At 50.2% G+C, this 399,975-nt stretch carries 375 protein-coding genes, 5 pseudogenes and 2 riboswitches (1 of these 382 only partly in view); of the genes and pseudogenes, 279 read left to right on the top strand and 101 right to left on the bottom strand.

The window, feature by feature from the left end; all coding sequences use genetic code 11:
• Together HW447_RS02445 and HW447_RS02440 are read left to right on the top strand one after the other, a co-directional pair.
• Nucleotides 1-245 (top strand): annotated as a pseudogene (locus HW447_RS02445) (CHAP domain-containing protein); the annotation flags it as partial.
• 96 nt (nucleotides 246-341) lie between these two features.
• Nucleotides 342-1,016 carry a Rha family transcriptional regulator gene (locus HW447_RS02440; RefSeq protein WP_176253714.1) on the top strand — a complete coding sequence of 225 codons (675 nt, stop codon included), beginning with the start codon at nucleotides 342-344 and terminating at the stop codon, nucleotides 1,014-1,016.
• 569 nt (nucleotides 1,017-1,585) lie between these two features.
• Here HW447_RS02440 and HW447_RS02435 read toward each other — a convergent pair.
• The 3 genes from HW447_RS02435 to abc-f (HW447_RS02425) form a co-directional block, all read right to left on the bottom strand.
• A complete protein-coding gene (locus HW447_RS02435; RefSeq protein WP_176253713.1) occupies nucleotides 1,586-1,735 on the bottom strand; it encodes an AE-binding protein in 150 nt (49 codons plus the stop codon).
• A 132-nt stretch (nucleotides 1,736-1,867) separates the two neighbouring features.
• The gene (locus tag HW447_RS02430; RefSeq protein WP_176253712.1) at nucleotides 1,868-2,158 is read right to left on the bottom strand and encodes a hypothetical protein; all 291 of its coding nucleotides are present in this window, start codon (nucleotides 2,156-2,158) and stop codon (nucleotides 1,868-1,870) included.
• 87 nt (nucleotides 2,159-2,245) lie between these two features.
• The gene (gene abc-f, locus HW447_RS02425) at nucleotides 2,246-3,712 is read right to left on the bottom strand and encodes a ribosomal protection-like ABC-F family protein (protein WP_176253711.1); all 1,467 of its coding nucleotides are present in this window, start codon (nucleotides 3,710-3,712) and stop codon (nucleotides 2,246-2,248) included.
• A gap of 470 nt (nucleotides 3,713-4,182) precedes the next feature.
• Between abc-f (HW447_RS02425) and HW447_RS02420 the strand changes: the two genes are divergently transcribed.
• Genes HW447_RS02420 through HW447_RS18160 form a run of 4 tightly spaced genes read left to right on the top strand, consistent with a single transcriptional unit; the run spans nucleotide 4,183 to nucleotide 7,154 of the window.
• Nucleotides 4,183-4,464: a hypothetical protein gene (locus HW447_RS02420; protein ID WP_176253710.1), complete on the top strand. Its 282-nt coding sequence runs from the start codon at nucleotides 4,183-4,185 to the stop codon at nucleotides 4,462-4,464.
• A 55-nt stretch (nucleotides 4,465-4,519) separates the two neighbouring features.
• Nucleotides 4,520-5,029, top strand: coding sequence for an NUDIX hydrolase (locus tag HW447_RS02415; protein WP_176253709.1), 510 nt, complete (start codon nucleotides 4,520-4,522; stop codon nucleotides 5,027-5,029).
• 47 nt (nucleotides 5,030-5,076) lie between these two features.
• Nucleotides 5,077-6,612, top strand: coding sequence for a Y-family DNA polymerase (locus HW447_RS02410; protein ID WP_176253708.1), 1,536 nt, complete (start codon nucleotides 5,077-5,079; stop codon nucleotides 6,610-6,612).
• The gene (locus HW447_RS18160) at nucleotides 6,609-7,154 is read left to right on the top strand and encodes a hypothetical protein (RefSeq protein ID WP_308464076.1); all 546 of its coding nucleotides are present in this window, start codon (nucleotides 6,609-6,611) and stop codon (nucleotides 7,152-7,154) included. Before HW447_RS02410 ends, HW447_RS18160 begins: the two co-directional genes overlap by 4 nt.
• Here the strand turns inward: HW447_RS18160 and citG are convergent.
• A complete protein-coding gene (gene citG, locus HW447_RS02400; RefSeq protein ID WP_176253707.1) occupies nucleotides 7,149-8,543 on the bottom strand; it encodes a triphosphoribosyl-dephospho-CoA synthase CitG in 1,395 nt (464 codons plus the stop codon). The genes HW447_RS18160 and citG overlap by 6 nt on opposite strands.
• Nucleotides 8,544-8,768: 225 nt before the next feature.
• Here citG and HW447_RS02395 point away from each other — a divergent pair, with 225 nt between their 5' ends.
• The 4 genes from HW447_RS02395 to HW447_RS02380 all read left to right on the top strand — a co-directional run bounded on the left by HW447_RS02395 (nucleotide 8,769) and on the right by HW447_RS02380 (nucleotide 12,456).
• Nucleotides 8,769-9,482: a LytR/AlgR family response regulator transcription factor gene (locus tag HW447_RS02395; protein ID WP_176253706.1), complete on the top strand. Its 714-nt coding sequence runs from the start codon at nucleotides 8,769-8,771 to the stop codon at nucleotides 9,480-9,482.
• Nucleotide 9,483: 1 nt separating this feature from the next.
• Nucleotides 9,484-10,359 (top strand): hypothetical protein, encoded by an 876-nt coding sequence (locus tag HW447_RS02390; RefSeq protein ID WP_176253705.1) that lies wholly within the window; start codon nucleotides 9,484-9,486, stop codon nucleotides 10,357-10,359.
• The gene (locus HW447_RS02385) at nucleotides 10,356-11,117 is read left to right on the top strand and encodes a GHKL domain-containing protein (protein WP_176253704.1); all 762 of its coding nucleotides are present in this window, start codon (nucleotides 10,356-10,358) and stop codon (nucleotides 11,115-11,117) included. Before HW447_RS02390 ends, HW447_RS02385 begins: the two co-directional genes overlap by 4 nt.
• An 88-nt stretch (nucleotides 11,118-11,205) precedes the next feature.
• Nucleotides 11,206-12,456, top strand: a complete 1,251-nt coding sequence (locus HW447_RS02380; RefSeq protein ID WP_176253703.1) for a DUF1266 domain-containing protein — start codon at nucleotides 11,206-11,208, stop codon at nucleotides 12,454-12,456.
• Nucleotides 12,457-12,604: 148 nt separating this feature from the next.
• Here HW447_RS02380 and sdaAA read toward each other — a convergent pair whose 3' ends face one another.
• The 3 genes from sdaAA to HW447_RS02365 are packed head-to-tail and all read right to left on the bottom strand — an operon-like array spanning nucleotide 12,605 to nucleotide 15,438.
• Entirely contained in the window at nucleotides 12,605-13,492 is an 888-nt protein-coding gene (gene sdaAA / locus HW447_RS02375) for an L-serine ammonia-lyase, iron-sulfur-dependent, subunit alpha (RefSeq protein WP_176253702.1), read from the bottom strand.
• Nucleotides 13,493-13,540: 48 nt separating this feature from the next.
• Nucleotides 13,541-14,209: an L-serine ammonia-lyase, iron-sulfur-dependent subunit beta gene (gene sdaAB, locus HW447_RS02370; protein WP_176253701.1), complete on the bottom strand. Its 669-nt coding sequence runs from the start codon at nucleotides 14,207-14,209 to the stop codon at nucleotides 13,541-13,543.
• Between the two features lie 14 nt (nucleotides 14,210-14,223).
• Entirely contained in the window at nucleotides 14,224-15,438 is a 1,215-nt protein-coding gene (locus HW447_RS02365) for a dicarboxylate/amino acid:cation symporter (protein ID WP_176253700.1), read from the bottom strand.
• A 244-nt stretch (nucleotides 15,439-15,682) separates the two neighbouring features.
• On the opposite strand from HW447_RS02365, the gene HW447_RS02360 reads away from it, so the two are divergent.
• The 9 genes from HW447_RS02360 to atpC all read left to right on the top strand — a co-directional run bounded on the left by HW447_RS02360 (nucleotide 15,683) and on the right by atpC (nucleotide 23,163).
• Nucleotides 15,683-16,564 carry a LysR family transcriptional regulator gene (locus HW447_RS02360; protein ID WP_176253699.1) on the top strand — a complete coding sequence of 294 codons (882 nt, stop codon included), beginning with the start codon at nucleotides 15,683-15,685 and terminating at the stop codon, nucleotides 16,562-16,564.
• Between the two features lie 299 nt (nucleotides 16,565-16,863).
• Nucleotides 16,864-17,550 carry a F0F1 ATP synthase subunit A gene (locus tag HW447_RS02355; protein WP_176253698.1) on the top strand — a complete coding sequence of 229 codons (687 nt, stop codon included), beginning with the start codon at nucleotides 16,864-16,866 and terminating at the stop codon, nucleotides 17,548-17,550.
• A 58-nt stretch (nucleotides 17,551-17,608) separates the two neighbouring features.
• A complete protein-coding gene (atpE, locus tag HW447_RS02350; protein WP_176253697.1) occupies nucleotides 17,609-17,830 on the top strand; it encodes an ATP synthase F0 subunit C in 222 nt (73 codons plus the stop codon).
• 47 nt (nucleotides 17,831-17,877) lie between these two features.
• On the top strand, nucleotides 17,878-18,369 hold the full coding sequence (atpF, locus tag HW447_RS02345) for a F0F1 ATP synthase subunit B (protein WP_176253752.1): 492 nt from the start codon (nucleotides 17,878-17,880) through the stop codon (nucleotides 18,367-18,369).
• Nucleotides 18,362-18,868: a F0F1 ATP synthase subunit delta gene (locus HW447_RS02340; RefSeq protein ID WP_176253696.1), complete on the top strand. Its 507-nt coding sequence runs from the start codon at nucleotides 18,362-18,364 to the stop codon at nucleotides 18,866-18,868. Before atpF ends, HW447_RS02340 begins: the two co-directional genes overlap by 8 nt.
• Nucleotides 18,869-18,886: 18 nt before the next feature.
• The gene (atpA, locus tag HW447_RS02335; protein WP_176253695.1) at nucleotides 18,887-20,425 is read left to right on the top strand and encodes a F0F1 ATP synthase subunit alpha; all 1,539 of its coding nucleotides are present in this window, start codon (nucleotides 18,887-18,889) and stop codon (nucleotides 20,423-20,425) included.
• A complete protein-coding gene (gene atpG, locus HW447_RS02330; protein WP_176253694.1) occupies nucleotides 20,392-21,282 on the top strand; it encodes an ATP synthase F1 subunit gamma in 891 nt (296 codons plus the stop codon). Before atpA ends, atpG begins: the two co-directional genes overlap by 34 nt.
• A 15-nt stretch (nucleotides 21,283-21,297) precedes the next feature.
• Nucleotides 21,298-22,698, top strand: a complete 1,401-nt coding sequence (gene atpD / locus HW447_RS02325; RefSeq protein WP_176253693.1) for a F0F1 ATP synthase subunit beta — start codon at nucleotides 21,298-21,300, stop codon at nucleotides 22,696-22,698.
• A 36-nt stretch (nucleotides 22,699-22,734) separates the two neighbouring features.
• Nucleotides 22,735-23,163, top strand: coding sequence for an ATP synthase F1 subunit epsilon (gene atpC, locus HW447_RS02320; RefSeq protein WP_176253692.1), 429 nt, complete (start codon nucleotides 22,735-22,737; stop codon nucleotides 23,161-23,163).
• A 133-nt stretch (nucleotides 23,164-23,296) separates the two neighbouring features.
• On the opposite strand, the gene HW447_RS02315 is transcribed toward atpC, so the two are convergent.
• Both HW447_RS02315 and HW447_RS02310 read right to left on the bottom strand, forming a co-directional pair.
• Entirely contained in the window at nucleotides 23,297-23,866 is a 570-nt protein-coding gene (locus HW447_RS02315) for a hypothetical protein (protein ID WP_176253691.1), read from the bottom strand.
• 42 nt (nucleotides 23,867-23,908) lie between these two features.
• Nucleotides 23,909-24,799, bottom strand: coding sequence for a LysR family transcriptional regulator (locus HW447_RS02310; protein WP_176253690.1), 891 nt, complete (start codon nucleotides 24,797-24,799; stop codon nucleotides 23,909-23,911).
• Between the two features lie 239 nt (nucleotides 24,800-25,038).
• On the opposite strand from HW447_RS02310, the pseudogene HW447_RS18360 reads away from it, so the two are divergent.
• Both HW447_RS18360 and HW447_RS18355 read left to right on the top strand, forming a co-directional pair.
• Nucleotides 25,039-25,971 (top strand): annotated as a pseudogene (locus HW447_RS18360) (type I phosphomannose isomerase catalytic subunit); the annotation flags it as partial.
• Complete coding sequence (locus HW447_RS18355; protein ID WP_334296802.1) at nucleotides 25,954-26,805, top strand: carbohydrate-binding protein; 852 nt, start codon at nucleotides 25,954-25,956, stop codon at nucleotides 26,803-26,805. The pseudogene HW447_RS18360 and the gene HW447_RS18355, both read left to right, overlap by 18 nt.
• Here the strand turns inward: HW447_RS18355 and HW447_RS02295 are convergent.
• Nucleotides 26,729-27,703 carry a LysR family transcriptional regulator gene (locus HW447_RS02295; RefSeq protein ID WP_176253689.1) on the bottom strand — a complete coding sequence of 325 codons (975 nt, stop codon included), beginning with the start codon at nucleotides 27,701-27,703 and terminating at the stop codon, nucleotides 26,729-26,731. The genes HW447_RS18355 and HW447_RS02295 overlap by 77 nt on opposite strands.
• 188 nt (nucleotides 27,704-27,891) lie before the next feature.
• On the opposite strand from HW447_RS02295, the gene HW447_RS02290 reads away from it, so the two are divergent.
• From HW447_RS02290 to HW447_RS02265, 6 genes are all read left to right on the top strand, one after another.
• Nucleotides 27,892-28,722, top strand: a complete 831-nt coding sequence (locus tag HW447_RS02290) for an ABC transporter permease (RefSeq protein WP_176253688.1) — start codon at nucleotides 27,892-27,894, stop codon at nucleotides 28,720-28,722.
• Nucleotides 28,719-29,501, top strand: a complete 783-nt coding sequence (locus HW447_RS02285; RefSeq protein ID WP_176253687.1) for an ABC transporter permease — start codon at nucleotides 28,719-28,721, stop codon at nucleotides 29,499-29,501. Before HW447_RS02290 ends, HW447_RS02285 begins: the two co-directional genes overlap by 4 nt.
• A gap of 13 nt (nucleotides 29,502-29,514) precedes the next feature.
• Nucleotides 29,515-30,555 (top strand): ABC transporter ATP-binding protein, encoded by a 1,041-nt coding sequence (locus HW447_RS02280; protein ID WP_176253686.1) that lies wholly within the window; start codon nucleotides 29,515-29,517, stop codon nucleotides 30,553-30,555.
• A gap of 28 nt (nucleotides 30,556-30,583) precedes the next feature.
• Entirely contained in the window at nucleotides 30,584-31,642 is a 1,059-nt protein-coding gene (locus HW447_RS02275) for an ABC transporter substrate-binding protein (RefSeq protein WP_176253685.1), read from the top strand.
• 139 nt (nucleotides 31,643-31,781) lie between these two features.
• Nucleotides 31,782-33,509 carry an adenine deaminase C-terminal domain-containing protein gene (locus HW447_RS02270; protein ID WP_176253684.1) on the top strand — a complete coding sequence of 576 codons (1,728 nt, stop codon included), beginning with the start codon at nucleotides 31,782-31,784 and terminating at the stop codon, nucleotides 33,507-33,509.
• A gap of 36 nt (nucleotides 33,510-33,545) precedes the next feature.
• On the top strand, nucleotides 33,546-34,883 hold the full coding sequence (locus tag HW447_RS02265) for an amidohydrolase (protein WP_176253683.1): 1,338 nt from the start codon (nucleotides 33,546-33,548) through the stop codon (nucleotides 34,881-34,883).
• A 19-nt stretch (nucleotides 34,884-34,902) separates the two neighbouring features.
• On the opposite strand, the gene HW447_RS02260 is transcribed toward HW447_RS02265, so the two are convergent.
• Together HW447_RS02260 and HW447_RS02255 are read right to left on the bottom strand one after the other, a co-directional pair.
• Nucleotides 34,903-36,144: a helix-turn-helix domain-containing protein gene (locus HW447_RS02260; RefSeq protein WP_176253682.1), complete on the bottom strand. Its 1,242-nt coding sequence runs from the start codon at nucleotides 36,142-36,144 to the stop codon at nucleotides 34,903-34,905.
• Between the two features lie 120 nt (nucleotides 36,145-36,264).
• A complete protein-coding gene (locus HW447_RS02255; protein WP_176253681.1) occupies nucleotides 36,265-37,689 on the bottom strand; it encodes an MFS transporter in 1,425 nt (474 codons plus the stop codon).
• Nucleotides 37,690-38,027: 338 nt separating this feature from the next.
• Nucleotides 38,028-38,262, top strand: a riboswitch (cobalamin riboswitch).
• 198 nt (nucleotides 38,263-38,460) lie between these two features.
• Here HW447_RS02255 and HW447_RS02250 point away from each other — a divergent pair.
• The 9 genes and pseudogenes from HW447_RS02250 to HW447_RS02210 all read left to right on the top strand — a co-directional run bounded on the left by HW447_RS02250 (nucleotide 38,461) and on the right by HW447_RS02210 (nucleotide 47,585).
• Entirely contained in the window at nucleotides 38,461-39,525 is a 1,065-nt protein-coding gene (locus HW447_RS02250) for a sirohydrochlorin cobaltochelatase (protein WP_176253680.1), read from the top strand.
• A gap of 81 nt (nucleotides 39,526-39,606) precedes the next feature.
• Complete coding sequence (locus tag HW447_RS02245; RefSeq protein WP_176253679.1) at nucleotides 39,607-40,485, top strand: hypothetical protein; 879 nt, start codon at nucleotides 39,607-39,609, stop codon at nucleotides 40,483-40,485.
• Nucleotides 40,482-41,684 carry an ABC transporter substrate-binding protein gene (locus HW447_RS02240; protein ID WP_176253678.1) on the top strand — a complete coding sequence of 401 codons (1,203 nt, stop codon included), beginning with the start codon at nucleotides 40,482-40,484 and terminating at the stop codon, nucleotides 41,682-41,684. Before HW447_RS02245 ends, HW447_RS02240 begins: the two co-directional genes overlap by 4 nt.
• Before the next feature lie 11 nt (nucleotides 41,685-41,695).
• Nucleotides 41,696-42,727 carry a FecCD family ABC transporter permease gene (locus HW447_RS02235; RefSeq protein WP_243176177.1) on the top strand — a complete coding sequence of 344 codons (1,032 nt, stop codon included), beginning with the start codon at nucleotides 41,696-41,698 and terminating at the stop codon, nucleotides 42,725-42,727.
• A gap of 4 nt (nucleotides 42,728-42,731) precedes the next feature.
• Nucleotides 42,732-43,850: an ABC transporter ATP-binding protein gene (locus tag HW447_RS02230; protein WP_176253677.1), complete on the top strand. Its 1,119-nt coding sequence runs from the start codon at nucleotides 42,732-42,734 to the stop codon at nucleotides 43,848-43,850.
• Between the two features lie 47 nt (nucleotides 43,851-43,897).
• Nucleotides 43,898-44,311, top strand: a pseudogene (locus tag HW447_RS18350) (DUF523 domain-containing protein); the annotation flags it as partial.
• On the top strand, nucleotides 44,294-44,773 hold the full coding sequence (locus HW447_RS18345; RefSeq protein ID WP_408609671.1) for a GNAT family N-acetyltransferase: 480 nt from the start codon (nucleotides 44,294-44,296) through the stop codon (nucleotides 44,771-44,773). The pseudogene HW447_RS18350 and the gene HW447_RS18345, both read left to right, overlap by 18 nt.
• 108 nt (nucleotides 44,774-44,881) lie before the next feature.
• Entirely contained in the window at nucleotides 44,882-46,435 is a 1,554-nt protein-coding gene (locus HW447_RS02215; RefSeq protein ID WP_176253676.1) for a purple acid phosphatase family protein, read from the top strand.
• Nucleotides 46,436-46,451: 16 nt separating this feature from the next.
• The gene (locus tag HW447_RS02210) at nucleotides 46,452-47,585 is read left to right on the top strand and encodes a YibE/F family protein (RefSeq protein WP_243176176.1); all 1,134 of its coding nucleotides are present in this window, start codon (nucleotides 46,452-46,454) and stop codon (nucleotides 47,583-47,585) included.
• Here the strand turns inward: HW447_RS02210 and HW447_RS02205 are convergent.
• Both HW447_RS02205 and HW447_RS02200 read right to left on the bottom strand, forming a co-directional pair.
• Nucleotides 47,579-48,238 carry a DUF6198 family protein gene (locus HW447_RS02205; RefSeq protein ID WP_176253675.1) on the bottom strand — a complete coding sequence of 220 codons (660 nt, stop codon included), beginning with the start codon at nucleotides 48,236-48,238 and terminating at the stop codon, nucleotides 47,579-47,581. The two genes, HW447_RS02210 and HW447_RS02205, sit on opposite strands and share 7 nt — an antisense overlap.
• 320 nt (nucleotides 48,239-48,558) lie before the next feature.
• Nucleotides 48,559-49,806: an NAD(P)-dependent oxidoreductase gene (locus HW447_RS02200; protein WP_176253674.1), complete on the bottom strand. Its 1,248-nt coding sequence runs from the start codon at nucleotides 49,804-49,806 to the stop codon at nucleotides 48,559-48,561.
• A 314-nt stretch (nucleotides 49,807-50,120) separates the two neighbouring features.
• On the opposite strand from HW447_RS02200, the gene nagA reads away from it, so the two are divergent.
• Together nagA and HW447_RS02190 are read left to right on the top strand one after the other, a co-directional pair.
• Nucleotides 50,121-51,287, top strand: a complete 1,167-nt coding sequence (gene nagA, locus HW447_RS02195) for an N-acetylglucosamine-6-phosphate deacetylase (RefSeq protein ID WP_176253673.1) — start codon at nucleotides 50,121-50,123, stop codon at nucleotides 51,285-51,287.
• Between the two features lie 130 nt (nucleotides 51,288-51,417).
• Nucleotides 51,418-52,335 (top strand): DUF1266 domain-containing protein, encoded by a 918-nt coding sequence (locus HW447_RS02190; protein ID WP_176253672.1) that lies wholly within the window; start codon nucleotides 51,418-51,420, stop codon nucleotides 52,333-52,335.
• Between the two features lie 159 nt (nucleotides 52,336-52,494).
• Here the strand turns inward: HW447_RS02190 and HW447_RS02185 are convergent, their stop codons facing one another.
• Nucleotides 52,495-53,091: a GNAT family N-acetyltransferase gene (locus HW447_RS02185; protein ID WP_176253671.1), complete on the bottom strand. Its 597-nt coding sequence runs from the start codon at nucleotides 53,089-53,091 to the stop codon at nucleotides 52,495-52,497.
• A gap of 328 nt (nucleotides 53,092-53,419) precedes the next feature.
• On the opposite strand from HW447_RS02185, the gene citD reads away from it, so the two are divergent.
• The 3 genes from citD to citF are packed head-to-tail and all read left to right on the top strand — an operon-like array spanning nucleotide 53,420 to nucleotide 56,179.
• Nucleotides 53,420-53,719, top strand: coding sequence for a citrate lyase acyl carrier protein (citD, locus tag HW447_RS02180; protein WP_176253670.1), 300 nt, complete (start codon nucleotides 53,420-53,422; stop codon nucleotides 53,717-53,719).
• Nucleotides 53,716-54,618: an aldolase/citrate lyase family protein gene (locus HW447_RS02175; RefSeq protein WP_176253669.1), complete on the top strand. Its 903-nt coding sequence runs from the start codon at nucleotides 53,716-53,718 to the stop codon at nucleotides 54,616-54,618. The genes citD and HW447_RS02175 overlap by 4 nt, the downstream gene beginning before the upstream one ends.
• A gap of 1 nt (nucleotide 54,619) precedes the next feature.
• Nucleotides 54,620-56,179 (top strand): citrate lyase subunit alpha, encoded by a 1,560-nt coding sequence (gene citF, locus HW447_RS02170; RefSeq protein WP_176253668.1) that lies wholly within the window; start codon nucleotides 54,620-54,622, stop codon nucleotides 56,177-56,179.
• Nucleotides 56,180-56,292: 113 nt separating this feature from the next.
• On the opposite strand, the gene HW447_RS02165 is transcribed toward citF, so the two are convergent.
• Complete coding sequence (locus HW447_RS02165) at nucleotides 56,293-56,979, bottom strand: response regulator transcription factor (protein WP_176253667.1); 687 nt, start codon at nucleotides 56,977-56,979, stop codon at nucleotides 56,293-56,295.
• A 163-nt stretch (nucleotides 56,980-57,142) separates the two neighbouring features.
• Here HW447_RS02165 and HW447_RS02160 point away from each other — a divergent pair, with 163 nt between their 5' ends.
• The 11 genes from HW447_RS02160 (at nucleotide 57,143) to HW447_RS02110 (ending at nucleotide 70,926) form a co-directional block, all read left to right on the top strand.
• Nucleotides 57,143-59,380 carry an ATP-binding protein gene (locus HW447_RS02160; RefSeq protein WP_243176175.1) on the top strand — a complete coding sequence of 746 codons (2,238 nt, stop codon included), beginning with the start codon at nucleotides 57,143-57,145 and terminating at the stop codon, nucleotides 59,378-59,380.
• A gap of 140 nt (nucleotides 59,381-59,520) precedes the next feature.
• Complete coding sequence (locus tag HW447_RS02155; protein WP_176253666.1) at nucleotides 59,521-60,858, top strand: CitMHS family transporter; 1,338 nt, start codon at nucleotides 59,521-59,523, stop codon at nucleotides 60,856-60,858.
• Between the two features lie 175 nt (nucleotides 60,859-61,033).
• On the top strand, nucleotides 61,034-62,041 hold the full coding sequence (citC, locus tag HW447_RS02150) for a [citrate (pro-3S)-lyase] ligase (RefSeq protein WP_176253665.1): 1,008 nt from the start codon (nucleotides 61,034-61,036) through the stop codon (nucleotides 62,039-62,041).
• Between the two features lie 68 nt (nucleotides 62,042-62,109).
• Complete coding sequence (locus tag HW447_RS02145) at nucleotides 62,110-63,723, top strand: amidohydrolase (protein ID WP_176253664.1); 1,614 nt, start codon at nucleotides 62,110-62,112, stop codon at nucleotides 63,721-63,723.
• Between the two features lie 45 nt (nucleotides 63,724-63,768).
• Nucleotides 63,769-64,404 carry an endonuclease III domain-containing protein gene (locus HW447_RS02140; protein ID WP_176253663.1) on the top strand — a complete coding sequence of 212 codons (636 nt, stop codon included), beginning with the start codon at nucleotides 63,769-63,771 and terminating at the stop codon, nucleotides 64,402-64,404.
• Between the two features lie 87 nt (nucleotides 64,405-64,491).
• Nucleotides 64,492-65,652 (top strand): glycosyl hydrolase family 18 protein, encoded by a 1,161-nt coding sequence (locus HW447_RS02135; protein ID WP_176253662.1) that lies wholly within the window; start codon nucleotides 64,492-64,494, stop codon nucleotides 65,650-65,652.
• Between the two features lie 72 nt (nucleotides 65,653-65,724).
• The gene (locus HW447_RS02130; RefSeq protein WP_176253661.1) at nucleotides 65,725-66,711 is read left to right on the top strand and encodes a diaminopimelate dehydrogenase; all 987 of its coding nucleotides are present in this window, start codon (nucleotides 65,725-65,727) and stop codon (nucleotides 66,709-66,711) included.
• Between the two features lie 10 nt (nucleotides 66,712-66,721).
• Nucleotides 66,722-68,731 carry a molybdopterin-containing oxidoreductase family protein gene (locus tag HW447_RS02125; RefSeq protein ID WP_176253660.1) on the top strand — a complete coding sequence of 670 codons (2,010 nt, stop codon included), beginning with the start codon at nucleotides 66,722-66,724 and terminating at the stop codon, nucleotides 68,729-68,731.
• Between the two features lie 26 nt (nucleotides 68,732-68,757).
• Nucleotides 68,758-70,029: a DUF1576 domain-containing protein gene (locus HW447_RS02120; RefSeq protein ID WP_176253746.1), complete on the top strand. Its 1,272-nt coding sequence runs from the start codon at nucleotides 68,758-68,760 to the stop codon at nucleotides 70,027-70,029.
• 234 nt (nucleotides 70,030-70,263) lie between these two features.
• On the top strand, nucleotides 70,264-70,515 hold the full coding sequence (locus tag HW447_RS02115; protein WP_176253659.1) for a hypothetical protein: 252 nt from the start codon (nucleotides 70,264-70,266) through the stop codon (nucleotides 70,513-70,515).
• A 15-nt stretch (nucleotides 70,516-70,530) separates the two neighbouring features.
• A complete protein-coding gene (locus tag HW447_RS02110; protein WP_176253658.1) occupies nucleotides 70,531-70,926 on the top strand; it encodes a DUF2085 domain-containing protein in 396 nt (131 codons plus the stop codon).
• A 164-nt stretch (nucleotides 70,927-71,090) separates the two neighbouring features.
• Here HW447_RS02110 and HW447_RS02105 read toward each other — a convergent pair whose 3' ends face one another.
• The gene (locus HW447_RS02105; protein ID WP_176253657.1) at nucleotides 71,091-71,450 is read right to left on the bottom strand and encodes a NusG domain II-containing protein; all 360 of its coding nucleotides are present in this window, start codon (nucleotides 71,448-71,450) and stop codon (nucleotides 71,091-71,093) included.
• A complete protein-coding gene (locus tag HW447_RS02100) occupies nucleotides 71,450-71,944 on the bottom strand; it encodes a hypothetical protein (RefSeq protein WP_176253656.1) in 495 nt (164 codons plus the stop codon). Before HW447_RS02100 ends, HW447_RS02105 begins: the two co-directional genes overlap by 1 nt.
• A gap of 174 nt (nucleotides 71,945-72,118) precedes the next feature.
• Between HW447_RS02100 and HW447_RS02095 the strand changes: the two genes are divergently transcribed.
• The 3 genes from HW447_RS02095 (at nucleotide 72,119) to HW447_RS02085 (ending at nucleotide 74,723) form a co-directional block, all read left to right on the top strand.
• Nucleotides 72,119-72,631 (top strand): Gx transporter family protein, encoded by a 513-nt coding sequence (locus tag HW447_RS02095; RefSeq protein ID WP_176253655.1) that lies wholly within the window; start codon nucleotides 72,119-72,121, stop codon nucleotides 72,629-72,631.
• Between the two features lie 155 nt (nucleotides 72,632-72,786).
• Entirely contained in the window at nucleotides 72,787-74,313 is a 1,527-nt protein-coding gene (gene galT, locus HW447_RS02090; protein ID WP_176253654.1) for a UDP-glucose--hexose-1-phosphate uridylyltransferase, read from the top strand.
• Nucleotides 74,314-74,390: 77 nt separating this feature from the next.
• Nucleotides 74,391-74,723 carry a cupin domain-containing protein gene (locus tag HW447_RS02085; protein WP_176253653.1) on the top strand — a complete coding sequence of 111 codons (333 nt, stop codon included), beginning with the start codon at nucleotides 74,391-74,393 and terminating at the stop codon, nucleotides 74,721-74,723.
• Between the two features lie 98 nt (nucleotides 74,724-74,821).
• Here the strand turns inward: HW447_RS02085 and HW447_RS02080 are convergent, their stop codons facing one another.
• Nucleotides 74,822-76,234: a spore germination protein gene (locus HW447_RS02080; RefSeq protein WP_176253652.1), complete on the bottom strand. Its 1,413-nt coding sequence runs from the start codon at nucleotides 76,232-76,234 to the stop codon at nucleotides 74,822-74,824.
• Nucleotides 76,235-76,731: 497 nt separating this feature from the next.
• Between HW447_RS02080 and HW447_RS02075 the strand changes: the two genes are divergently transcribed.
• Nucleotides 76,732-77,166 (top strand): RrF2 family transcriptional regulator, encoded by a 435-nt coding sequence (locus HW447_RS02075; RefSeq protein ID WP_176253651.1) that lies wholly within the window; start codon nucleotides 76,732-76,734, stop codon nucleotides 77,164-77,166.
• A gap of 28 nt (nucleotides 77,167-77,194) precedes the next feature.
• On the opposite strand, the gene HW447_RS02070 is transcribed toward HW447_RS02075, so the two are convergent.
• Entirely contained in the window at nucleotides 77,195-78,007 is an 813-nt protein-coding gene (locus HW447_RS02070) for a tRNA threonylcarbamoyladenosine dehydratase (RefSeq protein ID WP_176253650.1), read from the bottom strand.
• A gap of 353 nt (nucleotides 78,008-78,360) precedes the next feature.
• On the opposite strand from HW447_RS02070, the gene HW447_RS02065 reads away from it, so the two are divergent.
• The 4 genes from HW447_RS02065 to HW447_RS02050 are packed head-to-tail and all read left to right on the top strand — an operon-like array spanning nucleotide 78,361 to nucleotide 82,524.
• On the top strand, nucleotides 78,361-80,337 hold the full coding sequence (locus HW447_RS02065) for an NAD(+) synthase (protein ID WP_176253649.1): 1,977 nt from the start codon (nucleotides 78,361-78,363) through the stop codon (nucleotides 80,335-80,337).
• Nucleotides 80,334-81,128, top strand: coding sequence for a TrmH family RNA methyltransferase (locus HW447_RS02060; protein WP_176253648.1), 795 nt, complete (start codon nucleotides 80,334-80,336; stop codon nucleotides 81,126-81,128). Before HW447_RS02065 ends, HW447_RS02060 begins: the two co-directional genes overlap by 4 nt.
• Nucleotides 81,129-81,175: 47 nt before the next feature.
• Nucleotides 81,176-81,394 carry an NfeD family protein gene (locus tag HW447_RS02055; protein WP_176253647.1) on the top strand — a complete coding sequence of 73 codons (219 nt, stop codon included), beginning with the start codon at nucleotides 81,176-81,178 and terminating at the stop codon, nucleotides 81,392-81,394.
• Nucleotides 81,391-82,524 carry a patatin-like phospholipase family protein gene (locus HW447_RS02050; protein ID WP_176253646.1) on the top strand — a complete coding sequence of 378 codons (1,134 nt, stop codon included), beginning with the start codon at nucleotides 81,391-81,393 and terminating at the stop codon, nucleotides 82,522-82,524. Before HW447_RS02055 ends, HW447_RS02050 begins: the two co-directional genes overlap by 4 nt.
• A gap of 4 nt (nucleotides 82,525-82,528) precedes the next feature.
• Here HW447_RS02050 and HW447_RS02045 read toward each other — a convergent pair whose 3' ends face one another.
• Nucleotides 82,529-83,818: an aminotransferase class V-fold PLP-dependent enzyme gene (locus HW447_RS02045; RefSeq protein WP_176253645.1), complete on the bottom strand. Its 1,290-nt coding sequence runs from the start codon at nucleotides 83,816-83,818 to the stop codon at nucleotides 82,529-82,531.
• Nucleotides 83,819-83,941: 123 nt separating this feature from the next.
• On the opposite strand from HW447_RS02045, the gene HW447_RS02040 reads away from it, so the two are divergent.
• From HW447_RS02040 to HW447_RS01975, 14 genes are all read left to right on the top strand, one after another.
• Nucleotides 83,942-84,850 (top strand): LysR family transcriptional regulator, encoded by a 909-nt coding sequence (locus HW447_RS02040; RefSeq protein ID WP_176253644.1) that lies wholly within the window; start codon nucleotides 83,942-83,944, stop codon nucleotides 84,848-84,850.
• 118 nt (nucleotides 84,851-84,968) lie between these two features.
• Nucleotides 84,969-85,730 (top strand): 5-oxoprolinase subunit B family protein, encoded by a 762-nt coding sequence (locus HW447_RS02035; protein WP_176253643.1) that lies wholly within the window; start codon nucleotides 84,969-84,971, stop codon nucleotides 85,728-85,730.
• Nucleotides 85,730-86,695 (top strand): 5-oxoprolinase subunit C family protein, encoded by a 966-nt coding sequence (locus HW447_RS02030; RefSeq protein ID WP_176253642.1) that lies wholly within the window; start codon nucleotides 85,730-85,732, stop codon nucleotides 86,693-86,695. Before HW447_RS02035 ends, HW447_RS02030 begins: the two co-directional genes overlap by 1 nt.
• 13 nt (nucleotides 86,696-86,708) lie before the next feature.
• Entirely contained in the window at nucleotides 86,709-87,668 is a 960-nt protein-coding gene (locus HW447_RS02025; RefSeq protein ID WP_176253641.1) for a D-2-hydroxyacid dehydrogenase, read from the top strand.
• A gap of 38 nt (nucleotides 87,669-87,706) precedes the next feature.
• A complete protein-coding gene (locus tag HW447_RS02020; protein WP_176253640.1) occupies nucleotides 87,707-88,462 on the top strand; it encodes a LamB/YcsF family protein in 756 nt (251 codons plus the stop codon).
• Nucleotides 88,463-88,501: 39 nt separating this feature from the next.
• Nucleotides 88,502-89,872, top strand: a complete 1,371-nt coding sequence (locus tag HW447_RS02015) for a dicarboxylate/amino acid:cation symporter (protein ID WP_243176174.1) — start codon at nucleotides 88,502-88,504, stop codon at nucleotides 89,870-89,872.
• 219 nt (nucleotides 89,873-90,091) lie between these two features.
• Nucleotides 90,092-91,081 carry an ornithine carbamoyltransferase gene (gene argF, locus HW447_RS02010; protein WP_176253639.1) on the top strand — a complete coding sequence of 330 codons (990 nt, stop codon included), beginning with the start codon at nucleotides 90,092-90,094 and terminating at the stop codon, nucleotides 91,079-91,081.
• A gap of 48 nt (nucleotides 91,082-91,129) precedes the next feature.
• Nucleotides 91,130-91,438 (top strand): DUF6637 family protein, encoded by a 309-nt coding sequence (locus HW447_RS02005; protein ID WP_176253638.1) that lies wholly within the window; start codon nucleotides 91,130-91,132, stop codon nucleotides 91,436-91,438.
• Nucleotides 91,439-91,454: 16 nt separating this feature from the next.
• Nucleotides 91,455-92,435 carry a biotin--[acetyl-CoA-carboxylase] ligase gene (locus HW447_RS02000; RefSeq protein WP_176253637.1) on the top strand — a complete coding sequence of 327 codons (981 nt, stop codon included), beginning with the start codon at nucleotides 91,455-91,457 and terminating at the stop codon, nucleotides 92,433-92,435.
• Nucleotides 92,428-93,567 carry an A/G-specific adenine glycosylase gene (gene mutY / locus HW447_RS01995; RefSeq protein WP_176253636.1) on the top strand — a complete coding sequence of 380 codons (1,140 nt, stop codon included), beginning with the start codon at nucleotides 92,428-92,430 and terminating at the stop codon, nucleotides 93,565-93,567. Before HW447_RS02000 ends, mutY begins: the two co-directional genes overlap by 8 nt.
• Entirely contained in the window at nucleotides 93,564-94,475 is a 912-nt protein-coding gene (locus HW447_RS01990; RefSeq protein ID WP_176253635.1) for a diacylglycerol/lipid kinase family protein, read from the top strand. Before mutY ends, HW447_RS01990 begins: the two co-directional genes overlap by 4 nt.
• Before the next feature lie 214 nt (nucleotides 94,476-94,689).
• Nucleotides 94,690-95,832 carry an RNA polymerase sigma factor RpoD gene (gene rpoD / locus HW447_RS01985; RefSeq protein WP_176253634.1) on the top strand — a complete coding sequence of 381 codons (1,143 nt, stop codon included), beginning with the start codon at nucleotides 94,690-94,692 and terminating at the stop codon, nucleotides 95,830-95,832.
• A gap of 183 nt (nucleotides 95,833-96,015) precedes the next feature.
• Nucleotides 96,016-96,660, top strand: coding sequence for an epoxyqueuosine reductase QueH (locus tag HW447_RS01980; RefSeq protein WP_176253633.1), 645 nt, complete (start codon nucleotides 96,016-96,018; stop codon nucleotides 96,658-96,660).
• Nucleotides 96,661-96,826: 166 nt separating this feature from the next.
• The gene (locus HW447_RS01975) at nucleotides 96,827-97,093 is read left to right on the top strand and encodes an HPr family phosphocarrier protein (protein WP_176253632.1); all 267 of its coding nucleotides are present in this window, start codon (nucleotides 96,827-96,829) and stop codon (nucleotides 97,091-97,093) included.
• A gap of 131 nt (nucleotides 97,094-97,224) precedes the next feature.
• Here HW447_RS01975 and HW447_RS01970 read toward each other — a convergent pair whose 3' ends face one another.
• Together HW447_RS01970 and HW447_RS01965 are read right to left on the bottom strand one after the other, a co-directional pair.
• Nucleotides 97,225-99,786, bottom strand: coding sequence for a heavy metal translocating P-type ATPase (locus tag HW447_RS01970; RefSeq protein ID WP_176253631.1), 2,562 nt, complete (start codon nucleotides 99,784-99,786; stop codon nucleotides 97,225-97,227).
• A gap of 18 nt (nucleotides 99,787-99,804) precedes the next feature.
• Nucleotides 99,805-100,113 carry a metal-sensing transcriptional repressor gene (locus tag HW447_RS01965; protein WP_176253630.1) on the bottom strand — a complete coding sequence of 103 codons (309 nt, stop codon included), beginning with the start codon at nucleotides 100,111-100,113 and terminating at the stop codon, nucleotides 99,805-99,807.
• 634 nt (nucleotides 100,114-100,747) lie between these two features.
• Between HW447_RS01965 and gltB the strand changes: the two genes are divergently transcribed.
• From gltB to HW447_RS01895, 14 genes and pseudogenes are all read left to right on the top strand, one after another.
• Entirely contained in the window at nucleotides 100,748-105,289 is a 4,542-nt protein-coding gene (gene gltB, locus HW447_RS01960; protein ID WP_176253629.1) for a glutamate synthase large subunit, read from the top strand.
• A gap of 15 nt (nucleotides 105,290-105,304) precedes the next feature.
• Nucleotides 105,305-106,792, top strand: coding sequence for a glutamate synthase subunit beta (locus HW447_RS01955; RefSeq protein WP_176253628.1), 1,488 nt, complete (start codon nucleotides 105,305-105,307; stop codon nucleotides 106,790-106,792).
• A 208-nt stretch (nucleotides 106,793-107,000) separates the two neighbouring features.
• Nucleotides 107,001-107,594 carry a TetR/AcrR family transcriptional regulator gene (locus HW447_RS01950; protein WP_176253627.1) on the top strand — a complete coding sequence of 198 codons (594 nt, stop codon included), beginning with the start codon at nucleotides 107,001-107,003 and terminating at the stop codon, nucleotides 107,592-107,594.
• Nucleotides 107,595-107,732: 138 nt separating this feature from the next.
• Complete coding sequence (locus tag HW447_RS01945) at nucleotides 107,733-108,350, top strand: TetR/AcrR family transcriptional regulator (RefSeq protein ID WP_176253626.1); 618 nt, start codon at nucleotides 107,733-107,735, stop codon at nucleotides 108,348-108,350.
• A 34-nt stretch (nucleotides 108,351-108,384) separates the two neighbouring features.
• Nucleotides 108,385-109,524 (top strand): efflux RND transporter periplasmic adaptor subunit, encoded by a 1,140-nt coding sequence (locus HW447_RS01940; RefSeq protein ID WP_176253625.1) that lies wholly within the window; start codon nucleotides 108,385-108,387, stop codon nucleotides 109,522-109,524.
• A 3-nt stretch (nucleotides 109,525-109,527) separates the two neighbouring features.
• Entirely contained in the window at nucleotides 109,528-112,578 is a 3,051-nt protein-coding gene (locus HW447_RS01935) for an efflux RND transporter permease subunit (RefSeq protein WP_176253624.1), read from the top strand.
• Between the two features lie 237 nt (nucleotides 112,579-112,815).
• Nucleotides 112,816-115,462 (top strand): annotated as a pseudogene (mgtA, locus tag HW447_RS01930) (magnesium-translocating P-type ATPase).
• A gap of 8 nt (nucleotides 115,463-115,470) precedes the next feature.
• Nucleotides 115,471-115,992: a winged helix-turn-helix domain-containing protein gene (locus HW447_RS01925; protein ID WP_176253744.1), complete on the top strand. Its 522-nt coding sequence runs from the start codon at nucleotides 115,471-115,473 to the stop codon at nucleotides 115,990-115,992.
• A 217-nt stretch (nucleotides 115,993-116,209) separates the two neighbouring features.
• A complete protein-coding gene (mgtA, locus tag HW447_RS01920; RefSeq protein ID WP_243176173.1) occupies nucleotides 116,210-118,981 on the top strand; it encodes a magnesium-translocating P-type ATPase in 2,772 nt (923 codons plus the stop codon).
• Between the two features lie 13 nt (nucleotides 118,982-118,994).
• Nucleotides 118,995-119,153 carry a hypothetical protein gene (locus HW447_RS01915; protein WP_176253622.1) on the top strand — a complete coding sequence of 53 codons (159 nt, stop codon included), beginning with the start codon at nucleotides 118,995-118,997 and terminating at the stop codon, nucleotides 119,151-119,153.
• Nucleotides 119,154-119,283: 130 nt separating this feature from the next.
• Nucleotides 119,284-120,309 (top strand): stage V sporulation protein AD, encoded by a 1,026-nt coding sequence (locus HW447_RS01910; protein WP_176253621.1) that lies wholly within the window; start codon nucleotides 119,284-119,286, stop codon nucleotides 120,307-120,309.
• 2 nt (nucleotides 120,310-120,311) lie between these two features.
• A complete protein-coding gene (gene spoVAE, locus HW447_RS01905) occupies nucleotides 120,312-120,668 on the top strand; it encodes a stage V sporulation protein AE (RefSeq protein WP_176253620.1) in 357 nt (118 codons plus the stop codon).
• Nucleotides 120,669-120,837: 169 nt separating this feature from the next.
• Nucleotides 120,838-122,730, top strand: a complete 1,893-nt coding sequence (locus HW447_RS01900; RefSeq protein WP_176253619.1) for a sensor domain-containing diguanylate cyclase — start codon at nucleotides 120,838-120,840, stop codon at nucleotides 122,728-122,730.
• Nucleotides 122,731-122,760: 30 nt separating this feature from the next.
• Entirely contained in the window at nucleotides 122,761-124,095 is a 1,335-nt protein-coding gene (locus HW447_RS01895) for a GGDEF domain-containing phosphodiesterase (RefSeq protein WP_176253618.1), read from the top strand.
• A 72-nt stretch (nucleotides 124,096-124,167) separates the two neighbouring features.
• On the opposite strand, the gene HW447_RS01890 is transcribed toward HW447_RS01895, so the two are convergent.
• Nucleotides 124,168-126,885: a transglycosylase domain-containing protein gene (locus HW447_RS01890; protein WP_176253617.1), complete on the bottom strand. Its 2,718-nt coding sequence runs from the start codon at nucleotides 126,883-126,885 to the stop codon at nucleotides 124,168-124,170.
• Nucleotides 126,886-127,105: 220 nt separating this feature from the next.
• Here HW447_RS01890 and HW447_RS01885 point away from each other — a divergent pair, with 220 nt between their 5' ends.
• From HW447_RS01885 to HW447_RS01825, 12 genes are all read left to right on the top strand, one after another.
• Nucleotides 127,106-127,756 (top strand): YigZ family protein, encoded by a 651-nt coding sequence (locus HW447_RS01885; RefSeq protein ID WP_176253616.1) that lies wholly within the window; start codon nucleotides 127,106-127,108, stop codon nucleotides 127,754-127,756.
• 132 nt (nucleotides 127,757-127,888) lie between these two features.
• The gene (typA, locus tag HW447_RS01880; protein WP_176253615.1) at nucleotides 127,889-129,718 is read left to right on the top strand and encodes a translational GTPase TypA; all 1,830 of its coding nucleotides are present in this window, start codon (nucleotides 127,889-127,891) and stop codon (nucleotides 129,716-129,718) included.
• 241 nt (nucleotides 129,719-129,959) lie between these two features.
• Nucleotides 129,960-130,589, top strand: a complete 630-nt coding sequence (locus tag HW447_RS01875) for a single-stranded DNA-binding protein (protein ID WP_176253614.1) — start codon at nucleotides 129,960-129,962, stop codon at nucleotides 130,587-130,589.
• A gap of 145 nt (nucleotides 130,590-130,734) precedes the next feature.
• Nucleotides 130,735-131,232 carry a cob(I)yrinic acid a,c-diamide adenosyltransferase gene (locus HW447_RS01870; protein ID WP_176253613.1) on the top strand — a complete coding sequence of 166 codons (498 nt, stop codon included), beginning with the start codon at nucleotides 130,735-130,737 and terminating at the stop codon, nucleotides 131,230-131,232.
• Between the two features lie 45 nt (nucleotides 131,233-131,277).
• A riboswitch (Lysine riboswitch) is annotated at nucleotides 131,278-131,452 on the top strand.
• Nucleotides 131,453-131,603: 151 nt separating this feature from the next.
• Nucleotides 131,604-132,491, top strand: coding sequence for a 4-hydroxy-tetrahydrodipicolinate synthase (gene dapA / locus HW447_RS01860; protein WP_176253611.1), 888 nt, complete (start codon nucleotides 131,604-131,606; stop codon nucleotides 132,489-132,491).
• 71 nt (nucleotides 132,492-132,562) lie between these two features.
• Nucleotides 132,563-133,321: a 4-hydroxy-tetrahydrodipicolinate reductase gene (gene dapB, locus HW447_RS01855; protein WP_176253610.1), complete on the top strand. Its 759-nt coding sequence runs from the start codon at nucleotides 132,563-132,565 to the stop codon at nucleotides 133,319-133,321.
• A 161-nt stretch (nucleotides 133,322-133,482) separates the two neighbouring features.
• The gene (locus HW447_RS01850; RefSeq protein WP_176253609.1) at nucleotides 133,483-133,830 is read left to right on the top strand and encodes a hypothetical protein; all 348 of its coding nucleotides are present in this window, start codon (nucleotides 133,483-133,485) and stop codon (nucleotides 133,828-133,830) included.
• A 141-nt stretch (nucleotides 133,831-133,971) separates the two neighbouring features.
• Entirely contained in the window at nucleotides 133,972-134,397 is a 426-nt protein-coding gene (locus HW447_RS01845; RefSeq protein WP_176253608.1) for a hypothetical protein, read from the top strand.
• 191 nt (nucleotides 134,398-134,588) lie between these two features.
• Nucleotides 134,589-136,037 carry an amidophosphoribosyltransferase gene (gene purF / locus HW447_RS01840; RefSeq protein ID WP_176253607.1) on the top strand — a complete coding sequence of 483 codons (1,449 nt, stop codon included), beginning with the start codon at nucleotides 134,589-134,591 and terminating at the stop codon, nucleotides 136,035-136,037.
• 65 nt (nucleotides 136,038-136,102) lie between these two features.
• Complete coding sequence (gene purB, locus HW447_RS01835) at nucleotides 136,103-137,539, top strand: adenylosuccinate lyase (RefSeq protein ID WP_176253606.1); 1,437 nt, start codon at nucleotides 136,103-136,105, stop codon at nucleotides 137,537-137,539.
• Nucleotides 137,540-137,744: 205 nt separating this feature from the next.
• A complete protein-coding gene (locus HW447_RS01830) occupies nucleotides 137,745-138,653 on the top strand; it encodes a LysR family transcriptional regulator (protein WP_176253605.1) in 909 nt (302 codons plus the stop codon).
• 228 nt (nucleotides 138,654-138,881) lie between these two features.
• A complete protein-coding gene (locus HW447_RS01825; protein ID WP_176253604.1) occupies nucleotides 138,882-140,159 on the top strand; it encodes an adenylosuccinate synthase in 1,278 nt (425 codons plus the stop codon).
• A 77-nt stretch (nucleotides 140,160-140,236) separates the two neighbouring features.
• On the opposite strand, the gene HW447_RS01820 is transcribed toward HW447_RS01825, so the two are convergent.
• Complete coding sequence (locus HW447_RS01820) at nucleotides 140,237-140,443, bottom strand: hypothetical protein (protein ID WP_176253603.1); 207 nt, start codon at nucleotides 140,441-140,443, stop codon at nucleotides 140,237-140,239.
• The gene (abc-f, locus tag HW447_RS01815) at nucleotides 140,440-142,374 is read right to left on the bottom strand and encodes a ribosomal protection-like ABC-F family protein (protein ID WP_176253602.1); all 1,935 of its coding nucleotides are present in this window, start codon (nucleotides 142,372-142,374) and stop codon (nucleotides 140,440-140,442) included. Before abc-f (HW447_RS01815) ends, HW447_RS01820 begins: the two co-directional genes overlap by 4 nt.
• 159 nt (nucleotides 142,375-142,533) lie before the next feature.
• Between abc-f (HW447_RS01815) and HW447_RS01810 the strand changes: the two genes are divergently transcribed.
• The 12 genes from HW447_RS01810 (at nucleotide 142,534) to HW447_RS01755 (ending at nucleotide 155,630) form a co-directional block, all read left to right on the top strand.
• Entirely contained in the window at nucleotides 142,534-143,193 is a 660-nt protein-coding gene (locus HW447_RS01810) for a redox-sensing transcriptional repressor Rex (RefSeq protein WP_176253601.1), read from the top strand.
• Between the two features lies 1 nt (nucleotide 143,194).
• Nucleotides 143,195-143,584 carry a holo-ACP synthase gene (acpS, locus tag HW447_RS01805; protein ID WP_176253600.1) on the top strand — a complete coding sequence of 130 codons (390 nt, stop codon included), beginning with the start codon at nucleotides 143,195-143,197 and terminating at the stop codon, nucleotides 143,582-143,584.
• Nucleotides 143,581-145,239, top strand: a complete 1,659-nt coding sequence (locus tag HW447_RS01800; protein WP_176253599.1) for an NAD(P)H-hydrate dehydratase — start codon at nucleotides 143,581-143,583, stop codon at nucleotides 145,237-145,239. The genes acpS and HW447_RS01800 overlap by 4 nt, the downstream gene beginning before the upstream one ends.
• Complete coding sequence (alr, locus tag HW447_RS01795) at nucleotides 145,236-146,426, top strand: alanine racemase (RefSeq protein WP_176253598.1); 1,191 nt, start codon at nucleotides 145,236-145,238, stop codon at nucleotides 146,424-146,426. Before HW447_RS01800 ends, alr begins: the two co-directional genes overlap by 4 nt.
• 83 nt (nucleotides 146,427-146,509) lie before the next feature.
• On the top strand, nucleotides 146,510-146,893 hold the full coding sequence (locus HW447_RS01790; RefSeq protein ID WP_176253597.1) for a type II toxin-antitoxin system PemK/MazF family toxin: 384 nt from the start codon (nucleotides 146,510-146,512) through the stop codon (nucleotides 146,891-146,893).
• On the top strand, nucleotides 146,890-148,269 hold the full coding sequence (locus HW447_RS01785; protein ID WP_176253596.1) for an MATE family efflux transporter: 1,380 nt from the start codon (nucleotides 146,890-146,892) through the stop codon (nucleotides 148,267-148,269). The genes HW447_RS01790 and HW447_RS01785 overlap by 4 nt, the downstream gene beginning before the upstream one ends.
• A 103-nt stretch (nucleotides 148,270-148,372) precedes the next feature.
• On the top strand, nucleotides 148,373-149,485 hold the full coding sequence (gene hflK / locus HW447_RS01780; RefSeq protein WP_176253595.1) for an FtsH protease activity modulator HflK: 1,113 nt from the start codon (nucleotides 148,373-148,375) through the stop codon (nucleotides 149,483-149,485).
• Nucleotides 149,482-150,348, top strand: a complete 867-nt coding sequence (gene hflC, locus HW447_RS01775; protein ID WP_176253594.1) for a protease modulator HflC — start codon at nucleotides 149,482-149,484, stop codon at nucleotides 150,346-150,348. The genes hflK and hflC overlap by 4 nt, the downstream gene beginning before the upstream one ends.
• Before the next feature lie 273 nt (nucleotides 150,349-150,621).
• Complete coding sequence (locus HW447_RS01770) at nucleotides 150,622-151,389, top strand: ATP-binding cassette domain-containing protein (protein ID WP_176253593.1); 768 nt, start codon at nucleotides 150,622-150,624, stop codon at nucleotides 151,387-151,389.
• Between the two features lie 142 nt (nucleotides 151,390-151,531).
• Nucleotides 151,532-152,260 carry a YebC/PmpR family DNA-binding transcriptional regulator gene (locus tag HW447_RS01765; protein WP_176253592.1) on the top strand — a complete coding sequence of 243 codons (729 nt, stop codon included), beginning with the start codon at nucleotides 151,532-151,534 and terminating at the stop codon, nucleotides 152,258-152,260.
• Nucleotides 152,261-152,526: 266 nt separating this feature from the next.
• The gene (locus HW447_RS01760) at nucleotides 152,527-154,692 is read left to right on the top strand and encodes a PTS transporter subunit IIABC (RefSeq protein ID WP_176253591.1); all 2,166 of its coding nucleotides are present in this window, start codon (nucleotides 152,527-152,529) and stop codon (nucleotides 154,690-154,692) included.
• Nucleotides 154,693-154,802: 110 nt separating this feature from the next.
• Nucleotides 154,803-155,630: a PRD domain-containing protein gene (locus HW447_RS01755; protein ID WP_176253590.1), complete on the top strand. Its 828-nt coding sequence runs from the start codon at nucleotides 154,803-154,805 to the stop codon at nucleotides 155,628-155,630.
• 63 nt (nucleotides 155,631-155,693) lie between these two features.
• Here the strand turns inward: HW447_RS01755 and HW447_RS01750 are convergent, their stop codons facing one another.
• Nucleotides 155,694-156,644 (bottom strand): DUF4397 domain-containing protein, encoded by a 951-nt coding sequence (locus tag HW447_RS01750; RefSeq protein WP_176253589.1) that lies wholly within the window; start codon nucleotides 156,642-156,644, stop codon nucleotides 155,694-155,696.
• A gap of 159 nt (nucleotides 156,645-156,803) precedes the next feature.
• Between HW447_RS01750 and HW447_RS01745 the strand changes: the two genes are divergently transcribed.
• The 51 genes from HW447_RS01745 to HW447_RS01495 all read left to right on the top strand — a co-directional run bounded on the left by HW447_RS01745 (nucleotide 156,804) and on the right by HW447_RS01495 (nucleotide 202,833).
• Nucleotides 156,804-157,079, top strand: a complete 276-nt coding sequence (locus HW447_RS01745) for a YabP/YqfC family sporulation protein (protein ID WP_176253588.1) — start codon at nucleotides 156,804-156,806, stop codon at nucleotides 157,077-157,079.
• Between the two features lie 17 nt (nucleotides 157,080-157,096).
• Nucleotides 157,097-158,320: a sporulation protein YqfD gene (locus HW447_RS01740; RefSeq protein WP_176253587.1), complete on the top strand. Its 1,224-nt coding sequence runs from the start codon at nucleotides 157,097-157,099 to the stop codon at nucleotides 158,318-158,320.
• Between the two features lie 8 nt (nucleotides 158,321-158,328).
• Nucleotides 158,329-159,324, top strand: coding sequence for a PhoH family protein (locus tag HW447_RS01735; protein WP_176253586.1), 996 nt, complete (start codon nucleotides 158,329-158,331; stop codon nucleotides 159,322-159,324).
• A gap of 5 nt (nucleotides 159,325-159,329) precedes the next feature.
• Nucleotides 159,330-159,827 carry an rRNA maturation RNase YbeY gene (gene ybeY, locus HW447_RS01730; protein ID WP_176253585.1) on the top strand — a complete coding sequence of 166 codons (498 nt, stop codon included), beginning with the start codon at nucleotides 159,330-159,332 and terminating at the stop codon, nucleotides 159,825-159,827.
• Nucleotides 159,824-160,975: a DUF3048 domain-containing protein gene (locus HW447_RS01725; RefSeq protein WP_176253584.1), complete on the top strand. Its 1,152-nt coding sequence runs from the start codon at nucleotides 159,824-159,826 to the stop codon at nucleotides 160,973-160,975. The genes ybeY and HW447_RS01725 overlap by 4 nt, the downstream gene beginning before the upstream one ends.
• 57 nt (nucleotides 160,976-161,032) lie before the next feature.
• Nucleotides 161,033-162,742 carry a putative polysaccharide biosynthesis protein gene (locus HW447_RS01720; protein ID WP_243176172.1) on the top strand — a complete coding sequence of 570 codons (1,710 nt, stop codon included), beginning with the start codon at nucleotides 161,033-161,035 and terminating at the stop codon, nucleotides 162,740-162,742.
• A 78-nt stretch (nucleotides 162,743-162,820) separates the two neighbouring features.
• On the top strand, nucleotides 162,821-163,225 hold the full coding sequence (locus HW447_RS01715) for a hypothetical protein (protein ID WP_176253583.1): 405 nt from the start codon (nucleotides 162,821-162,823) through the stop codon (nucleotides 163,223-163,225).
• A gap of 90 nt (nucleotides 163,226-163,315) precedes the next feature.
• A complete protein-coding gene (locus tag HW447_RS01710; RefSeq protein WP_176253582.1) occupies nucleotides 163,316-164,578 on the top strand; it encodes a BaiN/RdsA family NAD(P)/FAD-dependent oxidoreductase in 1,263 nt (420 codons plus the stop codon).
• Nucleotides 164,575-166,194 (top strand): NAD(P)/FAD-dependent oxidoreductase, encoded by a 1,620-nt coding sequence (locus tag HW447_RS01705; protein WP_176253581.1) that lies wholly within the window; start codon nucleotides 164,575-164,577, stop codon nucleotides 166,192-166,194. Before HW447_RS01710 ends, HW447_RS01705 begins: the two co-directional genes overlap by 4 nt.
• A gap of 151 nt (nucleotides 166,195-166,345) precedes the next feature.
• Nucleotides 166,346-167,209 (top strand): glutamate 5-kinase, encoded by an 864-nt coding sequence (gene proB / locus HW447_RS01700; RefSeq protein WP_176253580.1) that lies wholly within the window; start codon nucleotides 166,346-166,348, stop codon nucleotides 167,207-167,209.
• A gap of 19 nt (nucleotides 167,210-167,228) precedes the next feature.
• A complete protein-coding gene (locus HW447_RS01695) occupies nucleotides 167,229-167,450 on the top strand; it encodes a DUF896 domain-containing protein (RefSeq protein WP_176253579.1) in 222 nt (73 codons plus the stop codon).
• Nucleotides 167,451-167,511: 61 nt separating this feature from the next.
• Nucleotides 167,512-168,756, top strand: coding sequence for a glutamate-5-semialdehyde dehydrogenase (locus HW447_RS01690; RefSeq protein ID WP_176253578.1), 1,245 nt, complete (start codon nucleotides 167,512-167,514; stop codon nucleotides 168,754-168,756).
• A gap of 105 nt (nucleotides 168,757-168,861) precedes the next feature.
• Complete coding sequence (gene lepB / locus HW447_RS01685) at nucleotides 168,862-169,443, top strand: signal peptidase I (RefSeq protein WP_176253577.1); 582 nt, start codon at nucleotides 168,862-168,864, stop codon at nucleotides 169,441-169,443.
• 132 nt (nucleotides 169,444-169,575) lie between these two features.
• Nucleotides 169,576-170,601, top strand: coding sequence for a tyrosine-type recombinase/integrase (locus HW447_RS01680; protein ID WP_243176171.1), 1,026 nt, complete (start codon nucleotides 169,576-169,578; stop codon nucleotides 170,599-170,601).
• A 233-nt stretch (nucleotides 170,602-170,834) separates the two neighbouring features.
• Complete coding sequence (flgB, locus tag HW447_RS01675; protein ID WP_176253576.1) at nucleotides 170,835-171,224, top strand: flagellar basal body rod protein FlgB; 390 nt, start codon at nucleotides 170,835-170,837, stop codon at nucleotides 171,222-171,224.
• A gap of 98 nt (nucleotides 171,225-171,322) precedes the next feature.
• A complete protein-coding gene (fliE, locus tag HW447_RS01670; protein ID WP_176253741.1) occupies nucleotides 171,323-171,607 on the top strand; it encodes a flagellar hook-basal body complex protein FliE in 285 nt (94 codons plus the stop codon).
• A gap of 57 nt (nucleotides 171,608-171,664) precedes the next feature.
• Entirely contained in the window at nucleotides 171,665-173,398 is a 1,734-nt protein-coding gene (locus tag HW447_RS01665; RefSeq protein WP_176253575.1) for a flagellar M-ring protein FliF C-terminal domain-containing protein, read from the top strand.
• Nucleotides 173,376-174,422, top strand: a complete 1,047-nt coding sequence (gene fliG, locus HW447_RS01660; RefSeq protein ID WP_176253574.1) for a flagellar motor switch protein FliG — start codon at nucleotides 173,376-173,378, stop codon at nucleotides 174,420-174,422. The genes HW447_RS01665 and fliG overlap by 23 nt, the downstream gene beginning before the upstream one ends.
• Nucleotides 174,406-175,242, top strand: coding sequence for a FliH/SctL family protein (locus HW447_RS01655; protein ID WP_176253573.1), 837 nt, complete (start codon nucleotides 174,406-174,408; stop codon nucleotides 175,240-175,242). The genes fliG and HW447_RS01655 overlap by 17 nt, the downstream gene beginning before the upstream one ends.
• Nucleotides 175,243-175,252: 10 nt before the next feature.
• Nucleotides 175,253-176,554, top strand: coding sequence for a FliI/YscN family ATPase (locus tag HW447_RS01650; protein WP_176253572.1), 1,302 nt, complete (start codon nucleotides 175,253-175,255; stop codon nucleotides 176,552-176,554).
• Between the two features lie 20 nt (nucleotides 176,555-176,574).
• Nucleotides 176,575-177,039 (top strand): flagellar export protein FliJ, encoded by a 465-nt coding sequence (locus tag HW447_RS01645; RefSeq protein WP_176253571.1) that lies wholly within the window; start codon nucleotides 176,575-176,577, stop codon nucleotides 177,037-177,039.
• Complete coding sequence (locus HW447_RS01640; protein ID WP_176253570.1) at nucleotides 177,036-178,307, top strand: flagellar hook-length control protein FliK; 1,272 nt, start codon at nucleotides 177,036-177,038, stop codon at nucleotides 178,305-178,307. The genes HW447_RS01645 and HW447_RS01640 overlap by 4 nt, the downstream gene beginning before the upstream one ends.
• Before the next feature lie 45 nt (nucleotides 178,308-178,352).
• Nucleotides 178,353-178,907, top strand: a complete 555-nt coding sequence (locus HW447_RS01635; RefSeq protein WP_176253569.1) for a flagellar hook capping FlgD N-terminal domain-containing protein — start codon at nucleotides 178,353-178,355, stop codon at nucleotides 178,905-178,907.
• A gap of 53 nt (nucleotides 178,908-178,960) precedes the next feature.
• A complete protein-coding gene (locus tag HW447_RS01630; RefSeq protein ID WP_176253568.1) occupies nucleotides 178,961-179,881 on the top strand; it encodes a flagellar hook-basal body complex protein in 921 nt (306 codons plus the stop codon).
• A 5-nt stretch (nucleotides 179,882-179,886) separates the two neighbouring features.
• Nucleotides 179,887-180,096 (top strand): flagellar FlbD family protein, encoded by a 210-nt coding sequence (locus HW447_RS01625; protein WP_176253567.1) that lies wholly within the window; start codon nucleotides 179,887-179,889, stop codon nucleotides 180,094-180,096.
• A 1-nt stretch (nucleotide 180,097) separates the two neighbouring features.
• Nucleotides 180,098-180,913, top strand: coding sequence for a motility protein A (locus tag HW447_RS01620; RefSeq protein ID WP_176253566.1), 816 nt, complete (start codon nucleotides 180,098-180,100; stop codon nucleotides 180,911-180,913).
• A complete protein-coding gene (locus HW447_RS01615; protein ID WP_176253565.1) occupies nucleotides 180,910-181,761 on the top strand; it encodes an OmpA/MotB family protein in 852 nt (283 codons plus the stop codon). The genes HW447_RS01620 and HW447_RS01615 overlap by 4 nt, the downstream gene beginning before the upstream one ends.
• A gap of 18 nt (nucleotides 181,762-181,779) precedes the next feature.
• Nucleotides 181,780-182,817: a flagellar motor switch protein FliM gene (locus tag HW447_RS01610; RefSeq protein ID WP_176253564.1), complete on the top strand. Its 1,038-nt coding sequence runs from the start codon at nucleotides 181,780-181,782 to the stop codon at nucleotides 182,815-182,817.
• Nucleotides 182,818-182,840: 23 nt separating this feature from the next.
• Nucleotides 182,841-183,203 (top strand): response regulator, encoded by a 363-nt coding sequence (locus tag HW447_RS01605; RefSeq protein WP_176253563.1) that lies wholly within the window; start codon nucleotides 182,841-182,843, stop codon nucleotides 183,201-183,203.
• A gap of 11 nt (nucleotides 183,204-183,214) precedes the next feature.
• On the top strand, nucleotides 183,215-183,664 hold the full coding sequence (flgC, locus tag HW447_RS01600) for a flagellar basal body rod protein FlgC (protein ID WP_176253562.1): 450 nt from the start codon (nucleotides 183,215-183,217) through the stop codon (nucleotides 183,662-183,664).
• 19 nt (nucleotides 183,665-183,683) lie between these two features.
• The gene (fliN, locus tag HW447_RS01595) at nucleotides 183,684-185,027 is read left to right on the top strand and encodes a flagellar motor switch protein FliN (protein ID WP_176253561.1); all 1,344 of its coding nucleotides are present in this window, start codon (nucleotides 183,684-183,686) and stop codon (nucleotides 185,025-185,027) included.
• Entirely contained in the window at nucleotides 185,027-185,299 is a 273-nt protein-coding gene (gene fliO / locus HW447_RS01590; RefSeq protein ID WP_176253560.1) for a flagellar biosynthetic protein FliO, read from the top strand. The genes fliN and fliO overlap by 1 nt, the downstream gene beginning before the upstream one ends.
• Entirely contained in the window at nucleotides 185,292-185,948 is a 657-nt protein-coding gene (gene fliP / locus HW447_RS01585) for a flagellar type III secretion system pore protein FliP (RefSeq protein ID WP_176253559.1), read from the top strand. The genes fliO and fliP overlap by 8 nt, the downstream gene beginning before the upstream one ends.
• Before the next feature lie 45 nt (nucleotides 185,949-185,993).
• A complete protein-coding gene (gene fliQ / locus HW447_RS01580) occupies nucleotides 185,994-186,257 on the top strand; it encodes a flagellar biosynthesis protein FliQ (RefSeq protein WP_176253558.1) in 264 nt (87 codons plus the stop codon).
• A 3-nt stretch (nucleotides 186,258-186,260) separates the two neighbouring features.
• Nucleotides 186,261-187,019 carry a flagellar biosynthetic protein FliR gene (locus HW447_RS01575; RefSeq protein ID WP_176253557.1) on the top strand — a complete coding sequence of 253 codons (759 nt, stop codon included), beginning with the start codon at nucleotides 186,261-186,263 and terminating at the stop codon, nucleotides 187,017-187,019.
• Nucleotides 187,020-187,037: 18 nt separating this feature from the next.
• Nucleotides 187,038-188,093 (top strand): flagellar biosynthesis protein FlhB, encoded by a 1,056-nt coding sequence (flhB, locus tag HW447_RS01570; protein WP_176253556.1) that lies wholly within the window; start codon nucleotides 187,038-187,040, stop codon nucleotides 188,091-188,093.
• A gap of 21 nt (nucleotides 188,094-188,114) precedes the next feature.
• Entirely contained in the window at nucleotides 188,115-190,229 is a 2,115-nt protein-coding gene (gene flhA / locus HW447_RS01565) for a flagellar biosynthesis protein FlhA (protein WP_176253555.1), read from the top strand.
• Nucleotides 190,230-190,244: 15 nt separating this feature from the next.
• Nucleotides 190,245-190,997, top strand: a complete 753-nt coding sequence (locus HW447_RS01560) for a sigma-70 family RNA polymerase sigma factor (RefSeq protein WP_176253554.1) — start codon at nucleotides 190,245-190,247, stop codon at nucleotides 190,995-190,997.
• 27 nt (nucleotides 190,998-191,024) lie between these two features.
• Complete coding sequence (locus tag HW447_RS01555) at nucleotides 191,025-191,825, top strand: flagellar hook-basal body protein (RefSeq protein WP_176253553.1); 801 nt, start codon at nucleotides 191,025-191,027, stop codon at nucleotides 191,823-191,825.
• Nucleotides 191,826-191,840: 15 nt separating this feature from the next.
• Nucleotides 191,841-192,632, top strand: coding sequence for a flagellar hook-basal body protein (locus tag HW447_RS01550; protein ID WP_176253552.1), 792 nt, complete (start codon nucleotides 191,841-191,843; stop codon nucleotides 192,630-192,632).
• Nucleotides 192,633-192,659: 27 nt separating this feature from the next.
• Complete coding sequence (locus tag HW447_RS01545; protein ID WP_176253551.1) at nucleotides 192,660-193,280, top strand: chemotaxis protein CheC; 621 nt, start codon at nucleotides 192,660-192,662, stop codon at nucleotides 193,278-193,280.
• A 1-nt stretch (nucleotide 193,281) separates the two neighbouring features.
• Complete coding sequence (locus HW447_RS01540; protein ID WP_176253550.1) at nucleotides 193,282-193,764, top strand: chemotaxis protein CheD; 483 nt, start codon at nucleotides 193,282-193,284, stop codon at nucleotides 193,762-193,764.
• A gap of 18 nt (nucleotides 193,765-193,782) precedes the next feature.
• On the top strand, nucleotides 193,783-194,733 hold the full coding sequence (locus HW447_RS01535; RefSeq protein ID WP_176253549.1) for a chemotaxis protein: 951 nt from the start codon (nucleotides 193,783-193,785) through the stop codon (nucleotides 194,731-194,733).
• The gene (locus HW447_RS01530) at nucleotides 194,730-195,866 is read left to right on the top strand and encodes a hemerythrin domain-containing protein (RefSeq protein ID WP_176253548.1); all 1,137 of its coding nucleotides are present in this window, start codon (nucleotides 194,730-194,732) and stop codon (nucleotides 195,864-195,866) included. The genes HW447_RS01535 and HW447_RS01530 overlap by 4 nt, the downstream gene beginning before the upstream one ends.
• Nucleotides 195,867-195,889: 23 nt before the next feature.
• On the top strand, nucleotides 195,890-196,828 hold the full coding sequence (locus HW447_RS01525) for a hypothetical protein (RefSeq protein WP_176253547.1): 939 nt from the start codon (nucleotides 195,890-195,892) through the stop codon (nucleotides 196,826-196,828).
• Between the two features lie 56 nt (nucleotides 196,829-196,884).
• Complete coding sequence (locus HW447_RS01520) at nucleotides 196,885-197,652, top strand: ParA family protein (protein ID WP_176253546.1); 768 nt, start codon at nucleotides 196,885-196,887, stop codon at nucleotides 197,650-197,652.
• Between the two features lie 11 nt (nucleotides 197,653-197,663).
• Nucleotides 197,664-198,440 carry a late competence development ComFB family protein gene (locus HW447_RS01515; RefSeq protein WP_176253545.1) on the top strand — a complete coding sequence of 259 codons (777 nt, stop codon included), beginning with the start codon at nucleotides 197,664-197,666 and terminating at the stop codon, nucleotides 198,438-198,440.
• A gap of 48 nt (nucleotides 198,441-198,488) precedes the next feature.
• Entirely contained in the window at nucleotides 198,489-200,921 is a 2,433-nt protein-coding gene (gene fliD / locus HW447_RS01510; protein WP_176253544.1) for a flagellar filament capping protein FliD, read from the top strand.
• Between the two features lie 17 nt (nucleotides 200,922-200,938).
• Nucleotides 200,939-201,343 (top strand): flagellar export chaperone FliS, encoded by a 405-nt coding sequence (locus HW447_RS01505; RefSeq protein WP_176253543.1) that lies wholly within the window; start codon nucleotides 200,939-200,941, stop codon nucleotides 201,341-201,343.
• A 10-nt stretch (nucleotides 201,344-201,353) separates the two neighbouring features.
• Complete coding sequence (locus HW447_RS01500) at nucleotides 201,354-201,755, top strand: hypothetical protein (protein ID WP_176253542.1); 402 nt, start codon at nucleotides 201,354-201,356, stop codon at nucleotides 201,753-201,755.
• A 4-nt stretch (nucleotides 201,756-201,759) separates the two neighbouring features.
• On the top strand, nucleotides 201,760-202,833 hold the full coding sequence (locus HW447_RS01495) for a nucleotidyltransferase family protein (protein ID WP_176253541.1): 1,074 nt from the start codon (nucleotides 201,760-201,762) through the stop codon (nucleotides 202,831-202,833).
• On the opposite strand, the gene HW447_RS01490 is transcribed toward HW447_RS01495, so the two are convergent.
• The 7 genes from HW447_RS01490 to HW447_RS01460 all read right to left on the bottom strand — a co-directional run bounded on the left by HW447_RS01490 (nucleotide 202,812) and on the right by HW447_RS01460 (nucleotide 207,732).
• Nucleotides 202,812-203,054: a carbon storage regulator gene (locus HW447_RS01490; RefSeq protein WP_176253540.1), complete on the bottom strand. Its 243-nt coding sequence runs from the start codon at nucleotides 203,052-203,054 to the stop codon at nucleotides 202,812-202,814. The two genes, HW447_RS01495 and HW447_RS01490, sit on opposite strands and share 22 nt — an antisense overlap.
• On the bottom strand, nucleotides 203,035-203,517 hold the full coding sequence (fliW, locus tag HW447_RS01485) for a flagellar assembly protein FliW (RefSeq protein WP_176253539.1): 483 nt from the start codon (nucleotides 203,515-203,517) through the stop codon (nucleotides 203,035-203,037). The genes HW447_RS01490 and fliW overlap by 20 nt, the downstream gene beginning before the upstream one ends.
• A gap of 12 nt (nucleotides 203,518-203,529) precedes the next feature.
• Nucleotides 203,530-204,063 carry a hypothetical protein gene (locus tag HW447_RS01480; RefSeq protein WP_176253538.1) on the bottom strand — a complete coding sequence of 178 codons (534 nt, stop codon included), beginning with the start codon at nucleotides 204,061-204,063 and terminating at the stop codon, nucleotides 203,530-203,532.
• 41 nt (nucleotides 204,064-204,104) lie between these two features.
• A complete protein-coding gene (locus HW447_RS01475) occupies nucleotides 204,105-205,226 on the bottom strand; it encodes a flagellin (protein WP_176253537.1) in 1,122 nt (373 codons plus the stop codon).
• Nucleotides 205,227-205,253: 27 nt separating this feature from the next.
• Nucleotides 205,254-206,939, bottom strand: coding sequence for a flagellar hook-associated protein FlgK (locus tag HW447_RS01470; protein ID WP_176253536.1), 1,686 nt, complete (start codon nucleotides 206,937-206,939; stop codon nucleotides 205,254-205,256).
• Nucleotides 206,940-207,001: 62 nt separating this feature from the next.
• Nucleotides 207,002-207,418, bottom strand: a complete 417-nt coding sequence (gene flgN / locus HW447_RS01465) for a flagellar export chaperone FlgN (RefSeq protein WP_176253535.1) — start codon at nucleotides 207,416-207,418, stop codon at nucleotides 207,002-207,004.
• A complete protein-coding gene (locus HW447_RS01460; RefSeq protein WP_176253534.1) occupies nucleotides 207,415-207,732 on the bottom strand; it encodes a flagellar biosynthesis anti-sigma factor FlgM in 318 nt (105 codons plus the stop codon). Before HW447_RS01460 ends, flgN begins: the two co-directional genes overlap by 4 nt.
• A gap of 176 nt (nucleotides 207,733-207,908) precedes the next feature.
• On the opposite strand from HW447_RS01460, the gene HW447_RS01455 reads away from it, so the two are divergent.
• The 19 genes from HW447_RS01455 to HW447_RS01365 all read left to right on the top strand — a co-directional run bounded on the left by HW447_RS01455 (nucleotide 207,909) and on the right by HW447_RS01365 (nucleotide 230,237).
• Nucleotides 207,909-209,339, top strand: a complete 1,431-nt coding sequence (locus HW447_RS01455; protein WP_176253533.1) for a hypothetical protein — start codon at nucleotides 207,909-207,911, stop codon at nucleotides 209,337-209,339.
• Nucleotides 209,326-209,667, top strand: a complete 342-nt coding sequence (locus tag HW447_RS01450; protein WP_176253532.1) for an EscU/YscU/HrcU family type III secretion system export apparatus switch protein — start codon at nucleotides 209,326-209,328, stop codon at nucleotides 209,665-209,667. Before HW447_RS01455 ends, HW447_RS01450 begins: the two co-directional genes overlap by 14 nt.
• A complete protein-coding gene (locus tag HW447_RS01445) occupies nucleotides 209,627-211,057 on the top strand; it encodes an N-acetylmuramoyl-L-alanine amidase family protein (protein WP_243176170.1) in 1,431 nt (476 codons plus the stop codon). The genes HW447_RS01450 and HW447_RS01445 overlap by 41 nt, the downstream gene beginning before the upstream one ends.
• Nucleotides 211,054-212,319 carry an N-acetylmuramoyl-L-alanine amidase family protein gene (locus HW447_RS01440; RefSeq protein WP_176253531.1) on the top strand — a complete coding sequence of 422 codons (1,266 nt, stop codon included), beginning with the start codon at nucleotides 211,054-211,056 and terminating at the stop codon, nucleotides 212,317-212,319. The genes HW447_RS01445 and HW447_RS01440 overlap by 4 nt, the downstream gene beginning before the upstream one ends.
• Before the next feature lie 6 nt (nucleotides 212,320-212,325).
• A complete protein-coding gene (locus HW447_RS01435; protein ID WP_176253530.1) occupies nucleotides 212,326-213,162 on the top strand; it encodes a lytic transglycosylase domain-containing protein in 837 nt (278 codons plus the stop codon).
• A gap of 149 nt (nucleotides 213,163-213,311) precedes the next feature.
• The gene (locus HW447_RS01430; protein ID WP_176253529.1) at nucleotides 213,312-214,163 is read left to right on the top strand and encodes a flagellin N-terminal helical domain-containing protein; all 852 of its coding nucleotides are present in this window, start codon (nucleotides 213,312-213,314) and stop codon (nucleotides 214,161-214,163) included.
• 141 nt (nucleotides 214,164-214,304) lie between these two features.
• Nucleotides 214,305-215,114: a flagellin N-terminal helical domain-containing protein gene (locus tag HW447_RS01425; protein ID WP_176253528.1), complete on the top strand. Its 810-nt coding sequence runs from the start codon at nucleotides 214,305-214,307 to the stop codon at nucleotides 215,112-215,114.
• A 132-nt stretch (nucleotides 215,115-215,246) separates the two neighbouring features.
• Complete coding sequence (locus HW447_RS01420) at nucleotides 215,247-216,593, top strand: hypothetical protein (protein WP_176253527.1); 1,347 nt, start codon at nucleotides 215,247-215,249, stop codon at nucleotides 216,591-216,593.
• The gene (locus tag HW447_RS01415; RefSeq protein WP_176253526.1) at nucleotides 216,590-217,819 is read left to right on the top strand and encodes a glycosyltransferase; all 1,230 of its coding nucleotides are present in this window, start codon (nucleotides 216,590-216,592) and stop codon (nucleotides 217,817-217,819) included. The genes HW447_RS01420 and HW447_RS01415 overlap by 4 nt, the downstream gene beginning before the upstream one ends.
• Nucleotides 217,794-218,963: a radical SAM protein gene (locus tag HW447_RS01410; RefSeq protein WP_176253525.1), complete on the top strand. Its 1,170-nt coding sequence runs from the start codon at nucleotides 217,794-217,796 to the stop codon at nucleotides 218,961-218,963. The genes HW447_RS01415 and HW447_RS01410 overlap by 26 nt, the downstream gene beginning before the upstream one ends.
• 3 nt (nucleotides 218,964-218,966) lie before the next feature.
• Nucleotides 218,967-220,172 (top strand): hypothetical protein, encoded by a 1,206-nt coding sequence (locus HW447_RS01405; protein ID WP_176253524.1) that lies wholly within the window; start codon nucleotides 218,967-218,969, stop codon nucleotides 220,170-220,172.
• Entirely contained in the window at nucleotides 220,169-221,380 is a 1,212-nt protein-coding gene (locus tag HW447_RS01400; protein WP_176253523.1) for a glycosyltransferase, read from the top strand. Before HW447_RS01405 ends, HW447_RS01400 begins: the two co-directional genes overlap by 4 nt.
• 41 nt (nucleotides 221,381-221,421) lie before the next feature.
• On the top strand, nucleotides 221,422-222,612 hold the full coding sequence (locus tag HW447_RS01395) for a radical SAM protein (protein ID WP_176253522.1): 1,191 nt from the start codon (nucleotides 221,422-221,424) through the stop codon (nucleotides 222,610-222,612).
• Nucleotides 222,609-223,802: a radical SAM protein gene (locus HW447_RS01390; protein ID WP_176253521.1), complete on the top strand. Its 1,194-nt coding sequence runs from the start codon at nucleotides 222,609-222,611 to the stop codon at nucleotides 223,800-223,802. The genes HW447_RS01395 and HW447_RS01390 overlap by 4 nt, the downstream gene beginning before the upstream one ends.
• On the top strand, nucleotides 223,803-224,657 hold the full coding sequence (locus HW447_RS01385) for a dTDP-4-dehydrorhamnose reductase family protein (protein WP_176253520.1): 855 nt from the start codon (nucleotides 223,803-223,805) through the stop codon (nucleotides 224,655-224,657).
• A gap of 9 nt (nucleotides 224,658-224,666) precedes the next feature.
• On the top strand, nucleotides 224,667-225,791 hold the full coding sequence (gene wecB, locus HW447_RS01380; RefSeq protein ID WP_176253519.1) for a non-hydrolyzing UDP-N-acetylglucosamine 2-epimerase: 1,125 nt from the start codon (nucleotides 224,667-224,669) through the stop codon (nucleotides 225,789-225,791).
• Between the two features lie 3 nt (nucleotides 225,792-225,794).
• Nucleotides 225,795-226,805 carry a polysaccharide biosynthesis protein gene (locus tag HW447_RS01375; RefSeq protein WP_207714790.1) on the top strand — a complete coding sequence of 337 codons (1,011 nt, stop codon included), beginning with the start codon at nucleotides 225,795-225,797 and terminating at the stop codon, nucleotides 226,803-226,805.
• Entirely contained in the window at nucleotides 226,798-228,873 is a 2,076-nt protein-coding gene (locus HW447_RS01370) for an HAD family hydrolase (protein WP_176253518.1), read from the top strand. Before HW447_RS01375 ends, HW447_RS01370 begins: the two co-directional genes overlap by 8 nt.
• 59 nt (nucleotides 228,874-228,932) lie before the next feature.
• Complete coding sequence (locus HW447_RS01365; RefSeq protein ID WP_176253517.1) at nucleotides 228,933-230,237, top strand: glycosyltransferase family 2 protein; 1,305 nt, start codon at nucleotides 228,933-228,935, stop codon at nucleotides 230,235-230,237.
• 19 nt (nucleotides 230,238-230,256) lie between these two features.
• Here HW447_RS01365 and HW447_RS01360 read toward each other — a convergent pair whose 3' ends face one another.
• From HW447_RS01360 to HW447_RS01340, 5 genes are read right to left on the bottom strand one after another with little or no spacing between them, the layout of a single operon-like run.
• A complete protein-coding gene (locus HW447_RS01360) occupies nucleotides 230,257-231,216 on the bottom strand; it encodes a C39 family peptidase (RefSeq protein WP_176253516.1) in 960 nt (319 codons plus the stop codon).
• Between the two features lie 13 nt (nucleotides 231,217-231,229).
• Entirely contained in the window at nucleotides 231,230-232,312 is a 1,083-nt protein-coding gene (locus HW447_RS01355; RefSeq protein ID WP_176253515.1) for a protein-glutamate methylesterase/protein-glutamine glutaminase, read from the bottom strand.
• Nucleotides 232,309-233,154, bottom strand: a complete 846-nt coding sequence (locus tag HW447_RS01350) for a CheR family methyltransferase (protein WP_176253514.1) — start codon at nucleotides 233,152-233,154, stop codon at nucleotides 232,309-232,311. The genes HW447_RS01355 and HW447_RS01350 overlap by 4 nt, the downstream gene beginning before the upstream one ends.
• A gap of 10 nt (nucleotides 233,155-233,164) precedes the next feature.
• On the bottom strand, nucleotides 233,165-233,653 hold the full coding sequence (locus HW447_RS01345; RefSeq protein ID WP_176253513.1) for a chemotaxis protein CheW: 489 nt from the start codon (nucleotides 233,651-233,653) through the stop codon (nucleotides 233,165-233,167).
• Nucleotides 233,654-233,666: 13 nt separating this feature from the next.
• Nucleotides 233,667-235,820, bottom strand: a complete 2,154-nt coding sequence (locus tag HW447_RS01340; protein ID WP_176253512.1) for a chemotaxis protein CheA — start codon at nucleotides 235,818-235,820, stop codon at nucleotides 233,667-233,669.
• A gap of 193 nt (nucleotides 235,821-236,013) precedes the next feature.
• On the opposite strand from HW447_RS01340, the gene HW447_RS01335 reads away from it, so the two are divergent.
• The 15 genes from HW447_RS01335 to pgeF all read left to right on the top strand — a co-directional run bounded on the left by HW447_RS01335 (nucleotide 236,014) and on the right by pgeF (nucleotide 253,837).
• Nucleotides 236,014-236,697 carry a ribulose-phosphate 3-epimerase gene (locus tag HW447_RS01335; RefSeq protein ID WP_176253511.1) on the top strand — a complete coding sequence of 228 codons (684 nt, stop codon included), beginning with the start codon at nucleotides 236,014-236,016 and terminating at the stop codon, nucleotides 236,695-236,697.
• Entirely contained in the window at nucleotides 236,694-237,392 is a 699-nt protein-coding gene (locus HW447_RS01330) for an IspD/TarI family cytidylyltransferase (RefSeq protein WP_176253510.1), read from the top strand. Before HW447_RS01335 ends, HW447_RS01330 begins: the two co-directional genes overlap by 4 nt.
• Entirely contained in the window at nucleotides 237,389-238,453 is a 1,065-nt protein-coding gene (locus HW447_RS01325; protein WP_243176169.1) for a galactitol-1-phosphate 5-dehydrogenase, read from the top strand. The genes HW447_RS01330 and HW447_RS01325 overlap by 4 nt, the downstream gene beginning before the upstream one ends.
• 114 nt (nucleotides 238,454-238,567) lie before the next feature.
• On the top strand, nucleotides 238,568-240,346 hold the full coding sequence (locus tag HW447_RS01320) for a methyl-accepting chemotaxis protein (protein ID WP_176253509.1): 1,779 nt from the start codon (nucleotides 238,568-238,570) through the stop codon (nucleotides 240,344-240,346).
• Between the two features lie 111 nt (nucleotides 240,347-240,457).
• Nucleotides 240,458-243,232: an EAL domain-containing protein gene (locus HW447_RS01315; RefSeq protein WP_176253508.1), complete on the top strand. Its 2,775-nt coding sequence runs from the start codon at nucleotides 240,458-240,460 to the stop codon at nucleotides 243,230-243,232.
• 134 nt (nucleotides 243,233-243,366) lie between these two features.
• A complete protein-coding gene (gene miaB, locus HW447_RS01310; protein WP_176253507.1) occupies nucleotides 243,367-244,914 on the top strand; it encodes a tRNA (N6-isopentenyl adenosine(37)-C2)-methylthiotransferase MiaB in 1,548 nt (515 codons plus the stop codon).
• 43 nt (nucleotides 244,915-244,957) lie between these two features.
• Nucleotides 244,958-247,597, top strand: a complete 2,640-nt coding sequence (mutS, locus tag HW447_RS01305) for a DNA mismatch repair protein MutS (protein ID WP_176253737.1) — start codon at nucleotides 244,958-244,960, stop codon at nucleotides 247,595-247,597.
• Between the two features lie 6 nt (nucleotides 247,598-247,603).
• The gene (gene trmD, locus HW447_RS01300) at nucleotides 247,604-248,542 is read left to right on the top strand and encodes a tRNA (guanosine(37)-N1)-methyltransferase TrmD (RefSeq protein ID WP_176253506.1); all 939 of its coding nucleotides are present in this window, start codon (nucleotides 247,604-247,606) and stop codon (nucleotides 248,540-248,542) included.
• Nucleotides 248,543-248,603: 61 nt separating this feature from the next.
• Nucleotides 248,604-249,875 (top strand): HlyC/CorC family transporter, encoded by a 1,272-nt coding sequence (locus tag HW447_RS01295; protein WP_176253505.1) that lies wholly within the window; start codon nucleotides 248,604-248,606, stop codon nucleotides 249,873-249,875.
• Between the two features lie 126 nt (nucleotides 249,876-250,001).
• Complete coding sequence (gene rplS / locus HW447_RS01290) at nucleotides 250,002-250,349, top strand: 50S ribosomal protein L19 (RefSeq protein WP_176253504.1); 348 nt, start codon at nucleotides 250,002-250,004, stop codon at nucleotides 250,347-250,349.
• A gap of 89 nt (nucleotides 250,350-250,438) precedes the next feature.
• Entirely contained in the window at nucleotides 250,439-250,999 is a 561-nt protein-coding gene (gene lepB, locus HW447_RS01285; RefSeq protein ID WP_176253503.1) for a signal peptidase I, read from the top strand.
• A gap of 4 nt (nucleotides 251,000-251,003) precedes the next feature.
• Entirely contained in the window at nucleotides 251,004-251,921 is a 918-nt protein-coding gene (gene ylqF / locus HW447_RS01280; protein WP_176253502.1) for a ribosome biogenesis GTPase YlqF, read from the top strand.
• Complete coding sequence (locus HW447_RS01275) at nucleotides 251,918-252,571, top strand: ribonuclease HII (protein WP_176253736.1); 654 nt, start codon at nucleotides 251,918-251,920, stop codon at nucleotides 252,569-252,571. Before ylqF ends, HW447_RS01275 begins: the two co-directional genes overlap by 4 nt.
• Nucleotides 252,572-252,583: 12 nt before the next feature.
• Nucleotides 252,584-252,925: a YraN family protein gene (locus HW447_RS01270; RefSeq protein WP_176253501.1), complete on the top strand. Its 342-nt coding sequence runs from the start codon at nucleotides 252,584-252,586 to the stop codon at nucleotides 252,923-252,925.
• A gap of 57 nt (nucleotides 252,926-252,982) precedes the next feature.
• Nucleotides 252,983-253,837 (top strand): peptidoglycan editing factor PgeF, encoded by an 855-nt coding sequence (gene pgeF, locus HW447_RS01265; RefSeq protein WP_176253500.1) that lies wholly within the window; start codon nucleotides 252,983-252,985, stop codon nucleotides 253,835-253,837.
• Between the two features lie 96 nt (nucleotides 253,838-253,933).
• On the opposite strand, the gene HW447_RS01260 is transcribed toward pgeF, so the two are convergent.
• Nucleotides 253,934-255,118: a ribose-phosphate pyrophosphokinase gene (locus HW447_RS01260; RefSeq protein WP_176253499.1), complete on the bottom strand. Its 1,185-nt coding sequence runs from the start codon at nucleotides 255,116-255,118 to the stop codon at nucleotides 253,934-253,936.
• A gap of 246 nt (nucleotides 255,119-255,364) precedes the next feature.
• Between HW447_RS01260 and HW447_RS01255 the strand changes: the two genes are divergently transcribed.
• The 13 genes from HW447_RS01255 (at nucleotide 255,365) to HW447_RS01195 (ending at nucleotide 269,648) form a co-directional block, all read left to right on the top strand.
• Nucleotides 255,365-256,789, top strand: coding sequence for a DUF512 domain-containing protein (locus HW447_RS01255; protein WP_176253498.1), 1,425 nt, complete (start codon nucleotides 255,365-255,367; stop codon nucleotides 256,787-256,789).
• Nucleotides 256,786-258,114 (top strand): ribosome biogenesis GTPase Der, encoded by a 1,329-nt coding sequence (gene der, locus HW447_RS01250; protein WP_176253497.1) that lies wholly within the window; start codon nucleotides 256,786-256,788, stop codon nucleotides 258,112-258,114. The genes HW447_RS01255 and der overlap by 4 nt, the downstream gene beginning before the upstream one ends.
• Nucleotides 258,115-258,132: 18 nt before the next feature.
• On the top strand, nucleotides 258,133-258,786 hold the full coding sequence (plsY, locus tag HW447_RS01245) for a glycerol-3-phosphate 1-O-acyltransferase PlsY (RefSeq protein ID WP_176253496.1): 654 nt from the start codon (nucleotides 258,133-258,135) through the stop codon (nucleotides 258,784-258,786).
• 21 nt (nucleotides 258,787-258,807) lie between these two features.
• Nucleotides 258,808-259,818 carry an NAD(P)H-dependent glycerol-3-phosphate dehydrogenase gene (locus tag HW447_RS01240; protein ID WP_176253495.1) on the top strand — a complete coding sequence of 337 codons (1,011 nt, stop codon included), beginning with the start codon at nucleotides 258,808-258,810 and terminating at the stop codon, nucleotides 259,816-259,818.
• Nucleotides 259,819-260,016: 198 nt separating this feature from the next.
• Nucleotides 260,017-261,210 (top strand): ABC transporter substrate-binding protein, encoded by a 1,194-nt coding sequence (locus HW447_RS01235; RefSeq protein WP_176253494.1) that lies wholly within the window; start codon nucleotides 260,017-260,019, stop codon nucleotides 261,208-261,210.
• 84 nt (nucleotides 261,211-261,294) lie between these two features.
• Nucleotides 261,295-262,176, top strand: a complete 882-nt coding sequence (locus tag HW447_RS01230; RefSeq protein WP_176253493.1) for a branched-chain amino acid ABC transporter permease — start codon at nucleotides 261,295-261,297, stop codon at nucleotides 262,174-262,176.
• A gap of 10 nt (nucleotides 262,177-262,186) precedes the next feature.
• Entirely contained in the window at nucleotides 262,187-263,248 is a 1,062-nt protein-coding gene (locus HW447_RS01225) for a branched-chain amino acid ABC transporter permease (RefSeq protein ID WP_176253492.1), read from the top strand.
• Nucleotides 263,248-264,006 carry an ABC transporter ATP-binding protein gene (locus HW447_RS01220; RefSeq protein ID WP_176253491.1) on the top strand — a complete coding sequence of 253 codons (759 nt, stop codon included), beginning with the start codon at nucleotides 263,248-263,250 and terminating at the stop codon, nucleotides 264,004-264,006. Before HW447_RS01225 ends, HW447_RS01220 begins: the two co-directional genes overlap by 1 nt.
• Before the next feature lie 14 nt (nucleotides 264,007-264,020).
• Complete coding sequence (locus HW447_RS01215; RefSeq protein ID WP_176253490.1) at nucleotides 264,021-264,731, top strand: ABC transporter ATP-binding protein; 711 nt, start codon at nucleotides 264,021-264,023, stop codon at nucleotides 264,729-264,731.
• A gap of 53 nt (nucleotides 264,732-264,784) precedes the next feature.
• Nucleotides 264,785-266,266 carry a stage IV sporulation protein A gene (gene spoIVA, locus HW447_RS01210; RefSeq protein ID WP_176253489.1) on the top strand — a complete coding sequence of 494 codons (1,482 nt, stop codon included), beginning with the start codon at nucleotides 264,785-264,787 and terminating at the stop codon, nucleotides 266,264-266,266.
• Between the two features lie 186 nt (nucleotides 266,267-266,452).
• Entirely contained in the window at nucleotides 266,453-268,060 is a 1,608-nt protein-coding gene (locus HW447_RS01205) for an MBL fold metallo-hydrolase RNA specificity domain-containing protein (RefSeq protein ID WP_176253488.1), read from the top strand.
• A gap of 54 nt (nucleotides 268,061-268,114) precedes the next feature.
• On the top strand, nucleotides 268,115-268,594 hold the full coding sequence (gene rnhA / locus HW447_RS01200) for a ribonuclease HI (protein ID WP_176253487.1): 480 nt from the start codon (nucleotides 268,115-268,117) through the stop codon (nucleotides 268,592-268,594).
• A gap of 136 nt (nucleotides 268,595-268,730) precedes the next feature.
• The gene (locus HW447_RS01195; RefSeq protein WP_176253486.1) at nucleotides 268,731-269,648 is read left to right on the top strand and encodes a lysozyme inhibitor LprI family protein; all 918 of its coding nucleotides are present in this window, start codon (nucleotides 268,731-268,733) and stop codon (nucleotides 269,646-269,648) included.
• 256 nt (nucleotides 269,649-269,904) lie between these two features.
• Here HW447_RS01195 and HW447_RS01190 read toward each other — a convergent pair whose 3' ends face one another.
• The gene (locus HW447_RS01190) at nucleotides 269,905-271,266 is read right to left on the bottom strand and encodes an MATE family efflux transporter (protein WP_176253485.1); all 1,362 of its coding nucleotides are present in this window, start codon (nucleotides 271,264-271,266) and stop codon (nucleotides 269,905-269,907) included.
• A gap of 293 nt (nucleotides 271,267-271,559) precedes the next feature.
• On the opposite strand from HW447_RS01190, the gene alaS reads away from it, so the two are divergent.
• Nucleotides 271,560-274,208 (top strand): alanine--tRNA ligase, encoded by a 2,649-nt coding sequence (alaS, locus tag HW447_RS01185; protein ID WP_176253484.1) that lies wholly within the window; start codon nucleotides 271,560-271,562, stop codon nucleotides 274,206-274,208.
• 163 nt (nucleotides 274,209-274,371) lie between these two features.
• Nucleotides 274,372-274,548 (top strand): 30S ribosomal protein S21, encoded by a 177-nt coding sequence (gene rpsU / locus HW447_RS01180; RefSeq protein WP_003504099.1) that lies wholly within the window; start codon nucleotides 274,372-274,374, stop codon nucleotides 274,546-274,548.
• A 260-nt stretch (nucleotides 274,549-274,808) separates the two neighbouring features.
• Here rpsU and HW447_RS01175 read toward each other — a convergent pair whose 3' ends face one another.
• A complete protein-coding gene (locus HW447_RS01175; protein WP_176253483.1) occupies nucleotides 274,809-276,554 on the bottom strand; it encodes an Rqc2 family fibronectin-binding protein in 1,746 nt (581 codons plus the stop codon).
• Between the two features lie 230 nt (nucleotides 276,555-276,784).
• Between HW447_RS01175 and HW447_RS01170 the strand changes: the two genes are divergently transcribed.
• From HW447_RS01170 to HW447_RS01120, 11 genes are all read left to right on the top strand, one after another.
• The gene (locus HW447_RS01170; protein ID WP_176253482.1) at nucleotides 276,785-277,663 is read left to right on the top strand and encodes a YicC/YloC family endoribonuclease; all 879 of its coding nucleotides are present in this window, start codon (nucleotides 276,785-276,787) and stop codon (nucleotides 277,661-277,663) included.
• Nucleotides 277,664-277,685: 22 nt separating this feature from the next.
• Nucleotides 277,686-278,318 carry a guanylate kinase gene (gene gmk, locus HW447_RS01165; protein WP_176253481.1) on the top strand — a complete coding sequence of 211 codons (633 nt, stop codon included), beginning with the start codon at nucleotides 277,686-277,688 and terminating at the stop codon, nucleotides 278,316-278,318.
• 92 nt (nucleotides 278,319-278,410) lie between these two features.
• Nucleotides 278,411-278,704, top strand: coding sequence for a DNA-directed RNA polymerase subunit omega (gene rpoZ, locus HW447_RS01160; protein WP_176253480.1), 294 nt, complete (start codon nucleotides 278,411-278,413; stop codon nucleotides 278,702-278,704).
• A 103-nt stretch (nucleotides 278,705-278,807) separates the two neighbouring features.
• A complete protein-coding gene (rimO, locus tag HW447_RS01155) occupies nucleotides 278,808-280,190 on the top strand; it encodes a 30S ribosomal protein S12 methylthiotransferase RimO (RefSeq protein WP_176253479.1) in 1,383 nt (460 codons plus the stop codon).
• Nucleotides 280,174-280,716 (top strand): CDP-diacylglycerol--glycerol-3-phosphate 3-phosphatidyltransferase, encoded by a 543-nt coding sequence (pgsA, locus tag HW447_RS01150; RefSeq protein ID WP_176253478.1) that lies wholly within the window; start codon nucleotides 280,174-280,176, stop codon nucleotides 280,714-280,716. Before rimO ends, pgsA begins: the two co-directional genes overlap by 17 nt.
• Before the next feature lies 1 nt (nucleotide 280,717).
• On the top strand, nucleotides 280,718-281,974 hold the full coding sequence (locus HW447_RS01145) for a competence/damage-inducible protein A (RefSeq protein ID WP_176253477.1): 1,257 nt from the start codon (nucleotides 280,718-280,720) through the stop codon (nucleotides 281,972-281,974).
• A gap of 11 nt (nucleotides 281,975-281,985) precedes the next feature.
• Nucleotides 281,986-283,296, top strand: a complete 1,311-nt coding sequence (locus HW447_RS01140) for a hypothetical protein (RefSeq protein WP_176253476.1) — start codon at nucleotides 281,986-281,988, stop codon at nucleotides 283,294-283,296.
• A 36-nt stretch (nucleotides 283,297-283,332) separates the two neighbouring features.
• On the top strand, nucleotides 283,333-283,629 hold the full coding sequence (locus HW447_RS01135) for a hypothetical protein (protein ID WP_176253735.1): 297 nt from the start codon (nucleotides 283,333-283,335) through the stop codon (nucleotides 283,627-283,629).
• A gap of 11 nt (nucleotides 283,630-283,640) precedes the next feature.
• Nucleotides 283,641-284,546: a DUF2953 domain-containing protein gene (locus HW447_RS01130; RefSeq protein ID WP_176253475.1), complete on the top strand. Its 906-nt coding sequence runs from the start codon at nucleotides 283,641-283,643 to the stop codon at nucleotides 284,544-284,546.
• A gap of 45 nt (nucleotides 284,547-284,591) precedes the next feature.
• Nucleotides 284,592-285,020 carry a GerW family sporulation protein gene (locus HW447_RS01125; protein WP_176253474.1) on the top strand — a complete coding sequence of 143 codons (429 nt, stop codon included), beginning with the start codon at nucleotides 284,592-284,594 and terminating at the stop codon, nucleotides 285,018-285,020.
• A 105-nt stretch (nucleotides 285,021-285,125) separates the two neighbouring features.
• Nucleotides 285,126-285,263 carry a hypothetical protein gene (locus HW447_RS01120; RefSeq protein WP_176253473.1) on the top strand — a complete coding sequence of 46 codons (138 nt, stop codon included), beginning with the start codon at nucleotides 285,126-285,128 and terminating at the stop codon, nucleotides 285,261-285,263.
• 53 nt (nucleotides 285,264-285,316) lie between these two features.
• Here the strand turns inward: HW447_RS01120 and rpmB are convergent, their stop codons facing one another.
• Entirely contained in the window at nucleotides 285,317-285,502 is a 186-nt protein-coding gene (gene rpmB / locus HW447_RS01115) for a 50S ribosomal protein L28 (RefSeq protein ID WP_176253472.1), read from the bottom strand.
• A 173-nt stretch (nucleotides 285,503-285,675) separates the two neighbouring features.
• Here rpmB and HW447_RS01110 point away from each other — a divergent pair, with 173 nt between their 5' ends.
• The 10 genes from HW447_RS01110 to HW447_RS01065 all read left to right on the top strand — a co-directional run bounded on the left by HW447_RS01110 (nucleotide 285,676) and on the right by HW447_RS01065 (nucleotide 294,323).
• On the top strand, nucleotides 285,676-286,032 hold the full coding sequence (locus tag HW447_RS01110; RefSeq protein WP_176253471.1) for an Asp23/Gls24 family envelope stress response protein: 357 nt from the start codon (nucleotides 285,676-285,678) through the stop codon (nucleotides 286,030-286,032).
• A 13-nt stretch (nucleotides 286,033-286,045) separates the two neighbouring features.
• Nucleotides 286,046-287,755: a DAK2 domain-containing protein gene (locus tag HW447_RS01105; RefSeq protein ID WP_176253470.1), complete on the top strand. Its 1,710-nt coding sequence runs from the start codon at nucleotides 286,046-286,048 to the stop codon at nucleotides 287,753-287,755.
• Between the two features lie 21 nt (nucleotides 287,756-287,776).
• On the top strand, nucleotides 287,777-288,487 hold the full coding sequence (locus tag HW447_RS01100; protein ID WP_176253469.1) for a Bax inhibitor-1/YccA family protein: 711 nt from the start codon (nucleotides 287,777-287,779) through the stop codon (nucleotides 288,485-288,487).
• Nucleotides 288,488-288,574: 87 nt separating this feature from the next.
• Nucleotides 288,575-289,456, top strand: coding sequence for an ROK family protein (locus tag HW447_RS01095; protein ID WP_176253468.1), 882 nt, complete (start codon nucleotides 288,575-288,577; stop codon nucleotides 289,454-289,456).
• Entirely contained in the window at nucleotides 289,453-291,510 is a 2,058-nt protein-coding gene (recG, locus tag HW447_RS01090; protein WP_176253467.1) for an ATP-dependent DNA helicase RecG, read from the top strand. The genes HW447_RS01095 and recG overlap by 4 nt, the downstream gene beginning before the upstream one ends.
• 18 nt (nucleotides 291,511-291,528) lie before the next feature.
• Nucleotides 291,529-292,044, top strand: coding sequence for a nitroreductase family protein (locus tag HW447_RS01085; protein WP_176253466.1), 516 nt, complete (start codon nucleotides 291,529-291,531; stop codon nucleotides 292,042-292,044).
• Between the two features lie 155 nt (nucleotides 292,045-292,199).
• A complete protein-coding gene (locus tag HW447_RS01080) occupies nucleotides 292,200-292,403 on the top strand; it encodes an alpha/beta-type small acid-soluble spore protein (RefSeq protein WP_066548732.1) in 204 nt (67 codons plus the stop codon).
• A gap of 161 nt (nucleotides 292,404-292,564) precedes the next feature.
• On the top strand, nucleotides 292,565-293,122 hold the full coding sequence (gene rsmD, locus HW447_RS01075; RefSeq protein ID WP_176253465.1) for a 16S rRNA (guanine(966)-N(2))-methyltransferase RsmD: 558 nt from the start codon (nucleotides 292,565-292,567) through the stop codon (nucleotides 293,120-293,122).
• Nucleotides 293,123-293,620: a pantetheine-phosphate adenylyltransferase gene (coaD, locus tag HW447_RS01070; RefSeq protein WP_176253464.1), complete on the top strand. Its 498-nt coding sequence runs from the start codon at nucleotides 293,123-293,125 to the stop codon at nucleotides 293,618-293,620.
• Between the two features lie 13 nt (nucleotides 293,621-293,633).
• Nucleotides 293,634-294,323, top strand: coding sequence for an ATP synthase subunit B family protein (locus HW447_RS01065; protein WP_176253463.1), 690 nt, complete (start codon nucleotides 293,634-293,636; stop codon nucleotides 294,321-294,323).
• On the opposite strand, the gene HW447_RS01060 is transcribed toward HW447_RS01065, so the two are convergent.
• Complete coding sequence (locus HW447_RS01060) at nucleotides 294,320-295,276, bottom strand: nucleoside recognition protein (protein WP_176253462.1); 957 nt, start codon at nucleotides 295,274-295,276, stop codon at nucleotides 294,320-294,322. The genes HW447_RS01065 and HW447_RS01060 overlap by 4 nt on opposite strands.
• A 164-nt stretch (nucleotides 295,277-295,440) precedes the next feature.
• On the opposite strand from HW447_RS01060, the gene HW447_RS01055 reads away from it, so the two are divergent.
• From HW447_RS01055 to trpS, 8 genes are all read left to right on the top strand, one after another.
• Entirely contained in the window at nucleotides 295,441-297,465 is a 2,025-nt protein-coding gene (locus tag HW447_RS01055; RefSeq protein WP_176253461.1) for a sensor domain-containing diguanylate cyclase, read from the top strand.
• Nucleotides 297,466-297,583: 118 nt separating this feature from the next.
• The gene (locus HW447_RS01050) at nucleotides 297,584-299,077 is read left to right on the top strand and encodes an RsmB/NOP family class I SAM-dependent RNA methyltransferase (RefSeq protein WP_176253460.1); all 1,494 of its coding nucleotides are present in this window, start codon (nucleotides 297,584-297,586) and stop codon (nucleotides 299,075-299,077) included.
• 23 nt (nucleotides 299,078-299,100) lie between these two features.
• The gene (locus HW447_RS01045; protein ID WP_176253459.1) at nucleotides 299,101-299,892 is read left to right on the top strand and encodes a pseudouridine synthase; all 792 of its coding nucleotides are present in this window, start codon (nucleotides 299,101-299,103) and stop codon (nucleotides 299,890-299,892) included.
• Nucleotides 299,893-299,932: 40 nt separating this feature from the next.
• The gene (locus HW447_RS01040) at nucleotides 299,933-300,598 is read left to right on the top strand and encodes an HAD family hydrolase (protein ID WP_176253458.1); all 666 of its coding nucleotides are present in this window, start codon (nucleotides 299,933-299,935) and stop codon (nucleotides 300,596-300,598) included.
• Nucleotides 300,595-302,490: a YgiQ family radical SAM protein gene (locus tag HW447_RS01035; protein WP_176253457.1), complete on the top strand. Its 1,896-nt coding sequence runs from the start codon at nucleotides 300,595-300,597 to the stop codon at nucleotides 302,488-302,490. Before HW447_RS01040 ends, HW447_RS01035 begins: the two co-directional genes overlap by 4 nt.
• A 6-nt stretch (nucleotides 302,491-302,496) precedes the next feature.
• A complete protein-coding gene (locus tag HW447_RS01030) occupies nucleotides 302,497-303,285 on the top strand; it encodes an SDR family NAD(P)-dependent oxidoreductase (RefSeq protein WP_176253456.1) in 789 nt (262 codons plus the stop codon).
• 36 nt (nucleotides 303,286-303,321) lie between these two features.
• Nucleotides 303,322-304,341 carry an RluA family pseudouridine synthase gene (locus HW447_RS01025; protein WP_176253455.1) on the top strand — a complete coding sequence of 340 codons (1,020 nt, stop codon included), beginning with the start codon at nucleotides 303,322-303,324 and terminating at the stop codon, nucleotides 304,339-304,341.
• 129 nt (nucleotides 304,342-304,470) lie between these two features.
• On the top strand, nucleotides 304,471-305,568 hold the full coding sequence (trpS, locus tag HW447_RS01020) for a tryptophan--tRNA ligase (protein ID WP_176253454.1): 1,098 nt from the start codon (nucleotides 304,471-304,473) through the stop codon (nucleotides 305,566-305,568).
• Nucleotides 305,569-305,658: 90 nt separating this feature from the next.
• Here the strand turns inward: trpS and HW447_RS01015 are convergent, their stop codons facing one another.
• From HW447_RS01015 to HW447_RS01005, 3 genes are all read right to left on the bottom strand, one after another.
• Nucleotides 305,659-306,144 carry a hypothetical protein gene (locus HW447_RS01015; protein ID WP_176253453.1) on the bottom strand — a complete coding sequence of 162 codons (486 nt, stop codon included), beginning with the start codon at nucleotides 306,142-306,144 and terminating at the stop codon, nucleotides 305,659-305,661.
• Nucleotides 306,145-306,203: 59 nt separating this feature from the next.
• Complete coding sequence (locus tag HW447_RS01010; RefSeq protein WP_176253452.1) at nucleotides 306,204-306,824, bottom strand: TetR/AcrR family transcriptional regulator; 621 nt, start codon at nucleotides 306,822-306,824, stop codon at nucleotides 306,204-306,206.
• Between the two features lie 210 nt (nucleotides 306,825-307,034).
• Entirely contained in the window at nucleotides 307,035-308,165 is a 1,131-nt protein-coding gene (locus HW447_RS01005; RefSeq protein ID WP_176253451.1) for a DUF362 domain-containing protein, read from the bottom strand.
• A 204-nt stretch (nucleotides 308,166-308,369) separates the two neighbouring features.
• On the opposite strand from HW447_RS01005, the gene HW447_RS01000 reads away from it, so the two are divergent.
• From HW447_RS01000 to HW447_RS00960, 9 genes are all read left to right on the top strand, one after another.
• The gene (locus tag HW447_RS01000) at nucleotides 308,370-308,921 is read left to right on the top strand and encodes a Holliday junction resolvase RecU (protein WP_176253450.1); all 552 of its coding nucleotides are present in this window, start codon (nucleotides 308,370-308,372) and stop codon (nucleotides 308,919-308,921) included.
• 96 nt (nucleotides 308,922-309,017) lie between these two features.
• Complete coding sequence (gene hisZ, locus HW447_RS00995; RefSeq protein WP_176253449.1) at nucleotides 309,018-310,283, top strand: ATP phosphoribosyltransferase regulatory subunit; 1,266 nt, start codon at nucleotides 309,018-309,020, stop codon at nucleotides 310,281-310,283.
• 24 nt (nucleotides 310,284-310,307) lie between these two features.
• A complete protein-coding gene (gene hisG / locus HW447_RS00990; RefSeq protein WP_176253448.1) occupies nucleotides 310,308-310,949 on the top strand; it encodes an ATP phosphoribosyltransferase in 642 nt (213 codons plus the stop codon).
• Nucleotides 310,946-312,244 carry a histidinol dehydrogenase gene (hisD, locus tag HW447_RS00985; protein WP_176253447.1) on the top strand — a complete coding sequence of 433 codons (1,299 nt, stop codon included), beginning with the start codon at nucleotides 310,946-310,948 and terminating at the stop codon, nucleotides 312,242-312,244. Before hisG ends, hisD begins: the two co-directional genes overlap by 4 nt.
• Before the next feature lies 1 nt (nucleotide 312,245).
• A complete protein-coding gene (gene hisB, locus HW447_RS00980; protein WP_176253446.1) occupies nucleotides 312,246-312,833 on the top strand; it encodes an imidazoleglycerol-phosphate dehydratase HisB in 588 nt (195 codons plus the stop codon).
• Between the two features lie 13 nt (nucleotides 312,834-312,846).
• Nucleotides 312,847-313,587 carry a 1-(5-phosphoribosyl)-5-[(5-phosphoribosylamino)methylideneamino]imidazole-4-carboxamide isomerase gene (gene hisA, locus HW447_RS00975; protein ID WP_176253445.1) on the top strand — a complete coding sequence of 247 codons (741 nt, stop codon included), beginning with the start codon at nucleotides 312,847-312,849 and terminating at the stop codon, nucleotides 313,585-313,587.
• Nucleotides 313,574-314,887, top strand: coding sequence for a bifunctional phosphoribosyl-AMP cyclohydrolase/phosphoribosyl-ATP diphosphatase HisIE (hisIE, locus tag HW447_RS00970; protein WP_176253444.1), 1,314 nt, complete (start codon nucleotides 313,574-313,576; stop codon nucleotides 314,885-314,887). Before hisA ends, hisIE begins: the two co-directional genes overlap by 14 nt.
• Before the next feature lie 241 nt (nucleotides 314,888-315,128).
• On the top strand, nucleotides 315,129-316,382 hold the full coding sequence (gene pepT / locus HW447_RS00965) for a peptidase T (protein WP_176253443.1): 1,254 nt from the start codon (nucleotides 315,129-315,131) through the stop codon (nucleotides 316,380-316,382).
• Nucleotides 316,383-316,384: 2 nt separating this feature from the next.
• Entirely contained in the window at nucleotides 316,385-317,296 is a 912-nt protein-coding gene (locus HW447_RS00960; protein ID WP_176253442.1) for an amidohydrolase family protein, read from the top strand.
• 110 nt (nucleotides 317,297-317,406) lie between these two features.
• Here the strand turns inward: HW447_RS00960 and HW447_RS17860 are convergent, their stop codons facing one another.
• The 3 genes from HW447_RS17860 to HW447_RS00950 are packed head-to-tail and all read right to left on the bottom strand — an operon-like array spanning nucleotide 317,407 to nucleotide 319,069.
• Nucleotides 317,407-317,778: a dihydrofolate reductase family protein gene (locus HW447_RS17860; protein WP_207714789.1), complete on the bottom strand. Its 372-nt coding sequence runs from the start codon at nucleotides 317,776-317,778 to the stop codon at nucleotides 317,407-317,409.
• Nucleotides 317,779-317,790: 12 nt separating this feature from the next.
• Entirely contained in the window at nucleotides 317,791-318,078 is a 288-nt protein-coding gene (locus HW447_RS17855) for a hypothetical protein (protein WP_207714788.1), read from the bottom strand.
• 22 nt (nucleotides 318,079-318,100) lie between these two features.
• Nucleotides 318,101-319,069, bottom strand: a complete 969-nt coding sequence (locus HW447_RS00950) for an alpha/beta hydrolase (RefSeq protein WP_176253441.1) — start codon at nucleotides 319,067-319,069, stop codon at nucleotides 318,101-318,103.
• A 127-nt stretch (nucleotides 319,070-319,196) separates the two neighbouring features.
• On the opposite strand from HW447_RS00950, the gene HW447_RS00945 reads away from it, so the two are divergent.
• Complete coding sequence (locus HW447_RS00945; RefSeq protein WP_176253440.1) at nucleotides 319,197-319,637, top strand: MerR family transcriptional regulator; 441 nt, start codon at nucleotides 319,197-319,199, stop codon at nucleotides 319,635-319,637.
• A gap of 7 nt (nucleotides 319,638-319,644) precedes the next feature.
• Here HW447_RS00945 and HW447_RS00940 read toward each other — a convergent pair whose 3' ends face one another.
• Both HW447_RS00940 and HW447_RS00935 read right to left on the bottom strand, forming a co-directional pair.
• Entirely contained in the window at nucleotides 319,645-320,574 is a 930-nt protein-coding gene (locus HW447_RS00940) for a LysR family transcriptional regulator (protein ID WP_176253439.1), read from the bottom strand.
• Entirely contained in the window at nucleotides 320,571-321,527 is a 957-nt protein-coding gene (locus HW447_RS00935; protein ID WP_176253438.1) for a LysR family transcriptional regulator, read from the bottom strand. Before HW447_RS00935 ends, HW447_RS00940 begins: the two co-directional genes overlap by 4 nt.
• 201 nt (nucleotides 321,528-321,728) lie before the next feature.
• On the opposite strand from HW447_RS00935, the gene HW447_RS00930 reads away from it, so the two are divergent.
• The 23 genes and pseudogenes from HW447_RS00930 (at nucleotide 321,729) to rsfS (ending at nucleotide 342,822) form a co-directional block, all read left to right on the top strand.
• Entirely contained in the window at nucleotides 321,729-322,949 is a 1,221-nt protein-coding gene (locus HW447_RS00930; RefSeq protein WP_243176168.1) for an enolase C-terminal domain-like protein, read from the top strand.
• Nucleotides 322,950-322,969: 20 nt separating this feature from the next.
• Complete coding sequence (locus tag HW447_RS00925; protein WP_176253733.1) at nucleotides 322,970-323,899, top strand: carbohydrate ABC transporter permease; 930 nt, start codon at nucleotides 322,970-322,972, stop codon at nucleotides 323,897-323,899.
• Nucleotides 323,900-323,905: 6 nt separating this feature from the next.
• Complete coding sequence (locus HW447_RS00920; protein WP_176253437.1) at nucleotides 323,906-324,754, top strand: carbohydrate ABC transporter permease; 849 nt, start codon at nucleotides 323,906-323,908, stop codon at nucleotides 324,752-324,754.
• Between the two features lie 26 nt (nucleotides 324,755-324,780).
• Nucleotides 324,781-326,127, top strand: coding sequence for an ABC transporter substrate-binding protein (locus HW447_RS00915; RefSeq protein WP_176253436.1), 1,347 nt, complete (start codon nucleotides 324,781-324,783; stop codon nucleotides 326,125-326,127).
• Nucleotides 326,128-326,153: 26 nt separating this feature from the next.
• Nucleotides 326,154-327,491, top strand: coding sequence for an ABC transporter substrate-binding protein (locus tag HW447_RS00910; protein WP_330588930.1), 1,338 nt, complete (start codon nucleotides 326,154-326,156; stop codon nucleotides 327,489-327,491).
• A 52-nt stretch (nucleotides 327,492-327,543) separates the two neighbouring features.
• On the top strand, nucleotides 327,544-328,434 hold the full coding sequence (gene garR / locus HW447_RS00905; RefSeq protein WP_176253435.1) for a 2-hydroxy-3-oxopropionate reductase: 891 nt from the start codon (nucleotides 327,544-327,546) through the stop codon (nucleotides 328,432-328,434).
• 30 nt (nucleotides 328,435-328,464) lie between these two features.
• A complete protein-coding gene (locus HW447_RS00900) occupies nucleotides 328,465-329,364 on the top strand; it encodes a dihydrodipicolinate synthase family protein (RefSeq protein ID WP_176253731.1) in 900 nt (299 codons plus the stop codon).
• Nucleotides 329,365-329,472: 108 nt separating this feature from the next.
• Nucleotides 329,473-329,641, top strand: a pseudogene (locus HW447_RS18340) (nuclear transport factor 2 family protein); the annotation flags it as partial.
• A 139-nt stretch (nucleotides 329,642-329,780) separates the two neighbouring features.
• The gene (locus HW447_RS00895) at nucleotides 329,781-331,655 is read left to right on the top strand and encodes a TIGR03960 family B12-binding radical SAM protein (RefSeq protein WP_176253434.1); all 1,875 of its coding nucleotides are present in this window, start codon (nucleotides 329,781-329,783) and stop codon (nucleotides 331,653-331,655) included.
• Nucleotides 331,652-332,401 (top strand): TIGR03936 family radical SAM-associated protein, encoded by a 750-nt coding sequence (locus tag HW447_RS00890; RefSeq protein WP_176253433.1) that lies wholly within the window; start codon nucleotides 331,652-331,654, stop codon nucleotides 332,399-332,401. The genes HW447_RS00895 and HW447_RS00890 overlap by 4 nt, the downstream gene beginning before the upstream one ends.
• Nucleotides 332,401-333,612 carry a ribonuclease E/G gene (locus tag HW447_RS00885; protein WP_176253432.1) on the top strand — a complete coding sequence of 404 codons (1,212 nt, stop codon included), beginning with the start codon at nucleotides 332,401-332,403 and terminating at the stop codon, nucleotides 333,610-333,612. Before HW447_RS00890 ends, HW447_RS00885 begins: the two co-directional genes overlap by 1 nt.
• The gene (trkA, locus tag HW447_RS00880) at nucleotides 333,609-334,967 is read left to right on the top strand and encodes a Trk system potassium transporter TrkA (RefSeq protein WP_176253431.1); all 1,359 of its coding nucleotides are present in this window, start codon (nucleotides 333,609-333,611) and stop codon (nucleotides 334,965-334,967) included. The genes HW447_RS00885 and trkA overlap by 4 nt, the downstream gene beginning before the upstream one ends.
• A gap of 13 nt (nucleotides 334,968-334,980) precedes the next feature.
• A complete protein-coding gene (locus HW447_RS00875) occupies nucleotides 334,981-336,420 on the top strand; it encodes a TrkH family potassium uptake protein (RefSeq protein ID WP_176253430.1) in 1,440 nt (479 codons plus the stop codon).
• Nucleotides 336,421-336,661: 241 nt separating this feature from the next.
• Nucleotides 336,662-337,192, top strand: coding sequence for an ECF transporter S component (locus HW447_RS00870; RefSeq protein WP_176253429.1), 531 nt, complete (start codon nucleotides 336,662-336,664; stop codon nucleotides 337,190-337,192).
• A gap of 3 nt (nucleotides 337,193-337,195) precedes the next feature.
• Nucleotides 337,196-338,260, top strand: a complete 1,065-nt coding sequence (locus HW447_RS17910) for a hypothetical protein (protein ID WP_243176167.1) — start codon at nucleotides 337,196-337,198, stop codon at nucleotides 338,258-338,260.
• Nucleotides 338,261-338,387: 127 nt separating this feature from the next.
• Nucleotides 338,388-338,696, top strand: a complete 309-nt coding sequence (rplU, locus tag HW447_RS00860) for a 50S ribosomal protein L21 (protein ID WP_066548443.1) — start codon at nucleotides 338,388-338,390, stop codon at nucleotides 338,694-338,696.
• 11 nt (nucleotides 338,697-338,707) lie between these two features.
• Complete coding sequence (locus HW447_RS00855; protein ID WP_176253428.1) at nucleotides 338,708-339,049, top strand: ribosomal-processing cysteine protease Prp; 342 nt, start codon at nucleotides 338,708-338,710, stop codon at nucleotides 339,047-339,049.
• Nucleotides 339,050-339,052: 3 nt separating this feature from the next.
• Nucleotides 339,053-339,343, top strand: coding sequence for a 50S ribosomal protein L27 (gene rpmA / locus HW447_RS00850; protein WP_066548452.1), 291 nt, complete (start codon nucleotides 339,053-339,055; stop codon nucleotides 339,341-339,343).
• Nucleotides 339,344-339,459: 116 nt separating this feature from the next.
• Nucleotides 339,460-340,749 (top strand): GTPase ObgE, encoded by a 1,290-nt coding sequence (gene obgE, locus HW447_RS00845; RefSeq protein WP_176253427.1) that lies wholly within the window; start codon nucleotides 339,460-339,462, stop codon nucleotides 340,747-340,749.
• 90 nt (nucleotides 340,750-340,839) lie between these two features.
• Nucleotides 340,840-341,136, top strand: coding sequence for a ribosome assembly RNA-binding protein YhbY (yhbY, locus tag HW447_RS00840; protein WP_176253426.1), 297 nt, complete (start codon nucleotides 340,840-340,842; stop codon nucleotides 341,134-341,136).
• Between the two features lie 21 nt (nucleotides 341,137-341,157).
• On the top strand, nucleotides 341,158-341,763 hold the full coding sequence (gene nadD / locus HW447_RS00835; protein WP_176253425.1) for a nicotinate-nucleotide adenylyltransferase: 606 nt from the start codon (nucleotides 341,158-341,160) through the stop codon (nucleotides 341,761-341,763).
• Between the two features lie 38 nt (nucleotides 341,764-341,801).
• The gene (yqeK, locus tag HW447_RS00830) at nucleotides 341,802-342,392 is read left to right on the top strand and encodes a bis(5'-nucleosyl)-tetraphosphatase (symmetrical) YqeK (protein WP_176253729.1); all 591 of its coding nucleotides are present in this window, start codon (nucleotides 341,802-341,804) and stop codon (nucleotides 342,390-342,392) included.
• Nucleotides 342,393-342,471: 79 nt separating this feature from the next.
• A complete protein-coding gene (gene rsfS / locus HW447_RS00825) occupies nucleotides 342,472-342,822 on the top strand; it encodes a ribosome silencing factor (RefSeq protein ID WP_176253424.1) in 351 nt (116 codons plus the stop codon).
• Nucleotides 342,823-342,985: 163 nt separating this feature from the next.
• On the opposite strand, the gene lexA is transcribed toward rsfS, so the two are convergent.
• A complete protein-coding gene (gene lexA / locus HW447_RS00820; RefSeq protein ID WP_176253423.1) occupies nucleotides 342,986-343,600 on the bottom strand; it encodes a transcriptional repressor LexA in 615 nt (204 codons plus the stop codon).
• A 199-nt stretch (nucleotides 343,601-343,799) separates the two neighbouring features.
• Here lexA and yneA point away from each other — a divergent pair, with 199 nt between their 5' ends.
• The 3 genes from yneA (at nucleotide 343,800) to HW447_RS00805 (ending at nucleotide 345,290) form a co-directional block, all read left to right on the top strand.
• Nucleotides 343,800-344,111, top strand: coding sequence for a cell division suppressor protein YneA (gene yneA / locus HW447_RS00815; protein WP_176253422.1), 312 nt, complete (start codon nucleotides 343,800-343,802; stop codon nucleotides 344,109-344,111).
• 105 nt (nucleotides 344,112-344,216) lie between these two features.
• On the top strand, nucleotides 344,217-344,840 hold the full coding sequence (locus HW447_RS00810) for a DUF3793 family protein (protein ID WP_176253421.1): 624 nt from the start codon (nucleotides 344,217-344,219) through the stop codon (nucleotides 344,838-344,840).
• Nucleotides 344,841-344,858: 18 nt separating this feature from the next.
• Entirely contained in the window at nucleotides 344,859-345,290 is a 432-nt protein-coding gene (locus tag HW447_RS00805; RefSeq protein WP_176253420.1) for a flavodoxin, read from the top strand.
• 99 nt (nucleotides 345,291-345,389) lie between these two features.
• Here the strand turns inward: HW447_RS00805 and HW447_RS00800 are convergent, their stop codons facing one another.
• Together HW447_RS00800 and HW447_RS00795 are read right to left on the bottom strand one after the other, a co-directional pair.
• Nucleotides 345,390-346,451, bottom strand: coding sequence for a tyrosine-type recombinase/integrase (locus HW447_RS00800; RefSeq protein ID WP_176253419.1), 1,062 nt, complete (start codon nucleotides 346,449-346,451; stop codon nucleotides 345,390-345,392).
• A 327-nt stretch (nucleotides 346,452-346,778) separates the two neighbouring features.
• Nucleotides 346,779-347,036 carry an HPr family phosphocarrier protein gene (locus tag HW447_RS00795; protein ID WP_176253418.1) on the bottom strand — a complete coding sequence of 86 codons (258 nt, stop codon included), beginning with the start codon at nucleotides 347,034-347,036 and terminating at the stop codon, nucleotides 346,779-346,781.
• 401 nt (nucleotides 347,037-347,437) lie between these two features.
• Between HW447_RS00795 and HW447_RS00790 the strand changes: the two genes are divergently transcribed.
• Nucleotides 347,438-348,175 (top strand): tRNA lysidine(34) synthetase, encoded by a 738-nt coding sequence (locus tag HW447_RS00790; RefSeq protein ID WP_176253417.1) that lies wholly within the window; start codon nucleotides 347,438-347,440, stop codon nucleotides 348,173-348,175.
• On the opposite strand, the gene HW447_RS00785 is transcribed toward HW447_RS00790, so the two are convergent.
• The gene (locus HW447_RS00785; protein WP_176253416.1) at nucleotides 348,172-350,163 is read right to left on the bottom strand and encodes an LCP family protein; all 1,992 of its coding nucleotides are present in this window, start codon (nucleotides 350,161-350,163) and stop codon (nucleotides 348,172-348,174) included. The two genes, HW447_RS00790 and HW447_RS00785, sit on opposite strands and share 4 nt — an antisense overlap.
• Before the next feature lie 536 nt (nucleotides 350,164-350,699).
• Between HW447_RS00785 and glmS the strand changes: the two genes are divergently transcribed.
• Nucleotides 350,700-352,526, top strand: coding sequence for a glutamine--fructose-6-phosphate transaminase (isomerizing) (gene glmS / locus HW447_RS00780; RefSeq protein WP_176253415.1), 1,827 nt, complete (start codon nucleotides 350,700-350,702; stop codon nucleotides 352,524-352,526).
• Between the two features lie 101 nt (nucleotides 352,527-352,627).
• Here glmS and HW447_RS00775 read toward each other — a convergent pair whose 3' ends face one another.
• The 45 genes from HW447_RS00775 to plsX all read right to left on the bottom strand — a co-directional run.
• Nucleotides 352,628-353,266 (bottom strand): cytidylate kinase-like family protein, encoded by a 639-nt coding sequence (locus tag HW447_RS00775; protein ID WP_176253414.1) that lies wholly within the window; start codon nucleotides 353,264-353,266, stop codon nucleotides 352,628-352,630.
• A gap of 191 nt (nucleotides 353,267-353,457) precedes the next feature.
• Nucleotides 353,458-354,369, bottom strand: coding sequence for an RluA family pseudouridine synthase (locus HW447_RS00770; RefSeq protein WP_176253413.1), 912 nt, complete (start codon nucleotides 354,367-354,369; stop codon nucleotides 353,458-353,460).
• Nucleotides 354,366-354,896 carry a signal peptidase II gene (lspA, locus tag HW447_RS00765; RefSeq protein ID WP_176253412.1) on the bottom strand — a complete coding sequence of 177 codons (531 nt, stop codon included), beginning with the start codon at nucleotides 354,894-354,896 and terminating at the stop codon, nucleotides 354,366-354,368. Before lspA ends, HW447_RS00770 begins: the two co-directional genes overlap by 4 nt.
• 41 nt (nucleotides 354,897-354,937) lie before the next feature.
• Nucleotides 354,938-356,026, bottom strand: a complete 1,089-nt coding sequence (gene aroB, locus HW447_RS00760) for a 3-dehydroquinate synthase (RefSeq protein ID WP_176253411.1) — start codon at nucleotides 356,024-356,026, stop codon at nucleotides 354,938-354,940.
• Nucleotides 356,027-356,161: 135 nt separating this feature from the next.
• Nucleotides 356,162-356,680, bottom strand: coding sequence for a cell division protein SepF (locus tag HW447_RS00755; RefSeq protein ID WP_176253410.1), 519 nt, complete (start codon nucleotides 356,678-356,680; stop codon nucleotides 356,162-356,164).
• Nucleotides 356,681-356,714: 34 nt separating this feature from the next.
• A complete protein-coding gene (locus HW447_RS00750; protein ID WP_176253409.1) occupies nucleotides 356,715-357,416 on the bottom strand; it encodes a YggS family pyridoxal phosphate-dependent enzyme in 702 nt (233 codons plus the stop codon).
• Between the two features lie 67 nt (nucleotides 357,417-357,483).
• On the bottom strand, nucleotides 357,484-358,890 hold the full coding sequence (locus tag HW447_RS00745) for an HlyD family efflux transporter periplasmic adaptor subunit (RefSeq protein WP_176253408.1): 1,407 nt from the start codon (nucleotides 358,888-358,890) through the stop codon (nucleotides 357,484-357,486).
• Between the two features lie 126 nt (nucleotides 358,891-359,016).
• Nucleotides 359,017-359,436 (bottom strand): twitching motility protein PilT, encoded by a 420-nt coding sequence (locus HW447_RS00740; RefSeq protein ID WP_176253407.1) that lies wholly within the window; start codon nucleotides 359,434-359,436, stop codon nucleotides 359,017-359,019.
• Between the two features lie 89 nt (nucleotides 359,437-359,525).
• On the bottom strand, nucleotides 359,526-360,500 hold the full coding sequence (locus HW447_RS00735; protein ID WP_176253406.1) for a D-alanyl-D-alanine carboxypeptidase family protein: 975 nt from the start codon (nucleotides 360,498-360,500) through the stop codon (nucleotides 359,526-359,528).
• Nucleotides 360,500-360,895, bottom strand: coding sequence for a methylglyoxal synthase (mgsA, locus tag HW447_RS00730; protein ID WP_176253405.1), 396 nt, complete (start codon nucleotides 360,893-360,895; stop codon nucleotides 360,500-360,502). Before mgsA ends, HW447_RS00735 begins: the two co-directional genes overlap by 1 nt.
• Nucleotides 360,896-360,916: 21 nt before the next feature.
• The gene (locus HW447_RS00725) at nucleotides 360,917-362,038 is read right to left on the bottom strand and encodes an FtsW/RodA/SpoVE family cell cycle protein (protein WP_176253404.1); all 1,122 of its coding nucleotides are present in this window, start codon (nucleotides 362,036-362,038) and stop codon (nucleotides 360,917-360,919) included.
• A gap of 1 nt (nucleotide 362,039) precedes the next feature.
• Nucleotides 362,040-362,297, bottom strand: a complete 258-nt coding sequence (minE, locus tag HW447_RS00720; RefSeq protein WP_176253403.1) for a cell division topological specificity factor MinE — start codon at nucleotides 362,295-362,297, stop codon at nucleotides 362,040-362,042.
• A 16-nt stretch (nucleotides 362,298-362,313) separates the two neighbouring features.
• On the bottom strand, nucleotides 362,314-363,105 hold the full coding sequence (gene minD / locus HW447_RS00715; protein ID WP_176253402.1) for a septum site-determining protein MinD: 792 nt from the start codon (nucleotides 363,103-363,105) through the stop codon (nucleotides 362,314-362,316).
• 118 nt (nucleotides 363,106-363,223) lie between these two features.
• Nucleotides 363,224-363,886, bottom strand: coding sequence for a septum site-determining protein MinC (locus HW447_RS00710; RefSeq protein WP_176253728.1), 663 nt, complete (start codon nucleotides 363,884-363,886; stop codon nucleotides 363,224-363,226).
• An 18-nt stretch (nucleotides 363,887-363,904) separates the two neighbouring features.
• The gene (locus HW447_RS00705) at nucleotides 363,905-366,838 is read right to left on the bottom strand and encodes a penicillin-binding transpeptidase domain-containing protein (protein WP_176253401.1); all 2,934 of its coding nucleotides are present in this window, start codon (nucleotides 366,836-366,838) and stop codon (nucleotides 363,905-363,907) included.
• Nucleotides 366,831-367,367, bottom strand: coding sequence for a rod shape-determining protein MreD (gene mreD, locus HW447_RS00700; protein ID WP_176253400.1), 537 nt, complete (start codon nucleotides 367,365-367,367; stop codon nucleotides 366,831-366,833). Before mreD ends, HW447_RS00705 begins: the two co-directional genes overlap by 8 nt.
• A complete protein-coding gene (mreC, locus tag HW447_RS00695) occupies nucleotides 367,364-368,209 on the bottom strand; it encodes a rod shape-determining protein MreC (protein ID WP_176253399.1) in 846 nt (281 codons plus the stop codon). Before mreC ends, mreD begins: the two co-directional genes overlap by 4 nt.
• Nucleotides 368,210-368,238: 29 nt before the next feature.
• On the bottom strand, nucleotides 368,239-368,934 hold the full coding sequence (gene radC, locus HW447_RS00690; RefSeq protein WP_176253398.1) for a RadC family protein: 696 nt from the start codon (nucleotides 368,932-368,934) through the stop codon (nucleotides 368,239-368,241).
• A 76-nt stretch (nucleotides 368,935-369,010) separates the two neighbouring features.
• On the bottom strand, nucleotides 369,011-369,262 hold the full coding sequence (locus HW447_RS00685) for a DUF4321 domain-containing protein (protein WP_176253397.1): 252 nt from the start codon (nucleotides 369,260-369,262) through the stop codon (nucleotides 369,011-369,013).
• Between the two features lie 101 nt (nucleotides 369,263-369,363).
• Nucleotides 369,364-370,653, bottom strand: coding sequence for a methionine gamma-lyase family protein (locus tag HW447_RS00680; RefSeq protein WP_176253396.1), 1,290 nt, complete (start codon nucleotides 370,651-370,653; stop codon nucleotides 369,364-369,366).
• 57 nt (nucleotides 370,654-370,710) lie between these two features.
• The gene (gene miaA / locus HW447_RS00675) at nucleotides 370,711-371,691 is read right to left on the bottom strand and encodes a tRNA (adenosine(37)-N6)-dimethylallyltransferase MiaA (protein ID WP_176253395.1); all 981 of its coding nucleotides are present in this window, start codon (nucleotides 371,689-371,691) and stop codon (nucleotides 370,711-370,713) included.
• Between the two features lie 31 nt (nucleotides 371,692-371,722).
• Nucleotides 371,723-373,738 carry a DNA mismatch repair endonuclease MutL gene (gene mutL, locus HW447_RS00670; RefSeq protein WP_176253394.1) on the bottom strand — a complete coding sequence of 672 codons (2,016 nt, stop codon included), beginning with the start codon at nucleotides 373,736-373,738 and terminating at the stop codon, nucleotides 371,723-371,725.
• Between the two features lie 49 nt (nucleotides 373,739-373,787).
• Nucleotides 373,788-374,297 (bottom strand): ribosome maturation factor RimM, encoded by a 510-nt coding sequence (rimM, locus tag HW447_RS00665; RefSeq protein ID WP_176253393.1) that lies wholly within the window; start codon nucleotides 374,295-374,297, stop codon nucleotides 373,788-373,790.
• Nucleotides 374,298-374,404: 107 nt separating this feature from the next.
• Nucleotides 374,405-374,632: a KH domain-containing protein gene (locus HW447_RS00660; RefSeq protein WP_066548526.1), complete on the bottom strand. Its 228-nt coding sequence runs from the start codon at nucleotides 374,630-374,632 to the stop codon at nucleotides 374,405-374,407.
• A gap of 27 nt (nucleotides 374,633-374,659) precedes the next feature.
• Nucleotides 374,660-374,902 (bottom strand): 30S ribosomal protein S16, encoded by a 243-nt coding sequence (rpsP, locus tag HW447_RS00655; RefSeq protein WP_066548529.1) that lies wholly within the window; start codon nucleotides 374,900-374,902, stop codon nucleotides 374,660-374,662.
• 90 nt (nucleotides 374,903-374,992) lie between these two features.
• Nucleotides 374,993-376,366 (bottom strand): signal recognition particle protein, encoded by a 1,374-nt coding sequence (gene ffh / locus HW447_RS00650; RefSeq protein WP_176253392.1) that lies wholly within the window; start codon nucleotides 376,364-376,366, stop codon nucleotides 374,993-374,995.
• A gap of 33 nt (nucleotides 376,367-376,399) precedes the next feature.
• Nucleotides 376,400-376,744: a YlxM family DNA-binding protein gene (gene ylxM, locus HW447_RS00645; protein WP_176253391.1), complete on the bottom strand. Its 345-nt coding sequence runs from the start codon at nucleotides 376,742-376,744 to the stop codon at nucleotides 376,400-376,402.
• Nucleotides 376,745-376,785: 41 nt separating this feature from the next.
• Nucleotides 376,786-378,300 carry an SseB family protein gene (locus HW447_RS00640; protein WP_176253390.1) on the bottom strand — a complete coding sequence of 505 codons (1,515 nt, stop codon included), beginning with the start codon at nucleotides 378,298-378,300 and terminating at the stop codon, nucleotides 376,786-376,788.
• An 83-nt stretch (nucleotides 378,301-378,383) separates the two neighbouring features.
• Nucleotides 378,384-380,012 carry a nitrite/sulfite reductase gene (locus HW447_RS00635; protein WP_308464075.1) on the bottom strand — a complete coding sequence of 543 codons (1,629 nt, stop codon included), beginning with the start codon at nucleotides 380,010-380,012 and terminating at the stop codon, nucleotides 378,384-378,386.
• Nucleotides 380,013-380,053: 41 nt separating this feature from the next.
• The gene (locus HW447_RS00630; RefSeq protein WP_176253389.1) at nucleotides 380,054-383,434 is read right to left on the bottom strand and encodes an ATP-binding protein; all 3,381 of its coding nucleotides are present in this window, start codon (nucleotides 383,432-383,434) and stop codon (nucleotides 380,054-380,056) included.
• Nucleotides 383,418-384,071, bottom strand: a complete 654-nt coding sequence (locus HW447_RS00625) for a DUF4194 domain-containing protein (RefSeq protein ID WP_176253726.1) — start codon at nucleotides 384,069-384,071, stop codon at nucleotides 383,418-383,420. The genes HW447_RS00630 and HW447_RS00625 overlap by 17 nt, the downstream gene beginning before the upstream one ends.
• Nucleotides 384,072-384,121: 50 nt before the next feature.
• A complete protein-coding gene (locus HW447_RS00620) occupies nucleotides 384,122-385,471 on the bottom strand; it encodes a Wadjet anti-phage system protein JetA family protein (RefSeq protein WP_176253388.1) in 1,350 nt (449 codons plus the stop codon).
• 79 nt (nucleotides 385,472-385,550) lie between these two features.
• Nucleotides 385,551-387,080: a uroporphyrinogen-III C-methyltransferase gene (gene cobA / locus HW447_RS00615; RefSeq protein ID WP_243176166.1), complete on the bottom strand. Its 1,530-nt coding sequence runs from the start codon at nucleotides 387,078-387,080 to the stop codon at nucleotides 385,551-385,553.
• Nucleotides 387,077-388,051, bottom strand: a complete 975-nt coding sequence (gene hemC, locus HW447_RS00610) for a hydroxymethylbilane synthase (protein WP_176253387.1) — start codon at nucleotides 388,049-388,051, stop codon at nucleotides 387,077-387,079. Before hemC ends, cobA begins: the two co-directional genes overlap by 4 nt.
• Nucleotides 388,048-388,704, bottom strand: coding sequence for a precorrin-2 dehydrogenase/sirohydrochlorin ferrochelatase family protein (locus HW447_RS00605; RefSeq protein ID WP_176253386.1), 657 nt, complete (start codon nucleotides 388,702-388,704; stop codon nucleotides 388,048-388,050). Before HW447_RS00605 ends, hemC begins: the two co-directional genes overlap by 4 nt.
• A complete protein-coding gene (locus HW447_RS00600; protein WP_176253724.1) occupies nucleotides 388,704-390,224 on the bottom strand; it encodes a D-alanyl-D-alanine carboxypeptidase family protein in 1,521 nt (506 codons plus the stop codon). The genes HW447_RS00605 and HW447_RS00600 overlap by 1 nt, the downstream gene beginning before the upstream one ends.
• Before the next feature lie 30 nt (nucleotides 390,225-390,254).
• A complete protein-coding gene (locus HW447_RS00595; protein WP_330588919.1) occupies nucleotides 390,255-391,130 on the bottom strand; it encodes a DUF368 domain-containing protein in 876 nt (291 codons plus the stop codon).
• Nucleotides 391,131-391,238: 108 nt separating this feature from the next.
• Nucleotides 391,239-391,532: a hypothetical protein gene (locus tag HW447_RS00590; RefSeq protein ID WP_176253385.1), complete on the bottom strand. Its 294-nt coding sequence runs from the start codon at nucleotides 391,530-391,532 to the stop codon at nucleotides 391,239-391,241.
• Between the two features lie 8 nt (nucleotides 391,533-391,540).
• Nucleotides 391,541-392,101, bottom strand: coding sequence for a hypothetical protein (locus HW447_RS00585; RefSeq protein WP_176253384.1), 561 nt, complete (start codon nucleotides 392,099-392,101; stop codon nucleotides 391,541-391,543).
• Nucleotides 392,102-392,192: 91 nt separating this feature from the next.
• A complete protein-coding gene (gene ilvA, locus HW447_RS00580) occupies nucleotides 392,193-393,425 on the bottom strand; it encodes a threonine ammonia-lyase (protein WP_176253383.1) in 1,233 nt (410 codons plus the stop codon).
• A 79-nt stretch (nucleotides 393,426-393,504) separates the two neighbouring features.
• Entirely contained in the window at nucleotides 393,505-394,440 is a 936-nt protein-coding gene (ftsY, locus tag HW447_RS00575) for a signal recognition particle-docking protein FtsY (protein WP_176253382.1), read from the bottom strand.
• Nucleotides 394,441-394,491: 51 nt separating this feature from the next.
• Nucleotides 394,492-398,052: a chromosome segregation protein SMC gene (gene smc / locus HW447_RS00570; protein ID WP_176253381.1), complete on the bottom strand. Its 3,561-nt coding sequence runs from the start codon at nucleotides 398,050-398,052 to the stop codon at nucleotides 394,492-394,494.
• A complete protein-coding gene (gene rnc / locus HW447_RS00565; RefSeq protein ID WP_176253380.1) occupies nucleotides 398,043-398,741 on the bottom strand; it encodes a ribonuclease III in 699 nt (232 codons plus the stop codon). Before rnc ends, smc begins: the two co-directional genes overlap by 10 nt.
• Nucleotides 398,742-398,801: 60 nt before the next feature.
• Complete coding sequence (gene acpP / locus HW447_RS00560; protein WP_176253379.1) at nucleotides 398,802-399,035, bottom strand: acyl carrier protein; 234 nt, start codon at nucleotides 399,033-399,035, stop codon at nucleotides 398,802-398,804.
• 30 nt (nucleotides 399,036-399,065) lie between these two features.
• Nucleotides 399,066-399,975 carry the 3' portion of a phosphate acyltransferase PlsX gene (gene plsX, locus HW447_RS00555; protein ID WP_176253378.1) on the bottom strand. The gene runs 110 nt beyond the window's last position, so only the last 910 of its 1,020 coding nucleotides appear in the window; its start codon lies beyond the right edge, outside the window; the stop codon is at nucleotides 399,066-399,068.

Genomic DNA, 399,975 nt, shown 5'->3' with positions numbered 1-399,975 from the left:
TATTAGGCTGGCACCATGACAGTAACGGATGGTGGTACGCAGACACGCCCCACACCTATTATAAGTCCTGCTGGCAGGTGATTAACCATCACAAGTATTATTTTAACCAGGATGGCTACGCATTGACGGACTGGCATCAGATCGATGGGAAGTGGTATTATTTTGAGCCGGCGGCAGGCCACCCATTGGAATGTGCCTTGTATGTAACTGACGCCAGCGGGGTACAGGGGCCGGGTGAGTTTTAAACCGGATCAAACAAGTGAATATGGAATGTTCAGCCTTGGGATGTTTCCCAGGGCTTTTATTGTACGAAAAATAAACACATAGGAGGGATGGAATTTATGTTAGTAGAAATTACACAGAGAAACAACGAAGAGGTTTTAACTGCCAGCAGCAGGCAGGTAGCAGATAAATTCGAGAAGGAGCACAGGCACGTACTGGAATCCATTGATAAAATGAAAGAACAGTTGAGTACAGCCGAATTTTCGGCTCTATTCATGGAAGGTAAATATGTGGCGTCTAATGGGAAGAAGAACAAAGAGTATCTCATGACCCGTGACGGGTTCTCACTCCTGGTGATGGGGTTCACCGGAGAAAAGGTGTTGCGCTGGAAACTGGACTACATTAAGGCCTTCAATGAAATGGAGAAGGAGTTGAAACGCCTGTATTCAGAGAGACAGAAGTGGGAGATTGAGAGGCAGAAGGGGATCCTGGTGCGTCACATACTGGCCGATACCATAAAAATGAAAGTGACTGACAGTCCTCATAAGAAATTCATGTATCCCAATTACACCAAGCTTATCTACAAGACCATCTTCGGAAAGACCATGAAGGAACTACAGGAGCAGTATGGGGTGAAGGGGAAGGAGAGTATTCGGGAATATGTGACGGCGGACGAACTAAAACAAATTGAATCTATGGAAATGCTGGTGAGTAGCCTTATAAGCTGCGGTTGGGGATATGACCAGATCAAGGGATTCATCCAGGAGAACTCGGTGAAGATGCTGGCGGGTTAAGGTACTGTGGGAGCTTCCGCCACAGAAGGAAGAATGTATTGTTATCCTTTGAATCCAGATGTCGATTTATTCTGTTAGACTGACGCCCAGTCAGGACGGGGCGCTGCGGTGGCCGGGGCTGCGGAATAAAATAGGGCTGTTAAAGGCAATAGGCAATGGGGTGTTTGTTTAAAATTTGTTTATTTTTCGGAGAAAACATTGAAAAATAGAAGATTTACAGCTTTTATCGAAGAGGCAGCTAAGGAAGGCAAGTTCTAATAAAAAACTTTGGATTTACAAGAAAAATTAAGATTCCTAATACAAGGAGGGGTCGCTTTTAGGCGATCCCTTTTGTGTTGCCTGAACGGCATAAAAACTGTTATGTCTACCATTTGCCTGTCAAAATTGTTAACGGCAGGCAGAAAATGATTCAATCTGCTCTAAAATATCAGCGGTGTCCTTTTCCATATATCAGCAATCTTGGCTACGCACATCCCATTTTATCATACGCCAAAAGGGGATGTGCGTAGTTTATTGCTCTGTACAGGGGCAGGCGTTTGACGCGCTGGATGAGAAAACGGAGAATTACTCTATTCCCCTCCGGGGCCGTCACGGCGTTCACGGGTGGATTCTGGCAGCGGATCTACAGGCGTAATGACCTGGCTTCCGTTGCGGTAAGGCTCATAGTCCACCTCAGGGATATCCCCGTCTCCGTACAGATCCTGGTTGTTTTTGTACATTACGATCACCTCCACAGATAGTATGGAAGGATAGAGGTGGATTTATAGTGGAAAAATATTCCGGGGGCATCAGGCCCCCGGAATACAGATTTATCATATCACCTGCTGCGCAGTGTCATCAGAGAATTTAGTTCAGATACACTCTGCCAGCAGCGGAAGAATGGAATCCAGCTTTGCCTTTAACACGCCTTCAAGCTCTGTGATCTGTTCCAGTGTAGCCTGAACAGAGGTATTGATGGCGATCAGCACTTCGTAGTCACTGGAGGCGGAAATGACCTTGTTGATTTTTGCGCATTCTGCGTTCAAAATACAGGCCAGAGCGTCCTCCTCGTGGGCGATGGAAGATGCAATATTTAAAAGGATAGGGCAGGGGCAGGTGGGCGGGCAATGGGTAGGGCAGGTCAGGGTATTTGTCTCATTCATAGTCGTTATCTCCTTTCATCTCGTCTCATCGAGATACTATAATATATGGACAAGATGAAAATGTGTGACAGCCTGGCCCTGTGATGGCTATAGCTTCATCACTCCGGTGGCGATCTTCTCTCGAAAGGCCCTATCATGCTCCACAAAGATCATGGTGGGAGAAAATTCCTGGATCAGCTGTTCGATCTGCATTCTGGAATAAATATCGATAAAGTTCAGCGGCTCATCCCATACATACAGATGGGCCTGTTCACAGAGGCTTTTTGCGAGGAGTACCTTCTTTTTCTGGCCGCCTGAAAAATCCTGTATATCCTTTGTAAACTGCACACGTTCAAAATCCATTTTCCGCAGGATAGCTTTAAATAGGCTTTCGTCGATCCTGTACTGTGCGGCAAAATCAGACAGAGTGCCTTTTAAATAGGAGGTATCCTGGGAAACATAGGAGATCACAAGGCCAGATGCTACGGAAAGTGTTCCATTATGGCTTAAAGATTTTCCCGCAATCAGTTTCAAAAGACTGCTTTTGCCGCTGCCGTTTTTACCGTCCAGCGCCAGGCGGTCGCCCTGACGGATGGAAAAGGAAAGAGGGCCGCAAATGGTTCGTTCCTCATACTGAATGGAGACATTGGAACATGATACAAGGGTCTGGCTGTGAAAATGCAAAGGAATGAGCCGTAGGCTTTGGGCGGTTTCTGTATTTTTTAAAAGACTGGCTGCTTCTTCAATGGCCTTCTTTTGTCTGGATTCAATGGATTTTGCCCTCTGCATCATTTTGGCTGATTTGTGGCCTACATATCCCCGGTCAGCACATCCGCTTCCGATTTTGGAGGCTTCGATCCGGTCCGACCACCCTGATGTCTGGGCAGCAGCCTGCTTTAAGCGCCGGATGTCCTTTTTGAGCCGCTCATTCTGGGCCATCTCGCAAGTCTGCTGACGCGTGAAGTTGGTCATCCAGGATGAGAAATTGCCGCTTTGAACCTGGATGCCGGCCCGATTAAGGGACAGAATATGATCCACACAGCCATCTAAAAAGCGTCGGTCATGGGAGACCAGGATAAAGCCCTTTTTCTTCTTTAAATAGGCGGCTACCATTTCCCTGGCCTCGGCATCTAAGTGGTTGGTGGGTTCGTCGATCAGAAGAAAATGGCCCTGGTTAAGAAAGAGAGCCGCCAGCAGGGCTTTCGTCTGTTCCCCATTTGAAAGCGTGTGAAAGGGACGCCAAAGTATTTCGCAGTCTGTCTTAAGGCTGGACAGTTCCCGGATCAATTCCCACTCCTGGGCTATAGGACAGATTTCCGCAAGAAGTTCTACAGTCATTTTTGAAGGATCAGAAACAGGATAGGGAAAATAATCAAAGGGCACACAGGACAGGATCTTTCCGCTGTATTCGTATCGGCCCATGAGCAGATTCAAAAATGTAGTTTTCCCCCTTCCGTTTCTTCCTACAAAACCCAGTTTCCAGTCGGTGTCAATCTGGAAACTTACATCTTCAAAAATGGGATCAAAACTGGAAGGGTAGGAGAAGGTTAAATGCTCCGCTTTTATCAATGACATAAATGTACACCTCCGGTGAAAATATAAAGTAAGAGCCGCAGGAAAGCGGAATCCTGCGGCTCATCATAAATACACCTTTGGAAGGCGGCATACACCTGGAAAACAGGCATGAACGATATATGGCGAGCGGATAAGGTACGACTTTCTTGCAGCAGGCGCAGATATACCGTTAAAATGTCCGGTACTGCGCAGGATATCCATGTTATCTGCAAGCGTCTATTCTCATCCTTTCACCCCTTTTGCCAAATATAGTGTATTAAGTATACCGCACATCTTACCAATAAGCAACCACAAAAATACAATGATTTACAATCGTCTTAAAACGTGTTATATTTCAGATACATTCCATCTGTTCTGGCTGTGCACTACTTATGTATCAGGAGAATGATTTTCAGGGATTTTCTGCGCAGGATTCCAGGGATTAAAACGTTAATTTCCTGAGGACGATAAACCCAAGAGGGGGTTTTCGGATGAAATGGCTGATGCGGCTGACTGCCAGTGTGATCATAAGCCTGATGGGCGGTATCCCTCTGCTGCGGAGAACCGGAACTTTTCCTGTACTGCTCCTTTGCAGGGGAAGCGCCTTTCTGTTTATCCCGTTTTTCCATCTGATGAGAACCGGAAGCTGCCTGGGACTCTCAGGGAGATATTCACAGCAGGCGGCACCCTGTATCTGGCTCTTACTGGGGCAGTCGCTGTCCTTGCGGTGGCAGAAAGCGGCAGGGAGGATTGCAGAACGCATCCGCGGGTAAAATATAAGTGGATTTGCTGTAAGGGCAGATCATAAAAGAAAAGGAGAGACAGGATATGGCAAGATCCAGATTGACAACACTGTGCTATATCGAGCGTGAGGGGGAGTGGCTGATGCTGCACCGCGTCAGCAAGAAGCATGATGTAAATAAGGATAAGTGGATTGGCATTGGAGGCCATTTTGAGGAAAATGAGAGCCCGGAGGAGTGCCTTTTGCGCGAGGCAAAGGAGGAGACGGGGCTGACGCTCACCTCCTGGCGTTTCCGCGGGTTTGTGACCTTTCGTACCAGCGGCGGCCCGGTGGAAGATATGGAATATATGTGTCTGTATACAGCGGATGGTTTTAAGGGAGAAGTGACAGACTGCAATGAGGGCCGGCTGGAGTGGGTAAAAAAGGAAGATGTGCTGAATCTGAACCTCTGGGAGGGGGATAAGATATTTTTTCGCCTCTTAAATGAGGATGCTCCGTTCTTTTCTTTGAAACTCACGTACAATGGGGATCAGCTTACCGAGGCGGTTTTAGATGGAAAGGAACTGACGCTGGAACAAAAGCACCCGGAGGGCTGACGGTCCGAAAACGTACAGCTTTAAAACCAGGAGGAGGTTGAAACAAAATGACGCTGCCGGAAAAGGAACGAGTTTATATTGCCATTGACCTTAAATCCTTCTATGCATCTGTGGAGTGTGTGGAACGGGGACTGGATCCTCTGCGGACCAATCTGGTGGTGGCGGATTTAAGCAGGACAGAAAAGACCATCTGTCTGGCTGTGTCGCCTTCTTTAAAGGCCTATGGGATTCCCGGGCGCGCCAGGCTGTTTGAGGTAGTGCAGAAGGTGCGCGAAGTGAACAGCCGACGAAAAAGTATGGCTCCGGGCCGGACATTCACCGGACAGTCCTGGGATGACGATGCTTTAAAAGCAGACCCGTCCCTGGCGCTTTCTTATGTGACAGCTCCGCCCCGTATGGCGGAATATATGAAATGGAGCACCCGGATCTATAACATCTATTTAAAATACGTTGCGCCGGAGGATATCCATGTCTATTCTATTGACGAGGTATTTATGGATGTAACCCAGTATCTGGAAATTTATAAGGTTGCGCCGTCTCAGCTGGCGGGGAGGATTATCCGGGATGTGCTGAGTCAGACGGGGATCACGGCGGCAGCAGGGATCGCGCCGAACCTGTATCTGTGCAAGGTGGCTCTGGACATTGTGGCAAAACACGTTCCTGCGGATCAGGATGGGGTGCGGATTGCCTGGCTGGATGAGATGTCCTACCGCAGGCTGTTGTGGGATCACACGCCCATCACGGATTTCTGGCGGGTGGGGAAAGGCTATGCCAGAAGGCTGGAGGAATATGGCCTTTTTACCATGGGGGATGTGGCAAGGTGCTCGGTAGGAAAACCGGGGGAGTATTACAGCGAGGAACTGCTGTACCGTCTGTTTGGGATTAACGCACAGCTTCTGATCGACCATGCCTGGGGCTGGGAGCCCTGTACGATTGAAGAGATCAAGGCCTATAAGCCTCGGACAAACAGCCTTTGTTCCGGCCAGGTGCTGCGCTGCCCTTCCTCCTGGGATCAGGCCAGGCTGGCGGTAAAGGAGATGGCAGATCAGCTGGCACTTGATCTGGTGGAAAAGGGGATGGTGACGGATCAGCTGGTGATCACAGTGGGATATGATCGGGAAAATCTGACCGATCCGGCCCGGAGCAGAGCCTATTGCGGCGAGGTGGCGGCAGACCGCTATGGACGGAAAATTCCCAAAAACGGCCATGGAACATGGAATCTGGATCAGCCCACCTCATCGGCCAGAAAGCTGAGAGAGGCAGCCGTGACCCTGTTTGACCGGATCACGGATCCGAAGCTTCTGGTCCGCAGGCTCTATGTGACGGCAGGACGGGCAGTGGCGGAAGGGCAGAAAAGAAAAGAAGAGGTATATGAGCAGCTGGATCTTTTTACTGATTACGCAGCCCTTGAAGAGGAGAGAAAGAAAGAGCAGGAAACCCTTGCAAGAGAACGGAAAATGCAGCAGGCAATGCTTGACATCCGAAAGAAGTTTGGGAAAAATGCTATTTTAAAGGGCATGAATCTGGAAGAAGGTGCCACGGCCAGAGAGCGCAACGGTCAGATTGGGGGACATAAGGCATGAGTGAAAAAATCAACCGTGCCCATATAGAAAACATGGAAGAATGGGAACGGCAGGTACGAAAGAGCATGGAGGCGGGGGAAGAATGGAGGCTGGACGGAGAAAAGAGGGGGGATCTCCAAAGACGGCCTGTCCATACCTATGATGATATCATAAATCTCCCCCATCATGTGTCAGAAAGCCATCCTCCCATGTCTTATCATGACCGGGCCGCCCAGTTTTCACCCTTTGCAGCCTTAAGCGGCTTTGAAGGGGCAGTGAAAGAGACGGCCCGTCTCACAGAACAGAAGCTTGAACTGGATGAGGGTGAAAAAATGCTTCTGGATGAAAAGCTGCAGCTGATCCGCCTCCTGCTTCCTGAGCGCCCGTTTATCACTGTTACCTGGTTTGTACCGGATGAAAGAAAAAAGGGAGGCTCCTACCAGACTGTATCAGGGAGGGTGAAGAAGCTGGATTGGGTTCAGGGATGTCTGGTGTTTGAGGATGGCAAAAGGGTCAAAACAGAGGATATCCTGTGGGTGGAGGCGGGAGGGGGAGTGCTATAGCTCCCTCTCATACAGCCACACAAAATACGTCAGAGCCAGCAGATCGGCGCTGCCTCCGGGACTGATATTTCTGCGGATCCATTCCCTGTCTAAAGCTGCGGCAAATGCGGTCAGTTTTTCAGACGTCCACTCCGTCTCCTCCGACAGAGCTTTTTTCAGAAAACTCTGAAGCTGCTTCATTTCCTCATAAGAGGAGCGGCTGACGATGTTGGTGTCTTCCGATTCTGCAATGATGTGGAGCAGGGTCAGAATCCCGGCATCATTGATGGAAAGGCCTCTGGCGATGGCCCCGTCCAGTATGGGAAGGGCTAAAGAAAGCACCGTCTGATAGCCGGACAGGGCCTCGCCTCTGGCTCCTTTTATGCCATACTTTGCATAGAGCCGTTCACCGTGGGTACGGGCATTATTCACAGTGACTCCCTTAAAATCTTCCAGTACGTCCGCTACCAGGAGACGGTTGACCTTTAAAAGTTCTGAGTGGGCAAAAGAGATGCCGTTGGCATACATATACCCAAGAGAGCAGTTCATCACCGCCAGGGCAAAGATCAGGCCTTTATGGGTATTAACACCATTGGTGGCAGCGAACATAGCCTCCTCGGCCTGAATTCCCAGGGAGCGGAGCCTTGAAAAGATGCGGGAAAATGGCTCATGGCTGTTTTCCATGCCGCAGAGGGCGAATTTCTCAAAATAATGGTTCAGGGAAACGGCACTTGCTTCAAAGGTAAAAATGTCCATATCCCTATGGGAGCCGGTGTTGCTGCGGTCTACCAGTCCTGGCTTTGGGGTGGCGCTGACCTCATAAAGCAGCGCCTGCATGGAGAGAGAGGCCAGCCGGCGGGCCTTTTTACAGGCAAAGTATTCCCACATGAGAGAACAGGACTTTTCCAGCAGCTCTCTAAGCGTATGGGCTCTGGAACGGCTGCACACAAATGCGTCCTGGCTGCACAGCAGGCATTTGCGCCCGTCAAACCCCAGATCCGTCCGGGAAATCTTGGAGCCGTCGGGACGGATCACGTCAATATCAAAGAGGCGTCCAAAGGAAAGACTCTCCTCCAAAAGGCACAGGATTTCCTTAAGAACAAGTACATCGGCGTCTGCCGCCCAGAACTGTTCATTTCCTGTATGGGCCCTTATGGAACGGCGCTTCAGGACGGGGATTTTAAAGGCGCGCAGCTGACTGTCGATCAGTGCTGTCCCCTCCTCAAAGGTCATTTCCGCAAGAGGGAATACCTTCACCGGGCCGGGGATATTTAAGGTAAAGGAGATCACGGGACAGGAAAACGTGCCGATCAGTTCCTGCTGAAGGGCCTGACGGCGTTCCCTGGCAGCCAACATATCAGGAAGAGCCGCCTGGGGGCCGGTGATCAGAGTATCGATATCAGGGATCATATGTATGATGTACCTCCATTATCCGCCGCTGAAGAAAGAAACCGGCGGTTTTTTATGCAAAGCCCAGCCGGATAAGCTCCGGCTCTGCCCCCTTTATTTTACCACAGGTTGGGATATTTTCACAGAAGAGATAAAGAAAGTTTAAATGGTTATAACAATGGGCTTACAGCATGGGATTTCTGTGATATAATGGCTCTGACTATAACAGACAAAAGGTGATTCAGTATGACATATCAGGTTGCAGTTTGTGATGATGACATTGAATTTGCCAGATGTTTTTCTGGAAGGATACAGGATGCATTTGCAGCGATGGGAGTAAAGGCGCAGATTGAATGCTTTGAGGATGGGGAAACGTGCTGTCAGGCGGTGAAAAAGAGGGAGTATGATCTGATCTTTATGGACATTGAGATGGATTCCATGAATGGCTTTGATGCTGCCAGACAGATCTGCTTTTATAAGGAACGCAGGGAACTTCCATATCTTATTTTTGTTTCAGCTCATGAGAGTATGGTGTTTGATTCCTATGAGTTTGAGCCTCTGTGGTTTCTGTGCAAGGAGCGGTTAGAGGAACTGGGACGCGCTCTGCGCAAGTTTGCCGGAAAGATGGAGGCCAGGGAACTGACCTTTTCGTTCCGGGAAGGACGTTCCTTCCGCAGCGTGAAGATCCGGGAGATCCTGTATCTGGAGGGAAGAGGACACTGGATCGATGTGAATACCTGGTCGGATCGATTTGATATATATGGAAGCCTGGGGCATTTTGAAAAAGAGCTGACACCCCACGGCTTCTTTCGGATCCACAGGAATTTTCTTGTGAATATGGCCGCGGTATTTTCCATCAATAAGGACACGGTTACATTGGTAGATTATACCTCCCTTCCTATGGGGCGTGACAGAAAAGCCAGGGTAAGAGAACATTTTTTGACTGTGAATGGAAGATGATATGGAAGAAATATGGATGAATTTATACAGCAGTGTTCTTGCAATTTCTCTGGAGCGCAGCTGTTTTGAGAGCCGCTTTTGCGGTCTGGCTGCTTATCTGCAGTGGATAGCCGGGACGGCGGTATACTTTTTGGTCCTGTCTGTATTAAACCGGTATTTTGTATATGAGGGAACAGCCAGCCTCTGCTATGTGGGAGTGATGGTTCTTTATGGTATGGCCGCTTTACGGGTAAGGATGCATGAAATTCTGTTCTTCAGTGTTTTGTGGATCGGTGTTCTTCATCTTATTTCACCTGGCCTGATCCTTTTAAGTCAGTGGCTGGGAAATGAAAGTCTGGCATGGATGCCTGGAGGCAGCATACGCAGAGAAATACTGGCCCTAGCTGCTCTTCTCAGACTGGCAGCCGCCATTTTCATGTGTTTTGGCACAAGAAAATGGAGAACGGTAAAGGAACGGGAGATAGAGATTGGCCGGGGGCTCAGCCTTATTATGATAGCAGGCATAGGACTGATTTTTACAGGATTATTTCTGGTCATGAGAGAACTGACTGAGGAGCCGTTTGCCATGAACCGTCTGTTTTATATCCTAAGCGCGGTTTTGCTGGGGGCCGGAGCCGTCTGGTATCGAATCGAACTGGGAGAAAAGCGGAAAAGAGAGTGGGAAGAAGGCTGCTTTCAGCGGCTGACGGAAAAACGAAAAGAATATGTCTGCGCTGCCGATCAGGTAAATACAGAGCTGCGTATGCTTCGGCATGATATGAAAGGTCATATGGCTACGGTGTACGCAATGACAGAGCAGGGGAGGCAGAAGGAGGCAGCCGATTATGTGAAGCGGCTGGCAGAAAAACTAGAGTCAGGAAAGAGGAAGCAGGCATGAACGCGGCAGCAGGAATGTATGGAGTGATTCTGTTTCTGTTTACTGTGCTGCTGTTTTTATTGTTTCGGTGGCACAGCCTGCAGGAAAGGATATGGAAAGGAGCCTGCATCCGCCTGGAACAGGAAAGCGAAGAAAAAGACAGGAAAGAAATAGAGGATTTAAACACACATGAAAAACAGCTGAAGCTGGAACTGGGGGAGGAATTAAAAAGCCTGGAACAGCTGCTGCTTTTTGGAAAAAAGGAGGATGCCATACGGGCAATTCAACGGCTGGACGGGCAGTTTGAACAGATGCCGTATGTGGAAAGCCGCACGAAAAACTGCGGCGTCAACGGAGCGGTCAGCCGGGCTGTCCGTATGGCAGCCAAGGAGCAGGTTATCTTCCGGTTTCACATTGCGGGAGCGGTAGGTGCATTTCCCGAAGGGGATATGGGAGTGCTTTTGTGTAATCTTCTGGATAACGCCATTGAAGGAGCTTTAAAGTCAGGCGGCAGGAGGGAAGTTCTCCTAAATGTATGGAATTTCAGGGGATATTTAAAGATATCGCTTGAAAATACGGTAGAGGAGGAACGAATCCGGTTAAATCCCGGCTTCTGCACGGACAAAAAGGATAAAAGCAGACATGGCTTTGGGATGAGAAGCATTGAGCGGATTCTTCGCCGCTTCCAGGGAGTGATGGATAAAAGACTGGTCTGCAGGGATGGAGACTGGGTGTTGGAACAGGTGCTTCTGCTGCGGTTTCCCCAACCCGGTTCGTGACGAAAAATTACGGTTCGTGTTAAAACCGTTGCGCACAGGAGACGGCCTATATTAAAATGCTCATATCACAATCAGGAGGACAAAAGATATGAAAAAAGGTCGGATCAAAGGGGCTATTGGAGCAGCCGTTCTTGGAACGGCCCTGGTTTTAGGGGGCTGTCAGGGAGCATCAGGCGCGTTTAAGACCCAGGAATATGTTTCGGATAACGATATATTCCGGGCAGTGCTGCCGGAGGGGATGGAACAGACAGATATGAGGTTTCAGACCAATTCTGCACTGATGATGCTGGACGGAGGCGATGACAAAAATCTTCAGGTGGTCGTGTTTGGAGGCGGAAAGGAAAATGCGATCCCGGGACAGGAAGCGGCAGCGGATCTGAACGGCTATAAGGAATCCGTTAATTCCTACATCGAAAAAAATATTCCGGGCCTTAAGCTGACCTGGGATAAGGACAACTCAGAGAGCAGAGAGGGAATGGATCAGTGTATCTCTGCTGAGGGAACGGCAGAGATCTCCGGAAGCAAGGCAAAGGTTTACGGACTTTATATGGAAAATGAAAATTCCTATTATGGAGGCGTTGCCTTTGGAGGAAGAGGCGAGATTGCTTCTGTGAAAAAGGTGATGTCCATCCAGCCGGGGGAGGTCGGAACCAGGGAAACCACAGGAATGGATTTTATCTATGGTATGACCGCTGTGCTTGATAAAGTAAACAACAGCAATATGTTAGAACTGAAAAAGACCATGGAGGATATGGAGGGCGTTAAATCAACGGATTTAACCTCCATTGAGAGACAGGCGGCCGCCAATCTTCTGAGCAGCTGGTCCATATCGAATAAGGCATCCCTTCTTGAAACTGTCAGCGGGCTTTGCGGCGATAAGGGACACAATGCAGACGCGTTGTCAGTGCTGGAGCGGTACGGCTCAGATCCCTCCGAGTCAAGGGACGCATTTATCAGCAGCCTTGAAAGCAACGGTGTTTCAGATAAAGAAAAGATCTATATGCTGGCGGTTTATGACGCCAGAGCGGCTTTTGGAGACCGGGCGCTTATGGGCTGGGATTTAAGCAGAGCCGTTTCCGTTCTGGAAATGGGCTATGCGGCAGGTTTTTTAACCTATGATGAAGCAGTCAGCCAGGCAACTGAAGTGGCAAAACTGGCTCAGACCACATTCTCCTCCTGGGAGGAATTTAACCAGAGCTACCTTTACGGATATTCCTACTGGAGTGAGGAGGATCTGGAAGATCCTTCCAGCAGCGCGGCAGAGAGGGCACAGATGGTAAAGAGCCTGACAGAGAGTTCAGCCAGCCCCTTCCGGGTAGACTGGAATATCAGCCTTTAAGAGAGAAAACGGCAGTCTGGAACACCGGTGTTCCCTCATTTAAGGTGCAGAACCGTGTGTTCCCCCGTCTGCGGATGGTATCATCCATTTCGTATAACAAAAAAATACGTCCGTCAGAGAAAACCTCTGCAGGACGTATTTTTTTGTTTCAGGAGCAGCAATCTCCGCAGCCTGTATGGTACTTGCAGCCTGTAGGGGTGACGGCGCAGCCGCCCATGGCAGTTTCACGCAGTTCACCGGGCAGCTTTTTTCCTACGGTGTACATGGCGTCCAGCATCTCATCAAAGGGGATCAGCTGCCGGATACCGGCCAAAGCCAGTTCTGCTGCGATCATGGCATTAGCCACCCCGGAGGCATTGCGCATTTGGCAAGGATATTCCACCAGGCCGCCCACAGGGTCGCACACCAGTCCAAGCATATTCATAAGCACAGTGCTGGCGGCGTAGAGACACTGAACGGGGGTTCCGCCAAGGAGTTCCACCGCAGCTGAGGCAGCCATGGCAGAGGCAACGCCCACCTCAGCCTGACAGCCGCCCACAGCCCCGGCTACCGTAGCGTTGCGCATTGCCAGATAGCCTACGGCTCCGGCATTAAAAAGGGCGGATACGGCCTCATGGTCATTCAGAGTATGCTCCTCTTTTAAGGCCAGCAGTACGCCGGGGACGATCCCGGAGGAGCCGGCTGTGGGCGCCGCCACGATGAGTCCCATGGAGGTATTGACCTCCAGTACAGCCATGGCGTAGGTGATGCCGCGGCTGATAGCGTTGCCGCAGATATTTTTTTTAGAAGCCCATAACCCGTTTAAAAGACGGGCTTCCCCTCCGATCAGCCCTCCGATGGATTTTCCGGGAGAGGTGATCGGGTTGACGGCAGATTCCTTCATGATATTCCAGGCAGTCTCCATTCGGGACAGGATCTCCGCTTCAGACGCTCCAGTCTGATCCTTCTCCCGCCGGAGCATGGCCTGAGAAATGGATAGGCCTTCTTTCTCACAAAGTTCCAACAGTTCTTTTCCACTTTTAAAATCAGTATTCATGATGATATTTTTCTCCTTTTGCAGATAAAACGGCGGCCCATACGCCATTTACAGATGGACCAGCATAACATCCCGCACAGAGGGATTTTGAAGGATCCGGCCGCATAGGGAATCCGGCAGGTCGTCGTCTGACTCTACGATGGAATAGGCGGTCTGTCCCTTTTCTTCCCGGAACAGCTTCATAAAAGCAATGTTGATGTTATCCTCGGCCAGACAGCGGGTGATATGAGCTACTACACCCGGCGTATCCTTATGGATCACAATGGCAGTGCTGTATTCCCCGGTAAAATCCACGGCTACCTGGTTGATGCGGCTGATACGAATTTTTCCGCCTCCCAGGGATTCTCCGCGGACGGTCAGAGTCTGTCCCTCCTCATTGGTCATAATGATATCTACGGTGTTGGGGTGATCGACCTCTTCCGTTTCATTTGCGGTAAAATGATATTCCAGCCCCCGTTTTTCTGCGATGGAGAAGGAGTCGGGGATCCGCCGGTCATCAGTGGCAAAGCCCATGATGCCTCCTAAAAGCGCCCGGTCGGTACCGTGGCCCCGGTAGGTTTTTGCGAAGGAGCCGTAGAGAATAAATTCGGCCTTCTTTAAGGGGCCGCTTATCATCTTCTGGGCCAAAAAGGCCAGAGAGTCCGCTCCCGCGGTATGGGAGCTGGAGGGGCCGATCATATTGGGGCCGATTACATCAAAAACACTGATAAATGCCATAAATTATGTCCTTTCTATTTTTCCGGTACGGCAATAAATTTGTGGTAGATCGAATCTACGATCACACCGATGGCATTGTCGCCGGAAACATTGCAGGCAGTCCCGAAGGAATCCTGTGTAATATAAAGCGCTACCATGATGGCGCAGATAGGGCCGTTGGGATCGCCGGCAGTAGCGCCAAAGACCATGTACAGGAAGGGAAGAGCGGTCATGATAGAACCTCCGGGAGCGCCGGGGGATGCCACCATGGCGATACCCAGAGTCATGATAAAGGGAATCACGGTTGCCAGGCTGATGGGCAGCTGGTTCATCAGACAAACCGCAGTGGCGCAGGCTGTGATGGTGATCATAGAGCCGGCCATATGGATGTTGGCGCATAAGGGAACAACGAAATTGCGGATTTGCTCACATACGCCGTCGGCTTCTGCGCATTTTAAATTAACCGGGATGGTAGCTGCGGATGACTGGGTGCCCAGAGCAGTAGTATAACCGGGCAGCTGATTTTTGATCAGGGCAAACGGATTCTTTTTGCTGACGGTCCCTGCCAGCATGAACTGGAGCAGGATGCAGATCAGGTGCATCAGGATCACTACCAGGAACACCTTCCATAAAATACCCAGAATGACAAAGGTCTTGCCGGAGTAGGTCATATCTACGAATGTACCGCAGATATATAAAGGCAGCAGAGGGATGATCACATTGTGGAGCACCTTGTCAATGATGCCGGAGAAATCCTTCATCACGTTATAAAGGCTGTCGCCGATCTCCTCCCCTCTCATGGTTGACAGGCATAACCCCAGGATAAAAGCCAGTACAACGGCAGATAAGGTATCCAGCAGAGGGATGATCTGCATACTGAAAAAGCTGGGAAGGGATTTGTCCGCAGTTTCCGCGATCTGTTCCAGCGCGCCGGCGCTCATAAAGTGGGGAAACAGATTCGCCGCCACCAGATAGGAGGCAGAGCCTGCGATCAGCGTAGAGCCGTAAGCGATGCAGACGGTGATAAGGAGCAGCTTTCCCGCGCCCTGAGAGAGGTCTGCGATTCCCATGGTTACATAGGCTACGATCATCAGAGGGATGACAAATTTTAAAAAGGTGCTGAACAGGCCGGATGCGGTCACAACAGCGCGGCAGATGCCCTCAGGCATGAACTGGCCGATGAGAATACCAACGATGATTGCAATGATCAGTTTCGGAACAAGCCCCAGTTTGAACGTTTTCTTTTCCATTTTCTCCTCCAAAATATACGGTGTGCCCGCGGAACCCTATGCGCGCCTTGATTCCGGGAGCGCCCTGCTATTGATCCCCGGTTTTTCGGGGTACAGTGCGTAAACGGACCGTTTTTGCGCTTGACGTCTCTGTACACTTAGTATATCATGTACAATGAAATGAGACAAATTCAGGGAATATATATATAGGTTGAATATAATTCATAACAACACTGCAGATTGAAAGAGCAGGAAAGGAGGAATCATGGAGGTACGGCAGATACAGTCCTTTGTGACCGTTACCCAGCTGGGAAGCTTTTCAAAGGCGGCCCAGGTGCTGGGTTATTCCCAGTCCGCTATTACGGTGCAGATCCGTCTTTTGGAGGAAGAACTGGGATTTAAACTGTTTGACCGCATGGGGAAGAGGGTGGCGCTTACCTCCCAGGGCAGGCGTTTCTCCGTATGTGCGGATGAAATTTTAAAGCAGGTACAGATTGCCAGGGATCTGAAGAAAGAAGAGGATGGCTTAAAGAGTCCTCTTCATATAGGAACCTTAACCTCCATCTGCTTTTCAAAATTTCCGCCTATCCTGCAGTATTTCAGAGAGCATCATCCCGATGTTCCCATTCGGATCACCACCGATTCTCCGGGAGAACTGATCAATAAGATGGAGCATAATCAGCTGGATCTGATTTATCTTTTAGACCGTTCCCGCTACAGCGACCGATGGGAGAAGGTGATGGAGGTGCCGGAGCCGGTTATGTTTGTGGCCTCGCCCCGGTTTCACCTGGCAGACCGAAAGGAGATCTCTCTGGATGAGCTTTTGGAAGAACCGTTTCTTCTGACGGAGCGGGACGAGAATTACCGAAGAGAGCTGGATCAGTTTCTGGAATCAAAGGGAAGGTCGCTGACTCCTTTTTTAGAGATCAGCAACACAGAGTTCATCATACAGATGGTGCGGGAAAACAGGGGGATCACCTATCTTCCCTATTTTGCAGTGCACAAAAGCATTGAGGAAAAGAAACTGACCGTTCTCAACGTCCCCGCATTCAAGCTTCAGATGCACCGACAGATCTTCTATCATAAGAATAAGTGGAAAACGCCGGAGATGGAAGAATTTATACGGCTTGCAAAGGCCCTGTGCTAGATACCGGTCTGCCCTGCCTTTGTATCTATAAAAATACATTTCTGAACCTCTCTGTAATTCAGATAATTTTAAAACGGGTATGAAAAAATTTTACTGTATAAAGAAAATTTTACTGAAAAGAATCCAAAATATTCAGAAAGGAATCTTGAAAAATTATGCATATTTTATTTTCATAATATAAAAGTTATGAATTGATAACAATTTCTGTATTTGAAATGATGAATACAGGTGACTATAATAGCACCGAAATGAAACAACAGATGAAACTGTTTAAAAATAAGAAAGGAAGGTGAGAGAAGTTGGAGCATTTAGTGGAGTCACTGATGGAGGAGCTGGACTGCAAGACCGTATTTACTATTCCGCTCTTTGGCGGAATCGATGTACTGGAATCAGTCGTAGTCACCTGGATCATCATGGCTGTTATAATGATTGTCTCCCTGATCATGGTAAGGAACCTTAAGGTCAGGAACATAAGCGGCAGACAGGCGGCCGTAGAGAGCGCATTTTCTTTTGTCTATAACTTCTTTTTGGATCTTCTGGGTGAGGAGGGTAAGGCGTACATACCATATATGATCACTGTGATGGTATATCTCCTGATCTCCAACATGATCGGTCTGCTGGGCTTTAAGCCTCCCACGAAGGACCTTAATGTAACTGCTTCTCTGGCAGTGATGAGTATTGTGCTGGTAGAGGCTGCGGGCATCCGCAAAAAAGGTGTGAAGGGATGGATCAGGGGATTCGCAGAACCGCTTCCCGCGGTAGCGCCGATCAATGTGCTGGAAATTTTTATCAGGCCCCTGTCCTTATGTATGCGTCTTTTTGGAAATATCATGGGCGCTACGGTCGTTATGGCGCTGATCAAGAATCTGCTGCCGCTTATTGTACCGCTTCCTTTCAGCGGATACTTCGATATATTTGATGGAGCAATACAGGCGTATGTTTTTGTATTCCTCACATCCTTATATATAAAAGAGGCGATTGAGTAAACAGCGCTTCTTAAAAAACAAATTACTAAAAAAGAAAAATGAAAAGGAGATCAACATTATGTCAGGATTAATCGCAGTTGGCGCAGGATTGGCAGTTACTACAGGTATCGGAGCAGGAGTTGGAATCGGATTGGCAACTTCTAAGGCAGTAGACGCTATCGCAAGACAGCCTGAGGCAGACGGAAAGATCACAAAGTCTCTTCTTCTTGGATGCGCCCTTGCAGAGGCAACCGCTGTTTACGGCTTTGTAATCAGCCTTCTGATCATTCTGTTCTCATAATCGGCAGGAAGTAACCTGAGAAAAAGCAGACAGAAAGGCATTTGAATATGTTAAATATAAGCTTTTGGAATATCGCTTTTACCATCATAAATGTTCTGGTGCTGTTGCTTTTTATGAGACACTTCCTTATGAAACCTGTAATGGAGATCTTGGAGCAGAGAAAACAGATGGTGGAAAAGGATCTGGATGCTGCCAGCACGGCTAAAAGCCAGGCGGAAGCCTTAAAGACCCAGTACGCCGCATCTCTGGAAAACGCAGGTGAGGAAGCGGATCGTATCGTGGCTGAGGCCAGGGAAAAAGCACAGGGCGAATATGATCGTATTGTAAAGAAAGCAGATGAGGATGCCGCTAAAACCATGGATGCCGCCAGAAAGACCATGGATGCAGAGCGTGAGAAAGCTCTTAATGATCTTCGGGCGTCTGTCACCGGCCTTGCCATGACGGCAGCGGCCAAGCTGTTAGCAGAACAAAGCAGCGCAGATCATGACAAAAAGCGGTATGACGCATTTATAGCAGGCGCAGGAGAAAATCATGACTGATCAGGCAAGATTATACGGAGCAGTCCTGTATGAACTGAAGCTGCCGGAGGATATGGTATACGAGACAGGCCGTATCCTTAAGGAAAATCCGGAGCTGGTGCAGGTACTGGCAGATCCTGGCCTTACGGCGGTGAAAAAAGAGGCTGTTATTGATAAGATATGGAAGGAACCGGAATTTTCACTGTCTATGGCCTCTTTTATAAAAAAAGCCTGCGGTGCGGGATGCATCGGGCAGATGGAAGATGTATTCTCTGTATGGGAACAGTGCAGGAGAGATGAAAAGGGTATTTTAAAGGCCCAGCTGCTTTATGTGACAGAGCCGGATGAAGCCCAGATTGCAGGAATCAAGGCTTTTTTATGCAGAGAGTATGGAAAAAAGGAAGTGCAGCTTACCATGGCTGCACACCCGGAGCTGCTGGGCGGTTTCGTCCTTCGCACCGGGGATATGGAATATGACTACAGCCTGAAGGAGCAGCTTGCTGACCTTTTCAGCGCGTAGCGGGATAGGAGTCATGATATGAGTACAATCAGTTCTCAGGAAATCATCTCCATCGTAAAAGGCGAGATTGAGGATTACGATGCCCATGCAGGCCGCACCCGGGAAACCGGCTCTGTGATCTGGGTGGGCGATGGCATTGCCATCGTATACGGTATCGACCACGCCATGTATGGAGAGATTGTTATATTTGAAAACGGAGTCCGGGGCATGGTTCAGGATATCCGCAAAAATGAGATCGGCTGCATCCTTTTTGGGAAGGATACAGGGGTCACAGAAGGAACCAAGGTTACACGGACCAAAAAGAGGGCCGGAGTTCCTGTGGGAAATGAATTTTTAGGCCGTGTGGTAAACGCCTTGGGCGACACGATTGATGGCCTGGGACCTGCAAAGGAGGAGGCATATCTTCCGGTAGAGCAGGAGGCTCCCGGCATTGTTGAGCGTAAGTCCGTAGGTGTTCCCATGGAAACCGGCATTCTTGCCATTGATTCCATGTTCCCTATTGGCAGAGGCCAGCGTGAGCTGATCATTGGAGACCGCCAGACCGGCAAGACCTCCATCGCCATGGATACCATTTTAAACCAGAAGGGCAAGGATGTGATCTGCATCTATGTAGCCATCGGCCAGAAGGCATCTACGGTCGCTAAGCTGGTAAACACGTTAAAGAAGAATGACGCTTTGGACTACACCATTGTTATGGCATCCACTGCCAGCGATCCGGCTCCTCTGCAGTACATCGCTCCCTACGCGGGAACCGCTATGGCAGAGTTCTTCATGCGTCAGGGCAGAGACGTCCTTATTGTATACGATGACCTGTCCAAGCACGCAGTGGCTTACCGTGCGCTGTCGCTGCTTCTGGAACGTTCCCCGGGCCGTGAGGCGTACCCCGGCGATGTATTTTACCTTCATTCCAGACTTCTGGAGCGTTCCAGCCGTTTAAATGACGCTCTGGGAGGCGGATCTATCACAGCGCTTCCGATCATTGAGACACAGGCGGGCGATGTATCTGCGTATATCCCTACCAACGTGATCTCTATTACGGACGGGCAGATCTTTCTGGAGAGCGACCTGTTCTTCTCCGGTATGCGTCCTGCGGTAAATGTAGGTCTTTCCGTATCCCGTGTAGGCGGCGCAGCCCAGACGAAAGCCATGAAAAAGGCCAGCGGAAGCATCCGTATCGATCTGGCCCAGTATCGTGAAATGGAGGTATTTACCCAGTTCAGCTCTGATCTGGACGAGGCCACCAAGGAGCAGCTGGCATACGGAAAGCGTCTGATGGAGCTGTTAAAGCAGCCTCTGGGCCGTCCGCTGTCCCTTCATGAGCAGGTAATCACGCTTTGCGCGGCTACGCATAAGGTGATGCTCACCGTGGATGTTCCGCAGATCAAGAAATTCCAGATGGATATGCTGGCATGGTTCGATGAAACGCATCCCGAACTTGGACGTGAGATTGAGGAGAAGAAGGTCTTAAGCGATGAGCTGTCAGAACAGATCATAGCCGCAGCGAAAGAGTTTAAGGAGGCAGTATGGCAAACGCAAGAGAGATCCAAAGCCGTATAAAAAGTATCCAGGATACACGTAAGATCACGAATGCCATGTACCTGATCTCTTCCACCAAGCTGAAAAAGAGCAGGAAGCTCCTTACGGATACAGAGCCGTATTTCTATACCATGCAGGACGTGATTCGGCGTATCCTGCGCCATATGGAGGTAAATGAGCATCCATTCTTTGACCGGAGGCAGCAGGTTCCGGAGAAAAAGCGCTCCATGGGCCTGATCGTCATTACCGGCGACAAGGGCCTTGCAGGCGCTTACAATCACAATATCCTGAAAATGGCTCATGCCTGGATGGAAAAGAGTGAAAATAATCATCTCTATGTAGTGGGAGAGCTGGGACGTCAGTATTTTGCCGCCAGACATATGCCGGTGGAAGAGCAGTTCCACTATACAGTCCAGAATCCTTCCATGCACCGGGCGAGAATGATTTCTTCCCGGGTGCTGGAAGATTATATGGATAAAAAGCTGGATGAGGTGTGGATCATTTACACAGAAATGATCAATTCCATGAAGATGGAAGCCCGCATGGAGCAGCTGCTTCCTCTTAAAAAAGAAGATTTCAGCGACATCGTCATTCCCACGGATATCCATCTGGAGGACATCCGCATGGTTCCGTCGCCGGAGGCGGTGCTGGATCATGTGGTGCCCAACTATGTGACCGGCTTTATCTTTGGCTCTCTTGTAGAGTCCTTCTGCAGTGAGCAGAATGCCAGGATGATGGCAATGCAGTCGGCCAGCGATAATGCGGGAGAGCTTTTAAATGAGCTGTCCATTGAATATAACCGTGTGCGTCAGGCCGCTATTACTCAGGAGATTACCGAGGTCATCGGCGGAGCGAAAGCACAGAAAAAGAAACGATAGATTAAGGAGGCAGCCATGAATAAAGGAAAGATCATACAGGTCATGGGACCTGTGGTTGACGTGGCATTTGAAAATGGTGACCTTCCTCATATCCAGGACGCCCTTGTAGTGGATAACGACGGCAAACGCTGCGTTATGGAGGTAGCCCAGCATATCGGAGGCGAAGTTGTCCGCTGCATTATGCTGGCATCCAGCGACGGCCTGCATAAGGATATGGAGGTAGAGGCCACGGGAGCGGGCATTCGTGTACCGGTAGGCGAGAAAACCCTGGGACGGCTTTTTAACGTCCTAGGCGATACCATTGACGGCGGTGAAAGCCTTGAGAATGAGGAAAAATGGGTAATCCATAGAGACCCGCCTTCATTTGAGGATCAGAGTCCGGTGGTTGAGATGCTGGAGACAGGCATCAAGGTCATTGACCTGTTAGCTCCCTACGCAAAGGGCGGAAAGATTGGTCTGTTCGGCGGAGCCGGCGTAGGAAAGACGGTGCTGATCCAGGAACTGATTACAAATATTGCTACCGAGCACGGCGGCTATTCCATTTTTACCGGAGTAGGAGAGCGTTCCCGTGAGGGAAATGACTTATGGACGGAGATGGGCGAGTCCGGCGTATTAAAAAAGACGGCCTTGGTATTTGGCCAGATGAATGAGCCGCCGGGGGCGCGTATGCGCGTGGCGGAAACCGGCCTGACCATGGCAGAGTATTTCCGTGACGTACAGCATCAGAACGTGCTGCTGTTTATCGATAATATTTTCCGTTTTGTACAGGCTGGCTCCGAAGTATCGGCCCTTCTGGGACGTATGCCTTCCGCTGTAGGCTATCAGCCCACCCTGGCAACGGATGTAGGCGCGCTTCAGGAGCGTATCGCTTCTACAAAGAATGGTTCCGTTACCTCTGTACAGGCAGTTTATGTGCCTGCGGATGACCTGACGGATCCTGCGCCGGCTACTACCTTTGCCCATCTGGACGCTACCACTGTTCTTTCCAGAAAGATCGTAGAGCAGGGTATTTATCCTGCGGTGGATCCTTTAGAGTCCACCTCCCGTATCCTGGAGGAGGATGTGGTAGGAAAAGAACATTATGAGGTTGCCAATAAGGTGCAGCAGATGCTTCAGAAGTACAAGGAACTGCAGGATATCATAGCTATCCTTGGTATGGAGGAACTGTCCGAGGAGGATAAGCTGACGGTAAACCGGGCAAGAAAGATCCAGAGATTCTTATCTCAGCCTTTCCATGTGGCAGAGAACTTCACCGGCGTACCTGGAAAGTATGTGCCTGTAAAGGAGACGATCCGGGGCTTTCGGATGATTATCGACGGAGAGATGGACGCTTATCCTGAAGCAGCCTTCTTTAACGTGGGAACCATTGATGAGGTAGTGGAAAAGGCAAAGGCCATGGAGGCAAAGGAAGCTTAATGCTTCCTGCTCCCGGCTTTAGGAAGGAGCAGTCATATGTCAACATTCTGGCTGAAGGTCATAGCCAGTGACCATGTATTTTATAAAGGAAACTGCGAAGCTTTGGTGGTTCCTGCCTATGACGGTGAGCTGGGCATTCTGCCCCACAGAGAGGCTATGATCCTTGCGATTAAAGAGGGAGTGCTCAGATTCCGTGTACCTGGCAGCAGTGAGCAGCAGGAGGCGGTGGTAGGCGCCGGTATCGTACAGGTAGTCAATAACCGTGTGACCGTTGTGGTGGATACGGCGGAGCGGCCGGAGGACATCGACCGGATCCGTGCAGAACAGGCGCTGGAGAGAGCGAAGGAGCAGCTGCGCCAGAAGCAGAGCATTGCGGAGTACAAAATGTCCCAGGCCTCTATGGCGAGAGCGCTGACCCGTCTGCGCGTAAGCCAGCAAAAAGGCGCGCATTACAATGGACTGTAGGATGTCCTGGAGATCATATTATGATAAAACACGCCCTGGAAAGCAGAAGCAATCTGCCTTCCGGGGCGTGTTTTTGCAGGAGGGTATGGGAAAAACTCTCCGTTTTTCCAGAGCAGAGCGGGGAAGAAATGGGTTACTGTGCTGAATTCAGGAGCTGTTTTTTCAAATAGTCTGTCAGCCATATGGTGGAGAGGGTGAAAAAAATCTCAAGAGAACTGCTGACGATCCCCGCCAGAAGAAACAGCAGGACAGAAACGGCGGCGATTGCAAGACAGCAGTAAAAGCTGGGGGAACATTTTGGGTCTTTCCGGGAAAGCCGCCAGGTAAGTCCGGTCAGAAACAGTAAAAGCAAAATGGCAGCTGCAGCGGCAAACAGGATATGCAGAATGGCTTTTAAGGGAAAGACCTGCGGAAGATAAGGGGTAGTGACAGCGCAGAATAAGATAAAAAGGTCAAGGGGGATAAAGACCTTAAAAAGGGTCTGGCCGCGTGCAGAGAGGAGATGGAGCCGCGTCAGGGAGCCGGATATGGAGCTTAAAGTCCTGCCATAGCAGATTCCCACTAAAAGCCCCCAGAAAAGGAAGGCATCCCTGCGTCCAAGGGAATATCCGATCACAGAGAAATTAAAGGTAAACCAGTTATAGCCTGCGGCAAGCAGAACTGTGTATATGGGAAGGACCACATAAGTAAGCAGGTTCATCATTAAGCAAAAATACCTCCTTAGACGGCAGGATCTGTAAAAGACTTAAAGCCACCGTGAATTTCCCACAAGGAAGCTGCAGAAGTCGGTCAATATGGGTTTATCCAGGCTTTTGGGAGAGCGTGTCAGGGTAATCTGACGGCGGCAGGTCTGGCCCTCAATGGGAAGGAGCTTCACAGGAGAGCCGCCCTGGGAATCCCATTCCGAGGGAAGCGGTCCCCAGGAATACTGGGGCCAGAAACCGATCCCCATACCGGCCGCGATCAGATTGCGCACCGACTCCGTGGTATCACTTTCAAAAATGATTCTTGGAGAAAATCCCGCTTCCATAAAATAGCTGTTTGTGATCTGGCGTATGGGCCGGGAACCGGCCAGACAGATATATCCGGCATCCCTGGTATCTGTAAGCCGGATGGAGCTTCGGCCGCCATAAGGGGAATGGGTGGGAACGGCCAGATACAGATCCTCCTCCAGCATCACCATTTGATGTTCGTTGGGCTGGGAAGGCATATCCGCCCGTCTGGCCGATACGCACAGATCGTAGTCGTCCGACTGGTCGGAGGTCTGATACAGCTGGAAATTCACATCGGGCCGCAGGCTGCGAAAGGCGATGATCCGGTTGGTAATGAGGGCCGAGGCGGACAAAAGCCGCAGCCGGATGGTGTGGATGGCCTGCTCCTTTCCCATCTGCAGTTCGGCAGAGATCTGATCCAGGCTGTTGATGATGGGGATAAGCCGCTTTTGCAGAAAGCGCCCGGCATCATTTAACTCAATACTGCGGCTTTTGCGCTCAAACAAAGGCACTCCCAGTTCGGCCTCCAGCCGGTGGATTGCCTGGGAAAGTGCCGGCTGGGCGATTTGAAGATGCTCTGCCGCCTTTGTCATATGCTGGTATTCTGCCGCAGTCAGAAAGTATCTTAATTGAAGAAGCTCCATAATAATACCTCACAGATATCACCTTCCCGGAAGTTCGTAGGGATCAGGGCGAGATGGTCATTTAAATCCTATGAATGATAGCATGAAGGAGCCGTTCTGTCAATGACCGAAACCGTGAAAAGGAAAGAATAGCCCTTGACGAACGTCTCTCATACGGCTAAGATAAATAGGTATATCTCCCAGCTGTGACAGACCATGGGGCCGTCTGGCTGGGGAATAAGAGAAAGGTGTGTAGAAAAATGAGTGAATTATTGTTTTTGAATCCTGTATTTAAAGAGGCCGTATGGGGCGGGAGCAGGCTGAAGGAGCAGTTTGGCTATGATATCCCAGGCAGCCATACCGGCGAGTGCTGGGCCATCAGCGCCCATGAAAACGGGGACTGTGAAGTGGCAGAGGGAGAGTACAAGGGAATGCGCCTGTCTGAATTGTGGGCAGCACATCCAGAGCTTTTTGGAAATGAGGACGGCCGTTTGGGAGACCGTTTCCCCCTTCTTATAAAGATCATTGACGCCAGGGATGATTTAAGCATTCAGGTTCATCCTGACAATACATACGCCACTGCCCATGAAAATGGCTCTCTGGGCAAGACAGAGTGCTGGTACATCGCAGACTGTGAGCCGGGGGCTTCCATTGTCATCGGCCACCACGCAAAGGATGAGGCAGAGTTAAAAGAGATGGTAGAACAGGGACTCTGGAGCAGGCTGATCCGGGAGGTTCCGGTTCATAAGGGTGATTTTTTCCAGATCAATCCCGGCTGCATCCATGCCATCAAAGGGGGAACCGTAATTTTAGAGACGCAGCAGTCCAGCGATGTGACCTACCGTGTTTACGATTATGACAGAAAGTGGAATGGCGAACTGAGAAAGCTTCATGTGAAAGAAAGTCTGGATGTGATAAAGGCTCCCTTTGTCCCTGCACAAGATCAGAGAAAATCCCTTCAGACAGAGGGGGCACACATAGAGCATCTGGAGACCTGCCATTTCTATACCGTAGAAAAATATGAGGTTCACGGCCAGTGGCAGCATAAGTTTACGGAGGGGTTTGCCAATGTAAGCGTTTTAGAGGGAGAAGGCACGGCAGATGGAATCCCTGTAAAAAAAGGCTCCCATTTCATTGTTCCTGCAGGCCATGGCATCTGCCGGTTTACGGGAAATATGACGCTGATCGCTTCCTGGGTTCCGGCCGGGGAAACAGAGGAAACGGCGGACAATTCTGTTTCCATCCGCGTGCTGGACTGGCTGGGCCGTACAAAGGCATTTGCGCAGGATGCGGAGGAAGCGGTGCTTGCCTTTGAAGATGTATACGAGGAAGGAGATACCATCCGGTTCCATTTCCCTGAGAGGGAAAAATTCTATACAGTCCGGGCAGACGATGCCATGGATGAGTCGCTGGTATACATGACAGAAAAGGAACTTACCTACGATATTCCCTTTCACGAAAAGAAGTTTTCCTACAATCCCAAGTGCTTTACCGGTAAACGCCACTACCTGACCTGCCGCAGGGCGGCTGACTATGAGACCGGCGCTTACCGCAATCTGGCAAAAAATGTGATGGATCAGCACGGAGACCGCGGCTGCTATCCCCACGCATCCGCCAATGTGGAGACAAGGGGAGAATCCGTATTTGCGGCCCGCAACGCCATCGACGGTGTTGCCGCAACCTTAAGCCATGGAAGCTGGCCCTATGAGTCCTGGGGCATCAATCGAAGAGACGATGCAGAGTTTCTGCTGGAATTCGGCCGTCCGGTAGATGTGGACAGGATTCGCCTGTGGACCAGAGCCGATTTCCCCCACGATAACTGGTGGGTACGGGCAACTCTGACCTTCTCCGACGGAACAGCCGAGATTGTGGAGATGGAAAAGAGTGAGAAAGCGCACTCGTTTTCTGTGGTCAGAAAGGGGATTACCTGGGTACGCTTATCGGAACTGATCAAGGCAGACGATCCGTCTCCGTTCCCCGCTCTGACCCAGATTGAGGTGTATGGAACGGAAGGGCATAAGCTTTAAGAAGTTCTATATAATCCTTAACGTGCTTTGGCATATACCGGCCTGGACGGCAGGCTGCGATGGTCATGATGGATACTGGTTCCTCTCCTATGGAGTAGCAGCCCGGCCGGTCGGCCCTGGATTCGGCCATGTAGTGAAAATAGCTGGCCGGGGCAAAGGCGGCTCCCATGCCGTCCATGGCCAGCTTGATGGACATCTGGCTGTTGCGCGTATGCAAAAGCGCCGTTGGGTCGATCCCGTACCGGGCAAAGAGATCCCTTGCAATGCCGCCCGTATTCTGGTCGGGGTAAAGAAGAATAAAATTTTCATGAGAGAGCTTTTTCAGATCCAGCCATGGATAGGAAAAGCCCTCTTTTTTTTGGGCTTCGCATTTCAGGGGGTGGCTCTCAGGCAGGATCAGTACGATTTCCTCTCTGCGGATCACCTGGTATTCTAATAATTTTGGAAACGTATGGACATTATAAATCGTAAGGTCAATGGAGGTATTTTTCAGGGTCTGCTCCGCCACAAAGCTGACTTCTTCCATGATATTGACAGTTACATGGGGATAAATCCGGTGAAATTCCATCAGTGTGGGCTGTAAAAGCGTGCTCCCCAGCATAATGGGAACAGCAATATTGAGCCGGCCGTGTGCTCTGCGGGTGATGTCTTCATATTCCTGGTCCCACTCCTGGCCAAAGGCCGCAATCTGCTCTGCATAATAGAGATACCGCTCCCCCATGTAGGTGGGGACGTAGCCCTGTTCCAGACGGGAGAATAATGGCGCTCCCAGCTGCTGCTCCAGGTTTTTTAAATACTTGCTTAAAGACGGCTGAGAGATAAAAAGGGATTCTGCTGCCTTTCCGATGCTTTTGTGGCGCGCGATGGCCAGGATATACCGTGCTTCCTTAAGATCCATGGGGATTTCCTTTCTGTACTGCCAGCCCCTTAGAATGGGACAGGCTGTTTATAAACAAGTATACCATAGCTTTACTGCATAAAAAATATAGAAATTATGTATTGGACGTATTTTGTATTACTTTTTATAATAAATTTAGTTTTAAAAATTAGCATAGTTAATAAATACAAACAGGATGGAGGAAGAATATGAAGCGAAGCAGTACGTGGATGATGCTGGCCCCAGGGCTTATCATTCTGCTGGTGTGTCTGGCCCTGCCCCTTGTAACCGTGCTGGCTCCTACATTTACTGAGGGAGACGCCCCCTTTCGTTCCTATGTGCAGTTTTTTCAGGACGAGTATTACAGGAAGATCCTCTTTCGCACCCTGCGGATCGCGGTGATTACAACGGCTATCTGTATGGCAGGAGGGATCCCCACCGCTTATTTTATCAGCCGGTGCGGCAAGAAGTGGAGAGGGCTGCTGCTGGCAGCGTCTATCTTCCCCATGATGACGAACTCTGTAATCCGAAGCTTTGCATGGATCAACATTTTAGGAAGCAACGGGATGATCAACCGGTTTTTAATGGCCCTCAATGTGGTTGAAAAGCCCATGAAGCTGCTATACACCGATTTTGCCATCATCATCGGTTCGGTTTACCTGTTTCTGCCGCTGATGATCGTTACAGTCACCGGCGTGATGGAAAATATCGATGACGATATGATGGAAGCGGCTCAGAGCCTGGGGGCAGGACGGCTTGAGGCTTTTATGAAGGTAATCTTTCCCATGAGCCTTCCCGGCATTATCGTAGGAGGCATTCTGGTATTCACCGGCACACTGACCGCTTACACCACGCCGCAGCTGTTAGGCGGAAACAGCAACATGGTGCTGGCAACCCTTATTTACCAGAGAGCCATGTCCGTAGGAGACTGGAACGGAGCCTCCGTGGTGGCCCTGATTATGATCGTCATTACCCTGGCTGTGATCCGTATCTTTAACGCCCTGGCGGCCAGACTGGACAGAAGAGGAGGAAAACAATGAAAAAGAACCGGTGGCTGACATTATATGCAGTCCTTGTATTTCTGTTTCTCATGATCCCTCTGGTGATCATTACAGTGACGGCCTTTGGAGGCGGAAGCGCCATCACCTTTCCCATTGACTCCTTTTCCCTGAAATGGTTCGGGAACGTATTTACATTAAAATCCTTCCGCCGTTCCTTCCTCACCAGCCTGGAGGTAGCCTTTCTGGCAACCTTTATCGCCCTTTTGGTGGGAGTTCCGGCGGCCTATGCCCTTGCAAGGTCAGGAATCCGGGGAAAACAGCTTCTGCGCTCCGTATTTTTGTCACCTACCATTGTGCCGGGGATTGTGGTTGGCTTTATCCTGTATCAGTTTCTGATTCTGACCTTCCGGCTTCCGGTGATGGTAAGCCTTCTGGCCGGCCATTTCCTGGTGACGCTTCCTTATGTGATCCGGGTAGTGGGGTCTGCCATGGAGCAGTTTGATTTCTCCATTGAGGAGGCGGCATGGAGCCTGGGCTGTCCAAAGGGAAGTGCATTTTTCAAGATTGTCCTTCCTAATGTGACCTCCGGCATCTCATCGGCCTTTATGCTGGCCTTTATCAATTCCTTTAACAATATCCCGGTATCCATGTTCCTGACAGGCCCTGGCGTCAGCACCTTCCCGGCCACACTGATGAACTATATTGAATATAACTACGACCCTACCGTTTCCGCGGTCTCCGTGCTTTTGATGGCAGCTACAGTTATCATCATGGTCATTGTGGACCGGACGCTGGGTATCGCCTCACTGGCGAAATAGGAGGATAAAACAAATGGCATTTATGACATTAGAGAAAATCGGCGTCAGCTATGATAAAAAGAAACAGATCCTGAAGGGACTGGATCTGGCGGTAGAAAAGGGCGAGCTGGTGTCCCTCCTTGGCCCCAGCGGCTGCGGAAAAACCACCACTCTGCGGGTAGTGGCAGGCTTTATCGAGCCTGGGGAAGGAACCTTCACCTTGGATGGGAATGATATGACAACGGTTCCGGTCCACAAGCGCAATTTCGGCATCGTATTTCAGAGCTACGCGCTGTTTCCCCATCTGACTGTATACGATAATGTGGCCTTTGGCCTCCGCACCCGGAAGATGGACAAGTCGCAGATCGATAAAAAAGTAAAGGATATTCTTGAGATTTGCGGGCTGACAGAGCTTTCCTCCCGTTTTCCCAAGGAAATGTCCGGCGGGCAGAGACAGCGAGTGGCTCTTGCCAGAGCGCTGGTCATTGAACCCAAGCTTCTGCTTTTAGATGAACCTCTGAGCAATCTGGACGCAAAGCTGCGCATCAGCATGAGAGTGGAGATCAAGCGCCTTCAGAAGAAGCTTGGAATCACCACCCTGTTTGTCACCCATGATCAGGAGGAATGTTTTTCCATTTCAGATAAAGTGGCGGTTATGAACGGCGGAGTGATCGAACAGTATGATACTCCGGAGCATATTTACAAAAGACCTGCAACCGAGTTTGTAGCCCGCTTTATCGGCTTTGAGAATTTCCTGGATCTTGCCAGGTGTGCAGAGGGACTCTATGAGGCGGGAGACGGCAGCCGCTTTAAGGCGGCTATGGAGTGTCCTGAGGGTGCTTTTGCAGGCACCATTCGTCCGGATGATATCCGTCTGGCAGGAGCAAATCAGCAGGAAAATGTGCTGACCGGCATCGTAGGCGTCCGCACTTTTCTGGGAAAGAGCTATCAGTATGAGGTAGGAACGGCGGCAGGCGTCCTGAAGGTGAATATGGACACAGAAACCGTATTTTCCGAGGGCGATTCCATACGGCTGTATCTGCCGGAAGATAAGCTGGTGCTGGTACGCCGTTAACTACAGAATAAAAAAGGAGAGAAAAGTTATGAAAAAGAGAGTATTGGCGGCCGTTCTGTGTGCGGCAGCTGTAACAGTAACCGCCTGCAGCGGGGCGTCTGAGGGAGGAAATACAGAGGCAGGAGGAAAACAGAAGCTGGTTCTTTCTACCTATGGTCTCAGTGAGGATATTTCCGCAGAGGAGGTCTACGCGCCGTTTGAGCAGGAATTTAACTGCCAGATCGTCACGGAGACCGGCGGCACCAATGACCGTTATACCAAGCTGAAGGCGGACAGCGAGACCCCGATCGACGTGATCGAGCTGTCTCAGGCCATGACCGCCAAGGGCGTGGAGGAAGGCCTCTTTGATACCATTGATCTCAGCAAAATCGAAAATGCCGCAGACCTGATCGGCGCAGCCAAAACCCTGGCGGAAAATGGCCAGGGGGTTCCCTACACCATTAACAGCATCGGCATTATGTATGATCCTGAGGCCACAGGCTTTGAGATCACAAGCTTTGACGATCTGTGGAAACCGGAGCTGGCCGGCAAAGTATCCATTCCAGAGATTACAACTACCTTCGGTCCGGCTATGGTATATATGGCCAGCGACCATGCGGGAGCAGACATTAAGAGTGATAACGGTGACGCGGCCTTTAAGGCACTGGAGGAGTTAAAGCCAAATCTGGTAAAGACTTATACAAAATCCTCCGACCTGATCAATATGTTTACCTCCGGCGAGGTGGCAGCCGCTGTAGTGGGTGACTTCGGCGTACCCACCATCCAGGCGGCAAATCCGAATCTTGTGTATATCACTCCTGAAGAGACATATGCCAATTTTAACACCATCAGCATCACAAAGAACTGCAAGAACAAGGAACTGGCCTATGAATATCTCAACTATCGCCTGAGCCAGGAACTGCAGACAAAGACCGGCAAAGCTCTGAACGAGGCTCCTACCAATAAGAAGGTCAGCTTCACAGAGGAGGAGTCCAAAAACATGACATACGGGGCTGCGGCAGAAAACGCAAAGGTGTTGGATTACGGCTTTGTAAATCCGCTTCTCAACCAGTGGATCGACCAGTGGAACCGGATCATCAACAATTAAATGCAAAGAATGAGGACAGTATAAACAGTCCCGGCAAAAACATACGTGAAGCTTGCTTGCAGGCAGTTTTTTGCCGGGACTGTTTTATCGGGGCCCGTTCTTGGTTTAAACTATTTTCTGCCAAAGGAGCCATCATTCCATGACACCAGACTACATCATAAAAAATGCCAATGTTTTTCAGACCTTCCGCCAATGTTTTGAAATCAGGGATGTAGCCGTCCGAAACGGCCGGTTTTATTCGGTTCTTGCCCCCGGCGGTCCCCTGTCCGATCCCTCGGTTCCTGTCTATGATGCCTCCGGTCTATACATGATCCCCGGCCTCATTGATATCCATATGCACATCGAAAGTTCTATGACCTGTCCGGCCCGTTTTGCCCCTGTGGCATTGTCCCACGGTACCACTACCATAGTAGCGGACGCCCACGAGATCGCCAACGTCTTTGGAATGGAAGGTATTGAGGCTTTTTGGTCTCAGAAAACGCCGTTAGACATCTTCTGGGCTATTCCATCCAGTGTTCCGGCTACCCACATAAGCCTTGAGACCCCCGGAGCCTGCATCACGGAGGAGGACGCCACAGAGCTTCTCCTTAACCCGTACACCTTATGTCTGGGCGAGGTCATGAATTTTAAGCAGCTGGCCCCGGAGGACGGCTCTGATACGCAGATTCGCCGTATGATCCGTCACTGCCGCAAAGCCAGGGGAAGAGACATTCGCATTGAGGGCCACTGCCCCAGACTGTCCGGTGCAGATTTAAACCGCTTTATCTATGAAGGCGTGGATGGGGACCACACCCAGCAGACTCCGGAATCGATTCTGGAAAAAACGGATCTTGGAATGTTTCTGGAGCTGCAGAAAAAGTCCCTGACCCCGGAAAATGCAGATACGGTATGCCGTTACGGTCTTTATGAAAACATAGCCCTTGTCACCGACGATACTATGCCCGATCAGCTGCTGCAGGGCCATTTAAACCACATTGTCCGCACCGCCGTTTACGCGGGGATACCGGTGGAGAAGGCCATCTACTGCGCTACATATACCCCGGCCAGAAGGATGCACCTGGATGACCGCGGGATGATCGGTCCGGGAAAGCTGGCTGATTTTATTCTGCTTAAGGGGCTGGAGGAAATGGAACCGGCTGCCGTGGTAAAAAGCGGAAGGCTGGCCTGGGCTGCTGGCTTCAAAGAAGGGGAAGGAGAGAAGAATACCCCGCTTTTTCCGTCTCACTTCTACCATTCTGTCCACTGCCGTCCTGCGGTCTTAGAGGATTTTATCTTAAAAGCCCCGGCGGATGCAAAAGCGGTCACTGCAAATGTGATGCAGATCCATTCCTTTGGAACAGCCACCAGACAGGTACAGCGTGTGATTCCTGTAAAAGAAGGACGCATCTGCTGGCAGGAAGCCGGCCTGAGCCTTGCGGTTCTTTATGAGCGCCACGGAAAGAATGGAAATGTCGGCTGCGGCCTGGTAGAAGGGGCGTTTACAAAGCCGGGAGCCGCCGCTACTACCTGGTGTCATGACAGCCACAACCTTCTGGTGCTGGGAACCTCCCCTGAGGATATGATTCTGGCCCAGAGGCATATCCTCAGGCTGGAAGGGGGATACACCGTATTTTCTCAGGGAGAATGTCTGGGCGAGGCACGGCTGAATGTAGGCGGTATCATAAATGACGGCCCAATTGAGGCGCTTTCCGGCTCCCTTGGACGGGTAAGAGCCGCTATGGCTGGCCTGGGCTACAAAAACAACAATGAGATCATGTCCATGTCTACCCTGGCGCTCCCCGTATCCCCGGAACTGAAGCTGACGGATCGGGGGCTTTTGGATGTGAAAACCCAGAAACGGGTGGAGTTAGCAGCGGCCTATCATTAGAGAATGGGAATAATTTCCAAAAGAGAGGGAAAACCGATGAAAACCATAATCACAAATGTCATTGTCGTCACCATGGATGTGCAGAGGAACGTATACACGGAGGGCTATGTAAAAATAGAAGGAACGAAAATTACAGAAGTCGGCCCCGCAGGCTCCCTCAAAGATACAAAGGAGGAGCTGGAGCGCACCGGCTGGGAGATACGGGACGGTCAGAGAGGGATCCTGATGCCCGGTATGATCAATACCCACTGCCATCTTGGCATGATTCCCTTCAGAGGACTGGGAGATGACTGTAAGGATCGGCTGAGAGTCTTTCTTCTTCCCATGGAGCAAAAAGCCATGGACCGGGATATGGCTGCTCTTTCCAGCCGCTATGCCATATGCGAGCTCCTTCTTTGCGGCGTAACAACGGTTATGGATATGTATTATTTTGAAGAGTCTGTGGCCGCTGTCATGGATCAGACCGGCATTCGCGGGATTGCGGGGCAGACCGTGATGGATGAGGGGGGATGCGATGCACCGGACGCAGATACCGCCCTTGGGAAAGCCAGAGAGCTTATAGAGGCGTATAAGCATCACCCCAGGATCAGCGGCTGCGCTGCCCCTCATGCCACCAATACCTGCAGCCCGCAGAGCCTTAAAAAGGCCTGGGAAATGGACAGAAGGAATCATGTGCCCTTTACCCTTCACGCGGCGGAAATGGATTACGAACTGACCTGGCTGACCAAAACCTTCGGCTGCACCCCCATAGAATACTTAGACCGCACGGGTGTCCTTGACAGCCATACAGCGGCTGCCCACGGGATCCATCTGACCGACGGCGATATTTCCCTGTTAAAGCAAAAGGGCAGCGGGATTTCCCACTGTATTGGTTCCAACGCAAAGGCCGCCAAAGGCGTGGCTCCTGTGCTTAAACTTTTAAAGGAGGGAGTTCCCGTAGGCCTTGGCACAGACGGGCCTGCCAGCGGAAACACCCTGGATCTCTTTACCCAGATGCGCCTGTGCGCCGGTTTTCAGAAAAACGAGAGCCGCGACCGCAGCGCCATGCCCGCAAAGGATATTGTATCCATGGCGACCTGTCAGGGCGCAAGGGTTCTGGGGCTGGATAAAAAAACCGGCTCTATTGAGCCGGGAAAAGAGGCAGATATGGTGCTGGTTGAAACGGATTCCCTCAATATGTTTCCCGTGTATGACCCTTACTCCGCCCTGGTCTATTCTGCAGGGGCCTCCAATGTCCGGGATGTGTATGTGGCCGGAACCCGCCTGGTGTGGGATAAGAAACTGGTTTTTGAGGATCCTCTGTCTATCCGAAAGGAGTTAGCGGACCGTATGAAACAGTCCGCCTTTGGTGAAATAGAAGAGCTGCACGGGTAAAAACCTTTCTGCGGGCGTATCAGGCGTTCTGATCCGCCCGCTTTTCCCGTTTTCTGGAGGCATTTTCCTTACGGTACGAGGTAGGAGTAATGCCGAACACTTTTTTGAACAGTTTTGTAAAATAGTTCACATCCAGGATCCCTACCTCCTCTGCCGCGTCGGCGATGGAGATATTGGAGGTACACAGCCGCTTGGCCGCCAGCTGGATACGCTGGGTATTGATATAATCCGTCACGGTGACGCCGGTTTCCTGCTTAAAAAGGTTGGAAAGGTAATTGGGGCTGATGTGGCACAGCTCTGCCAGCCGTTTTAGGGAAAGGGTGCCGTTTAGATGGAAACAGATCTGGTGAATGGCGTTCTGAACCACAGAGGAGTAGTTTTCCAGAGAATACTTTGTTACATAAGCGCAGTATTCCCGGATCATCTCCTGAATCAGTTCCCTGTCCTCCTCCAGGGTCATATTCTGGATGCGAACAGCGAAACGGGCGGAAATTTCATCGATATAATAGGGATGGATGCCGCAGTGTTCAATGCTTTTGCGAAACAGCGTGTTTAAGATGATGAGCTTATGCCGCACCGCCATGACGTCTCCCTGAAACCGTCCGCCGTAGTTGTACCGGTTCATCTGCTGGGATATTTTTTCCGCGGTCTCTTCGTCCCCGGCTGCTACCGCGTCCAGAAGCTGGTTTTCTGTCCGATAGCGCTGCTCCAGCATAACAAAGGAAATTTCCTGGCGGGCCATGGGTTCGTTAAAATATTTCTGGTCAGGGCGGAAATAAAAGGGCAGATAATGATTTTCATATACCGCTTTTAACTCACCCTCAGGAAACATCATCCCCACTGCCGTCAGGATCACCTGTTCAAATTCAACTCCGGCAGAGGGAATATTGCTGCAGTATTCCCTTACAATAGCGGCCGTCTGGCTCCCCAGTTCCTTCTCGGTCCAAAAAAGCTGCTCCGCTGTCTTGACTTCCCGCTGCCAGGGGCCAATGATACATCCCTCTCCATTTGATTCTTCGCCGGGCGGGCAGAATACCGCATAGACCATCTGAAAGGAGTCCTCTCCATAGGTCAGCGTACCCGGCCGGATATCAGACAGAAGATCTTCCCCAAACTTCTGCCAGTCAAAACCGGGTGCCAGTCCGGCTCTAAGCCCCAGATCAAACTGCTTTAATTCTGCAAACGGGGGCTTTACCGGCGTTACCTGAACGTTGTAAACAGCCATCAGCTTGCGCAGTGCAGTCATTGCATCAATGAGCATAGATTTCCCCCCTCTCTTGTTTTTTTGTAATATACCATATTTTGCTGTTCAATGCAATAATGAGGAAGAGGCCCCGGCCGGATAATTCGGACCGGGGCATCAGCTTGCATTTTTATGTGTTTACTGTGCGTTTTTTCTCGCTGCCAGGTCGGACTCGATCTGAGCCATGGTCTTTTTATTCAGATTGAATACAAGGCCGTAAGCGATGAGCTGAACGACTGCGCCAAGCAGATACATAGCAGCTACAAGATAGCGCATATTTAAGGCGACCTCAGGAGTCTGGGCAGCCTGAAGGCTGGCGTTGTAACCAAGCATGGTAGCAGCTACCAGGCCCAGAGAAGGCCCAAGGCCCTGTGCCAGCTTGCGGAAGAAGGAATGAAGCGCATAGGTGGTTCCCTCGTTGCGGGTGCCGAACTTCCATTCCTCGTAATCCATGGCGTCTGCCATCAGAGACCAGCTTAAGCAGTTTCCGATGCCGTTTCCAAGGGCGTTTAAAAGCTGGCAGACAACAAACATGGCAATTCCCTTTCCGTCGGGAGTGATGGGCAGAACCAGCATCAGGATGTAAGCAAGGCAGCTGAGAAGAGCGCCTGCGGTGATGGCCTCCTTCTTGCCGAAGCGTTTTACGATCTTGGCGATAAAAGGCATATACAGGAAGGTTCCGATGTAGGCAATCTGGGAGATCAGACCGGAAATCTGTGCGTTTTTAAAATAAGACTGGAACATGATCTGAGATGCTACCGTAGCCCCGTACATTCCGATGAAATTACCCACAGGAGCCAGAGTAGCGCCTACAGCGGCCCGGTTGCGCATAAAGTGTCCGGCGGCCCTGAAAACGTTGAACTTGGGCGCGTCCTCTTTTAAGGTAATTGTGGTATTTACACGGATCTTGGTATTATTAACCATGAAATGGAAACAGGCCAGACCGATCAGGCCCATTCCAAGAGCGATGATCCAGATGCGCTCGCCGCGCAGGTTGTTGCTTGCGTCGTAGATCAGGATCGGGAGCAGGATGTTGGTGGATACAGAGCCTGCGATGCTTCCTGCGGAACGGAAACTGGACAGCTGCGCCCGGTGTACGGGATCCGCAGAGATCAGGGAAAGCATGGAGCCGTAAGGCACGTTTGCTACGGTATAAAATGCGTCCCAGATGATGTAGCCGGCTACAAAGAGGATATTTTTTGCCATTGCCGGAGCGCCTGTCCAGGGGATGTAACAGAGTGCGCCAGCAAAGGTCAGGCCAAGACCGCCGGCCCAGATGTAGGCTAAGAACTTGTTGCGCTTGTAGGTGTGCCTGTCTGAGTCTACCAGAGCGCCGATCACCGGATCGTTGATAGCGTCCCAGATCTGAACTAACAGCAGAAGAGAGGCCATTACATAAGAGTTGATCCCCATAAACTGAGTCCAGAACAGAGTCAGCGTTCCCTTTAACGCAAAGCTCATGTTGCAGCCGAAGTCGCCCAGCCCATAAGCCAGCTTATCCCGAAAACCGAAGTTTTCTGCAGATTGTGTTGTTATTTTTCTTGCAGTTGTTGCATTTGCCATAAGAAAATCTCCTTCCCAGCCGGTTCCTTTCGTTTCCGGCCTTCACTGTATATGTTTATTATACATTGCAAAAAGTGAAAACTATTAGTAATATTTTATGTCAAATCATGATGATTTTATGGTTATTTAGTAAAAAATCAATATTTAACCCTGCATTTTAATGAAGAATTAACACATTTTACACAAAAACACATAAAGAACGCATAAAGGCAGAAAAATATGCCTATGCAGGTTAGCCTGCAGCACAAATTGTCGTATGGCTGAATAGTTACTTAAAAATAGCAGGGGCATGATGGGCCGATTGCATTTTAGGGTATTTGATGATAGAATAAGCGTATATCGAGTTAAGAGCAGCCGGTGCCGCGGATCCTGTTTGCCGGGATCTGGGGGTAAAAGGGAAGCAGGTGGAAATCCTGTACGATCTCGTCACTGTGAACCGGGAGCATAAAGACATGGAAAGGGTCAGTCACTGGCAAACGTCCTTTCGGAAAATTCCTGAAAGGGCCGGCTGGGAAGGCAGTCTTTATGTGCGGATCGGCAAGTCAGGAAACCTGCCGGCTGTTGGTACAGGAAATCATTTCCAGATCACGAGCCATTGATCGTGCCGGTCAAGAGCGCGCGGCTGCCAAGAGACGGCCCCAGGCGCCAAAAGACCTCTGACTCAGAACGGAGCAGAGGCAGTCTGCCTTCACTCCGGTTTGAGATAATGGATTCCTATACCTTGCCAACCGATACATAAGGATTATGTCTTGTGACAAGGAGGAACAGAACATGAAACTGAAAAAAGCAGCATTACTCTTTGCGGCGGCAGCCTTGACGGCAGGAATGGCAGCGGGATGCTCCGGCAGCCAGAATGCGGCGTCCGGCTCTGTGGAGGAAACAGAAGGAACCCCGAAGACATCTGAGAGCGGGGATCAAACGGAGGCCTCCAGGGCAGCGCAGACGGCTTTGCAGACCCAGACATCCGGTGAAGCCGGCGAGGATGAGGAAAACTACGATACCGGAGACGCCACACTGGATGATCCGCGCAATCAGGATGAGATCGGAGAAAAGGAACTGCTGGTGGTGAGCTTCGGCACCAGCTATAACGACAGCCGGAGAAAGACAATAGGGGCCATCGAGGACGCCATGGAGGTGGCCATGCCGGACTGCTCTGTGCGCCGGGGCTTTACCAGCCAGATGATCATTGACCATATAAAAAGGCGGGATGACGTTTCCATTGACAATGTAGAAGAGGCACTGGACCGGGCGGTAAAAAACGGCGTTAAAACGCTGGTGATCCAGCCTACCCACCTGATGAACGGCTTAGAGTACACCGATCTGGTGAATGAGGCGGCGGAATATGCGGATGCCTTTGAGCAGGTAGCCGTAGGCGAGCCGCTTCTGACCTCGGAGGATGATTTTAAGGCTGTGATCCAGGCGATTACCGACGCAACCAGGGAATATGATGACGGTGAGACGGCTGTCTGCTTTATGGGCCACGGCACGGAGGCAGAGTCCAATCAGGTCTATGCAAGGCTGCAGGAGATGTTAAGGGCAGGGGGCTTTGAGAATTATTTTGTGGGAACTGTAGAGGCAGAGCCTTCTTTAGAGGATGTGCTTGGGTCTGTAAAAGAAGGTTCTTATACAAAGGTGGTTTTAGAGCCTCTTATGATCGTAGCAGGCGACCATGCCAACAATGACATGGCGGGAGAGGAGGAAGGCTCCTGGAAAACGGAGTTTGAGAAGGCCGGCTATGAAGTGACCTGCGTATTAAGGGGCCTGGGAGAACTGGAACCCATCCGGAATCTGTTTGCGGAGCACGCCAGGGCAGCGGCGGACAGCCTGACAAAGTAAGACTTAAGGATACGGAGGGCTGCACTGGGAATGTATCAGGCGCAGCCCTGTATAAGGAGATTTTTCCGGAGGCAAAAGGATATGAAAATCAGGAAAATATGGATCTGCTCTGTTTTGGGGGCCGCCGTGCTTGCGGGGGCGGGCTGCGCACAGAAACAGGCGGGAGCAACCGTTTCTCAAAGTGCTGGCAAACAGGAGACGGCAGAGCGCCAAAAAGAAGCAGCAGAGGGGATGGAGCCTATTTACGCTGCAGCGCTTAAAGATGGCATATATCAGATCCAGGTGGATTCAAGTTCGCCCATGTTCCGGGCAGAGAAATGTGAGCTGACGGTAAAGGACGGCAGTTTGACTGCCAGGATGACCATGAGCGGAAGCGGATATGCAAGGGTATTTATGGGAACCGGGGAGGACGCGGAAAAAGCATCTGAAAGCCAGTGGATTCCAAGCGAGGACACCCGGGAGGGGAAAAATGAATTTACCGTTCCGGTGGAGGCGCTGGACAGGGCTGTTGCCTGCAGCGCCTTCAGTAAAAGGAAGGGAACCTGGTATGACCGCACTCTCGTATTCAAAGCGGGTTCCCTTCCGGCAGAGGCGTTTAAGGAAGGAAATCTGACAACAGTGGAAACGCTGGGCTTAAAGGATGGGAGCTATACTGCCGTTGTGCGCCTGGAGGGCGGTTCCGGCAGAGCTGGTGTGGAATCTCCTGCCAACCTTAGGATTATGGATGGAAAGGCCCTTGTGACGCTGGTCTGGAGCAGTCCCAATTATGATTATATGAAGGTAGGAGAGGAACGGTTTGAACAGCAGAACACAGAGGGAAACTCCGTGTTTGAGATTCCAGTTACAGCTTTTGACTATAAGCAGAAGGTAATCGCCGATACTATCGCCATGAGTACGCCCCATGAGATTGAATACACGCTGATCGTGGAATCTGCCGGGCTGAAAGAGGTGGGAGAATGAGAAGGCCGCGCAGAAGGGCAGCCTTTGTAAGAATGGTCTGTCTGGCAGGGCTGTGCCTTGCAGCGGCAGGCTGCTCCCGGACAGCGGTGTCCGGGAGCACGCCTGCCGGTTCCGGGCCCTCTTTACAGGCGGTTCTGTGGGAAAAACCCGTATCATCCATGGAGCTTTCTTATGCCGATCAGTTTTCCGTCGACCATTATCAGGGCGGTTATGACCTGATTACCATAAAAGAGGGAGGCCGGTTTCTGGTGCTCCCGGAAGGAGGAGACGCAGAAACGGCTTCGTCTCTGGTTCCTGAGGAACTTCCCAAGGACATCACTGTGCTTCGGCGTCCGTTGGACCATATCTACCTGGCTGCCACCTCAGCCATGGACTTTTTTTCGGGCCTGGATGCGGTGGATCGGGTGACGCTGTCCGGCACAGATGTATCCGGGTGGTATCTGGATGCTCCAAAAGAGGCTCTTAAGGCCGGGAGCATGGTCTATGCGGGAAAATACAATACGCCTGACTATGAACTTATTCTGTCGGAAGGCTGTGACCTTGCCATTGAGTCAACCATGATCTATCATGCCCCGGAGGTGAAGGAGCAGCTGGAAAAGCTGGGAATCCCCGTGCTGGCAGAGCGATCCAGCTATGAGAGCAGCCCCCTGGGCCGTATGGAATGGATCAGGCTTTACGGCGTTTTACTGGGAAAGGAAGAGGAGGCAAAGGCCTTGTTTGACCGGGAACTTCAGGCGCTGGAACCTCTTAAGGAGCAGTCCCCATCCCAAAAAACGGCGGCTTTTTTCTATGTGACCTCGAAAGGCTATGTAAACGTGAGAAAGCCTGGTGACTATGTGACTCGGATGATCCAGATGGCCGGAGGCGAGTACCTTCCCCGGCTTGCGCCGGAGGAGGAAAATGCCCTTTCTACCATGAATCTGCAGATGGAGGCCTTTTACAGTGCCTGCAAAGACGCAGATGTTCTGATTTATAACAGCACCATTGACGGCGAACTGTCTTCGGTGGCGGAGCTTCTGGGAAAAAGTCCTCTGTTAGCTGATTTTAAGGCCGTGAGAGAGGGGAATGTATGGTGCACGGGCAAAAATCTCTTTCAGGAAACCATGGGTCTGGGGCAGATGATCCGGGAACTCCACCAGATCTTTACTGAAACTGCACCGGATTCCTCGTCCATGCGCTACATTCATAAACTAAACTGAGGTGAAATCATATGGCTCCGCAAAATCATATATTTTCAAGGAGCAGCCGGATTGTATCCGGTATGCTGTTTCTGGCGGTTCTTCTGGGTATCCTCATGATCTTAAATGTGTGCTTTGGCTCTGTGGCAGTATCTTTGCCAGAACTGTTCGGCCTGCTTTTAAAAGGCCCCACAGAGGATACGGCTTCCCGGATTCTCTGGGATATCCGTCTGCCCCGCCTGTTTGCGGCTGTGATCCTTGGGGGCGCACTGTCTGTTTCCGGCTTTCTGCTTCAGACATTTTTTTCCAATCCTATTGCCGGCCCCTTTGTGCTGGGAATTTCCTCCGGCGCCAGGCTGGTGGTGGCATTTGTTATGATCGCTCTTTTAAATCAGGGACGGACGGCTGGCTCTGTGACTCTGATCCTGGCTGCGTTTTTCGGCTCCCTGATCTCCATGGGCTTTGTGATTCTGGTTTCTGGCCGGGTGAGAAATATGTCCATGCTGGTGGTCTGCGGCATGATGGTCAGTTATATCTGCTCGGCCATTACGGATCTGGCAGTCACCTTTGCAGATGATGCCAATATCGTAAATCTTCACAACTGGTCTCTGGGCAGTTTTTCCGGCATTACCTGGGAAAACGTCTCTGTTATGACTGCAGTGACCGCAGCTGCCATGGCCTGCACCCTGTTTATGGCAAAGCCGGTAAGCGCCTATCAGCTGGGAGAGGTCTATGCCGCAAATATGGGAGTCAATATCCGGCGGTTTCGTCTGGCCCTGATCCTGGTCTCCAGCATACTTTCTGCCTGTGTCACCGCCTTTGCAGGCCCTGTTTCCTTTGTGGGAATCGCGGTGCCGAGACTGATAAAGGGGCTGTTTCAGACGGCCAAGCCGTTGGTCATGATTCCTGGCTGTTTTCTGGGTGGAGCTGTATTCTGCTGCTTTTGCGATATGGTCGCCCGGACGCTGTTTGCTCCGGTGGAATTAAGCATCAGCACGGTTACTGCCATATTTGGAGCGCCGGTGGTGATCTATATGATGGTACATAAAGGGGAAAGGCGGTAGGAAGATGGAAAAGAACCGTATTTTAACGGAAAACCTGGCAGTAGGCTATGGAAAGACGCCGCTGATTCGGGAGATCAGCCTCCGTGTGAGGCCAGGGGAGATTGTTACCCTGATCGGGCCCAACGGGGCCGGAAAATCCACTATTTTAAAGAGCATCATCGGACAGCTGGAGCGGATGGGCGGAACAGTGCGGCTGGTGGGAAAGGATATGGCAGGGATGAAGGAGCGGGAGATCGCCCGCCATCTGTCCGTGATGATGACAGAGCGGATCCGTCCGGAACTGATGACCTGTAAAGAGGTGGTAAGTATGGGGCGATATCCCTACACTGGTCCTCTGGGGGTCCTGGGCCGGGAGGACAGGGAAAGGGTGGAGGAAGCCCTTTCTCTGGTTCGCGCAGAGGAGCTTGCAGACTGTGACTTCGGCTGTATCAGCGATGGCCAGAGGCAGAGGATTCTTCTTGCCAGGGCCATCTGTCAGGAGCCGGAGGTTCTGGTGCTGGACGAACCAACTTCTTTTCTGGATATCCGTCATAAGCTGGAACTGCTGGAGATTCTGAAGGAACTGGTGCGAAAAAAGGGACTGGCTGTACTGATGTCCCTTCACGAACTGGATCTGGCGCAGAAGGTGTCAGATTATATGGTCTGCGTCAAAGGAGACAGGATCGCCGCCTGTGGGCTGCCGGAGGAGATTTTCACCACAGACAGGATCCGGACGCTTTTTGATATCACCCGCGGAACCTACTGCCCCAGGCTTGGCTGTGTGGAACTGGCAGCCCCTGAGGGGCAGCCCCAGGTCTTTGTAATCGGAGGAAACGGCTCTGGGATCCCTGTTTACCGCCGTCTTCAAAAGCAGGGGATTCCCTTCGCAGCCGGGGTGCTTCATGAAAATGACATCGACTGCCCGGTGGCGTCGGCGCTGTCGGCCCATGTAATCACTGAACGGCCCTTTGAGCCTGTTTCCGAAACACAGTTTCGCAGGGCTGCCGCGCTTATGGCGGACTGCCGGGAGGTGGTCTGCTGTATCGGTACATTTGGCCCTATGAATGAAAAAAACCGGGAACTGGCAAAGCTGGGCGGCAGGAAAACGGTTTTCCTGTCAGATGGAGATTGTGCAGGGATATAAGAAAAAGCATGAGCTCCGCCATGGAGTGACCAGAGAAAGGAGAGAGAATGAGAGTATTAGTGAGCGCCTGTCTGCTGGGCGAAAACTGCAAATACAACGGAGGAAACAACCGAAATGAACGTGTTCTTAATTATATCAAAGACAAGGAAGTGATTCCTGTCTGTCCGGAGATCCTCACAATCCTTGGAACGCCCCGGCCGTCAGTGGAAATCGCGGCGGGGCGGATCATAGACAAGGAGGGGAATGACAGGGAGCTCATTTACCGTGAGGGGGTGGAAAAGGCCCTGTCCCGGATCTGCGGGCTAAAAATAGATCTGGCCATCCTGCAGTCCCGCAGCCCTACCTGCGGTGTAAATGAGATTTATGACGGCACATTTTCGGGAAAAAAAATACCCGGTTCCGGGATATTTGCCCAGGCCTTAAGGAAAAAGGGGATCCCGTTAATGGATGCAGAGGACGTTCCGGCCATGATGCTGTGCGGGTACAGGCCAAAATACTGCCAGAAGCTGGCAGAGTTGTTTTACGAGACAGTTCATACGGTAAACCGAAAGGATTATACCAGGGAGCAGGTGGATGCCTGGGCAGACGGCCAGGTGGATCTGGAAGCGTGGAATCGCTCTTTTCTGGAGCACCATACCGTAGTGGCATGGGAGAGCGGGCAGCTTGCAGGTTTTGGCGATATGGCCCGGGACGGCTATCTGGACCGTCTGTATGTGCATAAGGACTTTCAGGGCAGGGGAATTGCCTCCGCCATCTGCGATGAGCTGGAGAGAACCTCCGGCAGAGCCGCTTTTACCGTCCATGCCTCCATTACCTCCCGCTCCTTCTTTGAAAAGAGGGGATACCGAATGGTGAAGGAACAGCAGGTGGAGCGCCATGGGGTGAAGCTTACAAACTTCATCATGGAAAAGCTGCCAATGTAAAATTAACATTTCTCATACATATCCTGGATAGTAAATTTTACATTTCCCTTCTATACTTAAACTCATCAGAAGCAACCATCTGAAAAAACAGAAAAGAAGGGAAATGTTATGAAAAAGAAGAGAGTCATAGCCGGGATCCTGGCGGGAGTTCTGGCAGTGGGGGGCCAGCAGGTATGGGCGGCTACTACTCATTACAACGATTCAGCAGTGACCGGAGGATCCAAAGAGTGGCAGGACTGGACGGGATCGTGGGAGCAGGTGGCAAATGATTACACCTATGTATCCCTGACGCCCGGCGCGGCAGCGTCCCAGTTGAATTTTGCCTGGTACAGCGAGGGAACCAACGCTACGCCTGTGGTATACTTCGGAACAGATGCCAACGATTTAAAGGCCTATAACGGCCAGGCAAGCGGTGTGGATACAGGGCTTACAGGGGGAAAAAGCTATTCCTACAACTATGTGACCGTAGACGGTTTACAGGAAAACACCACCTATTATTATTCGGTAGAAAAGAGCGGCGTAAGAACGCCGGCTGAGGTCTACCGGACAGGCAGCTTTGAAAATGTAAATATCCTCTACGTAGGCGATCCTCAGGTGGGCGCGTCCAAGGGACAGCCTCAGGGAGAAGGAAAGCTGTCGGCCGATGGGGGAGCAGCCAATACAGCGGCCCGCAACGATGGTTTTGGCTGGGACCGCACTCTGGATATCGCTTTAGCCCAGAACCCGGATTTGAACTTTGCAATCTCGGCAGGCGATCAGGTCAACAAGACGGGAAAGCCTAAGGAAGAGGAGTATGCGGCATACCTTTCCGCCAGCGCGTTAAAGAGCCTTCCAGTAGCGACCACCATCGGAAACCATGACTCTCTCAACAAGGATTACAGCTATCATTTCAACAATCCCAACCCTACCGGCCTTGGAATGACAGAGGCAGGCGGCGATTATTACTATACCTACGGCCCAGGCCTTTTTATTGTTTTAAATACCAATAATTATAATGTAGCGGAGCACGAGCAGGCCATAAAGAAGGCGGTAGAGAACTTCCCGGATACAAAATGGCGCATCGTCACCATTCACCAGGATATCTACGGCTCCGGTCTGGATCATTCCGATACGGATGGTATGATCCTGCGTACCCAGCTGACCCCTGTATTTGATAAGTACGACGTGGATGTTGTACTCCAGGGACACGACCATACATACAGCCGTTCCAAACTTCTTTACGGCGACGGAAAGACACACGGCTCTTATGAATTCCGCCTTGATGAGACCGGCAGTGATTATGACTGGGATCATGCATACAATGTAAATACAGACGAGTCTATTTCCCTGTATCCTGAGGATGAGGAGGCGGCTGCCTTAAAAGCGGGATTTACTGAGGATAACCGCTGCTATACCATTGAAAGCTCCGGTCAGTCCGTTGTTACGAATCCCAAGGGAACTCTGTACATGACAGCCAACTCTGCCTCCGGTTCCAAATACTATGAGCTGACTAATTCCAAGCAGGATTACATTGAGGTAAGAAGCCAGAACTGGCTTCCCAGCTACTCTGTGATTAACCTGACAAATGATGATTTCAAGATCACCAGCTATCAGATCACAGATGATGGAAAGGTAGAGACCATTGACAATACCTTTACCATCCATAAGACAACTGACCGATGACAGGAAACAGCAAAACATGAATGAAAAACAGATCTTACAGATCAAAAAAAGATTCTTCCTGGCGGCTGTGGTGCTTCTTGGCATCCTGGCCGTCTGGAAGTTAAATGATATTTCAAAGACTCAGCTTGTAAACCGCACCGGACAGACCTTTGAAACCGGCGTGGTGGTCCGTATCCTGGAGGATAATATCCAGGAGGACGGTACGAGAGTGGGTCAGCAGACCGTAGTGGTGCGGATGACCAGTGGAGTGAAAAAGGGACAGGAACTTACAACCACCAGCAGCGCAGGCTATCTCTTCGGAGCCGCCTGCAGGGTAGGAATGCGGGTGGTGATTCTCCAGAGCGTCGCAGGCGATTCCGTAATCACAAGCGTATATTCCATGGACCGAAAAGAGGTTATGATCGGATTTGCCCTGCTGTATCTGGCGGCTCTGTGCATCGTAGGGGGCAGGAAGGGGGTCAGAGGAGCCCTGGGTCTTGTCTTTACCTTTGGTGCGATCATTTACGTTTATCTGCCGGCCGTCTATTTGGGCTGCTCGCCGTTTTGGACTTCTGTATGGATCTGCGCGATTACTGCGCTGGTCACCATGTATCTGATCGGAGGGGCCACAAAAAAGACCTTATGCGCTACCTTGGGAACACTGGCAGGCGTCATTATCGCCGGGGTTACAGCCGCCATTTTTTCAGAGCTTTCCGGTATCACCGGATGGAATGTGTCAGATATTGAAAGCCTTTTAACACTTTACGAAACAAATGGGATCAAGGTAGGGGGACTGCTCTTTTCCGGACTTTTGATCAGCGCGTTAGGAGCGGTGATGGACGTGGCAATGTCCATCTCCAGCTCCATGAAGGAACTTTGCGATCAGAACCCGGACATCACCCGGCGGGAGCTGATGAAGGCGGGGATGAGAGTGGGACGGGATATGATGGGAACGGATTCCAATACACTGATTTTGGCCTTTGCCGGCAGCAGTGTTTCCATGCTGCTGATGGATTATGCCTATAACCTTCCGTTTTTGCAGATCATCAATTCCAATAACATAGGCATTGCTGTTATGCAGGGGCTTTCGGGAAGCTTTGGGATTGTGCTGAGCGTTCCGGCTACGGTGATGTCCGGGGCTTTTATCTATAAAAGGCAGGGCGTTCACTGAGGTTCCAGAAAGGATACAAAGCGGAATTTCCGATCCAGCAGCCCGCCTGTGAGGCTGATTCCCTTTCCCATGGTAAAGGCTGCCAGGACGGTTCCGATTCCCAGCCCCGCAATATGGCCCAGAAAGAAAAAGGTCATGCATCCGGTGATGATAAGGCAGGTTACATCAAAGCTGATCTTGATTTTGGAATACGGCCCTGAGAGAATGTCGGCAAGTTCTCTGGGAAACAGGTCGGTAGGAATAATAGGGAGCCTGCAGCGGTTGGAAAGGGCGATGCCGACACACAGGATTAAATAGCTGGCGCAGAAATAAAAAAGGCGCAGGGGAAGAGACAGGGGAAGTGCATTGACCCATGGCTCGTGGATGTCGATCATCTTTCCGAAGAAAAATCCGGCTACGAAACTGAACAGGTAGGAGGGCATGAATTTTTTTCGCAGGATCATCAGGCTCAGTACGAGAAAACCCTGGAAGAGATAGGTCCAGGTGCCCAGAGAAAGCAGTGGGAATACCTTCGTGAATGCGTAGGGGACGCTTGAGATAGCGGAGATGCCGGATCCGGAGCGGAGCATTAAAACGACGCCAAGGCTGTTGATGATGATAGCGATGAGGAGGGCAAGTTCGCCTCTGAGAGTAACGGTGTTTGTTTCTTTCATGGAGATTCACTCTTTTCTGTTGGTATTTTCGTATCGTGTGCTGGTAAAGCGCACACTTCCATCTGCGGACAGGAGTGCCGAGCCGTTTTGCCCGCAGGCGGGAAGAAAGGCCGCAGACAGTCCGGTTTATAAATGGTATCCCTGGGAAATGGATACGACTGTTTATTATAAGACGGTGTATGGAAAATTTCAATGTGCAAATGTACTCGTACAGGAAAGAAAGACCGACTGAAAATCGTTCATATTTTCCTGCGGGGACGGTCAGGGGGATTTGGCCGCCAGAGGTATTTAAGCCTCTGGCGGCTTTGTGATGAAAACGCCTACTGTTTCGCAGCTTCTTCTGTTGATGCCAGACTCTGCATATACTGGTGCATGGATTCAGCCACGATCTTGCTGTGGGCCACCGCCTCCACCACGGTGCGTGCACCGTTTACCACATCGCCGGAGGCAAAGATGCCGGGACGGGTGGTGTGGCCGGTCTCATCGGCTACCAGAAGGCCTCTGGCGTCAGCCGCCAGCCCCTGGGTCGTGTTCACGATCCGGTTCTGGGGCCCTTGGCTGATAGAGATGATCACGCTGTCGGCCGGATAAAGCTGCTGGGAACCGGAAACGTCGGTAAAATGGCCGTTTTCATCCTCGATCACATCTTTAAAGATCACGCCCTCGTCAGTGATCTCCACAGGCGCTTTGTTATACTCAAATCGTACACCCTCCAACTGGGCATAGCTGAACTCATGATGGCTGGCGGCTACTTTCTTGGTGATAGAGAAACAGGTCAGCTGCCGCACACCCTTTCGGATCGCGGTTCTGGCTACATCCATAGCTGCATTGCCGGCGCCAATGACGATCACGCGGTCTCCCAGTTCATAGCTGTCCGGATTGTTCAGATAGTTGATGCCGAAGTGCACATGGCCCAGGGTCTCTCCCTTGATATGGAGGGCATTGGGCTTCCAGACGCCGGTTCCCACGAAAATAGCCTTATAACCGTCACGGAACAGATCGTCGATACCGATGGCTCCGCCGATATGTGTGTTGGGGCGGAATTTAATGCCTTTTAAGTCAAGATGGCGGTATTTGAAGTCATCCAGCACCGATTTTGGAAGGCGGAATTCTGGGATCCCGTAGCGGAGAACGCCGCCGATCCGGTCCTTTCCCTCAAAGATGGTTACATCGTAGCCATACCGGGCCAGGATCACCGCGATGGTCAGACCGGCGGGGCCGGAGCCAATGATAGCTGCCCTCATGCCGTTGGAGGGAGCGGGGCCCTGGGTCATCTTATTGGCGTAGGTGGAAGAAATATAATTTTCAATCGTAGAAAAGTGCACCGGAGCGCCCTTGCGCCCCAGTACACAGTGGCCTTCGCACTGATTCTCGTGATTGCAGACCAGGCTGCACACCGTGGTCAGGGGATTATTTTCAAAAAGCACCCGCCCCGCCTCGTCCAGATGACCTTCTTTTAACAGGCGGATCACCTGAGGAATGGGGGTGCTGATCGGACAGCCTTTCTGGCACTGGGGAACCTTACATCCCAGACAGCGGTTTGCTTCATCCATAACGTGTAATGCCATAGAGATTTTCCTCCCTGAAAATGATTTTCCTTCATATATTAACACAAAAATCACTTTGTGGCCAGTGCATAATCATTTGTATGCAATTCTGTTACGAATGATAAAAAATGCACAAGCGTTTTTGATGGAGAAACCAATGTATAAACGACCCCCCCTGTGATTGTTAATAAAATAACACAAAAATCATGGAAATACACTGTAAAATATGTTATATTGATAACAAAGTGCGGATATCCCCCTTGACAGGTATCTGTACGGCTGGCAGTCTGCTGAGAAACAGACTGCAAAAACAGAAGAACAGGAGAGGTATTATTATGAGCAGACAACTGTTTTACAATGGGCTTGTGTACATGGATCATCGGTTTCAAAAACTCTGCGTTCTGACAGAGGATGGAGCGATTGCCGGAATTGGGGAGTGGATTTCGGATCCGCAGGCGGAGCGAATCGATTTAAAGGGACGCCGTCTCACACCGGGATTTCTGGATATTCACACCCACGGCGCTGCCGGGGCAGACGTCAACGGTGCAGATCCTGCAGGGTATGAGAAGATCAGTTGCTTTATGGCATCCCAGGGTACGGTAGGCTGGCTGGGCTCCGTACTGACGGACACAAAGGAACAGACGCTGGCCTGTATTGAAGCTTACAGGAAATGGAAAACAATGGAGCATAAGGGGGCTGTGATGATGGGAATCCATCTGGAAGGGCCATTTCTCAGTCCTGAGTATAAGGGCGCTATGCCTCAATCCCTTTTGCAGGTGAAGAACATCCCGCTGATCGAGGAATATCAAAGGGCGGCAGAGGGAGACATCCGCTATATTACTGTTTCTCCTGAGATAGAAGGTATGACGGAGGACATTCCAAAGCTGAAGGCGCTGGGGATTCAGGTTGCGATCGGCCATTCCGGTGCGGATTACGACACGGCCAGGGCAGCCATTGCAAATGGAGCCATGGCTGCCACCCATACGGGAAATGCCATGAAGCTGCTCCATCAGCATTTTCCTGCTATCTGGGGGGCGGTGCTGGAAGATGATGAGGTGTACTGCGAGATCATCTGCGACGGACGCCATCTCCATCCGGGAACCGTCCGCCTGATTTTAAAGACCAAGGGACTGGATCGGGTCATAGCAGTAACAGACTCCATAATGGCGGCCGGACTGCCGGATGGAGAATACAAGCTGGGGGTCAACGACGTAGTGGTGACAGACGGAGATGCAAAATTAAAGACAGACGGAACCCGTGCCGGAAGTACCCTGACTACGGGAAAGGCGCTGGAAAATCTGGCGGCCTTTACAGGAAAACCCATAGAAGCCCTTCTGCCTCTTCTTACCGAGAACCCTGCAAAACTTCTGGGGCTTACGGATCGTTTCGGCTATATCAAAGAGAACCGCGCAGCCAGTTTTGCAGTTCTGGATGAAATGGGCCGGGTGGCAGAAACCTATGTGGAAGGCAGGCGGGTATTCTCCCGAGATATTTTAAAATAAAATACAATCCGGTTCTTTCCGTCAGAATTTCGTCAGAAATGTGTAAGTTGGCAATCCAGGGGGGCTGTGTTATACTGTAAATGCAATTTAAGAAGATACACAGCAGATATGGGTGAGAGGATGATTCACAATGAAGACGAGACATAAATGGTTGACAAAAACAGTGGCCCTTGCCTGCGCGGTCATGATCTCATGCCCCCTTACTGCCTTTGCCGGCTGGCAGAAGGAAGGGGATACTTATGCTTATTATGAAGAGGACGGTACCAGGGTGGTCAATGACTTCCGCAAATCAGGCAGTCAGTGGTTCTATCTGGATGAAAACGGCCACATTGTAAGAAACTGTGAACGGGAGATAGGCGGAAAGATCTATGTATTTAATGAGAGAGGAGCTATGGATCCCAGTGCCACCAGAAAAGCGGGAGAGAGCGGGAACTCCGGTGCAAAAAGCACTTCGGGCCGTTCCTCGTTTTCTGCGATCAGCAGCAGACAGCAGTATTTAAACAAAACGGCAAATCCCTACATGAATGACAAGACAGTTCAGTGGTTTAATGCCACCTGTGCCATCCTGACCCGGCACAATGCAGGCAATATACGCGCTTTTGGCGGCGGGCTTAAACTGGCGGGCAAAGAGGAAAACGGCGAGGAGATGGATAAGGCTACCAGAGACCAGAACCGCCAGATGTTAAAGGACAGCTGGAACATTACAGACCGGGCGTCTGCGGATGCGGTGCTTAAGGAACTGCTTTCCTCAGCCCGTGAAAATGCTTCGGCCTACGATTACAGCCGTGCCATGTCGAATCTGGGATTTTATTACCTGGCAGACTATTATACAGAGACAGAGGCTTTGGATCAGTCCCTGGAGGTGGCAAAAGAGATTCAGAAATCGTTTGGTTCCTGGGAGGAATTTATAGAGAATTACCTGACTGGATATGAGGAATGGTCGAAAGATACCTCCGGCGACAGAAGGAAGCTTTATGAGAATCTGAAGAACAGCCAGTGGAATCCCTATGCAATAGACTGGAATGTAAAGCTTAAAAAGAGCTGGTAAGAGAAAAATACGGAAAAAATAGACAAAAATGCCCCGCAGAGAGAATCGGCTGATTTTCTGTCTGCGGGGTGTTTTGTCTGCATGGATCATATCTGCCATACCGGAGAGCAAATATAATTCGGCAGCGGGAAAATTCGCTGTAACTCAGCCTGCAAAAAGTCAGAGTCCGTGCGTCAGCAGGTCTTTAACCTCGCAGAACGGACGGATGGAGGGCATATCAGTCTGGTGGTTTCCGACGAGCTTTTCCATCCAGATCATATTATACCAGCGGCCGAACTTGTAACCGCACTGGTGAAATTCACCCACCAGCCGGTAGCCCAGATGGAGATGAAAGTCGGCGCTGTTTCTGGTAAGATACTCATCTTCAGTTTCCGGCCAGGCGATACAGGCATTTAAGTTGAGGATATTCTGGGCGGTGAGAATGCGTTCCAGGGCGCAGTAGAGCTGTTTGCCCACGCCTGTGCGGCGTCTGTCCATATCTACATAGATAGAGGTTTCCACCGCCCAGTCATAGGCTGGGCGTTCATGGAAGGGGCCGGCATAGGCATACCCCAGAATCTGACCGTCCGTTTCTGCGATCAGGTAGGGGTACCGTTTCAGGGTATGGCGGATCCGGCGGGCAAATTCTTCCTCAGAGGGAACTTCATATTCAAATGTAATGGCGGTTCGCTCCACATAAGGGCGGTAGATGGATAAGAGCGCCCCGGAATCATCCGGGACAGCGGCGCGGATCGTAATGGGGGATGGATGGGTCATAGCGTGTACCTCCTGCATATTAAGACTGTTTGTCGGCCGCTGCACAGCAGCAAATCCTGACTTTACGATACAGTGTATCGGATTTGGCGGCAGGAAGCAAGGGGGATTTGATTGATATATATAAATCGAACAGACCTTTGTCCTGCATGGAGGCTGCATACATTGGTCTGGTTTCTTAATAAAAATTAAGAAAAACCGGTTGCCAAGTTAAGATTTATTTTCTATCATAAAGGCATAAACAAGAGGAAAAAGATGTGCTTTCATAAATGTCCGAGCATGGGCCCGGGGTGTGGAAGAGGGCGCACCGAATTTTAAGGAGGAGCAGAAAATGGAGATCAAGAAACCTGCCATGGCGGGAACGCTGGAATCCAGTGACTGCCAGGTAACTGTGGAGCCGGGGGATGGCTCTGTGGAATTCAACCTGGAGAGCGCGGTGATCAATCAGTACGGCAATCAGATCAGAAAGATTGTGATGGAGACCCTGAAACATCTGGATGTGGACAATGTGAGGATCTCAGTGGTAGACAAGGGCGCTCTGGACTGCACCATCAAGGCCAGAGTAGAGGGCGCGGTGTTCCGTTCGGTTGACCAGTATGAAAAACTTCCGTGGGGAGGTGCCATCCGATGATCAATGCAAATAAAAAACGTCTGAGACGAACCATGATGTTCTTAAATGCACAGAAGCCGGGGCTTATCAAGGATCCTTATATTTACAGGCCCGATTCCATTATGCTGGATTTGGAGGATGCGGTGGCTGAGAACCAGAAGGACGCAGCCCGTTTTTCTCTGTATCACGCATTAAAGGAGATTAACTACAGAGGCTGTGAAAGGGTAGTCCGCATCAATGGCCTGGATACCCCTTACTGGGAAGAGGACATCCACTGCGCTGTAGCCGGCGGCTGCGATGCAATCCGTATCCCAAAAACGGAGTGCGCCCTGGATGTACAAAGGGTGGAAGCGGTAGTGGAAGAGTGTGAGAAACAGTACGGCATCCCGGAGGGCCACACGCTGATTATGGCGGCGATAGAATCTGCCAGAGGCGTTATGAAGGCTCTTGAGATCTGCGAGTCCTCTGAGCGTATGTTCGGCATTGCCCTTTCCGGCGGTGACTATACCAAAGATCTGCAGACCCATATCACAGGCACCGGCTTAGAGCTTATGGGAGCCCGTCAGAACATGATCATTGCTGCCAGAGCAGCCGGCGTACAGTGCTTTGATACAGTTTACACCAACTTAGACGATATGGAGGGTTTCCGCCGTGACGTGGATACCATCCACCTTATGGGCTTTGACGGAAAGTCCATCATCAATCCTCGCCAGATAGGCATTGTCCATGAGATCTTCACACCCACCCAGAAGGATATCATTTTTGCGGAAAAGGTGGTCAAGGAGATCGATGAAAAGAAGGCCCTTGGAATCGGCGTATTCACCGTAGACGGCAAGATGATCGACATTGCTTTCTATGACGGCGCAAAGAGAACCATCGACCTTGCAAAGGCATCCGGCGTATATAAGGGGGATCTGTAAAATGATAAATGCAGTAGGCAGGGACATTCCCGAAGAGATCTTAAAACAGACTGGAAAAGAAGTGTTCCAGGGAAACCATTACAGGGACGGCTATGTGTATAAAAAGGACGGCCCCTATACAAAATGTGTCATCAACAACAGCGGCTCCAAGCTGGTGGATTCCATTCATGATGTGCTGGTAAAATGCGGCATAAAAGACGGCATGACCTTAGGCTTCCATCACCACTTCCGTGAAGGCGACTATATCGTGAATATGGTCATGGAGGAAGTACACCGGATGGGAATTAAGGATATCACCATCTGCGCCAGCTCCTTAGGAAAAGCCCACGACCCTATCGTGCCTTATATTGAGGACGGAACCATTACCAATATTCAGTCCTCCGGCGTCCGCGGAAAGATTGGTGAAGCCATTTCCGCAGGAAAATTAAAGGGTCTGGCCATCATGCGTTCCCACGGCGGCCGTGTACGCGCTATTGAGAGCGGAGAAACCCGTGTGGATATCGCATTTATCGGAACACCTACCGCTGATGATTACGGCAACTGCCGGGGCATCGGCGGAAAGAGCGACTGCGGCGTTCTTTCCTACGCCATGGTAGACGGTGATTATGCGGACAAGGTGGTTGCCATCACGGACTGCCTGGTGCCGTTCCCCAACTTCCCGGCCCATATCTCCATGACAAAGGTAGATTATGTGGTAGTGGTAGATGCCATCGGAGATCCCAAAAAGATTGCTACCGGCGCCGCAAAGCCCACCACGGATATGAGAAAGCTTATGATGGCAGATTACTGCACGCAGTTTGTAGTAAATACTCCATACTTTAAGGACGGATTTTCCTACCAGACCGGCGTAGGCGGGGCTTCTATCGCCTCTACAATCTCCCTTGCAAAGATCATGAAGGAGAGAAATATCCGGATGCGCTTTGGCGTAGGCGGACTTACAAAACCCATGTGCGATCTTCTGATCAACGGCCAGGCAGATTGTCTGCTGGATACCCAGGACTTTGACCTGGCAGCCGTAGAGTCAGTAAAGAATTTAAAGCACTTCCGTATTTCCGCAGGCGAGTACGCAGATCCCTTTAACAAGGGCGCTGTGGTAAACAAGCTGGATTTCGTGATCCTGGCCGCTCTGGAAGTGGATGTGAACTTTAACTGCAACGTGGTAGTAGGATCCGACGGCGTTATCACCGGTGCTCAGGGAGGCCATCCCGATACAGCGGCAGGAGCTAAGTGCACCATCGTGATTGCACCCCTTCTCCAGGGAAGAATCCCGGCCATCTGTTCCGAGGTTACTACAGTAACCACACCAGGCGAGAGCATCGACGTCGTCATCACAGACTATGGTATCGCCATCAACCCTAAAAGACAGGATCTCATCGAGGCCATGAAAGATGTAGACCTGCCCTTTAAGACCATTGAGGAGCTGCGCGACATTGCGTACTCCATCGTAGGCGAGCCGGAAAAGGTGCAGTTTGGGGACAGAGTGGTAGGTATTATCGAGGCAAGAGACGGCACCATTATGGATGTGGTGCGTCAGGTAAAGAAGTTCGAGTTTGCAGAGTAACCCATCTCCTGGTTGTTAAATCATAACCCCACACTGCAGCTCCCCTTTGTTGTCATGATAATAAAAATGTCCGGCTGTGCATACACAGCCGGACATTGACGAAATATAAACAGTTACGGTACAAAACGGTACCCCACACCTCTTACCGTAATAATATGGGCCGGCTTTTGCCGGTCCTTTTCGATTTTTCCCCGGAGCCGGTTGATATAGACCATAATGGCGTTGTCATCAATGGCTACGGTGGTGCCCCAGACCTGCTCATAGATCATATCCTTTGTATAGATCTGTCCGGGATGCTTGATGAACAGCAGGAGGAGGGCGCTTTCCTTCGAGGACAGGATCAGTTCTTCACCGTCCTTGTAGAAACGCATGGTAGAGGAATCATAGGTAAAGGGACCGCATTCCAGAAGAGAGGACTGGCTGGCCATCATGTTTTTAGTCCGCCGGATCAGCGCTTTTACCTTGGCGCCCAGGACAACGGGGCGAAACGGCTTGGTGATATAGTCGTCAGCTCCGATGGAAAGTCCGTAAATAGAATCATAGTCCTCGTTCCGTCCGCTGACGATCATCACCGGGGTCTGTATGCCGTCCTCCCTGAGATGCTGGATTACTTCAAAACCCTCCATATCCCCTAACATGATATCCATAAGGATCACGTCATAGGTATGGTGCTTTAACCGTTCCAGGGCCTTTGTGCCGCTTCCGGCCGTGTCTGTTTCCAGGTCATTGCTGTGCATAACCTTTTCCAATAATTTACAGATAGACGGGTCATCGTCTACGATCAATACCTTATCAGCCATAATAATTGGTTCCTTCCCAGGGATAAACGTTTTATTTTCTTTGTAACGATCCGTCCTGAATCGTTGCTTTTCTTTCTGCCTATTATACAGTATTATAATATTAGAATCCGGTCAAAGTCAATCGTGAAAGGGAAATTAGAGGATGAAAAGAGGATAAACAGATATGGAAAATAAAGTAAAACAATTGGGCAAAATGGATGCAGACCAGAAGCTGGTCCTGGTTGCGGGTCTGGTAAGTATTCTTTCCATCGCATTTATTTTTATGGGTACCAGGATCTGGGAGGAATATAAAAAGGGCGTCATTGGAAACCAGAAATCCCAGATGCTGCTGACCGCTGAATGTCTGGCAGATAATCTGGAAGGCGTAGTGGGAGAGTATACCAGAGATCTTCACTCTCTCTGGGCCTACAGCAAAGATAAGAGCTGGGAAGAGCAGATAAGGCTCTGGAACTCCTACAGAGAAGGCCACGGCCCTGTGATCCATGATGTGATCCTTCAGGGAAAAGAAGGGGAATGGGGCAGGGGATATCCCCAGGAAAAAATAAAACTGGCAGATTCCGATTCTGTGATTGATGATAAGACAAAGCTGATCCCGGCTTCCATCGGAGAAGATGGGGGCTATGTGGTACTTAGGTATGAACCGGTTCCGGGAGAGAGCGTTTCTCTGGTGCTGGACAGTCAGATTTATTATGAGCAGGTTTTTTCGGGGATTCAGGTGGGAACCAACGGATATGTGGTAATCAAGGATAAAAGCGGTACCATTCTTATGCATCCTGGGCAAAATCAGTACGGCATTGACGTGATCGAAGGCCGCCATGAGATGTATCCGAACAAGGATCTTACCAGCCTTAAGGCCATGATTGACCATCAGCTGGAGGGACGCACCGGAGTGGAGGAATATAATTCCTACTGGTGGACAAAGGAAGGCGCGCCTGCGGTCCGAAAGCTAAGCGCTTATACGCCTGCAAACATTGGAGAGGACTTTCTTGTAGTCAGTGTAGTCATTGATTATGACGATATCTATATTCCGGTGGAAACGGGATTTTTCCGGATCATTCTGGTCTTTATCTGCGCGTTTATTACGGCTCTTTCCATGGCGGTTTATATGTTCAGGCTTTTCCTGCAGAAAAAAGAAGATAAGGAGCAGATTGCTTATCTGACGGAACTGAACCGTATTCTGGAGGAGATGCACCAGAGCGAGGAAACCATTGCCCATCAGCAGCGCTTACAGATCATGGGAACCATGACCGGCGGTATTGCCCACGAGTTTAACAACCTGCTGACTCCGATTATGGGGTATGCAGATTTTCTGATGATGGAGCTGCCGGAGGACTCTGATGGGTTTGACAGTGCCAGGGAGATCTATGGGGCGGCCGAGAAGGCCAAGGAGATCATCCAGCAGATTTCCTCCTTAAGCCGTAAAAATATTGAAACCGCCTTTAAGACGCTGGATGCGTCCAGGGTACTCAGGCGGGCGGTGAAGATGGTCCAGTCGGTCTGCCCCGCCAACATTCGTCTTACAGGGGAAATGAAGCTGGACGGGGTTTTTATTATGGGAAATGAGACACAGCTGAATCAGGTCATTTTAAATATCGGCGTCAATGCAATCCATGCCATTGGCCGGGAGGAGGGCGGACAGATCCGTGTCAGCGCCCGCGTCCTTAGAAGGGAGGAGCTGGAGCCGGAGGTTCCTCTTGGAAAGAAGGAGAGCTGGAGCCGTTTTGTGCAGATCAATATTGAGGACAACGGCTGCGGCATGAGCCCGGATGTATTAAAGCAGATGTTTGATCCGTTTTTTACCACAAAGAAGGGCGGAAAAGGCACAGGCCTTGGTCTGGCCCTCACAGAGCAGATTGTCACCTCCCATCGGGGCTTTGTCTGCGCTGACAGCCAGGCGGGAAAGGGGACGGTATTCCATCTCTACTTTCCGGCAGTAAAAAAGGATGAACAGGAAACCGCCGCAAATGCCGCCCTGTACCATCAAAATGACCCGGAGAACAGAAAGAAAAAAGGAGAAAATACGGGGATGTCCATACTTCTGGTTGACGACAATCCCAAGGTCCTGCGCCTTTTGGAAAAGAGTTTTGCCAGACTGGGAGTAACAGCTGACGCGGTTATGAGCTTTGAAGAAGCCAGGGAAAAGCTGAAAAACGGTCATTATGACGCTTTGGCGGCCGAGCAGTTTATTAAAGGAACCTCGGCGGTTAATTTCTGTATGTCCATCCAGGCCTTGAGCCCAGGTCTGATTCTGTTAGTCATGGCAGATCAGGTAGACCAGGAGCTGGCAGAAGCCAGGCAGCGGGGCATCATTCATGGATATGTGTCCAAACCGGTGTCGGACGCCGCTATTTTGCGGGCAGTGACAGAGGCTGCAAAAGGAAGAATTATAACGGAATCTTAACAAACTGTAAGCGCAGCCTTAAGGAGACTTAAGCCGTTGTCCTTTCTCATGTAAGGTTCTGGCCCTATACTGAAACCATAAGGAACAAACGTGTCTAAGATGTGATCAGAGGGCGTGCGGGAAGGAGAGGAGAAAGGGCAATGAATGAAACCATGCTTGCGATCCTGGGATTTGCGGCAATCATCATGCTTATTTTTCTGCTGCTTAGGAATGTGACCGCACCGGCCATTGCTTTTGTCGGGGTGTCTGCAGTGACGGCAGTGATCCTTGCGGGGACGGGAACCTTTACCATTAAGGAAATGGGAGATTTTATCAGCGCCGGTGTAAAGAGAGTACATTCTACGGCGGCTCTGTTTATCTTTTCGGCATTATTCTTCGGGATAATGACAGACGTGGGGATGTTTGACAGCATCATTGATGTTTTGATGAAGCGTGTGGGAAATAATGTAGTAGGCGTTGCCCTGATGACCTGCGTCATCGCCATGATGGGCCATCTGGACGGAGGCGGGGCAGCTGCTTTCTTAATCACAGTTCCCGCAATGTTTCCGGTATATAAACGTCTGCGGATGCGTCCTGTTGCATTGCTTTTAATCTGTGTTACCGCTATGGGTGCCGTGAATCTTCTGCCCTGGAGCGGGCCTGTGATGAGAACAGCCTCTGTGCTGGAAATTGAGGCAAATCTGCTGTGGATGAAGCTGTTCCCCATACAGCTGGTAGGCATTGTAATTGCCCTGTTTACCGCTGTTTTCTGGGGAGTGGCTGAAAAAAGAAGAGGGGCGGGAGGAAACAGCGCTCTGCCCGGGTATGATGACGATATGCCGGCGGAAGGGGACAGCGTCCGCAGCAGTAAGCTGGGGCGTCCGGAGAAATTTTGGTTTAATGTGATCCTGACGCTGGCTGTGATCCTGTGTATGGTATTCTTAAAAGCACCTTCTTATTCTATATTTATGATCGGCTGTGTAATCGCCCTTTTAGTGAATTATCCGGGTGAAAAACTCCAGAACAGGGTGATCTGGTCTCATTTCGGTTCAGCTATTATGATGACTTTTACGATCCTTGCGGCCGGTATGTTCTTGGGTATTCTGGAAGACAGTCAGATCATGAACCACATGGCAAATGTACTGGCATCCGTTATCCCCCAGTCCATGGGACAGTTTCTGCCCCTTATCATCGGCGTCCTGTCCGTGCCGCTGACTCTGCTGTTTGGCACAGATTCATATTTTTATGGCCTTCTCCCGGTACTGACAGGAGTGGGAAACAAATTCGGCGCAGATCCGATTCATATCGGTATGGCCATGGCAGTATGCCGCAACGGCGCTGCTTTTATGAGCCCTGTTGTTCCTGCTGCCTTCCTGGGCACAGGTCTTGCAGGGGTAGAGATCAAGGACCATATTAAGACTTGTTTCTTCTGGATCTGGGGAGTAAGTATCGTCAGCATGATCTCTGGTTTGCTTTTAGGTGTGCTTCATATAGCATAATATTCGATATAATGATGTGATGTGATGAAAACGGGCTGTGTCTCTTTTCCAAGTACCCGGAAAAGGGGATGGTCTGTTTTCATTTTTAGAAAAATTTAAGATCTCAGTCTTGCAAAGACTGCGGTCTTGATGGTAGGATATTTTTTATAAATGCTCAAAAAGGAGGAAAAGTCCCATGCTGGAAGGAAAACCTCTGACAGGCAGCGATCTGGAGCGCCTGAAGGAATTTTTAAAGAAAATGGATCTGGACTATGATCCTGGAATCGAATACACCATATGTCTGGAGGATGAAGATTATAACATCATCGCTGCCGGTTCGGCAGAGGAAAATGTACTGAAATGTATTGCCATTGCCCCGGAGTGCCAGGGCCAGGGACTGACAGGAACTGTGATCTCCCAGCTGATTCAGTATGAGTTTGAGAAGGGGCGCAGCCATCTTCTCATGTACACAAAGCCAAAAAACCAGGCCATGTTTGAGGATCTGGGCTTTTATACGATCCTGAAAACAGATCGTGTGCTGTTTATGGAAAATAAAAAACAGGGGTTTTCCGGCTTTTTGGATGCCATTCAAAGGGAGACGCCCGAAGCCGCTTTACAGCCGGAAGCAGTGGTAGGATCCATTGTGGCCAACTGTAATCCCTTTACCCTGGGCCACCGTTATCTGATCGAAGAAGCTCTAAAGCGGTGCGATTACCTGCATTTATTTGTTCTTTCAGACCGCCGCACCTTTTACAGCCCCGCAGACCGCTTTCAGATGGTTCAGGCCGGAACCGCAGATCTGGAGCGGGTGATTCTGCACAGGGCCTCGGACTATATCGTGTCAGCAGCTACCTTTCCTACTTATTTCATGAAGGAAAAGACGGAAGCGGGAAAGGCAAACTGCCGTTTGGATCTGGAGCTTTTTGGAAAACGCATCGCGCCTCCCCTGGGTATTACCCGACGCTTTGTGGGAACAGAGCCGGAGTGTGCAGTGACGGACTGTTACAATGTAACTATGAAAGAAGTGCTGCCGGATCTTGGTATTCAGGTGACGGAGATTCCCAGAAGAGAGATTGGAGGAGAAGTAATCAGCGCTTCTCTGGTGCGTGCGGCCGTGAAGGAAGGGCAGCCGGAGAAAATAAGGGCGCTGGTGCCGGAGAGTACCTGGAAGAGGATCCGGTCTACAGACGCCCGGAAGGCTTGATGGACGGCTGCAGAAGACCGCTGTCTGCGCAGTTTATGAGGAAAAGCGCTTAAAAAGGAGAAAATGCAGTGAAGCATATCTATGTAAACGGAAAAGTCTACACTGGGGAACTTCCTCTGGTTCAGGCCTTTGGGGAGGAAGAGGGGAAATTTGTCTTTGCTGGTTCTGATGAAGAGGCGGCGGCGCTTGCAGAACCGGGGGATAAGGTGACGGATCTGCAAGGCCGCTTTGTATGCAGCGGCTTTAATGACAGCCATATGCATTTGCTGAGTTATGGAAGCAGCCTGAGCGCCGCCCGGCTGGCTGCTCATACGGGAAGCTTAAAAGAGATGCTTCAGTATTTTAAGCAGTTTAAAACAGCCCATCCTGTTCCGGAAAATGGCTGGCTGATGGGCCGGGGATGGAATCAGGATTACTTCACAGATACAGACCGGATGCCGGACCGACATGACTTAGATCAGGTATCGGATACCGTTTTGGTCTGCGCTGTCCGCGCCTGCGGCCACTGTCTGACCGTCAATACGAAAGCCCTTGAGTTTTTAGGCGTCACGGCAGACACCCCACAGCCGGAGGGCGGACGGATCGGCATGGATGAAAATGGCCCGGATGGCCGTTTTTTTGACAGCGCTATGGATCAGGTGTACCATGCTGTTTTGCCGCCTGACAAAGAAGAGATCAAGCGCAGGATCCGCCTTGCCTGCTGTGCCTTAAATTCCTACGGAATTACCAGCTGTCAGACTGACGACTACTGTGTGTATCGGGATATACCCTGGCAGACCGTCAATGAGGCGTACAGGGAACTGGAGAAAGCCGGGGAGCTGACGGTTCGGGTCTATGAACAGTGCAATTTTACAGAGACTGCCGATGTAAAGGGCTTTGTGGAGGCCGGAAATATCACCGGAGCCGGTACAGAGTATTTTAAGCTGGGGCCCTTAAAGCTGCTGGGAGACGGGGCGCTGGGGGCAAGAACCGCGTATCTTAGCCGTCCTTACGCCGATGCCCCCTCTGCCCGCGGAATTCCCGTATTTTCTCAGGAGACCCTTGATGAGATGATCGGCTATGCAAATGCCGTCGGGATGCAGACAGCAGTCCACGCCATTGGAGACGCCTGTCTTGACCGGGTTCTTGCAGCCTATGAAAAGGCCTTTAAGGAACATCCGAGGAAGGATCACCGTCATGGGATTGTCCACTGTCAGATCACCCGGCCGGATCAGCTTAAAAAGATCGCCCAGATGGGGCTTCATGTATATGCACAGAGCATTTTCCTGGATTATGACAACCATATTGTAAAGGAACGGGTGGGAGAGGAACTGGCGGCCACCAGCTACAGCTGGAAAACGCTGATGAATATGGGGGTATCGGTGAGCAATGGAACGGACTGCCCGGTGGAAGTGCCGGATGCGCTGGCCTCTATGGAATGCGCGGTTACAAGAACCTCTTTAAAGGATCATACAGGCCCGTATCTGCCCAAGGAGGCATTTTCTGTAAAAGAGGCCCTGGACAGCTACACCATCCGAGGGGCAGAGGCAAGCTTTGAGGAAGGGATCAAGGGAAAGATCTGTCCGGGGATGCTGGCTGATTTTGTGGTGCTGGAGCAGTCTCCCTTTGAAGTGAAACCGGAAAATATCCACAGAATCTCGGTGTATGGGACGTATCTGGGCGGGAAAAAGGTATTTGGCTGAGAGGGCACAACAGTACAAGTTACGATGAGAGGAGAGATGCGTCGTATGACAAAGAAAGAATTGGCCCTGAAACTGATCCAACGTTTAAAGGAGGCATATCCGGAGGCGTCCTGCACCCTGGATTATAACCAGGCCTGGAAGCTTCTGGTGGGAGTCCGGCTGGCAGCACAGTGTACGGATGCCAGAGTCAATGTGGTCACAGAGGAACTTTATAAAAAATATCCCGATGTGGATGCTTTAGCCGCTGCATCGCCGGAAGAGATCGAAGACATTGTAAGGCCCTGCGGCCTTGGCCGCAGCAAGGCAAGGGATATAAGCGCCTGTATGCGGATTTTAAAGGAAGAATACGGCGGCCAGGTGCCGGATGACTTTGACGCCCTCTTAAAGCTTCCGGGTGTAGGCCGCAAAAGCGCCAACCTGATCATGGGGGATGTATTTGGGAAGCCGGCTATCGTGACGGATACCCATTGCATCCGTCTGGTAAATCGTATGGGGCTGGTGGATCATATAAAGGATCCGAAAAAGGTGGAAATGGCGCTCTGGAAGCTGATTCCGCCGGAGGAGGGCAGCGACTTCTGTCACCGGCTGGTTTTTCATGGAAGAGAGGTATGCAGCGCAAGAACCAGGCCTGACTGCGAGCATTGCTGCGTGGCAGATCTCTGCGCCAGAGCCGGAGTCTGATAGGAGGGCTGCGGGCTTTTGAAGAAAAGGAGAAAAATGCAGCCGTTGTCTGCATATAGTTAAAAAAAGCAAAAAGGCAGAGATACCTTGGAACAGGAACTGATATATGTGGTAAAAGAGGGGGATAACGTGGATCAGATTGCCCGGACAGCCGGTATACCGGTAGAGGAGCTGATCTGGGCCAACCAGCTGGAAGCTCCCTACCGTCTGGCTGTGGGGCAGTCCCTTTTTGTGGGTACGCAAAGCAGTGTACAGGCCGGCCGTCCCTCTCTTTATACCTTTGGGTATGTGTATCCTTTTATTGACCGGCAGATACTTGACGAGACGCTGCCGTGGCTTACGGATCTTTATGTTTTCTCCTACGGATTTACAGCGGAGGGGGAGCTGATCCCTCCCCAGACGGAGGACGGCCCTGTGATAGAGGCCGCCAGAGCCGCAGGGGTGCGGCCTGTAATGGTGCTTACTCCCCTGGGACCGGACGGCCGTTTTAACAATCATCTGGTGACAGAGCTTTTTGCCAGTGAACGGGCCGTCCGACGCCTGATCTGGCAGTTAGGGGTCATGATGACGGAGAAGGAATATGAGGGTCTGGATATTGATTTTGAATATGTATCTGCAGGGGACCGAAGGGATTTTGCAGAGTTTATCGGTCTGTGTGCCAGAACCTTCAATCCCTTTGGCCTTACGGTCACAGCGGCTCTGGCTCCCAAGACCTCTGATGATCAGCCGGGGCTTCTCTACGAGGGCATGGACTATAAGGCTATCGGCGAGGCTGCCAACCGGGTGATGCTTATGACCTATGAATGGGGGTATTCCCAGGGGCCGCCTATGGCCGTTGCTCCGATCCACATGGTACGCCGGGTGGCGGATTATGCCTTGACCCGGATCCCGGCAGAGAAAGTCAGTCTCGGTATTCCCAATTACGGGTATGACTGGCCTCTTCCCTATGAGAGAGGAGTTACCAGGGCAAGAACCATAAACACTCTCCAGGCCATACAGCTTGCCATTGACCACGGCTCTGTGATCTATTTTGACGAGCTGGCTAAGTCCCCCTATTTTCACTACTGGCAGTATGGGATCCGCCATGAGGTCTGGTTTGAGGATGTCAGGAGCTTAAAGGCTAAGTTTGACCTGATAAAAGAGAAGGGGCTTACAGGTGCGGGTTACTGGCAGTTAATGAGCTTTTACCGCCCAAACTGGCTTCTTCTTGTACGGATGTTTGAGCTTGCAAAGGGAAATTTCCTATAGTATACTTTTTACAGCGGCAAACGGGCAGATTCGCTGCAAATGAGAGAACACAAGAGAAAGGAAGATATAACTATGAGCATTAGAATCGGAATCATGGGCTACGGCAATCTGGGAAGAGGCGTGGAATGCGCCATAAAGCATAATCCGGATATGGAATTAAAGGCAGTATTTACGCGGAGAGATCCCGGCGCTCTTTCGGTTCTGACAGAGGGCGTGAAGGTGTATTCCGCAGAGGATGCTCCGTCCATGAAAGATGAGATTGACGTTCTGATTCTCTGCGGAGGCAGCGCTACTGACCTTCCAGAACAGACCCCCCGGATGGCAGAGTATTTTAATGTGGTAGACAGCTTTGACACCCATGCAAAGATCCCGGAGCATTTTGAGGCAGTGGACCGGACAGCATCAGACCATGGCCATGTGGCAGTGATCTCCGTAGGCTGGGATCCTGGTATGTTCTCCTTAAACCGCCTTTACGCCAATGCCATCCTTCCCGGAGGAAAGGATTATACCTTCTGGGGAAAGGGAGTAAGCCAGGGTCATTCTGACGCGGTCCGCCGCATCCCCGGCGTAAAGGACGCAAGACAGTATACCATCCCTGTTGAGAGCGCCCTGGAGGCGGTAAGAAGCGGCAGCCAGCCGGAACTTTCCACCAGACAGAAACACACCAGAGAGTGCTTTGTAGTGGCAGAGGAGGGCGCTGATAAGGAGGCGATAAAGGAGGCCATTGTCACCATGCCAAACTATTTTGCAGACTATGACACTGCCGTTCACTTTATCAGTGAGGAAGAGCTTTTAAGAGACCATGCGGGGATTCCTCACGGCGGCTTTGTGATCCGTACGGGAAACACAGGCATGAAGGATGAACATTCTCATGTGATCGAGTACAGCTTAAAGCTGGATTCCAACCCTGAGTTTACCTCATCTGTTCTGGCTGCTTATGCAAGAGCTGCCTATCGCTTAAGCCGGGAAGGAGCAAAGGGCTGCAAGACTGTGTTTGACATTGCGCCCGCGTATTTAAGCCCGGAGGACGGGGCATTTTTAAGAAAACATATGCTGTAGGAGGAATTCTATGACCTATATCCGCAAGACCATCTGCCCTTATGACTGTCCGGCCACCTGCGGCCTGCTGGCAGAAACAGACGGAAAGCGTATCCTTAAAGTCTTTGCAGATCCGGAGCATCCCGTTACAAAGGGACTGATCTGCAGAAAGATGCAGCACTATGAGCAGTCCATAAACAGCCCGGACCGTATTCTTACGCCTATGAGACGCATCGGAGACAAGGGCGAGGGAAAGTTTGAGGCGATTACCTGGGAGGAAGCCGGAAAGGAGATAGCAGACCGTTTTAAAAAGATCCTGAAAGAGGATGGCCCGTCCGCCATCCTTCCGGCCTACTACTCCGGCACCATGGGCGTGATCCAGAGAAAGTGCGGAGAGGCCTTTTTTAATCGTCTGGGGGCCTGTTCCCTGGTTTTAAAGCTCTGTGCCAGCGCAAAGGGCTCAGGGTATGAGGCGGTGATGGGAAAAACCAGCTGCCTGGAACCGGAGGAGTTAAAACAGAGCAGTCTGATTCTGGTGTGGAGCAGCAATGTAAAGGCCACCCGGATCCAGGCCATGCCTGTTTTGCAGGAGGCCAGAAGGGCCGGGAAAAGGGTTGTCCTGATTGAGGCCTGTTCCAGGGAAATGGCGCCCTACTGTGACGAGACGATCCTGATCCGGCCGGGAACGGACGGGGCGCTGGCTCTTGCCATGATGGAGGTAATAGCAGAGCAGGGCCTTCAGGATGAGACGTTTTTAAGGGAGCAGTGTCTGGGATATGAGGAATTTCTTCCCATTGTAAAACAGAGTACCCCGGAGTGGGCAGAGGGCATTACCGGGATCCCCGCAGAGGTCATCCGAAGGCTGGCTCTGGAGTTTGGACAGGCAGAGACTCCGGCTATTTTTCTTGGAAGCGGTTTTTCCCGTTATGGAAACGGCGGCATGACGGCAAGGCTGATTACCATCCTGTCCGCCTTTACCGGAGCCTGGAAGAAGCCGGGAGGCGGTCTTTGCGGCAGCGAGCACAACGGGGGGCCTTTTGTGGACAGCCGCCGGGTGGCGCGGCCGGATTTCAGAAAGACGCCGGGGCGGATGGTAAATATCAACTGCCTGGGCTCCGCTCTGACAGACACGAAAAAGGATATCATAAAGGCCTTTTTCGTCTTTGGAGGAAATCCTGTCAATTCAGTCTGTAACCAGGCGGAGATGATTCGTGGCCTTCTCAGGGAAGATCTCTTTACAGTGGTTCATGAGCGTTTCCTCACGGATACGGCCCTGTATGCGGACATTCTTCTGCCCGCTGTCTTCTCTGTGGAGCAGACAGACTGTTTTAAGGCCTATGGGTACCGGACCTTCAGCGTAGGAAGAAAACTGGTAGATCCCCAGGGAGAATGTAAGAGCAACTGGGATATGTTCTGTTTTCTGGCGCAGGCCATGGGCTTTGAGGAAGAGCATTTTAAACGGACGGAGGAAGAGATGCTGGAGGATCTGTTAAGCCATCCTGAGCAGGGACTTCTGGAACTGACAGAGGATGAGTGGAGGAAACTGCGGGACAATGGAACCATCCGCCAGCCCTTTGGGGATCACAGCCATTTTAAAACGCCCTCAGGAAAGCTTATGATTGTCAATAAGGAGCTTGAGGATCCCGTTCCCTGCTACAGGGAGCCTTACGGGGGAGAATACCCTCTCCGGCTGATCAGCGTGCCGGACAGCCATACTTTAAATTCCATCTTTCTGGAGCGCCCTGATCTGGTGGCAAAGCGCGGCCCTGCGGCTTTGATGCTCCATCCTCTGGACGCAGCAGAGCGGGGAATCAGTGAGGGAGATCCTGTGACTGCCTGGAATGATCTTGCACAGGTGGAGTTTACTGCTTCTGTGACCTGGCAGGTAGCAAGGGGAACGGCGGCAGTGTCAGGCGTTTACAGTTCTGCCATAACGGGAACAAAGCTGCTTTTTAATGCCTTAAACCACGAGAGAATCTCCGATATGGGGGCTACCACGCTGAACGATAACAGGGTGGATGTAAAAAGGAGGACAGAGTGAAACATCACCTGGAGCATTTTCATGAAATGAACACGATGACACGGAGGACGAAATTCCTTCTTTTGTCTTTGATGCCATGGTATTTTATCATTATCGGCCTGGTGGTGCAGCCGCTTCCGGAGATTCTTCCCGGCCTCCTTCGGATCATGGTGGAGCCGGATCTTCTGATTACGGATTACTTTGCAGTAGGCGGGATTGGTGCGGCAACGATTAACGCCGGGCTGATTACACTGATCTGTCTTGCCATGGTTTACTTTATGGGGATGGAGATGAGCGGCCATACCATTACAGCCACCTTCCTGATGTTCGGTTTTTCCCTGTTTGGAAAGAACCTGATGAACATATGGGCCATCTTAGCCGGCGTGTTCCTCTATTCAAAATACCATAAGACCTCGTTTCAGCGGTATTTTTACATCGGGCTGTACGGCACCAGCCTTTCGCCCATTATGACTCAGATGATGCGCCTGGGCCATTTTCCGGTGCCGGTGCGCCTTCTGATCGCTCTGGCAGTAGGCATCGCCATTGGTTTTGTGCTTCCGCCCTTAAGTACCCATGTGCACTACGCCCACAAGGGGTATTCCCTCTATAATGTAGGTTTTGCAGCCGGTATCATCGCTACCGTGGTAGTGTCCCTGGCAAAGTCTTTTGGCCTGGAGATTGAGTCGCGTCTGATCTGGTCAGAGGGAAACCAGATATTGTTTGGCGTGCTTTTGGCTCTGCTGTTTGGCGTTATGATCGCAGCGGGAGTGGCAGTCCGGGGAAAGACCATATGGGAATCCTATATGAGGGTGATCCGGGATCCGGGCCTTGCGGGCGCTGACTTTTTTAAAGCGGAAGGCGGGGCGACTACAGTCTTTAACATGGGGATTAACGGCCTGTTTGCAACCTTTTTCGTGCTGGCGGTGGGAGGAGATATGAACGGGCCGACGATCTGCGGCATCCTGACGATTGTGGGATTCAGTTCCACTGGAAAGCATATCCGAAACATCGCTCCTGTGATGTTGGGAGTGTATCTGGCAAGCTTTACAAAAAACTGGGCGCTCAACGACCCAGCTCCGATTCTGGCTCTTTTGCTGTCCACCACCCTGGCGCCGGTTGCAGGGCAGTTCGGCGCTGTGGCCGGGCTGCTTGCAGGCTACCTTCACTCATCCGTAGCCCTTCAGGTGGGAGTGATCTATGGAGGCATGAATCTTTACAACAACGGTTTTGCCGGCGGTATCGTGGCGATTTTCCTGGTGCCTGTGATCCAGTCTATCAGCGACAGGAGAGCCAGGGCAAGAGGCGGGCTTTCTCTGTAAATGTGCGTAAAGGGCAAATATTTACAGAAAATATCTTGCTAGAGAGCATATGTAATTGTATAATAAAAGAAGCGTGGGATCCCGGCAGAGAGATCCTGAGCGCATATGTGTGTACATACAGAACGTCCTGTATTGATAGCTGCGATATGTTTGCGTGCGTCGGCAAAAAGCGGCCACAGGGGAAAATTACAGGGGAGCTGCTTATGATACACGAACATCAGGGAGGAAATGAAGATGAACGACGAAAGATATGACAGAGGGGAAAGACCAGCAGATAAAGGGGGATTCCTGTGGGGCCTTTTAGGCTGCTGTATCCCGATCGCAGGCCTGGTTTTGTTCCTTGTATGGAGGGATGAGCGGCCTAGAACAGCCAAGGCGGCGGGAATCGGAGCGCTGGTTTCTGTGGGCCTTACGATCCTGTGCTATGTAGGATTTTTTGCACTCTCTATCGGCACGGCGGCTCTGGTGGGCAGTGCAGGCCTGTAAGGAGCAGCAGGGGTCATGGGGCGTTTCTTAAGAATCTTTTTTGGCTGCCATGCCAGACCTGACCGGTCCTTTTACTGGAGGGGGAAACAGTTTCCCATCTGCGCCCGGTGCACCGGGGAACTGGCGGGGATGTTGGCGGGAATTCCCTGTATCCTGTTTTTCGGCTACTTTAAAGTTCCGGTTATGATTCTTCTGATGATCCCAATGATCGCCGACGGCTTTTTACAGCTCCTTACATCTTATGAGAGTAAAAATGGGAGAAGATTTGTCACCGGCTTTCTCTTTGGTCTGGCCTTTGACAGTATTCTCGTGTATTTTCACAGAGCCTGTGTGATGGCGGCAGCGGAGCTTGTGAAACTGTTCATCAGGGACGGTGCAGCAGTGGATCGGGCCAGGGATCTGTTTTTATAATGAGACGGAAGGCGGGGTGCATCCTGGGGGTTCTTTCGGAGCGAATCCGTTTTTTAAACATCCGAATACAGATCCGTTTCCCTGCCTGCAGCAGACAGGTGGGCAGACATGGACTGTGCAGGGCGCTTTTTACACAAAAACAGGAGAAGGCAGAACGTGACTGTTCAGTCTTCTCCTGTAATAGTTACAGCCATTTTGTGGGGCTTGCAGATGATAGTATCGGTGGATAGCTGTTTTTTGCCCTGGCGGACGCAGAGTTTATCCGGGCAGTCGGCATCGTCACACCAGATCTGTCCATGTTCGATGACCAGATGGTTCATGCCGCCTCCTGGGATGTTTACAGTAAATTCCTGATCCTTTTTAAGGGAAAGTGCTGCAATCTCCTTTCCGTCTACGGAAATATGGGCGGTCTGTCCCTGGGGAGCCGGAAAAAGGTACTGGTATCCCAAAAGAACCGCGGCCGCAAAGAGAAGGACCGCTGCTAAAAAAGAGTTCGGCTGCGGGGGATGCTGCTTTTTTTTCATCAGGCCGCCGCCTGCCTTAAGCACTCATTGATTCCGTTCACAAAGCCTGTAACGTTGATGCTTACAGAGGCAATGGCATCTTTTGCATATCCCTGGGCGTCTGCCAGCTGGCTTACGCTTTGATGCTCGATCACATAAGCGGCAAGGGCTTCTGACTGGGCTTTCCAGGTGGGGCCGTCCTCAGTCATGACATAGAGGCCCTCCATGGATAATTGCTGCTTGCCGACTCCGTCAGCGCCTATGCAGTCCCAGGTGCAGGCGGTAATGACGCCGTCTTTCACGGTCAGTTCAACCTGGTCGGAAAAGCCCTTGGAATCCGCGGTTCCCTCATAGCTGTAAACGCCGTCCTTTAAAGGAAATTCCGGCTGATTTGTGGTTACAGGCCCCCTAAGAACCTGGTAAAGCGGCCCGGAAGCAGCCACAAATGCAAGAGACAGGACTGCCATGATCAGAAAACCGGCGAGGCTCTGTTTTGTAGAATGGTTTTGATTCATAGTCAGATACACTCCTTAAAAATTGAATTTCTGCCGGCTGTTCTTTCGCCCGCTGGACGAGAAGGAAAACCGGCTTATATCTACCTGTTTATTTTACCATAGGAACGGAAACTTTGTAAAGCAAGATTCAAGTATACATCAGACGGATACACGCAAAGGAGGCTGCATTTACCCATGAATATCCGAACAGGAAGGACCGCTCTGTACGGCCTTCTTATTGCTCTCGCCTTTATTTTTGGCTACATCGAGACCCTTATCCCCGTTTATCTGGGAGCGCCGGGGGTCAAGCTGGGGCTGGCAAACCTGGTGACCATCATCGTTCTGTACGCGCTGGGATTTTTGCCGGCCGTTTGGATCAGCCTGGCCAGAATCCTTCTGATCGGTTTTACATTTGGAAGTATGTCTACCATTCTGTTCAGTCTGGCAGGCGCAGTCTTAAGCCTTACGGTTATGTGGATCTGCAGGCGTTTTTCTCTGGTTGATATGGTGGGAGCCAGCATACTGGGCGGAGTGTTTCACAACATTGGCCAGTTCCTGGTAGCGGCCTATGTGGTACGGACGTTCGGCGTGTTTTCCTATATGCCGGTTCTTCTGTTTGCGGGAACCGCCGCGGGAGGCGTCATCGGCCTTCTGGGGGGGATGATATTAAAGCGGCTGAGGACGGCTCTGAAGGATCTGGAACGGTGAGTGTTTTCTGAAAATGTATAAAAAAATTGTAGCAATACAGAAGAAAATGACATTGTAATCGGAAAACGGAACTTTTATAATTAGGGGTACATCCCAAAAGCCAATACATTCGGGACGGTTGGGAGCAGGACAACATAAAATGGGGAGGTTATGACATGATCAGTCAAGCAGTCAAGGCTCTGGTGGATTACGGCCTGAGAAGGGGACTTTTAAAAGAGGAGGATACCGTTTACGCAAGGAATCAGATTCTGGAGGTTCTGAAAATGGATGAATATGAGGACTGGGAGGCGGACGGAACAGAAAATGCGCCTGAGCTGGAGGAGATTCTTAAAACTCTTTTAGACTATGCGGCAGCCAAAGGCCTTCTGGAGGGGGACAGCGTGGTATACAGGGATCTTTTTGATACCAGGCTTATGAACTGTCTGATGCCAAGGCCCAGTGAGGTGACGGCACAGTTCTGGAAGCGGTATGAGGAGTCTCCCCAGGCGGCAACGGACTATTACTACAAGCTCAGTCAGGATTCTGACTATATTCGCCGCTACCGCATTGTAAAGGATATGAAGTGGACGGCAGACACACGCTACGGGATGTTTGATATCACGGTGAATCTGTCAAAGCCGGAGAAGGATCCCAAGGCCATCGCGGCTGCCAGAGCGGCGGGGCAGAGCGGCTACCCCAAATGTCAGCTCTGCATGGAGAATGTGGGATATGCCGGAAGAGCGGATCACCCGGCCAGAAACACTCACCGTGTTATTCCGGTTACGATCAATGCCAGCCAGTGGGGCTTTCAGTATTCTCCCTATGTGTATTATAATGAGCACTGCATCGTATTTAACGGGTCTCATGTGCCCATGAAGATCGAGAAGGCCACCTTTAAGAAGCTGTTTGATTTTATCCATCAGTTTCCTCACTATTTTCTGGGATCCAATGCGGATCTTCCTATTGTGGGAGGATCTATCTTAAGCCATGACCATTTCCAGGGAGGACGCTATACATTTGCCATGGCCAAAGCCCCAATTGAAACATATTTCGCCATGGAAGGCTATGAGGATGTGAAGGCCGGGATCGTATTCTGGCCCATGTCCGTGCTGCGCTTACAGTGCAAAGACAGCGATCGGCTGGTCGAACTGGGGAATCACATATTAGAGGCATGGAGAGGGTATACGGATGAGGCGGCCTTTGTGTACGCAGAGACGGAAGGGGAGCCGCACAACACCATCACCCCTATTGCCCGGAAAAACGGAGCGGTCTATGAGCTGGATCTGGTTCTGAGAAACAATATTACCACGAAGGAGTTTCCTCTGGGCGTATACCATCCCCATCAGGACCTGCACCATATCAAGAAGGAGAACATCGGCCTGATCGAGGTCATGGGGCTTGCGGTGCTGCCTTCCCGGTTAAAGGGGGAGCTGACAGAGCTTGGCCGGTATGTGACGGAGGGCCTGGATATCCGCTCCAATCCTTCCATTGAAAAGCACGCCGATTGGGCGGAGGCGTTTTTGCGGGAATATGAAAAACAGGGAATAAAGATTACCTGTGAAAATGTAGATGCAATCCTTAAGAAAGAGGTTGGTCTGGTATTTGCCAGAGTCTTAGAGGATGCCGGCGTATATAAGTGCACGAAAGAGGGACGGGAGGCCTTTGTCCGTTTCTTAAAGGCAGCCGGATTTTATGAGGCATAAGGCTTTTGAAAAATTACTGGTCTGTCTGCCGCAAAAAAATAGACGGCAGCAGCAAATATATAAAGGAGGATATCAATATGTTAGATGAAAGATGGGTATTTCATGATGATGTAAAGGCGGAGCAGGCCGGAGAGGGCGTGATCCGCAGGGTGCTGGCTTACAGCCGGGATCTGATGTGCGTGGAGAATACCTTTGAGACAGGAGCGGTGGGAAAGCTTCATCATCATCCTCATACTCAGATCACCTATGTAGTAAGCGGTGTTTTTGAGTTTGAGATTGACGGAGAGAAGAAAATCGTAAAGGCGGGAGACACCATGCTGAAATTAAATGGCGTGGAGCACGGCTGCGTCTGCAGAGAAGGCGGCATCCTTTTGGATATCTTTACCCCCATGAGAGAGGATTTCGTGTAAGATATTCTGCCATCCATGATTTGATCCGCGGCCGGGGATGCTTGTCCTCAGGCCGCGGATTTTTGTATGGCGGAAAAAAAGATGGAAAGTTTGGTATGTCATCCCTTTTCTTTATGAGGCAGACGGCCGCGGAAGAACCGCTTGCAAAGCTCGTTCCAATGGAAGGGAATCAGGGGATAGATATAGCTCTTTCCTGCAATGGTGCGGTTAAAGGCAATGGCGCATAAGGTAAAAATGATTCCGGCTGCATATCCCCAGAGGTTGAAAGCGGCAGTCAGGATCAGGATGATTACACGCATGAATTTCATGGCATAACCCAGTTCAAAGCTCGCCTGAGAATAATTGGCGATTGTTACAAAGGCCATATACAGCATGGTTTCGCTGTTAAACCAGCCCGATTTAACAGCATATTCTCCCAGCACGATGCCGGCGATAACACTGAGAGGGGTCGTAAGCATACTGGGAGTGTTTACGGCTGCCAGCCGCAGTCCGTCAATGGCAAATTCCAGGATCAGAAGCTGCCAGATTAAAGGCACATTGTATGGATCTGACAGCTGTATAAAGGCCAGCCAGTCCGGGATCAGCTCTGGATTCTGCATAAACATCAGCCAGGTAGGCGTAAGAAAGAGAGACAGGGCGGAAATGGTCATGCGGGTCAGCCGCAGATAGGTGCCTGTGATGGGTGGAAAGTAGTAGTCGTCCGCCTCCTCGATGATATCAAATACAGAGGAGGGAAGGATCATGGCAGAGGGGGAGGTATCCACCAGTATCACGATATTTCCCTCTAAAAGAGAGGCCGCCGAGGTATCGGGCCTCTCGGAAAACTTAAATTTGGGAAAGGGATTAAACCACTTGTAGGGAAAAAGACATTCAGCCAGACTTTCCTGATTCATGGTCAGAGCGTCAACTTCCAGGCCGCGGATTCTTTTTTTTATGGTTTTAAGAAGCGTTTGGTCTACCCGGTTTTCCATATAACAGATGGCGATATCCGTATGGGAGCTTTCTCCGGCTGTCATGATCTCGATGGAAAGCTTCGGATCCCGAATCCGCCGACGGATCAGAGCCGTATTAAATACCAGAGTTTCCACAAAGCCGTCTCTGGAACCACGCATCACCTTGTCTTTTTCCGGCTCACTGACCCCTCTTGCCGGATAAGTGCGGCAGTCAATGGTAAGGCAGGTATCGTAACCGTCGATGAACAGGCAGGAAACGCCGGAAAGCAGCTGGAGAATCATATCCTCGCTATCCCTGATCAGTCCGATCTCGCCATAGGGAAGGTATTGCTTGGAAAAGCTGTGGGCATCCTCCGGCATGGCGTCAGACTTAATGGATGAGAGGCCCTGGAGGATCTTTAAAATCGAATCATCCTTGGTGAAACCGTCGATGAAGTAAAGACAGGCTCTTCGTCCGCCAATAGTAAGAACCCGGTAGACCACATCGAAATTCCGGTCCGTATGCAGCTCATTGTTCAGATATTTGATGGTTTCCTGTAAATCCTGAGAAAATTTCATAATGGTGTCCTTTCTGTCCGGCAATGGCGCTTCCGCATGAAAAACAGACGCATTTTCTTTGCGGATAGCAGTAAGACAGGCAATAGTATAGCCATAATTCTAAAAAATATGTCAAGGATCTTCCCGCAGATAAAAAAACAGAACCGTTGAAATAGATATAGAATTTCCTTATAATGGAAAAACATATGGTAAATTGCACAAAAAGAGTTGACAGAAATGGAAACGGGTGGTATAGTAACATTTGTAAGCAGCACAACGGAGTGCCTTACAGGTTTTTGTTTGGTATGGGGATGCCAATACAACTTATAGTGTGACGGTTTTTGATCGTGACTGGGAGCTGCCTTCTGTGGGGGAAGGGCAGCTCTTCTTTTTTGCTGCCATACATCCGGGAGAACCAATTGACGGATATTGGGATTTCCAGCCATTTCACAGTTGACATTTTTCCTACGGGAATAGTATGATAAAGAGGTAAAAAACAAAAGCAAAGGACTGTTTATATGCTGGTATCGACAAAAGGGCGGTATGCCTTAAGAACTATGGTAGATCTTGCTCTCCACGGAGACGGGGAGCCGGTAAAGATAAAAGATATTGCAAGACGTCAGGATATTTCTGGAAAGTATCTGGAACAGATCATCTCCATCCTGTCCAGATCCGGGTGCGTAAGAAGCGTCCGGGGCAATCAGGGAGGATATTATCTCACCCGTCCTGCCTCCGAGTACACCGTAGGTATGATCCTGCGGATTACGGAGGGGAATCTGGCCCCCGTGGACTGTCTGGCAGGGGAGGATAACCCCTGCCAGCGACAGCAGGACTGTGTGACACTCAGGCTGTGGCAGGAATTGGATGAGGCCATTCGGGGCGTGGTGGATCGATACACCATTGAGGATCTGGTGGAATGGCAGAAGGGGCAAAAGGATAATTATGTGATCTGATGAAAGGGCGTTCCTGTAAGCTCCTTCTTTATAGACTGCAGATCTCCCGTACAATCGCTCCTGCGATCATAAGCCCTGCCACAGGAGGAACGAAAGCAATGCTTCCCGGAGTGGCCCTGCGGCTGCCGGTATCCTCTTCGGTTGGACCGGGGGCAAGAGGCGGCTCCGGGGACCAGCAGACCTTAAGGTTTTTGATGCCCCTGGCCTTTAATTCCTTTCGCATCACCCGGCACAGGGGGCAGACGGAGGTTTCTTTCAGATCAGAGATCCGAAACAGCTCCGGGTGGAGCTTGTTTCCCGTACCCATAGAGGAAATCAGGGGAATGGAATGTTTGTCTGCGTAGACCGCAAGGGCAATCTTGGCGGAAACATTATCAATGGCATCCAGAATATAGGTGATGGAAGAGGAGTCAGGCTGTACAGCCTGGCTTTTTGTTCTGTGTTCTGTGCTGTGAGCGGTCCCGGCGCCTGTTTCGTCCTCATCTGGCGCAGGAAGGGAGAGAATACGCTCAAACAGGCCTTCCAGGGTATCAGGAAGAACAAACTCCTCGAAGGTATGCACGCTGGTATGGGGGCAGATATCATGGATCTTCTTTGCCATTACCTGGGTTTTATACTGGCCGATGGTGCTGTGCAGAGCAATGCTCTGGCGGTTAATATTGGTCAGAGAAACGGTGTCGTTGTCGATCAGCACCAGGCGTCCTGCCCCGGAGCGCGCCAGCGCTTCAATCGCGTGGGATCCCACGCCGCCTACGCCGAATATAACGATGGTAGAATGTTTAAGGGCTGAGACTGCCTCCGGGCCGATCAGCATTTCGGTGCGTGAAAATTCAGTGATCATAAAACCTCCTTGTATATGTGTGTCCAGAGACGGGGAAAAGATGCAGATATGTTTCTCCCCGTTGCTGTTCATGTAAAAAAATAAAGCCCTGGCAAGTGTGGTAGAAGTGGTGCAGGGCTTTATGAGATGTACAGAACAGGCGTTCTGAACAATTTCAGTATACCGCATATCCGGCCAATAGTCAAGGGCGAAATTAGCTCTGTGATTTTAAGCGGAACTATGCTATACTACTGTCAGAAAATTTGTGGCCGTATTCGGAAACATCGCAAAACAGGCAGACGGCGTTATCCTCCAAGAGCGGAACTGCCGTCCCAGGAGCGGAAAGTCCGGCCGGTCGGGATTTGGAGGACAAGATGAAAGATGGATTTTTAAGGACTGCGGCCGCTACCCCTAAAATCAGGGTGGCGGATCCCAGGTATAACGCAAAACAGATCATAGAGCTGATGGAGCAGGGGGAAAGCCGGGGTGTAAGGGTCATGGCATTTCCTGAATTATGCTTGACGGGCTATACCTGTTCAGATCTCTTTTTGCAGACAGCCCTGTTGGCTGCCGCAAAGGAGGAACTGAAAAAAATCGCCCAGGCCAGCAAAAAGCTTCACATGATCGCCTTTATCGGCCTTCCCTGGGAGCATGAGGGGAAGCTTTACAATGTGGCCGCTGCTGTAAGCGGAGGCAGGATCCTGGGCCTTGTGCCGAAGAAGAATCTGCCTAACTACTCCGAATTTTATGAAATGCGCCATTTCTGTCCCGGAAATGAAAGGGCTTTATGGATCAGGATGGAGGGGGAAAAGATCCCCTTTGGCATGAATCTTTTATTTTGCTGTGAGGACGTGCCGGATCTGGTGATCGCGGCTGAGATCTGTGAGGATGTGTGGGTTCCATGTCCTCCCAGTATTTCCCATGCCATGGCGGGAGCGACGGTGATTGTCAACTGCTCTGCCAGCGATGAGACCACCGGGAAGGATATTTACCGCAAAGATCTGATCTGCGGCCAGTCTGCCCGTTTAGTCTGCGGCTATATCTATGCCAATGCAGGGGAAGGAGAGTCCACCCAGGATCTGGTTTTTGGCGGCCAGAATATCCTGGCGGAAAATGGAACCTGCCTGATGGAATCCCGCCGGTTTTCCAATGAATGTATCTGTGCGGATATGGATCTGGAACGGATCACGGCAGAACGCCGCAGGATGACCACCTTCCCGACAGCCGGCGCGGCAAAGGAGGCCGGCGGCTACGTAACCGTGAATTTTGAACTGGAGCGGGGACTCAAAGAGGAGTCCCGTCCGGTTCTGCGCTATATTGATCCAGCGCCCTTCGTACCCGGTGATCCCGCGCAGAGAGACCGCCGCTGCGAGGAGATTCTCTCCATTCAGGCCATGGGCTTAAAGAAACGGCTGGAGCATACGGGCTGTAAGCAGGCAGTCATCGGACTTTCCGGAGGTCTGGACTCTTCCCTGGCCCTTCTGGTAACGGTGCGGGCGTTTGATCTGCTTAAGATCCCAAGGGCAAATATCCACTGCATCACCATGCCCTGCTTTGGCACTACAGACCGGACCTACAGCAATGCCTGTGCCATGGCAGAGAAGGTAGGAGCCACTCTTAGAGAGATCAATATCCGCCAGTCCGTTACCAGCCATTTTGCAGATATCGGACACGATATAAATGTCCATGATGTGACCTATGAAAACGGACAGGCCCGAGAGAGAACCCAGATCCTTATGGATATTTCCAATCAGGTAGGCGGTCTTGTGATCGGAACCGGCGATATGTCGGAACTGGCTCTGGGCTGGGCAACCTATAACGGGGATCATATGTCCATGTATGGCGTCAATGCCTCAGTGCCAAAGACGCTGGTTCGCCATCTGGTCCGCTATTATGCGGATACCTGCGGTGAAAAGGAGCTTTCCGATGTACTCTTTGATGTGCTGGATACCCCTGTAAGCCCGGAGCTTCTGCCGCCGGAGGACGGAAAGATTTCTCAGAAAACGGAGGATCTGGTTGGTCCCTATGAGCTTCATGACTTCTACCTCTACTATGTGCTGCGCTTTGGCTATCGTCCTGGAAAAATTTTCAGAATGGCGGTGCAGGCCTTTGAGGGGAGGTATGAACGGGAGATCATTTTAAAATGGCTTACTGCCTTTTACAGGAGATTTTTCAGCCAGCAGTTTAAGCGCTCCTGTCTGCCTGACGGCCCGAAGGTAGGCTCGGTGGCCGTATCTCCCAGAGGCGATCTTCGGATGCCCAGCGACGCAGTCAGCCGTCTGTGGCTGGACGAACTTAAGGAGCTGGAGCAGAGCGTTTATAGAGAACGGAAAGGAGAGGCTGGAAAATGATCAACAGTACCTCAAATAAACAGGTAAAACGGGTGATAAACCTTCAGGCAAAGGCAAAGGCCAGAAGGGAAGAGGGTCTGTATGCGGCGGAGGGACTTCGGATGTGCAGGGAATTTGCGCCTTCGGAGGTGGAAGCGCTCTATGTGACCCCGGCCTTTGAAGGGCAGAAGGAAAATAAGGAGTGGCTTAAGGCATTTTCCTATGAGGTGGTAACAGAAGAGGTGATGAAGGCCATGGCTGATACCAGGACTCCCCAGGGGGTGCTGGCGGTGGCAAGGCAGAAAACATACGCGCTGGACGACCTTATAAAGCCAGGGAAAGAAAATGCCCCGATTCTTTTGATGCTGCTTGAAAATATCCAGGATCCAGGCAATCTTGGCACGATTCTCCGGTCGGGAGAGGGGGCGGGCATCACCGGCGTCATTATGAGCCGGGATACCGTGGACATCTACAGTCCCAAGGTGATCCGCTCTACCATGGGTTCCGTGCTGCGGGTGCCCTTCCTTTATACAGATGATTTCACCGCCGTCTGCACCCGCCTTAAGGAACATGGGATCCGCCTTTTTGCGGCCCATTTAAAAGGCATGAATAATTATGACTGCCAGGATTATACTGAAAACATGGGCTTTCTCATCGGAAATGAGGCAAACGGCCTGACAGAGGCAGCGGCCCGGACGGCAGACTGCTGTATCCAGATCCCCATGGCAGGGAAGGTAGAGTCCCTAAATGCGGCAGTAGCTGCGTCGGTATTGATGTTTGAAGCTGCCAGACAGCGCAGGGCGAAGGGATAAAACCGGAATCGTTTCGATGAAAAGGCTCCTGGAAAGGAGAAGTTTCCATGACTGAGATTGCCGGATGGTTTTTTGCATATTTATTTTTTATGGCTGTGGAACTCATTTTCTGCTGCCTTACTTCCCTCTGGTTTGCCGCAGGGGCACTTGGGGCCTGGATTCTGGCTCTTCTTGGGCGGCCAGTGGAGGAACAGCTGCTTTGCTTCCTCTTTCTATCGGCTGCCGTCTTTGGGCTTTTGGGTCTTTTTGGAAGGAGGAACGGATGAAGCTGCAGCTGGATAAAAGGCGTTTTTACGGCATTGTACTGGAGGGCGGGGGAGCCAGAGGCGCTTATCAGATCGGAGCCTGGAAAGCTTTAAAAGAGGCGGGAATAGAGATTAAAGGAGCGGCAGGCACCTCGGTGGGGGCCTTGAACGGGGCGCTTATCTGCATGGACGACTTGGAAAAGGCGGAAAAGATCTGGGAAAATATTCGTTACTCTCAGGTAATGGATGTGGACGATCATATGATGGAAATGCTGCGGGAGTGGACCTTAAAAAGCGGCCCCTCCATTCCCATACCGGAGATCTGGGGCAGGATCAGACGTCTTTTGAGGGATCGGGGCTTTGATATAACCCCGCTGAGAGACCTGATCTGCCGGACGGTAGACGAGCAGGCGATCCGATCTTCCAACCGGGAACTCTATGCGGTAACGTACTCCCTCACAGAAAAACATCCCCTGGTGGTAGACATAAAAGAGGTGCCGGAAGGGGAGATCTGTGATATGCTTATGGCCAGTGCCTACCTCATTGGGTTTAAACAGGAGAAACTGGGCGGAAAGTATTACATGGACGGCGGTCGGGTGAATAATGTTCCTGTAGATGTGCTCATCGACAGGGGGTATGAAGATATCATTGTCCTTCGGATCTACGGTTACGGCGTGGATACAGAACGCCGGCTTCAGGTGCCGGAGGGTGTGAACCTGTACCATGTGGCCCCGCGGCAGGATCTGGGAGGGATTCTGGAATTTGACCGGAAGAAAGCAAGAAAAAATATGCTTTTAGGGTATTTTGACGCTATGCGTATGCTGTACGGCCTGGAAGGCCGGATCTATTATCTGGATGCGCCGGAGGGAGAGGAGTATTATTTTGCCCGGCTGATGGCTGAGGCCGGGCAGCTGACAAAAAATTCCCGGCCCCTGCGCTGCTATACGGAAGGGATTTTTCCTGAGACCGCTGCAAAACTGGGGCTTAAGGCGGGATGGGATTATAAGGAACTTTATCTGGCCCTGCTGGAAGAGAGGGCAAAAAAATGCCGGCTCAGCCGTTTTGCCATCTATACCCCGAATCAGCTTTTAGAGGCTGTAAACCGTTTCGGGCCGGCAGAAACACTGGATTCTGAGCCGGAGGCGCGTTGATGGTTTATTCTGCAAATTGCTCTGCTATTTCCTGAGTGATTTTCAGAAACCTATCGATATCGTCTTTGCCGTGGCAGTGGAGAGGGGATACGCGGATCGCTCCTTCCAGCCCCAGCGCTTCAACAATCCGTTTTGAATAAATGTTGGAGTTGATGCGCTCATAAACCGTTACGCCGCGTTTCTGGTATTCTTTCACGCTTTCCGTAAAATCCATTCCCTGAATCCCCATGGCAACGATCAGGTCTTTGGCGGCCAGATCCTTGGTATCCACATATACCTGAACGCCGGGAATGGAACGCAGTCCGGGCTGTGTTTTGGATCCTTCAAGAAGGCGGTGCAGCAGCGCTTTTTCATGCATATGGATACGATTCATGCCCTCCACAAAAAGAGTTCTTTTATCCTGGCTGTCCATAAAATGGGCGCCGATGCTGCATACATAAGATATAACAGCGCGCATGGCTGCAAAATTGCCGGGAGTAGGCGTGCCAAGAGACCACTCTGTCGGCCCTTTGCCTGTAAGTTTGCGGTGCCTCATAGATGCAACGCGGTCAGATACATAGGCAAAACCGCAGCCGCGGATGCCGAAAAACTTATAAGGCGCAAAGTTCATACCGTCAATCCCCAAATCCTCTACATCCATGGCTGCATGGGGGGCGTGCTGGACAGCGTCTGTTACGATATAAATATCAGGATTGATTTCTCTGGCGCGCCGCGCAATCTCTTTTATATCCATAATATTTCCGGAAATATTGGAGGCGGACATGATGCTTAAAAGTACGGTATCCTTGTCGACATATTTCATCACTTCCTCCGGGTCAATTCCCCCTGTGGCCTGATTGGCAGGAACCACGCGAAAATCCCGTCCTGTTTTCCTGCAATAATATTCCACTGCGTCGTGGGCAGAGGGATGCTCCAGGGAAGAAGTAACGGCGTTGGTGCCTGTGGTTACATTCTCCATTATGGCTCCAACCAGGTTAAACATCGTCTGAGAGGCGGTCAGCTCGGTTAAAAGAGCGCCGCTTTTTGCACCGAATACAATCCGCAGGATATCTTCGGTTCCTCCTGAAACCATTTCTTTTAAAATCATGGCTCTTTCATGGATGCGTTCGGGACAGTCGGGAAACTGTTCGGTCAGGCATTTGGCCTCCACTGCAGATTTCAAGCGCAGGGAGCCGCCGGAATTTTCAAAAAAAAGCCGTGGCCCAAACTGGGGATCCTCATCCGCAAAATAGAATTGTTCTTTTAAATGTTTCTGAAATTCATCTGTAAATAACTCTCCCTGTGACTGATTCATGTTTGTTCCTCCTCTATTTGTGAAACTTATGTATCTGTTTTTATGATACCACTCTGCTTAATGATTGAGAAATGAATAATTTCATTGTATAATATTAAAAAAATCTATATTTGGAGGGTTATAATGAAACAGGCGGAGATTGAGACATTTTTAATGATTGTTAAAACAAAAAATATTACCAAAACGGCTGAAAATCTGTTTTTGTCCCAGCCGACGGTCAGCCATCGCCTGAAATGTCTGGAGGAGGAACTGAATGTAAAGCTCCTTACCAGAAAAAAGGGGTATAAGCAGATTGAACTTACGGCTCAGGGAGAGGAGTTTGTACCGATCGCGGAGCGCTGGCTGTCTTTGTGGCAGGAGATGCAGCAGCTTCAGCATGGAAGAGAAAAGCTGTATCTGAGCATCGGCTGCACAGATACAATGAATACTACCATTCTTTTTGAACTGTACCGGAATCTGTTAAATGCTCCGGCTTCGGATATCAATATGAAGATTACCACCCATTATTCCTATGAAATCTATGGACTTTTGGAAAATCATGAGATTGATCTGGGCTTTGTGTATCATCATCTTCACTTTAAGAACATTGTGGCAGAGCCGCTTTTGAAGGAAAAAATGTACATTGTCCAGTCAGGAGATACAAAGCTTAAAAAGGGGCGGATCCATACGGATGAGCTTGATCCGGCGGAAGAAATTTTCGTAAGCTGGGAGGCGAATTACCAGATCTGGCACGATCAGTGGGTAGGAAAAGGGATGCGCCCCAGGGTTCAGGTGGATACATTTGAATTGCTGCTCCATCTGATTTCAGATGCCAGAAGGTGGTTTATTGCACCTGTTTCTGTGGTGGAGCGTATCCGGGATCTGCGGGATGTGCAGGTCAGTGAGATTGCAAACAAAACACAGCCGCCTGAACGGATCACCTACAAAATACGCCACAAGTATCCTAATGAATCGACACAGAAGGCAGTACAGTTGTTTGAAGAAAAGATGATGGATTACCTGAAAACAAAAAACTGGGGACTTATAATATAAAAAATGTTAATATATTATAGATAAATAATTTATTTTTGTTAATGTTTGTCATGTGCTATACTTAGATCAGTTAAAGATTGTGCAATAGTTATGAAGGCTTATGATAGGAGAGGTTAACGTGAATGTAAAAATTCTGACAGCAGGAGAGTGTGCCGTATCCGTTCAGATGGGCGATGAGATAAACCTTGAAGTGAACCGCCTGGTTCGAATGCTCTCTCATGAACTGGAGATACATCCCATTGAGGGTGTGACTGAGACGGTTCCTACCTATGCATCTTTGATGATCCATTACAGGCCGGAGATCATTCTCTATGCCAGGCTCAGGGAGGAACTTTCCATAAGGCTTAAGGCAGTGGAAGCATTGCTTGAAAAGACGGGTATGACGCTGGAAAATACTGCCGGCAGAAAGGAAATCGTAAAGGAGATACCTGTCTGCTACGGAGGAGAGCTGGGGCCTGATCTGGAGGACTGCGCGGCGTTTGAAGGAATTTCTGTGAAAGAACTGATACGGATGCATTCCAGCCATGACTATTATGTGTATATGCTGGGGTTCGCTCCGGGGCACGCGTATATGGCCAGGTTTGAGGAACCGTTTCATTTTAAAAGGAGAGAAACTCCCAGAGTGCGGATTGAAGCCAGATCCATTGTTGCTCAGGAAAATCTTTCCAATCTGATTCCGTTTGAACAGCCCTGCGGATGGAATGTCATAGCCAGAACGCCTCTGAATATCTGCGATTACAGGAGAAAAGATCCGTTTTTAGTACATCCGGGAGAGTGGGTTAGATACATACCTGTAAACTTTGACGAGTATAAAAAAATAGAAAAAGCGGATCAGAAGGGTGCGTATGTTGTAAAAACGTATGAAAAGGCGGTGAGATAATGGGCATTGTAGTTGAAAAGCCGGGAATACTTACCACGGTTCAGGATGCGGGACGTTTTGGCTATCAGCAGTATGGGGTATCTCCCGCAGGGCCTATGGATACCAGATCCTTTCAGCTGGCGAATATACTGACAGGTAACCGGCCGGATGAGGGAGCCCTTGAGTTTACGGTGGCAGGGCCGTCTCTGCGCTTTGAACAGGATAATGTGATTGCTGTCACAGGAGGAGATTTATCGCCGTCTCTGGACGGCAGGCCGGTTCCGATGTATCAGGCAGTGGCTGTAAAAGAGGGAGAGACGTTATCTTTTGGAATGGCCCATGGAAATGGCTGCAGAGGTTATATTGCTTTTGCCGGAGGTCTTGATATCCCGCTGGTCATGGGAAGCAAGTCTACTCTGATGCGGAATAAAATGGGCGGTATGGATGGCAGAAAGCTGGAGGCTAAAGACCGCATCGGCTTTGCTGCTCCGGCGGCAGAGCTTCCCGGTATGGAAAAAAGAAGGCTGAAGCCGGAAAAATTTTTACAGGGAGAAATTACACTGCGGGTGGTAACAGGTCCTCAGGAAGATGCCTTTTCTCAGGAAGAGCTTCGCCGTTTTTTCTGGTATGGGGCAGAGATTACCAATGAATTTGATCGTATGGGATGCCGCTTAAAGAGAAAAGAGCCAATCAGGCATTTAAAGGATGGCAATATCATCAGTGACGGGATTGCCCTTGGCTCTATTCAGGTGCCGACGAACGGACAGCCGATTATTATGCTGGCGGACCGGCAGAGCACGGGAGGCTATGCAAAGATCGGAACGGTTATTTCGGTGGATCTTCCCCTTCTGGCACAAAGCCTGCCGGGAACCAGGGTAAGGTTTATACGGGTCAGCCTTGAACTGGCTCAGGAACTTTATGTCAGGCAAAAAAAGCAGATCGAAGCGTTTCAGGTATTTCTGGAACAGACATCTGATCAAAGATAGGAGAAAGGTAAAAATGAAGATTGTTGTATTAGACGGGTATACTTTAAATCCGGGAGATATTTCCTGGGAAGAACTGGAAAAAATGGGGCAGCTGGCTGTCTATGACCGGACAAAGCCGGAGGAGGTGCTGGAGCGCATCAAAACGGCAGATGTTGTATATACCAATAAAACACCGCTGACAAAAGAGGTTCTGGAGGTCTGCAGGAGCATTAAGTTTATAGGAGTTCTGGCGACCGGCTATAACATAGTGGATGTAGAGGCGGCGAAGACTCTTGGCATCAAGGTGGCGAATATTCCTTCTTACGGAACGGCAGCGGTGGCGCAGTTTGCAATTGCCCTTTTGCTGGAACTGTGCCATCATGTGGGCGAACATTCAGACTGTGTAAAGAGAGGGGATTGGAGCAGCAGCAAAGACTGGTGTTTCTGGAACCACCCTCTGACAGAACTGGCTGGAAAAACCATGGGGGTTATTGGTTTTGGGCGTATCGGTCAGGAAACTGCGCGGATCGCTCAGGCCCTGGGTATGAAAATACTGGCTTATGACGCATATCAAAGGACGGAACTGGAGACAGAGACGTGCAGGTATGCTGAACTTGATGAGCTTTTGGTCCGGTCAGATGTAATTACCCTTCATTGCCCGCTGTTTCCATCGACCAAGGGAATTATAAACAAAGAGACTATCGCAAAAATGAAGGACGGCGTTTTGATCATCAATGATTCCAGAGGTCCTCTGATCGTGGAGGAGGATCTGCGGGATGCTTTAAACAGCGGAAAAGTCGGCGGAGCGGCGGTTGATGTGGTTTCTACGGAACCAATTCGTATGGATAATCCGCTGCTGGAGGCAAAGAATGTGATCATTACACCGCATATTGCCTGGGCGCCCAGGGAGTCAAGACAGAGGCTGATGAATATTGCGGCAGATAATTTAAAATGCTTTCTGGAGGGAAAGCCTCAAAATATAGTAAATCTGTAGGTAAGAGCCTGAAATTATGAGGGAAGGGAGAATGGATCATGTATTCAGTGGATTTAAACAGTGATATTGGAGAGAGCTTTGGAGCGTACAAACTGGGAGATGATGAGGCGATTATCCGCCATATTACGGCGGCGAATGCAGCCTGCGGATGGCATGGGGGCGATCCGATGGTTATGGACAGGGTGGTAAGGCTGTCTAAAGAGCATGGGGTGGCTGTGGGAGCGCACCCAGGATATCCGGATCTGATGGGATTTGGCAGACGCAGGATGACGCTGTCCTTTGAAGAAGCAAAGAATTATGTGAAATATCAGATCGGGGCGCTGTCGGCGTTTACAGTAAGCTATGGAATAAAGCTTCATCATGTGGCCCCCCATGGAGCCATGGGAAACCAGTGCCAGTATGATGAGGAACTTTCCAGAGCTGTGTGTGAGGCTGTATATGAGTTTGACCGGGATTTGATCATCTATTACTGTGCCGGCGCTGTACTTGGAAAGGTAGCGGAGGATATGGGGCTTCGTACTGCGGCGGAAATCTTTGCAGACCGCGCTTATATGGACGATCTGTCCCTGGCTCCAAGGAAAATGGAAGGGGCTATGATCACCGATGAGGATATTGCCATTGGCCGCTGCGTACGGATGATAAAAGAGGGGAAAGTAACCTCAATCAACGGAAAAGAATTGGATATAAAGGGAGATACGCTCTGTGTCCATGGAGATGGACCTAAGGCCATGGAATTTGTCCGCAAGATACGCAAGACGTTTGAGGAGGAAGGGATTCAGATCAAAACATTATAAAACAGGCGTATTCAGGCGCGGGGAAGGCTGGGGAAGAATATGAACAGGAATAAATCAGATTCAGTAGTAAAAAAAATGATGATCGCGCTCTTTGGAGGACTGATCGTAGGCGTAGCGTTTCTGCTTTTAAGAGAAAAACTGGTTTCAACGGGGAATGAAACAGTGTGGAACGTGATAAATAACCTGCTGTTTCAGGATATCACAGTTCCTGAAGGCGTAAGATCCATAGGAATATTTTATATCGTAGGACAGATATTTATGAGAGGGCTGCAGCTTGCCATTGTTCCGCTGGTTCTGGTGTCGTTAAGTCTTGCGATGTGCAGCATCTCCAACGCCTCTAAATTGGGACGGATTGCAGGACGGACTCTCCTTGGCTTCTTCCTGTTTTATTGTGTAGGCGCATTTGCTGCAGGCGCTGTGGCATACGGGGTAAAAAGCGCAGGCTTTTACAATGTAGTGCTTCCGGGAGGGGAAGTGGCAGAGGCTGCGACCATAGAAGCCTTTAATCCGTTAGCAACCATTGTAAATGCGGTTCCAAGCAATATTACAGGTGCGTTTGGAAGTAACAATGAGATCCTGGCAGTAGTAGTCGTGGCGATTCTGCTTGGGCTGTGCATCAACCAGCTGGGGGAAAAGGCGGAGGCTTTAAAGAAGATACTTATGAGCTGTGACGAGGTGATCCAGCTTTATTTAAAGATACTGATCAATAAAGTGGGGCCGATTGCCATCTTTTGCCTGATTTCACGTACCTTTGCTATTTATGGGGTAGAATATCTGGCGCCTGCAGCGGCTTATATGGTATCAGCGATTGCTACCCTGTTTATACTGGTGGTTACGGTTTATCCGATTGGAGTATTTTTAACAACCGGGTTAGATCCGTTCACTTTTATGAAAAAGATTGCAAAAGTGGGTGTATTTGGTTTTTCCACTAATTCTTCTGCGGCCTGTCTTCCCCTAAATACAAGAACCTGTAAAGAGGAGCTGGGCTGCAGCGATGAAATTACAAGCTTTGTGCTTCCTACCGGAATGACCATCAATATGAATGGAACTACGGTGATGCATATGTTTGCTGTAACGTTTATTGCCACATCGGCAGGGATTGATGTGACGCCCGCAAATCTGATTGTTATGGCATTTTTATCCATCTGTGCGGCGGCAGGCACGCCTGCGATTCCCATTGCGGGAACTACGATGATTTTTACCGTGCTGTCGGGGATGGGGTGGACCACGGATGCCTGTCTGATAGGGTATGCGCTTGTGGTGGCCATCAACCGGCCGGTGGAGATGGCACTGCTTCCTTTAAATGTGATTGGAAGCGCTGCGGTCAATGTAATCGTCAGCGCAAAGGAAAAGGAACTGGATCTGTCGGTTTATAATGGGCAGATTGCCGGGAAGGCAAAGCAGGCTTAAAAGGAGATTGTGCAAATGTGAATTAAAATATAAAAGCAGCGTTGCGTATTATCTGTGCGCAGCGCTGTTTTTATATATCCGATTGTGACAAAATGAAACCCATTGTTCAACCCCATTCCCCACTTGACATCGTCATATGATAGTGGTATATTATGCATAAAAGTTGCATAAATATAAATCAGTGGCCATATGGGCCAGGGAATATGTATGGAGGATATTATGAATTTAAAAGGGAGACATTTTTTGACACTGAAAAATTATACACAGGAGGAAATTCTTTATCTGCTGGATCTGGCTGCGGAATTAAAGGAAAAGAAGAAAAAAGGCATCCCCATGGATGTTTTAAAGGGAAAGAATGTAGCCCTTATTTTTGAAAAGACCAGCACCAGAACCAGGTGCGCTTTTGAGGTAGCGGCTCATGATTTGGGCATGGGATCCACCTATCTGGATCCATCCGGTTCTCAGATCGGAAAGAAAGAAAGCATTGCAGACACAGCGAGAGTCCTTGGCCGTATGTATGAGGGTATTGAGTACAGAGGATTTGGACAGGAGATCGTAGAAGAACTGGCCCGTTATGCCGGCGTTCCTGTGTGGAATGGACTGACCAATGAGGATCATCCAACCCAGATGCTGGCCGATCTGCTGACGATCAGAGAGCATCTGGGCCGCCTTAAGGGAGTTAAGCTTGTATATATGGGCGATGCGCGTTATAATATGGGTAATTCCCTGATGATCGCCTGCGCTAAGATGGGGATGCACTTTGTGGCCTGTGCTCCGAAGAAGTATTTCCCCGATCCTGTTCTTGTAGAAGAATGCGAGGCCTTTGCGGCAGAAAGCGGGGCGGTCATCACTCTTACAGAGGATGTGGCAGAGGCAGTCAGGGATGCCGATGTCATTGATACGGACGTTTGGGTATCCATGGGCGAGCCGGATGAGGTATGGGAAGAGAGAATCAGGGATCTGAGCCCGTATAAGGTGACAAAGGAAGTGATGGCTGCGGCGGGGCCGAAGGCGATCTTCCTTCACTGTCTGCCATCCTTCCACGATCTTAAGACGAAGATCGGAAAGGAAATGGGTGAACGGTTCCAGGTGTCCGAACTGGAAGTGACGGACGAGGTATTTGAGTCCAGCCAGTCTGTTGTATTTGACGAGGCTGAGAACCGGATGCACACCATCAAGGCGGTTATGCTTGCTACCTTAAGCGAGTAAACAGCCGGCCTTGTGAGTCTGTGTCCGGAGAATAAGGAGAATACAGATATGCAGGGCCAGAGAGGAAGAAATGAGCGCTGTGCCGGTGTGTTTTTCGACATGGCGCATTTAATCCTTGGGATTGCCATCGTCATATTCGCCGTGCTGTCCTTTATCAGCCCGGAAGGAAACAGGATGCTGTTTCCTCTGGTGTTTTTGCTGGCAGCGCTGTTAAATGGGATCAGAGGCATATTTGAGCTTAAGACCTGCGCCAGAGATAAGAAACGTATCAGGCTGGGGATTTTCCAGCTGTTTCTTGGAGCAGGTCTTGGGCTTCTTGGCGTGTTAAGCGCATTAAGCCTCTGGATTCATGGATAGAGGATGGGAGAAGAAAATGAAAGCAGAGATTTTAAAGCTATTAAAAGCAACGCCGGATTTTGTATCCGGCCAGCAGCTGTGCGAGGGGCTTGGCGTGTCCAGGACCGCTGTATGGAAGGCCATCCGGCAGCTGGAGGAGGAGGGCTATGTGATCGAAGCGGTGCGCAACAAGGGCTACCGCTTAACCTCCTCTCCCGATGTACTCACCGCTCCGGAGCTTAAGTCAGTTCTTACCTCCAGGTGGCTGGGTGGTGAGCTCACCTGTCTTTATGAGACGGATTCGACGAATAATCAGGCCAGAAGGCTGGCGGAGGAGGGAGCGCCGGAGGGTACAATGGTGGTGGCAGACTGCCAGACTGCAGGAAAGGGAAGAAGAGGCAGAAACTGGGCCTCTCCCCATGGCGCGGGAATCTGGATGAGCTTTGTCCTCCGTCCGGCGCTTGCGCCGGTTCAGGCTTCTATGCTGACGCTGGTGGCGGGAATGGCGGTTGTTTCGGGGATCCGACAGGCCGTCGGCCTGGAGTCCATGATCAAATGGCCCAATGACGCGGTGGTCAGAGGGAAAAAGATCTGCGGCATACTGACAGAGATGAGCACTGAAGAGGATTCTATCCGCCATGTGGTGGTGGGCATTGGAATCAATGTAAATACAAAAGATTTTCCTGAGGAGCTTGCCCCCACTGCCACCTCCTTAAGCCTGGAGCTGGGCCGTCCGTTAAAACGTGCACCGGTGATCGCTGCCGTGGCAGAGCAGTTTGAGACCTACTACGGTCGTTTCCTGAAAAAAGGGGATATGACGGAGCTTATGGAGGAATACAATCGTATGCTGGCAAACCGGGATCGGGAGGTCTGTGTTCTGGATCCGGCGGGGACTTACCGGGGAACTGCGCTGGGAATTGACAGAGAGGGCAGCCTTCTGGTGAAAAAGGAGGACGGCTCCCTTGCTTCTGTGATATCAGGGGAAGTATCCGTGCGGGGGATTTACGGCTATGTGTAACACGGAGTTTCATTTTTATGACCGCCTCCAGATTTCGGAGCGGGAGGATATGTTTTTAGAACCAAAGGAGCGGCTGAGAGCCATGGAAAAGCCGCTGTTAGCCTGGTACGGCTCCAGGGCCAGGGTTCTTCCCTGGAGAGAGGATCCAAAGCCATACCGGGTATGGGTATCTGAGATCATGCTTCAGCAGACCAGGGTGGAGGCAGTGAAGCCGTATTTTGAACGGTTTATGGATGCTCTTCCGGAAATTAAGGATCTGGCGGAGGCGGAGGATGACCGGCTGATGAAACTGTGGGAGGGCCTTGGCTATTACAGCCGGGTTCGGAATTTAAAGGCGGCGGCTGTCCGTGTGATGGAACAGTACAAAGGAGAGCTTCCGGCGTCCTATGAGGAGCTTTTATCCCTGCCGGGGATCGGAAGCTATACCGCCGGAGCTATTGCCTCCATTGCCTACGGGATTCCGGTGCCTGCGGTAGACGGAAATGTGCTCCGCGTGATCTCCCGGATCCTGGCAGACCGGTCTGACATCAAAAAGGCCTCCGTCAAAACAGCTGTGGAGACACTGCTGAAAGAAGTCATGCCCTCGGATAAAGCCAGCAGCTACAATCAGGGCCTGATCGAGACGGGAGCGCTGGTGTGTATTCCCGGCAAAGAGCCGAGGTGCTCCCAGTGCCCCATGGAATCCGTCTGCCTGACAAAAAGGCAGGGACTGTGGAAGGAGATTCCCTGGAAGTCGCCGTCTAAGAAACGCAGGATCGAGGAGCGGACGGTGTTTATCATAGAAAATCAGGGAAAGGCAGCTATCCGAAAACGGCCTTCAACGGGGCTTTTGGCGTCTCTGTATGAACTTCCCAACACGGAAGGCCATCTCACCGGGGAGGAGGCAAGAGCGTATCTGGGAGTGTCGGAGGAGGCGGTTGAACGGCTGGAGGCCCTGGAGCCGTCACGGCATATTTTTTCCCATGTGGAGTGGCATATGACAGGATACCGGGCAGTGCTTAAACGTGCATGGCAGGACCCGGATCATACTGCATTTATGGTGGAAAAAGAGGAGATACGGGACCGGTATCCTCTTCCCAATGCATTTTCTGCTTACAAGGATATCCTGTTTCAAAAGGAGGATGGAACATGAAACAGATGCTCTTTGTTTTTAATCCCCGCTCAGGAAAGGAGCAGATCAGGGGAAGTCTCCTGCGGATTCTGGATATTTTTACAAAGGCTGGGTATGATATTCATGTCCATGTGACCCAGTGCCAGGGAGACGCCGCCCAGACGGTGAGAAAACTGGGCGAAGCTATGGATGTGATCGTATGCAGCGGCGGGGACGGCACTTTAAATGAAACCATCTGTGGGCTGCTGGATCTTAAGGCTTCGCCGGTGCTTGGTTATATTCCCGCAGGTTCTACCAATGACTTTGCCGCCAGCCTCCGCCTTTCAAAGGATATGGAAAAGGCGGCCCTTGATATTACGCGGGGAAAGCCCCTTGCTGTGGATGTGGGAACCTTCTGCGAGGACCGGAAGTTTGTGTATATCGCAGGCTTCGGGGCGTTTACAGAGGTGGCCTACGCCACCTCCCAGGACCGCAAAAACCTGCTGGGCCATCCGGCTTATATGCTGGAGGCTTTAAAAAGCCTTACTTCCATCAAGCCCTGCCATATGCAGGTGCAGTGGGAGGAGGGCAGTCTGGAAGAGGATTTCATTTTCGGCATGGTAACCAACACAAGAAGCGTAGGGGGATTTAAAAGCCTGGTAAACCAGTCGGTGGATCTGCAGGACGGGGTATTTGAGGTGCTTTTAATCCGTATGCCGAAAACACCGGCAGACCTGAGCAATATCATTTCCCATATGTTTCTGAAAGAGGAACCTAATGAATACGTATACCGCTTTAAGACTGCCTCCATCTGCTTTCGCTCTGAAACTCCGGTGGACTGGGTTCTGGATGGGGAATACGGAGGTGCCAGAACAGAGGCTGACATCGGGAACTTAAAGGAACGGGTTCAGATTCTGCTCCCGGAAAACCGGCAGAAGCGGTTGGCTTAAAGATTTGGCTGTACGCCATATGTTAATTTGTGCGGAAATATGTGCTGCTGGCCGACTTGCATAAGCATATTTCTGTACAAATTGCCCCATGGCTGAATAGTTACGAAATTTATGGGAACTTTGTCGATTGATGTTGAAATCCCATGGAAAGTAGTATATAATGATAAGTTGTGAGAGTTTCCACATTTACCTTTAAGTGAAAGGACGTTTATCATTGGAAAAGGACGATTTTTTAAAAAAACTGGAAAAGCTGGTGGAGCACGCCAAATCCAAGCATAATACCCTGGATGCAGGCGAGATCAATGACTTTTTCACCGGGGACAACCTGTCTCCTGAGCAGATGGATCAGATTTACAGTTACCTGGAGAACCGTAATATTGACGTAGTTCCCGTACTGGACGAAGCGATGCTGAACGCAGATCCCGCTCTGGATGACATTGGCCTGGATCTTGACCTGGACGACGACAGCTTCATGAAGGATGCAGAGGATGAAGAAATCGACCTGGATGCAGTGGATCTTTTAGAGGGCATAGGAACCGAGGATCCGGTTCGTATGTATCTGAAAGAGATCGGTACCGTACCCCTTCTTACGGCAGATGAAGAGCTGGAGCTTGCGCAGCGCAAGGCAGACGGCGACGAATCCGCAAAGGAGAGACTGATCGAGGCAAACCTGCGTCTTGTAGTCAGCATTGCGAAGCGCTACACCGGAAGAGGGATGAGTTTCCTTGACCTGGTGCAGGAAGGCAACCTGGGACTGATCAAAGGCGTTGAAAAATTTGATTATACAAAAGGCTATAAGTTAAGTACATATGCAACCTGGTGGATCCGTCAGTCGGTGACAAGAGCTCTGGCTGATCAGGCAAGAACCATCCGCGTACCGGTGCATATGGTAGAAACGATCAACAAGATGTCAAAGATGCAGAGAAAGCTGACTCTGGAACTGGGCTATGAACCTTCCGTGACAGAGCTGGCAGAAGCGCTTGATATGTCTGAAGATAAAGTCATGGAGATCATGCAGATCGCCCGTGAGCCGGCTTCTCTTGAGACGCCTATCGGCGAGGAAGATGACTCCAATCTGGGCGATTTCGTAGCGGACAGCAACGTTGTGACCCCTGAGGGCAACGTGGAATCTGTGATGCTGCGGGAGCACATCGACGCTCTTTTGGGAGATTTAAAGGAGAGAGAGCGGCAGGTAATCGTACTGCGGTTCGGACTGGAGGACGGACATCCCAGAACACTGGAAGAGGTGGGGAAGGAGTTCAACGTCACCAGAGAGCGTATCCGTCAGATCGAGGCCAAGGCTCTGCGCAAGCTGCGCAATCCTGTAAGAAGCAAGCGGATCCGCGATTTCCTGTAAGGCTGCAGTTTGAGGACTGGCAGCTTTGCGTGCCGCTGTTTAGCTGAAAGGATACAGTCGGCAAAGGGGTGGCTGGATGTGGATGCTGCAATCACTGCAAATGCGTATATGAGAAGGGCTGCTTTCTAGAGCGGTCCTTTTGCGCGTCAGAGGACAGGATTATCGTTTGAAGGAGGAAGGATCATGGCTGGAGCGCAGCAGAAGGAAAATTACCAGAGAATTTTAGATAAAACATTGGAAGCCATTGTAAAAGAAGGCAGGACGCCCCGGCTGCTGCTTCACAGCTGCTGCGCCCCCTGCAGCAGCTATGTGCTGGAATATTTGTCGCAGTATTTTGAGATCACGGTATTTTACTATAATCCCAATATCTACCCGGAGGAAGAGTATAGAGAGCGGACGAAAGAGCAGAAACGGCTGATTGGTGAGATGAAGACGGCGAATCCTATCCATTTTCTGGAGGGAGAATACGATACAGCCTCCTTTTATGCCGCAGCCAAAGGACATGAAAAGGATCCGGAGGGAGGGAGCCGGTGCTTTCGGTGCTACGAGCTGCGTCTTAGAGAGGGGGCAAAGACGGCAAAAGAGGGCGGATTTGACTATTTTACTACCACTTTGTCCATCAGCCCTTTAAAAAACGCCCAGAAGCTGAATGAGATCGGGATCCGGCTGGGCCAGGAGTACGGCGTGCCGTATCTGCAGTCAGATTTCAAGAAGAAAAACGGCTACAAACGCTCCACCGAGCTTTCCTCTCAGTATGGGCTTTACAGACAGGACTATTGCGGCTGCGTGTTTTCGAGAAGGGAAGAGGAGGCTTTCGCCTGCGGCTGAGATGAGAAAATGACGGCTCATACTGATAAAAAAGCAGCAAAAAAACCATCGGTAATTTTTTGATTAACTTGACATAGATAGTCAGATGTAATAAAATCCATATATAGGGCAGCGGGGACAAAGACTCCTGCCATACGCAGAATAACACCATAAGGAGAGTATAGTTATGATCAGCAAGACTTTAACAGTAGTAAATCCATCCGGCTTACATTTAAGACCAGCAGGCGTTCTGTCTCAGACAGCTATGAAGTTCAAGAGCGACATTACCATCGAGTGCGGTGAGAAGAAGATTGTTGCAAAGAGCGTATTAAACGTTATGGCAGCCGGCATCAAGTGCGGTACGGAGATCACCCTGATCTGCGACGGCGAGGATGAGCAGGCAGCCATGGATACCTTAAGCCAGGCAATCGAGAGCGGCCTGGGTGAGATGTAATTTTTACAGCCGGTACATTAGTTTAAACGGCTGTTCTGACAGGAGCCAATCCGCAAACGGCGGAGAGGCTCCTTTTATTTATGCAGACAGCGGGCCGTACAGAGGGGCCGCTGTTTTAAAAACCGGCTGCCTTACTGGATATCCAATACCTTATAATCCTTATCTTCTACGGCCTTTTTTAACATCTCATCGGCAATTTCGCCGTTTAAAGCTATAACGGCGGTTCCTTTTTCGTGGCTGACCACTGCCTCTGTTACCTGCGGCAGAGCTTCCAGAGCTTTCTTTACGGCTGCCTCGCAGTGTCCGCACATCATTCCTTCGATTTTCATTGTCTTTGTCATAGCTGTAATCTCCTTTTCTTCGTTGATTGTATGCACAGCAGCCGCGGAAACGGTTGCGGGATGCTTTGATTTTTTATCTTTTTTTGCACTTTTTACTTGAAAGAGGTTCAGTCTCAGGGCGTTGGAAACCACACAGAAGCTGGAAAGGCTCATGGCGGCAGCGCCGAACATGGGGTTCAGCTTTAAGTGAAAGAGGGGGTACCACACACCGGCAGCCAGGGGAATGCCGATCACATTGTAGAAAAAGGCCCAGAACAGATTTTCGTGGATATTCTGGAGGGTGGCGCGGCTTAAGCGGATGGCGGCAGGAACATCTAAGAGACGGCTCTTCATTAACACTACATCTGCCGCATCAATGGCCACGTCCGTACCGGCCCCGATGGCAATGCCCATATCGGCCCTTGTAAGGGCGGGCGCATCATTGATGCCGTCACCCACCATACAGGTCTTTCCTTTTTCCTTTAATGCGCGGATAACGCTTTCCTTGCCCTCGGGCAGCACGCCTGCGATCACCTCGTCTACTCCGGCCTGACGGCCGATGGCCCTGGCGGTGCGCTCATTGTCGCCGGTAAGCATGACAACGTGGATCCCCATATTTTTAAGCTCCCTGATCGCCTGGGGACTGTCAGCCTTGATTGTGTCAGCTACGGCAATGATGCCGGCAATGCGGCCGTTCTCTGTAAAAACAAGGGGAGTTTTTCCTTCCTCTGCCAACTGTTTGGCTCTGGAGGTCAGAGAGGGGGAAAGAGGAGTATGACTGTTTATAAAGGCCAGGCTTCCTCCGGTAAGAGCGCTGTGATCCTTTGTGCGCAGGGCAGAAAGGCCGTTTCCGGGAAGGGCCTTAAAGTCCTCTACCGGGTCGGGCCTCATTCCTTCCTCCTCTGCCCGCTTAAGGATGGCCTTTGCCAGAGGATGTTCGCTTTTTGCCTCCAGGGCATAAGCCAGGGAAAGGAGGGATGCTTCAGAATAGTCTTCTGCAGGGATCAGATCTGTTACTTTTGGCTGCCCTTCGGTAATGGTGCCTGTTTTGTCCAGGGCTACAATCTGCATTTTTCCGGTTTCTTCCAGGGAAACGGCAGTCTTAAACAGGATGCCGTTTTTTGCACCCATACCATTTCCGACCATGATGGCAACGGGGGTGGCAAGGCCCAGAGCACAGGGGCAGCTGATAACCAGCACTGAAATGCCTCTTGCCAGGGCGAACCCAAGGGTCTGTCCGGCAGCGAGCCATACAAGGGTTGTAATGATGGAAATGGCAATGACCGCAGGAACGAAAACGCCGGATACCCGATCTGCCGCTTTGGCAATAGGGGCCTTGGTGGCGGCTGCATCGCTGACCATCTGGATGATCTGGGAGAGGGTGGTGTCCTCGCCTACACGTGTGGCCCTGCAGCGCAGGAAACCGGACTGGTTGGAGGTGGCGGCAGATACCTTGTCGCCTGCCGTTTTATCTGCGGGGATGCTTTCGCCGGTCAGGGCGGATTCGTTGACTGCGCTGGCGCCTTCCAGTACGATACCGTCTACGGGTATATTTTCACCAGGGCGGACAACGAAGGTATCACCGGTCTGCACCTGGTCAATAGAAACGGTCACCTCGGCTCCGTCCCGAACCAGTGTGGCGGTTTTGGGAGCCAGCTTCATCAGGCCTTTTAAGGCGTTGGTGGTGCGGCCCTTTGACCTGGCTTCCAGCATTTTGCCCACGGTGATCAGCGTCAGGATCATGGCTGCAGATTCAAAATAGAATTCATGCATATAGGTCATGACACTCTCCATATCTCCCTGCATCTGTGCTCCGGTCATGGCAAAGAGGGCGTAGGTGCTGTAGACAAAGGAGGCGCCGGAGCCTAATGCCACCAGGGTATCCATATTGGGGGAACCGTGGAACAGGCTCTTAAAGCCGTTTATGAAAAACTTCTGGTTAATGACCATGACTGCCATAGTGAGAAGCAGCTGCAAAAGGCCCATTGCCACATGGTTGTCTGAGAAAAAGGCGGGAACCGGCCAGTTCCACATCATATGCCCCATGGAAAAATACATGAGTATGATGAGAAAGCCTGCGGAATAGATCAGACGCTGTTTCAGGATAGGCGTTTCCCTGTCCTTTAACAGCTCCTCACCGTCAGCGGCGATAGAAGATCCTTTAGCTGAGGAGGAACCCTGCTCCGACGCGCCGTAGCCGGCTGTTTCTACGGCTGAGATAATGGCCTGCGGGTCGGCCGTGCCTTCCACGCCCATGGAATGGGTCAGCAGGCTGACGGAGCAGGCAGTGACGCCGGGAACCCTGGATACAGCTTTTTCGATCCGGTTGCTGCAGGCGGCGCAGCTCATGCCTGTAACGGAATATTGCTTCATAATGGGAATCTGCCTCCTTTATTTCATGAGTTTCTGAAGGGTAGCCATCAGTTCATCCACCACCTCGTCCCGGCCCTCCCGGATATCGTTTACCACACAGGTATGAATGTGGTTGGAGAGAAGGGTTCGGCTGAAGCTGTTTAAGGCGGCGTTGACGGCTGCTGTCTGTACCAGGATGTCAGGGCAGTAGGCGTCCTTTTCCACCATGCTTTTAATTCCCCGTACCTGGCCTTCGATCCGGTTCAAACGGTGGATCAGGTCCTTGTATTCTTTTTCAGGGCGTTCTTTTGTTTTGCAGCAGCACGCCTGGGTTGCAGTTTCTTTCATATGATTCCTCCTTATGTGTCTGTGTATGCATTCTGAATATCCTGGAAGGATGTATACCCTGGTGGGGTATGTAGCGATTATATACCCTGATGGGGTATAAATCAAGAGAAAAAATGCAAAAAATATCACTAAAATCTGTCGAAAATTTTACGACTTTATTGGTTGCATTGACGTAAAGTGTGATTTATGGCATGGTAAAACAAAAGAAAAGACAGCAGAAACAAGCAGGTACGCCGGGTTCATGGGAATGTACGCAGGAGGGAGGAAATGACAGTGAAAAAGGATGATCCCTGCAGCCTTGATCGTGCTTCTGCTTGGCTGGATGAACAGAAAAAGTGCGCGCCGTACTCTGCGGAAAATGAGAAAAGACAATGACACAAAGGAGATAAAAACGGATCATAAAGATAAATATACAGATAATTAGTAAAAAAAATAAAAAAAGACTAATTATCTGACAATAGCTGCAAAATTTTTTATTTACAAACAGGGTCTGCCGTAGTATGATTGCTCCATAAACACTATGAAACATCACTGTGCCGTCGCTTTACTATGTAAAAGCGGAAGAAAGGGCGCCTTCATCCCCCAGACAAACAGGCTGCCTCTTTTAAGGATGTGATGGGAAAGGATGTATTTTATGGACCCCAGACAAAAACAGCCAGGACTGTATGACCCTCGTTTTGAGCATGATAACTGCGGTATCGGCGCGGTTGCCAACATAAAGGGCATCAAAACACATAAGACAGTGGATCAGGCGCTCCACATCGTAGAGAACCTGGAGCACAGAGCCGGTAAGGATGCCGAGGGCAAGACCGGCGACGGCGTCGGCATCATGCTTCAGATCTCTCACCGTTTTTTCAAAAAAGCTGCTTCCCAGTCAGGCATTTCCCTGAAAGGGGAGAGGGAATACGGCGTTGGTATGTTCTTCTTCCCACAGGATGAGCTTGCCAGAAACCAGGCCATGAAGATGTTCGAGATCATAGTCAAAAAGGAAGGCATGAATTTTTTAGGCTGGAGAGTTGTCCCCACGGCTCCCGATGTCCTGGGAAAGAAAGCTGTTGACGTGATGCCTTATATCGCCCAGGGCTTTGTAGAAAAGCCGGAGGGCGCAGAGAAGGGACTTGACTTTGACCGCAGGCTTTATGTGGCCCGCCGCGTATTTGAACAGAGCAACGAGGATACATATGTTGTATCCTTAAGCAGCCGCACCATTGTATACAAGGGTATGTTCCTGGTAGGGGAACTTCGTCTTTTCTTTGAGGATCTTCAGGATCCGGATTATGAATCTGCCATCGCCATTGTCCATTCCCGGTTCAGCACCAATACGAACCCAAGCTGGATGCGCGCTCATCCCTACCGCCTGATTGTTCACAACGGCGAGATCAACACCATCCGCGGAAATGTGGATAAGATGGTGGCAAGGGAGGAAAACATGGAATCCGAGTATTTCCGCTCGGATATGCACAAGGTCCTTCCCATCATCAATCAGGAGGGCTCTGATTCGGCCATGCTGGATAATGCCCTGGAATTTATGGTCATGAGCGGCATGGATCTTCCTCTGGCTGTTATGGTGACGATACCGGCCCCGTGGGAGCATGACAAATACATGGACGGTGAGATAAAAGATTTTTACCGGTATTACGCCACCATGATGGAGCCGTGGGACGGCCCGGCCTCCATCCTCTTTACGGACGGAGATATGTTAGGGGCTGTCCTGGACCGCAACGGCCTTCGTCCCTCCCGGTATTATATTACAAAGGACGGCTATATGATCCTGTCCTCAGAGGTGGGGGCTATTGAAGTAGACCAGACTGCGGTGGTCAGGAAAGACCGTCTCCGTCCCGGAAAGATGCTTCTTGTAGATACCCTGCAGGGAAAAATGATCAGTGACGAGGAACTTAAGCTGCGCTATGCCCGCAGAAATCCCTACGGAGAGTGGCTGGATTCCAATCTGGTTAATTTAAAGGAGCTGTCTGTGCCCAACCAGGGTGTGCCGGAGATGACAAAGGACTGGAGACTGCGCCTGCAAAAGACCTATGGTTATACCTATGAGCAGTATAAGACCATGATCCTTCCCATGGCATTAAACGGAGCAGAAGCGGTGTCCGCCATGGGCGTGGATTCTCCGTTAGCCGTGCTGTCAAAGAAACATCAGCCCCTGTTTAACTACTTTAAGCAGCTTTTTGCTCAGGTGACTAACCCGCCCATCGACGCGATCCGGGAAGAGATCGTTACCTCTACCACTGTCTATGTGGGCGAGGAGGGAAATATCCTGGAGGAAACGGCGGATAACTGCAAGATCCTTAAGGTGGAAAATCCCATTCTCACAGAGACGGATCTGCTGAAGATCAAGGCCATGAAAAAGCCGGGATTTAAGGTAGAAGTGATCCCCATTACCTATTATAAGAACACTTCTCTTGAAAAGGCCATTGACCGGCTGTTTCTGGAGGCGGACCGGGCACACAAGGACGGGGCAAATATTATTATCCTGTCTGACCGGGATATTGATGAGAACCATGTGCCTATTCCTTCCCTGTTAGCTGTTTCCGCTCTGCAGCAGTATCTGGTGCGCACCAAGAAGCGTACCAGCGTGGCGCTGATCTTAGAGAGTGCTGAGCCGAGAGAGGTGCATCATTTTGCTGCGCTTTTGGGCTACGGCGCCTGCGCCATCAACCCCTATCTGGCCCACGAATCCATTCGCTATCTTATTGAGACAAAGATGCTGGATAAGGATTACTATGCGGCAGTGAAGGATTATGACAACGCTGTGCTTCACGGCATTGTAAAGATTGCATCGAAAATGGGGATTTCTACCATACAGTCCTATCAGGGATCCCAGATTTTTGAAGCCATTGGCATTTCCAAAGAGGTGGTGGATAAGTATTTCACCGATACGGTCAGCCGTGTAGGGGGCATTACCTTAGATGATATAGCAAATGATGTGGATACCCTTCATTCTGCGGCGTTTGATCCTCTGGGGCTGGACGTGGATCTGACCCTGGACAGCGTGGGAAGCCACAAGTCACGGTCGGGCCAGGAGGAGCATTTATACAATCCACTCACAATCCATCTCCTTCAGGAGGCTGTAAGGACAGGGGACTACTCCATTTTCAAGCAGTACAGCCATGCTCTGGATGAGGAGGGAAAGACGTACCATTTAAGAAGCCTTATGGATTTTTGCTATCCTGAAAACGGCGGTATTCCCCTGGATCAGGTGGAGAGTGCCGATTCCATTGTGCGCCGCTTTAAGACGGGGGCCATGTCCTACGGATCCATTTCCCAGGAGGCCCATGAGACGCTGGCCATCGCCATGAACCGGATCCATGGAAAATCCAATACAGGAGAGGGCGGCGAGAGTCTGGATCGCCTGGTACCGGGACCAGCAGACCGCAACCGCTGTTCCGCCATCAAGCAGGTAGCTTCTGGCCGGTTCGGCGTGACCAGCCGGTACCTGGTCAGCGCTCAGGAGATCCAGATCAAGATGGCCCAGGGCGCAAAGCCGGGAGAGGGCGGACAGCTGCCGGGCAAAAAGGTATATCCCTGGGTGGCAAAGACGAGACATTCTACCACAGGCGTGAGCCTGATCTCTCCGCCGCCTCATCACGATATTTATTCCATTGAGGATCTGGCCCAGCTGATCTATGACCTGAAAAATGCCAATACCAGGGCCAGGATCTCGGTCAAGCTGGTATCTGAGGCTGGTGTAGGTACGGTGGCGGCGGGAGTGGCCAAGGCGGGAGCCCAGGTGATCCTTGTTTCCTCCTATGACGGCGGAACGGGTGCGGCTCCCAGAAACTCTATCTACAACGCAGGCCTTCCCTGGGAGCTGGGTGTGGCTGAGGCCCATCAGTCCCTGATTATGAACGGGCTGCGCGACCGGGTAGTGTTAGAGACAGACGGAAAGCTGATGACCGGACGGGATGTGGCCATTGCCTGTATGCTGGGCGCAGAGGAATTTGGCTTTGCCACCGCCCCTCTCGTTGCAATGGGCTGTGTGATGATGCGCGTCTGCAATCTGGATACCTGTCCCATGGGAATTGCAACCCAGAATCCGGAGCTTCGCAAACGCTTTAAGGGTAAGCCGGAGTATGTGGTAAACTTTATGAAGTTTATTGCAGAGGAATTGAGGGAGTACATGGCAAAGCTGGGGGTACGCACCATAGATGAGCTGGTGGGCCGCACGGATCTCTTAAAGAGAAAAGAGGATATTTCCTACAGCCGTGCAAGACAGGTGGATTTAAGCCAGATCCTGGATAACCCCTATCAGGGTGAGAAACTGGCCGGATACCATGAAAAGCAGGTGTTTGATTTCCATCTGGAGGATACCATTGACGAGAGCATCCTTCTTAGGAAATTAAAGAGCGCTCTGAACAATGGTCAGAAGAAGAGCCTGCAGATTGACGTGACGAACATAAACCGCACGCTGGGAACCATATTCGGGGCAGAGCTTACGAGAAAATACCCGGAGGGACTGCCGGAGGATACCTTTACCATCGGCTGCAGCGGCAGCGGCGGCCAGAGCTTTGGTGCATTTATCCCCAGGGGCCTGACTCTGGAGCTGACCGGAGATTCCAATGATTATTTCGGAAAAGGGCTTTCCGGCGGCAAGCTGGTGGTATATCCGCCTCAGGGTGTGCCATTTAAGGCAGAAGAAAACATTATAATAGGAAACGTTGCCCTCTATGGAGCTACAAGCGGCAAGGCCTTTATCAACGGCATCGCCGGCGAGCGTTTCTGTGTCCGCAATTCCGGTGCAACGGCAGTGGTGGAAGGCGTAGGCGACCACGGCTGTGAATATATGACCGGGGGCTGTGTGGTGGTTCTTGGCCCCACAGGCAAGAATTTTGCCGCAGGTATGAGCGGCGGCATCGCCTATGTGCTGGATGAGGACCGCAGCTTTTATAAGAGGCTGAATAAGGAACTGGTATCCTTTGAGGAGGTATCGGGCAAATATGACGTGCTGGAATTGAAGGAACTGATTCAGGAGCACGTGGCTTATACCAATTCGGAAAAGGGTAAAGAGGTTCTGGCGCACTTTGGCGAGTATCTGCCCATGTTTAAGAAGATTGTTCCACATGATTACCGCCGCATGATGAATGCCATCGTGCAGATGGAGGGAAAGGGACTCAACAGCGAGCAGGCGCAGATCGAAGCGTTTTACGCTAACATCAGAGGCTAAAGGAGGTGCAGACAGATGGGTAAGATAACAGGATTTTTAGAATATGAGAGGGAAACCAGCAAGGAGGTTTCCCCCAGAGAGAGGATTAAAAACTGGAAGGAGTTCCACCTCCCCTTAAGCGAAACGGAGCAGAGAAAACAGGGCGCCCGCTGTATGGACTGCGGCGTTCCCTTCTGCCAGTCAGGCATGATGATGGGCGGTATGGTAAGCGGCTGCCCATTAAATAACCTGATCCCGGAGTGGAATGACCTTGTATATACAGGCAACTGGCAGCAGGCATTTCGCCGCCTGAAAAAGACAAACAGCTTTCCGGAGTTTACCTCCAGAGTCTGCCCGGCTCCCTGCGAGGCAGCCTGTACCTGCGGCCTAAACGGTTCTCCGGTCAGCGTGAAGGAAAATGAACACGCCATTATTGAAAAGGCCTATAAAGAGGGGTACGCAAAGGCAAATCCCCCGGCGGTCCGAACGGGAAAGAAGGTGGCTGTCATCGGCTCCGGCCCTGCGGGCCTTGCCGCGGCAGATCAGCTTAATAAGAGAGGCCACCTGGTTACTGTATTTGAACGCAGCGACCGTATCGGCGGCCTTCTGATGTACGGCATCCCAAATATGAAGCTGGAGAAATGGGTCATTGACCGGAAGGTGGAGATCATGAAGGAGGAAGGTGTTTCCTTTGTGACAAACGCGGATGTGGGAAGAAACTGCAAAGCATCCAGGATTCTGCGCGATTTCGACCGGGTAATCTTGGCCTGCGGAGCTTCCAATCCAAGAAACATCGATGTTCCGGGAAGAGACGCTGCAGGAATTTATTTTGCAGTAGATTTTTTAAAGTCTGCCACAAAGAGTCTGCTGGATTCCAATCTGGAGGATGGAGCCTGCATATCTGCCAGGGATAAGCACGTCATTGTCATCGGAGGCGGAGACACGGGAAACGACTGTGTGGGAACCTCCATCCGTCAGGGCTGTGCTTCCGTGCTTCAGCTGGAGATGATGCCAAAGCCTCCCGCAGAGCGGACTGGGGACAATACCTGGCCGGAGTGGCCGAAAGTCTTAAAGACAGATTACGGCCAGCAGGAAGCCATCGCCGTATTCGGCTCGGATCCAAGAGTGTACCAGACTACAGTGAAGGAATTTATCAAGGACAGCGAGGGAAATGTAACAAAAGCGGTTCTTGTAAATCTGGCTTCCAGAAAAGATCCCGAAAGCGGACGAACCGTGATGGCCCCTGTGGAGGGAAGTGAGCGGGAGGTGCAGGCGGATCTGGTGCTCATCGCCGCAGGCTTTGTGGGCTGTCAGGAGTATGTGGCAGAGGCCTTTGGCGTAGAGCTTGGCAGCCGTTTGACCGCCGCCACCCAGGCAGACAGCTATAAGACCAGCGCAGACCGCGTTTTTGCCGCCGGGGATATGCGCCGGGGGCAGTCTCTGGTGGTATGGGCCATCCGAGAGGGAAGAGAGGCAGCCAGAGAGGTGGATAAAGACTTGATGGGCTATACAAATCTTTTCTAAGGTATAAGCGCCGCAAAAGCATATGAGCGGCAGACAGGAAAACAGACCACGGACGGAGGGCAGGCTCTTCGGCCGTGGTCTGTTTTTCATGTCTGAGCAGTTCCTTTTTTCTCCGCCTTGCGGTGAAAACGATTTTACGATATAATAGATCAAAACCGCAATGGCATATCCCTTTGCAAAAATAAAGAACAGGAGACATTTTCTGCCTATGGCATCCTTTACAAAAATGGCGATCATGAAAGTATTCGGTGATCTGGCTTCGTCAAAGCCTGTGGATAAGATCACAGTCAAGGATATTACGGACCGCTGCGGTATTTCCCGAAATACGTTTTACTACCATTACCAGGACATTTATCAGGTGCTGAGAGCATATGTAGAATATTCCGTACAGCGGGTTGTGGAGATCATGACCGTAAACCAGAATGAGACAGACCCCCAGAAGGCCTGCATGAGAGGCGCTGAATATCTGGAGGAGCACAGAGGCCTGTTCTGCAATCTGTTCCGGTCCGCCGTCAACGAGGAGGTGCGGGACTGTCTTAAGTCTGCAGGCGAGGTCATTTTCGACTGTATGGTGGACCGCATCGCTGAGGGGACGGATATCTGCGGGAAGGATAAACAGATGATCAGCAGTATGTGCCAGTATACTGCCAGAGGACTTTTGATCAGCTGGATGGAATCGGACGGCACCATAAACGGGGAGTCGCTCTTAGACGCGATGATGCGCCTGGATTTTCTGTTTGGAGGAGGGGTCGAGGCAGCTCTGGCCCGAAGCCTGCAGCGAAATCAGACGCCGGAAACATGAGATAAAAATCTAAAATAAAACTAAAAATTATTACACTCAAGGGTCAAATGCACAAATTTTGTGCATTTGATTTTATTTTGCCTATTGTCAATTAGACAAAAGTCCATATAATGGTTAAGGGTAAAGGAGATGAAAAAAATGCCCACAGAGAAATTCATGAATCTGGGTGATTACAAAAAGCAGGCGATCCTGGATGCAATGCACACAGAGTTCATGACGACGCCTTATTCAGAAATCCGGATCAGCAGCCTGATCAAGCGGGCCGGAATATCCAGAGCCAGCTTTTATCTGTACTTTGAGAGCAAGGATGATCTGTTTGCCTGTATGATGCGGCAGAGAAGGGAACGCCTGGAGCAGGGGCTTGTGGAAGCCTTTCGGGAAAAGAGGGGTACGTTTCATGAGTCCATGGAGCTTTTGGTGGAGCGCATTATGACAGATGAAAGCTACAGAGACTGCTGGGAATTCTGCAGACGGATGCTGGAGGACGAGACCTGCCGGGAGGTGGCTGTACGGACAGAAGCAGAGTTTGGCGGGCGCAGGCTGCGGGAAAAAAGCGAAAAGGAATGTTTCGAGGCCATGGACCGGACCGGTTATGGGGAGCTGAACGAGGAGCGGCTGCGCTGTGCCATCGAAATGGGGCTTTTGGTGATCATACGGATTTCCATGCTCCAGCTGGATCAGGCCGCTGACCCCAGGGAACTGAAAAACATGGTATATCAGCAGTTTGCCATATTGGACCGAGGAATCAGGGATTAAAAATCGTGCATAAAAGAAAGGAAGGCAGAAAGAAATGAAAAAAAGCAGCAAGAGACTGATCGCAGGTGCGGTGGTCCTGTTAGTGGCAGCAGGGATTGTATTTAAACTGGTGTCAGGAAATGATGAGGAGCCGCAGTACGAGACGCGGCCCACTGTATCCGTGCAGACGCCGTCTACAGGAAACATTACGCTCTATACAGATCTTACAGGAACAGTAGAGCCGGCGGCAAAAGCGGCGGTGATGCCAAAGATCAGCGGAGAGATCCTGGAGGTGAATTTCCAGGCAGGAGATACGGTGCAGGCAGGCCAGGTCTTATGTAAAATCGACTCAGATACATTAAAGACCCTGGAACTCCAGATGCAGTCTGCCTCCGTTGCTGCCGATACCGCAGCCAGAGAACTGGCTCGGCTTCAGCCTTTATACGCCCAGGGCTTTGTATCTCAGCAGCAGTTCCAGCAGGCTCAGGATTCAGCCACCAGCGCCCGTCTGGCCTATGAGACTGCCAAGACCCAGTATGATCTGCAGGTGGAGTACACTACAGTAACCGCGCCTATCGGCGGTGTGATCGAGAGCAGAGGCGTGGAGCTTCACGACCATGTCAGCCCTTCCAGCCAGATCTGTGTGATTTCAGGCAGCGATCAGCTTCAGGTGAAGTTTGGCGTTACCGAGAAGGTTATGAAAAATATGAGTGTGGGCGAGGGGGTAACGATCGAGAAAAACGGCAGTTCATATGAGGGCAGCGTGACGGAAATCGGAGCCATGGTAAACGCCTCCACCGGGCTTTATGATGCAAAGGCAGCCATCAGTCAGGGAACGGGCCTTACAAACGGTGCAAAGGTAAAGCTGACTGTGGTAATGGATCGGGCAGAGAACGTGATGACGGTTCCCGTAGACGCGGTAAACTACGATAACGGGCAGGCTTTCGTATACTGCTATGAAGACGGAACCGCGAAAAAGACAATGGTAGAATCCGGTATCTACGATGGAGATACCATGGAGATCAAATCCGGACTTACCGCAGACAGCCAGGTAATTACCAGCTGGAGCAATGAGCTGGTAGACGGACAGCAGGTGCTTTTAGACAACGGTCAGACAGAAGAGACAGAGACCTCCACCCAGGAAGCTGCGGCTCCTGAGACAGCGGCTTCAGAGTCAGAGAAGGCAGGTGAATAAGGAATGGTCAATCTTACAAAATTTGCGGTATGCAAGCCAGTCACCATCATCATGTGCCTGCTTACCATAGCATATTTTGGAATTCAGTCTCTGATGGGAACAAGAGTGGAACTGACTCCTGAGATGGAACTTCCCATGCTGCTGATCAGCACGGTTTATGCGGGTGCAAGTCCTGATGACATCAAGGATCTGATTACTACCAAGCAGGAGGACGCTATTTCCTCACTGGACGGCGTAAAAGATGTATACAGCTATTCACAGGAAAACGTTTCCATTATAATGGTGGAATATGAGTATGGAACCAATATTGATACCGCATACATCAACCTGAAAAAAGCCATGGATACCACAAAGAGTGATATGCCGGATGATGCAGAAGAGCCCAATATCATGGAACTTGATATGAATTCTTCTCCGGTTATGACCCTTGCGGTAGGCGGCCAGGTAGACGGAAATCTCTATACATATGTGGAAAACAACATTCAGCCGGAGCTTGAAAAGCTGGGCTCTGTAGGAGAGGTATCTCTTTCAGGCGGACAGAAGGAATACATCAGTATTCGCCTGGATCCTGAAAAAATGGCCCAGTATAATCTTAGCATCAACACTATTGCCCAGATCGTTGGCGCAGCCGATTACACGATTCCTGCGGGAGATGTGAAGGTAGGAAAGCAGGAGTTAAGTGTCAGTGCAGGCAATGACTATGAGGATGCGGAAAGCCTAAAGAACATCACGATCCCTCTGGCAGGGGGAGATGTGATTCATCTGTCTGATGTGGCAGATGTCTCCCAGATCCTGGAAGATGCGGACTCCATCGGACGCTATAACGGAACAGATATTGTATCCATTGCCATCAAAAAACAGCAGAGTTCAACGGCCATTGATGTTTCAAATGATGTAACCAAGGAACTTAAAAAACTGGAAGCAGCGAATCCGGGACTTGAATTTACCATAGTTAATGATTCCAGTGACATGATCAACGAATCCATCAGCAATGTATATCAGACCATGATTATGGCGATTCTCTTGTCCATGCTCATTCTGTGGCTGTTTTATGGAGATCTGCGCGCCTCTGTTATTGTAGGTACATCTATTCCTATTTCCATCATGCTGACGCTGATTGCAATGAGCCTTATGGGCTTCTCGCTGAATGTTATTTCTCTGACATCCCTGGTTCTGGGCGTAGGTATGATGGTAGATAACTCTATTAACGTACTGGACGGTTGTTTCCGGGCGAAGGAAAAACATAATTTCTATGACGCGGCCATAGAAGGAAGCCGCGTTATGATTAACTCAATCATCGGCGGTACGGCTACCACCTGTGTTGTATTTATTCCGCTGGCAATGCTGACCGGTATGTCAGGACAGCTCTTTAAGCAGCTGGGCTTTACCATTGTGTTCAGTCTGATTGCCTCGTTGTTCTCGGCAGTTACCATTGTGCCCCTGTGCTATTATCAGTGGCATCCTGTTGAAAAGGCGAGTGCGCCTGCAGCAGGTTTCATCAGAGGCTGTCAGAACTGGTACCGCAAGCATATGCCTTCAGTAATACCAAAGACGGGATGGGTTATCGGCATAAGCCTACTTCTTCTGGTTCTTTCTTTTGGCCTTGCGACTCAGCTTAAAATGGAACTGATGGTATCTGTAGACGAGGGAATTGTAAATATCAATGTAAAGACGAAACCGGGACTTTCCGTGGAAGCGGTCAATGACACGGTGGCTCAGATTGAAAAGCTGGTCGCTGAGGATGAGGATGTGGATCATTACCTCTTAACATATGGTTCCAGCGGACTGAGTACCAGTGGCGGCAATGACGTTTCCATCAGTGCGTATTTGAAAGATGACAGGAAACTGTCTACTGATGAAGTGATTGATAAGTGGAACCGTGAGGTAGAAACGTATAAGGATATTTCTGCAACCCTGGAACAGGGCAGTACTACCATGTCTTCTTCCATGAGCAGCGGAAACTCCGTTGAGGTAGATTTACAGAGTACCGATTATGATGCATTAAAGGCTGCTTCTGACGAGCTGGTAAACGAGCTGAGAAAACGGGAAGATGTAATGCAGGTTCATTCCTCCATTGAAAATGCCGCTCCGATCGTAAAGGTAAAGGTAGACCCGGTAGCCGCTCAGGCAGAGGGGTTAACGCCGGCTTCTATTGGATCCATGCTTTACAGCAATTTAAGCGGTGTCAAGGCTACAACATTAAGAGTAAATGGAGAGGATGTGGATGTAAAGGTTGAATACGAGCCTGACCGTTATGATTCCATTGAAAAGATCCAGGGAATGATGATCCCCACTGCTACAGGAACCTCGCTTCCATTAGAGGATCTGGCTGAGATACGTTTTGAGGACAGCCCGCAGCAGATCGTGCGCAAATCAAAGCAGTACCAGGTGGCTATCACCATGCAGGTGCAGCCAGGTTATGAGGATACGGCAAAAGAGGATGTAAACAAGTTCGTGCGCAGCTGGAATATGCCATCAGGCGTTCAGATGGCGGCCAATGCTACAGATGAGAGTATGCAGGAGGAGTTAGGCGCTTTGGCCGGGGCATTACTTACAGGTATCTTCCTGGTATTTGTAGTAATGGCTATCCAGTTTGAGTCTCCCAAGTTCTCACTGATGATCATGACTACTATCCCGTTCTCGCTGATTGGCTCCTTTGGACTTTTGTTTGCAGCTGACAGTCCGATCAGTATGGTGTCTATGCTGGGCTTTTTGATGTTAGTCGGTACGGTAGTTAACAACGGTATTCTATATGTGGATACGGTCAACCAGTTCCTTGCTGAAATGCCGTTAGATAAAGCCCTTGTGGAAGCGGGAGCAATACGTATGAGACCCATCCTGATGACTACGGGAACCACGGTCATTTCTATGATTCCCAACGCGCTGGCCTATGGTAAATCCGGCGCCATGATGCAGGGCCTCGCCCTTGTAAATGTAGGCGGTCTGATTGCTGCAACTATTCTGACTCTGGTGCTTCTTCCAACCTATTATAAGCTGGTATATAAGATGGGCAGAAAAACCATGGGAGAGGATATCCTGGTAATCGACGATTGATGGGACATATACCTAAATATATAAAATAAGAACAGCCAGTCTTTCCATTTGGTCTCAGGGCAGTCCCTGGGGGCGATGGGAGGCTGGCTGTTTTGCGCTGTCAAAGGGCTGCTGTTTGTGGCGCTGATGTTTCTTATGGTTCTTACATTTATCAAAATGAAAAACAAGCAAAAAGCAAGATTTAAAATATACAGTTATGTGGTACAATGAGAGAAACTGCTTGGGAGGTGAAGTTAGATGACCCCTGGTGTTTCCATACATAAACGGGTTCTTCATTACGCGTATGCAGACACAGATGCACTGTACCGGGATTTTCAGATTTCAGAAGATGGATATAATGAGGAACAGGCTGCAAAAAACCGCGAACAATACGGCAGCAATACACGAAACGGAAGGGCTGCCGATACGGCAGTCTACCGTTTGCGCAGAGCTTTTATCAATCCATTTACTATCATCCTGTTTGTGCTGGCGGGTGTTTCGTTTATTACGGATGTACTTCTCGCCTCCAATTTCAGCCGCAATGCGACCACAGTGCTGATTATCCTGAGTATGCTGCTGATCAGCGGCATGATCCGGCTGATTCAGGAAATGCGGACAAAACACATAGCTGATCGTCTGTCCAGGATCATCCATTCGGATGTGATGGTGCGCCGCGGCGGGAAATGGAGGGGTATCTCATCCACGGAACTGGTGGTTGGCGATACGATTCGCCTCTTTGCCGGGAACAGGGTTCCTGCCGATCTTCGTCTGACTGCTGCAAATGACCTGTTTGTTTCCCAGGCCGTTATTACAGGTGAGAGTGCTGTTCTGGAAAAGAATGCAGGAAGGCTTTCAGGGCATATAGTTTCCTCCTATGCGGAATACAGCAATATCGTTTTTATGGGTTCTGCTGTGATTGGCGGAACAGGAGAAGGAGTAGTTTTGGCCGTTGGAGAGGATGCCGTTTACGGAGGATTTTCGGGAGCGGAATCTATGGGTAAGAACCGATTTGACCAGGGTGCAAACTCCATTGCATGGGTAATGATCCGTTTTATGGCTGTTCTTATCCCGGTTGTTTTTGCTGCCTGCGGGCTTACCAAAGGGGATTGGTTTACTGCGTTTGTATTTGCTTTATCAGTTGCCGTAGGGCTGACCCCGGAGATGCTGCCCATGGTAATCAATGCCTGTCTTGCCAAAGGGAGCAATGCCATGGGTCAGAAACAGACCGTGGTTAAAAATATCAACGCCATGCAGGGGTTTGGCAGTATGGATATTCTGTGTGTGGATAAAACAGGCACTTTGACCGGCGATACAGTGCTGTTGGAATATTACATGGATATTCTTGGAAATGAAAGCGAGAGCGTGTTGGACTTTGCCTATTTAAACAGTCTGTACCATACCGGGGTGAGGAATCATCTGGACACGGCTGTTCTCAAATACCGCGATTTGCCCGGCTGCAGCGCTCACTTTCAGGAGATTGCAGCAAAACATCCCAAACTGGATGAATTGCCCTTTGATTATGACCGGAAGTTCGCAAGCGTTCTTGTAAAGGACAAAACGGAAAATCTGCTTATCATTAAGGGGAGCATGGATGAGGTATGCCGGCGCTGCGCTTATATTGAATACAAGGGCCGACGCAGCGCTATGGGAGATGAGGGATACTTAAGTGTCCATGCCGTAGTGGATGATATGCTGGAGGACGGCATGAAGGTTTTGGCTGTGGCATATAAGCCGTTGGAGGGGGAACGGTTAAATACCAGTGATGAAACAGATTTTATCCTTATAGGCTATTTGGCGTTTTTTGATGCGCCAAAGAAAACAGCGGAAGATGCCATTCGTAAGCTGAAATCCCTTCATGTCGGGATAAAAGTGCTGACCGGCGACAGTAAAAGCGCAGCGGTCTCTGTCTGCCGCCGTCTGGGGATCGATACATCAGAAATCATGACAGGAAGGGAATTTAGCCATCTGACGGAGGATGAAATGCTGATCCGGATGGAGCGTACCGCGGTTTTTGCGGAACTGTCCCCAAAACAAAAGCTGGAAGTGGTTCAGACGCTGCAGTCGAATGGACATACGGTTGGTTTTCTGGGAGACGGAATGAATGATTTGCCTGCTGTGGTGCAGTCAGATGTTGGAATTTCGGTGGATACAGCAGCAGAAGCCGTCAAAGAAAGCGCGGATGTGATCCTGTTAAAAAAAGATCTGAATGTTTTGGAGGAAGGGATTTTGGAAGGCCGGAAAGCCTTTTCTAATATGTCAAAATATATCAGGATTACAGCATCGTCTAATTTCGGCAATATTTTTTCCATCGTCATTGCCAGTGTATTTCTGCCCTTTTTTCCTATGACCTCGGTACAGCTGCTTTTGCTGAATCTGCTCTACGATGCTCTGTGTCTTGTTCTTCCCTGGGATCAGGTAGATGAGGATACATATTTGCAGCCATTGGAATGGTCTGGCCGGACGTTAGGGCGTTTTATGCGCTTTTTCGGCCCGATAAGTTCCATCTTTGATATAGTCACGTTTGTTTTTTGTTTTTTGTCCTTCTATGTGCGGCGGAAGTTTTGCGTCCCTTGCGGCAGGCGGAGGGCAGGAGCGGTTTATTGCCCTGTTTCAAACCGGATGGTTTCTGGAATCAATGTGGACGCAGATATTGATCCTGCATCTGCTTCGCACCAGAAAGATACCATTGTTCCAGAGCAAGCCTTCCCGTTCTGTCATGCTTGTAACGACATTGGGAATTTTAATTTTTACTGTTATGACCTTCACTCCTGTGGGGCATCTCATCGGGCTGACTTCTTTGCCGCCCGCATATTTTGGTTTCCTGATCGCTGTAGTTTTACTGTATTTGCTTCTGGTGACATTTGCAAAGTACTGGTATGTAAAGAAGTATCATGAATTGCTTTAAGAGGAGGAATCTGCCATGAAAAAAATATTGGTTTTATCAGTCTGGATTCCGCTCTGATCCAATGGCTTCAGGAGAAACTTCCTATATCTGCGCCAGATACCGCAGGAACAAAAGAATTGATAGAGGGCCTTGAAACATTGATCAATGGAAGATCAGATCTGCTTATGGTGGAACTTGCAGATACAGAGAATGTTATGCCCGTAACCCCAACCATCCGATGCGGTACGCTGTCCATTGATCCCAAATCCCGGAAGGTGCTCCGTGATGGCGCGGAGATTTTGCTTACGCCCAAGGAGTTTGATATTCTTTACTTTCTGGCCCGCAACCGCGGGGAAGTCTTTACAAAAGAGCAGATCTATCAGGCGGTATGGGAAAGCGAATACTTACTGGACGACAGCAATATTATGGCGTTTATCCGAAAACTCAGGAAAAAGATCGAACCCAATCCGGATGCTCCGGAATACATATTAACGATTTGGGGGATTGGATATAAATTCAGCGACAAACAGCAGCATATCATTGATTGCTAAATCGCAAGGAAATCGCAAGGCTTTAGCCATGTGATTTTCCCTGCGTTTTTTTATACTTAATGAAGGATTTGATTCAGACCTGACAGGAGGTGGGGAAAATGAACGCTGACAGCAGTCCGCAAAGTAAGAGGCAGAGGCAGGGTCGCAGAAAATGGTCAACGGCCATTTTCCTCATCTGATTCTGTTTCTTGCCTCGGTAAAAAAGGAGGTAAGATCAATGAATAAGAAGAAAATGAGCGGCCGGCAGATGTTTTTGGCCGCAGAAACGGCCATGGTGTACAACGAACAAAAACGCCGCATCCATTTTGCAGCAACACATTCCATCAGGGAAGTTTTAAAAAGTGTCAATACGGCATTGTGCGGCCTTTCGGCAGAGGGGGTTGTTGCTAACCGGGCGGAATATGGAATGAACAAGGTGACTCGTCAAAAGAAAAAAACACTGGCGCAAAGCCTTGTGGGAGCTTTTGTCAATCCTTTTACAGTGATTTTATCCTGCCTGGCAATGGTTTCCGCCATCACGGATATGCTTTTTCCCTATATGGAACTGTTCGGAAATAAGAAAGAGGATTTTGACTGCCTGACAGTGGTTATTATATTGACTATGGTGTTTATTTCCGGCACATTGCGCTTTGTACAGGAGTCCCGCAGCGGCAATGCGGCGGAACGGCTGCTTGCCATGATTACTACAACCTGCACGGTTGACAGAAGAGAGCAGGGAGACGTTGAGATACCGTTGGAGGATGCTGTTGTAGGGGATATCGTCCATCTTTGTGCGGGGGATATGATTCCGGCCGACCTGCGCATTGTGGAGGCAAAGGATTTGTTTGTCAGCCAGTCCAGCCTGACGGGAGAAAGTGAGCCGATAGAGAAAATGCCAAAAACAGCTGAGGCAGAGCGGGATTCCATAACCGAATATGCCAATATTGCTTTTATGGGAAGCAATGTCATCTCCGGCAGCGCAGTGGGTGTCATTGTTGCAGTGGGGGATAATACCCTGTTCGGTTCTATGACCTCCTCTGTGGCAGAGGAAGCCGCAGAGACGAATTTTACCAAGGGTGTCAATGCAGTGTCCTGGGTGCTGATCCGTTTTATGATGGTTATGGTTCCCCTGGTTTTTGTGATGAACGGAATCACCAAAGGGGACTGGCTTGGGGCATTTCTGTTTGCTGTCTCCATTGCAGTAGGACTGACTCCGGAAATGCTGCCGATGATCGTCACGACCTGTCTGGCAAAGGGCGCTGTTTCCATGAGCAGGAAAAAGACCATTGTGAAAAATCTTAACTCCATCCAGAATTTTGGGGCAATCGATATTCTTTGTACCGATAAGACAGGCACTCTGACCCAGGATCAGGTGATGCTTGAATATCATATGAATGTGAGCGGGAAGGAAGATATGCGGGTTCTGCGCCATGCATACCTGAACAGTTTTTTTCAGACGGGTTATAAGAATCTGATGGATGTGGCAATCATTAAGAAAACGGAAGAGCAGGAAGCAGAAGATCCCCGGCTGATTGATCTTTCAGAACATTATGAAAAAGCGGATGAGATTCCTTTTGATTTTACACGCCGCCGTCTGACCACAGTAGTTCGGGATAAAACCGGAAAAACACAGATGGTCACGAAAGGAGCCGTGGAGGAAATGCTGTCTGTGTGCTCTTTTGCAGAGTATGGCAAAGAGGTTATGCCTTTGACGCAGGAATTGAGGAACATGATCTTGAAAACAGTGGATGCTCTGAATGATAAAGGGTTCCGCGTCCTGGCTATTGCACAAAAAAACAGCCCGTCTCCGGCTGGCGCTTTCGGTGTAAAAGATGAATGTGATATGGTTTTGCTGGGATATCTGGCTTTTCTTGATCCGCCTAAGGAAACAACTGCAGCTGCAATCTCGGCGTTAAGGGAATATGGCGTGACAACGAAGATCCTGACAGGAGATAACGATAAGGTAACCCGTACGATCTGCTCCCAGGTCGGTTTGAATGTACGGAATATGCTTTTAGGTTCTGATCTGGAGAAAATGAGTGATCGTGAACTTGCCGAGGCTGCTGAACAGACGGAGGTTTTTGCAAAGCTGACCCCGGATCAGAAAGTACGTGTGGTGTCAGTCCTTCGCAGGGCCGGTCATACGGTCGGCTTCATGGGAGACGGTATCAATGACGCGGCTGCCATGAAATCTGCGGATATCGGTATTTCTGTGGATACTGCGGTAGATGTGGCAAAAGAGAGCGCGGATATTGTTCTTCTGGAAAAAGATCTGATGGTGCTGGAAAAAGGGATTATTGAGGGCAGAAAGACATACGCCAACATGATTAAATACATCAAAATGACCGCCTCTTCCAATTTTGGAAATATGTTTTCCGTGCTGGCAGCTTCGGCCCTGCTGCCTTTCCTTCCAATGATGAGTGTTCAGCTGATCGTTCTGAACCTGATTTATGACCTGTCCTGCACTGCGATTCCCTGGGACAATGTGGACAAAGAATTTCTGCGCGTGCCCCGTAAATGGGATGCCTCCTCTGTGGGCAGCTTTATGATCTGGATTGGGCCCACCAGTTCTGTTTTTGACTTTGTAACTTATATTTTCATGTATTTTGTGTTCTGTCCCCGGTTCGTATCAGGGGGAATTTTGTATAACGATCTGGCCAGTCATTTTGGCGGCGCAGAGCTGCTGCGGATGCAGACGGCCTACGCTGCAATGTTTCAGGCAGGCTGGTTCGTAGAATCTATGTGGAGCCAGACGCTGGTTATTCATATGATCCGTACACCAAAGCTTCCATTTATCCAGAGCCGTGCATCTGCTTTGCTGACACTGGTAACCTGTACCGGAATTGCAGTTCTTACAGTTATTCCGTTTACAGAAATTGGAAAGCTGCTGGGGTTTGCGGCGCTGCCGGCCAGTTATTTTGCATACCTGATTCCGTGTATCCTGCTTTACATGGCGCTGGCGACCAGTATGAAAAAGGCCTATGTGCGTCATTACGGCCAAATGCTTTAGGAGGAGAGAAAAAATGAACTGGACAAATATTTGGATTCGCTTATTTGGAACACGTTCTCTGTTTGGGCTTGATATGGGATTCTGGATTGCAATGGCTGCGGTTGCGCTGCTCGTTGTTCTGATGAATGTGGTATTCTGGGGAATGAAACCAGGGAAAAGGCCCAAGTCATAGCTGCCCGTCATTTTCTTATCAAAAAAGGCATAAAATTTCCTTCGTCCGTTCATACTAATGTAAGAATGTCAGAAGTGGATTTTGGAAAGATTCGTTTCTGGGAAAATATGGGAAAGAGGTGCGAAAATATATGGAACAGAAGAAAGGCAAGGCTACCGTTCAATTTGCCCGGCCGCCGGTAATTGCAGGGGCGGCCAGCGTGGCCGGAAAGAAAGAAAGCGGTGGGCCGCTGGGACCGTTTTTTGACCGTCATTTACTGGATGACGGGAAAGAAAAGGAAAACTGGGAGCAGGCGGAAAGTGCTATGCAGAAGGAGGCGGCAGAACTTGCGATTGAAAAGGCGGGGCTTGACAGGGAGGATATCCGTTATCTGTTTGCCGGAGATCTGCTGGGACAGCTGATTGCTACTTCCTTCGGCACGGTAGATCTGGAGATCCCCTTATTTGGCCTCTATGGCGCCTGTTCTACGATGGGAGAGGCGATGAGTCTGGGAGCCATGATGGTGAATGCAGGCTATGCGGATCATGTGGTATCTATGGCGTCCAGTCATTTTGCAACAGCAGAAAAGCAGTTCCGTTTTCCGCTGGCCTATGGAAACCAGCGTCCCATGTCGGCCTCCTGGACGGTTACAGGGTGCGGAGCGGTGGTGATTGGACGCCAGGGAGAATCGGGGCTGGCAAAGATCACAGCAGTGACCACCGGAAAAATGGTGGATATTGGGGCCAGGGATTCCATGAATATGGGAGCCGCTATGGCGCCCGCCGCATTTCACACCATTGAACAGAATCTGGAGGATCTGGGTAAAGATGAGACCTGGTATGATCAGATCATTACCGGCGATCTGGGCGAAATTGGAAGCCGGATTTTACTGGATTTGATGAAGGAAAAGGGACGTGACTTAAGCAGGCTTCACATGGACTGCGGTGTGGAGATTTTTAATAAGGAAACTCAGGATACCCACGCAGGAGGGAGCGGCTGCGGCTGTGCTGCCGTAACCCTGTGCGCCGCTGTTCTTCCAAAGCTGCAGGAGGGACTCTGGAAACGGGTTCTTTTTGTACCTACCGGAGCTCTTTTGTCCACTGTAAGCTATAATGAAGGCCAGACCATACCGGGGATTGCCCATGGAGTGGTCATTGAGCATATGGAAGGAGATTGAATATGGATTATATCAAGGCATTTGTGGTTGGAGGCCTGATTTGTGCGCTGGTTCAGATCCTGATGGAAAAGACAAAGCTGATGCCGGGCCGGATCATGGTTCTTCTGGTGGTTTCAGGGTCTGTATTGGGCGCTCTGGGGCTGTATGAGCCGTTTCTTAAATGGGCGGGAGCAGGGGCCAGCGTGCCGCTTCTGGGATTTGGAAATACGCTTTTTAAAGGGGTAAAGACCGCTCTGGAAGAGGAAGGGGCATTGGGGCTCTTTAAAGGAGGGCTTACGGCCGCTTCCGCCGGCATCAGCGGAGCGCTGATTTTTGGCTATCTGGCTTCTGTGCTGTTTAAGCCAAAGATGAAAGGGTAATTTATTAAAGAAATTGTATTCATCCCCTGAAAAGTCTGTTATAATAGGTACCATCCACAGATGAGAGGAAACTTCTCCCATCGGCGGATGGTACCTGTTTGCGATTGAGATTATTATAAGATATATATGGAATCGCCAACAGACAGGCGAATACACTGGGGGAGACGCTATGGGTGAGCAAAAAAAGAATGGCTGGAAAATGGCCTCATGGGCTTTGTTAGTCACAGGGGTCATTGTGTTTGCCATAATTAACATACTGGTGGTGTTTTTTTGTTATTCCAGGCACATACATCGAAAGATCCTGGATCAGAATATGGAACAGATAGGGAATGTTTCAGATTATGTGGTAAGAATCATCCGCAATGAGATGAAGCATTGTATTGAGACGCTGGAGGTAAGTGAAGAGATATTTTCCAGGCAAAGAGAACTGATTTCTCCGGAAAGCGTGGATCAGCTGATTCAGATCAGAGATAAGACCGGTTTTACCATAGCGGGTCTGATGGATCGGGACGGCAATGCCATTGACGATACGGGGACAGGCTGGCAGGTGGATCAGACGGGTTTTCTGAAGGTCATGGACAGGGGAGAGGTTTTTATCTCGGATGTTTTTACCAGTGAGAGGCAGCATATGGACCAGATTCTTGTGATGGTTCCCTTAGAGACTGCGGGACAGATTCAGGGCGCTGTCTGGGGGCAGTATCCTATTTCATTCATTACGGATATTATAGATCAGGAGATGGATTTTGATCTCTATTTTCAGATTGTGGATGATAAGGGACGCTATATAAGCCGCTCGCAAAATGAAAACGCCCTGGCGACAGAGCGGGATATGCTGCTTTGGGAGGAGATGGAACGGTATGAATACCTGGAAGGGGATACGGTAGAGAAGGTTAAGGAGAAAGTGGAAAATTATCAGTCCGGGATGCTGTATTTTCAATATGGGGGCCAGGGACGCTATGTAAGCTATCAGCCTCTTGGGATCAACAACTGGTATGTATTTTCCGCCATGCCCTCAGACCAGCTGAACGGATATGTGAATGAGATCCAGGGCCTGTCTTTGGATATGCTTTTATGGTTTAGTCTGTCTGTGGCTCTTGTGGTTGGCGTTGTTATCCTGCTGGCCTATGAGGGGAACCGCAGGATCAGCCAGAAAAACCGGGAACTGGCTATTAAGAATCAGCTGTTTCGGATCGTGATGGACAAAACACAGGATACCCCCTTTGAATTGGATCTTGCCGCAGGTCGGGTAAAGATCTACCGCAGCCGCTGTCAGGATGATGCCGAATATGATGTTTTGGAGAATATTACACCGGAAGCTATGACAGACAGGGGGTATATTCAGAAAAAGGACAGGGGAGTGTATGAGCATTTTTACAGAAAAGTGATCTGCGGCCTTGAGGTGGAACCCTTGGTTCTGCAGCTGAAGGCGGATGGAGCCTGGGAGTGGAACAGGATTCACGTGCTGACTGTGGATGAAACCAGCGCGGTAGGTTTTTTAGAAGGATACACTGAGCAGATGGATCAGAAGCATAAGCTGGAAACCATCAGCCGCAAGACAAGGACAGACGCCCTTACAGGGCTTTATAACCGTGAAACGTTTGTGGAAGCCGTGGAGGAACGCCTTAAAACAATACAGGACTTAGAGACGGCGGGGTTAGATGCTTTATTTATTCTGGATCTGGATCATTTTAAAACCTTAAATGATACTCTGGGACATATGATGGGAGATCAGGCTCTTAAGCAGGCAGGCGCAAACCTCCGATTCTCTATACGCAAGACAGATCTGGCGGGCCGTCTGGGAGGGGATGAATTTGTTTTGTTTCTGGAGGAGCTTCCGGATCTTTTCGCTCTGGAACAGTGTGCTAAAAAGGTGAATAAGGCTCTTTTAATGTCCTGGGAGAGAGAACAGAAAAGGGTGGATATCAGCGCGTCCGTTGGTATTGCTATAGCGGAGCGGGGAATGGCTTTTAAGGAGCTTTATGAAAAGGCAGATCAGGCTCTTTATGAGGTAAAAAGGCATGGAAGAAACGGCTATAGGATCGCAGAACAGGGGAAGCCGTAGCAGAGCGGCCGCAGACAGGAGGAGACAGCATTGGGACGACAGAATATATTGGCATTGCGCAGAAAAATGAAAGAAGCGGCTTTTAACGATCCTCTCACCGGAGGCATCAGCAATGCGGCGTTTCTTTTGCGGGTTCAGGAAAAACTTGAAAAGGAGCCCCAAAGGCCTTATGTAATGGCCTTTTTAAATATCCGCGGTTTTAAAAATATCAATGAGCTTTACGGAGTGGAAACGGGGAATACTCTTTTAAAACAGATTTACAACATTTTAAAGCGTTCTATCCGTAAAGAAGAGATTGTAACACGAAGCGAATGCGATCACTATTTTATGCTTTTGGAGGGAGACAGAGAGGAGCGGGTGAGAGAGCGGTTAGAGCAGATGCTTGAAGAGGTTTCAGGCGCTCCGGAACTTAGGGCTGTGGGGATGGATCTGGAAACCGCGCTGGGGGCCTGCATGATTACAGATCACAGGCTGAATATCCGCATTCTTCAGGACCGAGCCGTTCGTGCCAGCGAATACTGTGAGAGCCAGTCTGGCTGTGTTTTTTATAATGAAGCGCTGGAAGCAAGGAATTTGAGGGAAAAACGGCTGGGGGATTCCTTTGCCCATGGTCTGGAGCATGATGAATTTGAGGTATATCTTCAGCCAAAGGTATATCTTCAGAAGGAGGGCTTCTGCGAGGCTGAGGCGCTGGCCAGATGGCATCATCCCCAGTATGGCATGGTGTACCCGGCAGAATTCGTTCCGCTTCTGGAGGGAAATGGAAAAGTATGCAGTCTGGATCTGTATATGTTTGAAAGAATGTGCCGGATACTCAGCCGATGGAATCAGACCGGCCTGTCAGAACTTCGTATATCTGTCAATCTGTCCAGAGCGCATCTGATCAGGCGGGGCAGAAACTGTCTGAACGATATGAAGGAACTTAAGGAAAAATATCACATCCAAGATGGTCAGATTGAACTGGAAATGACGGAATCTCTATTTTTCGATCCTGCTCAGATCGGCGAAATGAAGGCGTTTACAGAAAAAATACGTTCCTGCGGTTTTGGCTGTTCCCTGGATGATTTTGGCTTTGGATATTCCTCCCTGGCTCTGTTAAAGGACTTAAATGTGGACACCATCAAGCTGGATCGTCAGTTTTTCTCAAGCAGCAGCGAGAAGAGCTGGAAGATTGTAAATGCCTTAATCTTACTGGCTCATGAGCTAAAGATCCGTGTGGTAGCTGAAGGGGTGGAAAGCGGGGAACAGATTCAGCGGCTGAAGGAGGCTGGCTGCGACCTGGTTCAGGGATATTTCTATTCCCGCCCAATGCCTGCCGGGGACTTTGAAAACTGGGTGAGGCAGCGCCGACCAGATAAAGAATGATATATAAAAAACGGCTGCAGCAAAACGGAACATCATCTGATAATGTGACCGTTTGCTGCAGCTGTTTTTGTTTTACCGGGCTCCGGGGCCTGAAGTCTCCCAGGAAGGCCGTGTCTGGGGTTCATACCCTGGGCCGATGGGGGAGATGGTCACGCCGCCGGATCCGCTGTCAGTGCCGTTTTGCGTCTCGCCGGAACCGGAAGAAGGCGAAATTACCGTAGAATTGCCGGAATGGATGGTGCAGTATCCGGGGATGGCAAATACGGAATCATCCGTAGCCAGATTTTCTTCTCCCTCTGGAAGCACCATGAAAATTTTTGTGGTCTTTTCCGGGCAGTAGGGGGTAGACCGCATACCCGACTGGGCGCATACGGTGACAGCTACGTGTTTGTCGCAGACCTCAGTGGGGGCGGTGCCCTTGGCGAAATATTCGGTGTAGACCGCATTTCCTCTTGGATCGTGGTCGCAGACGCCTGCTACGGCCCGTTTTCCGGACTTGCGGCAGATCTCTGCCGTTTCTATGCTGTCCGGGACAGTAAAGCCGGGATCCTCCATTCCCTCATGAACCCGGTTCATAATATTGCGCCAGATATTTTTGTGGAAGGAGGTACCGCCGTTATTTACATTTCCATGGGTTAGTTTCTGGTTGTTGTCGCAGCCGCCCCAGATACCGGCGGTATAGTAAGGGGTAAAACCTACAAACCATACGTCGTTGTTTCCGGTAGTGGTACCGCTTTTTCCGGCAGCGGACATACTGGTAAGCGCCGCACGGGTGCTGGTAGAGGTGATGGATACGCCGGAGCGGGTAAATTTGCGGTTGCTCTTCATAGAGTCAGACATGGCGTCGGTCAGCAGAAACGCAGTGGAGTCCTTTAACACCTGTTTTGTCTCAGGCGTGTTGTCGATCAGTACCTTGCCGTCATGATCCAGGATTTTTGTAAAGAACCGCGGCTTTGTATATACACCGCTGTTGGCAATGGAGGCGTAGGCAGCGGTCATTTCCAGATTGGAAACGCCCTTGGTAAGTCCGCCCAGTGCCTGGGCCGCGCCTAAATCATCTTTTGTCAGAGATGTTATGCCCATTTTCTGAGCATATTCCATGCCCAGCTGCGGCGTAACCGTTTCCATCAGAGTCCGCACGGCAACGATGTTCATGGAGTAGATGATACCGTCCCGGATACTGGAATAGCCGGTAAATCCATAGCTGGATTTCCACCAGTTTTTAAAGGTTTTCGTGCCTACCGTGTAGGGCGCATCATAGTAAACCGTGCCCAGGGTAGCGCCGCAGGCGTCAAGGGCCGGTGCAAAGGCGGTGATAACCTTAAATGCAGAACCGGGCTGACGGTAGATGCCGGTGGCTCGATTTAGAGTCAGGCTGGCAGTCTTTTCCCCGCGGCCTCCGCTTAATGCCTTTACCTCCCCGGTATGCTGGTCCATGAGTACAAAAGAAGCCTGAGGCTGCAGGATCATGTTCTGGCGTTCTCCGATGATCTGATCGCCGTCCTTTAACAGCCATGTTTTGTACTGGTCAATGTCTGCCTGCGCCGCTTCCTTGCTGCCATAAAGTCCCTCAAAGGAGGCATCCCCAAGTACATTTTTGCGGTAGGATTTCAGATTTTCTTCTGAATAATGCTCCGTAGTTCCATCCGCATGGGTGACAGACAGCCGGTATTCTACAGAATATTTGGCCACTGTGTAGTTGTCGGGGTTATTGATTTCCTCATCCACAATGGCCTGAATCTTCGGATCCTGGGTCGTATAGATCTTAAGGCCCCCGGCATAGAGGAGATTTCTCGCCTGACTTTCCGTATAGCCTAACTCTTTCATCAATGCATCAATCACCTGTTCCACCAGCTCGTCTGTAAAATAGCTGTAGTGGGAATTGGTCTCCTGGGCGGCAGTATTTACATTCTGGATCCGATCATAAACATCATCTGCCAGAGCCTCCTCCAGCTCGTCCTTTGTGATATAGTTTTGCTCATACATATATTGAAGGACGATCCTGCGCCGTTCGGCATTATCTTCAGCGCCGGAAATGGGATTAAGACGGGAGGGGTTTTTGGTGATGGAGGCGAGAACCGCACATTCAGAGAGCGTCAGATCGGAGACTTCTTTATTGAAATACCGCCGTGCGGCCACCTTAACGCCCAGGGTATTGTAGCCCAGGTTGATGGTGTTGAGATAGTTGGTGATGATGACTTTTTTTGTTTCTTCCTTGCTCATGCCGGAATTCTTTTCCAGCTGTACGGCCAGATACTGCTCCTGAAGCTTTCGTTCAATGCGCGCTCCCCAGCTTGTCTCCATACCGCCGGAGAAAACATTGTTTTTGATCAGCTGTTGTGTAATGGTGCTTCCGCCGCCGGAATAATCGTCGCTGATGAGACCGTGAACGGCTCTGGCGATGGATCGCAGGTCTATGCCGTCGTGGGACCAGAAACGGGAGTCCTCAATAGCCACAAAGGCGTTGATCAGATCCTTGGGAAGCTCCTCATAGGTGGCGGACTCGCGGTTGGAGCCGCTGGTGACCAGGGTATCGGTCAGATTGCCGTCCGCGTCATAGACAGTGGTTGCAAAACGGTCCGGCTGAATGTTCATGATGTCCACAGAGGGGGCATTGTCAATGATTCCTTTAATCATACCGAAACCTATGGCTGTACCTGCTACAGCCAGAAACAGAAACAACACAAAAAAAGCCTTAAAGATGTTAAAGAACAGCTTTGAGGTGTATTTGGCTGATTTTGACTGGAGAGCCTTAAGCCTGCGCTCAGACTCATGTGTTCCGTAATTCATAGATTCTCCTTTACAACGTGTTGGGTCCCCCCGGCGCTGTCTCCCAAAGACTCTTAATCCGGCAGACAGGCTCCCTAAATTATACAACAGTTTTACAGAATTGAAAAGGGCATAAATATGGCTTGCCTTGGGGACCTAACTATATTATGATAAAAAACAGCAGAAAAATAAGGGAAATGTGGGTGCTGACCCCCAGAAAAGAAAAAAAGGAGAGAGAAAAGTGGTAGAACACTACAAAATCATATACGAGGGCGGAGAAGGGGAGCTTGTGGAGAAAAAATCTCGGTTCATAGCGCAGATTGCTCCTGTTAAGACAGAGGAAGAAGCGCTGGCCTTTGTGGAGGAGATCCGCAGGCAGCACTGGAACGCCAGACACCACTGTTACGCCTATATAATAGGAGAAAGAGGCCAGACCGCCCGGTGCAGCGATGACGGAGAACCGTCCCAGACGGCGGGAAAACCCATGATGGATGTGCTGGAGGGAGAGGAACTCCATGACGTCTGCGCGGTGGTGACCCGGTATTTTGGAGGAACCCTTCTGGGGACAGGCGGACTTGTGAGAGCCTATTCCGGGGCCTTAAAGGAAGGGCTTAAAAACTGTGTGGCAGTGGAGAAAAGGCTGGGAGTACAGATGGAGGCAGAGGCTGATTATAACCATGTGGGGAAGCTTCAGTATATTGCGGCCCAGGAGGGGATCGATATTCTGGAGAGCCGGTACACAGATCGAGCAGTCTTTGTATTTTTAGTGCCTGTTTCCATGGAAGAGAGATTCCGGACAAAGATCACAGAAGGAACAAACGGCCGGGCGCAGATCCGTCGGATAAAGGAGCTGTATTATGGTATGGCAGAGGGGGAACTGGTGGTATTTTAAGAAGTGCAGTGTTTTGGCAGACCGGGATGATTTTGCGGGATTTGGGTCTTGCAATCTTAAGATACCAATGCTATACTATAAAACCGTGGCTTAGACTATGAGTTTTTTATATATAAAGGAAGAAGAATCACTATGAAGATGAAGAGAGACGACGTAAGAAATATTGCCATCATCGCTCACGTAGACCATGGCAAGACTACTCTGGTGGATCAGCTGTTAAAGCAGAGCGGCGTATTCCGCGCCAACCAGGAGGTTCAGGAGCGCGTGATGGACTCCAACGATATTGAACGTGAGCGCGGAATTACTATTTTATCAAAGAATACAGCCGTATTTTATAAAGACACAAAGATCAATATTATCGATACGCCAGGCCATGCGGACTTCGGCGGCGAGGTAGAGCGTGTGCTTAAAATGGTGAACGGCGTAGTTCTGGTGGTGGATGCCTATGAAGGCCCCATGCCTCAGACCAAATTTGTTCTTCAGAAGGCTCTGGAACTGAATCTGTCCGTGATCGTCTGCATCAACAAGATCGACCGCCCGGAGGCCCGCCCGGAGGAAGTGATTGATGAGACCTTGGAGCTTATGATGGATCTGGATGCCTCGGATGAGCAGCTGGACTGCCCGTTTATCTTTGCCTCCGCAAGAGGGGGATTTGCCAAGTACAATGTGGAAGATCCTGAAGTGGACATGAGTCCCCTGTTTGAGACGATCATTAACCATATTCCGGCTCCGGAGGGCGACCCCGACGCAGATACCCAGGTGCTTATCAGTACCATTGACTACAATGAATTTGTCGGCCGTATCGGTATCGGAAAGATCGACAACGGAGGTCTCAGGGTAAATCAGGAGTGCGTGCTGCTGAACCACCACGATCCCGATAAGTTTAAGAAGATCAAGATCGGCAAGCTCTATGAGTTTGACGGTTTAAAGCGTGTGGAGGTTCAGGAAGCTGGGATCGGCTCCATCGTGGCAATCTCCGGTATTGCAGATATCCACATCGGAGATACCATCTGCTCCCCTCAGAACCCGGAGGCCATTCCCTTCCAGAAGATCTCAGAGCCTACGATTGCTATGTATTTTATGGTAAATGACAGTCCTCTGGCCGGACAGGAAGGAAAATACATCACCTCCCGCCACTTAAGAGACCGTCTGTTCCGCGAACTTAATACAGACGTCAGCCTCCGGGTGGAGGAGACGGATTCCGCAGACTGCTTTAAGGTTTCCGGCCGCGGCGAGCTCCATCTGTCGGTTCTGATCGAAAATATGCGTCGTGAGGGCTACGAATTTGCAGTCAGCAAGGCAGAGGTTCTCTACCACTATGATGAGCGCAGCCACAAGCTGGAGCCTATGGAGTTAGCGTATATTGATGTTCCTGAGGAGTACACCGGCGTGGTGATCCAGAAACTGACAGCTAGAAAAGGCGCCCTTCAGGGAATGAGCCAGGCGGCAGGCGGATATTCCAGACTGGAATTTTCCATTCCTTCCAGAGGTCTGATCGGCTACCGCGGTGATTTCATGACCGATACGAAGGGAAATGGCATTTTAAACACCATTTTTGACGGCTATGCGGAGTATAAGGGTGATCTTTCCTACCGCCCCACAGGCTCTCTGATCGCTTTTGAGGCAGGAGAGGCTATTACCTACGGCCTGTTCAACGCACAGGAGAGAGGAACGCTCTTTATCGGACCCGGCGTTAAAGTTTACTCCGGCATGGTAGTGGGACAGAGCCCCAAGGCAGAGGATATCGAGATCAATGTCTGCAAGACGAAGAAGCTGACTAACACACGTTCCTCCAGTGCAGATGAGGCTTTAAAGCTGACCCCGCCAAAGGTCATGAGCTTAGAGCAGTCCCTGGACTTTATTGATACCGACGAGCTTCTGGAGGTGACCCCTGAAAGCCTGCGTATCCGCAAGAAGATTCTGGATCCGCTGCAGAGAAAGAGAGCTTCCTTCAGAAAATAATCTATGTATTTCGTTTCCTCGGCATATTTCCTGGTTATACCAGCCAATATGCCGGGGATTTTGCCTTATTTCTCCGTTTTGCGCCAAAGTATGACAGAATACTGCGGGGGTGTCGAATATGTGCGATGACTTCCCCTTTGTTTTCCTTCTTTTTATGGTTATAATTGCATAGACTGGTTATGTGCATACGGAATGGTTTATGACCAACCGGGTGAAATTGGAAAAGAAGAGGAGAAGTACAATGGCAGAAAAAGTGATTGAAAACAATAAGGTGAGCGTGATCGGTGAGATCATATCAGAGTTCTCATTCAGCCACGAGGTATTCGGCGAAGGGTTTTACATGGCAGAGCTGTCAGTAAACCGGCTCAGCGAACAGGCAGATGTGATTCCGCTTATGGTGTCAGAACGGCTGATTGACGTTCACAGGGATCTTCGGGGGAGTACCATTGAGGCCATCGGCCAGTTCCGTTCCTATAACCGTCACGAGGGCGTAAAGAACCGTCTGATGCTGTCGGTCTTTGCAAGGGAGATCCGGTTTCTGGAGGAATTTACGGACTATACCAGAACCAACCAGATCTTTTTGGACGGATACATCTGCAAGCCGCCAATCTACCGCAAGACGCCTCTGGGCAGAGAGATTGCGGATCTTTTGCTGGCAGTGAACCGGCCTTACGGCAAATCAGATTACATACCCTGCATCAGCTGGGGGAGAAATGCCCGCTTTGCATCCGGCTTTACCGTGGGGGAGCGCGTCCGCATCTGGGGAAGGGTTCAGAGCCGGGAGTACACGAAGAAACTCAGCGAGACCGAGTGCGAAAAAAGAGTGGCCTATGAGGTGTCCATCAGTAAGCTGGAGCAGGACGCAGAGTAGGCAAAATGTATTTCCTCTTACGATTTTCTTACGGAAAATATAAGAAATATTTGCATTATTTCTTAAACTGTGCTAGAGTGTGTTTGAAAATCCATTTTCCAGACACACATAAAGGGCGTGTCCGGAAGGCAGTATGAGGTGCAGAATGATGAAAGACAGTATGATACAGGTGATCTGCGGGCCGGGCAAAGGGAAAACAGCCAGCGCTCTTGGAAGAGGGGTCAGCGCTCTGATCCGCGGAAAAAACGTGATCATGGTCCAGTTTTTAAAGGGCTCCATGGATTCCGACAATATGGAGGTTCTCAAAAGGCTGGAGCCGGAATTTAAGCTGTTTCGCTTTGAAAAGTCTCCCATGGTTTTTGACCGGCTTTCTGACGAGGAAAAGGAGGAAGCGAGGATCAATATCAGGAACGGACTGAACTTTTCCAAAAAGGTTCTGGTAACCGGGGAATGTGATATTCTGATCCTGGATGAGATTCTGGGGATCCTGGATGAGGGGATTATCACCCTGGAGGAGCTGTGTGCTCTGATTACCCAGGCCAGACAGTCAGAAGCGGAGCTGATCATGACAGGGACGGTTTATCCGGCTGCTCTGGACGAGTGGGTGGATGAGGTGACAAAGCTTCAGACGCGTTTTGAGTAAGATCCCTGTTGACATCTATTTTTAATAATGATAGTATATGAATATGAACAGAGTAGAGGTTGCGCCGATCAGGAGTACCGGTTCAGATGTGGCAGGCACAGACGATGGTCCGGGAAAGGGAAAGGTGCCGAAGAGGCGGTCAGTCCTGCGGGATCGTTTCTGGGCGCAGGATGAAGAATCCTGTGACTGTCATCCGGGTGGATGGAGAGCTACCAGAAGATATGGATCCGCTTACCGGCGGTATTGTATGGAAGGGCTGAACATTTACCTCAGCCCTTCTTTTTCGTCAACGCTTAATAAAAGGAGGCATATGTACACTTTGTTTATTTCCCGAATATAAATGATATTATGTGAAAAAGGAGAAGATAACTATGGCTGTTTTTGAAGGAGCTGGCGTTGCACTGATTACGCCTTTTAAGGAAAATGGAGAAGTAAATTATGATAAGCTGGAGGAACTGGTAGAGGAGCAGATCGCAGGAGGCACAGACGCGATCATCGCCTGCGGAACCACCGGTGAAGCTTCCACCATGACCCACGAGGAGCATCTGGATGTGATTGGATTTATCTGTGATGTGACGAAAAAGAGAATTCCTGTGGTGGCGGGTACCGGCTCTAATTGTACAGAGACTGCCGTTTTCCTGTCACAGGAGGCAGAAAAGAGAGGAGCCGACGGTATTTTAGTCGTTTCCCCCTATTATAACAAGGCAACGCAAAAGGGATTAAAAGCCCATTTTACCACAGTGGCTGACGCGGTGACCATTCCCATGATTCTCTACAACATTCCTGGACGGACCGGCGTCAACATCCAGCCGGATACCATTGCGTCTCTGTGCCGTGAGGTGGAAAATATTGTAGGCGTAAAGGAGGCCACCGGCAATTTCTCCGGGATCGCCCAGCTGATGAATCTGACCGACGGAGCCTGTGATGTATATTCGGGAAATGACGATCAGATTGTGCCGCTATTATCCCTGGGCGGAAAGGGAGTGATCTCGGTTCTTTCCAATGTAGCGCCCAGACAGGCCCATGAGATCTGCGCCTCCTATTTTGCAGGAGATGTGAAGCAAAGCGCCAGGCTGCAGCTTGAGGCCATTCCACTGATCAATGCGCTGTTTTGCGAGGTAAACCCGATTCCGGTAAAGGCCGCCATGAACCTTATGGGAAAAGAGGCAGGCCCGCTCAGGATGCCTCTGACGGAGATGGAACCGGAGCATCAGGCGATCCTTGAAAAGGCTATGAAGGACTACGGTATTCTGGCGTAGGATCTGCCTCTTACAGGTGTGTAAAGCCTGGCTGCAAATGAGAATCAGTGAAAGAAAGGATACCACAGAAAATGATCAATATTATCATGCACGGCTGCAACGGAGCCATGGGACAGGTAATTTCTGCCATGGCAGAGGAGATGGACGGAGTTCGGATCGTGGCAGGGATCGACCTGAACACGGAACTAAAATATGGATATCCGGTATATGCGTCATTGGAGGAGTGTCGGGAAACGGCTGACGTAGTGGTGGATTTTGCTTCGGCCAAGGCAGCAGACGGCCTGCTGGACTACTGTCTGGCAAAGAAACTTCCTCTGGTGCTGTGCACCACAGGTCTTTTGGAGGAACAGTTAAAGCGGGTGGAGGAAGCCGGCGCCAGGATCCCGCTGCTGCGTTCCGCAAATATGTCTCTGGGCGTGAACCTGCTTTTAAAATTAGTCCAGGATGCGGCAAAAGTGCTTGCTGCGTCCGGCTTTGATATGGAGATTGTGGAAAAACACCATAATCAGAAAAAGGATGCGCCCAGCGGAACGGCGTTAGCCATGGCAGAGGCTGCAAATGAAGCCATGGGCGGAGCGTATCATTTTGTTACCGACCGCAGCAGCATCCATGAAAAACGGGACGTCAGAGAGATTGGAATCAGCTCGGTACGGGGCGGCTCCATCGTGGGAGAGCACGACATGATATTTGCTGGAAAGGATGAGGTAGTGACCATAAGCCACACAGCTTATTCCAAGGCTATTTTTGCAAAAGGAGCTTTGGAGGCGGCAAAGTTTCTGGCAGGAAAAGAACCGGGCCGTTATACCATGGCGGATGTGGTGGGACTGTAATCCGGGGAATAGAAATCTTTCATAAGAACCATACTAAGTGTATCTGAAAATCCTGTTCAGATACACTTTTTTTGGATCGGGCCGCGCGGCAGCCGGCCGATTCATTAACCGGAGCCGCGAACTTCATTTTTGCGGCTCAGAGCATGAAAGGAGAATGTATGATGAAAAAAATCAGACCTGTTATGATGTTTCTTCTGGCAGCGGTTCTTATGGCTTCGCTGACGGCCTGCGGGAGCAGAAACTCAGGAGAGCCCTCGGCATCTTCCGCAGTTCCTGGAACCTCGGCAAACGGAACCGAAGGAGGGATGGCGGAGAGCGGAATGGCCGGAACCTCCGCCGGCGAGAGGGAAACAGCCGGTACTCTGGATAACAGAACAGAGCCGGATACCACCCATGAAGGCGTGATGAAGGGAATTGCAGATGATGTGAAAAACGGCGTAAATGACATAAAAGAAGATGTGAAGGATATGACGGAGCCGATGACCACCACCGGTGCGACAAACCGCTAAATACTATGATGAATACAGCCCTTATTTTCCAGAACAACGGATCTGCCTTCGGAAAATGAGGGCTGTTTTTTGTACAGGAATACTTGCGGGAAGGGAAAAAAGTGTCTATAATGCAGTCAGGAGTGCGTGGGAAAGGAGCCCATGAAGGAAAAGAAACGAAAGAAATATTTAAAGAGACGGCGAAGGAAGGCGGTGAAACAGTGGAGGCACTTAAGGCGCAGGAAACAAAAGAGCATCCGGCGCAACCGGCCAGGGAAAAAATGGAAAAGCAGATATCAATCTGTTCTTTTAAGCGTTCTGGTCCTCGTTTTGTGCACCGGGGCGGCGGATCAGGCAGATTTTGAGAAGAGATGGCGTGCGTTTGGCGGGTGGAACCAGGAATGGTTTGAGAAATGGGGCTGGCTGGGAGAGGGGATGATCTGTATTCAGCCGATTAACAGGACGGGCAGAGAAAAAGGGGAAGCTTCAGAACGGGTGGAAGAAGGAGTGTCCCTGTTTTTAAGAGAGGGCCGTCTTGTATTTTTCCGTATCCGTCAGAAGCCTTCCAAAGAGGAGACGTTTCAATGATTAGAGGCCTCCCTGGGGATTCATTAGCAATTTTAATGACAGCAATTCTTGTATTCAAAAAAAGTTTGTATTATAATTTCTTCTGAAACAATGCCCTTTTATAGCGGCAGCTTATAACACCGGCGGATCAGGCGTGTGTTTCCCTGTCCGCGGCTGGTAAAAGACCCACAAGATAAGAAAGGAAGATCCGTATGAACCAGAATCTCATGGACTTTGGTATTGGGGAGGAAAAACTGCGCGAAGAGTGCGGAGTTTTCGGGATCTATGATTTTGAGGGGAATGATGTGGCATCAACAATCTACTACGGGCTTTTTGCCCTGCAGCACAGGGGACAGGAAAGCTGCGGCATCGCAGTCAGCGATACCGACGGACCCAAGGGAAAGGTAAGTGTCCACAAGGGGATGGGCCTGTGCAACGAAGTATTTACACCAGAGGTTTTAGAGCAGCTTCATGGCAACATCGGGGTGGGCCATGTGAGATACTCCACAGCAGGGAGCAGCACCAGGGAAAATGCCCAGCCGCTGGTTCTTAACTATGTAAAAGGCACTCTGGGACTGGCCCACAATGGAAATCTGGTAAACGCGCCCAAGCTGCGCCATGAACTGGAATATACCGGGGCTATTTTCCAGACCACCATTGATTCGGAGGTCATTGCCTATCATATCGCACGGGCCAGAGTTCAGGTGCCTACGGTAGAGGAGGCGGTGGCGGCCGCCATGAAGAAACTGGAGGGCGCTTATTCTCTGGTAATCATGAGCCCCAGGAAGCTGATCGGAGCAAGGGATCCCTTTGGATTTAAGCCCCTTTGCATCGGAAAGCGGGATAAGGCCTACATACTGGCTTCGGAGACCTGCGCACTGGAAACCATCGGCGCAGAATTTGTCCGGGATGTGGAGCCAGGAGAGATCGTTACCATCACAAAGGATGGGATTGCGTCCAATCGGGAAATGTGCTTAAAGGATCCTTTAAAAGAGGCCAGATGTATTTTTGAGTATATCTATTTTGCAAGGCCGGACAGTGTTTTTGACGGGGTGAGCGTATATCACGCAAGGATCCAGGCGGGCCGCTTTCTGGCAATGGATTCGCCGGTGGAGGCGGATCTGGTGGTGGGAGTTCCTGAGTCGGGCAATGCGGCGGCTCTGGGATATGCCATGGAATCCGGCATTTCCTATGGAACGGCATTTGTAAAAAATTCCTATGTAGGCCGAACCTTTATTAAGCCCAAGCAGAGCAGCAGGGAGTCGGCGGTGCGGATCAAGTTAAATGTGCTCAAAGAGGCGGTGGATGGAAAACGTGTGATTATGATTGATGATTCCATTGTCCGCGGCACCACCAGCGCCCTGATCGTGGGTATGCTGCGGGATGCGGGAGCCAGGGAGGTTCATGTGCGCATCAGCGCTCCGCCGTTTCTGCATCCCTGTTATTTTGGGACAGATATCCCGACGGAGGATCAGCTGATTGCCCACGGACGGACGGTAGAGGAGATCCGGCAGATCATCGGGGCAGACAGTCTTTCTTTCCTGGGACAGGACCGCCTGGCGGCCATGGCGGGAGGACGCCCCATCTGCGCTGCCTGCTTTGACGGAAAATACCCCATTGAGCCGCCTTCCGAGGACATCCGCGGAGCCTACGAAAAATAAGCTTTAAAAGCTGTATGGGACATGGTATACTAATGATATAAAAACAAAGATATGGAGGATTAGACATGAGTGATCATGATAAGTATGTAAGCCCGCTTTCTGAGCGTTACGCCAGTAAGGAGATGCAGTATATCTTCTCTCCGGATATGAAATTTAAGACCTGGAGACGGCTGTGGATTGCCCTGGCTGAGACAGAAAAGGAGCTGGGACTGGGCATCACTCAGGAACAGATCGATGAGCTGAAGGCCCATGCGGATGAGATCAACTACGATGTGGCGAAGGCCCGGGAAAAAGAGGTGCGCCATGATGTCATGAGCCATGTATACGCATACGGCGTGCAGTGTCCTGGGGCTAAGGGGATCATCCATCTGGGAGCAACCTCCTGCTATGTGGGAGACAACACGGATGTGATCATTATGACCGAGGCGTTAAAATTAGTCCGCAGAAAGGTTCTGAATGTGCTGGCAGAACTGGCAAAGTTTGCAGATGCCCACAAGGATCAGCCGACTCTGGCGTTTACCCATTTCCAGCCGGCCCAGCCTACTACCGTAGGAAAGAGAGCCGCTCTCTGGATGATGGAGTTAAAGCTGGATCTGGATGATCTGGATTATCTGATCGGCTCCATGCGCCTTCTTGGATCAAAGGGAACTACCGGTACGCAGGCCAGCTTTTTAGAGCTCTTTGACGGCGACCATGAGCGCTGCCGCAGACTGGATCAGCAGATTGCTGAGAAGATGGGCTTTGAGGGCTGCTATCCCGTGTCCGGCCAGACCTATTCCAGAAAGGTGGACAGCCGGGTGCTTGGCGTACTGGCTGGCATTGCCCAGAGCGCTCATAAATTCTCCAACGATATCCGTCTGCTGCAGCATTTAAAAGAGGTGGAAGAACCATTTGAAAAACATCAGATCGGTTCCTCAGCCATGGCATACAAGAGAAATCCCATGCGCAGCGAGCGCATTGCGTCCCTGGCAAACTACGTGATGAGCGATATGATGAATCCCATGCTGGTGGCGTCGACCCAGTGGTTTGAGCGTACTCTGGATGATTCGGCCAACAAGCGCCTTTCTATTCCTGAAGGCTTTCTTGCGGTAGACGGTATTCTGGATCTGTATTTGAATGTAGTGGACGGCCTGGTAGTGTATCCAAAGGTAATTGAGAAACATCTGATGGCAGAACTTCCTTTTATGGCTACGGAAAATATCATGATGGATGCCGTAAAGGCAGGAGGAGACCGACAGGAACTGCATGAACGTATCCGTCAGCTGTCCATGGAGGCTGGAAAGAACGTAAAGGAAAACGGCGGAGAGAATAATCTTCTGGAACTGATCGCGGCTGACAGTGCCTTTGGCTTATCCCTGGAGGAGCTTAAAAAGGCCATGGAGCCTTCACGGTATGTGGGACGTGCACCTGAACAGGTAGAGGAATTTTTAAACGAAGTGATCCGTCCCGTGCTTGAGGCGAATAAAGAGGTTCTTGGCATGACTGCTGAGATCAGCGTGTAAAATATGCGCGGAAGGTTTCAGAGTCTGCAAAAACGGTCGGCTGCCCTGTGTAAGGGTGGACGGCCGTTTTTTTCTGCTCTGCGGATCTGAAGCAGCCGACAGCAGGTTTTGACAAAAGGGGGATGGGTATGGTACAGTATCTGTATCAAACGGCGGCCTGCTCACTTTAAAGGATGAGGCTGCACATAGAAAGGCCTGAAAACCCATGAATATCAATCTGGAATACTATAAAGTGTTCTATTATGTATGCCTGGAGGGGAGTCTTACGGCAGCGGCCCAGAAGCTGTGCATCTCTCAGCCGGCAGTCAGCCAGGCAGTGCGCCAGCTGGAAAAGGAGGCGGGAGCCCGGCTTTTTTTCAGAACCTCCAAGGGCGTACAGCTGACGAGAGAGGGAGAGCTGCTGTTTCGCTATGTAAAAGTGGGCGTGGAGCAGCTTTTAGAGGGCGGACGGATGTTAAAGAGGATGCTGGATATGGATATGGGAGAGGTGCGCATCGGAGCCAGCGATATGACGCTGCAGTTCTTTTTGCTTCCGTTTCTGGAGCAGTTCCACAGGCAATACCCAAAGATCAAGGTAACAGTGACCAATGCCCCTACGCCGGAAACCATTCGAAGTCTGGAAGAGGGAAAAATCGACTTTGGTGTGGTGACTACCCCGTTTTCCTGCAAGAGCGGTATCCAAAAAACGCTGGTAAAGCCCATCCGTAATGTATTCATTGCCGGAAACAGCTTTGAGCAGCTGAAGGGGAGGCCTCTGAATTACAGCGCCCTCTGCGGTCTGCCCTGTATTTTTCTGGAGAAAAACACCAGCACCCGCGCGTTTATGGATGGGTTTCTTTTGGAAAAGGGGATTGAATTAAAGCCGGAGTTTGAACTTGCCACCAGCGATATGATTGTCCAGTTTGCCCGGCGGAATATGGGAATCGGCTGTGTGATGGAGGAATTTGCCGGAGAGGCTATGGAGCGGGGGGAGGTATTTAAACTGACCTTTCATGAGAAGATGCCGCTGCGCCATATCTGCGTTGTCACCGGGGAATCAGGACTGATTTCCATGGCGGGAAGAAGTCTTTTGGCTCTTTTGACAGAAGAAGCAAAGGAGAGGAAAGAAACATAAGGCTCGCTTATGCCATACATAATAAATAATCGCTTTACTTATGCCGGAACTTGTAGTAGAGTAGAAAAGGACAGGGCAGGTCTGTTTGACTGCCATATCCCGTAAGAGAGTACCGAGAGAGGCGTCATAAAAGCCGTTTTCGGGCACAAAGGAACGAAACAGAGAGAACCCGCAGGCCAAAGGCGGGACATTACAAATGGGGTAATAGCCCCAAGGAGGATTTAACGTATGGTTAGAGCGATCGTAGGTGCTAACTGGGGAGACGAGGGAAAAGGCAAGATCACAGATATGCTGGCCAAGGAGTCTGACATTATCATCCGTTTCCAGGGCGGCAGCAATGCAGGACACACCATTATCAATGATTATGGCAAATTTGCCCTTCATCTTCTGCCTTCCGGCGTATTCTATCAGCACACTACCAGCATCATCGGAAACGGCGTAGCATTAAATATCCCTTATCTGGTAAAGGAGATCCAGTCCCTGGTAGACAGAGGGGTGCCAAAGCCGCACATCCTGGTTTCTGACAGAGCGCAGATTCTGATGCCTTACCATGTACTGTTTGATACCTATGAGGAGGCGCGTCTGGCAGGAAAGTCCTTTGGCTCCACCAAGTCAGGCATCGCCCCATTCTATTCCGATAAATACGCAAAGATCGGTTTTCAGGTAAGCGAACTTTTTGATGAGGAGCTGCTGAAGGAGAAATGTGAGAGAGTATGCGAGATCAAGAATGTACTCTTAGAGCATCTGTACCATAAGCCGCTCCTGGATCCCAAGGAGCTTTTTGAGGAACTGACAGGCTACCGCGATATGATCGCGCCCTATGTATGCGATGTTTCTTCTTATCTGCACAATGCCATCAAAGAGGGAAAGAATATCCTGTTAGAAGGGCAGTTAGGCTCATTAAAGGATCCGGATCATGGTATTTATCCTATGGTTACATCTTCCTCTACACTGGCAGCCTACGGCGCCATCGGAGCAGGCATTGCGCCTTATGAGATCAAGAATATCACGACTGTTGTAAAGGCATACTCCAGTGCAGTGGGAGCAGGCGCTTTTGTCAGTGAGATCTTCGGAGATGAGGCAGATGAATTAAGACGCCGCGGCGGTGACGGTGGCGAGTACGGTGCTACCACAGGACGCCCAAGAAGAGTGGGCTGGTTTGACGCAGTAGCTACCAGATACGGCTGCCGTATTCAGGGAACCACTGAGGTTGCCTTCACGGTATTAGATGTACTGGGCTATCTGGATGAGATTCCTGTATGCATCGGCTATGAGATTGACGGCGAAGTTACAAGGGAATTCCCCACGACCGCAAAGCTGGAGAAGGCAAAGCCCGTTCTTACCAGACTTCCAGGCTGGAAGTGTGATATCCGCGGCATCAAGAAGTACGAGGATCTTCCAGAGAACTGCCGTAAGTACATTGAGTTTGTTGAGAAGGAGATCGAAGCTCCTATTACCATGGTTTCCAATGGCCCAGGACGTGAGGATATCATTCTCAGAAAATAACAGTCTGCGCCGTATAAAAGGCGAAACAGAAGAACCCCAGACAACGGATCGAAGGCTCCGTATGTCTGGGGTTCTTTTTAACTGTCATCACTTTTGTCCTCCGGCCGCAGCACTCTTGCCATCAGGTTCATGGCATAAAAGAGTACGGAGAGAAATAAGATGGAGAAGATCACAGCCATCAGTATATTGGCCGGAGCTCCCGCAATGGCCAGGATAAAGGCGGCAAGCACGAGGCCGGCTAAGACCACTGCGCCGAAAATGGCAAGGATACGTTTCAGTTTCATTCTTCTGCCAGCGCCTCCCACGCTTCGTAGAGTTCTTCCAGCTTCTGACTGATGGATTCCTTTTCTTTGTTCAGTTCCATCAGACGCGCCACATCTGTATAGACCGTTTCCTGGGCCAGAAGCTCATTGATCTCGCTGTCTCTGCTTTCCAGCTGATGAATGGCTTCTTCTGTCTTTTTTAATTCATTCTGGCGTTTGCGTATTCTGGCCTGCTCCTCCTTCTGAGCTTTCCAGTCCAGCTTGGCGCCGGCATCGGATATGGCCGCTTCTGAGACAGGGGGAAAGGAGGCTTTGTTTGGAGAAACAGAGAAGAACGCCGCCTCTACCACATCCTTTTTTTCCAGGTAATAATCGTAATTTCCAATGTAATTTACAAAAGCCTGTCCCGTCAGATCCAGGATCCGGGTGGCCGTGCGGTTGATAAAGTAACGGTCGTGGGACACGTACAGCACGGTTCCTGTATACCGGTTTAGGGCACTTTCCAAAATCTCCTTGGAGGTGATGTCCAGATGATTCGTAGGCTCATCCAGCAGCAGGAAATTGGCGTCAGAAAGCATGAGCTTTGCAAGGGATACGCGGCCCCGTTCGCCGCCGCTTAAATCACGGATCAGCTTAAATACATCATCTCCGGTAAAGAGAAAGGAGGCCAGCGTATTGCGGATCTGGGTATTGTTCATATGGGGGTAGGTATCCTGGATCTCCTGAAACAAAGTCTTGTCCATGTGAAGAACCTGATGCTCCTGATCGTAATAGCCAATATGGACCTTGGAACCTAAGCGGATCTCGCCGCTGTCTGCGGGGATCAGGCCGTTGATGATTTTCAGGAGGGTGGTCTTTCCGGTGCCGTTGTTGCCGATGATTGCGATCCGCTCTCCGCGCTTGATCTCAAAATTGCCGTCTGTAAACAGAGGACGGGCGTCAAAGGCTTTGCTCAGGCCGGTAACGGTGAGGACATCATTCCCGCTGACTACGTCCGGCTCCAGGCGGATATCCATGGAATCGTTTACCTCTGCCGGCTTTTCCAGCCGCTCGATCTTATCCAGCATCTTTTCCCGGCTCTCGGCGCGGCGGATGGATTTTTCCCGGTTAAAGGATTTTAACTTGGCAATGACCGCCTCCTGATGGCGGATCTCCTGCTGCTGGTTTAGGTAGGCCCGGATCTGGGCGTCCCGGAGCATGGCCTTTTTGTCGCTGTAGGCAGAATAATTGCCCGAAAATACGGTGGCTGTTCCGTTGTCCAGTTCAATGACCTTGGTTACTACACGGTCCAGAAAATACCGGTCATGTGCTACGATAATTACGCTGCCGGGGTAGCCTTTTAAATAGGTTTCCAGCCACGCGATGGACTCCATATCCAGGTGGTTGGTGGGCTCGTCCAACAGAAGGATATCCGGCTTTGTAAGAAGAAGCTTGCCTAAGGATACCCGTGTTTTCTGGCCGCCGGAGAGCGCGTGGATGGGTTTGGAAAATTCTTCCTCTGAAAAGCCCAGGCCCTTTAATACGCCGGTAATCTCACTGCGGCAGGCATAGCCGTTTTCCAGTTCAAAGGTGTGGTTTAAGCGGCTGTATTCAGAAAGCCTGGACTCTAATTCCTCCCCGGAGGCGGTATTCATCTCAAGCTCCAGGCGGCGCAGACGTTCCTCCATCTCCAGAATGGGACGTTTTACCTCTAAAAGGGTGTCGTATATGGTTTCAGTCCCATCCAGGTCCTGATGCTGGGCCAGATAGCCGACAGCTGCGCCCTTGGCCCATGTTACCGTGCCTTCATCCGGCGCCAGCTGGCCGATGATGATTTTTAAAAGGGTGGACTTGCCGGCTCCGTTGATGCCTACGATGGCGGCTTTTTCGTGTTCTTCTATATGAAAAGAGACCCGTTTGAGGATGTGATTGTCCCCAAAGGACCTGCTGATACTGCTGCATGAGAGGATCATTTGTAAAACTCCTTTAAGAAAATATATAAACAATACCCTCAGTATAATATAGGACTATATTTTTTTCAAGAACATCCTGAAAAGTGATTTGACATTTTTTTAACGTCCGCTTATAATAGAAAGCATTAGACTGAATGAACAAAGAGAGGGTGGCACAGGATGGAACGCAAGGAAATATCGAAAGCGGTGATTTCAAGACTGCCCCGCTATTACCGCTATCTGGGAGAACTGATCGAAGAGGGAGTGGAGCGCATTTCCTCCAATGAGCTGAGCAACCGTATGAAGGTGACAGCTTCCCAGATCCGTCAGGATCTGAACAACTTCGGCGGTTTTGGACAGCAGGGTTATGGATACAACGTGAAGTATCTTTATTCCGAGATTGCAAAGATTCTGGGGATTGATCAGCAGCATAACCTGATCATCATCGGGGCGGGCAATCTGGGACAGGCCATTGCTAATTATACGAATTTTGAGCGCAGGGGCTTTGTGATTAAGGGGATGTTTGATATCAATCCCAAGCTGATCGGTCTGGTGATCCGCGGCATTGAGATCCGCTCGGTGGATGATCTGGAAGGCTTTATTAAGGAGCAGGAGATCCAGATCGCTGCGCTTACCATACCAAAGACGAAAGCGGCGGAGATCGCAGACCGCCTGGTAAATGCAGGAATCAAGGCAATCTGGAACTTTGCCCATACAGATCTGGTCGTGCCGGAGGATGTGGTGGTGGAGAATGTCCATCTGTCGGAGAGCCTGATGCGGCTGTCGTACCGGGTGTGCAGTATGCAGGATCATGACAAAAAGAAGGAACGCGGTAAGTAAGATGATACTGGGAGTTGGAACCGATCTGATTGAGATAAAGCGCATGGAGAAGGCCTGCAGCCAGGGCCGCTTCGTGTCGCGTGTGTTTACAGAGACGGAAAGCCGGCAAGCGAAGGGGTCTGCCTCTAAGCTGGCCGGCTCTTTTGCTGTAAAGGAAGCGGTGGCCAAGGTGCTTGGAACCGGTTTTCGCAGCTTTATGCCAGGGGATATCGAGGTTTTGAGAGACAGCCTTGGAAAGCCCTATGTGAACCTTTATGGAGGTGCACAAAAACGGTTTGAGGAAATGGGACTGACGCAGATACAGGTATCCATTTCCAACACGGCTGATTTTGCCATGGCGTTTGCGGTGGGTGAGGGAGAGCCGCCCGCCAGAAAGGAGAATGGAGAATGAAAACTCTTTTATCAGGCAGAAAAATGAAGGCAGCCGACGCTTATGCCATCGAACAGATCGGGATTCCCTCTGTAGTGTTGATGGAGCGGGCGGCTCTTGCGGTGGCTCTCCGGGCAGAAAAGGCGGCTGATGCATTTGGCCCGGGTTGTCATATCTGGGCTCTTTGCGGTGCGGGAAATAACGGGGCGGACGGAGTGGCTGCGGCCCGGATGCTGCATTTAAAGGGCTATAGGACAACGATTTTTATGGCCGGCAGGGAAGAAAAGGGGACGCAGGAGTTACAGCTCCAGCTGTCCATCGCCCGAAGGCTTGGGATATCTGTGAAAACGTGGGAACGGATGAAAGAGGAGCCGGGAGGCTGTCAGGTGCTGCTGGACGGACTGTTCGGTGTGGGACTGAGCCGGGAGATCGAAGGAGAGTATAAGCGCTGCATGGAATTGGCGGGGGAGATTCTGACGGGGAAGAACGGGATCCAGGAAGGGCCGTCATCCGAATCGGTTCCCCAGGGCACTGGTATATATGGGAAATATCCCACCACGTCCTCAAAGCCCTGGTGCATTGCCATTGATATCCCTTCCGGTATTCACTCCGGCACAGGAGCTGTTATGGAAATTGCCCTTCAGGCCGATGAGACTGTAACCTTTGGATGGGAAAAAATGGGAACCGCTGTCTATCCCGGCAGATCCTTTGCAGGAACCGTCACGGTGGCAGATATTGGCTTTCCCAAGGAGGCCCTGCAGGCCGAACCGGAGGAAGAGGAGCCTATTTCCATTGCCTATGCCTGTGAGAAGGCGGATCTGATGCGGGTGCCGGAGCGGAAGGCCTATTCCAACAAGGGCACTTTTGGCCGTGTCCTCATTGCCGCCGGCTCTAAAAATATGAGCGGGGCCGCGTATCTCAGCGCTCTGGGCGCTTACCGAAGCGGGGCGGGTCTTGTAAAGATCCTGACTGTGGAGGAAAACCGGGCTGTTTTACAGACGCTTCTGCCGGAGGCCATCATCGCTTCCTATACGCCGGAGCAGCTGTTGGGCGGCCGGGAAGATTTTAAGGAAATGATTGAGGAACAGATGAAGTGGGCCGATGTGGTGGTGCTGGGGCCGGGGCTTGGAAATGAACCTTATGTGGAATATCTGGTGGAGGACATTCTCACAAGCGCCTTTGTGCCGGTGATCATTGACGCGGACGGTTTAAATACCATTGCGTCTCACCCGTACCTTACTTCTTACTATACGGAAAATATTGTCATTACGCCTCATCTGGGCGAGATGGCGCGACTGACGGGACAGAAGACAGAAGAGATCCAGGCGGATCTTTTCGGGGCGGCCTTTTCCTATGCTACTCACTATGGCATTACCTGCGTGTTAAAGGACGCGGCCACGGTAACGGCAGGCCGTGAGGGCGCATTATACATCAATACCAGCGGAACCAGCGCCATGGCTAAAGCCGGTTCAGGAGATGTGCTTACAGGCATACTGGCAGGTCTGATGGCCCTGGGCTTAGAGGAGGAAGAGGCGGCTTATCTGGGCGTTTATATTCACGGGCTGGCTGGGGAGGAAGTTTCTAAAAACGGGCTCCACAGTCTCCTGGCCACAGAGCTTGCCAAAGCGGCAGGAACCGTTATGGCCGGGACCAAAGGAGGAAACAAGACAGAATGAGACCTTATAACAGAGTTTACGCAACGGTGGATTTAGACGCCGTTGTTTCTAATATGAAATCCATGCGGGAGGCGCTTCCCGCAACCACAGGCATTATGGGGGTCGTAAAGGCGGACGGATACGGTCATGGGGCTGTTCCGGTGGCACGGGCCATGGATCCGTATGTGGAGGGATATGCGGTATCAAACATTGACGAGGGCATCAGCCTGCGCCGCCATGGTATAAAAAAGCCGATTCTGATTCTGGGAGTGACCCACAGCCAGCGGTTTGAGGACCTTCTGCGGTACGACATCCAACCGGCGATGTTTCGTCTGAAGGAGGCAAAAGAATTGTCAGAACTGGCTGCAGAGCAGGGTAAAAAAGCAAAGATCCATCTGGCGCTGGATACGGGAATGAGCCGGATCGGGATGCAGCCGGATAGGGAGAGCGCAAAGGAAGCGGCGCAGATGGCTGCGCTTTACGGAATAGAGCTTGAAGGCCTTTTTACCCATTTTGCAAGGGCGGATGAAGCGGATAAATCCTTTTACCAGACGCAGTTTGAGAGATATCAGGAGTTTTTGAGCTATCTGAAGGAATACGGGGTTACGATTCCTGTACGTCACTGCTCCAACAGCGCGGGCATTGTGGAAAATCTGGACTCTAATCAGATGGATATGGTTCGGGCGGGCATCTGCATCTATGGTCTGTATCCTTCTGACGAGGTGGACAGAAACCGGGTGAAGCTTACGCCGGCCATGGAGATCAAGAGCTTTATCACCTATATCAAGGAGATTGCTCCGGGAACGCCGGTAAGTTATGGAAGTACCTTTGTATCAGAACACGCCATGCGGGTGGCGACGATCCCGACCGGATATGCGGACGGCTATAACCGCGGCCTTTCCAACCGGGGATCTGTGCTGATTCGGGGAAAGCGTGCCAAGATTCTGGGACGGATCTGCATGGATCAGTTTATGGTGGATGTGACGGATATCCCGGAAGCAGAGGAGGATGATGAGGTGACTCTCATTGGGAAAGACGGAGAGGATGAGATTACGGTAGAGGAGATGGCCGCCTGCTTTGGAGGCTTCCACTATGAGATCATCTGCGATATTGGAAAGAGAGTGCCGAGAGTCTATATCCAGAATGGAAGAATCGCAGGCACCAAGGATTATTTTAACGACGTATATGAAGGTTTTGAATACCAGTAAGCGTATTTAGAACAGACAGACTTGCTCACTCAGCGCCCCGGCATCATATGGTAACAGTAAAGGAGAAGCGGGAGGAAGGGGCTTTGGTCATCAGACGGGGAGATATCTACTATGCAGATCTGCGTCCGGTCGTGGGATCTGAACAGGGAGGCGTACGCCCGGTGCTGGTCATTCAAAATGACGTAGGCAACCGCCACAGCCCTACAGTGATCTGCGCTGCCATCACCTCCCGGATGAATAAGGCAAAGCTTCCTACTCATGTAGAACTGGACGCAGGGAAATGGAACCTGTCCAGAGACTCGGTGATCCTACTGGAGCAGGTGCGCACCATTGATAAGCAGCGGCTTCGAGATAAGATCTGCCATATCGACGGAGAAGTGCTGCGCCGGGTCAATGAAGCCTTGATGATAAGCCTGGAGCTGACGCGGCAGGAAACGGTAAGAAGAAGGGATGGAAAAGAAACATGAGACAACTGATCACCTGTACGAAGGAGATGCTTCGCGACAGGCGTTTTTTAAAGAAGGCACTGATGATTGCCTGCCCGGTGGCCCTCCAGGGGATGTTAAATACAGTAGTAAATATGGTGGATACTCTGATGATCGGAGGGTTGGGATCCAGCGCTATCGCCGCCGTGGGACTGGCAAATAAATACTTTTTTGTATTCAATCTGCTGGTCTTTGGAATTGTCAGCGGAGCGGGTATCCTGGCAGCCCAGTTCTGGGGGAACGGCGATGTAAAGAGTATACGAAAGGTCCTTGGCCTGTCGGTTCTTCTGGCGGCCGCAGGGGCTTTTGTTTTTGTGCTGCCGGGCTTTTTGTGGCCCCATCATGTGATGCGGATTTTTACTACCAGTGAAAGCAGTATAGAGCTGGGGGTAAAGTATCTTCGCATAGCGGTGCTGACCTACCCTTTTATCGCGTTGACAAATGTGTATGTTGCCATGCTGCGGGCAGTGAACCGGGTGGTTTACCCTGTGGCCTGCAGCTGTATCGCCATTGCTGTCAATGTGGCCTTAAATTATGTGCTGATCTTTGGCAAATTCGGCGCGCCTGAAATGGGGGTAGCAGGAGCGGCCTGTGCGACCCTCATCGCCAGATGCATCGAGGTAAGCCTGATTCTTTTGTATGTATATGGAAAGAGGCTTCCGCTGGCCTGCGGCTTTAAGGGGCTTTTTGGCTGGAAAGGAGACTTTATCCGGCGCTTTCTTGGAACCTCTGCCCCTGTGATCGCAAATGAATTTATGTGGGGTCTGGGAACGACGTTATATTCCCTGGCTTATGGCCGTATGGGAGATGACGCCGTGGCGGCTATCACCATCGCAACCACCATTCAGGATATCTTTGTCGTCCTCTTCCAGGGGCTCAGCGCCGCAACAGCTGTAATCCTTGGAAATGAGCTTGGCGCAGGAAAGCTTAAGCGGGCGGAAAAATATGCTACCCAGTTTTTTATTTTACAGTTTATGGTAACCATGGCTGCGGATCTCCTGATGGTAGCAGGGAGGTGGAAGATCATCGGAATCTATACCATTACGCCGGAGGTAGCGATGGATATAAATCTGTGCCTTCTGGTGTTTGCCCTTTATATGCCCGCAAAAATGTTTAATTATGTAAATGTGGTGGGCGTCCTAAGAAGCGGCGGCGATACGAAGATGTGCCTGTTTCTGGATACCAGCGGCGTATGGCTGTTTGGTGTGCCGCTGGCCTTTTTGGGTGCTCTTGTGTGGAAACTTCCCATTTATCTGGTCTATGCGCTGGTGCTGTTTGAAGAGGTCTATAAGATGGTTCTGGGATACTGGCGGTACCGTCAGAAGAAATGGCTGAGAAATCTTACGTCGGAAGGGTAATCTGCAATCATTTCCGTTGAAAGACAGGTGGTTGTCTGCTATAATTCTGTTTAACAGGGGGGTAAACAGGCGGCTTGTCACAAGCAGATAAGGAGGAGGTTGCATGAGACAAAACCCGTTGGGGAAGAATCCAAACTTTAAGGAGTTAAGCCGATGGCTGAATAGGCAGAAAAAAACGGCTGAAAGCGCAAAGAAACAGGAGGAGGATCCGGGGCCGGAGCGCTTTGATTCGGAGGGAAATCCGGTCAGAAGGAAGAAAAAAAGGTTTTTTGGAAAGGGAAAAAAGGCGGTGCTTGCTGCGGCAGTGCTGGTGGTTTTGGCGTCAAACTGCTACTACATTCTGGATGAGGAGAATTACGCGGTCGTAACGACCCTGGGAAGTGCCCAGGCAGTATCCCAGGCAGGGCTTCATTTAAAAATTCCATTTATCCAGAGCGTCCGCAAGGTTTCCAAGGGGATCAAGGGAATGCCCATCGGCTATGACCCCGGCACAGGGGAGAGCGATGAGGCAGAGTCGATTATGATTACAAAGGATTTTAACTTTGTGAATACGGATTTTTATCTGGAATATATGGTAAATGATCCGGTGAAGTATCTGTACGCTTCATCGGATCCTGTTAATACCCTTAAGATGCTGGCCCAGTCCTATATCAGGGATACGGTGGGAACCCACAGCGTGGATGACGTAATTACTACCGGAAAATCAGAAATCCAGTCGGAGATCAAGGAAAAACTGACGAACCGGATGATGGAGGAGGACATCGGACTGTCGGTGGTAAATATCACCATCCAGGATGCGTTTCCTCCTACCACAGAGGTGTTAAACGCCTTTAAGAACGTGGAAAACGCCAAGCAGGGCAAGGAGACGGCTATCAACAATGCCAATAAGGACCGAAATGAGAAGATCCCTCAGGCTGAAGCGGAGTGCGATCAGATCATAAAGGATGCGGAAGCGGAACGAGAGGCCAGGATCAATGAGGCTCAGGGCCAGGTATCCCGTTTTGAGCAGATGTATGCGGAATATACCAAGTATCCTCTGATTACCAGACAGCGTATGTTCTATGAGACCATGGAGGAGCTGCTGCCTCAGATGAAGGTCTATATCGTAGATGAAAACGGAACTCAGAAGCTGCTTCCCCTGGACAGCTTTGCGGCTGCCATGGAGCAGGAGAAACAGGGGGATGGTTCCGGCAGCTCCAAGGAGGTGGCACAATGAAAAAAAGAAATTTGACAGCGTGTCTGGGAGCTGCTGCGTCCGTGATCCTGTTAGGCGCTTCTCTTGTAGTGACCTATCCCAACGAATATAAGATGATCCGTCAGTTTGGAGAGATCGTCCGGGTGGTGGAGACGCCGGGAGTCAGTTTTAAGATTCCCTTTCTTCAGACAGGGACATCGATCCCCAGGGCTCTTCAGATCTACGATATCCCGCAGTCCGATGTGATCACAAAGGATAAAAAGACCATGATCGCAGATGCGTTCGTGCTGTGGGAGATTTCAGACCCCGTGCTGTTTACAAGACATTTAAACGGTCAGATCGCTCAGGCGCAGTCCCGGATTTCTGCGTCCGTTTTCTCCTCCATGAAGTCTGTAATTTCCAATATGGATCAGGCGGAGATCATAGAAAACCGGGATGGAAAGCTGGCGCTTGATATACGTTCCAATATCGGGGATTCCTTAGACGGCTATGGGATCCGTGTGATGGCAGTGGAGACAAAGTCTCTGGATATGCCGGATGACAACAAGCAGTCCGTCTATGACCGGATGATCTCTGAGCGCAACAATATTGCGGCCTCCTATACGGCTCAGGGAAATTCCTCGGCCCAGAAGATTAAAAATGACACGACAAAAGAGGTATCTGTGATGAAGTCCAAGGCGGCTGCTGAAGCAGAGCGGATCCGCGCGGAGGGAGAAGCCCAGTATATGCAGATCTTATCCGGGGCCTACAACGATGCCAGCAAGGCGGATTTCTATAACTTTGTCCGCTCCCTGGATGCAGCCAAGACCTCTTTAAAGAGCGGGAACAATACCCTGATCCTGGATAAGACGTCGCCTATCGCACAGATCTTTTACGGTTACTGATTACATCGGACAATAAAGGGGTACCAGCAGGCATGAAACATTTTATACATACAGATTCTGCCCTCTGCCTCCTGTTCTGCTTTGCAGAGCAGGGGATGGTGGCGGCATCTACCTGGGTGATGATCCAAATCGGGAAGTCCGTGGGAGAACCTGGAACGGCCGTGTTCTGGGTTCTGGTTTTTATGGCTGTTTTGCTGGCTGTTTTTGTGCCGAAATATGGCTATGACCGGTTCCTTCTCAGGGCCAAATACAGGACGCAGGGAAATTATATCCTTGCTTTTGGGAAATACCTATCATCAGGAGCTGTGGAACCGGCAGATGCAGGACATGACAGAACAGGCCTCGGACGCCGGGGTAAAGAAGCTGCGGGTATTCTGCATGGCATCCGGTCTTGCCATGATGGTGAGTTCTGCTCCGGTATTCGGCCTGTTAATCTGGCTTCTTTTGTCCTGTAGCGGCGGGGAAATGGCGGCCCTGGTGCTGACCATACCCAGGCAGATCAATACACTGCAGTATCTTAATTCCCTTATCAGCTGCGCCATGAACTGGAACGGTATTCGGGCCAGGATCCATGGAATTGACCAGGCGGTTCTTGCCCCAGGAAAGCTGCCCTTTTGTCTGGAATACATTCGTTTTTCTGAGATTGTTCTGTATGAGGGCAGGAGAGAAAAACGGTTTAACTCTCTGAAAGAGGCATTTCAATGGGAAAAATGGGAGGTTCCTGGAAGGATTACCGTCCGGGGTGCGAACGGAGCCGGAAAATCTACCCTTCTGATGGGGCTGAAGGCCCATTTCGGGAACAGAGCCTGCTATTTTTCTCCTTATGCAGAGGAGTTCTTTAAGGATTCTCTGAAGGAAAGCTGCTCCACAGGCCAGGAGGCGCTGTCTCACCTGAGGGAGACCTTTGCATATGCCCCGGTGAAGCTGTTTCTTCTGGATGAATGGGATGCCAATCTGGATCAGAAAAACATGGAAAATATGGATCGTTTTCTGGAGGAGAAGGCAAAAAGCTGCTGTATTGTAGAGGTGCGCCACCGGTAAAGGAGGATATTTTGCTTGCAAGATGAAAAAAATCGTGATAGGATAGAAAAGATGCAGCGGTAAAGCATTTACCGCATGGCGCCTCTTAGAATAAGGGCGTCACAGTACCGAAAAAGAAGATAAAAGAAAGGGTGTTTTACCAATGTCAGGACATTCAAAATTTGCCAACATTAAGCATAAAAAGGAGCGCAATGACGCTGCGAAGGGAAAGATCTTTACAGTTATCGGCCGTGAGATTGCAGTTGCTGTAAAGGAGGGCGGTCCTGATCCTGCCAACAACAGCAAGCTTCGGGACGTGATTGCGAAGGCAAAGGCCAACAATATGCCTAACGATACCATTGACCGCGGTATCAAGAAGGCGGCCGGAGACGCCAACTCCGTAAATTACGAAACCCTGACCTATGAAGGCTACGGCCCCAGCGGCGTTGCCATTATCGTAGATACACTGACTGATAATAAGAACCGTACGGCAGCCAATGTAAGAAGCGCTTTTACAAAGGGCGGCGGCAACGTAGGAACCCCCGGCAGCGTATCCTATATGTTTGATAAGAAGGGGCAGATCATAATTGATAAGGAAGAGTGTGGGATGGATCCTGACGAGCTGATGATGATCGCTCTGGATGCAGGCGCTGAGGATTTCTCTGAGGAGGAGGACAGCTATGAGGTGATCACTGCTCCTGATGATTTCAGCGCAGTCCGCGAAGCCCTTGAGGCCCAGAACATCCCAATGATGGAGGCCGACGTAACCATGATCCCTCAGACCTGGGTAGAACTTACTGCTGAGGATGATATCAAGAAACTGAATCGTATCCTGGATCTGCTTGATGAGGATGACGACGTGCAGGCGGTGTACCACAACTGGGATGAATGATTAAGCAGCTGCGCCTCATTATGCGTATAGTGAAACTGAAAAAACGTATGCAAAAGGCTTGACAGGTTCACGAATATCTTTTATACTGGATTTAATTTCAAATATAAATAACGTGTGTTACTGGTCATGCAGGCATTAGCAAAATATGAACATTGGAGACGATGTTTCTTTTTGCTGATGCCTTTTTTGTTTTCGGGGAAAGATATAACGAAGGTGTTTCTTTATCTGCAGATAATGTGCATGAACCAGGAAGAGAAAGGAGAGTTATGAAAGACAAGATTTTCAGTGTACTTCAGCGGGTGGGACGAAGCTTTATGCTTCCTATTGCCATCCTGCCGGTAGCGGGGCTTTTGCTTGGCATCGGAAGTTCCTTTACCAATGCTACCACCATCGCTACCTATGACCTGCAGGGCATCCTGGGAGACGGAACGCTGCTTCACTCCCTGTTAGTGGTACTCAGCAAGGCGGGAAACGTGATCTTTGACAACCTGCCGATTATATTTGCGGTAGGCGTTGCCATAGGAATGGCAAAAGCGGAAAAGGAGGTTGCGGCCCTGTCTGCCATGATCGCCTTTTTTGTAATGCACGCTTCCATCAATGCGGTGCTTACCAATGGAGGTATGATCCTGGCGGACGGCTCCATCAGCCCAGATGTGCTGGAGGGAAGCATTGCCAGCGTCTGCGGAATCCAGACCCTGCAGATGGGCGTCTTCGGCGGCATTATCGTAGGACTGGGGGTCGCGGCTCTGCATAACCGGTATCATAAGATCGTACTGCCGAATGCGCTGTCATTTTTTGGCGGCTCACGGTTTGTGCCCATTATCTCTACCATTGTCTATGTGTTTGTGGGGATCCTGATGTACTTTATCTGGCCTGCGGTTCAGAATGGCATCTTTGCGCTGGGCGGACTGGTGACGGGAACCGGTTATCTGGGAACTCTGATTTTCGGTATTGTAAAGCGGGCACTGATTCCTTTCGGGCTTCATCATGTATTCTACCTTCCCTTCTGGCAGACGGGAGTGGGCGGCACGATGATGGTAGACGGAAATCTGATCCAGGGCGGACAGAATATCTTCTTTGCACAGCTGGCTTCTCCGGATGTGGTTCATTTCAGCGCGGATGCCACCCGATATTTCTCCGGGGAATTTATCTTCATGATCTTCGGTCTTCCGGGAGCGGCGCTGGCGATGTACCGCTGTGCAAAACCGGAAAAGAAGAAGGCGGCGGGAGGCCTGCTTTTGTCAGCGGCCTTAACCTGTATGCTGACAGGTATAACAGAGCCGATTGAATTTTCCTTCCTGTTTGTGGCACCTATGCTGTTTGCGGTTCAGGTGATTCTGGCCGGAGCGGCTTATATGATCGCCCATATGTTAAATATTGCCGTAGGCCTGACCTTTTCCGGCGGTCTTTTGGATCTGTTCATCTTTGGAATCCTTCAGGGAAATGCAAAGACCAGCTGGATGCGGCTGATTCCGGTGGGAATCGTGTATTTCTTCCTGTATTATTTCATTTTCAGTTTTCTGATCCGCAGGTTTGATTTAAAAACACCGGGACGGGAGGATGACGATGAGGAAACAAGGCTGTATACAAAGGCGGATGTAACTGCAAAGCGTTCCGGCGGCCAGGATGAGAATACAAAAGGACATAAGGCGGGCCAGGATGAGCAAAGCGCCGCTATTGCAAGGGGCCTTGGAGGAAAGAAAAACATTACTTCTGTGGACTGCTGCGCGACCCGCTTAAGATGCTCGGTTGACCAGGCGGAGCTGGTGGATGAAAAGCTGTTAAAGGCCACCGGGGCCGTAGGCGTGATCAAAAAGGGGCAGGGCGTCCAGGTGATCTACGGGCCAAACGTTACGGTGATTAAGGCAAACCTGGAGGCGTATCTGGAACAGGATCAGGAGACAGAAGAAACCGAAACCATGGAACCGGCGGCAGAAGTTTCTAAGGAGCCTGGAAAAGAGCGTTCAGGACAGAAGCGCCATATTCTCTGCTCTCCCTTTAACGGCCGCGCAGCCTCCATCACAGAAGCGCCGGATGAGGCTTTTTCCAGCAAGATGATGGGAGACGGCTATGTGGTATTCCCGGAGGATGGAGAGGCAGTGGCTCCTGAGGACGGAGAGGTCATGTTTGTATTCCCGTCAAAACACGCTTTGGGTCTTAAGACAGATGATGGAACGGAATTTCTGCTGCATATCGGCGTGGATACGGTAAAGCTGGATGGACAAGGCTTTGAAGTATTTGTTAAGGACGGCCAGAGAGTGAGAAAGGGAGACCGGCTGATGAAGTTTGATCTGCAGTATATCAGGGATCATGCGGCATCGGATGCCTGCATGGCCGTGTTTACGGGATTAAAGGAAGGCCAGGAGGTCCATATGGAACAGACGGGCCAGGTGAAGGCTCTGGATGAAATTGGCTGGTACGAAGAGCAGTAGCGGCCTGAGAGACAGATGAGAATCGAATAAAATCCCTTCACAGGTAGAAGTTTTTCTGCTTATCGTGTATAATGGTAAAAACGAAATTCTGACACCTGCGGGGGGATTTTATGTATCGGATTATAAAAGTGATAGGAAATAACTGTGTCCTGGTCTATGGGGAGGAAAATGGGCGGGAACTGATCCTGATGGGAAAGGGCGTGGGATTTGGAAGACGGCCGGGCGAACGGGTCAGGGAGTGGAAACAGCCGGATTTAAAGGAATATGCCATGATTGCCAGGGAGACATCCGCTTTACAGCAGGTCAACAGTATGGAGCCGGTATTTATTGAAGCTGCTGCCGGGATCATTGACCAGGCGGAAAAGATGCTGGGAAAGCTGGATCACGGGATTTTGCTTCCCATGGCCGATCATATTGCGCTGGCAGTCCGCAGAGCCAGGGAAAACAGAGAATTTCCCAATCCCTTCCACCAGGATATTAAGGCTTTGTTTGAGAAGGAATACCTGGCTGCAAAGGAAGGGGCCGGGCTGCTGGAGCGGATGACCAAAATCCGGCTGTCCGAGGATGAAATTGGCTACATTACCCTTCATATTCATTCCGGAATGTCGGATGAGAATGTGGCGGATGCCATGAATCTGGCCCGACTGGTACAGGATGCGGTCCATATGATCGAGGAGAGAATGGAAAAAATGCTGGAAAAAGAGTCTCTGGGGTATAACCGGCTTTTAAGTCATATCCGGTATATGCTGGCCCGAACGAGAAAGGGCGAGCGGGTAAATCTGGACATGGATGATTACGCCAGATCTCATTTCCCAAAGACCTATGCCATAGCGGAACAAATCTGCGGATTTCTGGAACAGGAATTAAATCAGCCGATTGCCAGAGAAGAGGTGGGGTTTCTGGCGATCCATATTCAGAGAGTGGGACAGAGTGAGTAAAAATGCCTTCCCTTCTGCACAAAACGTGTGCGGGAGGGAAGGTGTTTTTATGAGGGACGCAGGCTAATTAGAGACGATCATAGCCCGCAGTCCTTCTGTGGCCGTAGGCGCGTTAAACAGGTAGAGGGTATAGGAAACATTGGGATCCAGCGTGGCAGAGGCGGCGGCCACAGCGTTTCCGCTCATGGAGCCGGTGCGGGAGACATAGATCTGATACCAGTTGGGATAAAGGGTGGCATAGGAGGTCACATTTTTATACCCCACATTGGTAAACGGCGTGTAGGATCCGCTGCTGTTTTCCAGTGTTACGTCAAAGGGGCCAAGGTTTAAGGACAGGTTGCAGGTTCTTAAGCAGGCGGAGCCGGAGGGGGCGCTGCAGGAGACGTCAGAGATCTCCATCAGATCCAGGCCGGAAGGGGTGTTGATGATGGCTACCGTGGAGGAAGCACCCGGCCGGATGGTGATGGATTTCTGAATATAGATATAGCCATTGGCACCGGATACGGTCATGGTCCGGGAGCCGGCAGCAGCCTGGATATAGCTGGTGATGTCTCCATTCCCAAGCTGGCTGGCGATCATCCAGCCGCCCAGGGCCACGTTAAAAGGCTGATAGCCTGTGGAGGCGTTGAGCACGCGCACCCGGCCGTAATTGCCTGTCATGGTGCAGTTGTAACAGGGGAAGCTGATTCCCGGAACCACGGTGATCGCAGAGCCGAAGGACGGGAAAATGGGTCTGAATACAGGCGGATGGTAGTTGGGACGGAAATTTCCTCCCCCGTTTCCATCCCAGTTTGGCCCGCTCCAGCCGGGGCCTTCGTAGACCGGGCCGCCTTCACCGGGATTGGGAAGGGGGATTACCGGCTCCCCTGCGGCATTGTTCTCGTCAGATGAGCCGTCATAGACCGGGCCGCCTTCGCCTGCATTGGGCAGAGGGGCAACAGGCACATTTTCCTGACCGGTCTCGGCTGCGCTTACCAAAGTGTCAGGGTACGGATAAAAAGGATCCTTATTCATGGGTACCTCTCGGATGATATTTCATTACAGTGTATGCAAAAGGGATAGGAGGTGTGTCAGAAGGCCTTTTAAAATGCATCCCCTCTGACAGAGGCATTTTCGGGAAAAAACCGTCATATAATGATAACGTTCGATGAAAAGCCGGGGGAGGCGGGGCGGATGAAGGAGGAGAAAAAGCGGATGGCGGTGGAGGCCATGGGCCTTCCAAAGGATGTGCTTTTAGGGGACGTTCTGGTTCGTTTTACAGGCTTTCATGAGGTGTGCATTGAAAATTACAGGAGCATCCTTATGTATACAGATACTCTGGTGCGGATCCAGGCAAAAACCTGCCGGCTGGCGCTTCATGGCCAGAATCTGGGAATCCGGTACTACAATCAGGACTCCATGGGGATCTGCGGCCACATCCATTCCCTGGAATTTGAACCGGTTCCATAAAAAAGGAGGGAGAGCCGTTGCTTGAATGGCTGTTTCGCAGCATCAATGGGTATGTCCGAATCTGCTTAAGAGGCGGCTCGCCGGAGCGCTTTTTAAACCTGTGCAATGCCAGGGGCCTTACGATCTGGGGAATCCTCTGCGGTAAAAATGGGGAATATGCGGCATTTATGCCCTTAAAGGATGTGCGCCGGGTAAAGCCTCTGGTCAAAAAATCCGGCGTTCATTTTCGGATCACGGGACGGTTCGGCCTGCCTTTTTTTATTTACAGAAACAAAAAACGCTGGTACTGGGCCGCCGGCCTTGGAGCCTTTTTTCTTCTGCTCTATACGATGACGCTCTTTATCTGGGATATTGAGTTTGAGGGGAATTACCGGTACACGGATGACAATCTGAGGGTTTCGCTGGAAAAACAGGAAATCCGCTGCGGTATTTTGAAGGGAAAGATAGACTGCGGGGAATTGGAAGCCTTTCTTCGGACGGACCTTCCTGAGGTGACCTGGGTGTCTGTCAGCATCACCGGCACCCGGCTCTTTGTAAGGATCCGGGAAAATGAGGTTCTTTCCCATGTGCCCCAGACCGACCAGAGCCCCTGTGATCTGGTGGCCGCAAAAAGCGGCACCATCCGTTCCATGGTGGTTCGGGAGGGGGTGCCTCAGGTGGAAGTGGGAGATACGGTGGAGGCGGGCCAGCTTCTGGTCAGCGGGCGGATCCCGGTCATAGGGGATGACGGGGCGGAAATTACGTCCCATCTGGTTCGTGCGGATGCGGATATAGAGGCAGAGACAACAGAAGAATATGAAAAGAAGCTGCCCCTTGTGAGAACGGTGCGTACGCCTGCCGGACAGAAACGAAGGGGCCTGTATCTGAAGGCCGGCCCCTTGTCATTTACATTTTTAATGCCGGCGTCCGGGGAAAAAGAAGAGTGGGATTATCAGATGGAAGAGCGGCAGGCAAAATTATTTTCCAATTATTACCTGCCTCTTTATCTGGGGATCATAGAGGGAAAACGGATGGTTTCTTATGAAAGGGCGTATACCCAACAGGAGCTTTCAGACCTGGCAGAGGAGGCCAGAAAGGAGAATAGGGAAAAATTAGAGGAAAAAGGGGTACAAATTCTTGAAAATAATGATAAAATAGAAAAGAGTGTGTCCGGCTACCAGATCAAAGGACAGATGGTCGTGGTGGAATCAATCGTGAAACGCCAGCCAGTGACGGAGACACCGAATGAACCAGAGGAGTGAGAGATTCAATGAGTGTGATTGAAACCATGATCGATATTCCCGCAGAGCATGAAAAAAACGTCTGCGGGCAGTTCGACGCTTACTTAAAGAAAATAGAACGCACCCTTCATGTGACCATGATCGCAAGGGACGGCGAGATCAAGATCATCGGCCCGGAAAAGGCGGTTTCCCAGGCAAAAAGTGTGTTTAATAACTTAATCCAGCTTTCCATGCGCGGCAACAGCATTACAGAGCAGAATGTAGACTATGCCCTGTCTTTGTCCTTTACCGAGGAGGACGGACAGATCCTGGAGATCGACAGGGATATTATCTGCCGTACCGTTACGGGAAAGCCGGTAAAGCCCAAGACCCTGGGGCAGAAAAACTACGTAGATGCCATCCGCAAAAAAATGATCGTCTTTGGCATCGGCCCTGCCGGAACGGGAAAAACCTATCTGGCTATGGCTATGGCTATCCAGGCATTTAAAAACGGAGAGGTAGGACGGATTATCCTGACCCGTCCGGCCATCGAGGCGGGGGAGAAGCTGGGCTTTCTGCCGGGAGATCTTCAAAGCAAGATCGACCCCTATCTGCGCCCGCTCTATGATGCCCTGTACCAGATTATGGGGGCGGAGAGCTACCTGCACAATTCCGAAAAGGGACTTATTGAGGTGGCGCCTCTGGCCTATATGAGAGGCCGCACCCTGGATAATGCCTATATCATCCTGGATGAGGCCCAGAATACCACCCCGGCCCAGATGAAGATGTTTTTGACCCGAATCGGTTTTGGCTCCAAAGTCATTATCACAGGTGACCAGACCCAGAAGGATCTGCCCTCAGGAGCAGTGTCCGGTCTGGATACAGCCCTAAAGGTTTTAAAACGCATTGATGATATCGGCTTTTGCTATCTGACCAGCTCTGACGTGGTGCGCCATCCGCTGGTTCAGAAGATCGTACAGGCCTATGACGATTACGAGAAGAAAACAGAGCCGAAAAAACGGCCCCAGAGAGATAAAGGAAGGTAAATGCTATGACCATTTCCATTGAATATGAGGCAGAAAAAAAACTGGATCTCCCCTATGAGACTATTATCCGGGATGTGGTGGAGGCGTCTCTTGACTATGAAAAATGCCCCTACGAGGCAGAGGTAAATGTGATCCTTACGGATAATGAAGCCATACGGGAGATCAACCGGGAACAGCGTCAGATCGATTCCGCCACGGATGTGCTCTCATTCCCTATGGTGGACTATGAAACCCCTTCTGATTTTGACCATGTGGAGGAGGCGGTGGAGGATTATTTTAATCCTGAGACCGGGGAGCTGATGCTGGGAGACATTGTGATCTCGGTGGAAAAGGTAGAGGAGCAGGCAGAAAAATACGGCCATTCACAGACACGGGAGCTGGCGTTTTTAGTGGCTCACAGTATGCTTCATCTGTGCGGTTATGACCATATGGAGGAAGAAGAGCGCCTTGAGATGGAGGAGCGCCAGCGGGCGATCCTGGATACACGGGGGTATACCAGATGATCAGGAGAAAAAGGGGACGTCTGTGGAAAAGGACGGCCCCTCTCCTTGTTCTATGCCTTCTGGGACTGACCGGCTGCGCCAGGCCGGCCGCCGGAAACATTGCGGATACAAGCCCTGCTGTGCCCGGACAGACGTCGTCGGCCTTGGTGCAGATCACGATTTATTCCGATGAGGAGGAGCCGCAGTATGATACAGAATATTATCTCCCAGAGGAACGAAAAGAGGAAAATGGACAGATCCGCAGCTACCTTACCGGGCAGATGGTGGACGCCCTTAAGGGGAACCGCCGTCCCGTGGCTGTGATGATGAGCAATGATAAGGCGGCTCTTCCTCAGTACGGCATTAACCGGGCTGGCGTAGTGTATGAAGCGCCTGTAGAGGGCGACATGAACCGGTATATGGCCATTTTAGAGGATTATGACGATCTGGACCGCATTGGTTCCGTCCGCAGCTGCCGCACCTGCTATGTGTATTTTGCAAGAGAGTTTGACGCTGTCTATGCTCACTACGGGCAGAGCGATTTTGCAAAGCCGTACTTAAAGCATATCGACAATATCAACGGACTGGAGGCCATCGGAACAACGGCATACTACCGTTCAAAGGACAGAAAAGCGCCTCACAATGCCTATACAGGAGGAGACCGGCTGAAACTGGCGATTCGGACGCTGGGATATTCAGATGCGTATGACAGCGGATATAAAGGCCACTATCTCTTTGCCAGGGATGGCTGTGTCCTTACTCTGGATGACAGGCCGGGGGTGATCCAGGCGGTGCGCGCAGAGCCGGGATATACAGGCAATCAGGCTTATTTTCTCTATGATGCTGCCGACGGCCTTTACCATCGCTACCAGTATGGTGCGGTTCATCAGGGAAGCGAGGGGCCGGTGACGGTGAAAAATGTAATTTTTCAGTATTGCCAGAGCGGTTTTTACGCTTCCACACAGTACCGCAACATTAACGTACAGACCCCGGAATGCGGATATTATATGACAGAGGGAAAAGCGATCCCCGTGACCTGGGAAAAGGACGGGGAGTTCGGCGTGACCCATTATTACGACGCAGACCACAGAGAGATCGTGCTGAACCAGGGAAAAACCTGGGTGTGCATTATACCTACGGGGGATTTTAAAAAGACAGCGCTGCAGTAAGCAGTAGGTCTTTAATACAGGCCGGCGACGGCCAAAGGAACGGAGCAGAAAAGACAGATGAAAACAAACAGTGAAAAAAAGGCGAAAAGGGCGGCCGATTTTGTGATCCAGGGCAGCATCCTGGCTATGGCGGGGATCCTGGTACGGATTATTGGGATGCTTTACCGTATGCCTTTAAACGATATTATCGGAAAGCAGGGAAATGGGTACTATACATCTGCGTATAATGTATACAACATCCTGCTCATCCTTTCTTCCTACAGTATGCCGGTGGCCATCTCAAAGATGATTTCATCCCGGCTGGCCAGGGGAGAATACGAGAACTGCCGCAGGATTTTAAAGGCAGGCCTGATCTATGCCACCATTGCGGGAGGTATTGCGGGCTGTGCACTCTGGTTTGGGGCTGATCTTTTTGCTGACCTGATGAAAACTCCCTTTTCCAGCTATGCGCTGAAAACACTGGCGCCGACTATCTGGATCATGGCGTATCTGGGCGTTTTGAGGGGGTATTTTCAGGGAACAGGAACCATGGTGCCTACCGCCCTGTCTCAGATTATGGAACAGGTGGTTAATGCCATTGTAAGCGTAGTTGCCGCAGGAATCCTCTTTAATGTCGGACTGGGGATGAATGGGGCAGAGGGGGCGCAGAATTACTCCTATGCCTTAGGCGCGGCAGGCGGCACCATCGGTACGGGAGCCGGAGCCGTGACGGCATTTATCTTTTTTATGATCCTGACAGCCGCAAAGGGCCGGGAGGCGCTGGGAGAGGGCAAAGGGCAGGCAAAAGGCGCTGAATATGTGCGGACGGGAGAGAGCCGGGAAAGCTATGGCCGCCTGATGTACGTTCTGACCATTACCGTCCTCCCCATTATCGTCAGCAGCGCCGTCTACAACTGCTCGAATGTGGTAGATAATTTCCTCTTCGGCCAGGGAATGGACCGTCTGGGCTATACAGGAGAAGAGATCGCAGTTTTCTGGGGGGCGCTGGGGCAGTATCAGCTACTCTTTAATATCCCGGTGGCAGTGTCAAACGCCCTTTCCTCCTCGCTGATCCCGTCCCTGTCAAGAGCGGTGTCAAAAAAGGATCCTGAGGAGACGAAAAAAAGGATCCGCGCAGCCGTCCGTTTTTCCATGCTGATCTCCATCCCGGCGGCAGTTGGCATCGCAGTGCTGGCTTCTCCGGTGTGCGATCTTTTGTTTGCGGGAGAGGATAACAGCCTTTTAATCCGCCTGACCATGTCGGGGGCTTTGGCGGTGGTATTTTTCTCACTGTCCACCGTGACCAATGCAGTGCTTCAGGGCCTGAACCGGCTTGATGTTCCGGTGCGCCACGCGTTTATATCCCTGGCAGTTCATATCGTGCTGGTGGAGGTATTTCTTCTGGTATTCCGCATGGGGATTTTCAGCGTGGTATATGCCAATATCCTCTTTGCCTTTATGATGTGCCTGCTAAATGGCCGTACCATTGCAAGATGTGCGGATTACCGTCAGGAGTATAAAAAGACCATGGTTCTTCCCACTGTCTGCGCCCTGATCATGGGCGTTGCGGCCTGGGGCGTGTATCGGGGGATTATTTTTGTGTTCCCGGCTCTTTTGCATCACGGCCGAATTGGAATGGCTTTTGTGGTACTTCCGTCGGTGGCTGCAGCCATTGCGGTGTATGGCGTGCTTCTGATCCGGCTTAAGGCAGTGGATGAGGAGGAATTAAAGGAGATGCCTATGGGCACCAGACTGGTGGGCCTGTGTAAAAAGGCGAAACTCCTGTAGTGTGAGACGTTTCAGGCAAAAGACCGTGTTTAAAAGTCAGCCAAAGCGCAGATACTAACCTTATCAGGAGGTTAGATCATGAAACGAATGTTTATTTACGCGCTGCTGTTTTTAGGCACGGCGATCCTCTGCCTGCTGGCTGTTTACGGGATCACCCGGTATCAGCTCCGCCAGGAGGAGCCGATTCCCAACACCATACTGGAGAGTGAGACGGTGCCGGATATGGAAGGCAGAGAGGCTTTAAACCAGGACGGGGTGCATCCGGCAGCCCAGACCGTGGCCAGAGTGCCGGAGGAAGAGTATTTTCTGGTGTCAGAGGCGGGATTTTTGCTGGTATTTTGCAGTGATAAGAGTACGATCTGTCTGTATACCCATATCCCGGTGACGGATTTTCCGGAGCAGGAGAGAGTCAGGTTAATGGAAGGAATATGGTTTCCGACCATGATGGACGTATATCATTATCTGGAATCCTATACAAGTTAAGGACAGGCTTTGCCTGGATCTGTTATCCCCGCGGGCGCGGGAGGCAGTTATTTCGACCATAGAAGAAACAGGAGTGAACATAAATATACCATGGACAGGAAGAATATCGGTATTATAGGAGGGGGAGCCTCCGGTTTGATGGCAGCCATTACAGCGGCAGAGGCCGGAGCCAGCGTGACCCTTATAGAACATATGGACCGGGTGGGAAAGAAAATCCTTTCTACCGGGAACGGCAGGTGCAACCTGACTAATTACAGGATGGAGCCTGACTGCTACCGCTGCAGCCAGCCCGATTTTCCCATGCGGGTCATAGGGGGCTTTGATGTAGAAGCCACACTGGATTTCTTTAAGGCTCTTGGCGTCGTTCCCAAGGATCGGGGCGGCTATGTGTATCCCAATTCCGACCAGGCGGCTTCCGTGCTGGATGTGCTGCGGTTTCGGGTAGAGCAGCTGGGGGTTAAGGTGCTTTTAGCCTGCCATGTATCAAATATCCGGCCGAAGGCAAAGGGCGGCTTTCTCATTGTGACTGATCAGGGAAAGCACCATATGGATGCTGTGATTCTGGCGGCGGGAGGCAAGGCGGCCCCTGCTTTGGGTTCTGACGGCAGCGGATACGATCTGGCAGGCGGCCTGGGACATAGGGTGATCAAGCCTCTTCCCGCTCTGGTTCAGCTGCGGTGCCAGGGAAATCTTTATAAGCAGCTTGCGGGCATCCGTACCGACGCTGGGATCCGTCTGATGGTAGACGGAGTCTGCGCGGCACAGGAGCGAGGGGAACTGCAGCTGACAGACTACGGCCTGTCAGGGATTCCCGTTTTTCAGGTGAGCCGGTATGCGGCCAGGGCACTGGATCAGGGGAAGAACGTCAGAGCATATATTGATTTTATGCCTTCCTGGGAGGAAAAAGAAAGCTTCAGGCTCTTAAAAAGGCGGGCAAAGATGCTGGGAGAAAAGCCGGTGGGAGAACTGTTTACCGGGATGCTCAACCGCAAGCTGGCCCAGGTGCTTTTAAAGCGTTCTGGTGCGGAACCTTCCATGGTATGCCGCAGTCTGGGAAACCGGCAGCTGGAGCGCATCATGGGACAGCTTAAAGGCTACGAGGCCATCATTATGTCGGTCAATCCCTTTGCCAATGCCCAGGTCTGCTGCGGCGGCGTGGATACCAGGGAAGTAGATCCGGCTACCATGGAATCAAAAAAATGGCCGGGGCTTTATCTGGCCGGAGAGCTTCTGGATGTGGACGGAATCTGCGGGGGGTATAATCTCCAGTTTGCCTGGTCCAGCGGCCGGATCGCCGGCTGGTGCGCCGCAGGAATGGGAAATGCAGCCCAAAAAGAGGGAGGATACATATGATACGGATCAATCAGCTGAAGCTGCCCCTTGGATATGAAAGCGGGCAGCTGTTGGAAAAGACGGCAAAAAACCTGGGAGTGTCTCAGGAGGAGATCCGTCAGGTAACGATCGTAAAAGAATCCATTGATGCCAGAAAAAAGCCGGAGATCTTTTACAGCTATATTGTGGACGCAGCCTTAAAGGAGGGCGGGCGCAGAAGAGAAGAAAAGCTTTTAAAAAGGAAAAAGGACAGAAATCTTTCCATCAGCGAGGATAAGCCGTATCGCCTGCCGGACTGCGGCATAAAATCCCTGTCGGCGCCTCCGGTTGTCATTGGAACCGGACCGGCCGGTTTGTTCTGCGGCCTTATGCTGGCAAGAAAGGGCTACTGCCCGATTCTTCTGGAGCGGGGAGAGGATGTGGATGCCAGGACAGAGCGGGTAGCCAGATTCTGGGCGGACGGAAGTCTTGATCCTTCCTCCAACGTCCAGTTTGGCGAGGGAGGCGCAGGAACCTTTTCTGACGGCAAGCTCAACACGCTTGTAAAAGATACCTTTGGAAGAAACAGGGAGGTTTTAAGAATTCTTGCCCAATTTGGAGCCGATCCTTCCATCTGCTATAAAAATAAGCCTCATATTGGAACGGATGTGTTAAGCCGGATCGTAAAGTCCATTCGCAAGGAGATCGAGGCGTTAGGAGGCCAGGTCCGTTTCCTGAGCCAGGTGACGGATTTTGAGATCAGGGAGGGACGCTTAAGGGCTTTGACAGTCAATGGCAGCCAGATCCTTCCGGCAGAGGCGGCGGTTCTGGCCGTGGGGCACAGCGCCAGGGATACTTTTCAGACGCTTTACAGCCGAAAGGTAGCCATGGAGGCCAAAGCATTTGCAGTAGGCCTGCGCATCCAGCATCCCCAGACTATGATTAACACAAGCCAGTATGGAATGGAAGAGTGCCATGAGCTGGGGCCTGCCAGCTATAAGCTCACAAGACAGACTGCGGGAGGAAGAGGCGTATATTCCTTCTGTATGTGTCCCGGAGGTTATGTGGTAAACGCTTCTTCTGAGCCAGGGCGCCTGGCAGTCAATGGAATGAGTTATAATGACAGGGCAGGAGAGAATGCCAACAGTGCGATTATTGTGTCGGTAACTCATGAGGATTTTTCTCATGACGTGGATGAGAAAAATCCTCTTGCTGGAATTGGCTTTCAGAGAGAACTGGAGGAAAAAGCGTATCAGGCTGCACGGGGGAAAATTCCGGTGCAGCTATATGGAGATTTTCTCTCAAACAGGGAATCAGTTGCTTTTGGTCAGGTAAAGCCTGCCTTTCGGGGACAGTATGCCTTTGCCAATCTCCGCCAGGTTCTTCCGGAAACGCTTGCGGTTTCCTTTATAGAAGCCATGGAAGGGTTCGGCGGTGTGATTCCAGGCTTTGACCGGACGGATGCAATTTTGGCGGGGATCGAGAGCCGCACCTCCTCTCCGGTCCGTATTCCCAGAGATGAAGGGCTGGAAAGCTCGGTCCGGGGACTGTTCCCCTGCGGTGAGGGAGCCGGATATGCCGGAGGCATCACCTCTGCGGCCATGGACGGCATCAAGGTGGCGGAAGAATTGATCCGCAGATATGCGCCATTGAGATAAAAACAGACGTTTGTCGTAGCTTGCTGCCGGAAAAAAATTGACGGGTCATAAAATTTGGTGTAAGATAAACCATAGTGCCGGAAAAGAAAACGATGAGAACCGTTTTCTTTTCCGGCGAAAAAACATATATAAAGGAGACGCAGAACAGATCATGGAATCCCAGGAACGTCTGAATCTGAAAGACAAAAAAAGAATCGTCATCAAGATCGGTTCCTCCTCTCTGACTCATGCCGGGACAGGGGAGCTAAACCTTATGAAGATAGAAAAGCTGATCCGCATTTTAAGTGATTTAAGAGGTCAGGGAAAGGACGTGGTGCTTGTATCTTCCGGCGCGATTGCCGCAGGCAGACAGGCTCTGGGGCATCATAAGCGCCCGGATTCCCTGGCTGAGAAGCAGGCGTTTGCGGCAGTGGGACAGGCAAGGCTTATGATGGTGTATCAGAAGCTGTGCGCGGAGTATAATCAGACTGCAGCCCAGGTGCTCCTTACAAAGGACACCATGGTCAATGATGCCTCCCGCTACAATGCCCAGAATACCTTTGAGGAGCTTTTGAATCTGGGGGCCATCCCCATTGTAAATGAAAACGATACGGTTTCTACCTCAGAGATCCCCTATGTAGACAGCTTTGGAGACAATGACCGTCTTTCCGCCATTGTGGCGGCTCTGATCGGGGCGGATCTTCTGATTCTGCTTTCCGATATTGACGGCCTTTACACAGACGATCCCAGACAGAATCCCGGCGCAGAGTTTATCAGCCTGGTTCCTGAGATCACAAAGGAGCTGCTCTCCATGGGGAAAGGCACTTCAGGAAGTGATGTGGGGACCGGCGGTATGTCTGCCAAGCTGGCGGCGGCGCGGATCGCCACAGACAGCGGCGCGGATATGGTCATTGCCAACGGCGATCATGTGGAGGCTGTGCTGGACATTATTGCGGGCGCGAAAATGGGAACGCTGTTTTTAGCCCATCCGAACCTGGATTTCGACCTGATGCATTATCTGAATAACGAATATTAAGCCTGAGGAGGAGCCAAACGTGGATACGCAGAAAATCGACCGGATCAATGAACTGTACCATAAATCCAAGTCTGTAGGACTGACAGAAGAAGAGAAAAAGGAGCAGGCAGCCCTGCGCCAGGAATATCTGGCGGCCATCCGAGGCAGTCTGAGAAATAATCTGAACAATATTTCCATCGTAGAAAAAGACGGATCCATTACAGACCTTGGAAAGAAATACGGCGGTATCAAAGAGGTGTAAGGCCCGGAGCGCGCTTTAGGTGCGTTCCAGGGAAGATGAGGGAAAAGGAGAGCGAAGGATCATGACATTGAATGAAATCGGCAGCCGTGCCAGGGCTGTTTCCAGAGACTTAAACAGTCTGGGATCCAGAGAGAAGAATATGGGTCTTGAGGAGGCGGCCAGAGGCCTGCTTGAGGGCGAGGATGAGATTCTTGCAGCCAATGAAGAGGACTGCAAAAGGGCAGAAGAAAACGGTATGAGCCAGGGACTCCTGGACCGTTTAAAGCTGACGCCTGCAAGAGTCCAGTCCATGGCGGACGGCCTTTTAAAGGTAGCCTCTTTGGAGGATCCGGTTGGAGAGGTCATTTCCATGAAACTGCGCCCCAATGGCCTTAAGATCGGCCAGAAACGGGTGCCTTTGGGTGTGATCGGCATGATCTATGAGGCCCGGCCCAATGTAACTGCTGATGCCTTTGGCCTGTGCTTTAAAACGGGAAACGCTGTGATCTTAAAAGGCGGAAGCGATGCGATGGAGTCTAACAAGGCTATTGTCCGCTGGATCCGCAGGGGACTTATCCGGGCAGGACTGCCGGAGGACGCGGTGCAGCTGATCGAAGATACCAGCAGAGAAACAACAAGGGAACTGATGCGGCTGAATCAGTATGTGGATGTGCTGATTCCCAGAGGAGGAGCGGGACTTATCCGGGCTGTGGTAGAAAACAGTACGGTTCCGATGATCGAGACAGGTACGGGAAACTGCCATATTTTCGTAGATGAATCCGCAGATTTCCACATGGCTCTGGATATCATTTTCAACGCAAAGACGCAGCGCATCGGCGTATGCAATGCCTGTGAATCTCTGGTGGTGCATCGCAGGATTGCCTCGGATTTTCTTCCGCTGTTAAAGAAAAAGCTGGAGGAAAAACAGGTGGAGATACGGGCAGATGAGGCAGCCAGGGCCATTGAGCCGTTCTTTGCTGCGGCAGAGCCGGAGGACTGGGGAAGAGAGTATCTGGATTATATCCTGTCTCTTAAGTTGGTAGACTCTGTGGATGAGGCCATTCAGCACATCAATACATACAACACCGGCCATTCTGAGGCGATTATCACATCCGATTATTTCAACGCGCAGAAGTTTTTGGATGAGGTGGACGCGGCAGCCGTGTATGTGAATGCATCTACCAGGTTTACGGACGGAGAGGAGTTTGGTTTCGGAGCTGAGATCGGCATCAGTACCCAGAAGCTCCATGCCAGAGGGCCTATGGGGTTAAAGGAACTGACTACCACCAAGTATATTATCTATGGCGACGGGCAGATCCGCAGTTAGGACTGACCGTACGGAAAGAACTCTGACCGGGATCCGTAATGCAGAAGGCAGCATAGCTGGAATGTTTTGGGGTTTGCTGAAATTTAGAGAAAAAGAGGAATTGATATGTCAGAAGAGATGCAGGGAAGAAGCCGCAGGAAAAAGGAGGGGGAAGATCAGCCCTTCAGCCTTAAAAAGGAGATCATCAGCTGGCTCCAGATTATTGTTGCAGCGGTCGTTATCGCCCTTGTGCTTAATAATTTTGTGATTGCCAACAGCCGTGTGCCCACTGGATCCATGGAGAACACCATCATGTCCCGCAGCCGTGTGATCGGCTCAAGGCTGGCGTATTTAAAGGATGATCCTCAGAGAGGGGACATTGTGATTTTCCACTATCCGGATGATGAGTCCATCTATTATGTAAAGCGTGTGATCGGGCTTCCGGGAGAAACCGTGATGATTGAGGATGGAAAGGTTTATATCAACGGCTCGGATACGCCGTTGGATGAGCCCTATCTGGCAGAGCCCATGGAAGGTTCTTATGGCCCTTATACGGTGCCGGAAGGCTGTTATTTTATGCTGGGGGACAATCGAAACAATTCCAGAGACGCCAGATTCTGGGAGAATAAATACGTGAAAAAGGATAAGATCATAGCAAAGGTGCTGTTCTGCTATTATCCTATTTCCCGATTTGGAGCTGTGAAATAAATAAACGCAGGCGGGGCCGGACAGAAGGAACCGCCGCAAAAAAAGATCAGGCAGGGAACGCCTGGTCTTTTTTTGCGGGCAAAATTAAAACCGTCTTTACCGTCCCCCTTCATATTGCGTGGCTGTAAAAAAGTGCGTATACTGAAACTGCAGTGGTTCAGCCGCGCAGAAATCATGCAGATACGCTGGAAAGCGTTTATTCTGTCATGGTCAAAAGCGATGGGGAACCCTGCACAAAAGCCGGCTGGAGCCGGCGAATATACAGCAAAGGAGATGACAGAATTGAACAGCATGGATCATAACATAAAGAAGTACGGGGAATACCTTAAAGATCAGGAAAAAAGCGAAAATACGATCCGAAAATACACCCACGACGCAGAAGGCTTTGCAGAATACTGTGATGGAAGGAAGCCGGATCGTGAGATCGTCCTTGCCTACAAAAGACATCTGCTGGAAAAATACAAGATCAGCAGTGTAAATTCTATGCTGATCGCAGTCAATGGGTTTCTTACATTTATCGGCTGCGGAAATATGAAGGTGCATAGCTGCAGGCAGCAGCGGCAGATCTTCCGCTCGGAACAAAAGGAATTGAACCGGGAGGATTATGAGGAGCTGATACGGACAGCAACAAAGAATGGGAAACACCGTCTGGCCTGTATTTTACAGACTATGGGAAGCACGGGAATACGAATCGGCGAGCTGGATCATATAACGGTAGAGGCGGTAGAACGGGGGGCGGCTGTGATCCGTTCCAAAGGAAAGGAACGTGTGATCCCTCTCACAGAGGCTCTTTGCAGCCTGCTTCAGTCATACTGCAGCAGGGAAGGGATCTGTTCCGGGCCGGTTTTTGTGACAAGAGGAGGCCGTCCGGTAGACAGACGCAATGTATGGATGGATATGAAACGTCTGAGCCGGGACGCCAATATATCAGAATCAAAGGTGTTTCCGCATAATCTTCGTCATCTATTTGCCACCAGCTTTTATGAAAAAGAGCATGATCTTGTGCGTCTGGCGGACTTTTTGGGACACAGCAGTGTGGAGACAACCCGGTATTATACAATGATCAGCAGCAGGGAGGCCTGTATGCGTCAGCTGGAACTGGGGATGGTGCTGGAGCAGACCGTATCCGACCATGAATCAGAAAAGACAGATTGTTGATTTTAAAATACAGTTTTTGGAAACCGTATAACCGTGACTTTTAGTATGTAAAAAAACGGGGGGGGGGGGGATATATGGCATAATATACATTATGCCATAAAGCGTTGCAAAAGCGTTACAAATACGCTGCGAATGCGTCACAAGCAATGAGGAACGCGGCTTTAAACGGACGATTCATCTTTTTCTTCCCAAAATTGTAGCTGGAAGATGCAGAAGAAAACAGGAGGATCATTATGAACGGAATATATGGAAATGGAATACAGATGACAGAAAAGGTCTTAGACCTTTTGTGGGGAAGGCAAAATGTCACTTTAAACAACATTGCAAATGTAGACACACCGGGTTTCAAGTCTCAGTATATCACCTTTGAGGAGGAACTGGAGAGGAAAGTGAAAAATGCTTCAGCAGGGAAGAAACCGGGTCTGCATACAGCGGCGGCGGTTTCTTCTGTGCGTCCGGCCTTAAAAACAACCTGGACAGAAGGAACCCGTCTGGATGGCAACAACGTGGATATGGATCAGGAGCAGGTGGATCTGGCACGTACAGCATATGAATATCAGGCCATGGTCGCTTCGGTGAGCAGTGATCTGGCCTGCCTTAGAAGTGCAGCCAAAGCATTTTAAAAAAATGCCCTCTGGTAAAATTGTGGGAGGGCAGTATTACGACCAAGGAAGGAGAACAAAACGTGATAACAGAACAGGCAGCGGCGTTTATCGCCCCGATGAAGGAATGGGCTTCCATTGGAGAAGCAGCCCGGACAGAGCCGGGACGGGAAAAAACAGAAACATCTCTTTTTGCAGATGTGCTTAATAAGACGGTGCAGCAGGTTTATGATACGCAGGCGGAGGTAGAGGAAAAGCAGTATCTTCTGGCAGCCGGAAAGCTGGACGATGCACATAGCCTTCCCATTGCTCAGGCAAAAGCATCCATCAGCCTGGATGTGCTGATCTCACTGCGCAATAAGGCTCTGGAATCTTACAATGAACTGCTCAAAATGAATGTCTGATCGGATCAGGAAGCCATATAAGCTACACAAAACGAAACGCAAAGGATGAACATTACCGTGCAGAACATAAAAGAAGCCTGGCAGAATATGCCGGGGAAAACAAGGAAAATGATTCTTGCCATTACAGCCGGCACGCTGCTGCTTGCCGCGGTTGGCATTGCTGTGCTGAACCTCAGTTCGGATAAGGGTTACAGCACTCTTTTTATGGGAATGAACAGTGAGGATGCTCAGGCAGTGGTAAGTATGCTGCAGACAGACGGAATCGATTACCGTTACAACGATAAGACGGGATCGGTACAGGTTCCTGCGGAAACGGTCGATCAGACCAGAGCGAAGTTACTGAGCGCCGGATACCCAAAGAGCGGTTTTACCTACGATATGTACCGCGACAATGCGGGTATCATGACAACAGAATCAGACAAGGAAAAATACACCCTGTATGAGCTTCAGGATCGTCTGGGAGCTCAGATCCGTCTGTTTGACGGAGTGCGGGACGCAAAGGTTACGATCGCGGAGGCAGGGGAACAGAAATACGCCCTGGACGATAAAACGGAGACAGATGCGTCTGCCTCGGTTGTAATCACAATGGAAAATGGGCAGGAACTGACGGAAACCAAGGCTTCTGCGGTAAAAAATCTGATTGCCAGAGCAGTGCGCGGGATGAATTTCACCAATGTGGCTGTGTTTGACGCGGCTACTATGACGGAGGTGGGAGACGGAAAGACAGATGCAGCCTCCGGCAGCGGAGAAAGCATGGCGGCTCTTACCAGTCTGGTGGAAAGCAATATCGCAGGAAATGTGCGCCGGGTTCTGGAACTGGTGTATGGCCAGGGCAAGGTGGCGGTATCTGTAAAGGGAACCCTGAACATGGAACGCCTGATTCAGGAGTCTACCCAGTACACCACGCCGGACCGGATCAACGATCAGGACAAGACAGGTCTTCTGGAACGGGAGGAGGTTGCCGGAGAACAGTCCGGGACAACCGGCCAGAACGCCGGAGGCGTAGCGGGAGCGGACGCCAATGCAGATACGCCCCGCTACACCAACGAAAACGGAACCTCACAGAATACGGATACATATGCAAATAACAGCGCAGCCCGTCAGTGGCTGTACAATACCACTAAAGAACAGCGTCAGGTGGATCCGGGCGTGCTTGAAAATACGACGGTCGGTGTGACCATCGATACAGATGATATGTCTATCTCCGATGCGGATCTGGTTCGTCTGGTGGCGAATTCCGCGGGAATTGATTCACAGCAGGCGGATCAGAAAATCACGGTGATCCGTACATTGTCTGCGGGAAGCAAGGCGGCCGGAGCGGCTGTTCCTGCGGATACTCCTGCGGCCGCCGGCCTGGCAGCCCTCCCGCTGCCGATTGTGATCGCACTGGCGGCAGGAGGCGTTCTGATCCTTCTTCTGATCGCCCTGCTTCTGATCGGACGGCGCAGGTCAAAAGCAGATGCGGCGGCAAGAGCAGCGCTTTTGGATGAGAATGAAGAAGGGCTACTGGAAGAGATCACAGATCCTGCACTGGAGGCAGCTCCTGCGCAGGATACGCTGGCGGCCGGTGAGACCCGGCCTGACACGTCTGTTTTAAAAGCGGCTGCAGAGGACGGGGACGAGGAAATGCGTCAGAATGAGGAGATCATCGGGCTCCGTATGAAGCGCAGTCTTAAGCTGAAACAGAATATAGGAGAATTTGTAGACGAGAATCCGCAGATCGCGGCGAAGCTGATACAGAACTGGCTGCTCGGGGAAGGAGAGAAGAATGGCAGAAGCGCTAGAAAATAAAAAATCCGAAGAGATACCGGAGATTATGGACAGCCGCCAAAAGGCAGCCATTTTAGTGGTGTCCCTGGGAGCGGACCGTGCTTCCCAGATCTATAAGTACCTCAGCGAACAGGAGATTGAGGATCTGACCTATGAAGTGGCAAAACTGGGGAAAACAAGCAATACACAGGTGGAAAAAGCCCTGGACGAATTTTATAAGCTCTGTCTCACGCACAAGATGATGACAGACGGCGGTCTGGATTACGCCAGAAGTGTTCTGGAAAAGGCATTCGGAGAATCCACCGCCAGAAATCTTCTGGAAAAGGTTTCCAAGACCCTCCAGTCAAAGCCGTTCAATTTCTTTATGAAGGGCGATCCAAAAGCTCTTTTGTCTCTTCTGCAGAATGAACGGCCTCAGGTAATCGCGCTTATCATGTCTTATATGGAGCCTCAGCAGGCAGCTCAGGTGCTGGAACAGCTTCCGAATGAAAAGCGGATTCCCACGCTGGAAGGCATGGCAAATATGGACCGCGTTTCCCCGGAAGCCATCGCTATCGTGGAAGAAGAGATGAAGCGGAAATTTGCCGCCATCATTACCAGCGAGGACAATATGAACCTGGGCGGTATTGATTATGTGGCGGATGTAATGAACCATGTAGACCGAAGCAGCGAGAGACAGATCTTTGATGAACTGGATAAGAACAATCCTGATCTTTCAAGGACCATTCGGGATAAGATGTTTGTATTCGAAAACATCATCGACATGGATCCACGTTCGGTGCAGCGTTTTGTCCGCGACTGCGATACCAAGGATATTGTATTCGCTTTAAAGACAGCATCCGAAGAGATGAAACAGATATTCTTCTCCAATATGTCAAAGCGTATGGCTGAGACGGTTAAGAGCGATCTGGAGATCGCCACCAATATCCGCCTGAAAGACGTAGAAGAGGCGCAGCAGCGGATTGTAAATATTATCCGCAGCCTGGAGGAAAAGGGAGAAGTGATCATTAACAAGGGAGGCGATGACGGTGACATCATTGTCTAATGGGCTTTACCGGCCGGAGCCGGAGGAGGCTCTGCATCTGATTACGCTGCCTCTTGAAACCTTTGCTCCTGAAGAACAGAGCGCTCCGAAAATGACGGAAGAGGCTTTGCAGGAGAACAGCGGGATCAGGGAAGAAGTGCAGCCGCAACCGAAAAAAGAGCCGGAGCAGGAGGAACGGAGGCTTCCTGCAAAAGCAGAAAAAGAAGAGGCAGAACGGATCATCAGACAGGCTAAAATCCAGGCGCAGCAGCTTTTGCAGGAAGCCAGGCAGCAGGCAAAGGAAGTAAAAGACCAGGCCAGCAAGGACGGCTATACGGAAGGCTGGAAAAAAGGGTGCGACGAGGGAAGGACACAGGCGCGGCAGGAGGCAGAGGCAGAGCACGCGCAGCAGAAAAAGGAATTCCATGAGATGTTAGCCGGCGCATTAGAAGCCATTGAACAGGAAAAAAAGGCCTGTCTGCAGCGGTATCTGGAGGAACTGAAGGATGTGGCGGTGGCTGTGGGCGAAAAGGTGATCCGTGTGAGCCTGCGCTCCAGCGGCGCTGTGATCCGTCGGATGATCGAGTCAGAGACGGAAAAGCTTAGCAAGATGGCATGGGTCAGGATCTATATGGAGCACAATGACTATGAGACCATGATACAGGCAGACGCGGAAGTGCTGTCCCATCTGGCCAGGCTTTCTGATAATGTGAAGTTTGTGGTAATGGAGCAGGCAAGCGGAGGAAGCTGCATCATTGAGATGCCCGATGAGATCATCGACATCAGCGTGGATACGCAGCTGGAGAATATACGCAAGCTGCTGGGTAATATCCATTTTTAGAGGTGGTCCTATGTATGAAAGAATTCCGGAGCTGATCCTTAAATCGGAGACGGCAGACCGGATCGGCAAGATCGAAAATATAGTGGGAATGTCCATTGAGGCCTCTGGAGGGCGCTGCGGCGTAGGAGATATCGCCATGATCTATGACGAGGGCCGGAACCGCCAGGTTCCCGCAGAGGTAGTCGGGTTTAAGGACGGACGTCTCCAGCTGATGACCTATGAAGATCCGGGCGGCATAACGGCGGGAAGTTTTGTGCGCAGTACCGGCCACCGGCTGAGGGTGCCGGTAGGGGATTTTCTGAAAGGGCGGATTATCAATGCTCTGGGACAGCCCATCGATGGAAACGGACCGTTTCCGGAGGGTGGGCAGTATACCGTGGACAGTTCTTATACCAACCCTTTAAGCCGTCCGCCGATCCGCCAGAGGCTGGACTTTGGCGTCAAGGCCATTGACGGTCTTAATACTATCGGAAAAGGGCAGAGAATCGGTATCTTCGCTGGTTCCGGCGTAGGAAAAAGTACGCTTATGGGCATGATCGCAAAGAATGTAAAGACAGATATCAATGTGATTGCCCTTGTAGGAGAGCGAGGCAGAGAGGTTCTGGAATTTGTTCAGAAGGATCTTGGCGAGGAGGGGATGCGCCGTTCTGTGCTGGTGGTGGCTACCTCGGATCAGCCTGCCATGCTCCGCATGAAATGTCCTCTGGTGGCTACCACCATTGCAGAGTATTTCCGGGATCAGGGAATGGATGTACTTTTAATGATGGACTCCCTGACGCGTTACGCCATGGCCCAGAGAGAAATCGGGCTTGCGATCGGGGAGCCGCCCATTGCAAGAGGCTATACGCCCTCCATCTATGCGGAGTTTCCCAAGCTTCTGGAGCGCAGCGGCAATTTTGACCGTGGCTCCATCACAGGCGTATATACGGTGCTGGTGGAAGGCGATGACACAAATGAGCCCATCGCTGATACAGTTCGGGGTATCCTGGACGGGCATATCGTGTTAAGCCGTCAGCTGGCGGGTGAAAATCATTTCCCAGCCATCGACATCAGCGCCAGCATCTCCCGTCTGATGACGGAGATTGTGGATGAGGAGCATAGAAGCGTGGCGTCCCGTTTCCGCAATCTTTTGAGTATTTATCAGAAAAATTCCGATTTGATTTCCATCGGAGCTTACAAAAAGGGTGTGAATCCTTTTCTGGATCAGGCAGTGGGAAAGATCGGAGCCATGAATGAGTTCCTGATGCAGGGGACAAAAGAACATTTTTCCTATGATCAGACGCTGCAGATGATGCGGGCGGCGGTAGATTGACGAAAAGAGGAGGATGGGCGATGAAACGTTTTCGCTACAGTCTGGAGACGGTGCTGCATTATAAAAATCAGGTGCTGGACAATCTGAAAGCGGAGCACGCAGCTGCCATGGAGCGCGTCAACCGCAAGGAGGAGGAGATCCGCAGCCTGGAAGGAAGGCTGGGTGGATTTCAGAAAGGGTTTGATGCCGCAAAGGTAAAGGGCGCGCCTATTGAGATGTTCCGGCTTTATGATATGTGCATCAGCGGAGCAGAAAAGCAGATTGACGGAGAAAAGGAGCGCCTGGCCCTGCTGCAGCAGCGGGAGAGCGAAAAGAAAGAGCAGGTGCTGGTAGCCCGCGTGGATACCTCCCGCTATGAGAAGCTAAAGGAACGAAGACTGGCAGAGTACCATACGGCCCTTGGAAAAGAGGAGGAACGGTTTGCGGAGGAGTTTATTACCCGGAGTATGGTGCGTACAGAACGAAGAGAGGAGAGAGTAAGATGACACAGTTGCAGGCGGTTCAGGGAAGCCGTTTGGGAGCTGCTTCTTCCTCAGGAAGAAAAACTGCGGTGAAAGAATCGGATTTTGCGGCTCTTTTAAAGGGCGGCGCCTCTAAGGCTGAATCGGAAAACAATAAGGATACAACGGCGGCTGTTGATAAAAACACTGGAAAAACGGATTCGACCCAGACGGCCGAACCCTCAAAAAAGACGGAGACACAGCCTGCCGAGGGTTCTGAAGAGACGGAGGAGACACAAAAAGAGGCAAAGGATAACGGCGCGCAGCAGCTGTTAAACCAGATGCTTGCTTTTGCGGCAGGTCAAATGGCAGCAATGCCGGCAGTTCAGGAGACAGGTACCGGAGCAGACGCTAAAGCGTCAGAGTCTGAAGCAAAACTGGCATTAAACGGCATCATGGCTGCCGCTGTGAAGGAAATGACTGAAAAAGAGGGAGAACAGCAGCCCGTTCTTACAGCAGCCGAGGGCCTGGATCAGGCAGCGGATCTGCTTGCCGCAGATAAGGATCAGGCAGAGCGCCCCGTAGATATGAAATCTGCCGGACAGACAGAGAATCCGGCAGGGGAAGTGTCAGCCCAGAGCAGACCGTTTGCGGCTATGAGTAGTACATCCGGGGCAGAACAGGAGGCTTTTTCTGAGGAGAAATCCGACGGTCAGGGTATGAAAGAGAAGGCTGACGGAGTGAAAGGAAAAAATGCGGGACAGGAAGAGACAGCTTTGAAAAACGCGTCCTCCTTTGAAACACAGTCCGCCGCCGGATCGGTTCAGGGCAAAGAAAACCCGCATCAGGCGTCTGCGTCAGCAAGGACGGCGTACACAGAAACACCTGCTTCCCATACGGGCCAGACGTTTCACCTAAAGACAACGGAGGCGCAGCTGGGACGGGATACGGCGGCGCTTCTGGCATCCAGACTTCCTGCAGGAAATGGCACTCTTGAGGTGGAACTGGAACCGGCCTATCTGGGAAAGCTTACCCTCCGGGTGGCTTTCGAGGGAGGGAAAACAGCCGTCACAGTGCTGGCTTCCGATCAGAAAACCCTGGATATCCTGAGTCAGAACGCGGGCCAGATCGCACATATTTTAGAGGAGCGCACCGGTCAGGAAACTGTGGTTTATACGCCTCAGCAGGCGGATGCTGGTCAGCAGGGCCAGGAGAATCCGTCATACCAGCACAACCGTCAGGACAGAGAACAGAGACGGCAGGGCAAGGAAAATGATTCCTTTGCCCAGCAGCTGCGTCTGGGATTGGTATGAGCCGGTTTTTGAGGCAGATATCACATATAAGGAGGAGATGAGAAGATGGCAGATAAGATCACATCCAGCGGTGCCTCGGATCCCTATTCCGTAGGCTCCTACTCTGCCGGATCAAACAGTAAAAACACGCTGACCATTGAAAGCTACTTTAAGCTTCTGGCTGCCCAGCTGGCAAACCAGGATATGACAAGTCCCATGGACAACAGCGAAATGATGGCTCAGATGACCCAGATGGCCATGGTGCAGTCTCTGACCGCCATGACGGACTCGGTTCAGACCTCTACGGCTGTGTCTACGCAGACCTATGCGGCCAGTATGGTGGGCCAGGAGATCACAGTGGCTATTGTGGACAAAGATACGGGAAACCCCACAGGCGTGAAGTATGGAAAGGTTGCTTCCGTGGATTTTACCCAGGGAACGCCGGTTATCAAGCTGGAAGGGGACGATAAGGAGTACCCCATGTCCTATGTCCTGGGAATGGGCAAGATAGACGATCCCTACAACAAAGAGGATGGGGATAAGGAAGAAAGTGACAAGGACGATGGCCAGGATGCTGCAAAGCTGGCCGCAGGAAAGGGAGGCATCATGGGAACGGTATGACGTTTCCGTGCCGGATCATAGATACAAAAGGATAAAAGAAAGGAAGACACAATATGTTAAGAGCAATGGATTCAGCCGTAGCAGGTCTGCGTGCACATCAGAACAAACTGGACGTAATCGGAAATAATATCGCCAATGTAAACACCTTTGGTTTCAAGTCCCAGACATTCAGCTTCAAAGAGGCGATGTATCAGACATCCACCAATTCCACCAAAGGCTCTACGACGGCAGGCGGCGTGAACGCGGCTCAGTATGGTTATGGTACCATGATGGGATCTATTTCTACGGATATGAGTTCTTCTACGCCTACCTACGTGGGAGGACTGAACGCCACCATCAGCGGCGAGGGATTCTTTATCACCTATCCTTCAGCAGATAAGAATGTTGCGGTGGATGATATGAAAAAAACAGATTTCAATTATACCCGCGTGGGCCAGTTTAACATTGACGCCAACGGATATCTGGTAGATGCCAACGGAAATTTCGTATACGGTTTCCGTCCCGACAAGGTAGACAGCCCGACAAAGTTTGACGGCGAATTGGTGCCGATTAAGGCACCTGTTGATGTGACAGGTAATAATTTTACTGGCGATTCTCTTCAGTTAAAGGATGTCAAGATCAACGATCTGGGTGAAATCACAGGTACGGTTGTGTCGACGGATGCTGCTAAAAGCGGAAAAACCGTATCTCTTGGAAAGGTAGCCGTGGCCACCTTCCAGAACCCTCAGGGTCTCTCAAAGAAAGGAAGCTATTACTATGGCGCCAGTGAAAGTGATAACTCCGGTACAGCTTCCGCTACCATTCCCGGCGGCTCTACCTCCAAACTTATGACCGGATATCTGGAGGCCTCCAATGTGGATCTGGCAAAGGAATTTTCTGACATGATCACCACCCAGAGAGGTTTCCAGGCAAATTCCAAGATCATCACAGTCAGCGACGAGATTCTCTCTGATCTGATCAATATGAAGCGGTAAGCTGTATGATCTGCGTAACGAGACTAAATGGTGAAGCATTATATCTCAACTGGCTTCAGGTGGAATATGTGGAGAGTATTCCTGAGACAAAGATCCGCATGATGAATGGAAATTACTATCTTGTAAAGGAAAGTGTGGAGAAGGTCAGGGAGCAGGCTGAGATATTCCTCAGCCGTTGTATGTACGGCGGGAAAAAAGAACGGGAGGAAGATTGAGGTGGATCTGACAACTCTGATCGGACTGCTGCTAAGCGGTATTCTGATGGTATACGGAATCGGCATGGACAAGCTGGGCAACTTTGTGGATGTTCCCAGTGTCGTGATTGTAGTGGGAGGCACGCTGGCGGCGCTGATCGCCAGCTACCCCTTTGGGATTCTCAAGGATATCCCCAAGCACTTTGCCGTGCTGTTCCGCGGAAAAATGTACAATATCCCCCAGCTGGTAGACCAATTGGTAGATCTGGCTATGATAGCGAGACAGAATGGCCTTCTGGCGCTGGAGGACAAAGCCGGTGAGATCAGCGATCCCTTTCTTAAACACAGTATTCTTATGATTGTCGACGCCAATGATCCCGACAAGGTGCGCCTGGTATTAGAGCGTGAACTGGAGAACATGATGGTGCGCCACGATCAGGCAGCGGGGCTCTATGAAAAGGGCTCCGCCTATGCCCCTGCTTTCGGTATGATCGGTACACTGATCGGTCTGGTCAATATGTTAAAGGGGCTGGATCTGAGCGGGAGCGGCGGTTCCTCCAGCATTGGCCAGGATATGTCAGTCGCTTTGATCACCACCTTTTACGGATGCATCCTGGCAAATGCGGTTTTTAACCCCATTGCAAAAAAACTCAGGATCCGTCAGGATGAAGAGGAGCTGTACTGTTCTACTGTGATTGAGGGAATCCTCTCGATCCAGGCGGGAGAAAATCCTCAATACCTCAGGGAACGGCTGCTGACCTCTATTAAGAGATCCCAGCAGCAGAAGCTTCTGGCAAAATCCGGCAGATCAGACGGTCAGGAGGGGGCAGAAGAATGAAAAAGAAATCGCGTCCTACTGACGGCGGCGGCAACTGGATGGATACATACGGCGATATGGTGACGCTGCTTATGACATTTTTCATCATGCTGTACTCCATGTCTAATGTGGATGCCAATAAGTGGAATGTTTTTGTAAAGAGTATTTCTCCGCAGCAGGCGGTTGAGGGAGAGCAGGCGGATAAGGTAACGGCGAATACGAAGATTGGAGTGGGGGATTCCCCGGCCGGAGGTGAGACCTTCGGCAGCAATGAAGGAACGGCCGGCGCTCTGGATCCAAGCGATCCCAACACGCTGTACCTTACCATTGCCAATAAGCTTAATGATATCGGCGTCAAGGACGCTACGGTGATCCGGGGAGATGATTATACCTACATCACCTTTAAGGATAGCACGTTTTTTGGCGGCGGCAGCTCGATCCTGACCCAGCAGGGCCAGATGGTGCTGACATCCTTCTGTCAGGCCATTGCCCCGGCAGCCGAGGAGATCGGACAGGTCAATATCATGGCTCATACGGCCAAGGCCGACGTCAACGGCGAGTCAAATGTGCGGGTGGATCGTATTCTGTCTGCGGTGCGCGGCGCGGAGGTTTCTATTTATATTCAGGGCCAGAATGTGATTGCGCCGGAAAAGCTTGTAAACATCAGCTATGGAGAATACCGTCCGGTGGCGGACAACGCTACGGCTGAGGGCCGCGCCAAGAACCGCCGGGTGGAAATCCTTCTGTTAGACACGGGCGCAAAGGAAAAAGGGATGGATGAATATTACAGCGATCTGGAAAGCGGCGCCTATGAAAGTACAACAGTGGTAACGGTGGGAAGATCGGCCGCGCAGAATGAAAATGAATAGGAAGGGTTGGCGGAAACGATGGCAGACGTATTATCACAGAGTCAGATCGATGCGCTCCTAAAATCCATGCAGGGAGGAACGGCCCAGCCGGAGGTTAAGGAGAATGTCGGGAAACCGGAACCAATAGAGAAAAAATACAGAAAATACGATTTTTACAGTCCGAGAAAATTCACAAAAGAGAAGATGAAGATATTAAACAGCGTCTTCGAAAATTATGCCCGTATCCTGACTTCTCAGGTCAACGGGATCTTCCGCGTTATGACGGATATCACGGTGATGGAGGTTCAGGAGAAACGCTACTATGAATATGTGAATTCATTTCAGGAAAATGACTGCATGACGCTGGTAGATACGGTTATGCCGGAAAAGGGAAGGCAGAATGTTCCTATGATGCTGCATATCACGCCGGGCCTTGTGATCACGCTGATCAATCATATGCTGGGCGGCGGAGACGAGGTGATCCGGGTAGAGGAGGATTACCGGTATTCCGATGTGGAGCTGGCCCTCTACCGGCGGGTCACAGAATATGTGACCGGGGCTTTAAGGGACGGATTTGCCAATTATGTCAATGTGTCCTTTGAGGTTCAGCGTGTGGAGGAGAATCCCAGCATGGCACAGGAGGTAGGGCTTGACGAGACGGTGGCAATCATCCTTCTGAATGTGGATGTGTCCGGTCTTTCTACAGAAAAGATTCGGATCTGTATGCCGGGAACCCTGCTGGAGGCAATCTTCCAGGTGATCGATACAAGAAAACACCTGGCGAGAGGTTTCTCGTATGAGGATAACAAAGAGACGATCCTGGATAATATCCGCTGTTCCTCGCTCCCTGTTACAGGTCAGCTTGGAACGGTGCGGCTGGAGCTGGAAGACCTTTACCATATGCAGCCCGGCGATGTGATCGATCTGGGAAGGTCAAAAGACAGCCAGGTGAAGCTGTACATAGGACGGCAACCCTGGTTTATGGGACAGATGGGGCGGTACAAGAAAAATGTAGCTGTAAAGATTGTTTCCCGGATTTCTGCGGAAGCGGAGGACGGAGAGGAAACACAAGAATAAGAGAAAGACGAGGAATATGAGATATGGCTAAGATTATGCTTGTAGATGATGCTGCTTTTATGCGTATGATGATCAAGAACGCGCTGAGCGCCAGCGGTTACACGGATTTTGTTGAGGCTCAGGACGGAGCAGAGGCAGTAAAAAAGTATGAAGAGGAAAAGCCTGATATGGTAATCATGGACATTACCATGCCAAACATGGACGGACTTCAGGCCTTAAAAAAGATCCGTGAGATCGACCCCAACGCCAGAGTGGTGATGTGCACCGCCATGGGACAGGAGAGCATGGTAGTAGACGCGATCCAGTCCGGCGCAAAGGATTTTGTGGTAAAACCCTTTGATGCAAAACGTATCGTACAGACTGTAGGAGATATTCTTGGAAAATAGGAGGCGCTTTTATGTCGTTTTTAAGTTCCTTTGATATCAGCGCTTCCGGTATGAGCGCCCAGCGTATGCGCATGGATATCGCGGCGGAAAACATTGCCAATATCGATACAACGCGCACGGCGTCCGGCGGCCCCTACCGGAGGAAAGATGTTGTTTTGGAAAATTATGGGAGCGGCTCTTTTGAAGAGGCGCTGCGCAATGCCGCAAACGGGAAAGGCTTTGCCAGCCGGAACGTGGGCGTGCGGGTTTCCGGCATCATAGAGGATGACCGGGAGTTTAAGCGGGTCTACGATCCCGACCATCCGGACGCAGATGCGCAGGGGTATGTAAATATGCCCAATGTGGATCTTTTAAAGGAAACGGTGGACAGTATGTCCGCTACCCGTTCCTATGAGGCTAATGTGACGGCGTTAAACGCCATGAAGCTGATGGCCCAAAAGGCTCTGGAGATCGGAAAGTAAAATACGGGAGGAAAAGAGAATGGGCGCAAGCAGCTTTAATGACATAGAAAAGGATGCCCTGGGCGAAATGATGAATATAAGCCTGGGAGCGTCTGCCACGGCCATGTCGACCCTTTTGGGTTCCACGGTCAATATCACAACGCCGGTGGTCCGTGTCCTGACCCGCGACCAGTTTGAATTTAAGAAGCTGGAGCCTGCCGTAGGCGTGGAGATTGCCTATGTAGAAGGTCTGGAAGGCAGCAATATCATGATGTTCAGCCGGAACGATGTCCGCATCATCGTAAGCACTCTTATGGGACAGGATATCCCCATGGAGCAGTTTGAAATGGATGAGATCAACCGCAGCGCGATCTGCGAGGTCATGAATCAGATGATGGGTGCATCCGCCACGGCAATGTCAGAATTTTTGAAGATGACCGTCAATATTTCAACCCCGGTTTCCTTTGAAATCGAGGATGAGCAGAGTTTTAAGGAAAAGTATTTTCCGGCAGACACCCCCATGGCGGTGGTTGGCTTTACCCTGGAAATCGTGGGAAAGCTGGAAAGTGAATTTTTAAATATCATGCCTCTGAGCCTGGCAAAACGGCTTCTGGAGCCATTTGCGGATACGCTGAAAAAGGCCCAGGCGCAGGAAAAGGTGCAGGAACCGGTGCAGGCCGGCCAAACAGATGCTCCTGAGGTTCAGCCGATTCCCGTGGCGTCAGCCGGTACGATGATGCCAGGAACAAATGGAGCGGAAACGGCCTCGTCCGGCGAACAGGAACCTTTGCCTCAGTCCGTAGTACAGCCCGGACAGGACACAGCACAGCCGGCATTCCAGCAGACAGCGCAGCCACAGCCGGCGGTTCCGGGCTGGAACGGGATGCCTCAGGGGGGATATATGCCGCCTTACGGGATGATGCCGGCGGGAGATCCCGGATTTATGCAGCTCCTTACACAGATGCAGCAGTCTCAGATGCAGATGATGGAGCTGATGCGGGGAATCGAAGAGAAGGGAAAGGAGAAAGAGAAGGCAGGGGAGCACAGATCCCAGTCATCCCCGTCTATTATCCGGCCTTCTGTTTCCGTACCGTTACAGGCAGTGGACTCCTCTGGTGAAGAAGAAACTGCCAATCAGGAGATGCTGATGCGGGTGCCGCTGGAAATCTCTGTAGAGATCGGGCGCACGAAGAAGCTGGTAAAGGATATCCTGGAGTTTACCCAGGGATCATTGGTAGTCCTTGACAAGATGGCGGGAGAGCAGGCAGACCTTTATGTCAATGGCCAGTGTGTGGCCAGAGGCGATATCGTAGTTGTGGAGGATAATTTCGGCATCCGTATTACGGAGATCGTAGCCTGTGACCTGAATCAGGAGAGCCTCTGATGTGGGGCGACCCTGTATCCGCAGCCGGAATGATATTAAGCCTGGTCTGCATCCTTGCGGCTGCCTGGTTTGTCAGCCGCTTTCTGGGACGGCGTTTCGGAATGCCCGTCTCCAAAGGCAGCCTGAGGGTTCTGGAACAGACTCCGCTGGGTGCGGACCGCAGTCTTTTGCTGGTACAGTATAAAAACAATATTTATCTTCTGGGTTCCACTCAGTCTGGCATTACCCTGATCGACCGGATGGAGGCAGAGAAGGAGGAAGGCGATGAATGAACTTCTTACCGGGCTTAACGGGGGAAACGTTCCGGCCCTTGACATAGTAATTCTTTTGACGGCAGCGGCACTTCTGCCCTCTATCGTCATTATGATGACATCGTTTATGCGGATCGTGATCGTTCTTTCCTTTACGCGCAATGCCATGGGCGTTCAGCAGGCCCCGCCCAATATGGTTCTTACCGGAATTGCCCTCTTTCTTACGCTGTATATCATGAGCCCTGTGATCAGTTCCGTAAACACAGACGCCTACCAGCCCTATATCCGGGGCGAGATCACCCAGCAGGAGGCCATCAGCCGGGCGGAGGTTCCACTAAAAGAATTTATGCTGCGCAATACAGAAAAGTCTACGCTGGATCATTTTGTGGAAATGTCAAAGAGCGAGGTAGAAGAGGACGTAAAGGATTATCCCCTGACCGTTGTTACCCCGGCCTTTATGACCAGTGAGTTAAAGCGCGGCTTTATGGCCGGCTTTCTGATCTACCTGCCCTTTCTGCTGATCGATATAGTGGTGGCGACTACGCTCATGTCCATGGGAATGGTAATGCTGCCGCCGACCATGGTTTCGCTGCCCTTTAAGCTTTTGCTGTTTATCACAGTCAACGGCTGGGAGCTTCTGTTTGCAGGTCTTGTACAGAGTTTCCGCTAAGGCAGTCGGGCCGGGAAGGCTATTTCAAAGAAAAGGAGATCTATCATGAGCAATACAGAGGTTCTTGACATTATGTATCAGGCGTTTCAGCTGGCAATGAAGCTGTCTCTCCCCTTTCTTCTGGTGAGTATGATTGTGGGCGTTGTGATCGCTGTCTTTCAGGCAGCGACTCAGATCAACGAACAGACAATGACCTTTGTGCCGAAGCTTTTGGCGATTCTGGCCCTTATGGGAATACTTGGAAGCTCCATGCTGGTGATGCTGCAGGAATTTATGTACCAGATCGTTGACCGGATCGCGCGGTGGTAGGCCATGATCACGCTGTTTGCCCTTGTGGTTATGCGCGTCAGCGGCGCCATTGCCTTAAACCCCGTATTCGGGCGCACAAACCTTCCCCTCAGGGCTAAAGGCTGCATGATCTTTGCCCTGTCTGTGCTGTTATATCAGACTGCGGGAGGAAAGCTGGTGCATTCGCCAGACTCCATGGCAGAATATATCGTTATGCTGATAGGGGAACTGCTCATGGGAGTGATTCTTTCCTTTGTAATGGAGCTTGCCTTCATGGTGGTGCGCTTTGCCTCCGCCGTGATGGACTACTGCATGGGACTTAGCATGGCTCAGATCTACGATCCTCAGTACGGCACCCAGGCTACGGTAAGTTCCGGTCTTTACTATGTTTTTATGGCGCTGGTATTTTTTGCCACCAACGGACATCTGCGGCTTTTAGGTATCTTTTTCGCCTCTGCTCAGGCAGTTCCCTTTGGAACCGTATCTCTGGATCCGGGAATCGTATCCGTGGCAGAAAGGGCATTCTGTGAGGCCGTGATGATGGGATTGCAGTTTGCGTTTCCGCTGATCGCCATTGAAATGATGTCAGAGGCGGCTATGGGAATCCTGATGCGCGTGGTTCCCCAGATCAACGTATTTGCAGTCAATTTTCAGGTGAAGATCGCAGTGGGGCTTATGATGCTTCTTCTGATGTTTACGCCTATGGCGGACCGGCTGGGCGTGATTCTGGATAAATTGTATCTTACGATGAATCAGCTGGTTCTGATGATGGGAAGCGGCTAAGAAAGGAAGGAATCTACCATGGCACAGGGCGGAGGACAGGAAAAAACCGAACAGGCCACCCCAAAACGGCGCAGGGACGCCAGAAAAGAGGGAAACGTTTTTCAGAGCCGGGATGTAGCTACGGTAGTAATACTCATAGGCATATTTTTTTCTGTAAAGCTTTTGCTTCCTTATATATATGCGCAAATGCGGGGCTACATGATCTGGATCATTCAGGGAATGGGCGGAGATCTGGAGGATCTCTTTTCCGCGCGCCTTGCCTGGGCTACACTGGCTGCCTTTTTAAAATGTGCCCTTCCTCTTCTTGGGATCGCTCTTGTATGCGGCGTCCTGGCCCAGGGGGCCCAGACCCGCTTTAACGTATCCTTTAAGGCCGTCCGCCCAAAGTGGAGCAAATTAAATCCCGTTACCGGGATGAAACGGCTGTTTGCTGTAAGGAATGTAGTGGAGCTGGTGAAAAACCTGATAAAAATCACGCTTTTGCTGGCTCTTTTATGGAATGTGCTAAGAAGCGATCTCGCCCCCGTGGCGCGCATGATCGATATGAACCCATATCTGTCTGCCGCCTATATGCTTCAGCTGGTCTTTAATCTTGTGATGAAGGTCTGCATGGCCTTTGCAGCTATCGCGTTTCTGGATTTCCTCTATCAGCGGTGGGAGTATGAGAAGAGCCTGCGCATGACAAAGCAGGAGGTTAAAGACGAGTTTAAGCAGACGGAAGGAAACCCTGAGATCAAGGGCCGCATCCGCCGCATCCAGCGCCAGATGGCCATGAGCCGTATGATGCAGAAGGTGCCCCAGGCGGATGTAATTATCCGTAACCCCACTCATGTGGCGGTTGCCTTAAAATATGACCCGGATCGCCATGGCGCGCCGGTGGTGCTTGCAAAGGGATTGGACGAGGCTGCGCTTCGTATTGTAAAGGTTGGAGAAGAAAACGGCGTTTATATCACGGAAAACAAGCCTCTGGCCCGTGCCCTGTATGCGGCCTGCAAGCTGGATGAGGAGATCCCGGCCGAGTTCTATGGAGCAGTGGCGGAGATTCTTGTTTACCTCTACAAACTCAGACAATAATGGATGGAGAAGAGTGGACGAATGAAGAAGTTAATGAGTTATTCGGTAGTCCTATTTGTGATTACCGTTATACTGCTTTTAATCATACCCATGCCTGCGGGCATGGTGGATGTGGCGATCATCCTGAATATGTCATTTTCAATGATGATCCTGGTGATCACCATGACCATCCGGGAGCCGCTGGAATTTTCCATCTTTCCCTCGCTTCTGCTGATTACCACGCTGTTCCGCCTGGGAATCAATGTTTCTTCTACCAGAAACATCTTAAGCCACAGCGGTTCTTCGGGAAAGGTGATCGCTGCCTTCGGCGATTTCGTACTGCAGGGCAATGTGGTGGTTGGTATGATCATTTTCCTGATCATCGTGCTGATGCAGTTTATCGTAATCACAAAGGGTGCGGAGCGAGTAGCCGAGGTAGCCGCCCGTTTTACCCTGGATGCCATGCCTGGAAAGCAGATGGCCATTGACGCGGACTTAAGTTCCGGCCTGATCAATGAGCAGCAGGCCAAGGAGCAGCGCAGCAAGATCCAGAGAGAGGCTGATTTCTACGGTTCCATGGATGGTGCGACCAAGATCGTCAAGGGAGATGCCATCATGTCTCTGATCACCACCGCCATCAACCTGATCGGCGGAAGCATCATCGGTATTGTGCAGTCTGGAGATTCCATCGGAAATGTACTGAACACCTATTCCATCGCTACGGTGGGAGACGGCCTTGTATCACAGATCCCGGCCCTTTTGATCTCCACCGCTACGGGTATGATCGTTACCCGCGCGGTATCAGAGGGAAGCTTAAATGAGGATGTGTCCCACCAGTTCGTGGCCCAGCCTCACGCCATCATGATCAGCGGACTAGCCATAGCAGTTATGGCGGTGATCCCGGGAATGCCCCTGATCCCAATGTTTATCATTTCAGCCGTCCTGATCGGCGGCGGATATTACCTGTCACGTCGCATCAAGGAAGAACCTATAATGACGGCTGCGGCCGTTTATGGAATGGAAGCGGCGGGAGGAGGCGCGGCGGCCGGCGAGGAAGCGGCGGCGGCTAAGGCTCCGGTAAAGGAGGAGGACTATTTTAAGGATGTCAATAATGTATATTCCCTCCTTTCCCTGGAATCCATCGAGATGGAATTTGGGTACAGCCTGATTCCGCTGGCGGATGAATCCTCCGGCGGGCGTCTGATCAGCCGGATTGTGATTTTCCGCCGCCAGTACGCCCAGGATATGGGATATGTGGTTCCCTCCATCCGCCTCAGGGACAGTTCCATGCTGGCTCCCAGCCAGTACTGTATTAAGATCCGCGGGGAAGAAGTAGCCCGGGGAGAGATTCTGGTGGATTACTTTCTGGCTCTGGAGCCGGAGACGCCGGAACAGGAAGTGGACGGTATTGAGACCATTGAACCTGCATACGGTATCCCCAGCCGCTGGATCCGTCCGGAGAATAGAGAGCGGGCGGAACTTTACGGGTATACGGTCATTGATCCGCTGTCCGTTATGGTAACGCACCTGTCGGAGGTGATCCGCCAGCACGCCTTTGAGCTGATTACCCGCCAGGAAGTGGTGCGTCTGGTGGAAAACCTGAAAAAGACGGCCCCGGAACTGGTAGAGGAGGCCTTCCCGCAGCTGATCAGCTACAGCTTTTTCCAGCGGGTCCTGACAGGGCTTCTAAAGGAAAATGTTCCCATCCGCGATCTGGAAACCATCGTAGAGACACTGTTGTCCTCTGTTTCTGAAACCGGGCTTATGCCAAGAGATACAGATGGTGTGATCGAGCGGATCCGCACCGCCTTAAAGCGGACGATTACCCGGATGTACTGTGAGGACGGAACTATGAAGGTGCTGACCCTGGATGCGGAACTGGAGCGGGATATGGTATCGGCCCTCTCAAAGGGAGAAAACGGTTTTTACCTGGCCCTGGACCCGGATACATTACAGAGCATCATCCGCCAGCTGGCAGAGCAGCTTAAAAAATTCAGCGGATTTTCCCAGGATCCGGTTGTGCTTACCTCTCAGGTCATGCGGATTCATTTCTACCGTCTGACGGAGCAGTTTTATCCGAAAGTCCGCGTGCTGTCCTTTAACGAGGTGGCAAGCAATGTACAGATCCAGTCCATAGGAAGTATCAAGAAGCAATAGAACGGGTGGTTGAAGATGGATGATTTCACACAAAAAACAAATGAAGAATTGTTTGCGCTCTATAAGAAGGAGCCGTGTCCGCAGCTTCGGCAGGAACTGACCATGCGCTATCTTTACATCGCCACTTCGGTGGCCAGACAGATGTATGATCTTTATTCCAGTGTCATGCAGATGGAGGATGCCGTTCAGGAGGGCGTTCTGGCCATCATGCGGGGAATTGATTCTTATGAGCCGGATTTGAATATCAAGTTTTCTACCTATATCACTCCCAGAGTACGGGGGGTGATGCTGGATTTTGTGCGCCGCCATGAGTGGATGCCCAGAGGCTACAGAAAGCAGCTGAGCATCATTGATGAGGCGCGCCGCGAACTGGAGGACAGGCTGGGACGTCCGCCCACCCTCCAGGAAGTCGCAGAGCATACAGGGATCAATGAAAAGCGCTGCCAGAGGATCTTAAGCCTTCAGCCCATGAGCATCGTACAGTCCCTAGACGTGCTTATGCAGGATGAAAAGACGGCGCAGGTGGTGCAGATTCCCAGTTCTGATCTGGATGTTCAGCCTGAGGCCGCGTTTTTGAGAGAAGAAACCACCGAACTGCTGCGTCAGGGGATCCAGACGCTGGACGAGAAGGAAAAAATGGTTCTTGCGCTTCATTACGTGGAAAAGCTTAAAATGGAGCAGGTGGGGCAGGTTATGGGAATCAGCCAGCCCAGGGCGTCCCAGATCCATACGGGAGCTTTGCGCAAGCTCCGCAGGTATATGGCCTGAAAAAATGCACAAAAAGGAGGAAATCAAATGTATCAGGGCTTTTACAATCTGGCTTCCGGGATGCTGACCCAGAGCCGGAACCTGAATGTGATCAGCAACAATATGGTCAATGTGCAGACCGCCGGCTACAAGACGGACACGATGGTAAGCACCACCTTTGGAGATGAGATGCTCTACCGCACAGGACGTCAGAGCAAGGAGAACCCCACGCAGCTGGCTACCGTCTCCAAGATCAAGACAGCTGACCGCACCTATATCAATTACGAGCAGGGAGATTTTGAGGAAACCGACGGCATCTATGACTTTGCGTTAGGAGGAAAGGGGTTTTTCTGCATACAGACGCCCCAGGGAGAACGTTATACAAGAAACGGCTCCTTTTCCGTGGATACGGAAGGATATCTGACTCTGGACGGAGCTGGACGGGTTCTTTCATCCGATGATCAGCCCATACGCATTGAAGATGAAAACTTCACCGTGGACAGCACAGGACACATTACGTCAGTGATCGTGCCGGACAGCGAGGAGGATGAGAGCAGCGGGGAAGTGGAGACAAAGGATTACGGAACCTTAAAAATTGTGGATTTTGCCGATTACGGGCAGCTGCGCAAGGAGGACAGTGGGATGTTTTCATCCACTGCCGCACCCGCAGCCGTGACAGATGGAAGTGCCCCGGTGCAGTGGAAGACCATCGAACGTTCCAATGTGGATATGGTTCAGGAAATGACCGCCATGATGTCATCTCAGCGGGCCCTGCAGAGCGCGGCACAGGTTCTTAAGATGTACGATCAGGTCATGAGCAAGTCTTCCGGTGATGTTGGAAGGCTGTAGGGAGGAAGATGAGAGATGAATATGTCTTTTTATACTGGAGCCACCGGAGCCAGACAGTTTACAAAAAAGTTAAGCGTGACGGCTAATAACCTTGCAAATATCAACACACGGGGATACAAGCCCAAAACGGCGGCCTTTTCCCAGCTGGTGCAGTATAACCTCAACGATTCAGAGACAGCCCAGACCCAGCTTCAGGCAGGGGCCGGCGTCAGCCTTTCAAGAACCTGGACGGATTTTGGTATTTCGGGAGCGACTCAGACGGGTGCGGAATATGATTACGCAATCATGGAGCCGAATGCATTTTTCATGATCCAGGATCCTGAAACAGGAGAGATCAGCTATACCCGCGACGGCCATTTTCACAGCGGAGAGAGAGAGGATGGCTTCTATCTCACTACGGCCAATGGAAAGCTGGTGCTGGATCAGAACCAGGAGCCTCTGAAGCTGGAGGTTACGGATGTGGAAAAGCTTCAGCAGGAAATGGAAGAGGGGTATGAGGACGATACCGTGGAGGATGATACGGACACAGAGGATGAGGATGCGCCCAGAGTCAGTGTATATACATTTGACAATCCCAGCCGCCTGATCAGCAAGGGGGATAATGAATATGTACCCCAGGATGCGGACGCCCAGGCAGTGCTTAAAAAGAGCGCTTCTCTGGAGAAGGGGGCCCTGGAAACCTCCGGTACGGATATGGCCAGGGAAATGACACGGGTGATCGAGTGCCAGAGGGCGTTCAGCTACGCTCTTAAGATGGTCACGACTTCTGATGAGATCGAGTCCACCATTAACTCCCTGCGCGGATGATGCAGCCTATAAAGAGAGGAACGGAATATGAAAATAAAACGCTATGAGGATCTGAACCTTCAGGAGCTGGACGTAATGCGCGAGATCGGCAGCATCGGCACCAGCCATGCGGCTACCGCCCTGTCAAAGCTTCTTAAGAAAGAAACCAGGATCACTATTCCAACAGTCAGTATTCTTGGCTGTGAGGAGGCGGCGGAGCGGATCGGAGATATGGAAGAGGTAGTGGCGGCAGCTCTTGTAAAGATGGGCGGGGACATTGAGGGAATGATGCTCTTTCTCTTTGACCTGGAGTTTGCCAATACAGTTCTGGAGACATTGACAGGCCGCACCTGGGATAGTTTTCTGGAAATGGATGATCTGGCCCGGTCTGCTTTGGAGGAGATCGGCAATATCATTATCTGCTCTTACATAAATGCGTTCTCTCAGCTGGTTCAGGTGGATATCAATCTGTCCGTTCCAAGCTCCACGATCAATATGTTAGGCGGTATCCTGATGGTGCCGGTAGCTGAATATGGATATGATACGGATAAACTGATGTACTGCAACGCGGATTTTGTAATCGAGGGAAAGACCTATTCAGACTGGCTTCTGATGCTCCCGGATATCCGTTCCTTAAATACGATTCTGGAAAGACTGGGTGTTTCGTAATATGGAAAGAGAATTAAAGGTCGGGATCGGCGATATGAAGCTGTCCCGCGGAGACGGACGTATTATTACCTACGCCCTTGGTTCCTGCATCGGCATTACCTTTTATGATCCGATCACGCACCTGGGCGCGCTTTTACATATCATGCTGCCTGCCCGGCAGTCACCCCAGGATGTCAATGTCTTTAAATACGCGGACAGCGGCATCCGGGAAACGCTGAGGAAGCTTACGGTATTCGGTATGATGAGAGGCAGGATGGTGGTGAAGATCGCAGGGGGAGCGCGGATGTTTGAGATCAGCGGAAATTCTGCTTTCGGAAACATCGGGGCGCGCAATGCAGAAAGCGTAAAAAAGGTGCTGGCGGCGGAGGGAATCCGTATCGCTGCGGAGGATACCGGCGGCAATTACGCCAGAACCATGCTCTTAGACCTGCGGACCGGCGATGTAGTCGTGCGGACTGTGGGACGGCCGGAGCGTCACTTATAGGGAGAGGAGATACGACAGATGAGACATAATGAAAAAGAAGGCATCCTCCTGGAATCAGGAACCAATGAGATTGAAGTCATGAAATTCATGGTCATGGGAGAATTCTATGGGATCAATGTGGCGAAGGTGCAGGAGATCATCATGAGCGGAAAGGTAAAGCCCATGCCTCATGCCAACCCGTCAGTGGAAGGAATCTTCAAGCCCAGAGAAGAACTGATCACCGTCATAAATCTGGCCTACTATCTTTCAGGAGAGCGCCGGGAGAACGGCCCCAGAGATCTGTTCATCGTCACGAACTTCAACAAAATGACAGTGGCCTTTCGTGTGGAAAGTATTGAGGGTATCAGCCGTATTTCATGGAAGGACATCCAGAAACCGGACAAGACTATCGCCAATGGCGAGGAAAGTGTAGCCACCGGCATCGCTCAGTGCGGCAAAGAGCTGGTAACCATTCTGGATTTTGAGAAGATTGTGGCTGAGATCGCGCCGGAAACTACTATCCAGGTATCGGAGATCGAGCGCATGGGCGACCGGCCGCTGTGCCGCTGCCCCATTGTGGTTACGGAGGATTCCGTGCTTTTAAGCCGTATGATCAACGATTCTCTGGAGCGGGCCGGATTTACGGAGATCAAAAATTTCCCCAACGGCCAGGAGGCCTGGGATTATCTTTCCTCTATCCGTGATGACCAGGATCTTTATGAGAAGGTAAACCTGGTAATAACGGATATTGAGATGCCTGAGATGGACGGACACCGTCTGACAAAGCTGATTAAGGATGATGAACGCCTTAAAAAGCTTCCGGTTGTTATATTCTCATCCCTGGTGAATGAACAGATGCGCCAGAAGGGAAAAGAACTGGGAGCGGATGAGCAGCTTTCAAAGCCGGAGATCGGCCATCTTGTAGCGGTAATGGATGAACTCCTGGCGCGGTTTGAACGGGAGATGAAAGGAAAGGAAGCAGACAGATGAAGAAATATGAATTAACGTCGGCGATCCGTACCGGCAACGAACTGATCGATTCAGAGCACCAGAGGATCTTTGATGAGGCAAATGCCCTGATGGAGGCCTGCCAGGCCGGACAGGCCAGAGAGCATTTACGGGAAATGACGGAATTTCTGGCAGATTATGTAGGCGTTCATTTTTCAGATGAGGAGAGCCTTCAGACTCAGTACCGCTATCCCAATTACACAGAGCACCATAAGTTCCATGAATGGTATAAAAATGAGCTGAAAGAGCGTCTGGCAGCAGCCAGAGGGGAGAAGAACATTTTCACCATTGTGGGTAAGATCACACAGGTGATGGATATACTGATCAAGCATATCCAGACAGAGGACAGCCGCCTTGCCAAGTGGGTAAAGGAGCAGCAGGAAAAAGAAAGGAACGCGCCCCGGATGGAGGGAAAGACAAAAACTTCCCCTTTTATTTCCTCCTTTAAGGCTGTGGGCGGGGAAAAAGCCATAGATCTGCGCTCCGCCATGGATATCGAGGAACTGCAAAAGATCCTGGAACTGTTTGCGGCGGCTACCGGTATGGTCTGCGCGGTAGTGGATCTCTCTGGAAACCAGATCACAAGGACGAACGGCTTTACCGGTTTTTCCAGCCGGTATTCCAGGGGCCGCCATGAAGAACTGATGGAATTTACCCAGGATCTGATCATCGGCGGCTATCGGGCCGGCAGCGTAATCGGCGGAGCCCTGCGGACAGAGGGAACAGAAAACGGGGCTATAACTCCGGATACGGTAGAAGCCGGCGGTCAGCTGTTAGCTGAGATGATCAACCAGTGGGCAGACGCACTCTATAAACAGAAGGCGGGAACCGGCAGCATGGAGGCGTTCCAGAAGGAAGCATCTCAGGTGCAGGAGGCGATCAGTCAGATCAAGAGCCGCGCAAAGGGGCTGGAGCAGACCGCTACCATGGAAAAGATGCTTTCCTTAAACGCTGCCATTGAGGCCGGAAGGGCCGGAAAGGCAGGAGTAGGTTTTGCGGTTGTGGCGGAAGAAATCGGCCGTATGGCCAATGAATCAGCGGCCGTATACCGTGAGATCCAGGATCTGGTGCGTCAGGTGGAGGAATCCATGGCGCGTCTGGAAAAACGGGATTAAAGGCATCTCAAAGGAGGCGCTTTATGGCGGTAAAAAACAGGGTGAAAACGGTAATAGGGGGGTTCCTCTGCCTGTCAGTTTTATTTGGCGGGCGGGGGACTCTTTGCGCCTGGGCCGGACTGGAAGGCTCCTGGGACCGGTCAGAGGATGGAAAACACTGGCAGTATGTATACAGTCCCGGAGAGCCTGTCTGCAGCCAGTGGATCGTATCAGAGGGCAACGACTATTACCTGGATAATAATGGGAATATGAAAACGGGCTGGTTCACAGATCCGGCGGACGGCAGCCGGTATTATCTGGGCGAGGACGGCGCTCTGAGAAAGAATACCTTTCTGCCCGACGGTTCCTATGCAGGCGAGGACGGGCGTATCTTAAAGGCCTTCGGCGTATGGCGAAAAGCCATGGATACGCAGCTTACAAAGCTGATCCGTTCGGGAACAGAAGGCGTATTTGCGCTGGCGGACTTAAATGGAGACGGATACAGGGATCTGGCGGTGCTGGAAAGCGGCGGCGGCTCTTCTCATGTCCTTCTGACAGCTGTATGGGATGAGGAGGAGGAAACGCTTTGTCTGGGGGCGGAGAGCGCAAATGATGAGGAAGAGCAGTCTCATCTGGCGTACAACAGCCGTTCCCAGAGCGTATGGCTCATAACAGAGAGCGGGGACGGGAGACAGAAGGATTACTTTACGCTGGAAGATAACGGGGCCTACTTTGAGCAGATCCGCCATTTTGAGACAGACACTGACGACTGGGGCGGAACACTTTATTATGTGGACGGCGATGAGACCGACCAGGGAGAATGGGAGCAGCTTCAGGAGGATGCCCGGTCTATGTCCGGGGAGGATCAGGGAGATTTCTTTACGGCCATGGGGATTTCAGCCACTCCCCTGGATGCGGATTCTGTGGCAAAAGCGCTGGATCAGGCTCCGTCAGGGGAGGAACTTGCCCTGTGGCAGCCATGACCTTTCCCGGCTGTGCGTATATGAGAGTGCACGAGAAAAAACAGGAGGATACATAAATGGCAACGATAATCACAGTTTCAAATCAAAAAGGGGGAGTCGGAAAGACAACCACCACGGCAGCTTTGGCGGCCGGACTCTCGATGGAGGGAAAACGTGTGCTCTGCATCGACCTGGACCCTCAGGGAAATCTTGGTTTCTGTCTGGGGCTGGACGCGGAAGCGGGATATACTGTGCTGGATGCCTTAAAAGGGCAGATACCGGTACGGGAAGCCATCCGGCAGACGCAGCTGTGCGGCCTCCTGTCATCGGATATCACACTCAGCAGCACGGGGTTGGAGCTGGTGCGCGGACAGAGACGTGAGTCGATTCTCAGGGATACGCTGCAGCCGGTTCTGGGAGAATATGACTATGTGGTCATTGATACGCCTCCTGCCTTAAACCTTCTGACGGTCAACGCATACGCCGTATCGGACTATCTGGTAATTCCCATGGCCTCCGATATCCTGAGCCTGGTAGGCCTTTCACAGCTAAAGGAGACGGTGGAATCGGTGCAGAGCCAGCTTAATCCCCGGCTGAAGGTGCTGGGAATCCTGCTCACACGGTTTAATGGGCGTACCTGTCTTGCCAGGGATGTACTGGAGATGGCCCAGCAGCTGGCAGACCAGATGAATACCCGCGTGTTTGACGCAAAGATACGAAACGGCGTGGCAATCGCAGAGGCCCCGGCGCATGGAGAGAGTATTTTTACATATAATCCCCGTTCATCTGCTGTGCGTGATTATAAGGATTTCGTTCAGGAGACTGCCGGGATTATCGGTCTGTAAGGAGGAGGAAAATGGCAAGAAAGACGAATAAAACCTCTCATGTACTCAACCTGATCACAGGAGGAAATACCGTCTCCGGGGAAACAGAGGCCCCGGAGGCAGCCGCAGCGCCAAAGGCCCGCCCGGTTTCACCGGAGCCGTCATCTGCTGCGACAGAGCAGAAAGTAGTGGTGGTGGATTCCAGCGAGGATGAAAAGATCTCAAGTGATATCCGCAGGGAACTTCTGCATGAGCTGGGAGAAACGGCAGACGGGGATGTCAGAGAGGATGCAGCGGAAAAACAGCAGCCCAATCTGCCGGACAGTTCGGCTGTGCTCTCAGGGGAATCACAGCTTAAAGAGCCGTCAGAGCCGCAGCCGGATCGGCCGCTGGTTCATGCGGAGCTGCCCTCAGAGCCACAGCAAGATATGCTGATGTTTCATGGGGAATCACAGCCGGCGCCGCACTCCGCAGCCCGGCCAGAGTCCCAGACGGCGTTCCAGCCGGAGGAGAAGCCTTCATACCGAATGGTTAACGTGATGGAAGAGATATTAAGCCCGGAGAGTGTGAGAGCGGAAATGGAAAAGTACGGCGTCTGCCTGTGCAGCCGCTGTCAGGCGGATGTGATGGCTCTGCTCCTTACCCGCCTTCCGGCCAAATATATCGTAGCGGACAGGACGGCAGTATCCCCGCTTCTAAGCTATTATAAGAACAAATTCCGCGTCAGTCTCCTGACACAGACCGTGAAAGCCTGCATGGACGTGCGGGAACATCCCCGCCATGAGCGAATGGAACCTTATGATCTGTAGGATCTTGCCGATAATTAAAGTAAGAGTACACGAAAGGAGTATGTAATTATGGCAAGTATATCATCAGCAACCAGCAGTCTTGGCAATACGTCCCTTAAGGGTTTCGGCGGCCTGGCTTCTGGTATTGACCGTGATACGCTCATTGAACAGATGACATCCGGTACTACATCAAAGATCACCAGTAAAAAGCAGGCCATGACAAAGCTGACCTGGAAGCAGGAGGCGTTCCGGTCCATCAGTGATAAGATTCTGGATCTGCAGGATAATTTCCTTGGCTTTTCCGCTACCAGCAGCCTCTCAGATGGAAGCTTCTTTGCAAAAAACCAGATTTCTCTAAATGGAGATTCCAGCGTTACCAAGTATGTAAAGGCTTCCGGAACCTCTGACATGGTTGATTATCTGTCTCTTCTGGGGGTAAAGCAGCTGGCTACCGCAGCCAACCGTCTTTCAGATTCCATGACAGGCCCCGGGTCAGTGTCTACAGGTATCACTCAGAGTAAATTTGAGTCCTCAGATAAGAACATTCTCACCTCCAACCTGGAGGGAACAAAGCTGGTATTTGGAACCTACAATTCCAGCGATAAAAGCTTTAATGAGGCAGTTACCTTTACATTTCCATCCAGCTATACAGTAACTGGAGCGGACGGCAAGAAAGAGACAAAAGAGATCGATTACACCCAGGATCCGGCCAAGCTGGTGGATCAGCTCAATGAAGCCCTGGATTCCCAGGAATTTATGGGGAAAAACGGAAAGAGCGGCATTCACTTTAAACTGGATGGCAGCGGAAACCTGACCATAGAGCAGACGGCCAATATTACGGATGCAGGGAAAGGCTATTCCATCCGAAGCACCTCCTCCGCTCTTACCGCCATGGGCTTTGATAAGACAAAGCTGAGCGAGGATGAACTGAATAATGGCATCACTCTGGATGAGTTTAATAAATCTACCAGCGCTTTTAAGGATTCTTATGTAACCCGCGAGACCCTGAAGGAGTATATGACTGGTAAGAGTATCACAGTCACATATGGCGGTCAGAAAAAGACCATTGAGCTGATCAAGGATGGGGAGACAGTCGACTCCTATGATAAGTTTAGGGAGCTTCTTCAGAACCGAATTAACAAAGCGTTCGGAAAGGATAAAATCACCGTGGAAACAGGCACGGATGGAGGTCTTTCCTTTAAGCCCGTCAACAGCCAGGAGACGATCAGCATCAATGCAGACAGCCTGGAGCTGCGCAATGCAATAGGAATCCAGGCCAATCAGTCCAATAAACTCAGCTTAGACTCCAGCCTGTACTATAACCGGGAGCAGCTGGGCTTTGATAAGAATATGACAGAGGACGAATTTAATAAGAAACTGAAAGATTTCTCCATTAACGGCGTCGCTATTTCCGGCCTGACCAAAGACACTACGGTGAATCAGCTTATGGCTATGATCAATGAAAATGATGAGATAGGAGTAAAGGCGTCCTATATTGCGGGAACTAACCAGTTTTCACTCACAGCAACCGAGACGGGAAGCGGACGAAAGATTGAGCTTGGGGGAATGGCTGAGAATATCTTTGGAAGCAAAGATGAAACAAATAATCGCGACGGACAGGATGCCCAGATCCTTGTAAGCTACGGAAACGGCGTGGAGACCACAGTCACCAGCTCCACCAATTCCTTTGATCTGGAAGGCTTAACAGTAACAGTAAGCGGAACCTTTGGCTTTAACAGTGACGGAACGGTAGACCGTTCCCAAAGTGTTACCTTCAGCGCTGCCGCAGATGTAGATGCAGTGACAGAGCGCGTTAAAAAGTTTGTAGAGGACTACAACGCTCTGGTTAAGGAAATCAACTCCCAGATTACCACAAAGCCGGACAGCAGCTATGCGCCTCTGACTGACGCCCAGAAGGAAGAGATGGATGATAAGTCCATTGAGAACTGGGAGAAAAAAGCAAAGCAGGGACTTTTATTCGGCGATACGACACTGCGGGATTTGAGCAGCTCCATACAGGGTGTTCTGACAGACCTGATGGGAAGCGGCGTTTCCTATGATGATCTGGAGAAGATCGGCATTACGATTTCTGATGACTATACGGATGGAGGAACCCTTTCCTTTGATGAGACCAAGTTTAAAGCAGCCATGACCAGTGATCCTGATCTTGTCTCCAATATCTTTACCGGAGGCGGAGAGGTGAAGAAGGGACTTATATCTATCGTGGAGGACACGCTGACTCCATACGCAACCCGCTGGTCCTATAAAAACGGCGGTTCCTACGGTTCTCTGATCGAGGAAGCAGGTTCGGAAAAGATCTCCCTGTCCCTGACCAATAACCAGATCTATACGCAGCTGCAGGAGATGCAGGATGCCATCGACCGTCTGAATGACCAGCTTAAGACGGAACAGGACCGCTATATCAGCCAGTTTACCCAGATGGAAACGCTGATCAGCCAGATGAACAGCCAGTCCGGCTATCTGTCCTCTCTGTCCGGCTGATGCTGAGGTGATGGAAAATGGATGGTTATAAAAAGTACAAAGAGAAAAGCGTTTACTCCATGAGCGGCCCGGAGCTGCTGCTGCTTTTGTTTGACGAGGCAATCAGCCGCCTTAAAAAATCACAGATCGCTTTGGAGGATAAAAATTACGCAGTATTTGACGATTGCCTTCAGCGTGTCACCCGTATTCTCCGGTATCTGATCGAGATTCTGGATTTAAACCAGCCTATCAGCTTTGACTTGAGGAAGATATACCAGTATCTGATCTATGATATAAGCCGGATCCAGGCGGGAAGAGAGCGGCAGGCCGATGAAATCGGCCGTGTGAGCCACATCCTGTCAGAACTGCGGTCAGCCTTTGACGAGGCCAGCCGTATTGCAGGAGGCAATCACATGGTACAGAACAAGGGTATTCTTGGATAGGAGGAACGGGGTGGATAAAGCGCTGGAAAATATTATGATCCTTCTTCAGAGACGCTATAATTTTCTCCGGGAGATCGGCCGGCTGACCGATGAACTGGCAGAGGCCACAGAGCGCAGAGACACGGTCTCTGCCTCTCTTCTTCTGGAGATGCGGGGGGAACAGATGGAACGCCATGCAGCCTGTGAAGGAGAACTGCGCCGTCAGACAGAAGAGGAGATAAGTCTCCGAAGAAAGCTGTATGCCATCGCCCTTGGCCCCATTAGTCAGGCAGACGGCTGGACGGAAGGCGTCAGTCCGGCCCAGGCCGCTATGATACAGAAGATCAGGGAAATCCGGGTGCGGACACAGTCTCTGATCGAACAGATACGCGCAAAAGACAGTATGCTTGCAAGAAGGGTTAGACACAGGTAAAAAAATGAATCGAATCTTATTTGAAGGCCGTCTGCTGGTCAGCATGGCGGCCTCTGTGGCACGTCAGGATGACCTGCGGCCGCTGCATGGAAAACTGGACTGGGAACGGATGTTTCGGATTGCGGACTACAACCGGATCGCTGATCTGATCTATGTGGCAGTCCTGGGAAATGAAAAGGTGCCTCAGCAGTGGAGGGACCGTTTTTTTGAACGTTATCAAGAAAGTCTCCGGTTTGGAGATATCTGTACAGAGGGAGAGCAGGAGTTCCTTGCGCTGTTGGAGAGCCGGGAGATTCCGGCTCTTATTGTCGGTTCCAGCAGCCGCAGGCTGCTTTATGAAATGCCGGAGATGGCAGGAGTGTGCTCTCTCTGTCTGTATATGAACACGGAAAATTATGTGCTTGCCAAGGGATATCTGATAGATCTTGGATATGAGACAGATCGTGCATACGGCGTCTATGGGGAGCGTCTGCGGCGTCCGGACGGTTTTTCTGTAGAACTCTACGACGGCATCCCTTATAAAACGCCCTTTTATCACAAACAGCTTTCCCGGCTCCTTGACCGTGGAGAGACGGCGGCTCCTTATACCCATATCCGTATATTAAGCCCGTCAGACCGGCTCATATGGCTTTTTGCTCAGGCGGCCTATCTGTACGCCACGGATCAGCTTCTGGTTCGCCATCTGATGGATCTGTGCGTCCTTCACCGCAGTCTGGCAGAAACACCGGAAATGGAGCGGATCTGGCAGCGCCTCAAAGGCTTAAAAATCGGCTCCCTCTGTGAAAAACTGCTGGGACTGGGCTATATGTGGTTTGGGACAAAGGAAGAACGTGCGGTTTCACCCTCTCAGGATGAGTTAGAAGTGTATGATGTGATAGAAAACCGTATCCTTGGTTATGGGAAGGAGTATCCCGAAACCATGCCGGAGGCCCTGGCGCTGACCGGATCTATCCTGAAAGCAGAAGAGCGCGAAAACCGCCATGCCAGAAGAAAGCTTCTGTACCGGCGGTTTAGGGATGACTGTAATGAGCTGTATTCCCTTTTTAGAAAAAAGGATCAGCAGGATTCCCTTAAATAGGGAAGAAGTGCGGCAGCGGCGCTCTGAAGTGCGGAAGGATCCGTTACAAGGGCATCATGGTTCATGTCTGCCGTTTCCTGAAGCTCCTCACGGATGATTGAAACCTCCTTGGGAGCGTCCACTGCCACACGAACAATACCGGAAGAGCATTCGATAATGGTGATGCGGATATCGTCACCGATGAGAATGCTCTCATTTTTTTTACGTTTGAGAATCAGCATTGCAATTACCTCCATTCATGTTCTCTGGCTGATTTAAAAGAGTGCTTAAAGGATGACGGTAGCCGTAATTATTTCCATTTAAAATGACCTGCCGTCCCTGGCGTGTGACTGGATTGATAGCCAGAGGACATTTAAGGTTTACTGTGTTGTCCAGATAATTGCTGCGCACTACACAGATGGAATAATAAGACAGCTCTCCGCTGTTTTCTACTTCCAGAGCGGTAAGATCCTCCGGCTGCAGAACAGGATCATAGTCTGGCAGCAGCGAACAGGGATTGATGAGGAAAAATGCGATCTGCTGATCTTCTACAGACTGTAAAAGCAAAAGAGAACTGTCCCCCTCATCCATGCACAGAGGAAGAAACTTCTTCAATGAGGGGAAACCGAAAATACCTTCTGAAAAGGTCACAAGCTCATCTGCTTCATATTCAATGGTTCCATGGTAATCGGTATGGATTGTCATAAGTAAAAACTCCTATATCTTTAAATTCAGCGCTTCTCCTTCGGCGTCGCTGTCTCTGGGCGGCACATAGTTAAAACCGCCGGTGTATGTAAAATCCACTTCCGGCCAGGATGTGATGATCGTCATCTCAATGGCCGGGATATAGGTTACATCCCCGGAGGCCACCCGTGTTTCAAAGCTGCCTCTTTGCTGGGTGTATGCGGCGGCCGCTTCAGATGATGCATCCCGGCCAGGAAAAAAATCGGATGAAGAGCCGGCGCCGGAAGAACCGGACGGCCTGTTTGGCAGAGAACCGGCAGCTGCTTCGCCCGGCAGGGATATCGGCGAACCAGAAATCCCCCCGCCGGCAGAAAATGCGCGGTTAACCTTAAGGATATAATTCATATCCGGCTGTGCCAGTTCATTGTTAGCCTGCATAAAAGCGGCTTTTCTGGCAAGAGCGATATGCTTTTCCAGTACAAGTCTGTCATCCGGCACAAGCCGGCCGTTCAGACGGAAATGAATTGCTTTAAATGGTTTTGCAGTAACCTCCAATAACTGTCCCATTGCGTCCCCCTTTATGTGTACCTGCTGTTAAAATGATTTTGTCAACTCAGAAAATCAAACAGAGATGACTGAAGCAGGTTTGCTCCTACCTTCAGGGCAGCAGAGTAAGAATACTGATAAGAATACATCTCCATGATCGCTTCGTATGGATCAGCCCCCAAAAGATCGGAATATTGAGTCTCCAGTGAATCCTCCAGCGCATCCAGACGCTTCTTTGTGGTATCCAGGATGCTGGATTTATTGCCAAGGTCGGCATATACGGTGCTGATGGTGTGCTCTGCCTTTGACATACCGGTCTGAAGATTGCCCATGGTGGTTGTAAACGTACCCGCATCGATGGTCCCGTTGATATACTGGTCAGAAGCCATCACTGCGGAACTTACAAGACCCAGAGGCCCCTCGTTCAGCCCCTTTTTGATTGCATCCTTGGCATCCTGATCACTCATGGCTCTCAATGCATCTGAACTTAAGCCGGTCAGCACATTCAGGCCGCCGGTGTAGGTGTCTAACAGCGTTTTTTCGTTGGAAATATCCCCGTATCCAACATCTACTCGTCCCTGTTCCCGCATGGCTGTAAGCATCTTGTTCAGATCCGCATCGCTGATCTCATAGCCGTAGCTGTTATTTGCCTTGTCATAAGTCAGCTTCATGGTCATGGTCTGAGTGGTGCCGTCCGTAAACTTATGGGTAAAGGTCAATGTAGACCCGTCGTCACTTAATGCGAACGGAGTAGTGGACACATCATTGCCGCCGAACACATAGTACGTTCCATACTGGGAATTCAGGTTTGACACCATGGACTGCGCTCTCTGAAGCAGTTCATCCCGCTTGGTCTGCACCGTATTTTTGTCTGTATTGTGGGTGCTGTCGCTCAGGTACTGGATAGCTGTCTTTGAACCCGTAAGAAGCTGCTGGATATTGTAAGCGCCCTGTTCCTGCTGATAGAGACGGTTCTTCACATCGCCCAGGAGAGCGTTTTTGCTTTTTGTATCCTGATAGATCTGGTCGATCTGCTTGCCCTGATAATAGGCCAGCGGATTCTCGGCGGCTGATTCATAAGCCGCTCCGCTGGAAACCTTGTTCATCGCCTTGTTTAACTTGCTGTGAACATCATTGACAGAGGATGTAAATTTGCTGTATACTGATGAATTTACAACTCGCATATAAAAGAAACCTCCTGTTATGATACATTACCGTCCTACCATGCCGGTATTGCTGATCAGTGTATTTAAGACCTCGTCTAAGGCCGTCATCAGGCGGGAAGCCGCATTGTAGGCGGAAACATAGGTCATCATATTGGTAGCCTCCTCATCCATGCTCACGCCGGAAATGGAGTCCTTAGAACTTTGGATGGAATTTAACACGGTTACGTTTGTCTTCAGGGCAGTAGTGTTGGAACTGGAATCAGTAGCCAGCTGGGTGGAAACGTGGTTCATATAATTCGCATAGGTCTTTCCTTCCACACTGGCCTCAGACATGGCCTTTAACATGGCCCGTACAGTATCTGTAGGGCTGTCACCGCCGGTGGCAATATGAGTATTGCCGTTGGTCCAGCCGGTGCTGATGCTGATATTAGAGGCATTGATGCCGGTGGAATTGCCAGTGGCGCTGTTCATAAAGAGTTCACCGCCGCCGCCGGTTTTATTGAGGTTGTTCATGGTGTCGGCAAAGCTTTTTGCCAGCGTGTCAAGCTTACTCATATAATACTGATATCCGCGCACATCGTCCGTGCCGCCGGTTCCTTTTTTGCCCAGCATATCGAGACTTGCCTGAAGAGAGCCCCCGGAAAACTGGGAACTGGCTGCTCCGGCAGTAGTGGTTGCGGGATTGGTTCCTGCGGCGGCGCTGCTCTGGGCAGCAGTAAACTTTACAGCCACGTTTGTGGGATCGTTCCGGTCTGCCGCTGCAGTGTTATTGTCTGCCTTTACAGCCTCCAGCTGGCCGTAGTTTTTCTGCTTGCCGTCCGCACCCTGCTCAGAACCGTTTACAAGGGTCATCCGCTGAGTATTTCCCTGAGCGTCGGTGTATACCAGTTCAACCTTCAGATCGTCCGGCCACTCCCGCTTTCCGATGATCTTTCCGCTGGCGTCGTAGTCATAGGCGCGGTCGCGGATAGAGCCGTCCGCAGCTGTATAGGTGCCGCTGTGGGAGCTGTCTTTATAGTAGCTGACCTCAATGGGAATATAACTGGAAAGCGTATCCAGAAGCACGTTGCGCTCGTCCATCATCTCAAGGGAGGGCTGTCCAGCCACCTGATTCTGCTTGATCTGGACATTAAGTTCTCCGATCTGGCGCAGGATATCGTTGATTTTGTCCACAGCGCCCTGTTCACTGGTGCCTGCACCGGTTACACGGTCAAATTCTGATTTTTCCGCCTCTGTGATCTGGGAAGCGGATTTGTTAAAAAGGGCCGCCAGATTCTCCATCTTGGAACGGAGCTCGCTCTCGTAGACAGGATCCACTACCTTAGAGGGATCGTTTATGTTCGTCAGTACCGACTGGATATCCTTAAACGCAGCGTTAAGGCCGCTGATATTCGTCTCATCCAGTATATTGGCCAGAGAATCCAGGGCCGTCTGCATGGAATTATTGTAATCCGCCTTTGTCATCTGAAGGCGGTACTGGGTGTCAAGATAGGGATCCCGTACCTGGGATACTCCGTCCATGCTGACGCCGAAACCGACTACATTCTCTGAGCCGTTCATCGTGTGGCATACGCCGCCGGTGTAGTTTAGGCTGGATGTGTTTAGCTGCTGACGGGTGTAGCCCACCGTATTCATGTTGGAAAGATTCTGTCCCGTGATATCCAGGCGCTTCTGATTGGCCTGGAGAGCGGAAAGCGCCGTAGAGAATCCGGCAAATGTTGCTCGTACCATATATAGTGTTACCTCCAAAAATCATAAAATCACTGCCGCTTTAAGCGGTGTCTGAACATGGATCAGCCGTACTCATCGTAGTGAGGGCCGCCGGACAGACCTGAGATATGCTGGATCTGGCGCAGACGCACGTTTAAAATACGGTCTGCGCTTTCCTTTGTCTCCCGCAGCCGTCCAGCTGCCTGGGTCAGTTCCTCAAAAACAGGGGAAAGGCGTTCCTTTCCCTCGTTGTCCTCCTGCTCCAGAAGCTGACTGACCGTAGCCTGTTCCAGACCGGCTGCCTTTAAAACAGAGAGCCTGCGCTGCTCCAGCCCCCGAAGCTCTAAGATCAGAGCCTGCTCCTCTGTCAGGATGGGATCTAATAACTGGTGATGTCCCTGGCTGGCTGCCGCCGCCTTTTCCTCCTCCGCCCGGTTTAAGCGTTTCAGCACATCCGCAAGGCGGACGAGAACCGGGAGAAGCTCTGCCGGGGCTCTCACAGATCAGCCATGGCGTCTGCGATGGCCATGGCATCGGGATGGTAGGAACCTTCCGCGATTTCTCTTCTTAACTGGGCGATGCGCTCCGGCCGGGGGCCTTCGGAACCGGCCAGTTCACCGATCACGTTTTTTGCCAGGGAACGGGCAAACGTTTTATCATCCAAAAGGGCGTCTTCCCTGATCTGGAAGGATGCCCGGTCGTAATTGCCCCTCATAACCGGGTCCGGCTCTGCCGAAGCCGGAGAGGAAGCCGGGGCGGCAGAACGGGCCGGGCTTTCGCCTCCTGCCCTCCATGTATAAAACTGAATATTCATAAGCTTCTCCTTTTTGCGTACTGTGATGCTCTTACCTCTATTATCGTCACATTGCAGGAACGCATAAGAAAAAACTGCCGTCATTTTTTGGAGGCAGTCATTGCATAAATATAGGAACTAATAAGAATATAAAACGCGCCGATAATAAAAATGAAAGACTGCGAAAGGGGAACACTATGGCAAATATCTTACAGGTGACCAATTCAGCTTTAAATACAGAAACAAAAAATATAGGAGCGGAGCAGCCGCTTAAGACGCCCCTGTCCGACCAGCAGATCCGAAACCCCTCAGATCCCTCCCGCGTGGTGCGGGCGGACGGCCAGGAGAGCGGGAAAAGCGGTACAGCGACAGGGGAGAAGAACTTCGGTGTCGCCGGCTACAGCAGCAATTACGGGGCCTTCCTCCAGAAGCTTGCCGAGGGGACAGACCTGACACAGCTGCTTGGCGATCTTTTCTCCGGAAGCGGCATAGCGGCCCAGGGGGATGAACAGACCGGACAGCTGATCCGTGAACTGCTTACCTCCCTTCAGTTTGAAAGCCCGGAGGATGTGACCGGCTTTTTAAAGGAACAGACATCCCAGCAGCTGAAGTTTTCGGGGCCGTTCTTTGAAAAATTCCGCTCCCTTTTGCTTCAGGGATCCTCCTCTTCCATGAAGGACGCCGCTATGGAATTTCTGCGGGCGTACAATGATTTCTCTGCGGGAGAGCACCTGCTGCGCCAGATGGAGACTCTGACAAAGGATATCACTTCCCTGCTGTTTCCGTCGGTAAGAGGAGAATTTGAGGAGCTGTTAAAGGGGATGGACTGGGGAGCCCAAAATGGACGTACCCAGGAAAACATGGAAACATTAAGGGGGCAGGTGATCCCGTTTCTTTCCCGCTATATTTCCAAAACCCACGATTACGGGGCCGTGCGCAGCGCCACCATGATGCTGGTGCTAAACTGCATAAAGTATGAAAACGGGAGCAGAGAGCAGCTGCTTCAGCTTTTTGACCGCATGGCATCCAGCCGGGAGTTTCCCAGGTTTTTCGGAGATGATCCAAAGGCGGCCCTTACAATGCTTCTTGAGGGCGTAACCCCGGGGCAGCACCAGAGCGGCTTTGCGGACGCCTTTTCCTCCCTGCTTTTAAAAGGGATGGAGGGTGGAGCGGGCCTGGAGCAGGTGCAGCCCTTCTACCAGCTTTTAAACAGCCTTCTTTTAAATGAGAGCGTTTATCTCCCCCTGATGCACCTGATTCTTCCATTTCAGTACCAGGATAAGGAAGTAATGTCCGAACTGTGGGTGGATCCGGATGCTCACAAGGAGGAGGATGAGGCCCAGGGCGGACGGAAGATCCGGTTTCTGGTGCGTTTTGAGATCAGCGGAGTGGGAGATTTTGAACTGGCGGCTTCTTTGCAGGAGAGAAAGGCAAAGCTTCAGCTGGCGGTTCCTCCGGCGCTGATGGAGGAACGCCAGGAGATCCAGAAAAAAGTGACAGGGATCTTCCGTCAGAACGGAATGGAGGTCAGCCGCCTGCTGGTGCAGGAAAAGCAGGGGGAGATGCGGCTGGAAGAGGTATTCCCGGATATTCTTAGAAAGGAGAAAGCCATCGATGTCAGAATTTGACCGTTTACTGGAAAAAAAGGCCATTGCTTTAAAATACTCCCCTGACCGGGATCAGGCCCCGGTAGTGGTGGCTTCCGGCATGGGCTATATGGCGGAGCGGATCACGGAGGCGGCGGTGAAGGCGGGAGTACCTGTATATGAGGACAATTCCCTGGCGGCTCTTCTGGGCCAGTTAAAGCTGGGAGCCGCCGTGCCGGAGGAGCTATACCAGGCCATTGTAGATATCTACATTTATTTTCTGGGCTTTGCGCCCGCAGATACAGAAAAAAAGGAGAGTGCAGATACAGATGAGCAGGACAGAAAAGAGCAGGCGGCTGAGAGCCGTTAGCAGGGGGACAGCGTTGTTTTTTCTGGCAGCATCCATGGGACTTTCCGTACATACAGCATCACCAGTTGCTGTTTTTGCAGCTACAAAACCTATTAACACAGTAAGCATCAAGGTAACCTCAAAGCTGGAACCGGGAGTGAAGCTTCCCAAAATACAGATCGGCGGCACCCCGGATACGGGCGGCGTGTCCGTAAGCGGCAGCGGAAGTAAGTACAGCGTGACAGAGGCGGAGTGGGTGGACAAAAGCGGGGACGAGCTGAAGGCGGCGGAGGAACCCCAGATGCGGGTGACTCTGGAGCCGGAGGACGTGAGCGAGGATTATTTTCCCGCATCTTATAAAAGCTCCAGCGTAAAGATAAGCGGGGGCACCTTTGTATCGGCCAGGCGGGACGGGGACAATCTGATCGTAACGCTTCGCGTCAAGGGAGTCAAAGGCGATTTCGGGCAACCGGAGGAGGCCTACTGGAATGAGAATAATCTGGGCGAGGCCCGCTGGGAAAAGCCGGATAATGCCTCAGGCTATTATGAAGTTCAGCTGTACCGGGACAGTAAGCAGGTGTACCGGGTGGCCCAGACCAGCTCGCTGCAGTACAATTTCTATCCCTATATGACAAAGGCGGGCGAATACACCTTCAAAGTGCGCTCCATTCCCGTGACGGCGGAGCAGAAGCAGTACGGCGGGAACAGCGACTGGACCGAATCAGGAGAACTGACCATCACAGACCGGTATGTTTCGGACGGAAAAGGACAGCAGAACGAAAACGCGGCCGTAAGGCCCGGCACTACGCAGCCCACCGGCTGGGTAAAAGAGGGCGATGGCTGGATCTACCGTCTGCCGGACGGACAGCTTTGCCGGGAAGAGTGGTACTGTGTAAATGACCAGTGGTACTACTTTGACGGGACAGGCCATATGCAGACCGGCTGGAGACAGGAAGGCGCAAACTGGTATTATCTGTATTCCAACGGCGCAATGGCGGTAGGCTGGAGCAAGATCGGCGGCGTGTGGTATTATTTTTACCCCCTCACAGAAAACGGGCATACCAAGGGCGTTATGGCCGGGCCGGGCTGGCAGGTGATCGGCCCGTATTACTACTATTTTAACAGCGACGGTTCTATGTACAAGGGCTGGCTGAACCAGAACGGAAACTGGTATTATCTGAATACGGTGGAAAACAGCCTGGAAGGCGCCATGTTTACCGGCTGGCTGAACCGGGACGGCAATACCTATTTTACAGATGCCAACGGGGTCATGGTTCAGGGCTGGATGCAGATCGATGGAAACTGGTATTACTTTATGCCGGGTTCCGGGGTCATGGCCAGGGATACTTATATCAACAGCTTTTACCTGGACAGTGACGGCATATGGAGACAGGAGGGAAACAGAGGATGAGGGATAAGAGAGAACGGAAACAGCCGGGAGGCAGCGGGAGGAAATTACTGTACGCCTGCGCGGCGGCCATCGTGCTTGCAGGGACGGGAACCGGATGGCACAGCCGGCTGTACGCCTTAGCGGCGGACAGCAGCGTGATCGAAAGTCTCAGCGTCACGTTTACAACTGCCTACGGTGACGCTGAGGAAATCCCGGAGCCGAAGATTACAGTCAGCGGTTCCGGCGTTTCCCTGGGGGACGTTCAGTACCGTACAGAGTATGACAACTGGAAACCGGGCCGGAAGGTTCGGGTGGAGATCAATATAGTGGCCGATGACGGCAAATATTTCCCCTCCTCCCTGGGAAGCTCCAAGTGCAGGGTAAGCGGCGCGGATTATGTGTCCGTAAAGGCTCTGGATGACAACACCCTTCAGGTGAAGGCAGACTATACGCCTGTAACGGTACTGGGAAATACCTCTGAGGCAGGCTGGAGCAGCACTTCCTCTAAAAAGGCCGTGTGGAAGGCGGTGGATTATGCCCCTGGCTATACCCTTACCCTTTACGGCAACGACAAGGTGGTCAAACGTATGACCGTTACAGATAACAGCGCAAGCCTTGGGGAGTATATGACGGATCCCGATAAGATCTACTATTATGAGGTAAAGGCTGTGCCTGTAACGGCGGCCCAGAAGAAGTATTTAAAGGAGGGTGAGTATGTAACCTCCACAGAACAGGAACTAGATGAAATCACTGAAAAGCACGCCGCATCCACAGACCGGACAGACACAGGAGGGCCGGGAGACAGCGGCTCCTTTAAAGGAGACAATTATGTGTCGCCGGACGGTTCTCTGGCTGTAAATACATGGAAAAAGGCAGATGGGAAATGGTATTACTTCGGCGCGGACGGCACAAGAAGCCGGGGCTGGCTAAACTATGGCGGACGCTGGTATTATATGGACGGAAACGGTGTCATGCAGACCGGATGGGTGGATATCAACAATGGTTCCTGGTTTTATCTGGGGCCGGACGGAGATATGCAGACGGGCTGGATACAGCCTGTACCGGGAAACTGGTATTATCTCAACCAGTACGGCTATATGGAGCGGGGCTGGGTGCTTATAAACGGGCGCTGGTATTATATGGACGAAAATGGCAGGATGCAGACCGGGTGGATCCAGTATAAGGACAACTGGTATTTCCTGCACAGCGACGGGGCCATGGCCCAGGGCACGGCCATAGACGGCTGGCAGATCGGAGCGGACGGGATCGCGAGAAAGGAGTAAAAGAGAATGAGTATCATCGTACCGGCGGCGGATCAGGCCGCGGGGATGCAAAAAGCAGTACAGACCGGCACAAACAGCCAGATCCAGGGCGGATTTCAGGACGTTCTGGGAAAAAATATGACAGCGGCAGCCACCAGTATGGACGCTATCTTTGAGGAGGCGGCAGCCTGCTATGACATCTCGCCCCGTCTGCTGCGGGCGGTTGCAAAGGCGGAGTCTAATTTTAATCCCAAAGCGGTGTCGGGAGCAGGGGCCATGGGCGTCATGCAGCTGATGCCCGGCACCGCCCGTTCCCTTGGGGTCAGCGACCCCTATGATGCCCGCCAGAATATCATGGGCGGAGCGAAATATTTAAAGCAGAACCTGGACCGGTTTGGGGATGTGAGCCTGGCTCTGGCGGCCTACAACGCCGGCCCTGGGAGCGTGCAGAAGTACGGAGGCGTCCCGCCCTATAAAGAAACTCAGAATTATGTCCGAAAGATCATGGCCGACTTAAACGGAACAGACAGCCTTTCTTCCGGAAAAATGGTCACCTCCGCCTATGGGGACGTGGGGCCGGGAGTGACAGAACGGGAGTACAGCGGCATGGACTGGCTGGCAGCGGCGCGGCTGACAGGGCAGCTTCCTGTGGGGCAGTCTGGAACTGATACGGAAAACAGCGGTATGGCGGGCCTTCTGGCAGCAGGGAAAAGTACAGGCGGCGCATTTGACCTGGGCGCGCTCTATGCCATGGCCCAGGGCCAGGAGGGCGGCATGGACGGAGAATCCTGGGCCAATATGGTGCAGATCGTAAGGCTGCAGATGATGATGGATTCAGGAAAGGACACCGGCGTCCTGATCTGAGAAAACCGGCTGGAAATATATCTGGGCGCTTATGAAATGAAAAAAGCGGACGATATAACAGGTAATGAGCCCCGCACAAAAGGTGAGGGGCAGACCACAAAGACACAGAGGAGCGGTTTAAGAAGCCGCACAGCAAGGAGGGTTACATCATGCAGATACAGAATAACCTGTCGTCCATGAACGCAGCCCGCAATCAGGGGATCGCCACGGGAAAACTCAAAAAATCCCTGGAGAAACTCTCCTCCGGTTACCGGATTGTCCGGGCCGGGGACGATGCAGCGGGCCTTGCGATCTCGGAACTGATGCGCAGCCGCATCAACGGCCTGAATCAAGCCATGGACAACATTGACGACGGGATGGGGCTTACAAATGTAGGAGACGGAGCGCTGACAGAGGTTCACTCTATTCTGAACCGAATGAAAACGCTGGCAGTCCAGGCGTCCAACAGCACCTATAATACCCAGGCCAGGGCGGATCTGGATATGGAGCGCAAGGAGCTTCTGGCGGAGATTGACCGTATCGGCGAGAGTACCAGCTTTGGGGGCGTGCCGCTGTTTTCCCAGGCGGCCAATATTCCTCAGGGCTGGACGCCGCCCCAGAAGGATGATGAGATTACACTGCAGATCGGAAGCAGCGGCGCAGAGACGCTGGATGTGGCCCGCTATTATATGGGAAGTAAGGAACTGCTGCTGGATAAGACAGATTTTACTTCTGTGGATAAGGCCAATGACTCCATTCAGTATCTGGATAATGCCATAGAGGCGGTGTCAGACGTGCGAGCCTCCTTCGGCGCGGCGTATAACCATCTGCAGCGCACCCACAATAATCTCAGCGTGACCACAGAAAATATGACGGCAGCGGAGAGCCAGATCCGGGATACGAATATGGCCCAGGAGTTTACAGACTACACGGCAGCCAATATCCAGCTGCAGGTTTCCGACTCCATGCTGTCCCAGGCAAACGCCCTTCCGGATCTGGTTTTAAAAATTTTAAATTCTTAGCTTATATATTTCCGGCATCTGCCGATAGATATAAATGGAAAGAAGATCTGTTCCTGATGTGAGGGCCCGCATATGGGGGACAGAAGCGGCGGAAAGGATGCTGCCGTGACGTTTTCTTTGAATTAAAGGAGGAATTTAACTATGGTAATTCAGCATAATATTGCAGCGATCAATTCTTACAGAAACTTATCTACCAACCAGAGCGCGCTGAGCAAGAACCTGGAGAAGCTGTCTTCCGGTTACAAGATCAACCGCGCAGGCGATGACGCAGCTGGTCTGGCTATCTCCGAGTCCATGCGTTCTCAGATCAACGGTCTGAACCAGGCTGTAAGCAACGCTAACGACGGCATTGGTCTGATCCAGACAGCAGAAGGTGCTCTGACAGAGACCCACTCCATGCTTCAGCGTTTAAAGACTCTGTCTACTCAGGCTGCGAATGGTACATATACAAAAACTGCTAGAGATAACATCAAGGCAGAGGTAGATGCTCTGACTCAGGAGATTGACCGTATTTCTACATCAACAGAGTTCAACGGTGTTAAGCCACTGTCTGCTAATAACAATATGACCTTCCAGATTGGCGCCACAAAAACTGAAGTATTAAAGGTGTCTTCTCAGGGTATGGGTTCCACAGCTTTGGGTATTAATAATATTACTGTAGATAATGTTACAAACGCCACTACTGCTATTGATACAATTAATACTGCAATTGATAAGGTATCTACCTACCGCGCTCAGCTCGGTGCTGCTCAGAACCGTATGGAGCATACTGTCAACAACCTGAAGGTAACCTCCGAGAACGTAACTGCAGCAGAGAGCCGTATCCGCGATACAGACATGGCAGACGAGATGACTTCCTACACCAAGAACAACATCCTGATGCAGGCAGCTCAGTCCATGCTGGCTCAGTCCAATTCCATGCCTCAGGGCGTATTAAATATGTTACAGTAATTTTACTGTTTCCCGTTGTTCATACGGCGAAAATCCCAGGCTTCGGCCTGGGATTTTTTGCTCTAATAGATTCCACATTTGCGCCGATATATATATTTAGTATAAGGATTAGGAAATTGGAGTGGATGCGGTATGAGAAAAAGACAGAAAGAAAAGATACTGGAACTGATACAGACGTTTCGCCAGGCCCACAAAGAAATCTTAATGGCGGTTTTGAAGGGGGAGGAGACAGCCTTTTTGCTGTTGGAACAGTGCCAGCAGGGCGCCGTCCGCATCGGAGAAATCATCGAGCAGTCTGAAAATGAGTGTTCAGAAATCATAGGAAGTCTGGAGGCGTACTGCGAATGGCTTTATGAGAAGTATCAGGCGTTTGTTTCCAATGAAGAACCCGCAGAGGATTTTTTAAAGGAGGGGGATGCGTTCTGCCACAGGCTCAGCAGACAGATTGCAAAGGATATTTCTGTGCGCATGGAGGTTGTATTTCTCCCATATAAAGCATCTATGTGGGACAGCCTGGAGAGTGTCTGGATGGCGGCCAGGGAGGATCCTTCCTGCGATTCCTATGTGGTACCTCTTCCCTATTATGACCGCAGACAGGATCACAGCTTTGGGCAGCTCCGTGATGAATCAGAGATGTATCCATCCTATGTACCCATTACCCGATATACGGAGTATGACCTTAAGGAACGTCACCCAGATATGATATTTATTCATAATCCTTATGATGACAGTAATTTTGTGACCAGCGTCCATCCCTTTTTCTATTCGGAAAATCTCCGAAACTATACAGACTGCCTCGTGTATATCCCATACTTTGTTCTGGAGGATCAGCCATGTTCCAACAGAGAATATACGGAGGCTGTCGCACATTTCTGCAATGTCCCTGCGCTGCAGTATGCAGATCGTGTGATTGTGCAGTCAGAACAGATGAGGGAGACCTATATTCAGGTATTGACCCAGATCTGGGGAGCGGAGAGCAGACCCATATGGGAGAAGAAAATTCTGGGCCTCGGATCTCCAAAGATGGATAAAGGAACTGCCGGGAAACAGGAGCTTCAGATCCCGGATCCCTGGAGAAAGCGGATGTATCGGCCGGACGGTTCTAAAAAAAAGATCGTGCTGTATAATACCAGCGTTTCTGCTCTCTTACAGCATGGTGAGAAGATGCTCGATAAAATGGCGGATGTATTTTCTGTATTTAGAGAGAGGCAGAAACAGACAGCGCTGCTTTGGAGGCCCCATCCGCTGACTCTCTCCACCCTTCAGGCCATGCGGCCGGAGCTGCTTGAACCTTACCGGGAACTGGAGATCCGGTATCAAAACGAAGGCTGGGGAATTTTCGATGATTCGCCAGATCTGGATCGTGCGCTGCTGCTGTGCGATGCCTATTACGGCGACAGAAGCAGCCTGGTGCAGCTTTGCCAAAATATGGGAAAACCGATTCTGATCCAGGCAGTGGATCAAAGGGAGTATCTATGAGAGAGGACAGTCTTGTATCGGTGGTCATACCTGTGTACAACGGAGCCCGGTATTTGCCGCAGGCCATAGACAGTGCTCTGGGACAGACATATCCTCACTGTGAAGTAATCGTTGTAAATGACGGTTCAGAGGATGGAGGGGAAACCCGTAAAGCAGCTTTGGCTTATGGAGACAGGATACGTTACATTGAAAAAGAAAACGGAGGCGTGGCTTCTGCCTTAAACTGCGGGATACAGAGCATGAACGGCCGTTATTTCTGCTGGCTCTCTCATGATGACCTGTTTCTGCCTGATAAGGTGGAATGCCAGATGAGGGCGATTCAGATGTCGGGAAATGCGGAAACAGTGTGTGCCGGCAATTATCAGCTGTTTCGGGATGAGGATGATGGGGGCGTCCCTACTGCATTTCAAAGGTATTTTCCCCGCGACCTGCTGGAGCGTCCGCTTTTTCTGCTGTTGTGGGGAGAACTTCACTTTAGCAGCCTTCTGTTCTGCCGGGATCATTTTGACAGAATCGGCCTGTTCGATGAATCTCTGCTTACGGCCCAGGACAACGAGTTTATGTTTCGCCTGATGCCGGGGCAGCAGATGGCTTTTTCGGAAGCTGCTGTCAGCCGGGTGCGTCTGCATCCAGGATCGGGTACCAGCCGTTTCAGGGATCAGGTGGATAAGGAAAACAGGCGTCTGTTTTTATCCGCCCTTTTTCGGCTGTCTGCAGCGGATATCCGCGCCATCGCTCCTGAGGCTGATATGGTTTACCATAAAATTGGCGGTATAATTAAGAGCATGGGGGGGAACGAGGAACTTTATATTCTGGAACGCTGGATGGAGGAAAAAGGGAGTGCGAATGTAAAAAATGAGCGTCATCCCCTCCACGCCGCAAAGCCGATTGCCATTTTTGGAGCGGGAGAGTACGGACTCCGGCTCAAATATGAGCTGAACAGGAATCAGATTGCTGCGTTTTGTTTCCTGGATAATTCACCCCATAAGGCAGGCACGCAGGTGGATGGGATACCCTGTTATCCGGTGTCTTATCTGGACAGCCACAGGGAATGTACCGTTATCATCGCGCAGAAATATTATCTGCCGGCATTGAAACAGCTGCGCGAGATTGGATACACAAGGATAATGCTTAAGCAGGAGGCAGATGCGCTTCTTTTGCGTAAATATGAAAAAAGAAAGAATGGAGGAACGGGAATTTATGAAATGGAACAACAGGGGCCATGAATTTGATGAGGTCTATGAAAATATAAGGTCATGCCAGGGATTTTACCTGTTCGGAGCCGGTCATGACGGGGCGATGGTGCGGGATATCCTGTTATCCCGCTATCAGACAATTCCGGTTCTCGGTTTTCTAGATAACGATGAGAGCAAACAGGGAGGCATTTTTAAGGGGATGCCGGTCTATGCCCCTCAAAAAGCCCTGCTTTCAGAAGGAGCAGGCATTATAGTTTCTTTTGCCTCTGAGATGACGGGAGAGATAGACAGACAGCTGTCTGAAATGGGGCTGGTACTGGGAAAGGATTTCTGGCATTATGAGGAATTTCTTTCGGTAGTGGCAGCCTATGCTTACGATGAATGGTTCGTTCCTTCGATCTCATTTATTCCCATTACTGCCTGCAATTTAAGATGTGAGGCCTGTCTCAATTTTACCACATACTGCAGCAGGTTTGAGGTGCGTCCCCTGGAGGAGGTAAAGGCGGATCTGGATTTGTTCTTTGCACATATTGATTATATTGGCCTGCTGCTGATAAGCGGAGGAGAACCTCTTTTGTACCCTCATCTTGCAGAATGTATGCGCTACATAATGGAGCGGTATTCCTCAAAAATATATTCTCTGGAGACTGTGACGAACGGCACAGTGACGCCTCCGTCTGCATTTCTGGAAGCGCTGCGGGAGCTGGATATTAAAATTACAGTAGACGACTATAGAGATGCCCTCCCGGAGTACAGAGACAGCTTTGAGAAAAATCTGGAATTATTATTGAAATACGGTGGAGGTGAGAAGGTAATCTCTAAAAAGTACGATACATGGATTGATCTTTATCCCTATTCTCAGAAAGAGAAAACGCCGGAGGAACTGACAGAAAAATATTCCCGCTGCCACGTGCCATGGCAGGAATATTATAAGGGGAGACTTTACACCTGCAATTATGCTTCGTTTGCGGCAAAGGCAGGCATTACCCCGCCCATTGATGCAGCTGAGACATATGATTTGAGGGCTCATACCAGAAAGAACGTTAAAGAGGCCGCAGAATTCAGAGCCGGGTACAGCCAAAAGGGATATGCGCAGTTTTGCAGACAATGTGCCGGTTACGTGGAAATCAATCCCCATAAGGTAAGGCCGGCAGTGCAGAAAAGGGAGGAATAAGCCATGAGAGAAACATCCCCTTATCCGCTGACAACCCAGTGCGCCTGTATGGATGATGAGGGCCGGATCTGGATGGTTTCCAATATGGTCAATGGGCTGTTCTGCCTGGATCCGGATACGGGAAAGACGGAGTATGTGACCAGCTTTGAAAGGGAGCCGTTATTTTGCGGATCCCTTTATACGAAAGCGTTCTGGTATAAGGGAAAAGTCATCTGTATTCCATGTCTGGCAAAAAATATTGCTTTTTATGATACTGTAACGGGAGAGATCCGCTACCTTCCTATCCGAAGTGAGGAATATCTGGTTTATTTTAACGCAGTTTCATTTGCAGAAGAGAAGGTGCTGTTGTTTCCTGTGATCTATAGCCATTTTGCATATATTTTGGATTTAAATACAGAACATTATAAAACTATACAGTTAGAATATGGTAATATGTGCAAAAAAATAGAGGATATGTATGTAATAGGAGAAGGAACATATCAGGAAAAGGCTTATTTCGTCATACAAGGAACAGACTTGTTTTTTTCAATTGATTTAAATACATATAAAATTGTATTTCATCAAACTAATGATCACCAGCCACTTTTTAATATGTCAACGGATGGGCAGTATTTATATTTATTTCATGGAGATGGATGTGGTTATGATGTTTATAAAGATGATGACTGCATTTCAGTAAGGCAGCTTTATCCGAAAGAGAAAACAGGGGATCGGGTGGTTCCGCGCAAACAACTGAAATATTTTTCCAGTAGTTGTGTAGAGGATTTGGTGATCAATATGCCGATGCATGATCAGCCTATTTATGTATTTTGGAATGGTTCTATGCAAAAAATTATGCTGGATTGGAAGCAGATTAAAATGACTGGGGCAAAGATACAGGCTTTTTCTATTTGCTTGAAACGAAATAGAAAGTTGATTCTGCTTCCATATCATTCAAGTACAATGGTAGTGGCAGATTTGTTTGAACAGAAAGTACAATATTTTAATATAAGTATTTGTGGTGATGTGTTATGCCTTTTTATGCAAAGATTGGCAAAACAGTTACCTGGATCTAAACAGGTTTTGATGGAACCTAGTTGTCCATTAACTATTTATCTGGATGCACTAAGGGAATCCGGACAGAAAAAGACCAGTGAGAAAGCCAGCGAACAAAACAGGGGCAGACTTATTTATCATATATTGTGGAACAATTCAGGAGATAGAAAATGAACCCAAAAGTTTCGATTATAATCCCCGTCTATAATGGGACAAACTATATGAGGAGTGCAATAGATAGTGCATTGAATCAGACTTATGATAACTGTGAGGTGCTGGTAATTAATGACGGATCCAATGACAATGGTGCTACAGATGCCGTAGCGAAATCTTATGGAGAGCGCATCCGATACTTTAGTAAGGAAAATGGCGGTGTAGCAACAGCAGTGAATTATGGAATAAGGCATATGACAGGAGAATATATGTCATGGCTTTCCCATGATGATATGTTCACACCCAATAAGATAGAAATTCAGATGAAAGCAGCTCTTTCATCAGGGATATCAGCTCCCATTGTACATAGTAATTTTGAATTTTTAGATGTAATAAAAGGAAAGAGTATAGCTGTAGATTTTTTGCAAAGTTATACGAAAGATCAATTGGAGGATAGTTGTTTTGCACCCTTATTTTTGGCTATTCATGGCAGTACAGTACTGATTCACAAAAGTCATTATGATAGGGTAGGACTTTATGACCCCAAATTGATTGCAACACAAGATAGTGAGTTCTTATTTCGTGTGATGCGGGGGCAGAAGTCAGTCTTTGTGAATGCCCCCTTGATGATTTCCCGTATACATCCAGAGCAGGGACAGCAAACAATGAAATGCCATCAAATAGAATATAACGAAATGTTTGTTCAGTTTTGTGAAAAAATTACAGAGCAAGAGAAAATCCATTTTTGCGGAAGTATATTTAATTTTTATTATCAGTTATATCTTTTGCTAAAGAATGCCCGACCAGCCAGTACCATTTTAGATTATTTAAGGGAACAGCTGAAGACAGCAGCAGAAGATGATAAAAGTCATAGCACGATACCGATTTCTGTTAAAGAGAATTTGTGTTTCCTTAAAAGCCGAAATATCTGGATTTTCGGAGCAGGACAGATGGGACGAGAGATGTTAGAAACACTGTATGCCTATGGTATAACAATATCGGGCTGGATTGATAATGCAAAAGAGAAATGGGGAACTAAAATTGAGGGGATATGCTGTATTGGACCAGCGCAGATAGTCGATCAAGAAGAAGGGCTATTTATTGTGGCGATGTTAGATCCGTCAGAGGTAGTAGAACAATTGCATGGATTGGGAATTAAACATATAGCAGTAATGGGAGATATAAAAAAAGTGTTGTTCCATTATGAACCTGTTCATGCGGTGTGGTAATAATAGGGTAAAAATTCGGTTTTCAGAAAGGATAATGAAGAATGAAATGGAAGAATAAAGGACATGAATTTGATGAGGATGGATATATGTTGCAGGGGATGCAGGAAGTGTTCCTATACGGAGCGGTGCAGATGGCACAAGACCTGATTAGGCTTATTAAATGGGGATCTTCCTACATAAATTGGCGAGTTCATATAATAGACAGGGATAGTGAAAAACAGAAAGCGGGGCTATGTGGTTATTCTGTTTTGTCACCAGAAACATTTTTTCAGATGAAGCATAAGAATAGTTTTGTGGTCATCTGTACGTCGCCTTCCGTTGAAACGGAAATCAGAGAACTGCTTAGTAAACATTTGGAGAAAGATACTCCAGTATTTTCCCATTGGTCATTTTTGTATCAGCATCTTCCAATCTATTTTTTATATGCGCATAATAAGGTATTTTTTCCCTCAGAGAGTATGTTGCCTACAACTGTTTGCAATCTAAAATGTAGGGACTGTTTAAACTTTACACCATACATTCAGAAACATCACGTTGCTTCTCTTGATGAGTTAAAACGGAATGTGGATCTGTTTTTTAGGGCAGTTGATTATATTTATCTTTTTCAGATCACAGGTGGGGAGCCGTTGTTATATAAGGATCTACAAGAACTCTTAGAATATATTGATCTGAATTATAGACAGCAAATTTTTAAGTTAGAATTAGTTACAAATGGTACTGTTTTGCCATCAGATGAGCTATGTGCTTATTTTAGCAATAAAAAAATCCATATCGTATTGGATGATTATCGCATGACATTGCCAAATAAGAATGATGTATTTATACAAATTCGAGAAAAATTTCTTAAATATCAGGTGAACTGTTTGGAGAATCGAGTGGATCAGTGGTTTCGTATTTATATTCCAGGCCAAGATTATCCTGAATTTTCAGAGGAAGAATTGATTCAAAAATTTGATGTGTGTGGTACTCCATGGAGTTCTTTAAGAGAAGGAAAGATAGCATTGTGTAACTATGCTATGTACGCAGATACAGCAGGTATCTGTAAAGCACCGGAAGATGAGTTTTTTGATCTGACGCATTATAAGGAATCTGATAAAAAGTCTCTTGTAGAGTTTCGGCTTCGCTATAGTGCAAAGGGATATACAGAATTTTGTAAACAATGTAATACCTATATAAACGGAAATACTTTTTTGTGCCGTCCAGCGATTCAATACAGGGAGGATGCAGAATGAAATGGCAATGCAAAGGTAAGCAGTTTGATTGGCTTGGGGTAATATTTAAAAAGAGGAACAGAGTGCTGATTTACGGTGCGGGCAAACTTGGAGCAATGGTTTTTAAATATTTGGAAGAAAGCGGTTTGGCTAAGCAATTTGACGGATTTGTGGACCAACGTCATGCATCTATAACAGAAGGATATCAGGGATATTCTGTTTATGATCCTAAGATTTTGTTTGATGTACATGATAATGAGCATATTGTAATAGTGGCTATTGATGGAGTCAAGGGGATAAAGATAATGGAACGCTTGGCACGGGTAGGCTATATGGAAAATACAGAAATTTTTATTTGGTCTAAATTCATGTCCGTTTTAAATAACATATACGCCCCAGTATACGCCATGTACACACAGAATCGCCTGATTCTTTCCTCAACTTGTCTGATTCCGGGTAATGCCTGTAATTTAAGATGCCGTGACTGTCTGAATTTTACCACGCATCTTCCCTCTTTTGAGGTGAGGCCGGTGGAAGAGGTTAAGGAGGACGCGGACATACTGTTTCGGTGGGTAGACTATACAATGCGGTTTCAGATCTCAGGCGGAGAGCCGCTGATGTATCCGCAGCTGAAAGAACTGATTGCATATATCGGAAGCCATTACAGAAAACAGATCGGGCAGTATGAAACGGTATTGAATGGAACTGTGGTGCCGTCAGACGAGGTCTGCCAGCTGATGAAGCAGTATGATATGATGGTTTATCTGGATAACTATACAGAGGCGATTCCAAAAAAGATGGATCGCAGACAGGATATCATACAGAAACTGGAAAAATTTGGTATTCACTGGATTGATAATACAGTAGACGAGTGGTTTGATCTGGATATCTTCCATACGGATAACCGCTGTATGGGAGAGGCAGGGCTTGCAGAATACTTTGACCTGTGCAATAATCCCTGGCATTATTTTGAGCGGGGAAGAATGTATGCCTGCAACTTTGCAAGATTCGCAGAAAAGACCGGTCTGCATAAAGAGCCGGAGGAGTCCTCATTTGATTTTACAAGAATGGATGAGAGCAGAAAAAAAGAATTGTTGGAGTTTACTTTAAATTATAACGAGCGGGGATATGTGGAGCTTTGTAAACGCTGTGCGGGCTGGGCTTCCATCAACTGCAAAAAAGTTCCCGTAGCCGTACAGAAGGAAGAATAAATGAAATATCTGATCTTTGGAGTACAGGGAATGGCCGGTCATATGATCGCAGAGTATCTGCTGGAGCAGGGCCATACCGTCGTCGGCTTTGCCAGGACAAAAAGCGCTGTCTGCCCGGCCTTCTGTGCAGACGCGCAGGATGAAAAAGCGGTGGAGCAGGCGCTTGGATCCGACGAATTTGATTATGTGATCAATGCTGTGGGCGTATTGAACCAGAGGGTGGATGCAGATCCTGCTGCCGGAATCTATTTGAACAGTGTGTTTCCCCATCTTCTGGCAAAGAAATTAAAAGGACAAAGGACAAAGCTGATTCATATCAGCACAGACTGCGTCTTTGAAGGAACAAGGGGAGCCTATCAGGAAGGGGACGTGCCGGATGCGGTTTCTCTTTACGGAAGATCCAAGGCACTGGGAGAGGTGAGAGACGGGAAAAATCTTACGCTGCGCACGTCCATCGTGGGGCCTGAGCTAAAGGCAGACGGAACAGGGCTGTTCCACTGGTTCATGTCACAGGCTCAGCCGGTTTACGGCTACACGAATGTGATATGGTCCGGGGTAACAACCCTGGAGCTTGCAAAGGCAGTGGAGGCAGACGCAGAGAACCCGCGGACGGGCCTGGTTCACCTGGTAAATAACCGTACAGTTTCTAAGTATGATCTCCTGTGCCTTTTTAACAGGTATTGCAGACAGGCCCCTTCTGTGATCATAAAGCAAGACAGGCCGGTGTGTGATAAGTCCCTGATCTGTAAAGGAGTGCCCGAGCCGTTAGTAGCTGTATCCTATGAAGAGATGGTGCGTGAAATGGCAGAATGGATACAGGCCCATCCGTCTCTTTATACACAGTATTTGAAATGAGAGAGCGAAATGAAAAAACTGAGAGTAATGACCATCGCCGGCACAAGGCCGGAACTGATACGCCTGTCTGAGATCATAAAAAAGGCGGATCGTTATTTTGAACATATCTTTGTACACACCGGGCAGAATTATGATCCCAGGCTGAACGATATTTTTTATGAAGATTTAAAGCTGCGCAGGCCAGATCATTATCTGGGGGTGGCGGGGAACCATCTGGGAGAAACCATTGGAAATATCATCGCCAGATCCTATGAGCTGATGCTTGAGACGAAGCCGGATGCGCTGCTTGTTTTGGGAGATACCAATTCTGCCCTGTCCGCAATCTCTGCCAAACGTTTAAAGATCCCTATTTTCCATATGGAAGCGGGAAACCGGTGTTTTGATGAAAATCTGCCGGAAGAGACCAACCGGAGGATTGTGGATCACATTGCGGATATCCACCTGCCTTATACAGAACACGCAAGAAGGTATCTGATGGCAGAGGGGGTACAGAGGGAGCATATCTATGTTACCGGTTCTCCTATGAGAGAGGTGATGGAAGTTCACCGCAGCGGGATTGAAAGCAGTCAGGTGCTGAACAGGCTGGAACTTGAGGAAAAGAAGTATATTGTTCTTTCTGCTCACAGAGAGGAGAATATTGACCATAAAGAGCATTTTGAAAGTCTGATGTCTGCGGTCAACGCCATGGCAGAAAATTATCAGATGCCGGTGATTTATTCGCTTCATCCAAGAAGTGCCAAGCTGATCGGTGAACGGCAGTTTTCGTTCCACCCACTGGTACGGAAGATGCCCCCCTTTAATTTCACAGATTACAGCCGCCTGATGCGAAGCGCCTACTGTGTGGTATCGGACAGCGGCACTATGCCTGAAGAGGCAGCCGTGGGACGTTTCCCGGCTGTATGTATCCGTACCTCCACGGAACGGCCGGAAGCGCTGGATAAAGGGTGCTTTATCATAGGAGGCATCACGGAGGATTCCCTGATTCAGTCCGTTTATATGGCGGCGGATATGGCAGAGAAGGGGGACTTTGGCGGCGCTGTGGCAGATTATGAACCGGAGTGTGTCTCTTCAACGGTTATAAAGATCATACAGAGCTACACACGCATCATTGACACAAAAGTCTGGAGGAAATAGACGATGAGTATTTTTACAGATAAAACACTGATGATTACAGGTGGAACGGGATCGTTCGGCCATGCGGTTCTGGATCGTTTTCTGGATACGGATATCGGCGAGATCCGTATATTTTCCAGAGATGAGAAGAAGCAGGACGATATGCGCAGACAGTATAATAATCCCAGGATCAAATATTATCTGGGAGATGTAAGGGATATCCGCAGTATTGAGGACGCGGTAAACGGCGTTGATTTTATTTTCAGCGCAGCGGCCCTAAAGCAGGTTCCCTCTTGTGAGTTTTTTCCCATGGAAGCCGTAAAGACCAATGTGATCGGCACGGAAAACCTGCTGACTGCGGCAATACGTGCCAATGTAAAAAAGGTGATCTGTCTTTCTACAGATAAGGCGGCTTATCCTATTAACGCAATGGGAATCAGCAAGGCCATGATGGAGCGGGTGTTTGTGGCCAAGTCCAGAACTACGGATCGGACACTGATATGCGGCACACGGTACGGCAATGTAATGTGTTCCAGAGGATCGGTGATTCCGCTGTTTATCGATCACATCAAGGCGGGAAAGCCCATTACGGTCACAGACCCGGATATGACCCGTTTCCTGATGAGCCTTGAGGAAGCGGTGGATCTTGTGCTGTTTGCCTTTGAACACGCCCAGCCGGGAGATATCATGGTGCAGAAGGCTCCGGCCTGCACTATCGGAACGCTGGCCCAGGCGGTGCGGGAACTCTTTGGCGATACCAATGAGATCCACTATATCGGCGTCCGTCACGGGGAGAAACGCTCGGAGACGCTGCTTACAAAGGAGGAGTGTCTGCACGCTCAGGATCTTGGGGATTTTTACCGCGTGCCGGCAGACAATCGAGATCTGAATTACGAACAGTATTTTGAGAATGGAAAAACAGAAAAGGCTGCGCTGACTGAATTTACCTCAGACAATACCACAATCTTAAATGTGGAGCAGGTAAAGGAAAAACTACTGTCACTGGAATATGTGAGAAAGGAACTGAATGTCTGACTGGACGGAGGCGCTTGGGAAATATAAGGGAAAAACAGTGGCTGTTTACGGCCTGGGCAAGGCGGCAGAGGAGGTCGCAAAGCAGTTAAAGGGGCAGTTTTTCATTGCAGGGCTCTTAGACAGCTTTCGGGAGAGCGGTTCTCTTTACGGATACGATATACTGGATCTTAACGAGGCTCTCTTAAGAGGAACCGCGTGTATTGTGGCTGCCGCCAGGCCGGGCTCCTGCCGGGCCATCGAGAGGCGCATTGGGGCCTGGTGCAGGCGTCAGGGCGTGGGGCTGGTGGATATGAGAGGAAAGGATCTGCTGGAAAAGCCGCAGGCAGCCTGGAGGTTTCCTGAGAGAAGGGGAAGAAGAAAGGAAGATCTGTCTGAGCTGGCAAGGGGCTGCAGCTGTATCAGCTTCGATTTGTTTGATACGCTGGTGACTAGAAAAACCCTTTATTTCAGTGATTTTTTAGAACTGGTCCGAAGAAAGCTGACGGCACAGGGGATTCAGATACCGGATTTTGCCGAAAAACGGCTGGCCTGTGAACTGGAGCTTTCCAGACAGTATGCGCCCTCTCTTTTGGAGATATATCAAAGGATGAAGGAGCGGTATGGGCTGGAGTGGATGGATTGTGATGCGCTGGCAGAGACAGAGTGGGAGACGGATCTGGAGGTTTTGATGCCAAGAAAAGAAATGTGCAGTATCCTTAAGGACTTTGCGGCTGAAAATAAGCGTCTCTGTATTATTACAGACTCCTACTACGGCAGGAAACAGATCGCGGCAATCCTGGCGGCCTGCGGGATCACAGACTGCAAAGAAGTAATCATATCAAGTGAGCATAAAACTGCAAAGACCCAGGAGCTCTTTGGCCTGTGGAGGGAGCGGATCGGGCAGCAGCCTGCGCTCCATATTGGAGATGATCTGACCGCAGATATCGATTCCGCCGCAAGATGGGGCATCATTCCCTACCGTGTATACAGCGGTCAGGAACTGATGGAGGAAACGGGCTATCTGGGCCTTGGAGAGGAGCTGGATACCTGGAGCGGCCGATGGAAAGCCGGGCTGTTTGCCTCCCGTCTCTTTAACAGCCCCTTTCAGTTTGAAGAGGATGGGGCAGTGGCTGTGACAAGCCCCGGCGATGCCGGTTATATTTTCTTTGCCCCTCTTTTAACCGATTTTGCAAGGTGGCTGGAAAGACGGGTAAGAGAGCAGGGGATCGGTCAGATCCTGTTTGCCGCAAGAGACGGCTATCTGCTTAAAAAGCTGTTTGACCAGCGCTTTGGAGATATTGTTTCCTGCTACTTCCTGACTTCCCGCACCGCTGCCATACGGGCAGGCACAGAACGTTTGGAAGATCTGCGGCTGATAGAGGAGATGCGTTTTAGCGGATCTGTAAGAGAGGAACTCTCCAGCCGGTTCGGGCTTCATCTAGAGGAGGATGCCGGGGCAGGGCGGATGGAGGACTATAAGGAGGCTGTGTTGGAACGCTGTGGCAGGATGCGGGAAAATTACAGGGAATATATTGCTGAACTTGGCTTAAAGAAAGAAAAAACTGCTTTTTTTGATTTTGTGTCAAAGGGTACAAGTCAGTATTTTTTAGAACGGATCCTTGACCTGCCTCTGAAGGGATTTTACTGTATGAGACTGGAAAAGGATGCCCCCTTTGCTCAGAAACTGGAGATCGAAGCGTTCTGCCCGGAGGAAGATAGCTTCTGCCTGGAAAAAGAAAGCGGAAAAACAGGGAGCCTTTATCAGGATTACTACATTCTGGAGGCAGTTCTTACGTCGCCCTTTCCCTCAGTCAGCGAGTTTGATTCAGAGGGCAGGCCGGTTTATGAAAAAGAGCCCAGAAACAGGGATGAGATTGCCTGCATAGAAGAGGTACAGCAGGGAATTATGGAGTATTGGCAGGACAGTTTCACATTTTGTGAGGAAACAGAGGAGCCCATCTTTGACCGTATGGATGAGCGTCTGCTGGCTCTGATCCATCGCATCCGTCTGCTTGGGAACCCCATTTTAGATTTAAAGGTACAGGACCCTTTCTTTGGCCGCATTACCCCGGTGTCAGACCTGATATAGGCCTGACGGGCGTCTGAGGCTCTGGAAGGGGTTATTTCACATTTAAGGAGGACGTTTGAGTGAAAGGATTATCCCAGTGCATGATCGTTAAAAATGAGGAAAAACATATACGCCGGGCGCTTTCCTGGGCTGCGGGCATTGCAAAGGAGCAGATTGTCGTGGATACCGGCAGCACGGACCGCACCGTTGAGATCGCCCGGTCCATGGGGGCGAAGGTGTTTCACTTTCCGTGGGAGGACGATTTTTCTTCTGCCAAAAACTATGCCATCCGTCAGGCGTCCGGCAGCTGGATTGCTTTTCTGGATGCGGATGAATACCTGGATGCAGATGATGCAAAAAAGCTGCCGGGGATCTTAAAGAAATTGTCTCCGGAGCACACGGACGGCATCATGTCAGGCTGGATGCAGTTAGACAGTCGGGGGGAGTTTTTTGCCGGCGCCAGCCAGGTGCGCATTTTTGCCAACAGAAAGGATCTGCGCTACCGCAGAAGAATCCATGAACAGCTTTTCAGCAGTGAGGGACGCCCCCTCCGTCTGGTGGACGGCTCGCAGGAGTTAAGCATATTTCATACCGGATACGCAGATGCTTCGGAGCAAAAAAGCCTGCGTAATCTTCCTCTGATCCAGAAGGAACTCAACGACCACCCAGGGGACTATGAAATGCTGGGATATCTGGGGGATACATACTTTTCCGGCGGTAAGACGGATGAAGCAGAGGAGGCATACCAGAGAGCGGTAAAAGCTATGCCAAAACAGATAGAAGAGGGGGATCAGCGCAGCGCTGTGACCTTCTTAAACCTGCTCCAGATCGCAGACCGGAAAAATGAGCCGGAAAGCAGGGTAAAGGCGCTTTTAGAAGCAGCTCTTTCCAGAAGAGAGCTTCAAAAGGACGCGGATTTCGATTATCTGATGGGGCGGTGGTATCTTGCAAGACAGCGTTTTAAGGAGGCGCTCCCATTCCTTCTTAGTGCAGCAGAAAAATTGGAAAAATATGGTAATTTCAATCGTTCCATGTATACTGCGGCAGGGCTTAAGGATATCTTTGAACAGACAGCCCTATGCTGGATGAAGGAAGGCAATTTAAATGAAGCCGTCCGCCAGTCAACCGCTGTATTGAAGGCAGATCCCTGGTCCTTTTTGGCCTTGTGCGTACTGATGGAAAGCTTTCACAGCGGAAAGGTAGAGGCTGGACAGGCATACGATTTCCTGAGCCGGTTTTATGATGTAAGCAGCTTAAAAAGCAGGATCTTCCTTCTGAGGGCAGTGAAACAGGCCAAATGGGAAGAACTGGAAAAGAAACTTCATGGGCTTTTATCCAGAGAAGAGCTTGCCTGCTTTGAGCGTTCTATGGAGAAGCAGGAGTAAAAAAATGGGCCGCAGCCAGTTACAGGCTGACGGCCCATAAAGGAGCGCCATTGTCATAGACTTTTTTCAGTTCGCCCATCAAAAGCCCCAGATCCCAGGAACGGGTGGTGTTTTCAAAGCTGTTGGGGTCTGCGATGGATACCGTTCCATCTCCCAGAAACTGGGTGATGATGATGAAGTGTCCATTCTGGGTAAGGCTCCCCTTTCCCATAAGGGCTACCAGCACATGGCCGGAATTAAGCAGGGCGGCGGCATTGGCCGGAGAACGGTCTTTGACAGATTCTACCTTTAATCCGTAGGCGGTAAGCGCCTTTGGGATCAGTGAGTGGTAGGAACCGCTCTGGCGGGCATAGCAGCCGTTTTGAACCGCCCATTGAGCCATTTCCACCGGTGTTGCATCTATCTGCTGGGGAGAAAGGCTGTGTACCAGCATTGCAACAGTGGTAGGGCCGCAGCCGTAGGTGCTCATGGGATCGGAGCCGCCGTAGAGGTAACTGCCCCAGCGGTCATCGCTCTGGTTATAATAGATCATGGGGCCCAGGCTGGTGCCTAAAATTGAAGTATAGACAGAACCGGCGTCCTGTCCGGTACTTTGCTCCATATCAAGATCAGCGGCCTGTCCTTTTTCCGGTTTTATTTCAAGCGGCGTCTGATCGGCCAGCTTTTGGCTGGAGGGTGCCTGCTGCGTCCCGGGTTTTGCTGGAGGCTCCCGGTGTCGGGCTGCCAGAGACTGAAACGAGGAGCCGGCCCTTGCAGCGCTTGTCTGCACCCATGCAATTCCCTGTTTTATATGGGCGGCTGCCTGTCCGGGAAAGGCCGGAAAGAAATAGAGTATCAGGCTGGCGGCCAGACAAAAGGCGGCCAGACCTGCTCCTGTAGTAAGAAGGCGGCGCAGACGGCGTTCCTGTTGGGCGGGGGAAACCGATGGTTTCTCCCGCTTTTTTGCCGGGCTCCTTTGAGAGCCTACGCGTTTCTTCATGAAAAAGACCTCCTCAGGAAAGGGACAGACGGCCAAGCACGGCCTGTCCTATGGCATTTAAGGGAAGCTGCCGGCACACTGCGCCGATCTTCCAGGCTTCCATCGGCATACCGTATACAACACAGCTGTTTTTATCCTGTCCAATGGTAAATGCTCCATTTTTGCGCATTCTGAGAAGGCCGGCGGCCCCGTCTGCTCCCATACCGGTAAGCAGAACGCCGATGGCGCGGTCGCGGACGTGCATGGCCACAGAATCAAAGAGCACGTCTACGGAAGGCCGGTGGCCGTTTACCTTTTCGCCGGGAAGAACGCTGACGGAATAGGAATTTCCCAGGGGAACGACCCGCATCTGCATTCCACCGGGGGCTAAAAGGATCCGTCCGGGCTGGATGTGATCTCCGTTTTTGGCTTCCCTGACTTCCATGGCACAGAGGCGGTTCAGGCGCTCTGCATACATGGAGGTAAAACCGGCAGGCATATGCTGAGTGACCACAACTCCCGGAGTGTTGACAGGAAAACGCCTCACCACCTCAAGGATCGCCTCTGTGCCGCCGGTGGAAGCGCCGATGGCGATGACGGGAGCGGAACCGTTTCTGCCCCCTGACTGCGGTGTCCCTCCCGGAATGGAAACAGGCTTTCCCAAAGAACGCGGGGAGGGAATTGATTCTTTTTTCTCTCTCACAGGCGTAGAGGGCAGATGAACATTTGCCTTTGCCGCCATGGCCAGCTTGGATTTTAAGGTACTTAAAAAAATCTCCCGGGAAAGGCCGCTTTGTGCATCCGGTTTTCGCACAAAGTCCACCGCCCCGGCCTCCAGTGCCTCAAATACCCTCAGATTCAATGAAGAAACTAAAATCACGGGGATCGGATGGCGGGGCAGAAACTGTTTTAAAAATTCAATTCCCGACATACCGGGCATTTCTATATCCAGGGTCAGCAGATCTGGCTTAAGAAGAGGGATCTTTGTCTGCGCGTCCATGGCGTTGACCGCAAAGCCCACTACCTCAAAGCGCGGATCGGCAGACAAAGACTGGATAAGCCAGCCGCGAAAAAGTGCGGAATCGTCAATAATCATGATTCGGATGGACTGCGTCATGAAACGTCACCTCCCTGGGGCCGCGGCGCGACTATTTTCTGATAAATGGCGGGAAAGAGATAGTGATAAGGGCAGTTCTCTTTATCCAGTCCCTCCGAGTGTCCGATAAAAAAATAGCCTCCGGGAACCGTAGCGTGATAGAAACGCTCCACCAGGGCTTCCTTTGTGGGACGGTCAAAATAGATCATGACGTTCCGGCAGAAGATGAGATCGAACTTCCGCTTAAAACGGATGGGCTCCATGAGGTTAAAGGGGCGGAAGATCACATTCTGGCGCAGTTCGGAAGATACTGTAAAGCGTCCGTCTCCCACAGGCACAAAATATTTTTCTCTCCAGAGGGCGGGAAGTTCCTTAAGCGCCTCAGAACTGTAGAAGGGATTGCGGGCCGATTCCAGGATATCCTGGGAAATGTCCGTGGCCAGGATGCGGGTATCCCAGTTTCCGGGAAGCGCGGAAAAATATTCCTTCAGATACATGGAAATGGTATAGGGTTCTTCCCCGGAAGAACAGCCTGCGCTCCAGATGGACAGGGAGCGGTCGGAAGCGTGCCGGGCTGCAAGCTCCGGCAGCACAGTCTGTTTCAGGAAGTTAAAATGTTCCTTTTCCCTGAGAAAATAGGTGTAATTGGTTGTAAGACGGTCCAGCATGGCAGAAATCATCTCCGGATGGCGTCCGGAGATGATTTCATCGGTGTATTGGGAAAAACTCTGATAACCGTCATGGATCAGCATATTTGTCAGCCGGCTGGAAATCAGCTGCTTTTTTTTGCTGAGGTCAATACCGTAATGGGTTTTGATGTAGGTATAAAGACGGGTAAAATCCGTGTCGGTCAATGGCAGCATGGTATCCTCCTTACATTTCCGCCCGCAGATCCTGCTTCCCGGCCAGGGCGTAGCAGTCAAAGGACATGATCACGCTGCCGTCATCCATAGTCACCATACCGTCAAGAAGCTTCTGGCGGCGTTTGATGGGAATAGGGCGCACATTTTTGAGATCAATATCCACTACCTGGCGCACCGAATCCACTACGATGCCAATGGGGATTTCTTCTACGTTCAGCACAATGATACAGGTTTTGCTGGTGTATTCGAGAGCGGGCTTTCCCATGCTCAGACGGATATCCACCACCGGAAGAATCTGGCCCCTGAGGTTTAAAATGCCCTGTACATGGGCGGGAACCAGGGGGAGTCTGGTGATGGAGCAGTCATTGATGATCTCAGTCACATAGTTGGTGCTTAAAAAGAGGGTGAGCCCTCCTGATTCAAAGGTAAGGCAGCGCTCGATCGAGGAAGCTTCCTCAGAGACTGCCGTTTCTGTTAGGATCTCGTTCTGTTCAGCCATAGATTTCCTCCTGTTATGCGTTTTCAATGGCAGCCGTATAAAGGCTGGCAATATCTAAGATCAGGCTGATATTTCCGTCGCCCAGGATGGTACAGCCGATGATGCCGGAATCTTTTAATCCAAAATCATTCAGATAAGAGGGAAGCGGCTTTACGACTACCTGCTGTTCACCGATCAGATCGTCCACGAACAGGCAGTAGGAACGGTCATTTGCCTCTACCCACAAAAGGATTCCATCCTCCATATTTGTGACCTGGGCGTCCAGGCCATAGAACTGGTGCAGGCGGATGATGGGGTAGAAGCAGTCCATGCGCTCAACCATCTCATTGCCGTATTCATCCAGTATGATCTGGTCATTCTTTACCTTAAAGGACTGACGGATATTGGCAATGGGGATGGTGAAAATGGAGTCTCCTACCGTGACCTTCATTCCATCTACGATAGCCAGAGTCAGAGGGATTTTCAGGGTAATGGTGGTGCCATGGCCGGTCTCGCTGGAAATAGCGATGGTTCCGCCTACGGATTCCACATTTTTCTTTACAACGTCCATTCCCACCCCGCGGCCGGAGTATTCGGTTACCTCCTGGTTGGTGGAAAAGCCCGGAAGCATGATAAGCCCAAGGGCTTCCTTGCGGCTGTATTCGCTCTCCGGCTTGGTGAGAAGCCCTTTTTCCCTCGCTTTCTTAAGCAGACGGTCGGGATCCATGCCGTAGCCGTCGTCTGCAATGGAAATCACGACTTCGCTGCTGGTATGAGAAGCGGAAAGGATGATCTCGCCCTGAGGATCCTTCCCCGCAGCAATACGCTCTGCCTCTGTCTCCTCGATCCCGTGATCCATGCTGTTGCGGACAATGTGCATGATAGGATCCTGGATGCTGTCTACGATTGTCTTGTCCACCTCGGTATCCTCACCGATGATGGTCAGACGCACGTCCTTATTAAGGCTCTGTTTCATATCCCTTACGATACGGTTCATCTTCTGGAATACGCCGGAAATAGGCACCATCCGCAGAGACATGGCAATATCCTGCAGATCGTCCGTAAGCTTGCGCAGCTGACGGGCCGATTTCATGAAATTGTCCAGGTTATCCCTGGGAAGCAGCTTAAGTTCAGGGGAGGAGGTTACCATAGACTCTGTAATCACGATTTCTCCCACAATGTCCATGAGATTGTTTAATTTTGTCAGGTTGACGCTGATAAGGCTCTGCTTTACCGGAGCATGGGCGGGCTTAGGAACGGGCGTTCCCTTGGAAGTGCGCTCAGAAGCCCCGGAGGGGGAATGAACCGGAGCGGGGGAAGCGCCTTCGCCTGCTGTTTGAGAAACGTCGGCCCTGGAGCCGCCGTCTTTAGAAACTGAGGAATGCGTATCCTTTTCATTCTCCTCTTCATCCGTCTCCGGTACATCGGCCAGCTCATAGGAACGGATATGATTCTGACTTTTTAAAACATCCTCTGCTCTGGATGCGGCCTCACGGCTGTCAAAGGCCATAAAAAAGCCGTCCTCTGCGATGACTCCGGCCGTCTCTGAATTGCTGTCCATGTCAGAAGGGTAGCAGCGGAATTCTACATCGCACTCCTTTACCGCATTGACAATCATGTAGGCCCGCAGGTTTTCCATTCCGATCCCTTCTTCAAGGAAGATATGAAGAAAACACCTGGCTTTCGCATCCTCAGGGAAACCGGGCAGAGATTTGCCGGAAGGGGAAGTTTCATGCTCTGCTTTTTCCTTCTGGTGAGGAGCATCAGAAGAGGAGGCGCTGATTTTTTGCAGGAACCCATTGATCTCATTTGCGAATGCATCGATATCCTGAGAGAGGGGAACGCCCTGCTCCACCTTTTCAATCTCGCTTCTTAAATAATCTTCAGAGCGGAACATGAGGTTAAAAAGCTCTTTTTTATGTTCCTGATCCAGAGATTCAATCCCCTTTTCCCGAATATAAAAGAACACATCCTCTATATGATGGGCAATGGTGGAAATAGAATTAAACTCCATCATGGCGGAAGAGCCCTTGATGGTGTGCATGATACGGAAGATTTCATTTACGTCATCTGAGGAAAAATCTCCATTTTTCTCATCTGCCACCAGCAGCTCGTCTAACTGGTCCAGCAGATTGTTTTCTTCGTACAGGTATGTGTCCAAAAGGCTGTTATCCATACCGTTACTCATAGTGTACACCGCCTTTACGCTTAAATTTTAGGTTTCACTGCCTTCTTATCTTATCGGCTGGATCTGAAAATAAATAAGGAAATTTTGCAAAAACCCTCCGGGAGAAATTATAAAATGGAGGAATGAGCCGATATTACTAAAAGAGATCAGACCGCAGGTACAGGCGGATGAAATACAGGGAGGAGAAACCACAATGAAGCTTGAACTGACAGCGTCCATGATGTGCGCTTCCTACGGGAATCTGGAAAAAGAGGTGCGTGATCTGGAAGAAGGGGGAATTGATTCCTTTCATATTGATATTATGGACGGACGCTATGTTCCGAACTTTGCCATGTCATTAAACGATATGGCTTTTATTGCGTCTGCGTCTGAAAAACCGCTGGATGTGCATTTGATGATTGAACATCCCTGCAATAATATTCACCTTTTTCTGGAGCGTCTGCGGCCCGGCGACACAGTTTATATCCATCCGGAAGCGGAGTACCACCCATCTACTACCTTGCAGAAAATCATCGACGCCGGTATGGTTCCCGGCATTGCCATCAATCCGGGAACCAGTGTGGAAACCGTGATTGAGATGCTGCGGATTGTAAAGAAGGTGCTGGTTATGTCTGTAAATCCCGGGAATGCAGGTCAGATGTACCTTCCCTATGTAGGTAAGAAGATCGACCGCCTTCTGTTGATGAAGGAGGAGATGGACATTCAGGTATTTTGGGACGGAGCCTGCAGTATGGACAAGATCCTTAAGTATGCGCCCAAAGGGATGGATGGTTTTGTTCTTGGAACCACGCTCTTGTTTGGGAAGGGGCGTCCCTACAGGGAACTTCTGTCACAGATACGCAGTCAGATTTCTGAAGGAGAGGAGAGATGGATATGAACCGGACAGTTATACTGGCAGGCGGTGCCGGAACACGGATGGGCGGCTGTGTGCCGAAACAGTTTATTAATGTCAATGGAAAGCCGCTGCTCCAGTACAGTCTGGAGGCCGTCAGAGACTGCGAGTGTGCAGGAGAGGTGTGGATCGTCGCAGGAGAGCCGTGGAGAGGGGCCGTGGAGAGGATGATAAAGGAAGCGGGAATCAGCAGCCGTTTCCGGGGGTTTTGCGACCCCGGCCCGGAACGTCAGGTATCTGTGATGAATGCCCTGACAGAACTTATGAAAGAGGAAACAGCGGAAAATTCGTATGTGATGGTCCATGACGGCGCCAGGCCCTTGGTAAGCGGTGAATTGATACGCCGCTGCTTTGAGGCTGCGGCCGGACGGGATGGGGCGGTTCCGGTGCTGCCGGTAAGAGATACCGTCTATCGGATGGAGGACGGGCGTTTGTCAGGCCTTTTAAAACGGGATCAGCTGGCAGCGGGACAGGCACCGGAGGTATTTCGTTTAAAACCTTATTATGATGCGAACCTGGCTTTGATGCCGGATCAGATCATGAGGATCCGGGGATCAGCGGAACCGGCGGTGCTGGCCGGTATGGATATCGTGGTCATACCGGCAGATGAGAGAAATATTAAGATCACCACCCAGGAGGATCTGGCTTATTTAAGGTATCTGTTAGGAGGAAATGTATGAAAGAAACCATGAAGGCCTATGTGCTGGAAGGGCCGGGACGTTTATGCTTTAAGGACGTTCCTGTTCCCGAGCCGAGACCGGACGAGGTGCTCATAAAGGTGATGGCAGCGGGTATCTGTGGTTCGGATATCCCCCGCATCTGCCGCACAGGCGCTCACCGCCATCCTCTGATTCCCGGACATGAGTTTGCCGGGATCGTGGAGAGAACCGGATCAGAGGTGTCGGGGCACTGGATCGGAAAGCGGGTGGGCGTGTTTCCGTTAAAGCCCTGCTTTTCCTGCAGCTGCTGCCGAAAAGGCCAGTATGAGCTGTGCAGGGAGTATGACTATCTCGGCTCAAGGTGCGACGGCGGTTTTGGGGAGTATACAGCGGTTCCTGAATGGAATCTGATTGAGCTGCCGGATCTGGTTTCCTTTGAGCAGGCGGCCATGCTGGAGCCTATGGCGGTAGCGGTTCATAATATTCGCCGTATAGGACTGAAAAAGGAGGAGACGGCGCTTGTTCTGGGGCTTGGAACCATCGGGCTCTGCCACCTGCTTTTTCTGATGGAGGCAGGACAGGAGCAGATTCTGGCAGTGGGGAACAGAGCGCTGCAAAAACGGCTTGCGAAGGAGGCCGGACTGCCAGAAGAAGCATATATGGACAGCAAACAGCGCGATATTATTTCCTGGGTTATGGAGCAGACCGGCGGTGCAGGCGCAGATGCAAGCTTTGAGTGTGTGGGCCGGCCGCAGACGGCTGTGGCTGCCGTGGACAGTCTGGGAGCGGGCGGCAGAGCTGCTCTGGTTGGAAATCCGTCCTCTGACATCCTGTTTCCGGCAGAGGTATATGGTAAGCTGCTGAGAAAACAGCTGACAGTGAAGGGAAGCTGGAATTCCTCTTTCTGTCATCACAGGGAAGATGACTGGCATTATGTACTGGAACGGGTGAGCCAGAACCGGGTGGCTCCTCAGCGTCTGATTACCCACAGGCTGTCCTTTGAAGAGCTGGAGAAAGGGATATGCATCATGAGGGACAAGACAGAAGAATATGTCAAGATTATGCTCATGGGAAATGAGTAAGACTGCCTGAAAGAGGCAGCGGATTCATTTTTTATCTGCCTTATCAATCCCTGCTTTCTGCCGATAAATAAACTGATAAGAATTCTTAACACATACTAAGGAGAGGAATGAACAATGAAAAATCGAAAGATGAGTCAGAAGATCACCATAGCCTTCGGCACCGTGATTGCGTGTTTTCTGGTTACAGTGGCGGCAATGTTTTATGGAATGTCCACAATCAGCAGGAGCTATGTGAAGTTTCACGATCAGAGCTATCAGGCGCTGATGCACACCTATGAGATCCGCGTAAACCTGCAGGCTGCTTTAAAGAATCTGGGGCTGGCGGTCATATCCGATACCTCTGAGGATTCCAGCAAGTACGGCCAGCTGGCTCAGGAATATGTAGATGAGATGACCAAGTCTCTGGACTGGCTGAAATCGAATTACAAGGGAGACCAGACACTGATCAATCAGTTCAGCGCTCAGATTGCGGATGCAACGTCTCTGCGCACACAGATTGTGGAGCTGACCTCCAGAGGGGATTCCTTCTCAGACAGTCAGTCCAGCAAGCTTTTGATGGAACAGTATAATCCGCTGATCGAAGAGGCGACGGAAAATCTGCAGACATTTGCAGATCAGGTAGAGGAGGCCAGCAATAAGGAATACAACACTTCCATGGTAACGCGCAATATTCTTTATGTAGTTGCCGTAGTTATTATCATTGCTGCCCTTGTGATCACCTGCATCATGGCTCTTGCGCTGATCCGTGCGGTTGTTAATCCTGTAAAGCAGCTCCAGAAGGCCATGAATGATATGGAGAGGGGAAGTCTTGATATTGAAGTGGACTATGAGGCAGAAGACGAGCTGGGTATGCTTGTGCGTGATCTGAGGATCGTTGTTAACTTCCTTAAGGGCGTCGTTGCTGATGAGGATCATATGCTCAACGAATTCAGCAAGGGGAACTTCAATGTAAATTCCTCCATGGAGAAAGAATACCGCGGTGTTTACGTATCTATTTATGAGTCCATGATCCGCCTGAGAGACAACTTAAACAGCACTCTGGCCAACGTAACACAGTCCGCCGATCAGGTGGCAGCCGGTTCTGACCAGGTATCTTCCGGAGCGCAGGCCCTGTCTCAGGGCGCTACGGAGCAGGCATCCTCTGTGGAGGAACTTGCGGCTACTATCAACGAGATCTCCGACAATGTGGAGAAGAATGCACAGAACGCAAAGACTGCAAGCGATATGGCAGACGCAGTCAAGGCACAGGCAGGAGAAAGCCGTCAGCGGATGCAGGAGATGCTGGCTGCCATGTCAGACATCAGTGACAGCTCGAGCGAGATCGGGAAGATCATCAAGACCATCGAGGATATCGCATTCCAGACCAATATCCTGGCGCTGAATGCAGCCGTAGAGGCGGCCCGTGCCGGCGCGGCAGGAAAGGGATTTGCGGTAGTGGCAGATGAGGTGCGCAACCTGGCAGGCAAATCGGCAGAGGCATCCAAGAATACCTCGTCCCTGATTGAAGGTTCTCTTCACGCGGTAGAGCGCGGTACGCGCATCGCCAATGATACGGCCAAGGCCCTGGATCAGCTGACCGAAGGAGTGCAGAATGTGGCTCAGACCATCGAGGAGATCTCAACTGCCAGCGAGTCCCAGGCAGAATCTGTAAAGCAGGTGAACGAGGGAATTGGACAGATCTCAAGCGTTGTTCAGAGCAACTCCGCTACGGCTGAGGAAAGCGCCGCTGCCAGCGAGGAGCTGTCCAGTCAGGCTCAGATCTTAAAAGACCTGGTAGGACGTTTCGCACTGAGAAATACATCTGAGACAGATCTGCCTTCACAGCAGCATACAGTTTCTGATTTTGACAGTAATTTATCATATGGAGCAGATGAATACAGTGATAAATACTAAGTAATATATCTATATCTGAAATGCCTGGAGTGGTTTGGAATCACAATCATACTGCTTACAGGCATTTTTTGATAATATTGGTCAGATCCTATTAAAAAGGCGGACGAATGGATGGAGCATACAACGGATACGATAGAACAGTATTCAGAATGGATCAAATTCCTGGAAGGAACCACAGAAGATTATTTGTTTATCCTGAATATAACCACAGAAGAAATTTATTTTCCCGGTAAAATTTGTGAAACGTATAATCTGCCATGCAGTAAAAATAACCGGTACTGCATCAAGGATTTTGAAAAGATTGTATACAGCAGGGATTATGGGGAAGTAAAAAATGCATGGGAACAGATAAAACATGGGACAGTCACAGAATTTAATACAGAATGTCGCCTGATTGACCGGAACGGAGACAGGATCTGGGTCAGTGTCAGAGGAAAATCCCGCTTAGAGAAAAATGGAACGTCAGAGGTGGTGATTGGAAGGATATCAGACACCGTTTTTGAACATAAGGTGGACTCTCTGACAGGGCTTCTCAACGGGGAATGTTTTTACCGGGATATAGAAAAGTTAGAAAAAGCAGGAAAAAAGGGATACCTCCTGATGCTTGGAGTAGATGAGCTCCAGGCCATCAACATGAAATATGGCAGAGGCTATGGGAATTATATTTTAAAAACCATCACAGCCATGATGGAGGAGGTTGTAGATCCATCCTATAAAATTTATCGGCTGGACGGAGACCGCTATGCCGTAAATCTGGAAGCGCAGAGGAGAAAAACAGTGGAGGAACTCTATACGTCGCTTCAGGAAAAGCTGGATCCTTATTGTACGGTATCAGGCGGCGCGGTCGCCTATGGCGAAAGAACAGAGGAAACCATAGAAACAGCGGAGATTCTGTACCAGTACGCAGAGACGGCGCTGGACCGCGCCAAGCGGTACGGAAAAAACAAACTGGTCTTTTTCTCGCCGGAAGATTATGAAAAAAGGCTGGATATCATCGATCTGCAGGAGGAACTAAGGGAATGTATCAAGTATGATTTTTTTGGATTTTATCTGTGCTATCAGCCGCAGATACAGCAGAAGGACTACAGCGTCTTTGGAGCAGAGGCTCTTCTCAGGTACAGTTCCCCTACCCGCGGAACCATCAGCCCTGAAATATTTATTCCCATCCTGGAACAGACCGACATGATGATACCGGTGGGAAAATGGGTGCTGGAGACGGCTTTAAAGCAGTGTAAACTCTGGAGAGAAACGCTGCCCAATTTCCATATAAGCGTAAATGTTTCCTACGTCCAGATGCGCAGCGAGGAGATCACGGGAATGGTGCTGGAACTGCTCAAAAAGACGGGACTGCCCGGCAGCTGCCTTACCCTGGAGATGACGGAAAGTATGCAGCTGCAGAATTACCAGTATTTTAACCGGATCTTTTACACATGGAAGAAACATGGGATACAGATCGCCATTGATGACTTCGGCACAGGATATTCCAGCCTGGGATATCTAAAAAGCATGGAAATCAATGAGGTAAAAATAGACCGCTGTTTTGTAAACAGGATCCAGCACAGCGCCTATAACTGCCGGCTGATCAGCAATATGATTGAACTGGCCCACAGCGCGCAGATCCGTGTCTGCTGCGAGGGGGTGGAAACAGAAGAGGAGCTTTCGGTCTTAAAGGAGATGGAACCGGATCTCTATCAGGGCTATTTGTTTGCGAAACCCTATGAGACCGGAGAGTTTGAAGAATACTATATAAAGGAGGACAGCCCCCGCTATAAAGACTGCAGGGAGCGCCAGAAGCATTTCATGGAACTCTCCTGCACCGGGAAAGAGAGGAACATACCTGAGGCAGAGGAACAGGAAAACATGGAGATTATCGTGGAGTCGATGGATGAAATCGTTTTTGTCAGCGACATTGACAGCTATGAGCTCTATTATATAAATCCTGCCGGACGCAGATTTACGGGAATCCGCGACTATAAGGGAATGAAATGCTATAACGTGATCCAGGGGCGCAAGGAGCCCTGTGAATTCTGTACAAACAGTAAGATCAGCAATGAAAAATTCTATTTGTGGGAGCAGGAAAATACCTTTCTGGGACGTCATTTTCTGCTTAAAGACAAGCTGATTTCATGGAAAGGAAAAAAAGCCCGCCTTGAGATCGCCATCGATATCACAGACAGAGAGTATGTAAGCGAGGATATTCAGTCGAAGCTGGATTTTGGGACAAATGTGGTATCCTGCATCAGACTGCTGGCGGATGGCTCCAGTGTGTCAGAGGGAATAGGGAAGGGACTGCAGTCCATCGGGGAATTTTACAGAGCGGACCGCGCGTATATGCTGACGGCTGATAAGGGGGGAGCTTTCTGGAACTGTGCCTTTGAATGGTGCGGGGATGGCATTCTTTCAGGAAAGGAAGAACTTCAGAATATCCCGTCCCATGCTCTGCACAGATGGGTGGAAGAATTTAATAAAGGAGAGCCGTCTGTGGTTTTGAATCTGGATTCAATACGAAAGGACTGCCCGGAGGTATGGGAGATCATGAGCCGCAGGGGAACCCGCCGCCTGCTTGCCGCGCCGGTTAAAAAAGATAAAAAAATAGTCGGCTTGATCGGCATAGACAATCCCCGTCACTGCCATAAAGATGTTTCTGAACTTTGCATTATGGCATATCTTCTGAGAAACCAGGCAGGTAATGAAGATACTGCCCCTGGTGCCGGTTGTTTGGGAGAGATTGATGGTTTGGTTATTGGAACTTGGGGGGGGGGGTATAAAGAAACCATTAAGAATACGCCGGGTAACGAGGTGAGGGAACACCGGATGGAGGGGAAATTTCCGGCGCGGCACTGTCTGCAGGGAGCCGCGCCGCGGTACAGAGACCACGTCCACTGACCTGCTGAAACGATCCGGCAAAAGGAGCAGTCTCTGGCGGCTGTGGTCTTAAGCGTATCTTTCGCATTGCGGTTTTGCGGCGTCTATGCTATAATCCAAGAAATGTAAAGGTATAAAGCAATGAAAGAGAGTTAATGAAACACATGAATGAGAAAGAGATCGGATTAGTGCCGCAGAATGAACCGGACAGACAGTATTATTTTATAGAGCGGGCCAGCAGGCTGTTAAAAGAGCGGTTTGAGAAGATGGTTGCATCAGGAGAGGCAGAGACCATTTACGGGAAAGAACAGCTTGAACACTTACTTGATAAGAAACGGTACGGAACCTTCCATATAACCACCTTCGGCTGCCAGATGAACGCAAGAGACTCGGAGAAGCTCTTAGGCATCTTAGAGGCTGTCGGCTATGAGTCCGTGGATACGGAGGAGGCAGACTTTGTTCTCTACAACACCTGTACAGTCCGGGAAAATGCCAACTTAAGAGTATACGGCCGTCTGGGCCAGTTAGGAGCCAGAAAGAAAAAGTATCCCCACATGATGATCGCTCTGTGCGGCTGCATGATGCAGGAAAAGGAGGTGGTGGAGAAGATCAAAAAGAGCTACCGCTACGTAGATCTGATCTTCGGCACCCATAATATTTTCAAGCTGGCGGAGCTGGTAAGCGCCTGCCTGGAGGCGAGGGAAGAGGAAACTGAAAGGGAAGAAGCGGGCCTTCACGCCAGACACCGGATGGTGGTGGATGTGTGGAAGGATACGGATATGATTGTAGAGGATCTTCCCGTGGAGCGGAAATATCCCTTTAAGTCTGGAGTCAACATCATGTTCGGCTGCAATAATTTCTGCAGCTACTGCATCGTGCCTTATGTAAGAGGCAGAGAGCGCAGCAGAAAGCCGGAGGAAATAATAAAAGAAATCAAAAGGCTGGTGGCAGACGGCGTGGTGGAGGTTATGCTCTTAGGACAAAATGTAAATTCCTACGGCAAGAACCTGGAGACGCCCATGACCTTTGCACAGCTTTTACAGGAGGTGGAAATGATCGATGGTCTGGAGCGGATTCGCTTTATGACATCCCATCCCAAGGATCTCTCAGATGAGCTGATCCAGGTAATGGCCCAGTCAAAGAAGATCTGCCGTCATCTCCACCTGCCCCTGCAGTCAGGAAGCTCCCGGATCCTAAAAGTCATGAACCGCCATTATACAAAGGAGCAGTTCTTAGCGCTGGCAAAGAAGATAAAGACGTCTATTCCGGATATCTCTCTGACAACGGATATTATTGTAGGTTTTCCCGGAGAGACTAATGAGGATTTCGAGGAGACTCTGGATGTAGTGAGAAAGGTTCGCTTTGACAGCGCCTTTACCTTCATCTACTCCAAGCGTACCGGCACACCGGCGGCTTCGATGGAAGGCCAGGTGCCGGAGGAGGTGGTTAAGGCCCGTTTTGACCGGCTGTTAAAAGAGGTTCAGGAGATTTCCGCAGAAGTCTGCGGCCGGGATGTGCATACGGTACAGCAGGTGCTGGTGGAGGAGGTCAACGACCATTCCCCCGAACTTGTGACCGGACGTATGTCTAATAACACAGTGGTTCATTTTCCGGGCGATGCCTCTATGATCGGCACGCTTAAAGACGTATATCTGGAAGAGAGCCGGGGCTTTTACTATATGGGCCGGATCTATCAGGACTAAGGGAGGAATCACCGTGGAGATCGATTATTCACAGCTGTCTCCCATGATGCGGCATTACATGGAGACAAAAAAGGAATACCCGGACTGTATTCTCTTTTACCGTCTGGGAGACTTTTATGAAATGTTCTTTGACGACGCCCTGGCTGCTTCAAAAGCGCTGGAAATCACTCTGACGGGAAAGGAGTGCGGCCTTAAGGAGCGGGCACCCATGTGCGGCGTTCCCTACCATGCCGTCGACTCCTATTTAAACCGCCTGGTGCAGAAGGGCTACAAGGTAGCCATTGCCGAGCAGATGGAGGATCCGAAGCTGGCAAAGGGCCTTGTGAAGCGCGAGGTGATCCGGGTGGTAACTCCCGGCACCATTACCAGCGCCCAGGCTCTGGATGAGACGAAAAATAATTATCTGATGGGCGTTGTGTATTTAGACGGCCGCTACGGCATTTCCACTGCGGACATCAGTACGGGAGAATTCCTGGTGACAGAGGTAGAATCAGACAGGGAGCTGTTTGATGAAATCAATAAGTTTTCTCCTTCGGAGATTATCTGCAACAACGCCTTTTATATGTCAGGGGTGGACCTGGAGGATCTGAAGAACCGCTATAATATGGCCATCTCTGCCCTGGACAGCCATTTCTTCGGAGACGAGTCCTGCAGGAAGATACTGAAGGAGCACTTTAAGGTAGGCTCTCTAAGCGGTCTGGGACTGGAGGACTACGGCACCGGCATCATTGCCGCAGGAGCGGTGATGGAATATATGTATGAGACTCAAAAGAGCACACTGGAGCACATTACGGCCATCACCCCCTATTCCACGGGTCAGTACATGGTGATCGACACCTCCACCAGACGGAATCTGGAGCTGGTGGAAACCATGCGTGAAAAGCAGAAGAGAGGCACGCTCTTATGGGTTCTTGACAAGACGAAAACCGCCATGGGAGCCAGACTTCTGCGCAGTTTTATTGAGCAGCCCCTGATCCACCGGTCAGAGATCCTCCGCCGTCAGGATGCGGTGGAGGAACTGAACATGAATTATATTTCCAGGGAAGAACTGGGAGAGTATCTGAACCCGGTGTACGATCTGGAGCGTCTCATCGGCCGGATCAGCTACAAGACGGCCAGCCCCAGGGATCTGATTGCCTTTAAGACCTCCCTGGAAATGCTGCCCCATATCAAGAAACTGTTAAAGGAATTTTGCTCCGACCTTTTAAGGGAATTGGAGGACGGGCTGGATCCGCTGGAAGATCTGTGGGATCTGATCGACCGCTCTATCGTAGAGGATCCGCCTATTACCGTCCGCGAAGGCGGCATCATCAAAGAAGGCTATCATGAGGAGGCAGACCGGCTGCGCAGCGCCAAGACAGAGGGAAAGACCTGGCTGGCCCAGCTGGAGGCAAATGAGAAGGAAAAAACGGGGATCAAGACCCTGAAGGTCAAGTATAATAAGGTATTCGGTTATTATTTTGAGGTCACCAATTCCTTTAAGGATATGGTGCCGGCGTACTTTGTCCGTAAGCAGACCCTTACAAACGCCGAGCGGTTTACCACAGATGAGTTAAAGCAGCTGGAGGATGTGATCCTGGGGGCTGAGGAGAAACTGGTAGCCCTGGAATACGACCTGTTCTGCGGTGTGAGAGACGCCATCGCCGCGCAGGTGGTACGGATCCAGCAGACGGCCAGAGCCATTGCGGGAACGGATGTGTTCTGTTCTCTTTCCTCTGTAGCCACCCGCCGCAACTATGTAAAGCCATCCATCAACGAAAAGGGTGTGATCCACATCAAAAACGGCCGCCATCCGGTGGTGGAACAGATGATGCGGGACGATCTGTTTGTGGCAAATGACACCTTCCTGGACAATGGAAAGAACCGCCTTTCCGTGATAACCGGCCCTAATATGGCGGGAAAATCCACCTATATGCGCCAGGTGGCGCTGATTGTCCTTATGGCTCAGCTGGGAAGCTTTGTGCCGGCTCAGGAGGCGGAGATCGGCATCTGCGACCGGATCTTTACCCGTGTGGGAGCTTCTGATGATCTGGCCAGCGGCCAGAGTACCTTTATGGTGGAGATGACCGAGGTAGCAAATATCCTGCGTAATGCTACCAGAAACAGCCTTCTGGTGCTGGATGAGATCGGCCGGGGAACCAGTACCTTTGACGGGCTTTCCATCGCCTGGGCAGTGATCGAACATATCAGCAGTACAAAGCTATTAGGGGCCAAGACGCTGTTTGCCACGCATTATCATGAACTGACGGAGCTGGAAGGCACCATAGCAGGGGTGAAAAATTACTGCATAGCGGTGAAGGAGCAGGGAGACGATATCGTGTTCCTGCGAAAGATTGTCCGGGGCGGCGCTGATAAAAGCTACGGTATTCAGGTAGCCAAACTGGCCGGAGTGCCGGACTCCGTGATCAGCCGGGCCAGGGAGATCGCCGGCGATCTGAGTGAACATGATATCACCTCCAGAGCCAGAGAGATTGCCCAGGCCAACGCCAATACAGCCCAGCATAAGGCGGTGCCAAAGCCCGATGAAGTGGATCTGCAGCAGCTTACCTTCTTTGACACAGTAAAGGATGATGATATTATAAAGGAGCTGGATGGTCTGGAACTTTCCACAATGACGCCCATTGACGCCATGAATACCCTGTACCGGCTTCAGACAAAGCTGAAAAACCGATGGAAGGAGTAAATATACATGAATTTTCATATACTCACCCTGTTTCCTGATATGGTCATGGACGGTTTGGGAACCAGTATCACCGGCCGGGCGATGGAAAGCGGAGCAATCGGGGTAGAGGCAGTGGATATCCGTGCCTATTCAAAAGATAAGCACCGCCATGTAGACGACGCCCCTTACGGCGGCGGAGCCGGTATGGTGATGCAGCCGGGGCCGGTATGCGACGCCTATGAGGATCTGTGCCGCCGTCTGGGAAAACGCCCCAGAGTGATCTATATGACGCCTCAGGGCAGGGTTTTTGATCAGAAGATCGCAGGTGAACTGGCCGGGGAAGAGGATCTTGCGTTCCTCTGCGGCCACTATGAGGGCATTGATGAGCGCGCCCTGGAGGCTATAGGGGCAGAGTATCTGTCCCTGGGCGATTTTGTCCTTACCGGCGGCGAACTGCCTGCCATGGTGATGATCGACTGTATTTCCCGCCTGGTTCCGGGGGTTTTGGGAAATGGGGATTCCGCAGAGGTAGAGTCCTTTTACGACAACCTTTTAGAATATCCCCAGTACACCCGGCCGGAGATCTATGAGGGCCGGGCGGTGCCGGAGGTGCTTCTTACCGGCCATCACAGAAACATTGAAGCCTGGAGGCGGGAGCAGTCCATCCGCAGAACCCTTGAGCGCAGACCGGATCTGCTGGCTGAGGCAAACCTGACTCTTAAGGAGCAGAAATTTTTAGAACAGCTGCGCGAAAAGGAAGATCAGGAAGGGGACTTAAAGGAGATAGAGGAGCTGATCGGAAAATGTGTGGATTCTGAGGCCGGAGAAACTGCCGGAAAACAGATCCGCAGGCATATGGCTCTTGTAAAGAAGCTTCTGAATGAAAAGCAGTGCACGGCACAGGAACTGAAGGGATATTTTAAAGTATTGTCCCTTCAGAGCGGCAGCCCTCAAATAAAATCATAACGATTTAGGATGGGACATCTTCTCAGTTCCATAAAACTAAAGAAATAGGAGTGAATGAATTTTGGATCTATCAGGTGATACGGTCGGTATACGTTTGGTGTTAGTAGTGGTCTGTCTGGGGCTTTCGGCGTTTTTCTCATCATCGGAAACCGCCCTTACAACGGTGAATCTGATTCGTATGCGAAATCTTGCAGACAATGGCAATAAGGCAGCTTGCTGGGTACTGAAGGCCAGAAAGGATCAGAGCAAGATGCTGGGCGCCATCCTGATCGGCAACAATGTGGTCAACCTTTCCGCGTCTGCCATCCTTACAGTGCTTGTGACGGATGTGATGGGAAGCGAGGCAGTGGGAGCGGCAACCGGCATACTGACGCTTCTTGTACTGCTTTTTGGCGAGGTTACGCCAAAGACAGTAGCCACGCTGGATGCAGAGAAGAATGCCCTGCGCTTCGCCCATCTGATCTGCGTGCTTATGACTATACTGACACCGGTAATCTATATTGTAAATCTGCTGTCCGGGGGAGTTTTGCGCATCCTTGGCGTGGATCCTGACAAACCGGCGGACAGCTTCACAGAAGATGAACTGAGGACGATTGTAGAGGTGGGGCATGAAAAGGGAGTAATCGAGTCTGAGGAAAAAGAGATGATCAATAATGTGTTTGATCTGGGCGATTCTGTTGCCCGCGATATCATGGTTCCCAGGATCGACATGGCCCTTGTGGATGTAGAGGCGTCCTATGAGGAACTGATGGATATTTTCAGAAAGGACCATTACACCCGGCTTCCCGTTTATGAGGATAATACAGACAATATCATCGGCATTATCAATATGAAGGATCTGATTCTTTTGGAGGACAGGACGCATTTTTCCATCCGGGATTATCTGCGTCAGCCCCTTTTTACCTTTGAATCCAAGAAACTTTCCGAGCTGATGATCGAGATGCGCAAGACCTCCAACAATATCGTCATTGTTTCCAATGAGTACGGAGCCACCGCAGGCCTCATTACTCTGGAGGACATTCTGGAGGAGATCGTGGGGGATATACGGGATGAATTTGATGAGGACGAGGAGGACGAGTTAAAGGAACTGTCTGATGGCGAATATATGGCTGACGGCTCCATGAATCTGGATGATTTCAATGACCGTCTGGGGCTGGATCTTCAGTCAGAGGATTTTGATTCGGTGGGAGGTTTTATGATCGACCGTCTGGAGCATCTGCCCAAGGAGGGAGAAGAGGTGAACACGGACAAAGTCCGTCTGGTGGTGGAGAAGGTCAATAAAAACAGGATCAGCAAAGTCCATATTTATGTCAAAAAACCACTTGCAAATTAAGAGGGAGTATGGTACACTGATACCGTTGTGACAAAGAATAGATGGTCCTCTGTTACTGAATTGCGGTGAATCCGTTTTACCTCATAGAGTATTAAGAACATCCAATAGACGAAGGAGGTTCACACCATGAACGAAATTATCAAGAATATCGAAGCAGCACAGTTAAAGGAAAGCGTACCAAGCTTCAACGTAGGTGATACCGTAAAGGTATACAACAAGATCAAAGAGGGAAACCGCGAGAGAATCCAGATCTTTGAGGGCGTTGTGATCAAGAGACAGAACGGCGGAGCAAGAGAAACCTTCACTGTAAGAAAGAATTCCAACGGCATCGGCGTTGAGAAGACATGGCCTTTACATTCCCCAAGCGTTGACAACATCGAAGTAGTACGCAAGGGTAAGGTAAGAAGAGCAAAACTGAACTACTTAAGAGACAGAGTAGGCAAGGCTGCCAAGGTAAAAGAATTAGTTAAATAAGTAAGAAGCGCGAAAAGGGGACAATGAAAATTGTCCCCATTTTGATAGCCGGGAAATGCATAAACCGGTCTGAAGGATTGAGGACAGAGTTGGATTTTTATATCAATGAGGAAACTGCCTGGCTGCGAAAAAGTGTCAGCTGGATCGTAAATGTTGTGGTAGTCCTGGCCTGTGCCTGGTTTTTGGTCTATGGCTTTGGAGAGCAGGTAAAGGTGTCGGGAAATTCCATGCAGCCTGTTTTAGACGGGGGCGATGTGGTGCTTACAGACCGGCTTTCCTATGTGATAGGGAAACCCCAGCGCTTTGACATCGTAGTCTTTGAACGGGAGGATGGAAAGAAGAATGTAAAGAGGGTTATCGGCCTTCCCGGTGAGACGGTACAGATCAAAAACGGAATCGTTTTGATTGACGGAGAGCCGCTTAAGGCGCCCGCACAGCTGGAACAGGTCTCGCTGGCAGGAAGGGCCGAATCGCCTGTCCAGTTATCAGACGGGGAGTACTTTCTTCTGGGAGATAACCGGGACAGCAGCGAGGACAGCCGTTTTGCCAATGTGGGGAATGTGACCCTGGAGCAGATTTCGGGAAAGGTGTGGCTGCGTTTCCTGCCTCTTTTAAAGATTGGATTTATTTCCGGAAAAGAAAGGAGTTAGAGCGATGAACATACAGTGGTATCCGGGCCATATGACAAAGGCCAGACGGGCGATGAAAGAGGATATGAAGCTTATTGACCTGGTGATCGAGCTGGTGGACGCCAGAGTGCCGTTTTCCAGCCGCAATCCCGATATCGATGAGCTGGCGGCTGGAAAGGCCAGGATGGTTCTGCTTAATAAGGCGGATCTGTCAGATGAGGGAAAAAATGCCGCCTGGGCTTCCCTCTTTGAATCAAGAGGCATCCATGTGGCAAAGATCGACGCCAGAAACAAGGGCAGCCTAAAGCAGGTTCAGGCCGTGATTCAGGAGGCGTGTAAGGAAAAGATCGAGAGAGACCGCCGCAGAGGTATCTTAAACCGTCCCATCCGAACCATGGTAGTGGGAATCCCAAATGTAGGAAAGTCCACTTTTATCAATTCCTTTGCAGGAAAGGCCTGTGCCAAGACGGGAAACAAACCGGGCGTTACCAAGGGAAACCAGTGGATCCGTTTAAACAAAACATTGGAACTTCTGGATACGCCGGGTATCCTCTGGCCCCGGTTTGAGGATCAGACAGTGGGTCTTCATCTGGCTCTGATCGGCTCCATCAATGACCAGATCCTGAATAGGGACGAACTGGCCTGGGAACTGATCCGGCTTTTGGAGGAGGTCTATCCCGGCGTGCTGAAGGAACGATATGGTCTGACGGAAGAGGAGTCTGACGAAGAAAAGGGGCCCTGGGTTTCTCTTTCCAAAGAAGAACAGAACCTTTGTGCCAGTTATATGCTGGAGCAGATCGCCCGGAAACGTTCCTGTCTGATCAGGGGCGGCGAACTGGATTTGGCCAGGGCCGCGGCTCTTTTATTAGATGATTTTCGCTCCGGCAAGCTGGGGCGGCTGAGCCTGGAGCAGGCGCAGGATTATAAGGACAGGGTGAAATAATGGCGCGTGAATTAAAGGGAGAACGTCTGGAGAAGGAGCTTGCCAGACTGGAGGCAATGAGAGCCTACGAGAGAGAATATGGGGATTTTTCCCTGATCTGCGGCATCGATGAGGCAGGAAGAGGGCCCTTGGCAGGGCCGGTGACGGCTGGAGCGGTAATTCTGCCCAAAGACTGCCAGATTCTGTATCTGAACGATTCCAAGAAACTTTCAGAAAAACGCAGAGAGGAGCTGTTTGCAGAAATCAAGGAAAAGGCTGTGGCCTGGTGCGTGAAAACGGCTTCTCCTGCCCGGATCGACGAGATCAATATTCTCCAGGCTACCTATGAAGCTATGCGTGAGGCGATTGCAGGCCTGGGAGTGGTTCCGCAGCTGCTTTTAAACGATGCGGTGAATATCCCACAGGTGGAAATTTTGCAGGTGCCTATCATAAAAGGCGATGCCAAAAGCGTGTCTATTGCGGCAGCCAGTATCCTTGCAAAGGTGACAAGGGATCACATGATGGCAGAATATGACGCCATTTATCCGGGCTACGGCTTTGGGAAGCATAAGGGCTACGGTACAGCGGCTCATATCCAGGCGTTAAAGGAGCTTGGGCCCTGTCCCATCCACAGAAGGACGTTTATAAAGAACTTTAGTACAGAAACATAGCAGGGGAAATGGATGAATAAAAGAGAAACAGGCAGCCGTTACGAGGAAGCAGCGGCTGCCTTTCTGCAAAAACAGGGCCTGACGCTGCTGGAAAAAAATTTCCGCAGCCGCTTCGGGGAGATTGATCTGATCTTAAAAGACGGGGCGTATCTGGTATTTACAGAGGTAAAATACAGGGCTGACGGCAGTCTGGGTTACCCCCTTGAAGCTGTGGATCTGCGAAAACAGAAGCGGATCCGCGATACAGCCCGGTATTTTATGTATATTCGTAAGATACCGGAGGATACACCCTGCCGCTTTGATGTGGTGGGGTTCACTGGGGGAAACCTTCAGTGGATTTTGGATGCTTTTTAGGAACGCGCCGGATGCTGTGCGGGCTGTGGAAGAGACCGGGAAAGGAGAATGTGAGGCATGATTCCATGGAATTATAAAAACAGGGAAGCAATACTGGATACAGAGGAAGTCGGAGGAGTTCCCTACCTGTCCTTCCGGGCGCTGAAGAAAACAGGGCTGGTGGCGGATGGGTTTTCTACACGACTGGGCGGCGTCAGCAAAGGGGACTGTGCTGCGATGAATTTCTCCTACACAAGAGGGGATGATCCGTCTGATGTGCTGGAAAACTTTACCAGGATGGCCGCTGCACTGGGAGTGGAGCGGGATCGGATGGTGGTTTCCTGGCAGACCCATACGGTTCATGTCCGGCAGATGACAGAGGACGATGCCGGAAAGGGAGTGATCCGGCCCAGAGAGTACCGGGATATCGATGGTATGATCACAGATGTGCCGGGGCTGACGCTTGTGACCTTTTACGCAGACTGTGTGCCCTTATACGTTGTGGATCCGGTTCACCGGGCTATCGGCCTGAGCCATGCAGGCTGGCGCGGCACGGTAAAGGGAATGGCCCGTGAAACGCTGAAGGCTATGAAAGAAGCCTTCGGAACACGGCCGGAGGATTTGACTGTCTGTATCGGCCCCAGCATCTGTAAGGATTGTTTTGAGGTGGGGGAAGAAGTGGTGGAGGAGTTTAAAAATGCCTTTGCGCCCAAATGGCATGATGCGCTGTTTGAAACGGGGAGGGCTCCGGGCAAATATCAGCTGGATCTCTGGAAGGCCAACGAGATCCTGTTTTCAGAGGAAGGGCTTAAAAGAGAGCAGATCCACACTACCAATATCTGTACCATGTGCAATCACGAATTTCTCTTCTCTCACCGGAAGGTGGGAGCAAAGAGAGGAACTCTGGCAGCGTTTCTGTGTCTGAGAGAATAAAAAAGTCCCGTCCGGGCAGATATTTGCGCCTGGGACGGGATTTTTGCATATACGTTCAATTTCGCTCTAACGTATTTCTCAAAGGCAATATGTGGTTTAGAGGGTCTGCTGTCTCTTCTTTACCAGTTTCTGGATCTTCTCGGTAGGAGACAGGGTAGCGCCGATGGAGCGGTCATGGTTCAGAGAGTTGATGATGGCAGCGGTGTACTTACTCATATCTGCCTCCAGATACCACTTGCGCTCTAAAAGCTCCTTGGGACGGTAATTTAAGTTGGTGGTGATTACATAATCCAGATAGCCCTTCTCAAAATACTCGTCGAATTTTTCAAGACCGTTGGTAAAGAGGCCGAAGGTACAGCATACGATCGCCTTGGCGGCTTTTCTCTCCTTTAATTCCTTGCAGGTATCCAGCATACTTTCGCCGGAGGAGATCATGTCGTCAATGATCAGAACGGTCTTGCCCTCTACGGAGGAGCCTAAAAACTCATGGGCTACGATGGGGTTGCGCCCGTTTACTACCTTGGAGTAGTCCCGGCGCTTATAGAACATACCCATATCCACACCCAGGTTATTTGCCAGGTAAACGGCGCGGTTCATAGCGCCTTCGTCCGGGCTGATAACCATTAAGTGCTCCTTGTCGATCTTTGTGTCTGTATCGTGGGAGAAGAGGGTCTTTACAAACTGGTAGGTAGGCAGGAAGTTGTCAAAACCGTACAGAGGGATGGCGTTCTGCACTCTGGGATCGTGGGCATCAAAGGTAATGATGTTTTCCACGCCCATGGCTACCAGTTCTTCCAGAGCCATGGCGCAGTCCAGGGACTCGCGCTTGGTGCGCTTGTGCTGGCGGCTCTCATAGAGGAAGGGCATGATCACATTGATCCGGTGGGCGGTGGAGGAGCAGGCGCCGATAATGCGCTTCAGATCCTGATAGTGGTCGTCCGGGGACATATGATTGGTGTAGCCGCATACGCTGTAAGGAATGCTGTAGTTCATCACGTCCACCATTACGAAAATATCGGTTCCGCGGACGGATTCATTGATCACAGCCTTTGCTTCGCCTGTGCCGAATCTGGGGCACTGGCAGTCTAACAGGTAGGAATCCACGTCATAACCGCGATAGCGCAGGTCTGCCTTGCGCCGTGTCAGCTCCTCGATGTCATTGCGGCGGAACTGCACGATATGGTCGTTGACCTTAGAGGCAAAATCCCGGCAGCTTTCCAGTGCGGCCAGTTTCAGAGGCGCAACAGGGAGAGAATCATTAAATACGAAATTGTTAGCCATGAAAGCTTTACTCCTTTGTTGATTGTAGTGACGATTTTTCCCTACAGGACGCTTAAAAATACATAGTCCCGTGAGGGCATACATTATGATATATACCATTTCCCGGCAGTCCGGTCAAGGCTTTACAGGTATTTTACTAAAAAATACATCCTTTCACCGAAGATGTGCTCCCGGAAGTTGTCATTTACAAACATACGTAAAGTTGTTATGATAGAGAAAGAAAATATAAATCGAGGTTAAAGCAATATGAAAAAGAAACTGGAAGGCCATCGGATCTTAAAGGTAGATCCAGGTTCTATCGGCGAGGAACTGGAGCTGGAGCCGGGAGACTGTGTCCTTACTATAAATGGAAATACAATACAGGATATTTTCGACTACGAATACTATGTAAACAGCCCTTCCATGATCATGACAGTCCGCAAGGCAGACGGGGAGGAGTGGGAGCTTGATATCGAAAACGATTATGAAGATCTGGGGCTTACCTTTGAAAATGGTCTGATGAGCGACTACCGCTCCTGCAGCAACAAGTGCATTTTCTGTTTTATCGACCAGATGCCTCCGGGGATGCGGGAGACTCTCTATTTTAAGGACGACGATACCCGCCTGTCCTTTCTTCAGGGCAATTACGTTACCTTGACCAACTTAAAGGAGCAGGATATTGAGCGCATCATCCGCTTTAAGCTGGCTCCCATCAATATTTCCGTCCAGACCACTAACCCGGCACTGCGCTGCAAAATGCTGAATAACCGCTTTGCAGGCAGGGCGCTTCAGATGATTGACCGTCTTTTTGAGGCGGGAACGCCCATGAATGGCCAGATTGTTCTCTGCAGGGGCGTCAACGACGGGGACGAGCTTAAGCGTTCCATTGAGGATCTGACGAAGTATATCCCCTGTATGCAGAGTGTGTCTGTGGTGCCGGTGGGGCTTTCAAGGTTTCGCGACGGCCTGTATCCTCTGGAACCTTTTACCAGGGAAGATGCCTGCCGGGTGATCGACCTCATTGAGGAGTGGCAGAAGAAAATATATAAGGAGCACGGCATCCATTTTGTCCACGCCAGCGACGAGTGGTACATCCTGGCAGAGCGGCCTCTTCCTGAAGAAGAGCGCTATGACGGTTACATCCAGCTGGAAAACGGCGTGGGTATGCTGCGTCTGCTGGCGGCAGAGGTAGAGGAGGCTCTTGCAGGGCTTGAGGATGACGGAGCTAAGCATACCGTATCCATCGCAACCGGCCGGCTGCCGTACCCATATATAGAGAGGTACGCCGGCTGGATCAAAGAGAAATTTCCCGGCCGCACCATCCATATTTACCCCATCCGCAATGACTTTTTCGGCGAGTCCATTACGGTTTCCGGACTTTTGACCGGCCAGGACGTGATCGCCCAGCTTAAGGGCAGACAGCTGGGAGAATATCTCCTCCTTCCCATCAATATGTTCCGCAGCGGGGAGACTACCTTCTTAGATGATCTCACGGCGGAGGATGCAGAAAAGGCTTTACAAGTAAAGGTGCGTATAGTAAAATCAAGCGGACGTGATTTTGTAAGAGCCGTCCTTTATCCGCAGCTGGAACCGGAGCCGGAGGAGGATGCGCCAGGTCCGGGAAGCGGCTACGGCTACGAGGGCTATGAGCTTGAGGAGCTGTCAGAAGAGATACAGGAGGAATATAAATGAGCAAACCAGTGGTAGCCATCGTAGGCAGACCCAACGTAGGAAAGTCTACGCTGTTTAATGTAATTGCGGGAGATACCATCTCCATTGTAAAGGATACGCCAGGCGTTACCAGAGACAGGATCTATGCGGACTGCAGCTGGCTGGATATGAATTTTACCATGATTGATACAGGCGGTATCGAGCCGGATACCAGTGATATCATCCTGTCCCAGATGCGGGAGCAGGCAGAGATCGCCATTGCCACGGCAGATGTGATCGTTTTTATCGTGGATGTGCGCCAGGGTCTGGTGGATGCGGATTCCAAGGTGGCGGATATGCTGCGCAAGTCCCGCAAGCCTGTTGTACTTGCGGTAAACAAGGTAGACAGCATCGCAAAGTTTGGAAATGACGTGTATGAGTTCTACAACCTGGGAATCGGAGATCCTGTTCCCGTTTCCGCTGCGTCCCGTCTGGGGATCGGAGATCTCTTAGATGAGGTGGTAAAGCATTTTGATGGAGTTTCCACAGAAGAAGAGGAGGACGACCGCCCAAGGATTGCAGTGGTAGGAAAGCCAAACGTAGGAAAATCTTCCATTATCAATAAGCTGTTAGGCGAGAACCGGGTAATTGTATCGGATATTGCGGGAACCACCAGAGACGCGGTGGATACGGAGATTGTGCACAACGGTGCCCCTTATGTGTTTATTGATACTGCGGGTCTGCGCCGTAAGAATAAGATCAAAGAGGAATTAGAGCGCTACAGCATCATCCGCACAGTAACCGCTGTGGAGCGGGCGGACATTGTGGTAGTTGTCATTGACGCCAAGGAAGGCGTTACGGAGCAGGACGCAAAGATCGCCGGAATCGCCCATGACCGTGGCAAAGGCATCATTGTGGCCGTTAATAAATGGGATGCCATCGAGAAAAATGACAAGACCATTTATCAGTATACAAATAAGATCCGGGAGACGCTGGCATTTATGCCATATGCGGAATTTATCTTCATTTCAGCCGCAACAGGCCAGCGCCTTCCAAAGCTCTTTGACATGATTGACATGGTTCGCCAGAATCAGAACCTGCGGGTGGCTACCGGTGTCCTCAACGAGATCATGACAGAGGCAGTGGCCATGCAGCAGCCGCCCTCAGATAAGGGAAAGCGGTTAAAGATCTACTACATGACTCAGGTTGCTGTCAAGCCGCCGACGTTTGTGGTCTTTGTAAATGACAAGGAGCTGATGCATTTCTCCTATACAAGATATCTGGAGAATCAGATCCGCAGCGCGTTCGGCTTTAAGGGAACATCCTTAAAATTCATCATCCGGGAACGGAAGGAAAAAGATCAGTAATACAAGGGGAAGAAAGAGATGGAACGGATCATTTGTCTGGCCGCCGGCTATTTGTGCGGCCTGTTTCAGACCGGCTATATTTATGGAAGGCTTCATGGGATTGATATACGAAAATATGGAAGCGGCAATTCCGGCAGCACCAATGCCCTGCGGGTTATGGGAAAGAAGGCAGGACTGTTCGTATTTCTGGGAGATTTTTTAAAAACGGCAATCCCATGCTTTCTGGTACGTCTGCTTTTTAAGGATCAGCCGGAGCTTATCTATGTCTATATGCTCTATACGGGTCTTGGTGTGGTTCTTGGGCATAATTTTCCCTTTTATCTGGGATTTCAGGGCGGCAAGGGCATCGCTGCCACGGCGGGGATCATTTTCTCCGTCGACTGGCGGCTGACGGCGATCTGTCTGGCCTGCTTTATCCTGATCGTGGCCGTGACGCGGTATGTGTCGCTGGGTTCTCTGGTGGTATCGTCCATTCTCCTTGTCTGGAATATCGTCATGGGCCTTCACGGCGCCTACGGCCTTACAGCCGGGGAGGTCTGGGAATTTACGGCTGTGACCTGCGTGATTACTGCCATGGCATTCTGGCGTCACAGAGCCAATATCGGACGCCTTTTAAAAGGTACGGAGAATAAGGTGGGCGCAAAGAAGGAAAGCGCCCCAAAGCCGCAATAAAAATAACAGGAGGGATACCATATGGCTAAGATCGGAGTGATCGGTTCGGGAACCTGGGGGACGGCTCTGGCGGTGCTGCTTTCAGGAAACGGACACCAGGCGGAGCTTTGGTCCGCCGTTCCTGCGGAAGTGGAAGCGCTTACCGCCACAAGACGCCATCCTAATCTGGGAGATACGCCGATTCCGGAGAATATAAGAATCACAGGCGACTTACAGGAGGCCATGGAAGAAAAGGAACTTCTGGTTCTTTCCGTACCGTCCGTCTATGTACGGGAGACCGCAGGGAAAATGGCCCCTTTTCTGAAAAAAGGGCAGGTTGTGACCAATGTGGCAAAGGGAATTGAGGATGGTTCTTTAAAGACGTTGTCTGAGGTAATCGAGGAGGAGCTGCCTGCGGCTTGTGTGACCGTTCTTTCCGGCCCCAGCCATGCGGAGGAGGTCAGCCGCGGCCTTCCCACTACCTGTGTGGCGGGGGCTCATAAAAAGGAGGACGCGGAGCTTGTGCAGTCTCTGTTTATGAGCCGGGTATTCCGCGTATATACCAGCCCGGATATGCTTGGCATCGAACTGGGAGGGGCCCTGAAAAATGTGATTGCACTGGCAGCCGGAATCGCAGACGGCCTGGGCTGCGGAGACAATACAAAAGCGGCCCTGATTACCAGAGGAATTGCGGAGATTACACGGCTTGGAACCGTCATGGGCGGCCGTCCGGAGACCTTTTCCGGTCTGACCGGCATCGGGGATCTGATCGTTACCTGCGCCAGTATGCACAGCCGCAACCGCAGGGCCGGTATCCTGATCGGAAAGGGCTATACCATGGAAGAAGCCATGAAGGAAGTGAATATGGTGGTAGAGGGCGTATATTCCGCCAGGGCTGCAAGAGCACTTTCTGAAAAATATCAGGTTTCCATGCCGATTGTGGAGCAGGTAAACCAGGTTTTATTTGAGGGAAAGTCTGCAAAGGACGCCCTTTATGAACTGATGCTCAGGGATCGGCGGATGGAGAATTCTGATCTTGTATGGAAGGCATAATGAAAAAAAGATCCGTTTAAGCGGCAAAATTGCGCTTACTGTCTAAAAAAGGTTGACAAGGTATCGCTAAATTTTTATAATGAAAAAAGCTTTAATACAGCAAAGCATTATAATCGTGCAGTGAATGACGTGTGAAAGAAAAGAGAAAGGTGAAAACTCTTTCCTGAAATATGTCAGGCGCAAGAGGAGGAGAACATTATGAAAAAGAGATTTTTAAGCGTAGGACTTGCGGCAGTGATGGCTGCGTCACTGACTGCCTGCAGCGGCTCCGGTTCCGCAGACGGCGCAAAGAGCCAGTCGGCAGGAGAAGAGAAGTCGGCAGACGGCACTGTATTTAAAATCGGCGGGATCGGCCCTCTTACAGGCGGTGCCGCCGTATATGGAGCAGCTGTACAGCACGGCACTGAGCTGGCGGTCAATGAGATCAATGCAGCAGGCGGTGTCAATGGCTATCCCATTGAGTTCCAGTTCCAGGATGATGAGCACGATGCCGAAAAGAGCATCAATGCTTACAATACATTAAAGGACTGGGGAATGCAGATATTAGTGGGAACCACTACATCCGCGCCCTGTGTGGCAGTGGCAGACAAGACGGCAGCAGATAATATGTTCCAGATCACTCCCTCCGGTTCAGCCGTAGAGTGTGCTGCCAATCCAAATGTATTCCGCGTATGCTACTCTGATCCGGATCAGGGAGCAGCTTCCGCTGCTTACATCGGCGAACATAAGCTGGCAACCAAGATTGCAGTGATCTATGACAGTTCCGACGTGTATTCCAGCGGCATCTATGAAAAATTTGCTCAGGAGGCTCCCGGACAGGGCCTGGAGGTAGTGGCGGCAGAGGCATTTACCGCTGACAGCAACAAGGATTTCTCCACACAGTTACAGAAGGCAAAGGATTCAGGCGCTGAGCTGGTATTCCTTCCTATCTATTACACAGAGGCTTCCCTGATCCTTCAGCAGGCTAATACCATGGGCTTTGCGCCTCAGTTCTTCGGCGTAGACGGTATGGACGGCATCCTGCAGGTAAAGGGCTTTGACACAAGCCTGGCAGAGGGCCTTATGCTTTTAACTCCATTTGCAGCTGACGCAACGGACGATTTGACGGTTAAGTTCGTAAAATCCTACGAGGAAGCTTACGGCGAAACTCCTATTCAGTTTGCGGCTGACGCATATGACGCGGTATACGCGGTAAAGGCGGCCTTAGAGGATGCAAAGGCAACTCCCGATATGTCTGTAAGCGACCTGTGCGATGCGATGAAAGTTTCCATGCTGAACATCAAGCTGGATGGACTTACCGGCGAGAGCATGACCTGGACCGAGGACGGAGAGCCGCATAAGGCACCTAAGGCAGTGGAGATCGTAAACGGTGCTTATTCTGTCATGGAATAAAATTTTTATAACAAAAAACCCGACGGAGGGTTGTCGAAAGACAGCCCTCCTGTTTGTAGGAAATAAATAAAGAGGTGTGTGTAAATGAGCTTTGTTAACTATTTGATCAACGGCGTCAGCCTGGGCAGTGTATACGCGATCATAGCCCTTGGATATACCATGGTATACGGGATCGCCAAGATGCTGAATTTTGCTCACGGCGATGTTATCATGATCGGAAGCTATGTGGTGTTTGTGGCAACAGGCTCCATGGGACTTCCCCCTTTGGCCGGCGTGCTTCTGGCAGTAGCCGCCTGCACAGTGCTGGGTGTTGTGATCGAGAGGGTGGCATATAAGCCTCTTCGCTCCGCCTCCCCGCTGGCGGTTCTGATCACTGCCATCGGTGTCAGCTATCTGCTTCAGAACGTGGCCCTTTTGATCTTCGGCGCGGATACAAAATCCTTTAAGTCCGTAGTAACTCTCCCGGCCCTGCGTCTGGCCGGCGGACAGCTGACTATTACAGGAGAGACCATAGTAACCATTGTCTCCTGTATTGTTATCATGATTGGCCTTGTGACCTTTATCAATAAGTCCAAGGCGGGGCAGGCAATGCTTGCCGTATCCGAGGATAAGGGAGCGGCTACTCTTATGGGCATCAATGTAAACGGCACCATCGCGCTGACCTTCGCCATCGGTTCCGCACTGGCGGCGGTTGCCGGCGTGCTTTTATGCTCCGCTTATCCGTCCTTAACGCCCTATACCGGCTCTATGCCGGGTATCAAGGCATTCGTGGCTGCCGTATTCGGAGGAATCGGCTCTATACCGGGAGCGTTTATCGGAGGAATCCTGTTAGGTATCATTGAGATTCTGTCTAAGGCATATATTTCCTCCCAGTTATCCGACGCGATTGTGTTTTCTGTGCTGATTGTTGTGCTGCTTGTAAAGCCCACAGGCATCCTTGGAAAGCAGATCAGAGAGAAAGTGTAGGTGTACCGGTATGAAGAGCAACGCAAAAAAGAAAACATTTATAAACAACATGATTACCTACGGTATGGTGATCGCAGCCTATCTCATTATGCAGCTTCTCATAAGCGGAGGCCATGTTTCCAGCCTGGTTAAAGGACTTCTGGTTCCTTTCTGCATCTATGTGATCATGGCCGTATCCTTAAACCTGACGGTAGGTATTCTGGGAGAATTAAGTCTGGGACACGCCGGCTTTATGTGTGTGGGCGCATTTACAGGGGCCCTTTTTTCCAAATGCATGAAGGGAGCCATGGATCCAACGCTGTCCCTGGTGATCGCCGTTTTGATTGGAGCGGCCGCTGCAGCTGTGTTTGGCATCCTCATCGGCATACCTGTGCTGCGTTTAAAGGGAGACTACCTGGCCATCGTTACCCTGGCCTTCGGCGAGATCATTAAAAACCTGGTCAATGCCATTTACCTGGGAAGAGATTCCGCCGGTTTCCATTTTTCCTTAAAAGATTCTCTGTCCCTGGGGCTGGCTCCTGACGGGGAGGTGCTCATCAAAGGCGCTCAGGGTATCACAGGCACGCCTCAGGCGGCTAATTTCACCATCGGCGTCATACTGGTGCTTATCACCCTGTTTATTGTTATGAATATCATAAATTCCCGAACAGGCCGGGCCATTATGGCGATTCGCGACAACCGGATTGCGGCTGAATCCATCGGTATCAATATCACAAAATATAAGCTGATGGCATTTTCTGTATCTGCGGCTTTGGCCGGAGTGGCAGGCGTGCTCTATGCGCACAATCTGACGACCCTGACCGCTCTTCCAAAGAACTTCGGCTACAATATGTCCATTATGATCCTGGTATATGTGGTTCTTGGCGGCATCGGAAACATCAGAGGCTCTGTGATCGCTACGGTGATCCTGTATATGCTCCCGGAGCTTTTAAGAGGCTTAAGCAGCTACCGTATGCTGATGTATGCCATCGTTCTGATCCTCGCCATGCTCTTTAACTCTGCGCCCCAGTTTGTGGCGCTCAGAGAGAGGATCGCTCAGAATTTCAGAAAGAAAGAGAAGGAGGCGGCATAATGGCACTGCTGGAAGTAAAGAACTTAAGCATTTCCTTCGGCGGTCTTAAGGCCGTTGACGGTTTCCATATTGATATTGAAAAGGGGCAGCTCTACGGCCTGATCGGCCCAAACGGAGCTGGAAAGACTACGGTATTTAACCTTCTGACCGGCGTTTATAAGCCTAATGCCGGGAGCATTGTCCTGGACGGGAAAAATATCACAGGAAGAAGCAACATTCAGATCAATCAGGACGGTGTGGCCAGAACCTTTCAGAATATCCGACTGTTTAAGGATATGTCCGTGCTTGACAACGTAAAAGCAGGGCTGCACAACCACTACCGGTATTCTGCGGTAGAGGGAATCTTCCGTCTGCCAAGGTATTTTAAGGTAGAAAGGGAGATGGATCAGGAAGCCCTTCGCCTTTTGGACGTCTTTGGCCTTGCAGATGAATGTGATTTCAAAGCCTCCAACCTTCCCTACGGCAAGCAGAGAAAGCTGGAGATTGCCAGGGCGCTGGCTACACAGCCAAAGCTGCTTCTGCTGGATGAGCCGGCGGCGGGCATGAACCCAAACGAGACGGCGGAGCTGATGGATACCATCCGCTTTGTGCGTGATACCTTTGATATGACCATTCTGCTGATTGAGCATGATATGAAGCTGGTAAGCGGTATCTGTGAGAAACTGACTGTACTGAACTTCGGACAGGTGTTAAAAGAAGGCCCTACCAGCGACGTGCTCCACGACCCGGAAGTGGTTAAAGCATATCTTGGCGAATAGGAGGAGAGGATATTATGGCTATGCTTGAAGTCAGAGACCTGGAGGTATATTATGGCATGATCCAGGCTTTAAAGGGAATCTCCTTTGATGTGGAGCAGGGAGAGATCGTGGCCCTGATCGGCGCAAACGGTGCAGGCAAGACCACCACGCTGCACACCATTACCGGTTTGTTAAACGCCAAGGCGGGAAAGATCGTCTATGAAGGAACCGATATCACCCGCATACCGGGCTATAAGCTGGTAAGCATGGGAATTGCCCACGTTCCTGAGGGACGGCGCGTATTTTCCAGTCTGACGGTTCTTCAGAACCTGAAAATGGGTGCATACACCCGAAAGGACAAAACCGAGATGGATGAGACGCTTAAGATGATCTATACGCGTTTCCCGCGTCTGGAGGAGAGAAAGAGCCAGCTGGCAGGAACACTTTCCGGCGGTGAGCAGCAGATGCTTGCCATGGGACGCGCCCTTATGAGCCATCCAAGGCTGATTGTTTTAGACGAGCCGTCCATGGGTCTGTCCCCGATCTATGTAAATGAGATCTTCGATATCATCCAGAAGATCAACCAGGACGGGACCACGGTGCTTTTGGTGGAGCAGAACGCAAAGAAAGCCCTTTCCATCGCACACAAGGCATATGTGCTGGAGACCGGCTCTATCGCCCTTTCCGGGGACGCCAAGGAGCTGATGAACAACGATCGGGTAAAGAAGGCATACTTAAGCGAGTAATACAAGTCAACCCCCTGTGCATATATTATAAAAACGTGCAAGGGGGTATTTTTATGGACAATTTTGATGTATACAGAGACATTGAGGCCAGAACCGGAGGCGAGATCTATATCGGCGTGGTAGGTCCGGTGCGGACGGGAAAATCCACGTTTATCAAGCGATTTATGGAGCTTCTGGTGCTGCCGGCCATGGAGGATGAAAATCTGCGGACCATAAGCCGCGACGAGCTTCCTCAGAGCGCGGCGGGAAAGACCATCATGACCACAGAACCCAAATTCATTCCAAAGGAAGCGGCAAAGATTACACTTGAGGATGGGATCCAGGCCAAGGTGCGGCTCATCGACTGTGTAGGCTTTATGGTAGACGGCGCTGCCGGCCATGTGGAAAACGGGGAGGAGAGGCTGGTGAAAACGCCCTGGTTTGACCATGAGATTCCCTTTACACAGGCGGCGGAGCTGGGCACCCGGAAGGTCATCGGGGATCATTCCACCATTGGAATCGTAGTTACTACGGACGGGTCCATCGGCGATATCAAGCGGCCCGGATACATAGGGGCGGAGCGCCAGACCGTAGATGAGCTTAAGGCTCTTGGAAAACCCTTTATCATCCTTTTAAATTCCCTGAAGCCGTATTCAGAGGAAACGGTTCGGCTGGCTAAGGAAATGGGGGAGGAATACGGGGTGTCCGTGCTGCCCGTGAACTGCGAGCAGTTAAAGAAAGAAGATATTTTTCATATTCTGGAACGCGTTTTGAAGGAATTTCCTGTAACGGAGGTAGATTTCCATATTCCCAAATGGCTGGAGATTCTTCCGTCCACCCACTGGCTGAAGGCCCAGGTGATCCAGACAGCCAGAGATATTTTGCAGAAGATAGGCCATATGAAGGATGTGGCCGCCAGGATTCAGGATGTCAACAGCCAGCCCGGAGCCGTAAAATCTATCTCCATCCGCAAGATGGAGATGGCAGACGGAAGCGTAGCCCTTCAGGTGGAAATGGATGACAGCCACTATTATCAGATCCTGAGCGATTATGTGGGGCTTCCCATCAGCGGAGAATACCAGCTGATGCAGACCTTAAGCGGTCTGGCCCGGATGCAGAAGGAGTATGAGAAGGTAAAAAATGCCCTGGCACAGGCAAGACTTAAGGGCTATGGGGTCATGATGCCGGAGCGCAGCGAGATCCTGTTAGATGAGCCACAGGTGATCCGTCACGGCAATAAATACGGAGTGAAAATGAAGGCGGAGGCTCCGTCTATCAATCTCATCAAGGCTCATATTGAGACAGAGATCGCGCCCATTGTGGGAAGCGAGCAGCAGGCTCAGGATCTGATTGCCTATATCAAGTCCAATGCCAGAGAGAGTGACGAAGGCGTGTGGAGCGCCAATATTTTTGGAAAATCCATTGAGCAGATCGTAGAGGACGGGATCCAGGCCAAGATCGCTCAGATGACGGAGGACTGCCAGATGAAGCTGCAGGATACGCTTCAGAAGATCATCAATGACAGCAATGGCGGAATGATCTGCATTATTATCTGACCATTCAGGCGAGTATCAGGAGGGTGTTTTATCATAATTCTTAAAAATGTATAAAACAACCAAAAATATTGCATTTTAAATGGATAATATGGTATAATATCTCTAAGTTTACAGAATATTACATTATTTCACCATACCATCCGTCTGTGCTTTTATCCGCGGATGATACGAATTTCAGAGGGGAGAATGCATATGAGACTAACCTTTATCGGAGCGGATCATGAAGTTACTGGAAGCTGTCATTTTCTTGAGGTCGGAGACTGCAGGGTGCTGATCGACTGCGGAATGGAGCAGGGAAACAATCCATATATCAATGCAGAGCTTCCGGTAAGCTACAGTCAGATCGACTATGTATTCCTGACCCACGCCCACATCGACCATGCGGGGATGCTGCCATGGATCTATGCCAGAGGCTTTAAAGGTCAGGTGATCACCACCTATGCCACCAGGGATCTGTGCGACATCATGCTGCGCGACAGCGCCCACATTCAGGAGATGGAGGCAGAGTGGAAGAACCGGAAGGCGCGCCGGGCCGGCAGGACGGAGGTAGAAGCCCTCTATACCATGGAGGATGCACAACAGGTGCTCCGCCATTTTGAGGGAGTCGCCTATGGTCAGATGTTTCGGCTCAACGACAACCTGACGCTGCGTTTTACGGATGTGGGTCATCTTCTGGGATCTGCCTCCATTGAGATCTGGGCAACAGAAGGGGATGAGACGCGCAAGATCGTATTTTCCGGCGATATCGGCAACAAAAACAAGCCCCTGATCCGGGATCCACAGTACATCACAGAGGCAGATTATGTGGTGATGGAATCCACCTACGGCAACCGGTATCACAAGCGGACCACAAGCTATATTGAAAGCCTTACAAGGATCATTCAGGAGACGCTGGATCGGTCGGGCAATGTGGTGATTCCCGCTTTTGCAGTGGGCCGTACCCAGGAGCTTCTGTATATGATCCGCCATATCAAGGAGCAGAAGCTGATTCACGGCCATGACGGTTTTCTGGTGTATGTGGACAGTCCTCTGGCTGTAGAAGCTACCCAGGTCTTTAAGGAAAATCTCATGGAATGTTATGATGAGGAGACAAAGGCCCTGGTAGAACAGGGGATCAATCCCATTGATTTTCCGGGCCTGCGGCTGTCCATCACCAGCGACGATTCTAAAAATATCAACTTTGACATGACTCCCAAGGTGATCATTTCTGCGGCAGGTATGTGCGATGCGGGCCGGATCCGCCATCATTTAAAGCATAACCTGTGGAGGCCGGAGTGCTCGGTGGTTTTTGCGGGCTATCAGGCAGAAGGAACCCTGGGGCGGCTTCTTCAGGACGGAGCCCCGGCGGTAAAGATCTTTGGCGAGGAGATCGATGTCAGGGCTCATATCGAGACCATTGACGGCATCAGCGGCCACGCGGACCGGGATGGCCTTTTAACCTGGATTCTGGCCTTTGAGAAACAGCCGGAGCATATATTTGTAGTCCATGGAAACGAAGAGTCCTGCACTTCCTTTACGGACACTCTGGCGAACCAGCTAAAGCTGGATGCAGACGCTCCTTATTCCGGTTCGCAGTTTGACCTTATAAGGAACTGCTGGATCTGCCGGACAGAGCCGGTGCTGGCAGAGAAGGAGAAAGAGACGGAGAGAAAGGCTGCCGGTGTCTATACCAGACTGGCAGATGCGGGAAGCCGGCTGATGGAGGTAATCAGCCACAATCAGGGCGGGGCCAACAAGGATCTGGCCCGGTTTACAGAACAGATCCTGGCGCTGTGTGAGAAATGGGACCGCTAGCCCAAAGGCGGCACGCCAGGAGCAGTGATAAAATAGATACAGGAGACATAAAACATGACAGAAGTACAGATCTATACAGATGGATCGGCCAGAGGCAACCCGGACGGTCCCGGAGGCTACGGCGTAGTGATGCATTACAGGGACAGAAACGGCGCTCTTCACGAGAAAACGCTGTCCGGCGGCTATGCGCGGACCACTAACAACCGGATGGAGCTGATGGCAGCCATCGTGGGACTGGAAACCCTAAACCGCCCCTGCGCGGTAGCCCTTTATTCTGATTCCAGGTATCTTACGGATGCTTTTAACAAACACTGGATTGAGGGCTGGGTGGCAAAGAACTGGAACCGGGGAAAAAGCGGGCCTGTAAAGAACATAGACCTGTGGAAACGACTTTTAAAGGCAAAAGAGCCGCATCAGGTCACATTTATCTGGGTCAAGGGCCATGCAGGCCATCCTGAAAATGAACGCTGCGACCAGCTTGCCACTTCTGCTGCAGACGGAACAGAGCTTATGATCGATGAGGGACTGGCCTAGCGCCGGTCCCTTTTATGGTAATATCTTACATATCTCTTACAAAGTATTACTCCTTTGAAAATCGTATTCACAATTACCTGTTTTTGTGTTAAGGTAGTTCTGGTAATGAAATTCGATCAGACAGGGATGATGTGATATGAAGGATAAAAGGATATGGCTGGTGATCATCTGCATCCTGATGATCGGGATAGCGGTGACTTCTTATACCCGCACGGTGATAAGAGAGCAGGAGACCGCAGAAGGCTTCCCCGATATGGCTGCCTTTGCTGCGGCAGAATCCGGTGCAGAGGAAAATCTCAAGGGGTTTCCTGATACACGTTTGAAAGATACAGAGGAAAAACAGGGAGATTCTGCGGAAAATGACCGATCTGTTGGAACTCCCGCCACGGGTTCTCAGCTCCGGGCCATAGAACGGCCCCGGCCGGCATCTGCCGCTGCCTCAGAGGATGTTCCTGCTGAGACAGCGGCAGATGGGGAAAGTTCCGGTGAGCCGGTTTCAGACAGTGAGGTGCAGGCGTACGGTGTGGCTGCAGCGCAGGTTCCGGCTGCTGATTCAGATCCGGCTGCCCAGCCGGCCTTAGGAGCCGCAGGGCTGTCCGCTGCGCCGGCTTCAGAGTCAGAAACGGCTGGGGCAGAAGGAAAGGATGCTTCCGGTGAAAAAGAGGAAAGCGAAGCAGGGATTTACCGCAAACGCCTCAATGATCTGGATGCCCAGATTCAGAAGATGCGGGAAGATGAGAAAGATCCCAATGTATACTCTATTAAAACCTCTGCCGAAACGGAGGTCAAGATGTGGGACAGTGAAATGAATACCGTCTATAATGCCCTCCTGGCGATCCTGCCTCAGGAGGAGGCAGAGGCTCTTGCAAAGGAACAGAAGGAATGGCTTAAGACCCGTGAGTCCTCTGCAGCAGAGCAGTCCGGAAAAACCGGAAACGTGGGCGGGATTACCTACAGTTCCAGCCTTGTAAACCTGATCCGCGACCGGGCCTATGAGCTGGCAGACCGATATGAGGAGGTCAAGTCCGGGACGCAGGGAAGTTCGGGGCGGTAAAGGGGCTGCAATCCACGGAAACTGTCGGTGTAACTTCCGGTATGTGTCTGACTAAACCTGCGCTGACAAATCAGCGCAGGACCGCAGAGAAAACAGTGACCTTCAAAGAGACTTCCTTGTTTCGATACGGTCGAGAGGATTATAAAACAAGGACTGTGAGAAAGAAAAATCTTTTTCGCAGTCCTTGTTTTTACTGTATTAAAATATATGATTGACATCGCTGCTTTTGATTAAGAAGGTATTCCATCCTCCGCAGCTACAGAACCTGAAACTCCAGCCATTTTCTGCTCATATACCGCTTGGTAAAAAGGATTCCGCGGATCAGCCAGTCAGAGAACATACCGATCCACACGGCTACTGGTCCTACGCCGAGGCCGCGGATGAGAAAGATACACAGGGATACCCGGCAGAGCCACATGGAAAGACAGGAAATGATCATGGTATATTTGACATCTCCGGCGGCCCGCAGAGCATAGGCGGGGATGAAGGAAGGTACCCAGATCAATGGTTTTACAATCGTGATAAGCGTCAAAAGCCCCAGAAAAATATTCATGCTTTCCGTTTCCATGCTTGAAAGCGTCACAATAGGACGGGCCAGCAGGAACAGGAGAATACAGCTGCCGGCTACGGCGATCTCCGCTGCCACACAGAACTTTTTTACATAGTAAACGGCCTCATCCTTTCGGCCCGCCCCCAGACAGTGTCCGGTAACGGTCATAAGTCCGATGCCTACGCCCACTCCTGCAATACCGTTAAAACTCTCAAAGTTGGAGGCCATGGCGTGAGCGGCCATGGCAGTGACTCCTAAGGTAGATACACTGGACTGGATGGCCAGCTTTCCGAACTGGAACATACTGTTTTCTATGCCTGCCGGGATGCCGATATGGAGGATACGGCGGATCAGAGGCATATGAGGCCGGATACGGATATAATTGGACACATGGACCGGCTGATTTTCTCTAGGCTTTGCCAGGCGCATAAGTACCAGAAAGGCGCATAAAGCCCTGGCGGCCAGCGTGGAAATAGCTGCTCCGGCCACGCCCTGTCCCAGGATGAGTACCAGAACCACATTTCCGATGACGTTTGCAATATTTGCGATCACAGACATGGCCATGGGGAAGCTGGTGTTTTTCTGCGCCCTGAAAATAGAAGAGCCGGCATCATACAGGGCGATAAAAGGGTAGGACAGGGAGGAAAAGAAGAAGTATGTCCTGGCGGAGTTAAATACGTCCGCTTCCACCGTTCCGAAGATGAGCCTCAGGATCTGACGGTCAAAAAGAATGCAGAGGGCAGCTGTTACAAGGGAGATGAAGGTTACGATAAACAGCGTCTGCTCCGCAGAATGGACAGCGTGTCCCAGTTTTTTCTGACCCAGATACTGGGCGCAGACGATGGTGCCTCCGGTAGAGAGGGCATAAAAAGCCTGGATCACCAGAATATTGATGGAATCCACCAGTGATACGGCGGAAATGGCATAGGAGCCGACATGGGCCACCATAAAGGTATTGACCATACCCATCATGGTGATGAGAAGCTGCTCTGCCATCAGGGGCAGCAGCATGGCAGTAAGCTGCCGGTTGGTAAAAAGATGGTCTGTGGGGGTGGGGGATTGGTTCATGGAAAAGTGTCCTTTCCGGCGCATTCAGAGAATACGCCATTATATTTAGGAAAATATATGTACGCTCAGGAAACGCCGCCATGTGTTTCCTGAACTGCTGATGGTAAGTTTAGCACACTCTGCAAAATGTCACAATGGAGATAATAACGAAATAGGAACCAAATAAAAAGCTGTTTTGTTTAATCAGACAGTCTTGATAAATATAAGTCAATATGGTAAAATGACGCTTATGGTTACGATTTCAAATTAAGATGTGCAGATACCGCGCATCAAAGGATATGGAGGAAGAGAAAGTGAAAGAACCACAGTACCGCGGAGTGAACGAGCTGCGCCGTATGTTCCTTGAATTTTTTGAAGGCAAGGGCCATTTGGCAATGAAAAGCTTCTCACTCGTGCCCCATAACGATAACAGCCTTCTGCTGATCAACTCCGGTATGGCTCCCTTAAAGCCCTACTTCACCGGTCAGGAGATCCCTCCCAGAAGAAGGGTTACCACCTGCCAGAAGTGCATCCGTACCGGAGATATTGAGAATATCGGAAAAACCGCCCGACACGGCACTTTCTTTGAGATGCTGGGCAACTTTTCCTTTGGCGATTATTTTAAGACAGAGGCAATCCACTGGTCCTGGGAATTTTTGACAGAGGTGGTAGGCTTAGATCCTGAGCGTCTGTATCCCTCCGTTTACGTAGACGATGACGAGGCTTTCGAGATCTGGAACAAGGAGATCGGTATTCCCGCAGACCGTATTTTCCGTTTTGGAAAAGAGGACAATTTCTGGGAGCACGGCTCCGGCCCCTGCGGCCCCTGCTCTGAGATCTACTATGACAGAGGTGAGAGATTTGGATGTGGAAAACCCGGATGCACCGTAGGCTGTGAGTGTGACCGCTACATTGAGGTCTGGAACAACGTATTCAGCCAGTTTGAGAATGACGGCCACGGCCATTATTCCGAACTGAAACAGAAAAATATTGATACGGGTATGGGGCTGGAGCGTCTGGCCGTAGTGGTTCAGGGCGTAGATTCCCTGTTTACCGTAGATACCAACAAGGCGCTCTTAGACCGTGTCTGCGCGCTCTGCAAAAAGGAATACCAGAAGGAACATGAGACAGATGTTTCCCTGCGCATTGTGACAGACCACATCAAGTCCTGTACCTTTATGATCTCTGACGGCATCATGCCTTCCAACGAGGGCAGAGGCTATGTCCTGCGCCGTCTGCTGCGCAGAGCTGCCCGCCATGGCCGCAAGCTGGGGATTGAAGGCAAGTTCTTAGCAGACCTTTCAAAGACTGTGATTGATCTTTCCAAGGACGGTTATCCAGAGCTGGAAGAGAAGCAGTCCATGATCTTTAAGGTATTGAGTGAGGAAGAGGATAAGTTCAATAAGACCATCGACCAGGGTCTTGCGATTCTTGCTGAGATGGAGGCTTCCATGGCTTCTTCCGGCGAAAAGACCTTATCCGGTGAAAATGCATTTAAGCTTTATGATACGTATGGCTTCCCGATAGACCTGACAAGAGAAATCTTAGAGGAAAAGGGCTGCGGCGTGGACGAGGAAGGCTTTAACGCTGCTATGAAGGAGCAGAAAGACAAGGCCCGCAAGGCCCGTAAGGCAACCAACTACATGGGAGCGGATGTGACTGTATATCAATCCATTGACCCGTCCATCACCTCTGAATTTGTAGGCTATGACAAGCTGACAGTTGAATCGAAGATTTCCGTGCTGACCACAGAGGAAGAGCTTGTAGAGGCTCTTACAGACGGCCAGACCGGAACCATTATCACGGATGCGACCACCTTTTACGGCACCATGGGCGGCCAGCAGGGCGATAAGGGTATCATTTCCAATGAAAACGGCCAGTTTAAGGTAAAGGATACCATTCACCTTCAGGGCGGCAAGATCGGCCATGTAGGCGTGATGACAAAGGGAATGCTCCGCCATGGAGAAACCGTAACTCTGTCTGTATGCGAGAGAAACCGTGCCTTAACCTGCAAAAACCACAGTGCCACCCATCTGCTTCAGAAGGCTTTAAGAACCGTTCTTGGAAGCCATGTAGAGCAGGCAGGTTCCTATGTGGATGCAGGCAGACTCCGTTTTGACTTTACTCATTTCTCAGCCATGACCCCTGAGGAGATCATGAAGGTAGAAGATATGGTAAATGCAGAGATCAGCGCATCTATTCCGGTTGAAACTCAGATTATGACCTTAGACGAGGCAAAAAAGACAGGAGCCATGGCTCTGTTCGGCGAGAAGTACGGCGAGAAGGTCCGGGTCGTAAAGATGGGCGATTTCTCTACCGAGCTGTGCGGCGGTACCCATGTGGCAAATACCAGCGCCATTGCATCCTTTAAGATCCTTTCTGAGGCAGGCATCGCGGCAGGTGTAAGACGTATTGAGGCTCTTACCTCTGAGGGCCTAATGAAACATTATGCAGAAGTAGAAGAGGAACTCCATGAGGCAGCAAAGGCAGCCAAGACCACTCCTGCATCCTTAACTTCCCGTATTGAGGCTCTTTTAGAAGAGATCAAGACACTGGCCTCTGAAAATGAGAAGTTAAAGAGCAGGCTGGCAAATGACTCTCTGGGTGATGTTATGAGTCAGGTAAAGGAAGTAAACGGTGTTTCAGTGCTGGCTTCCAGAGTGGCTGACGTAGATATGAACGGCCTGAGAAATCTGGGTGACCAGTTAAAAGATAAGCTGGGCGAGGGCGTAGTCGTGATCGCCTCTGTGCTGGACGGCAAGGTAAATCTGATGGCGACCGCAACAGACGGCGCGCAGAAGAAAGGCGTTCACGCAGGCAACCTGATCAAGGCGATCGCAGGCCTGGTAGGCGGTGGCGGCGGCGGCCGTCCCAACATGGCTCAGGCCGGAGGAAAGAATCCTGCGGGCGTTGACGAAGCCCTTAAGAAAGCGGTTGAAACGGTAGAGGAGCAGACGAAATAGGCAATTTTATCCAGTTTCTCACCGTGGAAATAAAAATAAGAAAAAAATATGAATTTTTTCTTGACGTATGGGATTTTTATGCTATAATCATAACAGTGCTAAAAATACCCAAACAGTTGTATTATGCACAATTACACAACTGGAGGGAGGTTAGGTGTGAGCGATGTCAAACGTAATTGTTAAAGATAACGAGAGCTTAGACAGTGCTTTACGCAGATTCAAAAGAAACTGTGCAAAGGCTGGCATTCAGCAGGAAATTCGTAAGAGAGAGCATTACGAGAAGCCAAGCGTAAGACGTAAGAAGAAGTCTGAAGCTGCTCGTAAGCGCAAGTATAACTAATTCACGCACAGGGTTAGTTAGTTTTTGAGTAAAGTAAATCAGCCGGCTGCCGGGAAGAATCCTGGCGGCTGGCTGTTTTATGCTGTAAAAAAAATATTGCGGGAACATAATCAGATGGAAACTGTTTTGGAGCCTGGGCCTTTTCCTGCGCAAAAAAGGCCGGAGCCAAAGGACAGGGAAGAAAACCGACGTTTTCTGCTGCTTTTTGGCTCCGTTTTTTGATGCGGCGATTCCGAACTCGCCCTTATACGGCGCTGGGCTTATTTTATCTCATTGAGCCCGCAGGAGGGAACGGCTACCATAGAAAAGTTGGTATGATAGATCACGAATCCAGGCGCTGCGCCGGTTACCTTTTTGATGCTTTTCTTCTGGATATAGTCGATTTCCACCTTTTCGCTGTCGCGCCCCTTGGAATAGTAGGCGGCCAGCGCGCCCGCCTCCTCAAAGGCCCGATCCGGGATTTCGGCTTTGCCGTCGTTTTTCAGGATTACATGGGAACCGGGGATTCCCTTGGCGTGAAACCACCAGTCGTTTCCGCTGGCGAACCGGAAGGTCAGATCCTCGTTCTGGTAATTATTTTTGCCTACATAGATGTGATAACCGTCAGAGGAAATGTAATGGAAGGGCTTACTTGTAACCTTGGGCCGTTTGTCGCCTGGTCGGCGTTTCTTTACATATCCATACTCCATCAGTTCTTCTTTGATCTGCACCAGATCGTTTTCAGCCAGGGCAATATCCAGGGCGGAACTGATAGATTCCAGGTGATCGATCTCGGCTCTTGTCTGGTCGGTCAGCTGGCTTAAGGCCTCGAAGGTGCGCTTTAATTTATTATACCGGTCAAAATGCTTTTTGGCATTGTCCTTTGCAGAAAGCTGGGGATCTAGGGGGATGGATATTTCTTTTCCGGTATAATAGTTTATACAGGAAAAAGAGTTTTCTCCTCCTGAAAGCTCGTATCCATAAGTGTTTAACAGTTCTCCGTAAATCCGGTATTTTTCCCGTTTCTCCGTATCCTTCAGCTGCTTTAGCTGCAGGTCGTATTTTTTATAATTGCGCTCCAGGGCTGTCTGGACGATTCGTCTCAGATCAGCAGATTTCTGCCGGATCCGGGTGCGCGTGTCTCTGGATGCATAGTAATTTTCCAAAAGGGCGCTGACAGAGGCCCATTCTTCCCTGCGGTATCCCCTTCCTTCACAGCAGGTCAGAGGGATTGCGGCGTATTCTGCAGGGCCATCCTGGTCATACACGATGGCCGGAGAAAAACGTCCCTCTTTTACATCCTCCATTATCAGGCGGAAGGTATGGGCCAGGTGGGTCAGTTCTGCTGCAGAAAGCTCGTTGGCAGAATGGTCGGAGTCGATGGAAGCCAGATGGCAGATTTCCTCCGCCACAATGGGGCTGATCCCTGTAAAATGGTTATACAGGGCCTTCTGGACTGTCATGGGCGCGCTCTTTACGGTCTGGCAGAAGGTTTCCTCCGTTACGCTCAGAGGATCCTCCTTGGCCACTGTCTGCGGGATGAAATACATTCTTCCGGGAAGGACTTCGCGGACGGAACTCATATTTGCGGATACGTGCTTGATGCTGTCAATAATTGTGCCGTCCTCTTTGCAGAAAATGATATTGCTGTGCTTTCCCATGATCTCCACGATGAGCCTTTTTCGGCAGAGATCGCCCATTTCATCCAGATGCTCTAATGTAAATTCCAGAATACGCTCCAGTCCCGGCTGGGAGATGGAAAGGATCCGGGCGCTTCCGATATGCTTTCTAAGAAGCATACAGAAATTGGGCGCAGTGAGAGGGCTGGGCTTATTGGTTTCGGTAAGATAGATAAGGGGCAGACTGGCGCTTGCGGAAATCTGCAGCCGATAGGCCTCCCGGTTATTTTTAATGGCAATGAGCAGCTCATCCTTTTCCGGCTGGGCGATCTTTGTGATCTTCCCACCCTCTAAGGTCTTTTTTAACTCACAGGCCAGATTGGCAATGGTAATACCGTCGAATGACATATTTGATACACTCCTGTCAGGCCCATATTTGTCCTGGCTTCTCACATAAAAGAGAAAGCCTGGGACGGGGCGCTTGTCTATAAGGATAGCATAATTTCGGGAAATAGAAAAGGGAAACTGTTTTTGGGAGGGAAAACCGGGGAATTTGAAAACAAGTTGACTTGCCCCCACAGATGAATTATAATACTGTATAACTATGTAGTAATCAATGAAAGGGAGGCATTCCTTGTATGTTAAAAAGCATGACCGGTTTCGGAAGGTGCGAGAATGCTACGGATGAGTACAGGATTTCCGTGGAGATGAAGGCAGTAAACCACAGATATCTGGATCTGAGCATTAAGATGCCCAAGAAGTTCAACTACTTCGAGGCATCCATCCGTACTCTGCTTAAGAAGTACGTTCAGCGGGGGAAGGTGGATATTTTTATCAATTATGAGGATTATACCGAGGGAAACCTCTGTCTGAAATATAACCGCGCTCTGGCGGCGGAGTACATGGCTCACTTTAAACGGATGGAAGAGGAGTTTAACATCTCCAACGATATTCAGGTATCCGCCCTGGCCAGATGCCCGGAGGTGCTTACCATGGAACAGGCCCCGGATGATGAGGAACACCTCTGGGAGATCCTTTCAAACGCCATGGAGGAAGCGGCAAAGAAGTTTGTAGCCTCCAGGGAGGCCGAAGGAGAGCACCTTAAACAGGACCTTCTCGGCAAACTGGATTATATGACCGGCCTGGTAGAGTTCATTGAGTCGCGTTCCCCTCAGATCCTTTCTGAGTATCGGATGAAGCTGGAGGAAAAAGTCAAGGAACTCCTAAACGGCGCTGCAGTTGATGAAGGGCGCATTGCCTCTGAGGTGGTGATCTATGCGGACAAGATCTGTGTGGACGAAGAGACAGTACGTTTAAGAAGCCATATTGAAAATACAAAGAGGGAGCTTTTAAGCGGCGGGAGCGTGGGAAGAAAGCTTGACTTTATCGCTCAGGAGATGAACCGTGAAGCAAATACCATTTTATCAAAGTCAAATGACCTGGAGATTTCCGACAGAGCTATTGCCTTAAAGACAGAGATTGAAAAGGTGCGGGAGCAGATCCAGAACATCGAATAAGATGAAAGAGAGGAGATATCCCATGAATCAGCAGGGGATTTTGGTGGTCGTATCCGGATTTTCAGGAGCGGGTAAGGGAACTTTGATGAAAGAGCTTTTAAGGCGTTATGACAATTATGCCCTTTCTATCTCCGCTACCACAAGAAAACCCAGAGAGGGCGAAGAAAACGGAAGAGAATACTTCTTCCTTTCCGAGGAAGAGTTTAAAAAGCTGCGGGATGAGCATAAGCTGGTTGAGTACGCCAAGTATGTGAATCACTACTACGGTACTCCAAGGGAGTACGTAGAGGAGAAGATGGCCCAGGGGAAGGATGTGATCCTGGAGATTGAGATTCAGGGAGCCTTAAAGGTGAAAAAGCGCTATCCTGATGCCCTGCTTCTCTTTATTACGCCTCCAAGTGCAAAGGAGTTAAAGCGCCGTCTTGTGGGCAGGGGAACAGAGAGCCTTGAAGTGATCAATGCGCGGTTAAAGAGAGCGGCCGAAGAGGCGGACGGGATGGAGGCATATGACTACCTTCTGATCAATGATGATATTGACCAGTGCGTGGAAAAGATGCACCAGCTGATCCAGCTGCAGCACGAAAAGACATCCTATCATCTGGATTTTCTTGGAAAGATGCGGGAAGACTTATACCATCTGGATGACAGAGACTGATGTCAGGAAACGGCCCCATCTGATGCCGGAGGAATCTTCGGCGTGCAGGGCGAGGCATCCTATATATTTAAAATTTGAAAGGGGAATGTAGAATGTTACATCCATCATACACAGATCTGATCAACGTTGTAAACAGCGATATCGAACCGGGCGAGCAGCCGGTGGTACAGAGCCGTTACTCCATTGTGATTGCGGCATCCAAGCGCGCAAGACAGCTGATTGCAGGCGAGGAGCCTCTGGTTCCCGGCACTGCAGGCAAGAAGCCGTTATCCATCGCCATTGATGAACTGTATCACCAGCAGGTAAAGATCCTTCCGGAGGAGGAGACAACCGAGGAAGAGGAAACAGAGGCTGCTGTGGAAACAGAAACCGCCATGACCGAATAAAAGTATGAAAAAGCCGTCTCCTGTGCCTGAAAAGCCGGGGCGATCCCCGCCTGGCAGACACGGGAAGATGGCTTAAATGTTAATCAGGAGTAAATATACGTATATGAAGAATATAAAATTGTTTTGTGTATCCTTGGGCTGCGACAAGAATCTGGTGGATACGGAAAAAATGCTGGGTGTGGCCGGCAGCCTGGGCGTGACCTTTACAGATGATGAGACCGAGGCGGATGCGATTCTGGTCAATACCTGCTGCTTTATCGGAGACGCCAAAGAAGAGAGCGTAAATACGATCCTGGAGATGGCCCGTTATAAGGAAGAAGGAAAATGTCAGGCCCTCATTGTAGCCGGGTGTCTGGCCCAGCGGTATAAGCAGGAGATCACAGATGAGATCCCGGAGGTAGACGCTATCCTTGGAACCACCTCTTATGAGGAGATCGGAAAGGTTCTGACCCGGCTGTTCGGCGAGCAGGAAGAGGAGCAGCAGGCAAAAGAAGGTGCAGACGGCCATATTTCCGTTTTCCACAGCTTAAGCGAACTGCCTCACAATGCAAAGAAACGTGTGGTAACCACCGGCGGCTATTATGCCTTTTTAAAGATTGCCGAGGGCTGTGATAAGCGCTGCACCTACTGCATTATCCCTTCCTTAAGAGGACCCTACCGCAGTGTGCCCATGGAGCAGCTCTTAGATGAGGCCAGAGAGCTGGCTGACAGCGGCGTGCGGGAACTGATCCTGGTGGCCCAGGAAACCACGCTTTACGGAAAAGATATTTATGGAGAAAAAAGCCTTCCGAAGCTTCTTCACGAGCTGGCAGGGATTCCGGGAATCTACTGGATCCGTATTCAGTACTGCTACCCTGAGGAGATTACAGATGAACTGATCGAGGCTATCAAGTCGGAGGAAAAGGTCTGCCGCTATCTGGATATCCCGATCCAGCACGCCAGCGACCGTATCCTTCGCCGTATGGGCCGCAGGACTCATAAGGAGGAGTTAAAGGAGCGCATCGCAAAGCTGCGCAGGGAGATCCCGGATATCGCTCTGCGGACGACTCTGATCTCCGGCTTTCCGGGGGAGACCAGGGAAGACCACGAGGAACTGATGGAGTTTGTAAACGAAATGGGATTTGAGCGCCTGGGCGTGTTTGCCTATTCGGCGGAGGAAGATACGCCGGCATATTCCTACCCGGATCAGGTGCCTCAGGAGATCAAAGAGGAGCGCCGGGACGCAATTATGGAGCTTCAGCAGGAAATTGCCTTTGACCACTGTGAGGAGATGGTAGGCCGGATCCTGACGGTAATGATCGAGGGCAAGGTGGCGGACGAGCCGGCCTATGTGGGGCGTACCTATATGGATGCCCCTAACGTAGACGGTCTGATCTTTGTAAATGCTGATGAAATGCTGATGTCCGGCGACTTTGTAAAGGTAAAGGTGACAGGGGCCGCCGAATATGACCTGATAGGAGAGGTGTATCATGAATCTGCCGAATAAGCTTACGGTACTTCGTATTTGTATGATTCCGTTCTTTGTAGCCGCCCTTCTTTATGAAAATGGCGCTGACCAGACCATGCGGATCATTGCCAATGTGATTTTTATCGTGGCCAGCCTGACGGATCTTCTGGACGGAAAGATTGCCAGGAAATACGGGCTTGTGACGAATTTTGGAAAGTTTATGGATCCGCTGGCGGATAAGCTGTTAGTCTGCTCTGCCCTGATCTGCCTGATTCAGCTGGGCCAGCTGCCTGCGTGGATAGTGATTATTATTATCAGCCGTGAATTTATTATCAGCGGTTTCCGCCTGGTGGCTGCGGACAATGGAATCGTGATCGCGGCCAGCTATTGGGGCAAGTTTAAGACTGTGTTTCAGATGACAGCAGTGATCCTGCTGATCTTTAACATACCGGCTTTGTCCCTTCTTACAGACATTGTTTTATGGATCGCAGTGATTCTGACCGTTGTATCGCTGGCGGACTATGTGGCAAAAAATATCAGGGTACTGACAGAAGGAGGCCTGTAATATGATAGTGGAGCTGATCAGTGTGGGAACCGAGATCCTGATGGGAAATATTTTAAACAGCAATACCCAGTATCTGGCGCAAAAGTGCGCCCTCCTGGGCATGGATCAGTTTTATCAGGTAACGGTGGGCGATAATTATGGCCGGATGACAGATACAATAAAGCAGGCCCTTGGCCGGTCGGATATCGTGATTTTAACCGGAGGCCTGGGGCCTACGGAGGATGACCTCACAAAAGAGGTCTGCGCCGAGGCCATGGGGATGCAGCTGAGGGAGGATCCCCATACCAGAAAGCAGCTGGAAGAATTTTTTGTCAATAACATATACACCGAGATACCGGAAAATAACTGGAAGATGGCCATGGTTCCCGAAGGCGCCATTGTGCTGGATAACCCAAACGGCATGGCTCCCGGCCTGATACTGGAAAAGAATGGAAAAACAGCTATTCTTCTTCCTGGCCCGCCCGGAGAACTGTATCCCCTGTTCGAGGGGCAGGTATTCCCCTATCTGCAGAAGCTGCAGAAGTCGGTTCTTGTATCCAGTATGGTGAGGGTCTGCGGATACGGCGAAAGCCAGGTGGAGGATAAGCTGCTGGACCTGATTGACGGCCAGACCAATCCTACCATTGCCACTTATGCAAAGACCGCGGAGGTTCATATCCGGGTCACTGCAAGGGCGGCGGATGAAGCAGAGGGAGAGGCACTTACAGCCCCCATCTTGAAGGAGATCAAAGCCCGTTTTGGGAATGCTGTTTACACTGCGGACGAAAAAGTCAGCTTGGAAATGGCGGTAGCCAGGCTTTTAAAGGAAAAACATCTTACCATGGCTGCAGCCGAGTCCTGTACCGGCGGTATGGTGGCGGCCCGCATGGTTAATGTATCCGGCGTCTCGGACGTTTTCATGCAGGGCATGGTAACATACTCCAACGAGGCAAAAATGCGTCTTTTGGGGGTGCGGCAGGAAACCCTTGCGGCTTATGGAGCAGTCAGCCGGGAAACAGCGGCAGAGATGGCCGCGGGCGGCGCAGCGGCCGCGGGGACGGACGTCTGCGTGTCTGTTACCGGTATCGCAGGCCCTGAAGGCGGAACGCCGGAAAAACCAGTAGGCCTTGTATATATGGCCTGCTTTGTAAAGGGAAAGACAGAAGTAAGAAAGTACCAGTTTAAGGGCAACCGTGCCAAGATCCGGGAGCAGTCCATGATGAAAGCGCTGGATCTGGTCCGCCTGTGCGTACTGGAATATCAGGACCCGAAGGAGTAAGGAGGAGCAGTATGAAAACAGGAAGGATACGCAGGGCACTGACTGCGTCCTGCCATTATTCTTATATGAAACTGGCGCTGAATTTTTATATGGCGTATGAGGTTGCCGCAGAGACCGGAGGTTTTAAATACGACAGGATCGGCCGGCTGTACGGCCGTTTCTGCGAGATTTTAGAGAAGTATCTGAAAGAGGAGCCGGTTTCAGAGGAGGAGCTTGAGGCTCTGCGCAGGGATGCGATCAGCGAGATGGAGACGGTTACCTCCTACACAGATCTCTTTCAGGCATACGAGTATGTAATGAACCGGTTAGAGGGGCGTTTCCTTCCTCAGCTGGTGGGAAAACATCTGGAAGATCCGGAAACGGTAACGGAAGAGATCATGACCTGGCTTTCGCAGGCGTCAGAGGCGCCGGAACTCTATGGCCGTCTTCAGTCCATTATCGGCCAGCTGCCCGTACGCTTTACAAGGCAGAAGTTCTTTGTGCTGGCAGAGGACCGGCTGAGCATTTACAAAGGGAATGCAAGAGACAGCTTTCTGGATGCTATAAATGCCCTGCGCTGTGAAGGACTGTTAAACCAGCGGGTACGCAGCGAAAAAACTTACAGATCACTCTTTGAACTTACAGAAAAATTTGGCCGGACAGACTTTAAAAATATGACGGCAAAGGAATACCGCTATCTGGCGGAGGAGCTGGAAACGGCAGCCCAGACGGTAAGCGGCATAACAGACAGGATCCTGTCTCTGATGGAGCTGGTTAATGCCCTTTATGTGATCCTTCTGGCGCAGGGAGAGGCTGTAACGGAGCTGTCTGCAGAGCAGAACGTAAACGAGATCTTAAAAGGGATTCTTCTCCTTTTTGCATCAGGCGCCTGGGAGGCTATCCCTCGAAAGGTCACAGACCGCCTTCCAGATTTAGAGGGCAGACAGGAAGCTTATTTTGAACAGTGGATCCGGAATGATATCCCCTTAGATGAGCTGCAGACAGAGGAGGGCCATCTGGCGGATATCGTATGGAAGGTGGGGCTTTTGATGTCAGGAAGTTCCTTTATGTCGCTGGAAAAACCGGGACAGGAGGAAGCAGAAACGGACGAAGCTTACTTTCGCGAACAGCTGGAGATATTATTCCGGGATATGAATGAAGTCTGGGAGACGCTGCCGAAACCGGTGATGCGGGCGGCCATGGCAAAATGTCTTTCCAGCCTTCCTGTGAATTTCCGGTCCCTGGATGAGGCAAGAGAATACATACGAGGAAGTCTGGACAGCTGCAGCGATGAGACAGAGCGGGAAGCCTCTGTCAGGCTGATCCGTATGCTGATGGAATAGATAGGAGAACGTATGCGTTTGTGGGATCACTTATATATGGGTCAAAATGCAGACAGAGCCAGGGCGAAGATTCTTAAAGGGCTTAGAGAAGGCAGCCTTCTGCCTGACACTTATGTGATTACACTGCCGGAAAACGGGAATCATATATTTGATATCTGTCCGGTTTCCCTTTTGACCAGACGGGAGCGCAGAGGGGAAAAACTGCTGATCCTGGGACTGGCCAGAGGGTATCATGAGGCTCAGGAGGTTACAGGCCGGATGGTAGATGATATGTACCGTGAGACAGGGGCATTTGACTGGAAAGCTTATATGAACCGATTGTCCGGGAAGTGAGGTGCAAAAGCTTGATACACATACTTCTTTTGATCGCAAAGGTTCTGGGAATCCTGATTCTGATCCTTGTGGGGCTTTTGCTGTCTGCGGCCCTTCTTGTTCTTTTTGTGCCGGTGCGGTACCGGATACAGGGCTTCTGGAAAGAGGAGAGGGCCGGAGAGGGTAAGATTTCCTGGCTCTTTGGTGCGGTCTCCTTACAGGCCGGATATGGGGGAACGAAAAAAGATTTCTGGGCAGGGGTCCGCCTGTTTGGCAGAAAACTCTGGGAAATGGGAGCGGATGAGGAGGAAAAATGCTCGCAGGTCTGTGAAGAGGAAATCACAGAGCTGGAACGGGAACTCAAAGAGGAGCTTTTGGGAACAGAGCCGAAGGAGGAATCCCAGACCTGTCCGGAGGAAAAAAGCAGGCCGGATCCAAAGCCGCAGAGCCAGCCCGAAAAGAAGCCGGGAAATAATTCCGGCAGGGACACCCCTTCTCCAGTTGCCTCAAGACTTACCCGCAGTTTCGAGAAACTTAAGTTTTCTTTTCGGTCATTTTGTGATAAGCTTAAAAACATAAGAGCCTTTATCTCAGAGAAGAAAGGCTGGCTGGAAGATGAAAAGAATCAGGCCTCCTTAAAACTTCTCTGGAAGCAAACGGGAAGGTTTCTGCGCCATATTTTGCCGAGAAGGGGAAATGGAGCCGTGACCTTTGGCTTTGACGATCCTTACCGTACCGGCCAGCTTTTGTCGGCGGCGGCTCTTATTTACCCTGTATGCAGCGGACGGGTGGAGATTTGCCCTGTCTTTGATGAAAGTGTTTTTGAGGCAGAAGGGGACTTTTGCGGACGGATCCGGGCTGCTTATGTGTTGTGGCTGGTGTTTGGAGTTCTTAAGGACAGACATACGCGGCGGATGCTGTTTGGATTTTTAAAGTAAGGTATGCTCCGGGGAGTATGCCAGAGGAAGAAGAGGAAAGACGGTATGGCGGAAAATCATTTTACATCTATGATCGATACATTATTTAAGGGAATGGATCAGTTTGTCACCTCAAAAACAGTGGTGGGCGAACCGGTGCAGGCGGGGGATACCATCATCGTACCTCTGATCGATGTGACCTGTGGTATGGCCGCCGGCGCATTTTCGGAAAAATCAAAGGAAAAGCAGCGGGGCGGCGGCGGAATGAGCGCCAAGATGAGCCCAAGCGCTGTGCTGGTGATCCAGAATGGCGTGACCAAGGTAGTGAATATTAAGAATCAGGATGCCATCACAAAGGCTATCGATATGGCTCCGGATCTGATCAACCGCTTTATGGGCGGAAAGCCTCCTGTATCTGAGGAAACAAGGGCGGCTGCAGAAGATGCGGCTGCGGTTTATGATACTGGGAAAACGGAACATATGGATGTGGAGTGATCCGTATCCCGGAGGGCCTCAGATGGGGCCCTTTTTTCTGCCCTGCATCCTGGGAATGGACCGGAACCCTTCTGCATAAGATAAAGAGAAGGGAGCGGTTTGAATATGAAACGGATCTGTGGACTGATGCTGTTCTGCTTCGGCCTTGGGATGGCAGTGCTTTTATTTATACCTGAGACCATTTTCACTTTCTTTTTTGTGGTGGGCTGCCTTGTGCTGGGGTATAACCTGTTTTGCTGCTGATATAGAAAAAAGCTCCCGACTGTGACAGTCAGGAGCTTTTGCTCTGCTTTTCATTAGGCTCTTTCTACAAGGCCGGAACGTAAGCAGGAAGTACATACGTACATTCTCTTGGTTCCGCCGTTTACTTTAACCTTAACAGATTTTACGTTTGCTTTCCACATCTTGTTGGAGCGTCTATGGGAATGGCTCACTTTGTTTCCGAAATGAGCTGCCTTTTCACAGATTGCACACTTAGCCATACTATTGCACCTCCTTAAACGTTACTTGGATTTCTTGTAGAAATAAAAAAATCCACAACAAAAGTAATGATACCAGATGTTTTCAAATTTTGCAAGTGAAAAAACAAAAATTTATTTCTTTTTTTCGGAAAATAGTGTATACTGTCTTTAACATTAAAACAGGAGGCGTGTATATGAAGGGACGAATCAGCAATAAGATGGGCGAGATCCAGATCAGCCCGGACGTAATTGCTTTATATGCAGGAACAATTGCAGTAGAGTGCTTCGGTATTGTGGGCATGGCGGCCGTAAGTATGAAGGATGGTCTTGTGAAGCTGCTGAAGAGAGAGAGCCTGACGCACGGCATCACTGTGGATATCAGGGAAAACCGCATATCCATTGATTTTCATGTGATCGTATCCTACGGGGTCAGCATTTCAGCGGTGTCTGACAACCTGATCGAGAGCGTGAAATACAGAGTAGAAGAATTCACCGGTATGGAGATAGAGAAGATCAACATCTTCGTAGAAGGTGTGAGAGTGATTGATTAGGAGGAAGTAACCCGTGGGTATAAGTACAATTGATGCCGGAATGGTGAAAAAAGCTTTTCTGGCAGGAGCAAAGGGCCTTGAGGCTAAGAAAGAGTGGATCAATGAGTTAAATGTATTCCCCGTACCGGACGGAGATACAGGCACCAACATGACGCTGACCATTATGGCAGCCGCCAGGGAGGTTGCAGTGCTTTCAGATCCCAGTATGGAGCAGCTGGCCAAGGCCATTTCCTCAGGATCCCTGAGAGGAGCAAGGGGAAATTCGGGAGTGATCCTCTCTCAGCTGTTAAGAGGCTTTACGAAGGAGATTCAATCGACGGAGGCCATTGACGTAACCACCCTGGCCAACGCCATGGTGCGCGGTATGGAAACTGCCTATAAGGCGGTGATGAAGCCCAAGGAGGGAACGATCCTTACCGTTGCCAGGGGAATGGCGGACAAGGCTGTTGAGATGGCGGGCCAGACCGACGATATCGTAGTTTTTGCAGAGGCCGTGATCAAGGAGGGAGACTACGTTTTAAGTCAGACGCCGGAGATCCTTCCCGTATTGAAGCAGGCCGGGGTTGTGGATTCCGGCGGCCAGGGCCTGATGCAGGTGGTTAAGGGTGCCTTTGACGGTCTTACCGGAGTGTGTACGGACTTTTCACTGGGGGAAACATCTGCCCTTGGCGTGTCTGAGGAGAAAAAGCCCCAGGCGGCAGGCGCCTCAAGGACCGATATCGATACGGCGGACATCCGATTCGGCTACTGCACGGAGTTTATCATCAAGCTGGAGAAAACCTATACAGAGGAGGATGAGCGTGGGCTTAAGGAATATCTGGGTTCCATCGGCGATTCTCTGGTAGTGGTGTCCGATGATGAGATCGTTAAGATCCATGTGCACACCAACCATCCAGGCCTGGCCTTTGAGAAGGGGCTGTCCTACGGATCTCTTTCCCGCATGAAGGTTGACAATATGCGGGAGGAACATGAGGAACGCGTAATCCAGGATTCTGAGCGGCTGGCCAGAGAACAGGCACAGGAAACAGCGGCAGAGACAGAAGGCGGAGAAATAAAGGAGCGCAGGCCCTATGGTTTTATTGCAGTATCCTGCGGTGATGGCCTAAGCGAGATTTTCAGGGGAATAGGGGCCGACTTCCTGATCGAAGGCGGACAGACCATGAACCCAAGCACCGAGGATATGTTAAATGCCATTGCAAAGGTCAATGCCGATACCATTTTCATCCTCCCCAACAATAAAAATATCATTCTGGCAGCCAACCAGGCCCGTGATCTGACGGAGGATAAGAAGATCGTTGTGATCCCTTCCAGAACGGTGCCGCAGGGAATTACGGCGCTTGTAAACTTTATTCCGGATCTGACGCCGGAGGAAAACCTTGAAAATATGACATCTGAGATGGAACGCGTGCGGACCGCCCAGATCACCTACGCCGTGCGCAACACAACTATTGACGGTATGGAGATCCATGAGGGCGATATCATGGCAATCGGCGATCGCGGTATGCTGGCCGTAGACCGGTCCGTTTCCAGGGCGGCCCAAAAGGCTCTGGAAGCGATGCTGGATAAGGACAGCGAGCTGGTTACCATATATTATGGAAGTGATGTGGCCAAAGAGGACGCAGTAAGCCTGAAGGAGCAGGCGAAGGAGGAGTTCCCGGATAAGGAGATCGAGCTGCAGTACGGCGGCCAGCCCATCTACTACTATATGATATCCGCAGAATAGATTTGAAAGGAGAAATGTTGTATGAATGATGAATTTAGAATGGAGCAGGGATTTGAACGCCAGGCATCCGGAGAGTCGCTGACGCGCTATACGGCCAAGACCTTTGGCTGGATGTTTGCAGGACTTTTGCTCACCATGGTAATCGCTGTCAGTATGTATCTTTCAGGGGCCTTCTGGTATGTGCTCCAGATTCCAGCCTGGAATTTCGTTCTTCTGGCTGCTGAATTGATCGTGGTGGTCGCTTTGACTGCCAGACTGGAAAAAATGTCTGTCAACACGGCAAGATTTATGTTCTTTCTTTACGCTGCCGTAAACGGAGTTGTGTTCAGTATGTATTTCCTGATCTATGATCTGATGTCCCTGTGGATGGCATTTGGCATCACAGCGCTGTTTTTTGGCGTGATGGCTCTGATTGGATACTATGGAAATATCAATTTTTCCGCTCTGCGTCCGTTTATGACCGGCGGGCTGATCTTTTTATTTGTGTTCTGGCTGCTGGCCATGTTCATTGATTTGAGCGCATTTGAGACGATCGTGTGCGGCGTAGGTATATTCCTGTTTCTGATCATTACAGCTTATGACTCTAAGAAGATTCAGGCATATTACGCCTGCTACGGAGGAAACTCAGAGATGGCGGCCAAGGCTTCCATTTTCTCAGCTCTGCAGCTGTATCTGGATTTCATCAATCTGTTTATCTATCTGCTTCGTTTTGTAGGACGCAGCAGAGATTAAAAGTAAGAAAAGTCCGATCCGGGGCGGCGGTTAGCCTGGCTGCCCCGGATTGTGATGTAATAAATGAATAAGGGGAGAAATAATCGCATGATAATCGGAGCACTGGAGGCAGGGGGAACCAAAATGGTCTGCGCCCTGGGAAGAAAAGACGGAACCATCATAGAGCAGGTATCCATTCCGACAACCACACCGGAGGAGACGATTCCAAAGATTATAGAATATTTTAAAGATAAGGATATTAAGGCTCTGGGGATCGGAGCCTTCGGGCCGGTAGACGTAAATCCTGCATCCGATACCTACGGCTATATTCTTGAAACGCCCAAGCTTGCCTGGAGAAATAAGGATCTTCTTGGAGGCATCAGGAAGGCTCTTAAGGTTCCCATGGCTATTGACACGGATGTAAACGGATCCTGCCTGGGAGAGGTGACATACGGCTGTGCCAAAGGCTTAAGCAGCGTGATCTACATTACCATTGGCACCGGTGTGGGAGTCGGCGTCTGGGCCAACGGAGGACTGCTTCACGGTATGCTTCACCCCGAAGGCGGACATATCTTTTTAAACCGTCATCCTGAGGATGCAAAGGGCGGCATCTGCCCCAGCCATCCCAACTGTTTTGAGGGCTTTGCAAGCGGCCCCTCCATCGAGGCAAGATGGGGAAAGAAGGCCGTGGAACTAAAAGACTGCCCGGAGGTCTGGGAGCTGGAAAGCTATTACATCGCCCAGGCGCTGGCGGACTACATTATGATTCTGTCTCCTCAGAAGATCATCCTGGGCGGCGGCGTAATGCACCAGACCCATCTGTTCCCATTGATCCGCAGCAAGGTGAAGGAGTTTGTAAACGGCTATATCCTTACGAAGGAGATGGAGGATATGGACCAGTATATCGTTCCTGCCAGCCTGCATGACGATCAGGGCATCATGGGCGCTATCCGCCTGGGATTAAATGCCCTGGAGCAGGAGACGGCATGAGCAACCGGCAGCCTGTAAGCGCCTTAAAGGGCATTGGAGAGAAAACCGGAAAATTGTTTGAAAAGGTAGGGGTCATCACGATTGATGACCTCCTTTCCTATTATCCCAGAGCCTATGACACCTATGATGAGCCAGTGCACATAGGACAGCTGCGGGAACAGGCGGTGATGAGCGTGGCCTCTGCCCTGTTAAAGCCGCCGGATCTTCTGAGGACGGGAAAAATACAGATGGTTTCCGCCGTGATTAAGGATCTTACCGGTTCTCTGCAGCTGGCCTGGTTCAATATGCCTTATATGCGGTCAAATGTAAAAAGCGGACAGACGTATGTCTTCCGCGGCCGGGTGGTAAAAAAAGGAGGCCGCCTGATCATGGAACAGCCGGAGGTATTTACCAAAGAGGCCTATGAGGCTCTGGAACACTCTATGCAGCCGGTTTACGGCCAGACCAGAGGATTAAGCAATAAGACGATTGTAAAGGCGCAGAAGCAGGCACTTGAAATACGGCAGCTGGAGCGGGAATATATGCCGGCTTTTCTCCGGAAGAAATACCAGCTGGCGGAAATCAATTATGCGGCGGAGCATATTCATTTCCCATCGGATGAAAAGGAGCTGCTTTTTGCAAGGCGGCGTCTGGTATTCGATGAATTTTTCATGTTTCTTGTGGGCATCAGACGGCTGAAGGAGCACAGAGAGGGAGAACGGTCCTCCTGGGTGCTTAAGGAACGGCGGGAGGTGCAGGCAGTAAAGGAAGGGCTGCCTTATGCTTTGACAGGGGCTCAGGAGAGGGCCTTAAAAGAAGTATTTTCCGATATGGCAGGAGGCCGGGTGATGAACCGGCTGATCCAGGGAGACGTAGGATCCGGAAAAACCATTATCGCGGTACTGGCTCTTTTGCAGGCCGCCTATAATGGCTGTCAGGGAGCGCTCATGGTGCCCACAGAGGTGCTTGCCAGACAGCATTTTGAGTCTATGAAGGAGCTGTTTGAGGCAAATGGCATAGACAGGACGCCAGTGCTGGTGACCGGTTCCATGACAGCAAAGGAAAAGCGGCTGGCCTACGAAAAGATAGCTTCTCACGAGGCGGATATTATTGTGGGAACCCACGCTCTCATCCAGGAAAAGGTGATCTACCACCGTCTGGCGCTGGTGATTACCGATGAGCAGCACCGGTTCGGCGTAGGCCAGAGGGAACTTTTAAGCACAAAGGGAGAGATGCCCCATGTGCTGGTCATGAGCGCGACTCCGATCCCCAGAACGCTGGCGATCATCCTTTACGGGGATCTGGATATTTCTGTGATCGATGAGCTTCCCGCAGGCCGTCAGGAGATCAAAAACTGTGTGGTGGATACAGGCTATCGTTCCAGGGCCTATGCCTTTATTCAGAAACAGGTGGAAATGGGCCATCAGGCCTATGTGATCTGCCCTATGGTGGAGGCCAGTGAGATGATTGAGGCGGAAAATGTGGTAGATTATGCAAAAGCTTTGAAAAAGGCTCTGCCGGAGACTGTTTCAGTTGAGTATCTTCATGGAAAGATGAAGGCCAGGGAGAAAAACAGGGTCATGGAGCAGTTTGCATCGGGAGAGATCCAGGTCCTGGTATCGACCACCGTTATCGAGGTAGGAGTGAATGTGCCGAATGCCACGGTGATGATGATCGAAAACGCAGAGCGTTTCGGCCTGGCCCAGCTCCACCAGCTGCGGGGGCGGGTGGGCCGCGGAAAGGCCCAATCCTATTGTATTATGGTCAGCGGAAACGGCGGAAAGGACACAATGGAGCGGCTGGACATCATGAACCGCTCCAATGATGGCTTTTATATTGCTTCCGAGGACCTGAAACTGCGCGGGCCGGGCGATATCTTCGGAGTGCGCCAGAGCGGGGAACTGGAATTTAAGCTTGGGGATATCTTTACGGATGCCAATATTTTAAAGCAGGTGTCAGAGGAGGTGAACCGGATTCTGGATGAGGATCCGGGACTGGACAAAGAGGAATACAGAGAACTTAAAAGGAAAGTGGAGCAGTACCTGGGAGACCGGGATGAACATTTGAATCTTTAATAAAGGAGAGAGACAACGATGAATGAGACAATGAAAACGATCCTTACAAGAAGAAGCACAAGGAAATTTAAGGTTCAGGAACTTCCGGAGGCGGAACTGGAGCAGATCCTGCAGGCCGCCCTTTATGCGCCCAGCGGCATGAGCAAGCAGACCTGGCAGTTTACAGTGGTTAAAAACAGGGAAAAGATCCAGCTGCTTGCAAAGGCTGTGGAAAAAGCGCTGGGCCGCGAACGCTATGATATGTACCAGCCTCAGGTTCTCATCATCCCTTCCAACCAGAGAGAGAATCATCATGGAAAAGAGGACAATGCCTGCGCCATGGAAAATATCTTCCTGGCCGCTCATTCCTTTGGAATCGGCTCGGTTTGGATCAACCAGCTTCAGGGCATCTGCGATGAGCCTGCGATCCGGGAAATCCTGAATGGCTTTGGCATCCCGGCGGATCATGTGGTGTATGGCATGGCTGCTCTTGGATATGCGGATGATGTGAAGGCAGAGAAAAAACGGAACGGAAAAGTGGTTGTTGTGGAATAAAGCTATGATAGGGCAGTTTCTATTTTTTGACAATTTACGCAAAACCTTCTAGTGTATTATTTTCAGAATCTCACATAATAAGAGCGTAACAACAAACAAGCTTTAAGCGGAACAAAAACCGCTTGAGCAGACCAGTTATAAGGAGGCGTTTTATTATGTCTAACAACACTAACAAAACAAACGTACCTGAAGCAAAGGAAGCAATGGACCGCTTTAAGATGGAGGTAGCAAGCGAGCTGGGAGTACCGTTAAGCAACGGCTACAACGGCAACCTGACTTCCGCACAGAACGGTTCTGTAGGCGGCTATATGGTCAAGAAAATGATCGAGGCCCAGGAGCGCCAGATGGCAGGTAAGTAAAACTCCTTAGCAAAGAAAGAAGCAGCCCGGTATGGATTTTCCTGCCGGGCTGCTTCTTTATTATAAATTTAGAAAAAACCATCAAAAAAACCTTGTATTAAGAAGAATTTCATATTATACTTGTTTGGAATGAAATTTGCTTAATATACAGGAGTTTTTTCATGAGAGTAATCGCAGGCAGCGCAAAAAGGCTGCTTTTAAAGACAATAGAAGGCATGGATACCCGTCCTACTACGGATCGGATCAAGGAGACCCTTTTTAATATGCTTCAGCCTCAGATTCCGGGCTGCCTCTTTCTGGATCTTTTTTCAGGGAGCGGAGCGATCGGCATTGAGGCGCTGAGCAGAGGAGCTAAGACGGCAGTTTTTATTGAGAATAATCCCAAGGCGGCGGACTGTATCCGGGAAAACCTACAACGGACTCATCTGGAAGAGGGGGCGCTGGTGATGAACTGCGATGTGATCGCAGGACTTAAGCGCCTGGAAGGAAGAAATTACCGTTTTGGCCTGATCTTTATGGATCCTCCTTATAATATGGATCTTGAAAAAAAGGTTTTGGAGTATCTTTTTACTTCTCCTATGGTCACGGAAGATACGCAGATTATCATAGAGGCGTCCAAAGAAACGGATTTCAGCTGGTTAAAGGACGCAGGTTACTATATGATAAAAGAAAAAATATACAAGACGAATAAGCACATATTTGCCGGTAAGGGGGAATAAATGAAAATCGCAGTATATCCGGGCAGCTTTGATCCCGTTACCCTGGGCCATATTGACATTATAAAGCGCACGGCAACCATGTTTGACAAGGTGATTATCGGCGTACTCAATAACCGCGCCAAATCGCCCTTATTTACCGCAGAGGAACGTGTGGAGCTGTTAAAGGAAGTGACAGGGGATATCCCCAACGCAGAGGTTCAGGCATTTAAAGGACTTCTGATTGATTTTGTGCGTCAAAATCACGCCAATGTGATTGTCAGAGGCCTTCGCGCCATTACAGATTTCGAGTATGAGCTTCAGATGGCCCAGACGAACCGGGTCATTGCCCCTGAAATCGACACCATATTTTTGACTACAAATCTTAAGTATTCCTATTTAAGTTCCAGTATTGTAAAGGAGATTGCGGAATACGACGGTGATATCAGCGCATTTCTCCACCCGGCTGCCGCAGCCAGAGTGAGAGCAAAGCTGGAAGAGAAAACAAAAGCACAGGGATGAAGGAGATCGCAAGATGAGCAGAATAGAACAGTTGATAAGTGAGATCGAGGAATATATTGACAGCTGCAAGTTCCAGGCGCTGTCCAACAGTAAGATCATTGTGAATAAAGAAGAGATGGAGGAGCTTCTGGTGGAGCTCAGAATGCGGATCCCGGATGAGATCAAGAAGTATCAGAAGATCATCAGCCAGCAGGAAACTATCTTAAATGACGCCAGATCCCAGTCGGATGCTATGCTTGCGGAGGCAAAGGCACAGTCAGACGCCATGATAGCCCAGGCAACGGAGCAGGCCAATTCTATGGTGAATCAGGCGACTGAACAGGCCAATTCCATGGTGGCGCAGGCCAATGAGCAGACCACAGAGATGATCAATGAGCATGAGATTATGCAGCGGGCCTACAGCCATGCAGAGGAGGTTATTTCCCAGGCGAATATCCAGGCGCAGGCTATTGTAGACGCTGCGGCTAATGATGCAAACAACATCCGCCAGGGTTCCATCCAGTACACCGACGATATGCTCCGCAGCCTTCAGACCATCATTAACCATACCATGGACAATGCGAGAGGACGTTTTGATTCCCTTATGAGTTCCTTACAGTCCAGCTACGATATTGTTTCCGCCAATCGAAACGAACTCTCAGGAGGGGATTCAAAGCAGGAGCAAGGGCAGGCAGCCCCGGCTGAGGAGAACACAGAGGACTAAGATGCCGGCGCATTGCTGCAGAGACGGTATAAAGCGAAAAAGACGATACAGGATAAAAGGGTGTGGAGCAGTTTCCACAGGATGTAGTGCCGGATCGACAGTCCGGCACTTTTTAATACGCTTTTTGTCTGGAAGATTCCTGAGATTCCCCCAAAGGCTGCTGTGCCGGTGATCAGAAGCGCTCCGCTGAATCCGGGGACTGACCGGGCGATGGTCTCGATTCCGGTAGTGATCTCCACTGCGCCCAAAAGTGCGGCCCGGACAGTCAGGGGGATGCAGGCAGGAAGGAAGGAAAGATAAAGGGCCAGAATGGAAAAAAGCATGATGTAAAGCCCGATTTTTTCCATGGTTTCCAGGCAGTTCATCAGTTGGGAATCAAAGGAAAAGGGAGCCTGCTGCGGACGGAATTCCTGCTGCGCCGGCTGTGCGCCCCAGCCCGGACGATACCATTTTCCAGCCAGAAAGGAGACCGGGAGAATGGGAAGATAGAGAGCGGCAGGAAAAAGCCAGGGAGGACAGGCGGCCGGACTGGAAAAGAGCGGTACTGCCTGGGCGCATACATAGCCCAGAATAAACATGGGGCTGGGATGGTTGCAGATGGCGAGGAGATACCGGGCCTCTGCCGGGGGGATGCGTCCTTCTTCCAAAAAGGAGCTGTCCATCCGGGCTCCCATGGGATAGCCGCACAAAAGGCCGGTGATAAATACAAAACTTCCCGGCACGGACAGATGCAGAAGGCCGGATAAAATGGGAGAAAATGGCTTTGTGAGCAGAGGGATACCGTTAAAGGCCACGATGGCTCCAGAGCAGATCATAAAGGGCAGAAGGGTGGGAAGAACCACATTGGCCCAGAGAAGAAGGCCCTTTTGCGCACCTGTCAGAGCCAGGTCAGGACGCAGCAGGAGAAGGATCAGACAGAAAATGGCTGCTAAACCGCCAAGAGTTCGTTTCATGGTCACCTGGATGGAGATTTTGTATCAGTATATTAGAAGAGATGGCGGGATATGCAGCCGGAGAAATTGCAGAAGAAGGACTGGACGGTTTTGGGGGTGATGTGGTATTATAAATCGGATGTTTATGATAACTGGGCTGGCAGGATTTGGAAGGGAGAGATGATATGATACAATTTCCAACACTGATCAAAAAATTTTGCGATGCCCTTCTGGAATACGATCCGGAAACGAAAAAGCTGTACTGGTATCACAGTGAAAGAAAGCCGGATTTGTGCAACCGGTGGTCGGATCACGAGGAGATTTACGAGATGTACCGGGAGCGCTATGTGTGCAGGGATGATCTTGATATCTGGGAGCGTTTTTTATCCCCTGAGAATATAGAGCGGTTTGCTCAAGGAAGCACAGCGGAGGAGCATTTTTATATCCGCTTTGAAAATATGGGAAGGGGGCTGGAATGGCACGAAATCTCCATGGAGCAGATGGAGGATTCCCATGTTCTGATCGGAAGCAGGGATGTCCGTGAGATTTACCAGAGTGCGGCAATTACAAAGGCGATCCTGCCGGAACTGGACTATGTGTGTTTTATCGATATCGAAACAGGCAGTTATGTACTCTATTATCCGGATGCCAATAAAACCGTGTTTTCTCAGAATACGGCGGATGATTATGACACAGTTATCGATGCCTTCAACAGAAAACACGTGATTCCCGAGGAGGCACAGACACTGACGCAGAATATGCAGATTGGCCATGTAAGGCAGATGCTGAATGATAAGAATGAATATATCTTGTACGCAACATTCAAAAAAGAGGAAGATCTGCTCTACAAAAAGCTTTGCTTTGCTTATGCTGACGCCACCAGGAAAAAACTGGTCCTGATCCGAACCGATATAAGCAGCGTTGTAAATGAACGGAAGCTGCGCGAGAAGGAAGAGCGAAAACGTGTGGCCTACCTTGAAAATATGCCGGTGGCCTGCGTTTCGGCAGAAGTCCTTCTTGACCCGTACGGAGCGCCCTATGATTTTCGGATCACCTATTCCAACCAGGCGTATGCGAAACTGGTGGGAGTGGAGGTGCCGGAACTTTTAAAACGGAATTATTACGAGATCTTTCCCGATATGGATCGGAAACGGCTCCCCTATTATTATGACACAGCTTATAATGGAACTCCCCATGTGCTCAGCTGGGATGTGGAGGAAAAGAACCGGCATATGCTGATCCATGCGTTTCAGATAGAAAAAGGACATTTTGGCAGCGTGCTGGTGGACACTACCAAGGAATATTTTCTGACAAAGGAGCTGCAAAGGAGCAGGGAAGAAATGCAGCGTATCTTGGAGACGACCACAGACCTGATATTTGAGTACCATGTGGAAACCAAAAGGTTCAATATATCAAGGATTGGAATGGATGAGGTTCAAAAAAGCCTGTCAGAAGAGGGACTGATCGAAACCCTGGTTCAAAAGGGATACCTGGAGCCATCCTGTGCCCCTGTACTGGAACAGGCATTTTCCCGTATGAAGAAAGGAGAATCCCGCTTATCCGTGAATCTGAAAGCCCGGATCCGGAAGGAGGAGGGGTGGAGCTGGTATCGCCTGAACCTGTTTGAGTTTCAGACAGAATATATGCATGAGCGGAAAACCTTTGGCTATCTTCAGAATATAAACCAGGATATGTTAAGGCAGGAAGAACTGGAGAAAAGGGCGCAGACTGATCCTTTAACCAGGGTCCTGAACACCAGCGAGGGAAAGCGGAAGATCAAACAGCTGCTGGAGAGCCAGAAGGACATTAAACATGGCAATAATGCCATGTTTATCATGGACATTGATGATTTTAAGCAGATCAACGACACATATGGCCATATGGCAGGAGACCGGGTGCTTAAGGCATTTGCCGAGATCCTGCGGAAAACCTTTCGGGCAGAGGATATAATCTACCGCCTGGGAGGAGATGAGTTTGTGGTATTTGTGGAAGATGCAGAAGGAACGGGCCGGAACATTGAGTCCATCGTACAGAAGCTGAACTTCAATATTCAAGGGCTTAAAAAGAGGTATTCCTTTTTTGGCAGCAGCATCGGCGTCTATGTTGCCGACACGGTATGCAGCTTTGAGAAATACTATGCGGAGGCAGACAAAGCCCTCTATGAGACAAAAAAGAAGGGAAAAGATCACTTCACCATAAGGAAGGGATAGAGGGCGGATTCCCGCCCCTGTTTTTGCTTGACATACATACAGGCCTTCTTTATAATGAAAAAAACAGTAAGTCTCCTGTTGGATCAGCAGGGGACTTAACTTTTTGAAGGAGCGGAATATGAGGGATACGTTACTGCTTCCAGAAGCTTTCCTTGCCGAGATGAGGGAACTTTTAGGAGCTGAATTTGACCAGTATATAAAAAGCTATGATGAGGAGTGGAAACCAGGACTCAGGGTGAATACGCTCAAACTCTCTCCTGAATCGTTTAAGGAGGTATTTCCCTGGAAACTGGAGCCGGTGTCATGGACAGAAAATGGGTTCTACTATGACGCACAGGAGCGTCCTTCCAGGCATCCGGCCTACTATGCGGGACTGTACTATCTTCAGGAGCCAAGCGCTATGACGCCGGCGGCTATGCTTCCGGTAGAGCCGGGGGATAAGGTGCTGGATGTATGCGCGGCTCCGGGAGGCAAGAGCACAGAGCTGGCGGCAAAGCTAAAAGGAAGGGGACTTTTGGTGTCCAATGACATCAGCTATTCCAGGGCCAGAGCCCTCCTTAAGAATCTGGAGCTGGCAGGAGCGGCCAATATAGCGGTTGTCAGCGAGGAGCCGGGAAAGCTGGCAGCAGTCTGGCCGGAGTTTTTTGATAAGATCCTGGTAGACGCCCCCTGTTCCGGGGAGGGGATGTTCAGACGGGACGAAGATATGGTAAAGGACTGGAGAGAGCGGGGACCTGAATATTACAGCCCGCTACAGAAGGAGATCCTGAAACAGTCGGTGGTTATGCTGAAACCAGGGGGGATGTTGCTGTATTCCACCTGTACATTTTCCAAAAAGGAAGATGAGGATAACGTAAGCTTTCTTTTAAAGGAATGCCCGGAGATGGAACTGGTGCCTTTAAAGACAGGCGCGGTTTGCGGGGCGTTGGACGGTATCGGTCTGTCCGGCTGTATGCGTCTGTTTCCCCACCGGGTAAAAGGGGAGGGACATTTCCTGGCCCTTCTCAGAAAAAAGGAGAAGGGAATGGGAGGAGAGCAGAATGTGCAGCCTTTTGGGGAACCAGAAATGGAAGATGCACCTCCTGAGCAGAAGGAGAGAGGGCGTTTAAAGGATAGAAGGGGGAAATCGCCAAAGGATTCCCAGAGATGCAGCGCCAGGACGGGCGCTAAAGTGCAGGATCAGACGACGGATGAGGGAAAACGGGAGTTGGAGGCATTTTTAAAAATGTGCAGGGTTCGCTGGGAGACGGAACGCATTTTTATTCATCAGGAGAATGCTTACTACCTTCCTGAAGGCTTAAAGCCGGGGCTGCCGCTGCGCTTTTTGCGCACGGGACTGCTGCTAGGGGAGTTAAAAAAGGGCCGCTTTGAGCCTTCTCAGGCATTGGCTATGGCATTAAAGGCAGAGGAATTTGGCACTCTCTTGGATCTGACAGAAGAGGATCCCAGGGTGCTGCGCTATCTTAAAGGGGAGACCATTTCCCTTTTGCCGGAGGAGTCGCCGGTGAAGGGGTGGTGTCTGGTGGCCTACCGCGGTTTCCCGCTGGGCTGGGCCAAGGGAAACGGAATGAGTCTTAAGAATAAGTACTATCCAGGCTGGCGATGGCAATAGAACATGAAAAGAAAGGAAACGGTATGGCAGATAAAAAGAAACACAGCGAGGGTCTTATGCGACTGGATAAATTTCTTACAGAGATGGGAAAAGGGAGCCGCAGTGAGGTAAAGGAGATGGCGCGCAGAGGTCGGATACAAATAAACGGCCAGACGGTAAAAGCAGCGGATACGAAGGTAGATCCAGAACGGGATCAGATCTGTCTGGATGGTCTTTTCGTGAGCTATGCCAGGACGGAGTATTTTATGCTGAATAAGCCCCAGGGAACCGTATCTGCCACTGAAGACGGCAGGTATCCCACGGTGGTAAGCCTGATTGGGGAGGCTTTAAGAAAGGATCTGTTTCCCGTGGGCCGGCTGGATGTGGATACGGAGGGGCTGCTGCTGATTACCAACGACGGCCCGCTGGCTCATGAACTCCTTTCGCCGAAGAACCATGTGGATAAAACGTATCTGGCTTATATTGAAGGGGAGCTTCCGGCCGATGCCGGCCGGCGGCTGGAAGAAGGGATTTGTCTGGAGGATGGAGTAAAGACGCGTCCTGCAAAGCTTTCGGTCTTAAGCTGTGAAAAAGGAGAATGCCTTAGGGGACGTCCGGCCGACGGGGCACTTAAGACGGCTCTCCCTGTTGCACTTACCATCCATGAGGGAAAATTTCATCAGGTGAAACGGATGTTTGAGGCTATGAGCTGCCGTGTGGTTTATCTGAAACGGCTGTCCATGGGGCCTTTGACGCTGGATACGTCCCTTTTGCCGGGACAGTACCGTCCGCTGACGGCAGAGGAACAGTCTGCCTTAAAAAGGACGAACGAATGATGCGAAGCAGAACACATACCATGAAAGGAGGGAGCAGTTAATGATACTGGACGATAAAAAAGCGGTGATTTTTGATCTGGATGGGACGTTAGTGGATTCCATGTGGATGTGGGGGGATATTGATATCGAATATCTGAATCGGTTCGGCCTTTCCTGCCCGGAGGATCTGCAAAAGGCCATTGAGGGAATGAGCTTTACGGAAACGGCAGTTTATTTTAAGGGGCGTTTTGCACTGGCTGATTCTGTGGAAGAGATCAAGGCAGCCTGGGTAGCCATGTCTCTGAAAAAATATAAAAACGAGGTTTCCATGAAGCCGGGAGCAAGGGAGTTTTTAGAAGCGATCGCCTCCAGGGGGCTTCCCGCAGGCATTGCTACCAGCAACGGCAGGGAAATGGTAGAAGCTGTATTAAAATCCCTGGATATGGAAAAATACTTCCATACGGTAGTGACAGCCTGCGAGGTGGCTTTTGGAAAGCCTGCGCCGGATATTTACCTGGAGGCGGCAAAAAGACTGGGGGCAGAGCCTTCAAAGTGCCTGGTATTTGAAGATGTGCCTGCGGGGATTCTGGCGGGAAAAAGCGCAGGGATGACGGTGATTGCAGTGGAGGATGAATATTCCCGAACCATGCGGGCAGAAAAAGAGGCCCTGGCGGACGGTTTTATCTGTGATTTCAGAGAGCTTTTAAAGGAGCAGGATGCGATATGACACATGATTATTTGCCGATAAGCCGGCAGGATATGGAAAAACGGGGCTGGGAGCAGTGTGATTTTGTTTATGTGACAGGAGATGCCTATGTGGATCACCCCTCCTTTGGCACGGCCATCATTTCCAGGCTTTTGGAGGCTCATGGCTATAAGGTAGGCATTATTGCTCAGCCGGACTGGAAAAACAAGGAGAGCATACAGAGCCTGGGACGGCCAAGGCTGGGGGTTCTCGTATCCGCGGGAAATATGGATTCCATGGTGAATCATTATTCCGTGTCGAAAAAGAGGCGCAGAGAGGATGCCTACACCCCCGGAGGCGTCATGGGAAAGCGGCCGGATTATGCGGTGGTGGTATACTGCAACCTGATCCGCTCGGTTTATAAGGACGTCCCCATTATCGCAGGAGGCATTGAGGCCAGCCTGCGCCGTCTGGCTCACTATGATTACTGGTCCAACCGGTTAAAGCGTTCGATCCTTCTGGATTCTCAGGCGGATCTGATCTCCTACGGAATGGGAGAGCACTCCATTGTGGAGATTGCGGACGCCTTAAACAGCGGGCTGGATGTAAAGGATATTACCTTTATCGATGGAACAGTATATAAGACAAGGCAGTTGGAAAGTGTCTATGACTATAAGCTTCTTCCAGACTATAAGGAACTTGTGTCAGATAAAAAGCGGTATGCGGAAAGCTTTTTTGTACAGTACAGCAATACGGATCCCTTTTCGGGAAAACGTCTGGTGGAGCCTTATGAGGGAAAGGTGTTTGTGGTTCAGAATCCGCCCTCTAAGCCCCTGTCCCAGCAGGAAATGGATGACGTGTATGCGCTTTCCTACATGAGAAGCTATCATCCCTCCTATGAGGCCTTTGGGGGCGTTCCTGCAATTCGTGAGATCAAGTTCAGCCTGATCAGCAACCGGGGCTGCTTTGGAGCCTGCAGTTTCTGCGCCCTGACCTTCCACCAGGGACGGATCATACAGGCCAGAAGCCATGAGTCCCTGCTCCGGGAGGCGGAAACGCTGACAAAGGAGCCTGACTTTAAGGGGTATATCCATGATGTGGGGGGGCCCACGGCAAACTTCCGGTTCCCGGCCTGTGAAAAGCAGCTGACAAAGGGGGCCTGTCCTTCCAAACAGTGTCTCTTTCCGGAGCCATGCAGAAATCTGCGGGCGGATCATTCGGATTATGTGGCCCTTCTTAAAAAGCTGCGGTCAATCCCGAAGGTAAAGAAGGTGTTTATCCGTTCCGGCATCCGTTTTGATTATCTGCTGGCAGACACCAGCCGTAAATTTTTAAAGGAACTCTGTGAGTACCATGTGAGCGGGCAGTTAAAGGTGGCCCCGGAGCACGTTTCTGACGCAGTGCTGGCCCGCATGGGAAAGCCGAAAAATGCGGTCTACCGCAGGTTTGTGAAGGAATATAATGAAATGAATACCCGTCTGGGGAAGGAGCAGTATCTTGTTCCCTACCTGATGTCCTCCCATCCCGGTTCCACGATGAAGGAGGCGGTGGAACTGGCAGAGTATTTGAGGGATCTGGGCTATATGCCGGAACAGGTGCAGGACTTTTATCCCACGCCCTCCACCATTTCCACCTGTATGTACTATACGGGATATGACTGCCGGACTATGGAAAAGGTTTATGTGCCGGTGAATCCCCATGAAAAGGCTATGCAGAGGGCTTTGATCCAGTACCGGGATCCGAAGAACTATGATCTGGTGGTGGAGGCGCTTCGGATTGCAGGACGGACGGATCTGATAGGATTTGACAAAAAATGTCTGGTGCGGCCCTCAGGGAGACGCAGAAAGGAAAATGGTGCGAATACGGGGGCAAAGCCGACCGTTTCAAAGAAAAAGAAACCCATCCGCAATATCCATAAAAAGAAGGGAAGGTAACGCCATATGATGATCGCTGTTGTAACAGGAGCCACCTCAGGAATGGGGAGGGAGACAGCTATTCAGCTGTGGGAGCAGTTTAAGGGGATCGACGCAGTCTGGGCCATTGGGCGGCGGGCGGACCGCTTAGAGGAATTAAAGAGAAGCATCGGCGTGCCCGTGCGTGCCTTTGCGCTGGATCTTACGGGAGAGGAAGGGCGTCAGGTGCTTAAAAACGCTTTGGATGCAGAAAAGCCGAAGGTAAAGTTTTTGGTGAATGCCGCAGGTTTTGGAAAAATCGGCCTGGCAGAGAACCTTCCAGTAACCCAACAGGCCGGTATGGCAGAGCTTAACTGCGCAGCGCTCGCGGCAGTGACGGCCCTGGTGCTCCCCTTTATGCCGGACAACAGCCGGATCATCCAGTATGCTTCCAGCGCCGCCTTTTTGCCTCAGCCGGGCTTTGCGGTGTATGCGGCGTCAAAAGCCTTTGTTTTAAGCTACAGCCGCGCCTTAAACCGGGAACTTAAGGGAAGAAGAATCTGCGTTACCGCCGTCTGCCCCGGTCCGGTGAAAACCGAATTTTTTGATATCGCCCAGACCACAGGGGAAATTCCCCTATATAAGCAGCTTGTAATGGCAAAGCCCGACCGGGTGGTAAAAAAGGCCCTCCGGGACAGCGTGGCGGGAAGGGAACTGTCCATTTACGGCTGGACGATGAAGGCGTTCTGCCTGCTGACAAAGCTCCTCCCCCATCGCCTGATCCTGGATCTGATGGAGCGGATTGAGTATGCGCCCAAGGGAAGCCGGTGGGATTAGAGCAGGCATTTACGAGCACATAAGGAGAAAACGATCATGCATCTATTAAAGGTTACGGCCAATGAAGCAGGGCAGAGGCTTGATAAGCTTCTGGCCAAGTATCTCAACCAGGCCCAAAAGGGTTTTTTATATAAAATGATGCGTAAAAAAAATATTACGCTGAACGGAAAGAGATGCGAGGGAGGAGAGCGGCTCAAAGAGGGAGATGAGATCCGGCTGTTTCTGGCAGAGGATACCATTGCTAAATTTTCCAGGATACCCGTCTCCAGTGTAAAGGCAGACGTCCCAAATAAGCGGGGGGAATCGCCGGACAGACGCGGTCGGATGTCCCGTCTTGATATTATTTACGAGGATAAGAATATCCTGATCGTCAACAAGCCTTCTGGTATGCTCTCCCAGAAGGCAAAGGACGGGGATATTTCCCTGAACGAGCATATTCTTAATTACCTGATCGATTCCGGCCATCTGCCGGTAGAGCAGCTTCGCACCTTTAAGCCGTCTATCTGCAACCGCCTGGACCGCAATACCAGCGGTCTGGTGACGGCAGGCGTATCCCTTCCCGGCCTTCAGGTGATGAACCAGGTGTTCAAGGATCGGAGTATTCACAAATATTATCAGTGCCTGGTAAAGGGAGCGGTGACAAAACGGCAGATGATCGCGGGCTTTTTAAGAAAGGATGAGACGGCTAACACCGTCCAGATTCACGCGATGGAGGTGGAAAACAGTGTGCCCATTATGACGGAATATGTTCCATTAAAGACAAATGGCAGCGCCACTTTGCTGCAGGTAACCCTGATCACCGGCAGGAGCCATCAGATCCGCGCCCATCTGGCTTCTATCGGCCATCCCATTTTAGGAGATTTCAAGTACGGCGACCGGGCGGTCAATGAGGCGGTTCGCCAAAAATACAGGGTCAATTCTCAGCTTCTTCACTCCTGGAAACTGGCAATGCCGCAAAAGCTTCCCTACCCTCTGGATTATCTTGCCGGTAAAGAGTTTTTTGCGCCTCTGCCGGAAGCATTTTTAAGGGTCATGAGGGGGGAAGGGATGGAGTGACATCCTAACGTGCCGGTGCTGCGGTGCCGATGCAGGGAGTTTTCCGCCGCTTGACAGAACCATTCCTTTGGGGTATGCTTATCTATGATAAAATCCGTTTCTGAAAGCGGAGATGAGAGGATAAATACAATGGGAAAAATCATATTAACCGGCGACCGTCCTACCGGCCGTCTTCACGTTGGACATTATGTGGGTTCCTTAAAACGCAGAGTAGAACTGCAAAATTCCGGCCAGTTTGATGAGATCTACATCATGATCGCTGACGCTCAGGCGCTGACGGACAACGCGGACAATCCTGAAAAGGTACGCCAGAACATTATCGAGGTAGCTCTTGACTATCTGGCCTGCGGCCTGGATCCAGCAAAGTCCACCCTGTTCATCCAGTCCCAGATCCCGGAGCTGTGCGAGATGACCTTCTACTACATGGATCTTGTGACGGTTTCCCGTCTCCAGCGCAATCCTACCGTAAAATCTGAGATCCAGATGCGCAACTTCGAGACAAGCATCCCTGTGGGATTTTTCACCTACCCCATCAGCCAGGCTGCAGATATCACTGCCTTTAAGGCTACCACTGTGCCGGTAGGAGAGGATCAGGCTCCCATGATCGAGCAGACAAGGGAGATCGTCCACAAGTTCAACACCGTATACGGCGGAAATCTGGTGGAGCCGGATATCCTTCTTCCAGATAATAAGGCCTGCCTGCGTCTGCCGGGCATTGACGGCAAGGCAAAGATGAGCAAGTCCCTTGGAAACTGCATTTACCTGTCTGATTCAGAGGAGGAGATCCAAAAAAAGATCATGTCCATGTACACAGATCCCAACCATCTGAGGGTACAGGATCCGGGGCAGGTGGAAGGAAATCCTGTCTTTATCTATCTGGATGCTTTCTGTACAGACGCTCATTTTGAGGAGTATCTGCCGGAATATCAGAACCTGGACGAGTTAAAGGCCCACTACATGAGAGGCGGTCTGGGAGACGTTAAAGTAAAGAAGTTCTTAAATAACGTAATTCAGGAGGAACTGCGTCCCATCCGTGAGCGCCGCAGGGAGATTGCAAAGGATATCCCTGCTGTATACAAGATCCTGGAAGAGGGCAGCATCAGGGCAGAAAAGAAGGCAGCAGAGACATTGGCAGAGATGAAACGGGCAATGAAGATCAACTACTTCGAGGATAAGGAACTGATCGCTGAGCAGGCAGCCCGGTTTAAGAGCGAGTCAGAAGGGTAAAATCAGAGGGAAGAAAAACTGATATAAAAAATAAGCGGAGAGCTAATCACTGCAAAAAGCGGTCGGCTCTCCGTTTTTATTTTTCCCTCGTTACTTTGTCGCAAACCGGTTCATAAAAAAGTCGGTGAAAGCGGCCAATTCCTTTTCCTGGGATACATAAACATACAGCTTTTCATCTTCCAGCCAGTCATAGGCATTGATACCGATATACCCTTTTCTGTCCGGGTAAATGATAAAGGCATCTGTAGGATACTTATTCCGATAGGCTTTTAAAATTTCTGAACGGCGATAGTAAGTCGGATCACCGCAGCCGGAAAGATCGGGCACTGTGGGAACGACTGCAATCGTCTGGCTGGCCTCATTCCAGCCGACAATCAAATTTCCGATTTTCGTTTTACTTCCATGAACAAATCCGTAATTAAATCGGCTCACATCCTCGGTATAACCGAAGATAAGCCTGTAATTGTCCCCGGCTTCTACAACCTGGTTAAATAGAGCGCGCATTCTTGCTGCATTTGCATTGCTCTTTTCCATGTCAACTTCCGGCCCCTTAAATAACCTGCTAAAGAATCCCATGATTGTTTCCTCCTTAATAGTATATTTTTTGTAACTGCTTTATAAGCATGATTTTGTACCTAAGATGTGGGAACGTCTTTTAGTTTCTCCAGAGCATCCACAATGGCATCCAGCTGAAAGTCAACTGTTTCATCAGCAGCTTCGGGGACAAACAAAGGCAGAGTGTCGGGGATCGCTCTGCGTACAACCATTGCTGTCAGACTTAAATTCGTAAATAAATGGATCCTTGCTGTGTCTGCCTTTATCCCCAGGTTTTCTAAAATCTCTCCAAAAAGACGGAACTGCTTTTGGCGGAATATCTGATAGCTTTCCTTTGACAGGTGTCTGAAAATAAGCTGCTGTTCTTCAATTGTTAAAACGGCGATCCCATTTTGTTCTCCATAGCAGCAGGCATGGAGAAATTGTTTCACAGCATCGCGCCAGCTTAAGGCAGGATCGGCCATCAGCTTTTGCACATATTCAATGATCTTGGGCTGCTGCAGATACAGCGTTTCAACGATCAAATCTTCCTTTGTTGAGAAAAACGAATAGAAGAACGTTCTTGAAATGCCCACTTTTTTATATATTTGCTCAACTGTGGTATGTTGTATGCCCTGTTTCGCCATCAGTTCAAGCCCAACTGTAATAAGTGCATTTCTGATATGCTCTTTATCTTCTTCAGAATAAGCCACCTTGGGCATTTTACCACCCCTCCCTCAATACGGTGAAATAAAAACAAATTTAAAATATTGTCTTTATTTTATCACGTCCAATAGGATAATACAAGAAGAAATGACGGAATATTTTAAGACAGAGCGGCATAGCCAAAGGCTATGCCGCTCTGCGGTTTTTGCTTATTTTTATTACGGCTATATCTGGCGGAGCTGGTTTGGCACTATGCCGGAACCTGTCTACATTTTAATCAGATTATATTCTCTGGAGCCCAGTCCGATCTTCTCTGCGTGCGCCAGGCAGCTTCTCCACTCAGATTCAGGGGTGGAGTTGCGAAAATGGTCATGGTGGTCGATAAAGTCTTTTTTGGCCATATTATTTGCCAGCTGGCTTCCGGGTATGGGAGCGGCGGCCAGGCAGGCATCCACACAGGCCTGATCCAAAGCCAGAGGATCGAAGGAGGCAAACATACCGATATCAGGGAGAATAGGAATATCGTTTTCTCCATGGCAGTCACAGTTGGGGGACACATCTACGATCAGAGAGATATGGAAATTAGGCCGTCCGTCTACCACGGCTTTGGTATATTCTGCCATGCGGCAGTTTAAAAGCTCATTGGCCGCATCATTGTCAAAGGAGATGGCGTCAAAATTACAGGAGCCCAGACAGCGTCCGCAGCCTACGCAGTTGTCCTGGTCTACGTGCATTTTTCTTGTCTCTTCGTCAAAGACAAGGCCTCTGTTGGCGCATTCCTTCTGGCATCTGCAGCAGCCGCGGCAGAGGTCAGGGGTGATATGGGGCTTGCCGCTGCTGTGCTGATCCGTCTTGCCTGCCCGGGAGCCGCAGCCCATGCCGATATTTTTGATTGCGCCGCCAAAGCCGGTCATTTCATGGCCTTTAAAATGCGTCAGGCTGATAAATACATCCGCATCCATAACAGCCCGGCCGATTTTTGCCGTCTTTACATATTCGCCGCCCTGTACCGGAACATCTATGTCATCCGTACCCTTAAGGCCATCGCCGATGATAATGGGACATCCTACGGTCAGAGGGGTGAACCCATTTTCCCAGGCGCACTCCAGATGCTCCAGGGCGTTTTTTCTGCTGCCGGGATACATGGTGTTGCAGTCGGTTAAAAATGGCTTTCCGCCCAGTTCCTTTACCACATCGGCCACGGCTCTGGCATAGTTGGGCCGCAGGTAGCTGATATTGCCCAGTTCCCCGAAATGCATCTTAATGGCTACAAACTTTCCCTCCAGATCCAGCTTCTCAATTCCGGCTTTTCTGATCAGTTTCTTTAGCTTTACAGGAAGGCTGTCGCCAAAGGCAACGGTATGGAAATCAGTAAAATAAACGTTTGATGGGTTCATCGTGTCACCTCGTAATCCTTTATTTTTATGTAAGTGTTTACAGTTTCATTTTCATTATAGAACAAAGGGAGGCAAATGGCAATTATGGGATTTTCACAAGGATTTTCCTGTCTTTACCTCCGTCTCTGCCTCTGATATACTTAAATTACAGGAAGAATGTCAAAGCATTCGGCAGACAGACATCAGAAAGGAAATGACATAATTATGGGAACATGGAATACCAGAGGGCTTCGGGGATCTACCCTGGAGGATTTGATCAACCGCACCAACGACAGCTACCGGGAGAAAAAACTGGCGCTGATCCAGAAGATCCCCACGCCGATCACGCCCATCCAGATTGATAAGGCCAGCCGCCATATCACCCTGGCATATTTTGACCAGAAAAGTACCGTAGACTATATTGGGGCCGTCCAGGGGATTCCGGTGTGCTTTGATGCCAAGGAGTGCGCCGCGACCACGTTTCCCCTTCAGAACATTCATCCCCATCAGATCCGGTTTATGGATGAGTTTGAAGCTCAGGGAGGGATCGCCTTTATTGTTCTGTATTATACTGGACTGGATGAGATGTATTACCTCCCTTTTCAGAAGGTAAAGTCGTTCTGGGAACGGATGGAGGCGGGGGGACGAAAAAGCTTTACTTATGAGGAGATCGACCATTCCTGGCGGATCAGAGCCTATCGGGATATGCTGGTTCATTATCTGGAGATGATCGCAAAGGATCTGGAGTACCATCAGCAGAATGATAAAAAAGATTGACAGGCGGTTCATTTGCCTTTATAATAGTGATCACGTTAATGAATTATCACTTTACCAATATAAAGTGAAAGGCTGCAACAGGGAGGTTCGATTGGTATGACAAAACGAAACAGGCTGATCCACACTCCGGAAGGAGTCAGGGACATTTACGGCGAAGAATGCCGCAGGAAACTGGCTGTGCAGGAAAAGATCCTTCACACCCTGTACCTCTATGGCTGTGAGCATATACAGACGCCCAGTTTTGAATACGCGGATATATTTAATGAGGATCGGGGAAGCGTGGCTTCAGAAGAGATGTTTCGCTTTTTTGACAGGGATAACCATATGCTGGTGCTGCGGCCCGATATGACTCCTGCAGTAGCCAGGTGCGCGGCAAAATACTTTATGGATGACGAACTGTCTCTGAGGTTCTGTTATCTGGAGCGAACCTTTACTAATAATACCAGTTTTCGGGGGCGTTTAAAAGAACGGGCGGAGTCAGGGGCGGAGCTTCTGGGAGATGATTCGCCGGATGCGGATGCAGAGGTCATCGCCATGGCGGTGGATTGTCTGAAAGCCGCCGGATTAAAGGAGTTTCAGGTGGAACTGGGACAGGCGGCATTTTACAGGAGCCTGGCAGAGGAAGCGGGGCTGGAGGAAGAAGATAGGGAGGAACTGGACCGGTTGATTGAAAACAAGAACCGGTTTGGCACCGAGGCGTTTTTAAAGACCCATTCCATCCGGGAGGATTTAAAAGAGGCGCTGTTAAAGACTACGGAAACCTTCGGTGATATCGAAAAGATTCGCAGGGCAAAGGTGCTTATAGCCAATGAGAAGGCTTTAAAGGCCATTGAACGGCTGGAACGGGTTCACACGCTGTTAGAGGAATACAAAGTAGCAGACTGCGTTTCCTATGATCTTGGCATGGTGAGCAGATTTCAGTATTACACAGGCATTATTTTCAAGGCCTATACATATGGAACCGGAGATTATATCGTTACGGGAGGCCGGTATGACCGGCTTTTGATGCAGTTTGGAAAGGATACCCCGGCGGTGGGCTTCGCCATTGTGGTAGATCAGCTTATGGCGGCTCTTTTAAGACAGAAGATCGATGTGCCTTTAACTGCTGGAGCGACAATGATCCTCTATGAACCGGAGGCCAGAGAGAATGCTGTCTGCTTAAGCCGCCTTTTCCGTTCACAGGACCGTCCGGTGCAGCCAGTGAGCCGGGCTCCGGGAAAGACGTTTGAGGATTACAAAGACATGGCCAGGAAACGCCGTCTGAGAAATATCCTCTATCTGAAAGACAATCGCTCGTTTGTCACGGCTTTTGACACTCTGACGGGAAATGTGGATGAGATTTTGCTGTCCGCCTGTCAATAAACAGATCCGTAAGGAGGTAAGAACATGAGATATCTGACTGTCGCTCTGGCCAAGGGCAGACTTGCCGCTAGGGCCATGGAGATGTTTGAAAAAATCGGCATATCCTGTGAGGAGATGAAGGATAAGGATTCCAGAAAGCTGATCTTTGCCAATGAGGAGCTGGGGATTCGTTTCTTTCTGGCCAAGGCCACGGATGTTCCCACCTATGTAGAGTATGGGGCCGCCGATATAGGCATTGCAGGCCGGGATACTATTTTAGAAGAAGGAAGAAAGCTTTATGAGGTGATGGATCTGGGGATCGGCCGGTGCAGGATGTGCGTCTGCGGACCGGAATCAGCAGGGGAGCGGCTAAAGCATCACGAGTTAATCCGGGTAGCGACAAAATACCCCAATATTGCCAGGGATTATTTTCACAACCGGAAATACCAGACTGCAGAGATCATCCGGCTCAACGGCTCTATTGAACTGGCGCCTATTGTAGGGCTGTCGGAGGTGATCGTAGATATTGTAGAAACCGGTTCTACTTTAAGGGAAAATGGACTTACGGTACTGGAAGAGATCTGTCCCCTGTCGGCCCGTATGGTAGTAAACCAGGTGAGCATGAAAACAGAACATGAGCGGATCACAAAGATCATCAGAGCTCTGGAAAGGACAGGAGAGAAATGAGAATCATTGCCTTAGATGATACATCCATGAAAGATATCCTTACGGATCTGTTAAAGAGAGATCCGAACAACTACGGGGAATATGAGAATACGGTACGGGAGATCGTAGAGCAGGTCCGAAAAGAGGGGGATACAGCCCTGTTTGAATATACCCGGCGTTTCGATGGAGCAGCAATGAATCCTGCCTCCATCCGGGTCACAGAAAAGGAGATCCGGGAGGCGATGAAGGAAGTGGATCCGGCATTGCTGGCTGTGATGAAAAAATCCATGGAAAATATTCGCCGCTATCACGAAAAACAGCTTAAAAACAGCTGGTTTGACACCCAGCCGGACGGAACAATCCTGGGGCAGAAGGTAACTGCCTTAGAGAGCGTGGGCGTCTATGTACCGGGAGGGAAGGCTGCCTATCCGTCAACCGTGCTGATGGATATTATTCCGGCAAAGGTGGCGGGTGCAGAGCGGATCGTTATGGTGACGCCTCCGGGAAAGGATGGGAAGGTGAATCCTGTAACCCTGATAGCGGCTCATCTGGCAGGAGCCAACGAGGTTTATAAGGCGGGAGGCGCTCAGGCTATTGCCGCCCTTGCCTTTGGAACAGAGTCCATTCCCAGAGTGGATAAGATCGTAGGTCCTGGAAATATATTTGTAGCCCTGGCAAAAAAGGCGGTGTACGGCCATGTGAGCATCGACAGCATCGCAGGTCCCAGCGAGATCCTGGTTATCGCAGATAAAACGGCAGATCCCAGATATGTGGCTGCGGATCTTTTAAGCCAGGCAGAGCACGATGAGCTTGCAAGCGCCATTCTGGTGACAGACAGCATGGAGCTTGCAGAACAGGTATCAGAACAGGCGGACAGCTTTCTGGAACAGCTTTCCAGGAGGGATATTATTCGTTGTTCCTTAGATAATTACGGATATATCCTGGTGACGGATTCCATGGAGCAGGCGGTTGAGACGGCCAACCGCATTGCTCCGGAGCATCTGGAGATCGTGACGGAACGTCCCTTTGAAGTGATGACTAAGATCCGAAATGCCGGAGCCATTTTCATCGGAGAATACAGTTCAGAGCCCCTGGGAGATTATTTTGCAGGCCCCAATCATACGCTGCCAACCAATGGGACAGCCCGGTTTTTCTCACCCCTGGGTGTGGATGATTTTGTTAAAAAATCCAGTATCATTTACTATTCAAAGGAGGCGCTTAAAAAGGCCCATAAGGAGATCGAGGCTTTTGCCGAGGCGGAGCAGCTGACGGCCCATGCCAATTCTATCCGGGTGCGGTTTGAAGAGGAGGAGTAAGATGGAACGGATTGCAGTGATGACGCGAAATACCAATGAGACAAAGATATCCATGACCCTTAATTTAGATGGAAGGGGAAAGGCGGATATCCACACAGGAATCGGATTTTTCGACCATATGTTAAACAGCTTTGCCCGCCACGGTTTTTTTGACCTGGAACTTCATGCGCAGGGGGATCTTGAGGTGGATACCCATCATACCATCGAAGATGTGGGAATCGTGCTGGGCCGGGCGATCCGGGAGGCGGTGGGAGATAAAAGGGGGATCGCCCGCTATGGCTCAAAGATTCTCCCCATGGATGACTCCCTGGTGCTGTGTGCCCTGGATCTGTGCGGAAGGCCCTGGCTGTCCTTTGAACTGACCCTGGAGAGGGAGCGGGTAGGAGATCTGGAGACAGAGATGATCCGGGAATTTTTCTATGCCGTCTCCTATGGCGGGGAAATGAACCTTCATCTGCGGCAGCTGTCCGGCAGCAATAACCATCACATCATCGAGGCGGCCTTTAAGGCTTTTGCCAGGGCCTTAGATGAAGCAACCTCATATGACCCGCGGCTGAAGGATGTGCTTTCTACCAAGGGCAGCCTGTAAAAAGGAGGATTTTATGCAGTTATATCCCGCAATCGATATGAAAAATGGAAAATGTGTCCGGTTAAGACAGGGCGAATTTAAAGATGTCACCGTTTATTCCGACTGCCCGGAGGAAGTGGCCTGCAAATGGCAGGAGCAGGGCGCCACGTTTCTTCATCTGGTGGATCTGGACGGAGCGCTGGCGGGCCATTCTGTCAATGAAGAAACCATCCGCCGGATTGTTTCATCGGTGAGTATCCCGGTGGAGATCGGGGGAGGCATCCGCTCAGAGGAAGCCATTTTCAATATGCTTTCCCTGGGAGTAAAACGGGTGATTATTGGGACAAAAGCGGTGGAGCAGCCGGAATTTTTACGGGACATGGCAGAGAAATTCGGGGCAGAGGCGATCGTGGCCGGGATCGATGCGAAAAACGGAAATGTGGCTGTCCAGGGCTGGGAACAGATCAGCCAGGTTACGGCCCTAAAGCTGGCACAGCGGATGAGAGATTATGGAATAAAGCACATTGTTTATACGGATATTTCCAGAGACGGTATGCTTTCCGGCCCTAATGTGGAGGCTACGAAAACGCTGACAAAGGAGACGGGGCTGGATGTGATCGCTTCCGGCGGCGTTTCGTCCATGGAGGATCTGCAGGCCTTATATGAGGCCGGAATCAAGGGGGCGATCATCGGGAAAGCCCTCTATGAGAACCGGATCGATTTAGCAGAGGCCGTAAGGCGTCTGGAAGGGAGGAACGATTATGGCGGAGTATAAAAAGCTGATCATCGGTCTGGGATACAGCGAAGGGAGGGCCTGCAGCTGGGACGGCAGAAAAATATACGGACAGAACCTTGTACAACTGGGAAGTGCCGGCTGTGAAAGCGGTGCAGACGGCCTGTTTATCTATGACCGTTCTGTATCTGAGGCAGATCATGAGGCAATGCTTCATACATTGAGAGAGCTTTGCAGGAAGATTGATGCACCTGTGATTGCCGGCGGACGGGTGAAGCGGCTGGAGGACGTAAAGAAATATCTTTATGCCGGGGCGTCAGCTGTGTTTCTGGATATGGGCGCAGATGGAAATGAGGCTCTGATCAAGGATGCGTCAAAGCGGTTTGGCGGGGAAAAAATATATGCGTATCTGCCAAAACTTTCCTATACGGCACAGGCCCAGAGTCTTGCAAAGCTGGGAGCCTGCGGCTTTGTGATCCCAATCGCAGGGCAGACGCCGTCCCTTGAGGAGATGGAGGCCTTCCGTCACTGCCCCGGTATCTGCCTGACGGCGTCAGGCGCGGCAGATGAGGTTAAAGAGCAGGCAAAAGGACTAAAAGCGTCCCTTGGCTGTCCTGAGACTGCGGGAGCTATCCTGGCCCTTGATGAGAACCGGATAGGGGCATCCATGGAGATCAAGCAGCAGTTAAAGGCGGACGGGATTTTTCTGGATACGTTACAGCCAGCATTTCAGTGGAGGGATCTAAAGAAGGGGGCAGACGGTCTGGTTCCTGTGATCGTCCAGGATTACAGGAATAAAGAGGTGCTTATGCTGGCCTATATGAACGAGGAGGCTTTTGAATGGACGCTGGCGTCAGGAAAGATGACGTATTTCAGCCGAAGCCGTCAGTGCCTTTGGATAAAGGGCGAGACCAGCGGCCATTTCCAGTATGTAAAGGAGCTGCGGATCGACTGCGATGAGGATACCCTTCTGGCAGAGGTGGAGCAGGTGGGAGGGGCCTGCCATACGGGCAACCGCTCCTGTTTTTACAGAGAACTGGCAAAGAAGGAATATAAGAACAGGAATCCGTTAGGGGTTTTTGAGGATGTGTACCAGGTGATCCTGGACAGGAAGGCGCATCCAAAGGAAGGCTCGTATACGAATTATCTTTTTGACAAGGGCATTGATAAGATCCTTAAGAAGGTGGGCGAGGAATGTACGGAGATTGTGATTGCGGCCAAAAACCCGGATCCTGAGGAAATCAAATACGAGATGGCAGATTTTCTGTATCATATGATGGTGCTCATGGCTCAGAAGGACATGACCTGGGAAGAGATTACAGACGAGCTGGCAAACCGATAGGAAGAACGACGGCAGAGAACAGAGAAAACGGCGAATTGGACATCAGGGGGATAGTATGGTATACTATCCCCGATTCATTTTATGGGAAAGTATGGGATTTATATTATATAGTTTACATAATGTTTTTATGTAAACTATATGGCGAGCGCACGGAGATAAGTTCCATTTTCCCGTTTATGAAGGAACCGTTGTGCACACTATAATGGAATAATGAGTACACATTACACAAGGAGGCAGCAGGATGTCACAGAATCTATCACAGACAGCAGAACGTTTTCTGCGCTATGCAGTCATTGATACCCAGTCCGCAGATGATAAGGAGCAGATGCCCAGCACAGAGAAACAACGGGTTTTAGGCCGTATGCTGGCAGAGGAACTGCGTGAAATGGGCGTATCAGAGGTAAGAGAGGATGAAAACGGATACGTTTACGGCATGATTCCATCAAATCTGGAAGAAGGAGCAGCAGCTCCCGCCCTGGGTTTTATTTCCCATATGGATACAGCGCCGGCATTCTCTGGTGAGAATGTAAAGCCACGGATCATAGAAAACTATGATGGGGAGGATATCTGCTTAAATAAGGAGGCCTCTATCTGGCTTTCTGTGAAGGAATTTCCGGAAATGAAACGCTATAAGGGCCAGACGCTGATTACCACCGACGGAACGACCCTCTTAGGGGCTGATGATAAGGCGGGTGTGGCAGAGATTATGACCATGGCATCATGGTTTCTGGCTCATCCGGAGGAAAAACATGGAAAGATCTGTATCGCCTTTACTCCGGATGAGGAGGTAGGACGCGGGGCAGATCGCTTTGATGTGGTCGGATTCGGAGCGGATGTGGCTTATACGGTAGACGGCGGAGCCATCGGGGAGCTGGAATATGAGAATTTCAACGCCGCTTCCGGCCGTGTGAGGCTCCATGGAGCCAGTATCCATCCGGGCAGCGCAAAGGGAAAGATGAAGAACGCCCTTTTAATGGGAATGGAGTTCCAGTCCCTTCTGCCGGTATTTGAAAACCCGATGTATACGGAAGGCTACGAGGGTTTTTTCCATCTGGACCGCATGGAGGGAAACGTGGAAGAGGCAGAGCTGGAATACATCATCCGGGATCATGACAGAGTAAAATTTGAAAGAAAAAAAGAACTTTTTAAAGCCGCTGGCGCGTTTATGAACCAGAAATACGGAGAAGGTGCTGCTGAGGTTTATGTAAAGGATTCTTACTTTAACATGAAGGAAAAGATTGAGCCGTATATGTACCTGATTGACGAGGCCAAAGCCGCAATGGAAGAACTGGATATTGCGCCTGTGATCGTCCCCATCCGCGGCGGCACAGACGGCGCGCGCCTGTCCTATATGGGCCTTCCCTGCCCCAATATCTGTACCGGCGGACACAATTTCCATGGAAAGTATGAATATATCTGTGCAGAGTCCATGGAAACCATTACAGAACTGCTGATCCGGATCGCAAAGCGGTTTGTGAAGGTAAAGGGGGAATGAACATGAAGATCATTGACTGTCACGCCCATCTGGTTCAGTACATCGCAGGAACCGGTTCCGGCGGTGAGCTGCGCAGCATAGGAGGAGGCATGGCCCGCTATGCCAATGGACAGACCGTACGCATGATCCCGGAACAGTTTGGCACAGAGGGAGTCAGTCCGGAGCAGCTTCTTGAGGTAATGGATGCCAATGGTGTAGAGAAAGCTGTGCTCCTTCAGGGGAATTTTTATGGCTTTCAGAACCATTATACCTGGGATGCTGTTTTAAAATACCCGGACCGTTTCATCGGAGCAGCCAGCTATGATCCCTATTCTCTGGAATATGAGGGGATCCGCCGCCATCTTTTTGAAGAACTGGGATTTAAAATTGAGAAATTCGAGGTAAGCTCCGGTTCCGGCCTGATGGCGGTTCACCCGGATTTTCGGATCGACAGCGAGCGGATGGATGAAGCATTCTCCTACGCTGAAAGCAGAGGTCATGTTATGGTGGTGGATATCGGAAAATGCAAAAGTAAAAGCTGGCAGGTTTTGGGGCTGCGCAAAGAGATTCTGCGCCATCCGGGAATGAAATTCGTGCTGTGCCATCTTCTGGGGCCAGGCGGCAGACAGGAAGAGGAATTAAAGACAGCCTTAGACCAGCTGGCGCTTCCCAATGTGTGGTTTGATTTGTCCAGTGTAGTGCACAACTGCCGTGATGTACAGGATCCATGGAACAGGGCGGCGGAGTATGTGCGTCTGGCAAGAGATCTGGCCGGAGCCCACAAGCTGATGTTCGGCACAGACGCCCCCTCTGCCCTCAAGGAAGCCCAATACAGCGATTATGTGCGCTGGATGCTGGAGATGGACGGGCTAAGCTGCGGGGAAAAGGAGCAGATCATGTACAAAAATGCCGACCTGGTCTACACGGGACAGTAGAGACAGGAAAGCAGAATAGGTATATTTTAGACCTTCAGGGACAGGCGAAAGGACAGCCTGTCCCTGGTTTATGCATCACTTCTCATCATCTCATAGGAGAAGCATTCGTATTACCTTGTCTGATACTGTAGCCAAAGGGCTCCGCTGTCATATTGTGCAACATTTTTCAATTTCAAAGAAATGGGTTCCGTTTCCATGGGAAGTCCATCGAATACGGCTGTCATACCTTTCCGTCCATCAATGCCAGGGGCGAGCAAAATGCTTATTTCATCAAGCAGTCCTTCGTTTAAAAAGCCTGCATTGATAGTCCCGCCGCCAACAATCCCCAGACGCTTTACGCCAAATTCTTCTGCAAGAATTTCCATGGCTTTGGCGAGGTTAATTCTCTCTTTGCCGCAGGCAATCCATGAAATATTTCTTTCATCCAGATAAGCAAGGTATTCTTTTGCAACCGCTTCGCTGGTAATAATGATAAGAGGCACCTCGCTGTGCTCCTACCAAAGCAGACTGCCTTTTGTATCAACTGCAATGCTGTATTCCTTTGCGCTTATTTTTTTTGAAAATTTTTCGGCGTTCAGAGGTTCTTTGTTTTTTGCCTCGAATTCCCCCTTTTTGGCCATTTCTAACTGAGCAGTAACTCTGCCGCTTAATGTGGCTATTAAATTCAGTTTATTAAGCGCTGCATAATATTCCTCTACGCCCGGAAGCTTTGCGGTCATACCGCAGTCAATCCGTCCGACAAGGGATGTCATCATATGGCTTATAATATATGGTCTGTTCATTATTCGTTCTCCTTCATTCACATCAAAAATTTCTCTGTAAAAACTTCGCTATTTTATCAAATGGAATTATATCAACATTATCATACAAATCAGTATGAACCGCTTCCGGAATAATCATCAGCTCTTTATTATCACCGGTCAGTTTTGAAAAAACGTCCCTGCTGAAATAGCAGGAGTGTGCTTTTTCTCCATGTACGAATAATACTGCACTGCGAATTTCGCCGCTGTATTGTAAAATTGGCATATTCAAAAAGGAAAGAGCAGAGGTCATATTCCAGCCGTCATTGGAATTTAATGACCTTTTGTGATACCCTCTGTTTGTTTTATAATAGTCATAATAATCCCTTAAAAAAGCAGGGGCATCCTCCGGCAATGGGTCACAAACCCCTCCAGCCCGTTTGTATTCCCCGTTCTTAAAATCAACAGTTCGCTGGCAATTCATTGCTGCACGTTTCTGATATCGTTCTTCCTCGCTGTCCTCAGAGTCAAAATAGCCTTTTGCCGTAACACGGGTCATATCGTACATTGTAACAGCAACCGTTGCTTTCACACGGGTATCGATTGCCGCTGCATTGATTGCCATTCCGCCCCAACCGCAGATACCAATGATGCAAATATGTTCGGGATTCACATTTTCCTGAACAGATAAGAAATCTACGGCTGCCTGGAAATCTTCCGTATTGATGTCAGGAGAAGCAACGTAACGCGGAAATCCGCCGCTTTCGCCTGTAAAAGAAGGGTCAAACGCAATCGTTAGAAAGCCCATTTCCGCTAATTTCTGCGCATACAATCCAGACGACTGTTCCTTTACAGCGCCAAATGGTCCGCAGACGGCAATCGCTGGAAGCCTGCCTGCCGCTGTTTTTGGCTCATATAAATCGGCAGCCAACATAATTCCGTACCGATTACGGAACATAACTTTTCTGCTGTTTACCATATTACTTTTGGGAAACGTTTTGTCCCACTCAGATGTTAATTTTAATTCTTCCATAAAAGTTTTCAAACCTCCTGCTGCAAATTGACAAGTCATTTTTTGATTGCTATAATCACAGCATACAACCTAAACCTGACTTTAGGTCAAGTATATTTTTGAATTTTCTAACACCAAAGGAGAAAAAATGTATACAATCGGTCAAGTATCTGAAATGATTCACCTCCCCATTTCCACGCTTCGATATTATGATAAGGAGGGACTTTTCCCAAATATAAAACGAACCTCCGGTATTCGCAAATTTGATGAAAGAGAAATAGAAGCAATCCGGGTCATTGAGTGTTTGAAAAAATCCGGTATGGAAATCAAAGGGATTAAACAGTTTATGGAGCTATGTACGCAGGGCAGCAAAACGTATAAAGAACGCAGAGAACTGCTTTTAGAGCAAAAGAAAAATGTGGAAGATGAGATAGAACGCATGGAACGCGTTCTTGATATGCTCAAATTTAAATGCTGGTATTATGAGCAGGCGATCAAAGACGGCAATGAAAACCGCCTTATCCCCATAAGATTAGAAGATATGCCCAAAGAAGTCCTGCTGGCCTACAACAATGCCCATAAATTCTAAACAGCTGCTATCGGGCGTTTGTCCATTCGCCGTCCATAATCCGCTCTTTTACGGCGTTTAAATAAGCCAGGGCAGGAGCAGTCAGAGGGCGTCCCTGGCACCAGGCTGCCATGCAGCTGTAGAGCTCCGGCGGGTCAAAGGAGAATATGCGCTCTTTTGGGATCGCTGCGGCTTCCTGGGGCAGGATCACATTTCCGTATCCCAGATGAAGCAGGTCAGTCAGTACGCGCAGGCGCCCTCTTGCGCAGATATTGGGGGAAGATATGCCTGACTCCATAAACAGGCGGCTCTGGCGCTTGCATAGAAACGTATTTTCAAGTCCCATCATCATAGGCTCCTGCGCGAAATGGCTCAGATGAAAGCCCTCCTTCTGGATGGGGATTCGCTCCAGCGTCTTGGGGGCGGCGCAGAATACCAGCCGGGACGTAAAGAGACATTCCTGGGAAAAATAGGGAGTTTCTGATGGCTCTCCCATAAAAAAGCCCAAATCTACGGTTCCGTTGCTTATTAGGTTTCGCACCTGACTGCCGCTCTGTTCAGTCAGCTTGATGGTGACAGAAGGGTACTGCTCCTTAAAGGTTCCCTGTGCCGCTTTATCCAGAAAAGGAAGAAAGAGGCTCTGGGCCGCTATGGAGACAGATGCAGAGCGGTCCTGTCTGGATGCCTGGATCTGCTGCAGCGCTTCCTGTTCCAGATGGAGCATACTGCGGGCGCCATTGATAAAGACTTTTCCGGCAGCCGTTAGGGTCAGACCACTGTGTTCCCTGTAAAAAACAGGCGTCCCCAAAGCTTCCTCGGCCCGCTTCAGATAGCGGGAGAGTGCAGGCTGTGACAGATAGAGAGCCTCAGCTGCCCTGGAGAGACCGCCTTCATCTACGATTGCGACGATAAAACGCAGCGTCTTTGTATCAAGTTCAATTTCTTCTGGTTTTTTCATGACAATTCCTCCAAAAATGAGTCAATTTCCGGGCTGGGAATCAGCTCCTGACTGCTGGTTTTCAATCGCTCCTCGATCAGGACTCCCAACAGGCAGCGTTCCGGGGCAGTAAGTACCCGGTCTGCACTGTAGCGGATATAGGATATTTCAAAGCATGGCGGATCCAGGCGGAAACAGGCTAATTCCGGCTCTGGCTTCAGATAGCGCATGGGGAGAAAGCCGGCTCCGGCTCCCCGGCGTATCATGGCGTCTACAGTCATTCCATTACCGGACTCAAAAACAATAACCGGCACAAAGCCTGCGTCCTCAAACAGCTGGTCCGCTACGATGCGGATATTGTTTTTCCGTCCGGGAAGTACAAAGGGCGTGTCCTTAAAGGACTGGATGGAGACGGATACAAGGCGGTCTCTTTTTGCCAGGTCTGCCATGGGATGAAAGGCAGGAACCGCCAGTATCAGCTCCTCCCTGCATACGGGGAGGTTTCGTACATCCTGATAGGCGGTATGAAGGTTCACTCCAAAGGCAAAGTCGGCGTTTTTACGATGTATTTCCTCCTCCTGGGCAGAGGAATAGATCTCCTCCAGTGAGAGATCTATGGTAGGATAGATGGCAGAAAAACGTCCGAATACCCGGCCAAACAGTTCCGCACCCCGGTACGGGGTGGAAGCGATGCGGATGGGCGCACGGGAACCGCAGGTGAGACGATTTACGGTCTGTAGGGTGCTGTTTTTTACAGATATGATTTTCTGGGCTGCATCCAGATAGATCTGACCGGCAGGAGTGGGGTACATCCGCCGTTTATAACGTACAAAAAGCTTAACCCCCAAAATCCGTTCCTGCTCGGCCAGAAATTTGCTCAAAGCCGCCTGGGTAATCCCCAGCTTCTGGGAGGCGGCAAGTATCCCTTCGCAGTCGGCAATGGTCAGAAGATAGTTGTATTGTCGTGTATTCATGGGACGATCGCTCCTTTTTTGCATGGCATATTTAACAAGGTAAGGATAATGTAACATATGGGAATGCCAGCCGTCAATTAAAGATTAACCAAAATGATATGTATTGAATGAAAAAGTGGATATTGTTGACGGGGATATTGTGTGATATTTTAATAGTAAATCAGGAACGAAATGAATAAAACAGGAAAAAATGACGGCATAATGAGTGATTTGATTGGAAATATCCATAACCAAAACGATGGGGACAATATTGCCGAAATGGAATGGAGGATCAGGAAAATGAGGTTTGACTTTAAGGACAAGATAAAATTCACCAGGGCGGTCTTTTACAGTTTCCGTCCGATCCCGCTTCCAAAACCTTTTAAGGATGGAACCGGGGGGATGGGAAAATTTGCTCCAGAGAGGGGATGCATGGAGCTTTATGATCAGGAGGGAGGCTGTGCCCACTTAAGTGTCGGCCCGGCCTTTGCGGCGGACATCCTGCCCATGATCCTGACCGGAGAGACAAAAAGCTATAATGACTGGAGAGAGACGCTTTACTGGAGAGTGCGCAATGCTGGATTCCAGAGCGAGAAGGCCGTGGAGGTAGGACAGCTTGACCTGATGATGCTGGATCTTCTGGCTCAGAGGGCAGCGAAGCCTCTGCACCGTTTCCTGGGGGCAGAAAAAGACTGGGCGGCGGCCTATAAGGGAGGAGGTTCTCTGCTTTTAGAGGATGATGAACTGGTGGCAGATATGACCCGGTATGTAACAGAAGGGTACAGGACGGTTAAGTTTAAAGTAGGGAGCGGAGACGGAACCGACATGGAGCGGGATATCCGCCGCTTAAAAAAGGTTAGGGAGGCCGTAGGCCCTTCTGTGGGGGTAGCGGTAGATGCCAATCAGAGATGGAATGTAGAGGAAGCATACCGTTTTGCGCAGATGGCAGCCCCTTATAATCTGGAATGGCTGGAAGAACCCATTCACTCCAATGATTTTAACGGTATCCGCCGATTAAAGGAAATGGGAGTGCCTGTGCCGATCGCCTTTGGTGAGTCCATGCGAATCTCCTATATGTACGAGATTTATCTGGAAAAAGGGGTGGATCATGTGCAGCCCTCCATAGGACGGATGACGAGGATCGACGACCTTTTGACCATTCGGGATCTGGTCAGGGAGCATCAAGCCGTATTTTCCTCTGGGGGACGTATCTATCTGAATGCTATTTTCGGCTGTCTCTATGGGGAAAATGAGCGGATTGAGTTCCATGAACCCATTACCGTTCCGGTGGGAGAATATACGCTGTATAAACCGGAGGAGAGGGACGGGCGTATCATCTGCAGCCAGGAAATACCGGGAATCGCCCCCAGGATGGATGTGGAGAAACTGGAAAAAGACGGGCTTATGGAGAGCAGACAGGTATTTTATGCGCCGAAGGCGTAAGGGAGAAGAGGGGAATGAAAATGGCAAGAGAGAAAAATGCAGGGGAAAGGGCGGTTCATGCCGGCGGACGCAGCTGGTGGAAAAAGAATGTGGGGCTGGCTCTGATTATTCCGTGGTGGATCGGTTTTGCGGTGTTTAAGCTGTATCCCTTTATCACATCTATGGTATACAGCCTTCATGATTATAATCTGTTCCGCCAGCCTAAATTTCTGGGGCTTGGAAATTACATAAGCATTCTAAATGACAGCCTGACCATGAAGGCGTTTTGGGTCACATTTAAGTATGCGGTATGCACGGTACCGCTGGAATTGGGATTTGCACTGTTTATTGCTTATATTCTGAATTATAAGATGAAAGGGATCAATTTTTTCAGGACTGCGTACTATATTCCGTCCATTCTGGGCGGGTCGGTTTCCATTGCTGTTTTGTGGAAATTTCTGTTTAAAACAGAAGGACTGGTAAACATGATCCTGGGCCGGTTTGGTGTGGAGCCGTTTAACTGGCTGGGAGATCCCAACGGTTCCTTTCTGGTGATTGTGCTTTTAAAGGTATGGCAGTTCGGCTCTCCGATGGTTATTTTCCTTGCAGCACTTAAAGGCGTATCAGAAGATCTTTATGAGGCGGCCTCTATTGACGGGGCGAGAAAGTGGAGGCAGTTTATAAGCATTACCGTACCGCTCATCACACCGGTTATTTTTTATAATTTCGTCACTCAGCTGTGCAACAAGTTTCAGGAATTTAACGGCCCGTTTATCATTACTCAGGGCGGCCCCCTGCGTTCTACCACACTGGTTTCGCTGCTGGTCTACAACAATGCGTTCAAGTCCTATGACATGGGTATGGCCAGCGCTATTGCGTGGCTGCTGTTTCTGATTATTATGATGTTTACTGCTGTTGCGTTCATCAGTCAAAAACATTGGGTGTATTACAGCGATGAGGATGGGAGGTAGCAGAAAATGACCAGAGAACAGAAACGGACGATTGGCACATTTCTTAGATATGTCCTTTTGATTGCGGTGGGGATTATTATGGTGTATCCGCTGATCTGGATGGTGGGGGCGTCCTTTAAAACAAATTCGGAAATATTTTCCAGTGTAGGCTTCATTCCGAAAAATCCGGTAATTACCGGTTATGTGAAAGGATTTGCGGGATATGAGGGAATGACGCTGCTGCATTTTATGGCAAATACGTACAAGATTGTTCTTCCAAAGGTGATCGTTACCCTGGTTTCCGCAACGATCACAGCCTACGGCTTTGCACGATTTGATTTTTTTGGAAAAAAGTTTTCCTTTGCGGTTTTAATGTCTACCCTGTTTTTGCCCCAGGTTGTACTGAATGTGCCTCAGTATATCCTGTTTAATGAGCTTGGATGGCTGGATTCCTATCTGCCGTTGGTTGTGCCGTCCATTCTGGCGGGTGATACCTATTTTGTATATATGCTGATCCAGTTCCAGAGAGGAATCCCCAAGGAACTGGAGGAAGCGGCGCAGATCGATGGCTGCAGTATCATGAAAACGTTATGGTACGTGCTGGTCCCCATGCTGAAACCGGCAATCGTATCCTGCGGACTGTTTCAGTTTATGTGGGCATCCAATGATTTTATGGGGCCGTTAATCTATGTAAACACTGTTGCCAAATTCCCAGTATCTATTTTCCTGCGTATGTCAATGGATGCGGAAGTGGGATTTGAGTGGAACCGCGTACTGGCTATGTCACTGTTAGCGATTATTCCGTCACTGGTTGTATTCTTCTCGGCACAGAACTCTTTTGTGGATGGGATTGCTGCCGGAGGCGTGAAAGGGTAAAAATTATAATGTATGGAGGGATTACGATGAAAAAGAGAAAATTTATGGCAGGAACGCTGGCCTGTGCGATAGCAGGCTCTCTGGTCGGCTGTATGCCTACGCAAACGGCTCCGGCAGATACGAAACAAGAAGAAACGTCAACGGCAGCGGCGGCGGATCTTAAAGTAAATACGACGGATCCCATCACTTTGCGTATGAACTGGTGGGGCGGCGACAACCGGCATAAGGCAACGCTGGAAGCAATACGGGCCTTTGAAAAGAAATATCCCAATATTAAAGTAGAGGCAGAATACGAATCCTTTACAGGCCATGAGGAGAAGGTGGCACTGGCATTAAAATCGGGATCAGCGGCCGATGTGATTCAGCTGAATATGGATTGGGTATTTAATTATTCTCCTGAGGGTGGAATGTTCACAGACCTTAATTCCCTTTCTAATGTGATTGATCTGACTGCATATGATAAAACAGATCTTGATTTCTTTACAACCAATGGCGTGCTTCAGGCGCTTCCGGTCAGCAATACCGGTCGTGTATTCTATTGGAATAAGACTGTATTTGATAAAGTCGGCGCAGAAATTCCGACCACATTGGATGAGTTGTATGGGGCTGGAGAAAAGTTTGCATCTTATGAGGATGGGAGTTATTATCCGCTGGTAGTAAAAGAATTAGACAGAATGACATTGATGGTATATTACCTGCAGTGTAAATATGGCAAGCCATGGGTGGAAAATAATGAACTCCAGTATAGTCAGGAGGAGATTGAGGAGGGAATGGAATTTCTTAATATGCTGGAGGATAAGCACGTGATCCCTACTCTGGAAACACTGGCTGGAGATGGTTCGGAACTGATTGATACAAATCAGAAATGGATTGACGGACATTACGCAGGAATTTATATGTGGGACAGCAATCTGCTGAAACATAAAGAGGCGGCTTCAGGATTTGAGTTTACAGGAGGAGATTTTATAAATATGGGAGATTACCATGGAGGTATGTCAAAAGCATCTATGGTATTCGCGATTCCAAAGACAAGCGAACATCCGGCAGAGGCTGCGGCCTTGATCCAGTTCCTGCTTGGTGATGAGGAAGGTGTGAAGATTCTATCAGATACCCGCGGTGTTCCGGCAAATAAGAAAGCTCTTACATATCTGGATCTTTCCAATAGTGTTGCGGCAGCTGAAAATGAAAAAATGGCGGCATGGACGCAGTTTAAATTTGATCCTGTTTTTGAACGCGCCCCGCTGAAGAATGCAGATGGAACCTATTTCCTTACCCAGCAGATGCTCAGCTATAAGCAGGCGGATGCGCAGGAGTGTGCAAAAATTCTTATGGATGGAATCAACGAGCAGCTGTCGGCTGCGCAGAATCCTTAATCATTTTCAAAAATGAGGTGGATACCATGAATGTGACAAAGACACTAACGGCCATTGCAGCAGCAACCGTCACAGCGCTTGCACTGGCCGGATGCGGAGGATCCGCAGACACGGCTTCAAGCAGTGCGTCAGACTCATCTGGTACAGGGGGAGAGACGGCAGAGATCCGTTTCTCCTGGTGGGGCGGCGACAGCCGTCATGAGGCAACAGAGAAAGCTATTGCTGCTTTTGAGGCGAAATACCCCAATATCAAAGTGGAAGCAGAATACGGGGCGTGGAACGGCTGGGAGCAGAAACAGTCCCTGAATTTAAGCGGCGGCAATGGTGCAGATGTAATGCAGATCAACTGGGGATGGCTGGACTCTTACGGCCAGGGCGGCAATGCATTTATAGATTTAAACGAATACAGCGATGAGCTGGATCTGTCCCAGTTTCCGCAGGAAAGTCTGGATTCCTGCACCATAAACGGAAAGCTGATGGCAGTGCCTGTTTCCTTGACAGGACGTCTGTTTTACTGGAATAAAACCACATTTGACGAGGTGGGCTGCCAGATCCCTTTCGATCGGGAATCCCTGCTTGCAGCAGGAGCGGCCTTTAAGGCATATGATGAGGATGCATATCCGCTGGTGCTTCAGGCATATGACCGTATGATTTTTATGGTTTACTATCTCGAATCGGTTTACAACAAGCCGTGGGTAGAGGATGGACAGCTTCAGTACACTAAGGAGGAGATCGCAGAGGGAATGGAATTTATGAACCAGCTGGAGGATGCCCATGTGATCCCGACCCTGGCTGTTCTGGACGGCGATATGTCCGACTCCATAGATAAAAATGCCAAGTGGATCAACGGAAAATATGCAGGTATCTATACCTGGGACAGCTCCGCCAAGAAAATGTCTGATGCGCTGGAGGAAAGTGTGGACAAGCCAGGCCAGGAAATGGTAATGGGTGATTTTATCCAGTTTGGGGACTATAACGGCGGATTTACAAAGATTGCACAGGCATTTGCCATCCCTTCTACCTGCAAATATCCCAGAGAAGCGGCTATGCTGATCGACTTTCTCCTAAATGACCCGGAGGGGGTAGAAATCTGCGGTACAGAACGGGGAATCCCCTGTTCCATGGCGGCGGTAAAGCTTCTGGATGAGAAAAATATCGGAGATGAACTGGCAAAGGAATCAAACGAGGCCGTTATTTCCCACTGTAAATTTTCCATTGACAGTAAGTTTGAAAATCCCGATCTGCAGGCCAATCCCGATGGAGTGTATTACAAGGTATTTGGAAAACTGAGCGCCCGTGAAAAGGAGCCGGCAGAGGCTGCGGCTGAGCTGATAAAAGGTGTGAATGAATGCCTTGGAAATTAAGAGGGCCGTTCACAGTTTAAATATTTAATGACAGGAAAGGTGAAAAAATATTATGAAAATTGGATTTGTTGGATTAGGAATTATGGGAAAACCAATGGCAAAGAACCTGATAAAGGCAGGCTACGAGCTAATTGTCTATGATTTTAACAGGAAAGCGGTAGAGGATCTGGTATCCTGCGGCGCAAAGGCCGGCATAAGCGGAAAGGACGTGGCATCTCAGGCGGAAGCTGTGATCACCATGGTTCCCAATTCTCCCCATGTAAGGGCGGCTGTGCTGGGTGAAAACGGTATTGCAGAGGGAGCAAAGCCTGGAACAGTGCTGATCGATATGAGTTCCATTGACCCAACAGAGAGCAAAAAGATCGGTGAAGAGTGTGCAAAATACGGAATTGAAATGCTGGATGCGCCGGTTTCAGGGGGAGAGCCAAAGGCCATTGACGGAACGCTGTCTGTGATGGTGGGAGGAAGGAAAGAACTGTTTGACCAATATTACGATATGCTGATGGCAATGGCCGGTTCTGTGGTATATGTAGGAGAACTTGGATCTGGAAACGTGGCAAAGCTGGCAAATCAGATGGTAGTTGCCATCAATATTGCGGCGGTATCCGAAGCGCTTGCGTTTGCAAAAAAAGCTGGAACGGATCCGGAGCTTGTATATCAGGCAATCCGGGGAGGTCTGGCCGGTTCTACGGTCATGGATGCCAAAGCACCTATGATGCTCTCCAGGAATTTTAAGCCGGGATTTCGTATTGAACTCCATATCAAAGATCTGAACAATGCCTTAAATGCAGCCCATGCCATCAGTTCACCGGCTCCTCTGACCGCCCAGATGATGGAGATCATGCAGTTTTTAAAATCAGAAGGCTGCGACAGGGAGGATCACTCCAGCATTGTAAAATATTATGAAAAAATATCCGGTGTTACCGTAACCCCGGGCAAATAAAAGACATCCTTCAGGAGGCAGACGAAAATGATCCATACAGAATTTATGAAAGGTGTAATCGTACCGATTCTTACCCCTATTGATGAAGAAGAACGGATTGACGAGGCAAAGCTGAGAGAGCAGGTTGATTATGTCATCGAGGGAGGCGTGCTGGGGATCCTGGCATTTGGCAGCAACGGCGAGTTTTATGTGATAGAAGAGGATGAAATGAAGCGGGGGCTTAAGATCATGGAAGACCAGGCCGCAGGCCGCGTCCCCGTATACTTTGGCATCGGTGCAATCAGTACAAAGAAATGCTGCCGTCTGGCAAAGATGGCCCTTGAAAATGGTGCAGCAGGCATTTCCATCCTTCAGCCCATGTTTTTAAAGCCGACAGAGGCTGAGCTGTTCCTGCATTTTAAGACCATTGCAGAGAGCGTACCGGAGCTTCCAGTGCTGCTCTACAACAATCCAGGACGCGTAGGCTATACTATGTCAGCAAACCTAGTGGAACGTCTGGCCCATGAGGTGGAAAATATTGTGGGAATGAAGGATACCAGCGGAGATATCACCCAGACGGCAGAGTTCATACGCAGGAACCGGGATGTGGATTTTAAGGTATTTGGCGGAAAGGACACCCTTCTTTACGCTTCCCTATGCCACGGGGCAGTGGGCGGCGTCTGCACAGCGGCCAACTTTATGCCGGAACTGATCACGGATGTATATAATAAGTTTGTGGCCGGGGACCTGGCGGGTTCTCTGGAGGCTCAGTTTAAACTAAATCCCGTCCGTCTGTCCATGGACGGGGCAAGTTTTCCTGTAGCGGCAAAGGATATGGCAAACCTGCGGAGAAGAGAAATCGGCTTTCCCTATAAGCCGAATCTTGCAACGCCTGAGGGACCAGTGCTTGACAGGATAAAGAAGGAAATGAAGTCAGCCGGGCTGATTTGATCCGCATATTGTGTATGAAATATTATAGACCGGAACCATATTCGTATGGTCTGGTCTATATTTTTTTAGTTTCATTGTGCTCTGCTGGATTTTTGGCATCCGTCATCCGTCTACCCAAAAGATAGGAGTGTTTCGTTTCACGTAACGTCATTTATTAGAACAGCAAATGACAAAATTATGTCAATGGACGAGTATTGGGCTGATGATTGGGGCTGTTCCTCAATGGAGAATAGATAAACGGATTGGGACATTTGTGGTTCAACTCACGGTTGCCTAAACTCTGTATGTGTTGTATAATTATTCGCGATAATGCATCGTGTTAAAATGTGCTGAAAAATTTTGACCTGAAAATAAAGAATATGAATGATTTTTCAGACAAAAACAATGCAACTCAACCAAAATAAGAAGGAAGAACAATGAGAAAATTAGCATTAAGTGACGAGATCCTGCTGTCCATCCAGCAGCCTGCCCGCTATATCGGCGGCGAGATAAATATGGTGGTGAAGGATCACTCCCAGGTAAAGACAAAATTTGCCATGTGTTTCCCGGATGTATACGAAATCGGTATGTCCCATCTCGGCATTCAGATTCTCTATTCCATGTTTAACAGCCGGGAGGATGTGTGCTGTGAGCGTGTATACAGTCCCTGGATGGATCTGGATCCTATTATGAGGGAAAAAAAGATCCCTCTGTTTACTCTGGAATCCCAGGAACCGGTAAAGAACTTTGACTTTTTAGGCATTACTCTCCAGTATGAGATGTGCTACACCAATGTGCTTCAGATTCTGGATCTGTCCCAGATCCCACTTCACGCCTGTGACCGTACAGAATCCGACCCCATCGTCATCGGCGGAGGTCCCTGCGCCTACAATCCTGAACCGTTGGCGGACTTTTTTGATCTGTTCTATATTGGTGAGGGTGAGACGGTCTATTTTGATCTGATTGACCGGTATCAGGAAAATAAAAAAGCAGGAGGGTCGAGAAAGGACTTCTTAGAGCTGGCGGCAAAGATCCCTGGTATCTATGTTCCCTCATTCTATGACCCAGAGTACAATGAGGACGGTACCTTAAAGAGTTTTACCCCCAACAACAGCCATGCAAAAGAGAAAATCCGCAAGCAGGTAGTTGCTGATATGGACAGCGTGGGCTACATTGAAAATCCGCTGGTACCTTATATGAAGGTCACGCAGGACCGTGTGGTTTTAGAGATCCAGAGAGGATGTATCCGCGGCTGCCGTTTCTGTCAGGCAGGAAATGTATACCGCCCCTTAAGAGAACACAGTCTGGAGTATTTAAAGCGCTATGCCTACGATATGCTCAAAAGCACCGGCCATGAAGAGATTTCTCTTAGTTCTCTCAGTTCCAGCGACTATACCTGCCTGGAGGGCCTGGTGAATTTCCTTATTGACGAGTTTAAGGGAAAGGGTGTAAATATTTCCCTGCCGTCTTTAAGAATCGACGCCTTTTCCCTGGATGTAATGAGTAAGGTTCAGGATATCAAAAAGAGCAGTCTGACTTTTGCTCCAGAGGCAGGCTCCCAGCGTCTCCGCGACGTGATTAACAAGGGCCTGACAGAAGAGGTGATCCTAAAGGGCGCTTCGGAGGCATTTCAGGCCGGCTGGAACCGTGTAAAGCTTTACTTTATGCTGGGACAGCCCACAGAGACGACAGAAGATATGGAAGGTATTGCTCTTTTATCGGAGAAGATCGCGGAAACATATTATGATATTCCAAAGGATCAGAGAAACGGCAAGGTTCAGGTGGTTGCCAGTTCTTCCTTTTTTGTGCCAAAGCCCTTTACCCCCTTCCAGTGGGCGAAGATGTGCACTAAGGAGGAATTTTTAGAGAGAGCCAATATTGTCCGCAGCAAATTCCGTGAGATGAAGAATTTCAAGAGTTTAAAATACAACTGGCATGAGGCAGAGCTGACTGTCCTTGAAGGCGTTCTGGCCCGGGGTGACCGCCGGGTGGGGCCTGTGATTGAAGAGGCCTACAAAAAGGGGGCTGTGTTCGATTCCTGGTCTGAGTTCTTTAAAAATGAGATCTGGATGGAAGCGTTTGAGACCTGCGGTGTGGATATGGACTTTTATACCACAAGAGAACGAGGCCTGGATGAGCTATTTCCCTGGGATTTTATTGATGCAGGTGTAACGAAGGCATTTTTAAAGAGAGAATGGCAGCAGGCCTTAAAGGGCGAGGGAACGCCAAACTGCCGTCAGAAATGTTCCGGCTGCGGAGCCATGGGCTTTGGCGGCGGCGTATGTTTTGAGACCAGGGGGAAAGACCAATGAAAATCCGTATTAAGTTCAGAAAAACAGGAAATATGAAATTCATCGGACATCTGGATGTAATGCGCTACTTCCAGAAAGCTATCCGCAGAGCGGATGTGGAGATCTGCTACAGCGGCGGCTTCAGTCCCCATCAGATCATGTCCTTTGCCGCTCCTCTTGGTGTGGGAATAACCAGCAACGGAGAGTATGTGGATATTGAGGTACATTCCACCGACTCTACGGCCCGGATGATGGATCGTTTAAATGCCGTTATGGCGGAAGGCTTTGAGATCGCAGAGTACAGGCTGCTTCCTGACACAGCAGCCAATGCCATGTCAAGCGTGGCTGCTGCAGACTACACTCTGACCTTCCGGCCTGGATACGAGCCGGAGAATGAAAGCGAAGAGGAGTGGTTTAGAAAATTCACAGCCTTTTTTGATCAGCCTCAGGTCATTGTCCTTAAAAAGACAAAAAAGGGAGAAAAGGAGATGGACCTTAAGCCGTTTATATATGAACTTTCTGTAATGCCGGGAGAGAGGGATGAAAAAACGCGGCTCTTTATGAAAGTCTCAACAGGAAGCGCAGCCAATATCAAGCCTGAACTTCTTCTGGACGCTTATTATGAGAGGCTGGGAACCCAACGCCCGCCGTTTGCATTTATGGTTCAGAGAGAGGAAGTATATGCGGATCAGGCTTCCGAGCAGGAGAGAGAGAAAGGAAAACACGCCTTTATTCCCCTGGGAGCGTTAGGACAGGATATTGCGTGATGGAAAAACGGATTATTACAAGGCTTCATGGAAAAATATGTACAGCGCTGATCCGGGACGGGGAAGCAGAAGAACTTATGCTTGAAGAAGAAGGCAGTTCCACTGTAAATCATATCTATGTGGGACGGGTTCAGAAGGTAGTTCCCGGTATTAACGCGGCGTTTGTGGATGCGGGAGTCTGTGTGGGGTACTACAGCCTTACAGAGAATCGCAGTCACTTGTTTACAGATGCCGGCCGAAAGGAAGGCCCTTTGCGCCAGGGAGATGAGATTCTGGTTCAGGTCAGCAAAGACGGGGTGAAGACAAAAGCCCCGGTGCTGACCGCCAATCTCTCTCTTCCTGGCCGTTTCTGTGTAGTCACAGCAGGAAAAAAGGGAATCGGATTTTCAGGCAAGATCAAAGACAGCCAGTTTAGAGAAGCAGCAAAAGCCTGCCTGGATGCGGCGAATCTGGAGGGCATGGGCGTTATTGTGCGGACCAATGCAGAGCAGGCAGGAACCAGTGCGCTTTTAAAGGAGTATATGCTTTTAAGAGACCAGCTTAGAAAGCTGATGGCAGACGGGGCCTGCAGAACCTGCGGCTCCTGTCTGTACAAGCCCCTTCCTTCCTACATCACAGGGATCCGGGATGCCTATGAGGGACAGCTGGATGCCATTGTGACGGACGATAAAGAGATTTACGGACAGCTCAGGACTTATCTGGGGCAGGAGCAGGTAAAAGACGCAGAAAAGCTTCAGTTTTATGAGGATAGCCTTCTGCCTCTTTCCAGGCTTTACAGTCTGGAAACGGTTCTTAAAAAGGCCCTTGGAAAACGGGTCTGGTTAAAATCCGGTGGTTATCTGGTGATCGAGCCCACAGAGGCCATGACAGTCATTGATGTAAACACCGGGAAATATGAGGGAAAAAAGAAAATGGCAGATACCATACGAAAGATCAATAAAGAGGCAGCCGATGCGATCGCACTGCAGCTGCGGCTTAGGAATCTTTCCGGTATCATTATGGTGGATTTTATCGACATGGAACATGAGGAAGATAAAAAGGAGCTCCTTGACAGTTTAAAACAGGCTGTATCAAAGGATCCCATTCGGACGGTGGTGGTAGATATGACGCCGTTGGGACTGGTGGAGATCACAAGAAAAAAGGTGAGAAAACCGCTCTATGAACAGGCTGGCCAAACCTATGATGGGATGCAGGGGGATATGAGGATATGAAAATCATAATTGTTGGCTGCGGCAAGGTGGGAACCACACTGGCCGAGCAGCTGAACCGGGAAAATCATGATATTACGCTGATTGATACAAATGATGAGGCGATTCAGAATCTTTCTGACAGCGCTGACGTGATGGGAGTGACAGGGAATGGGGCCATTTACCAGGTGCAGATGGAGGCAGGGATCCAGGATGCGGATCTGCTGATTGCGACTACAAATTCCGATGAACTGAATATGCTCTGCTGCCTGATTGCAAAAAAGGCAGGCAACTGCCATACCATTGCCCGTATCCGTAATCCTGAGTATTCAGCAGAGATCCGTTATATTCGTGAAGAACTGAATCTGTCGCTGGCAATCAATCCGGAGCTGGCGGCAGCCAGGGAGATCGCGCGCATTTTACGTTTTCCGTCTGCCATCAAGATCGAGCCCTTTGCCAAAGGGAGGATTGAACTCTTAAAATTCCTGATACCGGAATATTCTAATCTGGATGGGATGAAGGTCGTGGATGTGGTCAGCCGTCTAAAGAGCAATGTGCTGATCTGCGTGGTAGAACGGGGAAATGACGTGGTGATTCCGGATGGAAATTTCGTGATGAAAAAGGGAGACAAAATTTCTTTTATTGCCTCACATCAGGACAGCGCCGAATTTTTCAAAAAGGCGGGAATTGACAACAACTCCGTTAAGAGCGCCATGTTTGTAGGCGGCGGCAAATTGACACATTATCTGTGCAATCTGCTGGAGGATACGAAGATCAAGATTAAGATCATCGAACGGGATGAGGAGCGCTGCCGCCGTTTAAGTGAACAGCTTCCCAAGGCCATGATTATTCACGGAGACGGAACCGATGAACAGCTGCTTTTAGAAGAGGGCATCCGTCAGACGGAGGCATTTGCCAGTCTGACCGGATTTGACGAGGAAAATATCATGCTGTCCCTTTATGCGGCCAGTCAGTCTAAGGCGAAGCTGATTACAAAGGTCAATAAGATCGCCTTTGAAAATGTAGTAAATTCCTTAAATCTGGGAAGCCTGATTCAGCCCAAGATGCTGACGGCGGAGATCATTCTCCAGTATGTCCGGGCTATGCAGAATTCCATGGGAAGCAGTAATATCGAGACCCTTTATAAGATTGCGGCGGATAAAGCCGAGGCGCTGGAGTTTCGGGTAAAAGAAGGCTCTCCCATTCTTGGGGTCTCTCTGGAGCAGCTCAAACTGAAAGATAACCTTCTGATCGCCTGCATTAACCGGGGAGGAACGATTATTACCCCCCGCGGCAAAGATACGATCCAGGCTGGTGATACGGTGGTGGTAGTGACGACCTGTACCGGTTTAAATGATCTGACAGATATTTTAAAGTAAAGGCGGGGAAGAGATGAATAGAAGTATTATTATCTATATGCTGGGCTGGATTATGAATATCGAAGCCCTTCTTCTGCTCATTCCTATCGCAGCAGCAGCGGTTTACCGTGAATCCGTAATCACCTGTTATATGGCTGTAGCCTGTGTTTGCGGGCTTCTGGGTTTTCTGTGTACCAGAAAGAAGCCTGAGGTGAAAATGTTTTTTGCGAAAGAGGGGTTTGTGCTGGTATCGATGGGCTGGATCGTACTCAGCCTTTTTGGATGTATGCCGTTTTGGCTCAGCGGAGAGATTCCCCGCTTTATTGACGCGCTGTTTGAAATCGTATCCGGTTTTACAACTACCGGCTCCAGTGTGGTGCCGAAGGTGGAGGATCTGTCCAGGGCTACTTTGATCTGGCGCAGTTTTTCCCACTGGATCGGCGGCATGGGGATCCTTGTATTTATTCTGTCCATTCTTCCCATGGCAGGCGACTATAATATGCACATCATGCGGGCGGAAAGTCCGGGGCCATCGGTGGGAAAACTGGTTCCCAAGATCCGCATTACGGCAAAGCTGCTGTATCAGATCTATTTCCTAATGACAGTCATGACCATGGTTTTTCTCCTGATCGGCGGTATGCCCATTTTCGATACCATATGCATGAGCTTTGGCGCTGCGGGCACTGGCGGCTTTTCCTGCCGAAACAGTGGTCAGGCCGAGTATACCCTGTATCAGCAGGCTGTTTTAAGCATTGCCATGATTCTTTTTGGCGTGAATTTCAATGTTTATTATCTGCTGCTGATTAAAAGGCCCAAAGACGCCTTCCGCTGTGAGGAAATGAGAGGATATCTGGCAATTATTCTTGCAGCCGTAGTCCTGATCACCCTCAATGTGCGCCATTTGTTTCCTTCTTTGTTTTTGGCGGTTCATCATGCTCTGTTTCAGGTATCATCTATTATCACAACCACAGGCTATGCCAGCGTAAATTTTGACCAGTGGCCGGAGTTTTCAAAATATATTCTCCTGCTGCTTATGTTTACCGGAGCCTGCGCCGGAAGCACCGGCGGCGGCATTAAGGTGTCCCGAATCATGATGGCCTTTAAGGAAGCGAAAAAGGAGATGGCCGCGGTAATTCATCCCCGCAGCGTAAAGGTAATCAAATATGAGGGAAAGGTGCTGGGGCACCCTGTTTTGCGGTCTTTAAATGCATATCTGATTCTGTATGCGTTCATTTTTACGGTTTCTGTGCTGCTGGTCAGTCTGGACAATTTTGATTTTGCCACCAGTTTTTCCGCAGTAGCCGCCAATTTTAACAACATCGGTCCCGGTTTGTCGGTGGTCGGCCCAAGCTCAAATTTCTCCATGCTTTCTGACTTGTCCAAGCTGGTTCTGATTTTTGATATGCTGGCTGGAAGGCTGGAACTGTTTCCCATCCTTGTTCTGTTTTCACCGGGAACATGGAAGAGGGGGTAAAGGGAAAGCGGATGGATGAAAATATCTTTCCCGCACACATTTTCTTGACGTAAACCGTTCTTTTAGCTATAATGAATTCATCGGCTGGCAGAAGTCAGCTTTCCGGCAGAAGCCGCTATGTGCTTTTAAAGCAGCAGATCTAAAAATTTAATAGAAAACGCATAATTGATACCAGGAAGGTACTGATATCCGGCAGGATATGTATTTTTCTGGTTTTTTTGTGCAAAAAGGAGAGCAAGGTATGACGGAAAGATTTTCAACAAAAAACATGGCAGGTGCAGCGCTGTTTCTGGCTTTGGGAATTGTGCTTCCCTTCTTTACAGGACAGATCCCAACCATAGGAAGTATGCTCCTTCCCATGCACATCCCGGTACTGATCTGCGGCTATGTCTGCGGATGGCAGTGGGGACTGACTGTAGGTTTGATTGTGCCGCTGCTGCGAAGCGTTATGTTTGGAATGCCCCCGATGATGCCGGTAGCCGCCGCTATGGCATTTGAACTGGCTGCTTATGGTGCTATTACAGGGATTCTCTATGAAAAACTGGAAAAAAATATGGTATCCATTTATGTGAGCCTGATCGGAGCCATGATTGGCGGGCGTATTGTATGGGGTGTGGTAAGCATGGTGCTCTACGGCATTATGGGAAATGCTTTCTCTGTAAAAATCTTTCTAAGCGGTGCGCTTCTTAAGGCTGTTCCGGGAATTGTATTGCAGATTGTGCTTATTCCTGTTATCATTGTAGCATTAAGAAAAGCAAAGGTAATCAAATAACAAATGAAAGAAATATTATTGGAACATTTTCACAGATACCCTCAGATGCAGCTTCAGGATGCTGTAAAGCTGCTGTATCAGAGTGAGTTTGGCGGAGGCCATATGGTCACCAGCCCTGAAAAAAGTCTGAAAAGCCTGGAGGATGAATGGAAGGGCTGCAAGGGCAGAAAACCTCCTGTGGTGTGTGAAAGTATTGGGGGAGGTATGCACCGGATTTACATAGATGCCTTGAATGAGGGGCTGTCTCCTGATACCCTGAATCGTCTGTTTGTGGAGACGGCAAATGGAAAGGGCGGAACAAGGGAAGCGTTTGAGAAGAAACTGACTCTTTTGATGCAGTGCTGTGAGCAGGGAGAACTCCCCTATGAAAAAGCACAGGCCGAAGTATATCTGGATCTGTACCGCAGCCGGGGCTGTCCTCCGGTAAGCCACAGCGCCTGTTACTGTGAAGCCTATCACCCTGCATACCGGGTAGTAGCAGACTGCTATGCGCGCTATTATGAGGCGTTTGTAAAGATTGATCAGGCGCTGGCCGAGAAGGAAATGCTCCTGATATCCATTGATGGGATGTGTGCTGCAGGAAAAAGCACTATGGGACGTATTTTACAGAGCGTCTACTCCTGCAATCTGTTTCATATGGATGATTTCTTTTTGCAGCCCCACCAGCGTACCCCGAAACGAATGAACCAGGTGGGCGCTAACGTGGATTATGAACGGTTTAAAGAGGAGATCCTGGATCACCTGGGAGAACGGGAGGGCTTGGAATATCAAGTCTATGACTGCAAAACTCAGACCTTGGATCATTTTGTCAAAACATCCTGGAACCGGCTGAACATCGTGGAAGGCTCTTACAGTCAGCATCCCTATTTTGGGGATATCTGGGATTTGCGCTTTTTCTGTGAAGTCAGTCCGGCTAAACAGCTGAATCGGATTCTGGCGCGGAATGGAGAGAGTATGCTGGAACGGTTTAAACAGGAATGGATTCCAAAGGAAAATGATTACTTTGCGGCTTTTGGCATTCGGGAAAAAAGTATCCGAATGGAAAATAATGCTGAAAAAATATGTTGACAGATTAAAATAGGGATGATATATTATAAAAGTATGCCGCACAGCGGGGTAAAAGTCTGGTGAAACAGAGTGATCTGAAACAACCGGCACCGAAGCTGGCGAGTAATGAACATAGGAGGTGCCTTTTATGTACGCGATTATTGCAACAGGCGGAAAGCAGTACAAGGTAGCAGAAGGCGATGTCATTAAGGTAGAAAGACTGGGCGCAGGCGCAGGCGAGACCGTAACATTTGACCAGGTGCTGGCTGTGAACAACGGCGAACTGCAGATCGGATGCCCAACCGTAGCCGGAGCAACTGTTACAGCAACAGTTGAGAAGGAAGGCAAGGCTAAGAAAGTGATCGTTTACAAGTATAAGAGAAAGACTGGCTATCACAAGAAGAATGGCCACAGACAGCTCTATACACAGGTTAAGATCGAGAAGATCAACGCCTAATTGTAAATGATATGATTCAGGCAACTGTATTAAAAAATTCCAGAGATTCAGGCAATGGACTTTACTGCGGGATTGTGATTGAAGGCCATGCGGATTATGCCGAAGAGGGTGAGGATATCATCTGCGCAGCGGTATCTGCTCTTGCAATCAATTTTTACAATTCGGTAGAGACATTTACGGAAGATGCATTTGAGGGCGCAGCCGGACAGGAGGACGTTCAGTTTGATTTTCGGTTCACCTCAGACATAAGCCCTGAATCACAGCTCCTTATGAAATCTCTTGTTCTGGGGCTTCAGAATATTGAGAAAGATTATGGGAGATCATACATTATCATCCGGTTTGAGGAGGTGTAAGATATGTTAAAGATGAACCTTCAGTTATTCGCTCATAAAAAGGGTGTTGGTTCTACTAAGAATGGCCGTGATTCCGAGTCTAAGAGGCTGGGAGCCAAGAGAGCTGACGGACAGTTCGTACTGGCAGGAAACATCCTGTACAGACAGCGCGGTACCCACATTCATCCTGGCAACAACGTAGGTAAGGGCGGTGACGATACCTTATTTGCATTAGTAGACGGAGTTGTTAAGTTTGAAAGAAAGGGCAGAGACAGAAAGCAGGTTTCTGTTTACCCAAGAGCAATCAACGAATAATTCTGAGGGGCCCCATACCTGGTGTATGGAGCCCTTTTTTTAACAGTGTACCCGGTATCTTGGTCGGGTATGTATGATGAGACTCCGAAAATGCACAATAAGGGAGGTGCTGTTATATGTTTGCAGATCGTGCAAAAATATTTATCAAGTCCGGCAAAGGCGGAGATGGCCATGTGTCCTTCAGGCGGGAACTTTATGTCCCCAATGGCGGTCCTGACGGCGGTGACGGCGGAAGAGGCGGAGATGTGATCTTTCAGGTAGACAAAGGAAAGAATACGCTGGTAGATTTCCGTCATGTGCACAAATACGCAGCCAGGGACGGACAGGAGGGCGGAAAACGCCGCTGCCATGGAGCAGATGCCGATGATCTGGTAATCAAGGTTCCTGAGGGAACAGTGATCAAGGATTTTGAGACCGGTAAGGTGATTGCCGATATGTCTGGCGATAATATGAGAGAAGTGATCTTAAAAGGCGGTAAGGGCGGACTTGGAAATATGCATTTTGCCACCTCTACTATGCAGGTGCCTAAATATGCCCAGCCGGGTCAGCCGGGCCAGGAACTGTGGGTGCAGTTAGAACTGAAGGTCATTGCTGATGTAGGTCTTGTGGGCTATCCCAATGTAGGAAAATCCACCCTGCTTTCCGTTGTGAGCAATGCAAAGCCGGAGATTGCCAACTACCATTTCACTACATTAAATCCCCATTTGGGTGTGGTAGATTTGGGAGATGGCGCAGGCTTTGTTATGGCTGATATCCCCGGTCTGATCGAAGGAGCCTCTGAAGGAGTCGGCCTTGGGCATTCCTTCCTGCGTCATATTGAGCGCACCAAAGTCCTTGTCCATGTAGTGGACGCCGCTTCCGTAGAAGGACGGGATCCCTTAGAGGATATCCGCACCATTAACCGGGAACTGGAAAAATACAATCCACAGCTTTTAGAGCGTCCTCAGGTAATCGCAGCTAATAAGATGGATGCTCTGTACTCTGAGGAGGATGGAAAACAGGTTCTTAAGGCCTTGAAAGCAGAATTTGAGCCCAAGGGTATCCGTGTATTCCCGATTTCCGCTGTTAGCCGCCAGGGTGTGAAGGAGCTGCTGTGGCATATCAATGACCTGTTAAAGACGGTTGATACCACCCCTGTGATCTTTGAAAAGGAATTTGAAATTCAGTATCAGGGCGACCGCAGTCTGCCGTATACTGTTACAAGAGCGGATGACGGTGCATATGTGGTAGAAGGCCCCAGAATCGAGAAGATGCTTGGATACACCAATCTGGATTCAGAAAAGGGCTTTGATTTCTTCCAGAAATTCCTTAAAAATACAGGAATCCTGGATGATCTGGAGAAGGCGGGCATTCACGAGGGAGATACAGTTCGAATGTACGGACTGGAGTTTGACTATTATAAATAATGGCCGAATTGATGAAAGTTGCAAATGAGATGGATGTTCTGCGCATAATGGCGGTTGTTCCATATGCGCAGCTTATATAAAGGAGCAGATATGACAAGTAAGCAGAGAGCCTATTTAAAGGGCCTGGCAATGAACCTGGATCCGATCTTTCAGATCGGAAAATCCAGCCTTACTCCTGAGGTGACTCAGGCAGTGGCTGAGGCGCTGGAAGCCAGAGAACTGATTAAGATAACGGTTTTAAAGAACTGTCTGGATGACGGCCGTTCCATCGCTGAGGTGCTGGCAGAGCGGACCCATTCTCAGGTAGTCCAGGTGATCGGACGCAAGATCGTACTGTACCGTCCGGCAAAGGACGAGACAAAAAGAAAGATCGCACTTCCGAAATAACAGGCAGGGGAGAGATTCGTTATGGCAAAGATTGGGCTTTTAGGCGGTACATTTGATCCCATTCACAGAGGCCATCTGACTCTGGGGCAGCAGGCATACCGGCAGTTTGACCTGGATCAGGTCTGGTTTATGCCCTCCAGCCTTCCCCCCCATAAGCAGACAAAAAAGGTGACAAAAGGGACGGAACGCCAGGATATGGTAAAACTGGCGATTAAAGAAGATCCAAAGTTTCGGTATTCGGATTTTGAGTTTCAACGCCAGGGAAACAGCTATACAGCCCAGACGCTTATGCTGTTAAAGGAGGCATATCCCCGGCACCTGTTTTATTTCATAGAAGGGGCTGATTCCTTGTATGAGATCGAGGACTGGTTTCATCCGGAAATGGTAATGAAAGAGACGATGATTCTGGTAGCGGGACGGCCCTACGGGCGCACCCACAGGCCGTTAGAGGCTCAGATCGCCTATCTGGAGGCGAAATACGGAGCGAAGATCGGACGGATCTCTTTTAAGGAAATGGATATTTCTTCAGAGGAGATTCGAAAAGCGGCAAAGGAAGGGAAGGATCTGACCAGATGGGTGCCTGAGACAGTGGCAGAATATATAAAAGCCCATGGGCTGTATCAGTAAGACAGTCTCAACGAGCGGAAAGGCGGTTTTCAATGAAAATGGATCATCAGTGCAGCCAAGTTATGATGTTTCGCAGAAAGCTGAGAAATAAATTGGATCCCATGCGTTATGAACATTCCCTCAGTGTTTCTTTTACCTGCATGAACCTGGCCATGCGTTACGGCTGCGACGTGGACAAAGCAGAGTTGGCAGGCCTTCTTCATGACTGCGGAAAGCGTTTTCCTGACGATATTATTTTGAAAAAATGCTTAAAGCATGGGATTGCAGTGACAGAGGAGGAAAAAAAAGCCCTGGCAGTTCTGCACGCCAGGTATGGAGCATGGCTGGCAGAACATAAGTACCACATCGAGGATCAGGAGATCTTAGATGCTATCGCCTGTCATACGACAGGGAAACCGGATATGACGGTGCTGGATAAGATCCTTTATATTGCCGATTATATTGAACCCAGACGTTACAAGGCAGAGAATCTGAAAGAGATTCGCCGGATGGCCTATGAGGATCTGGATCAGACTATGTATGCCATTCTGGACGGAACCCTGGAATATCTTAAGAAAAAGGGCGGAACGATTGATTCTATGACTGTGCAGGCATATGAATATTTTGCCGAGAGAGTCAGGAAAATATAGTGCACAATGGGGATAGGAGAGCATACTCCTTTATCCATAGATGGTACTTATAGAGCGACAGAATGAAAGGAAAAGAAGAATGACTTCTAAGGAAATGGTTAAGATTGCCTACGAGGCACTCAGTGACAAAAAAGGGCAGGATATTAAAATCATAGATATCCAGTCCGTATCCGTTCTGGCAGATTATTTTATCATTGCAGACGGAAGCAACTCCAACCAGGTACAGGCCATGGCTGACAACGTAGAGGAGATGCTGGAAAAAGCTGGCTGCGAGTGCAGACAGATTGAGGGATATCAGAGTGCTAACTGGATCCTCATGGACTATAAGGACGTGATTGTTCATATCTTTTGCAGAGAGGATCGTTTATTCTATGATCTGGAGCGGATCTGGAGAGACGGAAAAACCTTTGTGGATATAAATGAACTGTAAAGCAAACAAGACAAAAATCTGAAATATACATGAGAAGGCCGCAGTCATCTGCAGGGAGAAGTCGATTTAGATTTCTCCCTGCAGATGACTGCATTTTTTGTAAAATATCCGAAAACTGCTGCCAGAGACTTTTGGGGATATTGGTACATCTGAATGAAAGTCACTATATCAGGCGGATCAGTCCGATTACCTTGCCCAGAATATCAACATGATCAGTGATAATGGGATCCATGGATGCATTTTCTGGCTGAAGACGGTAGTGGTCTTTTTCCTTATAATAGCGCTTGACTGTAGCAGAATCGTCCAAAAGAGCGACTACGATTTCGCCGTTTTCAGCAGTGGAGCGCTGCTCTACAATCAGACGGTCTCCGGGAAGTATACCGGCATCAATCATACTTTCACCCTTTACGTTCAGCATAAATGTTTCTGCGTTGGGGAGAGCTTCCGCTGGAAATGGGAAGTAATCCTCAATCCGTTCTTCTGCCAAAATAGGCTCTCCGGCTGCTACAGTGCCGATTACAGGGATATTGACCATCTCTCTGCGATTAAAATTAAAAGAGTCATCCAGAATCTCAATGGTTCTCGGCTTGGTGGGATCCCTTCTGATATAGCCTTTTTCCTCAAGGGCCGCCAGATGGGAGTGGACGGAAGAAGTAGACTTTAAATGAACTGCTTCGCAGATCTCCCGGACAGCCGGCGGATAGCCCTTGTTTAAAATGGTGTTCTTGATATATTCTAATATTTCCTGCTGTTTTGCAGTAATCTTATCCTGTGCCATAAATAGTACCTCCTGCTTATTGCATAATACGTGCGATATCGGTTGATACTATAGTAACATATGTTTGGCGAAAATGCAAACCTTTGTTCGGATTTTTTGGATTTTTTATTGACAAAACGTACGTTCTGATGATATAGTGTAGACACAAAGCAAGAACGTTTGTTCACGAAACATATGTTTATACTAAGGAGGAGCAGATATGAGAAGGTCTGTAAGAAGAATCAGGAGAAGATTTTTTGCAGCCTGTTTTATGTTTTTATTTACTGTAACGGTGATTGCCGGCCATAGTATGCTTACTACGCTGGCAGAAGAGGAGAAGCCCAAGACAATGCCTTATTACAGCAGTATTGAGATTCAGGAAGGGGACAGTCTCTGGGGGATTGCAAACCGTTACCGGAAGGGAAGCCATTTGACGACCGAGGAGTATGTGGAGAAGCTGAGGCAAATGAACACCCTTCGCGAGGATACGATCCATGTGGGAGCTCACCTGACTATTGTCTATTATAAGTGAGAAAGATTATCTCCAAATGGTATTGCATTTTTAGGCCTGGTCTGATAAGATATGAATAAAGTTAGCAAAAACTAACTAACAATTCTGACAGGTGCGAGGTATGTTATGAGTAAAGAGACCCTTGAGCTGATGCTCTGTCTTGACCGGAAGGAGATGGAGACACAGACCGCTTTGCAGTGCGCGCCGCTTCTGACGGGCGTAAAGATCTCCAATCTGCTGACAGTAGACCAGTCCTGCCATATCCAGACAGCACGTCTGTTCAGCAGGACGTCTGTTTCCTGTTTTCTGCTCTGTGAATCAAATGGAAAGGCTGTGTACCTTTTATACAGGAAGGAGCAGCTGAAGGAATATCTTGCCACAGGGCCGGTAAGAGAGCTGATGGAGCGTTTCGGGTATGAGGGGATGGAGCTTGGTGAAATCCTATCGCTGGTGGGAACGCGCTACCGGGAACATATGGAAGGCTGCAAGACGTTTCCTCATGAGATTGGACTTCTTTTGGGATATCCGGCGGAGGACGTAAAGGGGTTTATTGAGAATCAGGGAAGAAGGTCTCTTTACAGCGGCTATTGGAAGGTGTATTCCAATTTAGAGGAATGCCAGCGTATTTTCGCAAGCTATGACCATGCCAGAGAGAAAGTCATCCATCTGATGGCAAAAGGCATGACAGTCAGAACGATCATGGAGATGCATCATCTGTACGGATACTGCCCGGCAGCTGGCGCATTCTAAGTCAAGGAGGAAAATGATATGGACGAGATTATGGTAGTTTACTGGTCACAGACAGGCAATACAGAGGCGATGGCTCAGGCGGTGGCCCAGGGCATAGACGAAGCGGGAAAGAAAGCGAAACTGGCGGAGGTATCTGCGGTGGATCCGGAAACCTTAAAGGGTGCAAAAGCGATAGCTCTTGGATGCCCGGCTATGGGCGCTGAGGTTCTGGAAGAGGATGAGATGGAGCCGTTTGTGGCTGCTCTGGAGGGTTTTGTGTCGGGAAAGACAGTGGGGCTGTTTGGTTCCTATGGATGGGGAGACGGACAGTGGATGCGTGACTGGGAAGAACGGATGACAGCAGCCGGTGCAGTGATCGCCGAAGGTGAGGGCGTGATTGTTCAGGAAACACCGGATGATGAGATTCTGGAAAAGTGCAGAGAACTGGGTAAGGCGCTGGCTGCTGTGTAAACCGCAGGAAGCGAAGAGAAGAGAGATAAAGAGAAAAAGGATTGCCGCCGGATATACAAAGCTGCTTCGGTGACAATCCTTTTTGCTGTTTCGGCCGCCTTATGGGCGGCCTTTTTCGCGCAGCTGAACCTTATTGCGGGCGCTTCGCCGACGCTCATCCTCCAAAGCTGCATAATGGCGCTTGGTGGTGTTTACGTCTGAGTGGCCCAGAACATCGGCTACCAGATAAATATCGCCGGTTTCACGGTACAGACTGGTGCCGTAGGTGCTGCGAAGCTTATGGGGAGTGATTGGTTTAAGAGGCGCTACGGTTTTCGCATATTTTTTAACCAGATTCTCTACGCTGCGTACCGCCATACGCCGACGCTGAAGGGAGAGGAAAAGCGCATCTTCACTGCCGGATTCCGGAATGATCCGATCGCGTTCTTCCAGATAGTCCAAAAGGGCTTCCTCTACCTCGGAACCGAAATATACCGTAACTTCCTTACCGCCTTTTCTGTAAATACGGATACCTCCATTCTTAAAGTCAATATCAGCAATATTCAAACCTACACACTCAGATACACGAATCCCGGTTCCAAGCAGGAGAGTCATAATGGCAAGATCCCGGGTTTTGGTTTTATTGTGGTAGGATTTCTGCTTATCTGTCAGTTTATCGCCCTGTTCCACCTCATCCAGCAGGAGAGCGACCTCATCCACATCTAACCGAATGATTTCCTTTTCATGGATCTTAGGGAGGCGCACAAGGGCAGCCGGATTATTCCTGATCCGCTCGTTACGGTAGAAATAATTATAAAAACTCTTTAAGGAAGAGATTTTGCGCATAATTCCTCGTTCCCGGTTCATGATTTCCTGATTTTTGTCATTGAACCGGTATTTCAGATACTCCATATATTCCTCAAAATCTGTGACGGACAGCTGATCCAGAAGCTCCAGAGAGAAGTCTTTGATATCTATTTGCTTTAAAGCCGGATTTTCCTTGTGAAGAAAGTCAAAAAATATATGAAGATCGTAGGCATAGGCGATCCGGGTTCTGGAAGAAGTACGCGGCTCGATGCCTCTGAAAAAATCTCCGCAGAATCCCGGAAGATCCCGGATCAATGTGCGGAGGCGGACAATATTTTCTTTGTCCTGTTGTTCGTGATAGGATAAATTACTCATAATTAGAACACTCCATTTAAATGCTTTTTAATTGTATAGGGATTATACGGCAGTGAACAACGAATTTTGCCATAACTATTCGTTAAAGCTGTGTTTCGCGAATAGTTACAAACAATACCCCACAGACCCTATGTTATATCTTTGAAGCCTCTGGATGCCGTTTTTCTTTTATATATAATTTGAAATATATTTTTTATAATCATATGGGCTCTGCTCTTTGCCATTTGCAGCTGTACGTGCAGCCAGCGTTCCTTTGATGGCCGCATAAACAGAAAAACGGTCCCGGAACACAAATTCGGGCCGCTTTTTCTGTTTATGGTTATGATACTATAAAATGGTTCTAAGCAAACCGTTTAAAAATCCGGCCGCCTGCTTCTCATCTGGTCCATCTACATTCAGCACAACGGTTTCGCCCTGTCTGGCATTCAGGCTCATAAGAGCCAGAACGTTTTTGCAGTTGGCATCCCCTTTGGAACTGGTCATGGTAATCTGGCTTTGGTAGTCAGATGCAGCTCGGCTAAGGCTCATGGAATTAGAGGCATGGAGGCCCTGGCTGTTTGAAATAACGTATCGATAGCTTATCATGTTTCATCATCCTTTATGTGTATTTGTTTGCAAATGCCTGCAGACGCAGCCTTTACAGATGGTATGCTCCTCTTTTTGTCAAACTTTATGTGATTTATGACAAATCACATAAAAAATACCTGAATCAATGGGCGGGTCATACATTTTGGGGGTAAAACCATATGAACGGATGCGTATGCTTGGTAATCTCCGACATTATTCTAACACAATCAAGTTATAATGACAACAGTTGAATCAAAGTTTCGTTTCTGTATCGTTTTACTTTGTGTTTTGCCTGTTCTTTTTCTTGACACCGGTGCAAAGGCCCGTTAGAATAATTCCATGCTGTTAGGGTCAAACGGTAATCTAAGCCGTCTGTCCCATCTGTTCATCCTATTTATCTGTAAGAAAGGGTTATAAAAATGAAACTGCAGCGTTTATTAAGCCTGGTGCGTCAGGCTCTGGATACATATGGTATGATTGAGGAAGGGGATCGTATTGCAGTGGGAGTCTCCGGCGGAAAAGACAGTCTGACACTGCTCTATGCGCTCCACCATTTGAGACGCTTTTATCCTAAAAAATATGATCTGACGGCAATTACTGTGGATCTGGGGCTGGAAAATATGGATCTTGAGCCGGTAAAGGCTCTGTGTGAAACCTTTGAAATTCCGTATCATGTGATTCCTACAGAGATCGGAACGGTATTGTTTGACATACGGAAGGAATCCAATCCCTGCTCTCTCTGTGCTAAGATGCGTAAAGGTGCTCTTAATGAAAAAGCAAAAGAACTGGGCTGCAACAAAATCGCCTATGCCCACCATAAAGAAGATGTAATGGAAACCATGATGATGTCGCTTTTCTATGAGGGCCGGTTTTACTGCTTTCCGCCCAATACCTATTTAGAACGTATGGATCTGCGGGTGATCCGCCCCATGATTTTTGTGTCGGAGGCAGATGTGATCGGCTTTAAAAATAAATACCAGCTGCCTGTATGCAAGAATCCCTGCCCCATGGATGGTTATACAAAGCGGCAGTACCTCAAGGAATTGATACAGAAACTGCAAAAAGACAATCCTCATATTAAGAATTGTCTTTTTCGAGCTATCACAGATGGAAATATACCGGGCTGGACAAAAAAGGCTGATCTCCGGGAGAATTAAACTCCCGGACCGCCGGAATTTTCAAAACTGCTCTGAGAGCTGGAGCCTCCCGGCCCGTTGTTTCCTGTATTTTCTTTATCAGAAACACTGCCGGGGCCGTTTGAACTGATTCCTGAACCAGAACTCTCTCCAGGCCCTTTATTTGTTCCGGAGTGTGTTTCTGAAGGGCCGTCCGTATTGGGAACAGAATGATTTATGTCGCTGGTTGGTTCCGTTTTATCGGAGGAATCGGTTTTATCACCCGAATTGTTTCCAGGGCCCCAATTTTCTGATTTCTCCTCTTCTTTTTCTGTCTCCTCCGTTTCTTTTTCACTTTCCTTTACATTGACCGTTTCTGTGGTCTCCTCTGTGGAGGCAGTCTCCTCTTTCTTGGCACTTTCTTCTGTCTGGGAGGTGGATGTTTCCGGAACCGAAGGCTGTGTTGCCTTTTGGCTGCTTTCTGTCTGTTTTCCAGAAGAGCCGCTTCCAGAAGAATTCTTGCCGGAAGAGCTGGAGGGAGCTGCTTTTCCTTCTTCATACAGGCCGGTTTCCTCAGAAATATGCGCGCTTATCTTTTTTACTGCCGAGGACGGGCTGTACAGTGTATTTTCTCCATAGAGGAAGTGATGAAGCTGAATTACATTGCTCTCCAGGGTTGTGGGAATTACACAGTCCATCTTCCCAACCCGCTTGGTTTCCCGTGAAAAGGGGAAACCGGCAGTATCTGCAATATGATATCTGCTGATATCCTTTACAAGGGGCAGCACATCATCAATACCCACGCTGGTGGAAATCTGAGGCAGGATGGCCTTTGCCAGACTGGTAAGCGTGGCCGCATCGGCCTGTCTGGCCTTTTCAAGAGCCAGAGTGATCACCTTGCGCTGCCGTTCCGTGCGTTGGAAATCCGTATCCATAAGGCGCAGCCGGCAGTAGGCAACTGCCTGTACCCCATCTAAATGGTTGGGGCCGGCCTGTTTAAGCTGTACAGAGCCAAGGCCGGTGGAATTTACCGTTTCAGTAATAAAGGCGTTGATATATTTAAATTCAGCTGGCGTGATCTCCAGGTCAATACCGCCCAGGACGTTGATCGCCTCCGCTACGGCTTTCCAGTTAAAGGTAGCATAATCGTCAATGTCCAGATCCAGATTCTCTGCCAGAGCGTCTACCGCCTGTTTCTGACCGCCCTTAAAATAAGCTTCATTGATCTTATGGTACGTGCCCTTGGAGTCGATCTTTAAATATGTATCACGGTATACGCTGACCAGCCGGATCTCACCTGTCTCCCGATCCAGGGTGCAGATCATCTGCACATCAGCCAGGGCTTTCTTGGTGTTGCCGTCACGGCTGTCTACGCCGAATACGGCAACTGTCCAGGTGCCAGTGGGCTTATGGAGAAAAAGCCAGCCGCCATAGGCGGTAAAAGCGATAAGAAGCACAAGCAGAATTGCCGGCCACTTTTTTCTGCGTTTGCTTTTTCGGGGACGCGGATTGCCGGATCTGGTTCTTTGGCCTCCTTTGGGCACGGCTGCGCGTTCAGAAACAGCTGTGCGCCTGGACGCAGATTTTCGGGAACTGCCTGTCTGGGAAACTCTCTGGACGGTGCGGGAAGAAGCACGGCTTTGTCCAGAGTCTGTTTCGCGGGAATACTGGGACGCTCTGCGCTGGCCGGCAGATTTTGCCTGAACGTTCCGAACCGGCGTCCGGCTGCCGCGTCCGGAACCTGCCGTCTGCCTCCGATACTGCTCTCCTGTCCGCTGTGCGGAAAAACTCTGAGTTTTTGAGCTGACTGGATCAGAAAATGGAATATTTAATCCGTCCCCTTCATCATCATAGCCATATTCTTCTTCAAAATAAGCGTCATCTATCGGATCAAACGTTTCTGTCCGGCTGCGCTCCAAGCGGGAATTGGCCTTTGGCCTGGGAACGGCTCCTCCAGATACAGGCGGTCGCCTGGTTTGGCGCCGGTTTTGCATTCGCTGGAGCTCGTCTTTATTGTCATGGTAATTCATAGATGTTCACCTCTGTTTTATTTTTGCTCTACCTGCTATTCTACCACAGGGGAACAGATAAATACAGCCATAAAGTCTTACAGAATGCTTAAGTCGCAAATGATTTTCACAGCAGACCGCCGCCGGCATCTGTGTTTTTGTACGGGCTGCGCCAGGGCCCGCAATTTGCAGTTGACGCATAAAATAGAGTGAGCTATAATAATCGGGATCTGCTTTTTAAGGGAGGAAGCGGAGGGAATAGTATAGCTATAGCGCCAGGTACCTTACCGGGAACGTGAAACAGACGAAAAATCTGATCCGGAAAGGTTAACGAGGTGGAGAGATGATCGAAGGATTCGGCGGGTGCTCTCCCATGCCGCCCGGGCGTGTATATATCGGAAAATATGCAGGCAACTGCAAAACAAAGCCGGTATAACCGGGACAGACAGGAAACTTGCAAAGGTAAATACAGGCAGCAAAAAGGAAGGCGGATCAAAAGGCGTGTCCCTTTGTTTGTGTACGCACTTTTGCCTGGATTTACCGGAAAGGAAAGAAATATGTGCGGAATTATTGGATATACAGGACCTCTGGAGGCAAAGGAGGTTCTCTTAAACGGCCTTTCAGGTCTGGAATACAGGGGCTATGACAGCGCGGGAATTGCCTATTTTGACGGAGAATCCAAGCTTCGTCTCATTAAGAAAAAGGGAAAGGTGGCTGTTCTGAAGGAAGCAGTGTCAGGAGACAGAGAAACCTCTCACTGCGGAATCGGCCATACACGCTGGGCTACCCATGGCGGTGTTACCGATGAAAACGCCCATCCCCACCGTCAGGGAGGCGTAACCCTGATCCATAACGGGATCATAGAAAATTATCATAAGCTGACGGCGGATTATGGCCTTGAGGGTCTTTTGAGATCTCAGACGGACAGCGAGGTGGCTGCCGGCGTTCTGAATGTTTTCTATGAACGGTTTGGGAATGACCCTTTGATTGCCATTCGCCATTTTGTCAGAGAATTAAAGGGATCATACGCCTTCTGCATCCTCTTTGACGACCGTCCGGGGGAAATATATGCAGTGCGCAGCGTAAGCCCTCTGGTGGCTGCCTATACTCCCTCAGGGGCCATGGCTGCTTCAGATCTTACGGCTCTTATTCCTTATACGAAAGAATACTTCGTGGTCCCGGAAAACCATATCGTGCGCCTCACTCCCTATAAGATCAGGGTTTATGATATGGAATATAACCGGGTAGAACCAGAGATGCTGGCTGTCAGCTGGAATGTGGACGCCGCTATGAAAAACGGCTACCCCTATTTTATGCTGAAAGAGATCCACGAGCAGCCGGAGGCGCTTAAAAACACGATTCTCCCCCGCCTGAATAAAGGAATCCCAGACCTGACAGACGACGGGATCCCCGATGAAATCTTAAAAGGCTGCAGCCGGATCCAGATTGTGGCCTGCGGCACGGCCATGCACGCGGGAATGGCTGCCAGGGCTTTCTTGGAACCAGTGCTGCGTCTGCCTGCCGCAGTTTCCATCGCCTCGGAATTTAGATATGAGACACCGCTGATTGACGAGCATACTCTGGTTCTTGTGATTTCCCAGTCCGGCGAGACCATCGACACATTGGCAGCCATGCGTCTGGCCCGATCCTGCCATGCTCCTACCATTGCCGTGGTCAATGTAAAGGGTTCTACTATCGCAAGGGAAAGCGACTATGTATTTTATACCCATGCAGGGCCTGAAATCGCTGTGGCCAGTACCAAGGCCTACTCCGTACAGCTGGCCTCCCTCTATCTGATCTGCTGCCGCATGGCCTATGTAAGAGGTGTCTATGACAATATACAGGCAGCAGAGTTTGTAAAAGCGCTTTTGGAGTCAGCCCCTGCCATGGAAACCGTGATCCGCGGCCACGAAATGATTCGAGAGGCCGTGAGCCCGCTGATTCACAGCCGTGACGCCTTTTTCATTGGCCGGGGTCTGGACTATACATTTTCACTGGAAGGCGCCTTAAAGCTGAAGGAGATTTCTTATATTCATGCGGAGGCATATGCGGCCGGTGAACTGAAACACGGCACCATTGCCCTGATTTCCGATCAGGTTCCGGTGATCGCCATTGCCACTCAGGAGCATATTTTTGCAAAAACTATTTCCAATGTCAGGGAGGTAAAGGCCAGGGGAGCCTATGTGATCCTTCTTACCAAAGAAAGCGCCATGGTGGAGGACGGACTGGCAGACCTGCATATCCGTATTCCTGAGATTGCAGACCGTTTCACCGTATTTCCCATTGCTGCCGTGCTGCAGCTGATTGCATACTATGCTTCTGTAGGAAAGGGGTTAAACGTAGATCAGCCCAGGAATCTGGCAAAATCCGTTACGGTGGAATAAAAAGAATACGGACGCAAAAAAGCTTTCCCGGAAGGCCGGGCTGTAATATCCGGCCGCCCTTCCTGGGAAGCTTTTTCATCAAATGTCATGGGACAGGAATCCTATTTGCGGTTCTTCCACTGCTGTTTTAGCTTTGCGAAAGCCAAAATAGCCTCAACCGCTCCATCAGGACCTACAGAGCTGCTGTTTAAACACAAATCATAGCTTCTTGGATCTCCCCAACGCTTGTTGGAATAGTAATTGTAGTAGCTGGAACGTTTCTTATCAGTCTTTACGATCACTTCCTTGGCCCTATCTTCATTCAGATTGTACAGAGTTTTGATCCGTTCCAGCTTATCCTTCTCATCTCCTGCGATAAATACGCTGACTACATTGGGATAATCCTCCAGTGCGTAGTCAGCACACCGTCCGATGATCACGCAGGATTCCTCGTCTGCCAGTTTCTTGATGGTATCGAACTGAGCGAGGAATATCTTGTGGTTAATAGGCATATCGGAGTAGCCTGCCGCTGCATAGCCCATAGAGTAAGAATCCATTACCAGAGAATATAAAAAGCTGCTGGTGGGACGCTCGTCATGTTTCTCGAATAATTCCTGACAAAGTCCGCTGTGCTTTGCTGCCTGTGAAAGAAGTTCTTTGTCATAACACTTAACCCCCATCTTTTCCGCCAGCTTTTCTCCGATCAATTTTCCGCCGCTGCCACTTTGTCTGCCGATCGTAATAATAAGATTTCCTGACATTCTACATACCCCTTTCTCTGGCCTCGCACAGGAACGAAACCGTCCACTGATCTCTCTGCCATGTAGATATTATAACTCAAAAATTCAGAAAAGTACACAGAAATATACAAAAAAAATAAAAAATGCAATACGTTATTAGACAAGAGTGATAAAAACAGACAATTGTGTCTAATTGCAAACGTTTCCGTTTTTTAGGGCAGCGTTCGCAGAAGCTTACTAAAATAATCAGGAAGGGGGGCTGAAAACTCCATATAGGCTCCGGTTCTTGGATGAATAAAACCAAGAACGCCCGCATGAAGGGTCTGGCCGGTCAGCCCAGGTACCGGACATCTGGCCGGGCCGTAAACACAGTCGCCTAAGAGGGGATGGCGGATGCTGGCCATATGAACCCGTATCTGATGCGTCCGCCCGGTTTCCAGCCGACATTCTACATGGGTAAAATCCTTAAAACGGGTCAATACCTTATAATGAGTTACCGCGGGCTTTCCATTGTTATAGTTGATGCTCATTTTTTTTCGCTCTACAGGGTGACGGCCAATGGGGGCGTCGATGCTTCCCTCATCTTCTTTTATGACCCCATGGACAATGGCCTGATACCGCCTGGTGATGGAATGTTCCTTTAACTGGGCTGCAATGGAATTGTGCGCCATATCATTTTTACAGACAATCAGGACTCCAGTAGTGTCCATGTCGATCCGGTGAACGATCCCCGGCCTCAGAACGCCGTTGATACCCGAAAGATTGCCCAGACAGTGGTACATCAGGCCGTTTACCAGTGTATGGGAATAGTGCCCCGCTGCGGGATGAACCACCATTCCCTTTGGTTTGTTGATCAGGATCACATCATCGTCCTCATATAGGATATCAAGCTCCATAGCCTCCGGCTCAATCTCCGGCTCTACGGCCTCAGGAATATCCATGGAAAGAACATCCTCATCCTCTACTACATAGCTGGCTTTTACAGTCTTTCCGTTTACCAGGACGCGGCCCTCCTTTAACAGCTTCTGGATATAGGAACGGCTCAGCTGTCCGGCTGTGTCAGCCAGATATTTGTCGATCCGCACCCCGCCCTCCTGTTCGCCTACATAGATATCCTGTTTCAAGAGTCCTGCTCCTTTCCCGCTTTTCTGCCCGGCTGGAAACAGGCCAGATCCTCGTCGCTGTAATAGAACATCACCAGGATTACCAGACAGAAGGCCGCTATGGTTACATAGCAGTCTGCTACATTAAATACGGGAAAATCAATAAGGCAGAAGTAGAGAAAATCTACCACAAAACCCTGTGAAACCCGGTCGATCATATTTCCAACAGCTCCAGCGGCTACTAACATCAGACACACAGCCAGAGGACGGTATCTTTTGTCCTCTGGCATCCGCCACATCATATACAGAATGGCCGCCAGCACCACAGCGGCGATGAAAAAGAAAAAAATCTGCCGGTTCTGCATCATGCCAAAGGCGGCGCCCCTGTTTTCAAGATAGGAAAGTTCAAATACGCCCTTGATTAAAACAAAAGGCTCCTGTCCTTTTAAATAGTGGACGGCCAGGCCCTTAGTCCACTGGTCCAGCCCCACCAGGATCGCAAAGCCGATGAAAGAGCTTACCAGAAGGGAACGTCTTTTTGAGTTCATATTGTTGCTCCTTTTTGTAAAATTTAAATACAGAAACTTCCTTAAACGGAGACGGCATCAAAGCCGGCCTGTATCTCCTGCTCTGTCAGAGTGCAGTCTGCATAGGCTTCCCCGATTTTTTTTAAGAGTATAAATTTCACGGATCCGGAATCCATCTTTTTGTCGCTCTTCGTTGCCTGGTATACTGCATCCCAGCTAAGTCCGTTTACGGTCACAGGGATCCCAAAGCGTTCCATGGTTTCGCGTATATCCATCTCCTCCTGCCAGGTAAGTAAGCCTTTTAAATGGCAGATCCTGGCAGCCGCCACGCATCCCAGCCCCACACAATGGCCGTGGAGCAGGGAAAAATCCTTCAGCTTTTCCACCGCATGGCCCAGAGTATGGCCGAAGTTCAGATAAGCCCGTTCTCCCTGCTCGGTAGGATCCTTTTCCACCACTGCTTTTTTGATTTCATTGCTCCAAAAGACCATTTCCCGGCATACAGAAAGATCACGGGCCATGATGGCGTCATGGTTGTCCTTCAGCCACTGATAGTAGGCTTTATCACGGATCAGCCCATGTTTTATCACCTCACCCATGCCAGAGGAAAACTGCTCTTTCGGCAGCGTCAGAAGGGCTTCCAGGTTTGTATATACCAGTCGTGGCATATGAAAGGCCCCCACCATGTTTTTATAGGCGTCAAAGTCTACGCCCGTCTTTCCGCCGATGCTGGAATCCACCTGGGACAGCAGGGTGGTGGGAATTTGGATAAAATCAATTCCCCGAAGATAGGTGGCTGCTGCGAAGCCACAGAGATCTCCAGTGACGCCACCTCCCAGAGCAGCCAGCATATCCTTGCGGTCAAAATGTTCTCTAATCAGGTGCTCATAGAGCTCCTTTACCGTGTTCAGGTTTTTATTTTCCTCTCCTGCCGGGAAAATAAAAACAGATATTTTGCTGCAGCACTGGGAAAGAACTGCTTTTACCTCTTCCAAATACAGCGCAGCCACATTGGAATCCGTAACGATACAAATTTTGTGATCCCTGAGAGCAAAGGCTTCCATTTCTTTTTTTAGACCATCAAAGGACGTTTTCATACAGATATCATAAATGGGATCGCCATTCCTGCATATGGTTAATCGATCTGTCACTGCTGTTTTCCTCCTGTTATCATGGATGTATGCCCGGATGACCAAAAATCCGGGAGCAAACAGAAAAACGGGGGCTGCTGCCGGAAATGAACTCTTCCGATCGCAGCAGCCTCCGTGATCTGTTTGCCTATGTAATTAGATCCGGATAGTCATACCGGACATATCCATGCCAGATACCTCACCGGCAGCCAGCATATCCTGAAAATCTCCGGATAACTCAACCGAATTTGGCGTAACGATAAAAATATAGTTGGAAATCCGCTGAAGGTTTCCATCCATGGAATAAGCGGCCCCAGATACAAAATCAATGATCCTCTGGGCTACTTCCATATGAATCCCTTCCATATTGAGGACAACTGCTTTTCCGGATAACAGGTAATTGCAGATATCCTTGGAACTTTCCATGGAGGTAGGCTTTACCATCGTTACCTCCATGCCGGAACGGCGCATAGGCACTACCTTTGGGGTAGGACGTCCTGAAAAACGCGATCTTTCCTGCGGTTCTTCATAATCATCCTCATCTGTATTATTCCTTCTTGAGAAAAAGCTCTTTTTGGGAACCTCTTCTTCAAAGTCATCGTCCAGGTAGTAATCCTCATCATCCTCATCGGAATTTAATCTCATGGTATTCATCAGCGTACCTAACAGACTCATTTTACTCTCTCCATTTCCTCTCTATCGGCGCGTCTTACACGGCGCCGTAATGACGTTCACCGAAAATACCGGTGCCGACCCTTACCATGGTAGCGCCTTCTTCAACAGCGACCTCATAATCTCCAGTCATTCCCATAGAAAGCACATCCATAGTAACATTATCAATGTTTTTCCTGCCTATGTCAACAGCAAATTGATATAATTTTTTAAAAATTGTCCGATTTTCTTCTGGATTCTCAACAAAAGGTGCAATCGTCATAAGCCCGCGTATATGGACGTGGGAAAACTGACTGATATGACGGATGGCCGCTTCTGCCTCCTCCATAAAAAAGCCATATTTGCTCTCTTCCTTTGCCACATTGATTTCAAGAAGAATCTGGGCGTCAAGTCCTTTTTTTGCAGCCTCAGCCTCGATTTGTTCTGCCAGACGAAGTGAATCGACAGAATGGATCAGAGCCGCCTTTTCAAGAACCTGATGTACCTTGTTGCGCTGCAGATGACCGATCATGTGCCAACGAGTGTCTCCTGGAAGATTTGAATGTTTGGCCAGGATCTCCTGAACCTTGTTTTCTCCGAACTCTCTGGCCCCGGCTTCATAGGCTTCCATAAGCATGGGAACCGGCTTTGTCTTGCTTACTGCGATCAGCGTTACCTCGCTTTCGTCCCTTCCTGCCCGTCTGCAGGCAGCCCGAATACGTTCTCTGACTATTTCCAGATTTTCCTTTATTTCTGACATATGCTCTCCTCCTGTTTGAAATGCAGTCATCCGAAAACGCTGCCTTTTTGTGGTTTGACGAATAAAATCACTGGTACAGGATCTGTCCCTCTGTGACCAGAGACGCGTCCATTACAATGTGGTCATATACGGAAAGTCCGTAGCCGCTGCCCTGTTTGATTGTGTAATACTCACTGTTGGAGTCCAAAATTTCGATTTCCTTAAAAACTGTATAGCCTTTATTGATGTTGTATACACCCTTTAAGGCCTTGGTGCTGCCAATCTGGTAACGTTCCTGTGAATCCGGTTTTACGATGTAATCGCCTGCCTTTAAAGGCCCGTCATCACTGACTGCAACATAGCAGAACTCGTCATCGCTGAAACCGATATCAATGGGCGTAAAGACTGCGTTTGTTCCGCTAGCATCGTAAACCTCCTTTGTGACGCCATTATCTGTACTGTCGCCGCCCAGAGTGACATAATCCTTAGGGATCTGATAGAAATTTTTCTCTGTAACTGCGCTTACAGGGATCTTAAGCCCACGCGCCTGATCCTGCCGGATCTCAAAGCTTACAAAACGGTCTGTGATAAATTGGGCCATATATTTGCTAAAGTCCAGCCTGCCGAAGGAAGAGCCATCTTTTCCTGTAAAGATGGAGAAGGCGGCTTGAGTCTCAATGCTGTGGTCTTTAAACTCTACGGTCAGGGAAGACTTGTCCTGATACAGGTTTTTATCTTCTTCCGACAGCGGAAAAACGATGGACCAGTTTTCAGAAGATGCAATCTTGTAGACAGGTGAGCCGCTTTCAATCAGATCTCCGGATTTACGGAGGTTTTTTGTATAAGAGGAGCGGTTAAAGGATGCCATCTCCACATCCTCCGGCTTCAGGCTCTCATAAGAATCAAAACCGTAAGATACTACTCCGGATTGGGGAGAAGTAACCTGTTCAAAAACAACGCCGGATTCCTTGGCAATCTTATCTAACTGATCCAGGGCACTGAAACTGGAATACTCCATCACGGCAGCCTCCAGGGCATAACGGGCGTCGTAGATAGCTCCAAAATTCTCATCGGAACGGGCAAGGACAAAGGAGGACAGCTGCTTTTTTAAGTCAGACAGATTCTCGTCGCTTAATGACTGCTCCCCCTCACTGTTCTCCTTTAAAAGGGAGTCCAGACGGCCGGTTTCATCCAGAGAATAGATTCTGGCTCCCACAGACGCCCTTTTTCCTTCTCTCAGATAGTAATTGACATAACCGCTGTTTTCCGCATTGTAGATCTGTTCCTCACGCAGAATCAGCCCTGTGTAGGGACGGTCATTTACAATGCTGCCCTCCGCCACCTCATAAAATTGTATTTTATCGTGTCCCATATAGATGAAGATATTGATCAGCAGATACAGAAAGATCACGCCGAAGATAAGCCTGCCGATATCTGCGCGGGGGCGTCTGTAGGGTATGATTTTCCGGTTTTTCTTGCGCTTTTTACTGGCCATGGAATACAGGCTCTCCTTTTTTCAATCTTATTCGCAAAAAACAGCCTGCCGCACCAGGCAACATTCAAACCTTGTGCGGCAGGCAGCCTAAGTTCTGTCTGCTATTTTATCACAGAATATGTATCATTACAATGAAATAATCACGTCTCCCTTTGCATTTTCCGGAAGCTCATCGGCATCCAGAGAAATACTTAATACAAAGGTTACATGGTATTTGTCACTGAGTTTTTTCAATGTCTCGTAGGTTTCGGAGATGTCCGCTCCCTCTAAGCACGCCAGCTTTAAGAAGCTGTCAAGATACATGGTTTCAAGATCGTGATCCTGGGAAAGAATACCGCAGATAAATCCTAAAAATCCTTCGCTGTGTGTGATCGGAAATTCATTCACATTGATAAGACGGATCCGGTTGTTTAACTCATACATATGCTGAGCGCTCTTATCCAGATAAACAACGGTACCGCTGGCTCCCTTGATTGCTGCATTGGCCATATCCAACAGATGTTTTGTCTTGCCTTTACCTTTTTTTCCTGCAATAATCTGAACCATACCTATCTCCTCCTTGAGTTATATATGTTGTATAAAAAATCAATTAAGATTATCTTGATTATAGTACAAATTCATGCGGAACGCAATCACTATTTGACGATTTTGGAAATTATATTTGTCATATTATCATAAAGATGAGGACGGCTGTCTGATTTCAGAACAACGGATATATAATTTCCGTCGGTGGCGTCATCCTTTGATGCTATGATCAGGCAGTAGCCTGCTGCTTTTGTAGTACCTGTTTTTCCGCCGAGGACAGTAACTCCTTGTGGCGTATCTCTCTCGCCTGTGATAAACTGGTTGCTGCACTTCCAGGTTTTTGATACGCTATCACCGGCTGCACTGGTGTAATTGGCAGTATAGGACTTTGTCTCTATGATCTCACGAAAGACCGGGTATTTGAAGGCCTCGTTAAAAATCAAATAAAGGTCATAAGCCGTGGTGTAGTGATTCTCTGAATGAAGGCCGTGAGGATTGACAAAATGGCTGTCAACCGCTCCCAGTTTCCTTGCCTCTTCGTTCATCTGGTCTGCAAAGGCCTCAATGCTGCCGTCCATATGAATCGCGATGGCAGCCGCAGCGTCATTCCCCGAAGGGAGCATAAGGCCGTAGAGGAGCTGCTCTAGGGTAAGCTTATCTCCTGGTTTAATGCCGCAGAGCGTAGCTCCCGGCTCGTTGATCACAGCATCTTCAGTAACCGTCACCGTATCCTCCAGATTGCCGTATTTAATGGCAATCAGCGCCGTCATCACCTTGGTGATGCTGGCCGGATACATAGTCTCAAAGGCATCCTTGCTGTAAAGCGTCTGACGGTTGTTTACATCAAAGAGCGCTCCCGCTTCGGATGTGATAAAACCAGGGTCGTAGGCGCTTTCATCTGTAACTACGCAAAGATCTGCCGCAAAACCATCTGTAAAATCTTTATCCGAATCAAGGTCAGAGACAAGTGCAGGCAGACGGCTGCTTAGAGAATAGGCGTCCGGCAGTCCCGCAGAACATCCCGAAAGCCCCAGAGACCCCGCCAGAATAAGAGCGCAGCAGGTCATGAAGTGCCCGTGTTTCATTATCTGTCAACCTCTCTCCACTCCATGTCGCCCCGGTCAAGAGCCTTAATCAACAGTTCTGCTGTAGCCAGATTGGTAGCCAGAGGAATGTTGTAGGTGTCGCAGAGACGAACCACATCATTGACATCCGGCTCATGAGACTTTGGCATCAGTGGATCTCTTAAAAAGATTACAAGATCCATATCGTTATGCTCGATCTGGGCCGCCAGCTGCTGGATACCGCCCAGATGGCCTGCCAGGTGCTTGTGGATGTTCAGATTGGCAACCTCTTCGATCAGCCTTCCAGTGGTTCCGGTGGCATACAGGGAGTGTTTGCTTAAGATTCCTCTGTATGCGATGCAGAAATTCTGCATCAGTTTTTTCTTTGCGTCATGTGCGATCAAGCCTATTGTCATATTCATAACCCTCCTTAGGATTTAGTAGTGTCGTGGTACCCGCTGCAGTCCCACATTCAGCACAAGGCCCATGCCGATAAAAATACTGATCAGCGAACTGCTTCCGTAACTGATAAAGGGAAGCGGAAGTCCTGTGTTGGGGAAAATGCCGGTGGCGACTGCGATATTGGCAAAGCTCTGAAACGCAATGAGCGTAGCCATACCGGTACACAGCAGCCGTCCGGACAGATCTTTTGCCCTGGCTGCCATCATAAGACATTCATATACAATCAGTAAAAACAGCACGATTACGATGACGCAGCCGATAAAACCAAGCTCTTCGCCGATGACGGCAAAGATGAAATCGGTCTGCTCCTCGGAAAGAAAGTTGCCGTTTTTTACAGATGCAATCGTAGTGTTGTATAGCCCTTTTCCTTTCAGCTGTCCGGATCCAATGGCAATAATGGAATTGTTCTGCTGATAACGCGCTTCTCCATACTGTTCAGGATAGAACCATGCCAGAATACGTCCGGCCTGATATTCCTTGATGAAAGGGATCATGCCGTGAAGCAGAAGGTAGACACAGGTGGACACCATGGGGATCACGGCTGCCAGGGTGCCTAAGATCCAGCGGTAACTGATGCCGCTGGCAAAGACGATGCCCAGCACGATCACCAGAGTCACAAGACAGGTGGAAAGGTTCGGCTGTTCAAAGATGAGCATGGCAGGAATTCCAAAGAGAACTGCCGCCAGTACCACGGTAGTGACCTTATCAATCTTTTCCTGATATTTCATAAAATACCAGGAAAAGGTGATGATGAGGCCGATCTTTACAAATTCGGAGGGCTGAAGCTGTCCCAGCACAGGCACCTCAATCCAGCGTCTGGCGTTGTTGACGGACTTGCCCCAGACCAGCACTGCCACCAGGCTTCCGATGCAGATCAGATAGATGACGGTGCTGAAATTTAATATCTTGTGGTAGTCTACCAGAGAAAGGCAGATGGCGATGGCCATGCCCACCAGGATGCCCAGCATCTGTTTTGTCACTGCTTCCGTGTCCATGTTGGTTGCGCTGCGCACTACCAGGATGCCGATCACGCTGAGAGCGGTCATATAGGCGAGGAGACGGAAGTTGTAATTTTTAAAATCGTAATCAAAAAGCATATCAGTAAAGCCCCTTATTGGAAATGGAGCGTATGGGTATATCTGCCTGGAGCACCGGCAGTCCCCGGCAGGAGCCGGAACCGTCTGTATCCATCAAAAGGCGGACATTATCCTTTTCTATCTCCATGTATTTGGAAATGACATGGATCATGTCATCTTTAATCATCCTTATAAGTTCCGGCGAACACCCTGCCTTGTCTGAGACAAGAAGAAGCTTCAGCCGGAATTTGGCTGTATCTTTGGAACTTCTGGTTTTCACTTTCTGCTCACCCCTCCTATGCCCGTTTGAGGACTCTGGCCAGCCTCACAAGGAAGCTTTCCGCCTCGCCCGGAGATTCAATGGGGATGTTCTGTCCCAGAAGCCTGCGGCATACATTAAGGTAAGCCCGTCCGGCTGCGGAACCCATACCGACCAGGGGTTCTCCCTGGTTGGTGGAGATCACAATATTCTCATCATCGGGAATGGCCCCGATGATGTCCACGGCCAGGATGTCCTGAACGTCTGCCAGAGACATCATGTCTCCCCTGCGGACCATATCCGCCCGGATCCGGTTTACCACAAGACCGATCTCTCCCATCCCGGTATGCTCCAGAAGTCCGATGATGCGGTCAGCGTCCCGGATGGCTGAGACTTCGGGTGTGGTGACCACAAGGGCCCGTCCCGCTCCGGCAATGGCATTGTAAAAGCCCTGCTCAATCCCTGCGGGACAATCAAGAAGAATATAGTCAAAGTCTTCCTTCAGATCCTCTGTCAGCTTGATCATCTGCTCCGGATTTACCGCAGTCTTGTCCCGTGTCTGGGCCGCAGGCAGAAGGTAAAGGTTTGGATATCTTTTGTCTCTTATCAGGGCCTGCTTCATACGGCAGTTTCCTTCTACCACGTCTACCAGATTGTAGACAATGCGGTTTTCAAGGCCCATGACCACATCCAGGTTGCGCAGGCCGATATCCGTATCGACCAGTACCACGCGTTTTCCCAGAACGGCCAGTCCTGTTCCCACATTAGCAGAAGTAGTCGTTTTGCCTACCCCGCCTTTTCCAGAAGTAATCACAATGACTTCACTCATATGGACCTCCTGAAAAGATTAACTTTACCTGTCTATTGTACATTAAATTTCGTGAATTTACCAGTATTTTTTTCCAATCAAGAAAAATTTAATACACTTAAACATAATTTTACATATATCAGCTAAATTCCCCAAAAAGGGACTTGTTTTTCACTGGACGGAAAACCAGTTCGCCATTTTCTGCCATGGCAATCATGGGGCCTCGGCCCAGCCTGCGGTGTTTTTCATTGACCGGACTTTGACAGCCGCCGATGCGCAGCTGAAAAGGAGCCATGGAAAATGCGAGGACTACTGCCCTGTCATTGCCGGAAAGTCCGGCTGTGACCGTGCCTCGAAGTTCTCCTAAAACGATCACATTTCCCTTGGCCGTGACTCTGGCTCCGTGCTCTACATCGCCGATCACGATTATACTGGCCTCAGATTCTAAAGTGTCTCCCCTGCGCAGGGTACCACGGTAAAACTGGCCGGTCTGTGAACTGAGCTCCATCAGTTTTTCATTCAGCGCCTTTTCGCAGCGTTCGATCCGCTGTGCATCTGTGTCTAGGAGACAGAGGATATCAATCTGGGAATTTTCCGTGATGGTGTTGACCACTGCCAGCTCCTGGGCCGGGGTCAGAGTACGCCCCTCCAGGGTAAGGGTCATCTGAACCGCCCCCCAGAATTTTGCACTGTCTTTAAATTTTTTTGCAACCGCCTCAAGAAGCTCCTCAAAGGGAAGCGAGGGATCAAGCAGCACGGTCATTCCAGCGCGGCTGCTTTTTATGACGATCCCATTATGCATCATAATCACCTTCTTTCATCAGTCTCCGCTGGATTCGCCGGACACACTGGAAGCGCCGGAGCCCATGATCTGTTCAAAGCTGGTATAACCATAGTAGTATTCATAAACCTGTTTTCCCAGAGCGGCGGCGTTGGTTCCTGCATAGCCATAGGGAATATTTACTGTTACCGCGATCTCAGGATTGGAGTAAGGGGCAAAGGATACAAAGAAAGCATGGTTTGCCCGGCTTCTGTCCTCCTGAGCCGTACCGGTTTTTCCTGCCACTTCCACAGGACAGTCTGCAAATGTTTTTTTGGCAGAACCATCTGTAATAACGCGGCGGATACCGGATTGTACGGCATCCCAGGTTGAGGTCTTGGCATCGATCTGCGAGCTGACCTTTGGAGTGTAATCCTCAATGAGGTTTCCGTCGGAATCGGTCAGCTTATCAAGAAGGCTTAATTCAAAGACAGTTCCGCGGTTTGCCACAGCAGCAATATATCTGGAAAGCTGCACATTGCTGTAGGAGTTGGTTCCCTGTCCCATGGCAGAGCGTTCAGGATCCTCCGTCGTCAGATGAGGCTCTGTTTCAGGCAGTTCAATGCCTGAGGTATGATCAAGACCAAACATACTGGCGTATTTTCGGATCGCTGCAAGCCCCTTTTCCGGAGAATAGGTGCCGTCTTCGGTAAGGCTTAAGCGGTGTCCCAGCTCCGCAAATACCACATTACAGGAGTTTTGAATACCGGCTACGATATCTTCCACCCCATGGCGTCCGGGAGCGATCCAACAGCTGATGGGAGGATTTGCCAGTTCATAGACGCCGGTACACTCAATTGTATCTGAGAGTGAGATTACCCCTTCCTCCAGGGCAGCCACTGCCGTAATGGGCTTAAAGGTGGAACCTGGAGCCTTGATCGCCTGGGTTGCGTTGTTGTACAGAGGATTGGACATATCATTCTGAAGCTTTGCAAAGTAGTTGGCGTCCACACTGCCGGACATCTTGTTGTTGTCATAGCTTGGGTAGGATACAAGGGCCAGAACTTCGCCGGTACGCACATCCGTGACAACGCAGCCTGCGGTGCAGGGATCTAAGGCCAGCTGGGCCGGTGTCAGCTCCAGATTGGATATCTTCTTTTTTATAAAATTAAACGTATAGACACTGTCTCCGCCTGCCAGAGCTGCCTGGGCGGCAGGATCCGGCTCCAGGACTCCCTGATCAAAGAGGGCCAGGCACAGCTGACTGCCGGTGATCACATTGTCGTTAATCAGATAACGGAACATACGCTTGGTAAAACTGCCGTCGTCCTCAAGGCTGGAAATAATATAATCAACCAGCTGGTTATAAATATCGTCGGCGTTGGAATATTTGCTGGAAGAATCAAGCTTTGTAGTATCTACCCAGCTTCCTGCGATGCCGCTGTAGATATAATCACGCAGGCTGATGGTTCCTTCTTTCCAGGCCAGATACTCCTGAGAGCCGGTGTCAATTTTATCACGCTTAACAATTCCCGTATCCTCTGAGGCCAGAAAGCTGTAGATGTAATTCATATAGCTTTTCATATCCTCCGGCAGATCATTCATAGCGCTGGCATGGGAGCTTAAAAGCTCATTTTTAATATCTGTCAGGATTCGGTCTCTGGATGAGGTATAGGTGCTGTAAATCTGCTTTTCAACGGCAGACGCATCGGGGGCGGACATGGCCTCCAGGGACAGAACGTTGTTGTTGATCAGCTGATAATAGGCATTTTTTACAGGGATTGGTTTTTTGGAACCGTCTTTTACACTGGCTGGATCCACATCCTCATTTACAAGAAATTTCGTGATAATGCCGGCCAGCTGCTGCTCCATCAGCTTGTAGGTAGCAATCTGGAGATCGCGGTCAATGGTCAGATAGACGTCGTTTCCCGCTCTGGCATCCTGCTGTTCAATGATCTCTCTGGGACGTCCCATATTATCCACATACATTTTGGTATAGCCCTTTTCTCCCTGAAGATCCAGTTCCATGGATTTTTCAATGCCAATACGCCCGACTACGTCGTTCAGGTCATACTTTTCATCTTCATTTGTCTTGCTGTTGCCTTTTTGGTTTTCCTCTTCCCTCCACTGCTCATTGAGGCTGTCTACCTGATCCTCCTGGACCTTTCCGGTGTAGCCGATGATCGGTGCGAAATAAAGGCTGTCATTATAGACGCGGATGTAGCTTTCCTCTACGGAAACACCTTTCAGATCAGCCGCATTCTCATTGATCTCAGTCATGGTCTCCTGGCTTACATTGGTGGCCACTGTAGTGGTCTCATACTTCTGAAATTCCGTCAGCTTCATGGTATAGATAATGTTGATCATATCTAAGGCTGTCTGATCGGAAAGCTCCAGAGGATTGCCATTCTCATCCTTCATCTCATTCAGATTATAGCCGTCTCTTCCGGAACTTTTTTTCAGTTCAAAGGCCTCTCTGGCCGTAATATCCGAGCGATAGCGTCCGCTTGCATCGTCCAGCTTTTCAGCGGAAATTCCGTAGAAATTAAGAAGGAACCGCTTTTTGGCTGCATTGGATGAGGTGGTAAAATACATCTGTCCGTTTTCATCCATGGCGATCTCAAGCTTTCCTTCTACCTTCTCTCCTCGGCGTTCCAGGATCGAAACCAGACGGTAGATCATGGCGTTGCGGTCAGCCGGCTTTGGATAATCGCCCAGATCCTGAAGGGTAACAGAATAGGACAGTTCATTATAGGCCAGAAGCTTTCCGTTGCGGTCATAGATATTTCCGCGGGTGCCAGGGGTAGTTACCGTCTTTTCCGTGCGCTGCATATAGGATTCCTGGTAATCATTTCCCTGGATGATCTGCAGGTTAAAAAGCTTGCTTATAAGGCCTGCGTACATAATGGTAAAGATCACCGCCAGGGCGAACAGCCTGGAGGAACAGAGCCTTTTTAAAAATTCCTTTACAACTTCTCTCAGTTCATCAAACAATGGTGGTATCTCTCCTTTTTCCTATGTCCTCCACCCGCCGGCTGGCAGATAGAAACAGACGGTATATGAGAAGGGTGGTGACTGCTGTGAAAATGATCTCCGGCAGCATGATTTTAATAAAATAATAAGGGAGGTTTAAACGTCCACGGATCAGGAAACGGAACACATAAATGTACATACAGTACCACAGGCCGTTTGCCACACTCAGGATCAGGGGCAGGGTGATGTAGTCTTCGTAGTAATATTTTGTAAAAATTCCGTTAAAATAGCCGATCCAGACGTAAATCAGGGTATAAAAGCCAAAAGGCCCGCTGTAAAACAGATCGAGAAGCAGGCCGGAAATGACCCCGTAAAACATTCCTGCATTCTTTCCGTGGATAAATCCAAAGGAAAAGGTAAGGATCAGCAGCAGATTGGGTACTGCCGCCAGAAAGGGAAGCAGGGGGAAAACACAGTTCTGGATAGTAAAGGCCAGAACGATAAAGCCTATATTGATAAGAATTTGCTTAAGCTTTGCGCTGGTCGTCACTGGTTTGCCACCTCTTCTCCCTCTTTTAAATCCGTCAGGATCAGTACCTCCTGAAGATTGTCAAAATTCGCTGCCGGAATCAGGTAGCCGGACTGGGTCAGGTGATCCGGATCAATGGTTACGTCCACGGCATAGCCGATCAGAATACCTGGAAGGAATTTGGTACTGATATTGGAGGTAATGATCTGATCACCGTCCTTTAAGACTGCATCCTTGGAAAAGTCTGTCAGCTTAAGCCGCCCTTCTTCATAGAGGGTCAGATCGCCTGCAACAATACAGTTATAGGAGGAATCCACGGACATGGCCCCTACCCGGCTGGAATCGTCAATAATGGAACGGACGGTAGCATAGTTGGCGCCCACATCTGTGACAATGCCTACCAGACCGCCGTCAGCTACTACGTTCATATCCACGGCTACACCGTCGGCAGAACCCTTGTTGATCCGGAATACCTGAAACCATTTTTCGGAGTCTCTGGCAATTACCCTGGCACCGATCTTGTTGTACTGCATATATTCCTGATCCAGTTCATAGAGCTGGCGCAGGCGGTTTAACTCAAACTGCTGGGCCTGAAGACGGTTATTTTCCTCGGTCAGCTGGGCTACCTGGTTTTTTAAACTGTCGTTTTCGGACAGAGCCGTCTTTAGGCGGGTTAAATCCGTAAGTTCATTGTACAGGCCGGTTCCCACCCGGTTGACTCCGGTCTGGATTGGGATCAGAAAATATCCCACGCCAGTCCTTAGGGGCTCTAAAATACCGTCCTTTAAGGAGGTGATCCCAATGAGCAGAATACAAAGCAGGGTCAGCCCGGAAAGGATATATTTGCTGCGTTTTGATTCCATGAATATTCGTTCCTCTTTCATGTGTTAATTTACATCAGGTTTTCGCGGCGGAAACTTAAATACCGCTTATCTCCGATGATCAGATGGTCAATCAGAGTAATCCCCACCACCTCTCCTGCTTCACGGATCCGGCAGGTCAGAAGCCTGTCTGATCTGCTGGGAGCGGGATCGCCGCTTGGATGGTTGTGAACCAGGATCATACCCACGGCCAGACAGCGCAGTCCCTCAATGAGGATCTCTCTGGGTGTGATCACCGAGGCATTGACGGTGCCTCTGGAAACAAGGAAATCCCGGATCAGGTGCTGTTTTGTGTTAAGGTACATAACACGGATCTCTTCCTGCTCCAGGTGCCGCATATCTTCCATATAGTAGTCTGCGATCTGATCCGGTTGGGTAAAAGCCACGGGCTGCCCGCCTGCTTTCTGTTTCCAGATGCGCCTGGAAAGTTCCCCGATACATAAAAGCTGGATGGCTTTTACAGGACCTACGCCACGGATTTTCTGCAGTTCCTGTAAGGAGCAGTGGAGAAGGCCTAAAAGTCCTTCTCCCTTCTGGCCGCAGGAAAGGATCTTCTCTGCAAGCTCCAGCGAGGTGGCGCTGCTGCTCCCGGTCCGTATGATTACGGCTAAAAGCTCACTGTCTGTCAGGGATTTTGGCCCCTGTGCCATGCATTTTTCATAGGGACGCTGCCCTTTTGGCAGATCCTTCATTGTAATTCTTTCCATTTGTTCTCCTGACTACGCACCTCTCCAAGTACATTTTCAGGGATAAATGAAATATTTGCAGTCTTAAGTAAGAGCTTCAGATCATGCGATAGATAATCAGGGCAATGGCTACACCAATGATGCTTGCCATGGTGATCTTGATGGTGAGGCCGAAGGTGATGACTAAAAGGCCGAAATCAATCACCAGAGGGGTGTCCAGACCGAAGGACTGGCCGTAGTTAAGCCATTTGAGCCAGACGACGCCGTCTGCCAGCTGTCCGATAAATCCGCCCAGAACAATGCCGGTAAGAAGCATGATCAGAAGGATCCAGAAGTTTTTGTATCCCATAAGCAAATCTCCCTTAAGCAGCCCCATAGACCGGGGCGCTTATCATATTACCATAAGTTTTTTGGGGTGTCATCTGAAAAAATTCTTAAGAAAAAGAGGGATCAGAGTGAAACTACCCCATCATCTACCAGCTGCTGCAGAGACTTTAAGATGCCAAGCTTTGCATGATACCAGGTCAATCCCCCCTGGAAATACACGGCGTAAGGAGGCTTAATAGGGCCGTCGGCGCTGAGCTCGATGGAGGAACCCTGGACAAATGCACCGGCTGCCATGATCACGGGGCTGTCATACCCCGGCATATCCCATGGCTCAGGAGTAACGAAACTGTCTACGGGAGCCGCTGCCTGGATGCCTTTGCAGAAGGAGATCACACCCTCCGGGGAGCCGAAGGTAATGGCCTGGATAATATCATGGCGGGATTCAGAACCGTTTGGCACAACGCCATATCCCAGGCGCTCATAGATGTTGGCTGCGAAAACAGCGCCCTTTAAGGCTCCTGCCACTACTGTGGGAGAAAGGAAAAGCCCCTGGTAGAGCGGCTGGTTCAATCCAAGGCTGGCTCCTACCTCTTTTCCAAGGCCGGGAGCGCTTAAACGGTAGGAGGCGCGGTCTACGCAGTCCTTTCTTCCGGCGATATAGCCGCCGATGGGAGCCAGGCCGCCCCCTGGGTTTTTGATCAGGGAGCCTACGATCATATCTGCTCCTGCATCCGTAGGCTCAATGGTCTCCACAAATTCTCCGTAGCAGTTGTCTACCATGCAGATTACTTCTGGTTTGATCCTTTTTACAAAGGCAATGAGTTCGCCGATCTGCCGTACAGAAAATGTGGGACGGGGATCATAGCCTTTGGAACGCTGGATCGTTACCAGCTTTGTTTTGTCATTGATAGCCTTTGCAATGTTATCATAGTCAAAGGCGCCGTCTGGCAGCAGATCCACCTGGCGATAAGATACGCCGTACTCCTTTAAGGAGCCTGCGGAATCGCGGATACCAATGACCTCCTCTAAAGTATCGTACGGTTTTCCCGCTGGTGAAAGCAGCTCATCCCCCGGCCGAAGATTGCCGGAAAGGGCAATGTGCAGCGCATGAGTTCCGCTCATGAGCTGGGGGCGCACCAGGGCGCTTTCTGTGTGAAATACTCTGGAATATACCTCTTCCAGGGTATCGCGTCCCAGATCGTTGTAGCCGTAGCCTGTGGTTGCGGAAAAATGGACATCACTGACACGGCATTCCTGCATGGCGTGGATGACCTTCAGCTGATTGTACTCTGCCCGCTCATCGATCTCCTGAAAGCGCGGTTTTAACTGCTCTTCTATGTCGGCGGCGAAATCAAGGACCTTCTGGCTGATGCCCAGTGTTTCGTACATACCGGTTATTACATTCTGTTCCATTGATCTGACTCCATTCTTAAAAATGATCGTCCCGAATGCTTCAGGACGTACGGTTTGTCATTGTAGCACGATTCCTTCCTTCGCGCAATCCTTAAGGATCTGTTTTAACGCTGTTTCCGTGTCGTCAGGAGCGCCTAAAAGACGGAGCCAGCGCACGTCCCGCTCCCGTCTGAACCAGGTCAGCTGACGCTTGGCAAAGTGGCGCGTATCTCGTTTTAAAATGTAAACGGCCTCTTCCAGCGTAATGTTTCCATCCAGATAATCCAGAATTTCCTTATAGCCCAGCCCCTGCATGGAGGTCTGGCCCCGACAGCAGCCTATTTCCTTTAAATGCCTCACTTCCGTCACCAGCCCCTGTTCCATCATCTGATCCACCCGCCGGTCGATCCGTTCATAAAGACGGGTGCGGTCTGTGTCCAGGACATAATAAAGGAAGCGATAGGGAGATTCCTTTCTGTGCATGGATTCGTTATGCTGTGAGATTTTTTCTCCGGTCTGATAATAATACTCGATGGCACGGATCACACGCTTGATATTATTGGGGTGAATCTGAGCTGCTGCTTTTGGGTCTACAGCCTGAAGGCGTCTGTGCAGAAGCGCAGGAGCTTCCGGGCCAGAGCGTGCGGCCAGATCCTCTAATTCTCGTCGGATTGGATTTTTCTCACTGTCATCCCCTTCATTTTCTTTAAAATCAATATCATAGAGGAGGGCCTGGATATAAAAGCCGGTTCCTCCTGCGATGATGGGGATTTTTCCGCGTGACCAGATATCGCAGGCGGCCTGCTTGGCCAGTTTCTGGAAGGTGACTACATTAAATTCCTCGTCAGGATCTAAGATATCGATCAGATGATGAGGAATATTCTCCATCTCTTCCGACGTGATTTTGGCAGAGCCGATATCCATACAGCGGTATACCTGCATGGAATCGGCGCTGATGATTTCGCCGTTGACCGCCTTGGCCAGACGAATGGAAAGGGCGGTTTTCCCCACAGCAGTGGGGCCGGTGAGAACAATGAGAGGTTTTTTCTCAGATTCCATAATAGGTACTCTCTCCTTCCTGTTTGATCTTTTATACAATTCGTTTGAACTTCTTTTCCAGTTCATAGCGGCTCATGGAAATGATGGTGGGCCGGCCGTGAGGGCAGGCGTAGGGATTGTCCAGATCCAAAAGCTGGTCGATCAGCCGGTCTGCTTCCAGCGCGGACATGGTATGGCGGCCCTTGACGGCTGCCTTACAGGACATGGAAGCGATTTTTTCGTATATAATATCAGGATTGTGGACGCTCATATCTTCGGAAAGACCGTCGATCATCTCTAAAAGCAGTTCTTTCTTTGCGATAGAGAACAGGTTGGCAGGCACTGCACGGACTGTATACTCCCGTCCTCCAAATGGCTCGATTTCGAATCCGATTTCTTTAAAGTATTTCATGTACTGGTCAAGAAGCAGGGCTTCTCCGGGATTCAGGGTAAGGATGATGGGAGGATTTACAAGCTGGGAGTCATACTGCCTGTCCTTCAGGGAACGGACAGTTTTCTCATAGAGCACCTTTTCATGGGCCGCGTGCTGGTCTATGATATAGAGCTGATCGTTGTATTCCACCATCCAGTAGGTATCAAAGAGCTGCCCGATGAGCCGATGTTTTAAACGGGATCTGGGATCCAGAAGCTTTGCGTCAAAGAGATCCATCTGCCGGGGAGGTTCCGATCCGGCAGATGAGGATGGGATTACGTGAGATTTTTTCTCTGATTTGTGTGCTTCCTGATCCCAGTGAGGCACTTCCTCTCTTGCGTAAGAAAGCTGCGGCACAGGTGTATCCTGTTTCTTAGTCTTATCCGGGATTACACTGCCAGTAAGACTAAGCGTACCTGCTGTTTCTGCTGCCGCTGCTACTGGGGGATGGGCTGTCTGGCCGGGAGAACCATAAGAAGTCTCCCGCCTGCTTTCCGGTCTGCTGTTACTGTTCGCCGCCTCCAGCTGATTTCTGCGCTGTTTTTCAAAAGGCTCCGGCCGCTGGGGCGCGCGCTCTTCTCTCCGCTTTCTGGCCGCCTCCTCCCGCTTTCTCTCCGTCTCATCCAGCACTACCTCTGGAATCAGTTCCCTGTGGGCCAACGCTTCCCCTACCGCCTCCACCGTCCGCTTAAAGACGTATTCTCCATCGCTGAAACGCAACTCCATTTTAGTAGGATGAACGTTTACATCCAGCGTCTCCGGCTCAATGGAAAAATGCAGCATAGTGAAAGGATATTTGTGCTGCATCATAAACGGCTTATAGGCCTCCTCGATGCCTTTTGAGATAAGATTGCTGCGGACATACCTGCCATTTACAAAGTAATTCTCATAATTGCGGTTGGAACGGGCGATTACGGGCTTGCCAATATAGCCGGTGATATGGATTCCCTCATATACTGCATCCACCTGAAGCAGATTAGAGGTGATTTCCCGTCCGAATACAGTATAGATCAGATCCTTCAGATTGCTGTTCCCGGAGGTATAAAGCTTATTCTGATTGTTCTGGATGAAACGGATCGAGATATCCGGGTGGGAAAGGGCGATTTTTTCTACCACGGCGGCCACATGAGTCCCCTCAGTCATGGGTGTTTTTAAAAACCTCTTTCGTACCGGGGTATTAAAGAACAGATTTCTGGCGATGATGGTGGTGCCTTCCGGAGTACCCACCTCTTCCGTCCCGCGTTCTATCCCGCCTTCGATCTGATAGCGGGTACCGGTAAAGCTGTCCGCTGTTTTCGATATCAGCTCTACCTGTGAGACGGCGGCAATACTGGCCAGAGCCTCTCCTCGAAATCCCAGAGAAGCAACGGTGCTTAGATCATCCGCAGACCGGATCTTGCTGGTGGCATGGCGGAGAAAAGCCGTGGGAATCTGATCCCTGGGGATGCCGCAGCCGTTATCCGTAATACGGATCAGGCTGCATCCGCCGTCACGAATCTCCACAGTAACCGCCGTAGACTGGGCGTCAATGGCATTTTCCAAAAGCTCCTTTACCACAGAAGCCGGCCGCTCAATGACTTCGCCGGCTGCAATTTTATTGATAGTAGCCTGATCCAGAATAGAAATCATAGCCATGGTCAAAACCTCCCTTATAATCCCATAGGGTCTGTGATGGGAAAGCTGCCTACAGATCCATCAGGCCGTCCAGAACATGAACCTTCATGCGTCCCTGTTCCAGGTTCACTTCCAGGATGCAGTCTCCGATGGCAGGAAGGAGCAGTTCTTTCCCGTTTTTCAGTTCCACTACATAGACATCATTGGCTCCGGTTACAAGTACGTCCTTCACGGTTCCCAGTTCCAGCCCTTTATCATCTGCCACAGACAGGCCGATGAGATCGGTGATAAAATATTCATTCTCTTTCAGTTCTACAGCCTGGTCTCTGGTGATCATAAGATCCCTCTGTCTCCAGTTTTCTACATCATTGATGCTGTCGTAGCCCCTAAACTTTAAGATCACCATATTTTTAAAGAATTTCACCTGTTCGATGGAAAGCTCCAGGGGTTCCTTTCCATCCAAAATCACCTGTTTCAGATTTTTAAAACGTTTGGCGTCATCAGTGGTAGGAAATACCTTTACTTCTCCACGCACGCCGTGGGTGGAGGTGATTACGCCTACTCGCAGCATCTGTTCCATATTTTACAACTCACTTTCTGATTATTCCCATGGGCCGGCTGATCTGCTGACCCTAGTTGAGCCATGTAACGAAACAAACCGCCGGCCAAACAGCCGGCGGTCCGCCTTTACTGGATCTCAACAATTACTTTCCTGTCTTCCTTAGAGGCAGCGGCCTTGACTACGGAACGGATTGCCTTGGCGATCCTGCCTTGCTTGCCAATGACTTTTCCCATATCGGCAGGAGCTACCTTAAGCTCGATCAATGTATCTTCGCCTTTCATTGACTCGGTAACGACTACTTCGTCTGGATTATCGACCAATGCCTTAGCGATCACTTCGACTAATTCCTTCATCTCTCCACCTCGTCTGCAAAGAATATATTACTGAATACCAGCGATCTTTAACAGCTTTGCAACTGTCTCAGTTGGCTGAGCGCCGTTTGCTAACCACTTCTTAGCAGCTTCCTCATTAAACTTGATTACGCTTGGATCCTTGGTAGAATCATAGTATCCAACTTCCTCGATGAATCTTCCATCTCTTGGGGATCTGGAATCTGCAACCACGATTCTATAGAAAGGAGCCTTCTTCTGTCCCATTCTTCTTAATCTCATCTTTACTGCCATTTTTCTTACCTCCGTAAAATCACTTTCTATTATGGTTTGTGTTATCTTATATTAGACAAACAGGATACATTCCTGTATGACTAGCCCGTTTTAAAATGGAAGCTTAAGCTTTCCGCCCATGAGGCTGCCAAGACCTCCAAAGCCTTTTCGCTTTCCGCCGCCCATAAGGCCCGGCATCTGCTTCATCATTTTTTTCATCTGGTCAAACTGCTTTACCAGACGGTTTACTTCGCTGACATCCACGCCTGCGCCCTTTGCAATGCGCTGCTTTCTGGAAGGGTTCATAAGGCCTGGATTCGCCCTCTCCTCTTTCGTCATCGAAAGGATAATGGATTCTACACGGCGCAGGGAGCGCTCTCCTTCATCCATATCGACGCCGGCAAGCTGGCTTCCCATACCGGGCATCATGGAGAGGATACTTCCCATACCGCCCATCTTCTTGATCTGCTGCATCTGAGACAGGAAATCGTTATAATCAAATTCCGCCTTACGCAGTTTCTGGGACAGCTCCTTGGCCTGTTCTTCATCCACCTCGGCGGCTGCCTTCTCAATCAGGGACTGGATATCACCCATTCCAAGGATACGGGAAGCCATACGATCGGGATAAAACTGTTCTAAATCAGAAAGTTTCTCTCCCATACCGATATAGAGGATCGGCTTGCCTGTAACGGAACGGATGGAAAGAGCCGCACCGCCTCTCGTGTCGCCGTCCAGCTTGGTAAGGATTACGCCGTCGATGCCCACCTTGTCATTAAAGGTACCGGCTACATTTACCGCGTCCTGACCCGTCATGGCATCTACCACCAGGAGGGTCTGATATACTTCCACCGCCTCCCGGATCCGGATCAGCTCTTCCATCATGCTTTCATCGATGTGAAGGCGTCCTGCCGTATCCAGAATCACTACATTAAAGCCGTTTTTAGAGGCGTGTTCGATGGCTCCCTTTGCGATATCCACGGGACTGATCTTGTCTCCCATGGTAAATACAGGGATTCCCACCTTTTCGCCGTTGACCTGCAGCTGCTTAATAGCTGCTGGACGGTATACATCACAGGCTGCAAGGAGAGGCTTTCTGCCCTTTGTCTTTAGCTTGGCTGCGATCTTTGCCGTTGTGGTCGTCTTACCTGCACCCTGAAGACCGGCCATCATGATAACCGTGATCTCGCTGGCGGGCTTTAGGGCGATCTCAGTCGTCTCAGATCCCATGAGCTTTATCAGCTCTTCGGTCACGATCTTGATCACTGTCTGGCCTGGCGTCAGACTTCCAAACACCTCTTCGCCTACGGCACGCTCCTGAATGGAACTGATAAACTGCTTTACCACCTTGAAGCTTACGTCGGCTTCCAAAAGAGCCATCTTCACTTCCTTTAAGGCGGCCTTTACATCAGCCTCAGACAGGCGGCCCTTGCCGCGCAGATTTTTGAAAATATTCTGCAATTTATCGGATAAGCTTTCAAAAGCCATTGATAACCTCCTGAAGGTCTCTTGCTGTAAGGATCACAGCGCTGCCGTGATCTGCCCGGACAGGCTGCGGATCTCATCAATCAGCGTCATATCGCGGGTTCTGGCACAGGTATCTGCCATCTGATCCAGCTCATGCACCATTTCCCGGATCTTCATGAATTTTGCTACTAATTGAAGCTTTGATTCATATTCTTCCAGTATTCGGTCGCACCGCTTTTTCAAGTCATGGACGCTCTGACGGCTGATTCCCTGCTCCTTTGCAATCTCGCTGGGAGAAAGGTCATTCAGCACCATATCCTCATAAATACGGCGCTGGTGCTCTGTCAGCAGTTCTCCATAGAAATCATACAGCAGACCCTGTTCAACAATCTTTTCCATTTCAACCACCTGTGTTATCATACACGATAGCGGTCTTTTTGTCAAGCGTTTTTACTTGACGTTTTATACATCTCGATCATTTCCTTTATAAAATCGCGGTCAAGGATGAGATTTTCCGTCAGAGGGTTGATAACCATGGGGTCTCGTCCTGCTGCCCTGAGGCAGTCTAAAAAGGAAAATACCATACAGCCCCACTCTTCCCGCTTATAGGCTTTCTGAAATTCCAGCCAGTCAGTGAACACAGGAAGGAACAGTGTATGATCGTTGTTCTCAACACGCGGAAAGAAAAGGCCGTTCTCTTTGCCTGCGTCGATAGTATTTTGTCCCCTGTTTAAGCCTTCGGTCTTGTCAAATTTTACAGGTACAAGAAGTTTGGCTGATAAAAGCTCTTTTTTCAGATGTTCCTTCCTGGAAGCTACGTTTTCCGCTCGTTCAGAGTAGGAAACGTGCCAGCGGATCTCCTCCAGATACTCCGCCATAGAATAGCGAAAGGAAGGATTGATAACCGGTACTTCCAGGGAGCGGCCCATTTCTTCTTCAGGATCCTTTAACAGATCTGCCCGGTTTACGAAAAGCTGGTAAGAGCCATTGTCAATGAGCAGCTTTTCCATACCCAGAAAATAAAGCCAGGCAAAGAGACTTAAATGACCCGGGAGACCGGTGCGCTCTTTTTTGATCTCCTGTAAGAGCAGGTGGCGGTGATACTGTTCCTCATAAAAATGAAGCGCCTGGGAGGCCAGCTCCTTTGCAGAGTATACATCCACAGTGTCTCCGATGATCAGCGGAAGGCTGGAACCCTCGTCTAACAGGATATACAGGGCGGGAGCCGCCTTTAACTTTTCTAAAACCGTGTCATAGAGAAGCTGGCCCTTGCTCTCATAGCCGGATACGTTTTCCTGGCGGTGCATCTGCTGCAGGCGGCACAGCAGGAAAATTGTTTCCTGAATGGTAAGCGGGACTAAGGCAGCGTCCGTCAGCCCTTCTTCCAGAAGGGTTTCCAGCTCCTCCTCACGCCCGGCTCCCAGGGGGCCTGCGGGACGGAATGCCCTTTCCTGTGCCTTGGCAGCGGATAAAAGGGCATTCCGGGCATCCGTATCCTGTACGACTACCGTACTTCCTGCCGGGGCGGCCGCCAGGGAAGGCTGTCTTACAGGAACTCCTGCAGGAATATCCAGGGCTGCCGGGCCTACGCCGGTAAGTTCCTTTACGGCCTCTGCCAGCTCCTCTGTTACAGACACCAGCACAGCGCCTTCCTCCGGGATCTGCTCTTTTTTAACCCCGTCCAGCTTAAAACCGTAATGAGCTCCGTAGGTTCCCTTCATATCATAAGAGGCAGCCCGCAAAAGCTTGGTTCCCTGCTCAATGCCCGTGATGCGGCATTTAAAGACCGGCTCCCCCAGTGCATTTAAGCAGACAGCCTCTGTTCCGGGAATCAGCCGGCCGCGGGTAAGCTTTCCCGTGGCCACGGCGCTGTTTCCCTTTAAGGCATAGGCTCCGTCGATGACAAATTCAAATCCATCCTCAAGTTTCTTTCTTCCAAATGAAAATAATCCCATTGTTTCCTCCTGGTTATTCCGGAATGTTATGGATTCCGCTATGTTTGGTAGAGATTATACAATACTCCGGCTTAAAAGGAAAGCTAAACTAAAAAATCCTGGGCGATCTTTTTGATTCCTTCTTTATCCTGGGCATACCAGGCTTCAAAATTCAGTCCGCTTTCCTGCACCGCAAATCCCAGGGCTTTTAAAAATCCCGGAATATGTTCTTCCAGTATCGTTCCAAGCTCTTCTCCCATCCGTTCCTTTCCCTGGCAGGAGCAACCCTTTACAAAAAGCTGGAAGGCCGGTTTCACTTCTTTGTTTACGGACTTTGCACCGCCCCGGAAACCGATCACTCCCGTCTGATGGGTACCGCAGGAGGAGGGACAGCCGGATATATGGATCTGAGGCAGGATGCCGTCCTTAAATCCCTCTGCCCGTTCCATCTCGATCAGAGTGCGCAAAAGAGCCTGGGAATCACGCACACCCTGCTGGCAGATGGAGGAACCAATACAGGCCACCGATTCCTCAAAGCGGCTGCAGGCGCAATCCGCCTCTTTGCAGGAAGTTGCCTCTAATACCTCTTCAATATCCTCTGCCCGGCAGTTGATCACATAGAACATCTCTTCCGGAGACAGGCGCAGCTGGGCACCGGGAATCCTGCGGATCACGTCATAAACCTTTTCAAAGAGCGCTGGATCCGGGCTGCCGCCCAGGGGATGGCACGCAACGCTGTAAAGCCCCTCCTGCTTCTGAGGGATCACCCGTTTTCTGGTATAAGGATTCTCAATAGAAGCAAGTAGCTGTTCCTGAGAATGAGCCGATCCCGTTTTGGCCGCTTCCCAGGCCTCGGAAAGTTCCTTACACGGCAGCAACTCTTCTTTTTTTAACGTAAGGTCGTCTCCTGTTTCCCGTACCTCCTTAAGTTTCTTTAAAAATGCCTCTTTATACAGCTCAGGCCCCCCTAAGGTTTCCTGCATAAAGCGGCTTCTTGCCTTAGCACGGTTCTCATAATTGCCGTATTCACAGAATAATTCATGCATGGCGCGGACATAGTAAAGAATCTGGTCGGGAGACACAGCCTCCGCCACCTTCACGCCAAAGGCTGGCTTATTTCCCAGACCGCCTGCACTGTATACGTCAAAGGAACCATCCTCCCTGGCTGAAAATCCCAGATCGCGGTAGGTGGCGTGCGTCACATTCTTGGGGGTATTGGAAAATCCTACCTTCAGTTTCCTTGGAAGTCTGGGCCCATTGATATAGCTCATAAGGAAATCCGATGCCTTTAACGCATAGGGAAGAACATCAAAATATTCGCCCTCTTCCACTCCGGCTAAGGGAGACACCATTACGTTTCTGGGAAAGTCTCCGCCGCCGCCCCTTGTGACAATCCCGCAGGAAAGCGCCTTCACTGCCAATTCACATACATCGTCTTTGGATAAATTGTGAAGCTGCAGCGTCTGGCAGGTGGTAAGATGTACCCTGCTGATCTTATAGTCCTTAACAGCCTGAGCGATAAACCCCAGCTTTTCCTTTGTCATGACGCCTCCTGGCATACGCAGGCGCAGCATACTGGCCTTGCCGCCCCGTTGGGCGTAGCTTCCAAAGCCGCCGGAAATCCCCTTGTAGGTTTTGGAATCCATTTCTCCGCTGTAAAACTGTTCCGTTGCTTCCTCAAATGCCTTGTAGTCGTTTTTCCAGACTTCTGGACTGATGTTTGTCATTTTCATGTCAATGACCATCCTTTCATACAAATAAGAGTGATTAGGTATTAAATATCCATCTCCTGTACCAGTTCCTTTAAGCGTCCGCGCTCAAATTCCTGGATGGAAATAGATTTTTTATTGGGATTGGCAAACACAAAGGTCCGGTCTACATTTTCCACGTAGTTCTGGATCTTGTCATTTGTAGCGCTTATAATAGCCTGAAAGCCAAGGCCGCGGATCAGTTCAATACAGCTGGCTACCTTTTCCGCATCCATCTTGGAAAATGCCTCGTCTAAAATTACCAGGCGGATGGCAGGGCTTCTGCGCAGACGCAGAGGCTGTCCGATGCGGTAGGCCTGAGCAAAGCTGGCAAGAAGGGCCACATAGAGGGGGTTTTGCCCCTCGCCGCCGGAATTTTTGCGCAGCATCCTGCTTAAGCGGATCTTTATGACCTCATCCCCGTTCTGAACCAGCTGCTGCATATCAAAGGAAAGATAGGTCCGATAGTCAGCATACTTTTCCATATTCCGTTTTGCTTCTTCCAGCTGTTCCGGCGCAGCGTTTTCCGGAGGAATAAAGATGTTTATGAGTTCTCCCATCAGCTCCCCATAGTGGGTCTCATGCTCCATGGAAAAAAGGTTCATCTGGTTTTCAAAGCTGTGATCCAGCTGAGAGGGATCCACCTCCAGGGCCTCGTCCATGAACATATCGTAATACCGTCCGTCTGCGCCCTGGCAGCGCCCGATGACAAACTGGTACTTATCCTTTCCGAAATCCAGGCGGCTTATAATGCGGTTTAGCTCCTCCGTACGAAGTACGGCTTCTTTGATAGCGCTTCGGATCTTATACATAAAATCGTCTTTAAAATGTTCCACCGCAGACCGGGCCTGTCTGGAAGCCTGCTCCTTAAAACGCTCCAGATCATCACAGGAGAGACGCTTTAAGAGACAGTCGTAGGCGGTATTGTCTCTGGCGCTTACAGGGACATTCCTTCCTGGATATCTCCGGACGTATTCAGTCCGCAGGCTCATCAGGGTTTCGCGGGCTTTATTGCTCTGCTCTGCAAGGATTCTGGCTTTTGACTCGTAGGCCTCCCGCTCCTTGTCATAGCGCACATGATCCTTGTCTGCCAGATAGGCGTTAAGCTCTCGGTCATGATTCGTATTTTCATCCAGCTGCCGGTTCTGGTCTGCTGCCGTCTCCTCCAGTTCGGTCAGAGTGTGGGCAAAACGTTCCAGTTCGTTTTTGCGTCCCAGGATCAGCTCGCGCAGATGGTCTCTTTCCTTTTTCTTTCCCTCGCACAGATCTAAGAGCGCCTCCCGCTCTTCTTCTAACTGCTTCACATTCTGAGCTAACAGTTCGTCCAGGCGTCGGGTCAGCGCCGTCTTTTCACTTTCCTTTTTCTTCCATACCCCCATATCTGCCTGCCATTGCATATATTCCTCTGCGGGGTTTTTCAGGGTTTCCAGCCCCTGGATCCTGGCGCAGTCCTTTAAAGCAGCCTCCAGAGGCTGTTTTTCTCTGTCGGCGGCAAGAAGCTCCTCCTGAACCAGACGGATCCGTTTTCTCAGGCTGTCCTTTCCGATATAGGCCATACGCGTATAATGCTCCGGATTGATATACTGCAGGCGAAAACTGTGATATAGCAGGCACTCAGGGGTAATGCCGATCTTACAGGAGGTAAGCGCATCCACAAAACTGCATTTTACCACCTTGCCCAAAAGAAACTCCATATAGGGGGCCAGGTAGCTTTCACGCACCCGCACTTCCTCTGCCAGGGAATCGGCCAGAACCGGGGATTCGCTGGCCAAAGCCTTCTGCGTATCCAGTACCGCTACGCTGTAATAGCGCTTCTTATCCAGTTCGCTGTAGATCTGCAGGGCCTCCTTTGCATATTTGGGAGGAACTACCAGGCTCAGCTTATTATTCCCCAGATATCCCTCTACCGCATTGCGCCACATATCATTTTCCACCTCTAACAGGTCGGCAAGCACAAAGACATCCACGCTTTTTCCCGTTTCCTCCAAAAGGCGGCGCTGGATATACTCCCTTGCCTCCTCCAGATACTTTGGATACGCTTTGCTTCCGGCCTGAAGCTGATCAAGCTCCTCCTTTAGCTGCTTTTCTTTTCGTTTCAGCTCATTTAACCGGGTCACAGTCTCCTGGCGCAGCTTTTCCGTATCCTCTTCCATAACAGAAAGAGACGCCTTTAACCGCATAAGGGTTTCTCTGGAAATGGTACGCTGTTCAAATTCCTCAATGTCCCACAGGGTTTGGTTGGAGGTAATCTCCTCATTCTCCCACTGTTTCAGGGCCAGCGCTGTTTTCTGCCATTTTGCTTCGCTGTGGCTTAACTGCTGACATAACTCATTTAAGGAGGCCAGCTGGTTTTTTAATTCCTCATATCCCGTGGAGGCAATCCGGCGCAGCAGCTCATCGCTTTGGATAGTCAGCGCCCGAATCTGTTCTTCCGTACTTTTTAAGGCCTCTGCCTGACGGTTTAAGTCCTCTTTTCCGGCAGCGGTCCGTTCATTGATATGACGGATTCGGGAGCGGGTATCAAGGATTTCCAGTTTTTTTGCAAACCACTGATATTTGCTGATCTTATCCTCAAGAGAGACAAAAGCGTTAAATGCTTCTTCAATGGCCCTTAACTGAGCGATCTCACGGCTGGTGTCTTCGATCCGGCGGCGCATCCGCCCATACTGCATGACGCTTTCCTGCATATCCTCCATATGAATATTCTGTTCCGTGCAGATGTACTCCTTTACAAAATCCTCCAGCTTTATATTCATGCGAAAAGGAATAGCCCGTTTAAAGAGCAGGGGGAACTTCTCGCTGTCAAGCCCGCCGAGGTATGTCTCGTATAGGATCCGACGGAACCGCTCATTGTGAGAGGTGGAAAAATGCTCCTCCTTTCCGTAACGGCTGTTTAAACAGGCCTCTACCTCCCGAATGGAGAGCGTTCTTGTTTCGCTGCGGTATTCATTTTCCCATAAGGGACCCTTGTGCCAGAAGAAACGGCGTGAGATCTCATTGGAGGCGGTTTCCACATCAAAGACGATACCGATACACTGGTATTCCTCTGTATCTGTGCGCTTTAATTCCAGAACGATGGTGGAGCTGAAGTTTTGATTCCTTAAGTAGGAAAATTCGTTGTTGTCCCCGATATTTACCATACCGCGAAGGTATTCGATCAGACTCCGGTCAGAATCGTCGGCAGCGGCTTTGTTAAAGAATCCCCGTCCATCGGTATTGGCATAAAGCACCAGCTGCATAGCGTCAATTACGGTGGACTTTCCGCTGCCGGAATGTCCGGTGAAAAAATTAATTTCCTCATTTAAGGTCAGAACCTTCTTAGAAATGTAATGCCAGTTGTTTAAACAGATCCGTGTAAAGGCTAAAAAAGGCCCCTGGGAGACGGTATCTTTATATTCCGCTGTCATATTCCTCATCCTCCTCTCCCGCTGGGGCAAACGTTTCATTTTTCTGCTCCCCGTCCTCAAAATCCGCCAGAAGCTCCCTTACATCATCCCCTAAAAGAACCACATTGATACAGGGATAGATGATCATGGCGCTGGAAGGGGAAAGCTCGTCCAGCAGATCCAGAGGCTCGATGAGCTGATATTTCTTTAACAGGGTAATGGCCCTGCGCACATCGCTTGGGGATGGCTGACGCTTGAACAGACGGTAATTTCCCAGCTTCTCGTGGATATCTCCCAGGGTAGTATAGACATTCACACTGGTGGAAATATTTTCCATCTGCTCGTCATAAATCAGCTTAAGGATCAGCAGATAAAGCGTGGCAAGCCTGGGAAGCTTCTCTCCCACCAGGTTCTCCCCCTGTATATAAATGATGCCCATGTGGCTGTTTTCCGTCACCTCGATCCCCGCCACAGAAAAATAATGGCGGATGAATTCCAGATGGCGGCTGCAGCTTCTGTACTCCTTCGTATACTGGAAACGGCCGCTTTTTTTATCATATTTGCGTTCCAGCACAAAGGTCTGGCGCAAAAGAATACGGATCAGCTCGGTAAGCTCCTGGCGGACGCCGCTCATCTGGGAATCATAATAGGGAATCATCCAGTCCGGGCTTTGAGCTTCTATATTAAAATCTTCTGTCAAATCATTGATCACTTCCTGCTCCTCCTTACAAATACAAAGCCAGGATAGGTATAAGGGCCGTTTGTGACCGGGGCGGCGTTCTCATCCTCAACCTGGTACAGGCTTCTTTTTCGGGTGGATTCATCATAAGCCAGGATCAGCTTTTGAAAATCCCCGTCATTTTCTACGGTATCCGCCGTTACCTCCATACGGCCATCCTTCATGCGGCTGCTGATAAATGCCTCGATTTCCTGGCGGCTGTAGCGGTTCTTTACCTTGTTCAGGCTTAATATTTCCTCTGCCGACAGCTCCGGTGTTTCTTCCTCGTCCTTTAGCTGCTCTGTAAAGGCTGTCTTGGTATGCCTGCGTTTATAGAGGGAATCCCCGGAAATAAGGTTGGGCAGAGAAAGGTTCATCCGGCCGCTGATGGCGGAAAGCTCTTCCCTGGTGCCTCCGGTTCGGGATAAATAATTTAAAAGCCGGATCATCAGCCCCTTTGTATCGTCCTCCTGGTTTAGCAGATATCCCATACGGGTAACAGTAGCCTTTATATACCTGGAATGTTCTTTATCCATATTGGCGATTCGGTGCTCGATATCGTCAAAGCCCCGTTCCAGCTGATCCAGCTTTGCAAGGATCTCCCCCGTATCACCGGAGCCGGAAAGTCTGGTCAGCCAGGGCAGATCCTCACGCATGGAGGCGATCCAGCTTTTAATATCTGTCTTGTAGAGGTAAAAATTGTCACTGGTCTTTAAAATATGGTATTTTTTATTGACCACTTCCTCCACATACCCTTCCAAATGATCCCGCAGCAAAGATGCGTAATCCTTCTGCTCTAACAGTTTTCCGAAAAACTTGTCCATGTTGTGAAGCATATCCTGAAGGGATTTGTTAAGTTTCTTCGTGTTCACCAGGGCTGTGTCCAAAAGGCTGACTCCGGATCTGGGATCGTGCTTTAAAGAAAAGAGGATGGCATAAATATTCTGAATATAAACCTGGGCCTCGTCCTCCCCGTCATTCATCAGCCGTGAAAAGCTCTCGATCATTACAGCGGAATAATCCGGGATAATGATGTTTACCGTCATGGTAGTGTAGTCATCTACTTTTCTGAGCCAGCCGGCCTTTAAAAGCCAGTTTAAGACACGGGTAGCAGGAGGCTCTAACTGATCCTCCTCTTCCTCCAGCTCATCCTGCCAGATTACCGGACGTCTGGCGGCAAAATGTTCACTTAGAAGCTGGATGCACATCTCACGGCTTAAAAAGTAGTTGCTGTATTCATATTCCTCGCTGATCTTTAACAGCGCGTCTATATAGGCAGACCGGTTCACCGAGCGGAAAAGGCTCCAGAACCGGTCCGGTATTTCCTGTATCAGTTTCATCGTTTTCCTCCGTTTGCGGTTCCTCTATTATATCAGGAAATGGCTGTCATGGCAATCCCGCCCAGAAGGCCGCAAACGGCTATCCCCTTCCCTTCGCTTCCTTTAACGCCGCAATCAGCCCCGGAATATGATAGGAGGAGGAAACGAGGTCTGCAGGCCGTTGTGCGGCCTTTTGAACCGCGGCGGCTGTAACCGGACCGATGGCTGTAAGATGCAGATGTGAAAGCTGAAAACCACCGGCTTTTTGAAATTCCTCTACGCCGGAAGGGCTGGCAAAAATCAGAGTGTCGCAGCCGGCCGCCCGCTGGTGCATCTTAAGTTCCGGACGTCCTTTTACCGTATAAAGAGGGACATCATCATAAGAAATACCGGCCGTATCAAGCATATGGTTCAAGTCTCTTGAGGCCCCCTGTGCCCTGGCCATTAAAACACGGTCCTTACCGGGAATCAGAACCTTGCGCAAAGACGCAGCCAAATGTGCACAGCAGTATTCCTTTGGCATCTGGTCAGCCCGTATTCCGCGGGCCATAAGGGCCTCCCCTGTAGCCGCTCCGATAACGGCAAACTTCATATGTCCAAGGGAGCGCAGATCCAGTCCGGCTTCAAAAAGGCCCTGAAAGAACAGCTCCACGCCATTGACACTGGTCAGTACCAGCCAGGTATATTCCTGTAAGCGGCGATAAAATGGCCCCATGAATTGTTTCCCTTCCTCAGACAGAACCTCCATGCAGAGAAGGGTTTCTGCCCTGGCTCCTTCCCTGTGCAGGGCAGCCTCCAGTTTTTTTATAAAATGGCCGGTTCCGATCAGACCTGCCGTCAGGCCGTCAAGCGCTCCGGTGTCTGCAAAAGGCGTTTTTTTATCCGAAGTCAGATCAAATGCTGCCGTTTCCCCCACTATAATAATGGCCGGGGTATGAAAGCCCTGACGCTCGGCTTCCCCGGCCAGCGTTTCCAGCGTAGCTCTTAAAACTCTCTGCTGAGGGAGAGAGCCATTTTCAATGACAGCCGCCGGCGTTGAGGGACTTTTTCCACCCTGGATCAGGCCTTGTGTGATCACAGACAGGCTGTGAAAGCCCATGAGAAATACCAGGGTTCCCTCAAGCTTCGCATAGACAGCCAGTTCCTGTTCATCCCGCAGCCCCTTTAACGTATGCCCCGTAATCACATGAAAACTGCGGCTCATTTTGCGGTGGGTTACAGGAATCCCGGCCAGCTCCGGTACAGCCACGGCCGAGGTAATGCCAGGGATGATTTCCCATGGAATATTGTGGCGCTGTAATGCCAGGATCTCCTCAGAACCGCGGCCGAATACAAAGGGATCTCCCCCTTTTAAGCGAACCACTCCAAGGCCTTCGCCTGCCAGGCGAATCAGACAGTCATTGATTTCCTCCTGAGGCATGGAATGATGCCCGGCCTCCTTTCCCGCGAAAATCCGGCGGCAGTGCTTTGGCGTCAGTTCTAAAAGCTCTTCAGAGGCCAAATGGTCATATACCACGGCGTCGCAGCTTTTTAAAAGAGACGCTCCCTTAATGGTTAAAAGTTCCGGCGCTCCGGGGCCGGCTCCGATTAGATATACCGTACCCGGCGCTGCCAAATGGTGGTGTTTCATATGCCTGTCAGTCCTTTCCCGGCTGCCTGAACCAGCCGTGTGATCTCCTTATCTGAACCGCCTCCCCGCAGGTCTACCCGGCGGGTATGTTTTTTCCTTTGAAGGGGATCCATGCAAAGAAGGCTTTCCGGTCCGCTGATCCCGCGGATATGCAGGCCCGGTTCTGCTCCCTTCCATGGAACCGCGTATACTGCCACCGGGGCGTGGCAGCCGGCATTTAAAGCCTTTAAAACGCCGCGCTCGGCCTCCAGACATAGTCTGGAAATGCTGCAGTCAATGGCCCGGCACAGCTGATCTGCCCGGCTTCCGGCTTTTGTTTCCACTGCCAAAATGCCCTGACCGCCCGCTGGAAGAAACCGGCGGGGATCCAGATATAAAAAGCGGTATTTATTCCCTTCCTCCAGTCCCAGGCGTTTCAGACCTGCCGCCGCCAGGAGGATGGCGTCATATTCGCCATCTGCCAGTTTTTTCAAGCGGGTCTGAACATTTCCCCTCAGGGTACGGCAGGTGGGAATGGATTCTGGATCAAAGGCTCCCGCCGCAGGGCAGATTTCCTCCCACAGATCCAGAATCTGCAGCTGCCGCCTGGGGCTGGAAGTACCGATGACAATTTCCTTTTTTTCTGCTGCCCCACGTCCTGCAGGCAGCACCAGCACATCTCTGGGATCTTCCCGTTCTGACAGGGCGGACAGGGTAAGGCCATCCGGCAGTTCTGTGGGCATATCCTTTGCGCTGTGGACGGCCAGATCGATGGAGCCTTCTAAAAGGGCCTGCTCAAATTCTGATACAAAGACGCCTTTGCCTCCAAATGCCTGCAAAGGGGAATGTAAAATCTGATCGCCCAGGGTGTCCCTGGTCAGGATTTCCGTTTTAAGACCAGGGAAACGGGCCTGTAACTGCGCAGCAATGATTTTTGCCTGCCGCAGGGCCAGCATACTTTTGCGGCTTCCGATGCGAAGTGTATGGTTCATGTGGTATTCGTCCTTTTGTCTGTTTTCTTGTTCATAAGGTTCTGCGCTTCAATAAGCGCGCATTCATCAGGGATTTTGCCTGTTTTCAGGCTCTCTTCTGCCAGGGTGCCGGATAAAGATCTTCGCAGCGCTGGCGAATCTGGATACTGTTTCTGGAATATTTCCCTTAATTTTCCAAGCTCCTGTGCTGTTTCGCCTATTTCTTCCGGAAGCACGCCCTGAATCCGTTCTTTTAAAAAGTGGGCCAGTGCAGGACTGTTACCTCCGGTGGAAATACCGATGGTTACAGGGCCTTCTGTGATCAGGGCAGGAAAGAGAAAACTGCTGTCCTCTTTTCCGGATGCGGAGTTTACCGGGATATGAGCCTGCCGGCAGAAAACGGAAATCCTTTGATTTAACCCTTCATCATCGGATGCGGCGATGACAAGATCGGCTCCTCTTAGATCTTCCTCCTGAAATTCCCGGCAGCTTCGTCTCAGCCGCCCGCTCTGATTTCCCAGATGTTCAAACTCGGGGATAAACGCTGTTGCGATCACATGGAGATCTGCTCCAAAAGCAAGAAGGCCGCAGACCTTACGGTATGCGACCTTCCCTCCGCCGACGATCACACAGAGCCATCCTTTTATATCCACAAAAAATGGAAAATAACTCATTACAGATCCTCCGATGCATCTCCATTGGCGGTATTTTCCGGCTCCCTGAAACGGTCAAGGTCATCCGGCTCATCAGCAGTCTTTAACAATTCAGGGTCTCTCCTGCTTAAAGCTGCCTTTCTTTCGTTGACTAACCGTTCAAATTCGTCTTCACTGCAGCCCATCTCAGCCAGACGTTTCCTGCGTTTTTCCTTTAGCAGAGCCATTCGGGCCCTTTCCCGCTTTTTCTGGATCTTAAACCAGACGATACCTCCAGCAGCCAGGGCAAGTATCGCGGCAATCCCTCCCGCGATCCATCCGCCATTTAAGGAAATCCATCCGCTGCCCGAAGGATCCCCGGAAGAAGGCAGATCTGTTTGGGAAGGGGTAGCCTGCTGTTCTGCCGATCCCTGGTTCCTTGTAGTATATAACCAGGCAATGCCGATCTGCCGGTCATTATAGGAGTAAATGATCCGCCCTACGGCTCCCTCTGGATGGCTGTCCGGAATATCCGTCTGAAGATACTGATCCGCATCTGAAAATTCCGCTTCATTTGGAAGTGTAATCACAGCATTTTTATCCAGATAAAGCTCGGAAGGCGAGTAGGAAACTCCGTTGATCTCTACCGGCTCTTCACCAGTCACATAATGGGTCTCATTTTCAGATACGTTTACATTCTTAAAGCGCTTAAAGCCAAAGTCAAGAATGGTTTTTGTATCAGAATAATGGGTTTTCTGGGTGCTTTTTAAGGTGACAGCAACCTGACGGCGTCCATCCTCTTCCGCATAGGTCACCAGGGTCTGTCCGGCAACAGAGGTATAGCCGGTTTTTCCGGCTACAGCCGCCGGATAATAATTTTCACTGCTGGAATCCTGAGTTGAAACCAGCTTATGCTCCATGGAATACGTACGGCCTTCCGGGTTGTTTTTAGTTGGGGGAAGGGTAGCTTCTGTACTGGAGCAGATGGCAAGCAGTTCCGGGTTGGAGAATACAGCTACGCCGATCAGAGCCATATCATAGGCAGAGGTCAGCTGGGCTGCGTCGTTTAAACCGGACGGATTTTCAAAGTTGCTTTCCCGGCAGCCTAAGGATCTTGCCTTCTCATTCATCATATCTACAAAGGCTTCCCGGCTTCCGGCTACGTGCTCTGCCAGGGCGTTGGCAGCCTGATTGGAGGACTGTAAAAGCATTACATAGAGACAGTCCTTCACAGACAGAACATCCCCTTCTTCCAGGCTCAATTTGTTTCCGCTGCCGGATTCTACATCATAAACCGCATCATGGGAAAAGGTAACCATTTCATCCATGGAGGCGTGTTCCACTACCACAAGGGCCGTAAGCAGCTTGGTAATACTGGCAGGCGCCAGCTGTACATGGATATTCTGGGCAAAGAGAACGGCCCCTGAGTCCATGTCCATGACGATACCGGCCTCCGACTGACAGCCGGTATCCGTAGGCCAGTCCGGTTTTGCAAATACGGGAAAAACAGTCAGGGAAAAACTGACTGCCAGTGTCAGCAGAAAACAGAGCAGGCGTTTTATATGTCTGGTCATTGAATAATACCCCCAATATTACTTTTCAAGCCGCGCCTTTAAAAATTCCAGACCTGCCAAGATCACCCCGCCTAAGAGAAAGAAGGGGATACTGAAGGTGGCAAAGCTTACAGGCGCTTTTGGCACATCTAAGGTAGTCGGGCCCATGAGGATGGCGTAAAGAGAACCAATCATCAGGCCAAGGATGGCGTAGATCGTCTGGGAACGATAACGTTCCAGACACATTTTTACAATTTTTATAATAGCTACAATGCCTGTGACTACGCCCAGTCCGAAAATTACAAGCACAGGCAGGTAGCTTAAATTAAAATGAAGAAACTCTTTTACCGCTCCGATCACAGGCACATAAAGACCGAAGATCAGAAGCAGGGTGGAACCGGAGATTCCGGGAAGAACCATGGCTGTAATAGCGATCATGGCTGCAAAAAAGATATAGATTCCAAGCCCTGGTGAAAGTGCTTCAGCCGATACACGAATCCCTTCGCTGCTTGAGGGGCTGAACCATGAAATGGCAAAAACCAGCAGCGCTCCGCCTGCAGTGAAGATCAGGCCTCCCCATTTTTCGCGGATCGCCCGTTTCTCCTCATGGATCACCATGGGGATGGCAAACAGGGTCAGGCCAAAAAAGACGGAGCTGATCTGGCAAATATAGGTTTCAAAAAGGCTGGCCAGGATCACTACGGACAGACAAAAGCCGATCACCCAGCCAATCCCCAGTTTTGCAAGAAAGAAAAAGGCTTTTTTTCGTTTCTCATTGTCACGTCCCATAAGATCATTTAAAGAATGGATAAATTCGTCATAAAATCCAAGCAAAAAAGCGATGGTTCCCCCGGATACCCCCGGAACACTGTCGGCCAGGGCCATACAGAACCCTCTTACTGCATTTAATAGCACTTAAAAATCCTCCTGTTTCTTTTTTAAAGCGGTTTCATTTTGCAGTGAATTGCACACGGAATCATTATACATGAAACGGGAGGAAATTCAAGTAGATATTCCTGCGGCCTACCTGCGCAGGGCCTCTTTCCAGCGGGGGGCTTCTGTCTCAAACCGTTCGTTGATCCAGTCTACGCCTTTAGCAATCCCATCCGCGTCAAAGGTGGTCTCAAACTGTTCCTTTTCTTCCTGTGGTGTAAAATCATAGCTGTAAGGCTCCGGCCAGATGCTGACCAAAAGAACCGTTTCCTCTGTATCTTCTTTTTCCAGCTTTTCCATACGGAAACGAAGTCCCTTAAAACTGCCGGTGAACTTTTCCTTCTTTAAAAAATTCACAGGCATAAAATCCTTTAATTCCAGCATATTCTCTCCTACTGACTGCAGGTCAGCTCCAAAAGCTCCTGTACAAAAGCGGTAATGGCTTCATCGGATATCTGGGCGGCGGTATAGAGGGTGTAATTGGTCTCATCCCAGTTCCAGGAGGCCAGACGGCCGCCGCTTTCGGTGGTGCGGATTTTGGCAGCTGCTGACATATCTCCTGATTCATACGAGGTTTCCAGAACATGATCTGTAAAACGCTCAAAGATTCCTGCAAAATCCTCTGCCGTGTTGGAGGCCCTGAAGGAATAGGATACCCCATCCGCCGTAAACTGGATTTCTGCCACTTCTCCGTTTAAGATAAAAAAGGCGGGATCTTCTGCCTGGGCCGGCAGAACCATATGGATGCCCAGAGGCTCGAATGCATTTTCATCCGCAACGGGAACCATGGGATTGGGCTGGTTGGCTGCTGTTTCGGTCTGAGAGGAGTCTTCCGTCTCTGAATACGCTGTTTCTGCCCCAGCATTCTGCTTCTGCGTACAGCCTGCACTCTGCAGGGCTGCAAAAAGGACGGCTGCCATGACGGCTCCGTACAGCTTCCATGTTTTTTTCATTATATTCACTCCTTGCCGGCAACGGCTCTGGCCGTTGACTCTGCGGTTGGGGCGTGGTCCCCTTATAGATAGGCGGCGCTGTCCAATGTCCCTACATTTCGCTGTAGGTTCCCTTTACCTTCACCAGCTTGGGACGGTAGCCTGCATTTGTAAGGGCCGCCACGATCTGATTTTTATGTTCGGTTCCAAATGCTTCCATGGTGATCCGAAGCTCTACGGCAGCATTGCGGTTGATGCTGATAAACTGGTTGTGCTCCAGCTTGATGATATTTCCATGCTCCTGTGCCAGCAGATCCGCTACCCGCGCCAGCTCGCCGGGCTTATCCGGCAGAAGGACGGATACGGTAAATACCCGGTCTCTCTGAATCAGTCCGTGCTGTACGATGGAGGATAAGGTGATTACATCCATGTTTCCGCCGCTGAGGATGGAAACGATCTTTTTCTTTTCTGCCTGGATGTGCTTTAAGGCTGCCACGGTCAAAAGGCCGGAATTTTCCACGATCATTTTATGATTTTCCACCATATCCAAGAAAGCCACGATCAGTTCGTTGTCATCAATGGTAATGATATCATCCACATATTCCTGGATATACGGGAACAGCTTCTCGCCAGGGCGCTTGACAGCGGTGCCGTCTGCGATGGTATTGACTCCGGGAAGGGTTACTACCTTGCCCTGGCGCAGGGATTCCTGCATACAGTTAGCGCCGGCCGGCTCCACTCCGATGACTTTGATCTTGGGATTCAACAGCTTTGCAAGGGTGGATACGCCGGTGCAAAGTCCGCCGCCGCCGATGGGAACCAGAATGTAATCCACCGTAGGCAGCTCCTTGATGATTTCCATGGCAATGGAACCCTGTCCCGCCGCTACATCCAGATCGTCAAAAGGATGCACGAAGGTGTAACCGTGCTCTTCTGCCAGCCTGTAGGCATGGGCGCAGGCCTCGTCAAATACATCTCCCTCTAAAACAACCTGCGCTCCATAGCCCTTAGTGCGGTTTACTTTGATGAGAGGCGTGGTGGTTGGCATTACCACTGTAGCTTTTACGCCTGCCAGTCTGGCCGCATAGGCGACGCCCTGGGCGTGGTTTCCGGCAGAGGCAGTGATCAGGCCTCTGGCCTTTTCTTCATCTGACAGGGTGCTGATCTTATAGTAAGCGCCCCGAACCTTATAAGCGCCTGTATACTGCATATTTTCCGGCTTAAAATACACCCGGTTTCCTGTCTGGGCGGAAAAATACTCGCTGTAGACCAGCTTGGTCTCCAGAGTCACCTGCTTAACGATCTCAGCGGCCTCTTCAAATTTTTCTAATGTAAGTTCATCCATAGTCTCTTGCTCCTTGGTAGTTATTGGTTTAAACTATATCACTTTATCGCAGTAAATTCAACGAAAAACAAAAGAGGTTTTACTGCTTTTGCACATGGAATAAGGCATTTACAAAGTCCTCTGCATTGAACTTCTGAAGATCATCAATCTTTTCTCCGATACCAATATATTTGACTGGAATTCCAAGCTCAGCCTGTATGGCAACTGCAATTCCTCCCTTGGCAGTGCCGTCCAGCTTTGTCAGGATAATTCCGGTAATGTCAGCCACCTCCATAAACTGTTTGGCCTGGGCCAGGGCGTTCTGCCCCGTGGTGCCGTCTAAGACCACCAGGGTCTCGCGGTAGGCATCAGAATATTCCCTGTCGATGATCCGGTTGATTTTTTTAAGCTCCTCCATCAGATTTTTTTTGTTATGGAGACGTCCTGCGGTATCGCAGATCAGTACATCAGCTTTTCTGGACTTGGCCGCCGCTACCGCGTCATAGATCACTGCCGCCGGATCCGAACCCTCCTGCTGGGCGATGATATCCACACCGGCCCGGTCAGCCCACTCGGTCAGCTGCTCGATGGCCGCCGCGCGGAAGGTGTCTGCCGCTGCCAGGATTACCTTGTGGCCGCTGTCCTTTAACTGGCCGGCCAGTTTTCCGACGGATGTGGTTTTTCCCACACCGTTTACGCCGATTACCAGAACCACGGATTTTCTTTGCTCAAAGTCATAGGCATTTTCGCCCAGATCCATCTGCTTTTTGATGCTTTCGATCAGGATCTCCTTGCACTGCTCCGGATCCTTAATATGCTGTTCTTTTACCTTGTTTCTTAAATCCTCTACAATGGACATGGTGGTCTGGATTCCCAGATCTCCCATGATGAGGGTCTCCTCGATTTCCTCATAGAAATCGTCGTCAATGGCGGAAAATCCGCTGAAAATAGAGTCGATCCCTGATACAATATTATTGCGTGTCTTGGTAAGTCCTTCTACCAGACGCCCGAAAAATCCTTTCTTTCCCTCAGCCATATGGCATCCTCCTTTTTATGGGGTCTATTCCTTTTTTGACAGGAGCCTGACCTATTCCGTCAGACTGTCCTCAATCAGTTTCACGCTCACCAGGGCAGACACGCCCTTTTCCTGCATGGTAATGCCATAGAGGCGGTCTGCAGACATCATGGTGCCGCGCCGGTGGGTGATCACGATAAACTGTGTATTTTTGGTAAGCTTGTGAAGATATCCGGCGAACCGGTCTACGTTGGAATCGTCCAGCGCCGCTTCGATCTCATCCAGGAGACAGAAAGGCGAAGGCTTTAAGTTCTGGATAGCAAAGAGAAGGGAAATGGCAGTCAGCGCCTTTTCTCCGCCGGAAAGCTGCATCATGTTCTGCAGCTTTTTGCCCGGAGGCTGGGCGATGATCTGGATTCCCGCTTCCAGGATATCCTCTTCTTCCATCAGTTCCAATGTGCCCCGGCCGCCGCCAAACAGTTCTTTAAACACCCGGTCAAACTCCGCGCGGATCTCGGAAAACTTCTCCTTAAACTGACGGCGCATTCCGGTATCCAGTTCTAAGATAATCTTTTCAAGTTCAGCCTGAGCCGCCACAAGGTCCTCATGCTGGTTTTTCATAAAGTTGTACCGTTCTGATACTTCCCTGTAATCCTCAATGGCGTTTACATTGATGCTGCCAAGGCCGCGGATCCGTGCTTTCAGCTCTTCGATCTGCCTTTGCAGTCCCGGCAGGGAAACGAAGGTGTCTTTTTTCAGGGTCTGTGCCTCTGCTGCGGTCATCTCATATTCAGACCAAAGATAGGAAACGCCGGCTTCCAGCCGTTCACTCAGCTTCTCCTCCTGAGACTGGAGGCGGAACATATCTTTATCCAGTTCGGTGATCCGGGCGGAGATTTCCTCTCTCACAGAAAAAAGCTCCCGCTGTTTCCTGGCTGTATCCTCTTTTTGGATGGTTTTGTGTGAAATGGCCGACTCATAGGCTGCAGTCTGATGGACAGAATTTTCGATCTGTGCATAGATCTGCCGGATCTCCTCTTCTTTTTTTGCCACAGCCTCTTTGGAATCGCCGCTTCCTGATTCCAGGGCGGCAAACTCCTCCTTAAGTTTTTTGCATTCCATCCGAATCCGCTGCTGGTTTTCACGGATAAAGTCCAGTTTCTGGGAAAGAGAAGCCTGGGAAAGCTGTAAGCCCGATAAGATCTCGCTGCTGCCGTCCCGCCTGATTCTGGCGTTTTCCAGAAGTTTGGACGTCTCGCCGACCCGTTTTTCGGCCTCACTGCTCTGGGATTCCAGTTTTTTTGTATTTTCGCTTAAATTCTGGCGGCTTTCACTGATCTCCCTTACCTGGATTTCCAGCTGCCCATGTTCCCGTACCAGATCAAGGGAAGATTCGGCGATTTCATCTTTTTTTTCTTCCAGTCTGGAAATGGTAACGCGCAGGGTATTTTCTTCCAGAGCCAACTTCTGAGCCGCGGCTTTTAAGGTCTGGGTTTCATCCTTCTTTTCCTGCACCATAGCCTCTGCCAGGCTCAGCTCCGTCTGCATGATTTCCGCCTGCTTCAGATGGAGGCTGCAGGCCTGCTCCAGCTCTTCGATCTCACGCCGTCGCCCAAGAAGATTGCTGCTGTTTTTAAAAGCGCCGCCAGTCATGGAACCGCCGGGGCTTAAAAGTTCTCCTTCCAGGGTAACGATCCGCAGACTGTAGCGGTATTTCTTTGCCAGGGCAATCGCGGCGTCGATGTCTGACGCTACGACTACCCGGCCAAGGAGATACCGCACCAGGCCCTGATATTCTTCCTTTGTCTCCACCAGGTCGCTTGCCAGGCCGATCACGCCTTTTTCCTTCAGAGCCTCCGGTTTCGGAAAAGCCTGCCCGTTCCCGATGCTGGTAAGAGGAAGGAAGGTAGCCCGGCCGTATTTATTTTTCTTCAGGTACTCGATCAGCTGTTTGGCCGTTGTCTCAGAATCTGTTACAATATTCTGTATACTGCCTCCTAAGGCGGTCTCAATGGCAGTCTCATAGGACTGGCGGGTGGCAATCAGATCAGCCACCACGCCGTGAATCCCGTGGATTCGGTCTCTGACCTCCATCACCCGGCGGATGCTGTTTCCATAGCCGTCATAGCGCTCTGCCAGGTTGCGAAGGGATTCCAGACGGGTATGGGCCATATGGTATTCCTGCTGGGTATCATTTAAGCGGCGGTTTAAGCGGCGAACCTCTTTGTCGGCTTCCGTCATGGCGTCCTCCGCCTCCTGGGCGGCAAACTGCTTTTCTTCCAGCTCTTTTTTCACCAGAGAAAGACGCTCATTTTCCTGAGAGATCCGTTCCTCCTGAACCGACTCATCGCTTTTAAAACGCAAAAGTTTCTGGGACACCTCGCTGCGACGCAGGTTTACCTGTTCCAGCATGGCCTCATAGCGCTGCTGTCTGGCGGCGAGTTCTGCCTTCTCATTCAAGCAGCGTATGATCTCCGCTTTGGAGGCGTCGATGAGTGCCTCTAACTCCCTGATCTCCTCTTCCTGATTCTGTACCTCTTTTTTTGCTTCCTCCAAGCGTTCAAGCCCTTCTGTATTCTGGCTCTCCAGATGGGTGCGCTCTTTCTCATAGGAAACGAGCTGTTCTTCCTTTGTCGTCAGATCCTGAGAAATAACCTCTCTTCGGTTTTTTAAATGCTCCTCGTTCATCTCCTCTGTATGGATCTGCTCTTTTAAAACACTGATCCGGCCTTCCAGCGTGTTTTTTTCCATGGAAACCTGATTCAGCCGATTCCGTTCCTGTTCAATGGCTCCTTCCAGCTGCCGGATGGCTGTTTCCAGCTGGTCATATTCCTGGCGGACGGTCTCGCTTTTTTTGCGGCTTTCCTCCAGATCCCCCTCTAAAAGGGTCTTTTTCTTCCCTGTCTCTGCCAACTGTCCCTGGATATGCTCTGTATCCAGCAAAAACTGGTTGGCATCGCAGATTTTAAGTTCTTCCTTTAGCTGCAGGTATTCTCTGGCAGCTTTGGACTGGCGCTCCAACGGGCCGACCTGCTTTTCAAGTTCGCTCAGGATATCGGACACACGCACCAGGCTGGCCTTCTCATCTTCCAGCTTTTTCTGAGCGATGGCCTTGCGGCGTTTGTATTTTACAATACCGGCTGCTTCGTCAAAAAGCTCTCTGCGCTCCTCCGGCTTTCCGCTTAAGATTTTGTCGATCTGTCCCTGTCCGATGATGGAATATCCCTCTTTGCCGATTCCCGTATCGTAGAACAGCTCGTTGATATCCTTTAACCGACAGGCGCTGCCGTTGATCATATATTCACTTTCTCCGGAACGGTAGAGACGGCGGGACACCGTAACCTCATCATAGTCAATGGACAGCTGATGGTCGCTGTTGTCCAGAGTGATGGCCACATAGGCGAAACCCTGCGGCTTTCTTAATTCCGTACCGGAAAAGATAACGTCCTGCATACTGGCTCCGCGCAGCTGGCGGATCCTCTGCTCTCCTAAAACCCAGCGCACAGCATCGGCTACATTGCTCTTACCGCTGCCGTTTGGCCCCACAATACCGGTAATGCCGTTATGGAACTCAAAGACCAGCTTATTGGCAAAGGATTTAAACCCCTGGATCTCGATGCTTTTTAGATACATGGTTCACCTGCCTTAAGCTTTAGGATACCATTGTAGGCAGCCACCTGCTCCGCAGCCTTTTTGGTGCGGCCTGTTCCGCGGCCCAGCTCCTCCTTTCCCATGAGGGCACGGACTTCAAAGGACTTGTTGTGATCCGGCCCCTCCTCTTTCAGGATCTCATAGGACAGCCCGCCAGTCTGACGGCTTTGAATCATCTCCTGTAAGATAGTCTTGCTATCATAAAAGAGTTGCTTGTGTTCTATGTCATTTAAAATAAATCTGTGAATAAACTCTTTTGCATTAGCAAAACCACCGTCCAGATAGATCGCGCCGATCACGGCTTCCATGGCATCAGATACGACGGAGTTGCGGCTTCTTCCTCCGGTGGCTTCCTCCCCCTTTCCAAGGAGCAGATAGTCACCCAGACTCAAATCACCGGCACAGTAAGCCAGGGTGGGCTCGCATACGATGCTTGCGCGGATCTTGGTTAAATCCCCCTCAGGCAAATGGTCATATTTGTGGTACAGAAAGTCGCTGGTTACGATCTCCAGGACCGCATCTCCTAAAAACTCCAGCCGCTCGTTGCAGCGGCTGTGATCCAGCCTGTGCTCATTGGCGTAGGAACTGTGGGTCAATGCCTGACAAAACAGGTTCTTGTTTTGAAACTGATACTGGATTTTCTCTTCCAGTTCTTTTAAATGGCTGTTCATATGTAACGATTCCTTCCTTCTTAAACGCACGAAAGGGCTGTAAAAACAGCCCCGGCGCTTTTATTCATTTAATACGTTTTTGATCTGCTCCACTGCGTCTGCGACTGTAACGATCTGTTCGGCGGCCTCGCCTGGGATCTCGATATCAAATTCCTCTTCGATTCCCATAATGATCTGGAAAATATCCAGTGAATCAGCGCCCAGGTCATCTACGAATGTAGTTCCCATGGTAATCTCTTCCGGGCCAATATTCAGAACGCTTTCGATAATTCCCTGCAATTTCTCAAATTCCATGTCCTGTTTCCTCTCTTACATTGCTTCCATTTATGATATGGGGCTTGTGGGCTGCTCCGTGTTCAGCGCCTGTCGGATCTTTTCATTGATCTGCTGCTCCTTAAAGGTCACACACTGGATAATGGAGTTGCGAACCTCTGTGCGTGTGGAGCTGCCGTGGGTCTTAACTACCAGCCCTTTAAGTCCAAGAAGAGGCGCTCCGCCGTATTGGCTGGCGTCAAAGGCTTTCAGAGTGGTTTTTAAGGCGGGTTTTACCAGGAGAGCGCCAATCTTGCTGCGAAGAGTGGACATCATTCCCTTTTTCACCATATGGATGAGAGTAGCTCCTACCCCTTCGTAAAGCTTAAGAATCACATTTCCTGTAAATGCCTCACATACAATCACGTCTGCGCCTCCGTGGGGAATCTCTCTTGCCTCAATGCTGCCGGTGAAATGAAGGTCGCTGCATTCTTTTAATAAGGGGAAGGTCTCTTTTACAAGAGCATTGCCCTTTTCTTCCTCTGCACCGATATTGACAATAGCGACCCTTGGCTGCTTTACTCCCACCACGTGCTCCATATAAATAGATCCCATCCGGGCAAACTGAACCAGATGAGAGGATCTGGCATCTACATTGGCTCCGCAGTCAATCAGCAGGGAAACGCCATTTTCCGTTGGGATCAGCGAAGCAAGGGGCGGACGCTCCACGCCTTTTATCCGTCCTACAATCACCTGTCCCCCTACTAAGACGGCGCCGGAACTTCCCGCTGACACAAAAGCGTCAGCCTCTCCGCTTTTTACAAGATTCATGCCTACCACAATGGAGGAGTCTTTCTTTTTACGAATGGCGTTTACCGGCGGCTCCTCGGTGGCAATAATCTCTGAGGCATTCACCACATGAATCCTCTCTTTATCAAATGTATATTTGGAAAGCTCTGCTTCTATTACCTTTTCCTGCCCT

The organism is Enterocloster alcoholdehydrogenati (assembly GCF_013282095.1).
Classification (GTDB): Bacteria; Bacillota; Clostridia; order Lachnospirales; family Lachnospiraceae; genus Enterocloster; species Enterocloster alcoholdehydrogenati.
This window is presented reverse-complemented; position numbering and strand designations above follow the sequence as displayed.

What these genes read in the sequence shown, in the direction of transcription:
- HW447_RS02440 (WP_176253714.1), top strand. Translation starts at nt 342, where the DNA reads ATGTTAGTAGAAATTACACAGAGAAACAACGAAGAGGTTTTAACTGCC.
- HW447_RS02435 (WP_176253713.1), bottom strand. Translation starts at nt 1,735, where the DNA reads ATGTACAAAAACAACCAGGATCTGTACGGAGACGGGGATATCCCTGAG.
- HW447_RS02430 (WP_176253712.1), bottom strand. Translation starts at nt 2,158, where the DNA reads ATGAATGAGACAAATACCCTGACCTGCCCTACCCATTGCCCGCCCACC.
- abc-f (WP_176253711.1), bottom strand. Translation starts at nt 3,712, where the DNA reads ATGTCATTGATAAAAGCGGAGCATTTAACCTTCTCCTACCCTTCCAGT.
- HW447_RS02420 (WP_176253710.1), top strand. Translation starts at nt 4,183, where the DNA reads ATGAAATGGCTGATGCGGCTGACTGCCAGTGTGATCATAAGCCTGATG.
- HW447_RS02415 (WP_176253709.1), top strand. Translation starts at nt 4,520, where the DNA reads ATGGCAAGATCCAGATTGACAACACTGTGCTATATCGAGCGTGAGGGG.
- HW447_RS02410 (WP_176253708.1), top strand. Translation starts at nt 5,077, where the DNA reads ATGACGCTGCCGGAAAAGGAACGAGTTTATATTGCCATTGACCTTAAA.
- HW447_RS18160 (WP_308464076.1), top strand. Translation starts at nt 6,609, where the DNA reads ATGAGTGAAAAAATCAACCGTGCCCATATAGAAAACATGGAAGAATGG.
- citG (WP_176253707.1), bottom strand. Translation starts at nt 8,543, where the DNA reads ATGATCCCTGATATCGATACTCTGATCACCGGCCCCCAGGCGGCTCTT.
- HW447_RS02395 (WP_176253706.1), top strand. Translation starts at nt 8,769, where the DNA reads ATGACATATCAGGTTGCAGTTTGTGATGATGACATTGAATTTGCCAGA.
- HW447_RS02390 (WP_176253705.1), top strand. Translation starts at nt 9,484, where the DNA reads ATGGAAGAAATATGGATGAATTTATACAGCAGTGTTCTTGCAATTTCT.
- HW447_RS02385 (WP_176253704.1), top strand. Translation starts at nt 10,356, where the DNA reads ATGAACGCGGCAGCAGGAATGTATGGAGTGATTCTGTTTCTGTTTACT.
- HW447_RS02380 (WP_176253703.1), top strand. Translation starts at nt 11,206, where the DNA reads ATGAAAAAAGGTCGGATCAAAGGGGCTATTGGAGCAGCCGTTCTTGGA.
- sdaAA (WP_176253702.1), bottom strand. Translation starts at nt 13,492, where the DNA reads ATGAATACTGATTTTAAAAGTGGAAAAGAACTGTTGGAACTTTGTGAG.
- sdaAB (WP_176253701.1), bottom strand. Translation starts at nt 14,209, where the DNA reads ATGGCATTTATCAGTGTTTTTGATGTAATCGGCCCCAATATGATCGGC.
- HW447_RS02365 (WP_176253700.1), bottom strand. Translation starts at nt 15,438, where the DNA reads ATGGAAAAGAAAACGTTCAAACTGGGGCTTGTTCCGAAACTGATCATT.
- HW447_RS02360 (WP_176253699.1), top strand. Translation starts at nt 15,683, where the DNA reads ATGGAGGTACGGCAGATACAGTCCTTTGTGACCGTTACCCAGCTGGGA.
- atpE (WP_176253697.1), top strand. Translation starts at nt 17,609, where the DNA reads ATGTCAGGATTAATCGCAGTTGGCGCAGGATTGGCAGTTACTACAGGT.
- atpF (WP_176253752.1), top strand. Translation starts at nt 17,878, where the DNA reads ATGTTAAATATAAGCTTTTGGAATATCGCTTTTACCATCATAAATGTT.
- HW447_RS02340 (WP_176253696.1), top strand. Translation starts at nt 18,362, where the DNA reads ATGACTGATCAGGCAAGATTATACGGAGCAGTCCTGTATGAACTGAAG.
- atpA (WP_176253695.1), top strand. Translation starts at nt 18,887, where the DNA reads ATGAGTACAATCAGTTCTCAGGAAATCATCTCCATCGTAAAAGGCGAG.
- atpG (WP_176253694.1), top strand. Translation starts at nt 20,392, where the DNA reads ATGGCAAACGCAAGAGAGATCCAAAGCCGTATAAAAAGTATCCAGGAT.
- atpD (WP_176253693.1), top strand. Translation starts at nt 21,298, where the DNA reads ATGAATAAAGGAAAGATCATACAGGTCATGGGACCTGTGGTTGACGTG.
- atpC (WP_176253692.1), top strand. Translation starts at nt 22,735, where the DNA reads ATGTCAACATTCTGGCTGAAGGTCATAGCCAGTGACCATGTATTTTAT.
- HW447_RS02315 (WP_176253691.1), bottom strand. Translation starts at nt 23,866, where the DNA reads ATGATGAACCTGCTTACTTATGTGGTCCTTCCCATATACACAGTTCTG.
- HW447_RS02310 (WP_176253690.1), bottom strand. Translation starts at nt 24,799, where the DNA reads ATGGAGCTTCTTCAATTAAGATACTTTCTGACTGCGGCAGAATACCAG.
- HW447_RS18355 (WP_334296802.1), top strand. Translation starts at nt 25,954, where the DNA reads ATGACGCTGATCGCTTCCTGGGTTCCGGCCGGGGAAACAGAGGAAACG.
- HW447_RS02295 (WP_176253689.1), bottom strand. Translation starts at nt 27,703, where the DNA reads ATGGATCTTAAGGAAGCACGGTATATCCTGGCCATCGCGCGCCACAAA.
- HW447_RS02290 (WP_176253688.1), top strand. Translation starts at nt 27,892, where the DNA reads ATGAAGCGAAGCAGTACGTGGATGATGCTGGCCCCAGGGCTTATCATT.
- HW447_RS02285 (WP_176253687.1), top strand. Translation starts at nt 28,719, where the DNA reads ATGAAAAAGAACCGGTGGCTGACATTATATGCAGTCCTTGTATTTCTG.
- HW447_RS02280 (WP_176253686.1), top strand. Translation starts at nt 29,515, where the DNA reads ATGGCATTTATGACATTAGAGAAAATCGGCGTCAGCTATGATAAAAAG.
- HW447_RS02275 (WP_176253685.1), top strand. Translation starts at nt 30,584, where the DNA reads ATGAAAAAGAGAGTATTGGCGGCCGTTCTGTGTGCGGCAGCTGTAACA.
- HW447_RS02270 (WP_176253684.1), top strand. Translation starts at nt 31,782, where the DNA reads ATGACACCAGACTACATCATAAAAAATGCCAATGTTTTTCAGACCTTC.
- HW447_RS02265 (WP_176253683.1), top strand. Translation starts at nt 33,546, where the DNA reads ATGAAAACCATAATCACAAATGTCATTGTCGTCACCATGGATGTGCAG.
- HW447_RS02260 (WP_176253682.1), bottom strand. Translation starts at nt 36,144, where the DNA reads ATGCTCATTGATGCAATGACTGCACTGCGCAAGCTGATGGCTGTTTAC.
- HW447_RS02255 (WP_176253681.1), bottom strand. Translation starts at nt 37,689, where the DNA reads ATGGCAAATGCAACAACTGCAAGAAAAATAACAACACAATCTGCAGAA.
- HW447_RS02250 (WP_176253680.1), top strand. Translation starts at nt 38,461, where the DNA reads ATGAAACTGAAAAAAGCAGCATTACTCTTTGCGGCGGCAGCCTTGACG.
- HW447_RS02245 (WP_176253679.1), top strand. Translation starts at nt 39,607, where the DNA reads ATGAAAATCAGGAAAATATGGATCTGCTCTGTTTTGGGGGCCGCCGTG.
- HW447_RS02240 (WP_176253678.1), top strand. Translation starts at nt 40,482, where the DNA reads ATGAGAAGGCCGCGCAGAAGGGCAGCCTTTGTAAGAATGGTCTGTCTG.
- HW447_RS02235 (WP_243176177.1), top strand. Translation starts at nt 41,696, where the DNA reads ATGGCTCCGCAAAATCATATATTTTCAAGGAGCAGCCGGATTGTATCC.
- HW447_RS02230 (WP_176253677.1), top strand. Translation starts at nt 42,732, where the DNA reads ATGGAAAAGAACCGTATTTTAACGGAAAACCTGGCAGTAGGCTATGGA.
- HW447_RS18345 (WP_408609671.1), top strand. Translation starts at nt 44,294, where the DNA reads ATGGATGCAGAGGACGTTCCGGCCATGATGCTGTGCGGGTACAGGCCA.
- HW447_RS02215 (WP_176253676.1), top strand. Translation starts at nt 44,882, where the DNA reads ATGAAAAAGAAGAGAGTCATAGCCGGGATCCTGGCGGGAGTTCTGGCA.
- HW447_RS02210 (WP_243176176.1), top strand. Translation starts at nt 46,452, where the DNA reads ATGAATGAAAAACAGATCTTACAGATCAAAAAAAGATTCTTCCTGGCG.
- HW447_RS02205 (WP_176253675.1), bottom strand. Translation starts at nt 48,238, where the DNA reads ATGAAAGAAACAAACACCGTTACTCTCAGAGGCGAACTTGCCCTCCTC.
- HW447_RS02200 (WP_176253674.1), bottom strand. Translation starts at nt 49,806, where the DNA reads ATGGCATTACACGTTATGGATGAAGCAAACCGCTGTCTGGGATGTAAG.
- nagA (WP_176253673.1), top strand. Translation starts at nt 50,121, where the DNA reads ATGAGCAGACAACTGTTTTACAATGGGCTTGTGTACATGGATCATCGG.
- HW447_RS02190 (WP_176253672.1), top strand. Translation starts at nt 51,418, where the DNA reads ATGAAGACGAGACATAAATGGTTGACAAAAACAGTGGCCCTTGCCTGC.
- HW447_RS02185 (WP_176253671.1), bottom strand. Translation starts at nt 53,091, where the DNA reads ATGACCCATCCATCCCCCATTACGATCCGCGCCGCTGTCCCGGATGAT.
- citD (WP_176253670.1), top strand. Translation starts at nt 53,420, where the DNA reads ATGGAGATCAAGAAACCTGCCATGGCGGGAACGCTGGAATCCAGTGAC.
- HW447_RS02175 (WP_176253669.1), top strand. Translation starts at nt 53,716, where the DNA reads ATGATCAATGCAAATAAAAAACGTCTGAGACGAACCATGATGTTCTTA.
- citF (WP_176253668.1), top strand. Translation starts at nt 54,620, where the DNA reads ATGATAAATGCAGTAGGCAGGGACATTCCCGAAGAGATCTTAAAACAG.
- HW447_RS02165 (WP_176253667.1), bottom strand. Translation starts at nt 56,979, where the DNA reads ATGGCTGATAAGGTATTGATCGTAGACGATGACCCGTCTATCTGTAAA.
- HW447_RS02160 (WP_243176175.1), top strand. Translation starts at nt 57,143, where the DNA reads ATGGAAAATAAAGTAAAACAATTGGGCAAAATGGATGCAGACCAGAAG.
- HW447_RS02155 (WP_176253666.1), top strand. Translation starts at nt 59,521, where the DNA reads ATGAATGAAACCATGCTTGCGATCCTGGGATTTGCGGCAATCATCATG.
- citC (WP_176253665.1), top strand. Translation starts at nt 61,034, where the DNA reads ATGCTGGAAGGAAAACCTCTGACAGGCAGCGATCTGGAGCGCCTGAAG.
- HW447_RS02140 (WP_176253663.1), top strand. Translation starts at nt 63,769, where the DNA reads ATGACAAAGAAAGAATTGGCCCTGAAACTGATCCAACGTTTAAAGGAG.
- HW447_RS02130 (WP_176253661.1), top strand. Translation starts at nt 65,725, where the DNA reads ATGAGCATTAGAATCGGAATCATGGGCTACGGCAATCTGGGAAGAGGC.
- HW447_RS02125 (WP_176253660.1), top strand. Translation starts at nt 66,722, where the DNA reads ATGACCTATATCCGCAAGACCATCTGCCCTTATGACTGTCCGGCCACC.
- HW447_RS02120 (WP_176253746.1), top strand. Translation starts at nt 68,758, where the DNA reads ATGAACACGATGACACGGAGGACGAAATTCCTTCTTTTGTCTTTGATG.
- HW447_RS02115 (WP_176253659.1), top strand. Translation starts at nt 70,264, where the DNA reads ATGAACGACGAAAGATATGACAGAGGGGAAAGACCAGCAGATAAAGGG.
- HW447_RS02110 (WP_176253658.1), top strand. Translation starts at nt 70,531, where the DNA reads ATGGGGCGTTTCTTAAGAATCTTTTTTGGCTGCCATGCCAGACCTGAC.
- HW447_RS02105 (WP_176253657.1), bottom strand. Translation starts at nt 71,450, where the DNA reads ATGAAAAAAAAGCAGCATCCCCCGCAGCCGAACTCTTTTTTAGCAGCG.
- HW447_RS02100 (WP_176253656.1), bottom strand. Translation starts at nt 71,944, where the DNA reads ATGAATCAAAACCATTCTACAAAACAGAGCCTCGCCGGTTTTCTGATC.
- HW447_RS02095 (WP_176253655.1), top strand. Translation starts at nt 72,119, where the DNA reads ATGAATATCCGAACAGGAAGGACCGCTCTGTACGGCCTTCTTATTGCT.
- galT (WP_176253654.1), top strand. Translation starts at nt 72,787, where the DNA reads ATGATCAGTCAAGCAGTCAAGGCTCTGGTGGATTACGGCCTGAGAAGG.
- HW447_RS02085 (WP_176253653.1), top strand. Translation starts at nt 74,391, where the DNA reads ATGTTAGATGAAAGATGGGTATTTCATGATGATGTAAAGGCGGAGCAG.
- HW447_RS02080 (WP_176253652.1), bottom strand. Translation starts at nt 76,234, where the DNA reads ATGAAATTTTCTCAGGATTTACAGGAAACCATCAAATATCTGAACAAT.
- HW447_RS02075 (WP_176253651.1), top strand. Translation starts at nt 76,732, where the DNA reads ATGCTGGTATCGACAAAAGGGCGGTATGCCTTAAGAACTATGGTAGAT.
- HW447_RS02070 (WP_176253650.1), bottom strand. Translation starts at nt 78,007, where the DNA reads ATGATCACTGAATTTTCACGCACCGAAATGCTGATCGGCCCGGAGGCA.
- HW447_RS02065 (WP_176253649.1), top strand. Translation starts at nt 78,361, where the DNA reads ATGAAAGATGGATTTTTAAGGACTGCGGCCGCTACCCCTAAAATCAGG.
- HW447_RS02060 (WP_176253648.1), top strand. Translation starts at nt 80,334, where the DNA reads ATGATCAACAGTACCTCAAATAAACAGGTAAAACGGGTGATAAACCTT.
- HW447_RS02055 (WP_176253647.1), top strand. Translation starts at nt 81,176, where the DNA reads ATGACTGAGATTGCCGGATGGTTTTTTGCATATTTATTTTTTATGGCT.
- HW447_RS02050 (WP_176253646.1), top strand. Translation starts at nt 81,391, where the DNA reads ATGAAGCTGCAGCTGGATAAAAGGCGTTTTTACGGCATTGTACTGGAG.
- HW447_RS02045 (WP_176253645.1), bottom strand. Translation starts at nt 83,818, where the DNA reads ATGAATCAGTCACAGGGAGAGTTATTTACAGATGAATTTCAGAAACAT.
- HW447_RS02040 (WP_176253644.1), top strand. Translation starts at nt 83,942, where the DNA reads ATGAAACAGGCGGAGATTGAGACATTTTTAATGATTGTTAAAACAAAA.
- HW447_RS02030 (WP_176253642.1), top strand. Translation starts at nt 85,730, where the DNA reads ATGGGCATTGTAGTTGAAAAGCCGGGAATACTTACCACGGTTCAGGAT.
- HW447_RS02025 (WP_176253641.1), top strand. Translation starts at nt 86,709, where the DNA reads ATGAAGATTGTTGTATTAGACGGGTATACTTTAAATCCGGGAGATATT.
- HW447_RS02020 (WP_176253640.1), top strand. Translation starts at nt 87,707, where the DNA reads ATGTATTCAGTGGATTTAAACAGTGATATTGGAGAGAGCTTTGGAGCG.
- HW447_RS02015 (WP_243176174.1), top strand. Translation starts at nt 88,502, where the DNA reads ATGAACAGGAATAAATCAGATTCAGTAGTAAAAAAAATGATGATCGCG.
- argF (WP_176253639.1), top strand. Translation starts at nt 90,092, where the DNA reads ATGAATTTAAAAGGGAGACATTTTTTGACACTGAAAAATTATACACAG.
- HW447_RS02005 (WP_176253638.1), top strand. Translation starts at nt 91,130, where the DNA reads ATGCAGGGCCAGAGAGGAAGAAATGAGCGCTGTGCCGGTGTGTTTTTC.
- HW447_RS02000 (WP_176253637.1), top strand. Translation starts at nt 91,455, where the DNA reads ATGAAAGCAGAGATTTTAAAGCTATTAAAAGCAACGCCGGATTTTGTA.
- mutY (WP_176253636.1), top strand. Translation starts at nt 92,428, where the DNA reads ATGTGTAACACGGAGTTTCATTTTTATGACCGCCTCCAGATTTCGGAG.
- HW447_RS01990 (WP_176253635.1), top strand. Translation starts at nt 93,564, where the DNA reads ATGAAACAGATGCTCTTTGTTTTTAATCCCCGCTCAGGAAAGGAGCAG.
- HW447_RS01980 (WP_176253633.1), top strand. Translation starts at nt 96,016, where the DNA reads ATGGCTGGAGCGCAGCAGAAGGAAAATTACCAGAGAATTTTAGATAAA.
- HW447_RS01975 (WP_176253632.1), top strand. Translation starts at nt 96,827, where the DNA reads ATGATCAGCAAGACTTTAACAGTAGTAAATCCATCCGGCTTACATTTA.
- HW447_RS01970 (WP_176253631.1), bottom strand. Translation starts at nt 99,786, where the DNA reads ATGAAGCAATATTCCGTTACAGGCATGAGCTGCGCCGCCTGCAGCAAC.
- HW447_RS01965 (WP_176253630.1), bottom strand. Translation starts at nt 100,113, where the DNA reads ATGAAAGAAACTGCAACCCAGGCGTGCTGCTGCAAAACAAAAGAACGC.
- gltB (WP_176253629.1), top strand. Translation starts at nt 100,748, where the DNA reads ATGGACCCCAGACAAAAACAGCCAGGACTGTATGACCCTCGTTTTGAG.
- HW447_RS01955 (WP_176253628.1), top strand. Translation starts at nt 105,305, where the DNA reads ATGGGTAAGATAACAGGATTTTTAGAATATGAGAGGGAAACCAGCAAG.
- HW447_RS01950 (WP_176253627.1), top strand. Translation starts at nt 107,001, where the DNA reads ATGGCATCCTTTACAAAAATGGCGATCATGAAAGTATTCGGTGATCTG.
- HW447_RS01945 (WP_176253626.1), top strand. Translation starts at nt 107,733, where the DNA reads ATGCCCACAGAGAAATTCATGAATCTGGGTGATTACAAAAAGCAGGCG.
- HW447_RS01940 (WP_176253625.1), top strand. Translation starts at nt 108,385, where the DNA reads ATGAAAAAAAGCAGCAAGAGACTGATCGCAGGTGCGGTGGTCCTGTTA.
- HW447_RS01935 (WP_176253624.1), top strand. Translation starts at nt 109,528, where the DNA reads ATGGTCAATCTTACAAAATTTGCGGTATGCAAGCCAGTCACCATCATC.
- mgtA (WP_243176173.1), top strand. Translation starts at nt 116,210, where the DNA reads ATGAATAAGAAGAAAATGAGCGGCCGGCAGATGTTTTTGGCCGCAGAA.
- HW447_RS01915 (WP_176253622.1), top strand. Translation starts at nt 118,995, where the DNA reads ATGAACTGGACAAATATTTGGATTCGCTTATTTGGAACACGTTCTCTG.
- HW447_RS01910 (WP_176253621.1), top strand. Translation starts at nt 119,284, where the DNA reads ATGGAACAGAAGAAAGGCAAGGCTACCGTTCAATTTGCCCGGCCGCCG.
- spoVAE (WP_176253620.1), top strand. Translation starts at nt 120,312, where the DNA reads ATGGATTATATCAAGGCATTTGTGGTTGGAGGCCTGATTTGTGCGCTG.
- HW447_RS01900 (WP_176253619.1), top strand. Translation starts at nt 120,838, where the DNA reads ATGGGTGAGCAAAAAAAGAATGGCTGGAAAATGGCCTCATGGGCTTTG.
- HW447_RS01890 (WP_176253617.1), bottom strand. Translation starts at nt 126,885, where the DNA reads ATGAATTACGGAACACATGAGTCTGAGCGCAGGCTTAAGGCTCTCCAG.
- typA (WP_176253615.1), top strand. Translation starts at nt 127,889, where the DNA reads ATGAAGATGAAGAGAGACGACGTAAGAAATATTGCCATCATCGCTCAC.
- HW447_RS01875 (WP_176253614.1), top strand. Translation starts at nt 129,960, where the DNA reads ATGGCAGAAAAAGTGATTGAAAACAATAAGGTGAGCGTGATCGGTGAG.
- HW447_RS01870 (WP_176253613.1), top strand. Translation starts at nt 130,735, where the DNA reads ATGATGAAAGACAGTATGATACAGGTGATCTGCGGGCCGGGCAAAGGG.
- dapA (WP_176253611.1), top strand. Translation starts at nt 131,604, where the DNA reads ATGGCTGTTTTTGAAGGAGCTGGCGTTGCACTGATTACGCCTTTTAAG.
- dapB (WP_176253610.1), top strand. Translation starts at nt 132,563, where the DNA reads ATGATCAATATTATCATGCACGGCTGCAACGGAGCCATGGGACAGGTA.
- HW447_RS01850 (WP_176253609.1), top strand. Translation starts at nt 133,483, where the DNA reads ATGAAAAAAATCAGACCTGTTATGATGTTTCTTCTGGCAGCGGTTCTT.
- HW447_RS01845 (WP_176253608.1), top strand. Translation starts at nt 133,972, where the DNA reads ATGAAGGAAAAGAAACGAAAGAAATATTTAAAGAGACGGCGAAGGAAG.
- purF (WP_176253607.1), top strand. Translation starts at nt 134,589, where the DNA reads ATGAACCAGAATCTCATGGACTTTGGTATTGGGGAGGAAAAACTGCGC.
- purB (WP_176253606.1), top strand. Translation starts at nt 136,103, where the DNA reads ATGAGTGATCATGATAAGTATGTAAGCCCGCTTTCTGAGCGTTACGCC.
- HW447_RS01830 (WP_176253605.1), top strand. Translation starts at nt 137,745, where the DNA reads ATGAATATCAATCTGGAATACTATAAAGTGTTCTATTATGTATGCCTG.
- HW447_RS01825 (WP_176253604.1), top strand. Translation starts at nt 138,882, where the DNA reads ATGGTTAGAGCGATCGTAGGTGCTAACTGGGGAGACGAGGGAAAAGGC.
- HW447_RS01820 (WP_176253603.1), bottom strand. Translation starts at nt 140,443, where the DNA reads ATGAAACTGAAACGTATCCTTGCCATTTTCGGCGCAGTGGTCTTAGCC.
- abc-f (WP_176253602.1), bottom strand. Translation starts at nt 142,374, where the DNA reads ATGATCCTCTCATGCAGCAGTATCAGCAGGTCCTTTGGGGACAATCAC.
- HW447_RS01810 (WP_176253601.1), top strand. Translation starts at nt 142,534, where the DNA reads ATGGAACGCAAGGAAATATCGAAAGCGGTGATTTCAAGACTGCCCCGC.
- acpS (WP_176253600.1), top strand. Translation starts at nt 143,195, where the DNA reads ATGATACTGGGAGTTGGAACCGATCTGATTGAGATAAAGCGCATGGAG.
- HW447_RS01800 (WP_176253599.1), top strand. Translation starts at nt 143,581, where the DNA reads ATGAAAACTCTTTTATCAGGCAGAAAAATGAAGGCAGCCGACGCTTAT.
- alr (WP_176253598.1), top strand. Translation starts at nt 145,236, where the DNA reads ATGAGACCTTATAACAGAGTTTACGCAACGGTGGATTTAGACGCCGTT.
- HW447_RS01785 (WP_176253596.1), top strand. Translation starts at nt 146,890, where the DNA reads ATGAGACAACTGATCACCTGTACGAAGGAGATGCTTCGCGACAGGCGT.
- hflK (WP_176253595.1), top strand. Translation starts at nt 148,373, where the DNA reads ATGAGACAAAACCCGTTGGGGAAGAATCCAAACTTTAAGGAGTTAAGC.
- hflC (WP_176253594.1), top strand. Translation starts at nt 149,482, where the DNA reads ATGAAAAAAAGAAATTTGACAGCGTGTCTGGGAGCTGCTGCGTCCGTG.
- HW447_RS01765 (WP_176253592.1), top strand. Translation starts at nt 151,532, where the DNA reads ATGTCAGGACATTCAAAATTTGCCAACATTAAGCATAAAAAGGAGCGC.
- HW447_RS01760 (WP_176253591.1), top strand. Translation starts at nt 152,527, where the DNA reads ATGAAAGACAAGATTTTCAGTGTACTTCAGCGGGTGGGACGAAGCTTT.
- HW447_RS01755 (WP_176253590.1), top strand. Translation starts at nt 154,803, where the DNA reads ATGTATCGGATTATAAAAGTGATAGGAAATAACTGTGTCCTGGTCTAT.
- HW447_RS01750 (WP_176253589.1), bottom strand. Translation starts at nt 156,644, where the DNA reads ATGAATAAGGATCCTTTTTATCCGTACCCTGACACTTTGGTAAGCGCA.
- HW447_RS01745 (WP_176253588.1), top strand. Translation starts at nt 156,804, where the DNA reads ATGAAGGAGGAGAAAAAGCGGATGGCGGTGGAGGCCATGGGCCTTCCA.
- HW447_RS01735 (WP_176253586.1), top strand. Translation starts at nt 158,329, where the DNA reads ATGAGTGTGATTGAAACCATGATCGATATTCCCGCAGAGCATGAAAAA.
- ybeY (WP_176253585.1), top strand. Translation starts at nt 159,330, where the DNA reads ATGACCATTTCCATTGAATATGAGGCAGAAAAAAAACTGGATCTCCCC.
- HW447_RS01725 (WP_176253584.1), top strand. Translation starts at nt 159,824, where the DNA reads ATGATCAGGAGAAAAAGGGGACGTCTGTGGAAAAGGACGGCCCCTCTC.
- HW447_RS01720 (WP_243176172.1), top strand. Translation starts at nt 161,033, where the DNA reads ATGAAAACAAACAGTGAAAAAAAGGCGAAAAGGGCGGCCGATTTTGTG.
- HW447_RS01715 (WP_176253583.1), top strand. Translation starts at nt 162,821, where the DNA reads ATGAAACGAATGTTTATTTACGCGCTGCTGTTTTTAGGCACGGCGATC.
- HW447_RS01710 (WP_176253582.1), top strand. Translation starts at nt 163,316, where the DNA reads ATGGACAGGAAGAATATCGGTATTATAGGAGGGGGAGCCTCCGGTTTG.
- HW447_RS01705 (WP_176253581.1), top strand. Translation starts at nt 164,575, where the DNA reads ATGATACGGATCAATCAGCTGAAGCTGCCCCTTGGATATGAAAGCGGG.
- proB (WP_176253580.1), top strand. Translation starts at nt 166,346, where the DNA reads ATGGAATCCCAGGAACGTCTGAATCTGAAAGACAAAAAAAGAATCGTC.
- HW447_RS01690 (WP_176253578.1), top strand. Translation starts at nt 167,512, where the DNA reads ATGACATTGAATGAAATCGGCAGCCGTGCCAGGGCTGTTTCCAGAGAC.
- lepB (WP_176253577.1), top strand. Translation starts at nt 168,862, where the DNA reads ATGTCAGAAGAGATGCAGGGAAGAAGCCGCAGGAAAAAGGAGGGGGAA.
- flgB (WP_176253576.1), top strand. Translation starts at nt 170,835, where the DNA reads ATGAACGGAATATATGGAAATGGAATACAGATGACAGAAAAGGTCTTA.
- fliE (WP_176253741.1), top strand. Translation starts at nt 171,323, where the DNA reads ATGAAGGAATGGGCTTCCATTGGAGAAGCAGCCCGGACAGAGCCGGGA.
- fliG (WP_176253574.1), top strand. Translation starts at nt 173,376, where the DNA reads ATGGCAGAAGCGCTAGAAAATAAAAAATCCGAAGAGATACCGGAGATT.
- HW447_RS01650 (WP_176253572.1), top strand. Translation starts at nt 175,253, where the DNA reads ATGTATGAAAGAATTCCGGAGCTGATCCTTAAATCGGAGACGGCAGAC.
- HW447_RS01645 (WP_176253571.1), top strand. Translation starts at nt 176,575, where the DNA reads ATGAAACGTTTTCGCTACAGTCTGGAGACGGTGCTGCATTATAAAAAT.
- HW447_RS01640 (WP_176253570.1), top strand. Translation starts at nt 177,036, where the DNA reads ATGACACAGTTGCAGGCGGTTCAGGGAAGCCGTTTGGGAGCTGCTTCT.
- HW447_RS01635 (WP_176253569.1), top strand. Translation starts at nt 178,353, where the DNA reads ATGGCAGATAAGATCACATCCAGCGGTGCCTCGGATCCCTATTCCGTA.
- HW447_RS01630 (WP_176253568.1), top strand. Translation starts at nt 178,961, where the DNA reads ATGTTAAGAGCAATGGATTCAGCCGTAGCAGGTCTGCGTGCACATCAG.
- HW447_RS01625 (WP_176253567.1), top strand. Translation starts at nt 179,887, where the DNA reads ATGATCTGCGTAACGAGACTAAATGGTGAAGCATTATATCTCAACTGG.
- HW447_RS01615 (WP_176253565.1), top strand. Translation starts at nt 180,910, where the DNA reads ATGAAAAAGAAATCGCGTCCTACTGACGGCGGCGGCAACTGGATGGAT.
- HW447_RS01610 (WP_176253564.1), top strand. Translation starts at nt 181,780, where the DNA reads ATGGCAGACGTATTATCACAGAGTCAGATCGATGCGCTCCTAAAATCC.
- HW447_RS01605 (WP_176253563.1), top strand. Translation starts at nt 182,841, where the DNA reads ATGGCTAAGATTATGCTTGTAGATGATGCTGCTTTTATGCGTATGATG.
- flgC (WP_176253562.1), top strand. Translation starts at nt 183,215, where the DNA reads ATGTCGTTTTTAAGTTCCTTTGATATCAGCGCTTCCGGTATGAGCGCC.
- fliN (WP_176253561.1), top strand. Translation starts at nt 183,684, where the DNA reads ATGGGCGCAAGCAGCTTTAATGACATAGAAAAGGATGCCCTGGGCGAA.
- fliO (WP_176253560.1), top strand. Translation starts at nt 185,027, where the DNA reads ATGTGGGGCGACCCTGTATCCGCAGCCGGAATGATATTAAGCCTGGTC.
- fliP (WP_176253559.1), top strand. Translation starts at nt 185,292, where the DNA reads ATGAATGAACTTCTTACCGGGCTTAACGGGGGAAACGTTCCGGCCCTT.
- fliQ (WP_176253558.1), top strand. Translation starts at nt 185,994, where the DNA reads ATGAGCAATACAGAGGTTCTTGACATTATGTATCAGGCGTTTCAGCTG.
- HW447_RS01575 (WP_176253557.1), top strand. Translation starts at nt 186,261, where the DNA reads ATGATCACGCTGTTTGCCCTTGTGGTTATGCGCGTCAGCGGCGCCATT.
- flhB (WP_176253556.1), top strand. Translation starts at nt 187,038, where the DNA reads ATGGCACAGGGCGGAGGACAGGAAAAAACCGAACAGGCCACCCCAAAA.
- flhA (WP_176253555.1), top strand. Translation starts at nt 188,115, where the DNA reads ATGAAGAAGTTAATGAGTTATTCGGTAGTCCTATTTGTGATTACCGTT.
- HW447_RS01560 (WP_176253554.1), top strand. Translation starts at nt 190,245, where the DNA reads ATGGATGATTTCACACAAAAAACAAATGAAGAATTGTTTGCGCTCTAT.
- HW447_RS01555 (WP_176253553.1), top strand. Translation starts at nt 191,025, where the DNA reads ATGTATCAGGGCTTTTACAATCTGGCTTCCGGGATGCTGACCCAGAGC.
- HW447_RS01550 (WP_176253552.1), top strand. Translation starts at nt 191,841, where the DNA reads ATGAATATGTCTTTTTATACTGGAGCCACCGGAGCCAGACAGTTTACA.
- HW447_RS01545 (WP_176253551.1), top strand. Translation starts at nt 192,660, where the DNA reads ATGAAAATAAAACGCTATGAGGATCTGAACCTTCAGGAGCTGGACGTA.
- HW447_RS01540 (WP_176253550.1), top strand. Translation starts at nt 193,282, where the DNA reads ATGGAAAGAGAATTAAAGGTCGGGATCGGCGATATGAAGCTGTCCCGC.
- HW447_RS01535 (WP_176253549.1), top strand. Translation starts at nt 193,783, where the DNA reads ATGAGACATAATGAAAAAGAAGGCATCCTCCTGGAATCAGGAACCAAT.
- HW447_RS01530 (WP_176253548.1), top strand. Translation starts at nt 194,730, where the DNA reads ATGAAGAAATATGAATTAACGTCGGCGATCCGTACCGGCAACGAACTG.
- HW447_RS01525 (WP_176253547.1), top strand. Translation starts at nt 195,890, where the DNA reads ATGGCGGTAAAAAACAGGGTGAAAACGGTAATAGGGGGGTTCCTCTGC.
- HW447_RS01520 (WP_176253546.1), top strand. Translation starts at nt 196,885, where the DNA reads ATGGCAACGATAATCACAGTTTCAAATCAAAAAGGGGGAGTCGGAAAG.
- HW447_RS01515 (WP_176253545.1), top strand. Translation starts at nt 197,664, where the DNA reads ATGGCAAGAAAGACGAATAAAACCTCTCATGTACTCAACCTGATCACA.
- fliD (WP_176253544.1), top strand. Translation starts at nt 198,489, where the DNA reads ATGGCAAGTATATCATCAGCAACCAGCAGTCTTGGCAATACGTCCCTT.
- HW447_RS01505 (WP_176253543.1), top strand. Translation starts at nt 200,939, where the DNA reads ATGGATGGTTATAAAAAGTACAAAGAGAAAAGCGTTTACTCCATGAGC.
- HW447_RS01495 (WP_176253541.1), top strand. Translation starts at nt 201,760, where the DNA reads ATGAATCGAATCTTATTTGAAGGCCGTCTGCTGGTCAGCATGGCGGCC.
- HW447_RS01490 (WP_176253540.1), bottom strand. Translation starts at nt 203,054, where the DNA reads ATGCTGATTCTCAAACGTAAAAAAAATGAGAGCATTCTCATCGGTGAC.
- fliW (WP_176253539.1), bottom strand. Translation starts at nt 203,517, where the DNA reads ATGACAATCCATACCGATTACCATGGAACCATTGAATATGAAGCAGAT.
- HW447_RS01480 (WP_176253538.1), bottom strand. Translation starts at nt 204,063, where the DNA reads ATGGGACAGTTATTGGAGGTTACTGCAAAACCATTTAAAGCAATTCAT.
- HW447_RS01475 (WP_176253537.1), bottom strand. Translation starts at nt 205,226, where the DNA reads ATGCGAGTTGTAAATTCATCAGTATACAGCAAATTTACATCCTCTGTC.
- HW447_RS01470 (WP_176253536.1), bottom strand. Translation starts at nt 206,939, where the DNA reads ATGGTACGAGCAACATTTGCCGGATTCTCTACGGCGCTTTCCGCTCTC.
- HW447_RS01460 (WP_176253534.1), bottom strand. Translation starts at nt 207,732, where the DNA reads ATGAATATTCAGTTTTATACATGGAGGGCAGGAGGCGAAAGCCCGGCC.
- HW447_RS01455 (WP_176253533.1), top strand. Translation starts at nt 207,909, where the DNA reads ATGGCAAATATCTTACAGGTGACCAATTCAGCTTTAAATACAGAAACA.
- HW447_RS01450 (WP_176253532.1), top strand. Translation starts at nt 209,326, where the DNA reads ATGTCAGAATTTGACCGTTTACTGGAAAAAAAGGCCATTGCTTTAAAA.
- HW447_RS01445 (WP_243176170.1), top strand. Translation starts at nt 209,627, where the DNA reads ATGAGCAGGACAGAAAAGAGCAGGCGGCTGAGAGCCGTTAGCAGGGGG.
- HW447_RS01440 (WP_176253531.1), top strand. Translation starts at nt 211,054, where the DNA reads ATGAGGGATAAGAGAGAACGGAAACAGCCGGGAGGCAGCGGGAGGAAA.
- HW447_RS01435 (WP_176253530.1), top strand. Translation starts at nt 212,326, where the DNA reads ATGAGTATCATCGTACCGGCGGCGGATCAGGCCGCGGGGATGCAAAAA.
- HW447_RS01430 (WP_176253529.1), top strand. Translation starts at nt 213,312, where the DNA reads ATGCAGATACAGAATAACCTGTCGTCCATGAACGCAGCCCGCAATCAG.
- HW447_RS01425 (WP_176253528.1), top strand. Translation starts at nt 214,305, where the DNA reads ATGGTAATTCAGCATAATATTGCAGCGATCAATTCTTACAGAAACTTA.
- HW447_RS01420 (WP_176253527.1), top strand. Translation starts at nt 215,247, where the DNA reads ATGAGAAAAAGACAGAAAGAAAAGATACTGGAACTGATACAGACGTTT.
- HW447_RS01415 (WP_176253526.1), top strand. Translation starts at nt 216,590, where the DNA reads ATGAGAGAGGACAGTCTTGTATCGGTGGTCATACCTGTGTACAACGGA.
- HW447_RS01410 (WP_176253525.1), top strand. Translation starts at nt 217,794, where the DNA reads ATGAAATGGAACAACAGGGGCCATGAATTTGATGAGGTCTATGAAAAT.
- HW447_RS01405 (WP_176253524.1), top strand. Translation starts at nt 218,967, where the DNA reads ATGAGAGAAACATCCCCTTATCCGCTGACAACCCAGTGCGCCTGTATG.
- HW447_RS01400 (WP_176253523.1), top strand. Translation starts at nt 220,169, where the DNA reads ATGAACCCAAAAGTTTCGATTATAATCCCCGTCTATAATGGGACAAAC.
- HW447_RS01395 (WP_176253522.1), top strand. Translation starts at nt 221,422, where the DNA reads ATGAAATGGAAGAATAAAGGACATGAATTTGATGAGGATGGATATATG.
- HW447_RS01390 (WP_176253521.1), top strand. Translation starts at nt 222,609, where the DNA reads ATGAAATGGCAATGCAAAGGTAAGCAGTTTGATTGGCTTGGGGTAATA.
- HW447_RS01385 (WP_176253520.1), top strand. Translation starts at nt 223,803, where the DNA reads ATGAAATATCTGATCTTTGGAGTACAGGGAATGGCCGGTCATATGATC.
- wecB (WP_176253519.1), top strand. Translation starts at nt 224,667, where the DNA reads ATGAAAAAACTGAGAGTAATGACCATCGCCGGCACAAGGCCGGAACTG.
- HW447_RS01375 (WP_207714790.1), top strand. Translation starts at nt 225,795, where the DNA reads ATGAGTATTTTTACAGATAAAACACTGATGATTACAGGTGGAACGGGA.
- HW447_RS01370 (WP_176253518.1), top strand. Translation starts at nt 226,798, where the DNA reads ATGTCTGACTGGACGGAGGCGCTTGGGAAATATAAGGGAAAAACAGTG.
- HW447_RS01360 (WP_176253516.1), bottom strand. Translation starts at nt 231,216, where the DNA reads ATGAAGAAACGCGTAGGCTCTCAAAGGAGCCCGGCAAAAAAGCGGGAG.
- HW447_RS01355 (WP_176253515.1), bottom strand. Translation starts at nt 232,312, where the DNA reads ATGACGCAGTCCATCCGAATCATGATTATTGACGATTCCGCACTTTTT.
- HW447_RS01350 (WP_176253514.1), bottom strand. Translation starts at nt 233,154, where the DNA reads ATGCTGCCATTGACCGACACGGATTTTACCCGTCTTTATACCTACATC.
- HW447_RS01345 (WP_176253513.1), bottom strand. Translation starts at nt 233,653, where the DNA reads ATGGCTGAACAGAACGAGATCCTAACAGAAACGGCAGTCTCTGAGGAA.
- HW447_RS01340 (WP_176253512.1), bottom strand. Translation starts at nt 235,820, where the DNA reads ATGAGTAACGGTATGGATAACAGCCTTTTGGACACATACCTGTACGAA.
- HW447_RS01335 (WP_176253511.1), top strand. Translation starts at nt 236,014, where the DNA reads ATGAAGCTTGAACTGACAGCGTCCATGATGTGCGCTTCCTACGGGAAT.
- HW447_RS01330 (WP_176253510.1), top strand. Translation starts at nt 236,694, where the DNA reads ATGAACCGGACAGTTATACTGGCAGGCGGTGCCGGAACACGGATGGGC.
- HW447_RS01325 (WP_243176169.1), top strand. Translation starts at nt 237,389, where the DNA reads ATGAAAGAAACCATGAAGGCCTATGTGCTGGAAGGGCCGGGACGTTTA.
- HW447_RS01320 (WP_176253509.1), top strand. Translation starts at nt 238,568, where the DNA reads ATGAAAAATCGAAAGATGAGTCAGAAGATCACCATAGCCTTCGGCACC.
- HW447_RS01315 (WP_176253508.1), top strand. Translation starts at nt 240,458, where the DNA reads ATGGAGCATACAACGGATACGATAGAACAGTATTCAGAATGGATCAAA.
- miaB (WP_176253507.1), top strand. Translation starts at nt 243,367, where the DNA reads ATGAAACACATGAATGAGAAAGAGATCGGATTAGTGCCGCAGAATGAA.
- mutS (WP_176253737.1), top strand. Translation starts at nt 244,958, where the DNA reads ATGATGCGGCATTACATGGAGACAAAAAAGGAATACCCGGACTGTATT.
- trmD (WP_176253506.1), top strand. Translation starts at nt 247,604, where the DNA reads ATGAATTTTCATATACTCACCCTGTTTCCTGATATGGTCATGGACGGT.
- rplS (WP_176253504.1), top strand. Translation starts at nt 250,002, where the DNA reads ATGAACGAAATTATCAAGAATATCGAAGCAGCACAGTTAAAGGAAAGC.
- ylqF (WP_176253502.1), top strand. Translation starts at nt 251,004, where the DNA reads ATGAACATACAGTGGTATCCGGGCCATATGACAAAGGCCAGACGGGCG.
- HW447_RS01270 (WP_176253501.1), top strand. Translation starts at nt 252,584, where the DNA reads ATGAATAAAAGAGAAACAGGCAGCCGTTACGAGGAAGCAGCGGCTGCC.
- pgeF (WP_176253500.1), top strand. Translation starts at nt 252,983, where the DNA reads ATGATTCCATGGAATTATAAAAACAGGGAAGCAATACTGGATACAGAG.
- HW447_RS01260 (WP_176253499.1), bottom strand. Translation starts at nt 255,118, where the DNA reads ATGGCTAACAATTTCGTATTTAATGATTCTCTCCCTGTTGCGCCTCTG.
- HW447_RS01255 (WP_176253498.1), top strand. Translation starts at nt 255,365, where the DNA reads ATGAAAAAGAAACTGGAAGGCCATCGGATCTTAAAGGTAGATCCAGGT.
- der (WP_176253497.1), top strand. Translation starts at nt 256,786, where the DNA reads ATGAGCAAACCAGTGGTAGCCATCGTAGGCAGACCCAACGTAGGAAAG.
- plsY (WP_176253496.1), top strand. Translation starts at nt 258,133, where the DNA reads ATGGAACGGATCATTTGTCTGGCCGCCGGCTATTTGTGCGGCCTGTTT.
- HW447_RS01240 (WP_176253495.1), top strand. Translation starts at nt 258,808, where the DNA reads ATGGCTAAGATCGGAGTGATCGGTTCGGGAACCTGGGGGACGGCTCTG.
- HW447_RS01235 (WP_176253494.1), top strand. Translation starts at nt 260,017, where the DNA reads ATGAAAAAGAGATTTTTAAGCGTAGGACTTGCGGCAGTGATGGCTGCG.
- HW447_RS01230 (WP_176253493.1), top strand. Translation starts at nt 261,295, where the DNA reads ATGAGCTTTGTTAACTATTTGATCAACGGCGTCAGCCTGGGCAGTGTA.
- HW447_RS01225 (WP_176253492.1), top strand. Translation starts at nt 262,187, where the DNA reads ATGAAGAGCAACGCAAAAAAGAAAACATTTATAAACAACATGATTACC.
- HW447_RS01220 (WP_176253491.1), top strand. Translation starts at nt 263,248, where the DNA reads ATGGCACTGCTGGAAGTAAAGAACTTAAGCATTTCCTTCGGCGGTCTT.
- HW447_RS01215 (WP_176253490.1), top strand. Translation starts at nt 264,021, where the DNA reads ATGGCTATGCTTGAAGTCAGAGACCTGGAGGTATATTATGGCATGATC.
- spoIVA (WP_176253489.1), top strand. Translation starts at nt 264,785, where the DNA reads ATGGACAATTTTGATGTATACAGAGACATTGAGGCCAGAACCGGAGGC.
- HW447_RS01205 (WP_176253488.1), top strand. Translation starts at nt 266,453, where the DNA reads ATGCATATGAGACTAACCTTTATCGGAGCGGATCATGAAGTTACTGGA.
- rnhA (WP_176253487.1), top strand. Translation starts at nt 268,115, where the DNA reads ATGACAGAAGTACAGATCTATACAGATGGATCGGCCAGAGGCAACCCG.
- HW447_RS01195 (WP_176253486.1), top strand. Translation starts at nt 268,731, where the DNA reads ATGAAGGATAAAAGGATATGGCTGGTGATCATCTGCATCCTGATGATC.
- HW447_RS01190 (WP_176253485.1), bottom strand. Translation starts at nt 271,266, where the DNA reads ATGAACCAATCCCCCACCCCCACAGACCATCTTTTTACCAACCGGCAG.
- rpsU (WP_003504099.1), top strand. Translation starts at nt 274,372, where the DNA reads ATGTCAAACGTAATTGTTAAAGATAACGAGAGCTTAGACAGTGCTTTA.
- HW447_RS01175 (WP_176253483.1), bottom strand. Translation starts at nt 276,554, where the DNA reads ATGTCATTCGACGGTATTACCATTGCCAATCTGGCCTGTGAGTTAAAA.
- HW447_RS01170 (WP_176253482.1), top strand. Translation starts at nt 276,785, where the DNA reads ATGTTAAAAAGCATGACCGGTTTCGGAAGGTGCGAGAATGCTACGGAT.
- gmk (WP_176253481.1), top strand. Translation starts at nt 277,686, where the DNA reads ATGAATCAGCAGGGGATTTTGGTGGTCGTATCCGGATTTTCAGGAGCG.
- rpoZ (WP_176253480.1), top strand. Translation starts at nt 278,411, where the DNA reads ATGTTACATCCATCATACACAGATCTGATCAACGTTGTAAACAGCGAT.
- rimO (WP_176253479.1), top strand. Translation starts at nt 278,808, where the DNA reads ATGAAGAATATAAAATTGTTTTGTGTATCCTTGGGCTGCGACAAGAAT.
- pgsA (WP_176253478.1), top strand. Translation starts at nt 280,174, where the DNA reads ATGAATCTGCCGAATAAGCTTACGGTACTTCGTATTTGTATGATTCCG.
- HW447_RS01145 (WP_176253477.1), top strand. Translation starts at nt 280,718, where the DNA reads ATGATAGTGGAGCTGATCAGTGTGGGAACCGAGATCCTGATGGGAAAT.
- HW447_RS01140 (WP_176253476.1), top strand. Translation starts at nt 281,986, where the DNA reads ATGAAAACAGGAAGGATACGCAGGGCACTGACTGCGTCCTGCCATTAT.
- HW447_RS01135 (WP_176253735.1), top strand. Translation starts at nt 283,333, where the DNA reads ATGGGTCAAAATGCAGACAGAGCCAGGGCGAAGATTCTTAAAGGGCTT.
- HW447_RS01125 (WP_176253474.1), top strand. Translation starts at nt 284,592, where the DNA reads ATGGCGGAAAATCATTTTACATCTATGATCGATACATTATTTAAGGGA.
- HW447_RS01120 (WP_176253473.1), top strand. Translation starts at nt 285,126, where the DNA reads ATGAAACGGATCTGTGGACTGATGCTGTTCTGCTTCGGCCTTGGGATG.
- rpmB (WP_176253472.1), bottom strand. Translation starts at nt 285,502, where the DNA reads ATGGCTAAGTGTGCAATCTGTGAAAAGGCAGCTCATTTCGGAAACAAA.
- HW447_RS01110 (WP_176253471.1), top strand. Translation starts at nt 285,676, where the DNA reads ATGAAGGGACGAATCAGCAATAAGATGGGCGAGATCCAGATCAGCCCG.
- HW447_RS01100 (WP_176253469.1), top strand. Translation starts at nt 287,777, where the DNA reads ATGAATGATGAATTTAGAATGGAGCAGGGATTTGAACGCCAGGCATCC.
- HW447_RS01095 (WP_176253468.1), top strand. Translation starts at nt 288,575, where the DNA reads ATGATAATCGGAGCACTGGAGGCAGGGGGAACCAAAATGGTCTGCGCC.
- recG (WP_176253467.1), top strand. Translation starts at nt 289,453, where the DNA reads ATGAGCAACCGGCAGCCTGTAAGCGCCTTAAAGGGCATTGGAGAGAAA.
- HW447_RS01085 (WP_176253466.1), top strand. Translation starts at nt 291,529, where the DNA reads ATGAATGAGACAATGAAAACGATCCTTACAAGAAGAAGCACAAGGAAA.
- HW447_RS01080 (WP_066548732.1), top strand. Translation starts at nt 292,200, where the DNA reads ATGTCTAACAACACTAACAAAACAAACGTACCTGAAGCAAAGGAAGCA.
- rsmD (WP_176253465.1), top strand. Translation starts at nt 292,565, where the DNA reads ATGAGAGTAATCGCAGGCAGCGCAAAAAGGCTGCTTTTAAAGACAATA.
- coaD (WP_176253464.1), top strand. Translation starts at nt 293,123, where the DNA reads ATGAAAATCGCAGTATATCCGGGCAGCTTTGATCCCGTTACCCTGGGC.
- HW447_RS01065 (WP_176253463.1), top strand. Translation starts at nt 293,634, where the DNA reads ATGAGCAGAATAGAACAGTTGATAAGTGAGATCGAGGAATATATTGAC.
- HW447_RS01060 (WP_176253462.1), bottom strand. Translation starts at nt 295,276, where the DNA reads ATGAAACGAACTCTTGGCGGTTTAGCAGCCATTTTCTGTCTGATCCTT.
- HW447_RS01055 (WP_176253461.1), top strand. Translation starts at nt 295,441, where the DNA reads ATGATACAATTTCCAACACTGATCAAAAAATTTTGCGATGCCCTTCTG.
- HW447_RS01050 (WP_176253460.1), top strand. Translation starts at nt 297,584, where the DNA reads ATGAGGGATACGTTACTGCTTCCAGAAGCTTTCCTTGCCGAGATGAGG.
- HW447_RS01045 (WP_176253459.1), top strand. Translation starts at nt 299,101, where the DNA reads ATGGCAGATAAAAAGAAACACAGCGAGGGTCTTATGCGACTGGATAAA.
- HW447_RS01040 (WP_176253458.1), top strand. Translation starts at nt 299,933, where the DNA reads ATGATACTGGACGATAAAAAAGCGGTGATTTTTGATCTGGATGGGACG.
- HW447_RS01035 (WP_176253457.1), top strand. Translation starts at nt 300,595, where the DNA reads ATGACACATGATTATTTGCCGATAAGCCGGCAGGATATGGAAAAACGG.
- HW447_RS01030 (WP_176253456.1), top strand. Translation starts at nt 302,497, where the DNA reads ATGATGATCGCTGTTGTAACAGGAGCCACCTCAGGAATGGGGAGGGAG.
- HW447_RS01025 (WP_176253455.1), top strand. Translation starts at nt 303,322, where the DNA reads ATGCATCTATTAAAGGTTACGGCCAATGAAGCAGGGCAGAGGCTTGAT.
- trpS (WP_176253454.1), top strand. Translation starts at nt 304,471, where the DNA reads ATGGGAAAAATCATATTAACCGGCGACCGTCCTACCGGCCGTCTTCAC.
- HW447_RS01015 (WP_176253453.1), bottom strand. Translation starts at nt 306,144, where the DNA reads ATGGGATTCTTTAGCAGGTTATTTAAGGGGCCGGAAGTTGACATGGAA.
- HW447_RS01010 (WP_176253452.1), bottom strand. Translation starts at nt 306,824, where the DNA reads ATGCCCAAGGTGGCTTATTCTGAAGAAGATAAAGAGCATATCAGAAAT.
- HW447_RS01005 (WP_176253451.1), bottom strand. Translation starts at nt 308,165, where the DNA reads ATGAACCCATCAAACGTTTATTTTACTGATTTCCATACCGTTGCCTTT.
- HW447_RS01000 (WP_176253450.1), top strand. Translation starts at nt 308,370, where the DNA reads ATGGGAACATGGAATACCAGAGGGCTTCGGGGATCTACCCTGGAGGAT.
- hisZ (WP_176253449.1), top strand. Translation starts at nt 309,018, where the DNA reads ATGACAAAACGAAACAGGCTGATCCACACTCCGGAAGGAGTCAGGGAC.
- hisG (WP_176253448.1), top strand. Translation starts at nt 310,308, where the DNA reads ATGAGATATCTGACTGTCGCTCTGGCCAAGGGCAGACTTGCCGCTAGG.
- hisD (WP_176253447.1), top strand. Translation starts at nt 310,946, where the DNA reads ATGAGAATCATTGCCTTAGATGATACATCCATGAAAGATATCCTTACG.
- hisB (WP_176253446.1), top strand. Translation starts at nt 312,246, where the DNA reads ATGGAACGGATTGCAGTGATGACGCGAAATACCAATGAGACAAAGATA.
- hisA (WP_176253445.1), top strand. Translation starts at nt 312,847, where the DNA reads ATGCAGTTATATCCCGCAATCGATATGAAAAATGGAAAATGTGTCCGG.
- hisIE (WP_176253444.1), top strand. Translation starts at nt 313,574, where the DNA reads ATGGCGGAGTATAAAAAGCTGATCATCGGTCTGGGATACAGCGAAGGG.
- pepT (WP_176253443.1), top strand. Translation starts at nt 315,129, where the DNA reads ATGTCACAGAATCTATCACAGACAGCAGAACGTTTTCTGCGCTATGCA.
- HW447_RS00960 (WP_176253442.1), top strand. Translation starts at nt 316,385, where the DNA reads ATGAAGATCATTGACTGTCACGCCCATCTGGTTCAGTACATCGCAGGA.
- HW447_RS17855 (WP_207714788.1), bottom strand. Translation starts at nt 318,078, where the DNA reads ATGAACAGACCATATATTATAAGCCATATGATGACATCCCTTGTCGGA.
- HW447_RS00950 (WP_176253441.1), bottom strand. Translation starts at nt 319,069, where the DNA reads ATGGAAGAATTAAAATTAACATCTGAGTGGGACAAAACGTTTCCCAAA.
- HW447_RS00945 (WP_176253440.1), top strand. Translation starts at nt 319,197, where the DNA reads ATGTATACAATCGGTCAAGTATCTGAAATGATTCACCTCCCCATTTCC.
- HW447_RS00940 (WP_176253439.1), bottom strand. Translation starts at nt 320,574, where the DNA reads ATGAAAAAACCAGAAGAAATTGAACTTGATACAAAGACGCTGCGTTTT.
- HW447_RS00935 (WP_176253438.1), bottom strand. Translation starts at nt 321,527, where the DNA reads ATGAATACACGACAATACAACTATCTTCTGACCATTGCCGACTGCGAA.
- HW447_RS00930 (WP_243176168.1), top strand. Translation starts at nt 321,729, where the DNA reads ATGAGTGATTTGATTGGAAATATCCATAACCAAAACGATGGGGACAAT.
- HW447_RS00925 (WP_176253733.1), top strand. Translation starts at nt 322,970, where the DNA reads ATGGCAAGAGAGAAAAATGCAGGGGAAAGGGCGGTTCATGCCGGCGGA.
- HW447_RS00920 (WP_176253437.1), top strand. Translation starts at nt 323,906, where the DNA reads ATGACCAGAGAACAGAAACGGACGATTGGCACATTTCTTAGATATGTC.
- HW447_RS00915 (WP_176253436.1), top strand. Translation starts at nt 324,781, where the DNA reads ATGAAAAAGAGAAAATTTATGGCAGGAACGCTGGCCTGTGCGATAGCA.
- HW447_RS00910 (WP_330588930.1), top strand. Translation starts at nt 326,154, where the DNA reads ATGAATGTGACAAAGACACTAACGGCCATTGCAGCAGCAACCGTCACA.
- garR (WP_176253435.1), top strand. Translation starts at nt 327,544, where the DNA reads ATGAAAATTGGATTTGTTGGATTAGGAATTATGGGAAAACCAATGGCA.
- HW447_RS00895 (WP_176253434.1), top strand. Translation starts at nt 329,781, where the DNA reads ATGAGAAAATTAGCATTAAGTGACGAGATCCTGCTGTCCATCCAGCAG.
- HW447_RS00890 (WP_176253433.1), top strand. Translation starts at nt 331,652, where the DNA reads ATGAAAATCCGTATTAAGTTCAGAAAAACAGGAAATATGAAATTCATC.
- HW447_RS00885 (WP_176253432.1), top strand. Translation starts at nt 332,401, where the DNA reads ATGGAAAAACGGATTATTACAAGGCTTCATGGAAAAATATGTACAGCG.
- trkA (WP_176253431.1), top strand. Translation starts at nt 333,609, where the DNA reads ATGAAAATCATAATTGTTGGCTGCGGCAAGGTGGGAACCACACTGGCC.
- HW447_RS00875 (WP_176253430.1), top strand. Translation starts at nt 334,981, where the DNA reads ATGAATAGAAGTATTATTATCTATATGCTGGGCTGGATTATGAATATC.
- HW447_RS00870 (WP_176253429.1), top strand. Translation starts at nt 336,662, where the DNA reads ATGACGGAAAGATTTTCAACAAAAAACATGGCAGGTGCAGCGCTGTTT.
- HW447_RS17910 (WP_243176167.1), top strand. Translation starts at nt 337,196, where the DNA reads ATGAAAGAAATATTATTGGAACATTTTCACAGATACCCTCAGATGCAG.
- rplU (WP_066548443.1), top strand. Translation starts at nt 338,388, where the DNA reads ATGTACGCGATTATTGCAACAGGCGGAAAGCAGTACAAGGTAGCAGAA.
- HW447_RS00855 (WP_176253428.1), top strand. Translation starts at nt 338,708, where the DNA reads ATGATTCAGGCAACTGTATTAAAAAATTCCAGAGATTCAGGCAATGGA.
- rpmA (WP_066548452.1), top strand. Translation starts at nt 339,053, where the DNA reads ATGTTAAAGATGAACCTTCAGTTATTCGCTCATAAAAAGGGTGTTGGT.
- obgE (WP_176253427.1), top strand. Translation starts at nt 339,460, where the DNA reads ATGTTTGCAGATCGTGCAAAAATATTTATCAAGTCCGGCAAAGGCGGA.
- yhbY (WP_176253426.1), top strand. Translation starts at nt 340,840, where the DNA reads ATGACAAGTAAGCAGAGAGCCTATTTAAAGGGCCTGGCAATGAACCTG.
- nadD (WP_176253425.1), top strand. Translation starts at nt 341,158, where the DNA reads ATGGCAAAGATTGGGCTTTTAGGCGGTACATTTGATCCCATTCACAGA.
- yqeK (WP_176253729.1), top strand. Translation starts at nt 341,802, where the DNA reads ATGGATCATCAGTGCAGCCAAGTTATGATGTTTCGCAGAAAGCTGAGA.
- rsfS (WP_176253424.1), top strand. Translation starts at nt 342,472, where the DNA reads ATGACTTCTAAGGAAATGGTTAAGATTGCCTACGAGGCACTCAGTGAC.
- lexA (WP_176253423.1), bottom strand. Translation starts at nt 343,600, where the DNA reads ATGGCACAGGATAAGATTACTGCAAAACAGCAGGAAATATTAGAATAT.
- yneA (WP_176253422.1), top strand. Translation starts at nt 343,800, where the DNA reads ATGAGAAGGTCTGTAAGAAGAATCAGGAGAAGATTTTTTGCAGCCTGT.
- HW447_RS00810 (WP_176253421.1), top strand. Translation starts at nt 344,217, where the DNA reads ATGAGTAAAGAGACCCTTGAGCTGATGCTCTGTCTTGACCGGAAGGAG.
- HW447_RS00805 (WP_176253420.1), top strand. Translation starts at nt 344,859, where the DNA reads ATGGACGAGATTATGGTAGTTTACTGGTCACAGACAGGCAATACAGAG.
- HW447_RS00800 (WP_176253419.1), bottom strand. Translation starts at nt 346,451, where the DNA reads ATGAGTAATTTATCCTATCACGAACAACAGGACAAAGAAAATATTGTC.
- HW447_RS00795 (WP_176253418.1), bottom strand. Translation starts at nt 347,036, where the DNA reads ATGATAAGCTATCGATACGTTATTTCAAACAGCCAGGGCCTCCATGCC.
- HW447_RS00790 (WP_176253417.1), top strand. Translation starts at nt 347,438, where the DNA reads ATGAAACTGCAGCGTTTATTAAGCCTGGTGCGTCAGGCTCTGGATACA.
- HW447_RS00785 (WP_176253416.1), bottom strand. Translation starts at nt 350,163, where the DNA reads ATGAATTACCATGACAATAAAGACGAGCTCCAGCGAATGCAAAACCGG.
- glmS (WP_176253415.1), top strand. Translation starts at nt 350,700, where the DNA reads ATGTGCGGAATTATTGGATATACAGGACCTCTGGAGGCAAAGGAGGTT.
- HW447_RS00775 (WP_176253414.1), bottom strand. Translation starts at nt 353,266, where the DNA reads ATGTCAGGAAATCTTATTATTACGATCGGCAGACAAAGTGGCAGCGGC.
- lspA (WP_176253412.1), bottom strand. Translation starts at nt 354,896, where the DNA reads ATGAACTCAAAAAGACGTTCCCTTCTGGTAAGCTCTTTCATCGGCTTT.
- HW447_RS00755 (WP_176253410.1), bottom strand. Translation starts at nt 356,680, where the DNA reads ATGAGTCTGTTAGGTACGCTGATGAATACCATGAGATTAAATTCCGAT.
- HW447_RS00750 (WP_176253409.1), bottom strand. Translation starts at nt 357,416, where the DNA reads ATGTCAGAAATAAAGGAAAATCTGGAAATAGTCAGAGAACGTATTCGG.
- HW447_RS00745 (WP_176253408.1), bottom strand. Translation starts at nt 358,890, where the DNA reads ATGGCCAGTAAAAAGCGCAAGAAAAACCGGAAAATCATACCCTACAGA.
- HW447_RS00740 (WP_176253407.1), bottom strand. Translation starts at nt 359,436, where the DNA reads ATGGTTCAGATTATTGCAGGAAAAAAAGGTAAAGGCAAGACAAAACAT.
- HW447_RS00735 (WP_176253406.1), bottom strand. Translation starts at nt 360,500, where the DNA reads ATGAAACACGGGCACTTCATGACCTGCTGCGCTCTTATTCTGGCGGGG.
- mgsA (WP_176253405.1), bottom strand. Translation starts at nt 360,895, where the DNA reads ATGACAATAGGCTTGATCGCACATGACGCAAAGAAAAAACTGATGCAG.
- HW447_RS00725 (WP_176253404.1), bottom strand. Translation starts at nt 362,038, where the DNA reads ATGCTTTTTGATTACGATTTTAAAAATTACAACTTCCGTCTCCTCGCC.
- minD (WP_176253402.1), bottom strand. Translation starts at nt 363,105, where the DNA reads ATGAGTGAAGTCATTGTGATTACTTCTGGAAAAGGCGGGGTAGGCAAA.
- HW447_RS00710 (WP_176253728.1), bottom strand. Translation starts at nt 363,886, where the DNA reads ATGCATAATGGGATCGTCATAAAAAGCAGCCGCGCTGGAATGACCGTG.
- mreC (WP_176253399.1), bottom strand. Translation starts at nt 368,209, where the DNA reads ATGGAATCAAAACGCAGCAAATATATCCTTTCCGGGCTGACCCTGCTT.
- radC (WP_176253398.1), bottom strand. Translation starts at nt 368,934, where the DNA reads ATGGAAAGAATTACAATGAAGGATCTGCCAAAAGGGCAGCGTCCCTAT.
- HW447_RS00685 (WP_176253397.1), bottom strand. Translation starts at nt 369,262, where the DNA reads ATGGGATACAAAAACTTCTGGATCCTTCTGATCATGCTTCTTACCGGC.
- HW447_RS00680 (WP_176253396.1), bottom strand. Translation starts at nt 370,653, where the DNA reads ATGGAACAGAATGTAATAACCGGTATGTACGAAACACTGGGCATCAGC.
- miaA (WP_176253395.1), bottom strand. Translation starts at nt 371,691, where the DNA reads ATGGAATCTGAGAAAAAACCTCTCATTGTTCTCACCGGCCCCACTGCT.
- mutL (WP_176253394.1), bottom strand. Translation starts at nt 373,738, where the DNA reads ATGGCTATGATTTCTATTCTGGATCAGGCTACTATCAATAAAATTGCA.
- rimM (WP_176253393.1), bottom strand. Translation starts at nt 374,297, where the DNA reads ATGGAACAGATGCTGCGAGTAGGCGTAATCACCTCCACCCACGGCGTG.
- HW447_RS00660 (WP_066548526.1), bottom strand. Translation starts at nt 374,632, where the DNA reads ATGAAGGAATTAGTCGAAGTGATCGCTAAGGCATTGGTCGATAATCCA.
- rpsP (WP_066548529.1), bottom strand. Translation starts at nt 374,902, where the DNA reads ATGGCAGTAAAGATGAGATTAAGAAGAATGGGACAGAAGAAGGCTCCT.
- ffh (WP_176253392.1), bottom strand. Translation starts at nt 376,366, where the DNA reads ATGGCTTTTGAAAGCTTATCCGATAAATTGCAGAATATTTTCAAAAAT.
- ylxM (WP_176253391.1), bottom strand. Translation starts at nt 376,744, where the DNA reads ATGGAAAAGATTGTTGAACAGGGTCTGCTGTATGATTTCTATGGAGAA.
- HW447_RS00640 (WP_176253390.1), bottom strand. Translation starts at nt 378,300, where the DNA reads ATGGGATTATTTTCATTTGGAAGAAAGAAACTTGAGGATGGATTTGAA.
- HW447_RS00635 (WP_308464075.1), bottom strand. Translation starts at nt 380,012, where the DNA reads ATGAAAATGACAAACATCAGTCCAGAAGTCTGGAAAAACGACTACAAG.
- HW447_RS00630 (WP_176253389.1), bottom strand. Translation starts at nt 383,434, where the DNA reads ATGACAGCGGAATATAAAGATACCGTCTCCCAGGGGCCTTTTTTAGCC.
- HW447_RS00625 (WP_176253726.1), bottom strand. Translation starts at nt 384,071, where the DNA reads ATGATTCCCTATTATGATTCCCAGATGAGCGGCGTCCGCCAGGAGCTT.
- HW447_RS00620 (WP_176253388.1), bottom strand. Translation starts at nt 385,471, where the DNA reads ATGAAACTGATACAGGAAATACCGGACCGGTTCTGGAGCCTTTTCCGC.
- cobA (WP_243176166.1), bottom strand. Translation starts at nt 387,080, where the DNA reads ATGAAACACCACCATTTGGCAGCGCCGGGTACGGTATATCTAATCGGA.
- hemC (WP_176253387.1), bottom strand. Translation starts at nt 388,051, where the DNA reads ATGAACCATACACTTCGCATCGGAAGCCGCAAAAGTATGCTGGCCCTG.
- HW447_RS00605 (WP_176253386.1), bottom strand. Translation starts at nt 388,704, where the DNA reads ATGAGTTATTTTCCATTTTTTGTGGATATAAAAGGATGGCTCTGTGTG.
- HW447_RS00590 (WP_176253385.1), bottom strand. Translation starts at nt 391,532, where the DNA reads ATGCTGGAATTAAAGGATTTTATGCCTGTGAATTTTTTAAAGAAGGAA.
- HW447_RS00585 (WP_176253384.1), bottom strand. Translation starts at nt 392,101, where the DNA reads ATGAAAAAAACATGGAAGCTGTACGGAGCCGTCATGGCAGCCGTCCTT.
- ilvA (WP_176253383.1), bottom strand. Translation starts at nt 393,425, where the DNA reads ATGGATGAACTTACATTAGAAAAATTTGAAGAGGCCGCTGAGATCGTT.
- ftsY (WP_176253382.1), bottom strand. Translation starts at nt 394,440, where the DNA reads ATGGCTGAGGGAAAGAAAGGATTTTTCGGGCGTCTGGTAGAAGGACTT.
- smc (WP_176253381.1), bottom strand. Translation starts at nt 398,052, where the DNA reads ATGTATCTAAAAAGCATCGAGATCCAGGGGTTTAAATCCTTTGCCAAT.
- rnc (WP_176253380.1), bottom strand. Translation starts at nt 398,741, where the DNA reads ATGAACAGCCATTTAAAAGAACTGGAAGAGAAAATCCAGTATCAGTTT.
- acpP (WP_176253379.1), bottom strand. Translation starts at nt 399,035, where the DNA reads ATGGAATTTGAGAAATTGCAGGGAATTATCGAAAGCGTTCTGAATATT.